Consider the following 458,493-nt stretch of genomic DNA (forward strand, 5'->3'; position numbering starts at 1 on the left):
GTCGCGTTCTGCAAGCATCTCGTCGAGATCATGCTTGCCGAGCACTGAGCGCAGCGTCGTCTGTGCGAGCTGGCTGGTGGCGGCCATGAAGTTTTCCACCTGGATGGTCGACTTTTCAGGATCGATGACCCTGAAATAGATCACCGCGTTGACGCGAACTGAAACGTTGTCTCTGGAAATAACATCTTGGCTCGGCACGTCGAGTACCCGGGTGCGCAGGTCCACTCGTATCATCTGCTGCACGTAGGGAAAGAGCAGGATCAGGCCCGGTCCCTTGACGCCGGTGAAGCGGCCGAGTGTAAAAACGACGCCGCGCTCATATTCGCGCAGGATCTTGATCGCCGATCCGATGATGAGCAGCAAAATGAGGATGACGACGCCATAAAAGGCAAAGCCCACGAACATGCTCATGATTTCCTCCTGCCTTTGAATATTTTCTGCCCTACCTTTCCTGCCGCTGGCGAGCGACTTCGAGCGTCAGGCCTTTGCGGCCGGTAACCTTGATTTCGTCGCCGCTGGACAGTGGTTCGGCGGCGATCGCTCTCCAGCGTTCGCCATGTGCGATCACGTAGCCCGTCATATCTTCCCAGCTCTGAACCTTGCCGGAAAGACCGATCATCTGCTCGGCTCCCGTAGCCACGTCGCGCCGGCGCGATGTGAAGGCGAGAAACGCGATCAGAAGGCTGAGCGCCGAGATTACAATGGCGATGGCGCCCAGCATCGGCCATGAGACGCTGAAGCCCGGTATGTCGGTGTCGAACAGAATCGCCGCACCCAGCACCAAAGCCAGTCCGCCGCCTATGCCGAGCGCGCCGAAAGACGGCGAGTGCACTTCTGCGACGGTCAGGCCCACGCCCAATACAATCAAGCCGACGCCGGCATAGCTGACTGGCAGCAGGGCGAGCGCATAGAGGCCAAGCAGCAGGCAGATGGCGCCGATCGTTCCGGGCAAGAACGTTCCCGGCGCGAGAAATTCAAAGATCAGTCCATAGATGCCGATCATCATCAGAATGAGAGCGATGTTCGGATCGGTGATCACCGAAAGCAGACGGATCCGCCAGTCCGGCTCGAACGCCTCTATGGCAAGGCCTGCCGTATCGAGCCGCACGTCAGCCTGGCCGATTCTCACCACGCGCCCTTGCGCCTGGGCCAGAAGGTCGGCGGGGCTGGCGACCATGAAATCGATGACGTGTTCGCGCAGGGCCGCGGTCGCCGAAAGGCTGGCCGCCTCGCGCACCGCGCGCTCAGCCCAGTCGGCATTGCGGCCCCGCAGTTCCGCAAGCCCGCGGATATAGGCCACGGCGTCGTTGACTGCCTTGGCCTCCTCCGGACTGCGCGGTGCCTGCCGCTTGTTGCCTTCCGGATTGGTCTGATCGTCTCCCGTGCCTTTGTCCGGCGGTCGGCCGAGTGCGATCGGCGTTGCGGCACCGAGATTGGTGCCAGGCGCCATTGCCGCGACATGACTTGCATAAAGGATATAGGTTCCGGCGCTGGCGGCACGCGCTCCGGGAGGCGCGACGAAACCCGCGACCGGTACCGGCGACGCAAGGATCGCGCGGATGATGTCACGCATCGACGTGTCGAGACCGCCCGGCGTATCCATCTGCAGAACAACAAGCACCGCCCCGCGATCGGCGGCATGCTGAAGACCGCGCTTGATATAGTCAGCCGTCGCCGGACCGACGGCACCATTCAGCTGAAGGATGATCGCGACCCGATTGGACTCCCCCTGCGCCGCGATGGCACCAAATGCCGGTATCAGGCCCAGCATCAGGGCAAGCACTTGCGATATTCTTCGCCAGAACCTCGAATGCCATGCCAATTTTCGCCGATTATCCATAGGCGGGAATATATAGCGGCACGGTCAAACGGTAAGACCGGTCGATTGGGCTAGCGCCCGTCGAGACGCAGCGCGTGTTCCAGTCGTCGATGTCGATGGAGGTCACACGGGGTAGGGTTTTGAGCTGCTGTTTAAGCAAGCTGCCGTTTTTTTAATAGGGAAGAAGCTAAGGTACGCCCATTCGACGCTTTGATGATAGCAGCACCTGAGGCCTCGCTACTCGACGTCTGGCGCAGTTGATGGGATACGTGCCGCCGTACAGCGGGCAAGATTCTACTTCGCATCAATGACTTCCTACACATAGGGATGGAGGGCGTTGGAGACCGATGTTTTGCATCTGATTGCTTTACTGTCGACCGCCGACGGGTCCGGCAGCGGTTCGCAGTCTTGAGAGGTGGTCGTGGAAGACCAGTCGAGCGCGCGTCAGGCAGCGGATAAACCACCCGCCAACACTCTCGCGGGTCGGAAAGCGCCGAAAAATGATCAGGAATGAACGGCTCCGTCGATTCGAAGCTCCTCACGAATCACAATCGCACCTCTGCCGGCCACAACGAAATGCAAAGCTGAAGCGATTGTCCTGCATGGCACAGATGCCTTACTTGCATGCCGGACGTCCGGCATATAAATTGGCCCAATGCTTGATCGTTCATCCCAATCTCCGACACATATTCCTACGGACGCACTAAGCGAAGTTCTACAGGACTTTCGCCTGAGTGGGGTCAACTACGGTCGTTGTGAGCTGCGCCATCCATGGAGCATCGCCTTTCCGCAGCAACAGCTGCTTCGCTTCCATTTTGTCAGTGAGGGGCCATGCTGGGTCCATACCGAAGCCCAGGGATGGCAGGAGTTACAAGACGGCGATCTGGTGTTGTTGCCACAAGGTGTCGAACACCGACTGGCCAGCAAGCCTGATGTTGTCGGGGACTCGCTTAAGAGCTGTCACGTCACCAAGTTGGGGGGCAATGTCTGCGAAGTGGTGCATCAAGGAACAGGAGCGACGAGCACCCTGTTCTGCGGTTCCATGGCTTTGGGTGCGAATGCCCTCAACCCTTTGATCGCTCTGATGCCACCGATCATCAAGGGCTGTGATGTTGCTGGCAATGATCCGATCGTCGGCCCTCTCCTCGCCGCCATGACGGCAGAGGCATCGCAGCCCCAGATAGGCAGCGCCACGGTCTTGTCACGCATGGCGGATGTACTCGTCGCGCGGCTTATTCGCTGCTGGGTCAATTGCAGCGGAGCCTCGACCAGCGGCTGGCTCGCCGCGATCCGTGATCCTCATATCGGTCGTGCGCTGGCAGCCATGCACCGAGATCCCGGCCATGACTGGACGCTTGAGACCCTTGCTGGCGTGGCAGGTCAATCGCGCTCGATCTTCGCGGAACGCTTCAGCGCCATATTGGGGGAAGGCGCGGCACGCTATCTCGCCCGTCTGCGCATGCAGCTTGCACGAGAGTTACTCGGTCAAAACATGTCGGTTGCCGAGGTCGCTTCTCAGCTGGGTTATGAATCTGAAGCTTCTTTCGCTCGCGCCTTCAAGCGCATCACCAGTGTTTCACCTGGCGTTGTGCGCCGCACCATTTCCGGACGAACGGACATAGAATTCGGACTTTAGGGCACATATCATCCTGAAAGACTCCGCTATGAAGACCTTCAAACCTTGGAGGTACTTCAATGACGGACACAACATCACAGCTTGACGGCCCCGCGATTGACCTCGATTCTGCCGTTCCGAGTGCATGGAGCCCCACTACCTGGCTTGCCGTTATTTCAATGGCAGCCACAAGCTTTGCGCTGGTGTCAGCTGAATTCCTGCCGGCAGGCCTGTTGACGCCAATGGCGCGTGACCTTGGCATCAGCGAGGGAACCGCCGGTCAGGTTGTCACCGCCACCGCGTCTGTTGGCGCGGTGACGGCGTTGTTGAGCAATGTTCTGATCGGCAAACTGAACCGGAAGACTGTCCTGGTTGGCCTAAGTGCCTTGGCTATCGGCTCCAATCTTCTGGCCGCGCTCGCGACCGATTTTTGGCTATTGTTGTTGGGCCGAGCCGGGCTGGGCGTGGCGCTAAGTGGTTTCTGGGCGCTTTCAGTTGCCGTTGTGGCGAGATTGGTTGGCACCAATGCGACAGGTCGGGGCATGGCTATAGTCACCCTCGGTGTCTCTCTCGCCACCATCGCTGCACCATCGATGGGTGCTTTGATCAGCGATTGGCTCGGCTGGCGTACCGCCACAGGTATGACGGCAGGGCTCGCAGCGGTTGCGATGCTGCTGCAGATACTCAGCTTGCCGACACTACCCGCAAGCACAAGCAACAGTCTTTCTGACGTCTTCCGGCTGACGAAACGGCGCACTGTTCAACTCGGAATGCTTGCCATCCTCTTGCTGATGACCGGACATTTTGCCGGCTCGGTCTACGTGCGGCCCTTCCTCGAACAAGTGACGCTCCTTGGCACGGGGCCGATTGCCTTGGCGCTCCTCGGGTTTGGCATCGCCGCTGTGATCGGCAATGTCGCCGGCGGCCGACTGGCAGACGCCAATATCCACATGGCACTCGCTGTCACCGGCGTATTGATGGCGTTTGCGGCTGTTGCTCTCGTGCTCTGGGGTGCACATAGCGGCATCGCGTTTGCCCTGGTTACACTTTGGGGTTTAGCTTTTGGGATGGCTCCGGTGGTATTGCCTACTAACTTGTCCCGGGGCGCAGGGGATGCCTTGGAGGCTGCTGGCAGCTTGATGGTCGTTTCGTTCCAGGTCGCCATCAGCATGGGTGCGGTGTTTGGCGGCTACATCGTCGATCAGCATGGCGCTTCCGGGCCGTTGATCATTACCGCCCTCTTGGCGGCATCGACCATCGTCCTGGCGTTGCTGCAGCCCCGCAGCTGACTCTTAGGGTCCCAGCGAAGGTGAGCAGAGGCCGCCGCCGAATGGTCAATGCGCGACGGTGGCTTCAGCCGATCAACGCTTCGGCATCGCGACGCCGGCATCACCGGCTTTGTGACATCGCCATCACTCCCGCCACAAGACCTTGACCGCCAGCGTGGCGGCCGAAGTACGCTTTTCCACGGCGAGCTTGTTGAAGATCTGCTCCATGTGCTTGTTCACCGTCCGGGGCGACATGTCGAGAATGTCGGCGATCTCCTTGTTCGACTTGCCGTGTGCGACCCAGAGCAACACCTCGGCCTCGCGCAGCGTCAGGCCGAAGGCCTTGACGAGCTGTTCCTCGTCGGTGCCACGGTGACGGTCGACGAGCCTGAGCAGGATTTCCCCATCCTGGCTATGCGACAACAGGCGGAACTCAACATCCTGGGAATGACGCGAGTAGCGCAATGCCTGCGGCAATGGCGGTCCGTCCTGGGATTTCGGTTCACTCAGCCAACCGGCCACCTCCCACGGCAAATAGGCACCGGCATCGGGCCGCACCCCGACCCGCAGGAGCAATTCGCTGGCTTGTGGCGTCGACCAGCCGATGCGGCCGTTGCCGTCGCAGGCGACGATCCAGCGTCCGGTGGAATCGAGCGCGTTGCGGGCTGACCGGGCGCGCCTGGCATTGCCGAGATGCACCCGCATCCGGGCGAAGAGCTGGTCGAGCAGGATCGGCTTGCTGACGAAATCGACGCCCCCCGATGCAAGCGCCTTCACCACATGTTCACTTTCGTTGTATCCGGTCATGAAGATGATCGGCAGGTCCTCGAACCCCCGCGCGGCCTTGAGGATCTGGCAGGTCTCGAACCCGTCCATGCCCGGCATGATCGCATCCATCAGGACAATATCGGGGACTGTCGTGTTAGCAAGCGTGATCGCCTGCCTGCCGCTGCTGGAGACCACCACGTCCATGCCCTCGAGGCTCAGAGCGTCGGAGAGCATGGCGAGCGCTTCGGGGGAGTCGTCGACGATCAGGACTTTGCTGCAATCGGACGTCTCAGGCATTGTTCTTGGTCTCCTCGATTACGGCGAGGAAATCGCGCAGGCGATAACTCGTGGCCAGATGACGCATGTGTCTACAAAACCGCACGGTTTCCGGCGCGGAAACTTCGAGATCGTTCAGCATGGCCTCGATCGAGCGGACAAAACCCGTCTGGCCGAGGGTGCGCAACTGGCGCAGCTTCTGCCTGTCCGGTAATTCCGCATCCAGGAAGCGCGGCGGCACCTCGACCTCCTCCGGCCGACCGTCGTCATAGGTCCAGCTCAATGGAACGAGCGCTGCCAGTCGTTCGAAGAGTTCCTCGAAGCCGAAGGGCTTGATCAGGTAGGAATCGTAAAGGTCCGTGTACTCGGGCCTGGTTCGCTCGGTGCCGGCATCGGCGGACAGGATGAGGATCGGCAGGTCGCGGCCGAGACGCTGCCGAATCCGCCGGGCCACCTCCCAGCCGGACATCGTAGGCATAGCAACATCGAGGATGACGATGTCGGGGCGATGAAGCGCCAATTGCGACAGGCAGGCAGGTCCATCAGTCACGGTGATGACCGAGAAGCCCATCGGCACCAGGACGTCCTCCATCAGCGCCCGCTGGACCGGATCATCGTCGGCGATCAGCACCGTCCGGCGCGGACCTTCATACCCGATGATGGCAAGTGCCAGTCCCGCCATGTCGTCCGGCTTGGCCGCCGAAGACAGCATGAGCCGGATGGTAAAATGTGTGCCCCTCCCGGGCGTGCTTTTCAGGGTAAGCTCGCCGCCCATAATCTCCACCAGCAATTTGGTGATGGTCAGGCCAAGGCCGGTGCCGGGCGGACTGATGTGTCCGACCGCAACCTCGGCACGCTCGAAAGGGAGAAATATTCGCTCGATATCGCTCGCCTTTATCCCGACGCCGGTATCCTGGACCTCGAAGGTCGCCACCTGCCCGCGATAGGACAGGCTGAAGCAAACTCTGCCGGCATGGGTAAACTTGATGGCGTTGGAGAGCAGGTTGATAAGCACCTGGCGCAGCCGCTTCTCGTCGGTGTAGACATAGTCGGGCATGGTCGAGGTCGAGCGAAATTCGAAGCTGATGCCCTTGGCCTGCGCCTGGAGGCTGAACATGTCCACGATCTGATCGAGGAAGGGGCCGAGCGCGATCTTGTGGCGGTAGATCTCCAGCTTTCCAGCCTCGATCTTGGAAATGTCGAGCAGCCCCTCAATCATGTCGGCCAGATGCTCGCCGCTTCGCTTGATGGTACGCGCGGCATTGTGGACATAGCCGGGCATGCTCTTCTGCCGCTCCAGCAACTGGGCATAGCCGAGAATGGCGCTTAGCGGCGTGCGCAGCTCGTGGCTGAGGCCCACCACATACTTGCTCTTTGCGACGTTGGCGGACTCGGCCGCCTCCTTGGCCTTCTGCAGCAGCCTGTCGGTCTCCTCGTGCGCCTTGATCTCGTCCATGAGCAGGCGCGTGTGACGGCGCGATTCCTCCTCGGCGAATTTCCGGCTTTCCTGGGCCAGCACGAAAAGCCAGACAATGATGCCGGAGATGATGAAGACGATGATGAACAGTTTCCACAACACCGCCGAGATCGGCCCGGCCGGCAGTGACCGGTCGATTGTACTCTGGAAATAGATCAGCCAGAATAGCACTCCGATCAGTAGCGTGACCATCGTCAGGATGGCGGCATAGCGCATCAGCCGGCCCTCCACCCAAACCGCAAAACGGGCCGGCAGCAGAGCGGCGGCGGCGCTGCGTGCCTGGTCCATGAGCCGGGCATCGGTCTTGCAGAGATCACCGCAACGGGCATCGAGCGAGCAGCAAAGCGAGCAGATCGGCCCGGAATAGACCGGGCAGCCGGCCATGTCCTCGCGGTCGAAGCTGTGCTCGCAGATACAGCACTGGATCATCGGCTGATTGGCCCAGTCAGCCTTGGTTTCCCGGGCTATATAGTAGCGACCGCGCGTGGCGGCCGCGATCAGCGGTGCCAACACGAAGGCCGAGGCAAGCGCCACGTAGATGTAGGCCTGAGCCAGGAAAGTGCCGAAGAAACCGAGATAGGCGAGAAGGCCGGCGAGATCGGCGATGCACATGGCACCGAAGCCTGCCGGATTGATGTCGTAGAGGTGGGCGCGCTTGAACTCGATGGCGGCCGGCGACAGGCCCATCGGCTTGCTGACCACGAGATCGGCGACGATCGCCGCCATCCAGGACACGGCGACGATGGCGTAGAGGCCAAGCGTCTGTTCGAGTGCCTTGTAGACGCCGAATTCCATCAGCAGCAGGCCGAGCAGCACGTTGAACACCAGCCACACGACGCGGCCCGGATGGCTGTGGGTCAGGCGCGAGAAGAAGTTGGACCAGGCGATCGAACCGGCATAGCTGTTGGTGATGTTGATCTTGACCTGGCAGACGACGACGAAGATGCCGGTCAGCCCCAGGGCCAGTTCAGGCGAGACCAGCATCTCGCGAAAGACGCTCAGATACATCTGGGTAGGGTCGGCGGCATCGGCGAAGCCGACCCCGTGCTGAAAGGCGTAGAAGGCCAGGAACGATCCCGCGAGAATTTTCAGCCCGCCGATCAGGATCCAGCCGGGGCCGGCGAACATCAGCGCCGCCCACCAACGCAGCCGGTTCTTTCGGTCCTCGCGCGGCAGGAAACGCAGGAAATCGACCTGTTCCCCGATCTGCGCGACCAGCGAGAACAGGACCGCAGAGGCCGCGCCGAAATGGGCGAGATCGACAGAGCCATCCGGCTGGCCCCACAGGCCGGTATAGCCAGTCCACTGGCGCACCGAGACGTGGCTTTGCGCGGCGATGAAGATGAAGGGTGCGAGCTGGAGCACGATCCAGAAGGGCTGGCTCCACGCCTGAAAACGGCTGATGAAGGTCACTCCGTGCGTCACCAGCGGGATGATCAGCAGTGCGCTGGCGATATAGCCGATCGACAGCGGCAGGCCGGTGCAGAGCTCCAGCGCGGTCGCCACGATCGCCGCCTCGATGGCGAAGAAGATGAAGGTGAAGGTGGCATAGATCAGCGAAGTGACCGTCGACCCGATATAGCCGAAGCCTGCGCCGCGGGTGAGAAGATCGATGTCCACGCCGAACTTGGCGGCATTGTAGGCAATCGGTATCCCCATCAGGAAGATAATCGTGCAACTGACGAGGATTGCCGCGACCGCGTTGGGGAAGCCATAGTTGAGCGTAATAGATCCGCCGATCGCCTCCAGCGCCAAGAAGGAAATTGCGCCGATCGCTGTGTTGGCGATGCGGCCGTTGGAGAAACGACGCACGCGATAGGCGGTGAAGCGCAGCGCATAGTCTTCCAGGGTCTGGTTGGCGACCCATTTATTGTAAGTCCGGCGATTTCTCGGGATCCTCTCCGCTGTGGTCACGACAGGTCACTCCGCGGGGTTGCAGGCCCGTCCGCCGTATGAGGCGCGTCCCGAATTCGCTGCAACTGCAAAGCAAGAAACGTTCCAGCCACGTCGCCGCGCAGCGAAAGTGGCCGAAACCATTTGCCGCCGACCGTCATTTCGGGATTCGGACCGTCCTCTTTTTTCAATAAATTCAATCCTCCGATGTCTTCAAACCGTCATTTGGCCCGATGCTAGGGGGAAAATGGGCAAGGACAAATACGTCAAACGCTCCATTGTTGCGTTGCAGCACCGCCGCAACACTCGCGTCAGTTGGCCGGATCGAGCCAGCACCTTCCGAACACAAGCGAAATGAGGCTCTGCCATGAAGGACGAACCATCGAAAAGACTGATGCCCGTGACCCGCAGGACGCTGCTGGCCGGCATTGCCGCAATGCCTTTCCTCACCACGGGCGTCGTGCCGGTTGTGGCCGCCGACTATCCGACCGCCGCCGTCAACACGACGGGGCTCGCCGTCACCGACGATACCGTCAAGGTCGGCATCCTGCATTCCGTCACCGGCACGATGGCGATCAGCGAGACCGGTTCGGTCCAGGCGGAGAAGCTGGCAATCGAGCAGATTAACGCCATGGGCGGCGTGCTCGGCCGCAAGATCGAATTCATTCAGGAAGATGGCGCTTCCGATTGGCCGACCTTCGCCGAAAAGGCCAAGAAACTGCTTGTTCAGGACAAGACGGCGGCCGTCTTCGGTTGCTGGACGTCCGCCTCGCGCAAGGCCGTGCTGCCGGTCTTCGAACAGTATAACGGCATGCTCTATTACCCGACCTTCTACGAAGGCCTCGAGGAGAGCCCGAACGTGATCTACACCGGCCAGGAGGCGACCCAGCAGATTCTCGCCGGTATCGACTGGGTGGTGAAGGAAAAGGGCGCCAAGTCCTTCTACCTGCTCGGTTCCGACTATATCTGGCCGCGCACCTCCAACAAGATCGCCCGCAAACATATCGAGAAGCTCGGCCTCGAGGTCGTCGGCGAGGAATATTATCCGCTCGGTCACACCCAGTTCAATTCGGTGATCAACAAGATCAAACTGAAGAAGCCGGACGTGATCTATGCGATCGTGGTCGGCGGCTCGAACGTCGCCTTCTACAAGCAGCTGAAGGCCGCGGGCATCGACCTGTCCAAGGAAAAGCCGCTTCTCCTGACGATTTCAGTGACCGAGGACGAAATCCTCGGCATCGGCGGCGAGAACATGGCCGGTGCCTACGCGATGATGAAGTATTTCCAGAGCCTGGAGAACGACAACAACAAGCAGTTCGTCGCCGAGTTCAAGAAGATGTGGGGCGACAATATCGTCATTGGCGACGTCACCCAGGCGGCCTATCTCGGCCCTTGGCTGTGGAAGGCCGCCGTCGAGAAGGCTGGTTCCTTCGATATCGACAAGGTCAAGGCCGCGTCGCCGGGCATCGAACTGACCACGGCGCCGGAAGGCTACGTCAAGATCCACGAGAACCATCACCTCTGGTCGAAAGCGCGCGTGGGCCATGCCCAGCTCGATGGCCAGTACAAGGTGGTCTACGAGACGACCGGCCTGATGGAACCGAACCCCTTCCCCGAAGGCTATCAATAAGCCTCGCCTAGCGCCGCCCCGCCTGACTGCCCGGGCGGCGTCCCTTTCCTTCCATCCTCAATTGCGAACGGCGAGGCCGCGATGATTGGCGACTATACCTTTGGCGAGTTCACTTCGATTTTGGCCATGCAGGGCTTCGCAGGCCTCAGCCTGTTTTCCGTCTTCGTGCTGATGGCGCTGGGTCTTGCGATCATCTTCGGCCAGATGGGCGTCATCAACATGGCCCATGGCGAATTCATGATCCTTGGTGCCTATGTGACTTATCTCTGCTCCCATCTGGTGACCGAATATGTGCCGGTGTTGTTTCCGGTCTATTTCTTCGCGGCCATGGCGCTCGCCTTCTGCACTTCCTTCGGGCTCGGCGTGCTTGTCGAGTGGGGCTTGATCCGGCATCTCTATCGTCGGCCGCTCGATACCTTACTTGCCACCTGGGGCCTGTCGCTGATCCTGCAGCAGGTCTACCGCTCGGTCTTCGGCGCCCGCGAAGTGGGCGTCACCCTGCCGGACTGGATGATGGGCTCGGTCGCGCTGACCGACATGATCGAGATCCCGATCAACGGCCTGTTCGTCATGGGTCTGACCATCCTGATCGCCTTCGCCGTCTATCTGATGATGGCGCGCTCCACCTTCGGCAAGCAGGTGCGTGCCGTGCTGCAGAACCGGGTGATGGCCGGCGCCGTCGGCATCGACACCAAGCGCGTCGACCGTATGACTTTCGGGCTCGGCTGCGGCATCGCCGGGATCGCCGGTTCCGCCTTCACCATGATCGGCTCGACCGGGCCGACCGCCGGCCAGCTCTATATCGTCGACACCTTCCTGGTGGTCGTCTTCGGCGGCGCCGGCAGCCTGATCGGCACGATCGCCTCCGCCTTCACCATCTCCCAGGCCCAGTCGACGATGGAATTCTTCATGAGCGGCTCCATGGCCAAGGTACTCACGCTGCTCACCGTCGTCGGCATCCTGATGCTGCGCCCGCAAGGCCTGTTCACGCTCAATATCCGCCGCTGAGGAGTACCGAACCATGACCTCCGAGACTTTTCTGTTCAAGCAACGCGAATGGGTGGCGCTCGCCGTCCTGGCCGCCCTGATCCTCCTCGTCCTGCCCGCCACCGTCGATGTCTTCCGGCTCAACCTGGTCGGCAAATACCTGACTTATGCCTTCGTCGCGCTCGGCCTCGTGCTCTGCTGGGGCCTTGGCGGTATCCTGAGCCTCGGCCAGGGCATCTTCTTCGGCCTCGGCGGCTACTGCATGGCGATGTTCCTGAAGCTGGAGGCCTCGACCCCGGAGGCGACGAAGATCCAGTCGACGCCTGGCATTCCTGATTTTATGGACTGGAACCAGGTGACCGAACTGCCCTTCTGGTGGCAGCCGTTCCATTCCTTCGGCTTCACGCTGATCGCAATCGTCGCGGTACCGACCGTGTTTGCCTATGTCATTGGTGCCGCGATGTTCAAGCGGCGGGTCGGCGGCGTCTATTTCGCCATCATCACCCAGGCGGTGGCCGCGATCCTCACCATCCTGATCATCGGTCAGCAAGGCTATACCGGCGGCGTAAACGGCATCACCGACCTGCGCACGCTGCTTGGCTGGGATATCCGCACTGACGAAGCCAAATTCGTGCTGTATTTCGTCAATGCGTTGCTGTTGATCGGCTGCCTGGTTCTCGCCCAGTTCGTCCGGGTATCGAAATTCGGTCGGTTGCTGGTTGCGATGCGCGATCGCGAGGACCGCGTGCGCTTCTCCGGCTATGACGTGTCGAACTTCAAGATCTTCGTCTTCTGCCTGGCGGCCGCCTTTTCCGCCATCGGCGGGGCGATGTTCACCCTGCAGGTGGGCTTCATGTCACCCTCCTTCGTCGGGATCGTGCCGTCGATCGAAATGGTGATCTTCTGCGCGGTCGGCGGTCGCCTGTCGTTGTTCGGCGCGGTCTACGGCGCGCTGCTCGTCAACTTCGCCAAGACCTCGTTTTCCGAGAGTTTCCCCGAACTCTGGCTGTTTGCCATGGGCGGGCTGTTCATCGCCGTGGTCATGACCTTCCCCTTCGGCCTTGCCGGGGTCATCCGCGAGCATGTCGAGCCGGCGCTGTTGAAATTCACCCGGCGCGTGGCGCTGCTGCGCCCCGGCGCCGCGGCTGCGTCATCCTCCTCGAAGTGAAAGGCCAAGGCGATGGACCCGAACGCACCTGCCGACTTCCTCCTGAGTGTCGAAAGCCTCACGGTTTCCTTCGATGGCTTCAAGGCGGTCAACGACCTTTCCTTCTATGTCGATGAGAATGAGATCCGCGTGATCATCGGTCCGAACGGCGCCGGCAAGACCACCGTGCTCGATCTAATCTGCGGCCGCACCAGACCGACCGAGGGCTCGATCCGCTTCAGGGGCCAGGAACTGACCGGCATGCGGGAGCACGAGATTGTGCATGCGGGCATCGGCCGCAAATTCCAGAACCCGTCGATCTACGAGGACCTGACGGTGTTCGAGAACCTCGAACTCTCCTTCCCGCGCGGCCGCAACGTGTTCGGCGCGCTGTTCTTCCGCCGCGACGCCGAGGTGCGCGACCGGGTTGAGGAGATCGCCAAGATGATCTTCCTTAAGGACCACCTGAGCACCGAGGCGGCGATCCTCAGTCACGGGCAGAAGCAATGGCTGGAGATCGGCATGCTTCTGATCCAGAGCCCCAAGCTCTTGATGCTGGACGAGCCGGTTGCCGGCATGAGCATCGCCGAGCGCAGGAAGACCGCGGAACTCCTGAACACTATCATCCGCAACCAGTCCGTGATCGTCATCGAGCACGACATGAAATTCGTCGAGGACATCGCCCACCGGGTCACGGTGCTGCACCAGGGACGGGTGCTCTCCGAGGGGTCGATGGAGCGCGTCAAGAACGACCCGAAGGTCGTTGAAGTCTACCTCGGCCATTAGGAGGATGCCATGCTCACAGTCGAAAACCTTCACGTCGCCTATGGCCAGAGCGAGGTCATCCATGGCCTCGACCTCACCGTCGCGGCTGGCGAAATCGTCGCCATCATGGGCCGCAACGGCATGGGCAAAACCACGCTGATGAAGTCGCTGATCGGCATCGTGCCGTCCAGCCGAGGCATGATCCGCATCGCCGACCGGTCAATCGAGACGCTCGAAAGCTACCAGCGCGTCGGCGCGGGCCTCGCCTATGTGCCGCAGGGCCGCATGATCTTCTCGGCCATGACCGTCAGGGAGAATATCGAGACCGGTCTCACCGTGACGGGTGAAACCACCGTGCCGGACCAAATCTACGAATTGTTTCCGGTGCTGCTGGAAATGAAGGGGCGGCGCGGCGGCAATCTCTCCGGCGGCCAGCAGCAGCAGCTGGCGATCGCCCGGGCGCTCGCCTCTCGGCCGAAAGTGCTGATCCTCGACGAACCGACGGAAGGCATCCAGCCGTCGATCATCAAGGAGATGGGGCGCACACTCCGCCGTATCCGCGACGAGATGGGCCTTTCGATCCTTGTTTCCGAACAGGTGCTGAGCTTCGCCCTCGACATGGCCGACCGGGTGCTCGTCATCGAAAAGGGCCAGATCGTCCACGAGTCCCCGCGCGCCGGCATCGACGAGGAGAAGGTCTCCGCCTTCCTCTCCGTCTGACCACATTCCCACCCGATACATTCACGAAGCAAGGAGAACGGCATGCCCGATACCCTCATCAAGGTGGACCTAAGCGAGTCCGCCTACAGCAACGAGAAGATACACAACCGCTGGCACCCCGACATTCCAATGGCCTGCTGGGTCGAACCCGGCGACGACTTCCGGGTCGAGACCTATGACTGGACCGGCGGCCAGATCAAGAACGACGACGATGCCTCCGACGTGCGCGACGTCGACCTCTCGCAGGTCCACTTCCTGTCCGGCCCGATCGGCGTGAAGGGTGCCGAGCCCGGCGACCTGCTGGTGGTCGACATCCTCGACATCGGCGCCTTCGACAACAGCCTGTGGGGTTTCAACGGCTTCTTCTCCAAGAAGAACGGCGGCGGCTTCCTGACCGAGCATTTCCCGGAGGCGCAGAAGTCGATCTGGGACTTCCAGGGCATGTTCACCTCCTCGCGCCACGTGCCGGGCGTCAAATATGCGGGCCTCATCCATCCCGGCCTGATCGGCTGCCTGCCGGACCGCAAAATGCTAGACCTGTGGAACAACCGCGAAAAGGCGCTGTTCGACACCGATCCCGCCCGCATACCGGCGCTTGCCACCCTGCCGGATGGCGGCCCGACCGCGCATATGGGCGCTCTCAAGGGCGAGGCCCGCGACAAGGCAGCCGCCGAGGGCGCCCGTACGGTCCCGCCGCGCGAGCATGGCGGCAATTGTGACATCAAGGACCTGTCGCGCGGCTCGAAGATCTATTTCCCGGTCTATGTCGACGGCGCCGGCCTTTCCATGGGCGACCTGCATTTCAGCCAGGGCGACGGCGAGATCACCTTCTGCGGCGCCATCGAGATGGCGGGCTGGCTGCATATCAAGGTGTCGCTGATCAAGGACGGCATGGCCAAATACGGGATCAAGAACCCGATCTTCCGACCCTCGCCGATCACGCCGAAATACGACGACTACCTGATCTTCGAGGGCATCTCGGTCGACGAGGGCGGCAAGCAGCATTATCTCGACGTGCATATCGCCTACCGCCAGGCCTGCCTCAACGCCATCGAATATATGACCAAGTTCGGCTACACCCGCGCCCAGGCCTATGCCATCCTCGGCACGGCGCCGATCCAGGGCCATATATCCGGCGTGGTCGACATTCCAAACGCCTGCGCGACGCTGTGGCTGCCGCTCGACATCTTCGAATTCGACATGAAGCCCGGCGCCGACGGTCCGAAGATATTCCTTGACGGCACGGCCGACGTGCCGCTCGCCCCCGATCTTTGATCATACAAGGCAATCAGGGCGGCCATGCCGCCGCCCTGATTGCGCATCTCGACGACCCGGAGCCAGCCATGCCCTATTACGACTATTCCTGCGACGCCTGCGGCCCCTTCACCGAACTGCGCCCCATGGCGCGCTCGGCCGAACCTTGCGACTGCCCGACCTGCGGCACGCCGGCACCGCGCGCCTTCTTCACCACGCCCTTCTTCGCCAAGATGGAAATGAGCGCACGGGTGGCACATCAGACCAACGAGAAAGCGGCGCACGAGCCCAAGACCTCGAAAAGCCTCGGTCACGCCCCCGGATGCGGCTGCTGTAGCAGCAAGGCCAAATCGAAGGCGGTCTATCGCGCCGACGGCGCCAAGACCTTCCCTTCGGGGCGGCCGTGGATGATCAGCCATTGAGCGAGCCTCTCGGTGATCGGCGTTTCGAAGACACCTTGGCAGGATAATTCCAGACAAGGTGAGGCTGAGGCCTAAATTCAATCCAGGGCTATACCGACCGAACCACGCACACCCCCTTCCGGCTCTAAATAGCCCAAAGCACCGAATTCCCCTCCGCATTTTTTTGGATTTGCAGGGCTATCAAGACGATCGGATGGGAACCGTAGTCATCGGCGCTGCTATCCTTGACCCCAACCTGGCTGCTGTGAGCTCCGCGCTATCGTCTGGTCCGACGAAATCGGCACACAGCGCGTATCAGCTATTCTTCAGATGGAACGGTAGCGGCCGAGTTCGTTCATGGCGTGCTTCACCATTTCCATCAGTTCCTCCGACGTGGCGCCGTCACGCGCCTGGACGGACATGCCCTGCACGATGGCACCGAGAAAACGCGCCAGCGACTTGGCATTCGTGTCCGGGCGAAGCTCCCCTTCCGCTATTCCTCGCTCGATTCGCGTCGTGAAGGCATCGAGCGTCTGTTGGCGAAGCGCGGAGACATAATAGGCAATGTCCTCGTTTTCCGAAGCGCAGTTCAGCACGGCCGTGGAAATCATGCAGCCTTTCGGATGATCGGGAGCCGTGAAGATCATCGCTGAATTTCTCAGGAATCGTTCGAAGGCGGCGACGGTTTCGATCTCTTCCCTCAGCGGATTGCCCGGATACGGCCGGGGCATGCGGCGATATTGGTCGAGAGCCTCCCGGTAGAGGTCCGCCTTCGACTGAAATGCTGCATAGAGGCTTTGCGGCGTGATGCCCATGGATGCCGTGAGATCGGCAATCGACGAGCCGTCGTAACCATGCTCCCAGAACACGTCGCGCGCTGCCGCAAGCACCGTCTCGCGATCGAACGCCGGCGGGCGGCCACGCTTGCGTGGCGTGGATTCCTTGTCGCCATCGTTATTTTTCACAATGATCACTCTAGAAATACGAATCGATTCGGTTTATTCAGGAACGGTCATTGTGATTATAGGAGGTTTGGTCGCATGTGTCTCCGTCTCGATACTGCTGCTGCAGATAATTCCCTGGGTGAAAGCCTCGATGCCGTCCTCGACCACACGCTCTACGACAAGCGGCTCGTCGGTATGGTCGTGCTTGTCGCCCAGCACGGGCAGCTCGTCTACCGACGCGCTGCCGGCCTGGCAGACCGCGAGGCGAACCGTGCGATGACGGAAGATACGATCTTCCGACTGGCCTCGGTAACGAAGCCGATCGTTGCGATTGCGGCCATGCGCCTCGTCGAGCAGGGCCTGATCGGGCTGGACGATCCGGTGACGAGATGGCTGCCGGATTTCCGGCCTCATCTCCCGGACGGCAACGAACCGGTTATCCGTATCCGCGATCTTCTGACGCATACGGCCGGGCTGACCTACGGATTCATGGAGGAGAATGGCCCTTACGTTCGCGTCGGCGTTTCCGACGGTCTGGCGGAACCAGGCCTGCCGCTGGACGAAAACCTCCGGCGTATCGCAAGCGCGCCCCTGCTCTTCACGCCGGGCACGAATTGGCAATATTCGCTGGCGATGGACATCATCGGCGGTGTCATCGAGGAGGAGACCGGCACGAGGCTTGGCGAGGCGGTTGAAAGGCTAGTCACAGGCCCGCTTGGACTACGCGACACCGCGTTCCGGATCACTGACCGCGAGAGACTGGCGGCGGCCTATCAGAACGGCTCGCCGGAGCCCGAGCGCATGGGCACGGAATCATCCGTCGTCGCATTCACCGGAACGGTGAGATTTGTGCCGGACCGCATCTTCGATCCCAATTCCTATCATTCCGGCGGCGCCGGTATGGCGGGGACCGCGCGTGAGGTGCTCGCCATACTGGAAACGGTCCGTAAAGGCGGAGCACCACTTCTTACCAAGGAGACGGTCGACCTCATGACCAGCGACCAGGCGCACGGCGTGCGCCAACCGCTTGACCCGGGGATCGGCTTCGGTTTCGGATGGGCCGTGGTCACCGATCCCGTCGCCGCGCAGGCTCCGTGGTCAAAGGGTACCTATCGCTGGGGTGGCGCCTATGGTCATAGCTGGTTCGTGGATCCGCAAAAGGCGCTGACGGTGGTAGCGCTGACCAATACTGCGCTGGAGGGCATGTGGGGACAGTTCACCGTCGACCTGCGCAATGCCATCTATGGTGCCCTCTGATCTCGTATCCGCCCAGGCGAACGATTAGAAGTCCTTGCGCTGGTTCCGGCTGACGGGCGCAATTCAGGGAAAGTCTTTCTTGGAGCGACCGCTTCTCAGGTGACTGAGCTCCGGAGAATAGAGACACCTGCACAACAAAGAAGCGTATCGGAGCGTTCAGCATAGCGTCGCGCGGGAAAGCGGAAATTCGCGTCACACGAGGGCGCGAGGATGGGCAGGCGCTTCGGTGTCAGCGGTGCGCACCGACCATCCGCCAGAGCGCGGACGGTCGGGGCCGGAATGCTCCGCCACATTCGGCAAGGTTCTGCGATCGAAAGCGAGTGCCAAAAGAGCGTCACGATGCCATCGCATAATGCCGGTTTTCTGAGATGGGAGCGCTGCTTGTCCGGAACCGATACAGCAATTCTGCTAGGTTCTCAGTTTCCTGCGTCAGGCTCTGGGCGGCAGCCGTGGTCTGTTCGACCATCGCAGCGTTTTGCTGAGTCACCTTGTCCATCTGATCGCCGGCAGCGGAAACCTCACGCAGGCTCGTGGCCTGCTCGCGGGCCGCCACCGCGATCTCGGCGACGGTCGTATTCATGGCCGTCACCTGCTCGACGATCTGGTCGAGCGAGACGCCGGATTCGCCGACCAGCTCGACGCCCGTCTTGACCTGCATCGAGGAGGTGGAGATCAGCTCCTTGATCTCTCTTGCCGCATTGGCCGAGCGCTGGGCGAGTTCGCGTACTTCCTGCGCGACGACGGCAAAGCCCTTGCCGGCCTCACCGGCGCGTGCGGCTTCGACGCCGGCATTCAACGCCAAGAGGTTGGTCTGGAAGGCGATCTCGTCGATGACGCTGATAATGTTGCCGATCTTCGACGAAGAGTTCTGGATTTCCGTCATCGCGGCGATGGCGCGGGAGACGATCTCGCCGCCCTTTTCGGCATTGGTGCGGGCCGTCGCCACGACAGCCTGGGCGCGGCTGGCGCCTTCTGCCGTGCCGTTGACGCCGCGGGTGACGTCGCCGAGAGCCGCTACGGTCTCTTCCAGCGAAGCGGCCTGCTGCTCGGTGCGGCGAGCAAGATCGTTGGAGGCGGTGGAGATTTCGGCAAGGCCGGAGCGGATGGTCGTGACCGCGCGAATGACGGAGTCGATTGCTTCTTCCAGGCTTGCGACCGAGTTGTTGAAGTGATCGCGGATCCTGACGTAGCGGTGGTCGACTTCGCCGACACGGACCGAGAGATCGCCCTTGGAAAGCGCATCCAGGCCAAGCGAGATCTGGCGGAAGGCATGCTCCATCACCTGCGCATCGCTGAGGCGCTCGGCTTCCTGGCGAAGCCGTTCTTCCTCCGCGGCCAGGCGCGCGCGTTCGGCATTGGATTCGGCGATCAGCTTGGCGCGACCGGTCTCCTGGAAAACCTTCAGCGAACGCGCCATGGCGCCGAGTTCGTGGCGGTGTTCGACGCCCGTGATCACGATGGCGTCGTCGCCGCGGGCAAGCCGCTCCATGGACTGCGCCATGCCCCGGACGGCGGAGGAAATCAGCCGTCCGACGAAATAGGAGAGCACGAGGCCGATGACAATCAGCAGGCCACTGATGACGAGTGTCGCGCTGGTGGCCGAGGCAACCGTTGCTTCCACCGAACCGTCAAGATTCTTCTGCGCGCCGGTCACGGTCGCCTGCAGGTTCTTGAACTCGCCCGATATCTTCGGAGCCAATACGTTGAGCTGCGTCTGGCGGATATTTCCGGATGCCTGCAGCACGTCCTTCATGTCGCCAAGACGGGCGGTATAATTCTGCATGAGCTGGCCGGCGCCCATCAGACGCTTCTTCTGCAGCTCGTTCTTGGCAGTCTTGGCGGCGGCATCATTGAGCGCCACCGCTTCGGCCAGCGCTGCCTGAGCCGTGTCATAGGCGGCGAAATCGTCCGAATGTACGAAGCGTTCGGAGAAATAGAGGCTGCGGTTCAAGGCCTCCAGCGTCTGCGCCGTCATGTGCAGCAGAGCCACGTCGTTCTGACGCCAGGCGCTGCGCATGACGTCGTTGAGCGCGATGCTGGTCCAAGGGCCGAATTCGGTGACCTTGGAAATCAGCATGTCGCGCCTGGCCTGGAGGGAGACGATCTGTTCGAATGCCTTGCCGTAGGCGGCGATGTCTTGACGGATCGTCGTAAGGCCGGACTGCAAGTCCTTGTTGTCCGCAAAACGCGGATCGTCCGCCTCGAAGGCTTTCACGCCGGCACGGAAGCTGTCGACGACGGCCTGTGTCGGCGTGGAGCGGAAAGCTTCCGCCGACATCTGGATTTCGTGCAGCTGGTCGCTGTAATCCGATATGGCGAGGCTCTGGCCTGCCGTGGCGCGGTAGGAGGCGAAGATGGCGGCAAGCCCGTTCATGCCGGAGATCGCACTGACGGTGAGAAGGCTCATCAACAGGAACAGCGGTACGAAGCCCGACGTAATCTGCGCGCGGATGCCGAATTTATTCCAGAAATGCAACATGATAGCCCTCTTATTCACTGGGTCTTCGGCAGATACTTGGCGATGTTCTCAGGCGTCACGAGTTCGAAGGGAACGTTGTTTTCCCGCGGCACCTTCTCTTTGTTGACGAGCTTGACGGCGGCATCGACCGCGGTCGCACCCTGTCCGACCGCGCTCTGAAGAATGGTGACGTCGAGATCGCCGGCCGCCATCGCGGCGAGCGCGTCGTCGGTCGCATCGACGCCAGCGACGACGACGTCCTTCATCGGCATGCCGGCCTTCTTCATGGCGCGGATTGCGCCGAGCGCCATTTCGTCATTGTTGGCGATGACAGCGTCGAACTTGACGCCGGCCGCAAGCCATTCCTGCATCTGCTGGTCGGCATAATCGCGCGACCAGTAGGCGGCCTGCCGCTCGACGATCTCGAGGCCCTTGCATTCCGGCGCGGCGATGACGTCCGATATGTCCTGAGTGCGGGCGCGGGCGGCTGCGTGGAAGGGTTCGCCCATCAGCACGACGACGCGGCCCTTGCCCTTCAGGAGCGCACAGACCTGCTTCGTTTCCAGCGTTCCCGATTCCTTCTCGTTGGAGGCGACCACCACCTGATTTTCCGGCAGGTCGAGCAGGTTGGAGGGGACATTGTTGATGTAGATTAGCGGAATACCTGCATCTACCGCCATCTTGGTCATCTGCGGCCCGAGATCGCCATCGGAAACCGCCAGGATGATCGCATCGACCTTGTCGGCAATAAGCTTCTGGACTTGCTGCTTCTGCAGCTCGTTGTCACCCTTTGCGTTCTCGGTGACGAGCTTGAGGCCGGAAATCGTCTGCCCGTGGGTGACGACGCCGTTCAGGAGCGCCGTTCTGAATTTGTCAAGATCGGACATTGAGACGCCGATCGTCTGGGCGCCGGCGGCGGAGACCGACATCGCCAAAGCGATGGATGCGAGTGTGGCAGTTTTCACAAAATTCCTCCGCGATTTGGATAGAGGCGGATCGTTACAAATCTTGGTAAATTTTACCTTTCACTCGCACGATGCTGTAGCCAAACGCTGCAGACGTCCCGACGCATCAAGGAGCACCGGATTAGGATCGCGCATGTGAATTTAGGAATCATCGATGCTGGCAATGGAAGCGGGTGGTTTGTTTTGAACCGAAGCGTGGTCACCGTAAGCGCCGTGCCCAGGCGAACCGGCGATCAGTCTCATCGCGCCGGCCAATAGCAGGATCGAAATGGGAAGGACCAGCGCGTTCCATTGCAGCATCTGGTCGGTCTCCGCGACGAGCGTGGCGAAATGGACCACCAGATAGAGGATAATCATCTGGATGAAGAGATTCTTGAGTTCGGCGACACTGTCGATGACCATCCAATCGGGCAGCGCCGCGCGTTGTTCGGGCGACAGATCGACGAGAAAGCCAAGCGCGATGGCGCAGCCGAAGATGACGAGGACGATCGCAAACAGCAGCTTATCCGTCGCCCGCATGACGGCCGCAACGACGGCAAGGTCCGGGTCGGTTCTCACATAGGCAAAGGCATGCCATAATGTCAGCAGGCCCTCCCAAAACATCAAACCGGCGGCGGCAATAACACCTATGGATGCAAGCGCCATGACGAAGCGTAACTTCAGCAGGATGTTTATCATGGTCTCTCCGATCGAACTTCAACGTCCAAATCAAAGTAAGAAAAAGACGAGAGGATGCTGGTTTCTTTCTGCACGAGGGTAGGTGCCACTCACACCCGATAAACATAGAGGCGATCGATATGGACGCCAGCCAATCAATTCTCCTCAAACTGGTGACCGCGTTGCTGCTCGGAACGCTGATCGGCGCCGAAAGACATTTGAAGCAGCGGAACTCAAATCTCGTAACGCATGCGCTCGTTTCCCTTGGTGCCGCATCCTATGCGTCGCTTCCGAGTGCGATGGGCTTCGAATTCGATCTGCGGATGGGCGCTCAAGTCGTTACGGGCATCGGCTTCCTTGGGGCGGGTCTCATTATCCGCGACGGCACCAACATCAAAGGCTTGAGCACGGCTGCGACAGTCTGGAGCACCGGCGCTGTAGGTGTCTTCGCTGGCTATGGGCAGCTTCTTCTGGCTAGCGAAGCGGCCTTTTTCATTGTCGCCTTCAACTACACGCTTCCTAAGCTTGGATCGTATATCGAAGCCTGGTCTGTGGTCGCACCAGAACAGGAACGTATCTACGACATAAAGCTCAAATGCCCAACGGATCATGAAATAGCAGTCCGGGCGACGCTGCTGCAATCGCTGAACGCCAACAAACTGCAATTCCGATCGATAAAAAGCCGCCTGTGCGATGCCGACGACAGAATGGAAATCGAAGCGATCGTTTTCACAAAAACCGACCAGGACAGCGTTGTCGAACAACTCGTGGCCCAGCTGAGTTTGAGATCGGACGTCGCACAAACAAGCTGGTCAAAAACCGACGATGAGACCAACTGAGACGTGAGATAGCGCTCCTTGGGAAGAGCATGAAAGACAGTGCAAGAATCCCGCCTCTCGCCGCTTCAGGGTTCGACTTCGGCAGCGGTGGCATCAGCATCTGATCGCGACGCAATCAACAGTGCAGCACTTATCCGGCGATGGGTCGTCATGGCGCCAAATTAGGGCAGGACGCGCCAGCAGTAGCGCTTGCTGCTTTCCACGACTGGTAGTAGCATTTGAGCATATGCTAATTTTTGCAGACTGCTTCCATCCGCCTTGAGTTGTCAGATTTTCTCGGTCCTGTTGGAGACATGTCGATGACGTTGCATCGTCGAGTTCCGCCGACATTCCTGATGTTATTGTTCGCAGCTCTGATGTCAGTGCCGCAGGACGTGGCGGCACGGGCTGGTCCGTCCGTCGGCGTCCTCACCGTGCCGGTTCAAGACGTTTCGCCGAAACACGAATTCGTCGGACGTGTGGAGGCAGTCAATGCCGTCGATATCCGTTCGCGCATCGAAGGCTTCGTCGACCAACGTCTTTTTGATGAAGGCCAGTTGATCAGGAAGGATCAGGATCTCTTCCTGATCGACACGCGATCCCTGGAAATAGCGCTGGCGGACGCCAAAGCAGCGCTTGCGAGCGCCCAGGCGACATTGGCGGATGCTCAACGCCGCGTCGCGCGCAATCAATCGCTGAGCAATCAAACCGTATCGCGCGCGACGCTGGAGGAAAGCCAGACCGCCCTTGAAACCGGCCAGGCAAACCTTCTGTCGGCACAAGCGCGCGTGAGCCAGGCCGAGCTCAATCTCAGCTACGCCAGGATAGTCTCGCCGATTGACGGCCGCATCGGAGCTGCGGAACTGTCGGTCGGAAGCTTCGTCAGCGGCAGTTCAACGGCACTGGCTCGCGTCGTCGAAATGGATCCGATCCGTGTCGTGTTCTCGGTGAGCGATCGATCGATCCTCGAACTGCGCGCGGCCGCAGGCAATATCGGCAAGGAGGCGCTTGCCAGCAGCTATAAGCCCAGCCTGCGGCTGTCGAACGGCCAACCTTACACGGAGCCGGGAAGGATCGAATTCTTCGGTAACGAAATCGACCCGGCGACGGGAACACTGGCCGTTCGGGCGCTATTTCCCAATCCAGATGCCCTGCTTATTCCAGGTCAGTTCGTAACAGTTGTCATATCGGAAAGGGAAAAGACGCTCCGTCCGGTTGTGCCGCTCGGGGCGTTGCAGCAGGATCGGGACGGCAAGTACGTCCTGCTCGTCAACGCGCAGAATGCCGTCGAGCTGCGTCGAATAAGGATTACCCGGCAGATCGGTGGCAGCTGGGCAGTAGACGATGGTCTTAAAGGCGGGGAGAAACTGATCGTCGACGGCCTGCAGAACGTCTCGGAAGGCCTCGTCGTCGAGCCTACGGAAGTCTCTCCAACCGACAGCAGCGCGATCTCACTCGCGCCCATGGAACCGCAACCGGGTTCAGCGCAATGAACCTTTCGGCGCACTTCATTGCCAGGCCGAGATTTGCAATGGTCATCGCAGTCGTGATGATGATCGCAGGTGGCCTATCCCTCTTCTTGATACCCGTCGCCCAGTTTCCGCAGATCACACCGCCCGAAGTGCAGGTGACGGCAAGCTATCCCGGCGCGAATGCCAGCGTCATGACCGACAGTGTGGCGGCGCCGATCGAGGATCAGGTGAACGGCGTTGAAGACATGCTCTACATGTCGTCGTCAAGCACCAATAACGGCACCTACAGCCTGACAGTTACGTTCGCAGCCGGCACGGATCCAGCAATCGCCCAGGTCAACGTGCAAAACCGCGTTTCAATGGCATCGCCGCGGCTTCCCGCTGCCGTTACACAGACAGGCGTCTCGGTCAGAACTCGTTCATCGAGCATGCTGCTCGGCTTTGCGGTCTACTCGCCGAAGGGCACCAGGGACGATGTCTTCATCAGCAACTATGCCATGATCAACATCCGGGACGCGATCGCCCGCCTGCCGGGCGTCGGTGAAGCGAGCGTGTTTGGCCCGGCCTACAGCATGCGGATCTGGATGAACCCCGATCGCATGCAGGCCCTTGGGGTAACCGCGGCAGACCTGACGGCAGCGATCCAGGCCCAGAACGTCCAGGCATCCGCCGGCCAGCTCGGTTCGCCCCCGTCGCCCACCGGTCAGCAGCTGCAGTTGACCGTCATGGCCAGAGGAAGGCTTGCGGATGCAACCGAGTTCGGCAACATCATCATCCGCACCAACCAGGACGGAGCGATCGTCCATCTCCGCGACGTCGCCCGGATCGAACTCGGCGCACAATCCTACGATACGGCATCGACCCTGAATGGCAGGCCCAGCGCGACCGTCGTCGTCTATCAATCGACCGATGCGAACGCGCTGGCGGTATCGAACGCTGTTCTCGGCGAGCTGCAGACATTGTCGAAACAATTTCCTGATGACCTCGCCTACACGGTCGTTTTCGACACGACCGCCTTCGTTCGGCAGACCATCCACGAGATTTTTGTCACATTGGCGATCACCTTCGTGCTCGTTGTCGTGGTCGTATTCTTATTCCTGCAGGACTGGCGCGCGACGATCATCCCGACGCTGACCATACCCGTTTCGCTGATCGGCGGTTTTGCCGTGCTTTATCTCATGGGTTATTCGGCCAATACGATCACGCTTTTCGCGATGATACTCGCGATCAGTCTTGTCGTGGACGACGCGATCATCGTGGTGGAAAATGTCCAGCGCATCATTAGCGAGATGGGCGTCGACGTGCGTGAAGCGACGCTACGCACAATGAGCCAGGTCACGGGTCCAATCGTTGCAACAACGTTGGTGCTGGCCGCCCTCTTCGTGCCGGTTGCATTCCTCGCCGGTATAACCGGTGAACTCTACCGTCAGTTCGCGGTTACCATCTTGATCACGATCACCTTCTCGACGATCAATGCCTTGACCCTCAGTCCGGCACTCTGCGTCCTCATCCTCCGGCCGGCACACGAGAGCCGGTCGAAGCTGTTCGGCAGAATAAACCGGGGCCTCGATGCGTCGCGACGGTTTTATGTTTCGTTGCTGGCGGTTTTTGCCCGCAGGATTGCCCTCAGCCTGCTGTTTCTCATGGTTACCGTCGTGGGCGTCTACGGTCTTTATCGCATCCTGCCCGTGGGTTTTGTCCCCGCGGAAGACCAGGGCTATCTCTTCATGAACGTGCAATTGCCCGATTCCGCTTCCCTCGAGCGCACGCAGGAGACAGTCGCGACGGTCACCACTGTGCTCCAGCGGACGCCTGGGATTGCAAACACGATCGCCATTGCCGGGACGAGCATGATAGGCGGTGGCGGCTCCAATTCGGCAATGATCATCTCGGCGTTGAAGCCGTGGAGCGAACGCGGGCCGGACCAGAGCGTCTTTGCGTTGATGAACGAGCTTCGAACGGAGTTCAGAAAGGTTTCGACGGCGTCGGTTGTCCCGTTCAATCCGCCAGCGATACCTGGTCTCGGGACGACAGGCGGCTTTGACTTTCGCCTTCAGGCCCGCGCCGGGCAAAGTCAGGAGGAACTTGCCGAAGTGATGCGCGGGCTGATCGTCGCAGCAAACCAGACGGAGCGGTTAACAGGCGTCTTCAGCACGTTTTCGGCCGATGCGCCGCAGATCTATCTCGACATCGACCGGCGGCGGGCCGAACTTTTCGGCGTTTCGCCAGCGACGATCTTCAGCACGCTGCAAGCACATCTGGGATCGGCCTATGTCGACGACTTCAATATATTTTCGCGCGTATACCAGGTTCGGATCCAGGACGAGCCGACGTTCCGCTCACGCATCGAGGACATCCAGCGGCTGAGGGTGCGAAGCCAGTCAGGCGATCTGGTCCCCTTACAAGGATTGCTTTCCATCTCGACCATCTACGGACCAAACTCGGTCAACCGCTACAACCTTTTTCCATCCGCCGCGATCAACGGGCAGGCTGCGGCGGGTGCGAGTACCGGGGATGCCCTGAACGCCATGGAAGCGCTTGCTGCGGAAAAGCTGCCGCCAGGCTTCGGATATGAATGGACGGGACTTGCCCTTCAGGAAAAGCAAGCGGGCGGACAGACGGTCGTCATCCTGACCATGGGGATCATTCTCACCTATCTCTTCCTCGTCGCCCAATATGAAAGCTGGAGCGTCCCGCTCGCCGTGATGATGTCCGTGATCGTCGCGGTGCTCGGGGCCTTGGCGGGACTGGTGATCGGCAGCATCGATCTCAATATCTACGCCCAGATCGGCCTGCTGCTGCTGATCGGGCTGGCGGCCAAGAACGCCATCCTCATCGTGGAGTTCGCCAAGGAGCGGCGGGAAGAAGGTCTCAGCATCATAGAAGCGGCACACGAAGGAACGTCACAGCGCTTCAGACCGGTATTGATGACGGCGATGGCGTCCATATTGGGCGTGGTACCGTTGGTGGTGGCGACGGGAGCCGGAGCAGGCAGCCGCCAGGCGATCGGTGTTACCGTTCTCGGTGGGCTGCTGCTCGGAACGATCGTCGGTCTCCTCACCATTCCTTTGCTCTATATATTCGTTCAGACGGTGAGGGAGGCCGCAAAGCGGAAACTATTCGGTGCCGCCCATGCCGAGAAGACCCGTGGTCCTACCGCGGCGACCAACACGAATGAAGGGTCGGTCGGTCGGGTCGAAGCTGGAAACGCTGAAGTTGAGTAGGTCCGGGGCGTGATGGGTAATGCAAGTGAGGATGATGCGGAATGCGTCGTTTTGGTGCATGGGCTTGCGCGCGGCAGCGGATCCCTTCGGCTTGTCGAGAAGGCGCTGGCACGGCGCGGATTCCTCGTCATCAACAACGAATATCCCTCAACGCGCGCGACAATCTCCGAACTTGCAGGCTACGTCGGTGATGCTGTGGCGATGTGCGGGCAGAGACGCGTCAATTTCGTAACCCACTCCATGGGCGGAATTCTTGTTCGCTATTGGCTGACCCATCGGCGTCCGCCAAATCTCGGGCGGGTCGTCATGCTGGCGCCACCCAACAACGGATCCGAGATCGTGGATGTCTTCGGAGAGATGCTGCCATTTCATTGGATCAACGGCCCAGCCGGACGCGAGCTTGGAACCGGTCAGACGGCGTTGCCGAAGCTTCTGCCGCTTCCGGATTATCCCGTTGGCATCATCGCGGGCGACATATCCGTCAATCCGCTTTTCAACTCCATCATCAAGAGGAGGAACGATGGAAAAGTGTCCGTGGCATCGACGAGATTGGAGGGTGCGACTGACCATCTGGTGCTACATACCACGCACACCTTCATGATGTTCAACCCGATCGTCATCGCCGAGATAGTCAATTTTGTCGAAAAAGGCGCGTTTCAACACGGCCTGACAATGCAGGAGGCGAGCACGGCGCTCCTCGCGATGTTTCGATAAAGGACCTGGTGCCTCACCGCTGGCGCAGTCTCAGATCAGACGCCGCCGGCTTCGCTACCGCGTCCCAAAAGTTCGGACACCCATCGGCTGGAAGGATGATGGCGGCAGAATGTCACCAGCGCGATCGAGATCGGTACGCCGATGAACGCGCCGAAAATCCCCCAGAGATAACCCCAGGCAAAAACGGAAAGCAGCACGACGACTGGCGAAAGGGAGAGAGCGCTGCCGGATATGCGCGGTTCGATATAGCTGCCAAGTGTGAACTGAATGAGGTTGAGCCCCAGGAAGATGGCAATCGCCGATTGCCAGTTATCAAGCTGAATGAGCGCAAAGGCGGTGGGAAGCAGCGTTGCCACGAGCGGACCGATGAAGGGTATGTAATTCAAAACGAAGGCAATCGCGCCCCATTCCTTTGCAAGTGGCAGCCCAAAGCTGCTGGTGAATAACCAGATGAAAAGCCCCGTTGTGATGCTCATGATCGTCCGGATCCTCATGAAGCGTCGAAGCTTTTGCGCCGTTTCCCGGCTGCCGTCGAGCAGGAATTTTCTTGCCACCGGATTACGCATCGCCTTGATCCGGCTCTCAAAACCCTCGACCTCCATCAAGCCGAGAAGAAGGTAAGTGAGAGCGATCAGCCAAAAGCTGAACGTGCTGTTGACGCGGCTCGTCACGGCCTGAACCACACGCATTGCCCAAGCGGCGCCGACATTGTCGGCCCAGAGCACATCAACGTCGATGCCGTGTCCCTCCAGCCACTGACGAAGCTCATCATAGTGTTGTTGAAAGCGAGCGGTATTGTCGATCATCCATCCGCCGACATGCCCGAAGGACCAGGTGGAGATCCAGCCGAACGCTAGAAGGGCCAGCATCATAACGGCCAATGTCACGAGAAGCGCGACGTATCGTGGAAGGAAGGTCTGCACGCGATGCTGGACCGGCCATAGAAGGGCGATCGCCAGGAGCGCTAATGCGAGCGGCGCAAGTACCGTTGCACCCGCCGGCAACATGGCGATCACGACAAGCACCGCAATGACGACCTGAGCCGAAGGAACTGCTCGATGTCGCCCTGCCCGCATTATTGCCCTCGCCTGGATAGGTCAGAGTGTGTTGTTGAAAATCCGGCCATCCTTCATGACGACCTTCAGACTCTACTCGAGATTTCGATGAGTTTCAGGTCGTCGAGCGGATTGCCGCCGCGTCCCAAGCGACGGCAAGCAGGGCGCTATAAGGTGGGCCGACTTTTTCTTGCCACAACTAATAGTCGATGGCGTCACGAGCGATAGGGCATGTCATGCAATGCCCGCCGCCTCGCCCACGCCCAAGCTCTGCGCCCGTGATCGTGATCACCTCGATGCCTTGCTTGCGCAATAAGGTATTGGTGTAGGTATTGCGGTCGTAGGCGTAGACGACACCCGGCGAAGCGCAGACCAGATTGGCGCCGCTGTCCCATTGGGTTCGCTCGCGCATATAATCATTTCCGCCGGTCTCGACGACACGCATCGCCTTGAGTCCGAGCGCGTCGCGCACGGTCTCGACAAAGGAGCCCTTGTCCTTGTGAAGTTCGATGCCGCCATTGCCATCAGGGCGATAGGAAAAGGCTTCGATATTGTTGACGATATCGGGGTAGATCAACACGCAATCGCGGTCCGCAAAGGTGAAGACCGTGTCGAGATGCATGGCAGCGCGCAGTTTTGGCATGGCCGCGACGATGACGCGCTCGGCGGCGCCTTTCTCAAACAGCGCTGCCGCCACCTGGCTGATCGCCTGTCGCGACGTGCGCTCGCTCATGCCGATGAGGACGTTACCCCTACCGATCGGCATGACATCGCCGCCTTCTATCGTCGCAAGGCCCCAGTCCTTCGTTGGGTCGCCCCACCATACGTTGACCTTGCCGGCGAAATCCGGATGAAACCTGTAGATGGAGGTGGTGAGGATCGTCTCCTCGTGACGCGCCGGCCAGTAGAGTGCGTTCAATGTTACGCCGCCGTAGATCCAGCAGGTGGTGTCTCGGGTATAGAGCGTATTCGGCAGCGGCGGCAGCAGATATTCGTTGACGCCGGCTGCATCGCGGATCAACGCCAGTTGCTCGCCCCCGATGGCTTCCGGAAATTCAAACGTCGACAGGCCGCCGATCAGCGTTTCGGCCAGATCCCGGTCGGAAAGCCCTTCCAGATAGGATCGAACTTCATTCAGAAGACCGAGACCAATCTGGTTGGCGACGACCTGGTTGTCCAGTATCCACTTCTTGGCCTCGGGGATCGCAACCGTCTCGGCAAGCAGATTATGCATCTCCACCACGTCGATACCGCGGTCGCGCATTTTGGTTATAAAGTCAAAGTGGTCGCGCTTGGCATTATCGACCCAAAGAACATCGTCGAAGAGAAGCGCGTCGCAATTTGTCGGCGTCAGACGCTGATGGGCACGGCCGGGCGCGCAAACCATGACTTTTCGCAATTGGCCGACTTCGGAATGCACGCCAAATGTGATTTCCTGTGTCATCGATCTACTCCCTATGTCATCAAGGCGTGATGGTGCCGCTGAGCAGGCCGTAAAATCCTACGAGTCCCGCAATCACGGTGACGGCGAAAACGATGAGTTCGATGCTGGTGAAAAGCGTCAGTTTCTGCTCGCGCCGCGCCCAGACGTAAAGGATGGTGCCCGGCACGAACAAAACGCTGACGAGCAGAACGTATTTGAGCCCGGCGGCGACGAACATGATGATCGTGTAAATGACGGCGATCCAGGCAAAGACCTGGTCGCGGCCGCGCTCCCCGGGTGTCTCCTCGTAGCCTTCGCCGCGGCGCGCGAGCAAAACGCCATAGCCTGCGACCAAAAGGTAGGGCAGAAGGGCCGTCACGCTGGTCATGTCGAGCATGAAGTTGAAAGCGTCGCGAGACCAGTAGGTCGAGATGACGAACAACGAGACGACGATATTCGTCAGCCACAACGCGTTGGCCGGTACCCTATTGCTGTTTTGCGCCGCAAAAAGCCTCGGCATGTCCGCCGATTTGGCAGCGGCAAACAGCACTTCGGCGCAGATCAGCGACCATGCGAGATAGGCGCCAAGGACCGAAACCAGCACGCCGATCGAAATGAATACCGCGCCCCAATGGCCGACGACCACTCCGAGGACGCCGGCAAGCGAAGGATTTTGGACTCCCGCGATCGTTGAGCGCGTCATCGCAGCATAGGGAAGCAAGGTGATCGCCACCATCAAACCGGTCACTCCGATGAAGCCCAGAATGGTCGCGGTACCGACATCGGCGCGGGTCTTGGCGAAGCGGGAATAGACGCTCGCTCCTTCGATCCCGATGAAGACGAAGACGGTAATGAGCATCGTGTCACGAACCTGCGCGACCAAAGATTTTTCCGGCATATCCACGCCGCCGAAGAAATTGGCGGAAAACTGCGCGTAATTGAACGCGAAGGCCATAACCAGGATGGCGACGATGATCGGGACGATCTTGGCAATTGTCACGATCACATTGATGAATGCGGCTTGCTCGACGCCGCGCAGGATCATGAAATGGAAGGCCCATATCCCCAGGAGGGAAACGACAATGGCGATGATGGTGCTTCCGTCGCCAAAGATCGAAGGGAAGAACAGACCGAGCGTGGAGCCGATCAGGACCCAGTAAAAAACGTTGCCAAGGCAGCTGCCAAGCCAGTACCCGAAGGCGGAAAGGAAGCCCATATAATTTCCAAAGCCCTCTTTGGCATAGGCAAAAACACCAGAATCGATTTCCGGTTTTTTCTCCGCCAGGGCCTGAAACACGCGTGCAAGCATGTACATGCCAGTGCCGGCTATCAACCATGCTATGATCGCACCGAACGGACCGGTCGCCGTCCCGAAACGGCCGGGAAGATTGAATATGCCAGCGCCGACCATCGAACCGACGACCATCCCGGTCAGTGCGAAGAGGGATAATTTTTGCGTGGAAGCCGAAGCCATAATGCCCTCTCAGGAAGGTTGTTCGGACTTTTCGAAGATGTCATGCAGCAGGAATGTGCGTTTTAACCCACACTATAAAGTGCTTCCGTTCCGGCCGTGATCGCACAGAATCTCAGAACTATGCTTTGCGTCTAAAAGTGACGAAATTCACGAAGTTAGCGAACAAGGCGTTAAGGTGCGCGTTGACGGCAGCGACTTGAGAAGCAGAAGACTGGTCGGCGTGAAGCCGGAAGGTTGGGGAAGCGCCGGTGGCGCGACATTTTCGCACAAATACGGCAACGGCACGGATCTGCGGTATGACTTGGCTAGACGGAGATTCGACCGGTTGCGAGTGCGTAAATGGCAATCAGCGCGCCTATCGCCACAACGATGAACACCGGCGTTTCGGTCATCTTAAACACAGGACGCTTCTGCTCACGGCGCGCCATGAAGAACAGAATGGAACCGGGTCCGTAGATGGCGGCGGAAAGCAGGAGATGGGTGCCCCCTGCTGCGGCGATAAGGAAGGAAGTGTAGATGAGTGCCATTGCCGAACACACGAATTCGCGTCGTCGGCTTGCGGAATCCCGTTCGTAGGTCTCGCCGGTCAAAACAAGCTTGAAAGAATAGGCGGAGACGAGGAAATAGGGGATCAGAATCATCGAGCTGGTCAGTTCGATAGCGAGGTGAAGCGCATATTGCGCAAACAGCGACAGGATCAGGAAGACCTGCACCACGATGTTGGTCAACCACAGCGCATTTGACGGCACGCCGGCGCTGTTTTCACGCCTCAGAAATTCAGGCATCGTCCCATATCTCGAAGCGGAAAACAGAATTTCCGCAGCAAGCAGAACCCAGGAGAGATAGGCCCCGCCGACCGAGATCATTAGCCCGGCGCTGACAAACAGGGTGCCCCAGGGGCCGACGACCGCCGACAGCACGCCTGCCATCGACGGATTGCGCAAATTCGCAAGATCGGCACGTGGCATGACGCCGTAGGAAAGGATCGTCACCAGGACGAGCAGACAAAGCACGCCCGCAAAACCCAGCAATGTCGCAATTCCGACATCAGAGCGATTGCGGGCATAGCGAGAGTAGACGCTTGCGCCTTCAATGCCGACGAAAACGAATACCGTCACCAGCATCGTCGCGCGCACCTGCCCTGCGATGGCGCTGAACGTGACTGTCTCACCTCCCCAAAAATTGAGCGCGAACATGTCGGATTGAAAACCGTAAATGACAAATACGATGAAAAGGATGATCGGGATAATTTTGGCGTAGGTGACGATCGTATTGATCGATGCCGCGCCACGTATACCACGCAAGATCAGGGCGTGAACGATCCACAGCAGCACCGAGGAGGTGGCGATGGCCAAAATGGTATTTCCATCGCCGAAGATCGGGAAGAACAGGCCAAGCGTCGACTTGATCAGCACAAAGTAGGAAACATTGCCAAGCAGCGCTGCGGACCAGTAACCGAGCGCGGACAGGAACCCCAGATAGTTGCCGAAACCCGCTTTCGCATAGGCGTAGATGCCGGCGTCCAAGTCTGGTTTGCGTTCTGACAACGTCTGGAAGACGAACGCGAGCATCAACATGCCGAGACCGGCGATCATCCAGGCGATCGTTGCGCCGAATGGGCCTGTCGCGCGTCCGAAAGCTTGTGGAAGCGAAAAGATACCAGCGCCGACCATCGACCCCACGGACATCGCCGTCAGGGTCCACATCGAAAATTTGCCTTCGGAAGAGGAGCTCATGACAGACAATCCAGGTAGGCCTATTCTCCACGGCACGAACGGCCGTCCATCAACTTACATTACCTGATCCTCGACGCCCCGGTGATGGCATGGAATCTCATGCCTATGCTCTCCGTCCACCAAGCAGGCCGACTTCAGATCTGTTGGCATGGCGGCTGCAGATGCCCCTTCCGAGCCAGATCGCGCCGTCTGAAGGCGAGAAACCGGCGCTGCGACAGCAGGCAAATTCGACGGAACCGAATACGTTATAGGGCGATAGTAAAGCTGTCCCTGCCCGGCTAGATTGTGCTTTATAGTCGGTTATGCTAATAGACGATCCGAAATCCGGCGTGCCCGAAATCCGGCGTGAGTGTCGTAAGAACGGCCGAACATCCAGTTGAATGCAAATTTTGGTTGGAGACCTTCGATGTCGAATTCCGCTTTTCAAAGCGCAGCTCGGTCTGCGCGCGTATCATGACAGTTTGCCAGATAGGGACGCAGCAGACAGCCTTTCACTCAGCGCGACTTGCGGCTGGAAGGAATGCGACGGAAAAACGCGCACTCGGACCGATTAACACGCCGCAGTCGTCAAATCTCTCTTCCTTTGAATTCGTAACGAGCGACGTACCGAGGATCCGCCAGTTCGAGGCGTGGCGCACGAATTTCGCCCCGATCGTTGATCTCGGTTCCACGCATGACATGAGGAGGGGGTTCTTCGGCCAGCAGCTCACCTGGGACCTCGGCTGCTTCGTGTTTTCGCATGTCACGACGGATCCCCTGCAGTTCAGGAGCATAACACGTCACCACCGCTGGGAGCCGCTCGACCATTTCATCCTATCGGTTTTGCGTGCCGGAGAGGCGTATACGGAAACCCCCACAGGGACATTCCGTGGCACTGTCGGAGTCACGCAGGTCCACGCAATGGGTCGCAGTTTCCATGGCAGTCTGACGGCGAGTGAGATACTCATGTTGTTCGTCCCGCGGGATTTTTGCCCCCAAGTGACCCGGACCCTGGGTGCTGCGGAATTCACAACATTGGAAGGCGGCATGGCGCGGTTATTCCATGACTATATGGTGGGGCTCGCCAACCAGCTCCCGTTTGTCCAACAGGCCGATCTTCCCGCCTTGGTCGAGGCAACGCGAGCGATGGTACTCGCGTGCGCCTCTCCATCGGCCGACAACGTCCAGACGGCAAGTCATCCGATTGCAGTAACACTACTCGACCGTGCGCAAAAGATCATACAATCGAGGCTGTTCGACCCGACCCTGGGACCTGAGACGCTCGAACGAGAATTGGGAATTTCGCGCTCGCGTCTTTATCGCATGTTTGAGGCTTTTGGCGGCGTTAAGCACTATATCCAACATAGGCGTCTGCTCGATGCACACGCAGCTTTGGCGAATCCGAGCGATCAACGCCGCATACTCGATTTGGCAGAGCAACGCTGCTTCAGTGACGGCACGGAATTCAGTCGCGCCTTCAAGCGGGAATTCGGCTATAGCCCGACGGACGTGCGGATCGGAAGAAGAAGCAATTTTCCTTGCCGACAGTCTCCGGGCCTTGAGGAAAGCGATCCCGCAAGCCGGCTTGGAACAATGCTGCGCAGGCTGCACGGCTGAACCGCTGGCGCCGCCCGAGAGATGACGCGGATGGCGATCGGGATAGGGTTCTAGCGCGAGGATCTTGGCGGCAGACTGCACCCGGCGGCCGATCTCCTCCTCGGCCCTGCCGCGCAGCTTCAGGGAAAACCCATATTCTCCGCCGCCGTCAGATGCGGATAGAGCGCATAGCTCCGGAACCCCATGGCAGTGTCCCGCACCTTCGACGCTCACGCGCTAGTAGCGCGTTTTGCACCAGCACACTTCAGGTTCCATCAAACGCAGCTTTCATGGAATCGCTCGTCTAGGCGCCGGTCAATGCTGTTTCACAGCTCGGCTTTGATGAGGCTTCACATTCGACGCTTGTTTCGAATAAAAACGGCAGGCTAGTCTCGCCGTTTCATGAGAGGCAATTACCTTGCAACTTCGCCATCAGATCCTTGCCCTTGCGGTTCTTCCACTTATGCTCGCGATCACCCTGATCACGGCCTTCACGACATGGCAGTCCTCGAATCTGGCCCAGAGCAGCATCGAGGCTTTCGAACGCAACATGCTGAAGGCCAAAGAGAGCGAGCTTCTCAACCTGACAAACCTTGCTCTGTCGGCGATCAAGGATGTCTACGACGCTGGGGGATCGGACGACGAGCAGGCAAAGGAACAGGTCAGGCAGATATTGACGTCCCTTGACTACGGGCAAGACGGGTATTTCTTCGTTTACGACTACGACGGCAATAACGTCGTTCATCCGCGCCAATCATTCAGGCCGGGCCGCAACTGGCTGGACCTCACCGATCCTGACGGTGACCAGGTGATTGCGAACCTGATCTCCAAGGCGAAAGAAGGCGGAGGCCTTCACCAATATAAATGGGAGAAGCCTTCAAGCGGATCGATGGCCGACAAGCTGTCCTTTGCGGCCGGCCTCGACAAATGGCGTTGGATGATCGGTACCGGCGTTTATCTCGATGATGTCTTTGCCCAGACCGCTGCCGCCAAGGCGGATCTAAAGCAGAGCATCAGGCACACCTTTGTCGTCGTGACATTGATCGCCATTCCGTCGGTTCTGCTTGTCTTTGTAACTTGCATGGGCATTACCCTTCATGAGCGCCGCATGGCCGATGGCAAACAGAAACTGCTGACGCAACGCATTATCGATACGCAGGAGGAGGAACGAGCGAGACTCGCGCGGGAACTGCACGATGGCGTGTCGCAAAACCTGGTCGGCGTCCGCTATGCCTTCGATCTCGCCTCTCGCAAGGTCAGAGCAAATACCGCCGACGCCGTTGCGGCGATCGATCGGGGGATCGACGCATTGAATGGAGCGATCAAGGAAGTCAGGGACCTGTCGCATGAATTGCGCCCACGTATTCTCGACGATCTCGGACTGACCGCCGCATTGACGTCGCTTGGCAATCGTTTTCAAGAGCGGACGGGCATCACCGTATCGGTGGAATCCTCAAGCCCCGACACGCTTAAACCCGAAGCCAATACGGCGCTCTACCGGATAGCGCAGGAGGCGCTCGCAAATGTTGAACGACATGCCGAAGCCTCTCAGGTCTCAATCAGGATCTGGAGTACGAAAGCCCGTGTACGCATGTTGATCGCGGATAATGGGATTGGGTTCGCCAGAAAACCAGCGAATGAAAGCCAGACCTACTCGGGTGGGCTCGGGCTTAGAAACATGCAGGAACGAATGGCGCATTTTCGGGGCATTTTGATCGTTCAGACCAATGAGCATGGTACGGCACTGACCGCCATGTTTCCCAAATCGGCCAATGCGACAACGCCAGCGAAAGCAGCATGAAGAGAAAGGGAGACATTTCCGTCATTCTTGTCGACAATCACCCGCTCGTTCTCGAGGGGCTGCGCGCAGTGCTGGAGACCTACGAGCACATAAAAGTCGTCGGCACCGCCGAAGCTGTTCAAGCCGGCCTGGACATATCAACGCGACAATCCCCGGACATCGTCCTGCTGGACATCAACATGCCGCAGATCAGCGGCATCGATGCAATAGAGCTCTTCAAGGGCGCTGCCCCGTCGACCAAGGTCCTCATGCTGTCGATGCATGACAGCCGCGAATATATATCCGCATCGGTCCTCAAAGGCGCCTCGGGCTATATCCTCAAAGACGTCCCCAATGAAGAGATTGTCCGAGCGATCGAAACAGTAGCCGCCGGCGGCACCTATTTTTCTACCGGGGTTTCGGAGGTGCTTCTCCAGCAAAGGCGGAAGCAGGACAACGATCCGTTGCCGATCACTGCACGCGAGCGCGAAATCCTGACGCATCTTGCCATGGGGCGCAGCAACCGGGACATAGCCGGACTGCTCAATCTGTCGGTCGCGACCATCGAAACGCATCGCAAGACCATCAAGCGCAAACTAGGGGTTTCAACCACAGCCGACCTGACGCGCATCGCGATCGAGCATGGTCTGACATCGGCGGGCTGAGCGTTCTACCCACTACTGGGTAGAGGCCCTCAATTGACCGCTCTCTCATATTGCGTCGGTTGAAAGCAGTCCGTACCTGTGTTCGCCGACCGCTGCCTGCGGCTTCGGGAGGACATCATGGCTGGATTTTTGGCGCTATCGCGGGCGGTAGACGCGATCAATACCTTTTTCGGGAAAGCTGTTTCCTGGCTTCTGCTGCTGGCAGTGCTGATCAGCGCCATCAACGCGACGACACGCAAGCTCTTCAATGTGAGTTCCAACGCGTGGCTGGAAGCGCAGTGGTACCTGTTCTCCGCCGCATTCCTGGTTGCGGCCGCGTGGACTTTGATGAGCAACGAGCATGTTAAGGTGGATCTGGTCTATGGGCGCCTTTCCCGCCGGGTCCAGCTCTGGATCGAAGTCCTCGGCACAATCCTCTTTCTGTTCCCGTTTTGCCTTATCACCATCTACCTCTCCTGGCCGACGGTGATCGAGAAGTTTTCGACCGGGGAAATATCCAACAACACCGGCGGGCTCATCCTCTGGCCGGTCTGGGCGATGATTCCGCTTGGTTTCGGGCTGCTCGCACTTCAGGGCGTCTCCGAACTCATCAAGCGGATTGCGATCCTTCGTGGCGACTTGCCCGACGCCATCGCGATCGCAGACACCGAAGCGCAGACCCTCTAAGGCCAGGATCCCGATCATGTTTGAATTTTTCGCGGAAAACCTCGCGCCGATCATGTTCCTGTCGCTGATCGTCGTACTCCTGCTCGGCTATCCCGTGGCCTTCGCCCTCGCCTTCGTCGGGTTCATCTTCGGCTTCGTGGGCATCGAGATGAGGCTTTTGCCCGTCAACCTCTTCGGTGCCATCCCCGATCGCATTTTCGGCCAGATGTCGAACGAGACGCTGTTGGCTATCCCGTTCTTCACCTTCATGGGACTGATCCTGGAACGAAGCGGCATGGCCGAGGATCTGCTCGACACGATCGGGCAGCTGTTTGGCCCGGTTCGCGGCGGTCTTGCCTTCGCGGTCATTTTCGTCGGTGCAATCCTGGCTGCGACGACCGGCGTCGTGGCGGCATCGGTCATCTCGATGGGCCTGATCTCGCTGCCGATCATGCTGCGCTACGGGTATGACCGGCGCGTGGCCGCCGGCACGATCGCGGCCTCAGGCACCTTGGCACAGATCATTCCGCCAAGCCTTGTGCTCATCATCCTCGCCGACCAGCTCGGCCGTTCTGTCGGCGACATGTACAAGGGTGCGCTCGTTCCGGGCCTGCTGCTCGTTGCCGCCTACGCTCTCTACATCATCACGATGTCGATCCTGCGCCCGCCGAGTGTACCGGCGCTGCCGGCCGCTGCGCGCACGCTCAAGGGCTGGAGGCTCCTGCAGCGCGTCATCATCTCGCTCGTGCCGCCGCTGGTCCTGATCTTTCTCGTTCTCGGCACCATCTTCATCGGCCTTGCGACGCCGACGGAAGGCGGCGCGATGGGTGCGGTTGGTGCTCTGGCACTCGCTGCCATCAACCGCCGTCTCGATCTGGCGATGGTCAAGTCGGCGCTCTATGCGACGGCGAAGCTCTCTTCCTTCGTGATCTTCATTCTTCTTGGCGCCCGCGTCTTCTCTTTGACCTTCTATGGCGTCAACGGCCATGTCTGGGTGGAACATCTGATGACGTCTATCCCGGGCGGCGAAGTCGGCTTCCTGATTGTCGCCAACCTGCTCGTCTTCTTCCTGGCCTTCTTTCTCGACTATTTCGAGCTCGCCTTCATCATCATTCCGCTACTGGCACCGGTCGCCGATAGCCTCGGCATCGACCTGATCTGGTTCGGTGTCATGCTGGCGATCAACATGCAGACCTCGTTCATGCACCCGCCCTTCGGCTTCTCGCTGTTCTACCTTCGGTCGGTCGCGCCAACCCGTGCTTACAAGGACCGGATGACCGGCGAAACGATCCAGCCGGTTACATCGGGCCAAATCTACATGGGCGCCCTGCCTTATCTCGGCATCCAGTTAGCCATGGTGATCATCGTCATCGCCTTCCCGCAACTTGTGACGCACTACAAGTCGGGCCGTGTAGCCGTCGATCCGTCGACGATCGAGTTGAACGTGCCGATGCCTGGCGAGGATGGAGCCAATCCCTTCGGCACACCAGCCGCTCCCTTCGGAGCCGAGCCATCAGAGAGTGAGCCCCCGCCACCGGCCTTCGACGCGCCGGCACCCGATTTCGGATCGCCGACGCCAAGCTTCGGCGCTCCGGAACAGAATGGATCTAATCCCTAACGTTCACAGGGAAAAAACTGAGATCGCTGCCGCACTCCATGCGGCAGGATTAACCTACAGAGGAGGACAATCATGACGAAAGACATGGGCCGTAGAGGCTTCTTGACGAAAGGCGCGCTGGCGGGCGCTGCCACCGTTGCAGGCGCTTCGCTTGCCGCTCCCGCATTCGCCCAGAGCACGCCGACGCTTCGCTGGCGCCTGACATCAGGCTTCCCGAACAACCTCGACACGATCTACGGCGGTGCGGTGGTCATGGCCGATGCACTGAACAAGATCACCGAGGGCAAGTTCCAGATCCAGGTCTTCCAGGCAGGTGAACTTGTGCCCGGCGCCCAGGCGATCGATGCGGTCAAGTCGAATACGGTCGAGCTTGCCCATACCTGCGGCTATTATTTCACCGGCAAGGATCCGACATTCGCGATCGGTTCCACCATCCCCTTCGGCCTGAACGGTCGCCAGCAGAACGCCTGGCTCTATCATGGCGGCGGCAACGAAGCTTACAATGAATTCTTGTCGGACTATGGCGTGGTCGGCATTCCGGGCGGCGCCACAGGTGCCCAGATGGGCGGCTGGTTCCGCGAAGAGATCAAGTCGGTCGCGGATCTCAAGGGTGTCAAGATGCGGATCGCAGGCGTTGCCGGCGAAGTCATGTCGCGCCTTGGCGTCGTCCCGCAGCAACTTCCGGGTGGCGATATCTACCCCGCGCTTGAGCGCGGCACGATCGACGCCGCCGAGTGGATTGGTCCTTACGATGACGAGAAGCTCGGCTTCTACCAGATCGCTCAGAACTATTACTACCCGGCCTACTGGGAAGGCGGCCTGACGATCCATTTCTTCATCAACAAGTCACAATACGAAGGCCTGCCAGACACCTACAAGGCAGCGCTCGACACGGCTTGCAAGGCCGCGAACGTCAATATGCAGGCGCTCTACGACGTCAAGAATACGGCTGCTATCCGTTCGCTCGTCGGCAAGGGCGTCAAGCTGCGTCCCCTGCCCCGCGACGTCATGGACGCCGCTTACAAGGCCTCCTTCGAGCTCTACGGCGAGTACGGCCAGAAGCATCCGGCCTGGGCAAAGATCTATCCGGGCTGGAAAAAGTTTCGCGACGAGAGTTTCGAATGGTTCCGTGTCGCTGAATATAGCTACGACAGCTACATGTACGCCGCTCAGGCGGCCAAGAAATGATCTGCCGTGGAGCCGGGTTCGCCCGGCTCTCCCTTCGAGCGGTTCATTGCTTATGGGAATCTGGCTGGGATTCCCATATGTGACGATCCCGTCCTCTGGCAGCAACGATCTGCGCCTCAAGGTCGGCTATGTTGGCCGCCTTCGCGGCGTGGACCCCATTGCCGAAGCATGTGCGACGAAGTCGATCTCCGGCGCTCCTCGATGTTGCAATCCTGTACATGTTGTTGAACTCTTCGCCGCCGCATCCGATCTGCGGCGGTTTATGCCGCCGTACCCTCTGTTGTCGATGAGCACGATCTGACCGGTAGACTGAAGCTTCTCCGTAACCACTCGGCTTTCCACGAACCGGCTTTCGCCATGGCCATAGTCTAACGGAACGGCCATTGTACTTTAAGTACCTTGATCCTCAGCTCCTTCATGTTCGAGTTCCAACAAACGGTTTCTGCTCGACCGCAGCAGACTTTCCGTCCGAAGGGCTTGCAAGGGAACTGACATCGATCCAATCGCCTGCTTTTTATGGTTACCTCATCATACCAGTTGACATGTCAATGAGCATCCTGCAAGAAAGGCTCCAGCTTACAAGAGGAGGACGTAATGCTGACGCTTTCTGCAAAATTGAAGTCTTCATGCATGGCCGCCATCGCGCTCGCGGCCATCGCGGTTACCCCCGCCAAAGCCGAAGACATCACGCTCTGGACGCTGAACTTCGACAACAATGCCGCCAACGTGGCGCTGAAGAAGGTTGCCAGTGACTTTGAAGCGGCAAACCCCGGAACCCATATCGAAATCGTCCAGCGCGCCGTCGACGAGCACAAGACGGCGCTGCGCGTGGCTGCCGGCTCCAACCGCGGACCGGATATCTATTTCAGCTGGGCGGGCCTTGGCCTCGGCGGCGAATATGTGAAGGCCGGCCTGTCGCTGCCGCTCGACAAGTACTACACCGAATACAAATGGAACGACGAGCTGCTTCCCTCGGCAGCCGCCTTTGCCGACCTCTATGCGGGTGGCAAGCACGGCACGCCTTTCACCTTCAAGGGTGAAGCCGTCTATTACAACAAGAAGCTCTTCCAGCAGGCCGGCATCACCGAAGAGCCAAAGACCTATGAGGAGCTTCTGGCGGCGGCTGAAAAACTGAAGGCAGCCGGCATTCCGGGCTTCACCTTCGGCGGCACCGTCAACTGGCACGTCATGCGTTTGATGGACGTGATCCTCGAAACCAAGTGCGGTGCGGAAAGGCACGACCAGCTGAAGCTGATGAAGCTCGATTGGTCGAAGGAGCCCTGCGCTACCGACAGTTTCGCCGAATTCGCCAAGTGGACGAAGGACTATACGCTGCAGCCCTTCATGGGCATCGACAACAAGCAGTCTTATAGCCTCTTCACGGCGGGCCGCGCGGCCATGATGTTGGAAGGCGACTGGCTGGTTGGCCAGCTCTCCGGCAGCGGCGCCAACCTCGACGATTACGGGATCTTCCCCTTCCCGACCAATACCAACCGCCTCTATGGTTTTGCCGAGTACAATTACATCAGCACCAAGACCAAGAACCCGGACATGGCTGCGAAATTCATTGACTATTTCCTGTCGACGAAGGTGCAGCAGGATCTCGTCGGCCAGATCAGCTCGATCTCGGTCAATAAGAACGTCCAGTACACCAACCAGAAGCCTCTGGAAGCCGAATGGCTGGATATCTTCAAGACCTACAGCAAGATCTACATGAATGGCGACCAGGCCTTCCCGCTTGACGTGACGACGGAATATTTCCGCGTCATCAACGATGTCGCCTCTGGCAGCATTGAGCCGGCCGCAGCAGCCAAGCAGATGCAGGCCTTCATCGCCGGCAGAACCTAACTCCTCCCGAGACGCCGGCTGATCGACACTCATGTCGGTCGGCTGGCGCCCGCCTTTGCAAGACCGAAAGGGGCAACGCCCTGCCCGGAGGTGAGCATGTCATTGCGCCAAACAACTCATGATCCCCGCGTGCAGGCCTTCATCCTGCTCGTCCCGGCTCTGGCCATCTACGCGATCTTCGCGCTCTACCCGATGCTGAATGTGGTCGTCATCAGCTTCCAGAAATGGAACGGGCTCGACCCGCAGCGCCCCTTCGTCGGCTTTGCGAATTATACGGCAATCTTCACGCGCGACCCGGTCTTCTGGGTCGCCTTCAAGAACACCGTGATCTGGACGTTGATGAGCCTGATCTTCCCGCCGCTGGTCGGGCTGCTCTTGGCGCTCAGCCTCAACCAGAAGATTTTTGGCCGCAACAGCCTGCGCGCCATCTTCTACCTGCCCGTCATCATCGCGCCGATCGCCGTCGCCACGATGTGGAAGTGGATGTACGATCCGTTCTTCGGCCTGTTCAGCCAGATGCTGACCTCCTGGGGCATGCAGACCTGGATCAAGGACTGGCTCGGCAACAAGGACATCGCGCTCTATTCCGTCTTCATCGCCTATCTCTGGCAGACTGTCGGCTTCTCGATGGTGCTCTTCCTGGCAGGCCTCCAGAACGTCTCGCAGACGCTGGTCGAGGCCGCCCGCATCGACGGCGCCGGCCGTTGGGCCGTGTTCAAGCATGTCACCCTGCCGGCGCTGCGCCCGACGATCACTATCGTGCTGGTGCTTTCGATCATCTCGTCGCTGAAAGCCTTCGATATCGTCTACGGTCTGACCGGCGGCGGACCCGCGCAGTCGACGCAGATGCTGGCGCTCTGGGCCTTCACCCAGGCGATGCAGATCTTCGATTTCGGCCGCGGTGCGGCGATCTCCGTCGTCCTGCTCCTGATTACCATGGCGATCGTTATTCCCTACCTGCGCTGGACGCAAAAGCATGAGGAGGTCGAATCGTGACAGCTCTCGGAGCCGCAGCCGATGATCTCGACATCGATATGAAGCCCCTTCGCCTGAAGCGCGATCCCATCCTCATCGGCTTGTGGATCGCCCTCATCCTTGTCGCGCTGATCTGGGTGGCACCCTTCGTCTTCATCGTCTTTACCTCGCTGAAGACACCGGCTGCAGTCACCAGCACTGGCGCCTTCATGCCGCCGACGGACCTCGCCTTCCAGAACTATGCAGACGCCTGGAGCCGCGGCAATTTCGCCAGCTCCTTCTTCAACAGCGTGATCATCACCGTGATCAAGGTGCCGCTCGGCCTCGCGCTGTCGGCAATGGCGGCTTACGCGCTTGCCAAGATCAAGCTGAGAATCAGCAAGGCGCTGCTGCTGCTCGTGGTCTTCGGCACGATGATCCCCTTCCAGGTGATGCTCGCACCGCTCTTCACGCTGGTGAATTCCTTCGGGCTGATCGACACCTATCCGGGCGTCATCCTGCCCTATATCGCCTTCGGCGTTCCCTATCAGGTCTTCATCCTGCATGGCTTCTTCAAGGGCATTCCGAAGGAGCTGTCGGAGGCGGCCCTCATCGATGGCGCGACGCATTTCACCATCTTCCGGCGGATCTTCCTGCCCGTCTGCCTGCCGGTTCTCGCCGCTTTGCTGATCCTCGACTTCGTCTCCACCTGGAACGAATTCGCCATGGCGCTCGTCCTTCTGCAGGACCAGCATATGTGGACCCTGCCGCTCGGCCTCATGTCGTTCCAGGGGCAGTTTTCCAGCAATTACGGCCAGCTCAACGCCGCGATCGTCATGACGGTCCTGCCGGCGACGATCGTCTATCTCATGTTCCAGCGCTACTTCGTGTCCGGACTGACCTCCGGAGCCGTCAAGGGCTGATACCGAAATCTTGTTCTTCGAGGAGAGACATATGTCCGATGCAGCAGTCGAAAAATGGGGCGTGTTCGAAGCGGGTTTCGCCGGCCCGTCCGAAGGCAATCCCTATCTCGACGTGGCATTCGATGCCGTGTTCACGCATAAGAGCCGCGAGGTCCGCGTGCCGGGCTTTTATGACGGCAACGGCACCTATCGCATCCGCTTCATGCCCGACACGGAGGGTCAATGGTCCTTCAGGACACGCTCGAAGACGGCGGCCCTCGACGGCAAGACGGGCTCGTTTGTGGCAACCGCGCCTTCCGCCGGCAATCACGGTCCGGTGCGCGTGCGCAACAAGTTCCATTTCGGCTATGCCGACGGCACGCCCTTCTTCTCCTTCGGCACGACATGTTACGCTTGGACGCATCAGCCGCTGGAGATGCAGAAGCAGACGCTGGAGACGCTGAAGAAGACGCGGTTCAACAAGATCCGCATGGGCGTCTTCCCGAAGGACTATCCCTATAATACCAATGAGCCGCTGCATGCCTGCTTCGAAACGGGCGCCGACGGCAGGCTCGATTTCGATCGTCCGAACCCTGCCCTCTTTCAGCATTTCGACCGGCAGGTGGCAGCCCTTTGCGCGCTTGGCATCGAGGCCGACATCATCATTTTCCACCCCTATGACCGCTGGGGCTATGCCGACATGTCGGCCGAGCAGGATTTCCGTTATGTCGCCTATCTTGCAGCACGGCTTTCCGCCTACCGGAACGTCTGGTGGTCGCTCGCCAACGAATATGACTTCCTGATCGATACAAAGCCGATGGAACAATGGGACCGCTACTTCCACATCCTGGAGGAAAACGATCCCTACCAGCACCTGCGCTCGATCCATAATGGCGACGTAACGGCGAATTTCGACCATCGCAAGCCCTGGGTGACGCATACCTGCATCCAGAACCCCGACGTCAAGCGCACGCAGGAATGGCGCAACGCCTACGGCAAGCCGGTCGTCAACGACGAGCCGGAATATGAAGGCGACATCGTGCAGTCCTGGGGCAATCTCTCCGCACAGGAGCTCGTGCACCGCTATTGGATCACCATGGCGCGCGGCGGGTATGCCGGCCACGGCGAGACCTATTCGCATCCTGACGATCTGATCTGGTGGGCGAAGGGCGGTGAGTTGCGCGGCGAGGCCTGGAAGCGCATCGGCTTCCTGCGCGACCTGCTCGAGGCCGACGTCAAGTACGGGCTGGAGCCGCTCGGCGTAATCGGCGAATGGCCTTGGTCGCGCGTCTCGGGCGCGCGAGACGGCGACGGCGATTTCCGGCTGATCTATCTCGGCGAACATCAGCCGGTCATCTGGTCATCAGGCCTGCCGCTCGACGGCACCGATTACGACGTCGATATCATCGACACCTGGGAGATGACGATCACGCCGGCCGAAAAGATTGCAGCCCCTGTTCCGCATCCCACCCGTCATGGCGCGATCGTGCGCGGCGGCAAGCCGGACGCGGCCTTCGGCGTCAAGCTTCCCCGCAAGCCGCATCAAGCGCTGCGCGTGCGCAGAAAGCGCTAAGGATAGAAGGAGTCCCCATGTCCGGGTTGAGCATCAATAAAGTCAAGAAATCCTTCGGTTCGGTCGACATCATCCACGGTATCGATGTCGAGATCGCCGATGGCGAGTTCGTCATCCTTGTCGGACCGTCGGGCTGCGGCAAGTCCACGCTGTTGCGTATGATTGCCGGCCTCGAGGAAATCAGCGCCGGCAAGATCAGCATCGACGGGCGCGTCGTCAACAATCTGCAGCCGAAGGATCGTGATATCGCCATGGTCTTTCAGAACTACGCGCTTTATCCGCAGATGACGGTCGCCCAGAACATGGGCTTTGCGCTGGAACTGGCCGGCGCCAGGCGGCCGGAGATCGACAGGAAAGTCTCCGAAGCTGCCGCCATCCTCGGCCTGCAGCCGCTGCTGGAGCGCAAGCCGGCGCAGCTTTCGGGCGGCCAGCGCCAGCGCGTCGCGATGGGCCGCGCCATCGTCCGCGATCCGAAGGTCTTCCTCTTCGACGAGCCGCTGTCGAACCTCGACGCCAAACTCCGCGTCAAGATGCGAGCGGAGATCAAGGCGCTGCATCAACGCCTGAAGACGACGATCGTCTATGTCACGCACGACCAGATCGAAGCCATGACCATGGCCGACAAGATCGTCGTGCTGCAGGGCGGCCGGGTCGAACAGATCGGCAGCCCGCTCGAACTCTACGACCGGCCGCGTAATATCTTCGTCGCGGGCTTCCTCGGCTCGCCGGCGATGAACTTCCTCGAAGGCACGCTCGAGACTGGCGGCAGCCCGAGCCTCGCTCTTTCTGGCGGCGCGCGTGTGAAACTCTCACAGGCACCGGCCAATTCCGCCGGCAAGCCGCTGACGCTCGGCATCCGCCCTGAGGACATTTCGCTCGGCGGATACGAGGGCGTCGAGGCGGTCGTGAAAGTTATCGAGCCGACCGGCTCGGAAACCCATGTCGCCGTTGAGGTCGAAGGCAAGGAGCTGACTTGGGTCGTGCGCGAGCGCGTGAACCTCGCCCCGGAGCAACGCGTCAAGCTGTCCTTTGCGTCTCCCAAGGTGCATTTCTTCGACCGACAGACGCAGAGCAGGCTCGACGCCTGAGCGACCACGTAAACAGCCAGGCCGGGCGGCCTGGCACCGCCCGGCTCTTTTCACGGTGGTGGTCCGCTCCAGTCAGGTCACCGTACTGAGTGTTCGCGCAATCGCATTGCGCCATCCGACAATTCTCGCCTGTCGGTCAATCTCCGTCATGTCAGGCTGAAAGCTGCGGTCGCGCGCCCAGGCGCGGGCAAACTCGCTTTGCCCCGGCCAGACACCCGCCTGCGATCCTGCAAGCCAGGCCGCACCAAGCGCCGTCGTCTCCAGCGTCGCGGCGCGGTCGACGGGGCTCGAAAGAATATTGGCGAGATGCTGCATGGTCCATTCGGAGGCCGACATGCCGCCATCGACGCGCAGGACGGTTTCGATCGGATGGTCGCCCCAATCGCTCCGCATCGCCACCAGAAGGTCGAGCGTCTGGTAGGCAATCGATTCCAGTACGGCGCGCGCCAGTTCCGCCGGGCCGCTGTTGCGCGTCAGGCCGAAGATCGCGCCCCGCGCCTCCGGATCCCAATAGGGAGCGCCGAGCCCGGTAAAGGCGGGCACGACATAGACCCGTTGCTGTGGATCGGCTTTGTCAGCCAATGCCCCGGTTTCCGACGCCTTTTCGATGATGCCGAGGCCGTCGCGCAGCCATTGCACCGCCGCCCCCGCGATGAAGATCGACCCCTCCAGCGCATAGGTCGTCTTGCCGTTCAGGCGATAGGCAATGGTGGTCAAAAGCCGGTTCTTCGACCGCACCATATCATCCCCGGTGTTCAAGAGCGCGAAACAACCGGTGCCGTAGGTCGATTTCATCATGCCCGGCTCGAAACAGGCATTGCCGATCGTTGCCGCCTGCTGATCGCCGGCAACACCAAGGATGGGAATGGCCGCGCCGAGGATGTCGGGATCGACCAAACCGAAAGTGGCGGCACTGTCCTTGACCTCAGGCAGCAGGCTACGCGGGATGCGCAGGATCTCGAGAAGCTCGTCGTCCCAGCAGTTCTCGGCGATATTATAGAGCAGGGTTCGCGAGGCGTTGGTCGCATCGGTGACATGCGCCCGCCCGCCGGTCAGCTTGTAGATGATCCAGCTGTCGATGGTGCCGAAACAGACCTCGCCGGCCTCCGCCCGGGTGCGCAGCCCTTCGACGTTGTCGAGCAGCCAGCGCAGCTTCGTGCCGGAAAAATAGGGATCGAGGAGCAGGCCGGTCTTGGCGGTAAAAAGCTTTTCGTAGCCATCGACTTTCAGCCGGTCGCACATTTCCGCCGTGCGCCGGTCCTGCCAGACGATCGCCTTGTAGAGCGGCCGGCCGGTGGCTCTTTCCCAGACGACGACAGTTTCGCGCTGGTTGGTGATACCAACAGCGGCAATTGCGCCGGGCGCCACGCCGCTCCTTGCCAGCGCATCGCGCACGGTCGAAAGCACCGTGTCCCAGATTTCGGCCGCATCATGCTCCACCCAGCCGGTCTGCGGGAAATACTGGGTGATCTCCGTCTGGGCCGACGATGCGATCCGCATCTGGGGGTCGAAGAGAATTGCCCGCGACGATGTCGTGCCCTGGTCGATGGCAAGGATATGGCCACTCATGGCATCTCTTTCCTGCGCAGCAGCCGTCGTTCCGTCGGGACGACGGCTTGTCCTCGTTTTGTATTTGGAAGTGGTGTCGACCTTCCCGGCAGCGTGCCGGGAAGGTCTGATGGCAGCCGGGCCTAGACCCGGTCAAACAGCCTATTTCTTGGCTTCAGCCCAGCTCTTGACGAGCTCGTCATAGTTGACGGTGACGGGCTTTTCCTTCTCGTTCTCGATCTTCAGCTGCGGAGCGAGGTTGCCCTTCTTCACCGCATCCGCGTTCCAGTAAGCGAGATCATGTTCCTCGGCGAGTTTCGGACCGATGTCGCCCTGGACCTTGGCGCGTTCGAGGCGCTGCAGCACCTTTTCCTGCTCGGAGCAAAGCGAGTCCATTGCTCCCTGCGCGGTCTTTGCGCCTGACGAAGCGTCACCGATCGCCTGCCACCAGAGCTGCGCGAGCTTCGGATAGTCGGGAACGTTCGTACCGGTCGGCGACCACTGCAGACGGGCAGGCGAACGGTAGAACTCGATCAGGCCGCCGAGCTTCGGCGCACGATCGGTGAAGGACTTGTGGTCCAGCGTCGACTGGCGGATGAAGGTCAGGCCCATGTGGCTCTTCTTCACGTCGACAGTCTTTGACGTGACGAACTGGGCATAGAGCCAGGCCGCCTTGGCACGATCGTCAGGCGTGGACTTCATCAGCGTCCAGGAACCGGCATCCTGATAGCCGAGCTTCATGCCGTCCTTCCAGTAGACGCCATGCGGGCTCGGTGCGAAACGCCATTTCGGCGTGCCGTCCGCATTGACGACCGGCAGGCCTTCCTTGACGAAGTCGGCGGTGAAGGCCGTGTAGGTGAACATCTGCTGGGCGATTTCGCCCTGCGAGGGGACCGGGCCGGATTCGGAGAAGGTCATGCCTTGAGCGGCGGCCGGTGCATAGGCCTTCATCCAGTCCAGATATTTCTGGATGGAATAGACCGCTGCGGGGCCGTTGGTATCGCCGCCACGCGCGACGCAGGAGCCGACGGGCCGCGAGTTTTCATCGACCTTGATGCCCCATTCGTCGACCGGCTTGCCGTTCGGGATGCCCCTGTCGCCATTGCCGGCCATGGAGAGCCAGGCGTCGGTGAAGCGCCAGCCCAGCGACGGGTCCTTCTTGCCGTAGTCCATGTGGCCATAGACCTTCTTGCCGTCGACGTCGCGACCGGTGAAGAACTCGGCAATGTCCTCATAGGCCGACCAGTTGACCGGCACGCCGAGATCGTAGCCGTACTTCGCCTTGAAGTCCGCCTTGTTCTTCTCGTCGTTGAACCAGTCGTAGCGGAACCAGTAAAGGTTTGCGAACTGCTGGTCGGGCAGCTGATAGAGCTTGCCGTCCGGCGCCGTGGTGAAGGACTTGCCGATGAAGTCGTCGATGTCGAGGCCAGGATTGGTGACATCCTTGCCTTCGTTGGCCATCCAGTCGGTCAGGCTGCGGGCCTGCTGATAGCGCCAATGGGTGCCGATCAGGTCCGAGTCGTTGATATAGGCGTCATAGATATTTTCGCCCGACTGCATCTGCGTCTGCAGCTTTTCAACGACGTCACCCTCGCCGATCAGGTCGTGAGTGATCTTGATGCCGGTAATCGCGGTGAAGGCCGGGGCCAGCACCTTCGATTCATATTCATGTGTGGTAATCGTTTCCGAAACCACCTTGATGTCCATGCCGGCGAAAGGCTTGGCAGCGTCTATGAACCACTGCATTTCCTTTTCCTGGTCGGCGCGCGCAAGCGTCGAAACGTCGCCGATCTCCTTGTCGAGGAAGGCTTTTGCCTCATCCATGCCGGCATAAGCGGAGCCCGCCATAGCCAGCAAAATGCCTGCTGTCGTCGTTAGTAGATGCCGTCGCATAATATCCTCCCAGGGTTTGCGATTGCAGTTCTCACGTCTCAGGCGGCCAGTACCCCCGGCCTCCGTATCACCTTGGAATCACACGTAACGGAACACGCCGATGGCGTAGATCACGGAAATGCCAAGAGCCCACCACAGGTTGGGTCCGATGAGACCCAGCCATGCAAGATGAATGAATGCTGCGCCAAGCAGCGAAATGAACAGCCGGTCGCCGCGCGTCGTCTCGAAACGAAGCAAGCCAACGCGCGGCGTGCCGCCCGGCGAAAAATATTCCCAGACGCTCATGCCGATCAGCAGCATAAGGATCGTCAGGAAGAAGAGCGCCGTCGGTAGCGTCCAGGCCATCCAGGAAAAGCTCATGTCCGGTCCTCCTCAGACGCGGCCCAGGGCAAAGCCCTTGGCGATGTAGTTGCGAACGAAATAGATGACGAGGGCGCCCGGAATGATGGTCAGCACGCCGGCCGCCGCCAGCACACCCCAGTCCATGCCGGCCGCCGACACCGTGCGCGTCATGATCGCCGAGATCGGCTTTGCCGCCGTCGTCGTCAGCGTGCGGGCGAGCAGCAGCTCGACCCACGAGAACATGAAGCAGAAGAAGGCAGCGACGCCGACGCCGCTTGCAATCAGCGGCATGAAGATCTTCACGAAGAAGCGCGGGAACGAATAGCCGTCGATATAGGCGGTCTCGTCGATCTCTTTCGGCACGCCCGACATGAAACCTTCGAGGATCCAGACCGCCAGCGGCACGTTGAAGAGGCAGTGCGCCAGCGCCACGGCAATATGCGTGTCGATCAGGCCGAAAGCCGAATAGAGCTGGAAGAAGGGCAGTGCGAAGACCGCCGGCGGCGCCATGCGATTGGTCAAGAGCCAGAAGAACAGGTGCTTGTCGCCGAGGAAGCGGTAACGCGAGAAGGCATAGGCGGCCGGCAGCGCTGCGGCAACCGAGATCACCGTGTTCATCACCACGTAGATAATGGAATTGATGTAGCCATTGTACCAGGACGGGTCGGTGAAGATGACCGCATAGTTGCGCAGCGTCGGGTTTGTCGGCCACAGCGAGAAGGCGCCGGTGATCTCGGCATTTTCCTTGAAGCTCATATTGACGAGCCAGTAGATCGGCAGGATCAGGAAGATGATGTAGACCGTCGGAACAAGCCAGGAAAGGCTGCCTGCGGGTTTGTATTTGCTGGTCATGTCTGCGCCCTCCTTCAGCCGTTCGCGTCGCCGCTGGTCATCACGGTGTAGAACACCCAGGAGAGCAGCAGGATGATGAGGAAGTAGATGATCGACATGGCTGCCGCCGGACCGAGATCGAACTGGCCGACCGCCATCTTCACCAGATCGATGGAGAGGAAGGTCGTCGAGTTGCCGGGGCCGCCGCCGGTGACGACGAAGGGTTCGGTATAGATCATGAAACTGTCCATGAAGCGCAACAGCACGGCGATCAAAAGCACACGCTTCATCTTCGGCAACTGGATGTAGCGGAAGACGGACCAGCGCGAAGCGCCGTCGATCTTGGCGGCCTGATAATAGGCATCCGGGATCGAAACGAGACCGGCATAGCAGAGCAGCACGACGAGGCTCGTCCAATGCCAGACGTCCATGATGATGACAGTCACCCAGGCATCGACCGGATCGCGCACATAGTTGTAGTCGAGGCCCATCGCTTCCAGCGTATGGCCGAGCAGGCCGATATCGACACGGCCGAAGACCTGCCAGATCGTGCCGACGACGTTCCACGGAATGAGCAGCGGCAACGCCATCAAGACGAGGCAGACAGGAACGCCCGGCCCGGATTTCGGCATGTTGAGCGCGATGAAGATGCCGAGCGGAATCTGCAGCGCCAGAATGATGAAGGAGAAGAGCAGGTTGCGCTGCAATGCGTCCCAGAACCGGTCGGAATGCAGGGTCTGGACGAACCAGTCGGTGCCGGCCCAGAAGAACTCGTTGTTGCCGAACGTATCCTGTACCGAATAGTTGACGACTGTCATCAGCGGGATGACGGCCGAAAACGCCACGAGCAGCAGCACCGGCAGGACCAGAAACCAGGCTTTGTTGTTCCACGTCTTCTGCATGGTCAGGCCTCCCTGCCGACGCGCCAGCTGTCGGCGTAAATGCTGATGGCCGCGGGATCAAAGCTGACCCGGGCGTCATCGGGAATTTCAGAATCCTCGGGCAAGACGATCGCAATCGGTTGGCCAGCGAAGCGGGCGCGCACGATCTTCTGCCGGCCGATATCCTCGACCTTGCTGACGGAGACCGGCATGCCTTCCCGTCCAAGACGGATGAATTCCGGGCGGATGCCAAGCTCGGTCTTCGCGGCGCGCTCGGTTTTCGGCGCGTAGTTCAGCGTCAGCGTCTGGTCTCCTACCCTGACGGTGTTGCCGTCGATCTTTGCCGGCATTACGTTCATGCCGGGCGAGCCGATGAAATAGCCGACGAAGGTGTGGCTTGGCCGCTCGAAGAGTTCGGCCGGCGTACCGATCTGGACGATCTGGCCGTCATACATGACGACAACCTTCTCGGCGAAGGTCAGTGCCTCGGTCTGGTCATGGGTGACATAGACCATGGTGAAGCCGAACTGCTTGTGCAGCCGTTTCAGCTGCGAGCGCAGCACCCATTTCATATGCGGATCGATGACGGTCAGCGGCTCGTCGAACAGGATGGCGTTGACGTCGTTGCGCACCAGACCGCGCCCAAGCGAGATCTTCTGCTTCTGGTCGGCCGTCAGCCCCTGCGCCTTGCGTCGCGCCCAGCCGGCGAGATCGATCATCTCGAGAATGTCGCGCACGCGCCGGTCGACATCCGCCTCGGCCACGCCGCGGTTGCGCAGCGGAAAGGCAAGATTGTCGTAAACCGTCATCGTGTCGTAGATGACCGGAAACTGGAAGACCTGCGCGATGTTGCGGCTCTGGGTCGAAAGGTCAGTGACATCCTTGCCGTCGAACAGGATGCGGCCGTGCGACGGCTGCAGCAGGCCCGAGATGATATTGAGCAGCGTGGTCTTGCCGCAGCCGGAGGGACCGAGAAGCGCATAGGCGCCGCCATCGTTCCACTCGTGGTCGACTTCCTTCAGCGAATAATCTTTTTCCGTCTTCGGGTTGGGACCGTAGGCGTGGCGGATATGGTCGAGCGTGATACGTGCCATTGTGCTCTCCTAAACCTTTGCGACCGTGGCGATGGCGCGCCCGTCGGTGCCGAAGGCCATCAGGTGGCGCATGTCGAGAAAGGCCTCGATGTCCATATCCGGATCGATGTCATGAATGCCATGCGCCAGCATCACCCAGCGCACGCCGTCATAGTCCAGATGAACGAAGCTCTCCGAACCGGTGATTTCGGAGACCAGCGTGCGCGCCTGCAGGCGGGCCGCATCGCCGGTCTGCGGCGTAAGGCCAAGATGGTGCGGATGAAAGGCGATGGTGACAGGCCCGTCCGGCACGGTGGAAAGATGGGCCGGAACCGGAAGCGAGCCCCCGCCTGGGCGCACAAAGACATGACCTGATTTGGTGACCTCGATGGCGTTCAGCGGCGGATCGGCAAAAATGCCGGCGGTGGCAAGATCGACAGGCCGGCGATAGACCTCGATCGTAGGCCCGAACTGCGTGACCCGGCCAGCGTTCAGCGTTGCCGTGTTGCCACCGAGCAGCAGCGCCTCGGAAGGCTCGGTCGTGGCATAAACGAAGATCGCACCCGACTGGGCAAAGATCTTCGGCAGTTCCTCACGCAATTCCTCGCGCAGCTTGTAGTCGAGATTGGCAAGCGGCTCATCCATCAGCACGAGGCTGGCATTCTTGACGAGGGCGCGTGCAAGGGCAGTGCGCTGCTGCTGGCCGCCGGAGAGATTGAGCGGCGTGCGATCGAGATAAGGCGTCAGTTTCAGGAGTTCGGCCGCCTTGCGCACGTCGCGGTCGACCGTGGCGCCATCCTTGCCGGAAATGCGCATCGGCGAGGCGATGTTCTCATAGACGGTCAATGCCGGATAGTTGATGAACTGCTGGTAGACCATGGCAACGTTGCGCTTCTGCACCGGCATGCCGGTGACATCGGCGCCGTCGAAATACACAGAGCCTTCGGTCGGCCGGTCAAGCCCCGCCATCAGCCGCATCAGCGACGTCTTGCCCGACAGGGTTGGCCCGAGCAGGACATTCAGCGTGCCCCGCTCGAGAACCAGATCGGTCGGATAGATATGATAGTCCGCGCCGACCATCTTGGCGGCGTTTCGCAGCTCCAGCATTCCGATTCCCGTGCCTCCTCGCAACGGCGACCACACGCCACCTTATCCGGCCATCTGTGCCGGCATGGCAGCCATGTACTCCTCCAGTGATCTCGCCTGCTCCTTCGAAAGACGCAGGCCATCCTTTGTTCTCCGCCAGAGCACGTCTTGCGCGTTTCTGGCCCATTCCTGTTCGATGAGGTAGCGCACCTCTGCCTCGTAGAGATCGGATCCGAACAGCCTGCCGAGATCGTCGATCTTTGCGGCATTGCCGAGAAGCGTGGCAGCCTTGGTGCCGTAGCGGCGGACCAGCCGGCGGGCATGGGGCTCGGCCAGGAACGGATAGCGCGCCTTGAGTTTCGTGACTTCGCCCTCATAGCCTTGCACCGCAAAGTCGCCGCCCGGCAGATGGCTGCCCGCCGTCCACGGCCTGCCCTTGACGCCGATCGCTTCCCCGATCTTTTCCAGCGCATGTTCCGACAGCCGCCGGTAGGTGGTGAGCTTGCCGCCGAAGACATTGAGAAGCGGGGCTTCCCCTGCCTTGCCCTCGACCTTCAAAACATAATCGCGCGTCGCTTCCTGCGCCTTGGAGGCCCCGTCGTCGAAGAGCGGCCGCACCGCCGAATAGGTCCAGACGATATCGTCGGGTCTCACCGGCTCCTTGAAATATTCCGAGGCCGCATTGCAGAGATAGAGCGTCTCCTCCTCGGAAATCTTCACGTCCTTCGGATCGGCGGTGTAGTCGCGGTCGGTGGTGCCGATCAGCGTGAAGTCGGTCTCATAGGGAATGGCGAAGATAATGCGGTTGTCGGGGTTCTGGAAGAAATAGGCGCGCGGTCCCTCGAACTTCTTCCTGACGATGATGTGGCTGCCCTGCACGAGGCGCACATGGTGGGCCTCGTTATGGCCGAAGGCGGAGCGGATGACATGATCGACCCAGGGACCGGCGGCATTGATCAGCATGCGGGCCTGATGCCGCTCGCTCGTGCCCGTCACCGTGTTGATCGTCTCGATCGTCCAGATGCCACCTTCCTGGGTACCCTTCTCTTGCCTGGCCGACACCACCTTGGTGCGCGGCATGATCAGCGCCCCCTTGTCGGCGGCATCGCGGGCATTGAGCACCACCATGCGGGCATCGTCGACCCAGCCGTCGGAATATTCGAAGGCTTTGGTGAAGAGCGCCTTCAGCGGCTTGGCGGCCGGATCGGTACGCATGTTCAAGACCGCCGTCGGCGGCAAGAGCTTGCGGCCACCGAGATGGTCATAGAGGAACAGGCCGAGGCGGATCATCCAGGCGGGTCGGATGCCCCCCCGGTGATAGGGCAGCACGAAGCGCAGCGGCCAGATGATGTGCGGGGCCATGGCCCATAGGATCTCGCGCTCCATCAGCGATTCCCGCACCAGGCGGAACTCGTAATGTTCGAGATAACGCAACCCGCCATGGATGAGCTTGGTCGCACCCGACGAGGTGCCGGAGGCGAAATCGTTCATCTCGGCAAGCGCGACCGTATAACCACGACCCACCGCATCGCGCGCAATGCCGCAGCCGTTGATCCCGCCCCCAATGACGAAAATATCGTGGATACGGCCCATGTTCCCCCTCGTTGCACCAGGACAGCGCAACGATTCCCCAAACCATTACGAAAGTAAGGATGATTAAATCGAAAATTTTTCGAATGTCAAACGAATGTTTTCCGCCGCAAGAATCAGCGATTTGCTTTCGCCGCTTCGATCAGCACGACGCCGCTCTGTTGACAGATATTGCGGATGGAAGGTGAATCGCATTGGTCGGTGATGAAGGTATGGACCTGCGAAATCTGGCCGATCCGCACTGGCGCGGTACGCTCGAACTTGGTCGAGTCAGCAACCAGGATGACATGCCTTGCATTGGCGATGATCGCTTGCGCAACCTTCACCTCGCGAAAATCGTAATCAAGAAGCGCGCCATCCGGATCGATCGCCGACGCGCCGATCACGGCATAATCGACCTTGAACTGGCGGATGAAATCGACGGCCGCTTCGCCGACGATGCCGCCATCGGACTGGCGCACGACACCGCCCGCAATCACCACCTCAATATGGTCGATTAGCCGTAATCTATTGGCAACATTGATATTATTGGTGATCACCATCAATTCGTGATGATCGGAGAGCGCTTCGCCCACGGCTTCCGTCGTCGTGCCGATATTGATGAAGAGCGAACTGTTGTTGGGAATAAGATCGGCTGCGGCAATGCCGATCGCCTGTTTTTCGCTCGCGGCGATCTGGCGCCTTGCGTCGTAACGGACGTTTTCCGTGCCGCGTGGGAAGGTTGCGCCGCCGTGAATACGCGTCAGGAGCTGCGCATCGCAAAGATCGTTCAGATCCTTGCGGATCGTTTGCGGTGTCACGGCAAACTGCGTTGCCAGATCATCGACCAGCACCCGGCCCGACGTTTTCGCAAGCGCGACGATCTTCCCCTGACGATCCGATAGAAACATGCGCGCCCTCCCTTCGTTTCGCTTTCATCTTTAGCGAAACTTCGGTTCGAGGCAAAGCAATCGCTGCTGGTGCGATCCTTGAGGGTAATCTCACCGTGCGATCAATTTGAATATGATCGAGTGCTGAAATCCCTTTGGATATTGCAAAGCCCGCCCCGCCTCTGCCTTGTTGCATGCTTAATGTGACGTGCGATTCGCGGACCGCGACGGGCGGAGCACGCACGAGGGACAAAAGGAGAGTTCGATGACAGACGCCAAGAGCGGCATTACGGGACTACGGCCGCAGATTACGGTGATTGGCGTCGGTGGCGGCGGCGGAAACGCGATCAACAACATGATCGCCGAGAAACTGGCGGGTGTCGACTTCATCGCCGCCAATACGGATGCCCAGGTGCTGGCAACCTCCAAGGCATCGCGCCGCATCCAGCTCGGTGCCCATGTGACGGAAGGCCTCGGCGCCGGTTCCCTGCCGGAGGTCGGCCAGGCCGCCGCCGAGGAATCGCTCGACGAGATCATGGATCACCTGAGCGGCTCGCATATGTGTTTCGTCACCGCCGGTATGGGCGGCGGTACGGGCACCGGTGCGGCGCCCGTCATTGCGCATGCGGCCCGTTCGGCCGGTATCCTCACGGTCGGCGTCGTCACCAAGCCCTTCACCTTTGAAGGCAATCGCCGCATGAAGATGGCCGAAGCCGGCATCGAGGCGCTGCGCCAGGCGGCCGATACCGTCATCGTCATTCCGAACCAGAATCTTTTCCGCATTGCGGACGCCAAGACCACCTTCGCCGATGCCTTCATGACGGCAGACCGCGTGCTCTATTCCGGCGTGGGCTGCATCACTGACTTGATCGTCAAGGAAGGCCTGATCAACCTCGATTTCGCCGATGTGAAATCCGTCATGCGCGGTATGGGCCGGGCGATGATGGGTACGGGCGAGGCTGAGGGCGAGGCCCGCGCGATGAAGGCTGCCGAAGCTGCGATCGCCAACCCGTTGCTCGACGATATCTCGATGAAGGGCGCCAAGGGCGTGCTGATCTCGATCTCCGGCGGCTCGGACATGACGCTGTTCGAAGTTGACGAGGCCGCCAGCCGCATTCGCGACGAAGTGCAGGACGACGCCGAAATCGTCGTCGGCGCGATCTTCGACCGCAGCCTGGACGGCCGGTTCCGCGTCTCGGTCGTTGCAACCGGCCTTGACGGCGCCGGCCAGGCGGCGGCCGTGCCGGACTATGCGCCGGGACATGTGCAGACCCGCACGCTGCAGTAAGGCGCCGGCTCGAGCGAAAATTGGAAGCTCGTCAAGATGCGTGTGAAGCAGGTCTAGATGAACACTTCCATTGCCTCGTCAGCGGCCCTTATTCCGCTCTCCCAGGCGCCATGCGCTGTCGAAAAGTCGGATTGGTGGGTCGCTTCGCCGGCAAAGAACAGCCGGTTGCCGACCGGGCGCGCGAGCACCAGTCGCGCGCTGGCATGGCCGGGAAGCGCGTGGCTGTAGGAACCGCGAATCCAATCCATGTGGCACCAGGCGGACGCTGCGAAGGGCCGCAGGTGGCGGCGGATGTTGTTTCCAAGAAGTGACGACAGCTGGTCGAGCGCAAAGGCGAAGGCGTCGAGAAGACCGGCCCGTTCGATGACGACGGCGCCCTTTCCGCCGAAGAACCCTTCGACGACCGGGCGACCGAGCGGCCTTATGTAATAGCTGCCGGTCTCGGCATTCCTGGCATCGCCGAGCAGATGGGTTTCCGGTTCGAGGCCATGATTGCCGCTGAGCTCCATGAACAGCTTGTCGGCAAGACCGAGCGGCAGCTGGCCTGCGGCATGCAGGTGATCGTCGACATCAGGATCAAAGGCGATGGTGCCGCGGGAAAGAACATTGGTCGAGACCGTGACGATCGCGGCTCCCGCAGTCACCGGGCCGCGGTCGGTTTCCAGCCTGACACCTTCGCCGGTCAGCGCGACACGGCGCACCGGTGTCGAAAGCCGCAGCGTCACGTCGGGGACGGCGGCGCCGATCAGGCTTCCATAGCCTTCATGCACTCGCCAGTTGGCATTGGTCGCGGCATTGTCGTAAGCGAGGAAATCGGCAACAGACAGCCGCTCCAGCGGCGCGCCGTTCAGATAGCCGCTCAGCGACTGGCAATAGGCGTTCCACTCGCCATTGGGCTCCAGCGCGTCAGAGGCGCGGTCGCTTGGCGGCGGATTGGCCCGCAGCCGCGCTTCGAGCGCCTCCCAGGCGGCAGCGGCAGCCGCCCGTTCATCCGGCGAAAAGCCGAGATCACGCCACTGGCTCTGCCAGGCCGTCGGTCCGCGCTCGATCGTGAAGCCCGCATCCCGGCCGATGGCAACGAGTGGATTGCGCTCTGCCGAGTGCAGCCAGCCGCAGCCCATATCGAGCGGCATGCCTGACAGTTCGATCGTCCAGGCCCGGCCGCCGACGCGGTTGCTGGCCTCGAGAATGACGACCGAGTGTCCGGCCTCAGCCAGTTTTCGTGCCGCGGCAATGCCTGCTGCACCGGCGCCGATAACGGCCACATCGTAGTCCATCGTCACCGTCTCGCTCCGCGCTTCGTCATCACCTTGATAGGCTTAAGTTTTACATGCGAGCCGTACCCGCTTCAATGCGCCCGAAAGCCTGCTACTATGCCGACATGACCTTCTTCGAAACACTCGTTGCCCTGCTCGCCGTCGCCATCCTGCTCCTGCAGATCACCCGGCGCATGCACCTGCCCTATCCCGGCATTCTGGCTGCCGCCGGTGTCGGTGTGGCGATGTTGCCGGGGGCGCCTGTCATCCCGATCGATCCGCCGACGGCGCTTGCTCTGTTCATCGCTCCGGTCTTGGTCGACTCCGCCTATGACTTCCCGATGGGCGCGGCGCGGCGCATGCTGCTGCCGCTGATCTTCTATGCCGTCATTGCCGTTCTGGTCACGACAGGCGTCGTCGTGTCGATCAGCATGCTGACCGTCGGCCTGCCGATCGCAGTAGCCGTCACGCTCGGCGCCATTGTTGCGCCGCCCGATGCTGCTGCAGCGACCGCCGTGCTTTCCAATCTGCCGGTCGATCGCCGTGTCGATGCACTTCTCAAGGGTGAAAGCCTGTTCAACGACGCGACGGCGCTGCTGCTGTTCGGAGCAGCACTCACGGTCCAGGCGCGCGGCGGGCTCGATAGCGCGACCGCACTTCAGATCGGCTTTGCTGCACCCGGCGGCATTCTGTTCGGCATTGTCTTCGGCTTCTTCGTCTCACGGCTTCGGCCAATCACCGAGAATACGGTCGGCGGCACGCTGCTTCAGTTCGTCTATGCCTTTTCGACCTGGCTGATCGCCGAGCATCTGCACCTCTCTGCCGTGCTGGCAACGGTTGCGAGCGCCATGACAATCGCCATGCTGTCGACGGTCGACGATTCCCCGCGCATGCGGGTGCATTCCTTCGCCGTGTGGACGACCGTCGTTTTCCTGCTGAACGTCGTCGCCTTCCTGCTCATGGGCCTGCAGGCCCGCAGCATCCTGGAATCCATGTCCGCTGGCGAGCTCGAGCGAGCGCTCGGTTTTGCAGCCATCGTTGTGGTCGCTGTGATCCTTACACGTCTGGCGATGGCTTTCCTGCTGCACGCATACGTCATCTCACGCCACCGGCGCGGCAAGCTGCTGTCGCCTTTCAGGCATGGGGAGACCTTTCTGGTCGGCTGGTCCGGCATGCGCGGCCTCGTGACGCTCGCTACCGCCTTTGCCCTGCCTGCCGATTTTCCTGAACGGGACCTCGTCGTGCTGACGGCTTTTGCCGTGGTACTGGCAACGCTCGTCATCCAGGGAGCGACACTCGCCCCGATGATCCATTTCCTGAAACTTGGGCGGCAGGCGCAAGTTCAAGACGAACTGGAAGCCGCAAGGCGCTCGCTTGCCGAAGCTGCATTTGAGCGGCTGGAGAAGGAAGGTGGCGCCGAGGCGGAGGCCATCCGAACGATCTGCAAGGATCACTGGACGGTGCCCTCGGAGGCCGGCGAGACCTCTCCGCTCGTACGCCGCCGCAAGCTGACGATCGCCGCCGTGATCGCTCAGCGACAACGCCTCGAGGAATTGCGCGACAAGGATAAGATCGGCGCGACGCAGTATCTCGAATTGCAGGAAGACCTCGACTGGAAGCAGCTCTCGGTCGGCTCCGATGAGGATCGGCGCATTACCGAGAGCTAAGGGTAGCCTGCAGACAAGGGGCGACCGTTGCAGCCGCCCCCAATGCTGCAGCCGATCCCCGTCAATGTCCGCAGCAACTGCCGCTGGCCTTGTCCCCCTGATCGGAAGCGACCGAGCCGTGGTTGTCACGGCTGTGCTCATTGCGGGCAGCGGGGAGGTTCATGGCGATGTTGCTGTCGAAGAAACCATTCGGCTTCAGGGTAAAGCCTGCATATTCCACCGGCATGATCGGAAAATCCTCCGGTTTGCACACATGCGTATGCCCGAAAGAATGCCAGAGCACGATATCGGCGTTTTCGATATTCCGGTTGTTCTCGACATATTTCGGCAGGCCGTCCCCACCTGCATGCACATTCGGATAGTCGCCGGACGCATATTTTTCCTTCGCGTCGAAAGCCGTCACCCAGATGTGCTTCTTGGCAAAGCCGCCGCGCTGAGCAACCGTCGATCCGTCCTGGGCGAGCATCAGGGGACTTGGCATGACCACCATTTTATAGCCGGGCGCATTGCCCACGGAATTACGCTCGTTGGGGTTCTGGACCTTCCAATACCGGCCGGTCTCGCCATTGGCGACGGCGGGACTGTCGAGCTCCCGTTTCAAGATCTTCGTCTTCGTATCGAAGACATTGCCGTAGGGATTGTCCTCTCCCCATGGGCGTGGCTGGAACTCATGCTCAGTGACGGTGTTCCCGCCGCCATCGATATCCATGTGCAGGCGCGCATTGAAGAAATGCTGGTGGGTCGGGCCACCGAGATTGTCGTCGACCATTCCACCCCAGGCATATTTCTGGCCGCCTGCCACAGCCGCGGTCTGAATAATGCCGGTCAGCTTTGCCTCGAGCTGGATGGTGCCGTCCTGATAGAGATACCAGTAGAAGCCATAGTCATAATTGCCGACCGTCGCGAAGAAGGAGATGACGAGACGGCGGGATCTCCTCACTTCGAAAATGCCGTTTCTGAACTCGTAGTGCTTCCAGAGGATCCCAAAATCCTCTTCATGCATGCAGACGGCGTTCTTCATGATCACCGGCTGGCCGAAATCATCGGCCGACGGAATATCGAAATAGTGTATCTGGCCAAGGCAATCGCAGCCGAGCTCAAGGCTGTTGGCGAGCCGTCCCAGCCCATATTCTCCGGCGTCGAAAGCGCTCTTCCAATAGTGGTTGGCGGTCGGATCGGCATAGGGCACGACCATTTCGGTCACCGAGGCACGAAAGATCACGGGACGAAGCTTGCCGCCGTTTTTAATCCCAAGCTCATGCAGGACGAGACCTTCGCGGGGCGTAAAACCGACGCGAAACAACCAATCCTGCCATTGCACCGTCCAGCCGTCGACCGAGAAGCTCGGTCCCTGCGGCTGCACGATGTTGAGCGGCTTTACATCCTGGCGGACGTCGGGAAAGGACTCCTGTCCGTAATTCCGCTTCTTCCTCGGCACCGGAATGACGGTCTCGTCGTCGACAAGATCGACCACTTTATTGCTGATCAGGTCGACAACCGCAACGACCCCTTCGATCGGATGGGCATAGCCGTTGTCGCGGATATCCTCGCGCCAATAGGAGACGGCGCGAACGATGCGGGCGCCCTTTTCAAACTCCCGTCCGAAAAAACCCGAGGAAAACGGGTCGATCTGGACGAGCGGAATATCTTCCTCGGTGATACCGCGCTTCTTGACCGCAGCAATCCAGCGCGGGTCCGATTTGACTGTGGCCTCAACGGTCTCGAACTCGCAAAGCATGACCGGCGGCTGCCCATAAGGCGCTGATTCAAGCAGCAGCCTCTTGTGCTCGACGACAGTTTTTTTTGACAGCTCGACGATCGATTCATGAACCTCGCCCGAGCTGGAATCCAGCGACAGGACAAATGCCAGCCGGGGAAGCTTCCTTCCTTCGCGATGCATGGCCATGTCGGATTTTGTCGGCTCCTCTAGGCGAATGATCGGGAAGCGGATCGATTGCGGCAGTTGCTTTTCGTCCTTCAGAATTGCGACTGCTTCCGAGATCTCGGTCAGGCTCAGCGGGTCGAGCGGATAGGCGAGCGTTTCTACAACGGCGTCCATTGTCAGTCCTTCATGTGCTTTGGGTGGTGGACAGTGCGCATCCGGCTGCGCACTGGGAGGCTCAGCGTCAGCGGCCGGCGCAGATGTCCATTTCGGGCGTGCGATCGCCATGGATGCAGAAGACAGAACAAAATGCGTGTGCTTCTGCCGCCACCAGGATTGTGACTGTCGTCAAAGCCATCAAGATGATCAGCGACATCCGGTCGACGAGGGTCAAAGGTTGAAGTCTCGTCATTCGAATGCCTTCCCGAGCGAAGCATAGAGTTCAGGCTTCACGGTCCTGATGCGCACCGCAAAGGCCGCCCCGATCAGGCCGGTCAGCACCACCACCAGCGGGAAGGATTTCACGATCGCGCTTTCCGATCCCGACAGGAGCGGCAGGTTGATGATGACGAGGATGATTGAGCCGAGGATACCGAGCAGCGCCAGGAGCGGTGCCACCGTCGTGGTCCATAGACTGTAGCGACGCGGCAATCCCCAGAAGAACAGAACGATTGCCACGCAGACGAGGGCCTGGACAGCCAGGATCCCGAGAACGGCCAAAGCGGACATCCAGGAAAAGACGACCGTATAGGGATCGGCACCGGCTGCGACGAAGCAGACAAGCGCGAGGGCGGCAGAGGCGCTCTGGACGGTACCCGCCATATAGGGCGAACCGTGGACCGGATGAACCTTGCCCAAAGCCCTGACCACCAGCCCTTCGCGCCCAAGCGCGTAGAAATACCGGTTCAGCGTGTTGTGGAAGGACAGAATGCAGGCAAAGAGGCTGGTGATCAGCAGGATATTCATCACCTGCGACGACCATTGTCCGAGGATGGTGTCTACAGCGACAAAATAGAAGCTTTCCAGGCCGCTGCCGGCCGTCGCCTGCACCTTCGAAGGGCCATAGAACTGCACGATGGCCCAGGTCGACAGCGCGTAGAAGACGGTGATCAGCAAAACGGCGGCATAGGTTGCGCGCGGGATCGTCTTTTCCGGGTTTTCCGCCTCTTCTCCGAAGATAGCGGTGGCCTCAAAGCCAATGAAGGAGCCAACCACAAAGACGAGCGCCACGCCGAGGCCCGGCGAAAACACGGTGGCCGGGCTGAAGGAGGAGAGGCTGAAACCTTCCGGCCCACCGCCGGTCAGCACAATGCCGATGTCGAGAAGCAGCAGGATTGCCACTTCAGCCAGCATGCAGATCCCGAGGATCGTGCCTGAAAAGGCAATGTTTCGCTGGCCGCAAAGATGGACGGCCACCAGCGCGGCAAAGGACCACGCCCACCATGGAAGTGCCACGATCGATGCCACGGCGCCGCTCATGAAGACACCGAACAATCCGTAGATGGCGATCTGTACCGACGAATAGGTCAGAAGCGCCATCAGCGCACCGCCGACACCGGCCGGCTTGCCGATGCCCTGCGTGATGTAGGTGTAGAAGGCGCCCGTCCCGCCGACATGCCGGCTCATCGCCGTGAAGCCGACCGAGAAGATGAGATACAGGATCCCCGCCAGGACGAAGGCACCCGGTACACCGGGTCCATTGCCGAACGCGAAAGCGGCGGGCGTGGCGCCGACAACGGCGGTGAGCGGCGCTGCTGCCGCCACGACGAAGAAGACGATATGGGCAAGGCCGACGGAGTTTTTCGCGAGGCGATCGGGAGGATTTCCCAAAATGGTGTGCGTTGTCATGAGAACCCCTGTTTTTGATTTTCATCAACACGGTAGCCACGACCGATTGGCCTCAAAATTGCAGTTCATGCCAATGAATCGATAATTTGCGCCATCACTGGCGGCGGGGAACAAAAACATGTCATCTGCCCAGCAAACCGGCACGTCCGCGCAGATATTTGCTTCAATTCGTGCGTCTGTGCTGCTGCCGCTCATCGAACAAATCGACCGGAAATCCGGCAAGGCAGATGTATTGCTCGCCCTTCACGGTCTTCTGCGCAGCCAGCTTGACGATCCCTATGCCATGGTCCCCATGAACCGATATGTGGCGATCTTTGAAGATGCGGCATCGATCGTCGGAGATCCGACGATGGGCGCATTGCTTGGAACCCTGTTCAAGCCGAGCGATATCGGCCCGATCGGCGTGCTCTTTTCGATATCGAGCACGATCCGTACCGGCTTCGAACGATTGGCGAAATATGTGAACACCGTCCAGAGCGGCACCAATTCCGGTGTTTTTCAGGAAGACGGCAATCTGGTCTGGAGCTACCGCCTCGACGATCCCAGGCTCTGGCCGAGACGACAGGACAGCGAGTTCACGCTGGCCGCGTCCTGCCAACTCGTCCGCGCCTGTTTTGCCCGCGGGTGGAGGCCGGTCGAAGTCCATTTCGAGCATCGGGCGCCTCGTGATCCGACGACCTTGCAACGGATTTTCCGGGCTCCTTTAAAATTTAGCGAGTCTGCCAATCGCATCGTGGTTTCGGGGCAAGATGCCCGCCGCGTCTACCGCCAGGAACAGCTCGACCTGGCGGCGGTCCTGGAGCGCCATATCGCAGATCTGAGCGGCAGGTTGTTGCAGTCGGATTCGACCGTCAATCATGTCCGATCATTGATCGGGATCTATCTGGGACACAAGCCCATCACGCTCGTCGGGCTTTCGCAGGAGCTCAGCCTTTCGCCGCGAACCTTGCAGCGGCGGCTCTCCGAGCAGGGGACGTCGTTGAGGGATCTCATGCGGGAATACCGCCAAAGTATCCTTGCGCTGCAAAGACAGAATGGCGCAGTCAGAATGAAAGAGCTTGCTCAAGTCCTGGGTTACGCGGACGAGACGGTGCTGTGGCGAGCCCGCAAACATTGGGAACGTATGCAGTAGGCGGCAAACAATGCTGCGGCAGGTCCATAGGGCCAACCGCAGCGATCAAGGAAATTCGGCCCGGCGCCCTCAACGGATGCTAAACGGGAAATATTTCGCGTTGATCGTGTCGTAGGTGTCGTTAGCCTCGATCTCTTCGAGCGCAGCATTGAGTTTGTCCAACAACGGCTTGTCGCTCGGGCGTACGGCGATGCCGGCTCCGTCACCAAAATATTCGGTGTTCTTGATATCCTTGCCCTTGAATTCGCAGCAGCCGCCCGCCTTGGTGTTTGCGAGCCAGTCGTAGACCGCGAGCTTGTCTTCCAGGATGATATCGACCTTGCCGTCGGCGAGGCCCTTGTAAAGATCCGGAGACGCGTGGAACACGGTCGTCGCGATGCCGCTGTAGAACTTTTTGGCGTAGGATTCCTGGGAGGTTGCTGCCGTCACGCCGAGCCGCAGTTTCTTCAGATCATCGGGTGACGTGCCGGCAATCTCGTCGTTTTTGCGCGCGATGAAGACCGTCGGGCTGTCATAATATTTCTGGGTGAAGGCAACCTTTTGGCGCCGCTCCGCGCTCATCGACATCGACGAAATGATCGCGTCATATTTGTTGTCGAGCAGATTCGGGATCATCGCCGTCCATTCCTGGATGACGAATTCGCACTTCAATTTCGCAGTCTCGCAAAGGGCCTTGGCGATATCCACGTCGAATCCCTGAAGCTGGTTATTGGAATCGACATAGTTGAATGGTGGAAATGCGCCCTCGACGGCTATGCGGATGCTGTCGTTTTCGGCGGCTCGGACAACAGCAGGTTCAAAAATACCAACCGCAACAACGGCCGTGCAGGCAAATGCGAAGAACTTCGAAGGATAGAGAGATCCTAATCGCAACATATCAATCACCTTGATGTAGAGCTCGATCGCCAACCTTGCATCGGCAAGCGTTGCGCAATGAGCAGCCAATCACAAAACAATTAAAAAGCTCATCATTTTCGGCCATTAATTTTGATGCTGCTTGAAAAGCATTTTGTAAACAATCGAGGTCAGTATCAGGGCGCTCGGGAGAAGACTGCGTGCCTGCTGATCCGCCTTTAAGATTATTCGCTCACAGAGCGACCTGGACATCGTCCGGGTCGATACTGGTGCTGCTTGCGATCAGCGGGCTGGCAATTCTCGGCCTGGTGTTCCTGGCTGCTATCTGGGCCGGGAGGGAAAGCGACGCAGCCGCCCTCGATCGGCAGCGCCAACTCGTCAACAGCCGCCTTCTGGATCAGGTCCGGCGTGTATCTCAGGATATCCAGCTGATGGGTGCAGGTTATGCTTCGCTGCTGGTGGCGGATTCAGCAACGGCCAGCGGCAAGAGCGAGCGCGCAGGCGCGACATCGGCCGCGACATTCGGCAAGATCGCGACAACGGTATTCGGTTACAACGCGGCGTTCCTCGTGACCCCGGCAGGCGAGCTTGCTCTACAGTCCGATCCCGAAACGAAACGCCGCTTCAAATGGGTGCGTCCGCTGCTTCAGCCGATGATCCAGGATCTGGAAGCAACGCACCATGATGTACCGGGAGGGCCGAGCTCCGATCCGGAACCAAGCCGCGTGGAGCTGATGCGACTTGAGGGCCGCCCTTCGGTCGCGGGCGTCGTTTCGGTCACGCGCTCGTCGAAAGTGGATCCCCGGAAAGGAAATGACGGCAACAGGCTCTACCTCGTGGCGTTCCGCTTCCTCGACGGTGTCACGCTCGATACGCTGAGCCGCGAACAGGGACTGGCCGGCGCTCGTTATGCCCGCACCGCGGATCAGGAGCAGAATGAAGTCGCGTTCGAAATCGAGGCGACGGCGTCAGGCGACCCTATCGGCTTCATCATCTGGAGGCCGGATCTGCCGGGCTCACGCGTCATCGGCCGGCTTGTTCCCGTGCTCTCCGTGGCCGGCCTTGTCATCGCAGGCCTCTTCTTCGCCTTGATGGGCCGTTTGCGCGGCAGCCTAAGAGAACTCAGCGCAAGCGAACATCATGCGCGGCATCTTTCGCTGCATGACGTTTTGACGGGCCTGCCGAACCGGGCGCTCTTTGCGGCCCGTTTCGAGCAATGCCTTGCGGCCATGAAATCGCCTGGCGAGCGCGCCGTCCTTGCCCTTGTCGATCTCGACAAATTCAAGGAAGTGAACGACATTCATGGGCATGCCGCCGGTGATGAGCTGCTGCGCGGCGCCGTCGACAGGATGAATGCCCTGATCGAATCAGGCGACACGCTTGCAAGGCTCGGCGGCGATGAATTCGCGCTGCTTCTTCCCGATGTCAGGGAGGGCGACGATAGCTGCATCCTCCTCTGCAACGCCATTATCGAGGCCCTGAGCAAGCCGTTCCAGCTTCGTGGCGGCGACGTCGTCGTCCGCATCGGATGCTCGATCGGTATTGCTGCCTTTCATGACGCGGCCCAGGCAACCAGCGAGGTTTTGCGGCGTGCGGACGTTGCCCTTTACGAGGCCAAGACCAACGGGCGAGGCCGCCTGGTCGAATATGATCCGTCCCTGGATCACCGGGTGGAGGCACGCGAAAGCCTCAAGAACGACCTTCGCCTCGTGCTGGAAGACAGCGCAGGTTTGCCCGATATGGCGGACAACTCCCGCACCAGCGCCGTCGGCCAATTGGAAGTCTTCTTTCAGGGCGTGCATCGTGCCGACGCGCATGGGAACCTTTCGGGCGCCGAGGCTCTCCTGCGCTGGCGCCATCCGATCCAGGGACTGCTGTCACCAGACAAATTCATCCCCATCGCCGAGGAGGCCGGCATGATCGACCAGCTTGGCGAATGGGTGCTGAGGAATGCCGCAAAGGCGGCCACGAACTGGCCGGCCGATATGTCGGTCGCCGTCAACGTTTCGCCCTCACAAATCCGGCATCGGGACTTCGACCGCCACGTGCTCTCCATCCTGACCGAAACCGGCCTGCCGCCATCGCGGCTGGAACTGGAACTGACGGAAGCCGCACTCTTCAACATCGATGAAAATGCTCAAGGAACGCTCGGCAAGCTTCGGTCGCAGGGGATCCGGATTGCGCTTGATGATTTCGGCACCGGCTTCTCGTCGCTGAGCCACCTCATTCAATTCAACATCGACCGGATCAAGATCGACCGCTCCTTCGTGCGGTTGCTGGGAACACAAGCCGAGGGTGCGGCCATCGTTTCGGCGATCCTAGGTTTGAGCCGCACGCTTGGAAAAGCGACGACGGCCGAAGGCGTCGAGACCGAAGGGCAGAGAGACTTTCTCGTCGCGGCCGGCTGCAACGACCTGCAGGGTTTCCTGTTCTCCCGCCCCATGCCCCCGGCTGAGTTCCTCTCTTCGTTGCGCTCGACGGAAGCGGTAAGGTCAACAGCGGTATCCTCGTCGCACGGCTGACGGCCAGCCCTCACTGCCGCCTGCCGATCATCCAGACGAGATAGGGCGCGCCGGCGAAAGCAGCGAAGAGGCCAAGCGGCAGTTCGTAGGGGAAGGTCGCAGTACGGGCGCCGAGATCGGCGATCACCATCAGCACAGCACCTATGACGGCCGAAGCGAAAAGCCTGCTGCCCGCTTTTTCGAAGCCGGCGCGGTGAGCGATATGCGGTGCCATCAGGCCGACGAAGCTCAAGGGACCGACGAGCAGCGAGGCAGCCGCCGTGGCGATGCCCGCCGTCAACACCATCATTGTGCGGGCGCCGACCAGGGGCAGGCCGAGCGCGAGCGCAGTCGGCGCACCGAGCGGCAGGATCACCAGCCAGCGCGTGAAGATCAGGCCGATTGCGAGGATGACGATGGTGAGACCGGCAAGGAAGGCCGCCGTTTCCGGCGTGGCGGCCGCAGCCGAGCCGCCGAGCCAGGCGAGGATCTGCCAGGCGCGCTGATCGCCGACGGCAAGAAGAGCGCTCAGGATCGCCGAGCTGAAAGCACTGACGGAAATGCCTGCGAGCAACAGGCGCTCGGGCGGCAGATGCCGGCGGGCGGCAAAAAGCGCGACGATGACCAGCACCACGATTGCGCCGCTGCCGGCACCGAGGAAGAGCGCGGGCGCGCCGGCATCGGCTGAGAAGCTTAAGGCAACGGCATAACCGACGCCGGCACCGCCGCTGACACCCAGCACTTCAGGGCTTGCCAACGGATTTCCGGTGAGGCGCTGCAGCATGGCGCCCGCCATGGCGAGCAGGCCGCCGGCAGCGGCCGATGCCAACAGACGTGGCCAGCGGGCCGGGAAAAGCTCCCAGAAAAGATCGCCGCTGAGCAGCGTCCATCCATCGGGCAGGCGCGCAACGCAGAGGGCCGCCCAGACGAGTGGCGGCAGCAGGCAGAGGATGAGGGCGAGCCGTGACAGGGGCGCCCGTGCGACGAGGACGCTATCGGGCGGCTGCGGCGACTCGACGGCGCGCACCTGCGGCAGCAACCAAAGCAGCAACGGTCCGCCGATCAAGGCCGTTACCGATCCCGTCGGAAAGGTCTCGCCGGCCGAGGAGGCGATCAGTTGCACGATACCATCGCAGAACCAGAGCAACAGGCCGCCGGCAATCGGTGAAAGAAGCAGGATGCTGCGTGTCGTGCGCACACCGAGCAGGCGCACGAGCGCGGGTGCGGCAAGGCCGACGAAACTGACGAGGCCGACGGCAGCAGCAACGCCCGCGCTCAACGCTACCGCAACGCTTGCGACGGCAATACGCGTACCCGCGAGCGCCACGCCGAGCGAGCGGGCACTGCTGTCGCCGAGGCCGAGCAAGGTGAACGGACGCAGGAGCAGGAGCGTGACGGCGAGGCCGAGCAGCAGCTCGAGGCCGAGGGTTGTCGTCGTCGACCAGTCCTGCTGGCTGAGCGAGCCGCCGTTCCAGGTCACCAGCGACATCAGATACTCGCCCTGCGAGAGCGTCATCGCCGCCGAGAGCGCACTGCAGGTAATGCCGACGAGCAGGCCGGAGACCGCCATGGTGATGGGTTCGAAGGCGCGCCGCCAGCCGAGCAGAAAGACGATAGCGGTGGCTGCCGCCGCGCCCGCGAGCGCCACGAAAGCGCGGTAGCCGTCGAGCATCTCTGGCAAGAACAGCGTCGCCGTGACGATCGCGAGCTGCGCGCCGGAGGAGACACCGAGCGTCGAGGGATCGGCGATGGGATTGCGCAGCAGACGCTGCAACAGCGCGCCGGCAAGCCCGAGCGCGGCGCCGGCGAGGATCGCGACTGCCCCGCGCGGCAGGACGGCATAGGCGAAAATGATCTGCTGCGTCGTCATCTGCCCGGGATCAAATGGCAGAGACGGCCAGTCGGCAAAGGGCAGATGGTTCAGTGCTGTCAGAAGAAAGAGGCCGGCGGAAACGGCAAAGGCTGAGAGCGCGACAAAGAGTGCGGCGGGTCTGATCACGGCGTCTCCCCTGACGACAGCATCGCCGCCTTGAAAAGCCGGGTGAAGCGGGCGGCGGCCAAGATGCCGCCATAGGGATTGATATTGCCGAGCATCAGCACGCGGCCGTCCCGTACCGGCTGCAGCGATTGCCAGATCATGCTGTTCTTCAGCCCATTGCAGGCCTCGACCGGGATATCGGAGATGATGACGATCCTCGCATCCGGCTCGGCAGCGAGGTTTTCGATCGGCACCGGAGCGGCGAACGTATAGCGCGAGCGATCCGCCCAGGCATTCGGCAAGCCGAGACGACCGAGGATATCGCCAAACATGCTGTCGACGCCGAAGACGCGCACATGCCTGGCGTCGCCAATATTGACCAGATAGGTCGGCCGCGACGCAAAGCCCTGCAGGCTGAGGCGTGTCTCCTCGACAAGGGCTGTCTGTTGCGCGACCACCTCGCGGCCGCGGTCCTCAACACCCAGTTCCCTGGCAAGGGCCGAAACGGCGTCGACAGCCTTCTGATAGGGCGGCTCACCCCTGTTATAAAAGGGCAGCGACAGGACAGGCGCAATCGTCCGGAAGCTCGCCTCGAACCTGACATAGAAGGGCGAAATCAGGATGAGGTCCGGGCGCAGCAGGCGCAAAAGCTCGAGGTTCGGCGATCCACGCAGGCCGAGATCGGCGACGCTCTTGTCCAGCACCGGCTCGACCGCATCCTTGCGGAACTGCACGAGCTCGGTCGCAGCGACCGGCATGACGCCGAGTGCGACAAGCGTTTCGAGCATCGCCCAATCGATCGCTGCAATGCGCTTCCGACCTGCTGCGACGGTTTTGCCTGGAATGGCCAAAGTCGCCAGCAGGGCAAGTACCTGCCGACGGCTGAAGCCTCGTCCCTGTGCCGCTCGATAGTCTCTCACCATTGAAAGGTCAGCTTGCCCATCACCGTTCTGCCATCCCCATAGGTGCAGCCGAAGGAGCTGCAGCTTGCAACATAATCCTTGTCGGCGAGATTCTTGAAGTTCAGCGAGGCTGTCATATTGTCCTTCTTGTAGTGGAGAGTTGCGTCGAAGAGGGTCACGGCGTCGAGATCGAGCGTATTCTTGGTATCGCCGTAGCGTTGGCCGACATAACGCACGCCTCCGCCGAGGCCGAAACCTTCAAGCGTCGTATCCTCGGGGAGAGTGTAGTCGAGCCACAGGCTTGCCGCATGTTCAGGCACGTTATCAGGGCGATTTCCGTCATCGACGCCGCCGACGATTTTGGCCTGCATGTACGTGTAGGCGGCGCGCAGGTCGAGCCCGTCGGCAAGGCTGGTCACGCCTTCGAGTTCGATGCCCTTGACGTCGACCTCGCCGATCTGCCCGGTAGACGTACCGCCGCCCGGCAGCGCAAAGGTCGTCAGCACGTTCTTCTGCTTCAGGTCATAGGCGGCAACAGTGAAGAAGCCGTTCCAGCCCTCCGGCTGATATTTGACCCCGATTTCCACCTGCTCGCCCGTCGTCGGCTGCAGTGGTCCGCCGGTTGCAGGCACCGGAACCGGCTCGAAAGATGTGGCATAGCTGATATAGGGGGCGATGCCATTGTCGAGGACATAGCTGAGGCCGGCCCGCCCGGTCAGCTTCTGATCGTCCTTGTCGAGAGGGCGCGACGCGCCGTTCAGCCGGTTGGTCGATGTTCCCTCTGTGCTCGCCCAGTCCTGGCGAAGGGCTGCCGTTGCGCGCCAGTTCTCATAGGCGAGCTCATCCTGCACATAGATGCCGACCTGCGTCATGGTGGAATCGACATAGGTGCTGAGCGTTGGCGCAATCAGATTGACGGTGCCGTAGACCGGATTGAGGGCGTCGAGCGGGGTGGCGCGCCAGAACTGCGTGCCGACATTGTTGCTGTAATAGCGGTAGTCCAGACCGAACAGCATCTTGTGCCTGATATCGCCGGTGTCGAATTCCGCAAGCAGGTTGTTGTCGACGTTGAACGTGTTCAGCAACTCGTCCTGGATGGTGGCATTGCGGTTGATCGTCCGACCGCCGGTAAGGCCTATCGTCGACATGCCGAGAGCCTGATAGTTCCAGTCGAAATTCTGGTAGCGAAGATTCTGGCGGAAGGTCCAGGTATCGTTGAGGCGGTGTTCCAACTCATAACCGATATTGGTCAAGGTCCGGTCCGAGGTGTCGAAGCTCTTGTCACCAACGAAGAAGTCCCGTGACAGGCGATTGGCGTCCGATGCGTTGAGCGTGAGTTGCGGCGGCAGGCTGGACGGCGTGCTCGGATTATCGTGCTGGATGCTCGTCAGGATCGTCAGCTTGGTGTCTTCATCGGGCTGCCAGGTCAGCGCCGGCGCGATGAAATAGCGGTCATTGTCGAGTTCGTCGACCTGTGCCGAGGCTGTTCTCGCGAGGCCCGTCAGGCGATAGGCGAAATCCGGATTGCCGGGCATGATGTCGCCGAAATCGAAATAGGTACCGTAGGTATCGTAGCTGCCAGCCTGAACGCCGACTTCGCCGAAACGCTCGAAGACCGGCCGCTTGCTGATGAGATTGATCATGCCGCCGGGATTGCCCTGGCCGTACATGACCGATGCCGGCCCACGCAGCACTTCGATGCGCTCAAGCTGATAGGGATCGACGGCGGGAGCGCCCGATGTCCGCATCATGCGAAGTCCGTTCAGGAACTGCGACTGGCGGCTGTCGAAACCACGGATGCGCGGGGAATCGAAGCGCGGATCGGCGCCATAGGGCTCGCCGACGACACCAGGCACATAATCCAGCGCCTGGCCGACGGTTTCGGCATCCTGCGATTTCAGCTGGTCGGCCGTCAGCACCGATATGGATTGCTGGGTTTCGAGAAGCGGTGTGCCGGTCTTGGTGGCCGTCGCGCTGTTCCTCGCGACGAAACCTTTCACCGGAGCCGTCGGATCCTCATCGGCACCGCTGATGACGATCGGGGCGAGCGTGGTCGGATTAACGTCCTGGGCAAACGCAGACAGCGGCGCCAGAAGCGCGCCCGCGAGAGCCGTAGTCGAAGCGAAATTGCGCAAGCGAAGAGAACCAGTCATCGGGAGCCCGTTATATGCCGTAAAACTGGATTTTTTTAATCATGTTATTTTTGAGAGGTCCAATAAACCGGGCTCGAATTTTTCATAAGCATGGATTATGAAACCGGCGAAACGTCATAGATTTGAATTCTTCTAGGAGAGCGTGATGGCGCTGACCGACCCCGGCTTCGAACTCAGGCATCTGAGGTATTTCGTAACACTGGTCGAGGAGCGGAATTTCGAGCGCGCCGCCGCCCGCCTCGGCATCGCCCAGCCGGGCCTCAGCCAGCAGGTCATGAGCCTGGAGAGGATCGTCGGCACGCCGCTGCTGGACAGGAGCCGCCGTGCGGTCCAACTCACGCATTCGGGCGAGATCCTGTTCCAGGAGGCGCGCAAGGTCCTGGCGCAGACCGAGGCGACGGTCGCCGCTATCCATCGCGCGGGCCGCGGGGAAAGCGGGCGCATCTCGATCGGCTATGTGGCGTCTGCCGCCTATTCCGGCGCTGTCGTCGGCTCCATTAAGAACTTCAAACGCGATTACCCCTATGTCGAGGTCGAGTTGCAGGAAATGGAGCTGCGCCAGCAGTTGCAGCGTATTGCCGACGGCCTGCTCGATTTCGGCTATATCCGCGCGCCGGCGCCGATCCCGCCGGGTGTCTCTGTGCAGGTCGTGTTGCGCGAGCCGCTGGTCGCCATGGTTCCCGCTGACCATGAATTTGCAGAACGCGCCATCGATACGCTTGCCCATTTGACGAGCGACATATTCATCACCCCACGCCAGCCGCCGGAAATCGGCTTTCACCGCAATACGTTGCAGGCTTGCCGGGAGGCCGGGTTCGAACCATCCGTCAAGGCGATCGCGCACGACTTCACCGAGATCGCCGCTCTCGTCGGCATCGGCATCGGCATCGCTCTCGTGCCGCAATCCATGAGCCGCGTGGAACTGCAGGATATCCACTACAGACCGCTCGCCGGCGTGACGGTGACGTCCGATGTGGCAATCGCCTATCGCAAGGGCGAAGGTTCGCCAGCGACCAAGGCCTTTATCGCGCGGCACCGGCAGAAGATTGACCGCCCGGCTTTGGACGAGATAATCAACGAACCGCCGTCAGGCGAACCATCTGAGACGATCCTATCTGCATTGCGTCGTTCGCCGCTTGTCGGGTCTGAACTCGATCTGTTACGACCGGAAGAGAAAGGACGTAAAATCGATCCGTGACGCAGTCCACCATTGTATCAGATCCTCGCTTGTCTTACATTGTCTTACATCCTGAAGGAGGCAAGCAATGTCGAACGCCAGCCAATCAGAATCTGTCACTCTCCGGGTGCCTTCCGACGTGATTGCAGAAATCGAAGCCATCGCAAAAGCAAGCGATCGATCCCGCAGCTACATCATCGTTCGCGCCCTGCGGACGTATCTCATGAACGAGGGGGCCGACATCCTCGCCGCGATCAAGGGCCGCGAGCAGATCGCGGCCGGAGAGTTCGAGAATATGGATGATGTGATCGCGGACATTGACAGGATCGTTGGCGGAAAAGCTGCGTGACTGCCGTACGGCTTTCCAAGGATGTCGCCAGCTATATCCGCCGCGAAGGCGAGTATCTGCGGAAACTTAACCCTGCCGCAGCCCGAAAGTTTGTGCTCGCGATCAAGAACGCGAAGCGGACACTGTCCGAATTTCCTCAATCCGGGAACCGGATGCACGGCGGCCTGCAGATTACCGGGAGCCTGACGCTGGTGGTCGGGGATTATCTGCTGGACTACCTCTATGATGGCGATAGCGTGGACGTGATCCTGATCCGCCATGGACGGATGCTTGCACCGACGCCGGATCTCGACGTCGACAGCGATCTCTGATTTCAACATACATCGATCGATCCTTCGCGGCGTCCGAGTGCGGACCTGACCACGCGTTCGATCCTTCATGACAATTGCGCGACACAATTGGAACAAGGGTGGAAACGCTTGTAACCCGCCTGACATTGGCGGGCTCTAAAGAGGCGGCATGAGCATTGCCTGCCGCCGGAAACCTGCCGCGGGCCTTATTGGAGAGCGCCGGCATGAAAATCGTCCAGATCACCGACACGCATTTCAGCCCGTCGATCCCGCATTTCAACGGCAACTGGCAGCCGCTCGCCGAGTGGATCAATAGCAGCGGCGCCGATCTCGTCATCCATACCGGCGATCTTGCCGTCGATGGCGCCGACAAGGATGAGGATCTCAGCTTCTGCATGGAGCTGATGCGGCAGGTGTCGATCCCCATGCTGATCGTTCCCGGCAATCACGATGTTGGTCATCTGCCGGGCTCGCTGCAGCCGGTCGATACGACAAGGCTCAACCGCTGGCGCAGCCTCGTCGGCCCGGATTACTGGATGGAGGATGCCGGCAACTGGCGCCTGATCGGCCTCGACAGTCTGCTGATGGGCATGGAGAACGACGAGCAGGAAACGCAGTTTGCATGGCTGGAGCAAGCGCTTTCCGGGCGCGCCGGCCGGCGGGTTGCCATGTTCGCGCATAAGCCGCTCTTCGTCGACACACCTAACGAAGGCGATACCGGCTACTGGAGCATCCGCCCGGCACAGCGCCAGAGGCTCTATCATCTGATCGCTGCCCATGACGTCGCCCTTTATGCCAGCGGCCATCTGCACTGGGCCTGGAAGGGACGCTACAACGACACTGCGCTGGTCTGGGGTCCGGCGGCTTCCTTCATCATCGGCACGATGGAGCGCGAGATGCCGGGTGAGAAGCTGATCGGTGCCGTAATCCACGATCTCGGCGATGACGTTGCCAGCGAGATCGTCGCTGTTCCCGGCATGGTGGCGCATGTGCTCGACGATGTCGTTGCCGAAGTCTATCCGCACGAGGCCCACAAGGTGCAGAAGGAGCCGGCGTAATGAGCGCGCTGTCCCTTTCCGCCATCAGCAAATCCTATGGCGACAATGCCATCCTCAAAAATATCAGCCTCGATGTTCAGCCGGGCGAATTCATCGCGCTTGTCGGTCCCTCGGGCTGTGGCAAGAGTACGCTGCTCCGCATCCTTGCAGGCCTCGACCATGCCGATAGCGGCGAGATCGTTATCGGCGGACGGGAAATGTCCGATGTGGCGGCCGCCGACCGCAACATCGCCATGGTCTTCCAGTCCTACGCGCTCTATCCGCATCTGACGGCCGGCCAGAATATCGCGGTGCCACTTGCCATGCGCCGCTTAAGCCGCGTTCAGCGCCTGCCTTTCCTCGGTCCGGTCATGCCCGGCTACCGCGCCATTCGTTCAGGCATTTCCCGCGACGTGCAGGAGACGGCGAAAGCGCTCAAGATCGACCATCTGCTGGATCGCAAGCCCGGCCAGATGTCTGGCGGCCAGCGGCAGCGCGTAGCGCTTGCCCGCGCCATGGTGCGCCATCCGAGCGTCTTCCTGATGGACGAGCCATTGTCCAATCTCGATGCCAATCTGCGCGTTCATGCGCGCGGTGAGATCGTCGAGCTGCATCGCCGCGCCGGCGTGCCGACCGTCTATGTCACCCATGACCAGGTCGAAGCGCTTTCGATGGCCGACCGCGTCGCCGTGATGATCGGCGGCCAGCTGCTGCAACTCGCCCCGCCACAGGTCATCTATGACGACCCTGCCCATATCGAGGTCGCCCGTTTCGTCGGCCAGCCGCGCATCAATCTCCTGCCGGCGCGCGTCGAGAATGGAACAGTCGCCTTCGGCGATATCAAGATGGCGCTCGCAGAACCGGTTCTTTCAGGTCCTGACGTGACGATCGGCATCCGGCCGGAATTCGTCCGGCTTGCCGCCGATGGCCAGACGTCGCTGCCCGCCCGTATCGAACGCATGGAATTCCTGGGCTCCGAGGTCATCCTGTTCTGCCGGCTGGATGCGATCGGCGAGACCGTGCTCGCCAAGCTTGCGCCTGCCGATGCTGCGGGCCTGTCGGCCGGCATGGGTGTTGCGCTCTCCTTTCAGCCCGACAAGGCCCTGGTCTTTGCGCCCGACGGTCGCCGGCTTCGCACGACCGCCCTCCCCGCCGATGCCAGCAGGGAGAAAGCCCATGGCTAGCATTGCTGCGGGCGAGATCCGTCCGGTTGCGTCGGCCGCAAAGCATGAGCGTCGCGAAGCACAGATGGCCTGGCTGCTGTCGCTGCCGGCAATCATCCTGATCGTGCTCTTCGTGCTCTTACCGATCGTCGCCGTCATCTTTCTCGGCTTTACCGATTTCGAGCTTGGCGTCGGCAAGTTCCGCTTCGTCGGCTTCGAGAATTACGCCGAGCTCTTCACCGACCGCACCTTCCGCAAGTCCTTGTGGAACACGACGGTCTATACGGCGATCGTCGCACCCGTCTCGATCCTGCTCGGGCTCGGTGTGGCCATGCTGATCGAGGGCGAGGGCTGGGGAAAGAGCTTCTTCCGTACCGCCTATTTTCTCCCCGTCGTCTCGCTGATCGTCGCCATGGCGACCGTCTGGCAATATCTCTTCCACCCGACCATCGGCCCGCTCAATGCATTGCTTGGTCTTGCCGGCCTGCCGAAGCCAAACTGGCTCGGCGCTTCGTCCACTGCCCTCTACAGCCTCTCCATCATCGGCGTCTGGCAGACCGTCGGCTTCAACATGGTGCTGTTCCTTGCCGGCCTGACGGCGATCCCGCGCGAACTCTATGCCGCCGCCGAAATCGACGGCGCCAAATCCTCGCTCGACCGCTTCTTCCTCGTCACCTGGCCGATGCTCGGACCGACAGCGCTTTTCGTCACCACGATCAGCGTCATCAATGCGGTGAAGACCTTCGAGACGGTGAAGACGCTGACGGATGGTGGCCCCAATCATGCCTCCGAAGTGCTCCTCTTCACCATCTACCAGGAGGGTTTTGTCTATATGAAGGTCGGCTATGCCTCGGCCATGACCGTGGTCTTCCTCGCCATTCTCGTGGTCATGATGTTCCTGCAATACCGCTTCCTCGATCGGCGGGTGCACTATTCATGAAGACGAGATCCCGCTTCACCCTCGGCCGGCTCATCCGCCTCGCGCTGCTCATCATCGGCGCGGTCATTTTCCTCGCGCCCTACATCTTCATGATATCGGCAGCCGGCAAGTCGCAGGACGATATCTTCACGGCCGCGCTCTCGCTGATCCCGACGCATTTCTTTTACGTGCAGAATTTTGCCAAGGCGCTCGACAAGGTGGCGATGGACACGCTGCTCCGGAACGGCGTGGCGGTCTGTGCGCTGATCTTCGTCTTCCAGGTGCTGGTCGCCATTCCCTGCGCCTATGCCATGGCGAAGCTGAAGTTCCGCGCCGCCCGGATGATGATGGTGCTGGTGCTGCTCGGCCTGCTGGTGCCGATCCATGCGACTGCCCTGCCCCTCTACGTCGCCTTCGACAGCCTGTCGCTGCTCAACGGCTATACGGCGCTGGTCGCCCCTTTCACCATCTCGGTCTTTGCGATCTTCCTGTTCCTGCAGTTCTTCCGCGCCATGCCCGATGACCTCATCCATGCAGCACGGCTCGACGGCATGTCCGAACTCGGCATCGTTTCGCGCGTCATCGTGCCGAATGCCTGGCCGGCGGTGACGGCCTTCGCGATCTTTTCGGTCGTCGCCCATTGGAACGACCTCTACTGGCCGCTGATCGTCATCTCGAAGCCGGGCTACGCCACGCCGCCGCTCGGCCTGATGAACTTCCGCGCCGCGGAAGCCGGCGACGATTACGGCGCGCTGATGGCGGCCACCATCATCATCACCATCCCCCTCGTTGCGGCCTTTCTGTTTGCGCAGAAACGCTTCGTCGAGGGCATCACCATGACCGGTCTCAAAGGCTGACCGGCTGAACCCAGGAGAACGAGCGATGAAGCATTTCACCCAGTTCCTCGCAGCAGCGGCTCTGTCCGTGGCGGCAGCCCTGCCGGCACACGCCGAAACCACGCTGACGATCCACTACCCGATGCCGGGCTTCTTCAAGGACGTGATGGACACGATCTCGAAGAAGTTCATGGAAGAAAACCCCGACATCAAGATCCAGTTCGCCGCTCCCTCGGCGACCTATGAAGACGGCATCCAGCTGATCCTGCGCCAGGCCGGTACATCGGAAATGCCTGATGTCACCTTCATCGGCCTGAACCGCCTGCGCATGCTGAACGAGCGCAATGTCGCCGTCGACATGACGCCGCTCGTCCAGAAGGAAGGCAACATGGCCGAGCAGGGCTTCTCGGACACGATCCTGAAGCTCGCCCAGGTCAAGGGCAAGCAGGTCGGCCTCGCTTTCGCGACTTCCAACCCGATCATGTATTATAATGCCGATCTCGTGAAGGCAGCCGGCGGCAATCCCGATACCCCGCCGAAGACCTGGGACGAGGTCATCGCGCTTGCCGGCAAGATCAAGGCGCTCGGCAACGGCGTCGACGGCATGGACTTCCGCTGGCAGGGCGACGACTGGATGTTCTCCGCCCTGCTCTTCGGCGCCGGCGGCAAGATGCTGAGTGACGACGAGCAGAAGGTCACCTTCAATGGTCCCGAGGGACAGAAGGCCGTCGAACTGATCAGCCGCTTCGTCAAGGAAGGCGGCATGCCTGTTTTCACAAAGGCAGCGGGCGAACAGGCCTTTGCAGCCGGCAAGGTCGGCTTCGAATTCCAGACGACCGGCGCGCTCGTCAACACGATCAAGAATGTCGGCGCCAAGTTCGACCTGCGCACCGCCCAGATCCCGCTGATCGACCCTGAAAAGGGCCATCTGCCGACCGGCGGCAATGCCGTCGTCATCCTCGCCAAGGATCCGGCCAAGCAGGACGCCGCCTGGAAATTCGCCAAGTTCGCCGCCGGCCCCTATGGCGCTTCCGTCGTCGTTCCCGGCACCGGCTACGTTCCGAACAACGAACTTGCCGCCAAGTCTGCCGAATATCTCGGCGACTTCTACAAGAAGAACCCGCTCTTCCAGGCCGGCCTTAGCCAGATGCCGCGCATGATCCCCTGGTACGCCTTCCCCGGCACCAATGGCGTCAAGGTCACCCAGACGATCGTCGACAACCTGTCGCGGATCGTCGATGGTTCGGCCGAGCCGAAGGAAGCCCTCGACGACGCAGCCGCCGACGTCGAAGGCATGCTGCCGCGCAGCTGATTTTTGGAATGATCCGCGGGTTAAGCCGCCCGCGGTTTCGATCCGGAACCGTCGCATCCCGAAAGTGCGGCGGTTTCTTCGTTTTGGAGGTTTCGCACGGTGCCGCCGGGGCGTAGCGCATGCGACAGTTCCAGATGTCGGAGAGGCGCGTCGTTTTCGACAATATCGAGCAGCAGCGAGGCTGCCGTCGCCCCCATGCTGAGATCGGGCATTTCGATCGAGGTCAGCGTCGGATTGATGAGCTTGCCGATGGCGATGCCGTCAAAGCCGGCAACGGAGATATCGTCGGGCACCCGCAGGCCTTCGCGATTGATCGCACCGATGACGCCAAGCGCGATCAGATCGTTCGAGCCGATGATGGCGGTCGGCGAAAATGTCCGCAAAGCCTGGCCGAGATCCATCTGGTCATAGCCGCTGACGAAGGGCACCTCTACGGCCTCGAGCGGGGCGACGCCCGCTGCCTCCATCGTCTGCAGATAGCCGCGGTAACGCAAGAGCGCACGATCCGAAGCTTTGAAGCTACCGGAGACATAGAGGATGCGCCGGTGGCCCATGGACAAGAGATGTTCGGTCAGCCGGCAGCCTGCCGCATAATTGTTGACGGTAACGGCAGCCGGATATCGGACGGTCGGAGAGCTGCCAAGCAGCACTGTCGGCGGCAGGTCCTGCGCCAATGCCGGGCTTGTCTCACCATTGCAGACCGTCAGGATCAGACCGGTCGGCCGCTCGCCGAGAAGCCCTGCCACGGCATTGGCCTCCTGATCGGGATCGTAATTCGACTGGGCGATGAGAACGCTGTGGCCGGCGACCAACATGCGGTTCTGGATGCCTGAGAGGGACGACGCGAAAACCGGATTGGTCACACTCGGCACCAGCACGCCAATAACAGGCCGGCGGCCGCTGCGGGCAGACGGTGCGGCCGCCCGATAGCCGACTTCGGCGGCAGCGCGGCGCACGCGAAGCGCCGCCGCCTGGCTGACGGGACCGCTGAGGTTCAGCACGCGGCTTGCCGTCGCCATGGAACATCCGGCCTTTAGCGCAACCTGTTTCAACGTCGTCATCGCCGTCCTGTCCGTTTCCGTCGAGGTTTGCAGGCTCTTACGGGCCGATTGTCATGAAATGATGACGGCAGCGGCTCGGCCGACCGCACACGGATCAGACCTTGCCGTCGATCCAACCCGTTTTTCCGGTGTCGCCCTCGGCTCGCCGCTGTTCGACAAGTGCCGATACGATATCGATGAACCGGCGTGCGCTTGGCTGAGGCTCCGGTTTCAGCCAGGCGGCGGCGATCGGCAAGGACGGTGGCGCCGGTGTCACCCGTCTGAACGCAAGCCCATCGCGGGAGAGACGGGAGATCCCGGCGGTGACGAACCCCATTCCCACGCCGGCTGCCACGAGCCCTGTCAGCGTCGTCATCGGCGTCACCTCCTGCACAATGTCCGGATTGATATCAGCGGCAGCAAACAACGCAATGACGCGGTCATGGATACTCGGGCCGATCGCGCGCGGCGCAATCAGAAAATGCTCGCCGGCAAGATCCGCAATATCAATGACCTGGCGATCGCATAGCGGATGGTTCGATGGCAAAGCCAGTACCATCTCTTCTTCCGGAAGCGGATGGATTTCGAGATCCGGACTCGAAAGCGGCGGATGCAGAACGGCGAGATCGATCGTTCCGGTGAGAAGCGCTGATTCGAGCGATGGCGAATTCATTTCGACAAGCTCGACATGAACCTGCGGATATCGGCTGCGAAACAGCTGAACGGCTTCCGGCAGAAACCCGTAGAAAGCGATGACGGTAAAGCCGAGGCGAAGCCGTCCGATCTCGCCGCGCACTGCCTGCAATGCCCGCTCCCTGGCGACCATAGCGTTGTCGATCGCCCTTTTGGCCGGCTCCAGGAAGACCCTTCCGGCGGGGGTCAAGGAAACCTTGCGGCGATCGCGTTCGAAGAGGTCTGTGCCGATCTCCTGCTCCAACACCCGGATACGCTGGCTGAGTGAAGGCTGGGTCAGGTGCAGCCGCTCTGCCGCGCGACGGAAATTCAATTCCTCCGCGACTGCGACGAAGCAGGCCATCGAGCGAATATCCATTCCCACCTCTGATAGGGAAAGCCAATCACAGAAAGGTAATTTCCGATTGGAAGACAATCACTGTGATCCCTATCCTTTTTCAGTGCAAGAGGCATGCGCCTCTGCCTGTTCGAAGGAGACAGAGCCATGCGGATACTAAAACGCCTTGCAACAGGTACACTAACCTCTGCAGTAAGCATCACCGTCACGAGCGCGGCCCTGGCCCAATCGGCGGACATCCTTTCGGCGATCACGGCAGGACGCGTCGCGGTCATCTCGGATGGTGACTATATCGCCAGGACTTATGCGGACTCGGCGCTGCCGCCGGAGGAGGCGGGACATGCCGATATGCTGACGGTGCTCTCGATCGCCGATGGGCGCGTGACAAAAAGCGCGATCTCCGTTTCGAATTCCGTCACGGCAGCGCCTGAAATCCTCGAACTCACGCCTGACGGCCGCAACGCCTTCGTCACCGAACGTCTCGGCCAACGGCCGGACGGCGCCAGGACGGCCAGGGATCTTCCGGCCGGCAACCGCGTCTTCGCCATCGATCTTTCCGATGCCGCCAATCCGAGGCTTGCCGACACGGCCGAGATCGGCATAAATCCTGAAAGCCTGGCGGTCAGCCCCGACGGGCGCACCATCGCAATCGTTTCAAATACCAGCGAAGCAAGCCTCCTGCAGATCGTGGAATTTTCCGATGGCCGGTTTGGCGATGTCGCAAAATTCGATCTGGCCGCTCTCGGCATCGAGGGATCGGCAGAGGGAGCAAGGAGCGGCGTCACGGCCACCAACGTTCAATGGCACCCTTCCGGCCGTTATCTCGCGGTCAATATCAATACGCAGGACCGCATCGCCTTTTTCGAATTCCGGAATGCGGAGGCAGGTCCCTCGGTGCAACCGTGGGGCAATACCGTCTCGGTGGGCCGGGATCCCTTCGTCGGCCGTTTCACGCAGGACGGGCGCCATTATCTCACGTCGAACTGGGGGCGGAATTTCGCGGCAACGAGCCTCGATGGCCGCATTCCGAAGGCATCCTCGACCATGACCGTCATCAGGCTCGCCGGTCCGGAGACGGCGAACGCCCGGCATGAACGGCTCGGGACGATCGAGACCGGCGTTTCGGCGGAGGGAATGGCCGTGAGCCCGGATGGACGCATGGTCGCAACGATCAACATGCAGGGGACATCTTTTCCTGAAGGTTCGCCTCGCCACCAGCGCGAGGCCTCCGTCTCGCTGCTGACGTTCGATCCACGCACCGGCACACTGACGAAAGTTGGGGATTTCGCGTTCGAAGGCGTTCTGCCCGAGGGGGCAACGTTCGACCTCTCCGGCGATCACCTGCTGACGACCGTATTCGAAGGCCATCCCGGCGCAGGGCCGGATGCCGGTGCCGGGATAGAGGTCTTCCGCGTGGTGAAGGGCGATATGCCTGCTCTGGAGAGAATAGGGCGCGTGGCATTGCCGCACGGAGTTCATCATGTCGATGTCGCGCAGTGACGCTTCCGCAGCACCTGCGGAAGCGTTTCACCGGCTGCATCAGTTGCGCTTGGGCTGAAGGCCGAGGATTTGGCGCACGCCGTCCTTGGTGAAGGGCTGCTTCAATTGGCTGAGAAAACCGGGAGCGATCTGTCCCTTGATCCCGATATCCGTCGAGGATGGCCGGTCAGGATTGAAATAGGTGCCGAAGAGCTGGTCGAACAACACGACATTCTCGCCGTAATTCGTATTGCCCTCGCGGAGATCCTTCGAATGGTGCCAGCGGTGAAGCCGGGGCGTGCTGAAGACGAGGTCGAAAAACCCGGTTCGCATGTCCACATTGCAATGGGTCAGGATGCCGATGAAGGCGGTGACGGCGCCGAGCCACCAGAAGACCTGCAGCGGTGCGCCGAGAAGGTAGAGCGGGATCTGGCTCAACGCGATCTTGAACAGCGAATCGACGACGTGGAAACGCCCGGTATTGACGACCCAGAGACGGGTGACGCTGTGATGCAGGGCATGGAAGCGCCAGAAGAACAACCGCTCATGGGCGATGCGATGCGCCCAGTAGAGGCCGAACTCGGCGATGATGACGGCGAGGGTCGCCTGGAAGAGCATAGGCCACGATGACGGCCAGAGGCTGAACTGCATGGCGGCAAGCGGCTGCAGCAGGCCGGCAGCGAGCATCGGAAAGATCGCTGCCGAGAGTGCCGCCAGCTGCACCAGCCCCTTGGTCAACACTGTGTGCGCGATATCGTTGACCGTTTCGCCATCCGCCTGGAGCCAGCGCTGCTCGTAGGGAATGGCGCGTTCGAGCAGAAAGAGGATGAGGACCTCGCCTGCATAGACGGCCGAGAAGACAACGATCGGTCGATCGCCGGCGAAGGCGAAATAGGCGCCCGTCAGGCCGGAGAAAAACACCAAGGGCCAGGACAGATAAGCAAGGGCACGTTTTACGGCTGCGGCGGCTTTCGGCATCAATGTCATTTTCCCTCAGGAGCTCACCGGGTTTCGAGTCAATCGCCCAATTCCTGCCCGGATCGCCCGCGGCCGTCGCTGCACGGATCGATCCGGTAAGGCCCTCGGCCCGGTGTTCCTGCCAGTCATGCCAAAGATCAGGATGATCGGCAATCACCTGCGTCATCGCCTCGCGGAACGATGCAGTCAACCTGTGGATGGAAGATTGCGGTGGCATTGCGTGGCGCTGGCGATTGTGACCAGTTGCGCGATAGCCCCTCGAGAGGGTGCATGATCCTCGTGCACGAAAGCCCCTGTTCATGAAGCGAAAGGGACAAGGCCCGGGAACACAGGCCGCTCCTCAAATGGGGAACGGCAGGCAGGCACTCTCCTGGTTGGTTCCGAACACAATTCTCACAGCAGAATCATAAGCCCACTCCGGACGCCGCCGCACCACGCATTCGTGTCTTGAGACTGTCGCCCGCCTTTGCCAGATTGCCGACAGCGGCCTCCGCGCTGCTTCAATAAAATCAAAGGGATTGGTCCATGAAACGCGATATTGAAATCACGACGGCTGACGGTGTTGCCCAGGCTTCACTTTTCCGCCCTGACGGCAGCGAGGGCAAGGCCTTGCCCGGCGTTCTCTATTATATGGACGCGCTCGGACCGCGCGATGGCCTTGACATCATGGGCGAGCGCCTGGCGAATGCCGGTTATGTCGTGCTGATGCCCGATCTCTTCTATCGCTTCGGCGAATACGGCCCCTTCGACGGCTCCTCCTTCGGCAACGAGACCTCGCGCGCCGAGATCATGAAGATGATCCGCGAGACGACGCAGGAGATGACCAAGAAGGACAGCGAAGCCTTCCTCGATGCGCTCGAGGCCGAAGGCGTTTCCGGTCCGGTCGGCGCCGTCGGTTATTGTATGGGCGGCGGTCGCGCTCTGACGGCAGCGGCCACTTATGCCGACAGGATCGCGGCAGCCGCAAGCTTCCATGGCGGCAATCTCGCAAGCGAGGCGCCCGACAGCCCGCATCGCCTGGCTGGCAATATCAAGGCGCGCGTCTATGTCGGCGTTGCCGGCGTCGATGGCAGCTTCCCGCCCGAACAATCCGCTCGCCTCGCCGAGGCGCTGCGCACCGGCGGCGTCGACCATATCATCGAGAACTATATCGGCATGTCGCATGGCTGGACCGTTCCCGATCGCGGCGAAATCTACAGCGAAAAGGGTTCTGAGCGGCACTGGAAGCGCCTGCTCGAACTTTTTTCCGAAACACTCGCCTGAGATCGATGATTGCGATCCCGCCCGGCCTCGGGCGGGGTCCGCGAGGGCGCTTGTCGTAAGCACCGGATTTTTACTTAGGCTGTCGGTACTTTTATGCATAGGCTTTTGAGTCGGAAATAAACTTGAAGTCATAAACTTTCTCATTGAATTTTTGAAGAACATTCGCTCTATTGTAGTGGGAAATCAGTACTCAAAATTTTCTTGATATGACTTCGGAATAAAAGTCCGGAGGCTGATACTTATTGTCTGGAGGCAGTAGTGACAGAGGATAGCCAAGTACCGGAATTCCAAATTGGCCTCGCGATGGCGGGTGCCATCTCGGCTGGCGCCTATTCGGCCGGCGTATTCGATTTCCTGGTGCAGGCGCTGGAAGCCTGGGAGGTGGCAAGAGCCGATCCGGTCTTGGCGCCGGCAATTCCCAATCACCGGGCTGCGATCAAGGTCATTACCGGCGCGTCGGCCGGGGCGATCACCGGTGCCCTGGGAGCCGTCGCTCTGGCCGGGGGGATTCAGCCGACAGCGGCGAACACCGGCGGGACCTCGACACAGACATACAAATACCTTCTGCCGAACCTCTACGATGCCTGGGTGGTCCGCCCGCAAATGCTTTCGACGACCGGGCGAGCCGATTTTCTCGATACCAGCGATCTGCAGGACGGGGGCGACGTCGTTTCGGCCCTGAACAGCGAGGTGCTGATTTCGATCAAGGATGCCGCATTGAAGATCTCGGCCATCGCTCCCCCCTATCCCTATGTTTCCTCCACGCTCGACGTCTACCTGACGATCTCCAACCTTCGCGGCGTACCCTACACGGTGAGCTTCACCGGCGGTGACTATGGCATGATGAGCCACGGCGACCGTGTCCACTATCGTCTGCTGGGACTTGGAAGCTGGACGAGCCCGAGCGCCTTTGCCGATAGTGACACGATGCGCAAGCTCGACGTCAAGTCGCTGCTCGCCGGCGGACAGCCGAGCGCGGAATGGAAGGATTATGCCCTTGGCGCGGTGGCATCGGGAGCCTTTCCGCTTGGACTTTCTTCCCGTGAATGGATCGCGCATGTCGACGATTACCAGGGAAGGAACTGGCCACTTGCCGATGCAAGCTACGTCAGGGAAAGGATGAAACCGGCATTTCCAGCCGATTGGGAAAAGCAGCGCGCATTCCCTTTCACGGCGGTCGATGGCGGCCTGATCAACAACGAGCCATTCGAATTTGCCCGTTATTGCCTCATGCAGGATCCGGGCACACCCAATCGGCGCGAGGGATCCCAGGCCGACCGAGCGGTGATCATGATCGACCCGTTCCCCGAGCCTCCGCTGTTTCCACCCGATGGGCAGCCGGCGGGCGACCTGGTGAGCGTTCTTATGGCGCTCTTGCCGGCATTGCGCACCCAGACGCAGTTCAAGCCTTCAGAAGTTGCGGTTGCGGCAACCGACGGGATCTTCAGCCGTTTTCTCATCTGCCCGCATCGTGTGCCGCCTGGGGGAACAGAGGAAGCTTACAGCATCGCGTCCGGATTGCTCGGTGGCTTCGGCGGCTTCCTCTCGCAAGCGTTTCGCGACCACGACTACCAGCTTGGGCGACGCAACTGTCAGAAGTTCCTGAAGGATTCCTTCGTCGTCCATGGAGACAACGACATTGTCAAAGCCTGGCCGGATGCAGCGCGTGCCAACGAGGATTTTCGCGGCAGAGACATCGAAAACAAGCCGACCTTCCAGATCATACCGCTTTTCGGCAACGCAGCCGACGTGGTCGACTATCCGCAATGGCCGCGCATCAGCGAAAAGGATTTCGATGACCTGCAAGCCGCAATCGAGCGGCGCATCGAAAAGTTGGGCGCGGCGTTGATTGCCCAGAAAGGGCCGAGCTGGTGGTTGCGCCGCCTTATGACATTCGGCTTTTATTGGGGAAAGAAACGCGTCTTCACCTTCGTCCGGCTGACGCTTCTTGCCGATCTCGTGCGACGTGACCAGTTGAGCGAATGGAGCTTCCCGAAATCATGGAAGCGGCCAGAAGCGACGGAGACCGAAATCAGACTGGTCCTGGCCGCATTGCTCAACCCGACATTCGATTTCAGGAACGAAGCCGGCATCGCCAAGTCCACCGGCCTGGATGTCGCCAAGGTTCGCGACATTCTTGCCGCCTGTCAAACAGACAAGAACGCCCGCTTCTTCGTCTGGCGTGCTCCTTGGACCGACAAGGCGGGAAATCCCGTCTTCGCACTCGCCTCGCGAAAGCCGGCTGCGATCTGGCGCGTGCCGGGCCTGCGTCAGCTTGGTAACTGGTTCACGGCTCCGACGATCGATCCTCCGGGCGTGTGAAGGAGACGGATATGTGGAACTCGGCAGTGCTCGACGTCGGCATCGGACTCGCACTTATGTATCTGCTTCTGGCGCTCGTCTGCAGCGTCGTCCAGGAGCTCATCGCCAACATCACCAGTTGGCGAGGCCGCCATCTGCTGACAAGCATCAAGACGATGCTCAACGATCCCAACCTGACCGGGCTTGCAAAGCGTGTCTACGCCGACCCTCGCATCAATCAGCTCACGCTTCCCGGCAAGCTGCCGAGCTATATCCCGCCGGCTGCCTTCGCCAAGGCACTCGCGGATATCGTGGCCGATGAAAAAGGGATGACATCTTCCGTCTTCGACGGCCCGCTCGCTCCATTTGTGAGAGAGGCTCAAGGCGATGCCGACAAGCTGAAGGCTGCACTGGAGCAGTGGTACGACGATGCGATGGACCGTTTCGGAGGATGGTACAAGAGAAACGTACAGCTCGTGATCCTGGCGATTGCGGCGGTGGTGACCGTCGGATTGAACGCCAATACCATCGAGGTCGCGCGGCAGATCTGGGCGCAGCCGGCGCTTCGGGCTGCTCTGTCGTCTCAGGCGACACGTCTGGCGGCCACCGATAAGCCAGACGCACTCATTCCAACGCAGGATGCTTCCGGTCCCGACGTCAACGCCGTCTTGGGCGAGATCGACCAGAACCTTCCGATAGGGTGGACGACAGCGGATATCGACCGCCTGATGTTTGGGACCACCGTGGCAACCAGTGCGGACGGAAAGGTGCAGAACGTGGCACTCTCAAAGGGAGAAAGGGCATGGGCATGGATCAAGCATGTCGCCGGCTGGCTGCTGACGGTCCTGGCGCTCTCACTTGGAGCACAGTTCTGGTTCGATACTCTGGGCAAGGCAATCGGCATTCGCGCCGCTGGTCCAAAACCATCAGAAAAACAGGATGCGGCTGGCTGAGAACGTGTCCACAAGCACGGCAGCCGGGCACCATGGTCCGGCGTCTCATTGGCCCATCCTGAACCTGGCATGGCAGGTCGTGCAGGTCTGCAGCATCAGGTGGAAGACATGCTCGGCGGGGATGGAGGACAGCGCCGCCTCGTTCCGGACATGTGTCCCGAGCGGACCGCCGCCCATCGCCTCGCCGGGCTTCATCCGCATGCGGTCGGTCATCGGTCCGGGATTGTCGGCGGCAGCGGTCTCGAGTGCGCGCGCATAATCCCTGAGATCGTCCGCCAGGCGCTCGAAGCGCTCGCGCTCCGCCCCGATCTCCGGCTTTGTCTTTGACTTCGGGTCATCCAATCCGCTGACGAAATGATCGGCCAGCGCATCGCCAGACCTCGCGGCAATGCTTCCGGCGGCGTTTCGGAATTCCCCCGACGAATAGCTCGCGGGTTCCCGGAACATCTCGGCCATCGTCTTGGCGGCCGCGGCCATGGCTTTCATATCGGTCTGCCGAAGCGCGACCACGCCGTCCGCCGCAAGCCCAAAGGAGGCGCATGCGGAAATGATGACCAGGAGCCCCGTGACAGGCAACAGCTTAGATATGATCAAGAAAGCCTCGCACGTGTGAGTTCCGCCGAAAGGAGATCGGCGGTCCATCATCTCGGCTGCGAAGCGGGCGGAAAGAGGGCGCTGCGTCTCTTCTAGGCGGCCATGCGACTGCAGCTCTCGGCGCAGCGGCGGCAGGCCTCGACGCAGCTCTGCATGTCGCCGATCCGCTTGCAATCGTCAGCGCATTGGGCGCAGATTTCGGCGCATTCGCGGCAGACATGCTTGTGATGCTCCGAGCCGATCAGCATGAAATGCGCCGAGGTCCGGCAAATCTCCGCACAGGCCATCATCAGCTTGAAATGCGCAGGCTTGGTGTGCTCCCCGCCCAGTTCCAGGCAGTGGCTCATGGCCATCGAAAGGCACTCGCTGTAGCAGGTCAGGCAATTGTCGATGCAGGCCTTCATTTCGCTCGACATATGATGCATGGCATTATCTCCTATCCGGCTTCCTGTCCGCCGCATTGAACAACAGGGGGCAGGCCATGGCGGCGCGATCCTCAAACAGTGGAAAACTCGTCGAAACGGCATCGTCGCCGCGTTCATTACGCCGTCTAACAGCGTCGCCCAGGGAATGTTCCAATTGCGCCAGCGACCGCGGGTTATTTCAAAGTCCACACGGCAGGTCAGCGATGTCTTAACCTCGGGCTGCTAGCCCTTGCGAACCATCGCAACAACGGCCGCATCATGAGACCAGGATATTTCCCCATCCAGATCTGGCTTCACTGGCTGATCGCCCTCCTCGTCCCGACGCAGTATCTGACCGGCGGCAGTATCGAGCGGACCCATCATGCGGTCCACATGGGAATGACGCCCGACCGCTGGGATCTCGTCCAGCACCACCTCCACAATTACCTGGGGATCGGCATAGGCTTACTGATGGGCGTGCGGCTGGCGGTCCGGCTCCTGTGGCCACCCCTGCCGGACGGGCGACCGGCCTCGGCCGCGAAGGCGCTTTCCCGAGCGCTTCATCATGCCTTCTATGCCGCCATCATCGGGCAGGCGGCAATGGGGTTCGTGGCGAGCTACATCTGGTTCGGGATCGCACCTTATCATGTCATCGGCTCCAGAATCATCCTGGCGATGGTCGCGCTTCACGTCGCGGCCGCGGCTTGGCACACTCTGGTTCTGCGCGACGACACCATCGACCGGATGGTCATCGCGAGGAGACCGCCGTCAACCGACAACTCCGAGAACGGCCAGCACGAGGGCGACATAGCGCCCGGTCTTGGCGACGAACACGAGAAGAAGGAACGGCAGCAGCGGTTCGCGCAGCACGCCGGCAGCAACCGTGAGCGCGTCGCCGAAGAGCGGCATCCATGAGAGGAGGAGTGACCACCTGCCGTATCTGCGGTACCATCGCGACGCCCGATCGAGCGCCGCGTCGCCGACGGGGAACCATCGCCGTGACCGGAACCGTTCGACGCCCCGGCCGAGGACCCAGTTGACGACGGCGCCGAGCGTGTTCCCGGTCGATGCGACCGCGACAAGCAGGACCGGCGGATGCTGGCCCGCCAGGACAAGGCCCGCAAGTGCTGCTTCCGACTGCATCGGAAATATCGTCGCGGCCGCGAAGGCTACCAGAAACAGGCCCGTCATGGTCGAAACTGCTGTGAGCATTTTATCTCCTGCCGCCGGTCCAGTCCGGAACATGGGCGGCCATGTCGACAAAGGCATTTGCCGCGTGGCGCCGTCAACCGGTTCGTTGCGTCATGGCCACAGAAACGACGCGAATCGTCGGCACCTGTTTCTTCCATTGAAAGCAGGCCGTTGAAACTGTACGCAGGTCGCATGGGCAGAATGTACCGAATCGCACTGAGCAGATTGTTGCTCGTCGTGCGGCTGGCGATCTTGGCATCGCTGGTCGGATACAACATATCCAGCGCCAGCGCCGCCATGCACGGCTCGGCCTTTCCGGAATTCGAGAACGCCGTCTCAGTTGCAACACCCGAGGCCGGCGACCATCACACGGTCGAGGCGTCGGATCACGACCATCAGCACGACGCTTCGACCGACGACGGCGGCACCAAGCTCGTCAAACAGGAATGCTGCAAGGATTTCTGCGGCGGACTGGGCATCATTTGTGAAGGCCCCGACGTCGGCGGACCCGTCGTTACGTCCATCCGACAGTTTATCGACGATCGTGCAGCCCTCGGCGAACTGCCGTCCCTCCACCGTCCCCCGAATATCTGAATAGAGACGCACCCGTTCGGTCGGGTCCAATCGGTCGCCGCCTGCGTCCAGGCGAGTGCCCGTAGGCTATCTCTTATTCGGAAATTTCATAATGAAACCCTCGCTTTTCGTGGTGGGGCTGCCGCTTGTTGTCGGCGGCTGCGCATCCACGCTTCCTCCCGACGTGGTGGGGTCTTCCCCCGCGGTCGAACAGCCCTCCCCGCCCCCGATCGCGTACCGATCGCCAATGTCAGGCTACGTCACCAGGCAACCCGTCGATCCCAGACCGTGGCGTAGACAGAACGATCTCCAGTCTCCAGCCAATGGAGACGACTCATGATCGGCCTTAAGAAACTGACGACGGCGCTGGCATTCCCGCTGGTATTGAGCGGCTGCGTCACAGGCACCGAGTACTCCGGCAAGGAGGCGGGCTTCACCGCCGTTTCCAGCAAGACCGCCATTGCCACGGCGAAGCAGACCGTCTGGATCCAGAACCAGAGCCAGGCCAGGTCGGCGTCGGCGCAGGTCAAAAGCCTGCTCGCTCGAAAGAAGTCCCTCGACGTCGAGACGGCGGTCCAGATCGCCCTCCTGAACAACAAGGGCCTGCAGGCCGCCTACGCCGATCTCGGCGACAGCGCGGCGGATGCCTGGCAGTCGACGATGCTCATCAACCCGACCGTCTCCATCGGCACGACGGGCATGGGCACCCCGGAACTGGAGGCGTTCAAGACCATCGAGGGGATGATCGCGACGAACATCCTGGCGCTCGCGACGAGGAACCGGGATATAGCGATCGCCGACACTCGCTTCCGCCAGGCGCAGTTGACTGCGGCGGTGAGAACGCTGCAGGTTGCCGCCGACACGCGGCGTGCCTGGATCGGCGCGGTGGCGGCCTGGGAGAACGTCGGGCAGCTCCAGCGCGCCCAGGCGACGGCGGATGCCGCTTCCGAACTGGCGGAGAAGCTGGGTGAGACCGGCGCGATGACCAAGGGCGCCCAGGCGCGCGAACATGTGTTCGTCGCTGAACTGGCCGGAGAAACCGCGAAAGCCCGCCTGGCGGCACGTCTCGCCAAGGAAGAGCTGACACGGCTCATGGGCCTCTGGGGCTCCGATCTTGATTACCAGATTTCGAACGGCCTGCCGCCGCTACCGAAATCCGTGGTCAAACGGGACACCATCGAGGCCGAGGCTCTGAGGAACCGGATCGACCTTCAGGTCGCGAAACTCGAACTCGAAGCCACCGCCAAATCCTACGGACTTACCGAAGCGACACGCTATGTCACCGATCTCGAAATCCTGACCGGCTTTGAAACGGAACGGGAAATCGAGGACGACGAGAAGAAGACGAGGACAACCGCCCAGGTCGAACTGGAGTTTGTCATCCCGATCTTCGACACCGGAAAGGCCCGAATGCGCAAGGCCGAGGTGGCGTACATGCGCGCCGCGAACCAGCTTGCCGAGAAGGCCGTCAACGTCCGCTCGGAGGCGAGGTCCGCCTACGAGGCCTATCGCTCGAACTACGACATCGCGCGACACTACCGCAACAATGTCGTGCCGCTGCGAACCAAGGTCGAAGAGGAATCCCTGCTGACCTACAACGGCATGATCACCAACACCTTCGAGCTGCTGACCGACACGCGCGACAAGATCAACTCCATCCTGCTCGCCGTCAACGCGAAGCGCGACTTCTGGCTGGCCGAAGCCAATCTTGCTCCCGCGATCTACGGCGGTGGCGCGACGACCGCGTCGGCAGAGACCGAAATCGCGGCGGCCTCCGGCAGCAGCGGCGGCGGTCATTGAGAAAGGAACTCACCATGTTCAACAGACGACAATTGTTCGGTGTAAGTGCGGCGCTGCTGGCGGCCGGCGCCTGGACGAAGACCTCGGCGATGGCTCTGCCCGACGCCGCGACAATGGAATCGGCGGACATGCAGCCGCCGCTCCACCCGACCTCCGGCCCGGACTACCAGCCGGTCGTCACCCTCAACGGCTGGACGCTTCCGCACCGGATGAACAACGGCGTCAAGGAATTCCACCTCGTCGCCGAGCCGGTCGAGCGCGAAATGGCCGACGGCATGACCGCCTATCTCTGGGGCTACAACGGTCAGTCTCCGGGTCCGACGATCGAGGCGGTCGAGGGCGACCGGGTGCGCATCTTCGTCACCAACAAGCTCCCGGAGCACACCACGATCCACTGGCACGGCATGATCCTGCCATCCGGTATGGACGGTGTCGGCGGGTTGACTCAACCGCACATCCCCGTGGGCAAGACCTATGTCTACGAGTTCGACCTCGTGAAGTCGGGCACCTTCATGTACCACCCGCATTCCGACGAGATGGTGCAGATGGCCATGGGCATGATGGGCTTCTTCGTCGTCCACCCGAAGGATCCGACGTTCATGCGCGTCGACCGTGACTTCGTCTTCCTGCTCAACGCCTACGACATCGATCCGGGCTCTTACGTGCCACGGATCATGGAAATGACCGACTTCAACATGTGGTGCTGGAACAGCCGCGTGTTTCCGGACATCAGCCCACTCGTCGTTTCCAAGAACGACAGGGTGCGGGTGCGGGTCGGCAACCTGACGATGACCAACCATCCGATCCACATGCATGGCTATGATTTCGAGGTGACGTGCACGGATGGTGGCTGGGTGCGGCCGGAAGCACGGTGGCCGGAGGTGAGCATCGACATCCCGGTCGGGGCGATGCGCGCCTATGAGTTCGACGCCAAATATCTCGGCGACTGGGCGATCCACTGCCACAAGTCGCACCACACGATGAACGCGATGGGGCACGACATTCCGACCTTCATCGGTGCGGATAAGTCGAAGCTCGCAGAGAAGATCCGCAAACTCCAGCCGGAATATATGCCCATGGGCACCAAGGGCATGGCCGACATGGGCGAAATGGAAATGCCCATTCCCGAGAACACCGTCCCGATGATGACCGGCTGGGGGCCGCACGGCCCGATCGAGATGGGCGGCATGTTCTCGGTCGTGAAGGTCCGCGAGGGCATCTCGGCGGACGATTACTCCGATCCGGGCTGGTATGAGAACCCACCCGGGACGCAGGCCTGGGAATGGACCGGTGAGTTGCCGGACGCGACCAAGGCCAAAGACGCGAAGACGCAAATCACGCCGAAGCCGACGAACGGCTGAGGCTCGATATCTCACATCAAAAAAGGATCTATGCATGAAGAATTATATATTGGCACTGGCTCTCGCAGCGCTCGCAACGCCCGCCCTTGCCTCCGGCAACCATGCCGGCGGTCACGACGAAAAGATGGCTGTCGGGGAACCCGGCGATAAGGCCAAGGTGACACAGACGGTGCGCGTCACCATGAAGGAAACCGATGACGGCAAGATGTTGTTCACGCCGGCGGTCCTCAACGTCCGCAAGGGGCAGACCGTCAAGATCGCGATCAAGAATGCCGGAACTGTCGACCACGAATTCGTGCTCGATCAGGAAGACAAAATCCTGGAGCACAAGAAGGTCATGGAGAAGTTCCCCGAAATGGAACATGCCGACGCCAACTCCATCCGCCTTCCGGCCGGCCAGTCCGGCGAGATCGTCTGGAAATTCACCACCGACGGCGCGTTCAAGTTCGCCTGCCTGATCCCCGGTCACTACGAAGCCGGCATGCACGGTGATGTCAGCGTCGCCACAAAGTAGTCCATCGAAAAGGAGCATGAAATCATGAAGACTGTCATCAGACTCGCCATCGCAGTCGTCCTTTCGACCAGCGCGGCATTCGGAGCCTTCGCGCAGGAGTTCACCAAGGGCGTCGTCAGCAAGGTCGACGCCAAGGCGAACAAGGTCACCATCAAGCACGAGGAGCTGAAGAACCTCGACATGCCCGCCATGACGATGGTGTTCCGTGTCGAAGATCCGGGTCTCCTCGCGAAGCTGAAGGAAGGGTCGAGCGTCGAGTTCGTCGCAGAGCGCGTGAATGGCAAGCTGACCGTGACCGAGGTAAAATAGCAACCGCGGCCGCCCGGCCGATCATGCCGGGCGGCGGCAATCGAGGAGTGAAGACAATGCGCAGGAGAAGCTTCATCGCAATGGCCGGTTCCGCCCTGGTATTGCTCGCCGGACGGGCTGGTGCGACCGTCCCGACGGAGATGACCGTCTACAAGGATCCGAACTGCGGCTGCTGCCACGCATGGGCGAAGGCGATGGCCGCCGCGGGCTATTCCGTCGACATCCGCGACACGGACGATCTTGCCGCGGTCAAGGCGCGGCTGGGCGTGGCCGCCGACATGGAGGGATGCCATACCGCCGTCGTCGAGGACTATTATCTGGAGGGCCACGTTCCGCTTACGGCCGTCGAACGGCTGCTGCAGGAGCGGCCTTCGCTGCGAGGGCTGGCCGTTCCCGGCATGCCGGCCGGCTCGCTGGGAATGGGCGAGGATCCTCAGGCGTCCTACGACGTCTATGCGATCCCCTCGGCCGGCGGGGCGCCATACGTATTCATGGAGGTCCGCCCCCGGAAGGGATGACGGCGCGATCGATCGAACCATGCCTGTTGCCGATCAGGAAACCGGAGCGTTGCAGAGCCGCGGATGGCAGGAGTTCACCGTGACCCGTTCGAACCATCTCGTCTCTGTCTAGCGGGCGCCGGCGCTTTCGGCGAAGTAGAGCGGTATGGCAGGACAAGTATCGCCTTGTTGTATGCGTGATGTCGCGATAACGTATACAATAACTAGGACACAGTGAAATCAGATGCCATCCAATCCCGATCGTGTGGAAATTGCCCACCGCACACTGCGACAGGCCATTATCGAGCAGGCTCTCAAAGCCGGGACAAAACTTCCCGAGGACGAGATCGGCCGGCATTTCTCCATGAGTCGAACGCTCGTGCGCACGGTACTTGCCAAGCTGCAGGCGCAGGGGCTGGTCGACACTTACCATAAGCGCACGGCCACCGTCGCCCAGCCAAGTCTTGAGGAAGCACGCGATGCCTTTGCCATTCGCCGCGCACTCGAACGGGAGGTGATGAAGGCCGTCATCAAGCGCTGGAGCCCCGCGATCGAAAAGCTGTTGCGGGAACATGTGCAGGAAGAGGAAGCCGCGCATGCCAAGGGCGATGTGCGGCTGTCAACTCGGCTGGCGGGCGAGTTCCACCTGAAGCTTGCCGAATTGTCCGGCAATACGCTGCTTGAGCGTTATCTCTCCGAACTTGTTTCACGCTGTTCGCTCATCCTTGCCATGTATAGCCGGCCGCATTCCAGCGAATGTGCAATCAGTGAGCATTCCGGTCTCATCAACGCATTAAAAAAGGGCGATCTGGCCAGCGCAGAGCACTTGATGGACGAGCATCTGTCATCTGTCGAAAGCCGCGCACTGATCGAGGATGATCTTGCAAAAGAGCCGGACATCGGTTCCATCCTGTCGCGCTTTTCGAGCCGCGCCACCGGCTGAACTGCCAGTTTTTCGATCACGTATACAAGATTCTGCAAGATATGTAGACAGAGCGCCGTCATGGCCGCGCGACGGCCAGTGACCGATCGACGTCGCCTTGGCCATTACTTAGAGTTTTCTCCAAGTGAATCCGGCCCATTGGGGCGTAACGCTCTGCCTGACGCTAAGAGCGATACAATCTGGCACCAGTATTGCATACCTGATATCCATGATATTGTAGACTAGATTTTGCTCATGTCGCATGCAATGCTGGCGGTGGCCGGCCGATAATAGAGGGGAAAGGAACCACAAGTGGGCACAGAAACAGTTTTCGCCAACGCAAAGCTCGCCGACGGTACTCTGAACGATATCGTGGTTCAGGACGGCCGGATCACGGCGATAAGACCGACAGGCTCAGACGCCAGCGCGGCAAACGTGGTCGATATCAACGGAGCCCTTCTCGTGCCGAGCTTCGTCGAGGGCCATATCCATCTCGACACCAGCTTCTACGGAGACAAGTGGATCCCGCACAAACCGTGCACCAATGGCTTCGACGTGCATGAGCGCGTCGCCTTTCAGGCGGAGAATATGGCGGTCGCAGCGCCCATGGACGAGCGCGCTCGCAACCAGCTCGATCTCTGCGTTTCCAACGGTGCCCTCCAGATGCGCAGCCACGTGATGGTCGACGGATCGGTCGGCCTGAAGTCGCTCGAAACCATCCTTAGGGTTCGCGAGGACTACACTGATATCATCGACATTCAGCTCGTCGCCTTCCCGCAGAGCGGCATCCTCAAGAGCCCCGGTACGCCGGAGCTGATGGACGAGGCGATCGCGATGGGTGCCGATCTCGTCGGCGGGCTTGATCCGCTCTCCTTCGACCGCGATATCAAGGGCCATCTCGACGTGGTCTTCGGCATTGCCGAAAGGCGCGGCGTCGATGTCGATATCCATCTCCATGATGCGGGTACGCTCGGCGCCATGACGATCGAGGAAATCTGTGCTCGTACGACTGCGCTTGGCATGCAGGGGCATGTCGCCGTCAGCCATGCCTATGGCCTTGGTGATCTCGCGCCGGAAGCCGCAGAGAAGGTTGCCATGCTGATTGCCAAAAGCGGCGTCTCGATCATGACCAACGCGCCCGGCAACCACAATTTTCCGCCTGTGGCCCTGCTGCGCGCTGCCGGCGTCAATGTCTTCAGCGGCAGCGACAATATCCGCGATTCCTGGTGGCCCTTCGGGGATGGCGACATGCTGCGTCGGGCAGAGATTATCGCCTACCGTTCCGGTTTCTTCAGTGATGCGGAACTCAGCGCCGCCTTCGACGTGGTCACATCAGGCGGCGCCAAGGCGCTGCGGCTGGAAGGCTACGGGATCGCGGTCGGCGCAAAGGCCGATTTCGTCACACTCGCGGTCGAGCATGTGCCCGAGGCCGTCGTCGCAGTTCCGAAGCCGCGCCGCGTCTTCAAGGAAGGCCGCCTTGTCGCCGAAAATGGCTCTGTGATACGCTGATGTCCTCTCCCGTCACTCAGACCACTCGATCTGACATGTCGTCCCGCGGCGCCATGATCGTGACGCCGCATTGGCTCGCCAGCGAAGCTGGTGCCAAGGTGTTGCGGCGCGGCGGCAATGCCATCGAGGCGCTGGTTGCCGCAGGTGCGGCGCTTGCGGTCACCTACCCGCATTTCTGCGGTCTCGGCGGCGATGCCGTCTGGCTGGTCGCCGACGAGACGGGCAAGGCCCAGACCTTTCTCGGCATCGGTCAGGCGGGCGGTACCATTCCGGATGGAGACATCCCCTTACGCGGAGCCGCCTCCACGCTGACGACGGCCTGCCTCGTGGATAGCTGGGAGAAAGTGCTTGCCCATTCCACCGCGGAATGGGCGGGATCGGAGAGTTTGTCGAGTCTGCTTGACAATGCGATCGCCCTTGCGGAAAACGGCTTCGAGGTCAGCCGGTCGCAGTCCTTCTGGTACGAATTCCGCCGTAGCGAGTTGGAGGGCTGGCCGGGCTTCAGAGACCTTTTCACCTCATCAGGAATTCAGCGGCAGCCGGCACTCGGCAGAACGCTTGATGCCATTGCCCGCCACGGCGCTCGCGAATTCTACGAAGGTGCACTCGCCCGGCAGATCGCCACTGGGCTGGCAGAGGCCGGTTCGCCGCTTTTGGCCACCGATCTTGCCGCAACACGAACCGATATCGCGCCTCCGCTCCGGCAGACCTATCGCGACACAACCCTGCTCGCGCCGCCTCCCCCGACTCAGGGCGTAACCACGCTCGGCATTATGGGCGTGCTCAACCATTTGCCGATGAGGGATTTCCCTCCCGATAGCGCGGGTTTCTACCACAGCCTCGTCGAGGCTGTGAAACAGGCTTTTCTCGACCGGCATACCATCGCCGATCCCCATTACGCGGCCGATGTTTCGCCAGCGCTGCTCGATCCAGTGCGTCTTAAGGCAAAAGCCGCGGCAATCGATTCCGGCCGCGCGTTGCCCTGGCCGCGGCCCTATCGGCACGGCGACACAGCCTTGCTTGCCGCCGTCGATGAGAAGGGACGCTGCGCATCGTTGCTGCAAAGCCTCTATTTCGATTGGGGAAGCGGCGTCGTGGTCGGCGATACAGGCATCCTCTGGCAGAACAGGGGCGCCGCCTTCAGCACCGACCCCGCCAGCCCCAATGTCATCCGTCCCGGCAAGCGCCCTTTCTATACGCTCAATCCAGGCCTGGCGCTCAAGAACGGGCGGCCGCATCTTATCTATGGCACACAAGGGGCCGACGGACAGCCGCAGACCTTGTCGCTGCTCCTCAGCCTGTTGGTCGACCATGGCCTCGATCCAGTCGCAGCACTTTCCCGCCCGCGCTTCCTGCTCGGCCGCACTTTTTCCGACAGCCGGGACACCCTGAAGATCGAGGAAAATGCCGGTCTGGAAACGGTCGCCGCACTTGCCGCCATGGGCCACGAGATCTCAACGATCGACAGTTTCAGCCCCCTCGGCGGGCAGGCCGGCATTATCCGCATCGGGCAAGACGGAGCGATCGACGGCGCTCATGACCCACGCAGCGACGGAGGCGCGATCCTACTGTGACGTCCGGCCCATTGTTTGATCTCGTTATCCGCAATGTTCGTATTGAGGAGAACGGCCTCCTCGTCGACATCGCCGTGCGAGACGGGCGGATTGCAGATATAGGATTCGGCATGCGGTGCGAGGCGATCGAAAGCGTCGATGGCGAGGGAGCGTTCGCCTTCTGCGGCTTTGTCGATACGCACATCCATCTGGACAAGACCTGCATTCTCGACCGCTGCACGATTTGCGAAGGTACACTTGCCGAGGCCGTGCGGGAGACGGCCAAAGCCAAGGCGAGCTTTGAGGAAGACGACGTTTATGCCCGAGCGGCCCGCGTCGTCGAGAAGGCGATTTCACATGGCACTACGCGGATGCGCGCCTTTGTCGAGATCGATCCTCGCGCCGGCTTCCGTTCCTTCGAGGCAATCAAGCGCATCCGTGAAGACTATGCCTTCGCGGTCGATATCGAGATCTGCGCCTTCGCCCAGGAGGGGCTGACAAATGAGCCGGAGACATTGGATATGCTTGACGCCGCCCTTTCCAATGGTGCGGATCTGGTCGGCGGCTGTCCCTATACGGACCCCGATCCTATCAGGCATATCGAGATGATCTTCGCGTTGGCGCTCAAGCATGACATGCCGGTCGATTTCCATCTCGATTTCAGCCTTGATCCCGATCGAACCGATCTGCCGGCGGTGATCGACGCCACGCTTCGTCACCGTTGGCGGGGTCGCGTGGCGATCGGCCACGTCACCAATCTCTCGGCCATGTCGCAGGCAGAGATCGTCTCCATTGCTGATCGGCTGGCTGAAGCCGACATTGCGCTTTCCGTCCTGCCATCCACCGATCTGTTCCTGAACGGGCGCAGTCATGACCGGCTGGTGCCGCGCGGCGTCGCACCCGCTCACCTGCTGGCAGGCCGCGGTGTCGTGACCTCGATTGCGACCAACAACGTGCTTAATCCCTTCACTCCCTACGGTGATGCCTCGTTGATCCGCATGGCCAATCTCTATGCAAACGTCGCCCAGCTCTCGCGAGACGAGGACATGGCACTGGTCTTCAGCATGGTGACAGATGCGGCGGCACGCCAGCTCGGCAGCGTCAGACGGTTAGAAATAGGCGCCGAGGCGACGATCGTGCTGCTCGACAGTCCTGGCCCGCGTGTCGCGGTACGCGAGATCGCTCGCGTCGTTACCGGCTGGAAGAACGGCCACCGGAGCTTCGATAACGGCGAGCCCAGAATTCACAGACCAAAGTGAACACCAGTGGCTCACTCGCTATACACCTGCCGCTCTCATCATACGACGGCCCACCTTCGACGGGGCGCACCCATTAAAAGGAGGTGTAACGCGCCCCAGGAGCGCAGGGCGAGCCGGTCAGCTCTCCACCAGCAGGCTACTCTATGCCTTCAGCCTTTTCCGAAGATAAAAGCAGTATCCTATCCAAAACGCGTACATGTAATGCCCTCCTTGTGACTGTCTATCGCCCTGATCCGGTTGCATCAGGCGTTGAGCGCAAAACATGTGCCAGCACCTTGGTTACGTCATGTAGACGCCACCAGTCACATTGACGCCCTGGCCGGTCATGAAGCGCGCGCTGTCGGAGCAAAGGAAGACCACAACATCGGCAACATCCTCGGCTGTCTCAATGCGCCCGAGGGGTGTTTGGCCGACATATTCGTCAAACACCTGTTGCGGTGAGATGCCGCGAAGGCGCGCCTCCCATTCGATCTCCCGGCTTTGCATGCCGGTTTTCACGAAGCCTGGGCAGACGGCGTTCACCCTGATACCTGCAGGCGCGAGCTCGCGTGCGAGGGCCTGGGTCCAACCAAGAACGGCAAACTTGCTGGCAGAATAGTGCGCCAGAAGCGGCGCTCCGACTTTTGCCGCAAGTGACGCGGTATTGACGATGCAGCCGTGGCCCTGCCCGACCAGATGACGGCCAGCGATCTGGTTCGTCAGAAAAATTCCGCGCGTGTTGACATCGAAATTGAAGTCCCATTCCTCGTCAGTCAACTCCAGGGCCTTCTGCATGGTGGAAACGCCGGCATTGGCTATGACGATATCGCACCCGCCTATCGCGCGTACCGCCCGATTGAAGGCGGCCTCGACGGAATCCCGCTTGCGCACGTCGACCTCGACGGCGACCGCACCCTTCCCGATCGACTGAACTGCTTGGGCTGCCGCGTCGAGGTTGATGTCGGCGATCGCGACCACAACATCCTGGGCGGCAAGCGCCTTGGCGATCGCAAGCCCGATGCCGGTTGCTCCTCCCGTGACGAACGCGCGGCGCCCCTGAAGCTCGGGAAAGACAGGCGGTTTCATAGCGGCTCCTTGAACGATTTTAAGAGAACGTATCCAACAAAATCGAACTCATCAAATGTTTTTTTTGTTTGATTGAGTTCGTTTCGATGCGTATGGTCAAGCTGACTTGCGCAGGATACCCCATCGGGAATCCGACGTGCTCGGCAATGGCTCAAGGCAGTTCACAGGAAAACGTGAGCTCAATCATCGCTGCTCGGTCGAGCCGAGCGTGCATAACAGAACGTCGTGGAAGGACTTGCACAATGGTTTTTGAATGCTTCGGGACGCGCAAGAAGGTGGTCATCGCCATGGCCCATATCGGCGCCCTGCCCGGATCGCCGCTTTACGACGCTCAGGGAGGCATGCAAAAGCTGATCGATGACGTGGCATCGGACGTCGAGAAGCTGCAGGCCGGCGGCGTCGATGCCATCATGTTCGGCAACGAGAACGATCGGCCCTATGTCTTCAAGGGAGCGGCCGAGAGCGTTGCGGCGATGACCGCCATTGTGCAGGCAATCAAGCCCCAACTGAAAGTTCCGTTTGGCGTGAACTATCTCTGGGATCCTGTCTCCAGCGTCGCCATCGGCGCTGTCACCGGCGCCAGTTTCGTGCGCGAAATCTTCACGGGCCTTTTTGCCTCTGACATGGGGCTGTGGCAACCGGACTGCGCAGCGGCGGCCCGCCTGCGAGCGAATCTCGGCCGGAGCGACATGAAGATGCTGTTCAACATCAACGCGGAATTTGCCCATTCGCTGGATCAGCGCCCGATAGCGTTGCGCGCCAGGAGCGCCGTCTTCTCCTCCGTCGCCGACGCCATTCTTGTATCCGGCCCGATTACCGGGCAGCCCGCGAGCCAGTCGGATCTTCGCAACGTCTGCGAGGCCGTCACCGATGTCCCGGTCTTTGCCAATACCGGCGTCAACATCGACAATATCCGCGACGTTTTCTCCATGGCGCAGGGCTGCATCATCGGCACCCATTTCAAGGTGGACGGCAATACGTGGAACGCTGTTGACGCGGCGCGCGTCAGACGCTTCATGGATGTCGTCGAAACTTTACGCTGAGGCGAAAAGCATCATGGCAGCCGTCCTCGGCCTCGATATCGGAACGACCTCCACGATAGGCATCCTGGTCGGCCTGCCGGATCGCATCCTGGCAACGGCAAGCCGGCCGGTGACCTTGTCCTCTCCACATATCGGCTGGGCAGAGGAAAACCCTTCGGAATGGTGGGAGAACGTATGCTCCATCATCGGGGAGCTGCTCGCCACCTCCGGTCTTGATGCCGGAGAGATCAGCGCGGTTGGCGTGACAGGCATGCTTCCTGCCGTCGTCTTGCTCGATGCGCGCGGCAAGGTGCTGAGACCAAGCATTCAGCAGAGCGACGGGCGCTGCGGCGCTGAAGTCGCCGAAATGAGGGCGGAATGGGACGAACGCGCATTCCTGGAGAGGGCCGGCAACGGCATCAATCAGCAGCTCGTCACAGCAAAGCTGAGATGGATAGAACGGCACGAACCGAGGGTCTTCGAGCAGATTGAAACGGTCTTCGGTTCCTACGACTACATCAACCATCGACTGACGGCCGCCCGCTCCGTCGAACAGAACTGGGCGCTGGAAGCAGGCTTCGTGAATATCGCAACGGATGCCATCGATGAAGAGCTCGTCCGTTTTGCGCACATCGATCCTCGCGTCGTGCCGATAAAGCGCGCGTCTTCAGAGATCATGGGGCTTGTCGATGAACGAGGCGCCTCGGAAACGGGCCTGAGGATCGGAACCCCCGTCGTTGGCGGTGCGGCCGACATGATCGCGTCCGCACTGGGTGCAGGCGTCATCGATGCCGGCGACGTTCTCTTAAAATTCGGTGGCGCGGTCGATATCCTGACGGCCACCGACGTTGTGGCCCCGGATCCCAGGCTTTTTCTCGACTATCATCTGGTGCCGGGCCTTTACATGCCGAACGGCTGCATGTCGACGGGCGGCTCTGCGCTGAATTGGTTCGTGAAAAACTTTGCATCTGGCGAACAGCATGCTGCCGACGCCAAAGGATGCAGCCTGCACCGGCACCTCGACCATCTGGCCGAACAAAAGCCTGCCGGCTCCGATGGACTGACGATCCTGCCCTATATGCTCGGTGAAAAGACGCCCATCCACGATCCGGCAGCCCGCGGTGTGATTGAAGGGCTGACGCTGTCGCACGATATCGGTCATCTCTGGCGCGCCCTGCTTGAAGCCTATGCCTATGCCATTCGCCATCACGTCGAGGTACTGATCGATATGGGACATCGCCCGAAGCGCTTTCTGGTGTCGGACGGCGGCGCACAAAGCACGATATGGATGCAGATCGTTGCCGACGTGCTCGGCGCCCCGGTGCAGCGCCTTTCGGGACATCCAGGCTCCTGCATCGGCGCGGCCTGGAGCGCTGCGATCGGCGTTGGCCTCGAATCCAACTGGCGGGGTGTCACGCGCTTCGTGCAGTTTTCGGATGTCCTGGAGCCACGTAGCGCCAATGCAATCCTGTACGAAGAAGGCTATCGCCGCTACCGGGAACTCTACGATCGCATCGCACCCGTCTGGAGACCACGGTAGATACGAACTCTTAGGGATTGTAATGGCTGAAAACTGTGCACTCCACATGGCTCCATCTGAGCGGGCCTATGATTAGGGTGACGATCATGTTTAATTCGAACAGATATTGATGTAAACGACGTCCGTATGCGGCCTTCCGACGGACGAAATTCTGAAAGACGAACACGAGACGACAATAAGATGACGAGCGAGCAATCCGCCGCCAGATCCGGCGAACGACCCAAATTCCTTGCCCAGGTCCGGCAGGCCGCGATCATCGAGGAGATCGGACGGGTCGGATCGGTAACGGTCAGCGATCTGGCGCAGCAACTTTCGGTCTCTGAAATGACCGTGCGGCGCGATCTCGTCGAACTTGAGAAGGACGGCCGCCTCATCAGAACGCATGGCGGTGCGGTCAAGCCGGATCGGGCGCCCGCCCTTGCGCTCGCAGAGAATGTCGATCGCGAAGAACCGGCATTCGAGGCGCGACTTGCGCGCAACGCCGCGCAAAAGCGAAGGATCGCCGCCACCGCCGCCAGCCTGTCCCAGGCCGCGCGCAGTATTGCGATCGATGTTGGTACGACCCCCTATTTCGCAGCCGAGGCCCTTGCCGGCCGCCAGCAGGTTAAGATTTTTACCAATAGCATCCGCACGGCCTCCTATCTCGGCGCCAAGGGCGTGGAGACCTACCTGGCCGGCGGCCGGATTCGCGGCGAGGAAATGTCGACGAGCGGCCCGGCAGCCGTGGAGCAATTCGAGTCTCTGTGGTTCGACATCGCCTTCATCGGTGTTTCCGGCCTGACGGCACAGGGCATCTTCGACTATTCCTTCGAGGAAACTGACATGAAGCGTGTCTATCTAAGCCACGCCTCGCAGCGCGTGGTTCTGTGCGACTCGACAAAATTCAACCGGATGTCCCTCGTTCATGTCGCCAAACTTGGCGAATTCGACACACTTGTCTGCGACGAGGCGCCAACAGGCGAACTGGCATCAGCCCTGAAGGCCGCAGGCGTCGCTATCACGGTAGCCGACTGATCGAGGCAGGCCGCTGCAGTCACCCGGAATGGACGTTGCCTTTTGTTTTATCTTGTTTGATATTGTTCGAACCTCGTCGCGTGGCTTAGCCTAAGCGCGTTGGGTGTTGAAATCAGGATAACGATCATGTCTCAGACAACCACGGCAATACAGGCAAGCCAGCTCTATCGGGACGTGGCAACGAGCGCTCGATTAAGGGAGTTAATTGCTGATGTCGGCCGACGTAGCGGCGAATTCCCTGACGATCTAGCCAATCATCTGCCGATGGTTCTCGAGGCCATGGCCCGACTCGGCGCTTCGGCCACGCGGCTCGAGGCTTATGCAGATCACTATACGCGCTCCCACGCCGTTCCGATGCAGCCCCCCCTCATATCTGCGTTGGACGACGCAACATGGCGCAGCGCTCTCGGCCGGCGCGAGCGAGAGGGCGACCTGCGGCGCTATTTCACTGCAAGGGTCTCAAAGGAAGGCGGTTCGGCCACGGCTCTGGCGGTCATGCCGGTGCTCGCTCCCGGTGTCGCGGCCTCGGCCACGCACGGGCTGATGCGGCTCGCCTACGCATTTCTGCGCCATGATGATGCCGAGGTCGCCGCGGCGCTCGGCTACTGGGCTGCAACCTATCTCGCCTACGAGGGCATTCCGGCCGAACGCATGCCGGATGCCACGGATCCGCTTGCATGTCTGATGGACATGCGGGCAGACCCCGCCTTACGCAATCTTGACGCACCGACCCACCTCCTGTGGAAATGGATCGAGGCGATGGGCAAGCTCCCTGCATTTCGCGATCGTCTCGGACGGCTGGTCGCCGGGCCGGATTTCCTTGACCGCATCCGCCCGGCATCCCTTGCTCTTTATGCGGGGACGATGAGCTTCGAAGCCTTGCATGCGGTGACCGGTTGCCACTGGCTGCGTCTCGTTTCCCCGCATATCGGGAAACCTCAGAGCCTCGCGGTGCATTTCTGGGAAGTCGTGATGGCGCTCTACACCAAGATCGGCATGCCGCTTCCGCCGACCTCCGAAGAACTGGAGGAATGGCGACATCTATCGCTGCCCTCCGATGCCGAGATAGCGGCGGCGGCCGTCGCATCCGACGACGAACATGACCATTCACTCGTGTTTTCCGCCTTCGAGGAATATCGCTATACTGGCGATCGACTGTATAAAGTCGTTGCTGCGCGACGCGTCGGGCTCATCGCCGGATGATCTCAGCGCGTCGCACTCATGGACCGATATTGGGCTGGAAATGCACCTTGTCGTAGCCGTCCAGTGATTGGAAAAAATAATCGATATTGCCCATGAACAGTCCCCGGCAAATGCCGGCGACAAGTTTTGGCACACCCGCCTTCAACCCGGTGATGCCGTTACAAACCGGACCAAGACTTGGTACCGCGGCATTGTTGAAGATATGAATATTGGCAAGCATGGATGCCGTTCCGGGAACCTTTTCGACCAGTTCGAACGCCGGACCCAGATAGGGATAGGCGAGAAGGTCGAGGTCGACTTCGCCCGTTGGCGGCACGAAGCGGTCGGCCCAGGTCGCGATCAAGCCGGAAAACCCGGCTAGTTCCGGTCGATGCGCAAGGTCAATCCGGTAACCTGTTCCAAGCAGAAGGTGATCGAAGGTAAAGTCGCCGACGCTCGTCTTGATGGCAATCTCGCCGCTCGCGATCCCAACCGCTTCTATCGCTGCCCCAGACACCAGGCGGCATTGAGGGAATGCCATGGCGCGCTCGTACATTTCCACCGTCGGCGGTGTCCTGAAGGCGAACATGCGACGGGTGAATCGATAACGGCTCTCATCATCGAGATCGGAGAAGTGATTGAGAAAGCCCGGAAAATTCGACCAGTCCAGCAGTTCGGTCTTGGGCAGGGACGGCGCACGCGCGAGGACTGTTACACTGTCGGCACCCGCCTCCAGTGCGGTCACCGCCCAGTCGAAGCTGGAGGCAGCCGCACCAATCACCCCGATCCGCTTGCCGGTAAGGCTCTGTGCTAAGATGGGTTCGCCGCTATGCGTCCAACGTTCCCTCGGCAATCCGTCGCGGATCAGGGCGGGTACATGAAGCCCACCGGCCCCCTCCAGGCCCGTCGCCAGCACCACCTTCCGACAGGACATTGTGCGTTCCCGACCGCCCTGCAGAACGCGGAGCCGGAGATGATCCCGCTCCTCCTCGATTGAAAGCAGCCGGCTGTCGTTTTCGATGTTCAACCCTAGCACACTTCGAAACCAACTCAGATAGTTCATCCAGGCAATGCGATCGATCCTGTCGAGCCTGTCGAAGCTCTTGCGACCGTGAAGCGCTTCGTGCCATGCCCGATAGGTCAGGCTCGGCACGCCAAGATCCGGACCGCTCAACGTCTTCGGGGATCGCAAGGTCCGCATGCGCGCCGTCGTCACCCACGGCCCCTCCTGCCCCGCAGGCGCTGCATCGATCAGGCTGACACGTTCCACTCCTTGTCGCTTCAGGCCGAAGGCGATCGTAAGACCCGACAGGCCTGCACCGACGATAACGACGTCGTGCAAGACATCAGCCTCATCGTGCCTCGGAACCCAGGCTCGTGGCGCCGCTTCGACCATCCCAAGATCGCGTCGAACCTGTCTTTCGAGCCGGAGCAACCGCGATCGTGCTGCCTTCGCAACATCCGGGCTGGACATATCCTGCGCCGACAATGGTTCCTGCATCGAGACTGACCCCCAGAATTTTCCGGAAGCGTAGCGAACATGATCACGTTGTAAAGTGTTTGATCATGTTTCTTTTCGATTTTTTCTATCATACCGTGTTCGTTTTCGGATCGGCATTTCGGCAAACAGCCTGCCGGAGCCCGGTGGACCTCCGCATCACTCGTCTCACCGCGCGGGCCGAAATCCATGCGATAAAACAGCTATATAATGAGAGACCGGCCGTCAGGTGAAAAAACAAGCAGATCAAAGTTCATCATTTAGGCAGGGTGCGACTGCTTTAACCACAGTAGTCGGCATCGAATTCTATTTTGTTATATATGTGATTTTTTGTTTGACTTGGAATTGGGGCGCGCTAACGTCGCTTCATAATTCACCGCACCGGAAAGGTTGATTGTCATGACGAGAGCCTCTTCATTCTCCATGCCCAAAACGGCATACCGCCTGGCGGCCGTCGGCATGGCGCTGATGGCGACCACCGCCTACACGCAAGCAAAGTCGCTCGACGGCGTAACCCTGACGATCGCGTCGATGAACGACGGTTTTTCCAAGGTCCTGACCGAGTTGGCGCCCGCCTTCAAGGAGGAGACCGGTGCCGATCTCAAGGTCGAGATCATGGACTACGGCACATTGCTGACCAAGACGACTGCGGATTTCGTCGGCGACACCAAGGGTTACGATCTGGTGACCATGGACATCGTCTGGGCAGGCGCCTATGCCGAGAACAAGTATTCCGTAGACCTGACCGATTGGGTCAAGCGCGATGCTGCCGAACTCGATCTCGACGACATCTATCCGGTGGCGCTGAAATCGCTCGGCCAATATGACGATCACTACGTGGCTTTTCCGTTTGCGGCCTACGCCAACGTGCTCGCCTATCGCAAGGACCTTTTGGAAGCTGCCGGGCTGAAGCCGCCGGCGAGCATCGAAGAACTCGTCGCGGATGCCAAGAAGCTGACCGACCCTTCAAAGAAACAATACGGCTTCGTCGCCAACGGCCAGAAGGGGCCGGCAGTCGCCCAGGACTGGATGCAATATAACAACCAGCTTGGCGGCTCTATCCTCGACAAGGATGGCAAGCCCGCCCTCAACTCTGAAACAAATATCAAGAGCCTCACGGTCTACAAGGAACTCTTCACCGAGGCCGCACCTCCCGGCGCCATCGAATATGACTGGGGTGGGCGCGAGGAAAGTTTCCGCCAAGGAATGTCTGCCTTCATGCAGACCTGGTCTGTGGGTGCTGCTGCCTATTCCGATCCGAAAGTATCGAACATCGTCGGCAAGGCCGGCATTGCCGTGGCGCCGGTTGCCGCGGGCATGACGCCGCAATATGGCGTCGGCGGCTGGGGGCTTGCGATCAATGCCGATATCGATACGTCGAAACAGGAAGCTGCATGGACCTTCATCAAGTGGGTGACGAGCAAGAAAATCCACAAGGAGTTCAATATGCTCGGTGCCGGCGGCTTCATGCGCAAGAGCCAGATGACCGATCCCGACCTTCTTGCCAAATACGACTTCCTGCCGGTGATCGCGCAAACCTACGAACACGGCAACGGCGAATTCCGTCCGCGCATTCCGGAATATCCGGAAATTCAGGATATGCTCGGCACAGCCGTCAATTCCGTACTCGCCGGCGCCGCCACCCCGAAGGAAGCGCTCGACAAGGCGCAGGAAGCAGCAGAAAAACTGTTCTGATCGCCGCGCCTGCCCGCATGCTTGGCAGGCGCATTCCGCTTCGCGACCGCGCCGATCATCAAACCGGCGCGGTCAAGGATGCAGCCTGAGGGCCGGAGCCGGGCCTGACACGAATGAACGCTGTTTTGCCGATGCCCCATCGCTTCTCCGATCGCCGCAGGCTCTTCCTGTTTTTGATGGCCGCTCCGGCAGTCGTCTACGTCGCTGCAATCGGCCTTTGGCCGCTTTCGCAAGGGATCTGGTACAGCTTCTATCGCTACAATCTTCTCCGGCCGGCCCGGACGAGGTTCGTCGGCCTGCAGAACTATGTCGACATTTTCACCGATGAGGCGACGCGCACGGCAATCCTCAACACCTTCCAGTTCACGATTTTCAGCGTCGGTCTCCAGCTCATCTTCGGCTTCTGCCTGGCGCTCCTTCTGTGGCGAGACAGCCGTTTCAATCGCGCGGTTCTGGCCTTCCTCCTGGTGCCATCGACGATCACACCACTCGTGGTCGGACTGATCTTCAAGGCGCTGCTTGGCGCCGACTACGGCATGATCGGCTATTTCCTGTCGGAGGCGGGCATCGGACCCCGCACGGGCCTTCTCACCGACGCCTCAACCGCGCTCTGGGTCCTCATAGTGATCGACTGCTGGGAGTGGACCCCTTTGATGACGCTGATCCTGCTTGCCGGGCTCAAGGCACTGCCGGCGGACCTGCTTGAGGCCGGGACAGTCGACGGCGCAACGGCATGGCAGCGCTTCCGCCTATTGATCCTGCCCTTGATGCTGCCATCGATCTTCCTGGCACTCACACTGAGGACGATGGATGCCTTCCGGGTCTTCGATTCCGTTTTCGTCACGACGGGCGGCGGGCCGAACGATGCCACCAACACGCTGATGATGCTGGGCGTCAAGGAGGGTCTGCAATTCTTCAATGTCGGCTATGCCTCGGCCGTCGGTAACGTCACGCTGCTGTTCATCGCGCTGATGGCGACCCTTCTGCTTCTGGTGGTCCGACGCGCCGATGTCAGGATCAACGGGAGATAGGCCGATGTCACGTGTTTCCAGGCGTCGCATCCTTGCCGAGCGGACCGTCGTCCTCGTCGCAACCCTCCTGTTCCTGCTTCCGGTCTGCTGGCTGATCGCGACCGCCTACAAGCCGTCGAACCAGATATTCACCGTGCCGCCGCGCCTCACCTTCGAACCGACGCTCGACCAGTTTCGCCAGGCCCTTGCGCTGTTCGACGTCGTTTCGCTCGTCCGCTCATCGCTGGTGATCAGCCTTGGCACGACGCTTCTTTCGCTTCTGCTCGGCGTTCCCTCCGGCTACGCTCTGGCGCGCTCCAAGGCACGCTTTGCCACTGGCTTTGCCTATTTCTTCCTGGCGATCCGGATGATCCCGGCGATCGCCGCACTGATCCCCTTTTATCTGCTGATGCGCGACATCGGGCTGCTCGGCAGCTGGTGGGCGGTCATCGTATTCAATACCATGCTGAACTGCGCCTTCGTGACCTGGATGATGTTTTCCTACTTCAAGTCGCTGCCGCCGGACATGGAAGAGGCGGCGCTGACCGATGGCTGCACGCTGATCGGTGCCTTCCTGCGCGTGGCCCTGCCGTCGGTGCGCTCGGGCATCATCGCCTGCGCACTCTTTTGCATGATGTTCTCCTGGAACGACTTCCTTCACCCGATGTTTCTGACGACCCTGGATTCAAAGCCGATCTCAGTCGCGCTGCTGACGGCTTATGGAACCAAGGACATCACCTGGGGCACGCTCGGAGCTCTTGCGCACTTTTCCACCATACCGATTGTCCTGATGGCGCTTTTCATGAACCGCTATTTCGTTCAGGGCGCGACCAACGGCGTACAGTAGGGCAGACAGCATGGCCGAAATCTCGTTTACCAACGTCTCAAAGACCTATGCCGGCGGCAAGGCCGCGGCGCTGAACGATTTCAATCTCAAGATCGCCGACGGTGAGTTCATGGTACTGGTCGGCCCGTCCGGCTGCGGCAAGACCACCGCTCTTCGAATGATCGCCGGCCTGGAGGATATCTCCTCCGGCAAGTTGAAGATCAACGACACGGTGGCAAACGATCTGTCGCCTCGCGACCGCGATATAGCCATGGTCTTTCAGTCCTACGCGCTTTATCCGCATCTTACCGTTGCGGACAATATCGCCTTCGGACTGAAGGTGCGCGGCGCCAAGCCTGAAGTCATCGCCGACAAGGTGCGCGAAACCGCCGCGCTGCTGGAACTGACGGAATTTCTGGATCGCAAGCCGAGCCGTCTTTCGGGCGGCCAGCGGCAGCGGGTGGCCATGGGTCGCGCTCTGGTGCGCTCACCGAACGCCTTCCTGATGGATGAACCCCTTTCCAATCTCGATGCACGCCTGCGCGGTCAGATGCGCGCCGAAATCTCGCGGCTGCAGCGCATGACGGCCGTCACCACGGTCTATGTGACCCACGACCAGGTGGAAGCCATGACGATGGGCCACCGGGTCGCGGTCATGAGCAAGGGAACACTGCAGCAACTTGATACGCCACGGGCGCTTTACGACCGTCCGGTCAACATGTTCGTCGCCGGCTTCATCGGTTCCCCGCCAATCAACTTTCTGGAAGGCAGGCTCGTCGCGCATGACAACGGCCCGGCCGTTGCAATCGGCGAATTCCTGTTGCCGCTTGCACAACAGGGAGAGCGCGCGGCCCGCCGCATCGATCAACGGGTCGCGATCGGCATCCGGCCCGAACATCTGAAACTATCTGACAATGCCGGTATGCCCGGCACGATCTCGGCGAGAGCCTCCTTCGTCGAGGACCTCGGAGCCGATCTGCTCGTCCACATGGAGGACAAGGGAACGGCTGCGAGCGGTGCGGTCGTCATGGACGATGAACGTGACATGATGAAATCGGCGCCGAGGCTGAAAGCGCTCGTCGACAGCAGCCATCGTGTGCGGCGCGACGAGCGCGTGACATTCTCCGTGGATCCGTCGCTGATCCTGCTGTTCGATCCGGAAACCGGAGCTCGCCTGTGAGCAACGAACCGACCGCGACCTTCTGGCCATTGGGCGGCAAGGTTTCCAAAACCGGTATCGCCTTGATCATCATCGACATGCAGATCGATTTCTGCGCAGCCGGCGGCTGGGTCGACCAGCTTGGCGAAGATGTATCAAACACCCGTGCAGTGATCGGACCTATAACTGAGACGCTCTCCCTCGCCCGTGCGGCCGGCCTGACCGTCATTCACACTCGCGAGGGACATCGTCCGGACCTTTCCGATCTCCACACCAACAAGCAATGGCGAACGCGTCGTCACGGACTGGGGATCGGCGACATGGGAAAAACCGGCCGGATACTCGTTCGTGGTGAGCCGGGTTGGCAGATCATTCCGGAATTGACACCGATCGACGGGGAGATCGTCATCGACAAGCCCGGCAAGTCCTCGTTTCATCGGACCAATCTTGCCGAGCAGCTCGAAAGCCGCGGCATTTCGCGGCTCGTCGTCACCGGCGTGACGTCGGATTGCTGCGTACAATCCACCATCCGCGACGGCTTCGAGCACGGCATCGAATGCGTCCTTCTGGAAGATTGTACTGCTGCAGTCGAGACCCGAAACCATGAGGCGACGCTGGAAATCCTTCGGGCCTTTGGCGGGCGCTGGGGTGGCGTTGCCGATCGGACCGCTTTTGCCGCCATGCTGGAGACGGCCGATGATTGAGAACTCGACGGACCATTTCGCGCGGATTGACGCCAATCCCTATGCGTGGCCCTTCGACGGCGAATGGTCACCCAGTGATACGGCCCTTCTGCTCCTCGGCTTCCAGAACGGCATCGTCCGCGGCCTCGCCGCCGAAGCGGAGCGCGATACCGCCATGCGCTTGATCGAGGCGGCCGGCCGTCGCGGTCTTGCCATCATCGCCTCCAGGCGCGGACAGGATCCCGAAGGCGGCGCTCTCGCACGGCGACGTGCGGTCCTTGGCGATGAGGTTCCCACAAAAGGCAGCCCAGACTGGCAGTTCGATGACAGCATGTCGCTTCCGCCCGCCGCCATCATCGTCGATCATGCCGGCGACAACGCTTTCTTCGGAACCGGCCTTGAGGACAGTCTCCGGCGGCACGGAATTCGCAACCTTCTCGTGACCGGCCTGCCGACCGACGGGCTGGTTCACGCAACACAGCGTGCGGCAAACGACATGGGTTTCGAATGCCTGACGGTCTTCGACGCCTGCAAGGGAACCTCTCCAGGGCGCCATGACGCACAGCTGCGCATAACCACTTTCGGCAACGGCCTTTTCGGCGCGATTGCCTCAGCCGCCGCCATCGAGACGGCTCTCGGAAGTCATCAGGAGTAAAGCCATGTCCGAACTAAAATGGTCCGACACGACGGGAAGCCTCGACCTTTCGACGCTCTCGTCCGCCTATGCGGCCGGTATGCTGACGCCGACGCGCGTGGTGAACGCGATCTACGATCGTATCGCGGCGCGCGGCGAGGATCACGTCTGGACCTATCTCGTGTCGCGCGAGACCGCTCTTGCGGCGGCAGACGCGCTCGAGGCAGAGGGCTATGACGGCCGGCCGCTCTGGGGCATTCCGTTTTCCGTGAAGGACTGCAACGACATTGTCGGCCTCCCCACCACGAATGCCCTGAAGGAAGGTGCCTATATCGCGACGTCCAGCGGTCAAGCACTGGATAGGATCTTCGATGCCGGCGCCATTCTCATCGGCAAGACCAACATGGATCAGTTCGGCATCGGCCTTGTCGGCATGCGCACGCCCTATGGTGCCTGCTCGTCGGTCTTCGATGATCGCTTCATCTCGGGGGGATCGAGTTCCGGGTCGGGCGTCTCGGTCGCGGCAGGGCTTTCGTCCTTTTCCATCGCAAACGATGCCGCCGGCTCTGGTCGCGTGCCGGCCGGTTTCAACAACATCGTCGGCATCAAGCCGACGCCCGGCCTCGTCAGCAATGCATGCGTGTCCGGCGGAGGCTGCGTCAAGACGATCGAAACGCTCGCAATCTTCTCGCTGACCGTCGAGGACGGCATGAGCGTCCTCAGGCTGATCGCCGGGTACGACCCCTCATACCCGTTCTCCCGGCCGGAAGCGGACGCCGTTCCGCTGATACCCGCGCCCGCGCCGCCGCGTTTCCGCTTCGGCGTGCCGGCTGGCAAAGCACTTCGCTTCTTCGGCGATACCGAGGCTGGAAGGCTCTTCGGCGAGGCGATGGCGCGATTGGCCGCGATGGGAGGAGAAAAGGTCGAAGTGGACTTTGCTCCGTTTGAGGAAACCCAGCGTATACTCTACGAGGGGCCATGGATCTCAGAAAGAGCGTTGAGCCTCGACAGCGTGCTTGAGCAGCATGGCGAGGCGATCCATCCGGTCACACGTCAGATCCTGTCGAAATCCGCAAGCTTTACGGCTGGCGACACCTTTGCGGCCATTCACAGGATCGCCGAACTGAAGCGCGATACGCGCGCCCTGTGGGACGACATCGCCGTGCTCCTGGTTCCGACGACGCCGACGATCTACACCAAGGAAGAGATCGCCGCCAATCCCATTCAACTCAACAGCAATCTCGGTATCTACACCAATTTCGTGAACCTGATGGGGTTGTGCGGCATCGCCGTTCCCAACGGCTTTCGCAAGGATGGCCTGCCGCTTGGCGTAACCTTCCTCGCCCCTGGTTTTAACGAGGCGCGAGCAGCCGGTATCGCAGCTGCGTTCCACAGGGCGACCGGGCTCAAGCTCGGCAAATTCGACAATCCCTATCCGGTACCGGCTGACGCGTCTCTGCCCGACGGCTATCGTGAAATTGCCGTCGTCGGTGCACACCTTTCCGGAATGCCGCTCAATCACGAGCTCACGCAGCGATCAGGCCTGTTTCGCAGAGCCGCCCGAACCAGCGGCGATTACCGTCTCTTCGCGTTGAGCGGCGCCATGCCTCCCAAGCCCGGCCTGGTCCGGGACGTCTCGAGCGGCGCCCCGATCGATGTCGAGGTCTGGGCTTTGCCCGTAGCAGACTTTGGAGATTTCATCGATCGGATTCCAGCGCCACTTGGTGTGGGAAAGCTCTCGCTGGAGGACGGCTCTGTGGTCACCGGTTTTCTGTGCGAGGCGGTCGCGGTCAAGGAGCAGCCCGATATTACTGCTTATGGTGGCTGGCGCCGATACGTGGAAAGTATGGCCGTCTGATCCAAAATGTAAGCGTGGTCGCAAACAGTCGCAAGCCTATGGAAAATCGACGGCGAGCACTCCTCCCCTTGTATATTCAATTTGCACTCATTGCTGGATGATCGGTGCGCTCTACGGCAAAACTTGGGACGAACTTCACTTGCCGAAGCCGAATGTTTTCCGCAGACTTTTATCGACGGCGTTTGCGGGCATGAATCTGCGCAACCGGCTGAGAAGCTTCGCTTGACCGCCCGCGGGTTGACGCATGCGGTACGGACCGTTGATCGTCGCCAGGATTTTCTCGGCTACCGTCTGCGCCGACGGCGCCGATTTGATCTGCGCCTGAACCGCTTCGACGGTCGCATTGGCCTGCGTTTCGTAGACGCCCAAGGGCGCCTCAGTATGTGCCGCGTTTACGTCGAGCTTCGTGTTGGTGAAGGTGGGTTCGAGCAACACGACCCTGACGTTAAACTCACGGATCTCGTGATCCAGGGACTCCGACAGCCCCTCAAGCGCGTGCTTGCTGCTGGCATATAGCCCCATGAACGGCGCAGGCAGGAAGCCCAAAACCGAGCTGACATTAATGATGAGCCCGCTCCGAGCGGCACGCATGGAGGGCAGAGCGGCGCGGATCATGCGCAAAGGGCCGAACACGTTGGTGTCGAATACCTTTTGAGCCTCCGCGGTCGAAGTGTTCTCGACAGGACCGACCAGCGAAACGCCAGCATTATTGATCAGCACATCAATTTTACCTGCTTCCGACAAAACCCATTCCACAAAGTTCGCAACCGATGTGTCGTCGGTGACGTCGACGGTTCCGAAGCGGACGCCGGGAATGGAAGGAGCACGGTGCAGGTTGCGTGCGCCTCCAAACACCTGGAAGCCATTTTGTGCAAGAAGGCGCGCCGCTGCCTCGCCTATTCCGGATGATGCGCCTGTGACGACGACGACTTTTTTATTGGACATGCATGCTCCTGAGGATTGCGCAAATAGTTGATTGCGAGGGGTTTCGGCCGGAGGACCAATCCCGAATGGGAAGTCTTCATTTCGCAAACAATCATTTTAGATTTCGATCAACATCTAACCTGATTTTGGATGTCAATCAACATATAAAATGAAACGGACTTCGTTTTATTGAGTTTTGATAAGGAGCGTCCGACCCACTGCCATGAATTCCTTGATCAGGGAGTCGCGTTTGCTGCCTGCGCGGGATCGATCCGCGGCTCGCAGTGCCTCTTTCAAGTCGCTTGCTGCAAGTTCCGTGCAATAGGTTGGGATTGGAGAGGACAAGATGACCGGGACGAAAATTATGCACCGTTCGACGTCGGATCGACATTGGCGGAGCGCCCGTCTGATTTGTCGAGCGCGCGCATGATAAAGCGGATTTGAGCGCGGGCGGCTGCAGCCATGTCCTCTCCTTCCTGAACACGCTGCTCAACCAAAATCGGATGGAAGAACGGCAGGAACGCGGTGATCACTCCCCGTGTGGCATCGTCGGCATCTTCCGCATGGAACTCGCCTGCTTGCAAACCCTCGCGGATCAGTGCTGTCAGGATCGTCTGGATTTGCTCGTTATGCACATTGATGGTTGCCCATCTTTCGTTCATGGCAGCGACGAGCAAATCGTGAATGGGCCTCTCCTCCACCAGCCTCCTCCTGCTGTGCCGGTGGAGCACGTTCAAAAGGTCAACAAGCCTTTTGCTTGCTGGCGCGTCCATCCGTGCGACGGCAAAAACAATTTCAGCAACCTCGTTGATGATACGCCCACAGACGGAACTGTTGATCGCCGCCCTTGTGGGAAAGAACCGGTATACGCTCGCTCGACTTGTGCCCAGGTCGGACGCAATGTCAGCAACCGTGGTCTTGCGATGGCCGATACGGCGAATGTGTTTTTCCGCAATATCCAGGATGCGATCACGTCCTTGCCCTAAAATTGCTTCGTCCGAAGCTGAGGAATAAAACCCTCGTTCATGAGATTCCGACTCCTGTCGATCGGAAGCCCAATAAACACCCCGGACCATCGATACTGAGCCGCTGGTTTTCTCCTTCGCGTCAGGGGCGGTCACGTCAGTACATATCCGAAACATGATGTTACTCCGCAGCCATAGCGCGTTGCAGTTCTGGAGCATTTTGCTCTGTATGATGTGTTTCTCTTTCAGTCGGCTTGATGCGGAACCAGGTGGCATAGAGAGCGGGGAGGAAGAGCAGGATCATTACGGTCCCGACCGCCGTGCCGCCGATCAGCGTGTAGGCCATTGATCCCCAGAATACCGAGTGGGTGAGAGGGATGAAGGCAAGGACGGCCGCGAGTGCTGTCAACATGACCGGACGTGTCCGCTGCACTGTCGCCTCGATGACGGCATGATAGTCGTCGAGACCGGCTGCCTGGTTCTCCTTGATCTGTTCAGTCAGGATCAAGGTGTTGCGCATCAGGATTCCCGCGAGCCCGATCAGTCCGAGAATGGCATTGAAGCCGAACGGTTGATGGAAGATAAGCAAGACGGGAACAACACCAGCAAGACCAAGCGGTCCCGTCAGCATCACCATGGTCATCGTTGACAGGCTGCGGACCTGCAGGACGATGACGATCAGCATTGCGGCAATCATCGCCGGGAAGATCTGAACAAGGGCAACATTGGCCTTCAAAGATTCTTCGATGTTTCCGCCCATCTCGATACGATATCCGACCGGAAGCGAGGCGATCAGCGGCTGGAGTGCCTTCAGAACCTGCTGCGAGACTTCGGGCGGCTGTGTCGCCTCGTTAATGTCCGAGCGGACCGTAATGACAGGCGTTCGGTCGCGCCTTTTCAGGATCGGCTCTTCAAACCGGATTTCAGAATGACCGATCTGATCGAGTGGAACCTGTCGGCCGTCCCGGCTCATCAGCGAGAAGTCTGCCAGTCTTGACGGATCAAGCCTGTTTTCGCCGGCACTGCGCGCGATGACGGGCACGTTCCGGATGTTCTCGCGAACCTGAGTGATCGGAATACCGCTCAACAGCAATTGCATCTGCTGGGCTGCCTCCGCCGGCGAAAGGCCGATCAGGCTCAGCCGATTCTGGTCAGGAACGAAGCGCAGCACCGGCGTGCGGTTGCCCCAGTCGCGATTGGCCTGACGGACATCCGGCACGCCTTTCATGATGTCGAGGGCCTTCTCGGAGATCGCATACAATTTCTTGGGATCCGGACCCATGACGCGGAACTCGACCGGGAATGGTGTGTAGGGACCGAATACGAGCTGCGTTACACGGACATAGGCTTCAGGTGCAAGCCCCTCCGAGACAGCCGTCCGGAGACGGTGCTTCAAGGCCTCGCGGGTCTCGGCGTCGGAAGTCAGCACGACGATCTTGGCGAAGGATGGGTCCGGCAATTCCGGCGCCATGGCGAAGAAGAAACGGGGAGCGCCCTGGCCGACATAGCTGGTGACGGTCTTTGTCTCCGGCTGCTTTTGCAGCCACCCTTCGAGCTTCTCGACCGTGGCTGTCGTCGTCTCGATACTGGTACCCTCAGGCATACGGACTTCAACCAATACTTCCGGACGATCCGACGTCGGGAAAAACTGCTGCTTGACCGCTCCCATGCCAACGACGGAGATACCCATGGCGATGCCGACCACCGCACATGTGACGAACTTGTGCCGCACCGCAAACTCGATCACCCCCCGAAGGCGGCGATAGTTCGAGGTGTCGTAGATGGCGTGATGGCCACCTTCAACCGGCTTGATCGCAGGCAGCATCTTGACGCCGAGGTAGGGCGTGAAGATCACGGCGACGATCCAGGAGACGATGAGGGCAAAGCCCACCACCCAGAAGATGTTGCCGGCATATTCGCCGGCGGTCGAGCGGGCGAAGCCGACCGGCATCAGCCCGATGATCGTTACCAGCGTACCGGATAGCATGGGGGCAGCGGTATGGCTCCACGCATAGGCGGCCGCCTTGATGCGATCCATCCCTTCTTCCATCTTCACCACCATCACCTCGATAGCGATGATGGCGTCGTCGACCAGAAGGCCGAGCGCCAGGATTAGCGCACCGAGCGTGATGCGGTCGAAGAACCTGCCAGTCTCCAGCATGATGAGGAAGACAACGGCAAGCGTGAGGGGCACGGCCAGTGCAACGACGATGCCAACACGCCACCCGAGGCTGATGAGGCTTACGAACAGCACGACGCCAAGCGCCATGGCGAATTTCAGCATGAACTCGCCGACGGCCTCCTGGATGTTGACGGCCTGGTCGCTGACCTTGGCGAGCGTCATGCCGAGCGGCAAGGTCTGTGCGATCGCACCTGATCTTTCTTCCAGCGCCTTCCCGAGCTCCAGACCATTCCATGCCTGCTGCATTACCACGCCGAGCATGATGGCAGGTTCGCCATCGTGACGGATGATATAGATGGCCGGATCTTCATAGCCGCGACGAACCTCGGCAAAATCTGAGAGCTTCATCATGCGCCCGGCTGCGACGATCGGCGTATCGGCGATCGCCTGTATGCTGTCATAAGCGCCATCGAAGCGGATGAAGACCTGCGGGCCGCGCGTATCGATCGATCCCGCCGGCGTCACGGTATTCTGCCGCTGCAAAGCGGCCGCAATGTCCTGTGCCGAAATTCCGAGAGTGGCCAGTTTGGCATAGGAGAATTCGACAAAGATCTGTTCGGGCCGTTCTCCGAGGATGTTGATCTTCTTGACACCGGGCACATGCAGAAGATCCTGACGGATCACTTCTGCCTGACGCACAAGGTCGCGCATCGGCATGCCCTTGGCCTTCAGTGCATAAAGTGCGAAGCTGACATCGGAATACTCGTCGTTGACAAAGGGACCAAGAACGCCCTGAGGCAGGTTACGCGCCTCGTCTCCAAGCTTCTTTCGGGCCTGATAGAATTCCTCTTCGACTGCCGTGGCCGGCGTACTATCCTTAAGCGTAACGGTCAGAAAGGCGTATCCCGGCCGCGTTGTCGTCTCTACGCGGTCGTACCAGGTGAGTTCCTGAAGGCGTTTCTCAAGGGGTTCGGCGACAAGATCCTGCATTTCGCGCGCTGTAGCGCCCGGCCACACGGCTGTCACGGTCAGAGTCTTGATGGTGAACGAGGGGTCCTCCGCCCGCCCGAGCTTGGCAAAGGCATAGACGCCGGCGGCAGCAAGCAGGATGATGAAGAACAGGGTAACGGCTCTCTCGCGAACAGCGAGCGCGGACAAATTGAAGCTCATTGGTTGACCGCCTCTGCTTGTTCCGTACGAACGCTCGCACCGTCCTGCAGGAGATGCGCTCCGAGAGCGACGATCGGCTCGCCTGCCTCCAGGCTGGAAACCACCGCGACCTCCTCGCCGATCTTCTCTACCTGCACTGAACGGAACTGGACGGTCGACGATTTTTCGTCAAAGACCCACACACCGGTTCGGCTGCCGTCGTCAAAAACAGCGCCGACCGGCACCGCTGCATGCGACAGGCCGTTGTCGCTGGAAATTTTGATCGTCACCGTCGCGCCGAGCGGGGCCGAGGCTGCGGCGCCATCCAGGACCCAGCGTGCTTCATAAGTGCGGGTTTGAGGATCGGCGGCATCCGAGATCTGCCGAAGCCGCGCCTTGTCTTGCCGGCTTTCGCTTCCGTAGATGCTTGCCTCGGCTATGTCTCCGATCTGAGGCCGGACGGATTCCGGAAGCCAGACCAGCGCCTCACGAGGCCCGGCTTGGGCGAGCCGGATGACCGTCTGTCCAGCCGTGACCACTTGCCCCGGCTCCCCAAGCGTTTCGACGACCGTGCCATCGGTATCGGCGATCAGCAGCGAATAAGTCGCTGCGTTTTCAGCGACCCTAGCATCTGCTTGCGCCGCCGCGAGCTGGGCGGTTGCGGTATCCAACGCTGCTTTTGCCTGTTCGTAACGCTGCGGAGAAGCGGCTGCCAGTCCGTTTTTCACCAAAGCGGCGTAGCGTCTCTCGTCCGCTTGCGCCTGGGTCAGGACGGCTTGAGCCGCAGCGACTGCATTGCGTTTTGCGGCAAGCGCCAGCCGCAGATCGGTCTCATCGATGCGCATCAAAGGCTGACCCGCCTTAACGTGCTCGCCGATGTCCACATAACGCTGCATGATTTTGCCGGGCACACGAAATCCCAGGTTGCTTTGCACCCGAGCAGCGATTGTGCCCGTGAAGGTCCGCACAGTGCTATCCGGCCTCTTTGCGTCCACCAAGCTGACGAGTGGCGGCGCAACGCGGGGGTCGGCGGCTTGCGCCTTTCCTCCCGAGGCCTCGGCGACGAGAATGAACGCCGTAGCGCCCGCGGCAGCGAGTAGGCCGAAGCTGGTAAGAAGAATTTTGTGATTCATGTCATTGACCCTTGTTCACGGGCGCAGCAGTTAAATTAGATTGCGATCTAACTCTAATTGTGATATAGATGTCAACTGAAATCTAAATGGAGATTGCTATGAGAGTCAGTCGCGCCCAAGCTGAAGCGAACCGAGAGACGGTCATCAACGTGGCCAGCAGGCTCTTTCGAGAGCACGGCTTCGATGGTATCGGCCTCAAGGATTTGATGAAGGGTGCCGGGCTCACCCAGGGCGCCTTCTACAAACAGTTCGAATCCAAGAATGACTTGGCGGCATTGGCATCGCGGCGAGCGATGGAGAGCGCGACGCGTAGATGGTCGACGGTCGCCGCGGGTAGTCCCGATCCGCTTGAGGCAGTTGTCGGCCTTTACCTTTCGACCGATCACCGGGGAGAAACAGGCGACGGATGCCCTCTTGCAGCGCTTGGCTCCGATGCTGCGCGCCAAAGCGAAGGCGTACGAACTCCATTCCAGGATGGCATTGAAGCTCATCTACAGATTCTCGACGAACTGATCCCGGCATCGGACAGCTCGAAACCTTATGACAAAGCCATGGCTGTCCTGTCCCTCATGGTGGGTGCCGTGACGATCTCTCGCATCATGACAGATGAAGACATGTCGCGGCGGGTCCTCGAAACCGCCGCAGACGCGGTCAAACGCATCACGAGCTGCACAGAAGAGGAATGAAATGCACGCGAGCGTTCTCTCCGTACCTCACCGCACGCCGCATTTCGGAGCCACATTAATCTCAGCGTCGACCGGTCGCAGCGCGCCGCCTCAAGAAGCTGGTTGCAGCGCCGAATAGACGGCTCACTGTCGTTCTTCATGGCTTTCGCGCCAGTCGCGGTCCCATATCTTTGTCGACAATTTCCCGCTTCGAGGCATCGACGCCCCCGTCCCAGCCGCCGCCGAGTGCTTTATTCAGCGCCACGTAGCTGTTGGCGAGCGCGATCCGGCTTTGAACGAGGTCATCTTCGGCGCTGTAGAGGAAGCGTTGCGCGTCCAGGACGGACAGGAAGTCCGCCGAGCCGCCTTCGTACAGGGTCCGCGCCAACCTCGCCGACTGACGGTATGCCTCGACTGATGCCGAGAGCTTGCCGTAACGCACCCTTTCCTGCGCCAGCGCGACCAGCGCATTCTCGATCTCCTCGAGGGATCTCAACACCGCGGCCTGATACGCCACGAAATTTTGGTCCCGTTGAGCTTGGATGACCTCGACCGCCGCCTGCAGTTGCCCGCCTCTGAAGAGCGGAACGTTGAGCGCCGGCCCGAACGACCAGCCGATCGAAGAGTTTTTGGCAAGATCTCCGACGCTCAGCCCGGTGGTGGCAATGTTGCCGGTCAAATTGATCGAGGGATATCTTGAGGCTTCTGCCTGGCCTATCCTCGCGGTCGCCTGGGCCAACTGGCGCTCCGCTGAGCGTATATCAGGCCGCGACAGCAGGATATCGGCGGGAATGCCGACCGGCATCGGCAGCTTCGGTCGCGGGATCGGTGCCTGGCGCTTCAACCGTTCCGTAAGCTCGCCCGGCGCACGGCCCGTGAGGACGCTGAGCCGGTGGACCGCTTCGGCATAGGAAATCTTCAGGCCTGGTATCGCGGCCTCGGTCGATCGCGCCTGACCGGTGGCGTTGGCAAGGTCCATGGCCGTTGCGGAGCCTGCGGCCATTCGAACCTTAATCAATTGCGCCGCATCGCGTTGTGCCTTCGCCGTGCGTTGTGCGAGCGCGATGCGCGCCTGATAGCCCCGAGCGGACACATAGTTGGAGGCAACGTCACCGATGAGCGTCAGCATGGCCAGCCGTAATTGTTCGTCGGCTGCCTCCACGCCATAGAAAGCCGCCTCGACGCCACGCTGGTTCCTGCCGAAGAGATCGATCTCCCAGCTTGCGTCGAATCCAGCCTGATATTGCGTTGAATCCTGCCGATCGGGGGCGGCTCCCCTCGCGGCCGCGGTCGTGGTTCTGAGACGGTTCGCGGAACTGTTGCCTCCAAGTGCCGGCAACAGGGTGCCCTCTGCCTGGCGGTAGGTCGCGCGCGCCTCCCTGACCTGGGCCTTCGCCGCCGCGACATCGAGGTTGCCCAGGATGGCTTCCTCGATGAGGGCATTCAAAGTCGGATCGCCGAGGCGGGTCCACCAGCGGGACAATTGCGGCCTGGCAATCGATTGGGTCCGATCCGCCGAGCTATATTTGATCGGGAGCGCAAGCGAAGGTTTCACATAATCAGGCCCAACCGTACAGGCGCCGAGGGACAAGACAAGCGGCAGCATGCCGATGAGCCGTGCAGATCCCGGCAGAGCCTTGTTCCAGGAACCCGTTACAGGGGTGGCCTGTGTCGCACTGGTCATCGTCTTGGATTCTTTCCTGTTTTATGATTCACATGCGCCTGGATCAGGCGACCGGAGGATTGTCCGGCTGTGGTCTAGTGCTGGCGGAGTTCCTGTCGCGGCGACCAAATAGCCGCATGACGACGACATAGAAGACCGGCACGAAAAACACCGCCAATACGGTCGCGGAAACCATGCCGCCGAACACGCCGGTGCCGATCGCATGTTGGGTTTCGGAACTCGCGCCATGCGCAATCATCAGCGGTACGACACCCAGCGCGAAGGCAAGCGATGTCATCTGCCGACGCTGGCAAACCGTGGAGATCGTGTGGAGGTATGGCGCAGATGGCAGTTGATAGCTCGACGTAGCGCTGCGACATCGAATACTATCAGGCCTTCAAACAATGGTGCCTTGCTAGATGAACGCTCTTGCCATTATAGCCGAAGACGATTCGGAGATCGTCGATATCCTTGACGCCTACATGACGCGTGAAGGGTTTCGCACGGTACGTGCAGCCGACGGGAAAACGGCGATTGACCTGCACCTCATCCTAAAGCCGGATCTGATGCTCCTCGATGTGACCATGCCACGCCTTGACGGCTGGGAAGTGCTCGCCGAGATCAGGCGCAGGGGCGATACTCCGGTCATCATGATCACTGCCCTTGATAAGGATATCGACCGTCTCCAGGGTCTCCGCATCGGCGCCGACGACTACATCGTAAAGCCCTTTAATCCTATTGAGGTGGTTGCTCGTGCCAAAGCGGTCCTTCGCCGTGCCGGGCTGGGCAACGCGGCGGGCGTGCTGCGGGTAAGCCGGCTGACGATCGATCTGGATAGTTATCAGGCGAGAGTCGAGGCAGACGGAGAAAACAAAGCCGTGCCGTTGACGCTCACGGAATTCCGACTTCTCGCCCATATGGCAAGAGCGCCGATGAAGGTCTTTGCGCGCGGAGAGCTTGTCGACGCCTGCCTCCCCGGAGGCGATGCGCTCGACCGGACGGTAGACAGCCATGTCAGCAATCTCCGCAGGAAGCTTGAATTGGCGGGTGCTCCCGGAATGTTGTCCGGTGTTCGCGGCGTCGGCTATAGACTGGCCGCGGAGCAATGATCCGGCGCTCCGCTCTCAGCCGCCAGATCCTGTTGTCGATGGCGGTTGTCACGATGATTGCCGTCTTGGTCGTGTTCTTCGGCGTCTACGTTATCTATGCCATTCTGATTTCGCTCTTTCCGTATCCGCTGGACGAGGATAGCTGGCTGCCAACGGAGACCGATCTTCTGATTCTCACCGGCCTTGCCTTGCCGGCCTTCCTCGTTGCAGGATTTGTCTCCCTCAAACTCGCTGCGCGCATCCTCGTGCCGATCAACTCGCTTGCCGAGAGCGCTCGCCGCATCGCAGATGGAGACCTCACCGCTCGCGCGACCCCAGGCGACCATTCGCTTGGCGAGACCGCCCATCTGGTCGCGGACTTCAACATCATGGCGCAAAAGCTTCAGGACATGGCCGACAACGTCGCCTTCTGGAATGCGGCGATTGCCCACGAGCTCAGGACCCCGCTTACAATACTCAAGGGCAGGCTGCAGGGCGTTGCCGATGGTTTGTTCCCCGTCGACGAGAAATTGATCGACGGCCTCATGGTTCAGACCGAAGGGCTCACAAGGCTGGTCAACGACCTGCGCGTCGTCACCCTTGCTGATGCGGGCCGTCTGGACCTGCAGATCGAGCTCATCGATCTCGCCGCAGAGATAAGGAAGGTCGCGGATGTCGTCGAGCCGTCGCTTCAGCAAGCGGGTTTTTCGCTGGAGCTTGCTCTTGTGGATATGACCGTTCCGGCGGATGCGGTTCGGCTCCGGCAGGTGCTCCTGGCGCTCCTGAACAACGCCCAACGTTATGCCAGACCTGGTCGTATTGAAGTTTTTACACTGGCCTCAGGAAACGAGGCCGTCATCCGGGTTGAAGATTCTGGCCCAGGGTTGCCGCCCAATTTCGACAAGCGCGCATTTGAACCTTTTACCCGCGCCGACGATTCCCGCTCCCGCCTTTACGGTGGTTCCGGTCTCGGTCTGTCCATAGTTCGCGCCATTGCGGAAGCACATGGTGGTCAGGCTTCATGCCGCAATTCCTCACGCGGAGGTGCGGTGTTCGAAATCTCTCTGCCACGGGCAACATGAGGCCCTGCGGACGCTCTTCGCTGATGTTCGACACCACGTCCGTGCAGTCTCCGCCCGCCTAATCGCGAGGTTCTCGACAACACGAACTGCGCGGGAAACCTGCAGATATCCGGCCGAGTAAGAATGACGGGATCGAAATATGATCGCGGCCGAATGGAGGTTGGGTGGAGGGATCGTAAATTGTCAGAGATGGCGGGAGGTATCTGAGGAGATTGGGGCTGCATTCCCTCTGGCAACCTGGGAATAGAAATCGAGAACATTGGCAATGCCGTCTGTTCGAGAAAACGAGCTCAATTCGTAAACCACACGGGACAGGCCGACGGCGGCTTTTACATAGAATGCATCGCCTAGAGCCACAGCAAGGCGGTCGATAGAGCCAGGCTCCACGAGGGTCACCGGATGGCCACGCAGATACTCCGACGGACCTTCTGCCGCTGTCGCGATTATGGGAAGCCCCTCGCGCATGGCTTCAAGTATGGCGAGGCCAAACGATTCCTCGCGGGACGGAGAAACGAACAGATCCAGATTGCGTAAAAATCCGGAGACGTTATCGCTATGCCCCAGCAGATGAATTCTGCTGTCGCCTTTGGAAAGGCTCTTCAACGCTGCATGCTGCGGTCCCCCGCCGACAATGACCAACGCCGCGTCATCAGGGGCAGCCTGTTGAAAGGCCGACACCAGGACATCGTAACCCTTGCTCAGATGCAACCGTCCTACGGCGCCGACGAGTGTCGTTTTACGCGGCAACTTCAATTTCGAACGCAGGTCGAAATTCTCGCCCTCTTCCGCAGCCGGCAGCCAGTTCGAAATAAGGCGCGCTTGGCCGGTATAGTTGCCAAGACGTGACAACTGGGCACGGTTCACGCAGATCACGCCGTCGAGGCTGGCATGTTGCTTTGCCTTGAAGCCGACATGCAGCGTTGCAATCTTTGATACGCTGGAAGGAGCAGTGGCAAGCGCCTTGCAGGCAGGACTGAGATGTGCGTGAGCAATCTCAATCGCCGCGCTTATCATCAACCGTCGCAATCTCATGCCGCGTAAGAAAGGCGTCGCGAAGCCGTGAAAGACGACATCCTTGGAAAGGAGGGCGGCCATCGGAGAGGCAAATCTTCCCGCAACATGCACCTCGTGCCCAAGGGCTGCCTGCCCGTTGGCAAGGTCGATACAATACCTTTCCGATCCCGCTATTCGAGAAGAAAAAAGCACATGCAGGATTCGTTGCTTGCTTGTTGCTTTCCGGTTGCCGGGGGATGACGCTCCTTGATCCATAGAAGGATGGGGAGAGCTTTCAAATGTTGCAACGCGACTTGTGTCGCCATTTCGTGAACTAACGGACATCGAGTTTCCAACCGCTGGATGGAAGTCTCCATAACGTCACGACGTTGGCGATGCGTGGAAGTTGTGTGGATGTTCGAAGGAGGAATGAATTCGACTTTGGACCTTTGGATAGGCGGACCGGCCTCGTGAACTCTTTCCTGCACATTGGGCTGCGTCGATAACCAGCAACGGCCTCCATCTAAACTCCACAGTGCCTGCGAACAAACTGAACGCAGGCCCCGATAGTGGAGCGAAAGAAAGGGCCGGAAACCTTATTCCCCCTCCACTGGAGAAGAGTTCACAGTGAAAATATCAGCGATTTTCCGTCTGTCGGGTCGACGGACGGCAGATAGAAAGGCGACCTTTTGATGCAGGCTGAACAGGGGAGAAACGACGGTGTTGATGATTTCGACCACGGGCAATATCCACGCGACCATGGGACTGTGCTTTCTCGAAACGATCCTTGCATTATCAGCGAAGCTGCCGAGGAGCAGCGTCGCATTGCAGATGATCGTTCTCGGAGGGGAGCAGACACCATCCTCATCTGCATCCTGACCGGCCTGTCCGGCGCTATCACAGGCTTTGTATTTGCCGGCCAATTCGCGGTCGCTGGCGTCGCCTATGCTGCGCTGATCCTCGGCGGAGTTCTCGGCTGGCTGGCGCGGGGAGCAGTGGCATGAGAGCTCCTTACGCACCCTTCATCGCCGTCGACAATCTCGGCGACATCGCGGATTCGATCGCCGCATAACCTTCATTGTCCGGCGCTCGACCGATTGGACGCTCGCTGCCAAAGCGCATTCAGTGCGTTGATGAGCAGATCTCCAGAGGCGTCTTTCAGGCTCCCAGCTAAAATATCGATACCTGTCATCGGATGGCAGGTTGAACTTTCGCATCACGGTGCGTTTGCGGAGTTTGCGAGCGTGTTGATTGGTGAAAGGGTGCGTAAATCACTCCTAGGTCTGGCCAACATACAGCAACGGCGCCTTGGCAGGGTTCGTGTCGACACGCTGTTTTCTGTCAGCAACTTCGCGATAGAAATCAAGGACATTGGCGATACCCGTCGAGCGAGAAAAAGCACTCAGATCATATTCGACGCGCACGTGGCCCACAACGCCCTGAGGCTTAAGGGCGTCAATCAGGGCCGCTGACATGTCGTCGATGGAACCAGGTTGCACCAGATTGACTGGATGGCCATGCAGATATTCCGAGGGTCCCTTCGTCGCTGTTGCGATAATGGGGAGTCCTTCACGCATGGCCTCAAGTATGGCCAGACCGAACGATTCCTCGCGAGACGGGGAGACGAACAGGTCCAAATTGCGCAGAAATCCGGGCACGTTGTCTGTATAACCCGGCAAGTGAATTCGACGGTCGCCTCCCGCAATCTTTTTCAACTCGCTGCGCTGCGGCCCTTCGCCGACTATAATCAGCGCCGCATTTTCTGGCGCAGATCGTCTGAAGGCTGCGATGAGGACGTCGTTTCCCTTGCTGGGATGCAGTCGACCTACGGCGCCCACCAACCGCGTTTCACGAGGCAGATTCAATTTGGAACGCAGGTCTACGGCCTCCCCACTCACCGCATCTGGCAGCCAGTTCGAAATCAAACCTGCTTGACCGGCGTAACCGTCGAGGCGGGACAACTGATCGCGGTTCACGCAGATGACGCCGTCCATCCGTGCGTGTCGCTTCGGCTTGAACCCGACATGCAGGGTCGCAATCGTCGTCACGCTATCGGGGACGCTGGCAAGGGTTCTGCTTCCTGGGCTGTGATGTGCATGCGCGACCTCGATTCCGGCCTTCGCAATCAACTGTCGCAGTCTCATCCCACGCAGTAGCGCAGTCGAGAACCCGTGAAAATTGACCTTGTCGGAGAGCAGCGGGACGATCGGCGAGTCGCGAAATCCGACGACGTGAATCTCATGCCCGAGAACAGCCTGTCCATTGGCGAGGTCGATACAGTGCCTCTCTGACCCTGCAATTTCGTCTGCGAAAAGTAGATGCAGGATGCGCAGCTTGCGCATCGCCGAAGACGAGACCTTCCCGTCGATGGAAGGTGACAACAAGTTCCTGCTTCTCGCACCGATGCTTTGCAAATTAACAGGCATCAGCCCCCATCCGCTATTTGATCTCCTTTCATATCGCCGGCATGTTGCAGTTTAGTGGACGACATATGAATGTTTGGTGGATTTAATCTCGGAGAGATCGACAGGCACCACCTCATGTTGCATGACCCATTCGTCGAGTTCGAAGAAAATTGCGCCAGTCCATCCATCTCATTCCATATACAGCGCGCGCGGTATGAACTCCTCTCGATGCGCGTCTATGACCGCGGTCGAGAACATGATGGCGAAGACTGCCATGATGACGCAGAAGATGATCAAGCGGCAGACGAGCATCATCGCTCCTTTCTATCGACTTGATATTGCTGGCTTATATTTGGCGTGTGCACAGATGGCGTGGAGCTTCGGCGAAGATCGCCGGTATGGATGATTTCCAGGCCGTTGATGCCTATACAGCTCGGCAACGCCCTGCAATATGCCAGGCAGTTTTCCAACCACGAGCAGCGGATAGGTCCATCGCTGGCAGGTGACGTGGTCGGCCATCCACGGATAGATTACTATGAGCAAAGCTCGATACCCGCTGGCAATTCGCGTTTTACACTGGATCATGGCGGCGATCGTGTTGGCGATGATCGCACTCGGTTGGGTGATGACCTCGGCAGGCGAGTCCGGGCCAGAGGTCTTGTACCCGCTTCACAAGTCGTTCGGACTGCTGATATTCCTTCTCGTATCTTTGAGACTCGTATTTTGCATATGGGCGGGAGTACCGGAGTTGCCGACCGGCCTCGGCAAATGGGAGGTCGCTGCCGCCAAGGCAGCCCATATTGCTCTCTATGTGTTGATGATTGTCGTCCCACTCATAGGGTACGCGATGTCGAGTTCGTTTACACAGAGTGACGGAGTCGTTTTCCTTGGAATCACGGTGCCGGAACTGAGCGCGTTGGGTCGGTCTACCCGGCAACGATATCTTCCAAGGCCATTGCCATGGCCAATAGGTAGTCGTCCCGGCCATGCGGAGCCGATAGCAGCAGTCCCGCCGGCATGCCGGCCTCTCCAGTCCCGCAAGGGAGCGACACTCCGCACCAATCGAGGAAATTGCCGATCAAGGTATTGCGCAGCGTTTTGAAGTTGACGCTGACGAACAGCTCATCATCCACTTCCAGCGGCGCAAGTGCCGGTGCGACATGGGCGACCGTGGGGTAGGCGACGAGCTCGTTCGGTCCGATCATGCCAGCGATGTCCTCAATCAATCGTTCTCGTGCCTTCAGGATCTCGAGATAGCCGACCAGTGTGATTTTTTCGCCCAGGCGGGTGCGAGCGACGACGCGCCGATCCATGCGCTCAGCCTCGGGGCCTGCCAGGCGGCGATGATGAACGGCAAAGGCTTCGGCGGTCACGAGCGGGCCGTGCTCCGCCATCACCTGAAACAGCCTGTCGAAAGCTGGAAAAGCGGCATGCCGCACCTTGACACCGGCAGCCGTCAGCCGGGCGAGCCCGGCCTGAAATGCCTCGGCCACACCGTCCTCGACATCGTCCATGACGATGTTGGTCGGCACGACGATCGACAGGCTGTCGAGGCTTGCGCGCATGACATCAGGCGCCGCACGGCCGCGCATCGCCGCATCGACCCAGACGGCGTCCTGGACACTTCGGCAAAGAGGCCCGAGCGAATCGAGGCTGGTCGCCAGGGGAAAGACCCCGGCCATGCTGTAGCGGCCACGACTTGCCTTATATCCGACGAGCCCGTTGAATGCTGAGGGGATGCGTACCGAACCGCCTGTATCCGTTCCGATCGAAACCGGCACGAGACCTGCCGCGACGGCAACAGCAGAACCGGAAGACGAACCGCCAGGAATCCGCGCGACATCGGGGGCCAACGGATTGAGCGGCGTGCCGTAATGGGGGTTGAGGCCAAGGCCGGAAAAAGCAAACTCGCTCATATTGACGCGACCGACGGCAACCATGCCGGCCGCTTTCAGGGCCTTGACCACATCGGCATCATCCTGCGCAGGTTCGGCATCCGCAAGCACGATCGACCCGGCCGTGGTGGGCAGGCCGGCAACAGCAAAAAGGTCCTTCCAGGCGACGGGAATGCCGTCCAGCAGCCCGCGCGAACGCCCTTCCCGCAGCCGCCGCGACGAAGCAGCCGCCTCTTCCTTCGCACGCGTATCGAGCAGCCGCGTAAAGATCGCTTGATCCTTATGGGTGCGGATCGCATCGAAGCTCTCCTCGACCAGCGCAACCGGATCGAGGCTGCCGGACTGGATCAGCACCGACAATTGCGCGATCGATTTGCCGAGATGTCCGTGTGTCATTGAGCCTGTTCTCCCCGACTGCCCACCAGCTGCATCCATCGGCGCACCAAATAATTGTGCTCGTCCATTGTCGTGTTCCAAACCGCAATGCAATTGGCGCGCTGCCAGTACGAGCCGCCGCTGCGCAGAGAGCCGGCTTTTATCCTGATCTGCCCGTCCGGACCCGGCAGGTCTTCGGCAGCGGCGGCGCCCTCGTACCAGTAGTCCCATTCGGCCGGCGTCATGAACTGACGCGAGCGCTGCGGCGTGGAAATATAGTATCCCTGCCGCGCGACGACGGCACCTGGCCATCCCGATATCCACCAATTCAGATAGTCGTAGGCGACCTCGAGGAGGCGACCGTTCAAATGTTTCGAAAGGCACAGGCCGCCATGCCAGGCGCGATAGCCTTCGGCGGGCACGGCCTGCTCGACCGGCACACCCTTCGAATTCAGAATGCCGATGCCGGGCGACCACATGCTCTGGACGCTGGTCTCGCCGGCGATCATCAGCCGCGCCGCATCCTCGGCGGTTTTCCAGAAATCTCTGAAGAAGCCGGCCTTCTTGCGCTCCTCCAGGAGATCGATCAGCTGATCGATCTCTTGAATGGACATATTGCCGATGTTGTCGAACGACATGAGACCGGCAGCTTGTGCGGCCAGCGCCGCATCGAAGATGCCGATGGCAGGCTCATCCACCAGCGCCACCCTGCCCGCCCATCGCTCGTCGAAGAGCGCACCCCAGGAATGCATCCCGACGCCATTCGGTGCCAGATCGGTCCGATAAGCGAAACTATCGAAATTATGCGTCGTCGGCAGCATCGAGACGAAGCGCGACGGCGTGTCGCCGAGAGTGAGATTGGGCTGAACGAACAGCTTGCGCGCCGGCACGTCGCCAAGTCCCATTCGGGGGTTGGGGCCGATGTGACCGGTCTTTGTCAGATCGTTGACCTCATCCCATAAAACGATGCGCTGGGTGTCCACCGGTTGGATCGCGCGCCAGTGCCAGACGATATCGAGATTGTGGAAGCACTGATCGTAGATATCGTAGGTGTCCGGTTCGCGGGCCGCCTTGTACTGCGTCGTCAAGAAGTCGTTGTTGTCGAACGACACATCGATACCCAGATCATCCTGCGCGCGCAGGCGCAGTTCCTCCAGCAATGAGATCGCAGTGCCGAGCACGCGCAGGCGCGGCCGCCCCTCCAGATGCAAAGCAGGAACAGACAGAGATGTTGCGACGGATCGGTGCTTGTTCATGGATGGACCGGTTGTCTCATTGCGCCGCGGCGATCGGGTAAGATGTAACCGACGACATCTGCGGCATCCGCGCCGGTGTGAAGGCTTCGAAGGAGCGTTTCAATAGAGCGCCGTCGAGCCCGTCAAGAATGAAGACCAGACGCGAGGTGTGATCCGCCGAAGGCCATCCACTCATATGCACCGGTGTATGCACCAGATGCTGGACGCCGTGAACGGCAACGGGGCGCTCCTCGCCGCTGAGATTGAGTATGCCCTTCACGCGCAGTATCCGCTCCCCATGCCGATTGAGCAGCATGGTCAGCCAGAGCCCGAAAGCCGTCCAGTCGACAGGCCTGTCGATGCTGAACGAAATCGAGGAAATGGCGGCTTGATGCGTCGCACCGTCCGATGAGACGAGCTCCACCGGCTCCTCGCAGTAAAAGCCGCTTTGCGACAGACCGTTTATGGGTGAGACGTTGCTCTGGGCGGCGACCAGCGAGGAGAGATCGAGATCCGGATCGGCCGCCACCAGAATCGGGGCGTCGGGATTGAGTGTACGAAGACGAGCTTGAAGGGCCGGTCCCTCGCAGCCTGCTGCAAGATCGGTCTTGGTAACGATCAACCGATCCGCGACGGCGGCCTGCCTGTTCGATTCGATGTAGGTGTCGAGCTGTCGCAGCCCATTCACCGCGTCGATTGTCGTGATCACGTTGCCGGCGCAAAAGTGATGCCTGAGCACCGGATCGGCCTTGATGGTCGACAGAACCGGGAAGGGATCGGCAAGGCCCGTGCTTTCGATGATGACACGCCGGAATGGTGGCAAAAGCCCACGTTCGCGGCGGGAATAAAGCTCCTTGAGTGCGGCGGCGAGTTCGTCGCGCACCGTGCAGCAGACGCATCCGGAGCGCAGCAGCACCATTTCGCCGTCGACGCTTTCGACGAGATCGTGATCAAGCCCGATTTCTCCGAACTCGTTGATGAGCACTGCCGTATCGGCAAAGGCCGGATCCGCCAGGATGCGCTTGAGCAGTGTCGTCTTGCCGGAACCGAGGAAGCCCGTCAGCAGATTGATCGGCAGAAAGTCGCTGGCCTCAATCGACATATCGCGCCTCCATCCTGGCGATGAAGGCAACATCAAGTGGATCGCAGGACCGGCCTGCGAGCGTTTCGGCCGCTGGCCAGAGATGACCGAGATCCTCGATGATCTCGCTCCTGCCCGTTCGCGTCGACAACACGAAGGACGCGCCCTGCCAGTCGGTGAGCACAAGGCCGAGACCCGAGAGCATCTCGTTGGCGGCGCGCACGCGCTCGGCACGCTCCCGCCGCCTGTCGGGGCTGCCATGATTGCGCGTGAACACACCCGGTCGTGCCGCGGCATCCGTCCAGTGCTCATTGCCGCCGAGCACGCCGCATAGTGAACACATGGCGATCCGCCTCCTTCAGAATTGATGCTCTCGGTCTTTCAAACTAGCCGGCTATTTCTTTCGCGGAAAGCGGGCGGCGAAATCGTCGGCGATCTCATTCATCGTGACAAACTTCACGCCGGGATGCTTGATCATATGCGCGTAGAGACGCTCCAGCATCATCAGCACCTGCGGCCGGCCGGCGACGTCGGGATGGATGGTGATCGGGAAGACGGCGTAGTCCATTTCGCGATAGACCCAGTCGAACTGATCGCGCCACATCTGCTCGATGTGATGCGGATTGACGAAGCCGTGGCTGTTCGGGGATTTCTTGATGAACATCATCGGCGGCAGATCGTCGAGATACCAGGATGCGGGAATCTCGATCAGATCGGTTTCCTTGCCGCGCTTCAGCGGCACCATCCATTCCGAGGGCTTGCGCGAATAGTCGATCTTCGTCCAGCTGTCACCGACGCGCACATAGTAGGGCATGAAATCATTATGCATCAGCGAGTGATCATACTTGATGCCGCGCTCCAAAAGCAGTTCGTTGGTCACATTGGAGAATTCCCACCATGGCGCGACATAGCCGGTCGGGCGCTTGCCGGAAAGCCTGGTCACCAGTTCGATGCACTTGTCGAGGATTTCGGTCTCCTGCTCGCGCGTCATGGCGATCGGATTTTCGTGGCTGTAGCCATGGATGCCGATTTCATGGCCGGCATCGGCCACAGCCTGCATCTGCTCCGGAAAGGTCTCGATCGAGTGGCCGGGAATGAACCACGTCGTCTTGATGCCGAACCGTTCAAAGAGCCTCACCAGCCGCGGGCTGCCGACCTCACCGGCAAAGAGCCCTCTCGAAATATCATCGGGCGAATCCTCCCCGCCGTAAGAGCCGAGCCAGCCGGCCACCGCATCGACGTCGACGCCAAAACTACACAGGATTTCCTTTGCCATGAGATGATCTCCTTCAATCGCGTTTTCTCTAATTAGCGAGCTGGAATGACGGTCGCGTCGGCCGGATCCCAGGTAAGCATGACCGGGGCGCCTATCGGAAAAGCGCCGGGCCGATATTTGTCGACATGGGCTTCCAGGGCCAAACCGCGGCCGTCCGGCAGGCTGATGCCGATCTGCGAGATATGGCCGACCACGTCGAAACGCTCGACGCGCGCGCCGACCACATTGCCGCCAAAAACCTCGACGAGATTTTCTCGCGCCGGGCCGCCAGCCGCATGAACCTCGATCGCCTCCGAAGGGATGACGATGTTGACCTTGCTGGAGAGGCCGCCATTGGCGCAGCCCGACAGCGTGCCGAACGACGTCGAGACGAATGTGCTGTCGGCCTCGGTGCCGGCAACCTCGCCCTCGAAGATGGCGTTGCGGCCGATGAACTGCGCCACGAACGGCGTATTCGGGCGCGTATAGAGCTGATGCGGCGGGCTGATCTGTTCCACCCTACCCTGGTTCATGACGACGATGCGGTCGGACAGCGCCAGTGCTTCCGATTGGGCATGGGTGACGAACACGAACGTTACTCCGAGCTTCTTCTGCAGCAATTTGAGTTCGTTCTGGATCGCCTTGCGCAGATTGGCGTCGAGGGCGCCCAGCGGCTCGTCAAGAAGCAGTACATCCGGCTCGACCACGAGGCCGCGGGCAAGAGCGATGCGCTGACGCTGACCGCCGGAGAGCTTGTCGGGCTTGCGCTCGGCGATATCCTCCAGGCCCAGGGTGGCGAGGATACGATCGACCCGCGCGTCACGCTCGGCCTTCGCCATGCCCTTGACCTCAAGACCATATCCGACATTCCGTCGCACAGTCATATGCGGAAACAGGGCATAGTTCTGGAAGATCATCGATGTCGGCCGCTTCTGCGGCCGCACATCGTTCATGCGCTCGCCCTTGATCATCATGTCGCCGGAGGAAATGCTTTCGAAGCCGGCGATCATGCGGAGAGTCGTGGTCTTGCCGCAGCCCGACGGCCCGAGGAAGGCGATGAATTCGCCTTTCTTGATCGAAAGATTGAAGCCTATGACGGCGGGCGTGCCATTGTCATAGACCTTGCCGACATTGATGAGTTCCAAATCATACATCATGAGAGATCTCCGAGCCTGGCCGGGGAGGCGGACATCGCCTCCCCGCAGAGCTGAGAATGGATGGCTGACGCCGCCACTTTACGCGTTGAGGAATTCATCCCACTTCTGGACGAGATGGTCGTATTCATCCGGCCATTGATGCCAGTAGGCGACGTTCTTGGCGCGCTCCGCCAATGAGCCGCCATCGCGCAGATCGCCTTCCTTGATGCCGCGCTCGGCAGCGCCGACCCACGGCTTGCCTTCGTACCAGAAGGCATATTTGTCCGGAGCCATGACCTTCTGGATGTTGGTGGACGGCGAATAATAGCCCTGTTCGGACACGGTAATGCCGGGCTCGCCGGACAGCCAGTAATCGGCGTAGGCGATCACGGCTTCCTTGTTGGGCGTGCCTGCGATCATCGACGGACCGATCGCCCAGCCGCGATAGCCTTCCTTCGGCACGGCATATTTGCATGCCTTGCCCTGCGCCTTGACCGCCATGACAGCCGGCTGCCAGGCGTCACAGACCACCATCTCGCCGGATGCCATCAGGTTGACCAGCTCGCCGAAATCACCCCACAGGGCGCGGAACTGCCCGTCCTTTTTCTTGGAGACGAGGAACTTCGCCGCTTCGTCGATTTCGGCCGTGTTCGGATTGCCGGGATTCTTGACGTTCAGAAGGCCAAGCGTATTCATCGCCATGATGGCCTGGCCGAAGGCGATCAGGGGGTCGGTGTTGAGGCCCGACTTTCCCTTCCACTTCGGATCGAAGATCGCAGACCAGGTGTTGGCTTCTTCGGCGGAGAGAACGTCCGGATTGTAGCCGATAGAATCGTAGTTATAGACCGCAGGCACCATGTTCAGCGTCGTCTTGGCGTCATCTGCCCAGATCTGACCGACGATCTGCTGCTTCGGCTCCCACTTGTCCGAGGGCGTGGTGAAGGTATCGCGGATATTGGCCCAGTTCTTCAAGGAGGCGGCCGGGACCGGCTCGACATTGTCGGTCATGACGATCGAGGGCAGACGTTCGCCGATGATCTCCCAGCAATCGTAATCCTTGGAACCGGAAAGGATCTTGGTCTGGGCGTCCGGAAAGGTCGCCGCGGTGCCGGAGGTCTGCCCGACGCCGCTCACTTTGCGGAAGTCGTCGAGGATACGCTCCTGGACCGTGACCGAAAGGCCGATGGTGCGCAGTTGCTCCTTGGCAAGGTTGGCAGCCTGCGCGTAGGCCGCCCGCGACGACAGGAAGGGCGTGCCGCCCCCGATCGCAAGCGCCATCACGCCAGCGGAGTGCTTCAACAGAGAGCGTCTGTTCATTTCCATTTTGGACATTTCATGTTCTCCAGTGCTGATTGCTGTTCCCTTGAGCCCTTTGTGGGCCTGCTTCATTGCCATATCGCCTCTGCCCGGCCCTCGCCGGGGCGATGACGATCAGTACCGGCCCACAAGGAGGCCACCATCCACGACCAGAACCTGACCGGTCATGTATCTCGCGCCGTTCGAGGCGAGGAATGCGATCACGTCGGCGATGTCGTCCGGCTCGCCGAGCCTGCCCATGGGGATGAACTCGGCCGCCTTTTCGGCTCCTGCGGGGCCAAGCGAATTCTCTTCCGAAAGAAGCTGAGCCGTGCGGATGTAGCCGGGTGCAATGCCGTTGACCCTGATGCCGTCCTTCGCCAGCTCGACGGCAAGCCCGCGCACGAGGCCGACGACCCCGGATTTCGCCGCCGAATAATGGACATGCTCGTCCCATCCATAGGCCACGCCCATGATCGACGAGAGGGCGACGATGCTACCGGATCTGCGGGCGCGCATGCCTGGTACGGCGGCACGCACCAGCCGGAAGATGCCCTTCAGGTCGATATCCATCGTCATGTCCCACTTGTCGTCGGTGAGCTTGTCGAGGGGTGTCCTGTGTGCGACGCCGGCATTGGCGACGATGATGTCGATCTTGCCGAAGCGCGCCTCGACATTGGCGACGAGCCGGTTCGCCGCCTCGGTCGAGCGCACGTCGTAAAGGTGGAACTCGGCCGAACCGCCGGCAGTGAGAATGGCGCGAACGGTCTCCTCGCCCTCCTTTTCGAGGATGTCGGTGACGACGACATGGTCGCCGAGCGCAGCAAAGGCCTTGGCTGCCGCCTGGCCGATGCCGATGCCCGCGCCCGTGACGATGACGACCCGCTTGCCTAAACTGTCCATCTGCTTTTCTCCTTCAAAGCATCACGTCGCCGGAATTCGGCCCGAGCGTCTGGCCGACAAAAAGGCTTGCTGCCGGCGACGCCAGGAACGCCACGGTCGCGGCCACCTCTTCGGGTTCGCCGAACCGGCCGAGCGGCAGTTCGCGCTTCTTGCGTTCGCGCCACTCTTCGGAAAGAGCGCTTACCAGCGGCGTATTGATCGGTCCGGGCGCCACGGCATTGACGCGAACCCCGCGGCCCGAGACCTCGCGAGCGAGCGCCTTGGTCATGCCGATGATGGCGGCCTTGGCGCCAGAGTAGTGAACCAGTTCGATGCCGCCGATCTGCCCGAGTTGGGAGGCGACGTTGACGATGACGCCCTCCCCGCGGGCCAGCATCGAGGGCATGACCGCCTTCGTCATCAGGAAGGTGCCGCGCACATGCACCGCAAACATGCGGTCGAAATCCTCGAGCTCGAGGTTCTCGAACGCCGCCTGATGCGCGATGCCGGCATTGTTGACGAGAAGGGTAACGTCGCCGTGCGAGGCCTTGGCGGCGGCATGGATAGCCGCCACGTGCCCGGGCTGCGCAACGTCGCCGGCGATCGCGGTCGCCACACCGCCCGCCTTGATGATTTCGGAGGCAACCGCCTGGGCACGGTCCCCCGAGAGGTCGTTGACCAGAACCGCATAACCGTCGGCTGCAAGACGCAGCGCAATGGCGCGGCCGATACCGGAGCCGGCACCGGTGACGATGGCAGAAACCTTCTGCGTCATCATGCGTCCTCCTGGATGCTGAGGCGCTTGGCGCGTCGCACCGACAGACTCATCAGGATCGCGTAGGTGCCGAGGAGCGCGAAGGAAAAGAGCGTGGTCAGGACGCCGAAGGCAAAGACGTTCGGATGCACCTCGACAGAGAAGGTGCCGTAGATGGCGAGCGGCAACGTCAGCTCGCGGCCGGAAGCAAACAGGGTCCGTGAAAACTCGTCATAGGACAGCGTGAAGGCAAAGAGCATGGCCGAGAGCACGCCCGGGAAGATCAGCGGGAACGTGACCTTGCGGAAGGTGCGCGCTGGCGTGACGCCGAGCGACCAGGATGCTTCCTCCATGCTCGGATCGAACCGGTTGAAGATGGCGAGCATGACCAGGAAGGCGAAGGGGAAGGTGTAGACGACATGCAGGACGAAGGCCGTGCTCCACCAATGACGGTCGATGCCGAAAGTGTTGGCGACAAGAGCCATGCCGAGGCCGACGAGCACGCCCGGCACCATCATGCCGAGAACGATCAGATAGAAGGCCGCGCCCGAGCCGCGGAACCTGCGGCGAAAGGCCTGCGCGGACATAACGCCGAGCACGGTCGAGACGATCATCGTCATCAGGGCCAGCGAAAGCGAGCGGATCAGCGCTTGGTCGATCGGCAGGGGCGCGATGCGCGAGGGCGGCGTCAGACCGAAGAGATGCCGGTACCAATAGGTCGACCATTCGATGATCGGAAATTGCGGACCGCCCTCAGGCCCGGTCTGGAACGACAGGATCGCCAGAACGACGAGCGGTCCGTAGAGGAAGATCAGGAAGAGGGTCGTATAGACGCCCAGGCCGAACTTGATGCCGCCAGCATTCATGATCAGAGCTCCTTTCTGAGGTCGACGACCTTGAGCAGGGCTGCAACGACCGCGCCCATGACGATCGTCAGGACGACACCGGCAACCGCCGCAAAGGCCCATTTCAATGAGCCGACCTGGGTGACGATGATATTGCCGAGCAGATTGACCTTGCGTCCGGACAGAGCGGCGGAGGTTGCGAATTCGCCGAGAACCATGACGGAAACGAAGATCGCGCCGACCACCACGCCCGGCATGGAAAGCGGCAGGATGATGGTGCGGAAGATGCGCCAGAAGCTCGCCCCGAGATCCTGGGCTGCCTCGATGACCGAGGCGTCGATGCGGCCCATCATGAAGGCAATCGGCCCCACCATGAAGACGCAGTAGATCTGCGTCATGCCGATGATGACGGACAGTTCCGAAAACAGCAGCACTTCTATCGGCTGCTGCACGATGCCGAGCTTCATCAAGATCATGTTGATGGCGCCTTCGGTGCCGAGCATCGGCCGCCAGGCGAGAACCCGGATCAGGAAGGACGTCCAGAAGGGGATGACACAGAGCACGAGAAGCACGGTCTGCAACGTCTTGTTCTTGATGAGGAGCCCGACGAAGAGCGCCGCCGGATAGCCGACGACGAGCGTCGATACCAGCACGAGCAGCCAGATGCGGATCGTCGTCCAGAGCGCCCCGAGATAGGTGGGGCTCGTCAGGAAGGTGACCCAGCTCTGCAGGGTAAGCGTCGGTTCGATCTTGAAGGTCGTCTGCGTCCAGAAGGAAACATAGACCATCATCAGGATCGGCAGGACGAGGAAGGCGACCATCCAGATCATGCCCGGCGCCAGGAGCCAGAGCGTCTTGTTCGATTTCCGGCGCACGGTCGGGCTTTCCTGCGCCACTTCCTCGCTTGTCGCAACCATGGTCATCTCTCGCTCTCCTTGGAGGGGCCGGGGGAAGATCTCGAAGGGCTCGTATCAACCGAAAACAAGGGCATCCTCCTTCTTCCAGACGAGCGCGTAGCGGCGCTTTTCGACAAAAGCCGGCGGACGGGCGTGGCTCAGATGGGATTCGACTTCGAAGACGTGGCCGCCATCGAGGGCAAAGAAGGAATTGACCGCCGCTCCGGAATATTCGCTGGCGATAAAATCGGCCTCGATGCGGACTTCGTCATCCGAAAGCGCCGCATCGCGAGGGCGGATCGAAACGCGATCGTAGCGGATCGCATAGGCCGGCTGCGGCGCCTTCTTGCGCGATCCATTCAAGGGAAAGCGGCCGGCCGGCCCGACGAAAACATCCTCGACGACATCGCCCGCAAAGAGGTTGTAACAATTGAGGAAGCGGGCGACCGCGGCAGTGGCTGGGCGATTATAGACGACATCGGAAGCGGCGGCCTGCGCGATGCGGCCGCGATCGAGGACAAGCACCAGATCCCCCATCGCCAGCGCCTCGGATTCGCTGCCTGTGACATGGAGGAACGTCACGCCGCAGCGCTCGCGGATGATCTTGAGTTCGCTTCGCATGCGGCCGCGCAGATTGGCATCGAGCGCGCCGAGCGGCTCGTCCAGCAACACCATCTTCGGCTCGGTCACCAGTGTACGCGCCAACGCGACGCGCTGGCGCTGGCCACCGGAGATCTGCGTGACCGCACGATCGTCAAACCCCTTGAGGCCGACCAGCGACAGCATGTCCTGAACTCTTTTTGCCAAGGCGCGGGCATCCGTCACCGGATCGACCTTGCGGTTGCGAAGGCCGAATGCGACGTTTTCGGCAACGGAAAGATGCGGGAACAGAGCGAAGTTCTGAAAGACGAAGCCGATGCCGCGATCATGCGGCTCCACGCCGTCGAGCCGTTTGCCGTGAAAGAGGATCGAACCGGCATCCGGCTCCTCGAAGCCGGAAATAACGCGCAGCAGCGTCGTCTTGCCAGAGCCGCTCGGCCCGAGCAGCGAGATATAAGCATTGTCGGGCAAAGAGAAATCCACCCTGTCCAGCGCGGCTGAGGCGCCATAGGACTTGGTGACTTGGCTGAGCTGAAGAACGGTCGACACCGATTTCCTACCAGTTTCAAGGCAAGGACCATCCTTCAGGCAAAGCACCGCCATCGCCAGGATCGCATCGATCCGGATACCAGACGTCGGCCTGCACTCGCGCATGATCACATGCGCGTCAAAGAGATGTTCCTTGGCGTTTCAAAGAGTTCCACCTATGGCGCTTCTGACGAGCGCCTTGATGTTGAGAGCATTACATAAATGATTTTTGTATTCAATAGACTTTTTTATGAAAACCAGATCTTTAAATCGACAAATAATCTCGCGAGGAGCGGGAAGAGAGCAAAAGCTGCAACCATCGTACAAAATTGGCAGAAATCCGCTTATTGCAGGCACCGGCAGCGGTGCCTACAGTCAAAAACCATTCAGCAAAAAGTACGCATCGCGACCAGGTCGCTGGCGACTACCGCAGCACCGCCAATCAAAATCGCGAATAAAAACATCTTTTGTATTCAATATTCATTTATTTTTGCGCTATGTTGACGCAACGAAACGCGTAAGAGTGAGGCATCAGAACGACGTGAGTCCATTGCATCAGATGACCGAAGACCGTGCGCGCCCCAATGCGCAAAAGCGCTACGAGATCGCCGAGGATGTTCTGCGCGGCAACATCAAAGACAATACCCTGCCGCAAGGCGTGGTGTTGCTCGAAGGTCCGATCGCCGACATCCTGCAGATCTCGCGTGCGCCCGTCCAACGGGCGCTGCAGACGCTGGAAAGCGAAGGCCTGGTGCATCGCTTCGACGGACGCGGCTATCTCGTTGGCCCCGCCGGCCGGGGCATCGAGCCGAACCGCACGGATATCAAGACGCTCGGCCTGACCATTCCGCGCCATGCCGACGAGGCGTTGCAGAGCCGCTCCTCCTGGGAGCGCATCTACAATACCGTCGAGGCAGATGTCGCCGGCTGCGTCGTCTTCGGCCAGTATCGCATTATCGAGATCGAACTCGCCGACCACTTCAATGTCAGCCGTACCGTCGTGCGTGACGTGCTGACCCGCCTGCGAGAACGCGGTCTCGTGCGCAAGAACCAGTCGTCCCATTGGATCGCCGGTCCGCTGACGGCGCAGATGATCAAGGATCACTACGGCCTGCGCGGCATGTTGGAGCCACAGGCCCTTGTTGCCGGCGCCAGCCGGGTCGACCGGGAACGGCTGAACGACCTTTTCCTGCGCCTCTGCGATCTCGAGCGGCGCGAAGCGGCCGATCATCTTGCAGCACAGGAAACCATCCACGCAGACTTCATCGATATCTGCGTTCTCGCGACGCAGAACGAGCGACTGAAGGAATCCATCCGCAACAACCTGCTGCCGGTGACGGCGACGGAACGATTGCTGCGGCGGCTTGGTCTGCCCGGCGACCCTGCCATCATCACCGAGCTGCGCCTGATCGTGGAACTGCTGGTGCGGGGCGCCGTGCAGGCGGCTGCGGCGATGATGGAGAGCCATCTCGAAGCTTCCGTCAACCGCACGATCGCGCAAATGAAGATCGTCGCCATCATCCCTGGCCCCGGCGTAACGGCCGCCTATTTGACCCGCGTTCTCGAGTGAGGCGCGGGCGATCCCGATCCTATTCCATCTGCTTGGGAAGCCGGAGTTCGGGAAGGCGACCATCCGATAATCCCCTAAGCCAGGGCCGCGCGAAGACGCGCAAGCAAAACCTGCCGATCCGCCCGGGCCGCCAGCGCCTGATCCATCGTGACCTCAACGAACTGCGTCGGCGTATGCGGCTGCAATTGCGCGATCAGGTCCATATCGGCCGAGATCACCGTTCCCAGCATGAAATAACCGCCGCCGGAGACGGCATCGCGGTGCAGAATGATCGGCTCCGTTCCGCCCGGCACCTGGATCGAACCATAGGGATAGCAGCTGTCGACGATATTGGAGGGATCCGAGCCTGCACCGAAAGGCTGCTTGCGCTCGACGAATTCCAGCTTGCGGCCACCGCGGAAACGGTAGCCCATACGATCGGCCTCCGGCGCTACCTTCCACTGGTCGGCAAAGAAATTGCGCTTTGTCTCTTCCGTCAACCGGTCCCAATAAAGCCCCGGCAAGACCCTGAGCTCAGCCGGCGCGCCGGGTTTGCGACGGAGCTCTTCGGCAACGGATCGGCCCGCGCTTGCCATCGAGCCGAAACCGACGGGAAGCTCATCTCCGGCAGCGATCGCCCTGCCGTTAAGACCACCGAGGGCGCCGATCACATAGGTCGATCGGCTGCCTAACGCTTCGGGAACGTCGATGCCCCCCGATACGGCAATACAGATCCGCGCCCCGGATTTCAGAAAGTCAAAGCTTACAGTCTGCCCTGCCTTGACCTTGAGCGCCGTCCATCCCGGCTGCGGCTCACCATCGATCCTGACAGGCATATCGGCACCGGTGACGGCAATCAGAGCATCGTCGAGAAATTCGAGCTTCGGCCCCATGAAGACGGCCTCAAGCCCGGCGGCACCCTCATCATTACCGACGAGAAGATTTGCTGCCCGCATGGCATAGCGATCCATGGCGCCGCCGACAGGGATGCCGAGATGGAAGTAGCCGGGCCGTCCGAGGTCCTGAATAGTGGTGGAAAGGCCGTGATGAAGAACCTTAATGGCCATACAGCGCGCCCTCCAGCTTGGCGTTGTAGCCGTCGATATCGGCCTGGTATTGCCGGAGGTCGAAACTGACCTCGCGGATCGGCGGCGCGAAGCGACCCTTGTCGACATCCTCGACCGCCTGGTCATAGCCGTCGCGATCGATCGGCCGGAATTTCACGATGTCGCCGGGACGGAAGAAGACCATGAAATCGCGTAGGTAGCTCGTCGATTGCGCGGGATCGAAGATCGGCATCGGCGTGATGCCGAACATCTGATAGCCGCCTGCCCCGCGTACCGAATAGATGCAGCCGAAGCAGCCGCCATGGCCGACCGTCAACCGCGGCGTATCGGTGCGCGGGCGCAGATATTTCGGCACCTCGATCTGCCGCTGCCGCTCGACCATCTGGTACATGAACGGCAGGCCGGCGACGAAACCGACCATGGAGACGAACCATGGCGATCCGGCATGGGCCGATATGAAATCCTTCACCGCTCCATAGCCGTTGACCCGGGCGGCATAATCCAGATCGGTGCCCGTGGGCTCCTGGTGCCGCTCGCGAAAACGCATCAGCGTCTCATGCGTCCACGGATCATTGTAGAAGACCGGGATTTCGACGATACGGGTCGTAATGACAGGCTCTGCCTTTTCGGCCGCTCCCTCGATTGCCCGGACCTCGCGTAAGAGGTCGTCCGGCTTGATGAGATCCGGATCGAATTTGATCTGGAAGGAAGCGTTGGCGGGGCAGATTTCAGTGACGCCCCGAATGGCGCTCTCGCGCACGCCCCTGGCCATCGACAGGCTCTTGAAGAAGGCTTCGAGGGACATCTCGTCGCTGCATTCGACGAAGAGATGTTCGTCACCTCCGAATGTGAAGCGAGCAGGCATCAGGCAACCTCCGCTGATATGCCGTCGACCGCGGAAAAATCGGTCTCCAGCCAGGATTCGAGAAAGCGCGTATGGAATGCGCCCTTGCGCACCGATGGATCGCGAGCGAGCGCAAGGTGCAGAGGGGTCGTCGTCGGCAAGCCCTCGATCGTCAGCTCGGAAAGGGCGGCAGCCAGCCTGTCGAGGCAGGCATTGCGATCCTCGGCCCAGACGATGAGCTTGCCGAGTAGGGAATCGTAGAAGGGCGGCACGGTATAACCGGCATAAAGCATCGTATCGAAACGGATGCCGTCACCTTCTGGAATGGAAAGCCGTGTCACGATGCCCGGCGCCGGCAGAAAGCCCTTGGCCGGATCCTCGGCATTGATCCGGCACTCGATGGCATGACCATGCACCCGAATATCGGACTGCGACAGCGACAGGGGAGCGCCACCTGCCACCTTGAACATTTCCTGCACAAGATCGATGCCGGTAATCATCTCCGTCACCGGGTGTTCGACCTGGATGCGGGTATTCACTTCAATGAAAAAAAACTGCCTGCTATCCTCGTCGTAGAGATATTCAACCGTGCCTGCCCCGCGATAACCGACTTCAGCGGCAAGCGCCACGGCGCTGGCGCAGAGGCTCTGGCGCACATCATCGGGCAGCAGGGAGGCTTGCGCCTCCTCCCAGACCTTCTGGCGGCGACGCTGCAGCGAGCACTCACGTTCGAAACAATGTACGAAGTTCTGCCCGTCGCCGAAAATCTGCACCTCGATATGGCGGGCGCGGGTGATGACCTTCTCCATGTAAAGGCCGCCATCGCCGAAAGCGGCGGCCGCCTCCGCCGAGGCGAGCGGAAATTGCTCCCTGAGTTCGGCCAGCGACCGAACGATGCGGATGCCGCGTCCGCCGCCGCCGGCAGCGGCCTTGATCATGACGGGAAAACCGGTACGGCCGGCGATCGCCTCGGCAGCCCCTATATCGGCCACACGGCCGTCGCTTCCCGGCACGGTCGGCACGCCGGCACGAGCCGCAATCGCTCGCGCCGCCACCTTATCACCCAGCAATCGGATGGCTTCGCCGCTCGGCCCGATGAAGATCATCCCCGCCGCCTCGACGGCATCGGCAAAATCTCCGTTTTCAGACAGAAACCCATATCCCGGATGAACGGCATCCACGCCCGCCGAACGCGCCGCCGAGACGATGGCTTCAATATTCAGATAGGATTTCTTCGGAGCCGGCGAGCCGATATTGATCGCCTCGTCGGCCAGCTTCACCGCAAGCATGTCGACATCCGCGGCGCTATGGACCTGCACGGTGCGAATGCCGAGCGCCTTGGCAGCCTTTATGATCCTGACGGCGATCTCGCCGCGATTGGCAACCAGGACCGAACGGATCGTCATGGATCCACCTCCGCGATGATCTGGCCAGCCATGACGGGCTCTTCGTTGTCGACGAGGAAGGTGATGTTCTTGCCGTCGAGCCCGGCCGGAATCTGCTGAAAGGTTTTCATGACCTCGATGAGGCCGATCGTATCGCCTGCAGCCACGGTATCGCCCTCGGACTTGAAAGGCGGTGTGTCAGGGGAGGAGGCCCTGTAGAAGGTTCCCGGAAGGGGTGATCTGATCTCAAGCCTGCTCATGGGACCTCCGCGCGGCGTCACTGTCCAAAATCTGTGAAACGGGTGCAATTCTTATGCCCTCGGCAACCAGGGCCTCGCGCATGTGGCGCACGATATCGAGCGCACCCAAAGTATCGGAATGAAAGCAGATGGAATCGAAGGCGATCGGAATATCAGCACCATTGACGGTGCGCACGACGCCTTCGGTGCAGGCCCTGATCACCTTGCGAGCGATCGCCTTGGGATCGGGACGACCCGCATCCCTGGTAAAGACGATCCAGCCTGTATCGCCGTAGTCGCGGTCGGCATAGAACTCGCGCACGATGGGCTGGCCGGCCTCTTGCGCGGCGAGGCAGGTCGCCGAACCGTCCATGCAGAAGACGAACGTGTTCGGCGCCGCCGTGCGCATATATTGGATGAATATCTGCGACAGATCCGTGTTCGCCGCCAGCTCCATATAGAGGGCGCCATGCGGCTTCACGTGTTGGACGGGCACGCCATGGCGCCTGGCGAATTCCCGAAGCGCACCGACCTGATAGATCAGATCGTTGATGATCTCGCGGCTGGTGCCGTTGATCTTGCGCCGTCCGAAACCCTGCAGATCGTTGTAGCCGGGATGAGCGCCGACGCCGACGCCGTGAGCGGCCGCCATCCGCACGGTCTCGTCCATCAGATTGGGATCGCCGGCATGAAAGCCGGTCGCGATATTGGCCGAACTGATGAGCGAGATGAGCTCCTCGTCATGCGCGTCGCCGATCCGCCACCGGCCGAAGGCCTCCCCCATGTCGCAGTTGATGTCGACGGCTTCCTTCATGCATGTCCTCAGATATTTGCGATCCGGTCAGGAGCGGTGCACAAACGCTAGAGAGAAAGGCATCTCTTGAAAAATACAATTTTCAAAGCATCATTATCTGATAAATTGATACCGTCGCTCAAAATGGCGGCAGAAACTATACATAATTATCAATATGATAGAGATGTTGCGTAAATTTGCGTCGAAATCTGCTCATTTAAAGCCTGCCGAATCTGATTCACCACAGCAGTTTTCAGATAAATAGATGGGGAGACATCATGGGCCTGAGCCTAAGGCAGCTTCGCTACTTCGTCGCAACGGCCGAATATGGGCAGATCTCGCATGCGGCCGTTAGCCTGTCGATCTCACAGTCTGCTGTCACTGCAGCGATCAAGGATCTCGAATTGACGGTCGGCGTGTCGCTGTTCAATCGCGCGCCGCAAGGGATGGAACTGACGACGGCCGGGCGGCAATTTTTATCTCACGCCTATGAAATTCTGGCCAAGGTCGACGAGGCAACCCATCTCGATCTCGTCAGCAGCGATATCGAGGGAGAGCTTGTCGTCGCCGCGACCTACACCGTCATCGGCTATTTCCTGCCGCTTCACATCGAACGTATCCGCCGTCTCTATCCGAAACTGAAAATCCAGCTCTACGAGGTCAATCGCGAATCGATCGAGGAAGGCCTTCTCAGCAATCGCTACGACATTTCCGTGCTGCTGACCTCGAACATCCTCAATCCGATGCTGACGACCGAAACCCTTCTGAGTTCGGTCAGACGCCTCTGGCTCCCGGCAGGTCACGACCTGCAGCGCCGCGACGGCATCGGCTTGCGTGAAATCGCCCAAGAACCCTACATCATGCTGACGGTCGATGAAGCAGCCCACTCCTCCTTGCGATACTGGAGCCGAAGCTCCTATCAGCCAAAGGTGCTCTTGAGGACCAGTTCGATCGAGGCTGTCAGGTCGATGGTGGCAAACGGGCTTGGCGTCGCCATCCTCTCCGATATGGTGCATCGCCCCTGGTCGCTTGAGGGGCGCCGGATCGAGACCGTGAATATCCAGGATCCGGTTCCGCCGATGGATGTTGGTCTGGCCTGGCGGGCCAACGTCGAGTTCAGCCCGCCAATGCTTGCCTTCCGCCGTTATTTCCAACAGGCCTACAACCTGCCGGGTACCAACGCATAAATGCCTATGACGCCGCCGTAACCGCCGGCACCAAGCCATCCTGAACGGAAGGATCACCTTCCCCGACACGCGATGCCAGCAAAAGATGGGGGGTGTTCCGGATATCGGGCTGCGTCGCGCACTAAGCGCCAGGTAGATTTCATGCTAAATTAGCCATGCAGAAATCCAGCACGTCGAGCGAAACAGCCATGGCAGCAGGAAACAAATCGTCCCAGGCGGCAGCACCACAGAAACGTCGCCACAAATTTAATCCCAAGCGTGACCCGAAGCCACAGGTACTCGCCCAGGCCAATCGCACTGTTTTACGAATGGCGTCCGTGGTGGTGGTTGCTTTTGTCGTCGTCGTCGCCATTCAGGCACTATGGTAGGCGCTCACGCGGTTCCCAGGCCACAACCTCGACTGGTTGCGAGCAGGCGAGTGAACTGCTTGAACGCATCAAGAGAACAAGCGGGTTCGGCGGCGCTGGGCGCTGAGCTGGGCTGAGAAGGCCTATCCGAAGCTCATCCACTATGCGCGACCGGCCAAGGGCGGCCATCTCGCCGCCTGGGAACAGCCTGAACTCTTCACCCGCGGTTCGGCAGATCCTGTGTCCATTCCGGTTCGAAGCCGATGCCAAGCCCGGCAGAGACCAGCGACACCAGCGAGACGGTGTCGCCGCGCTTATAGGCGAGATTGTCGGTCGGATCATTCTGAGAATATCAATGGGAGCGTTCATCAATATAACGAGGCGATATATTAAATTTAAAAAAAATCATCAAATCGGGTGTCCGCCGCTGCTAGCCTCTCTGTAATCGGGAGGAGAAGAATGGCGACATTGCAAGAGATGTTCGACGTTCGTGACAAGTCAGTCATCGTCACCGGCGGCGCCAGCGGCATCGGTCGCGCTTACGCCGAGGTCATGGCCGACAACGGCGCGCGGGTCTGTATTTTCGATCTCAATCCAACGCAGCTCGACAACGTCGTGGCAGAGCTCAAGGCCAATGGCGGCGATGTGTGGGGACAGGCGGTCGACGTGACCGACCGTCCGCGCATGAAGGAGGCATTCGATGCCGTGGCTGAGCGGCATGGCCGGATCGACGTGGTCTTCGCCAATGCCGGTATCGACGCCGGGCCGGGTTTCCTGTCGACGACCGGCGGGCGCATCCCGGAGGGAGCGATCGACGTGCTCGACGACCACCACTGGGACCGGGTCATCGAGGTCAACCTCTCATCTGTCTACACGACCGTGAAGCATTCCGCGCGTCACATGAAGGAGACCGGCGGCGGCAGGATCATCGTCACGTCGTCCATCGCCGCCCAGATCAACGAGGCGATCGTTGGCACGCCCTATATGCCGGCCAAGGCGGGCGTCGATCATTTCGTTCGGCAGATGGCGATGGAACTGGGGATGTTCGGCATCCTCGTCAACTGTATCTCGCCCGGTCCGTTCATGACCAATATTGCCGGCGGCCGGCTGAAGATCCCCGCCGACCGGAAGGCCTTCGAGGAGCAGTCGCTGATCGGCAGGATCGGCGACACGGAGGATATCAAGGGGCTGGCCCTCTATCTGGCCTCACCCTGCTCGTCCTACGTCACCGGCAGCCAGATCGTGATCGACGGAGGTTCGATGAACCGCATTAAGTGAGGCGATTGCCGGGTCTGGGAGGACCGGCCGTCGACGAATGTGCGTGCAGACGACAAGAACACCAGAGGGAGGAGACCAAGGTGGACCTGAAGACGAAATTTGCGCAGCCATCCCGCCGGACCGTGCTCAAGGGCATGGGTGCCGGCCTTGCCACCGCGGCGCTCGGCGCGCCGATGATCGCCAGGGCGCAATCAGCCGGCACGATCAAGCTCGGCTTCGTGACGCCGACGACCGGCCCGCTCGCGCTGTTCGGCGAGACGGATGGCTGGGCGGCCGAAAAGGTCAGGGCCACGCTGAAGGACGGCCTTCAGACTGCGGCCGGCAAATTCGATGTCGAGATTCTGATCCGCGACAGCCAGTCCGACCCGAACCGTGCCGCTGAGGTCGCCGGTGACCTGATCCTGAACGATGGCGTGCATCTGCTGCTGCCGGCCTCTACGACCGACACCGTCAGTCCTTCGGCCGACCAGGCGGAGCTCAACGAATGCCCGTGCCTGTCGACCGGCGCGCCCTGGCAGGCGGTGATCTTTCCGCGCGGCGGCCAGAACAAGCCGTTCGACTGGACGTACCATTTCTTCTGGGGTCTCGACGAGGCCCTCAACACCTTTGTCGGCCTGTGGAACACGCTCGACACAAATCGGAAGGTGGGCATGCTGTTTCCGCAGAACGCCGATGGCGAGACCTGGGGCAACAACGACTACGGCCTGCCCGCGCCGACACAGAAGGCCGGCTTTGAAATCACTGTCCCCGGCTTCTTCCAGCCGCGCACCAATGATTATTCGGCGCAGATCGCCGCGTTCAAGAATGCCGGTTGCGAAATTGTCGGCGGCATCACCTATCCCGACGATCTCAAGACCTTCATCAACCAGTGCGCCCAGCAGGGCTATAGGCCAAAGGCCGTCACCGTCGCCGCAGCGCTGCTCTTCCCCGGTGGCGTGCAGGCGCTCGGGCCGCTCGGCGACGGCATGTCGTCTGAGGTCTGGTGGACGCCCGCCTTCCCGTTCAAGTCGGCGCTGACGGGCCAGGTGAGCCGGGAGATCGCGGACCAGTGGGAGAACGAGACCAAGAAGCAGTGGACGCAGCCGCTCGGCTACAGCCACGCGATCTGGGAAGTGGCCCTCGACATCCTCAAGCGCGCCTCCAACCCGCTCGACCGCACTTCGATCCGCGACGCCATGGTCAAGACCAACATCGAGACCCTGATCGGCAAGGTCGATTTCTCCACTGGTCCGCACAAGAATGTCTCGACGACGCCGATTTTCGGTGGCCAGTGGGTCAAGGGCGGGACGTGGCCCTACGACCTGAAGATCGTCGACAATACCGTCAATAAGCTGTTCGAACCCGAGCAGAAGATGAAGGTGATCCCCTGGGCAGGTTGAGCCCGGGCGCCTTGAGGGTTACGGCCGGGCGGCAAGCCCGCCCGCAATCAGCAGATCTATCGCGAATGCTTGAAGACCAGGCGGGCGGCGCGTGGACGCGCCTGCCGCTGCCCGGAGCGGAGGATCGATTGAACGGCGTATTGCTAAAGGCGAGGGGATTGAGCAAATCCTTTGGCGCGCTCCGCGTCCTGCATGACATCAGCTTCGATGTCCGGCGCGGCGAGGTGCTGGGAATCCTCGGTCCGAACGGAGCGGGCAAGACCACGCTGTTCAACCTGATCAGTGGCGACTTGCGAAACGATGCCGGCGAACTCGTCTTTGCCGGCGAGCGACTTGTCGGCCAGCCGCCCTATTCGCGCTGCAAGATCGGTATCGGCCGCACCTACCAGATCCCCCGGCCGTATGTCGGCATGTCGACCTTCGAAAACCTGCTCGTGGCCGCTACCTTCGGCGGCGGGCGCACGGAGGCCCAGAGCTATGCGCTCTGCGCGCAGATTCTGCGCGATTGCGAACTGGCCGACAAGGCCAACCGTTCGGCCGGATCGCTCACGCTGCTCGACCGCAAGCGGCTGGAACTGGCTCGCGCGATGGCCTCGAGCCCGAGGCTGCTGCTGCTCGACGAAATTGCCGGCGGACTGACCGACGAGGAAGGCAAGGCGCTCGTGCAACTGATCCACCGCATCCGCGACCGCGGTGTCACCATCGTCTGGATCGAGCATGTGCTGCATGCCCTGCTGGCCGTGGCCGACCGGATCATGGTGCTGAACTTCGGCCAAAAGATCGCCGAGGGGCTGCCGGACGACGTCATCAAGAACCCGGAAGTCCGGCGCGTCTATATGGGGGTTGAGGCATGACGGGAAGGACGCTTCTTTCCACCCACGATCTCAAGGCCCGCTACGGCGACTTTCAGGCGCTTTACGGCATCGATCTCGAAATCGCGGAGGGCGAGGTCGTCGCCCTGATCGGCGCCAACGGTGCCGGCAAATCGACGCTGTTGAAGTCGATCATGGGCCTGATCAAGGTCGCGCCTGACATGGTGCGCCTTGACGGCCGGGCGGTCGGCGGCAGCAGGCCGCACGACATGGTGGCCGAGGGTGTGGCGATCGTACCCGAAGGCCGCCGGCTGTTTGCCGGCATGTCCGTGCTCGACAACCTGCGCGTGGCCGTCGATCATGCCGCGCCCGGCCGCGGCGATGCCTGGACGATCGAGCGCATCTATGCGCTGTTTCCGATCCTTAAAGAAAAGCAGGCGGCACCGGTCCAGTCCCTCTCCGGCGGCCAGCAGCAGATGGTGGCGATCGGCCGCGCGCTGCTCAACCGGCCGCGCCTGCTGCTCTGCGACGAGATCAGCCTCGGCCTGGCACCGAAGGTGATCAAGGAAATCTACCAATCCATCCCGTCGATTTCAGGAAACGGCACGGCCATCGTGCTGGTCGAACAGGATGTCGGCCTCGCCAAGTCCGCCTCAGACCGGCTCTATTGCATGCTGGAGGGCCGCGTCACGCTGACCGGCCGCTCGGCGGACATGTCCCGCGAGGCGATCGGCGAAGCCTACTTCGGAGCATCCCATGCAGTGGCTTGACGGACTGGTCCAGGGCATTCTTCTCGGTGGCCTCTATGCACAATATGCGCTCGGCATGGCGCTGATGTTCGGAGTCATGCGTGTCGTCAACATCACCCACGGCGATCTGATGATCCTGCTGGCGCTGGTCGGCATCAGCCTCGCCTCGACCTTCGGCCTCGGCCCTTGGTCGGTGCTGGTGGTCCTCGTCGCGCTCGGCGGCATCATCGGTGTCATCCTCCAGCGGCTGATCCTCAACCGTGTCGTAGGCGCCGACCCGTTGCCGTCTCTGATCGCCACCTTCGGCCTATCGATCGCGCTGCAGAACGCGATGCTGCAGGTCTGGTCGGCAGATACGCGTTCGCTGCAGAGCGTCGGCCTTGCCCAGGCCTCCTTCCAGCTCGGACCGCTCTTCGTCGGGGTGCTGCCCGTGATCGTGCTCGTTACGGCCACCGCGCTGACGGCGGCTCTTGCGACCACGATGCAGTATACGCGCTTCGGGCGTTCGCTGCGGGCGGCCTCCGCCGATGTCGAGGCCGCGGCGATGACCGGTATCGATCCGAAAGCCGTCTATGCCGGCGCGACGGCACTCGCCGTCGGCATCCTGGGTTTCGCCGCCGTCTTTCAGTCGATGCGTTCGACGGTGTCGCCGACCGATGGTGCCTTTCAGCTCATCTATGCCTTCGAGGCCGTCATCATCGGCGGCATGGGGTCGATCTGGGGCGCCTTCATCGGCGCCATGGTGCTCGGCATCAGCCAGTCGATCGGGTTCCGTATCGATCCCGGCTTCGGCATTCTCGCTGGCCACCTCGTCTTCCTGTTCATTCTCGCACTGCGGCCGCAGGGCATTCTCGGAAAGGACTGAGACCGTGACCCACGCGCTCGCAACCGCACAAGGCCCGGCCGGCACCACGGATCTTCCGCCGGTCCGCGTTCAGCGCCAGACCGCTTCCGGCGTCATCGCCATGGGGCTGGGCATAATCGCGCTCTTCACCATCGCCTCGATGCCGCTCTGGGCAAGCCAGGGCCTGATCCGCGATGTGGTCGAGCTCTGCTGCTACATCGCCGTTGCCCAGATGTGGAACCTGCTTGCCGGCTATGCCGGACTGGTGTCGGTCGGCCAACAGGTCTTCGTCGGCGTGGCTGCCTACATGATGTTCGTGATGGCGCAGCTCTGGGGCATCAATCCCTTTGTCGCCGTCATGCTGGCGATGATCGCCCCGGCCCTGCTCGCCATTCCCACCTACGGTCTGCTGCATCGGCTCGACGGCCCCTATTTCGCGATCGGCACCTGGGTCGTTGCCGAAGTGCTGCGGCTTGCGACTTCGGTCTTCGGCTATGTCAACGGCGGGGCAGGAATGAGCCTGCGCGTCATGACCAGCTATTCGCCCATGGAACGCGCCGTCGGCGTTTCGCTCCTCTGTGCATTGATGCTGCTCGTTACCGTCGGCGGCCCCTACTGGCTCCTACGCTCGCGCTACGGTCTGGCGTTGATCGCCATGCGTGACAATCCGGTCGCGGCGGCAAGCCAGGGTGTGAATGTCGGGCGGCTGCGCTTCGCAATCTGGGTCGCAGCAGCTGTCGGTACGGGTCTTGCGGGCGCCATCTACTTCATGGCCCAGCTGCGCATCACTCCACCTTCCGCCTATGACCCGAACTGGGCCAGCATCGCCATCTTCATCGTCATGGTCGGCGGCCTTGGATCGCTGGAAGGCGTGCTGATCGGGGCGCTGGTCTACTTCTTCGCCGAACGCTGGTTCGGCCTGTATGGCGCGACCTATCTGGTAGTGCTCGGCCTGCTCACTCTTTGCATGGCGCTTTTCGCGCGCGGCGGCATCTGGGGCCTGATCTGCAAGGTCGTCGACGCCCCGTGGTTCCCGACACGACGAAGGCTGGTGGAGGATCTGACATGAAGGCCGTACTTTTCGACGGCGTCGGAATGCCGCTGAAAGTGGGCGAACGCCCCGTTCCGGAACCGGCTTCCGATGAAGTCATGCTCAGGATCGCCGCTTGTGGCATCTGCGGTTCCGACCTGCACATGACCGAGGACCCGAAGACTTTCGGCCTCAATCGTCACGACGTGCTCGGCCACGAATTTGCTGGCGAAGTGATCCGATGCGGCACCGCCGTCTCCGAGCTCAAGCCGGGTGACCGGGTGGCAGTGGCGCCGATGCGCGGATGCGGCACATGCGATAATTGCAGAAAAGGCGAGCCCGCCTGGTGCGCCGAAATGCGGCTGATCGGCGGCGGATATGCCGAATATACCACGGTCACCGCCCGCCAATGCCGTATCCTGCCCGATGACCTTCCCATCGAGGAAGGCGCGCTGGCCGAACCGGTTGCCGTGGCGCTGCATTGCGTGATGCGATCGGGATTGAAGCCAGGCGAGCGCGTGCTGATTCTCGGCGCTGGGCCGATCGGCCTGCTGGTCGCCTTCTGGGCGCGACGTCAAGGCGCCCGCGACGTCATCGTCGCCGACATCAACCGGCATCAGGAAGACGGTGCGGCCTCGGTCGGCGCGACCGGCTTTGCCATGTCCGGCCCGGGACTGGCGCAAGAATTCCGCGCCAAGACCGGCGGAGCGCCCGACATCGTCTTCGAATGCGTCGGCAAGCGTGGGCTGCTCGATTTCGCCTGCCAGCTCGTCCGCACCCATGGAACGGTGGTCGGCGTCGGTCTCTGCGTCGGCGGCGACGACTGGGATCCCTTCGCGGCCTTGTCCAAGGAAATCCAGCTCATCTTCGCCGTGTTCTTCAACATGGCCGAGTTTGAGACGGCGCTCTCTGCGCTCGGCCCCGGCCGCTACCGCCCCCAGGCGCTGATCACGGGCCGGATCGGCTTCAATGACGTGCCCGATGCCTTCGAGGGACTGAGGCACCGAACGACGCAATGCAAGGTGCTGATCGCCGCTGATGCGGCCTGACCGATTGTCGAGGAGGATAGTCTATGGAATTCGAGACCCTGACGCAGGACATCGACGGTGTGCATACGGTCGTGAAGGCGATCGGCCGCGGCCCCGCCGTGCTTGCGCTGCATGGCGCGGCGACCATCGAGGGGTACGAGTGGGCGCGCGGTCTTGCCGAGCGCTTCCGTATCTACCTGCCCTTCCATCCCGGCTTCGGCGAGAGTGCCGAGGCGCCGCACATGTCCGGCATGCAGGACATGGTGGTCCACAATCTCCGGCTCATCAAGGCGCTCGGCCTCGAGCGTCCGCATCTGGTCGGCCATTCCATGGGCGGCTGGATGGCGGCCGAGATCGCCGTCGTCGCCGGCGAACGGTTCGGCAAGCTGGTGTTGAATGCGCCGGCCGGCCTCAATCATCCCGATCATCCCGGCGCCGATCTGAGCCAGATCCCGCCGGATCAGTTTCCCGCCTATCTCGCCCACAATGTCGAGGTCGCGGCCCGCTATTTCCCGGGCGGCTCGGAATGTCCCTCGACCGAGGATTTCGTGGCCGCCCGCGAGAAGGAAGGCCCGGCGTTGGGCAACATTCTCAATGTACACGGCATGGGCCATCCGAATCTCGGCCGCTGGCTAAGCCGGATTCCCAACGAAACCCTGATCGTCTGGGGCGACAGGGACCGCATGCTGCCCGCCTCGCAGGCGCCGCTCTGGCAGGCGGCCATCCCCAATGCCCGGACGCTGATCATCGAGAATGTCGGCCATTTCGCCATGCAGGAAGATCCGCGCACCGTCACAGCCATTGGCAACTTCCTCGCCACGTGAAACCCGAGCGCAACGCCCCAGGCGATCTGCGAAGACCAGGACTATCAAGGAGGAATTATCATGAACGCACCTATCAAGCATGCATCTGGCTACTGGGGCACGAAGACGGACTTCGCCTCCCTCATGGCTCATGTCGACAAGATCGGCCAGATCCTCGATAAAAATTCCGAGGCGAACGAGAAGCTCGGCCGCCTCAACGAGGAGACCTTCGAGGCGCTCAAGCCTATCCGCATGAGCCATATCTTCGCTGGCGAGGACATTGGCGGCGCACAGCTCTCGCCGACGCGGGGCCTGCAGCTCATCGAGGCCATCACCTATCACAGCGGCGCGGCCGGCTGGGTATCGATGGTACACGCCTGCATCGGCGCGATGTCGGCGGCCTTCCTGCCCGACACCGCGATCGGCCGCCTGTTCGGCGGCAAGTCCGACAACCGGTTCTCCGGCCAGGGTACGCCGACCGGTATGCTGAAGAAAGTCGATGGCGGCTATCGCCTGAACGGCAAATGGTCCTATGCCAGCGGTATCTACCACGCAACCTTTACCCACACCGCCGCCCTGCTGGACGACGGCAACGGCCAGCCGGCCAAAGACGAGAAGGGCGACGTGATCGTGCTCTGCGCGCATGCGCCGGTCGACGACCACGAACTGCTCGGCAACTGGAATGTCCTTGGCCTGCAGGCCACCGGCAGCATCGACTACGCCGCCAATGACGTCTTCATTCCCGATGACATGGTGTTTCCGATCCTGACTGCCGAGCCGCAGCGCATGCAGGAATTCTTCAGCCTCGGCGTAGTGGGCCTTGCCGCCATTGGCCATTCCGGCTGGGCGATCGGCGCATCGCGCCGCATGCTCGATGAGGCCGCGAAATACGCAAAGACCAAGACCGGCCGCGCCGGCCTGCTCGGCGAGAGCGACAAGTTCTGGTACGATTTCGGCCGGGCAGAGGCTCGTGTCCGGGCCGCCCGCGCCTTCCTGTTCGAGGTCTGGCGCGAAGTCGAAGCCTCGATCGAGGCCGGCAACCGCATGACAACGCGCCAGATCAGCCTGGTGCATCTCGCCAAATCCGAAGTGCATGAGGCGGGCGTCGATGCCTGCCATTTCGTCTATCGCTCGCTCGGTGGGGCTTCGTTGCGCTACGGCGTGATGCAGCGGATCTATCGCGAGATGCTGACAGCCTCGAACCATTTCACGATCAACCCGAACATCGTCGCCGCCGTCGGCCGCGACATTGCCGGCCTGTGGAGCGACCGCACTTGGCAGTTCTACGACCTGATCGAGAAGAAATGAGCGCGCCGGCAAAAGGCATGCCGGATAAAGTGGCGGCGCCCGAAACGGGCACCGCCGCCGTCAGCTCCGGCCTCACCGAGGCGTTCCTGGCGGCCTTCCGGCACCATCCGTCCGGTGTCGCCATCATCACGGCGGAGGGCGCCGAAGGCCCGGTGGCGATGACCGTGAGTTCGCTGATCTCGATCAGTGCCGCACCACCCATGGTCGCCTTTTCGCTCTCGGCATCGTCCTCGAGTGGGAAGGTGGTCGAGCGCGCTGCATCCGTCGTCGTGCATTTCGTGCGCCGTGCCGACATGCAACTCGCCCGGCTCTGCGCGACACCAGGCAAGAATCGCTTCGGGCCGGACGTGCGCTGGTCACGGCTCGACAGCGGCGAGCCTTATTATCCGCAGGTCGAACTCTGGTTTCGCGCCGAGCTGCGCGACCGGCTGGAAACGTCGGGGGCCTGCCTAGTGACGGCGGAGCTGACCTCCGTATCATCCGGGGCGCTTGTGACACGACAGGCCGAGGCGCTGGTCTATTCCAACCGAGCCTGGCACGCGCTGGGTCCGGTGGTCGACACGGTCTCGGCGCCGATGCTGCTGTGGCCGGACGATTCCGCCACCTTCTGAAGCCATGCCGGCGGCACGGCCGCCGGTTACCCTATTACATTCCCCAGACCACGGACTGTTCGTGACGCTTGATGAGATGCCTCAGATTCTCGAAACTCTTGCGAAGATGCGCCGAAAACGCCTCGATGGCCGGTGCCCCGAGATCGCCCGAGCGCCTGAGCAGGCCCAGCGCCCGCTCCGGATGGGGGATATTGACCGGCAGCGCGGTGATCGCCTTGTCATTGCGATAGGCGAAGACGACGCTGTGCGGCAGAATCGTCAATGCGTCGCTTTCCTTCATGTAGTTGATCGCGCTGGTCAGCGATCCGCCGGCATAGCGGATCTTGGTCTCGGTGGCGCCGAGCGACAGGACCAGGCTGCGCAGATCGGCGAGCAGCGGACTGCCGGGCGGCGGTGCGATCCAGGGAAAGTCGAGCAGTTCAGGACCCATCAGCTTGCGCTTGAGCAACAGCGGATGCGTGACGCGGCAGGCCACGACATTGCGGCCAGGCAGCAGTTCCTGGAAATGCATGCCCGAACCTTCTTCGAGCATGTCGATCGGGCAGATGGCGAGATCGATGCGGTCAGCGACGATAGCCGCGCGCAACTCGGAAAGATAGCCGTAGCTTTGCTCGACGCGAACGTCTGGGGAGGAATTCTGGAAGCCGGCGATCATGCCGGCAATCAGAGCATCCATGAAGAAGGGCGTGCCGCCGACGCGCACCAGCCCGGTGCGGCCATGACGGAATCCCTCGACCAGGGTCGATGCCTTGCGGGCAGAGGTCAATATGGCCTGGCCGTGATCGGCCAGCGCCCGGCCGAGCGGCGTCGGTTGCAGCGGCCGTCGCCCCTTGAGGAAAAGCGGCTCGCCCAGACGCTTTTCCAACATCGCAAGCGTTCGCGAAACGGCCGGCTGGCTGAGCCCGAGCAGAGCCGCACCCTCGGTCACGCCCCCTGCCTGAACGACCGCAGCAAGCTGCGCGAGATGCCTTTCATCGATCTTCATAACAATAACGAATATAAATCGCCGGAAAAATTATCAAGCACTCTATTCCGGCCTGTTAGGTTCTCGTCAGGGAGGAGTCATGCCAGACATATCGTTCAGTGAGCGCAACTCTACGCAACGTGTGACCGAGCGGCTCGACAAGCATGCCGAAGGCCCCTTGCAAGCCTTCATGGTTCCTTTCATAGAGCATCTGCACAAGCTCATCCGGGAGACGCGTCCGTCGCAAGCGGATTGGCGGCGAGCGATGGAATTCCTGACCGATGTCGGCCATGCCAGCGACGGCCGCCGGCAGGAATGGGTGCTGCTTTCCGATCTGCTCGGCGTCACCGCACTCGTTGAAGAAATCAATACGAATCGGCCGAAGGGCGCGACACCAAATACCGTGCGCGGCCCCTTCTACCGGGCCGATGCGCCCCGGCTCGCGCTCAATGCCAATATCTCCCTCGACGGCGTCGGCCCGGCGCTTGCCGTCAACGGCCATGTGCAGGATCTCGACGGCAAGCCGATCGCCGGCGCCACGGTCGAGACCTGGCAGGCCAATAGCGAAGGCTTCTACGAGAACCAGCAGCCGGACCAGCAGCCGGAATTCAACCTCCGCGGCATCTTCACGACCGACGAGGAGGGTTGCTTCCGCTACAAGACCGTCCGCCCGAGCGGCTATGCCGTGCCGAGCGATGGCCCGGTCGGCCAGATGCTGGGCAGGCTGGGCTTTCCCATGCGCCGGCCCGCCCACCTCCACTTCCTGATCAAGACCGATGGCTTCGAGACGATCAGCACGCATGTCTATGACGGCAGTGATCCGCATCTCGGCCGGGACGCCCTGTTCGGCGTGAAAGACGAGCTGATCGGGGAATTCAAGCCGACCGGCAAGGGGGATGCCTCGACGCTCGACTTCACCTTCACCATGGTCAGGGCGAAGAAGGGACGAGGCATGACATGACGCTATCCTTCATCTATCAGGGCAGTGCGGCGCGCATCGTCTTCGGCAATGGAACGAGTGCCGATGTCGGCAAATGGGTTGAGGCCCTGGACTGCCGCCGCGCGCTCGTGCTGTCGACGCCGCATCAGGCATCCGATGCGGAAGCCATGTCGAAACGGCTGGGAAGCCTGTCGGTCGGCACCTTTACCGAAGCGACCATGCATACCCCGGTCGACGTGACGGAGCGCGCCGTCGCACGCGCGGCCGAGTTCGGCGCGGATTGCGTCGTCTCCCTCGGCGGCGGCTCGACGACCGGGCTCGGAAAGGCCATGGCCTATCGCACCGATATCCAGCAGATCGTCGTGCCCACGACCTATGCCGGCTCGGAAGTCACGCCGATCCTCGGCCAGACGGAGAACGGCACCAAAACCACGCTGCGCAGCCCGAAGGTCACGCCCGAAGTCGTGATCTATGATCCGCAACTCACGATCGGCCTGCCGGTCGGCATGAGCGTCACAAGCGGCCTGAATGCGATTGCGCATGCTGCCGAAGGGCTCTATGCGCCCGATCGCAATCCCATCACGACGATGATGAGCATCGATGGCATACGCGCGCTCAAAGACGCGTTGCCCATCCTTATCGGCAGTCCACACGACGGTGCCGCTCGCGAAAAGGCGCTCTACGGCGCATGGCTCTGCGGCACCGTGCTCGGCCAGATCTCGATGTCGCTGCATCATAAGATCTGCCATACTCTGGGGGGCAGCTTCGACACGCCGCATGCCGAGACCCATTCCATCATGCTGCCGCATACAATCGGTTTCAACGCGTCGGCCGTGCCGGACCTGATGACGCCGATCTCCGACATTTTCGGTGGCACGACACCCGGGCAGGCCCTTTACGACTTCGCGAAATCGATCGGCGCGCCGATGGCGCTCAGGGATTTCGGCCTCACTGAGGCCGATCTCGACCGGGCAGCCGACATCGCGACCAAGAACCCCTATTCCAATCCGCGACCGATCGACCGCACATCGATCCGCGCCTTGTTGCAGGACGCCTGGAAGGGAACACGACCGCCATATTGAATTCTTTTGGGAGGAAGAAGGCATATGATTACGAGACGTGAATTGCTGAAGTCCGCAGCCGCCACGGGAGCCTTGGCGGCAACGTCCGGCCTCGCCATGCCGGCGATCGCCCAGGGCGCACCGATCAAATTCGGCTATGTCAGCCCCCAGACCGGTCCGCTGGCCGCGTTCGCCGAGGCCGACAAGTTCATCATCGACGGTTTCATGGCCGCCACCAAGGCGGCCGGCCTGAATTACGAAGTCGTGGTGAAGGACAGTCAGTCCAATCCGAACCGCGCCGCCGAAGTCGCCAAGGAACTGATCGTCAGCGACGAGGTCAATCTCGTCCTCGTGGCATCGACGCCGGAGACGACCAATCCTGTGGCCACTGTCTGCGAGGCAGAGGAGGTGCCCTGCATTTCGACGGCGGCCCCCTGGCAGCCCTGGTTCATCGGCCAGCAGGCAAATCCCGCCGATCCCGCATCCTGGAAACCGTTCAACAGCGCCTTCCACTTCTTCTGGGGACTGGAAGACGTCATCGCGGTCTATACCAATATGTGGGGCCAACTCGAGACCAACAAGAAGGTTGGCGGCCTGTTTCCCAATGACGGCGACGGCAATGCCTGGGGCGACAAGGCTCTAGGCTTCCCGCCGGTTCTGGAGAAGCTCGGTTATACGCTCAAGGATCCCGGCCGATACCAGAACCTGACCGACGATTTTTCCGCACAGATCAACGCCTTCAAGTCCGATGGCAGCGACCTCATCACCGGCGTGATGATCCCGCCGGATTTCACTACTTTCTGGAATCAAGCGCAGCAACAGGGCTTCAAGCCCAAGGTCGCGTCCATCGGCAAGGCGGTCCTGTTCCCACAGGCGGTCGAGGCGCTCGGCAAGACCGGACACAACCTTTCCTGCGAAGTCTGGTGGTCGGCGAGCCATCCGTTCAAGTCGTCGCTGACCGGCCAGAGCGCCGGTGAACTCGCTGACGGCTTCACCGCGGTTACTGGTCGGCCCTGGACCCAGCCCATAGGCTTCGTTCATGCGCTGTTTGAGGTCGGCGTCGACGTCATGAAACGTGCCGACCCGACCGACAGCAAAGCGGTCATCGCCGCCATCGCCGCCTCGAACGTCGAGACGATCGTCGGCAAGGTGGCCTGGGACGGTGCGAATGTGCCGCCCTTTGCCGCCAAGAACATCGCCAAGACGCCGCTGGTCGGCGGTCAGTGGCGTCTCAAGGACGGCGGCGGCTACGACCTCGTCATCGTCGACAACCAGACCGCGCCGAACATTCCGACCGGCGGCAGGATGGAAGCGATCGGCTGAGTCATGCCCATACTCGCCCTCGACCGTGTCTTTAAAAGCTTCGGCGCCCTGAAGGTCGCCGACCAGATTTCGTTTGCACTGGAAACGGGCGAGGCGCTCGGCGTAATCGGGCCGAACGGCGCCGGCAAGTCGACGCTATTCAACCTCATCACCGGCAATATCCGCGTCGATGCCGGGACCATCCAGTTCGACGGCAGGGACGTGACGCGACAGCCGCCGATGGCGCGCTGCCTCGCCGGTATCGGCCGGACGTTCCAGATCCCGCAGCCCTTCGAAAAGCTGACGGTGTTCGAGAACCTGCTGGTCGCCGGTGCCTTCGGGTCGCGCAAGAGCGAGCGAGAGGTCGGCGACCGCTGCGCCGATATTCTCGTCGAGACAGGGCTTTATCTCAAGGCGAACCAACTCGCGGGAAGCCTGGGGCTCCTGCAGCGCAAGCGCCTGGAGCTCGCCCGCGCGCTCGCGACCGATCCGAAGATCCTTCTGCTCGACGAAATTGCCGGTGGATTGACGGAGGGAGAATGCCGGGAACTGGTGGAAACGATCCGCGCCATCCATCGGCGCGGCGTTTCCATCATCTGGGTCGAGCACGTGCTGCATGCTCTCAATTCAGTCGTCAGCCGGCTCATCGTTCTGCATTTCGGCCGGGTAATCGGAGACGGTGATCCCGACACGATCATGGCCTCCAAGGAGGTGCGTGAAATCTATCTCGGGATCGATGTCTGATGGCGCTGCTCGAGACACATGGCCTGACGGCCTTCTATGGCGATTTCCAGGCGTTGTTCGGCGTCGATATCGCCTTGAATGAAGGTGAGACGATCGCCGTAATCGGCGCCAACGGCGCCGGCAAGTCGACCCTCCTGCGGTCGATCGCCGGCCTGATCCGCAATGTCCCCACACATATCCGGTTTAATGCACGGGACATCGGTGCCCTGGCCGCTCCGGATGTCCTGCAACTCGGCATCGCCATGGTGCCGGAAGGCCGTCGGCTCTTTCCTTCCCTTTCCGTCGAGGAGAACCTGCTGATCGGCAAATATGGCCGGGTCGGCAACGGTGCGTGGTCGCTCGACACCATCTACGATCTCTTTCCCGTGCTGAAGGAGCGGCGCCACCATCCCGGCACCACACTCTCGGGCGGACAGCAGCAGATGGTCGCGATCGGCCGCGGACTGATGTCCAATCCGCGCGTGCTGCTCTGCGACGAGGTGAGCCTCGGGCTCGCACCCGTGGTGGTCAGGGACATCTACGCGGCCTTTCCGAAAATCCGCGCGACGGGCGCTTCGATCGTCATCATCGAGCAGGATATCGGCCAGGCGCTGAAAGTGGCCGACCGGGTCTACTGCATGATGGAGGGACGGGTGACGCTGACGGGCATACCGGAGACGCTGAGCCGCGAGAATATCCATGCTGCCTATTTTGGAGCGCATGCGCGATGAACTGGCTAGATACGATCATTCAGGGCATTTTGCTCGGCGGCCTTTACGCACTTTTCGCGGCGGGGCTCAGCCTCGTCTTCGGCATTATGCGGCTGGTCAATCTCGCCCATGGCGATCTGATCGTGCTCGCCGCCTTCCTGATCCTGCTGCTGGTTTCGACCCTCGGCCTCAATCCCTTCATCGCTGCCGCGGTCGCGCTGCCCGTGATGTTCGCTCTCGGCTGGGCACTGCAATTCCTCGTGCTCAACCGGACACTCGGTAACGATATACTCCCTCCCCTGCTCGTGACCTTCGGCCTTTCGGTCGTGATCCAGAACGGTCTGCTCGAGGGCTTCTCGGCCGACAGCCGCAGGATTTCGGCGGGCGCCCTGGAAACGGCCTCGCTTAAGATCGGTCCCGTCAGCATCGGCACCATGCCGCTCCTCACCTTCTTGTCCGCGGTGGGCGTCATCATCGCGCTCAACCTCGTCTTCTATCGCACCTCGCTCGGCCGGGCCTTCCGTGCCACATCGGACGACAGTGCGACGGCGGGCCTGATGGGCATCCGCGCCGAGCGCATATTCGCCACCGCCACCGGGCTTGCCATGATGGTGGTGACGATCGCGGCACTCTATCTCGGTACACGCGCCAATTTCGATCCGACCATGGGACCTGCACGGCTGATCTATGCCTTCGAGGCCGTGATCCTCGGCGGGCTCGGCTCCTTCTGGGGGACGCTGGCCGGCGGTATCATCATCGGCGTGGCACAGACCGTGGGCGCCGCGATCAATCCGGAATGGCAGATCCTTGCGGGCCATATCGCTTTCCTGCTGGTGCTGGTCGTCAGGCCGCGTGGCCTTTTCCCACGGGCGGTGGATTGATATGAGCGATCACCTTTCCTCCTCCTGGACCGTCTCGGCCCACACGCGCGGTTCCTCCGCATCCATGCTGGTGATCCTCGCCCTTGTGGCGCTCGCCGTCGCTGCGCCGCTCTTCGTCTCGCGCTCGGTGGTCCAGGATCTGTTCTTCATCCTGACCATGCTGGTGCTGGCACAGTGCTGGAACCTGCTCGCCGGCTATGCGGGCCTGGTCTCCGTCGGCCAGCAGGCCTTTGTCGGTTTCGGCGCCTATGCGATGTTTGCAGGCGTCAGCCTGCTCGAAATGGATCCGATGGCAGCCATTATGCTCGGCGGGCTGGCGGCGCTGGCGCTGTCTGTGCCCACGGCCTTCTTCGTCTTCCGCCTGCAGGGTGCCTATTTCGCCATCGGCACCTGGGTCATCGCCGAGATCGTGCGACTGTCGCTCGCGCAGTGGAAGGCGCTGGGCGGCGGAACCGGCACCTCGCTGCCGTCAGGCGCGACCCGCGACATGTTCGGCGTGCGCTTCGTCGCGGACCTGCTCGGCATGCGCGGGCCGCAGGCCACCGATATCGTCTGCTACTGGCTGGCGCTGCTTTTGGCCGTCGTGACGATCGGTTCGATCTACAAGCTGCTGCGCTCGAAGCAGGGCCTGGGACTCGCCGCAGTGCGCGACAACCGCGAGGCTGCGCGCTCGGTCGGCGTCGATCCGCTCTGGACAAAATCCTTCGTCTATCTCGTCGCGGCGCTGGCGACAGGCCTCACCGGCGCGCTGATTTATGTGCAGAAGGCGCGCATCTCGCCGGATGCGGCCTTCTCCGTTCCGGACTGGACGGCCTATGTGATCTTCATCGCGGTCATCGGCGGTATCGGCACGATCGAGGGGCCGATTATCGGGGTGATCGTGTTCTACATCCTGCAGAGCCTGCTGGCCGACTACGGTTCCTGGTACCTGCTGATTCTCGGTCTGATCGGCATCCTGATCATGCTGTTTGCGCCGCGCGGCCTCTGGGGCCTGTTCGCCGACCGCACCGGAATCCAGCTCTTTCCCGTCCGCCGCATCCTGGCGGGCCAGCCCAAAACCAAAGACATCAAAGGGAGTGATTGATGGCCGATATCGAAACCGACGTCCTGATCGTTGGAACCGGCCCGGCGGGGTCGGCAACCGCAGCCCTGCTTGCCACATACGGGATCGAAAACATGGCGATCAACCGTTATCGTTGGCTCGCCAACACGCCGCGCGCCCACATCACCAACCAGCGCACGATGGAAGTACTGCGCGATCTGGGCCAGGAGGTCGAAGCGGAAGCCTATCTCCATTGCAGCCCGCAGGACATCATGGGCGAGAACGTGTTCTGCACCTCGCTCGCCGGCGAGGAACTCGGCCGTCTCAAGACCTGGGGCACCCACCCGAAGTCCAAGGCCGAGCATCTCATCTCCTCGCCCACCGAGATGAATGACCTGCCGCAAACCTTCATGGAGCCGCTGCTGTTCAAGACCGCCTGCGCACGCGGGACGCAGGCGCGGATGTCCACGGAATATGTCAGCCATGTGCAGGATGCCGAGGGCGTGACGACGATCTGCCGGGACCGCCTGACCGGCAGGGATTTCGCCATCCGCTCGAAATACCTGATCGGCGCCGATGGCGGCAATTCGCTGGTGGCGCAGCATCTCGGCCTGCCATTCGAGGGCAAGATGGGCGTGGCCGGTTCGATGAACATCCTGTTCAAGGCCGACCTCACCCGCTACGTCGCCCACCGCCCCTCGGTTCTCTACTGGGTGCTGCAGCCGGGCTCCAATGTCGGCGGCATCGGCATGGGCCTGGTGCGCATGATCCGGCCATGGAACGAGTGGCTGATCAATTGGGGCTATGACATCAGCCAGGGCGTGCCTGAGGTCGACAACGCTTTTGCCGAAGGCGTGGCCCGCGACCTGATCGGCGATCCCGATATCGACATCGAGGTCACCTCCGTCTCGACCTGGACGGTCAACAACTGCTACGCCACCCGCGCCCAAAAGGGCCGGGTCTTCTGCATGGGTGACGCGATCCACCGCCATCCGCCGTCGAACGGGCTCGGCTCCAACACCTCGATCCAGGACGGCTTCAACCTCGCCTGGAAGCTCGCCATGGTCATCAAGGGCCACGCCGGCGCCGGCCTGCTCGAAACCTATACAGAGGAGCGCGCGCCGATCGCCAAGCAGATCGTCACCCGCGCCAACCAGTCGATCGAGGAATTCGGCCCAATCTTCGGAGCACTTGGCCTGCTCGATTCCATCGACCCGGTAAAGATGCAGGAAAACATGGATCGCCGCTGCGACGACAGTACGGCCGCCGAGAGCCAGCGTGCGGCGCTGCGCGAGGCGATCGCCTTCAAGGTTTATGAATTCGACGCCCATGGCGTGGAGATGAACCACCGCTATAAATCCTCGGCAGTTGCTACCGATGCGCAGCCCGAGCCCACATTCACCCAGAACCCGGAACTGCATTTCGAGCAGACGACTTGGCCCGGCGCACGCCTGCCGCATGCCTGGCTGTTCGGGAAAGGCAACCGGAAGACCTCCACGCTCGACCTCTGCGGTCATGGCAAGTTCACCCTCCTGACCGGTATCGGCGGCCGGGCCTGGGTCGATGCGGTCGAGACCTTGTCGGCGGAACTCCGCCTTCCGCTCGCAACCCATGTCATCGGGCCACGGCAGACATGGCAGGATCATTACGGCGACTGGGCACGTGCCTGCGAAGTGGGCGATGCAGGGGCCATCCTGGTGCGGCCAGACCACCACGTTGCATGGCGCTCCGAGGGGCTGGCGGCTGACCCCGCAGCCGAATTGCGCCGCGTGTTGACAACAATTCTGGATCGGTGAGGCGATGATGGAAGCGCATGAGAAGGGCTATTTCACCGAGGAAAACTCGGTCGAGGTCGTGACCGGCCGCAATGCCGGCGCCAAGGACGAGCGGCTGAAGCAGGTGATGGAAGTCATCACCCGCAAGCTGCATGAGGCAGTGAAGGAACTGGAGCCGACGCAGGAGGAATGGATGCAGGCCATCCTCTTCCTCACCCGCACCGGCCAGATGTGCAACGAATGGCGTCAGGAGTTCATCCTGCTGTCCGACGTGCTCGGCGTGTCGATGCTGGTCGATGCGATCAATAACCGCAAGCCCTCGGGCGCGTCCGAAAGCACGGTGCTCGGCCCCTTCCACGTCGCCGACGCCCCGGAGCTGCCGATGGGCAGCAATATCTGCCTCGACAGCAAGGGCGAGGACATGGTCATCGAGGGCCGCATCCTCGACACCGAGGGCAGGCCGATTGTCAATGCCGTCATCGACGTCTGGCAGGCCAATGACGAAGGCTTCTACGACGTGCAGCAGAAGGGCATCCAGCCCGACTTCAATCTGCGCGGCATCTTTAGGACCGGCCCGGATGGACATTATTGGTTCCGCGCCGTGAAACCGAAATATTACCCTATCCCGGACGATGGCCCCGTCGGGCAGTTGCTCGGCCATCTCGGTCGCCACCCCTACCGCCCGGCGCATCTGCACTACATCATTAGCGCCGACGGTTTCGAGACGCTGACGACGCATATTTTCGACCCCAACGATCCCTATATCCACTCTGACGCGGTTTTCGGTGTCAAGGAAAGCCTGCTGGCGAAGTTCAACCGGATGAATGATCCGGTGCGCGCGAAAGCTTACGAATTCGACGGCGATTTCTGGGATGTGACGCACGACTTCGTGCTGGCGCGAAGCCGCGCCTGACATAGGCTCTATTGTGACCATAGAAGAGGATGCGGGCATGGCATCCTCTTCCGGGCGATTTCATCGCAGTATCAGTCGGTGGATGAGATACGCTCGCGTTCACCCATGAACGGTCCCTGCACCCACTGGATCGTCTTTTCGTGTTTCTCGACCGCGCGCCGGAGTTCCGCAAACTCCCGGCGCATATGGCCGAGAAACTTGCGGCCGGCCGGGTTCGAATAGGGCTTCTTGCGTGTCATGACGCCGAGCACGCGCTCGGGCTGGGGAATATCGAGCGGGATGATGCTGATCTTGTTCTCACCGCGGAAAGCATGAACGACGGAATGCGGCAGAATGGCCAGCGCATCGGTGCCCGCGAGGTAATTTACGACGCTCAACAGCGACCCGCCCGCATAGCGCAGCGACACTTCCGTCAGCCCCAGCGTCAGCAGAATATTGTGCAGGTCGAGCACCAGCGGAGAACCCGGTAGCGGCGCGATCCAGGGGTAATTGACGATGTCCTCGGTCACGAGATTGCGCTTGCGGACCAGCGGATGGCCGGCGCCACACGTGAGCACGTTGCGCGCCGTCAGAATCGGCTCGAAATGCAGATCGGCGCGCAGATCCACCGACCCGGTCGGGGTCACCGCGAGGTCGATCTGGCCGGAATCCAGTTCGGCGACGAGGTCGGGATAGTTGCCATAGGACTGGTGCACCATAATGCCCGGCTCGCCGCGCTGGAACGAGGCGATCATCGGCGACACCACCGCATCCATGAAGAAGGGCACCCCGCCGATCCGCACGCGTCCCGATGAACCAGACTTGAAGCTGCGGATGATCTCCATCGCCTTACGCGACGATGCCAGGATAGCCTTGCCCTGCTGGCCGAGCTGTTCGCCGAGCGGCGTGGGCTGCATCGGCCGCCGGCCGGAGACGAAGAGTGGCTCGCCGATGCGCTTTTCCAGGATCGAGATGGTGCGCGACACCGCCGACTGGGTCATGCCCAGCATGGCGGCCGCTTCGGTAACACCACCGGTCTCGATCACGGCGGCGAGTTGGACAAGGTGAGCTTCCACGATCTTCATAGCAAATTGCTATAGCTTGTATGAACAATGTCAATCAACAGGGGAATAGATGGGCTATAGTCAGGACTATCACGGGATGTCTGCGACATGCAGACCGCGCCGTGGTTTCGGATGACAACGGCTGAGGAACCGTATCCGGAATTGGCAATGTCTTTGGAGGAGGACGACATGGCTCTTGTCAGCGGCTATCACCATCTGACGCTCTGCACCGATGGCGTGCAGGAGGATTACGACTTCTATACCAAGGTGCTTGGGCTCTATTCGGTCAAGCGCACGGTCCTGTTCGACGGCACGATCCCCGTCTATCATCTCTATTACGGCTCACGGAACGGCGATGCCTCGACCATCATAACCACCTTCCCTTTCCGCAAGCCGGCCGTCTTCGGCAAGCGCGGCACCAATCAGTCGAAGATCATCCAGCAGGCCATTCCTGTCGGTTCGGCCGACTATTGGATCGACCGGCTGAACGGCAAGGGCGTCGAGGCCGCCAAGATTTCGCGTTTCGGCATCACCCGTGTCGCTTTCAAACACCCCTGCGGCATTCCGCATGAACTGGTCGAAAGCCCGGCCGACAATCGTCCGTCGATCGTCAACGAGGCGCAGGGCGTGAGTGCCGCGCACGGCATCAAGGGCATCTATGGCGCGGCCATCGCCGTCTTCGACCGTACCGCGATGGACGACTTCCTCAGCGTCGGCATGTCGATGAAAAAGGAAGCCGACAGCGACGACGGCCTGATGTTCTCCGTGCCGAATGCCGGCGGACCGAGCAGCATGGTCGAGGTACTGCACGAGCCGACCGGCCCGCAAGGCACCTGGACACTGGCCGGCGGCACGATCCATCACCTCGCCCTCAACACCGGCAACGAGGAAAACCAGCTCAAGCTCAAGGCACATATCGAGGGCCTCGGTTTCACCGACGTCTCGGATCAGAAGGACCGCAACTACTTCAAGTCCTGCTATGTCCGCTCGCCCGGCGGCGCCTTGTTCGAGATCGCCTGGTCGGTCGAAGGCGGCTGGGCGCTCGACGAACCGGCGGACCAGATCGGCACGACGCTGGTCTTCCCGCCATGGTTCGAAGATCGCCGGCAGGAGCTGATCGCAGGTCTCGAACCCGCAACATTCTGAGCTCGGTATCATGTCGACCCACGACACGCCGCTCTTCCTCGGTGCGAACCCCGAGGAGGCGCTTGCCCACTGCATCTTCATCCACGGGCGTACCCAATCGCCCGAGGATATGCAGGAGCAGGTGATCTCGAAGCTCAAGGTGCCTGGCATCGCCTTCTTGCTGCCACGGGCGCGCGGCAACAGCTGGTATGACGCGCGCGCAACCGACGCGCTGACGGATCGCACCCGGCAACAGCTTGAGCAGGCGATCGCTCATGTCAGGCAATTGATCGGCGATCTTTCCGGCGCGAACAATCACCCAAAGCCGCTCGTCATCGGCGGCTTCAGCCAGGGCGCGTGCCTTGCAGTCGAATATGCGATGCGGCACGGCCCGTGGAACGGCGCTCTGGCAAGCCTGACCGGTTGCCGCGTAGGAACGCCCGATTGCGACCGCCCCTTCGCCGACCTCGACCGGTTGCCGGTCTATCTGACCGGCTCCGACAAGGACCCTTGGATCCCTGTCGATGCCTTCGCCCAGACTGCAGCAGCGCTGGCCCGAGCGCGGGCGCGGCTCCATTGTGACATTCTGCCGGACAGGTCACACATGGTTTCCTCGACCGAAATTGCGCAGCTTGAGAAGGTCCTGTTCGGGCTTTCGAACCGGAGCTGGTGGTAGCGCAAGCAAACCGGGATCGTGGACAACGCCCCGGTCAACAGGCGAAATCTCGATCTTGACCTCCGCGCCAAGCCGGGCGCGTATGCGGGTGGCGCCGCCGCCAGCGATGCGGCGGGCATCGAGCCTCGGAATGCCAGCGTTTGCGGCGGCGGTTATTCAGTCCAGTGCCTACACGCTTGCTGCAATCAACACCGGCGGCACTACGCGGACGCTACCGTTTTGGTTTCCGATTGCTGGCGATGACATCGAAGAACTGCATGGTGGCGCTCTGAACCCGCATCTGGACTACTACTGAGCGCCGTAGCGAGCGGCTGGCGACCGTCCTGCCCGACGGCAACATGCGTTGCGTACGATCTGCCCGAGCCGAGCAGTTGAACGGAATCGAACCCACCCCTCTTTCGCTCCGGGTAATGTTACAAAGATTTAGACGCCTGTTGCGGCCTAGGAGCTATTATGGAACAGCTATGCGTTTTCTTACTGCTTGCCTTGACTCCTGGTTAGAGGACGACGCGTCCTCCTATCGCGGCCGACCGCTTGACGGCCTCAATGACTTTCAATGTCTCCAAGCCTTCCCGAGCGCTAACTAGAGGAGCTTCCTCGCCCCGAATGACGCTGCAGAACTGACGGAGCTGCGTGACAAGCGGGTCCTTGCTTTCGAATAGGGCTCTGTCGCGCTCAAATGCCTCGGTCCAGCTTCGCTTTTCGGCATTGCTCCATATTTCCAGCGACGGCACGGCCAGAGACCCGTGTGTTCCGCCGATCATGTAGCAAGTCTCTTCGGTTTTCGGGTAAGCGGGATTTTCTCCCGTGGTCATCTCCCAACTCCACGGCGCGACAACGGAATCGGACACGGAAGCAGTACCGAGAACACCACTTTTGAACTCGATGAGGATGACCGCGGTTTCCTCGACGGCGTTGCTTCGCACTGCGTTGGATTCACGGGCCTGTACGGCGTTTATATCGCCGCAAAGGAAACGGAGGTTGTCGATGTCGTGAATTAGATTGAGGAAGACCGGCCCTGCTCCAAGCTCTCGCCGCCAGGGGATGTCAAAGTACTCGTCCGGCTTGAACAGCCAGAACATCGCATTCACGATCAGGATCCGACCGAGCGTCCCGCTGTCGATGATCTCCTTCGCTTTCTGCATCATCGGATTATGCCGGCGGTGATGTCCCGTCAGCAGCGCCACGCCTTTGGCCTCAGCCATTTGCACAAGCTTCTCGCCGGCAGCGATGTCGTCCGCGATCGGTTTTTCGATCAGCGCTGGTACGCCCGCCTCCACGGCTTCCAACCCATTTTGGACATGCAACTGGTTAGGCGTCGCGATGATCACTCCATCGGGGCGCTCGGAAATCATCATGTCGGCAAAACTGGGGAACCATCTGACACCAGCCTCACTAGCGATCGCTTGGCCGACTGGCGTGGGATCCACAACTGCCGTCAGCTCTGCGGCCGGCTCTTCCATCACGTGCTTGATATGACGCTTGCCGATTAGCCCCGCCCCAAGGACCGCTAGCTTGACCCGGTTCGCCATCACTATCAGTCCTTCCTCTCAATCTTGAGCATGGTCGCAACTCTGCGGATGCCGAGTTGATAGCCTTCGGTGCCGAGACCTGCGATGACGCCGTCGGCCCGGTGGGACACGAAGGAGTGGTGGCGAAAACTCTCGCGCTTGTGGACGTTGGAGATATGGACCTCGATGACGGGGCCTTCAAAGGTATTCAGTGCGTCGAGGATAGCGAGCGACGTGTGAGTGAACGCAGCCGGGTTGATGACGATGCCAGCGCCGTCCTCGCGCGCTTCGTGGATCCAGTCGATGATCTCGTATTCGCGGTTGCTTTGATGGAAACGGATCTCGTGCCCCAGCTCCGACGCCAACTTGCGGCAGTCCGCCTCGACGTCAACCAATGTCTCGTGCCCATAGATATGTGGCTGGCGCTTGCCGAGGAGATTTAGGTTTGGTCCGTTGAGAACGTAGATGAGGCTCATTACACTTGTCCTTGTTCGGCGCTGCCGGGATCGGCGAACGCTATTTCCTGAAATGCGAAGTCTGGGTCGGATTCGTAGAGATCTGCGCGAAGCCCGAGCCGACCGGTTTCCAGTGCGGAAGCCGCGACGTCACGCGCAGCTTCGAGCACCGATTTCAGCAGCTCTCGTTTGACCTCCGGAGGACGGCCTGGGGCCATGCGTACAATTATCTGCACAAAGTGATTGTCGGGATGCTCGTCGCCGACGCAGGAGACGGTGGCTTCTCTAGCGAACGTGCGGACCACGGTTGGCTTAACCATCCCTCCGTCGCGGACTCGGCGATGAACCGCGCGGGTCAACTCGTCGATGGCGATGCGTTGCGCGGCGCCTCGGCTGTAGTCGATGATAATATGCGGCATGGAGTAGTCCCCTAATCAGGCTGCCACTCGGCACAGCTCGTCGAAATGGCGCGACATTCGTTCCGTATCAGGCGACCTGCCTGTGAAAAGCTCGAAGGCTGCGGCCGCTTGAAATACGGTCATTCCTCCGCCTGGGAGCGTTCGGCAGCCCTTCTGCTTTGCCAACGCAAGGAGCTCGGTCACCAAAGGCATATAGACGATATCCGCCACCCAATGATGATGCTGTATCCAATCGGGATCTATCGGAAGCCCCGGATGGCTTCGCATACCAGTCGGCGTGGCGTGGATCAGGCCATCTGCGGTGGCGAGCGCAGCACCGACGTCTCTGAGCGGCCTCGCGACCTCTCCTGAAAATCTCTCGTTGAGCTGATCGGCGAGAGTGGAGGCGCGGCGCTCGTCCTGATCAAAGATCGAGAGCTTTTCTATGCCGACTTTCACGGCAGCGTGCGCGACGGCCACCCCAGCGCCACCAGCGCCAAGCAGAACGGCATGAGCCTTCGCGACGCCGGGCAAGCCGCGCTCGAAATTCTTGTAGAAGCCATACCAATCGGTGTTGTGTCCGATCCGCTCGCCGTTCTGAAGCACGACCGTGTTTACGGCTCCAAGCATCTCAGCATCTTCGGACAGGCGCGTCAGGTGAGCTAACACGGTCTGTTTGCATGGGTGGGTGACGTTGGTTCCCGCAAAGCCGCGGCTTTCCAGTTCGTTCAGAAGATCTGGCAGCGCGGAAGGAGGCAATCCGCGTGCTGCCAGGTCCACAAGCTCGTACTCGTAATCAAGTCCCAGGTGGCGCCCTTCCGTTTCATGGAGCGCCGGCGACTTTGACATCTGGATGTCGGCGCCGATCAGGCCGACCAGGAATTTGTTGTTGTCCATGTCTCTGCCCGATCAGTGATGCGCAAGGATATCGCCGAGAAATGCCTTCGTCCGGTCATGCCTGGGGTTCTTGAAGAAGGTTTCGGGCTCCGCCTCCTCGACGATCTCTCCGGAAGCCATGAAGATGACCCTGTCGGCGACTTGCCGGGCGAAGCCCATCTCATGGGTCACGCAGATCATCGTCATGCCGTCTCTTGCGAGGCCGATCATGGTGTCGAGAACCTCTTTGACCATTTCGGGATCCAAGGCGGACGTGGGTTCGTCGAAAAGCATCGCTTTCGGCTCCATGCAAAGGGCGCGCGCGATGGCGACGCGCTGCTGCTGTCCGCCACTGAGTTGTGCTGGATACTTTTCCGCCTGATCGAGGATGCGAACGCGCTCGAGATACTTTCGCGCCAACTTCTCTGCGTCGGCACGGCTTGCGCCCCGCACTCTCATGGGTGCAAGCGCGCAGTTTTGCAGGACGGTCATGTGCGGGAACAGATTGAAGTTCTGGAAAACCATTCCGACTTCACGCCTGATGGCGTCGACCGCCTTGGTGGTGCCGTCCAGCAGCTGACCTTCCACCACGATCTTGCCGTCCTGAATCAATTCAAGAGCGTTGATGCAACGAATCAAGGTAGACTTGCCGGAACCGGACGGTCCGCAAAGGACGATCTTTTCTCCTTTGCGAACCGATAGATTGATGTTCTTCAGGGCGTGGAAGGAACCGTACCATTTCTCCACTTTATCAAGGGATATCAAGGTCGAATGATCGTTGGGGGAATTGAGCACGGCGCCCTCCATTTATGCTTTACTTGACCGTAAACGGGATGTTGGGGATGGATTCAGGGAACGTCGGAAGATCGATTGCCATCCACTTCTTGGTGATGGCCGCGAGTTCGCCGTTGCCCTTGATCTTGTCGAGGAACGCGTTGACGGTCTCGTTCCAGTCCTTTTCGCCCAGTCGCGTTCCCACGCCGTTGTAAGTCGTCAGGAAGTCGATCTTTCGTTCATAGGTGCCGGCGCTGGCTGCATCCAGCCTCTGCCCGTAGAACTGATTGCCACCCACTGCCTTTGCCTGTCCGGAGATCAGGGCCTGGATAGTGGCCGCGTCATCGTCGAAGCGGCGAATGGTGGCCGTCGATCCGACCGCGTCGGTTACGGCCTTGTCCTGCGAACTGGACTTCGGCACGCCGATTTCCCAACCAGCCACGTCGGCCGGCGATTTCACGGCGTCGGCTTTGGCGGCATAAAGCGAAATCGTGTTGGCCGCATAAGGTTTGCTGTACTGGATCGACTTGGCGCGCTCTTCCGTCATCGCCATCGTGGCGAAGAGGATATCGACCTTGCCGGTCGTCAGCGCGGGAATACGGTTCGCTACCGCGAGCGGTTGGAACTGGATTTTCACGCCGAGTTCCTTGGCGAATAGCGTCGCCACGTCGGCGTCAAAGCCGTCTTGTTTGCCGCTCGAGTTCACAAAGCCCCAAGGCGCGTTGTCGCCTTGGATGCCCACGACGAGCGTTCCCTTCGACTTGATCTCCTCGACAGATGCCGCGGTGGCTGCCGCAGCGCCAACGGTGGCGAAGGTTGCGGTCGCGAGCGCTAGACCGAGAAATTTCCTGCGATTGGTATTCATTGCACTTTCCTCCTCTTGTGCTGTTTGCTTCTCCCGAAGCAGGCTTAGCGGGCGGCTTTTGCCATCCGTTTCTCGAGGCCGCTCCCGACATGGGAGAGAGGCCAACAAATCATGAAGTAGATTATTCCGACGATCCCGAAGACGAGCAGCGGGCGGTAGGTCTGGTTCGATATGATCTGGCCAGCGCGGGTCAGCTCGATGAAGCCCACGATCGCCGCAAGCGACGTCCCCTTAATGAGCTGCACAAGAAAGCCGATGGTCGCAGGCATCGAGATCTTCAAAGCCTGTGGCAGAACCACGTCCCTCATTCGGGAGACGTAATGCAGGCCAAGAGCGTTCGCGGCTTCGGTCTGCCCTTTGGGAACGGCTTCAATCGAGCCTCGCCATATCTCGCCGAGGAAGGCGCTCGCATGGAGAGTGAAGGCGATCGCGACTGCGACCCAGGCGTTGACGTCTATGCCAAGCAAGGCAACGCCGTAGTAGACGACAAAGAGCTGCATCAGGAGCGGCGTGCCCTGGAAGAGCGCGATATAGCCAGATGATGCAAGCCGGGCGAACTGATGCTTCGACGTGCGCACAAGCGCGATCAAAATGCCGAACACGCCTCCGCCAATGAAACCGATGATCGCCAGCAATACGGTCCATTTCAGACCCTGCAGGAGGAAGAACAGCTCGTTTTCGCCGATGGGACCCATGAGCGCCTCCTATCGAGTCGGATAGTTGAAGTAGGAACGGGATATCAGAGCGAAGATTCCCATCATTAAGCTTGAGATGACCAGGTAGATTGCGGTCACCGTGAAGTAGACTTCGAAGCTTCGGAACGTATCTGACTCGATGCGTTGCGCCGCGGATGTCAGCTCATATGCGGCGATCGACGTGCACACCGACGTGGTCAAGGTCAGCATCACGAATTGGCTCGTCAAAGACGGGTAGATCGCTCGCAGTGCCGGCTTGAGAACGATGAGGCGGAAGACGTCAGCCTTGTGCAGCCCGAGCGCAAACCCAGCTTCGATCTGTCCCTTGCTGATGCTCTCAACGCCCCCGCGGATGATCTCGATGGCGTAGGCGCCTCCGTTGATCCCCAGCGCGATGATTGCGGTGATCGTCGGGTTCAGGCGGATGCCCATAAGCGGAAGGGCGAAATAGATAAAGAAGATCTGCACCAGGAACGGCGTGTTGCGGACGATTTCGACGAACGCGATGACCGGAGCGCGAACCCACGCGATCTTCGACGTTCTCACTGCAACGCCCAGGATTCCAATCACGAGAGCGAGCAGCATCCCGGCGAAGGCGAGACCCAACGTTCCAAGCGAACCCCAAAACAATTCCGGGGCGCGGTCGAAGACCGCACCAAAATCAAACGTGTAACCCATGTGTTGGCTTCCTCCACTCGGCGCGGCTTTCGCCTCGCCGCCGCCGGGATCATTGATCCGGCTTAAATATTCGTGACGCCCCTTCGAACAGGCGCTTCAAATGCTCCTCCGCGTCCGCCGAGCCTGAAAGAGGTACTTCGACCGAGATCGACGCGGCCCCGTCGGCGATGGCGACCAAATCGCCCAAGGGCAATTCCCCCTCGCCGGGAACAAGACGTTTGCCTCGGGCCTCCGCGATCATGGCCTCGGCCGTGCGCGGAGCGGGTCCGGCGACGTCGCACAACTGAACGTGCTTGACCCTGCCGATCTCGCCGCGTAGCGACGTCAACGTTCCGCCGTTCCTGAAGAAATGCACTCCGTCGACGAGTGCGCCGGCATTGGGCGCACCGCTCGATTTCAGGAGATTGACGCTGTCAGCGAACGTTCTGACCGTCCGCCAACCCATGTTCTCGATATCGACCGCCAATCCGTAGCCGCTTGCAAGGCCGCAGAATTCGGTGAAGTTCGACTGCAGCCTGTTCTGCTCCGGATCGTCGCCGCACACGCTTAGACGCTTGGCCCCGATGTTGGCGGCCGCAGCCATTATAGGTTCCAGAGACGAGGCGTTGAACGAGGGGTCAATGACAAAGAACTCGATATCGAAGACCTCGAGCGCTTCGCCGCTCAGTACGGCTTTCAATTCGTCCGCTGCGTGGCCGCCTACAGACAGCTCGTAGTACGGCGCTCCAGGAAAAGCCGGATTCAGCCGCAGTCCAATTCTGGAAAAGCCTGCCCGCGCTGCGGCCTTCGCAAAATCGCTCGGCGTCAGGGAGATGGCGGAGAAGTGCGCTACGCCAATCTGTTGCTCTGATTTTGATCCAGGCGCCGCCATCACACGATCCCTTTCGTCGCGAGATGATTTCGAAGGTTCGTCCCAGTGCGGTGGATGTGCTGTCGCAGTTTCTCGCTGGCGTATTCGATATCCCGCGCAACCGCTCCTTGCGCAATCTCGCTGTGCTCCTGCCCGACGTTCCGGTCGCCGGAAGTCCTGATGAGGAAAACCCGGCGGTATCGATCATTCAGGTTCAGCAAGAGGCCGCAGAAATGCAACAGAAGCGGTTTGCCGCAACCGGAAATGAGTGTGAGATGGAATTCCCGGTGAAGAGCCTCCCATTGCTCGAGCGTCTCAGGCCGTGAGGCATCTCGATCCGTGCGGTTCAGGCGATGGAGCGAGCGCATTATATTGCTCTCCCACTCGACATCACCGAGACGCATGGATTCCCGCAGCGCGAAGACTTCGAGCTCTTCGCGGAGCGTCGTGATTTCTTCCAGATTCGCCAGCGAGATCGGAGCCACGCGATAGCCGCGGTTGTCCTGAAACTCCACTAGGCCGTCGGAGATGAGGCGGGCAAGTCCCTCCCTCAGAGGGCTTAAGCTGACGTTGAACGTGCGGCGCGCCTTGTCGAGATTGATCTTACTGCCCGCCTCCAGCTCGCCAGAGATGATCGCCTCGCGCAGACGCGACGCCAACTGGCTTCCGATAGTGTTCTTGCCATCATCGGAAAAGCCCGCGGACGCTGTCTCCTCGTCTGTCATTGGCGCAGAGGCGCTGTCGTCGGTCGAGCTCATCCCTACTCCCCTGGCGATTTTGATCAACTGTCGATGATCGATATGATAAACGATTATTTGTGTCAACGAAAAATGCAGATGAACCCGTTTTCGTTAGCTGTTCCCCGTTGTTTCTAGGATTTAATCCAGTAAATTCAATATATTAATCTGATATTAGACTGATTTCCTCCGCGCTGACGGAAAAAGTCGTCGTAACATTCATTGACAGATAATCGATTATTTTTAATAGTCGACATCATTGGGAGGTAGCCCTATGGCCATAAAAACCGAAAGCGAGCTGACGCCTGCTGTCCTCGCGGCGATGAACAAAACCGAGGATCCACGTCTGCGAGAGATCCTCGTCGCGATGGTGAAGCATCTCCATGCATTCGTGCGGGAGGTGAGATTATCCGAAGTCGAGTTCCGCGAAGCTACGGCGATACTAAACGAGATCGGACAACTGCAGACGGACAGCCACAACGAGTTTGTTCTCATGGCCGGATCTCTCGGCGTATCTTCGCTGGTTTGCCTTTTGAACAACGGCGACGGCGGCCAGACAGAGACATCGCAGTCTCTTCTCGGCCCGTTCTGGCGCCTGAACTCTCCCCGTGTCGAAAACGGCGGCACGATCATCCGCTCCGACACGCCAGGCACGCCACTCTATGTCCGCGCCAAGGTGGTAGACCGGGACGGCAGGCCGATCGCGGGTGCCGAGGTCGACGTCTGGCATGCTTCTCCTGTTGGGCTCTATGAAAATCAGGATCCCGATCAGGCTGAGATGAACCTTCGGGGCAAGTTCACGACGGACGCCGACGGCGGCTTCTGGTTCAATACCGTGAAGATGGTCGGATACCCGATCCCGGTCGACGGCGTCGCCGGCCGATTGCTAAAGGCGCAGGGACGTCACCCGTACCGACCAGCGCATCTTCACGCCCTGATCTTCAAGCAGGGATACAAGACGCTGATCTCCCAGGTCTTCGATCCAAGCGATCCGAACATCGATTCCGACGTCCAATTTGGAGTGACCGCAGCCCTGACCGGCGACTTCGTCCGCCATGACGAACCGCATCCGTCCGAGCCGGGCGTCGACGGCCCCTGGTTCTCGCTCGACTACACCTACGTCATGGAGCCCGGCGAAGCCGTGCTGCCGCGTCCACCAATTAAATAACCAACGACAGAGCCGAACCCATGATCACAGAACAGGAACGCCGAGAGGCGGCCAACGCCCTTCTGAAGGCAGAAACCGACCGCAAGCCAATCGTTCAACCGAGCAAGACCTACCCCGGTCTGGAGCTTGAAGATGCCTACAACATTCAAGCGCTGTGGGCGGAAGCTCGGACTGCGAAGGGTGCTCGGGTCGTAGGCCATAAGATCGGCCTTACGTCGCGCGCGATGCAGATGGCATCCAAGATGACCGAGCCCGACTATGGTGTCATCCTCGATGACGCCCTTTACAACGACGGAGCACAGATCAAGGCGGACCTTTTTATCAAGCCCCGCCTCGAAGTCGAGCTCGCCTTTGTGATGGGCGAGGATCTCGAGGGACCCGGTACGCGGATCTACGACGTGATGAGGGCAACTGAATTCGTCGTCCCGGCTCTGGAGATCATCGACTATCGCACCGAGGTTCCGAGGGCAATCACCGATACGATCGCTGATAATGCCGCTTTTGGGGCGATCGTTGTAGGGGGCCGCATCATTCGTCCAATGGACATCGACATCCGCTGGGTGGGCGCGACCCTCTCGAAGAACGGTATTATCGAGGAATCCGGTGTTTCTGCAGCGATCATGGGCCATCCTGCAGCCGGGATCGCGTGGTTGGTAAACAAGCTCCATAGGGTGGGCGGCGGTTTGAAAAAGGGGCAGATCGTGCTGGCCGGCTCTTTCACCCGCCCTGTGGATATCGCCCAGGGCGACGTGATCCAGGCCGACTACGGCCCCGTCGGCTCGATCGGCGTCTCATTCGTGTGAGGACCTAATGGAACTCCCCATCAACAGGTTCAAGCGGAAACTCCGGGCCGGTCAAAGTCAGATTGGGTTGTGGTGCGGCCTTCCGGGCAGCTACGCAGCGGAAATCGTCGCACCGTCCGGTTTCGACTGGCTGCTTTTCGATACCGAGCATTCTCCCAGCGACGTCCTCACTGTACTTCCACAGTTGCAGGCGGTCGCGCCGTACAACGTCGCCCCCGTGGTACGCCCGGCTTCCAACGACCCTGTGTTGATCAAGCGCTTTCTGGATATCGGCGTCCAGACGCTTCTCATTCCATATGTGCAGAATGAACGGGAGGCGAAGGCGGCCGTGGCCGCCGCGCGTTACGCACCGCGCGGTATCCGCGGCGTATCCGCCCTCACCCGCGCCACCCGTTTCGGGCGCGTGCCGAACTACGCACAGACCGCCGAACAGGAAATCTGCCTCTTGCTGCAGATCGAGACACGAGAGGCGCTCGATCAGCTTGAAGTCATCGCGGGGGTCGACGGAGTCGACGGGATCTTCATCGGTCCGGCGGACCTCGCAGCCAGCCTCGGTTATCCCGGCCAACCGGGACATCCCGAGGTAGTTTCGGCAATCGAGAATGCGATCGAGCGCTTGAAGGCGGTCGATAAGCCTTCCGGTATCTTGACGGCTGACGAGAAATTTGCGGCTCGCTGCATCGCACAGGGAACACTATTCACGGCAGTTGGCGTCGACGTTGCCCTCCTTGCCAGAGGATCGGAAGCACTTGCGTCCAGATTTTCGCGCTAGGGAGACACAGCATGTTCACCTTGGATGAGGTCCGGTCGGAGATAGCGCCGGCTGGAACTATTAGGGCCGCCGTCAACATGTCGAACGCAGCGTTGATTCGCTGGGACGAAAACGCCGGCGCCTTGGTAGGCCCGAGCGCGGAAATTGCGGATAGGATCGCCCATGAACTTAATCGGGGGCTTTCCCTGATACGATACGGATCGGCCGCGGATATTCTTTCCGCTGCTGACGGCGGCGAGTGGGACATCGCCTTCATCGCGTCTGACCCATCAAGAACCGATCGCTTCAGCTTCTCGCCTCCCTACATCTCGGTCGAGGCCACCTACCTGGTTCCAGCGGCCTCACCCTACCGGACGGCGGATGAGCTGGATTCCAACGGAATTCGCATCGCTTCCGCGCGTAGCGCCGCCTATACGAAGCAGCTTGAGCGAACCCTCAAGCGAGCGACGGTGCTCCATGTCGACAGCCCTGCGGCGGCCCTCGACTTTCTCGCCGACCGAGAATGCGACGCGGCGGCTGGACTGACCGAATTCCTCTTCAACGCCTCGGAGCGGATGGAAGGCTTCCGGGTGGTGGATGGAGTGTTTTCGCGAATTCCTCAGACGATCGCGGTGCCCAAACGGGCCACGAACGCCTCGCTCTTCTTCGCGGACTTCGTGCGGCGGCTCGGTGGGGAGCAGAATCCGAAACCCGCGCATTCAGCATCTACTTGCAGTTGAAGGGATACGAACCGCCGACACCGTTATTTACTTCGTCAGCGCAAATCGATTTGTCTCGCTCCATAGCCCGACGATGGTGACCAAACCGCTCATTTGCCCAGCCTCGCAGCGGCAATAGCGTGCGGCATCAGGAACGTGGCAATCTCCGCGATGCCGTTCCGTTCGGTGATCCTGCCGGACGCTCGGCGAGGTGAAAGTTCAGGCGCCGATGGCGGCGCGCAGTTTCAGCGCCAGATCCGGGCTGTCCGAGGTCAGGCTGCCGATTCCGCGCTCCAGCCAGTGGCGGATACCGGGCTCGTCGTTGAGGGTCCAGACGCAGAGGCGCTCCAGCGGCAGCCGGGCGCGGATCAGGTCCCATTCGGCTTCCATCAGCTCGTGGTGGATGGCAACGATCTCCACCAGCTCGTCTACGTGATCGATGAAGACGGCAAGTCCGCCCTGCTTCTCTGCCCAGGCGGCATTGACGGAGACGAGACGCGACACCTCAGGCGCATGATGGCGGCAATCCTCCAACACCGACGTGTCGAAGGAGGTCAGATAGGAGCGTTCGCCGACACCGAAGCGAGCAAGCTCGGCTGCGACGCGCGCGGCGATCTCGGGATAAGGCGTGCCGGTTTCGTCGATCTTGATTTCGACATGCAGGTCGATACCCTCCATGGGGCTAAGGATTTCAAGCACCTCGCCGAGCGTCGGAATGGCCTCGTCGGTACCTTTCAGCAACGTGGCCTTGCGGGCCTCGACCGACAGGTCCTGCACCGGGCCGATGCCTTCGGCGGTGCGCTCCAGCGTGGCGTCGTGGATGACGACCAGTTCGCCCGAGCGCGTCAGGTGCACGTCGAATTCGATGGCGTCGACGCCGAGCGTGATCGCATTGTGGAAGCCGGTGAGCGAGTTTTCGGGCCAGAGGTTGCGGGCACCGCGATGACCGGTGATAAGCGTCATGAAATATCCTTCAACCTGTTGATTTCATAAGCATTAGCGGATGGTCGGGTCGAGCTTGTCGCGCAGCCAGTCGCCGACCAGCGAGATCGACAGCGTCGTCAGCATGATGACGACGGCAGGCGCCAGCATGATCCAGGGCGCGCGCGTCAGATATTCGCGTCCGAAGCCCACCATGTTGCCAAGGCTGGTTTCCGGCGGCTGCACGCCGAGGCCGAGGAAGGAGAGACCGCTTTCCATCAGGATGATCTCAGGAAACGTCAGCGTCATGGAGACGATCAGCGTCGAGGCGACGTTCGGCAGGATATGATGCAGGTAGACGCGCGCCGGCGTCGCGCCGAGCTGCACCACGGCCGCCGCATAACCCTGCGCGCCGGCGGAAATCGCAAGGCCGCGGGCGATGCGCGCATAACGTTCCCAGCCATAGAAACCCATGAGGCAGACGAGCAGCAGCATGGAGGAACCGAAGAAGGCCAGCACCGCGAGCGACATGATGAGGAAAGGAAGTGCGGCCTGAAAATCGGCGAGCATCAGCACCAGATGCTCCACGAAGCCGCGGAACCGCGCCGCCAGGAACCCGAGCAGCGTGCCGAAGACGGCCGAGAGGATCGTGGCACCAAAGGCGATGACGAGCGACACGCGGATCGACTGGATGAGGCGCGAAAGCACATCGCGGCCGAGTTCGTCCGTGCCGAGCAGATGCTTGAGCCCGCCCGGCGCCGAAAGCCGGCTACTGAGATCCATGGCCGTGATATTGAACGGGCGGATCGTGTCAGCGAAAACGGCGGTCAGGACCATGGCCGCAAGCCACAGCAGGCCGAAAGCCACCGACAGCGGCAGGTTACGGCGCAGGAACGAGACGAGCCGGTTGGGCTTTCCGGAAGCCGGCGTAGCGGCGAGATCGACAGGTGCCATCGGGTTTCTCCTCAATGTCCGGCAGCATGCGAGCGAAGGCGCGGATCGAGCCAGCCGTAGAGCAGATCGACGACGAGGTTCGATACGACCATGGCGACGGCGATGATCAGCAGGATGCATTGCACGACCGCGAGATCGCGATTGGTGACCGAGACCACCAGCAGGCGACCGATGCCGGGCCAGGAAAAGATCGATTCCACCACGACGGCGCCCGCAATCAGCGAGCCGACCATGAAGCCGACGATGGTGACGATCGGCACCGCCGCATTGGGCAATGCATGGTTCCAGACCACGTCGCGCCATGTCAGCCCCTTGGCCGAGGCCGTGCGGATATAGGGCTGGCCCATCACCTCGATCATCGCGCTGCGCGAAAAGCGGGCGAGAATGCCGATGCCGCCGATGCTCATGGTCAGCGTCGGCAATATGCCGTGCACCCAGGTATCCTGGCCGCCCGAGGGCAGCCAGCCGAGGATGACCGAGAAGACCAGCACGAGCAGCAGACCCATGACGAAGGAGGGAATGGTGAAGCCGAGGACGGCGAGCAGGATGACGCCGCGGTCGGAAAAGCTCTGCCGGTGCAGCGCCGCGTAGACGCCGGAGGGAATGCCGAAGACGAGCTTGAGGATGAGCGCCGGGATGGTCAATTGCAGCGTCGCCGGCACGCGTTCCAGCACCAGGTCGAGGGCGGACGCCTTGTCGCGCATCGAGACGCCGAAGTCGCCCGTGAAGATCGACTTGAGATAGGCGAGATATTGAATCCAGAGCGGCTGGTCGAGGCCCCATGCCCTACGGAAGGCGTCGACCGCCTCCTTCGGCACGTCAGGCCCGAGCATGACAGTCGCGGGATCGCCCGACATGCGCAACACGACGAAGGCGAAGGTGACGACCGCCATGATGGTCAGCATTGCACGGAACAGGCGCACGAGAACGAAACGGATCATGGAACCCTCCCCTATGCCGCGACCGGCGTGGTTTCGCCCGCCACGACATGGCAGGCGGCGGTACGGCCCTCGCCGATATCTTTGAGTTCCGGCACGACGGAACGGCAGATGTCCCGCGCCAGCGGACAGCGGGGGTGGAAGGCGCAGCCGGAGGGGCGGCTCGCCGGGTTCGGCGGCTCGCCCTGCAGGATGACGCGGCCTTCGAGCGGCTTGCCGGGAATGGGCACGCTGGAGACCAGCGCCTTTGTGTACGGGTGCTGCGGCGTGCGGAAAATGGCGTCGGAAGAAGCCTCCTCGACGATGCGGCCGAGATACATGACCGCGACACGGTCGGCGATGTTGCGCACCACCTTCAGGTCGTGGCTGATGAAGAGCATGGCGATGCCGCTTTTCTCCTGCAGGTCGCGCATCATGTTGACCACCTGCGCCTGGATGGAGACATCGAGCGCCGAGACCGGCTCGTCGCAGACGAGCAGTTTTGGCCGCGAAGCCAACGCCCGGGCGATCACCGCGCGCTGCCGCTGGCCGCCCGAAAGTTCGTGGGGATAGCGGTCGGCCTGGTCTTCACGTAGGCCGACGGCCCGCATCAGTTCCGTCACGCGCGGCGCCTGGTGCTCTTTCGGAATGAGCTTGTGGATCTCCAGTGGCTCGGCGATCTGGCTGGCAATCGTCACGCGGCGGTCGAGCGCGGCAAGCGGGTCCTGGAAGACGAACTGCATCTTTGCGCGGAGCGCCCGCCACTCCGCGGTATTGCGCGCCGGTATGGCCCGCCCCTGGAAGCGCACGCTGCCTTCCTGCGCGTCATCGATGCCGAGCAGCATGCGCCCGAGCGTCGATTTGCCGGAGCCGGATTCGCCGACGATCCCGAGTGTTTCGCCCGGCATGACCGAGAGCGAAACGCCGTCTACGGCGCGCACCGGCGTCGGGCGGCCGAAAAGGCCGCGGCGGATCTGATAGATGCGGACGAGATCACGGGCTTCGATAAGCGGCGTCATTGCAGCAGGCCTTCGGCGATACGTGACTTCAGGGTCTCGGCAGCAGCTGCGACCGGCACCGGCCGCGTGCAGGCGAGCTTGCGGCCGCCATCGAGGGAAAGGAGCGGCGGGCGCTCGCTGCGGCAGGCCTCGACGGCGCGCGAACAGCGCGGCGAGAAGGAACAGCCTTCCGGCAGATGTTTCGGATTGGGAACGGTGCCGGGAATGGGGATCAGCCGTTCGCGGCCGCCGTCGAGGCGCGGAATGGCGTCGAACAAGCCGCGCGTATAGGGGTGGCGCGGCTCGGAGAACAGCTGTTCGACACTGCCCTCCTCCACGATGCGCCCGGCATACATGACGCAGACGCGCTCGCAGACCTGGCTGACGGCGCCGAGATCGTGGCTGATGAAAACCGTCGCCATGCCGGTTTCGGCGCGAAGGCGGATCAGGAGATCGAGGATCTGCTCCTGGATCGTCGCATCGAGCGCGGTGGTCGGTTCGTCGGCGATCAGAAGATCGGGCTCACCGGCAAGCGCCATGGCGATCATCAGGCGCTGGCACTGGCCGCCGGAAAACTCATGCGGATAGAGATCGAAGCGGCGGCGCGCATCGGGAATGCCGACCATGTCGATCAGCCTGAGGGCCTCGGCCTTTGCTGCCTCACCGCGCAGCCCCCGATGAACCGAGAGCGCTTCCGATATCTGCCGGCCGATGCGCAGCACCGGATTGAGCGAGCTGGACGGATCCTGAAAGATCATGGCGATGCGGCTGCCGCGCACGCTTTCGAGCACCGTGCGCGATCCCCCGACGAGCTCGTTGCCCTCCAGCTGCACCGAGCCTAAAACACTGGCCTTGCCCGGCAGCAGGCCGAGCGCCGCAAGCCAGGTGACCGACTTGCCGCAGCCGGATTCGCCGACGAGGCCGAGCGCCTCGCCCCTGGCGACGTCGAGATCGATGCCGTGGAGAACCTGCACGCCGTCGAAGGCGACCGTCAGGTCACGCAGTTCCACGAGATTGGAGCCGGTCGTGCCCATCTTTCATCCCCGCTCTTTGCTTGCACCAAAAAGAGGATCTCCGGCGGCCCTTCAGCCGCCGGAGATCGGAGTGACGAGCCGATCAGATCGACCAGTTGGTGGCGCGGAAGTCCATGGCGAAGGCCGGAGCGGCCTTCCACTTCAGCGACGACTTCATGCCGGTGAAGACAGCATTCTGGTGCAGGACCTGATAGACCGGGTCTTCGCGCTCGGCGATTTCCAGCATGCGGGCGATCGCCTTCTTGCGCAGCGCGCGGTCGGTGGAGGTTTCCATGACGACGGCGAGCTTGTTCATCTCCGCGTTCGTCCAGTCCTTCTTCTGCTGCACTTCGCCGTTCGGGCCAAACTGCACGACCATCGGCGTGATCGGGTCGTTGATCGAGTTGCCGGCCGACCAGTCGCGCACGCCCTTGATGCCCTGGGGATCGTGGATCTGCGCCCAGTTTTCCTTCATCTCGATCTCGACGTTGAGGCCGACCTGTTTCCACATCTCGACCATGATCTGGCCGTTGGCCGTCTGGTTCGTGTAGTAGTTGTTGAGCAGGCGGTAGGGGATCGCATCGCCCTTGTAATTGGCCTGCTTCAAGAGGTCCCTGGCGAGCGCCGGATCGAATGCCGGGGGCGCCCAGCCATCGATGAACATGTCGCTGTTGCGGAAGGATTCGAATTGCAGGCCGGCCGGGATCACCGTCTTGCCGGCCCACAGCGCATCGACGATCGCCTGGCGGTCGATGGCATGCGTCATGGCGCGGCGCACGAGCGGGTTGGCAAGGATCGGGTTCTGCGTGTTGAAGACCGAAACGCGGTGGTTCCAGATCGTCGAGTTCTGGACCTCATAGCCGGGAGCGGCCTGCACGGCGGCGATCTGATCCGGCGGCAGGTCGCAGGCGAAGTCGTATTCGCCAGACAAAAGGCCGTTGACGCGCGAGGCGACTTCCGGGACTTCGACGAAGCGGATCTGCTCCAGCGGCGGGCGGCCTCCCCAATATTCGTCGAAGGCAACGAGGGTCAGCGACACGTCCGGCTTGTATTCGCCGACCATGTAGGGGCCGGTTGTGATCGGCTTGCGCGACCATTCGGTGAAGCTGGCAGCCTCATCCCAGGCGCGGCGGTTGGCGATCTGGCTACCGCCGGAATAGAGACGGCCTTCGAGCGTGACGTCAGGCGTCGTGTTGTGCAGGCGCACGGTGTACTTGTCGACGATCTCGATACCGGCGAGCGCCGGCCACAGACGACGACCGACGCCGGGCACGGTTGCCGGCAGTTCCTTGGCGGTGGCCGGCTTGTGGTCGGCTTCGAAAATGGTCTTGCCGCCGACCGGCTCCGTATTACCGAACACGCGCTCCTTGGAGAAGGAGAAGGCGACATCCTCGGCGGTCAGTTCGTCGCCGTTGTGGAACTTGACGCCCTGGCGCAGCTTCAGTTCCAGCGTCTTGTCGTCGATGCGCTTCCATTCGGTCGCAAGACCCGGAACCGGACCCTGATTGCCCATCCAGTCGCGCAGGATCAGACCTTCCCAGAGGTTGGGATAGAAGATGCGCTCGCCGACGTTGGACTGCTCGTGATAGACGTCGAGCGAATTGTTGTTGGTGATCTTCTGCACCGCAATGGTGATGGAAGGACGCTTGGCCTGGCTGAAGGCCATGCGCGGCAGAATGAGCGTGCCGGCGGTGGCGCCGAGAAGGCCGAGCGCGCCGCGTCGATTGATCGAAAGCATCGGAAACTCCTTGTGTCTTGACCGACGGGCTCCCCGGCTCGCGGCCCTGGTTCTTAGGATCGGCTCCATGTCGCCTGAACGACGGCTTCATGAAGTTTCGGTTACAGCCGCCCGTCGCGGATGCCGCGAAGAGCGATTCCAGCGCGCGAAAGCAGCCGCCCTCGCGAGATCAGCCAGCGGTCTCCACCGCCGGATTCCCTTCAGAAGAGGCCTGTTCTTTTTCAGAAGACGTCCGTTCCTCTTCAGAAGACGAAAGCGCCGCAAGAGCGAGCGCCAGTTCCCCCGCCCCCTCGACCGTTCGCAAGGCCCCCGCCGCCTTCAGCGCCTCGTGCCGTCCGCTGCGCGGATCGGCCGGATCGACAAAGCCGATCGCCGCCATGCCGGCCGCCACAGCACCCGTAATCCCGAGCGTGCTGTCGTCGATGACAAGGCAGCGGTGCGGTACCACGCCGAGATTTTCAGAGCAGAGAAGGAAAAGGTCAGGCGCAGGCTTGGGCTTCGCCACCATCTCAGCGCTGTAGATATGCGGCGCAAATTCCGTCCACAGATCCAGAAGACCGAGGCTGCGGCGCAGCCGCTCCATGTCGCTGTTGGACGCGACGCATTTGCGCTGCTTCACATCCCGCACCAGCTTTTCCATGCCGGCCATCGGCTGCAGCGAACGGGAAAATTCCTCGTAGAGCGCGCGACCGGCATCGGCAAAGACCTGGTCCGGATCGGCAAGGCCGAGCTCTTCCCTGCAGAGGCGGCGGCCGCCTCGCCCGAAAGACCGGTGAAGCGGCGGTGAACCTCAGCGCTGCTCAAGGGAACGCCGGCGCGCTGCAGAGCCTGCGCCAGTGTGCCGCTTGCCACCGGCTCGCTGTCGATCAATACGCCGTCGCAATCGAAGATCAGAAGTTCTATCGTCATGCTAAGGGCATTACGTTACATTTGTTACACCTATGTGATATTTGTAACGACAGCGAATTCAGGATAAAGATTTATGGATTTTAGTGAGCTGAAAATCCGGGCGGCCTGGCTCTACCACGTGGAGGGATTGACCCAGGCGCAGATCGCCGAGCGGATGAACCTCACCCGTCGCAGGGTGAACGAGTTTCTGGCCGCAGCCCTCGAGGAAGGCATCGTCAGGGTGAGCTTCGCCTCGCCGCTTGCCGCCGGAATGGAGCTCGAATCGCGCCTACAGGAACGTTTCGGCCTGGAGGCAGCGATCGTCGTGCCCACCCCGGCCGATCCGCAGCTTTTGCACCAGGCGGTCGGCCGTGGTGCCGCCGCCTATCTCGACCGGCTGATCCAGGCCCGCAAGCCCCGCTCCATCGGCGTCGGCTGGGGGGCGACACTCAGGGAAACCGTCATTCACATGACGCCGGCAAACGAGCCCGAGATCGAGGTACGCTCGATGATGGGCGGGCTGACGCGCGGTTCGGAGATCAACACGTTCGAGATCGTGCGCGCCTTCGCGCAGGGCCTGAAGGCGCAATGCCATTATTTCGCAGCACCTATCTATGCAGAGAGCCCGCATTCGCGCGAGGCGATCATTTCGCAATCCGTCTTCCAGCGGATCTTCTGGCAGACCTGCGAGGTCGATATTTCGTTTCTAAGCGTCGGAGACATGACACGGCAATCCCTGCAGGTGCGCTACGGCCTGCCGCCCGGAACCGATGTCAGCGACCTCATCGCCGTCGGCGCCGTCGGCGACTTGCTCGGCCGCTATATCGACGCCGAGGGACGCCCCGTCGCCCATCCGCTGAACGCCCAGGTACTCGCCCCCGATCTTGCCGACTACCGCAAGATCCCCTGCCGCATCGTCGCCTCCGGCGGATCCCACAAACACGCCATTCTCACCGCCACCATGCACGCCGGACTCGCAACCGCGCTGATCACGGATGAGGAGAGCGCAAGGGCGTTGCTGGCGGGCGGATGAGGTGAGGTGCGTGCCTGCGTCTATGGGAGGCGACCGAGATTGATACGGCCTGCCTTGATATGGCGGATGATCTCATCGGTGGTGCCGCTTTCAATATGCAGGCGGATATCGGGATAGTTGCGGCCAATGCGCGCAAGGAACGCCGGTTAGGAGCTTGAGCTGCTGGAGATCCACGTTGAATGCTCCAACTTTTGATGTGCGATACGTAGAGGCCCGCAGGTCGATGCTGCTTCTCTCCGCCATACGTGACAATGCCGATAGAGACGACGCCGCAGCGCCCGAATGTATGTGAAAAGCGTCAAGAGGATCGACATGTGGACTTCAGGCAGTACATCCTGAGGTCTCCTCCACAAGACCGGCGCAATCTGAAAAACCACTATCTCGTCAGTGGAGTGGCATTGACCGCGACACGTTCTGCGATAATTATTCGGCAATCCCTAAATTAGAGATGCCATTTGAATCACATCAAAATCAAGCGGGTGCAGTTGGACTAGCAGTCGTCTCTCAGAGGACTTTACAGAAGGGGAGGAAAGGATGCCGGACGGCGACGCGACACAGTTTGCTTCTGTCGAAACCTATCTCCTTGCCAATACCGACGAGCTCGTCTCTCTTTATGACGAGAGCTTTCATCTTACCGAATGCTCAGCAAGGCATCGGCAAACGCATGCCGTCGATTCCCTGGTCGATGCCACCTTGTGGCATGTTTATCCGGAGCTTTTAGCCCCTTCGACGAAATCTGCGGTCGAACTCGTACTTTCGAGTGGATTGCCGCGAAACGTCGAGATCGCAAACGCAAAGACTGGAGATCAGCGTACACTCACAGTTTTCCGCAGCCCTCGCGGCTTGGGTGTTGTCGAGGCGGACGGCGATTCGAACTTGCGCGGGACTTATAGCCAGGCTGAAAATGACCGTGCGCTTCTTTTTCATCAGGCTACCCACGATGTTTTGACCGGACTGCCAAACCGACGGCAATTCAGCGATCAATTGCGGAGCGCTTTGCCGGTATCAAAGGGGGTAAAGTTCGCCCTCATGCAGATCGACCTCGATGATTTTAAACCGGTCAATGACACATTGGGCCACGGTGCGGGCGATACCGTCCTGAAGATGGCGGCCGAACGGATAAGGAACGTGCTTGGGGAGCAGGAATTCGCTTATCGGTTGGCCGGTGACGAGTTCGCGGTCATCCAGCGGAGAGCCAATCAGCCTCGGGAGGCGGAGCGCCTGGCAGAAGCGCTCGTCGGTGCGTTCAGGGAACCGTTCACGGTCGAGGGCATTAATGTCTTTGTCGGCGCAAGCGTCGGGATTGCCGTTGCCCCGGCGGATGGAAACGAATTCGAACAGCTCATGAAAGCGGCAGACATTGCGCTCTATGCGGCCAAAAAGGACGGCAGGCACAGGGCAAGGAAGTTTAACCGCTCCATGCTCATGGTTCTGGAACAGCGGGAAACGCTGCGTCGCAGTTTGCGGACCGCCCTTAAAGAGGGCCAGTTCTTCATCGAATATCAGCCACTCGTACAACCTCCTTTTTCGATCGTCGGCTTCGAAGCACTGCTACGATGGCATCATCCTGTCGTTGGCATCATCCCGCCCAGTATCTTCATCCCCATGGCTGAGACGGACGGTTTGATGAGCGAAATCGGTCAATGGGTCCTTGAACAGGCTTGTCGGGAAGCAATGTCGTGGCCAGCCCATTTCACAGTTGCTGTCAATCTTTCACCGGCGGAGTTTCTGCACGCAGGCCTTACCGATCGCATTGCTCAAACCTTGGACCTCGTTGGCATCCGCGCCGACCGGCTTGAACTCGAGATCACCGAGTCTGTGCTGTTGGAGCGTACAATCAACAATCTCGACACCCTCAATACGTTAAAAGTGCTGGGAGTGCAGATTTCGCTCGACGATTTCGGGACCTACTATTCGTCGCTCAGCTACCTGAAAAACTTCCCCTTCGATACGATCAAAATCGACCAGTATTTCATCAATGATCTTGAGGTCGACGACAAGAGCCAGACGATCGTCCAATCCATTATCGCACTCGCCCATGGACTTGGCATGAGCGTCACTGCCGAGGGTGTGGAAACAGCAGAGCAAGCCGCTTGGCTTAACAAAGCAGAATGTGATCGGCTGCAGGGGCATTTCCTGAACAAGCCGATGTCCGCCGAAGAAATCGGCGCGTTCCTCGGCAAGCTTATGCCACCCGCCTCCCTTGGGAGCTTCTCGATCTCCGGCCGAACGCCACCTTTGGATCCTAGGAGAATGTGAATATCATTTTTTTGAACTCCCTCGGAGCGGATATGGGGAGGAGGAAACGGTATGCATGCAGCCAGCGACAAGTCAGCGGAAGTGGCGTTCAAGCCACTCCTCCAGTTCGAGATGGACATGGCGGCCTTTCTTTCCGACTGGCAGCATTGCGATCAACTGTCGACCTTCATGGCACGGATGATCAGTCACAATCGCACCGATCCCATTCGGCATTCGAATTTCTTCTCGTTTGCCCTCAATGAACTGCTGGAAGTATCGTTCCGCGGTGGTTCTCCGCAGGGTTTGATAGACTGCACAGTCTATCGACGCGATGCGACGGAACGTGTGAGGCTCAGTTTCGCCTGCCCTGCCGGACAGCGAGAATTCTATCGCGAGGCAGTGTCGAAGACTCATCAGAAAGATGCAATCGCGCGTTATCTCAGTGCCATTTCAATGGATCAGACGCCAAACAAGGAAGTCATTCTTCTCGATCTGGCAATCAATTTCGATGCCCGCCTGCATCTGGAGGAACCCGCTCCGGCATCCATAACATTGGTGGTCGACCTGCCGCTTGAAGGAAGCATACGTTGAGCACAACACCCTTCCATGCAGAATTCGACTCCAACAGCCAGGAATTCGTCCTGTCTGGCGTGATCCGACCGCATTCCGTCGATGAGATCGCCGCCAGCATTTTCATGCTCAAGGAGGCTGTCGATGATGTTCGAGGGGTTCTCTACATCAATGTAAGGCGCCTCGTTCAGATGAATAACACAGCCTTTCAGGCCTTTACTCGCGTTGTGCTGGACACCTGCCGAACAAGATCCGATCTTCGTGTCGTGGTCGTGACGTCAAGCGTCGTCGGCTGGACCGAACGCATGTTCAAGCACTTGAGCAGCATCGAGCCGCGGGTAACGGTGGAGGTCTATGATTCCGGATTTTACCCCGGCCAGAGCTTCGTTGAGGATACGAGCTTCATTCCGATATTGCGCACGCAAACCAAGATGACCTGGCGCCACGAGCGCACGATCCTCCCCCGTCACGGCATGCGGCCAGGGATTGTGATGGCCGATATCTGCTGTGGCATCGGCGATTTCGCCTCGCTGGTCAAAAAAGAGTTCCAGCCAACGCGGATCGTGGCGCTCGACCACTCCAGGGCAAGTCTTGCCTATGCACGCGAGATGGCCGCCAGCTTCGATGTTGCCGATATCGAATATACTTACGGCGACGCCTGCGAAATGCTGCTCGAAGACAACCAGTTCGACCTGGTGACCTGCCGCCATTCGCTTCAGATATTCAACCGGCCGGATGTGCTTCTGAAAGAGCTCTTCCGGATCTGCAAACCGGGCGGGCGGGTATACATAACCAACGAGAAAAATTCGCACTGCCTAGGAGAACCCCGCTCGCAAAGCATCCAATGGACGTATCATGAAGTCGCAAAGCTGTTCAGCCACTTCGAAATGGACGTGGAACTCGGCCCGAAAAGTCGCAGATATCTCGCCGACGCCGGCTTTGACGATATTCTCGTCGAGTCCTTCATGGTCACCAATCTCGATGGAGACCCGCAGGATTTTGCCGACGTCATCGCGGCCTGGGAAACTGTTTATGCCGGAGAAATGGCTGTCAAGCGGGGAGATTCTTCCGAATTCATTGAACGTTTCCGCCAGGGATTCAGGGACCACATCTTTGCAGCCCTTCATCCGAAGGGCTATGCCGGCTGGCCAATCTGGGCGGCGTCCGGACGCAAACCGTCATGAGCACAGCCGCTCGACAGATCGCGCGTTTTGGCTTGAACTCGTTTCGCGCAAAGTTCGTCCTCGTCGTCGGCAGCGCCGTGCTCTTCGACCTGCTGGTGACCGGAGGCCTGGCGCTTTGGAACGTGCAAAGGCTCTCTCGTGATGCCGCCGCGGAAGTCGGCCAAGGTTTGGAGGAAGCCAATCAGGGCTACATCCGCTCCTACGCGGAAACAACGGCCGAACACGTCAACCTGCTCCTGAGCCAAGTCCATTCCGACGTCAGCACATTGGCCGGCGTTCTTCAGGCGCAGATCGATCTCCCCTTGAGAGAAGCGCAGATCGGCCAGGCGATGGCTCTTGGTTCTCCAGGAACCACCCAGGTCGTTTACGATGCGAAAGGAGGATGGGCTCAGAACCTGCCCGGTTCGCCTTCCGTCGTCAGCGTCTGGGGATATCTCCTGGGATCTGATTACCTCCCATTGCCGGAGGTCCAGAGGGACATCGAAAACAGTGCAGTCCTCGACCTGGTTGCGCCAAGTCTCCTGTCGGACGGTCTGTCGAAGCTTCAGATGTATTATATCGGCCCGAGGGAGCGTCCAATCTTCAGGACAGCGCCCTACACGGCCCAGGCCCAGACCTTCGACAAGCTCTATCCCGGCCATAACAACGCGGAATTCTGGACCTTCTTTTTTCCCGGGCTTTACGAGTCCTGGGAGGAATGGGGCAAGGACAGAGGACAGCGGCCAGTCAATAGTGACATCACTCAGACGGCTCCTTACACAGATGCAATCACGGGAAAGCTCATTGTCAGCTTTTTTCAACCACTCTGGTCCCCTGATCGGACGAAAGTCGCAGGCGCTGCCGGAACGGATATCACGCTCGACCAGCTGGCTGGAATCGTGGAGAGCGTCAAAGTTGCCAACAGCGGCTTCGGATTTCTGGCCATGTCGGACGGCAACGTGGTTGCCATCAATCCGACGGGCGAGAAAATTATTGGCCTGCGGGCATCGAACAATCAAGGCGGTGAAGGTGTCACGGGTCTCAACCGTTCACTGAAAGGGAGTGCGCAGCCAGAAGTCGCGCAATTACCGTTGGGGGAGGACGGGCTATTGCGGCATATTCGCCTTGATGAAAATGGCGAAAAGGTTCCCTATCTCGTCGTCTTGAAGCAGTTGCGGCCGACGAACCTTTGGGTTTCCGGCCCTGTCAGACGCGAAGCCATGCTGCTCGGCATCGTCGTGCCAGAGCGCGAGATTTATGCCTCGCTGTTTGCTGCCCAGGCCGGAATTTCACAGGCGACAAACCGGATTCTGATCTACCAGGTCCTGGCACTCCTCGTATCGCTGTGCTTTGTCATCGCCGCCGTTTTCGCCATATCGAAGCGCATCACCAAAGGCATCAGCTCGCTCGCCGAAGCCGCCAAACGCATTCAGGCCAAGGATTATTCCGTTCGGGTGGACATACCGACACGTGATGAGGTTGGAGAAGCTGGAGTGGCCTTCAACCGCATGGCGGAACAGATCAGTTTTCATACCGAAAATCTCGAGCAGCTCGTCGAGGACAGAACGAAGGAGATCGAAGAAGCGAACCAGCAGATCTCAAGCTTGAATACACAATTGCGCAGCGAAAACCTGCGCCTGGGGGCGGAGCTTGCGGTTGCGCGCCGCATCCAGATGATGGTTCTCCCCAAGGCCGGAGAATTGGAAGAAATTTCGGATCTGGAGATCGCGGCCTACATGCGGCCGGCCGACGAGGTCGGGGGCGACTACTACGATGTCTTGAGGGACGGAACGCGGCTGAAAATCGGTATCGGCGACGTTACCGGACACGGCCTGGAAAGCGGCGTACTGATGCTGATGGTTCAGTCGATTGCGCGGGCATTGCAGGAGGCCGGCGACATGGATCCCTCGCAATTTCTGAACAGAGTGAATCGGGCCATTTATAAAAATCTCGTCAGGACCAGCACGAACAAGCACCTTTCCCTCGCCTTCCTGGACTACGACGAAGGACGCCTGACACTTTCGGGCCAGCACGAGGAACTGATCGTCGTTCGCAAGTTCGGAAAGGTGGAGCGGATCGATACGCTTGACCTGGGCCTACCGATCGGCCTGGAACCCGATATATCGTCCTTCGTGGCGACACGCGAGGTGTCCTTTGACCGCGACGATCTAATCGTTCTGCATACGGATGGCGTCACGGAAGCCGAGGACCGCAACGGCGAACTCTTCGGCATCGAGCGGCTTTGCGAAAGCGCCGGTCGGCGATACGGCTTGAGCGCCGAGGACGTCAAGGCCGGGATCATCGAGGATTTGATGGCCCATATCGGCACGCAGAAGATCCATGATGACATCACACTCGTGGTTATGAGACACAGGTGAACGAATGACGACCCTGTATGGACTGGAAGATGTGGCGACTGGAACAGGCGAAAATGTCACGAGGTTGCGCCTTTTTGAGGGGCCTCTCGATCTTGGCTGGAAACATTGCGCGATCACGTCGGATTTCGTCGCCGAGGTCGTGGCCTTGCGCTACCGCACATCGCGTGGCCTCTACAGGGAGGTCCGGCACAATGTCAGTTATCTGACGAACGAGCTTGTCGAGAACGCGGTAAAATTCCGTGCAGCCGGCGAAATTGTCGTAGAGGCTTCGGTTGAGAATAATGTCTTCCGAGCCAAAGTCTCCAATCTTGTCGACGAGAAAACGTCCGAGCAGTTCCAGCATTTGCTTTCGGAAATCACGATAGGCGATCCGGGCGAGCTTCTCATCAAGCGAATTGAGGCGAATGCAATTGGCGCAAATGTAACGGGCTCAGGTCTCGGACTTCTGACCCTCATGAGCGATTATGGGGCTCACTTTGCATGGGTTTTTGGAGCCGAGGAGCCGGACGGCAGAATTCCGCTGGAGACCTATGCATCCATCACAGTTCCAGATGCAGCGAATTGACGGGAGAGGTCGATATGGAAATTAAGGAAGAAGAATATCGCGTCTGGTCGGAAGGTACGGAAATCTACTTCGATGGAATTATGCGCCTGCCCAGCACGGAGGCTTATGCGCCCATTTTTTCCCTTGTCGTGAATATTCTGGACGCCAAGCCGGACCGCGTCACCATCGACCTCACAGGGCTACAATTTCTCAATTCCTCCGGGATCAACCTGCTCGCGAAGCTCACGATTGAAGTCCGCAACAAGCCGAATGTTCAATTCACGGTGCGCGGAAGCTCAGAATATCCCTGGCAGTCGAAGTCCCTTCCGAACTTGAAGAAGTTGCACCCGGGAGTGGATCTCAGGCTTAGCTGAGGCAAGGCCTCTGCCACGACATCGGATCACCCTGCAAGCATTAGAGCGCCGTGCGTCCATTCGGACGCGCAAAGGACGCTCTAACTCTTTGAATCTACGCGTCAGGCTTCCGAAAATCGATTCCGATTTTCGGGCCGATGCTGTAGCCAATCGCCGATCGTTGTCCCATGACGCCGCGTGGAACGCGTAGCCGGGACAACCGGGCGCTCAGTTGCTACGGTTTTTCGGATTTCACGTGGGCTGAGCCCGAATTCGTGGCTGAAGGCGCGCGTAAAATTGGCTGCGGCGTCGAAACCGGCGGCCTCTGCAATCTCCGAGATCTGCCTGTTGTCGGCCGGATTACTGAGATCCGCATATGCCTGCAGCAATCGGCGTTTGCGAATGTAGTTAAAGACGCCCCCGCTCGCTTCGAACAATTGGTAGAGCCGCGTACGCGAGATGCCCAGCGCACGGCACAGGACGTCGGGCGTCAAATTGTCTGAATGGAGGTTGAGGTGAATGTAGCGGTGCGCCCGCTCCATCATTCCCATGTTGGTCTGGATCTGGCCCATATCCGGCCTTGTGGACGACGCGGCGCATGCGACGAGCATATCGGAAATCGTTTGTACGATCCGCGGCACTTCCCCCGCCGTCAGATTGCTCAGGTTCGTTTCCAGACCGGTAATATAGTTCCTGAGCAGTTCAGCCAGGCTACCGGACAGGAGCGTGTTGTTGGCACCCTGGAGAAGGCCCGCATTCGCAGCCAACAATTCATAGGGCAAGAAGATAAGTACAGCGACTGAATCAATGATCCGCCCGCGACAGGGACAACCGAGAGAGCTGAAAAACACCTCGCCGGGACCGGCCTCCGTTACGTGACGGCTGACCTCGGCCCAGACCCGGCCGCTGTGAAGCAGGCCGATGTTCCAGTGGTCGATCGGGCTCGATCGCAGCATGGCTTGATCGCGAACAAAGCTGTATGCCTGCGCGCGCTGCTGGATGATGAGTATGTCGCCGAGATGCCAGCCGATCTGTTCGGCAAGAAAGCCGTCGTCCGGGGATTTTTCGTCCGGTAGATGGACATCCACGAGCGGCGCCATGTGCGTGCGCCAGGCTTGAAATTGTTCTTTCGGCGGCAGATCCCGCGTCGAGAAACGCAAGGGCACCAGCGCAGGCGGAACACCCAAGCGGTGCTCTTTCTGTGCGGCCGGTTCACGCGGCCAGCGCCGCCGCTCCATGTGGGCCGGCCATTCCTGCCTCACGGGGAGGTCATCTCCAGATCCAGACTCCGTATCCATCCAATCCCTCCAGCGCTTAAGCCGATCCGGGCTGTTGAAATTGAGAGCAAACAATCGTTCTCGCGGCTGAAACCTCCGCACAGCCCCCTGAAAAGGAAGCGGCTGAACGTCACGTGTATAAGATACTTATCATATTCTTTTCCGAGCAGAAATGTACGGAACGATAATTTTCGGGATGCGAGGATAACGACAATTGCGTCCTTTTCCCGTATCTAAATAGGCAATGATTGACATCCGAAGATAGTTCGGAAATTCCAAAATATTCACGTACAGACGCAACGCAACTTCAGAGCGCCGTCACCGCGAAACGATAGTTATTCAAAAGAAAACACGTGAATATCGGAGGATAGTCGTGACTATCTGGAGAATATTCATGCACGCTCTGCACATGCTTCAGTCTGCGACAGAAATTCACGCTAAACAACCTTCAGTCATCAAGAGGAATTCTTGTCGCTAGTGATGCAGATTCCTCGGATCACATTTGTGCAAGACGCTCCTGACGCCGGATAGAGGGACATTGGTGGTTCGAGGGTTGTGCGCAGCAGAGGCGCCATCTGTGTCAAGGCGTAATGAGCCAACGCTTTGCACGCAACCCTTACCTATTCGACCCATTGGCGAATTTTCATACGAACCTGCCCTTTCATGTGGCAGAACGGAGGAGAAGATGACCACCACCGGCGACGATAAACACATCGCCGCTCAGGAAATCCGCGCGGTGCACAATGCGGCCCAGAGATCGTGCTTCCAGTCACGCCCCGATGGCACGGACACGTCCACGGGATAATCGACGGCGCCGATCCGCACCATTGCCGGCGGTGTACAGCGCACGCTTGCTTCGTGCCGTTCCCTGTCGCGATAGAGAACGGCTCCTCCGTGGTCGGTTTCGGAGAGCGTGATGATGGCGTCGAAATCGAAAGCCGGGTCGCGGGAAGGTCTTCCTTCCGCGAGACTGAGGTTTACGTGCCTGCCGTCGCCGAACGAGGCGGTGTGAAACACGGCATGGCCGGAGGCGGAAGATACCGACGCCGGCAGCGCACACAGGACCACAGACACGAGAATTCGGCGCATTTCCGCCTCCCACGGTCAATGCAGCGGAATAATCCTAGCACATCCATGCGCGTGTCGCGATAACGCAGCTACGCCACCGTCAGGGGCGAGCCATCGCCAGGCGAGGCGCCGCCCCTTCGGCAGCGGCCGGTTGAGCCGGGCATCGAACCTTCGCCACAGGCGAACGAAACTTCGGACATGTTCGCCGAGCCAGTTGTAGACGCTCGCTTCCGGATAGGGGCTGGGTTCCTTCATCAGCGTGTTTCCAGTTGGCTATCGGCGAGAATGACGTCGGCCGCCTTCTCGGCGATCATGTAGACGGCCGTGGCGAGGAAGTAGCCAGGTATGCGGGGAAAGACGGAGGCATCGACGACGCGCAGGCCCTCGATGCCGTGCACCCTGAAACGGCTGTCGAGCACGCCCCCACCCTCGCGGGGACCGATGGCGCAGGTGCCGCAGGCATGATGCCCCCAGGCGTTTTCCGCGACATAACAGCGAAGCGCCTCGTCGCTCTCGTTCTGCCGGCCTGGCTCTTCTTCGCTTGCGATGAGATCGTCCATCGCATCGTTGACCTTCCTGACGAAGCGGATGGCATGGACGACGGCATCGAGGTCGAGGTCGTAATTGCCGGTTCCCTCGAAGAAGGAATGAAACATGACGGCCGGCAGGACAGCGGGATCGGCACTTCTCAGCCGCACCGTTCCGCCCTGGTTTTCGGTATAGGCCTTGAGGATCGCCCAGGTCATGTAGTCCGGCTTGCGGATACGCTCGGAATAACCGGGATAATAGCCGCGGAAATCGGCAAGCAACGAAAAGCAGTGCAGGTCCGGCTCGCTCAGCGTGTCGCGGGATTTCAGCGTCAGGGAAAACATGACGCCGTTGCTGGTATAATTACCGATGCGGAACCTGCGCCACCGCCGGTAATGGGCGTCGCGGGTCGTGTAGGTGACGCCCTTCAGCGCCGACCAGGGTTCGTTCACCCGGCTGACGACGCCGACTTCGTAGCGGTCCTGCAGGTTCCGCCCGACGCCTGGCAGCGCCTCGACGACGGTAATCTTGTGCTCACCGAGATGGCCGGGATCGCCGATGCCTGAGAGCATTAGAAGCTGGGGCGAGGCGAAGGCGCCGCCGGCCAGGATGATCTCGCGGCCGGCCCGAATGACCTCCTCGCGCCCCTCCCCGTTCATGCAGCGGACCGTTACCGCCCGCTTGCCGTCGAATTCGATGCGCGTGACCGTGGTGTTCAGGCGAAGCGTCAGGCGGTCGGGATGCCGTTTCATCACGTCGAGCAGCCGCTCGCGCGGCCCGTGCCTGGTGTGGCGGCGCGTTGCGAGCGGAGTGACGCGCACGCCGCAGGCGCCGACGTTCCAATTGCGGTTATCGTTCGGGTCGATCTCGGTCGTCTCCCAATCGGAACCCCGCTTGCCGAAGGCATCGGCGGCGGCACCGACGCAGCGCAAGAGCGCCCGCCACAGTGGCCAGTCGCGCAAGACCCTGAGCGGCAGCGCCCGCTCCGTCGTCATCCACCCCCACCATCCATGGCCGGTCGGATTGAGGCCCGTTGCGGCGGCAAGCCAGCGCCACAGGAAGAAGCGGTAACGGCAGCGCTCGATACGCTCGAAATAGCCCTGCATATGCGAGGCCTTCCAGCTTTCGTCGCCGGTGATCGCAAAGATGTGGTTCCAGTCGCAATGATTGGGCCGGACGATGATCATCGCATGATGGGCGGTGCAGCCGCCGAGCCCGCGCACGCGCGGATAAAGCACGCCGTCCTTTTGCCTGGAGTAGCGCCAGTCGCGCTCCTGCATTTCCTGATTTTCGTAGTGGCGCACCCAATGGTTCTCGGCCATGCCGGGATGTTCCGAGGCAAAGGCGTGAAAGGCGGGTACGCGACAGGCATCGGCAAGCGGCATGTCGGAACTGTCGTCGGTCTTCGCCAGCGGATCGCCGCCGGCTTCGATGACGAGCACCGTGCGGCCCTCTTCGGCGAGCCGGGCGGCGACGACGGCGCCGCCTGCCCCGCTGCCGATGACGATATAATCGTGGGTCGGCGCGCCGGCCATCGTCAGAACTGCTTCAAATAGGAAATCAGAGCATTCTTGTCCGATTGCGGCAGATCGGCGCCGAACGTGTGCCCGCCATTAACCACATAGTCGGGGCATTTGCTCAAGCCCACCAGACGGTCGATGAGCTTGGTGTCGCGCACCACCTTGTCGGCCTTGGCGAGCACGGCGGGATCGGCAAGCTCCTCCGGCGTGCATTGCCCGCCGAGTTCGGCGAAGGCGCCGATCAGCGCCGGGCCGTTGGCGATCAGGCGCTTGTAATTGGCAAACTTGTCCTCCTCGTCATTGTCGGGCAGCAGCTCGGTATTGGTCAGCGCATTGACCGGAAAGCCGGCCGGGAACGGGCCGATGGTGATCGAGCCGTCCTTCTTGAAGGCCCAGCCGGCGAGCTTGTTCAGCACGCCGGTAAAGGGCCTGATCTTGTCGGGCACGAAGCCCGCCGGCACGATGAGGCAAGAGGGAGCGCTGGTGCGGTAGATATAGCCCGGCACCGGCGCCTCGGTCATTTTATCCATACGGCGGGTCTGTGGCGACAGCATCTGGCGGATCGACCGGTCGAAGACCGCAAGCCTGTTTTCGACGCAGGGCAGATAAGGATCGTTGGCGTTCGCCGCCGGGCAGGCGGTGCCGCGACCGGCGCCGTAGCTGCGGGCATAGTCCTGATTGTAGTAATCGGTGCCGTAATAGCTACCCTCGTGGCCGACGGAATTGTTGAGCAGAAAGGGCGCGGTCGACCAGAGGCTGATGAGCGATGGCGGCCTCAGATACCCGCGCCCGTTGCCGGCCGCCTGCAGCGGCGCTGCCGCACCCGAAACCGGATGATTGACCGTCACCTCATGCGGCGGCGGCAGCGACTTGTAGGTAGAAGAGGTGAAGTTGTCCCAGATGTCGCCCGAAAGCCCGTTGGTGGCGATCGCGCTGCAGGCATTGGTGCGCACGACATCCATCGGCACGCGTCGTTCCGTCGAGAGGTAATTGCCGTCGAGGAAATCCTTTCCGTCCGCATCCTTTTCGGTGACGAGCTTGACCATGCCGCGCTTGAACGCATCCGACTGCGCCCAGGCCCAATAGCGGTCCCAGCATTCGCGATAATGCGGGCCGGACCCTCCGCCTGCGCAGATGCCCTGATCGACGCCGAACTCCAGCGCCGGCTCCGGCTGCCTGCTCGAATGGCAGGCGGCGCAGTTTTCGGCAAAGACGATCTTGCCTCGGTCGACCTCGGCGGGATTGCGCTCCTCAAGCACCTTTTTGCCAAAGGCCGTGTCCTTCAGGTGATCGGCGCGGGCGGCGACCAGGAAGAAGATCGCCATATCAGGCGTCATCGCTTCGGTCGCCTGCCAGTAGACCGAGTTCTTCTGGGCGTCGGCGATGCGGATCGGCGAGATCTTCTGCCCGCCGAGGAAGGGGCGGAAATGCAGCAGCCATTCTTCGCTGAACAAGCCGATATTGAGATAGACGCGATTGAGCGCGCCGAGCGTGCCGACGGAATCGGCGCCGTCCTTCAGGACACGCATCGAGGCGACCGTGCCGGTCGCCTTGTCATAAAGCGAACCGAAGGCCCTGGTCTGCGGATAATCCTGCGCCTGCTTGTTGTCCTTCTCGTCTCCCTTGATGATTTCCTTACCGGTCTTCGCCCCGATGCGCAGCCGCTCCAGGACGTCGTAGACGGCATTCATCGTGCGTGGGTTGTTCATGTAGTCCGACGAGACGAGCGATGTATCGAGGGAACCCGGCGGGTTCGTATGGAACAGCTGGAAGAGGAAATTCCTCTCGTTGTCAGCCGGCTCCCCCGGCGTCGCGCGCGGTTTGGTGTTCCAGAAGAAGATGCGGTCGACCCAGAAATACTGGGCGCCGGGGTTGGAGGAGATTTCGGGGAATGCCGGGCTCTCGACATTCTCAGGCGGATTGATCGGATTGGGACCGACATGGCAGAAGGCGCAGGACATGCCGACGCGATAGGGACGCACGAGGTCCTTGTCGTTGTAATAGGAAGGATCGGTGTAGTAACGCACCGCATCCCAACGTTCGGCGGCCTTGCTGTCGAAATCGGGATTGGGAAAGAGGCGAAGGCCCATCACGCCCGTCGGCTCGCCGTAATAGGAGCCGACCGGGATCTTCTTCTCTTCACCCTTCACCTTGACCGTGGTGCCGCGCGAGCCGATCTGCACGCCGGGATAACGCGCATCCGCCTCGGCATTGCCGCCGAAACTGTCGGCCGGGCAATCCTTCTTGCGCTGATCGAGCCACAGTCCCCAATGATCGGGGTCGGCACTCTCAGGGGTGTCGAAGCAGGGCTCGTTGACGAGCCCGAGATAACGGAAGCGGTTGTCGCGGCCATAGGCCATCGTCGGATGAGAAGAGATGGTCTTCAGGAGATCGAAGGAACCGATCGTCGAGCGGGCGGCAAAATCCCAGAAACGGTCGTTGCCGCCGGTCCAGACGATCCAGGCATTCTGTCCGCGGATCGCCGCCTCGCGGACGGCCTCCGGATCGAGCCCGGTGGCCGTGGCGACCTCCTTGATCTCGGCGGGGTAGTCGGCGCCGGGCGCCGGCGGTAAAAGCAGGCCCTTGTCCATCGCCGCGAAATAAGGTTCGCCCGCCCCGGGAAACTGCTCGACCGTGCGCTGCGCCTTCTTCGCCTCATCCTCGACATGGCCGAACTGGCTCGCATCCGGCTCGATCAGCCACCAGACGATGAGCGCAACCGCAGCAATGGCGATGACGGCGAGGGCGACGACGGCCGCTGCCGTCCAACCGAGAAACCGTAGGATGCGCTGTCTGACGTTTGCCATCGACCCCTCCTGATGGTCAAAGTGTCTTCAGATAGGAAAGCAGCTGCTCCTTCGCCTCCGCAGGCAAATCCGTGCCCCAGAGATGACCGCCATTGCCGTTGCCCTGAAGGTTCGTATCGTAGAGCGCACCGTGCCGTTCCCCGGGCGTCCCTGCTGCACTCACGAAGCCGCCATTCTCGGCATCCACGAGATCGTAGCCGCGGTAGAACTGCTTCGGCCGCTCGGCGGGCGGAAGAAGCAGGGCGCGTAATGTCGGGACGCTGCCGTTATGCAGATAAGGACCGCGCAGCCACAGGCCGCCATGACCCGTGGCGACATACCCGTCGGTCTTCTGGAAATTGGCAAAACCCCAGGCATAGCCCGGCTCGTAGGCCGCGTAACGGTCGCGGGCAGCAGGCGTCCACATGTCCAGGCGATGGCGGTCCGTGCCGACCTCGACGATCGGGATCGGGGTCCGGTAGCGGGCGCCCTTGGGATCATGGCAGACGGCGCATTGCGCGATATAGATCGCACGGCCGGCGTCGACATCAGCCGCATCGACATGATAGGGATCGCCGGCAGGCCGCAGGGCAGAAAAGGGTGACGGCGGCGGACCCTGCAGGCGGATGAAATCCGTGATGCGGCGCAGCCCCTCTTCGGTTCCCCCGTAAGACTTATAGGTCATTCCGTCGCCGATCGCGCCGGAGACCACCGTCTCGTAGAGATCGGTCTGCAATCCGTCCCAATGGAGCGAGAAGCGGCGCGTATTGGTGGCGGCGAGATCGGCAAGCGACCACAGCGGCATCATGTCGGAATTGCCGATCGTGTGGTCGTCAGCCAGATGGAGGTTCTGGAATTTGACCGGGTTGAAGGGATCGATCCGGCCCGGACCCCAGTCCGGCCTGTCCTTCATCCAGGCGAAGCTTCGCCCCTGTTCCTGAAGGGCTGACCGGGTCGCGGGGATCAGAATGAAGCGGTAGAGCGCCTGCTCCCAGACCGGCATGTCGTAGATCCTGCCGATCTCCGCCATCACCCGATCGGCCGTGAAGCGCGGATCGGCGCCGACATCGATCAGGAAGCGGATATAGGCCTGCGGGTTGACCCTGTTCCCCGGCCCCGCCTCGACCAGCCGCGCCGGCTCGTCGGCGCGGAGGCGGTAGCTGCCCTGATGGCAGAAGGCGCAGTTCGGCGCGACGCGCTCTATGACGCCGAGCGTCCTGACCGACAGGCCGACCGGAACCTCGTCGCCGGCGCGCCAGTAGAGCCCGAAGGCGCCGTAACCGTCCGCATCGGCCGGCAGGTGGTCGGGAAAGAGCTGCGGCAGGACCCGCCAGATCCAGTAGGGAATTCCCTGCGCCTCTTCATTGCCGATAGAACCGTGATTGAAGACTTCTGCGAGATCATTGGTCTTCGGCTGGGCGACGGGCCGGAAGAGCAGGAAGAACAGCGCGAAGGCGCCGACGACGAGCAGGATCAGAATGGCGAAAAGCCATTTCCAGAAGGCGCGCCTCATGCCTGTCTCCCTTCGGCGATGTTCTGTTCGAGCTTTAGGATGCGCAGGAGACAGAAGAGCGTCGCGATGCCGATCGACCCGTCGAGGAAGACGCCGGCGAGATAGCCGATCGGCTGGCCGAAGACGAAGACGGCGAGAAAGAAGAAAACCGTGCCGAGCGTGCGGGAGGGGAAGACCGCAAGCCAGGCGAAAACGCGGTAGCGGTCGATATCGAGCGTCGCCGGAATGTAGAAGATCGACAGGATGCCGAGCAGCAGGCCGGCAAATCGCGGCCAGATCAGCTGGTTGACGGTGATTCCGAAGAGACCGAGGATCCATTCCGGACAGAAGATGAGCGGCAGGACGAAGGCGAAGTTCAGAAGGATGCCGATCCAGACGAGGACCGCATGCCGTGCCTTCCATTTGCTGAGCGAGCGCGACTGGGTCATAGCGTTTTCATATATTCGACGAGGGCGTCTTTTGCCGCGTCCGGCAGCTCGGTGCCGTAGCGATATCCTTCATGGCCGGTATTGGCGTTGCCGGGCCGCGTCGTGTCGTAGCGAAAGAGATCGCCGCCCGCCGACTGATCCGAGCGGTAGCCGACTTTGGCAAGGTCGAACTCGTCGCTGCCGCGCAACCAGACGGACGGCCGCCCGGCGCTCGGTTCGAGCAGATCGCGCAGGGTCGGCACCGAGCCGTTGTGCAGATAGGGCGAGCGCGCCCAGATACCGTCGAGCGGGTGATTGGCATAGCCGTCCGTCTTGTGGAAACGGCTGAAGCGCCAGGGATAGCCGGCATAGAGCAGGTTCTGCTCGGCGGCGAAATTTTCCGTATAGGAGGTCCAGCGTCCGACATCGGTGCCGATCTCGGCGAGCGGAACCGTCTTGCCGAGGCGCGTGAAGCGCTGCCTGTCGTAGCTGTAGCCGTTGACATCCTTGAAGCCGTGGCAATCGGCGCAATAATGGAGGAAGAGCGTCTTGCCTTCCGCCGCCTTCGCCTGATCGATCCTGTCGGCGGCGGGGAATGGCGGCGAAGGCAGATCCCACATCCAGTCTTCGATGCGCGCAATCGACGCCCGGTCGACCGTCACGGGCGTGACACCGGCGCCGAGTGCGGCACTCAGGTTTCGTTCGGCGACGGAATCGTTGTTGCCGTCCCAATGGAGGTTCATGCCTTCGCGCGGGCGCTGGCGCCAGATGGCGGGATAGTCGGAGGAGCCGTTCAGCGCTGCTCCGCTGATATGGGCCTCGTCCATCGGAAAGTTGAACTGCAGGGCCTTGTAGGGGTTGAACGTATCCACGCGCCCCGGCCCCCATTGCTCCTGGCGCTTGACGAAATCGAGTTGGGTGCCGAGGTCGAGAAAGGCGCTCTTGACCCGCGGGAAGACGACGTAGCGGTAGATCAGCCGCTCGAAGATATTGAGGTCGCCGCCGACCTTGGGACTGTCGATCGTCGCAATCAGCGCATCCGCGGTAAAGCCGGGATCGCGGCCGACATCGATGAAGAAACTGATGAATTCCTGCAGGCGCAGATTATTGGAAGGCGCGCCGGGAATGAGATGGCGAACCGGATCGCCGGGCAGACGATAGGTGCCGACATGACAGACGGAACAGTTGAGCCAGACCCGCTCGACGCCTGAGACCACGCGGCGCGACACCCCGATCGGAAGGTCGTCATCCGGCTTTTCGTAGAGGAAGCCGAAACGACCCCAGCCTTCCGGCCCGAGCTTGTCGGCATACATGACCGGCAGGGCCTTGAAGACCCAATAGGGCGGTCCCGTCGCCGTCTCGCTGCCGATCGAACCATGCATGAAATGGTCCTTCGGACTGACGAAGGCGACAACATATTGGTTGACGAACACCAGATAGTAGACGAGCCCGAGCAAGATCAGCACGACGATCGCCAGCCACCAGCGCCGGTGGCGGGCAACGGCAATCTCGACGGGCGTCTTGCGGTCGTTGTCGCTGCTCATGGGTCCACTCCGAATGCGCGGGCGATGGCGCGGTTCACTGGAAGGTCGGCGGCTCGTAAACGGACATGACCTGCTTGATCATCCTGTCATAACGCTCCTCGAAACTGTCGCCGTCGAAGCGGCTGAAGTCATAACAGCCGAGCGGGTTTTCGAGGTCGTTGAGAAGACACTTGTTGCAATAGGTGCATTCCTTTTCCGGGCCGTTCTGTCTGGTCAGGATGTCCGGCAGGTCATTGTTGGCAACCAATGGACGCGCCATCGTCACACCGTCGCAAGCCTTGGAGCGGATCGCGTCGGCGATCCTGTCGGCATGCTGGAATCCGCCCGTACAGAGAACCCTGATGTCGGGATCGATCTTGACGATCTCTTCGGAGACGGCGCGCGCATAGTCGAGGTTGATGCCCTCGATGACCTTGCCCCGGCGCCACCGCCACAGCGCCTGGAAGGCGCGCCCCAGGATCGGATTGGAAAAGATCGCGTAGTTCATCGGCGCCCGCGTGCCCTGCGAGAGCATGCCGTCATACCAGCGTCGCAAGTCGTTCAACGGCAGGTCGCCGGCCGGATTGCGCGGATGGGGAAAGGTCGAACCGCTCGATATATGGAAGGAATCGACGCCCTTGCCGCCGTCGAGCAACATCGTACAGATCTTCACCGTCTCGTCGAGCGTGTTGCCCTTGCCGATCCAGGGATAGAGCCAGTCATTGTGGTCGACGCCATTGATCTTCATCTGCAGGTGAAAATCCTGGCCGACCTCGCGGCGGATCGCCCTGACGATCTCAAGCACGAAACGTGCCCTGCCCTCCCAGCCGCCGCCATATTCATCCGTCCGGTCGTTGATGCCGGAGCTCAGGAACTGAGTCAGCAGATAGCCGTTGGCGCCGTGAAGCTCGACACCGTCGAGCCCCGCCTGCCGGGCGCGCCGCGCCCCTTGTGCGAACTGTTCCACCACTTCGGCGATTTCGGGTTTCGTCATCGCCTGGGCGAGCAACCCATGGAAATAGTCGCTCTTGTTGGTCGAACTCAAGCCCTTGTTGAACAGGTTCTCGACGCCGCCCATGTCCTGCTGGCGGCCGGAATGGCTGAGCTGCATGATGAACCGACAGTCATAAGCATGAACACGATTGCCGACTTCGCGCCAGAACGGGATCTTGTCGTCATTGTCGATCATCGCGTAGCGCACGAGGATGCGGCCGCGCACCGAGACCGGCGTAAAAGAGGAGATGATGCAGCCGATGCCGCCGCGCGCGAATTTCTCCTCCCAGTTCAGTCGAGCATGGCCGCCGTGGCCGTTATAGTCGTCGAACTGGCCGGAAATATTCGATCGAAACAGACGGTTCTTGACGCGCAGGGAACGGAACGTCAGTTCGTTGAAAATAACCGCTGCGTTATCGGCATGTGTATACTGACTGTCTGGATGCATGCGGGGCTTATCCAAAGTAACGTGCCGCGGCAACGAGAGAAAAGGAAAAGAAACCGAAATGCACTGCTGACTGTATAACTTTCAGGTGTGAGCGACGGTAATTCAATCCTATGTAGTTTGCAAATGGATTTCGGACAGCGACGAAATTTGAATACTTGCGATTGCAAATTTCCCGTATTGCTGAACATTTCGGCTTGAAGGGACCCAATGCGCTGCCGCCGGCAAGTCCTTTACCCGCTGTCGACAAGGCGCCCCAAGCGCGTGGCAACCGGAGATCACCGGGATCTGTGCAAAGCGTTTCGGTTACGAGAGCGTGGCGAGATTATGCGTACTGATAAATCAAAATATTGAAATCACTTGTAATTTTTTCGTCACCCGTCTGTCGGGAGGCCGCCCTTTTGGCCGGAATGGCTGGCAGCGTGGCGTCAATGGCAGAGAGGCGCGCCGAGCCGCACGCCGGAGCACAAAAGCCTTGTCATTGCCAAATGGCGCCTTCGATGGCATCGCAACCGGCTGACTTTTGCACGTAGACCATGCGGTCCTTTGCCGGCTCTTGGCGTATCAATGCAGGACAAGGCCGCGCTGGTCTGTGATATGGCGGGGCGTCGCGTAAGCCCATGATGCTTGCCTTTTGCGGCATTTGATTAATACTAATGCACCGATTCCTGTGATTTGTACTGTTAATTCTCTTTAAAATTGCATTGTATTCGCGCGCCACTCTGTTAAGACTTCAAGGGGATTTCGACTTGGTCGCGGGTTGAGAAGGATGTGGGGTTGGAGTCATCTCAAGATGCCAATGCGACCCGGTCCAGCGGTCGACTGTCTGGTCGTGCTGTGGGAGGCGTCGGCACCGGCGGGAACGAAGCCAAAGATGGAGAAGGATGTCAGATGAGGCTGATTGCATCTTTCCTGATCGTCATGGCCGCAAGCGTCGGCCATGCTGCGGCAGAAGATCTTGAGATCGGCGGGCAGAAACTGGCCGTGACCGGGTTCGGCATCTCCAAGAGCACCAGCGGACGGCTCGTCAACGTGCTGGCCGACGACCCGCTTGCACAGGCCCAGAAGACGATCAAGGGCGTCTATATTCCGGCCGGAACCCGGCTGGCCTTTCTCGATCGTTCCTATCGCGACAAAGGCCGCATGTGGAACCTCGTTTCAACCGAGGACGGCATTCTGGCCTATGTCCGGGCCGGCGTGAATGGACGCGGCGCCCAGTACTGGACCCAAGACCAGATCGGCAACTTCTTCGCCGCAGGGGCGGACCAGATTGCCGTCGTCCAGGCGCCACAGACGATCAAGACGGACAAATACGGGGCCATTTCGCTGACCGCCTCGGAAATCTACCGTGTCGATCCGGAGGCGCCCCAGGACAATGGACAGGTGCCCCTCGTTCTCGATCGGTCGAAACTCGGGGATGCCTGGAGCACCAACGAGACGATCTTCGTTCCCGAGCAGATGGTTGCCCTGCTCTCCGCGGAGACCTTCAGGAATGCCGGCGACCTGGAGCAGCCGTTCACCGAGTACGACCCGGCTCGCGAGGTTCTTTCGGCGGTCGATACTGCGCTGCAGACGAAGACCTTGCCCGATGCAGCCGCCCTGCGCCGGCGGGTTCAGGACTTTCTGACCAGCCGTTTCATTACGAGCAAGAGCTGCGAGAGCGAGATCAGCTTCAGCCTGGATGCCGGGGCCGAGGCCGCGCTGGGCTTGAGCGGGCTGTTGTCTCCGGTAGAGGCGAAGCTCAAATTGACGGGGTCGATCGCAGGTGCAACCAAATACGCCAAGGGCGAGGAATTCGATATCGTCCGCGTGCGCCAGGCCGACAATCCCTATATCTACGAGATCAAGACGTCGTCCAACCGGCCCGACTGCGCAAGCGCCCCGAAATCCCGCATCACCGTCGCCGGCACCGATGGAGTCCGCGGCGAGATCAATGAAGCCAATCTGGAGGAGGCAGGCTTCGGAGAAAAGACACAGGGCTCGCCCGTCTATACGTGCCGTGCCGAATTCTTCGCGCTCAGGGACATTCTTGCAAACAAGGCCTTCCTGCCACAAACGATTTCGACCTTCGTCGTGGCCAACCTCGCGGAATTTCGCGGGGCAAGCGACCCCAGCACCTGCGCAGCGAACAAATAAGCTTCCGGATCCCGCATATCCGAGCATTGTGACAGAATCGTCTTCTCGCGCGGGGATACTAAGCCCCTGCGCCGTCTTCCCTTTCTCCATACAACCCGCGTGACCTCGGACCTTAGTCCGTTCCGGACAGGCATGTTTCCGTGCATGATCCAGAGTTGGGTCGCAACTTGGGGAGGAATACTGTGATCTACGAAAGGCGGAATGTTACCGATAGCTCGACAGAACGGACGCGCTTCGAGAAAGAAGCGGCAGAAGCCCTCAACAGGCATTACCGGCGCCCGATCGCTATCTGGTTTTCCTGGCAGCCGGGTCAGAAGCCCAATACCATCGATCTGCGGGCCACGCCCCAGGTTCTATCTCAAGATGAGAGCCAAGGACCGATCAACTGACATCACTGATCTTCGCTTTTTGAAGTGTGCGCCTATCTCGCCGGCTGCCCGCTCGGTCACAGGCGCCGGGACGATTCGACAATGAAGCGAGCGCCTGAAGGGGCTCAGAATATCCGAAGCGGAAAGAGTGGAAGCCGGCGCAAAAACCGGGCTTGATCACGCGGCGGTATTGGCCTCGGCAGCGCTCAGCGCCAGATCCGTCACCTCGCCGGTCGAGGCATAGCCGGAGACGAGCTCGGCAAGCATCAGGCGGGCAGCCGGTATGTCGTTGCGGTCGAGTGCCGCATCGAGAACCTTCAGCCGCTTGGAAAGCTCCGGCCAGAAGAGGAAATCCTCGCGCGCCTTCATGATGCGCGGATGCTGCGTCGTCTCGGGATTGTCGCCGATCAGCAATTCCTCGTAGAGCTTTTCGCCAGGCCTGAGACCCGTGACGGAAAGCTCGATATCGCCTTCGGGATTGTCGTCGCTGCGCAGCGTCAGGCCGGAGAGATCGATCATCCGGCGCGCCAGATCGGCAATGCGCACCGGTTCGCCCATGTCGAGCAGGAAGACATCCCCGCCATCGGCCATGGCGCCGGCCTGGATGACGAGCTGCGAGGCCTCGGAGATCGTCATGAAGTAGCGGGTGATGTCTGGATGCGTCAGCGTCACTGGGCCACCATCCCTGATCTGCTGGCGAAACAGCGGCACGACGGAACCGGAGGATCCGAGCACATTGCCGAAGCGGACCATCGAGAAATTGGTGTGCGTGCGGCCGGCTGCACGCTCGGATGCCAGCGCCTGCAGCACCATTTCGGCAAGCCGCTTGCTGGCGCCCATGATATTGGTCGGGCGCACGGCCTTGTCGGTGCTGATCAGCACGAAATTCGACACGCCGTATTTTTCGGCCGCCTGGGCTGTTATCAGCGTGCCCATGACATTGTTCTTGATGCCTTCGACGGCATTTTGCTCGACGAGCGGCACGTGCTTGTAGGCGGCGGCATGATAGAGCGCCTGCGGCCGCCAGCTCATGATGATATGCTCCATGCGGTCGCGGTCGCGAACCGAACAGAGGATCGGCACGATCTGTACCGTCTGCTGCTCGTAAAGTTCCGAAAGCTTCTGCAGCTCGCCATGGATCGCGTAAAGCGCGTATTCGTTCTGCTCGACGAGGATGAGATGTGTCGGGCCGCTGCGCAGGATCTGGCGGCAGAGCTCGCTGCCGATCGAGCCGCCGGCACCCGTCACCATCACCACCTTGCCCAGCGTCGCCTTATCGAGCAGCTCCTGGCGCGGCGCCACAGCCTCTCGACCGAGAAGGTCTTCGATTTCGAGTTCACGAATATCGGAAACGGCGATGCGGCCCTGGGCGAGCGCCGTCATATCCGGCAGCGTGCGGACATTCACCCTGGACTTGCGGATCTGCTCGAGGATCTCGTTGCGGCGCTGGCGCGATGCCGAGGGCAGAGCCAGAAGCACGTTGCGGACATCAAGCGTCTGGACGAGTTCGGTCAGGTCGGACGGGTCATAGATCGGCAGGCCGGCCATTATGCCGCCCTTGAGCTTCGGGTCGTCATCGAGATAACCGACGACGTTGAGCTCGGCGCTGTTGGTCAGCGCGGCGGCAAGCTGCCGGCCGGAGCTGCCCGCGCCATAGATCAGCACCTTTGCCATCGCGCCTTTGTGCAGGATGCGCTGATAGGTATCGCCCAGCCAATAGCGGATGCCGAGGCGCGAAAGGCCGATCGCGATCAAGAGCAGGAAGGGCTGCAGGATACCGACCGTACGCGGGATGCCGGGAACGCTGAGCGCCGTGAAGATCGTCGCAAAGGCAACGCCATAGATCGCAATCGCCTTCAGCACTGCCAGAAAAGCGGCAATGCCGGCATAACGGAAGATCGCCCGGTACATGCCCATGACGATGAAGATCGGCAGCGCCAGACACAGCGACACGAGAACCGCGAGCCACTGCACGCCCGTCAGCACCGTCCACTCATTCAGGCGGAAACAATAGGCAAGCCAGATGGTGAGAACACAGAGGCTGGAATCGACGATCAGCGCGAGAATACGCTTGGCCGGGCGCGGCATCGCCAATAGCGGTCCAACCAGTGCCTGCATCGACATCCAGGACCGGCTGGTCTTTGATCCGTCGCTCGAGGGATCATCATGCATTTTTATAGTGTCCACCCATCATCCAGCCTGACTTCTTCTTGTCCTTTTCGATCTTAAGTGCAACCGAATAATCGGTAGTCGCTTACGCAATCTGTTTATAACCTTGGGTAGTAGCCTCAATGGGTTATGCCCTTGCTGCCCAATACCTTGCCGACAGTCATCGCCAGAATGCGCATATCCATGAAGAAGGAGCGGCGTTGTAGATAATCAACGTCGAACTTCACCTTTTCGGGAATCGGCAGCTCGTCGCGGCCGTTGACCTGCGCCCAACCCGTCAGCCCCGGCAGCAGCGTATCGACGCCTTCGGCGGTGCGCTGCGCGATCAGGTCGTCCTGGTTATAGAGCGCCGGACGCGGGCCGACGAAGCTCATCTCGCCCTTCAGGATACACCAGAGCTGCGGCAGTTCATCGAGACTCGACTTGCGCAGGAACCCGCCGATCGGCGTCAGGTAACGGGAGGGCTCATCGAGCAGATGCGTGGCAACCGTCGGCGTGTCGATCCGCATGCTGCGGAATTTCGGCATCCGGAAGATCCTGTTGCCGCGCCCTACCCGGTTCGACCAATAAAGCGCGGGTCCAGGTGACGTCAGGCGCACACAAAGCGCCACGATGCCGATCGGAATGATCAGGATCAGGGCTGCCACCAGAGCCAGGAAAAGATCCATTGCCCGCTTCACGTCCGTCCTCGCGTTTCCGGCCCCCGGCGGCCTGCCCTGCCCTATCGTCTCCTGCCAGTTCACGTCAACGACCCTTTCGGGGGCAAGGGCTCTTTATGCGTTGTTCTCAGCCATTTGCAGCAATTCCGCCACTTCTTCCGAAATGATACTTCCACCAAGCCATTGAGAATACTTGTCTTTCTTACCGTTACGGAAGTTAACAAAGCCATCGTTTCCGACACCTGTTCTTCATCCGAAAAATGACACGTCTTCCAATCGTTCCAATGACAGCACCAAAAAGCAAGTCTTGCAGCCTTTTAGTGGCCACCAGCAGTCACGGTGACCAGCTCTCACCTTATTTGAAAGTGTTCAAGCCCTTCGAGCGACCGGACTGTTCTGCCGTACCAGAGCCATCAGCATCGGCCCGAGCGAGAATTCTCCTCGCGCTCCCTTGCGGGTCAGGTCACGCAGATAGCCGCCCGGTGAGTTGATATGGATTGCCCGTTCCAGCATGCAGGCGATGACGACAGCAGCATTTTCCCGGCCCAGACTTTCGCAAGCCGCCTGATAGGTCTCTGGGGTGATCCCAAGCATAGAACGCACGGTGATGGCAGCGGTCACGAGATCTCGCCATCCGCTGATCGATCCTCCCTGAGCATAATCGCTGATCTGCGGGCAGGCCTGCAGGATGAGGGCGAGAGGGAATATTTTCTGGGATGCCGCCGTCTGACTTGGCTCAGCCGTCATCGGCAGCGTTTCCACTTGCACCGTGTTATGAGATTCTAATTCAAGAGAGTTTGTATTTGAATTCTGTATATGCGGTTCATTTTGAACCACACTGGCGCTCGTTTTTTTGAAATTATCGAAGCTGGTCAACAGATTGACGATATCGGCGCGAAGGTCTTCGAGCTTCAGGCGCGCGTCATCCAGGTCGGAAGCCGCGGGATTGCGGGGCAGGCATGCGAGATGGCGGATATAGGCAGCCTCGATGTCGTCCCAGTCGCCGGGAACGCCTTCGTCGACTGCGACATCGATCAGCTTGCGGACGTCGCGACGGCAGATTGTCAGAAGCTCGCGCGAACGCCGAAGTGCCAGCCGATCAGCCTCGATCTTTTGAGCCATGGCAGCCAGCTCCTCGCTGCGGGCGAGAAGCGGCGCCAGACTGAAGCCATAGGCATCCTCCAGTTCACCGGAACTCTTTCGACGGGCAAAACGCTTGCCGTTGGCGCTGTCCTTGCGGATGATCAGGCCGACCTCTACCAGAGCCGCCAGATGCCGACGCAGCGTGGTGACTGCAATGCCGTGCGCCCGGAGCATGAGCTGCCGGTTGGACGGAAAGACGACCATGTTCGCGTCACCGGAGAGATGGCTCTCGGGATAGAAGGAGAGAAGGGCGTTCAGGACCGCAAGTGTGCGATCGGAAATGTCGAGCAGCGGGCGTGCTTCGCAGACATTGCGAAACACTTTCCACTTGTCGACGGATTGATCTGGTTTAACTGATTCGACCTGAAGCTGACCTTTCATCAAGGCGAGCGACATCGGCCGCCGCCCGAAAGGCGTCGTCACAAATCCCGTATCCATCATGGTTCACCTTATACAAAGGCAAATCATCAGCGCCCGCCAAAACGGCGTTCAAAAACCTTGACAGCGATTCCGGGAAGTGCGATTCTCTAGGTGCTAAACGAGAGAAGAGGGCTTCCGGATGTTTTGTTCGGGGGCCTTTTTCTTTGCCTATTGGCTCCTTTTCCTAACAGTCAAATCCTCGTCAGCGGCCTAACCCGCCAACAGTTATCGTTGTGACCTGACGGCGCCGAACTCCTCGAAGAGCTCATCCAGACGGGTCGTGAGATAATCGGCAAATTCAGGCACCATGCGCTCATCGAACGTGATGCGCGTCTTGGTTCCGGAGCGTTCGATCTGCGCTGCCTTCTGGCCCTGCCGCGTTTTCCAGGTCTCGCCCGTCGCCTTCTTCGCATCGCGAGCAGCCATTTTCGACAATACGCGCTGCAGGCGCTGATCGCTGTCGAGATCGGCAAAGGCATCGTCTTCGATGATCGCCTCCACCTTTTTCGGCGAGGAAGAGACCGCATCGACGAGAGCTAGCCACCGTGCGCGGCCCGCTTTCGGTGCGGGACCGATCGCCATGATCACCGTCTGTGGCACGCCACGGGCAACGGAGATGTAACGGCTGAGATCGGCCTTGTCGGTCGAGAGTGCTGCTATGATGACATCGCGGGCGTAACCCGCTTCTTCCAAGCGATGGGCAAACAACGCCTTCTCGATGAAGGAGAGATCCTGCCGGTCGAGATTTTCCTTGCCTTGGGCAATCACCAACTCGTTGTCGCTCAAGTTTTGAACGATCGCCTTGACCTTGAGCCCGAGCTTTGCCGCAGCACGCAGGCGACGTCGGCCGTAGGCGATCTGATACTGCCCTTCCTTTTCAGGGTCGGGACGGACTAGGATCGGCACCTTCTGGCCGTGCTCGGCAATGCTTGCCACCAGAGCGTCGAATTCGGCATCGCGCTCGACTGGGATACGATCGCTGATCAACGAATTGGAAATATCCGAGGGGGTGATCTCAAGAACGGAGAACCCGGATGAAATCTGGGCCTGCAGCCGGCCGGCGGCGCGCGCCGCCTCGGTCATTTCCTGCAGCGAGGCACCCATGGCGGAGACGGCTCCGGCGCGTACGCGGTCAGGGTTCTTCTCGACACCGACGGAAGGCGCCGGCATATCCGCCTTGCGCATGAAGATCGAATTGACAGTATCGCGTCTGCTCATCAATTCTCTCCTTTCCAATTGGATGCGGGCAAGCCGAAAGAGCGCAGTTGGGAGCTCCCAACATGCTCATGGGCTGCCGACCGATGGTCGGATTTCTGCCAGGTGCTCACGCGGCGACCTCCGTTGGGAGTTCCCAACAGGTCGGCCGGCCCGCTCAAACCAGATGAATCGGTGTTGATCGGCGAGAACGTCATGTGCGCCCCCATGCCTGCCGGATCAGCGTCTCGACCTCTCCGTTGACGGCATCGAGCGCTTCCATCGCCCGGTCATAGGTCGAGCGGGTCAGGTTCTCGCGGCCAATCTCGTAGAGCGTCTGCTTGGTAAGGCCGGCATCGGAGACCGCCGCCGATTTCACCATCGCGTTGATCATGACGTGATCGTCGAACAGATTGCGCAAGAGGGCCGCGACCTTCGTCTGTGGAGCATCCTGCGGCTCGTAGCGGGTGAGCAGATAACGAATGAAGTCGTAATTGAGCTCGCCGCCGGCTTCCCGCACGACGGAGAGAAGGTCATGCGTCATCAGCAGGAACTGGCTCATGGAGGCCACATCCAGCATTTGGGGATGCACGGTGACGATCATCGACGTTGCGGCGCAAAGGCCGCTCAGCGTCAGGTAGCCGAGCTGCGGCGGGCAATCGAGTACGACGACGTCGTAATGTTCGCCAACATCCTCGAGCGCCTTGGCGACGCGCATGAAGAACACGCCTTCGCCATCCCGGGAGCCGCGCATCAGCGCGCGCGGCGTCGTGTGCTCGAATTCCATGAGTTCGAGATTGCCGGGAATGAGATCCAGCCCATCGAAATAGGTTTTGCGCACAACCTCCGAGAGGGCGCGTCGCTCCTCGTCGTAACGGATCGCCGCATAAAGCGTCTCGTTCGAGCGGACATCGGTCTCCGGCATGACGCCGAGCATGGCTGACATGCTCGCCTGCGGATCGAGATCGAGGGCGAGCACGCGGTAGCCCTGCAGGGCAAGATATTGTGCAAGATGCACCGATGTCGTGGTCTTGCCCGACCCGCCCTTGAAATTGGTGACGGCGATGACCTGGAGATGTTCGTTCTCCCTGCGGTGCGGCAGGAAGTCATGCGCCTCGCGGCCACGGGCGGAGGCGGCGAGCAGGGCGCGCAATTCATTGAGCTGGCGCAGCGAATAAAGGCGTCGGCCGTTGCTGCTGACATCGGGCTGCGGGCCTTCCCCGGCAAGCGTCATCTTTCGCAAGGTCGAATCCGATACACCGATCAGCTTGGCCGCCTCGCCTGAGGTGAAGCGGCGCAAAGTCTTGCTTGCGGTCGGCGGAAACAGGGCTTCGCTGATCGCCTGCAGCTGCGAACTGATCGTCGACGCATGGGCGCCGATCGTCTCGTCGACGCTACGCTGAAGGGTCCGAGAAGTCCTTTGTGGCTTGCTCACGCTCTAATCTTTCATCACGGAAAAACGCCAGAAACGGCCTTTCATCCGTGACGATTACCGATCGGAGCGATTCTGGCAAGGTGCCCCGGTGAAACAAGACCTTAGCGAGCGGGGCGGTGATCAGCATATTACGACAGAAGGATTACAATTTCTCCTGATATCTCTGTATGTTAACAGAAATCCGCAGTGTTTGGCAAAGCTGTGTCACCCTCATATGATTTCTGGGATGAAACTGGCGACGCGACCGTTTTGATCCTACCAAAGTGGTCTGGCGCATCCCATTGGAAAGAATCAGCTATTACCGATTCCTAAACTTTGCCGGCGAAAGATCATGGCTTTGCGACGCGAAAGGACCCGGTCGCGGCGACTGCGTGGGCATTGACGACGGAGAATGACGCTTTCTCCCTGGGCAATTCAGCCGGGTGTGAGGGAGCAGAGACGAGTGAAATTCCTGCTCACATTATTTTCAGGACGCCGATCGTGCCAAAATCGAACACAGAGGTAACGGAATCAATCCGCTTTATTGATTCCGTATCGATCGAAGATGTGAGAAAAAACAGCGCATTAGCAACACGCTAAATGGGCTAGCCACGGCTCGCAAGAAGGCTCCTTATGAACCACTCGCTTACCACCCAATCATAAGAGATTTCAGGCCCTCTTGCAATGACAGGCGTTTGGCTATCCCCAGCGAGAGGGGGACAGCCAGCCTCTCAGAAGTACCCTATTCGCGGAATGTATAGCCGGCAATCGAGGCCGGTTTCATCTCGATCGAGAAGCCCGGCCGCGTCGGCGGCATATAGGCGGCGTCCTTGATGATGCAGGGATCGAGGAAGTGTTCGTGCAGGTGGTCGACATATTCGATGACGCGGCCGTCCTTGGTGCCCGATACCGCCACATAATCGATCATCGACAGGTGCTGCACATATTCGCAGAGCCCGACACCGCCGGCATGCGGCCAGACCGGCAGGCCGAATTTCGCGGCGACCAGCAAGACGGCCAGCACTTCATTCAGCCCGCCCATGCGGCAGGAGTCGATCTGCACGATATCGATCGCGCCTTCGGCGATGAACTGCTTGAACATGATGCGGTTCTGGCACATCTCGCCGGTCGCGACCTTCACCGGTGTTATACCCTGGCGGATCTTGCGGTGGCCGGCGACATCGTCAGGGCTCGTCGGTTCCTCGATGAAGAAGGGTTTGGCGAAGGAGAGCTGGTTGACCCAGTCGATCGCCTGGCCGACCTCCCAGACCTGGTTGGCGTCGATCATCAGGTAACGGTCCGGGCCGATCACCTCGCGGGCGATCCTCAGGCGGCGGATATCGTCCTCAAGATCACGGCCGACCTTCATCTTGATATGGTTGAAGCCGGCATCGATCGCCTCCTGACAGAGGCGGCGCAGCTTCTCGTCCTCGTAGCCGAGCCAGCCGGCCGAGGTCGTGTAGCAGGCATAACCTTCCTTCTCGAGCGTGGCGATGCGTGCGGCCTTGCCGGCTTCCGCCTTTTTCAGGATGGCGATTGCCTCGTCGCGCGTCAGCACGTCGGTGAGGTAGCGGTAATCGACGATATCGGCGATCTCCTCGGCCGGCATATCCGCAACGAGGCGCCAGACCGGCTTGCCGGCCTCCTTGGCGATGAGATCCCACACCGCATTGACGATGGCGCCGGTCGCAAGATGGATGGCGCCCTTTTCCGGCCCGATCCATCTAAGCTGGCTGTCGCTGGTCAGATGCCGCCAATATTTGCCGGGATGGGCTTTCACCTCGGAAAGTTCGGTGCCGACGACCAGATGGCGCATCGCTTCGATCGCCGCGCAGCAGATATCGTTGCCGCGGCCGATGGTGAAGGTCAGGCCATGGCCGGCGAGGCCTTCTCTGTCGGTTTCGAGGATCACATAGGCGGCGGAATAATCCGGGTCGGGGTTCATCGCATCGGAACCATCGAGGCTTTGCGAGGTCGGAAAGCGAAGGTCGTAGACGCTGATATCGGTGATGCGGGTCATGGTCTTCTTCCCGTTGAGTGGGCCGGCATTCTTGCCTTCGAACGAGCCGGTCGTGCGAAAAAGTCAGATCGTCCAGCCGCCGTCGATGGCGTAGGCCTGGCCGGACGTGTAGGTGGCGCCGGCGAGATAGACGGCGAGATCGGCGATCTCCTCGGGCGTGCCGAGGCGGCCCATCGGCTGGCGGGCGATGAAGGCGGCGCGCGCCGTGTCATAATCGCCCTGGGCGCGCATGCGGTCCTGCAGCGACGGGCTTTCCACCGTGCCGGGGCAGATGCAGTTGCAGCGCACGCCCTGCGTCACGTAATCGGCAGCGACCGACTTGGTAAGGCCGATCACGGCTGCCTTGGTCACACCATAGGCAAAGCGGTTCGGCACGCCTTTGATGCTGGATGCGACCGATGACATGTTGATGATCGCGCCATCCTTGCGCTCCAGCATGCCCGGCAGCACCGCGCGGATGGTGCGGATCATCGCCTTGACGTTGAGATCGAAGGCAAATTCCAGATCGGTATCCTTCATGTCGAGCACGGAGCCGTTATGGACGGTGCCGGCGCAGTTGAAGAGCACGTCGACGGCGCCGATCTCTGCCACCAGCGCCTTGACCGCCTCGTCTTCAAGCACGTTCAGCTTGTGAGTGGAAACCTTGCTCTCTTCGGCCAAGGTCGCCAGCGCGTCGGTATTGATGTCGGTGGCGTGCACCTTGGCGCCGGCAGCGGCGAAGGCGAGCGCGGTCGCACGGCCGATGCCCTGACCGGCAGCGGTGATGAGAACGGTCTTGCCGGAAAGATTGCTTATCATGTCATGGCCTCTTCGGGATTGCGCGCGCGGGCGACGGTGCTGAAAATACTGGAAAAGGATCGGTCAGGATAAAGGCCGTGCTCGACCATCTGCCTCATCGGCAAAGGCGGTTTTATGCAGGCGATCACGATATCCATGCACTGCATGGCTTTCCTCCCTCTCCCGTCATCTTATTTTGATCTCGCCTTGGCGAGCTTTCCGGGAATTTCGGTCGTCCGGCGTGCGAACCATGCCGAGCGATGTCTTCAGACTTGATTTGTCTGTTTATAGACAAACAGACGATAGCTTCACGGTCAAGCGCGAACTTTTTCTTTTCCGCCCGCCTGTCTGCGTATATGCAGAATGATATTCACAGGAGGGAAGAATGGAGACCGAAGAGTCAGATCGCTATCGCGCTCCGGCGCTCGACAAGGGTCTCGATATTCTCGAACTTCTGGCTGGCGTCGATAGCGGCCTGACGCAGGCGGAAATCGCCAAGCGGCTGGAGCGCAGCCCGAACGAATTCTACCGCATGCTCGACCGTCTCGTGAAGCGCGGTTACGTGACGCGGCTCGATGGCGACCGTTATTCGCTCACCCTGAAGCTCTTCGGCCTGGCACAGCTGCATGCGCCGGTGCGCCGGCTCGCCTCCTATGCGACGCCGCTGATGCGCGATCTCGCCCAGCGCTCCCGCCAGGCAAACCATCTGGCGGTCTTCGACCGGGGTTCTGCCGTCGTCATCGCCCAGCAGGAGGCGCCGGACTATTGGGGCCTGTCGATCCGCGTCGGTTCCCATATCAGCCTGTTCGATACCGGCTCCGGCCATGTGCTGCTCGCCTTCCGCAGCGACGAGGAGCGCGAGATGATGATCTCGGAGCATGTGCGCAGCCGCGAGGAGGTCGATCTCGGCCCGGAATTTCACGAGCGGCTGAACCAGATCCGTGAGCGTGGCTATGAGATGATGGCAAGCGTCCAGACGGCCGGTGTCTATAATCTCTCGGCGCCGGTCCTGGGGCCGGACGGACGCGGCATTGCGGCGCTGACCTGCCCCTACATCGCTCTCGTCAATGCGCCGGCGGCACCCGATATCACCCAGGCGATCGGCATGGTGCAGAAGACGGCGGCCGAGCTTTCCGCGCTTGCCGGCGCTACGATCGCCGTGCCGGGTTAAGATCAACAGAATTTCTATTTGAACAATTCATTCACCAAAGATAGGTTGCTGCCAACCACTCTTGGAGGAGAAGAGCGTGTTCATCGACACCCATCTGCACGTCATCGACCGGTCGGCGCTGAACTATCCCTGGCTTGCCAATGTGCCTGATCTCGACCGCGATTTTCTCTACGAGACCTACGCGACCGAGGCCAAACGCTGCGGCATCACCAAAGTGCTGCACATGGAGGTGGATGTCGATCCGGTCATCATGCAGGCCGAGACCGATTATATCAGCCGCCTCGGTGATCTCGTGGCCGGCGCGATCGTCTCCTGCCGGCCGGAAGAAGATGGCTTTGCCGCCTATCTGGAGCGCCAGAAAGCCGATCCCTTCGTCAAGGGCTTCCGGCGCGTGCTGCATGTGGTGCCTGATGATATCTCGGAAGGCGCGCTCTTCCGCGAGAATGTCAGAAGGCTTTCCGGCACCGGCCTGACCTTCGACCTCTGCACGCTGCCGCATCAGGTGAGCAAGGTCGTGGCGCTCGCTGACGCCGCGCCCGACGTGCAGTTCGTGCTCGATCATTGCGGCAATCCGGATATCAAGTCGAACGCCTTCGAGCCCTGGAGCCGCGGCGTTGCCGAAATCGCCCGGCGGCCGAATGTCGCCGCCAAGATTTCCGGCATCGTCACCAATGCCGATCCGGCAACCTGGACGGCGGAAAATCTGCGTCCTTATATCGAGCATGTCATATCGAGCTTCGGCTGGGATCGTGTGGTCTGGGGCAGCGACTGGCCTGTCTGCACGCTGGCGAACGGCCTTTCCACCTGGGTCGCGGCGACGCAGGCCGTGCTGTCGGGCACGGCGCAAACGGAGCGTTCGCAGCTGCTTCACGGCAATGCACAGCGGCTGTGGAAACTTTGAACTCTTCCTGTAGCTGTGCGCCTCAGAGACGAATTCTGCAGGATTTTCAACTCCGGTGATCCGTCACCACGTGCAATCCGTAGGGGCTCTCGGATGGCGCGATGTTTTGGCTCAGCCGAAACTACATCCAAACAATTGCTAGGTTGAACTAACTCGGCTAAAAGTTGTTACTGCCGGCCGTGTAAGTTGTCGGGCCGGCTTTCGCAGGAGGGAATATCAGATGAAAGAAGAACCGCATTCCGTGGACGTTCACGTCGGCAAGACGATCCGCATACAGCGACTGCTGAGAAAGGTTTCTCAGACGGAACTGGGCGATCGTGTTGGCGTGACCTTCCAGCAGATCCAAAAGTACGAAAAGGGCTCCAACCGCGTCTCCGCCAGTATGCTCGTCGAAATCGCCGGCGCGCTCAGCGTCGATGTCAGAACCTTCTTCGACGACTTGACGGCCACCGCTGCCAACGCAAACGATAATCCCGCTCCGAGCGAAGAATTCGTCATTTCGCGTGAAGGCGTCCAGCTCAACGCTGCCTTCTTCTCGATCAAGAACGAGCAGCTTCGCAAGAAAATCCTCAAGCTCGTCCAGGCAATCGCCAGCACCGAGCAGATGGACGCCGACGCTGCGGAGTAAAACGTCGGCCTGAATTTTTAGCGATCAGTCGCACCCGCATCGGGATTAATGGCGTTCGATCACGATCAGATTTTCGCCAGCGTCCTTCATTGCGATCTTGGCTTTGCTGCCGACGAGTTTTTCGAGGTTCGCATCGAGTTCCCTATCCGGATCGATGCCGTCCCAATCGATGACGACCTGCAGCAGCGCCATGTTTGTGAGGTGCATGAGATTGCGCAGCTGAAGTTTTTCAGCCTCGTCCTTGGCTGCCGACAGCAGCCGGAAGAGTCTTGCGTATTCTCTGCCTGCACCCTGGTCCCTTTTTTCGAACATTGTTTCCGCCCTCGACGATCATTAAATCCCCACCCAGGATATCTTCGGCGCGGAACCGTTATTCGAGCGTTACAGGCGGCGCCTGCCGCGTGACTTCGGCCTGCAGCAGCTCCCAATGCGAGGTTGCTGCAAAGCTCCAGTCACGCTTTGCTAACGCAAAGCCTCCCTTTTCCAGCCATTCCAGCACGAGCCGTGCGTCGGTGCGCTTGCGTTCGACGCGATTGGCGCGGATCGCTGCCAGGATCTGGTCGCGCCGCGGCTTGCGGGCGAGGTGGCACTCGTCGACCACCTTGGCGTAGGTCCGCTCGGAAAAATGCAGGAAGCGGCCGGCGAGCAGCAGCTTCTTGCGCTCGCTGACGGAAATCTCGCCCCTGGCATGGAGGCCTTCGATCGTCGGCTCGAAATCGACCCACGGGACGGAAAGCGGCAGCCAACCGAGTTCCTGCGGTGCATGGACGAGCGCCACCGCTTCGTCATCGATGAGCTCGCCGGATTCGTAATCGTCGAAGATCGAGCCGATGCCGACCATGCCGAACGCGGAACATTCGGCAGCGCGCAGCGCGCCCATGCTGGAGCCGCCGGCAACGGCAATGCCCTTTTCCAGCGCAAAGAGGATTTCTTTGTGCCAGACGGACGGCAGATCGCCGAAATAGCCGTCGATCAGGCCGATTGCGCTCGCCCCCTCATGCACGGCTTTCAGAATGTCGCCGCAGGCTGCGGGCGGGCGGAAATCGATATCGGGATGTTGCTTGCGCGCCTCGGCGATTTCGCTTGCAAGGCTCGGACCGACGAAGAGGACCTTCATGCCGCGGCCTCCCTGATGACGTTGACGGCGCGCAGGCCGAGCTGGATGTACTGGCCGCTGATATCGACCTCGAGGCCCGGCACGATCACGCGCACGACGGAAACCGGAAGGGTCGGATGCGGCAGCGGCACGGCGATGATCTGACTGACGCCCGCGGCCCTCAGCCGGCCGGCAATGTGGCGGATCGTATTCTGGATCGTCATCGGACGTTGCGGGCGCATCGGGAATGGTTTCAGCGCCGCATCATTGCTGAAGAGATCGACGACCTGACGCATGCCGGCGCTGCGATCGATGCGCTGGTAGATCTTCGGCGAGAAATCGTCACGGCTGCCGGCAATGGCGGTCAGGCGGCTCTGGGCAGCTTCGGTGATGGCGCGAAGAGCCGCGCGCACCGGATCGGGATGGCAGCCGCAACCGCCGCAGACCTGAGCCCAGCGGGCATCGACGCGATCGGAGAGATTGCCGGGAATGATGACGGCGAGAAAGGCAGGCACACCGATATCGGTGGTCATGTCGATCAGGAGCAGGCGCATGCCGGCCTGGCGGATGCGATCGACCATGACGTCGATGACGGCATCGCCGAAGGCGAGCGGATCGACTCTGCTCTGCTTGAGCTGTTCGGGGGATTTGAGCTGGGTGAGAGCCCAGGCATCGCGCTCGACGAGTTCGCAGAGTCCGTGCAGCACGGCTTCGGCCGGCGTATTGCCCGACGCAAGGCCGTCGCTCGACTGTTCGAAGCCCGGCGGGCGGGCGCCTCGATGGTCGAGGCCGACCAGCCACCAGGGCACGAAACTGGTGCTGCCCGAGAGGAGGTCGAGGCCCGAACACCAGGGGATCTGAGCGTTGTCGATCTCGTCGGGGGCGCAGCGCGCCACGCTGTCGAGGTCGATCATCGCGGCCCGTTCGGCCTTCATGGTCTCGAGGCTGGCGAGCGTCAGGTCGGCAGGTACGGTTTCGGCAATCCGGGTCTCGATCGCCTCCATGGCAGCCGAGGTCATCGCCGCTTCTTTGTCGATACCCTTGCCCTGGAAAACCGACAGCGTGTGGCTGTTCGGCCGTGTGGCGAAGGCAACCGGAATGTTCAGCACGTCGAGCCCGGTCAGCAGTCCGACGCGGGTAATCCCGAAATCGCGCAGATGCGGTTTGATCGCCGCAAAGGTCTGCGCCGGGGTCATCGACCGGTCGTGGTAGCTGTTGACGCCTGCCGATGACCGCTGAAGGTCTTCGGCAAGCAAAGCAAGCTCGGTGAATGCTGACATCAGCTGCTATTCCTTAACGGAATTTCAGGGCGTGCGTCAGGTTTTCAAGGCCGTTCGGTGAAACGCTGAGTTCCTCCTGCTTCATGGCAGCCTTGGCGGCAGCGGAGAAACGGAGCGTCGGGGTCTGGATTGCGGCGTTGGTTTCAACGGTCTTCATGATCTCTCTCCAAAAGGTTGGGCGGCTGGCCGCCGTTAACCATTGGAAGAGAGCATTGCCTGCGTCATTCAAGCGTTACAGGCATTGTTAAAATGCGAGCTATCAGGGCAATCCGGCCAGCTGAAGGGCATGAATCAGCCTGTTCGTGTGAACTTGCTCGCGGTCGGGTATGAAGTGACGGATATTCTCGCTGCGGAAATCCGGGAAATTCTCAAGCACGACCTTGGCATATTTCTGCGCCTTCTTGAGGTCACCGGCCATGGCGTGCGAGGCAGCGAGCAACCGGGCCGTAGCCTGTTTGGTCTTCACGGGCTCCAGCGCCTCGATCGCTTCCTCATATTCCTCGCGGTCGAAATGAATGCCGCCGAGGTTCCAGTAATAATAATCCGGCGGCAGCGGATTGAGCTTGAAGGCTGCCTTGCTCAATTCCAGCGCCTTGTCGAATTCGGCATTGTGCAGCAGCGCGTCGGCATAATCGGCAAGGATGTCGGCATCGTTGGGATTGAGCTCGCGCGCCTGCTCGAACATTTCGAGGCTTTCCTCGAAGCGGCGGCGATAAAGCGCCACGAAGCCGAGCTCGCGATAGGCCCGGCCGCTGTTCGGGTCGGTCTGCCGTGCCATCCTTGCGCAGGCGTAGGCTTCATCCAGCAGGTCCCGGTCGTGCATGCCGCGGATCAGCCATTCCATGCCGAGTGCGCGCGACATGCCGGCATGGGCCGGCGAGAAATGCTCGTAACGGCTGAGCGACGACTTGAACCATCTGCGCGCCTGGCGCAGGTGCTGCAGGTCGGTCTGGGCAATCAGCCGCTTGCCTTCGAGATAGAGGCGATAGGCCGAAGCCGGCACGTCGCCGAGCGGCATCGCCAGTTCGTAGCGCTCGATCGTATCGGCGAGCGTCATGACGATGCGCCGCGTGAGCTGGCTGAAGGCTTCGCTGATCTTCTGCATCGCAAAAGGAATTTCGACCGCCCAAAGCACTTCTGATGTCGAGGTGCGCGTCAGCCGGCAAGTGGTATAGACATCCTCGTCGCGCCCCTGGATCGTCACATAAACGGCATAGTCGAAGGACAGGTCGAGCGGGCCGATGGTCGGGCGCGACGGATCGAGCGCGCGGCTCAGCATTTCCAGGCTCGTATGGGCGGCGATCACCTTGAAGCCGCGCTGCTGGCTGAGCCCGATCGTGACATCTTCGAGCAATGCGCGGCCGACACGCTCCATCAGCGGATCGGTGAAGATGCTCTCTGGCGGCAGGATGACGATGCGCGGCTGGCCGGCCGGATCGATCAGCAGCTCGGAGGCGGGACGCGGACGTTCCGTCACCGGCTGTGCTGTGGCCAGGATGCCGAGTTCGCGGGCGAGCGCTGCCGTGGCCTCGTCCGGCTCGATGTCGAAATCGTCCTTGAGCTGGCTGCGATACTTCAAATAGGCCTGACGCGCCGCCGGCAGGTCGTTCATGCGGGCATGGGCGCGCATCAGCGCCCGGCAAGCGATCTCATTGGCGGGATCGAGCTCGATCAGGCGTTTGGCAAAGGCGATCTGTTCCTCGTCCGGGCGTTCGTCTTCGTTTTCCAGAAGGCGGACAAGATGCGCCGAGCGCGTTTCGTTAATCCGCTGGCGCTCGAAGGTCAGCCAGTCTTCTGCCCCCTGCGTCGGAGATTTGACGCTTTCGAGCAGTTCGCCATGCAGGATGCCGCTTTCTTGTCGCCCCAGCACATCCTTCCGCTTGAGCATATCGAGGTCGATCTCCCAGCCGGGCGCGAGGCCGAGATGGGTGCGCGTGGCGGTGAGCAAGGGCGGTAGGTTTTCAGGAATGCTCTGTTCGATGCGCGACAGAAGCTGGCGCAGGCTGCCGGCCCGCTTTTCGGGGAGTTCGGATTGCCAGAGCTGGCATCGGATGGTTTCGCGGTCGACCAGCGGTTCCGACGACAGCGCTAACATTGCCAATAGGAAATAGGACTTTTCGGGCAAGGGCAGCTCAGCCCCGGCGGCCAACAATCGCGGCCTGCCGAGCAGACATAGTCTGTTCGCTTTCACTTCCCCGGTTGACCCGTCCATCACGGTTCTCACCTTCAAAAGCCGGAATGCGCCGAGCGCACCGACCAGTTATCTAATGTTAGAGTGAATAGCGGGCAACGGGAAGCGCTTTTGCTTTGCCGGGGCAAGATTTTCATCGAATATTTACGGTCCTGGCCGGTGCTTGCTGTCAACATACTTTACGAATGTTGCATATGGACGGGAGGCGCTGCTCTATTTCGGAGCGTCATCCCGCCATGCGGACCGGCGCTGCCGCCATGTATTCGTCCAATGCCGCCGCTTGCCCGGCCGAGAGGTTAAGCCCCTTCCTGCTGCGCCGCCAGAGCTCGTCCTGCGCGTGCCTGGCCCATTCGTATTGGACGAGATATTCGATCTCGGCCTCACAGAGATCGGCACCGAAGAGCCTGCCGGGGTTCTCGATCTTCTGGGCGCTGCCCAGCATCAGCCGGCTTGAGGCTTTGTCGGCCGGCCTGACTAGAAGGCCTGAGCAAGCCGGCGCAATGGTGTTGCGCTCTCGGCAGCGGCTTCGACGAAGTCGAGGCCGATATCGAGCACCGGGGCGCTATGCGTCAGCCAGCCGACAGAAATCAGGTCGACGCCCGAAGCGGCAATCGCTGGCGCCGTTGTCGGCGTTACGCGGCCCGAAGCCTCGGTGATCGCGCGACCGGCGACGATGTCGACTGCTTCGCGCAACTGATCGGGCGTCATGTTGTCGAGGAGCACGGCATCGACCCCCTCGCCCATAGCCTCGTGCAACTGGTCGAGCGTGTCGACCTCCACTTCGATCTTGACCATATGGCCGACACCGGCCTTGGCGCGGCGGATGGCTTGCGAAATGCCGCCGGCAATGGCGACGTGATTGTCCTTGATCAGCACCGCATCATTGAGCGCAAAGCGATGATTCATGCCGCCGCCGGCGCGCACGGCATATTTTTCCAGCGCCCTCAGACCCGGTGTCGTCTTGCGGGTGCAGACGACAGAGGCCTTGGTGCCGCGGATTGCCTGGACGATGCCCGCCGTCACCGTTGCGATGCCGGAGAGATGGCCGAGGAAATTCAGCGCCGTACGTTCGCCCGTCAACAGCCCGCGCGAGGGACCTTCGATGGTGGCGATGACGCTGCCCGGTTGGACGGCGCCGCCATCAGACAGATGCCGCTTCACTGCGATAGCGGGATCGATGAGCTGGAAGGCAAGCTCGGCGGCATCGAGGCCGGCAACGACACCCGGCTGGCGAGCGGCCATGACGACCGTGGAGCGATGGTCTTCGGGGATGACGGCAGCGGAGGTGATGTCGCCGGCAAGGCCGAGATCCTCGGCAAGGGCGGCGCGCACCAGCGGCTCGACAATGACGCGCGGAAGGGAAGCGAGGTTCATCTCAGGCACTCCTTGCAAGGGGATGGGAAGCGGTGGCCCGGGCAATCTCCAGAGCCTCGGCCAGCGTCATCTTTCGCCGTGCGGCTTCGGCGCGCTTCAGCGGGAAATCGGTGCGCGCATGGGCGCCGCGCGATTCCGCCCGAAGGCTGGCGAAAACCGCAATCAACAGCGCAACGACGGCGGGATCGGAGGCCGCGCCATCGTCTTCGGCAAGCGGCAGCAGGCTTGCGATGGCGCCATGGATCGCTCCTGCATTGCGCAGCACGCCGAGATGGCGCGAGACGATCGGCCGGACCAGTGAAGGATCGGCCGCGGCCGGCAGCGCAATACCGGTCTCAGGCACCGACGGCTTTGCGGCCGGCATCGAGAGAATGTCGCGCGCGGCACGCATGCCCATGACGGCGGCTTCCAGCAGTGAATTGCTCGCGAGCCGGTTTGCGCCGTGCAGGCCGGTAGAGGCTGCCTCGCCGGCAACCCAGAGCCCGGCAACGGAGCTGCGGCCGGCAGCATCGGTCGCGACCCCGCCCATGTGATAATGGACGGCGGGACGAACGGGGATGAGCTGGCGGCTCGCGTCGATGCCAGCCTCCCGGCAGAGCGCGTCGATGACAGGGAAGCGGGCGGCGAAACGATCGCCAAGCACCTCGCGGGCGTCGAGGAAGACCCGCCCGCCGCGCGCCAGTTCAGCGCTGATGGCACGCGCCACTACATCGCGCGGGGCAAGTTCTGCGCCCGATACGCCAGCCATGAAACGTTCGCCACGCTCGTTGACGAGCACGGCGCCCTCGCCGCGCACGGCTTCGCTGACGAGCGCCAGGGGCCGGCGGCGGGAATCGAGCGCGGTCGGATGGAACTGCACGAATTCCATGTCGGCGAGTTCTGCTCCGGCGCGGGCCGCCAGCATGATGCCCTGCCCGAAATTGCCGGTCGGATTGGTGGTCGCTTCATAGAGCCCGCCGATGCCGCCGGTCGCAAGCACGATCCGCCGCGTCGCCAGGAGAATCGCATTGTTTTCGCTGGCGCAGACGAGGCCGGTGACGCCCTCCTCATCCGTCAGGATACGACGGGCTTCCAGGCCTTCCAGCACGGTGACGGAGGGTGTCGCGATAACGGCGGCGACAAGCGCACGAATGATCTCCGCACCCGATCCATCGCCTTGCGCATGCACGATGCGGCGGCGATTATGGGCTGCTTCCAGCCCCAGCGACAAGGCGCCATCCGCCGTCCGGTCGAAGCGCATGCCCGCCTGTTCCAGCGCGGCAATGGCATCCGGCGCCTCGGCGATGATCCCGGCAGCGATTGCAGGATCGCAAAGCCCGTCGCCGGCAGCGAGCGTATCGGCAAGATGCAGCGCGGCGCTGTCATCAGCCCCCAAAGCGGCCGCGATGCCGCCTTGCGCCCAGGCGCTCGATGTCTCCGCGCCAAGACCGGCGCGGGTGACGATGACAACCGGCTGCGGAGCAAGGGTCAGCGCCGTCATCAATCCAGCAAGGCCGCTGCCGACGATGACGGTGCGGCCGGTTAGTTGGTCAGCAATCTCGCTCATATCGAAAGCATCCTTTCGACAGCGCGCCGGGCAGCTGCTGCAACCGCGGGATCGACCGTCACCTCATGGCGGTTTTCCTCAAGCGCTGTGCGGATATTGGAAAGCGTGATGCGCTTCATGTGCGGGCAGAGATTGCAGGGGCGAATGAATTCGACATCGGGATGATGCACGGCGACATTGTCGCTCATCGAGCATTCGGTGAGCAGCACGACGCGGGCCGGCTTCTTCTGCCCGACATAATCGGACATGACGGCCGTCGAGCCGGCAAAATCGGCTTCGGCGACGACCTCAGGCGGGCATTCGGGATGGGCAAGCACCATCACGCCCGGATGGTTTTCGCGCAGTTGCCGCACATCATCGGCGGTAAAGAGTTCATGCACCTCGCAATGCCCGTGCCAGGCGATGATTTCGACATCGGTTTCCTTGGCGACATTCTGGGCAAGATATTCGTCCGGGATCATCAGCACCCTGGGTACGCCGAGGGATTCGACCACCTTCTTGGCATTGCCCGAGGTGCAGCAGATATCCGAGGCGGCTTTGACGGCGGCCGATGTGTTGACATAGGTGATGATGGGCACGCCCGGATGGGCTTGGCGCAGCAGCGCGACATCTTCAGGGGTGATGGAGTCCGCCAGCGAACAGCCGGCGCCCATATCGGGGATCAGCACCGTCTTTTCCGGGTTCAGCAGCTTTGCCGTTTCGGCCATGAAATGCACGCCGGCGAGCACGATCACGTCGGCATCGACCTCGATTGCTTTTCTCGCGAGTGCCAGACTGTCGCCGACGATATCGGCGACGCCATGGAAGATTTCCGGCGTCTGGTAGTTATGCGCGAGAATGACGGCGTTGCGCTTGCGCTTCAGCTCGAGGATCGCATCGACATCGTCCTGAAACGTCATCCATTCGGCTTTGGGAATGACGCGGCTGACGCGGTCATAGAGGGAAGACGCGGAAACGAGGTGGTTCATGGCCGGCTCCATCAATTATGCTCGATTTGAGCATATCATGCGCGAAGAGATATTCTCATAATGAGCATATGTCAATTGCGGGAGAGTGGTAATTTCGTTCCGGCGAGCGCGCGCTCTTCGAGGATGGTCTGCCGAAAGCGGAAGAGCTTGGCCGGCCGGCCGCCGGTCTCACTCGTCGCCTCGCCGGTTTCCTCCACCAGTTCCTGCTGCTCGATCAGGCGGCGGAAGTTCTGCTTGTGCAGGGTCAGGCCGGCCAGCGCTTCGACGGTCCGCTGCAATTGCAGCAGGGTGAAGCTCTCAGGCATGAGTTCGAAAACGACAGGGCGATATTTGATCTTGGCCCTTAGTCTGGCGATACCGGTTGCGAGAATCCTCCGGTGATCGGCAAACATCGGCCGGCCGAGATTGTCGGCCTTGCCACAACCCGCCTCAGCAACGAGGCCTGCCTCGTAGAGCAGCTCGTAGCGCTGCAGCGTTAGATCCTCGTTCCAGCCGCCGCCATCGAGCCCGAAGGTGAAATCGGCGCGGCGATGACGGTATTCGCGCCTGATAGGATCGACATCGGCCCAGAGACGCAGCCGCGCAATGAGTTCGTCCATGATGGCGGGACGCCCGTCGCGATGGTCTTCCCAGGGGAAATATTCATACCAGCCATGCCAGCCCGGCCGCCCGGCGCCCGACTGTTCGTTGACGAGGCCGAGATAGCTGATCGAGATGGTGCGACCGCCCTGGATATCGTTGTTCCGGTCGCGGTCGGCGAAAGTGTAAAGCTGCTCGAGGAAACCGACGGGATGAGCGGTCTGTTCCTGGATCCATTCGCGCAGGCCCGATTGCAGCGTGCGATGGCCCATTTCGAAGGGGCCTGACGGCAGCGCATCGCCATTGCGGATCGTCATGACGCGCGGCTCGTCGCCCGTCACAGCGACGAGAACCGCGATCAATTCTGCATGGGCAAAGCCTATCGTCACCGGCGCCTGAGAATCTGTTCCTGATGGATCTATTCTCTGACATAGGGCGGCACCGATGCCAATCACAGGCTCGCACCCTCCCCAGCAAAGAGGCTCGCGCTGAATTGAGGACTACCAAATTTTGGTATATATTGGTAGTAACAAGGAGGTTCTCATGTCCAAAAACACATCCATTGCTTTGGGTGATCATTTTGCGGGCTTTGTCGAACGGCAGGTTATTGAGGGCCGCTACGGCTCGGCGAGCGAGGTCATCCGCGCCGGCCTGCGGCTTCTGGAGGAGCACGAGGCCAAAGTGAAGGCGCTGCGCGACGCGATCGGCACCGGTATTGATAGCGGCCAAGCCGAAGATTTCCAATTCGATGCATTCCTCGACCGGAAACGCCGGACCCGGAGGAAATGAAAGGCTACATCCTTTCCAAGGCCGCCGTCGCCGATCTTGAGGATATCTGGGACTACACGTTCGACAACTGGGGCCAGGAGCAGGCGGAGCGCTATATCAACAATATTCGCAACGTCTGCGAAGCTCTGGGATCAGGCGCCCGGAGCGGACGGCCGATCGACGATATCTGGCCGGGCGTGTTCAAGCTCGCTGTCAATTCGCACTTCCTGTTCTATCGAGTGCTTGAAGACGGCCGGACTGGTATCGTCCGTATCCTGCACAAGCGCATGAATGTGGAAGCGCGGCTTGGTGAGACGCCTTTGCATTGACGGCGCTTTTCTGCGCGAACGGGAACCCGCAGGCTCTCACCTCTCCGCTTCCAGCCGATGCAGAAAATTGCGCAACTCTACCTCGTCAATGCCGACGAGATGGCGCTTTTCCGGATAGGCGCCGGAGCGGATATCCTCGGCCAGTTCGGTGAAGGCGACGATGCGCTCGCGCTGCAGCCGGTCATATTCGGCGGCGAAGTTGCGATAGACCTTGGCGTGGCGCGGCGTGTGATCGCGGTTGGCGCCGAGTACGTCGTCGGCAAAGAGATATTGCGCATCGCAGCCGCGGCCGGCACCCATCGAGATCATCAGCATCGACGTGTTGTTGGAAATCGCCGCTGCGACATCACCTGGAACGACCTCGATCTCGGCTGCGAAGGCGCCAGCCTCTTCGAGCGCCTTCGTCTGGCGCCAGACCTCGAAGGCGCTCGCCGCCGTCTTGCCGACCGCGCGGAAACCGCCGGTCCAGGTGGCTTTCGATGGGACGAGGCCGACATGGCCGCAGACGGGAATGCCTTCGTCGCGCATGCGGCGGATGGTCTGCAGGCTTGCGGCGCAATAGACGGCATCGCCGCCCGCCTTCAATGCCTTGAAGGCTTCGCGCATATGCTCTTCAGCGGAGACGAGATCGCCATATTCGAGGCCGGGAATGGCAAAGGGCGAGGGTGCTGCCTCGCGAAAAGCCGGTCCCAGCAGAGCGGGCGGCACCGAGACCATATCGATGCCGGCCTTTTCGGAAGCTTCCGCCTCTTCGAGCGAGGTGATGCGCAGCATGGTGAGCTGGCGCCTTCCCTTGAGCGCGAGCAGGTCTGCGACCGTCGCGCGATTATGCTTCTTCATCGCAATATCCTTTGAATCATCAGGCGGCGAGCAGCGTCTTCAGCTTGACATTGCTGGCGGTCAACGCGGCGGGATCGGGATGGGCGCGTGCGGCGATCAGCATTTCCGCCAGCCTGATGTCGCGCGCCACCGCATTGCCCGGCCCGATGCCGCTTGCGGCAAGGAGCCGGCCCTCAGCATCGAGGTGGAAGAGGATGAAGGCCCCTTCGCCGAGATCACGGCGCAGATGCGTAACCGCGCCATCGGCAAGCCCGGCAATCTGCAGCACCATGTCATACTGATCTGACCAGAACCACGGCACGGCTGAGATTGGTGTGTCAGCGCCGAGCATATTGGCGGCGGCGAGCGTGCCCTGTTCCTGTGCGTTGCGCCAGGATTCCAGCCGCACCCGCCGGCCGCCGTAGATATCAAGGGGAAAAGAGCAGCAATCGCCGGCGGCAAAGATATCGGGCGCGGATGTGCGCAGCCGGTCATCGACGGCGACACCGTTGTCGATCACCAGACCGGCCGCCTCGGCGAGTTCGACATTCGGCCGCGCGCCGATGCCGACAAGCGCCAGATCGGCCTCGATCGTCTCGTCGGGTGAAAGCCGGATGACGGCCTTACCCTCCTGCTCCGACAGCGCTTCGATGGAAGCGCCGCAGCGCAGATCGACGCCTTCGGCGCGATGGCGTTCGGCAACGAGTTGGGCGATATCCTCGGGAACGCCGCGCTTCAGCACCCGCTCCAGCCCCTCAATGAGAACCACATCGGCGCCAAGCTTCCGGGCGCTCGCAGCGACCTCCAGCCCGATGAAGCCGCCACCGATGACCGCAAGCCGTTTGCCGGGCTGCAGCATGGCGCGCAACGTCAGCGCATCATGATGGGTGCGCAGCGAGCGGATATGGCTGCTTTCAGCAGGTACGTTCGGAAAGCCGCGGGCGCTGGCGCCGGTCGCAAGCAGCAGCCGGTCAAAAGTAAGGTGGCTGCCATCCGACAAGGTGATACGATGAGCTTCGGCATCGAGGCCGGTTGCGGTTACGCCGGTCAGTAGGCGGATATTGCCTGCGGCATAGGTTTCGTGTGCCACGATGAATTTCGGATCGGCACTGCCCGAAAGCCCGGCCTTGGAAAGCAGCGGCCGCTCATAGGGTGCATGCTGTTCGGAGCCGACGAGCGTGATTTCGCCGTCAAATCCTTTTTCCCTGAGCGCAAAGGCAGCGCGTGCGCCGCATTCGCCTGCTCCGATAATGACGAGATGGGCCATGACGCACCTCAGATCGCGATGAAGACGGAACCGTCTTCGATCTTGACGGGATAGGTCTTCAGGTTGACGCAGACCGGTGCGCCCTTGGCCTCGCCGGTCTTGTAGTTGAAGCGGCCATTATGCTTGGGACATTCGATGATCTCGTCCATAACGAGCCCGTCGGCGAGATGGATCTGCTCATGGGTGCAGAGCCCGTCGGTGGCGAAGAATTCGTCGTCGGGGCTGCGATAGACCGCGAAGGTGCGTCCGCCATGGTCGAAACGGATGACATCTTCCTCGTCGATCTCATCCTTGCCGCAAACCTCGATCCAGTTTCCGCTCATCTCTAACCCTCCCTTGATCTTGTTATTGAGCTGCAGGCGCCAGTTCGGCGTGGAATTCCTCGCGATAGGGCCGCGCCGTCGCCGGCAGTTCGCGCTTCAGGAAATAGTCTTCGTTGCGAAGCTGGCGCAAAAAGGCCGGGATCATTTCCCGGTAGCCGGACCAGATCGACGGATTGGGTGCCGGCAGATCGTGCTTGATCATCGCATGCAGCTTTGGCAGCGCGTGATAGGGCACCATCGGGAACATGTGATGCTCGACGTGATAGTTCATGTTCCAGTAGATGAAGCGGCTGATCGGGTTCATGTAGACGGTGCGGCTGTTCAGCCGGTGGTCGATGACATCGTCGGCAAGCCCGCCATGCTGCAGCAGGCCGGTCAACACGTGATGCCAGGCGCCGTAGAGACGCGGCAGGCCGATCAGCATCAGCGGCAGGATCGAGCCGGTGTAAACGGCAAGCGCTGTTGTGGCGACATAGATCGCCAGCCAGACGCGGGCGATGCGGATCGCCTTCGGCTGCTCCATCTCGGGAATAAAGGTTTTCTCTTCGGCGCTGATGATGCCGGCCGAATTTCTGATCATGTCGACGATCGCATGCCAGACATCGACAATGCCGAAGAAATTGAGGATCAGCCGGAAGAGATCCGGCGGGCGCATGACCGCGATCTCGGGATCGCGGCCGACGATGATGGTGTCGGTATGGTGGCGCGTATGGCTCCAGCGCCAGGTCACCGGATTGCGCATGATCATGAAGCAGGCGATCTGGTAGACGGCGTCGTTCATCCAGCGTGTCTTGAAGGCCGTGCCATGGCCGCATTCATGCCAGCGGCTGTCGGAAGCAGAGCCGTAGAGAACGCCGTAAGCGAGGAAGAAGGGCGCGGCGATCCAGGAGCCCCAGAAATAGATGCCGAGCGCGGCGAAGACCACCATGCTGCCGAGCCAGAGGGCCGTGTCGCGGATGGCTGTCGCGTCGGACCGCTGCATCAGCGCCTTCATCTCCTTGCGGGCAATATCGGTGTGATACCATTGCGCCGCCGCCAGCCCGGTTTCGACCGCTGTGCGGCCGCTCTCGCCCAAAAGGCTGTAATCGCGTTTTCTTGCCTCGCCAGCCATGCCGTCCTCCTGCTCAGCTCCTGACCCAGAGAATAAGTTGACTTCGGAAGGCGCTCAATGCAGGCTTGATATATTCTATCAAAAGCCATCAGAAATGGCTTTCATTCATGATTGAAAACTATCAGGAAAGACCATGCGCCGCCCGACCATATCCGATCTCGCCCAGGCCTCCGGCGTCAGCGTTGCGACCGTCGACCGCGTGCTGAACGGCCGCCACCGCGTGCGGGAGGAAACGGCGCGGCGCGTCTATGATGCGGCTCAAGCGATCGGCTATCACGCGGTCGGGCTGATCCGTCAGCGCGTCTTCGAGGACCTGCCGCAATATCGCCTCGCCTTCCTGCTGCAGAAGCCGGCGCAGCCCTTCTACCAGGCCTTTGCCCGCGAGATCGAAACGGCGGCCCGCAACGTCACGACCGCCCGCATCCAAACGCAGGTGGAATATCCTGCCGCAGCAACGCCGGCGGCGATCATCGAAAAGATCAGGCTGCTCGGGGCCAGAAACCAGGCGGTTGCCCTTGTCGGGCCGGATTATCCGGCGGTGGCGGCAGCGGTCGAGGAATTGAAGGATCGCGGCATTCCGGTCTTCTCGCTGCTGTCGGATCTCGCGACCGGGATACGGGACGCCTATGTCGGCGTCAACAACCGCAAGGTCGGCCGCACTGCCGCCTGGATGATCGCGAAGGCATCCTGCCGGCCTGGCAAGGTCGCCTGTTTCGTCGGCAGCCACCGTTTTCACGGCCATGAGCTGCGCGAGATGGGCTTCCGCTCCTATTTCCGCGAGGAGGCGCCCGACTTTGAGGTGGTCGAGACGCTGATCAACCTGGAAACGCCCGAAATCACCCATGAGGCGACGCTGACGCTCCTGCAGAAACATCCCGATCTCGTCGGTCTCTATGTCTGCGGTGGCGGCATGGAAGGCGCTATCTCCGCATTCCGCGAAGAGGGCATCGGCGGCCGCATCGTGCTTGTCGTCAACGAACTGACGTCGGACAGCAAGGCGGGCCTTGCCGACGGCATCGTCACCATGGCGATCGGCACGCCGCTGCCGGCGCTTTGCAAGGAAGTGGTGTCGCTGATGACGGGCGCGCTGGAACATGGCGAGATCGCCGTCCCCGGCCAATCCTTCCTGCCCTTCGAAATTTTTCTGCCTGAGAATATCTGAAGCAATTCCAGAAAAAGCGCGCAGCGGTTCTTCGTCCGGGATTGCGTAAAACAAGATCAAGAAATGATGGAATTCTATCATTACCGCTGAGATTCTCTCAGCAATGATAGGCTTTGAGGCCTTGCTGCCGATGGACGGTCGGCCGAATTGAAGTAGAGATTCTCTCAAGCGTCAAATTCCCTCGCTCGAGGCAGCGGGGATCAGGAGGAGAGACTTCGCATGGCATCCATTCGTTTCGCGCTGAACCACATGGCAGCGCCCTCGCTTTCGATCGAGGATTTCTTTGCGCTTGCCGTTTCGCTCGGCATCGATGCTGTGGAGATCCGCAACGATCTCGCCGGTAACGCCATTCTGGATGGCACCCGGCCGGAGGTGATCAGGCAAGCCGCTGCCCGTCATGGCGTCGCCATCATCTCCATCAATGCGCTGCAGCGCTTCAATGAATGGAATGCGACCCGCGAGAGGGAAGCCCGTGAACTGATCGATTATGCCAAGGCCGTCGGTTCGCAGGCTGTGGTCCTGGTGCCGAAGAATGACGGTACGGGCCGTGCCGATGGCGAACGCCAGGCCAATCTGCGCCAGTCGCTCGTCGCACTGCGGCCGATGCTGGATGCAGCCGGCCTTGTCGGCCTTGTCGAGCCGCTCGGCTTCGAGATCTGCTCGTTGCGCTCCAAGGCGGAAGCAGCTGACGCGATCGAGACGCTCGGCGCACAGCCGACCTTCCGGCTGGTGCATGACACTTTCCACCATCACCTTGCCGGCGAAACACCCTTCTTCGCGCACCTGACCGGGTTGGTGCATATTTCCGGCGTCAGCGATCCCGCCGTTTCCGTCGCCGACATGCGCGATCCGCACCGCGCTCTCGTCGATGCCGATGACCGGCTCGGCAACGCCGCCCAGATCCGCGCACTGCTGCAGGCAAGCTATAAAGGCCCCTTCTCCTTCGAGCCCTTCGCATCCGAAGTCCATGCGCTGAAGGATCCAGGCGCCGCGTTGAAGGCAAGCATGGATTATCTCGCGGCGAAGGTCTGAACGACTATTCGCGGCCGCGGAAGCGGCGCTGATAGGCGGGATCGTAAAGCGAGCTTTCGCGGAAATCTTCCGATGCAAGCGAGCGGCCGACGAAGATGATTGCCATGCGCTCGATCGGTTCGGCTGCCACCTTCCCTTCGATATCGGCGAGCGTGCCGCGCAAGATACGCTCGTCCGGCCAGGTGGCTTTCACCACGATGGCAACGGGGCAATCGGCGCCGTAAAGCGGTGTCAGCTCCGCGACCACCTGTGCCAGCGCATGAATGGCGAGGTGGATCGCAAGTGTCGCGCCTGTCGCTCCGAATTTCGCGAGCGTCTCTTCATTCGGCATCGGCGAGGCGCGGCCGGATACGCGTGTCAGCACGAGGCTCTGCGCCACGGTCGGGATCGTCAGCTCGCGGCCGAGTGCGGAGGCTGCTGCCGCAAAAGCCGGGACGCCCGGCGTCATCGTGTAGGCGATGCCATGCTTTTCCAACCGGCGGACCTGCTCGGCAACCGCGCTCCAGACGGAGAGATCGCCGGAATGCAGTCGTGCCACATCTTCGCCGGCCGCAGCCGCCCGCAGATATTCAGCCTCGATCTCGTCGAGTGACATCGGCGCCGTATCGATGATGCGCGCGCCCGGTGGGCAATATTGCAGGAGCTCGGGCGAGACGATCGACCCGGCATAGAGGCAGACCGGGCATTTGCCGATCAGGTCGCGTCCGCGCACCGTGATGAGATCTGCAGCTCCCGGTCCGGCGCCGATGAAATGAACCGTCATTTTCCTATTCCTTGATCCAGCGCCACTGCATTACCGGCATGGCCGGTCGCCAGCCGCTCATGCCGCCGACAGGCGCGGCGCGGGCGATTTCGATCTTCGTCAGCGAGCCGCCACGGGCGGCATGCTCTACCAGGAGCACCGCTTCCATTTCGAGCGTTACGGCATTGGCAACGAGCCGCCCCCCCGGCTTCAGGGCGGCGATCGCCGCATCCATGACCCCGGCCTCGCTGCCGCCACCGCCGATGAAGATCGCGTCCGGTGCCGGCAGGCCGACCGTCGCCGCGGGTGCGACGCCCTCGACGAGGGCAAGCTGCGGCACACCGAAGGTTGCGGCATTGCGGGCAAGGCGGGCGGCGCGCTCCGGCGACTGCTCGATGGCGATTGCCCTCAGTGACGGATCGGCAAGCATCCACTCGATACCGATTGATCCCGAGCCGGCGCCGATATCCCAGAGGAGTTCGCCATGTCGCGGCGCCAGCGCCGACAACGTGACGGCACGAATCTCCCGCTTGGTGATCTGCCCGTCATGCTCGAAAAGATCGTCGTCGAGGCCGCAGACATAAGGCAGGATACGAGCCCCTGGCCCCGCGACCATGTCGAGCGCACAGACATTCAAAGGATCGATATCGGCAAGGTCGAAATTGCCTGCCGTGGTGCTCCTGATCCTTTCCCGCTTGCCGCCGAGCGCCTCCAGAACCGTCAGCCGTGTGCCGGCAAAACCATTGGCGGCAAGCAGTTCGGCAAGTATCTGCGGTCCCTTCTCGTCCGACGTCAGCGTCAGAATGCGCCTGTGAGCATGGAGATGCGGGCGGACGAGATCGTACGGCCGTCCGTGCAGCGAAACACACGCGGTCTCCTGCAGCGGCCAGCCGAGGCGCGAGGCGGCAAGGCTGAAGGCGGATGGTGCCGGAATGGTGTAGATCTCTTCTGCCGCGACATGACGCGAGAGCGTCGCGCCGACGCCGTAGAGGAAGGGATCGCCCGAGGCGAGCACGACAACAGGCGTGCCACGCCGCGCCAGGATCGCTTCGACCGACTTTTCGAAAGGGTTCTGCCAAGTGAACCGTTCGCCTGAAATCAGCGCATCGGCGAGATCGTGATGGCGCGCGCCAGCGAAGACGGCGGGCGCGACTGCGATCAGTCGCTTCGCCTCATCGCCAAGGCCTTCTGGACCATCCTCGCCGATGCCGATAAGAGTGAGCCAGCGCGGGCCGGTGGGAGACATATCAGACATGGACAAGACCCGCATTCTGATCTTGGGCGGCACGAGCGAGGCGCGCAGGCTTGCCACGGAGCTTGCCGGCCGAGACGATCTCGACATCCTGCTGTCGCTGGCCGGCCGCACGCAGGCTCCAGCCGAACAGCCCGTCCCCGTCCGTATCGGCGGCTTCGGCGGGGCGGAAGGCCTTGCCGGATTCCTGGTGGCGGGAGGCTACAATCTGCTGATCGATGCCACCCATCCCTTTGCCGAGCGCATTTCGGCCAATGCCGCGGCGGCAGTGGAACGCACTGGCATTGCCGCCATCGCGCTCGTCCGTCCGGAGTGGATTCCTGAAGCCGGCGATCACTGGCATGTCGTGGCGGACATTGCCGCTGCCATCGCCACGCTCGGCCCGACCCCTCGGCGCGTCTTTTTGGCGACAGGCCGACAAGGTGCCCACCATGCGGAGGTCGCCCCTCAGCATTTCTACGTCGTGCGCAGCGTCGATCCTATCGATCCGCCGCTCGCTCTCACTGACGTCGAATATGTGCTCGACCGCGGCCCCTTCACGCTCGAAGGCGAGATGGAGCTCATGCGGAAATATCGCATCGACGCTGTCATCACCAAGAACAGCGGTGGTTCGGCCGCTTATGCCAAGATCGAGGCCGCCCGCCTGCTCGGCATCAAGCTTGTCGTGATCGCCCGCGCGCCCGCTGCCGCCATGACGTCGGTCGGAACGGTCGAAGCGGCGCTCGAAGCGATCGATCATCTCTTGTCTCCGGCCATGAAGCGCGGCGTATAGATGAGGTCTGCTTGCCCCTCGCGGGCAATCACCCGCGTCTCGGGTGAACCGATGATGACACAGGTCGCCATGTCGGCGAGATCGGCGTCAGCTCTATCAAGCGGCTGAACGGTGATCCGCTCGTCAGGCCGTCCGGCCGCCCGACCGAAGATGACAGGCGTCGTTGCCGGCAAGTGCTGGCGCAGAAGTTCGAAAGCCTTGCCGAGCTGCCAGGGTCTCGCCTTGCTGATCGGATTATAGAGGGCGATGACGAAGCCCGCGCGGGCTGCGAGCTCCAGGCGATTCTCGATAATGGCCCAGGGCTTCAGATTGTCCGAGAGCGATATGGCGCAGAAATCGTGACCGAGCGGCGCCCCGACACGGGCGGCCACCGCCAGCATGGCCGTGATGCCGGGCAGGACGACGAGATCGACGCCGCGCCATTCCGCCGGTCCCCTGTCGATCGCCTCGCAGACGGCAGCGGCCATGGCAAAGACACCAGGGTCCCCACCCGAGACAACACAGACATCAGAACCAGCGGCTGCCATCGTCAGCGCCGCCCCTGCCCTGTCCAGCTCCTCGCGATTGTCGGAGACATGTCGGGTCTGGCCGGCGCGCAGCGTCAGGCGGTCGAGATAGGGGCCATAGCCGAAGAAGTCGGTCGCGGCTTCCACTGCCGCCTGGGCTTCCGGCGTCATCTGCCCGGGATTGCCGGGACCGGTGCCGATTACGAAGAGCCGGCCGCTCATCGGCTGGCCTCCCAGCCTGGCACGAGCACGAGCGAGAAGTAGGGCGCCTCACCCTCGTCGCGTTCGGCGAGCTTCACCATCGCGGCATTGGCCATCGTGCCGCGTTCGACATAGAGAGCGTCGCCGAGACGGCCGGCCGCCCGCAGCGCGCGGCGGATCTTCGGCAGGTTGCGGCCGACCTTCATGATGACGGCAGCCTCGGTATCCGTAAGCCTGCGGATCAGTTCCTGTTCGGCCATCGTTCCCGGCAGCACCGAAAGCACGTCGTCACCCTGCACGATCGGCATGCCAGCCAGCGACCAGCAGCCGGACATGGCGCTGATGCCGGGGATGACCTCGGTCGGATAACGCTGCGACAGCCGCACATGCAGGTGCATGTAAGAGCCGTAGAAGAGCGGATCGCCTTCGCTGAGCACTGCCACCGTGCGGCCGGCATCGAGATAGCGGGCGACCGCGTCGGCGGAGTCATTGTAAAAGCCGGTGGTGCGGCTCTGATAGAGGGGATCGTTTTTGTCGAGTTCGGTCGTGACCGGATAATAGAGCGGCAGCAGTTCGACGCCGGGCTTCAGCAGATGTTCGACGATCGCCCTGCCGTTGCCGCCCCTGCCCTGCTTGGCGAAATAGGCGATCACGTCGGCACTCTCGATGGCGCGCACCGCCTTGAGGGTCAGCAGTTCCGGGTCGCCGGGTCCGGTGCCGACGCCGATCAGACGGCCGCTCATAGGCCTGGCCTCGCCAGCGCATTAATGGCGGCCGCGGTCATCGCGCTGCCGCCAAGACGGCCGCGCACGATGGCAAAGGGAACGCCGCAGGAATTCTCCGCAAGCGCATCCTTGGATTCGGCGGCACCGACGAAGCCGACCGGCATACCGATGATCGCTGCCGGCCTCTGTGCGCCATCGCCCAGCAATTCCAGGAGATGGAAGAGAGCGGTCGGTGCATTGCCGATGGCAACGACGCTGCCGGCGAGCCGGTCGAGCCAGAGATGGATGGCGGCGGCCGAGCGGGTATTGCCGGTCTCCTGGGCGAGTTCGTGGGTGCGTGGATCGTGCAGCGTGCAGATCACTTCGTTCTTCGCCGGCAGACGGGTACGCGTCACGCCATGCGCTACCATTTCCGCATCGCAAAAGATCGGTGCACCGTCCTGCAGGGCGATCCGTGCAGCATGGACGAAGCCGGGTGAGAAGACGAAATTCTGTGCCGCCTCGACCAGGCCGCAGGCATGGATCATGCGGACGGCGACATCGGCCTCCTCGGGCGAAAAACGCGAGAGATCGGCTTCGCTGCGAATGATCGCGAAGGAGCGCTCATAGATCGCGTCTCCGCTGCGGATATAGTCGTAGTCTGGCATGTTTATTCCTGTTGTAGCGCCTCGGCGAGGCCGATGACCCCAAGCCTTTTCAAGCTATCGGCACTCGACTCGCCGGCACCTCTCTTGTCTTCGATCAGCCGGGCGAGCCTCTCTATAGCGAAATCGATCCGTTCGCCAGCAATCCTTGCAGCCGGCCTGTCGGCGGCAAGCCCATCGAGGACAAAACCGTAGCCTTCAGCCGAACCGACGATCGCGAGATCTGCGTGTCGGTGCGCACACCCTTTTGCGCAGCCGGAGAGATGAAGCTTCAGCGAGCCATCGAAGAGATCAGGAACCCGATCGATCAGCTGGCCAGCCAGAGCCCTCGTATCGTAGAAGGCCGAGGCGCAGGCCCCTGCCCCGGCGCAGGCTGCGATCTGCTCGGCCGGCTCGTGTGCCGTGACGCTGAATCCATGATCGACAGCCGCTTGTTGCATAGCGGGCATTTCTGTCTCGCCGATGCCGATCAGGAAGAAGCCACGATCAGGCGCCAACCGGATTTCCGGTCCATCTGCACTCTCGGTGGAAGCCAGGAAAGAGATCAGATCGGCGGCTCTGGCCTGGCCGAATTTCAGCCGCATGCCGAGTACGGCGCTGCCGTTCCTAAGCCTTGTGACGCCGACGAAGGAGGATTTCTGGGGCGCCGGACGGGTAGATCGGATGCTGTCGATCTGCGGAAAATGGCCGCGCAATGTTGCTGCGTCGATGTCGCGAGCGCGTGTCTGCCTGCCGCGCGCGATCAGGATCTGAAGCAGATCGCCGACCGCGTTGACGGCTGTATCTGCGCCGCCGACTGTCAGCGGTGTCGCGTCCTGTCCATCGCCGGCTATCGAGACCAGCCACTGACCAGCATGTTGTGCGACGATGCGGATATCGGTAACGAGAGTGGAAAGCGAAAATTGCCCGCCGCCATCGATCAGGATCGAGAGTTTCGGAGCAAGGCGCGGAGAGCTGAGAAACGCGCCGAGCCTGTTGCGCAGCGCCGCTTCCATCTCCGCCGCATCGGCGATCTCATCGGCATCGACGCCATGCAGCGGTGAAATCTCGATCGCGACGCCATCAGGCACGGTGATACCGGCGGCGTCGATATCCGCCGCCAGCAGTCCGACGGACCCGGCACGAAGGCCACGGATCTGCAGATTGCCGCGGGCGGTGATTTCCAGAATGCCGTTCCCATGGCGCACGGCTGCCAAAGCCAGCGCCTGAAACTGGGAGACGGTAAGTGCGCCGCCGGCCGGCCTCAGGCGCACGAGCAGGCCGTCGCCGGTTTGCATGGGTGCTGCAAGTGCCGGGCAGGCGCCGCGATGCATGCTCGTTATATCGAGCCTCTCTGCTTCAAAGATCTTGCCGGTAACGCTATGCATTCATCCATCCTTTGGCCATGTCTTACATGATCGCGCCGGATGCGGCAAAGCGAGATCGGTCCGGTGACCGGGACATTCAGTCGTCGAAATCCCGTCCCTTACGGAGGAGATAGATGTCCATGATCCAGCCATGACGTTTGCGCTCGTCGGCACGGAGCTGGACGATGTCGTCGGCGATATCGCCAAGCCGGCCTGAGCGAATGATTTCATCTTTCGTGCCGAGATAAGCGCCCCAGAAGATCTCGGCATCGGGATCGTCGATCTTGGAAAAAGCCTGTTCGCCGTCGAGCATGACGACGGTGCTTTCACGCGTCAGCCCTTCCTCCACCAGCCGCCGCCCGGTGGTGATTTCGACCGGCTTGCCGACGAGATTGACAGGAATGCGGTGGCTGGCCGCCAGTGCCTGGATGCTCGTGATGCCGGGAACGACGCGATAGTCGAAGGCACGGGTACCGGCATTACGCACGCGTTCGATGATGCGGATCGTGCTGTCGTAGAGGCTCGGGTCGCCCCAGACGAGGAAGGCACCAGCACCGGTTTCCGGCAGATTGCCGATCAGACCCTCATAGATACGGGCGATCGCCGCATGCCAGTCCTCGACGCTCTGGACATAAGTTCGGTCCTGGACCGCCCGCTTCGGCACCTCGAATTCGATGATACGGACACCTTCGCGGGTCAGATACCGCTCGCAGATTTCCCGGCGGACCTCGGCGAGATCCGCCTTCGCGGCCCCCTTGGTCGGGATGAACACAACGTCTGCCGCGTTCATGGCGTTAATCGCCTGCACGGTCAGATGCTCGGGATTGCCCGTACCGATACCGATGATATGGATGTGCCGCATGTTTTCCGCCCTCGCGATTTCCAGCGGTTTGTGCCGCTAAAGCAGGTCTTTCGCAAGGGTGGACCGAAGAGTTGGCCGCGGCCAACTTTCAATCTGTGTGGTTAGCGAACCGTTTATTGTCGCTACATCCGAATCATGTCATCTTCGATACGCTTTTTGACGCTATGTTGACCGAAAAGCGCTTTAAGAAGGGGCAAGTGTTTTGGACAACATTAGCGTATCAACCACGGACATTCGCATCGAAAGGCACGCCACGCAGCTCTCGCGCCAGCTGAAACTGCTGCGGGAAAGGCTTTTTCCGCCGCTTTCACAAAAGACGCTCCGGACATTCACATCAGGCGAAGCCGCGCAGATGATCGGTGTCTCCGACGGCTATCTTCGCCAGCTTTCGCTTGATGGCAAAGGTCCGCAGCCGGATGTTTCGCAGAATGGCCGCCGCTCTTACACGCTTGGCCAGATCAACGAGTTGCGCCAGCATATGGCGAGGATCAAGCCGAAGGATATGCTCTCCTACCTGCCCTGGCGGCGGGATGGCGAGAAGCTGCAGACGATCGCCATTACCAATTTCAAGGGCGGTTCGGCCAAGACGACGACCACGCTTTATCTGGCCCAGCATCTGGCGCTGGAAGGTTACCGGGTTCTGGCGATCGATCTTGATCCGCAGGCCTCGCTTTCCTCCTTGCTCGGCGTTCAGCCGGAATTCGACCTCGGAGATGGTGACACGCTTTACGGTGCCATTCGCTACGATGCGCAGCGGCGCCCGCTGAAGGATGTCGTCCGCAAGACCTATTTCGACGGTCTGGATCTGATCCCCGGCAATCTCGAGCTGATGGAGTTCGAGCATGAAACGCCGCGTGCGCTGAATGATCGCCAGAAGCCGGAAGAGCTGTTCTTCCGGCGTGTCGGCAATGCAATCGCGGAAGTCGAAGGGGACTATGATATTGTCGTCATCGATTGCCCGCCGCAACTCGGCTACCTCACGCTTGGCGCCGTCTGCGCCGCCACGTCATTGTTGATCACCGTTCATCCACAGATGGTCGATGTCGCCTCCATGTCGCAATTCCTGCTGATGACATCGGACCTTCTGTCGGTCGTGCGCAAGGCCGGCGGTGACTTGCAGCATGATTTCATCAAATATGTCGTTACCCGCCATGAGCCTTTCGACGGACCGCAATCGCAGATCGTTGCACTCTTGCGCGGTCTCTTCGGCGATGATGTTTTGACGGCGACGATCTTGAAATCGACGGCAATCGCCGATGCAGGTCTGACCAAGCAGACCCTCTATGAAATTGAAAAGGGGCAGGTTCGCCGCTCCACTTATGACCGGGCACTGGAATCGGTTAACGCCGCCAATGGCGAAATTCTAACCAGCATCCATAAAGCATGGGGTCGCATATGAGCCGACGAGATCGACTGAAGGGATTGTTCACTGATACGGCGCAGGAGTTGGCCGCGGCCAACTTCGAGGAGACATCCGTGCGCGGCGCCGCCGGTCCGGTACGTACCATGGCGCTGACGCTCGGCCGTATGGAGGAGGAGAGCAGGGCGATGGAAGAGGCCCTGCTTTCAGGCGAACATGTTGTCGAACTCGATCCTGATCTGATCGATTCCTCCTTCATTCGCGATCGCCTCGGCGACGAGCCGCTCGATATGGAGGACGAGCTCGTGCAGTCTATTGCCGAAAACGGTCAGGAAGTGCCGATCCTCGTGCGGCGCAATCCGCATCATGATGGACGCTATCAGGTCGCCTATGGCCATCGCCGCCTTCAGGCCGTGAAGCTGCTTGGCCGCAAGGTGCAAGCGGTCATCCGCAAGCTCGACGATACCGATCTCGTCATTGCCCAGGGCATTGAAAACTCGGCGCGGCGCAATCTGTCCTACATCGAGCGGGCCGTCTTCGCGCTCAATCTCGAACTGAAGAAGTTCGATCGTCCCGTCATCATGAAGGCACTCTCGACCGACAAAACGGAACTCTCGAAGCTCATCTCCGTGGCGAAAGCTATTCCTGCCGATATCATCCAGGCCGTTGGTGCTGCTCCCGGCATCGGCCGCAGGCGATGGATGGCGCTTGCCCAGGATTGGACCGATTCCGCCGTCTTGCGGCTGACCAAGCTGGTTGCGTCCTCCACTTTCAATGCTGTGGAGAGCGATCGCCGTTTCGAACTGGTCATTGCCGAGCTTTCCAAGAAGGAAGAGACGAAGCCCGAGAGCACTGAATATGACTGGAAGCCTGCGAACGGCGGCAAGATCGTCGGCCGTATCAAAAGCACCGGCACGTCTTTCACGATCGCGCTGAAGACCGGCGATGCGCCTGATTTTGGCGCCTATCTCTCAGGCCGCCTCGATGAGCTTTACGAGGCTTACAAGGCCGGGAATCCGAGCACTGTAAAGTAAGCTGCAAGGGGCGCGGCTAATTGGAGCCGAACCGGATCGCAAGGAAGCGCCTTGGCGGATGGCTCGATCAACATCCAACAGGCGGGTGATTGCTTTGTCCGCCTGTGCCGTTCATCGATACAGGCAAACGATCCCATCGGAAAACCGGGTGAAAACCTTGAGCTTGTCCGCCATGATGTTGTCCGCATGTTTCCGTCATGCGATAACTGACGGAAGGTAACGCGGGTTTCGCTTCCCTTTGTGAGAATCCATTAAGCCTAACAATGCACTATGATATCGACGCCGCAACGCTCCAGACGCTGCTTCCGGCCATCGCCGGGGCCGAGGATGCTCTGGCGCGCCTCGATGAGCGGGCGGCGCGTTCACCGGTAGGGCAGGGCTTTGCCGCGCGCAGCCATTTCTTCGATGCGGCCGGCGCACTGTGGGTAGCGGGCGAGCTCGTGCATGTCGAAGATCTCGTCCTGCACGATGCGCATATGGATAGCCGCGCGCCGAGCCATGAGTTGACGATCGCCCATTCCGTCCTGCGCACACGACGGCGGATCGAGACGGCTGATCCTGGTTGGGCGCTCAGCCCGACAGGTCTCGGCGTTCTGACCGCCAGTACTTTGGAAAGGGAGGAGAGCGTGCCGGAGGCGGGAGCCTTTGCGCCTTCCGAGAGCGAAGCTGATGATGAGGATGACGAAGCGCCGCTCGCCGCCGAAATCGCCGAGCTCGATGCCTTGCTCGCCCGCTCGCAGAGGCTTCTCGACCGGCATGCGGGCAAGACCGCCGAGGAGGAGCCGGCGGAGGCTGCACCCCCGCAGCGAGATGACGATCCGCTCGGCCTGTTCGGCGATGACGAATGGAACGAGGAGGAACGGCTGCAGGAATGGCGCGGTCTGATCCCGTTCGCCGATGAGCTGCCGCCCAGTCTGGCGGCTGCGATTCTTTTCGACGCCTGGGAGCGGATCGAACCGTTGCGCCGCCAGCATTGGCTTGGCGGCCTGCTGATCGCCAGCAGCCTGCGCGCCAGAGGCAAGGTCGCCTCGCATCTCTTTTCTTTTCACACCGGGCTGAAGCAGATCCGCCATGAGCGCCGGCGCTCGCGTGATCGGCTGACGCGTCTGCAGGCCTTTCTCGGTGCGATGCGGGAGAGTGCCGCCGCGGGCCTCAAGGAGATCGATCGCCTGTCGCTCGCACGCACGCAGATGGAGTTGCGCTTTCGCGGCCGCCGATCGAACAGCAGCCTGCCGCAGCTTGCCGATTTCGTCCTGTCGCGCCCGATGGTATCGGCCGCTATGGTTGCCCGTGAGCTTGGCGTCACGCAGCGCGGCGCGCTGAACCTGATCAACGAGATCGGCATCCGCGAATTCACCGGCCGTGGCCGCTACCGGGCTTGGGGCATAATCTGATCCAGCCGGCCGTCGCATCGATGGGATTCCAAGAAGCCTCGGATCGCCTCCGCACGCCGACAGGCCCCATCCCAGCGCCTCGTCAACCTCATCGGGAAACATATCGCTCATGACAGACACGTGCGAGAAATAAGGACGTCCGTAGACAGTACAGAACGCCTCTGTGTTGCAAGCCGCCCTTATAAGAGATCTTGAAACAGTGCCGCGAGCCTCACGCTGTAGGCATGAACAAGTAGATAATCACTATCATTATACGTCCGCATCCAGCGATAGTGTAGAGAATACGTGCCAAGGCACCGGCCATCCAAGCCAACCAACGGACTGGAGACGATAGAGCGGATTCGCGCGTCGCGGGCGAAGTCCCGGAAGGGAGCGAAGTTTTCGTCCTCGTCGATATCGTAGACGAAAACCGGCTTCTGCAACGCTAGAGCACGCTGGCTGACTGTGCCATCACCCTGTCTCACCTCCGGGAAGCGATCGATAAACTCAGTGTCAAAATTCGTCTGAGCAAACAGCGAGAGGCAATGCTTCCGTTCGTTCCAGATCCGTAGGCTTCCATGATCGGCTTGATTAGCTCGAACGGCGTGGTCGAGGGTCAATTCCGCGTCCTCACCGACCTTGAGAGGTACCTCGATCTGAGGACAGGTGAGAAGCCAGAGGTGTTCCAGCCTTGCGAGCTCGCGCCGGGCATCTTCGATCAGTTCGCGCAAGCGTTCTCTACGGACCACACCTCTTTCGTTGGCGAGCTGTTCTTCGTACTGCACCAGGTTTTGCCGAAGAATAAAGCGGCGCATGTTATTTCACCGGAGCTGATTGAGCACAGGCAAAACACACCTCAAAAAAGTCCGTTGGATGAGACGGACCTAAGCGAGGTGGAATGATGTCTTTTTATGATGACTCGGCGCTGAAACGCTGTCAATCACACACAACTCTGGCGGTAAGGGGGCCGTATAACGAGTGCTTCAGCTGGGACGTCAGGCAGTGATCGAACAGAGGATCGCCCGGTATTGCCGCACGCCTCCCGATTAAGTTGCTGGAAACGTCGATCGCCTTCGTTGCCCTAGATCAACGCACCTAGCAGTCGGGATGGACAAGCTAGGGCAAACTTCGCCCGATCGGCCTAAAATATTCTGTCGTCAGCCCATTGAGACGGGCTTTCCTGAGGAACACGTTCGCAGCAGCACGCGTCAGCACTTGGTCTTCGCCCTGCCAATCTCCATCGACAGACCTCAGTCAATAATGACCGCGTATCGAAACGACCCGCAGGTACAGGGCCTGGTGTCCAAAATGCATCGCCAGAGCGGAAAGGCGAAGACGAGATTAGGAGCAAGTAATACGCTTATTGACAGGAATCAAAGCGCCTCGAGGAGATTGGATAGACTATGAAATTCTTCGGGGCACGCCAGATTGGGCGATATCCGGAAGATGAGCATCATTACGTGGGGTCAAAAAATCGCTGCGTGACAGATGCGAGGGAGGTGTACTCGTGCTATCGGATTTGCTGAAATATATCCTCCAGATCGCACTGATTTCGTTCATGCTCGGCAGCTTGGTCGATGTTGGCCTGAAGCTAGAGGTCAAGGATGCCTTGGCTGCACTTCGCGACCGGCACTTCGTCGTGGCGAGCATTCTGTCCGCGTTCCTCGCTGGACCGCTTCTTGCCGTCCTCATCGTGTGGGCGCTTGCGTTACCACAGCCTTACGCGCTCGGCCTCCTCTTGCTGGGTTTTGCCCCCTGCGCCCCCTCATGCCCGCTCTTTCGGATTTGGCGAAGGCTGATCCTGCCTATGCAACGGCATTCATCATGATCGCTGCGCTCGAGATCAGATTATAGTCCGCCTGGTAGCTGGCGGGAAAATTTCGGTTGTCGTCCAATCGGCTGGGCCAGACCATTTGCAGGGAGAACATTACCTCCTGCAGGCAGGCACGAGAGGAGCGCCGGGGCCGATGCGGCTGACAGCCCGCCCTCGTACGAGAAGGCGATGGTGTGGTTTTGTGGTCTCGCAGCTACGATTTGAACGAGCTTTCCAGCGGTCGACGGAGCCGGAATCGGCAATCGCCAGCGACGTCGCACGAGACGTCGCGGCAACTCTTCAAGTCTCGAACTCATAGCACGCTGGACGGAAGTTGGGGCAATACCGATGCACCGAACAGCTCGCCGAGCGAGATCGCCGCACCGGAAGAGGCAAGTAGAATTGGATCTACCCCGTGGCGAAACGCAATCGGGAAAGCTGCTGATATCGCGACCACGTAGTGGGCTCGCCGTTCTTATTGCTCTTTTGATGTGCGTCAAGGAAGGATTTTGGCTGATCCCTTAGACTGTTTTGCATCCATCGGACCTCGGCTGGCGTTCAACCAAGGCCTGTCCCGGGAGCGCAAAATTCATAAGGTCGCCGCTCATGTCGTTGAAACTGGTCAGTGGAATGATGAAGTCGTCCGGCGAGGAAGCTCTGCTCTTGATGGAGACTGCCGGGGCCGAGCATATTGTCCTTGTCAGCAAAGAGGCCCTCATGGCGGTTGCAGAGCCACCGCGCTGTGATGAGAGCCGCTTGCAGGAAAACATTGATGTTTTCAGCCAAATCGCTGACGCCAAATACGCCGACGGAGGCGCGGAGCCTGACGGTCGCATTCGAATCACGGCAGACGATGTTGGCGCCTGGTTCCGTTCACGACAAGCGGCAACCTGATCGCCGGAGGTTTCGTTACCGATCGCGAGCGACTTTGCTTCATGGCCGATGTCCGATGGCTTCGACAATCGCATCTCGATGAATTGGTCGAACTGGAAGGCGCGGTCCGACATCGCCTTGTCAACCTTCCATCAAGGTGGCCTCTGTCTCGCCGAATTGATCAAGCGCCTCTTCAAGGTAATCCGACAGTAGCGGCATGCCCAGCAGATAGGAGGCAGTGCGTCCGTTGCGCGCGTCGGCGGCCTGCTGGCGAAGGTCGTCCCAGTCCGCGGCATCCCCATCGCCACGCCCAAGCCAGGAAAGAGCCACAAGGTCGATCTGTTCATCCTCGTTAAGCGCCCAGATCACGCTGCGCAATTCCTGCTCCACCGAGTCGTCGGCGTGTTCTTCAAGGATTTCGATCATGTTGTCATCCGTTGGATTGGAGCCCGGATCCGGCTCGGTCATGACATCTTTGGCGTCGAACTCTCTTGCCTTGAGAATGAGGTAACGCACTTTCTCGGGCGAAATGCCCGGTTTCCATTCTTCGCCTACGCCAGTCATCGACAGCCTCCTTTCGTGAGGATTTCAAGCATCTTGATCCGGATCGCATGTCACGCTTTGCGTTGGGTCAAACGGGACGCCTATGAGCGGAAATAAGGCGGTCATGGATGACGCAAATGGCCGCACGCCTGCAGATTCTAGACTCAGGGCGCTATGCTGGTGCTTATGGGCGTCGGTTCCTCGTCGGTGCTGCATGCTCTCATCGCTGCTGACCGCCCCGATGAGAGCAGAGCCGTGACGGGCGGCTCGACAGGATGTGTCTTTAAAGCGGCCGCCCGCTGACCGCGGCGGATATCTGCAACGCTCGAGAACGCGCCCGCAAAGCCAGGTCGTGCGGCATTTCAGTTTCCAATTGACGCCCATCAATGTCCTCACCGCAGCTCGGATCCACGCTGATCTCCTTATCAAGGAGGTATAAGATGTCGACATTCATCATGCTCACCCGCTTGAGCCATGAGGCTCTGAGAAACCCCCGCGCCATGAAGACCCTGAGCCATGAACTCGCTCAATATATACGGCGTGATTGTCCCGAGGTGCGTTGGATTTCAAGCTTTGTAGTGCTTGGTCCGGCAGACTATGTCGATATTTTTTCCGCGCCCGATATGCTGTCTGCGATGAAGGTGGCAACACTCGTACGGACGTTCGGCCATGCCACAACGGAGATCTGGCCCGCGACCGAATGGCCCGAGTTTGAGAAATTGCTTCAACAGCTTCCATCATTGATTACCGAATAGTCGGCTCAATCAGAGGCGTTGATCGTTTCAAGGCTCAGGCGAAGCAGAATGCGTCAACGACTTCAGAGCTGCAGGATATGATCCGGATTGAACAGGATCTGCTCCAAGTGCCAGAGAGGATGTTCTTCGATCGATTGACTTTTCGTGTGAGCTGAAACTCCCGCCATGCAGGCATGGCGGGAGGAAATGCAGAGCTTATCAGGCGTGATGGCCGCTGACCGCTCTCAGCAGTTCTTCAGCAAGCGGCCGACTGCCGCAATGCGTAATGTCGCCGATGGCAAGCATACCAACGATCTCGTCTTCTGCATTCATAACAGGCAGGCGTCGGATCTTATGCTTTTCCATCATGCGCACCGCTTCCTCAATGCGGTCCGACGTGTGGCAGAATGTGGCGCCCGGCGACATGACCTCCCGTGCCGTAATCCCGGAAGCATCGTGACCATCAGCAAGGACGCGTACGGTGAGATCGCGGTCCGTGATCATCCCGATCATGCGCCCGTTCTCGGTGACGGGAACGGCTCCGATATCCTGCTTTTTCATCAGTTTGGCGACCTCATTGATACGCGTGGTCGGCGAAACTGATTGAACCTGCTTGTGCATCGCTTCTGATACATGCATGATATGTCCTCCTGGTCCAAAACAGAACGTACCTGTGGAAGTTTCCAGGAACGGGTCGGCAACTGCATTGATCAGGGTCAATGCGCTTACACACGGATTTGCCCCTCGCTTCCGCAACATTAAACCAGGTAGACCACACGAGCACGGTCTCTTTCCGTCCCGCGAACTTGACGGAGATCAATGCAACAAAGTCGTCATCGTGTTGTCCTGTTCAGGTAACGATCTTCACATGTGGCCCCCGAACCTAGACCTGAGAGGACGCGGCATCGATGCCGCTGATGTCTTAGCGTTGTCGCTTGACCGAGAGCCATAGCCGGTGCGACCGGCGTGGGTGGCCAGATGTCGCCGGTGGCACTTTTTCCAACGCCGGTGTCTTCGCCCTGCAGGCGACCGCAGGGATGGTGGCGGATGCGGCCCGCGTCAGAAAGGAGCCGCCGATGTTGTTCAATGACCGAACCGACGCGGGCAGGAGGCTCGCTCAAGCTCTTGAAAGATACAAGAAGGATCATGTCGTCGTGCTCGCGCTTCCGCGTGGAGGCGTGCAGGTAGCGACCGAGATAGCAAGATATCTGGATGCCCCGCTTGACCTGATTCTGGTACGAAAAATCGGCGTCCCCACGCATCCGGAGCTCGCGATGGGAGCGATCGTCGACGGATTGGAGCCAATCGTCGTCCGTAACGAGCACGTTCTCCGCCTCGCAGGTGTGCCCGAATCCTCGTTCGAGGACGTGCAGCGCCGCGAATGGGAGGAGATTGAACGTCGTCGGCGTCGGTATCTTGGCGTCAGCCCTCATCAGGAAGTCTTCGGGCGCATCGTCGTGATCGTTGATGACGGCATTGCCACAGGTGCGACAATGATGGCGGCCATTCGTGCATTGAGGCAACGCAAACCGAGTAAGATCGTCGTGGCTGTGCCTGTCGCGCCTCTTGAAGAGCTCGCGCAATTGAGCCAGGCAGCCGATGAGACTGTCTGCCTGTACGCCCCCGCTTCTCTTGGGGCAATAGGTGCCTATTATCAGGACTTTCGGCAGCTGAGCGACGATGACGTCATCGCATTGATCCAGTCGCTTCCGGCCACGCCATGATACCCGTTATGCGTCACGCCTCAGTGGAGCAGATCGCCCGATCGCTCCCAGACGATCGGCATCAATGAACATTTGGTGCAGTTGTTGCTGATGGAAGGCGGTCCTGGGGGTGTCAGATTACTGCCTGCCGCCGCTGAAGTATTGCACTGCGTTGGTTGAGGTATCGCGAGAACGCCGCTCCATTGCGTTTTTACCAGAGGCAATAGCCATGACCATTGAGGAACTGAACGCAGAGGACTGCTTTAATGTGCTTCAACAGGCAAGAACCGGGGTGTTGGCATGCAGTCACCATGACAGGCCCTACGCGGTGCCTATTCAAATCGCCTATGACGAACGAAAGATTTATGCGTTTTCCTTGGAGGGCAAGAAGATCGAAATCATGCGTGCCAATCCGCAAGTTTGTCTGCTCGTGCAGGAAAAGAAGGGACCCAGAGACTGGTACACTGTCGTTGCTTGCGGGCGGTTTGAAGAATTTCGCGAAGAGGATGGCTTCGCCGGTGAGATGCATCACGCCTGGAGCCTGCTGCAGAGGGACAGCGAGTGGTGGGAGCCGGGGGCCATCAAGCCCGAGGGCTACGGAAATGATCGCCCCTATAAGCACGTCTTCTTCGGGATTTGGATCGAAGAAATCTCAGGTAGGCATGGCAAGGAGATCGAATGACATCGCCGGCTCAGACGGTATCGCTGCCTTACACGCCACTTTGACGCAGATCAAAGGTCTCGAAGCAGCTTTCTGATACTAATTTCTCTCATGGTTGGCGCCCACCTGAACCATGATCGGGCGTGGTGAGATTCATCATTCGCGCGCAGCCTTAAGTCGCTGCCGGAGGGTGCTCCAGCAGAGCGCGGCTGCGCGCGACACCGGCAATCCGCGCGAATGCATCTCACATGTCACCACGTGATCTTCACCTTTGCTTGGGCGTGCCGGCCCGTTGGCCGCGTTGCACCGCGACACCTACATCTTCGCGAAGTCCTCGACCTGCACTCTGATCGCGACCTCGGTTGGCAGACGTTCCATCGAGCTTGCACCGTAGAAACCGTTGCAACCCTTGCAGCCGGCGAGCACATAGGCCGCATCCGCCGGCATCGCGATCGGGCCGCCATGGCAGAGGACGATGACATCATGGCGCACCGATCTTGCGGCGTCCGCCCATTCGTTGATCTTCTCCACGCATTCGTCGAGTGTCGCCGCCGTTTCGGCGCCGATTGCGCCCCCAGTGGTCAGGCCGAGATGGCAGACGATGATGTCGGCGCCGGCCTCGGTCATGGCAACAGCGTCCTCGCTCCTGAAGACGTAAGGCGTCGTCAGCATGTCCATGGAGTGCGCACGGGCGATGATGTCTATTTCCAGATCAAAGCTCATGCCGGTCTCTTCGAGATTGGCGCGGAAAGTACCGTCGATCAACCCGACAGTCGGAAAGTTCTGGATGCCGGCAAAGCCCATCGCCTTCAACTCTTCGAGGAAGTGATCGGGCAGCATGAAGGGGTCAGTGCCGTTGACGCCGGCAAGTACGGGCGTGTGGCGCACGATAGGCAAGACCTCGCGGCCCATTTCTTTGACGATCTCGTTGGCATTGCCATAGGCAAGCAGACCGGCAAGAGAGCCGCGCCCGGCCATGCGGTAACGGCCGGAATTATAGATGACGATCAGGTCGATGCCGCCGGCCTCCTCGCTCTTGGCCGAAAGGCCGGTGCCTGCGCCGCCGCCGATGATCGGCCGTCCTTCGGCGATCTTGCGGCGAAGCTTGTTCAGAATGTCGTTTCTGTCGATGCGGGTCAAAACTCTCTCCTCAGGCATGGATGTGGTGGAAGCTGGCGACGAGTGCGGCAGCGAATTCCGGACTGTTGATATGGGCGTCTATCTCGACGAGGCGCCTGTTCGGTGCATCGCGCCAGCCCGTTCGGATAGCCGAGAACAGCGCCTCATCGGCTTCGGGATCGTGGAACGGCTGACCGGCGGCATCGATTGCCGAAACGCCCTGAAGCGGCAGCAGAAAGCGGACCGGGCCTTGCATCCGGTTGAGCCGTTCGACGATGAAGGCACCGATCCGGCCATTTTCCTCCGGCGTGGTGCGCATTAGGGTCACCTGCGCATTGTGCACGTGGAGCCGGCGGTCGCGGAAGGGTGCCGGCACCGTTTCCCGCGCGCCGAAATTCACCATGTCGACGGCGCCGACCGAGCCGACATAGGGCAGGCCGGTGCGGATGATGGCCCCGAAGCGGTCCTCGGTCGCAGGAAAGACGCCGCCGACAAGGAGATCGGGAACCTCCGTGGTCGTCACATCGATAACGCTCTGCAGCAGACCTGAATCGGCAAGCTTCTCCATCGATTGGCCACCGACGCCGGTCGCATGGAAGACGTAGATTTCATGCGTCTTGCTGAGCAACTCGCGCACTTGTGTGACGCAGCCGGTGGTGACGCCGAACATGGTCATGCCGATGCCCGGCCGATCGTCCGTGGAAGCGGTAACGGAACTGCGAGCCATGCCGGCCGCTGCATTCGCCGCATTGCCGATCACCTTGCGCGAGATCGCATTCAGGCCGGCGACGTCGACGACCGAATACATCATGGTGAGATCGTTCGGCCCGACATAGGGCGCCACGTTCCCAGAGGCGACGGTCGAGACCATCAGTTTCGGCAGGCCGATCGGAAGCGCCCGCATCGCTTCCGTGACCAGCGCGGTATTGCCGGTTCCGCCGAGGCCAAGCACGGCGCCGACATCATCACGTGATTTCAGGAACGCCGTCAGCGCCTTGGCCATTGCCGAGACCGCCGTTCCTCTGTCCGTCTGCCCGAGCACGGCTTCCGCCCCCTCGGGATGAAATTCGGCGACTTCGCGCGCCCGGATATCGGCGGCGGCCTCCTCCCCAAGTGTGCCGACATTGACCAGCACGGCATCGGCGCCGGCCGTGCGAGCCACCTCCCTAGCGTAGTTCAGTTCCGCTCCCTTGGTGTCGCATGTACCGACGACATAGACTTTTCCCATTGGTTTTCCTCCTCTTTTCGATTTTTCCCCGGTCGTTTTCCGAAAAGCACCAGTTTTTGTATTTTCCATATTGTATATTCTTTCGCATATTGCATACTTAAATCATGAAAGCCAGACGGAAATGGAGACCATGAACGCACCGCGCCACCTCACCCTTCGCGAGCGGATCTACGAGGAAATCGTTCGCCTGATCGTCTCCGGCGAGTTGCCGAGCGGTGTGTCGATCGACGAAAAGGAATTGACGGAACGCCTGCAGGTCAGCCGCACGCCGTTTCGCGAGGCGATCGGCACGCTTGCCAAGGAAGGGCTGATCGAGATCAAGCCTTATCGCGGCTTCTTTGTGCGCAGCTTCACGCCCAAGGAGATCGACGACCTCTATAATCTGCGCAAGACGCTCGAATGTTTCGCCGTCGAGCTTGCCGTTCCCGAGATGAGCGACCGGCATATCGCCAGCTTCGAACGCATCCTGGACGAAGCCGTGGCGGCGCTGCGCCGCGGCGACATGGCGACCTACGGCATCCGCGACAAGGAATTTCACGAGACCATCGCCGAGCTTTCGGGAAGTGCGCCGCTCATCGAAACGCTGGCGCGACTGGCGCTGCAGATCCAGATCTGCCGCTCGATCGCCAATGAGAGCCGCGATCTCGCCGAGAGGGCAGCCGAGGAGCGCGATCAAATCCTGCAGGCCTTCCGCTCGCGCGACGTAACTCGCGCCAAGGCGTTGATGCACGCGCATATCAGCGACGTCCAGCAGGCCGTCATGGCGCGCTTTCAGAAGGGAAATCCGGCGAGCTGACTGGATGCATGAAGGAGAGGGAGGTCTCCTTTTCGACAGGCGAAAAACGTGGCCGTGGAGCGGCCCCAAGAGGAGGAAACAATGCTGAAATTTCTTGCCCGCGGAACGGCGCTGGCGGCGATGATCGCCGCAAGTTCGTTGGCGCATGCCGAGACCCTGAAGATGTGGGGTCCGGAACAGATCACAGAACCGCTGGTCGCGCAGCTGTGGAACGGCATCAAGGCCGATTTCGAAAAGGCCAATCCCGGTGTAACCGTCGAATTCATGCCGCCGACCGGGACGATCAGCAACGGCGCGGTACAGGCAGCGATCCAGTCGGACGCCGGTCCCGACGTCATCCTCACCAATTCGGGCATCGGCCGCATCAGCGTCGTCAAGAACGCCAAGCAGGTCATGCCGCTGACCGAGCAATATGAAAAGCGCGGGTGGAAGGACAAGATCTATCCCTGGCTCTACACCGAGCTGAAAGGTCAGTTCGGCGGCGAGATCTATGAAGTTCCCGACGGCCTCGATGCGCTTGGCATCTGGTATCACAAGGATCTTTTCGCGCAGGCAGGTTGGAATATCCCCGCGACCTGGACCGAATTCGAAGCGCTGATGAAGTCGATCGACGAGACCGGCCTGCAGCCGATTGCCATCGGCCCGCGCACGACGGGCAGTGCCGGCCACCTCTTCGGCAACTTGCTGCAATCAGCAAGCGGCAAGGAGGTGATCGGCAAGGCGCTGCGCCGCGAGATCGCCTGGGACGACCCATCAGTTGCTGCCGGCGCCGTCCGGCTGCAGAAGCTAGTCGAAGCGGGCTACATCAAGAAGGAAATGGCGGGTCTCGATCTCGATGGAGCCTCACGCCTCTGGTTCAACAAGCGCGCCGTCATGTTCGTCGCAGGTCCCTGGTTCACCGCTAATGCCCGCAAGGCAGGCTACGACCTCGCCAATGCCGGTTATGCGCCCATGCCCTCCGACATCAAAGGGGCGGCGATGCCAACCGGCGGCGTCGGCTGGAGCTGGCTCGTGCCTGTTAACTCCAAGCAGCCGGAGCTTGCGATGAAGTGGATCGACTTCATGCTGTCGGACGCAGTGATAAAGAAACGAGCTCAGGATCCGGCGAGTACGATGATCTACCCGCGCGAAATCCCAGGCGTCGAGCCGCCGACTCCCGTGTTGAAGGATATCTTCGCGGCTGCCGCCGGCGGCGTCGGCTACAATCCGAGCGTCTATCTGCCCGGTCCCGTGCTCGACACCTATTTCCAGGTCATCCAGGGCCTGATCTCCGGCCAAATCGGCGGCGAGGATGGCATGAAACAGATCCAGGCGAAGATGGCAGAGGCGAAATAGTGGTCATTCCAGAAACGCCGGGAAGCAAGGTCATGGCTCCTCTCAGCACTGCACCTGCCGTGGCGGGACATACGGGCGGCAAGCCCGCCCGTATGTCCAGACCACGAACGGCGGGGTCGATCTCAGCCGATGGCGATGCCAGGACCGCATTCTGGCTGATGGCGCCGGCGCTCGCGCTCTATGCCGTCTTCACGCTGCTGCCGATCGCCGCCACCTTCTGGCTGAGCTTCAACAGCTCCGCCGGTTTCAACACCTCCGCGAGCTTCGTCGGCGCCGGCAACTACGCCAAGGCGGCGCAGGATCCGATCGTCTGGAAGAGCCTTGCCCATACCTTCATCTGGCTGGCCTACCATGTGGCGATGGCAGGTGGGCTCGGCCTACTGCTGGCGCTTGCCGTTAGCAGGCTCAGGATCACGCAAGTCTTCTTCCGCACCGCCTTCTTCCTGCCGCATCTGGTCTCGCTCGCGGTCGTCGGCGTCATCTGGGCCAATATCTACGATCCGTTCTTCGGCCTGCTGAATACCGCGCTGACGCGCATCGGGCTCGGCGCCTTCACCCAAGGCTGGCTTTCCGATCCCGCGTTGGTGCTGTTCTCCGTCAATGTCGCAAGCTCGTGGCAGGGCTTCGGTCTCTACATGCTGCTCTTCATCGCCGGCCTGCAGAATATCGACCGTTCGCTCTATGACGCAGCCGAGGTGGACGGCGCCAACGCTCTCCAGAAGCTGATCTATGTGACGCTGCCGGGGCTTCGCGAGGTCATGACCTTCGTCGTCTCGCTGGCAATGATCAACGGGCTCAAGGGCTTCGCCACGGTCTTCGTCATGACCAATGGCGGGCCGTTCTATCAGAGCGAGCTGATCACGACTTATATCTACCGGCTTGCCTTCCAGTCCCAGGATCACGGGCTTGCGGCGGTGCTCTGCATCCTGCTCAGCCTGCTCGCGATCGTCATCACCATCGTCTTCAACCGCTGGCGCGCGAGGCTTTCCCAATGAGTGTGCGCAATCGCGAATGGCCGGTGGCGCTTGCGCTGACACCGGTCTTGATCCTGATCCTCGCCCCCTTCGTCTGGCTCTTGATCTCGAGCTTCAAGACCGAGGCCGAGATCGGCCGGGCCGATCCCTTCACCTGGCCGGCCGATCTGATGTGGCGGAATTATCTCGACGCCTGGCAAATTGGTGGCTTCGGCGACCTCGTCGGCAACAGCCTCATCAATCTCGTCGGCGTCGTCCTCCTGTCGCTCATCACCTGCGCGCCGGCCGGCTATGCGCTTGCCAAGATCCGTTTCCCCGGCCGGGAGTGGCTGTTCTATGCCTTCATCCTCGGCCTGACCGTGCCGGTCCAGGCGATCGTCATTCCGCTCTACCAGGTGCTCTTCGGACTGAACCTCGTCAACACGCTTGCTGGTATCGTGCTGGTGCAGGTCAGCAACGGCATTCCCTTCGGCATATTCCTGATGCGGAGCTTCTTCATCGGCGTACCTGACGATTTGATCGAGGCGGCCAAGATCGACGGCGCTTCGCATTTCCAGATCCTCACTAAGGTCTTTCTGCCGATCTCGACGCCAGCGGTTCAGGCGCTGGTCATCATCAGCGCGCTCTCCACCTGGAACGATTTCTTCCTGCCGCTGATCGTGCTGATCAGCCCCGACGTGCAGACGCTGCCGCTCGGGCTGGTGCGTTTCGCCAGCACCTACGCTTCCGATTACCGGCTGGTCTTCTCGGGCACCGTCATTTCATTCCTGCCGATCATTCTTCTCTACATCCTGATGCAGCGCCGCTTCACCGAGGGGCTGACGCAGGGAGCAATCAAGGGCTAACCATGTCGCATCACGTCCAGCGGGAAATCCGCTACAATTTTGAATTCGATCACCGCATCAAGGCCTGCTTCATCGGCGCCGGCGGTCATGCCTACCGAAATGTCTATCCAGCGCTGCGCTACGCACCGGTGGAACTCGCCGCCATCTGCGATCTCGATCTCGGTCGCGCCGAGAAATTCGCCAAGCTCTTCGGCGCCGGCAAAGCCTATACCGATCACCGCGAAATGTTGGAACGAGAAAAGCCGGAACTGGTCTTTCTCGTCACTGCCTATCATCACGACGGCCGGGTACAGGCCACCGATCTGGCGCTCGACGCGCTTGCATCAGGCGCTCACGTCTGGATGGAAAAGCCGACGGCGGCAAGCATCGACGATATCGAAAGGCTGCAGGCGGAAAGCGTGGCGGCCGGCCGCATGGTGATGACCGGTCTCAAGAAGACCTTTTTCCCCACAATCGAGAAACTTAGAGATTTGATCGGTTCGCCCGGCTTCGGCAGGCTGACCTCGATCAATGTCCGCTATCCCCAGAGCCTGCCGAGACCGGAAAACCGCGCCGATCTCGTGAAGATGCAGAGCTTCCTCGACCACATCTACCATCCGGGCGCGATCCTCAATTTCCTCGGTGGCGAGATCGAACGCGCTGGTTATGAATGGGAAGCGCTGACGGGGGCGAGCGTCACCAGCTTGCGCTTCCGCTCCGGCGCGATCGGCACACTGCATCTGGCCGCCGGCCAATCGGGCGGCAGCATTTTCGAGCGGGTCGAGATTATCGGCGAGGGGGCCAACGCCATCGTCGAGAACGGCAGCCGACTGACTTATTTCCGCAAGGCGGACCTGCCGTCATACGGCCGTGCCGCAAGCTTCATCCAGCCGGACGAGAATGCGGCGCTGTTCTATGAGCCCGAACATTCGCTCGGCCAGCTTTATAACAACAACCTCTTCTATCTCGGCTATGTGCCCGAAATCCTGCACCTAACCGATGCGATCCTTGCTGGCACGCAGATCACGAGAGGCACGCTCGAAATCGCCCGCGAGATCATGAAACTCTTCGAATTCTACAGACGCACAGATGCCGGCGTCACTTCCAATCTCTGACCGGAGGCACAGTCTTGAGCGAGACCGACATCATTTTCAGGAAAGCCGGCGGCGAATTCATGCCGACTAGCTGGGGCGAACTTAACTGGAAGATCACCGGCGACAGCACGCCAGGTGCCGAAATGACCTTCGGCACCTGCCGCATCAATCCCGGCGAGCGCAACCAGCTGCACTCGCATCCTGACTGCGAGGAGATCCTCTACGTCGTCTCCGGCAGTTGCGAACACAAGCTCGGCGACGCCCTTTACCGGCTCGAAGCCGGCGATGCGATCCGCATTCCGCGCAACATCAGGCACTGGGCGCGCGCGCTCGGTACCGAACCGCTTTTCGCCCTGATCATGTTTTCCTCCGGCACCCGCACGGCGGTCAATCATGAAGGCGAAGGCGCAGCCTGAATGCTGTCTGAAGGGGAAACATCATGGCTTCGATTGCGCTTCACAATATCCGCAAATCCTACGGCACGCTGTCCGTCATCCACGGCGTCGACGTCGACATCGAGGACGGCGAATTCATCGTGCTCGTCGGGCCGTCCGGCTGCGGCAAATCCACATTGCTGCGTATGATCGCCGGCCTGGAGACAATCTCCGACGGTCGCCTTTCGATCGGCGGCCGCATGGTCAACGACCTGCCGTCGAAAGAGCGCGACATTGCCATGGTGTTCCAGAGTTATGCGCTCTATCCGCATCTGACGGTGGCCGAGAATATGGGTTTTTCCCTGAAGCTGCGCGGCACCTCCAAGGATGAAATCGGCCGCCGGGTGCAGTCCGCGGCGAAGATCCTGGCTCTGGAACCCTATCTCGACCGTCATCCGCGCCATCTCTCCGGGGGCCAGCGCCAGCGTGTCGCCATGGGCCGGGCCATCGTGCGCGATCCGGAAGTCTTCCTCTTCGACGAACCGCTTTCCAATCTCGACGCGAAGCTGCGCGTGGCGATGCGCGCCGAGATCAAGGAGCTTCACCAGCGGTTGAAGATCACGACCGTGTACGTCACCCATGACCAGACCGAGGCGATGACCATGGCCGACCGCATCGTCGTGATGCGCGATGGCATCGTTGAGCAGATCGGAACGCCGCTGGAGATCTATGATCACCCGGCAACCACCTTCGTCGCCGGTTTCATCGGCATGCCGGCGATGAACCTGCTCCAGGGCCGCATCCAGGCAGACGCCCCTTCGATCTTCCGCACGAACAGCGGCGTCGCCATACCGTTGTCGCGGCATCCCGGGACGGCCGGTCCCGGTGAAGAGCTCATCTACGGCATCAGGCCGGAACAGTTCCTCATCGCCGACCAGGGGACGCCGGCAAAGATCGTCGTCGTTGAACCGACGGGTGCGGAGACGCAGGTTGTCGCCCAGATCGGCGAAGAAAACGTCAATATGCTGTTTCGCGAGCGAATTGCCGTGAGGCCTGGCGACACCATCCGCTTCACCTTGAGGGCGGCCGGCGAACATCTGTTTTCGGCCGCCACGGGCAGGCGTCTTCCCGAAGTGGGCGCCCGAAGCAGACGTTTTCCTTGAGTTTTGCCGAGGCTCTGACGATTGGCGCGTCCCTCGATCGGTACCATAGATTATCGCAGACAGTCGCTGCGGGTCGGGGGGCATATCCCTTCAACTGCCGCCACACGGCGAATTGACGAGGTCTCAGGTTCTACTCACATCAACTGCAACTCGACTACAACTGCAGGCGAACCTCAGAGTCTCAAGTCCACAGGGTGATTGGACCGAACTCAAAACTCAGCCACCTTGCCCCAAGCCGAGGCCCTGAAGCGGCGGGGACGATATGGCCTCGGATCGACGATAGGTCCCGCACCCGTCACGATATCGGCAATCAGATGGCCTGCCCCGGGGCAGATGTCGAAGCCGTGGCCGGAAAAGCCGGCGACGAGGATGAAGCCCGGCAGGCTTTCGGCTTCTCCGATCCCAGACACACCATCCGATATGGAATCGATATAGCCGGCCCAGTTCGCGGTGATCTTCGTCTTCTTCAATTCGGGAAGAGCTCCAGCGCGCGCTCACGCGTCTGGGGGATCGTTACCGGATCCGGCGCTGGATCGAGTTTGCGAATGCGCTCCATCGGCCTCGGCCGGCCGAGCCGCCAGGGGCAAGCGTCTCATGGCCGCTCTTCAAGCCTTCGAACCCGCCAGGCGCGAATCTTCCAACGCCATCGGCAGGAATTGCGGCGAGGATCGCAGTTGCTGAGCCGTCAGTTCATTGGGGCCATCCGTGGGGCATATCCGCCTGCAACGAGGTATCTCTACGAAATATCCCGCATCGCAGGAAGACCCATGAAATATATTTCATGCCTTGAATTATATTGACAGTTCGACTTGTTGCAGTCTAACTATGATTACCGGGGCTCGAGGAGGAGGTCCGGGTTCACGAACAAGGCGCGGCATAGGCCGTCGGCTTTTGGGAGGGGCGAGAGCCCCGAGGAGGAACTTTTGCGCAATTTTTTGAGCACGGCAGCGATGGCTGTTTTGGCTGTCGCGACATTGAACACGGCTGCGTCAGCGGCGGAAACGGAGGATCCGTTTCGCTGTAAGCCGGGTGAAAAATACGTCATGAACGTCATGGTTTCGGGCGTCGAATATTGGTTCCCGGTCTATGAAATGTTCAAGCAGGCCGGGCGGCAGTTGGGTTGCGAAACCGCCTATACCGGCACGCCGGAATACGACGTCAACAAGCAGATCGCCACATTCGATCAGGCGCTCGCTCAAAATCCGGCAGGCATCCTCGTCCATCCAATGAATTCCGACCCGTTCATCGAGCCGATCAACCGCGCCATCGATCAGGGCACGGCGGTCGTCACTTTCGCGGCGGACTCGCCGCTCTCCAAACGCATTTCCTTCATCACTTCGGACAATACGCGCGAAGGCACCTACGCTGCCGATGCGATCGCCGAGAAGCTTGGTGGCAAGGGTGAATATGCCGTTCTGGAAAATCCAGGCCAGGACAATCACGATAAGCGCATCGCCGCTTTCATCGCTCGTATGGAAACAAAATATCCTGGTATGAAGCTCGTCGGCCGGGCTGCGTCGAACCAGGACCCCAACAAGGCCTATCAGGGTCTGATGAGCCTGGTGCAGGCGCATCCAAGCCTGAACGCCGTGTTCATGCCCGAGGCAAACTCGGCAATCGGCGCGGCCCAGGCCAATAAGGAAAGCGGCGGCAAAATCCTCGTCATGTGTGCGGACGTCAACGCCAACATCCTCGACATGATCAAGGCGGGCGAAGTGTTTGGCTCGATTAACCCGAACCAGGGCATGCAGGGCTACATGGGCTTCATGTTGCTGTGGCTTGCCAAGCATCCGGAGCTTATCGATCCGATGAATGACGCCAAGCGCGTCGGCTTCAACCCGATGAGTATCCCCTTCGTCGACAACGGTCTGTCGATCGTCACTGCCGATAATGCCGATGACTTCTACTGGGACAAGTACCTGAAGCGCCGTGGCACGAAAGGCATCGAGGAGTAAGCCTTGCAAAGCGTCGGCCGGGATGACGAGGTCCCGGCCGGCCGATGCGAGGGAACAGAGGGAGAGGATGCCATGCTGCGACCACCGGTCTTGGAGATGCGCAATGTCAGCAAACGTTTTGGCGCCATCAGGGCGCTGACGGATGTGGCATTCACTCTTGAAAAAGGCGAGGTGCACGCGCTCTGCGGTGAAAACGGCGCAGGCAAGTCGACGCTTATGAACATCATCGCCGGCGTGCTGCAGCCCAACGAAGGCGACATCCTTATCGATGGCGCACCCGCGAAGATCGCGTCTCCAGCCGCCGCACAGTCTATGGGAATAGGGCTCGTCCATCAGGAAATCGCACTTTGTCCGGATGCGACCGTTGCCGAGAACATGTTCATGGCGGCAACGAACCGGCGCCGGTCGCCCCTCATGAATTTTGGCAGGCTGGAGCGCGACGCGCAGGCTGTTATGAATCGTCTTGCTGCCATTGATGTAAGCCAGAAGATCTGCGATCTGCCGATTTCCAGCCAGCAGCTTGTCGAGATCGCCAAGGCTTTGACCCTCGACTGCCGCATCCTCATCTTTGACGAGCCGACGGCGGCGCTGACCGAAGCGGAAGCCCAAGTCCTCTTCGGCATCATCAAAGACCTGAAAGCCCACGGCATATCCATCGTCTATATCAGTCATCGCATGGCGGAGATCTTCAGCCTTTGCGACCGCGTCACCGTCTTTCGCGACGGGCGATATGTTTCGACTGACCGCGTGTCCGATATCACGGCGGAAGATGTGGTGCGCCGCATGGTCGGCCGCGAGATTACGCAGCTTTATCCGGAAAAGCAGTCCGAGGCGGAGCGTACCGGCGAAAGCATTCTTTCCGTGCGCAATCTCGGCGACGGCAAGCGTTTTCGGGATATCAGCTTTATTCTGCGCAAAGGTGAAATTCTCGGGATCGGCGGCCTGATAGGCTCCGGCCGGACCGAGATCGCGGAGGGTATTTGCGGACTGCGACGTACGACGCAGGGCGATGTTCAACTGCTTGGCAATACCCTCTCGGCTTCATCCTATGCGGATTCGGTGCGGGCGGGTGTCGTTTACCTCTCCGAGGATCGCAAGGGTTCCGGCGTGTTTCTCGACCTGTCAATCGCGCAGAACATAGCCGCTCTCGATCTGAAGTCATTGACCGGGCCTTTCGGGCTCCTGAATGCAAAGACGGAGGCTGAGCGCGCTCAGGATCTTGCGCGTCGTCTTGGCGTCCGCATGGGCGGCATCGGCATGCCGGTTTCGTCGCTCTCCGGCGGCAATCAGCAGAAGGTCGCGATCGCCAAACAGCTGGCCATCGACCCGAAGGTGATCCTCATGGACGAGCCGACGCGCGGCATCGACGTCGGCGCGAAATCCGAAATTCATCGCCTACTGCGTGATCTCGCGCGTTCCGGGATCGGCATCGTCGTCATCACATCGGAACTGCCGGAACTCCTTGGTCTCTGCGACCGGGCGATCGTCATCCGCGAGGGCACTGTCGCCGGCGAGCTCGAAGGGGCGGCGATGACGGAGGAAGCCATCATGAGGCTCGCATCGGGCATCAGCGCGCAGCCGCTCACGACATCTAAGGCATCAGAGCATGCCGTTTGAGGAAAAGGCAGAAACGGGGGATAAGACAATGACAGATCACGCTTTGGGGGTGACGAGGGGGCGCGCTTCTCCCTGGCGGCGGTTCGCAACCATGCGGGAAGCGGGGCTCATCGCCATCATTCTCGCGCTTTGCGTTCTGATGAGCTTTGCCTCCCCGCACTTTCTGACGCTCGGCAACTTCAGGGCCATGCTGATGTCGTTCTCGGTGGAGGGCATCGTCGTCGTCGGCATGACGATCCTTCTGATCGTCGGTGGCATCGATCTGTCCGTTGGGTCGGTCGTCTGCTTCTCGATGGTTCTGTCGGGATCGCTGTTCCTGATGGGGCTGGATCCATGGAGCGCGTCGCTGATCGGCATAGCTGCGAGCGCGCTGGTCGGCTGTGCCATGGGCTTCTTCGTCACCGTCATCGGCCTCAATCACTTCATCACGTCGCTGGCCGCCATGGTGATCGTGCGAGGCCTTTGCCTCATCATCACGCAGGGAACGCCGCTCTCGCTGTTCACTCTGCCGCCATCGTTCAAAGCCGTCGGGCAGGGAACGCTTTACGGGATACCTTACGTCATCCTGATCTTCGTCGCCGTGGTTACCATCTTCGACTTCCTGCTGCGCCGTGCGACAGCCTTCCGCAAGGTTTTCTATACCGGCAGTAATGAGAAGGCGGCGCTCTATTCCGGCATCAAGACCAGCCAGGTAAAATTCTGGGTCACCGTCCTCTGCGCCACGCTGTCGGGCGTTGCGGGCGTCATCTATATGTCGCGGTTTGGTGCTGCGACCCCCACCTTTGGCGTCGGAATGGAGCTCAATATCATCGCGGCAGCCGTCATCGGCGGCGCGTCCCTGAGCGGCGGTTCCGGCACGATCCTCGGCGCCATCCTCGGTATCGCCCTCTTGTCAGTGGTCACAAGCTCGCTGATCCTGCTTAATGTTTCCGTCTATTGGCAGGATATGATCAAAGGCTGCATCCTGCTGACTGCTGTTTCCATCGACCATTTCCTGCATAAGCGGAAGGCTGCGTGACATGCCGATTGCAAAACTCAAATCTCCATCTGCGCCCCGCGAGGAAATCGTCATCGCGCGCCAGATGCACCAGGCTCTCGTCCTGCACTTCCTCGAAGGTCTGACACAGGCACAGATCGCCGATCAGCTCGGCATCTCGCACGCCACGGTAAACCGGTTGATCAAGCGCGGCCGCCAGCTCGGCCTGGTCGAGATCAAGATCAAATCCCCCGTCGAGCCGCTGGTGGACATGGAAGAACAGCTTCTGGCGCTTGGCGGCATCAGCCGCGCCATCGTCGTGCCGGCCGTGTCCGACAATCCGCAAACGACGTTGCAGACGGTTGGCGAAGCGGCAGCGCGTCTGCTTCTTGAGCACGTTGCCGACGGTGACACGATCTGCATCACCGGCGGCAAGGGTGTCAGCGCCGTCGTCGCCGGCCTCCAGCCGCCGCGCCGCTTCGACGTCGAGGTCATTCCGGCGACGGGCTGCGTCCAGGGCAAGCACTACACCGACGTAAATCATGTTTCGACTATGATGGCCGACCGCCTCGGCGGTCATTCGTTCCAGATCCATGCACCTCTCTTTGCCGATAGCGCTGCAGAGCGCGACATGCTGATCAACATGCGTTCTGTTGCCGATGTCTTCAGGCGCGCGCGAGAGGCCAAGGTGGCGGTCGTCGGCATCGGCTCCATTCTCTCCGATGACTCCAGCTATTATGATCTGCACCCCTCGTCGAGCACGGACCGCGCAGCAATCGAGCGCTCCGGCGCCTCTTGTGAGCTGCTCGCGCATCTGCTCGATGACCGGGGCAGTGTCTGTGACTACAGCCTCAACCGATCACTGGTCTCGCTGACCCTTCCGGAGTTTGCCTCGATCCCGACGAAGATTGGTGTGGCAAGCGGTCGGAACAAGGCAGGTCCGATTCTCAGCGTTATGCGCGGTCATCATCTCGATACGCTGGTCACCGACGAAGCGACCGGTGCTCGTGTTCTGGCGCTGGCAAACGGTGAAGGACAACGCGCATGAGCGAGCAGCAGTTGATACGCGCGATCGGCAGGTCGGGCATCACCGCTTCGGCTGTCGGCCTCGGAACATGGGCGATTGGCGGCTGGATGTGGGGAGGCACGGATGAGGCGGAATCGATCATCGCAATCCAGGCGTCGCTGGATGCCGGCGTTACGCTGATCGATACCGCACCGGCCTACGGGCTCGGCCGATCCGAGGAGATCGTCGGCAAGGCGCTTGCAGGCCGTCGCGACAAGGCCGTCATTGCGACCAAGTGCGGCCTCGTCTGGCACACGGACAAGGGCAGATATTTCTTCGAACAGGATGCCAGACCGGTTCACCGCTATCTCGGCCGCGATGCGATCATTCATGAAGTTGAAGCGAGCCTGCGGCGCCTCGATACAGACTATATCGATCTCTACATCACCCACTGGCAGGACCCGACGACGCCGATCGAGGAGACGATGCGGGCGCTGGCAGACCTGAAAACATCCGGTAAGATCCGTGCGATCGGCGCCAGCAATGTCAGCGCCGCCGATCTTGAAGCCTATATTTCCGCTGGCGGCCTGGATGCCATCCAGGAGCGGTTCAGCATGATCGACAGGGAGATCGAGGCCGATCTATTGCCGTTGACCCGACCAAACGGCGTTTCGACCCTCAGCTATTCATCGCTCGCGCTCGGTCTTCTGTCAGGCGCCATCGGCCCCGAACGGAAGTTTTCCGGCGACGATCAAAGGCGCGACAATCCGCGCTTTTCCGTCGCAAACCGTGAAAAGGTGATGGATTTTGCCGATGCGATCCGGCCGGTTGCCGACAAACATCAGGCCAGCATCGCGCAGACGGTGATCGCCTGGACGCTCGCCCAGCCGGGTATCACCTTTGCTCTTTGCGGCGCCCGCAACAGAGCGCAGGCGCTCGACAATGCCCGAGCCGGAACCATACGGCTGGATGCAAATGACCAGTCAGCCATCGATGCAGCTATTTCAGCAAAACTGACCGCCATGGACAGGTAAACGGATCGTCATCATGAATCGTGAAGAGACCTTGGACGGGCTTCGCCAGAGCCCGAAGGTGGACGTGTGTGTCATTGGCGGCGGTATCAACGGCATCAGCGTCTTCCGGGAGCTGGCGCTGCAGGGGCTCAATGTGCTCCTGGTCGAGAAGCACGACTACTGTTCCGGCGCGAGCGCTGCACTGTCTCGCATGGTGCACGGAGGCCTTCGCTATCTTGAGAACGGCGAGTTCAAGCTGGTTCAGGAATCGCTGGCCGAGCGCGACCGGCTGTTGCGCAACGCCCCGCATTACGTCGCGCCTCTGCCCACGACGGTTCCGATCTTCGACATGTTTTCCGGTCTCGGCAACGGTCTCGTCCGCTTCCTCGGGTTGACCCGGCGACCAAGCCGCCGCGGTGCTCTGGCGATCAAGGCCGGGCTCAGCATCTACGACTTTCTCACGCGCAAACGGGCGATGATGCCGCCTCATCAGTTTCGCGGGCGGCGCACAACGCTTGCGAAATGGCCGGTGCTCAATCCCCAGATCAAGAGTTCCGCGACCTATTACGACGCCTGGGTCAGCCATCCGGAACGCCTTGGCTTCGAACTGCTGGAGGACGGTTTATCGGCGGGACCGGAGGCACGGGCACTGAACTACAGCGATATCCGGGCAGCCGGCGAAGGCCGCTATCTCGTCCGCGACACCATAACCGGCTCTTCGGCAACGATCGAGCCCACGCTCATCATCAATGCAACTGGCGGATGGATCGACATTACCAACGGCACGCTCCTTACCTCGGACATACGACCGGCATCCCTGATGGGTGGAACCAAGGGATCTCATCTCATTATCGACAATGCAGCGCTTTACGAGGCGCTCTCAGGCCACATGATCTACTACGAGAATGAAGATGGCCGGATTTGCATCCTGTTTCCTTATCTGGGCAAGGTGCTTGTCGGCTCCACCGACATTCGCGTCGCCGATCCCGATACCGTCCGCTGCGAAGCGGACGAGCGCGACTATATACTGCAGTCCCTGTCGTTCGTTGTCCCCGGCATTGATATCCGGCCGGAAGAGATCAGCTTCCAGTTTTCGGGCGTGCGGCCGCTGCCAGCCAGCACGGACAGCTTCACCGGTCGCATTCCGCGCGATCATTTCTGCACGGTCGTGGATGCTGCCCACGGCGGGCCATCGATCGTATGCATGATTGGCGGCAAGTGGACGACCTTTCGTTCATTCGGCGAGCTGGCCGCCGATCTCGCATTGGAGCGGCTGGGCAAAGAACGCCGCATCTCCACGACAGATCGCGCGATCGGCGGCGGGCGCCGGTTTCCGCTGGATCGTGCTGCCTGGATCGCTCGCATGGCTGCGAAAAAGGGAATTGCTGGCAGCCGCATGGCGACGCTTTTCGGCCGTTACGGCACACAGGCGGAGGCGATCGCCGATTTCATTGCGATGGCGCCGGATGCGCCCTTGCCGCATCCCGATTATTCGAAGCGCGAACTGCTCTTTCTTATCCGCAACGAGGCGGCGGAGCACCTGGATGATCTGCTGCTGAGACGTACCACGCTTGCCATATCAGGCAACCTCTCGCAGCAGATGGTGGATGCGGTGCTCGATCTTCTGACGGAGCACAAGGCTTGGACGCCTGCGCAGCGTGGCGTTGAGCGAGAACGCTTTCTCACGCTTTTGCGCGAGCGCCACGGCGTCACAGAAAAGATCCTTTCCGAACGGAACGAACAAAGGAGCATGGAATGCGAAGCAACAGAAAAGTCCGGATGAACCGGCTGTTTAGTGGCGGCCGCTGCCTGGACGTGGCGATCGATCATGGTGTCTGCAACGAACCATCGTTTCTCAGCGGTCTCGAAGATATGCAAGCTGTGGTCAAGGCTCTCGTCGATGCGGGGCCTGATGCGATCCAGATGAATTATGGCCAGGCAGACTTGCTGCAGGAAGTCGCAGGAAGAGACAAACCGGCTCTCGTCATGCGCGTCGATATGGGAAATCCCTACAACCGTATACGACATCGGCACATGTGGGCGGTGCTGCAGAACGAGGAGCAGCCTTTGATCGGCGCCATCGAGATGGATGCGGCCTGTATTGTGGTCAATCTGTTCATGCTGCCGGACGAGCCCGACCTCTTCCGCCAATGCGTGCAGAACATCGCTCGCGTTCGAGCCGACTGTGACAGATATGGCATGCCGCTGATGATCGAGCCGCTTGTCATGCAGCCTGTCGACAAGGCCGGTGGCTACATGGTTGATGGCGACGCCGGCAAGATCGTGACCTTGACCCGGCTTGCTCGCGAGATGGGGGCGGATATCATCAAGGCGGACCCGACCACCAACGCCGAAGATTTTCACCGCGTCGTGGAAACGGCCCGCTGCCCGGTTCTCGTGCGCGGCGGCGGTAAGGAGGATCTGCGGGGTGTCTTCGACAAATCGGCGGCCTTGATGCGCCAGGGCGCCGTGGGCATGGTCTACGGGCGTAACATCTACCAGCACGCTAATCCCAGCGCCGTCGTGCGCGGGTTAATGGCAATCGTGCACGATGATGCCGGCGGCGAAGAAGCGTTTGCGCTCTATCAGCGCGGCTGAGGGTGAAAAGCGGAATCTTGGGAGGGGTTCGGATGCCAGAATATCTATTGGGGCTCGACGCCGGTAACACCGTTATCAAAGCGGTGATCTTCGATCGCGCCGGCAATGAAATCGCCGCTGCGTTGGCGGAGGGACATAGCCGCATGCCATGCCCGGGGCACGTGGAACGCGATCTCGACGAACTCTGGGCGAATGCGTGCAATGTCATTCGCAGCTGCATCGAGCAAGCAGAAATCCAACCGAGCGAGATCGCCGCGCTCGGTTGCGCCGGCCATGGAAACGGACTTTATGCCCTGGATCTTGACGGCCAGCCGCTGCTCGGCATCCAGTCGCTGGATACGCGGGCTGCAGCTCTCGTCGAGGAATGGCAGGCGCAGGGCGTTGGGGATCGCACCTATCCGATCGCACAGCAGCGGCCATGGCCTTCTCAGACGCCGACCTTGCTTGCCTGGCTGAAGCGGCACCGGTCGGAAACCTTCGCCAAGATCGGTACGATCTTCCTGTGCAAGGACTTCATCGTCAACCGCCTGACCGGCATGCGGTTAAGCGAGGTGTCCGACATGACCGGCTGCGGACTGCTTGATGTCGCCGCCCGCCGCTACGATCGGACGTTGATGGAGGGCTATGGCCTTGGTGACTGCATGGAGCTATTGCCGTCGCTCATCGAAAGCTCCGATATTGCGGGATATATCACCGCGGAGGCTGCGGCTCAGACGGGCCTTGCCGTTGGAACGCCTGTCGTTGGCGGTCTCTTTGATGTGGTCGCCTCAGCCATCGGTTCCGGGGTTACCCGCACCGGTGCCACTTCAATCATAGCCGGAACCTGGAGCATCAATCAGCTGATCATCGACATGCCCCGGCTGGCTGCGCCGGTCTTCATGTCTTCCACCTTCGACCGGCAGCGCTATATGGCGATCGAATCGAGCGCCACCTCGGCCGCAAATCTCGAATGGCTGGTGCGGGAATTCTTTGCCGACGTTCCGACCGGCGGCCGCTCTCCCTTCGATCTTTGCGGCGACCTTGCCGCGGCGATCGAACCGGCGGCGGATGATCCGCTTTACCATCCCTTCCTCTATGGGGCGCAGCAGAACGGCAATGCTCGAGCCGGCTTTTATGGCGTTGGCGGCTGGCATACGAGGGGACATCTCGTGCGCGCTGTCCTCGAAGGCGTTGCTTTCGGTCACCGTCAGCACATCGAGACAATGCGCCGGGCGGGAGCCGTCTTCAATGAAGCGGTGCTTTCCGGCGGCGGTTCTCGGAGCCCGATCTGGCCCCAGATATTTGCCGACGCGCTGGGTCTGCCGGTATCGATCGCGCGCTCGCGTGAGACCGGGGCGCTCGGGGCAGCGATCACCGCAGGAACGGGCACCGGCATATTCGCGGATTTTGCCGCCGGCGCGGCCGCGATGGTGCGGATGGAGCGCCATTACGTTCCGGACACGCGTCTGGAAGCCCACTATGAACGGCGTTACGGCATCTACCTGGATATCGCCGCGGCGATGACTCCGATCTGGCGTCGTCTCGCCTCCCGCAACGAACCAGTCACAGGAGCCACACAGTGAGCAAGGCTTCGAGCGAGGCGATTGCGGACGCCGGATCCTATGACTTCATCATCGTTGGCGCCGGGTCGGCCGGATGCGTGTTGGCCAACCGCCTGTCCGCCAATCCTTCAAACCGGGTGCTGTTGCTCGAGGCGGGTGGCAGCGACCGGTATCACTGGGTTCATATTCCGATCGGATACCTGTTTTGCATGGGCAATCCGCGGACGGACTGGATGATGAGGACGGCGTCTGAGCCTGGCCTCAACGGCCGTTCGCTTCCTTACCCACGCGGCAAGTTGCTGGGCGGCTGTTCCTCCATCAACGGCATGATCTATATGCGTGGGCAAGCCGCCGATTATGACGGATGGCGGCAGGCCGGCAATGCCGGGTGGGGCTGGGACGATGTTCTGCCTTATTTCCTCAAATCCGAAGACAACTACCGGGGCAAGACGGCTATGCACGGGCAGGGCGGCGAATGGCGCGTCGAGCGTCAGCGCCTCTCATGGCCCGTTCTCGACGCATTTCGAGATGCGGCCGAGGAACTCGGCATCCCGAAGACGGATGATTTCAACAGCGGGGACAATGAGGGCTCAGGCTATTTCGAAGTGAATCAACGCGGTGGCCTGCGCTGGAATACAACCAAGGCGTTTCTCCGCCCCGCTATGAAGCGGCCCAATCTGCGGGTCTTGACGGGTGCCGAAACGGAAAGGCTGCAGTTCGAGGGCCGGCGCGCCACTGGCGTCCGGTTTCGATCGAACGGCAAGATGCATGAAGCGCGCGCCCGCCGCGAGGTCATTCTTTCCGCCGGCGCTATTAATTCACCGAAGATCTTGGAACTCTCCGGGATCGGCAGGCCCGATGTGCTGCAGCCGGCCGGAATTGACGTCATTCATTCGCTGAATGGTGTCGGCGAAAACCTGCAAGACCATCTTCAGATTCGCACGGTCTTCCGCATTGAAGGCGCAGAGACCTTGAACGTGCTTTATCACAACCTCTTTTCACGCGCAGGCATGGGTTTGGAATATGCCCTTCGCCGCTCTGGCCCGCTTTCCATGGCGCCAAGCCAGCTGGGCATCTTTGCAAAGAGCGATCCGAGCTTGGCCACCGCGGATCTCGAATACCATGTCCAGCCTCTCAGCACTGACAGGCTCGGTGAACCGTTGCATCGCTACCCGGCCGTTACGGTGTCGGTTTGCAACCTGCGCCCGGAAAGCAGAGGCACCGTGCATATCTCAGGGCCGGATGCATGGGCGGCACCGGAGATAAGGCCAAATTATCTCTCGACCGCTGGAGATCGTATCATTGCCGCAAGATCGATACGCCATGCGCGCAGGCTGATGCAGACAAGGGCGATATCGCAATTTGAACCCAAGGAAATGCTGCCAGGCGTCGAGTTTCAAAGCGATGACGAACTGATCCAAAGGGCAGGGGATATCGCAACGACCATTTTTCATCCCGTTGGAACGTGCAGGATGGGAAGCGATGACAATGCTGTCGTCGATCCAGAGTTACGCCTACGTGGTGTCTTGGGGCTGAGGGTCGTTGATGCGTCTGTCATGCCGACCATTGTCTCAGGCAACACCAATTCGCCAGCTATTATGATCGCTGAGAAAGCGGCAGACATGATCGCCAATTGAGAAAACGCGTCTCCCAGACGATGCGCAGGCCACTCTATCGATCTGTGAGCGCGAGAGAATTTTTCAGCCGGTTTTTCGCCGCATAAGGCGATCAACGGCACTTCCTTTGAAACCGATGCAGCAATCCTCCAACCCTTGCCCACTTCCATAAGATCGCCGTGCGTTGTGTAAGGGTTGCACTGACAACATTGCTGAGATGGTCATCGCACCAAGGTCACGAACGCCCTGGATCACTTTACAGACCGTCTTCATCTGCCGGAAAGCAGTCCTCTATCTGTAGCTGCTTGGGGAGCGCCCGTACCGTTTCTTGAAGGCGTTCGAGAAATACTGGCTCGAACTGAAGCCGCAGCTCAATGCGATCTCAGTGACGCTGGTGTTGCGCGGTTCCTGGAGGAGGCGCGAGGCGTGCTCCAGCCGCAAATGCTGGAGGTACTGGCGAGGAGCCATGTTAGTAAGCTTCTTGCAGTAGTCAGAAAAGCGGGTGCGCGAGAGCCCACATTCCTCCGCCATGCTTTCCAGCGACCACTCTTCCTCAAGTGCATAGGCCAGCCGGCGCAGAAAGATCGCGACAGTATGTTGCGAGGTCGAAAGATCGGGGTTGAGTGTCGGAACCTGTTCGTTCATCCGATCGATCAGGCTCAGCATCATCGCGTTGATTGCCACCTTCAGGCGCGTCTCGCCATCCTCCGGGCTGCGGTCGAGCAGGATGGACGGGATCGCCTCGAAGGCGCGGCAGAGTTCCGCCCCGCCGTCCCAGACCGGCTGGTTGTTCTGCGTCAGGATCTCGTCGAGCCGTTCGGCCTCGTCCCTGGAGAAGACGAGCCAGTCCGGCCAGTCGGGCGTCTCGCTCGGCCGACGAAGGCCCGCGTCGAGAATGATCCACAGGAGCCGGCTGGGGCCGACAGTCGGATTGCCGATGGCATGCAATTGCCACGGACGGATGACGATGAACTGGCCCTGCTCGAGCGCGTAGGTCCGCTCGTCCACAACCAAATCAAGGCTGCCGCGCGCGAGATAGGCAATCTTGAAGCCTTCGTTGCAGTGCCGGTCGAGCCCCCAGGACTGGTTGTGGCGCGCATCCCAGAAACCGACGGTGCGGATGCCCGGCAGGCGCTCGCCGAGCGAAATGCCGGGATAGCTGCCGCGCGTCCAGGCGTGAAGCTCGACCTCGCCCTGACGGGCGGCGGCCTGCAGTTCCTTGCAGTTGTTCGCATACATGACCGAGTCGGGCTGGCGGAAGACCGAGGGCCGGTAATCGGCCGTGGAAATTACGGCATGTTTGTTCACTTCGCGCCTCCCAACACAAAATGACTTAAGAAATTTACCACTGTTGTCGTCCGCAAGAATTGCCGAGTCAAGCCTGCCATTGTGCCTTCGTCGCGGATGGCTTGATGGAGACGGGCCAACGCGGCAAGGGGGAGGACATCAGTGAAAATCGCATTCAACCTGCTCGTCATCGGTGCGGACATCGGTCTGCAGCACGCACGCCGGCTCGAGCGGCTGAAGGCGCTTGGCTATGACGCGGTGGAAATTCCCGTGTTCTCCGGCATCGAGCAGCACTATGCGGCGCTCGGGCGGCTGCTTGCCGATATTGGTCTCACGGCAGGCGCCGCCGCCGCCGCGATGCCCGAGGCCAATCCTGTAAGTGCGGTGGCATCCGTACGCGCAAAGGCGCGCGATCATCACCGCTGGATCGTCGATTGCACGGCTGCGATGGGCGGCGAGATCATTGCCGGCCCGCTCCATTCGCCCGTGGGCGTTTTTACCGGCGTCGGACCGACGCCTGAGGAATTCGACCGCTGCGTCGAGGCGATGCGCGCGATGGCGGACTATGCGGCGCCTGCCGGCATTCGCATTTCGGCGGAAGCCGTCAACCGTTTCGAATGCTACATGATGTCGACCATCGCCCAGGCATCGGCGGTCCACCGTGCCGTCAACCACCCCAATTATGGTTATATGTTCGACACGTTCCACGCCAATATCGAGGAAAAGGATCCGCCGGCGACCTATGAGCGCTATCACGGGGAGATCAATCATTTCCATGTATCCGAAAACGACCGCGGCGTTCCCGGTTCCGGCCATGTGCCTTTCGCGGCGCATTTCGATGCGTTGCGCCGCTGCGGCTATGAGGGATGGCTGACGGTCGAATCTTTCGGCCGCGCTCTGCCGGAGCTTGCCGGCGCGACGCGGGTCTGGCGCGATCTGTTCGACGATCTCGACAGCCTGTTTGTCGAAAGCATCGCCTTTATCCGCCGGGAATGGGCGGCGGCGGGAGAGAGGCTGGTATGACAGCTATTCCCGCTCTCAGCATGACTGGTATAAGCAAGGCGTTTCCAGGTGTTCGCGCGCTCGATGGCGTCGATTTCGATTGCTTGCCGGGCGAGGTCCACGCGATCTGCGGCGAAAACGGCGCCGGAAAATCGACGCTCATGAAGATCCTCGGCGGCAGCTACCGGCCGGATGCTGGCTCCATTCATCTGGCCGGGAAGGCCGTGCATTTCACGCACCCTCGGCAGGCGGCGGAGGCCGGAATCGCGATCATCCACCAGGAACTCAGCCTGCTGCCGCATCGTAGCGTGGCGGAAAACATCTTCATGGGACGCGAGATCGCAAGGCGCGGCATCCTGGACAAGGCGGCGATGCGGGAGAGGTCGGCAGCGCTTCTTCGCCGCATCGGCGCGCAGGTCGATCCGGAGGTGCTGGTTTCCTCGCTTTCCATCGCGCTTCAGCAGATCGTCGAGATCGCCAAGGCGCTCCTCCTCGATGCACGAATCCTCGTCATGGACGAACCCACGGCCGCGCTCGACGAACGGGACAGCCGCACACTGCTCGCGCTTGTCGAAGGTCTCAGGCGCGAGGGGGTCTCGATCGTCTATATCTCCCATCGCATGCCCGAGGTCACGGCCATTGCCGATCGCATCACCATCCTTAAGGACGGCCGGAAGATTTGGACGCGGCCGCGCGATGCCGCCCCGATCAACGAGATCGTGCGCGCCATGGTCGGCCGCGACGTCAAGGACTTCTATCCTGCCTCACCGGTTTATGCGCCGGGAGGGGTGCTCCTTGCCATAGAGGGCGGGGCGAACGCCGGCTTGCGCGATATCGCCTTCGACGTCCGAGCCGGCGAGATCATCGGCGTGGCGGGGCTGGAGGATTCCGGCAAGGGCGCACTGGCGCAGGCGCTCGTCGGAGATGTTCCCTTCACGAGGGGCAGGGTCGCGCTTCGTGGCGAGCCAATCGCCCTTCGCACCCCGCGGCAGGCGACGGCCGCCGGCATCGGCTACCTCCCAGGCGACCGCAAGCGCGAGGGGCTGGCGCTACGCCAGTCCGTCCGCGACAACGCGCTCCTGACGCTGCGTTCCATGGCCAGGCTTTTCGCCCGGCCGCAGCGCGGCGCGCTCGCGCCCGATGTCATCGACGAAAGGCTTCGCATGATGGATGTGCGTGCTGCGGATTTCGGACAGGAGATCGGAACGCTTTCGGGCGGCAACCAGCAGAAGGCGATCATCGTGCGCTGGCTGGCCCGGGCGTCCGACATTCTCGTATTCGTGGAGCCAACGCGCGGCATCGACATCGCGGCCAAGGCGGCGATCTACGAGACAATGCGACGCCTTGCCGATTCCGGCCGAGGCATCGTCGTCATCTCCTCCGACATGCCTGAACTCATCGGCATCGCCGACCGCATCCTCGTCATGCACCAGGGGCGCCTGTCCGGCGAATTGCCGAGGGGAGCAAGCGAGGAGGACATCATGCATCTTGCCCTTGGCCTTGCAGATGCAGCGCGCGGGGAGGTAAACCCATGACGATCGATATCGAGAAGCCGAAACCGGCCCTTCCGGGCCTATCCATCGCCGTTCTGCTTGCGGGGCTCTCCATCGGGTTTTTTGTCGTCGTTGCGCTTGCCACCGGCGAAACCGCGCAACTCACCGGTCAAGGCGTTGCGGGTCTGCTCCAGCGCATGGTTGCGCTCGGACTTGTCGCGATCGGCCAGACCTTCGTGATCCTCGTCGGCTCGATCGACCTTTCGGTCGCTGCGCTGATCAGCGCCGTTGCCGTCCTCGCCTCGCATGTCATGCAGAGCGATCCGGCGATGATCCTGCCAGCCGTTCTCGCCTGCCTCGGCCTCTGCCTTGCAGCCGGGCTCGTCAATGGCACCCTGGTCGCCTACGGCGGTATCAATCCGCTGATCGCAACGCTCGGCACGGGCCTCGTCATCCAGGGCGTGCTTGCCGCTTCATTCGGCGCGTTGCAGGGCGCGGTCGCGCGCGAGTTCCAGATCATCGCCTATGGCGGCGTGCTGGGCGTGCCCTATTCCATCCTGCTTCTCGTCGCCCTGTCTCTCGTAGCCGCCTTCGTGCTCTACCGCACGTTGTTCGGCGCGCGGCTCTATGCCGTCGGCGGGAATCCTGACGGTGCGCGGCTCGCCGGCATCCGCACAGAACGGGTCATTCTCTCCGCCCATATGGTCGCCAGCCTCTTTGCCGGTGCGGCAGGGCTCTATCTCGCCGCGCGGCTGCAATCCGGCACGCCATGGATCGGGCGCGACGGCATCTACGATCTCGAATCCATCGCAGTCACGGTCATCGGCGGCACGATCCTTGCCGGCGGCAAGGGCGGTGTTGCTGGCACGCTCGCTGGCGTCCTGCTTTTTGCCAGCCTCGATGCGGGTTTCAACATGCTCGGCATCGACGCCTTCCTGAAACAGGTGCTGCGCGGAGCCATCGTGATCGCCGCCGTCGCCGTCCATGCCGTTCGCACAAGGGGGCATGTCGCATGACGACCGTTCCGCAGATTTCTTCGTCAGTTCGCCGTCCGACGCGCATCGCCGCCAATGCCGGTATCGTCATCTTCGTCGTGCTCTATGCGGCCATCGCCTTTCTCCAGCCGAGCTATCTGGAGCCGAGCCTCTTCATGAACTTCATGCGGCGGGCAGCGCCGCTCGTCATCCTCGCCTGCGGGCAGCTCTACGTCATCCTGACGGGTGGCTTCGACCTCTCGATGGGCGCGGTGGCCACCCTGGTGGTGCTGGCCGCTTCGATCCTCATCAATGGCGATCCCGGCGTGACCCGGGTGGTCATCGGCGCGCTCTATGCCATGGGCATCGCCGTCGGCCTCGTGAATGGTTTCGTCGTCGCCTTTCTCAAGGTGCCCTCGATTATCTCCACGCTTGGCACCATGCTGCTCGTCAACGGGCTGGCGCTGGCCTGGTCGGGCGGAGCGCCGCGCGGCGACCTGCCGGACAATTTCCGCAATCTCGGCCGGCTTGTCTGGCGTGACATTCCCGTTGTCGGCACGCTGCCGCTTGCGGTGATCGTCATCGCCGGCTTCGTGGCATTCGCCTGGTGGGGCTTGAATGGCACCGTCTATGGCAAGCGGGCGTTGGCCGTCGGCGACAATCCGCGAGCGGCGGAGCTTGCCGGCACGCCGGTTGCCGCGACGCGCATCCTCGCCTTTGTGGTCTCGGCGGTCTCCGCCGTCACGGCCGGCATCCTGCTCGGTGGCTTTTCGGGAGTGTCGGTCAATGCCGGGGAGGGGCTCGAGCTGCAGGCGATTGCCGCCTGCGTCATCGGCGGCGCGCAACTGCTCGGCGGACGCGGCTCCATCTGGAGCGCGGTCTTCGGGGCGCTCAGTCTCTTCGCGCTCTTCACTTTGCTCAACGTCCTCGGATTGCCGCAGGCGCTGCGCGACAGCATCCAGGGGCTGATCCTGATCGCCGCGGTGGGCGCCAGCGTGCGGCACAACCGCCGGCTCACCTGAGCGATATTCGTCATCAACCGCCGGGGCGACCGGCTTCGTGGAGGAGGAGAAAAAATGAAACTCAGGACAATACTGGCGACGACCGTGGCGCTCACATTCACCGGCCAGGCACTGGCGCAGGATTTCAACGATCCGGTCGAGTTCAAGAAGCAGCGCGAGCAGCTCTCGATAAAGCCGCAGGGGCCGGAAGGCCAGCCCTGGGCGCAGCATCTTGGCGACGGCATGGTCGACACGGCCAAATACAAGAAGGACGGCCAGGTCACGATCTGCTTTTCCAACGCCGGCGTCTTCAATCCCTGGCGCGTGGTCGGGCTCAACAACCTCAACGCCGAGGCGGATCTGCACAAGGATCGCCTCAAGGAACTGATCGTCGTCGATGCCGAAGGCAAGGACGACAAGCAGATTTCCGACATCGAGGCCTTGGTCAGCGGCGGCAAGTGCGATGCGTTGATCGTCTCGCCCAACACGACGGCGGCGCTCACCCCGGTCGTCGACGCGGCCTGCGGCAAGCTTCCCGTCATCGTCTTCGACCGAGGCGTCAACACGCAGTGCCCGGTGACCTACATCCATCCGGTCGGCGGCTACGGCTTCGGCATCACGTCCGGCGAGTTCATCGCCAGCAAGCTGAAGAAGGGCGCCAATGTGCTGGCACTGCGCATCATGCCGGGCGTCGACGTGCTGGAAACCCGCTATTCGGCCGCCAAGAACATCTTCGACGAAGCCGGTATCAAGGTGATCGGTTCGGAGTTCACCGGCAGTGACCGGGCCAAGACCAAGTCGATCGTCGAGGACTACATCAACCGCGGCGAGAAGATCGACGCGGTCTGGATGGACGCCGGCGACACCGCGACGGCAGCGTTGGAAGCCTTCGAGGATGCTGGCCTTCCCTATCCGGTGATCAGCGGCGAGGATCAGCAGGACTTTCTGCGCAAATGGCAGTCGGAAAAACTGACCGCGATCGGCCCTTCCTACCCGACCTACCAGTGGCGCACCGCCATCATCGCGGCCCTCGACGTGCTGGATGGCAAGCAGGTCCCAGGCCCTGAGTGGGTGCTGCCACAGCCGGCAATCACCGAGGACGTGTTAGCAAAATATGTCGACGAGCGCATGCCGCCGCTGCACTACAGCCTTTGCGGCTGCCAGGAGTTGCCAGATTATCCGGAACGCTGGGGCGGAAAGATGTAGCGGTTGCCCCAGCCGAAGGGGTGAGCGCCGCATCCGGCATCATAAACTTAACAGCTGAGAAGCCAAGGTGAGGCTCCGGCAGCAAGTATCGCCTATGCGCGGGCGATTTTCGCCCACAGGCCCATCGCGGCTGCTTGCAGTTCGCGATGATGGCCAGAGGGGATGTCGTGGCGCGGGATGTGAAACAGGTTGGCAATCGGATCATGGATGGAGACGAAGCGTTGTAGATGTCGCTGTGACTTGAAGCGCTTCATGATCCCGCTCTCGTCGCCGGGTCGGCTGGTGAGAATGATTAGTGTGGAATTCGCGCCATTGCGACCAATGCGTACGCCCGATGGAGAAATGCAAGAATCGAACCGCACCCGTTGGGCAGAATGAGCGCGGCTCGATGGGTGGGCCGGAAGATCAGTTGATTCTTCTACCTGCGGCGGAGAAGAGATGGATTTTCCCGGATTTGGGGGCGAGATGGATTTCCTCACCGGGCCTGAAATCCATCCGGCGGTGCAGGACGATGGCGGCCGTCTGGTTGCCGAGGCGAACGCAAAGATGGGTTTCCGCTCCGGTCGGCTCGACGGTCAGCACCGTGGCCGGAATACCGGCATCCGCCACTTCGAGATCTTCCGGGCGTATTCCATAGGTGCATGCCGCCTTGTCGGTTTCGGCCGGCAGCGGCAAGCTGACGCCGCCCTTGATACGGAACCAACCCCCACTGATGCTGCCCTCAAAAAGGTTCATAGCGGGCGAGCCGATGAAGGTGGCGACGAAGGTGTTATCGGGGCGATCATAGAGGTCGAGCGGCTTGCCGATCTGCTCGATGCGCCCTGCGCGCATCACCACGATCTTGTTGGCCATGGTCATCGCCTCGATTTGGTCGTGTGTGACGTAGACGATGGTGGTGCCGAGGCGCTGGTGCAATTCCTTGATCTCGCTGCGCATGGTGACGCGCAGCCTGGCGTCGAGGTTGGAAAGCGGCTCATCGAAAAGGAAGACCTTGGGGTGGCGCACGATGGCGCGCCCCATGGCGACACGCTGGCGCTGGCCGCCGGAGAGCTGCTTGGGCAGCCGTTCCAGCAGCGGCTCGAGCGCGAGGACGCCGGCGGCTTCATTGACCAGCTTGTCGATGGTCGCCCTATCGTGGCCCTGCAGCTTCAAGGCGAAGCCCATGTTCTCTCGGACCGTCATATGAGGATAGAGCGCATAGCTCTGGAACACCATGGCGATGTCCCGTTCTTTCGGCGCCACGTCGTTGACGATGCGCCCGCCGATGCGGATCTCGCCGCCACTGATGTCCTCCAACCCCGCAAGCATGCGCAGGAGCGTAGATTTGCCGCAGCCCGACGGCCCGACGAGCGTGACGAACTCCCCGTCCTCGATATCCACGGAGACTCCATGGATGACAGAGACCGCACCATATTGCTTAAGGACGCTATCGATCGTTACCGATGCCATTGTCTATTCCTCCCTCAAAGCTTGAGCTGCCAGATCCTGGCGGCAGAGATCGCACCGGCGAGCTTCGCCGAGCGAGCGGCGGCAAAACTCGGAATACGCTTAGTTGCTGTCCAGCGGCCGTTGTCGGCGAAGACTTCAATGGAGCCGGCATCGAGGAAGATGCGCAGTTCCGAGGGCCTGGCGCCCGCGGCAAGATAGCGCGGTGGTGCCTTGCCCGTGCCTGCGTCGAAGACAATGGCAAGGCCATCGGCGTCGAGTCTGACGCCGATGGCGACGTCTGGATGGTCTAAGGCAAGATCGAAGGCCGCGCCGGGGACGGCGAGGCTGAGCGCGATTTCCACCGCTCCATCGCCAAGCAGCACAGTCTCGCCGGCGGCGAGCGACGTGTCGTCGATGAGCCTGTGACGGAGGCTCTCGGCCGCGGCGATGGGCGGGGTCAGCACGCTGTTGTCTTCTACAAGGACGCGGCGCGGCAGGGTCATGGCCGTCGGGAAGTCGTCCTTCTGGGAGAAATCCGTCCAGTTGGCCAGCCAGGCGATGCCGACCGGCTCTTCACCGTCGACAAAGGCCTGAAAAGCATAGGCGTCGGAGCCAAAATCCAGCTCCTGCTCGAAATCCGATGTGAAGCTGCGTCCGTCGAAACGGCCAACCGTGACGAAGGTGAGATTGCGGCGGCCGGTCACGGGGTCGCGGCTGGTCAGCAGGCCGAAGATCAGAGCCCAGCGGGTCTGTGGATCGTCCGCCCTGCCGCCGACCGGCACCATGCAGGGGCATTCCGCCGCCGTCATTCCGAAGCGATCCTCGCGGTGAATGACGCCGAGGAAGGTCCAGCCGCCGGCGCCCTCAGAATCGATGGTTTCGTAAAGCAGCACGACGCCCCCCTCACGGTCGCGGCTGCCGAGCAGCATCTTCCACCGGCCGTCTGGCCCCTTGAAGACATATGGATCACGGAAATCGGTGGTGAGGCCGAGGCCTTCCGGGCGCAAGGGCAGAACGATTTCGCTAGCACCCGCGACAATGCCGTCTTGGCTGACGGCGGAAAGCTGAATCTGCTCCTCCGGCTTCCGGTCACGCACATGCTCGGTGTAGAAGACGCGAATTTCTTCGCCTTCGGGGCCGGAGAGGGGAATGGCCGAGCCGGAGAATGCGCCGCCGCGCCCGTCGTCCCTTTCCGAGAGATGATCGGCTGGAAGGAGGAACATCGGCAGATGCGTCCAGCGCAGGAAATCCCTCGAGACGGCATGCCCCCAGTGCATGGTGTTCCAGCGCGGCTGGTGCGGATAGTGCTGGTAAAAGAGATGCGCGCGGCCGGCGAAGCGGCCGAAGCCGTTCGGATCGTTCATCCAGCCAAAGGGCGGGCGGAAGTGATAGGCGTGCGGCAGTTGCGGCGGCGCGGTGCGGGCATCGTGATGAAGCACGCGGATGCCCTCCTCCAGCACCGTTTCCGGCCGGAAGGCGTAGGCGACCGACAGCATGGTGTCTGCTTCGTCATAGGCCAGCACCGCGCGGCCGCTCTTGCCGAGGGTCACGGCGAAGAATTCGAATTCCTGCGTGCGGCGCGTGGCTGGATCGGCCACGTCCTCGTGATCGACGGTCACGAGGAGCCTGGCTTCGCCGCCGGCGCGCCGCGCCTTCAGCCAGAGATGCAGCACCGTGCCGGAGGGAAAATCGGCCTCGATTAACTGAAGCACGGCGACTGCAGATTTTGCTGCGAGAGACATGGTTAACCTTTCACGGCGGAGCCGATGAACGAACTTACGAACCAGCGTTGGAAAGAGAGGTAGAGGATGAGCACGGGGATCATCATCAGGACCGAGGCAGCCATGGCGCGGTCCCAATAGATGCTGTCTTGCCCGAAGAAGGTGGCGATGGCGACGGCAATCGGCCGGGCATAGTCGGTCTGGGTGACAAGCGTCGGCCAGAGATACTGGTTCCAGCTCTCGATGCCCATGAGGATGGAGACCGTGGCGAGCGCCGGCAGACTGAGCGGCATGTAGATGGACCGATAGATGCGGAATGCCGAGGCGCCGTCCATTTCTGCTGCTTCGTAGAGTTCCTTCGGCAGTTGCGCGAAGAACTGGTAGAAGAGGAAGACATAGAGCGGGCTCGCCACCCAGGGCAGGATCTGCACAGCGAAGGTATCGGTAAGCCCCGCCCGCGACATCATGACGACGAGCGGCATGATAATGCTTTCCTGCGGGATGACATAGAGTGCTACGACCAGCGCTAGCAGAACGGCCTTGCCGCGTAGCGTTCCCCAGGCGAGCACGAAGCCCGCCATGGAATTGATAACGAGGCCTGAGACCACCGTGACGACAAGGATCACCAGCGAGTTGAAGAGATAGCGGCCGAAGGCGAGCTCACCGGAGAAATTGGCGATCTCGCGATAGTTCGACAAGGTCGGGTCGCTCACCCAGAAGGCGCGAAAGCTGCCCATGTCGGCGAGGATCCGGAAGCGGTCGTCCTTCAGGCTGGCGATCAGCAGCATGAAGAGCGGCGAGATTATCACGAGCGCGATGACGAGAATGCAGAGGCTCTGCACGAGACGCAGGCCCGTCTTGCCGTTGCCCCTGGGAATTGCCAGCGGGGCGGGCTGGCTCAACGCGATATCAGACATCGAAACGCCTCAGGAGTTTGCGCTGGACGAGCGCGATCAGGAGAACGATGACGAAGAGGATGACGGAAACCGCCGATGCATAGCCGAGTTTCTGTTCCTCGAAGCCGGCGCGTACCATGTAGTGGACCACGGTTTCCGTGCTTTCCTTCGGCCCGCCCTGGGTGAGGATCGCCACCTGCGTATAGAGCTTGAAGGCCTGGATGGTGGTGATGACCAGCACGAAGACATGAGTGGGGCGCAAGCCCGGCATGGTGACGTGCCAGAAGCGGCGCAGCGCGCTCGCCCCGTCGATGCGCGCGGCATCGTAAAGCTCGTCCGGAATGCCTTGCAGGCCGGCGAGGTAGATGATCATCTGAAAGCCATAGGCCTGCCAGGCCGACAGCAGTACGATGGAGAACATCGCCCAGTTAGGATCGCCGAGCCAGTCGATCGGCTGGATGGCGCCGCCCGAAAGGAAGCCGACGATCTGGTTGAGGGGACCGCTCGGATACTGGAACAGCGTGCCCCAGATGACACAGACCACTACCATGGAGGTGATCGCCGGCAGGAAGAAAAGGCCGCGCAGCAGGTTCTTCATCGGCAGCTTCTGGTGCAGCAGCAGCGCGGTGAGGAAGGCGAGACCGCACTGGACGGGCAGAACCCAGATGGTGAAGCGCGTGACGTTCCATAGCGATGTCCAGAACAGCGGATCGCTGAAGACGCGCTGGAAATTCAGGAGGCCGACGAATCGCACCGGCGTCGGGCGGGGCACGAGCGGCTGGTTGGTCATCGCCGTCCAGAACGACAGCAGAAAAGGTGTGATCAGGAAGGTGGCGAGCAAAAGCACGGCCGGCGCGATCATCGCGACTTCCTGCCAAAATCGCTGGCGGTCGCGCCGTCTGCCGGGGCGCGGCAATGCGGGCGCTGAGGTCTGTTGCAAGGTCATTGTCTCCTCCTCATCGATCATCCTCCGGGGCGGGACCAGCCTGAGAGCCGGCCCCGCAAATGCCTTAATGCTGCTCGTCGAAGGGCGGGTAGCCGGCATTGTCCTCGATATCCTCGTCAATCTTCTTGGCCGCCGCCGTCAGTGCCTCCTGTACGTCGCCGCCATTGAAGACCTTGTCGACGGCCTGCATGAAGGCCGAAGTGATCGTTGGATAGGCCGGATGCGGCGGACGGGCGATGGCCGTCTTCGAGGCCTGTTCAAAGGCGACGGCGAGGGGGCCGCCTTCTGCGTAGAGCGGGGATTCGGCGGCGAAGCTCTTGAGTCCCGGATAGCCGGACTGGCTCTTGGCATAGGCGCGGTAATCCTTGTCCTTCAGCATGAAGCTCAGGAACTTGCCGGCGATATCGGGGTTCGCGGACGTCGCGGAAATGCCCCAGATCCAGGTGCCATTCGGGCTCACGCCCTTCTCGCCGATCTTCGGCAGCGGCATAACGACGATATTGTCCTTCATCGCCGCGGCGGCCTCGGCATAGAACCAGTGGCCGCCCATGGCGAGCGCCGCCGGCTGGCCTTCGGCGTAGAACTGGTTGGTGCCCGATGAGGTAGGCACGACCCAACCCTTCTTCACCCAGTCCTGCATCATGGTCAGCGCCTTGACGCAGGCCTCGCCGTCGAGCGTGCCGCGGGCAGTCCAGGTCTTCCGGTCGATCAGGTTGCAGCCGGCGCTTTCGAGCAGCGGGCCATAGGCATAGGTGATCCACTCTGTCTTGATGCCATAGCCGCGGAACGTGTCGATCGGCCACTTCACACCGTCGAGCTTCGAGAGCTTATCGAGGTAGCCCTCGAATTCCTCGCGCGTCCAGGCATCGTCCACGGACTTTGGAATGCGCGCACCGATGGCTTCGAGATACTTCTTGTTTCCATAGAGTACGACGGACGAGTCCGTGAGGCCAACGGCATAGAGCTCTTTGTCGATCGGATAGGTGCCCTGCGCGACGTTCGAGTCCGTCATATCGTCGAGCACGTCCTGCTCGAGCAGCGGCTTGACCGGCTGCAAATAGCCTGACCAGACGTAATTGGCGAGGAACGGCGCGTCGAGCTCCATGATGTCGGGCAGTTGCTTGGACATGACGGCGGCGCTGAACTTTTCGTTATAGGCGTCATGCGGCGCGTAGATTAGCTCGATATCGACATCCGGATTGGCCTCCTCGAAGCGCTTAGCTACGTCGCCGTAGGTATTCACCCAGCCCGGATCGCCTTGATGCATGATATGGATGACGGTCTTCGCCTCGGCGATACCCGCTGCCGCGACCAGCGCGGCGGTCGTAAACATTGTGGAGAGTAAACGATTACTCATTCTTGCGATCATTTTGGTAGTCTCCTCCTGTTGAATACGATTACATGCGAATGTTCAGACGGACGCCCGTTCTACGAGATGGAACGGGAGTTTGCGCAGAGACTGCGGTTCTGGCTCTCCGGCGAGGAGAATCTCCATCGCGAGACGGCCCATGGCACGGTGTGGCAGGGCCATCGTCGTCAATGGCGGGTCAAGCCGCGAGGCGAGTTCGACCTGATTATCAAAGCTTGCCACCGCGATATCGTCCGGTATGCGAAAGCCGGCACGGGCAAGCGCGGCATAAACCTCCATCGCTACGCGGTCGTTGCCGCACAGGATGGCATCGGGCCTTTCACCGGATGCAAGAAGCGCCTCCAGATGGATGGGGACCAAGCTCGGCGCACGATCGCTGTAAATCCTGCGGCGCACGGCCGGGAAGACACCGAGGGGGGCAACGCCCGCCTCCTTCAGGGCACCGCGAAAACCCATCTCGCGGAGCATGCCGGCGAGAATGCCCGGCAGGTTGATGAAGGCTATGCGGCGTCGGCCGGCAGCGAGAAGATAGCGCACGATCTCCCGCGCGCCACCCTCCTCGTCCGGCACCAGCGAGGTGACTCGGCCGGAGGTCTCGCGGCAGTTGATCATCACGCCGACGGAGCCGGTCAGCTTTTCCGGCAGGGCGACATCCTTGTGGTACATGGCGGCGTAAGCGACGGCGCGAGGACGGAACTGCTGCACCTCGCCGAGTACCGACCCAATCGACTGGCCGCTGCTGTGGTTGATCGCGAAGACCGCCATTCCGGCACTGCGCGCCGCGCCATCAAGGCCGCGCACGATCTCCGTCGCAAACGGCGAGGTGATGAGGCCGTCGGAGATGACGCCGACCAGCGGCAGCCAGCCCTGGCGCACTCCCCGCGCTGCCAGGTTTGTGACGTAGCCGAGTTCCTCGGCGATGGCCTTCACCTTCTGGCGCGTCTCGTCCGACATACGGGCGGAGCCGCCATGCAGCGCGCCGGAAACCGTCTTCACCGAGACGCCGGCACGCTCCGCGATGTCAGAAAGCGAGACTGCCAAGTCCTTCACCACCACTATTGGGTTATCGATTACTCAATCGTATAGGCGTGTGGTGTTTGTCAAGTAGATATTGAGGCTGATCGTGCGATCGGATGTGATCGCCTAATTCGCAAGCGAGGCCCTGGCAACTAGATCCAACTGAAAGGCTCCCCGCACGCGAAGCTTTTGCAGTTGTGCCGCCGCGGGCGGATTTGACCCAGCATCGACATGTTTTGATCGACATTAATATTACTATTTACTAATTTAGATTCTGGTATACCGTCGTGGTACGATCGGCACATATGCCACACGTCGCTTCGCGACGGACCTTGGAGGGGGCGCATCGGCCGGCCGTAAGTCGCGAACGGGCCCTCGCAACCGCGGCCCTTGGGAGGAGTATTATGAAACAGCTGAAACGGAAAAATGCAGCCTTGTTTTTCGCCGCGTTGATGCTGAGTACGGCGCCGATGGCTGTATCACATGCCGCCGACAAGCCGACACTCGCATTCGTCGTCAATGGAGCATCCGACTTCTGGAAAGCCGCCGAGGCGGGGGTGAAGAAGGCCCAGGGCGAGATGCCGGACTACAACATGGAGCTGAAATATCCTGAGCAGGCGGCCGTCGCCATTCAGCAGCGTCTCATGGAAGATCTCGTCAGCGCCGGCGTCAAGGGGATCATGGTCTCCGCAGTCGATCCCAAGACCCAGACGGATGGCCTCAACAAGATCGGCTCGCAGACGGCTCTCTTCACCACCGACAGCGACGCGCCGAAGACCAACCGCGTCGCCTATATCGGTTCTTCGAACGTCGACGCCGGCAAACAGGCCGCCGAAATCGCCAAGAAGGCGATGCCGGACGGCGGAAAGTGCATGGGCTTCGTCGGTCTGCTGGGCGCCGATAACGCCCGCGAACGCATCGAAGGGATGAAGGAAGGGCTCAAGGGTACCAAGATCGAGCTGGTCGATGTCCGCGGTGACGATATCGACCAGACGCGCGCCAAGAAGAACGTGGAGGATGCGTTGGTGGCCAGCCCCGACTTGACCTGCATGGTCGGCTTCTACTCCTACAACACGCCGCGTATCTATGAGGCGCTGCGTGACGCGGGCAAACTCGGCCAGATCACCGTCGTCGGCTTTGATGACGATCCGATCACGCTCGGCGGCGTCAAGGAAGGTACGATCGCGGCAACCGTCGTGCAGCAGCCGTTCGAATGGGCCTATCAGGGCATGAAATTGATGGCCGCCTACCTCAAGGGTGACAAGTCCGGCATTCCCGCCGACGGCTTGATCATCATTCCGACGGTGATCATCGGCAAGGATGACGTTGACAAGTATGCTGCCAACCTGAAGGCCATGGCTGGAAAATAACCTCTTTCGCGGCGGCGGTACTCATCGCCGCCGCGAAAGGCATTTCGTGCCGCCAGCATCAGCAGCCATGGACAGCCGATGAACCATAGTTCCGATATTCCGCCACCGGGCGCGCCCGGAACGCCATTCCTGTCGCTTTCCGGCGTTGGCAAGACCTATCCAGGTGTCGTTGCGCTCGAGGGCCTGTCAATGGACATCATGCCAGGCGAGGTCATCGGCCTTGTCGGCGAAAACGGGGCCGGAAAATCGACACTGATGAAGATTCTCGGCGGTGTGATCGCACCGGATCGGGGCACGATCCTGCTCGACGGGACAGAACTTCGTTTCCTCACTGTGGAATCGAGCATCTCGTCCGGCATCGCCTTCGTGCATCAGGAGCTCAATCTCTTTGAGAATCTCGACGTCGCTGCCAATATCTTCCTAGGGCGCGAACCGCTGAAGGCGGGACCTCTTAAGCTCGTCGATCGCGATCGGCTAAGGGACATGGTGAAGCCGCTCTTGAGGCGCGTGGGCGCGCATTTTTCCGCCGACACACGCGTGGCGTCGCTTTCGCTGGCCGAGCAGCAGATGGTGGAAATCGCCAAGGCGCTGTCCATCAACGCGAGGCTCGTCATCTTCGACGAACCCACGTCCAGCCTGCCGCTGGCTGAAACCGAGCGGTTGCTCAGCATCATCAAATTGCTGAAGGCGGATGGCATCAGTGTTATTTTCATCTCGCATCGGCTCCACGAGGTTGAGCGCGTAGCCGACCGGGTCGTCGTACTCCGTGACGGCGCGCTTGTGGGCACGCTCGCCAAGACGGACATCGGCCACGACCAGATGGTCAAGCTGATGATTGGCCGGATGCTTGCGGCCCGTACTGCAAAGCCGCAGCGCTCACCCGGCTCGATTGCGCTGAAGGTGAGTGCCGTGCGCACCGAGGCCTATCCCGGCCGTCCCGTTGATCTGGAAATCAGGTATGGAGAAATCCTGGGACTTGCGGGCCTCGTCGGGTCCGGCCGTACCGAGCTTGCCAGAGTGCTCTTTGGCATTGATCGCAGTTACGGCGGATCCATCCTGCAGGACGGGCAGAAAATTGCAGTCCGTTCCGCGCGGGACGCCGTTGCTCGCGGCATTTTCCTGGTGCCGGAGGATCGAAAGCGCAACGGCATTCTTCTTGATTTCTCGATCGCCCAGAACATAACCCTTGCCGATCTCCCCATGCTCGCCAGCCGCTTCTTGCTTTCCGCCGAGCGGGAGACGGCGGCGGCCGAAAAACAGCGCGTTCGCCTCGGCATCAAAGCGCCCTCTATTTCGAGCCGAACCGGCACTCTGTCCGGCGGCAACCAGCAGAAGGTGGTACTTGCCAAATGGTTGTCGATGAGCCCGAAGGTGATGATCTTCGACGAGCCGACACGCGGCATCGATATCGGTGCGAAGAACGAGATCTACGGCCTGATGCGGGCGCTTGCCGATGCCGGTGTCGCAATCCTGATGATCTCCAGCGACATGGAAGAGGTGATCGGCGTTTCTGACCGCATTGCCGTCATGCATGAGGGCCAGATCGCCGGCATTCTCGATGAGGACGAATTCAGTCAGGAAAGCGTCCTTTTGCTTGCTGTCGGCAAACGCGTAAAATAGCCGCCGCGGCAACATAATTAGGTATCGGGGGGATGGATCTCGAATGATCAAAAAAGATCTTGGACTGCTGCTTTTGATCGTCGTCGTCGGCATCGTCGTCGCCATCATCAATCCGCGCTTCCTGCTGCCGATCAACCTGGCGAATACCGCCAACCTGATCGGTCTTTTCGGCATCCTGTCGATTGGCCAGGCCTACGTCATCATTACAGGCGGTATCGAACTTTCCGTGGGTTCGCTCGTAGCGCTTCTTGGTGTGCTGTTTGTCGATTTCGTCGCGGTCCAAGATATGTCATGGATGCTGGCGCTGCCACTCATTCTAGTGCTCGGCGCGGCCATAGGTGCCATTCACGGCTGGCTGATCACCCGGCTGAACCTGCAACCCTTCGTCGTCACTCTCTGCGGCCTCCTTATCTATCGCGGGGCGGCGCGCTTCTATACGGCCGACGGAACGGCGGGTTTTGCGTTCGGCCAAAATTTCCCGGATCTTGAGTTCATCACCGCCGGACGGTTCTACGGCGTTCCCAACACCTTCATAGCGCTCGTCATCATTTCCGTGGTCATGTGGGTGGTGCTGCATCGGTCTGTCTTCGGGCGTTACCTTTACGCGATCGGCAAGAACGAGGAGGCGGCCCGATATTCCGGTATCCGCACCGGCCGGATGGTGATGTCGGCCTATGTCATCTGCGGACTGCTTACGGCGCTCGCGGCAATCTATTTCGCCATGTACACACGCTCGATCTCGCCGGCCAGCCATGGCCAGTTCTATGAGCTCTACGCGATCGCCGCTGCCGTACTCGGCGGCTTTTCGCTCCGCGGCGGCGAGGGATCGATCGTTGGCGTCGTGCTCGGGACGGTCCTGCTCCAGGAGTTGCAGAACCTCGTGAATCTGCTCGGCATCCCCTCGTCGCTGAATTTCGCCGTCATGGGTGGCGTGATCCTCATCGGCGTGCTGATCGACCAACAATGGAACGCGATCCGCGCACATCGCCGACTCATCTCCGCCGCCCGGCAGACCGAAGCCCGTGTTCCAGACGAAGGCAAATTGCCGGTGGTTGCCAATCAGGACCAGGTCGGTGGATGAGACCAGTGTATCAGGCTGCCGCTAGCGAATCTTGCGGCCTCTTCCGGCACTGGCGTGCTGGATGTTGGTGCCTTGCTGCTCGCCGATCTCAGCCAGTTCCAATTCGTTTGATCTTCTCGGTATTGAATTTAAATGAGGTTTTTGCCTCGACATATGTATTCGACGGGCGGGCTTCCCGGTCTCGCCGTTGTGTGATGCGTGAGCGAGGCAAGAAATCCAAGTCGCCGTGTGATCAGGTCCGGGATTACGTGGGGCGAGGAGATCGAGGAAGCCTTCAGGTACACATTGGATCCGTCCAATGGCGCAAGCATGCTGCACGTTCCCTTCGCGCAAACGATAGCCGCCTTGTCGTTCGTAGTCGGCGAGGACTTCCGCAGTGTCTCAGGGACTTTGGCCAGCCGTCGCCCGACGATCAGGATAGCAGAGAGCAAGGAAGTCATCCCGTTCAACGTCGCCGACCAGATCGCGTTCAATGGCAAGCTTTCCTCCGGCGCGCTGGTGACGAGCCATTTTCGGGGCGGGCTGTCGCGCGGGACAAATTTCCACCTGGAGATCAACGGCAGCAGGGGCGACTTGGTACTCACGAGCCCAGTGGGCTACGTCGGTCTGGGCGGGTTCAAGCTGGTGGGCGCGCAGGGAGGCGAGACACTTCATCCGATCTCCATCCCGCAGGATTTCGACAGCAACGAGGACGTCCTGACGGGTAACGTCAGGAAGCTCTACGAACTTTTTGCTTCCGACGCGACGTCCGGCACCCGACTTAGCCCGGGATTCCAAGATGCCGTGAAACTGCATCGGCTGATCAATGCGATCGAACGAAGCGGAGGAGTGACCCGCCATGTCTAATAAGATCCGACCGCTCGCGAGGTATGTGTTGATTTGCTGAGAGTTGATGGAGTGGATTCCTCCCGACGGCATTGCAATGTGCCAAAGCGATGATCGCCAGAACGTCACTCAGAGGAGAGCATTCATGAAGTTAGCATTGTCGGTCTGGACTTAGCAAAGCGGGTGTTTCAGGTTCATGCTGCCGGAACCAACGGTGGTGTGATCTTGTACACGAAACTGTCTCGCGGCCATCTGATTTCATTCTTTACAAAACTGCTCAAATGCTCGTCTGGGAAGGCATCCGGGTCAGTGAGCGCTGAGTTCGTAGAGCTGATTATGCACCAGACCCGCGTAGATGCCGAACATCGGTCGTACTCTCCCCGCGCAACAGGCCCCATACACGACCGCGCCCATTGAAGATACTGATCAGCGATGATATACGTTGCCGATATCATATATCGGAGTTCATTACATGAGAACGTTGGTGGACATCGGGGACCCAGAAGTCAAAGCGCTGGACCGGCTGGCACAGCGAGAAAAAATGTCGAGGGCAGCGCTGATCCGAAAGGCGATCAATGACTTCCTGGCTAGGAACAATGCCGATATCGAATCAGAAGCTTTCGGGCTTTGGGGCGATCGAAAGGTGGATGGTCTGACCTATCAAGAAAACATACGCAGCGAATGGTAAAGTCTCTGTTCGATACCAATGTCCTGATTGACTATCTCAACGCAGTTCCGCAAGCGCGAGACGAACTGACAAGATATCAGGAAAAGGCGATTAGCATTATCACCTGGATGGAGGTACTAGTCGGTGCCAAGCCTGAGGTGGCAATCGGAACGCGCGCTTTCCTGGCTGGCTTTGCGGTCATCGCTGTCGATGACGCCATAGCCGAACGAGCAGCATCTCTGCGACAACTTCATCGTATCAAGCTTTCAGATGCCATCATCTGGGCAACGGCCAATATTCACTCGATGTTGCTTATCACTCGAAACACAAAGGATTTCCCTCGCGAAATGCCGGACATACGTGTGCCTTACGAAATCTAACCGCAATGATGCGCCTTGCCAGCGCGGTAGTAGGCGAGCCCCATCACGTAGCAGCGGTTCGATTCCCTTCAAGGCGGGCATCTCGACAGCGGCGCTATACTATATTCGAGAAGTTAGTATAGCTAGAATCACGGTGGCTAGGGCAGCTATCCCGGCCTTTTCAAGCACCTGATCGATCTTCTCGATCCTCATGAACTGAAATCGAAACCGGTTATCATCGCTGCGACCGGAGAGGGGGAGCGGCACGCGCTCATGGTCGAACATCAACTTCGCCCTCTCTTTGGTTTCTTCATGGTTCATACCCTTCCGACGGCGATCTATGCCTCGGATCGAGATTTCACGGATTATCAGGTCTCCTCAGGACAACTGGCCAGTCGAATCAATTCGGTTGTGAGCGAACTGGCAGCCTTTTTCCCCACGCGGCGGCGCTAGCTCTGCACGAAGACAGAGGCTTGATGCGCCTGACGAAATTGAAGGGCGCTTCTCGTCTGTGCAAACGGCGGATTAAAGGCAACCTTAAAAGCCCTCTATCGTATAGGGAGCATCCCTCAAACCGAAATGAGGCTGAACGCCGAGCAGCGGGGCTATGCGACCGATGATCTCTTTGACCATCGGTGCGGCAGTAGAAGCGGCTGTTCGACCACCGTGCTCGCCTGTCGTCGGCGCATCGATAATCGAAAGAACCATATATTTCGGCTTGTCCATCGGGAAGGCTGCGACGAAGGCGTTGAAATTCAGGTCACTGGCATAGCGTCCGTTGACGACCTTATCGGCGGTGCCGGTCTTGCCGCCGACATTGAAACCCTCGACCTGGGCGGCACGGCCGGATCCCTTCAGCCCGTTCCAGCTAAAGAGGGTGCGCATATCCGCGCTCGTACTCGGTTTGACGACTGATTTCGAGAGCATTGCTGCCTCATTCGGCGATCGCGGCAGGAAAGTCGGCGGTAGAAGGTTGCCGCCGTTGATAAGCGCTGCGGCCGCTGATGCGGTCTGCAGTGGAGTCGTCGCCACGCCGTGACCAAAGGAAATCGTGACCGAATTGATCTTCTTCCAGGTGCGCGGCTGGGTCGGCGTGGCGACGCCCGGCATTTCCGTCTCCGTTTTCGACAGAAGGCCGAGCTTGGTCAGGAACTCTTGATGACCCTCGATACCGACCATGTCCGCGACGGCTGCGGTCCCGATATTCGACGAATACTGGAAGACCTCCCGGATCGTCAAAGGCCTGTTCTTGCCCTTGAAATCCTTGATCGTGAAACCGCCCATGCGGATCGGACGAGATGCATCGACGACCGAGTTTAAGGTGATCTTCTCGGCATCCAGGCCCATGGCCAGTGTGAAGCTCTTGAAGGTGGAACCCATCTCGAAGGTGGCGTTGCTGATCCGGTTGAACCAGCCCTTCTCGTACTCCTTGTCCACGCTGCCGTCAGCCAATATGCGCGACGGTTCGTTAGGGTCGTAATCAGGGACGGAAGCCATCGCCAGGACTTCGCCGGTTTCGACGTCGAGAACGACGGCGCCGGCGGCCTCCGCCTCATAGGCGCTGATCGCCTTGGCCGCGACCTCGCGCGCAATATTCTGCACGCGGATATCGATCGAAAGCTTGACGGGCTCGAGCGAGATACCCGACGTCATGCCGATGGCCCTCAGGTCCGCGAGACCTTGCTGGTCGAGATAGCGCTCCATGCCGGCAAGGCCGAGATTATCGACATTCACGTGACCGACGATATGTGCAGCCGACCGACCACCGGGATAGAAGCGGCGTTTTTCCGGCCTGAAGCCTAGACCGGGAAGACCGAGGGCCAGGATGTCGGCCTGCTGCTTGGGTGTCAATTGCCGTCGCAACCACTGGAAGCCGCTGTCCACCCTCAGCTTCCGGTGTGTATCCCTCCAGTCGAGGTTCGGTAGGATGGCGGCGAGCTTCTCCACCACCTCGTCGGCGTCGACGATGCGGCGGGGATCGGCATAGAGGGACACCATGTTGAGATCGGTAGCCAGGAGCTGGCCGTTACGGTCGACGATGTCAGGCCGGGAGGCGACCACATTCGGGTTTCCAAGCGAGGCGGTGATCTGCTCCTCGGCAAGCCCGTATTGGACGAGGCGCCCACCGATTAGCAAGAATCCGCCGACGAAGATGCCAATCACGACTCCCAGACGTTGCCTAGCCTGGTTTCCGCGCTTCTTTTTCATGCCGATAATTCGGTCCGGAAAGCCGCTTGCTTGGCGGGTGATCAGGATATGCGACCGACTTTTGACCTTTAGAATGCGGGAAATGAGACTCATCGAGTTGATCCACAGGTGACGGCTGAAGTCGAAGAAACGCCACCGAAATCGCGAAGCGGTTTCGGGCTGTCTCTCCTGGGGCAACTGATGACTAGAAAGGCACTTAATCCGTTAGGAGATCGTTAACGCCCTGTGTTTCCAGATCGTCCCCACTAATCGAACTGTGTGAGAAACCTCACTTACGGACCACATTCGCGGGGACGATTCGACTACCTTCCGCTCCCAGGAACGCAGATGTCAATTGCTCTACTACAATGCTCAGGCGCGCGCTTAAGGATCGATCCTTCTGCCAGAATACCACAGTGGTAAGTCGCGCCGGGCTCAACCGCCGGAAATCAACATTGAAGTGACGATATTCCTTTGCGAGGATCTCGTTTGTGATCGACACGCCCACGCCTGCCGCGACAAAGCCTGCGTCATGCCCGTGCGCATCATACTCGACAGCGATGTCTGGATGGATGCCCATATATCGCGTGGCGTTCACATTCATCTGATGGGATGCGAACTGCGGGTCGATGTCAATCAGTGCCTCTCCGACAAGATCCTCGGGCGTGATGACGTCCTTCTCTGCGAAACGATGAGCCTTTGGAATATATTGACGGCGTCCCGACCGGCCGCCACTCGAAGATTCTTTCGTCCAGCCGCAGCCGCGAGATCCCTATGTCGGCCTTGCCGTGAAGGATGTAATCCCCGATTTCCTGATAACTGCCCGTCCTGAGCTTTATGGAATAGGACCGTTTGAGTTCCCGGATCCTACCGACGACCTCCGGGATCAGCTTCAACGAAAAAACCGCCGGCGCTGCGATGCTGACAACACGCGTGTCGCTGCTCTTCAGGAAAGCGATGGACTTGCCGATCTGATCAAATCCGGCGAAGGCAAGGTCAATACTTTGTAAAAGTTCCCAGGCCGCATCTGTCGGCACAAGCCGATTGGTCTCGTGCTTAAACAGTGTGAGGCCAATTGCAGCTTCCAACTGCTCACATTTTGGCTGACTGCCGGTTGGCTGATGCGCAAAGCCCGGGCCGCCTGCCGCTCGGAGCCGTTCCGCAATACCTCCCTGAGGACCTGCAACTGCCGGATGGTAGCGTCAGAAGCACTGATAATCGACCGGCATCTACACCTGGGATGCCGAACGGATTTCGATCGCTGCGCCTGCCAGCTGGGCTACGGCGGGTCGAGCAAGTTCTCGCTCCGTTCGCCCTTAGCGTACGAATTCGCACTCCTCTTGTCCGCCCCCCTGCTTCAGGATGAACGCCTTCTGCGCGTCCAAAAAATGCGATGCCTTCATCGCGCTTGCACGACCGCTGCAGGCCCTTACACATCAAAGAGAAGTATCAAGAACTGGCAAGTTTGCCCGTTTGCGGATTGCCTCTTGAGCCCGCGCCGCTTTCTCTACGACGCCGTCGATATCGACCCCCGTCAGCTTGCCGTTGCGCTTCCGGATTACACCATCAATAATCACCGTATCGACATTTACCGGATCAGCATGCTGAACAATCTGGAAAGCTGGATTGGTGTTGGCGGCCGGCAACATGTTGGCTTGATCGGTACGCACGAGAATAACGTCTGCTCTTTTGCCAGGCGTCAGCGATCCAACGTGATCGGACAGACCAAGTACGTGCGCACCGCTCAATGTGCCCACGCGGATGGCATCGCGGTAGCTGAAAACCCATTTCAAGCCCTTCTGGGCAATTCCAATCAGGTCTCCGGTGAGTTTGTTGGCCTCCACCTGCTGTATGCGGCCGGAATTAACAAGAGTTCTGAGGCTTGCGAAGGGATCGACGGGAGACTGGCAGGAAACATCGATGCTGAAACTGATATTATCCAGTGGAACACCGCCCTTTATCAGGTCATAGACCGGCGGCAACCCGTTCCCGATCATCGGATCCGTTCCGGGGCACAGAGCAATGCCCAGTTTCTTTCTGGCGATCATGGTGACGGCCTCCGGCGCGATACCGGCGCCGTGGGTAAAGATAAATTCAGGCCCGATGAGATCGGGAAAGGCCATGAAGCTTCCATGGTCGGTAATTGGTCGCAGTCCCAGCTTGCGGGCCACCTGAACCTGGGGAGCAAAATGCTCGCCTGCCCCATCCAGTGTCATGCCAAGGCCAAGCCGTCCATTGCCATTGGCGGCAATCCAGTCCAGTGCGCGCTGAAGATCGGCCGACGGTGTCGGCACATTGCGAATGACGCCGGAATAACTCAATTTGGCGCGAATTCCGACCTCGGCCAAGGCAGACAGTTCCGCCTGAACGTCATCGTAGTTCCGCAGACCGTGCGCCCAGTTATGGCAGGTAGTAATACCAGCGTTAATCCCCTCCAGCGCAGCATATTGAACGGCTGTGTGGTGGTCCTCGACGCTGTAATAGGGCAGTAGATCGTGGCGGGTGAAGTATTCCGTGGCGTCGTTAACCATTCCACGCCAGATGCTGTTCCACATATGCCAGTGAGTGTCTACAAAACCCGGCAGGACAACCATGTTGGAAGCATCGATAATTTCTGCGTTCGGTGCATGTATTTGCGCCGCAACAGCGACGATTTCGCCGTCCTTGATATGCACGTCGCCCGCAATGAGATCCGCCATCACCGGATCGACCGGCATGACGTAACCTCCACGGATCAGGATTTCGCGTGGCGATCCTTTCGGCCCGGTCTGATCTGCCGCGACTGCCGGCTTTGTCAGGCCAGTGGCAATAAAGGGACCCAGAAGGCCGGCGCCCAAAGCAACCATGGTGTGTCGGCGAGTGAGATTCAGTTCAAGTCCCTTGCAGTTTTCGCACATGGCTACTTTCTCCGGCAGATGGCTTCAGAGGAAGAAGTAGCAGCGGGCAGCAGTGGCGCTCAAATCGTTTGCGGCGCGAGATGGTATAAGCGGGATTTATACTGCCGGTTCATGGCTTCCAAATAATGCTTTATGTTGGTGCGCAGCCAGGTCAGGCCGGGATCGCGATTGGCACGCGCATGCCATTGCATCACGAGGCGGACTGGGGGGATCGCCAGCGGAGGTTCAAGCAGCTTGAGGTCTGTAAACGACGTGTACAGTTCGGCGGTCATGCCGGGAAATGTCGCCAGGCGCCTGGTGCCGGCGAGGAAAAACGGCACGAGGGAAAAATGGTCCAGCTTCACAGTTATCCGCCGGGTAATCCCATGACGTGAAAACAGATGGTCCGGCAAATAGGGTCTTTGCAACGGACCGATAAAGACCTCTACATGGTCCGCGGCGGCATATTGCGCCAGGGTCAGGGCGTCAGCGTCAAAGCACTTGCCACAGGCAATGACGCAGTGTTCTTCCTCAAGAACCAGTTCCCTTGGGTGATCTGGGGAACAATGAACTTCGGGAGCTATGATCAGATCAACATGGCCCGCCTCCAGCTTCTCAACAAGGTCGCCATGCGGAGTTGCGATCTCCATGCGCAGCTTGGGCGCCATTTCTGAGATTTTTTGTAACGGATTTGCCAGGACCCCGGCCACAACCGTATCGGCAGCCAAAAGACTAAAATCGCGGTCGTCTGAACTCGGATCGAAGGCGGGCTGCGTAATGATCGTGCGATCAATGGTTCTGAGCGTGTCGAAGACGGGCGCCGCCAGTGTCTCAGCCAGCGGGGAAAGAACGGATTTGCCATGGCGGCTAATCAGGAGGGGATCGCCGAAATATTGCCTGAGACGCGCCAGCGCGGAACTCATGGCCGGTTGGGTGATATTTACCGCATTCGCCGCCCGGGAAACATTCCGAGTCCGAAGCAGGGCGTCCAGAGCCACCAGAAGATTGAGGTCGAGTCCCCGATATCTCATCGATTAACGCCTCGCTTGGTCAATGTCTATTGTCGAATTCGTCTACATTACATCAGCAATGCGTACGGTTGATAGGGCGGCTCCAGTGTCGAACTCGTTGCCGGCCCGGCGTGCCTTAAGGTTGATCGCTCCCGATAAAGTCACTGCGCGCCGATTTGGCTGTTGGTGTGCCGCGATCCCAAAGCCGCTTTTTTACGGCATGTAACGCATCGGTTCGCATCCTTCCCGTGTAGTGGCTTTGCCTCGTTACCATAGGCGACGTCGGCACTTTGGTAACTTGATCATTGCGGCTGCGGTCAGGTAACCTCATCGAGCTGTCAACGGCCGCCGCGTCATCAATGCATGTTTGAGACAAGTAGCCCACGACATACGACCTAAGCGGGAATGTTAAAGGACAGGATTTGGGCTCGATGAAGCGCGAGAGCGTGCGGGAGAAGAACAAGGAAGACAAGCTGCTCCGCATCAAGAGTGCCGCGTTCGACCTGTTTCTTTCCAAGGGGTTCGACGACACGACGACGCGCGAGATTGCCGCCGCGGCAGGCGTGGGCATGGGCACTGTCTTCGTCTATGCCGAGACAAAGCGTGACCTTTTGTTTCTTATCGTCAATGACGGTCTTGAGCAGTGCATCGAGGATGCCCGGGTCATGATTCGCCCGGACCAATCTTTGCTCGCCAATTTGCTGGTCATTCTAAAGCGTCATTACCAATATTTCGCGGAAAATCCTACCTTGTCGCGGGCGGCCTTGCGGGAGATGTATTTCTATCAGTCCGGCACGCAGGCAGAGCGTTTCAACCGCACCCGTCATGCATTACGCCATCTGCTGATCCACCTCGTCGAGGACGCGCTCAAGTCAGGCGTTATCCAAGCCGATGAAACGCCGGAGATCATCGCCCAGACCATCTTCGCGATTTATCAGGTTGATCTCCGTCTTTGGCTCTCAGATTCGGACCTCAATCTGAAGCAGGGAACCGAGAGGCTAAGGCGACAGATCGAAATCGTCATGAAGGGCCTGTCTCCCCATTCGTCCGCCTTGGAGCTTGAAAGCCTGACTGTCAGCTGATCATGGCAGACTGGGGATAATGTCGCCCATCAGCCATACATCCCCTTCAAGTACGCTTCTTTCTTCAATGGGGCCTCAAGATAAAAAATGAGCATGATCAAATTGACAGCTAGCGAGCTTTGTGCGAATTTTGATCATGCTCAAAAATTCGGTGGAGGCCGGAGATTTGAGGAGCCGGAAGCGTGTTCCGGCTTCAGGCCACGCTAACAAGGCGTGGGCATAAGGAGGATTGCTGTCATGCAGGATTTAGCGGCCCCGGCTGATTGCCGGCGCGGCATTGCGCTTGCCATTGCGCCAAATGGTGGACGACGCACAAAAGCGGATCATCCAGCATTGCCGATTGGGCCGTCCGAACTTGCGGAATGCGCACAGGCGTGCCTGGAGGCCGGTGCCAGCATGATTCATGTTCATGTGCGGGATGACGCAGGTCAGCATTGTCTGGAAATCGATCGTTATCAGGCCACCGAACAGGCGATCCGTCAGCGGGTTGGCGAGCAGTTGATCGTGCAGGTCACGACAGAAGCTCTTGGCCGGTATACACCGCAGCAACAGAGCGATCTCGTGCGTGTGTTACGGCCGCAAGCCTGTTCAATGGCTTTACGGGAAATCGCACCTGATGTTCCGCACGAAGTCGCTTTTGCCTCTCTTCTTGAATGGATGCGCAGGGAGCGGATCTTTCCGCAAATCATTCTTTACGATGCCGTTGATGTGGCGCGCTTGCAGGACATGCGACTGCGGGGAGTCATACCGGCGGATGATATTCCGGTCCTTTTCGTACTTGGCCGTTATACGGCAAGCCAGCAGTCACACCCGGCAGACCTGGACGAGTTTCTCGGCGTAACGCGGCAAGCTCCGTTCTCGCATTGGACCGTCTGCGCCTTTGGGCGAGATGAAGCCGCCTGTGCCGTGACGGCAGCGCTTCGGGGCGGACATGCGCGCCTTGGCTTCGAAAACAACCTCTTTCTCCCCGATGGCACGGTGGCTTCAGACAATGCGGCGCTCGTTGCGCCGGTTGCGAACGCTCTTCGTGGCTTGGGACGATCCCTTGAAACCGCGGAATCTCAACGGGCCTCACTGGAAGCCATCTGGTGACGGCGCCTGACGACAAAACCTTGGAGAATGCTGATGTCGAACATAGCACAGGCTACCGGCGAACTGATCGGGCCGCGCTCACTGGAAAACGCAAAGGCTTGGATGCGTGATCGGCTTGCCAAGCGCATTCATCCGTTTGGCCTGACCGATCCGCAGGCAACGCTGGAAACGATCGAGGCGCTGACCGGGCTGGATGGTAAGCGCTGGGCACAGGCCTGGATTGCAACAGGCCACCGTTTCATAATGACAGCCGATGGCCATATGGCCGCCGGTGATGTTTCAGCCGCGCGGGACGCCTATTATCAGGCCTATGGCTTTTACTTTCTGGGCCGTTTTCCCTGTCCGAACCATCCCGCCAAGGAAGAAAGCTACCGGCTGGAGTTGGAGGCTTACGCAAAATTCGGAGCGCTGGCGGAGCCGCCCATTGTGCCGGTGAGCCTGCCTTTCGAGGCTGAAGGTGCCCTTTCCGATCATATCCGTTTTTACCTGCGCAAGCCTGCGGGCGTTGAGAAGCCGCCCGTTCTGATCATGTGGGGCGGTGTCGATGCCTGGAAGGAGGAAATGACCGGGCTTTCCAATGCTCTCATTGCCCAGGGCATCGCCACGATTGCCATGGATAATGTCGGCACGGGAGAATCTCCCCTCAAGGCACGGCAGAATGGCGAAATCCAGTTTTTGCCGGTCATCGAATGGGTGATGACGTCCGAAGAACTGGATGGCAGCCGTATCGGCCTGATTGGCCGCTCCTTCGGTGGTCACTGGGCGACGAAACTTGCCCATCTGAAGCCCGAAATTCTGCGGTGTGCCGTCAATTGGGGTGGCGGCGTGCATTACATGTTTCAGCCGGAATGGGTGGAAGCCTCGCGTTATCCCGACAGCTACCTGATGGAGCTTGTGGAGACCCGAAGCCGGATGCTGGGTGCTCGAAACGACGCCGAATACATCGAAGGCTTCAGGGTTCTTTCCCTTCTTGACCAGGGGCTTCTGTCGCGTCCCTCCACGCCTCTGCTGCTGGTGAACGGCAAGGAGGACAAGCAGTGCCCGATTGCCGACATTCATCTGCTTCTCGAACACGGAAGCCCCAAGTCCGTCCGGTTGTTTCCGGGCGGCCACATGGGCTTTGGCCCGCACACCGTTCCCACGATCGTCTCGTGGGTGCGCAACCACCTCATTTAACAAAAAGGAGTACGCCATGAGCAATTGGCGGCTGATGATGCCCACTACGGAGGCCTATCTTCTCGATAAGGTTCTCTACGAACTCCACCACAAGCCCGATGATCTCGCAGCCTACAATCAGGACAAGGCAGCCTATCTGGCACGCTTCAAGCTCAGCCCTGAGATGGCTGAGAAGATCAGCGGCAATGACGTTGCCGGTCTCTATGAGGCCGGAGTGAACCCCTATCTACTGCGCGCCCACTGCATCGGCGTGCGTATTCCCGAAGATGTATCGCTTGCCGCATTGCGCAGCCTGATGAAAGAAGGAGATGACAAATGGCTGAACTGACCGGAATCTACACGGCAAGCCACACGCCCGTGATGCTGAACTTTCCCGACCGGATTCCGGGGGATCTGCGCACCGAAATTTTCGGCGCCTATGAGGCCATGGGCCGTGATTTCGAAGCGGGCAAACCGGATGCGCTGGTGGTTCTCTCCAACGACCACCTGCACAATTTCTTTCTCGATAACTTCCCCGCATTGTGCATCGGTGTTGGAGAAAGCTATGAAAGCCCCATCGAACATTGGCTGAAGGCCAAGCGCCGGGTCTTTGCCGGCAATCAGGTCTTCGGTGCATATCTTCTCCAGGAAGCGTTGAAGGCAGATTTCGATCCGAGCTTTTCAATGGAAATGGTGCTGGATCACGGGTCCTTGACTCCGCTGGAACTGGCAGGGCTCGATCCCGATCTGCCGATCGTCCCGGTTCTCTTCAATTGCGTGCAGCCGCCCATGCCCACCATGCGACGCTGCTATCAGTTCGGCAAGTTTCTGGGGGATGCCATCCGCCGTTATGATGGCGTGGAACGGGTCGCCATTCTGGCCACGGGCGGCATAAGCCATGACATCGCCACGCCCCGTATGGGCATGGTCAACAGGGAATTCGATGAAAACCTGCTGAACCTTTTGGAGGCAGGCGATACCGATGCCGTCATCCAATATGCCACGGAGCAGGTTCATACTGCCGGCAACGGAGCCGAAGAAATCCGCATGTGGATAGCCGCCATGGGGGCCGCTCACGGACTACCCTTCCGCCGCGCCTATTATCGTGCGGTCAATGATTGGTATACAGGCATTGGTATCGGCCATTTCGGCAAGAGCGAACTGGCAGCGGCAGCCAGCCATGGATGATCCACGCCGGGTGCTCATCATCGGCGGCGGCATTGCCGGAATGTCTGCCGCCATCTCGCTTCGCGAAGCAGGGCTCACCGTGGATCTTTGCGATCAGGACCCGCACTGGCGGGTCTATGGAGCGGGCATCACTATAACCGGGCCGACCCTGCGAGCCATGGGCCGTCTCGGCATTCTGGATGCCGTTCTGGAGCGCGGTTACACCGCCGACGGTATCGATATCCGCTCAGCGGAAGGCCAGACGCTCTTCCAGATCGATACTCGAAGCGCGGCCCTGGGTGCGATACCCAGCGCGGGTGGCATTTTGCGGCCCGTTCTGCACAACATCCTGTCGGAGCGTTTGCTGGCTCTTGAGCCGAAAATCATGCTGGGCGTGACGGTTGAGGACATCAATCGGGATGGTCCACTCGCCGACGTGCGGTTCAGCAATGGCAACTCTGCCCGATATGATTTAGTGGTCGGGGCCGATGGCATTTATTCCCGCACCCGCCAGCAGATGTTTCCGCGAGCGCCAAAACCACGCTATTCGGGCCAGATGTGCTGGCGGCTGATGATGGAACGGCACCCGGACATCTCGCGCCGCACATTTTTTCTGGGCGGCCCTGCCAAGGTGGGCCTGAACCCGATCGCCCCGGATCAGATGTACATGTTCTATCTGGAGGCTCAGGCCGCGCCGGTCTGGCGCGATGAGGCCAACCAGCATGAGGTTCTGCGTGAACTGCTGCAAGGTTATGGAGGCGTTCTCAAAGAAATCGGGGAAGGGCTGAACGCTCAGTCCAACATTATCTGTCGCCCGCTTGAAACGGTTCTGGCGGGTGAGACCTGGGTCCGATCCAACACGGTGCTGATCGGCGATGCGGCCCATGCCACCACACCGCAGCTTGCGTCGGGCGCGGGCATGGGCATTGAGGACGGGCTGGTATTGGGTGAGGAAATGGCCCGTCACGCGCATGTGCCGAGGGCACTCGAGAGCTTCATGCGCCGCCGTTACGACCGCTGCAAGCTGGTCGTCGATTCCTCCCTTGAGATCAGCCGGCTCGAGCGCGAACAGGCCGCGCCAAAAGCCCAGACCGCAGTTGTTGAAAAGGCGCTGGCAGCCTTGAGCGAGGAGTTCTAGGCGATGTTCCTGAACATAGGCGATCATAATCTGCACGTGGCTCTGTACGGCTCCGACCGCAATCCTACGCTCGTTTTGCTTCACTCTCTGGGAACCTCCCATGCCGTCTGGCAACGTCAGGTGAGAGCGCTGAGGGATCAACATTTCATTATTGCTCCCGATTTCCGAGGGCATGGCCTGAGCGACTTGTCGTGCACCCCCGTGACCATTGAAGCCCTGGCTGACGATGTGGTTTCCGCGTTGACGATGCTGGGGGTGAATGCTTTCCATCTGGCGGGCATCTCCATCGGTGGTCTTGTCGCGCAATGCGTGGCGGCGACACTCACGGATCAGGTGCGCTCCCTGACGCTGCTGGATTCCAATATCGTCAGCCTTGCCCCGCAAATGTGGAAGGATCGCGCCACCAAGGTTCGTGGCGAAGGTCTGGCTGCGATTGAGGAGGCCGTTCTTTCCCGCTGGACGACGGAAGAGGGGCGCACGACACCGGAAGGCCGCGGCCTGGCCGTCATGCTGCGGCGCACACCTTCGGAAGGTTATGCGGCGGGCTGTGATGCCCTGGCAGTCGCGGATTGTCGGCATCATGCGGCAAGGTTGACAATGCCTGTGACGGTTGCGGTCGGGGAGCAGGACGAAGCCACGCCGCCTGCTGCTGCGCGCGCGCTGGCCGAAGCCATCACGGGCGCACGTTTCGAAATTATTCCGGGGGCCGCGCATATCCCGCTTTTTGAGAAAGCGGACGCGGTTAACACCATCCTGCAGCGATCTGCCGGAGGAACCTGATTTGCAGGGTTCTCGCGCAAGGGTCTCGGACAGGCACCTGCGTATTGCTTTCATCCATGATCATCAGGGAGGAGATCATATGAGCGAAAATATCCCGTCAGTGGCCGGTCAACCGCCGGCCACTGTTTCAGACAGCGCCAGCCACTCGGCAATCGGAGCAACGCTTGCGTCAACTATCGGGCTGGTCTTTGGACCAAGTACATTCTTGCTTTTCGTATTCGGGGTTTTCGTAGAACCGTTATCGAAAACTTTCGGATGGTCGAAACCCTCGATCCTGTTTGCGGCAACGATCGTTTCTCTGATGATTATGGTCGTATCCCCGATCCAGGGATATTTGATCGATCGATATGGGGCGCGGCCTATCGTGCTGTCCTCATGTCTGGCCTTTGCCGTTGGCCTGGGAGGTATGTACTTCCTGAGCAACAATATCAGCGGCTTCTACCTGATGTACGGCCTATTGCCTTTGCTGGCAGTCGGGCTTTGGCCAGTTTCCTATTTAAGGGTTGTCAGCACGTGGTTCGAGCGGCGTCTTGGGTTGGCAATCGGTATCGCAAATGGCGGTATTGGATTGGGAGCAGCCCTGCTGCCTCCGATCATAACCTACATTATCCTCAACGGTTCCGTTCAGTGGGCCTATGTCAGTCTGGGCATCATCGTGCTTTTGATTGTATTGCCGCTGAATTTCATGCTGCTGTTTGAGGCGCCGCAGGCGCGTCCGTCGCGAAGCGCAAACCCGGTTGCTGGCCAGCAGCACCGGAGCTTTGGAGATCTGGTGAAAAGCCGGAGCTTTATTCTTCTTACGGTCTCCTTTTTTCTGCTGGGCTTCGTGAACACGGGTCTGGTGACGAACCAGATCTCGTTGTTGATAGATGGCGGTGCCACGCCGCAACAGGCTGCTCTTGTACAATCCGTCTTCGGTCTGGCGGTATTGATAGGCCGGTTTTTGACAGGCGTTCTGTTGGACTATGTTTTGGCCAGAAGGTTGATGAGTATCGTCTGCGTCGGTGGCGCTGTAGCTTGTGGCTTCTATGCCTTTGGTCCGACCGGCGGAGTGGTCTATCTGGCGGCCCTTCTCATTGGGATGGTGTACGGTGCGGAGTTCGATGTACTGAGCTACATCATCAAGCGCAGTTTTGGACTTGCGTCCTTCGGGCGGGTCTACGGTACAATTTTCGCCGTTTTCCAACTCGGGGCCGCTCTTGGAGCAACATTGCTGCCGTTGAGCCGCGCGCATTTTGAGAGCTACGGCCCGGGTCTTGCCGTTTATGGCGGCGCACTCATCATAAGCGGTCTCCTCTTTTTGGTGCCTGTACGACAAAATTGATGGGCCAGTATCGCTTGGGGCGGAGGTCGTGATCCGGCTGCTCGAAGATATCGATAACAGGCCCGCCGCTGCGCACGCGGGCTTGTCGAGCACTGTTCGCTATCAGATGGCAAATACCGTTCGGGTCCAGCGCTACCGTCGCAGGGCTATCCGGGTAGTATTGGAGGAATAATTGCGTAAGATCATTACAAATGCGGCTGAATCACTGGCTGAAGTTCTAACCGACGGCATGACGATCATGTCCGGCGGATTTGGACTTTGCGGCATTCCTGCGACACTCATTGAGGCCGTCCGCCTTTCAGGTGTTCGTGATCTCACGGTTATCTCAAATAACGCTGGCGTCGATGGTGCAGGTCTCGGAACCTTGCTTAAAACCCGACAGATCCGGAAGATGATTTCGTCCTATGTTGGCGAGAACAAGCTCTTTGCCGAGCAGTTCTTGTCCGGCGAGCTGGAGCTGGAATTCAATCCACAAGGAACTCTTGCCGAGCGCATCCGTGCCGGTGGTGCCGGAATAGCGGCCTTCTATACCAAGACTGGCGCGGGCACATTGATCGCGGAGGGCAAGGAAGTCCGCCAGTTCAACGGTGAGGACTATGTGATGGAGACCGGACTTGTTGCGGATATCGCGCTCGTCCACGCTTGGAAGGGTGATACAGAAGGCAACTTAATCTATCGCAAGACCGCCCGTAACTTTAACCCGATGATGGCGACTGCCGCCAAGGTTACTTTCGCCGAGGTTGAACATCTCGTATCAACGGGTGAGATCGACCCCGATGCGATCCATACGCCAGGCATATTTGTTCAGAAAATTCTTCATGTTCCCAATCCGGAAAAGAAGATCGAACAGAGAACGGTGCGCCCGAAGACCAAGGCGGAGGTGGCTTGATATGGCTTGGACACGTGAACAGATGGCTGCTCGCGCAGCGCGTGAACTTCAGGATGGTTTCTACGTCAATCTTGGCATAGGCATTCCAACGCTCGTCGCGAACTTTATCCCTGAGGGCATAGAGGTGACACTGCAGAGCGAAAACGGCATGCTGGGCATGGGACCCTTCCCATTTGAGGGAGAGGAAGACGCGGACCTGATCAATGCGGGCAAGCAGACGATCACGGAGTTGAAGAAAAGTAGCTACTTCTCCTCAGCTGACAGCTTTGCGATGATCCGCGGGGGGCATATCGACCTGTCAATCCTGGGCGCCATGCAGGTGTCAGAAAGCGGTGACCTCGCCAACTGGATGATCCCCGGCAAGATGGTCAAAGGCATGGGTGGCGCCATGGACCTCGTGGCCGGCGTCAAACGCGTGGTTGTTGTGATGGAGCATGAGGCCAAGGGCGAGCCGAAGCTTGTCAAGGAATGCAGCCTTCCGCTGACTGGTCGTCGCGTTGCCGATCTGGTCATTACCGATCTCGGGGTCATTGAAGTGGCGCGGTTCGATGATCCCCGTATGACACTGATCGAACTGGCTGACGGTGTCACAGTCGAGGAGATTGTTGCCAAGACGCAAGCTGCCTTGGCAATAGATCTGAAGTCGCATAGCTCCTTTCTCAGGGAGTAATGCATTTCTTCCGAGGCCATGCGGGAAAAGCTGGTTGATTGGCTGGCGCCCACATAAGCGTCTTTGGCCTGCTGCCGGTTTCCTGGAAACCGAGTTAATGTGTTCCGCATGAAACCGGAGAGCATGAATGCAACGACGACAGCTCTGTCGGGAATCAAGATGAGGCCGTAAAGCTCGTCAAGGAACGCGGTGTCAGCGTGGCACAAGCGGCCCGCGATCTGAAGAGCTTTCTCCTGATGTTTGTTCCTCATTCGATCCTTTGAGGAGCAAGGTCAAACGGTTGGCCGCACCGCGCAGATGATCCTCCGCCGCAAGCCGAGCCTCCTGCGGGTTGGCCTTGGCGATGGCATTATAGATCGCGATGTGCTCGGCCTGTACCTGTTTGAGGAGGGCGTTGCGTAACGTGCTGGCACGCGCCTTGCGGATGAAGTTGCGGACATGGGATTCGAGAAAGTCCGACATTTCCCGGAAATGCGGATTGCCGCAGGCGTCGACGATCTCCCGGTGAAACGCCAGGTCCTCCTCAATGCCGGCCTCACCGTTGTCGAATGCCGTCTGGATGGCGTTGAGCCGCCGCTCGATCTCGCCAAGCTGCTCTTCGGAACGCCGCTCTGCCGCCAGCGCCGTCGCGGCGGCCTCAACCGCCATCAGCAGCTCGATGACGTTCTGGACATCCAGGGCATCGGTCAGATCGACGCCTGCCAGCCGGAAGGCAACCTCCTTCGTCTCGATGACGAAGGCGCCAAGCCCCTGACGGGTTGCGACCAGACCGTCTCGCTTCAGTAAGCCGATCGCCTCACGTATGATCGGTCGGCTCACGCCATATTTCTCAGCAAGATCGCGCTCTGTCGGAAGCTTGTCGCCCTTTGCATAGGCCCCCGACGTGATATCGGCACGGATGCGGCCGGCGACCGAATCCGCAAGCGATGGGCCGCGAGTCACCCTGTCATCTAGCACCATGCGCGCCCTCCGAGCGTTTCCGTTTACCTGACTTTATCATCCGCAGACTGTTTTATCAGGCTTTGCCGTCTCCAAATGCCCCATTGCATCTTTTTCCAAAACAATAGCATAATTAACTTGTCAGGCAACCAAGTAATATGGTTCATTGGTTACAAGGGGAGGGTGGCTGACGGTCACCACGACGGATTTCCGGTTCATAGAAGCGGCAAGGCGTTGGCCGTGGGTCGAACGCTGCCGGCGACGTGTGCCCTGCCGTCGTCCGGTGACGACAAGCGCCGGGCCTACCGGGTCGAAATCCGAAGCACAGGGAGGAAAACATGAGCTTCTTTGACGATACAGAACGGCTACGAAAACTGGCCCAGGAGGCCACCGAATATGCGCAATTCAGTCGCCGCACGCTCTTGATGGGCGCCGCCGGCGTTATCGGCGGCGCGGCGCTTGCGGGATCTGCGACGGTCGCGAGCGCGGAAGAGATCACGCCGCCCGCGCCGGGCAAGAAGGTGCGCATCGGCGTGCCGCTGACCTATGGGCCTTTCAACCAGCCGTGGCGTCGCGGCTGCTGGCAAATCGTCAAGGCGGTCCTTGATGCCGGCGGCGAAGTCGTCACCGTTCGCGGCGAGCCGACGAAGGCGAGTGAACAGGCCGCCGCCCGCGCGCTGCTTGATCGCGGCATCGACGCTCTCGTGATGGGCATCTACTCTCAGGAGTCCGAGACGGCCTATATCGCAGACGAAGCGCACAAGCGTGGCATCAAGACTGTCGGCTTCACCATCCCCGTGAAGGATTCTCCAGCCGTCATGGACGATGTGTGGGGCACCGCCACCACGCTCGGCTATTTCGTGCAGAACTATTGCAAGCGTCAGGGCACTTTCGCGCAGACCGCCGAGCAGCGCGGCTACTTCACGCCGTTCGACATGGAAGTCGACATGTTCGAGCTGATGTGCCGCTACGAACCGCGCATGAAGGTACTTCCCTTCATTGACGGTGGGCAGGGAACGACGGACGAAATCTCCGTGGGTCGCAAGAACATGCTGTCGCTCTTGCAGGCCAATCCCGAGCCCGGATCGCTGGCTGCCTTCATCTCGTGGTGGTGGCCCTTCACGCTCGGTGCGGGGCAGGCGCTGAAGCAGATGAACCGCGACGACGTCCCGCTGTTCAATCATTATCTGTCGACCCAGTTTCTCGAAGCATGGGCCGCCAAACAGGTTCCCGTGGTCTTCAGCTGCGACTCGCCGTTCCCCGAGATCGGTCGGAAGACCGGCGAACTGGCGGTCAAACTGGCCCGCGGCGAGGACGTGCCGAACCTCGTTTACCGTATCCCCGTGATCACCAAGACGCCGGATCAGGCGGCGGAAGCCCTGGCTGAGCTCAAGAGTATGGACGAGCAAGCGATCGCCTTGCTCAAGCAGTTCGGCGGCTAAGGGCCAGCCTGGCATGCGGCGGGCATCGTCTTCCCGCCCGCCGCATGCATCTCCCAACGAACAACGCACAGGCAAGCTGTTGCGGTGCAGACCGGCGCTTGCCCTCTATCAAGAACGACTGGAACAGAACAGTGACGCAAGCTGAGCAGGAAAGCCTCGCGAAGGCGAAGACGATGCAAGACGCCGTGGCGAAGACACAGACCGCCGGACGAAAGGAGTCCTCCGCCATGCGCTTTCTGCGGCGCTGGGGGACGATCATTGTGCTCGTGATGGCTGCGGTCGGCTTTTCCATCGCCTCGCCCTATTTCGCGACCGTGTCGAACCTCAACAACATCCTGTTCTCAATGATCGTCAGCGCGCTTGTGTCGCTCGGCCTCACATGGGTGGTTATTTCCGGCAGCTTCGATCTGTCGATCGGCCTGACCGTGACCACGTCATCGATCCTTGTCGCCTTCCTCATTCCGATCCTTGGGCCGTGGGCCGCGATTGCCGTCGCGCTCGTTGCCGCCTGCCTGATCGGCGCGGTCAATGGCATTCTCGTCACCTATGGGCGACTCTCCGGCATCGTGGTGACGTTGGGAGTGATGTTCGTTCTTTCGGGCATCAACATCTTCATCACCGGCGGTTATCAGGTACCCGTCGGCTATGACGAAACGGCCTTCCTCTATCTGGGCCAGGGCAAGCTCGGCATCATCGGCGTTCCGGTCCTCATCCTGCTTGCAGTCTTCCTCGTTGCCCTGATCGCTGCCACCCGCACGCGCATCGGTCATTACATCGCGGCCGTCGGCGACAATCCGATGGCAGCCTTCTATTCCGGCATCAATGTCTATCGCTGGGTCATCCTCGCCTTCATACTGTCTGCACTCATGTCGGGCATTGCCGGGGTGATCGTGACGTCGATCTCCTCCTCAGCGCAGCCCGTCGGTGGTGAAGGCTATCTGCTGGAGGCATTCGCTGCCGTGTTCCTCGGCGCGACCGTGCTTGGCAAAGGCAAGCCGCATCTGCTCGGCACGCTGGTCGGCGTTTTCTTCCTTTACATGGTGGATTCCGGCATGAACATGGTCGGCTTCCCGTTTGCCGCCCGTCACATCTTCCAGGGGCTGGTCCTCATCATCGCGGTCGGCGCCAACGCGCTTCTCAACCGCGAAGAAGTCCATCTCAAGTTCATCTGAGGCGGGGTCATGAGCGGAACAGCACTCGTCGAACTGAAGAACCTCGAGAAGGAATTTGCCGGCACCAAGGCGCTGAAAGGCGTGAGCCTCAGCTTCCTTGCCGGCGAGGTCCATGGCCTGCTCGGCGAAAACGGCGCCGGCAAGTCGACCTTGATCAAGATCCTCACCGGCGTCTATTCCCCCAGCGCCGGGGAAATCCTCCTCGAAGGCGCGCCCGTGCGGGTTCCCAGCCCGCCCGAGGCACATCGCCTCGGTCTCGGGGCCGTCTACCAGGACGCCGAACTCGTTTCGAGTTTCACCGTTGGACAGAATATCCTGCTTGGCAACGAACCGGGGCGGTTCGGGGTCAGCGACCGGGCGATCCACGACGATGCGACGGCGATCCTGGCAGAAATGGGCATCGATCTCGATGCGCGCCGTCTGGCTGGCACGTTGTCGGCAGCCGAGATGCAACTGGTCACGCTCGCGACGCTCTTCCATCGCCGCTACAAGCTGATCGTGCTGGACGAACCGACGGCTCGCCTTTCGGCCGCGGAATCGGAGTTGCTCTTCCGGATCATCGAGCGCTTCAAGAAGCAAGGTATCGCCATCGTCTACATTTCCCATCGGCTGAAGGAGGTGCAGGAGATCTGCGATCGTGCGACCATCCTGCGCGGCGGGCTGGTCTCGGGCACACTGAACCGGGGCGAAGTCACCGAGGACCGTGTCACCGAACTGATGGTCGACCGCAATCGTGCAGAGCTGTCGACCTACAATGACGGCAGCCGGGTTCGCCCGGAGGTTCTTCTGGACGTGAAGGAACTGGCGACGGCCAACCTGTCTCCGCTCTCCTTCACGGTCCGTGCGGGCGAGGTTCTGGGCATCACGGGGCCGGTCGGTGGCGGCATGGAGGACGTTGCGCGCGCACTGGGCGGTGTCGTCCGCCATACGGGCAGGGCCAGCCTGCGCGGCAAGGCAATCGATGTCGGGACACCGATTGCCGCGCGCCGTTCGGGCGTGGCCCTTATTCCCGAGGACCGCCGCAAACAGGCGCTCTTTCCGGCGCTGTCGGTTGCCGAGAACATCTGCCTTCCCGTGTTGAACAGGCTGGAGCGATTTCTCACGATCCGCCCCGGCGCGACGAAGGCATATGCGGATGGCGTGATGGGCCAACTTGCGGTGCGCCCGCGCAATTCCGCCATTCAGGTTCGCTTCTTTTCGGGCGGCAATCAACAAAAGGTGGTCATCGGCAAATGGATGAGCGCCGGGGCATCGCTCTACATCATCGTCGAGCCGACGAACGGTGTGGATGTCGGGGCGATCAAGGAGATCTACGACATCATCCTGCAACTTGCGCAAGAAGGCGCGGCGGTGTTGCTTGTGTCGTCGTCATTGCGCGAGACGCTGGCACTGGCCGATCGCGTGATGGTCATCCACGACGGCAACCGCGTCGCGGAAGCCCCGAAGACCGACTGGACCTACGATGAGCTACTAGCCGTGACACTCAGCGGCAAATCGAAAACCGCGGCATAGGCCGCAGCATATTCACGACAGGAGGAGACCCCATGAGTACCGATATCAGGCTCTACATGTTCCAGACCGGGCAGATCCGGCAGAAGGAAGTCGACATCAAGCTCGGCTACAGCCAGGATCCGTTTTTCACGCCAATACCCTGGTATCTGATCGTCCATCCCAAGGGCAACATCGTCATCGATGGCGGCACGGCCGTCGAGGCAGCCCACGATCCGGTGGGCTGGTGGGGCGATACGACCAAGAAATACTACCCGATCATGGATCCGGCGGAAGGCTGCGTGAACCAGCTCGCCAAGATCGGCATGAAGCCGGACGACATCAAGTTCGTGCTTCACTCGCACCTGCATCTCGATCACTCCGGCGCCTGCGGCAATTTCCCCAAGGCTCGCCATCTGGTGCAGCGTCGCGAGATCGATTGGGCCTTCTCGGCCGACTGGTTCATGCAGGGCGGCTACATCAAAAAGGACCTGACCAAGGACGGCATCACCTGGGATGTTATGGAAGACGAAGACCAGTACGATGTCTTCGGCGATGGAAGCGTACAGACGTTCCTGTCGCCGGGGCATACGCCGGGTCACCAGTCAATCATGGTCCGCCTGCCGAACACCGGCCCCATCCTGCTGGCGATCGACGCCGCCTATACGATGGATCACTGGAACGAGAAGTGCCTGCCCGGAGCGCTCACATCGGCACGCGAGGCCGCCGCATCCGTGCGCAGGCTGCGGCGTATCGTGGAGAAGGAAAACGCGATCGTCGTGCCCGGTCACGACATGGAAACCTGGCAGACCTTCAAGAAGGCGCCCGTAGAATACTACGATTGACCAGCACTGGAACGATGCCGTCGGCGGGTAACCGCTGACGGCAGGCGTTGACACGCCCACCTTTCATACTCGACCCAAAACATAACCCGCGACGGCCGCCGCAAAGCGTCCGTCTGAGAGCACCTGTTTTCAAATGCATGATAAAATTCTGACTGAGATAGAGCAGCGGTGGAACGATGCGGCAGAGATCTGGGATAGCAAGGCGCTCGCCCGGATATACACCAGCGACGCCGTTTTTTTTGGCTTGCTGCCAAGGCTCTATGTTGGGCGCTCGGAGGTGGAGGAGTATTTCGGCAGCTATGAGGCCGTTCTCCAGGGCGTTACGCTTTCTCTCATCGATCAGAATATCCGTTCAATGAGCGAAGGCCTGTTTATCGCGCAAGGCTTTGGCGACATCGTAAATCGTCATCTGGACGGTAAGATCGTCCATAACAGGGTCCGCTCTTCGTTTGTTGTGGTGGAGACGGAAGGCGAATGGCTCATCGCGCTACATCATTTTTCGACCGTGATGTCGTCCAGAAGCGGGACATCCTGACTCGGCAAGCGTATGGCTTGAACAATCAAGTGTTTGCAAGGATTTGCCCTCTATCAATATCGCGAATCCAGCATGATCTTGCTATTTCTTGCGGCGTATTGCTGGAGGCCAAAGCCTGGACTTCAGCTGGTCGACGGTTCACATCCCTTCATGGCGAACACGCTGATCAGGCATCTTGCTTGATGTCAATTGTGGTTCGGCTCGCCGGCGCCTTTGCGTCGTCATGTCGGACATTCGACCAACACCTGCACCGACGCATCGTAGCTGGCCGATGACCCGTATGGCCTCGTCCATGTCGGACGGAGGCCTTGGTTTCCTCCAACCGTGTCATCGCGACACGTCCAAACGTGTGGCCGCGACCTCGGCGAGTACAGACAGAACCATTGAAGTGGAGTCTCGTGTCGGGTCGAAGAGACCGATCGGTGCCTTGATTCGTGCCAGTTCATCTTCGCGGAAGCCTGCCTTCCGCAGTACTTCCTGCCGCCGTTGATGCGCCCTGCTAGGTCCTGTCCAACCGGGTAGTGTAGCTCGGCGGTAGCCGCCGTGGCTACGCGAGCATCTCTTGCTTATGCGCGCGAGGGCGCCACTACCAGGCGTGAGGTTACTCGTTCAAGTATCCGGCTATGCCCTTGATCTCGGTAAACTCGTGCAGTCCGAACTTCCCGTACTCGCGACCATTGCCGGATTGCTTGTAGCCGCCGAAAGGTGCCGCTGCGTCCCAGGCGGAGCCGTTGAGGCGAACGGTTCCGGCGCGCAGCCTGCCTGCAAGCGCGCGCGCCTCCTTCGGATCGCCCTGAATGTAGGCTGCCAGGCCGTAGGGCGTGTCGTTGGCGATCGCAATCGCTTCCTCTTCATTGTCATAGCCGATGATCGATAGCACTGGGCCGAAGATCTCCTCCCGCGCAATCGTCATCTGGTTGGTGACGCGGGCAAACACGGTCGGGCGCACGTAGTAACCTGCGTTGAGATGCGACGGGCGGCCAGGGCCACCCGCGACCAGCGCCGCTCCTTCCGCGATGCCGCGTTCGATCAACGCCTGGATCTTGTTGAACTGCGCGGCGCTTGCGACTGGTCCGAGGTTGGTGCGCGGATCCGAAGGGGGACCGACCACGAGCGCAGCCGCTTCCCTCGCGGCGATTGCGCTTGCTTCGTCCATTCGCTCCGCCGGCACCAGCATTCGCGTCGGCGCGGTACAGGTCTGGCCGGAATTGCCGAAGCACCGTCGTACGCCGGCGGCGACCGCGGCTGAAAAGTCGGCGCTGCGCAGGATGATGTTCGGCGACTTGCCGCCGAGCTCCTGATGCACCCGCTTGACGGTCGGTGCCGCGGCCTGCGCCACGGCAATGCCGGTGTGGGTCGACCCGGTGAAGGACACCATGTCCACGTCCGGGTGGCTGGTCAGCACCGCACCAACCGTAGGCCCGTCGCCCTGAACGAGGTTGAAGACCCCCTTCGGCACGCCGGCCTCATCCATGATCTCGGCGAGAATCACGGCGTTGAACGGAGCAATCTCCGAAGGCTTGAGAACCATGGTGCATCCGGTGGCGAGCGCCGGAGCGACCTTGCAAGTGATCTGGTTGATCGGCCAGTTCCACGGCGTGATCATCGCGACGACACCGACCGGCTCGTGCAGGATGCGTGTGGTCCCCTGCATGTAGTCGAAGGCAAAGGTCTCGCAGGCCTTCATCGTCTGCTCGAAATGGACAGCGCCGATGCCGGCCTGCTCAGCTCGGGCCATGGCGAGCGGCGCGCCCATTTCCCGTGAGATGATATCGCCGAGCTCGTCGTTGCGGCGCTTCAGGATCGCAACAATTCGCTTCAGCAGTTCGATGCGCTCTTCATTGGACGTCTGCGAGAAGGAGGCAAAGGCCCGCCGCGCGGCCGCGACCGCCTTTTCCGCGTCGGCGGTGCTGCCGAGTGCGATCGTACCCATCGGCTGCTCTGTCGAGGGATCGATGACCTCAAGCGTTTTCGACACGGAGGGCTCGATCCACTCACCGTCGATATAGAACTTGTCGGCATGTTTCATTGGTGGCTCCCATGGTTGGCATCTGGCGCACCATCGGAGGCGCGTTCCAAGAATCCGGCTACGGCCACGATGGCTGCATCCGTGTGCGGCAAGGCCGCAAATTCGCCCAGCGGCACGGGTTTGATGGGCGGGCGTAGCCGATAGTAACCGACCTCGCCGGCCGGAACGCCACGGCATTGAGCCAGCAGTTCAACCGCGGTCAGACCGCACAGCCGGCCCTGACATGGTCCCATTCCGCATCGTGTGAACGCCTTCATCTGGTTGAGGCCCGGCACGTCGAGCGCCGCAACTTCACGCAGTTTGCCGGCCGTTATTTCTTCGCAGCGGCAGACGATGGTGCCGTCGTCCTCGGGCACGCGAAACGTTTTGCCGGGCCGGAACCGATGCTCGATGAAAGTCCTGCCCCTGAGCGCAAGAGCGAGCTTTCGCGCGAATTGGTTCTGGCGCTGTTCGTAGGCACCATGGCCAATGCGATTTAGGTTCAGCGCCGCAGACAGGCCCGCGAGTTCTCCTTGGTGAACTGAGGCAACCGCGCCGACAATTCCCGCCGCATCACCGGCGATCGAAATCCCCGGAACCGAACTCGTACCGCGACCGTCGACGACCGGGCGGAAGGCTGCCAGGCGATCGTCCCAGGCGTAATCGCACCCGGCTGCGAGCGTGAGATTGAGATTCGGCGCGATCCCCTGGTGTAGAAGGAGCAGGTCGCCTTGAATGTGCCGGGACTTGTTGCCGCGATGGACCCGCAAGGCGCTGAATTGTCCGGAACCGGCCGCCTCGAGCGCAGTCACCCCGCGGATGACACGGGTTCGACGGTGAACCTCCAAAAGAAGTTTCAGGCCCTTGAGGGCATAGGGTGACGTGGCAAAGCCAAGCAGATGAGGCAGGGCAGAGCGCCAGTTCTCGACCGGCGTGGTATCGACGACGGCTGTCACGGACACGCCTGCCCGCAGGAGTTGGCTTGCCAGCAGGTACAAAAGCGGCCCGGTCCCGGCGAGGATAGTTCGTCCCAAGGGCACCAGGCCCGACGACTTCATCAAGATCTGCGCCGCTCCTGCCGCCATGACGCCGGGCATGGTCCACCCCGGGAACGGGAATGGACGCTCGAGCGCGCCGGTCGCGAGAATTACTCGGTGGGCGGCGATCGGTCGAGCAATCCCGCCGAGCGAAATCCCGACCTCGAGCGGATGCGCGCCGTCGAAAACTTCTTCGTCAGCAGGCCCGACGCTCCACACAGTCGCACGGGGGGCGTAGCTCAAGTTCCCTTGCCGAAACCGCTCGATGAGCGTCCGTCCGGCAGTGTAGTCTGGCCCCATGCGGGCGAGGTCGGCATCTGATGCATGCTCGACCGACCGATAAATCTGCCCGCCAGGGGATTCATTTTCATCGGCAAGCAAAACCGCGAGACCGTGGATCGAGGCTTCGATGGCTGCCGAGAGGCCGGCAGGACCCGCGCCAACGACGACGACGTCATAGGCAGGCGCGAGATCGGTGGCAGACTGAATGCTTCTAATCATTCTTCCTGCCTCGGCATGGCCGCGCCGTCCTGTGTCTCGATCCGCATCCCTTCCGCAACGTTGGTCATGCAACCCTGCCGGTTCGGCCGGCCATCGATTTTGACGAGGCACTCGAAGCAGACACCCATCATGCAGTAAGGACCACGGGCGGCGCCGGACACCGGGCTGCGACGCGTGCTGTCATATCCCGCGGCCAACAGTGCGGCGGCAACGCTATCGCCTTGTCTGGCCATCGTCGGAATGCCGTTGAATGTGAATGATATTGAACTCTCCCCTTCGGTCAGGCAGCCGCCGGAACATGGAACCTCCGGGAATGAAATGCGGAAAGATCGTCAGAAAGCGCGCCGGCTGAAATCTGCCGCGGCAGGACCAGCGCATGATTGGCCGCCAGAGTCACGCCGGAATGGCAGGCACATGCGAACGCACCAGGAAACCTCTCTGAGTGCTCGTAAATGGGGTAGCCGTCCGGCGTCACCACTCGGAATGCGGCCCAGACCCGCACTGCACTGGCGTCCTTTAGAAGTGGGAATGTGCGCACAGCGCGTTCAGCCATGACCGCAGTAATCGGCCCGCGCGGCCGCTGGTGATCGATCGTGGCTTCCTTGCTTTCGCCGATCAGCACAGAGCCCTCGTCTGTCTGCCGCAGATAGCCGGTGGCATGGCTGAGGAAAGGCTTCAGCCGCTCGGTCACAATGATCTGGCCGCGGCTGGGCGAGAGCGGAACGTTCAGCCCGACCATCGGAGCGAGCGCGGTGTTGCCGATCCCGGCAGCAAGGACGATCTTGCCGGCACCGAGTCGCCACCCGTCTCCGGCCAATTCGAACGTACCTGCGCGATGACTGACTGCAATCGTCTTCCGATGCGGCAGATAATGAACGCCACGCTGCTTAAGCGCCTTATGAAAGCCCGCGAACAGCCGCAGCGGATTAACGTGTCCATCGAGCGGGCTGAAAATTGCGCCTGCCACTGTGTCGCCGACCAGAGGCAAATGGCGGCGCGTCTCCGTTTGGTCGAGTATCTCATATTCGAGGGGTGGCGTTCCTTCCGCGTCCATTCCTGGTTGGGCGGCGAGCTTCGCCATCGATGCGATACCGCGTTCCAGCTCCGTTGCGGTGAGCCGAATTGAGAAGCCGCCCGACCGGACAAAGCCAGTGTCGATGCCGGTTTCGGCCTTAAGTTCGGCTGCCAGCCGGTGCCAGTTCGCCGTCGAGGTTCGCGACCATCGCGAATACGCGGCATTGCCGAGGCCCTTGCTTGAGCTCCATACAAGACCGAAATTCGCCCGGGCGGCTCTGTTTGCCACATCGCCTTCGTCGACGATTGCAACCCTTTCCCCGCATTTCGATAGACCCCAGGCTATCGATACGCCTACCAGCCCTCCGCCGATGACGATTACGTCGTAATCCATTCCGCTAGCTTCCCTCGGCGCGTATTCCGACGGCCTTCTCCGGATCCGACCTCGCAATCAGATTGCTCCGACTTTGACTTTCGAACCATCAAGGAGGCGCGACAGGCGGAAGGGGGTGGGGTCGACACAGGGTGTATCATTGGCAACCAGGTCGGCCGCCAAGCGGCCGATACCCGGGCCAAGGCCGAAGCCATGGCCGGAGCAGCCCGCGGCCAAATAGAGACCTCTCACACCGTCAGCCGGCGAGATGACCGGCACCGCGTCCGGCGTGAAATCCACGTAGGCTCCCCAGCTGTCGGCGACTTCGACCCCCGCCAGCGCAGGAAACTGCTCCGTGACCCGTTTCAAAATAGCCGCGATGGTGCGGCGGCTCGGCGGTGGGTCGAGAGCGCGGATCCGCTCGAAGGCCGTCGGTTTGCTCTTGTTCAAGCTTCCGAATGCCTCAGGACCCTGAAGGAAGGATTTGCCGATGCCGAACTGCACTGCTTTCAGGCGCTTCATGAACATCGGCATGAACCAGCGGGCGTATCGAATACCTTGTGGGGTGATATCGAGCATCGCCCTGCCGCTGATGGCAAGCGTGTAGCTGCCATCCAGCCGGCGGGTCAGCGCGCACTCCGGCGTATAGATCGCCTCGCCCAGATTCGCCGTGGGCCGCGTACGAAGCGCCGTTTGGCGCACGCTTGCCTGCGGAAAAAGAATTCCGTACTGACGACAAAACATCGACGTCCAGGCACCGCCGGCGCAGAGGACGGCTTGTGTCCGAATGAGCCCCTTTTCGGTAATCACTCCCGCCACCGCGCCGTTGACCAGATCAAGGCCTCGGGCAGCGCACTCCTGGTGGATCGTCGCGCCAAATTTGCGAGCGCCGTTCGCGATCGTCGGCGCGGCGATGGCAGGCTCGCCCTTGCCGTCATCGATCGAATGCACTCCGCCCAGCCATCGGCGGCCGTTCGCCGGAACCGTGGCAGCCGCTTCCTTGGCGCTCAGCATCGTCGTATTGACGTTGAACTGCCGGGCCGTAGCACGCCATGCTTCCCATTCCGCCAGTTGCTGGGGATTGTCCGTAGCGTAAAGCAGACCGCATCGACGGAAGCCGACGTCCTCTCCGATTTTGGATTCAAACTCACCCCATAGCCGCAGCGCGACGCCCGAGAGCGGCAGCTCGCGCTCATCCCGGTTCTGTTGGCGGCACCAACCCCAGTTGCGGCTCGACTGCTCGCAGCCGACATGGCCCTTTTCGACCAGAGCGACGGACAGTCCCCGCTCCGCGAGAAAGAAAGCTGCCGTTGCACCAATGATGCCGCCCCCGATCACGACGACATCCGCCTTGGCGGGGAGCTGCTGATCGTTCTGTATGCGTTTGATAATTGGAGACATTGGATTGACCTGAATTTATCTTGGCGGCTGATCTATACGGCACTGTTCCTACCCCTCCGGAAGAAACATCTGCGGCAATGACGGTTATCGCATCGGCTTGGAACGACGGTGCGAGCCGGGCGGGATACGCCTAGGCCTTGCCGTCCGACGCGCGATACGTGTCGATGACATCTTCGGCCGGAAGCAGCCTGTCGCAGATGAAATGCCCTGTGGGCAGGGGCAGACTGCCTGGATCAAAGATTGGTGTCATGGCGCGTCCTGGAAGTGAGCTCATGGGAAGCTACCGGAGGAAGGCGAGCAGCATGCGTCGAATGATCATGCAGGGACGACGGAAAATTCCGTGTTCGGCGGCACGACAGACAAATGTTCGGTCGTTGAGCATGTAAGTTACGGAGCATCGTCTGACGACAGTGGTTTCGAATCGACTTCCGGTCGTAACACGACAGATGCCGCGATCGGTTCATATCACCCGCTGCTACAGAAAATTGAAGAGCGTGCACAATCAAAAACAGAGATGAAGCCATGACTACAGACGTTCATGAGTTCCCTGCGCTTGCCATGATCCATACGGTCCCCGGAATCATCCCCGCGTTCAACGAACTCGTTGGCCACCATCTGCCCAGTTGGCGCACATTCAACATGTTAGATGAGAGCCTGCTAGGGAACACGATTCGCGAAGGCGTGCTGTCACGTCAAACGATGCGGCGGCTTGCGACTCACATTTGGTCGGCGGTGGATGCGGGGGCTTCGGCGGTCCTCGTCACCTGTTCCTCGCTCGGTCCTGCAGTGGATGCGGCAGTGCCGCTCTGCCCCGTACCCCTCTTCCGTATAGATGACGGGATGGCAATTGAGGCGATCCAGCGCGGGAGCCGAATTGGCGTCCTTGCAACTCTTGCAACGACAATGAACCCCACAACCCGCCTAATTGAACGCCATGCTCATAGGATGGGTCGGAACGTTTTCCTCACCAGTCGTCTTTGTGAAGGAGCCTTTGATAAATTGCGAAACGGGGACAGGGCGGCGCATGATGCGATGATACGTGAGGGTCTCGCTTCGCTCGTGGGCGGTGTCGACGTGGTTGTTCTTGCTCAAGCATCAATGGCAAATGCTCTAAATGAGATGAGCGAGGCATCGGTGCCAGTACTTACTAGCCCTGAACTTGGTGTGCTGCACATGTCCTCCGCACTAAACGCGCGCTTCCGCGTCCAGGAAAGTGTGCAAAGTTAGAGCAGAGGTTTGCCGGTTTTCAGCAGTTCCGAACAGGCCGTCGTGAACCTGCGCGATCTGATCGCAAGGAGGTGACCAAAGAAGGCTTCGTGCATCAGGCGGCGCGGCATCGGCTGAAGGAGACAGTTTGCTGCAAGCCGTCCCATCGGATGGTGTGCGCGGGGAGAAGGGAAAGGGAAATGCTTTTAGGAGTGATCGCCGACGATTTTACCGGCGCAAGCGATATTGCAAACACAATTGCAAAGGGCGTGGCGCCTAACGGCGGACTGCGTACCGCGCAGTTTCTCGGCGTACCGAAAACCGCTGCAGCTGCCGACGTCGAGGCGGGTGTGGTTGCCCTGAAAAGCCGAACTATTCCAGTCGAGGAGGCGGTAGCGCAATCCCTTGGCGCCTTGAACTGGCTTCTGGCCCAAGGCTGCCGGCAGATCGTCTTCAAGTACTGCTCGACATTCGATTCCACCCGTGACGGCAACATTGGACCCGTGGGCGAAGCGCTTGCGGACGCTCTCGATGTGAAAAGCGTCGTCGCATGCCCGGCTTTCCCCGGTGCTGGCCGCACTGTCTACATGGCGCACCTGTTCGTCCATGACCGGCTCCTGAGTGAATCCGGGATGCAGAACCATCCGCTTACGCCCATGACGGACCCCGACATTCGCCGATGGCTGCGATACCAGACCCGATCGTCCGTTGGGCACGTCGCGCTTGATACGGTTCGCAAGGGTGCCGAGGAAGTCGCCGCTACGCTTGCCGCGAAGGATGACACGTTGGTGATCGTCGATGCGATATCCGATCAGGATCTCATCACTATCGGGTCGGCGATTGCCGACCACAAGCTGGTAACAGGCGGGTCCGGCATAGCGATTGGTCTAGCCGAGAACTTCATTCGGTGCGGCCTCGCTACAGGAAACTCTGGCAGGTTGATCGGAAGAGATGGGCCGGAAGCGATCCTGGCGGGAAGCTGCTCAGGTGCGACCCGTGGACAGATCGATGTCCATAAGCGAAACCACCCGACTCTAGCCATCGACGTCGACAAGGTGATGAGCGGCGAAACCACCTCCGACCACGTCATAGAATTCATAACGGGCAATCATGGCGAGGCCCCGCTTGCCTACTCCTCCGGTACACCTGAAGAAGTCAAGGCCATTCAGGCGAAGTATGGTCGCGAGGAAGTCGCAGCCAAGCTCGACGCCTTTTTCGCCGACACAGCCCTCAAACTGGTTCGATCGGGCGTGACACGGTTGGTTGTTGCTGGCGGCGAAACGTCTGGCGCAGTCGTCTCGGCTCTGGATCTTGGGTCGCTGACGATTGGGCAGGAAATTGATCCGGGCGTGCCAGTCCTCCTTTCCGACGGCGAAAAGCCGATCGCTCTTGCCCTGAAGTCGGGCAACTTCGGCTCTGCCGATTTCTTCGTCAAAGCGCTGAAAAGGTTGAAAGCAAGTTGAGTAGCTCGGAAAACAGACTCCGCGAGGATATCGTACGCTTGTCGCAGTCGCTCTATGAACGTGGATTCTCGGTTGGTTCCGCAGGAAACATCAGCGCGGCCGTTGATGACGTTATCCTCATGACACCCACGAATTCCTGTCTCGGCTTTCTAGATCCCGTCAAGATCAGCAAAGTCACTCGTGATGGTCGGCACCTGTCAGGGGACCAACCATCCAAAGAAATTTTTCTGCACAAGGCATTTTATGAAACGCGGCCCCAGGCCGGAGCGGTGGTTCATCTTCATTCAACCTATGCAACCGCGCTCTCCTGTGTCACCGACATCGACCCTGACGATTGCATCCCGCCGCTCACCCCATACGTTGTGATGCGCGTGGGCCAGGTCAAACTCCTCGAATACGTGCGGCCGGGAGACGAGAAGGCGGGAGATTTGATCCGGGCGCTCGGGGGGCATTATGCTGCGGTGCTTCTCGCCAATCACGGCCCGGTCGTCACCGGAAAAGATATCTCGTCGGCCGTCTATGCGGCGGAAGAACTGGAAGAGACGGCGAAACTGCTCCTCATGCTGCGTGGCCTGCCAAAGCGGATGCTGTCGGATGAAAATGTGGTTGAGCTCAAGTCCGTTTTCAGCGCGTATTAGCCCTCCGCTGTAGCTGTAAAAACCAGAATTTTTGGAGACCATCGTTAGATCAGAATGAGGCGGTACAGGTGTAAATTGTGCTTGCCTGGGGATCTTTGGCTTTGGGCGTCAGTCAACAGACAGGGTTGAGCGGCAATAATTTCCGCTTCTGGACCCCAAGCGAGCCTTCGCTGGCTGGTCAGCATCAGCAGAGATGGTGGGTGGAGCAGCCCGTCGCCAAGCTGATCGCCGAATGACGTGTTCGCGCCGCATTCCGAACCGGCAGACTCCTGCTTGGCAATGAGAATCGCAGACGTTCAACCGCGATCGGGGTTGTGAACTGACCGAAGCTGGAACTTGTTACCCTGCTACATTGTAAATCTCGGCAAGGTCGCGTAGATCCCAGTTCCCGCCAGACAACACTGCACACACTTTTTCGTCGCGCTTGACGTCTATGCTGCCCGCCAACAGTGCTCCGACGCCAATCGAGGCGGCTGGTTCAGCGATCAGTTTCGCATCCTTGGCAAGAGCACGCATCCCGGCGATGATGTGCTCGTCTTCAACGAGAACGATCTCGTCCACATATTTTTCGATAATTGGATACGGGTTTTGACCCGGAACGCTTATCCTCAAACCATCCGCAATGGTGTTCTTCAAGGGGAGCGATGTGCGCTCCTTGTTTATCCGGCTGTGAAAATATTTCGGAGTCAGAGCAGGCTCTGCCCCGATGACGCGAACCGATGGTTTCGTTTCTTTTATCGCGGTGGCGATCCCCGAGATCAGGCCTCCGCCGCCCACGGGAACAATGACCGTATCTACGTCGTCCAGGTCCTCGAGTATTTCACACCCGATCGTTCCCTGACCGGCCATCACGATGGGGTCCTCAAAAGCGTGAACAGTTGCGTATTTGTTTTCTTCAGCGATTTCATACACCCTTTTCCATCTGGCGGCGGTGTCGCCATCGAAAAGAATGACTTCTGCCCCGAGGGCTTTTGTGTTCTCGATCTTGATTTTGGGCGTGGTCACCGGAACGACCAATATCGCTTTTACGCCCAGCATCCTGGCGGCATAAGCAAGCCCTTGGGCATGATTGCCCGACGACGTCGCAATAATGCCGTTTGCGATCTCTTCTCTCGAGAGCGAGAGAGCCTTGTTCAGGGCGCCGCGGATTTTGAAAGCGCCAGTAATCTGCAACGTTTCGGGTTTGAGATATAGCTGACAACCAGCGGCTTTCTCAATTTTGTCCGCGCGCAAGAGCGGCGTGTGTCTGACGTGCGGTTTCAGTCGTTCCTGAGCTTCACGGATGTCCTGAATCGTGGGGTAATTGCGCATGGTCATCACTCAAAAAACTGAAAGAACGTGCCGACGTTATTGGCTATGGCGTTCTGATGGACTTTGCTGGCTGTCGTATTGTCGTGTATGGCCATCCCAGTGGAATCGAAGATCGTGATTTCCTCATCACTTTCTCGTCCTGGCTTCTTTCCCAACAATACCTCGCCGATCTCGCCATAAATGTCGTCTTTGGCGATGATGTTTTTATTCAACGGGTGCCAGGTCTCGCCCTTTTCTGTGCATTGCGCGATTGAGTCCACGACTACCTTCGCGTTCCTGAAGAGCTCCGGATCCAGCTCCTGTTTGCCGCGTTGGTCGGTGCCGATTGCAACGATGTGCGTGCCGGGTTTCACCCAATCTGCTTCCACAAGCGACCCCTTCCCGCGAGTCGTCGTAATCAGGATATCGGCCTGCTCAACGGCTTCTTTTTTTGAGTTTGCCATGATTACGGGAATGCCAAATTCGCTTTCGATATCCGTCTTGTATTTGAAAAGCGTGTCCGCGCGACTGTCCCATGCGTGGATCACTTCGATCTTCATGATCTCGTTGATCGCCCGGATTTGCATTCGTGCCTGATTTCCTGTCCCGATCGATGCGATCGTCCTGGCGTTCTTCCTCGCCAGAGCTTTGACGGAGACGGCTCCGGACGCCCCCGTTCTGAGACCAAGGATCAAGCTTCCATCCATAACGCAAATCAACGCACCGCTCCTGGCATCAAACAGGAAAATGGTCGCCATGCCATTGGGCACGCCGTGTGCTGTCGGGTTATCAATGAACCCTCCGGAAGAGGCTTTCATGGAGATCACTTCATTGGCTTTGCAATAACCAAGCTTGAAGTCAATTTCCCCACGAGGCGGTGGGAGATCTATTCCGATATAGTCGGGTTGCTCCACCTGATCACTGTTAAAGGCTTTGTAAGCCTCTTCCACCGCGCCGATGACTTCCGTCATGCCGATTAGCCGTTTTACTTCATCCTTCTTAAGCAGCAGCGTTTTCATGCATGACCTCTCGATTTTTGGCTTCATGGGATGCTCCGGCACGGCACACCCTGAACCACAATCACCATAGTGGGAGATCGGCGAGACTAGTGATCGCATTCGCTGCGACCTGAAGCAGATTGTTTTGTATCGCATGTGGGCTTTGGCAGAGAGTTGCGGCAGGCGTCTGTCCGAGCTCGGGCGAAAAAATTGGAGGAGGTGCTTGCTCAGATTGGTCCGCATGCGGGGACCTCATCTAAAAGTCAGCGACTTTACCCCAGGCAGATTTTCGGAAGCGATCCGGATGGTAGGGGCGGGGATCGACGATCGGCTCGTTACCGGTCACGATGTCTGCGATCAAGTGGCCGGCGCCCGGACCGATTCCGAAGCCGTGCCCGCTGAAGCCGGCGGCGAGGATGAAACCCGGTACGGCGGCGATTTCGCCGATTCCCGGGACCCCGTCCGGCGTGCTGTCGATATAGCCCGCCCATGCGGCGGCGATGCTGGTGTTCTGCAGGGGAGGCAGGAGGTCGAGCGCGCGCAAATGGGTGAGGCGAACGGTGGCTTTATCGACCGCGGGATCAAGGATGCGCATGCGCTCCATCGGCGTGGGGGCGTCCAGTCGCCAGCGGGCCAAGGTCTCATGGCCGGAGCGGAAGCCCTCAAGCCCGCCTGGGGCTAGGCTGCGCCAGCGTTTGACGAACATCGGCAGAAATTGCGGCGAGAACCTGAGTTGTTGCGGCGTCGGGTCGACGCGGCCGCGGCCGCTGATGGCGAGTGTATAGCCGCCGTCGGCGCGGCGCGTCACCGAAACGGCGGCCGTATGCAGCGCATCCGGAAGGCCGATGGCGCCCGGCGAGACGGCAAGGATCGACGAGCGGATAGCGGCCTGCGGAAAGCGGATGCCGAGCTGGCGGCAGAAGGAGGAGGCCCAGGCACCGCCGGCAAGGATCGCCGTCGTCGTGCGGATCGTCCCATGCTCGGTGACGACACTGGAAAGGCGACCGCCTTCTGTCTCTATGCCGCGGGCGGCGCAAGACTGGTGCATGGTGCCGCCAAGCTTGAGGATCGCACGCGCGACCGCGGGTGCTGCACTCGCCGGATCTGCGGTGCCATCAGTCGGCGAAAAGACGCCTCCCTTCCATGGCTTTCCGGTTGCGCGGCCGCGCTCGGTCGCCTGGGCGCTGTCGAGCATATGGGTGGTGACGCCGACGGTCCGGGCGAAATCGCGCCAGCGTGCCCAGCCGGCCAGTTCCTCTTCGCTATTGCTGAGGTAGAGCAGCCCGCAGCGGCGGAAACCGGTGTCCTCGCCGCTCTCGGCGGCGAAACGGTCCCAAAGATCGAGGCTCTTTGTCGCAATCGGCAATTCGCGGGCGTCCCGGTTCTGCTGGCGGCACCAACCCCAATTGCGACTCGACTGTTCGGCGCCGATCCGTCCCTTCTCAACGAGGGCGACTTTCATTCCGCGGCGGGCAAGGTAATAGGCCGCAAACACGCCGACAATGCCGCCGCCGATCACCACGGCATCGGCGGCCGCGGGAAGTGCAAGGGATGACTCAACGTATTGCAGGGGTGCTGGCATGAGGCGGTCTCCGGTTACTGATAATCTAGCGGGCTTTGCGGATACGGCGCTGCTGGAGTTCGACCGGCCTGCAGCAGAACATGCCGTCATGCCGGAAATGCGCAGACAGTTGTGCTTCGCGGGCACGCTCAAAACCAAATAGACAGACAAGGGCAATGTGTTACGGTTAATCAAGGGAAGGCGGCAGCATAATCTGCCGCCTTCTGACGGCCGCAACCCGAAAAGGTGCTTCGTGAAACTCGATCGAATCGACGTCAAGATCCTCCACGAATTGCAGAAGAACGGTCGCATCACCAATGTGGAATTGGCCGATCTCGTGGCGCTCTCTCCGAGCCCGTGCCTGATGCGCGTGAAAAAGCTGCAGGCAGAGGGCTATATCGAAGGCTACTCGGCTCAGATCAATGTCGGCAAGCTTGGCCAGACCTTGACGGTCTTTACCGAGATCACCCTGAAAAACCACCGGCAGATCGATTTCGCCCGCTTCCTGGCAGCGATCGACAAGGTCGAGCAGGTCATCGAATGCCATCTCGTTTCTGGCGGCTACGATTACCTCGTCAAATTCGTGACGTCAGGGATCGGCGAATACCAGACGATCATGGAGCGGCTCACGGATATGGATGTCGGGATCGACAAATATTTCAGCTTCGTCGTGCTGAAGTCGCCGATCGTCAGGGCGCATATGCCGCTGACGAGCCTGTTTCCGCTGTAGAAACAGGCTGCAGCGCGGCCTTCAGAGGGCCTGTCTGCTAACTCCTGCTATAGGCGCGCACCAGTTCCGGATCCTGTGTCAGCCCATCGAGCCAGGCGGGATCGAGCTTCGGCACCGAGGAGAAGAGCAGCTGGGAGTAGGGGTGCTTTGCCGCCTTGATCTTCTCGGGCGTGATTTCCTCGACCTTCTTGCCGCCATACATCACGACGATTTCGTCGCAGATCGCCTCGACGACGGAGAGGTCGTGGCTGATGAAGATGTAGGAAAGGCCGAGTTCCCGCTGCAACTCCTTGAGGAGATCGATCACCGCGGCTGCGACCACGGTATCGAGCGCCGAGGTGATCTCGTCGCACAGGATGAGCTTCGGATCGGCGGCAAGTGCGCGGGCGAAATTCACGCGCTGCTTCTGCCCGCCGGAAAGCTCTCCCGGCCGGCGATGGCGCAGGCTGCGCGGCAGGCGGACCATGTCCATCAATTCGTCGATGCGGGCGCTGCGCGCCTTGGCCGGCATGCCGTGGTAGAAGACGAGCGGCCGGTCGAGGATATCCTCGACCGATTTTGCCGGATTGAGCGCCGTATCGGCATATTGGAACACGATCTGCATCTCGCGCAGCTGGTCGCGCGAGCGCTCGCGGGCGCTGTGGCCGAGCTCCTTGCCGTCGAAGACGATCTTGCCGAAGGCGGCCGGCAGGATACCGGCGATGGTGCGGGCAAGAGTCGACTTGCCGCAGCCGGATTCACCGATAATGCCGAGGTTGCGCCCCTTCTCAACCGTCAAGCTGACATTTTGGACGGCGCGCACCAGAGGGAGGCCATCGGCCTGGCGCTGGCCGTAACCGGCAACGACGTCCTGGATGGCCAGCAGCGGTGCCGGCAGGGCCTCTATATCGGCCTCCGCATTGCGCGCCTTCGGCTCGAAGGCGGCCAAGAGCTCGCGCGTATAGGGATGTTTTGCCGCGGTCAGGATTTCTTTCGTCGTCCCCGTCTCCTGGACCTCGCCGCCCTTCAGAACGACGATCCGGTCAGCGATCTGGGCGACGACCGCTAGATCATGCGAGACGTAGACGCCTGATATGCCGCCCGTCTTCATCGCCGACTTGAAGGCGCGCAGCACTTCGATCTGGGTCGTCACGTCGAGCGCCGTCGTCGGCTCGTCGAAGATCATCAGCTTCGGATTACCGATCAGCGCCATCGCCGCCGACAGCCGCTGCAGCTGGCCGCCGGAGACCTGATGGGGGTAGCGGCTGCCGATGATCTCGGGCTCGGGCAGCGAAAGCGCCCGGAAAAGCTCGACCGCACGGCTTCTTGCCTCCTCGGCGGACATCAGCCCGTGGATGCGGGTGACTTCGATCACCTGATCCATGATCGATATGGCGGGATTGAAGGCGGCGGCGGCCGATTGCGGTACATAGGCCACTTCGGTGCCACGCAGCCTGGCGCGCTGCTTTTCGCCGAGCTTGACCATGTCCTTGCCGGCAAGGGAGACGCTGCCGCCCGAAATGCGACAGCCCGGCCGCGAATGTCCCATCAGGGTGAGCGCGATCGTCGTCTTGCCCGAGCCGCTTTCGCCAATCAGCGCAACGATCTCGCCTTCTGATATGTCGAGGCTGACGCCCCGGATGATTTCGACGCGCCGGCCGGAATCGGTGGTGGCTTCGACCCTGAGGTCGCGGATTTCGACGAGATTGGTCATCACTCGCTCCGATCGCGGATTTTCTGCGGCAGGTTGTCGATCAACAGGTTCACGCTGATCGTGAGGCTGGCGATCGCAAGCGATGGGAACATGACGGCGGGAGCCCCGAAAGGCAGGCCGCCGATGTTTTCACGCACGAGCGCGCCCCAGTCCGCATAGGGTGGCTGTACGCCGAGCCCGAGGAAGGAAAGGCCAGAGAGCAGGAGAACGATGAAGACGAAGCGGAGTCCGAGATCGGCAAGCACGGGACCGGCGATATTCGGCAGGATTTCCGAGCGGATCAGATAAAGGGTGCTTTCGCCGCGGATGCGGGCGACGGTGATGAAGTCCATGGAATTGACGTTGACGGCGAGCGCCCGCGCGAAACGGTAGGAGCCGGGAATATAAATCACCGAAAGCGTCAGGATCAGCACCGGGATCGACGACCCGACGGCTGCGACCACGACCAGGCCGAAGAGCTTGCTCGGGATGGAATTCAAGGCATCGAGAAAGCGGGAGAGCAGCGTATCGAGCCAGCCTCCGGCAACGGCCGCGATCATGCCGAGCACGACGCCGCTGAAGCAGGCGATCGTCACGGCCGCAAGCGAGATGCCGACCGTATAACGCGCGCCCATCAGGATGCGCGAGAAGACATCGCGGCCGAGATAGTCCGATCCCATCCAGAACTGCTGGGATATCGGACCGAAATAATCGTAATCGACGATTTCGCCCACGGGGTAGGGGACGAGCAAATGCGCGAAGATCGCGATAAAGGCCCAGAAGAGGATGACGGCAAGGCCCACGAAGCCGACCAGGTTGAAGCGGTAGCCGAGCCGGCGCGTCACGGCGGGCCGCTGTTCGATATGGGATGTCATCGCAGCCTCGGATTGGAAAGAATGGCAACAATATCGGCGAGCGTGATGAGGATGAGGTAGCCGACGCAGAAGATCATAGCGCAGGTCTGAATGAGCGGCAGGTCGCGCGTGGCCACTGCATCCACCATCAGTTTGGCAATGCCGGGATAGTTGAAGATGGTTTCGACGATGATGACCCCGCCCAGCAGATAGGATAGCGAAAGCGCGATCGCGTTGACGATCGGACCAAGGGCGTTCGGCAATGCATGCTTCAGAACAATGCGAGTGCGGGAGGCGCCTTTCAGCAACGCCATTTCGGCATAGGGCGTGTTCAGGGTTTCAACCACGGCAGCCCGCGTCATGCGGATCATCTGTGCCGACACGCCGAAAGTCAGTGTGATCACCGGCATCGCATAGACCCGCAGCATATCGGCGAAGGTTTTCGCTTCATTCGTAAGGGAAATTGCCGGGAGCCACTGCAGATAGACCGCAAAGAACAGGACCGCCGATGTTGCTATCATGAATTCGGGCACGGAGATCACGCCAATCGTAAGCACCGTGACCGCCCGGTCATAGAGCGAGCCACGCATCATGGCGGCCGTGATGCCGAGCGTCAGCGCGATCGGAACCGCGAACAAGGCGGTTACGCCGGCGAGTTTCATAGAGTTCACGAAACGCCCTCCGATCAAGTCGGCGATCGGCATGTCGTTGGCGTAAGAGGTGCCGAGGTCGCCGGACAGCAGCCCTGTCATCCAGTAGACGAAACGCAGGAAGGCCGGCTCGTCGAGATGCATGGCCTTGCGTAGCCCCTCAACCGCCTCCGGGGTCGCGGCCTGCCCGAGCAGGATCGACGCCGTGTCACCGGGAAGCATCGTCGTTGCGAAGAACACCGCGAAGGAGACGATCAGAAGCGTGACAGCGGAGATGAACAGTCGACTGGCAATAAGGGATAGGACCGGATTCTTCATATGCAGGCCTCCCGTCGGCCGTTGGCTGACAGTATATCACGAAAACAGGCGGACGACCGGGGGCTTATCGCCCCCGGCATGTGCCGATCAGCCTTCCAACCAGATATATTCCGGGAAGGAGTAGCCCATCATGCCGCCGAGCGGGTTGGTCTCGAGTCCCTTGACCTTGGAGGACACCGCATCGACGTTGGAGAGGTAAGCCGGAATGATGGTGCCGGCTTCTTCCGACACCATGACTTGCATCTCGTTGTAGATCTCGCGGCGCTTGGCCTGGTCGAGCGAGCCGCGCGCTTCGAGCAGCATCCGGTCGAATTTTTCCGACTTGTATTGGCTCTCGTTCCATGGCGCATCGGATGCATAGAGGAGCGAGAACAGGATGTCAGGTGTCGGCCGCGGATTGATATTGCCGAAATGGATCGGCGCCTTGAGCCAGTAGTTGTCCCAATATCCGTCGGACGGTACGCGCTGCACGTCGAACTTCATGCCGATTTCCGCGCCGGCTGCCTGGACGATCATGGCCATGTCGATTGCCGAATTCGCTGCATCGGACGCGATCACCGGGATCGACTGACCGAGAAGGCCGGCTTTCTCGAAGAGGAACTTTGCCTTTTCGGGATCGAACGCTTTCGGTTTCAGGTCTGCATTGTAATAGAAGTTCGACGGTGAGATCGGCTGATCGTTTCCGATCTCGGCGAGCCCGCGCAAGGCCGATTTTTGAATCTGCTCGCGATTGATCAGATACTTCATACCTTCCACGAAGCCCTTCTTGTCGCCGGGCGCTGTGTCCAGGCGGATATTCAGGTTCGTGTAATTGCCGGCGGTCGTCTTATTAAGGAAGAATCCTTCCTTGCCATCCACGAGGCGCACAGAGCGTGGATTAATGGCGGCAGCGAGATGGATGTCGCCCGAGAGCAATGCATTGACGCGGGCGTTGTCCTCGGCGATCGCGAAGAATTCGAACGAGTCAACGTTCGGATGGTTAGGCTTCCAATAATTCTTGTTCTTCAGGCCGACCGAGCGAACGCCGGGCTCGAAGACCTCGCGGACGAAAGCGCCGGTACCGTTGCCCTTGGAGAAGTCGGTCGTGCCGTCGGCGACGATCATGAAATGGTGCATGCCGAGGATCATCGGCAGGTCGGCATTCGCGTTTTCCAGCGTGATCTCGACCGTCAATTTGTCGACGGCCTTGAAACCGGTCATCTGCTTGGCGATCTTGGCGACCTTTGAGCCGACCGCCGGGTCGAGATGACGCTTCATTGAGAAGACGACGTCGTCGGCCGTAAGCGGCTTGCCGTCATGGAAGGTGACGCCGCTGCGCAGCTTGATCGTCCAGACCTTTGCGTCCTTGCTTTCGACCGACTCGGCGAGCTCCATTCGCGGCGTGCCATCGGACTGGATATAGGTGAGGCGATTGTAGAATGCGCAGCAGCGCACATAGTCGGTCGAAAGCGAAGCTTTCGCCGGGTCGAGCGTGTCGGCCGTCGAGGACGACCAGCCGGCCGCCTTGAGGGCGCCGCCGGCAACGGGCGTGGCCGCGACCGCCTGCGAGGCGCGGCCGAGGATGAGGCCGCCCGCAGACATGGCGACGCCGCCGGCCAGCATCAGTTGAAGAAGTTCGCGACGGGTCGCGCCGCGGCGGATGGCGTTTTCGATCATTGCGTCGTCCGACGCGGTCCAGTTGTTGATTTTATCGCTCATGTCATTCCCCTTTTGTCGTCCGGTTGGGGGCTGCCCGTCTTTGCGAGCTTGGCCCGAGGTTGCATTGCTTTGAGATCAATTTCGCGCAGCGGCCACCGCTTCGGCGAGGCCGGCCATCGAGGTGAAGTGATAGTCGGGCTCGGTGAATTCGGCCGGCTCGATGGTGCCGCCATATCCCTTCTGCGCATGGCGGCGCTCGATCCAGCAATTGGTCATGCCGAGCGCGCGCGAGATGCCGATGTCATGATATTGGCTCTGCGCCACGTGCAGAATATCACTTTTGGACGCGCCTTCGCCGGCCACGAAATCGAAGACGCTCTCGAAGAAAGCCGGATCCGGCTTTTCCGTTCCGGTATCGTCGGCCGTGAAAACGGCATGGAACGGGTTGCCGAGCTCGGCGGAGAAATGGTCGAAGGCCCAGCTCCGGGCATTGGTCATGGCGATCAGCCGGTAGTCGCGGGCAAGCCGCGCCATGGCCGCCGCGCTGTCGGGAAATGCCTTCCATGTCCTGGCGGAATCGCGCAGCCGCTCGCCATAGACCTTCTCGACGGGCAGGCCGAGATCGGGCGCGATGACGAGATAAACGCGCACGAGATCGTCGGGGAAGAGGATAGCATCCTCGTTGTAGCGGGCGGCGCGATAAAGCGTCAGCGCCTGCTCGCTGTCGATAGTCACACCCGCCTCGGCGGCGATCTCCTGGAGGCAGGACTTCAGGCCGCTCTCGAAATCGATCAAGGTCCCGACGACGTCGAAACTCATATATTTGAATTCAGGCAGAGACTTCGTCATGTCGTGTCCCCAGTGTCGGGCGCAGGCCGCTTCAGCCACGGCCGCTTCGCAAAAATCTATCTCGTTCCCAAGCCCGGTTTTCCCGGGTTTCTTATGATGAGCCCCCTATTTTAAAGGGGCGCTTGGCTTCTGCTCATCTGGAGTTTGGCACCTTCTCCGCACGGATTGCGCCGAATAGGCGCCGTGATGCGGCACAAAATTCTGAATATCGGCATCCCGCAGTATTTCCTCGGCCGAGGTTCAATCCCTCAGCGCCCGCCTGACGTCGGGGTCCTCCAATGTCTGGTCGAGCGTCTTGGCGGTCCGTTCCAGGATCGCGTCGATATCGGCATCGGTGCAGCAGAGCGGCGGGGCATAGCCGATAACGCCGTTGGCGAAGGCGCGGATCACCAGGCCGTTCTCCCAGGCGCGGTCGAAAATGCGCCGCGCGGGCTGCGCTTCGGCGGGAAGCGGCGTGCGGGCCGTCTTGTCGGTCACGAGTTCGATTGCCGCCAGCATGCCGCGTCCGCGCACATCGCCGACCAGAGGATGGTCCCTCAACGCCTCGAGCCCCGCCATCAGCCGGGCGCCGGCCTTGACACCGTTCTCCAGCAGGCCGTTCTCGTAGAGCTTCAGCACCTCGAGGGCGACGGCGGCGCTGACCGGATGGGCGGAATAAGTATAGCCGTGACCGATCGCCGAAGCGCCAGCGCCCTCGGCGATCACCTGATAGACATGGTCGGCCATGAAGACGGCACCCATCGGCACATAGCCCGATGTCAGCCCCTTGGCTGTCGTCATGAAATCGGGAACGACCTCCTCCTGCGAGCAGGCAAAGAGCGGCCCGGTGCGGCCGAAGCCGGTGATCACCTCATCAGCGACAAAGAGAATATCGAGCTCGCGGCAGAGGTCGTGCATAGCCTTGAACCAGCCGTTCGGCGGAACGATGACGCCGCCGGAGCCCTGGATCGGCTCGGCATAGAATGCGGCGACGCGATCCGCGCCGATCGCCTCGACCTTGGCCCGCAAAGCGGCAAGCGATGCCGCGATGATCGCCTGCGGATCGTCGCCGGCCGGATTGCGGTAAGGATAGGGCGACGGAATTTTATGCTGCCAGTCGAAAGGAATGCCGAAGCCGGCATGGAAGACGGGCAGCGCGGTCAGGCCCGCACCGACCGTCGAGGAGCCGTGATAGCCCTGCTCGATCGAGATGAACTGGTCGCGCTGCGGCTTTCCGCGCGCGCTCCAATAGTAGCGGATGAAGCGGACCGTGCTGTCGACGGCGTCGGAGCCGCCGAGCGTGAAATAGATGTGGCTCAGATCTCCGGGCGCCCGCTCGGCAAGCTCGGCGGCAAGGCGGATGGCCGGTTCCGAACCCAAGCCGAAATAGGCCGTCGCATAAGGCAGTTCGCGCATCTGGCGCGTCGCCGCCGCGACGATCGACTCGTGACCATAGCCGGCATTGACGCACCAGAGGCCGGCAAAGCCGTCGATCAGTTGGCGGCCGTAAGCATCGGTGACCGTCGCGCCCTTGGCGGAGGCGAGAACCCGCACGCCCTGCGCTTCATGGCCGCGATAAGAGGCAACCGGATGAACGAGATGAGCGCGGTCGAGCTCGATGAGGGAATTTCTGTACATGAACGTCTCCTGCCTCAGCCGAGGGCCTGATTGACGAGTGCGAAAGTGGCGGCGACCGGATAGGCGGCGCGCGGGGTTAGCGGCTTTGCCATGGCGATGCCGCCGCCGACATGGGCTAGGCCTTGCGCGGCGAGCCAGGGGGCAAGCCCCGTATCGGAAGTCGTGTCGATACGCAAAAACCGTCCGGGGCGGCGGGCGATGAAATGCGCGGCGAGAGCCTTGGCGTCATCGAGGCCGCCGGCAACGACGGGACCGATGACTTCGCCGCGGCCGAAAGCGCGCAGCACGGCAAAGCCGCAGATGCGACCGCCGCGGCGCATTACCGCGACGTCGCCGATTTTGGCGAGATAGGCGATCAATCGCCTGCGATCGGCGCCGAAGGCGCAACGGTCGAGTTCGATGATTGCATCGATGTCGGCGCCGGTCGCGGCTTCCGTTCCCGGCAAAGCAGCGACCTCTCCCGCAACGCCCTGATGCTGCAGGATCGTGCCCGTCTGCGCAAAGCCGAGTTTCTCATAAAGCGGCAAACCCTCTTTCGTCGCGACCAAGCGGAGAGGCCGGCTGCCGGCGGTCTCCAATGCGGCATCCATCAGCCTGCGGCCGACGCCGCGTCCACGCATCGCCGCGTCGACGATCACCATGTTGATGGTGGCGCAGTCGGCCTCGTACATGGTCGTCAGCGCTGTTCCGACGACGCGGCCCGCTTCGATCGCAACCACACCTTCGCTGAGGGCAAGCGCCATCTGCCAGTCTTCCAGCCGGTGCGGCCAGCCCGCCTGCCGGGAGAGGGAGACCGCCGCTTCCAGGTGTTCGGGGCCGAAGGCCGCAAGGTCGATCTGACTTGTCTGCATTGGGATGTCCTTCATCTCTTGCCGGCAAGTGTGGTGCAGTATCGACCGGCAGATTGTCTGAAGGCCACGATCCCGGCAGTATCTTATAGCGTTGGTCGGACGCTCCGCCGCATCTTATGCTGGCAGGCGCGCACGCTTCGCAAATCCCTCGGCCGAAATGAGCAGCCGCGGCGGCGGCCATGCGCAACGTTCTGCCAAAGCCGGCTCAGGATACGAAACATTCTGCTTTGCCGGTCCGGATTTCAGTCGACCGGACGCCCGCACTGCGGCCTATGATGAGGGCAGACGAAACAACTGGAAACGCTCAGGATACCGTCATGGCTCACTTCCGTCCGAAATACATTACCTTCGATTGCTACGGCACGCTGACCAACTTTCAAATGGCGGAAGCGGCCCGCGATCTCTATGGCGAACAGCTCGACGAGGCGCGCATGGTGGAGTTCATCAAGAACTTCGCAGCCTATCGCCTCGACGAAATCCTCGGCGACTGGAAGCCCTATAAAGAAGTGGTGCACAATTCTCTCGAACGGGCCTGCAAGCGCAACGGCATAATATTCCGCGAGGAAGCCGCGCGCATGGTCTATGAGCGCGTGCCGACCTGGGGGCCGCATGCCGACGTCCCGGCCGGTCTTTCGAAGGTTGCCAAGGAAATTCCGCTGGTAATCCTGTCCAACGCAATGAACGTGCAGATCATGTCGAACGTAGAGAAACTCGGAGCGCCGTTCCATGCGGTCTATACCGCAGAGCAGGCCAATGCCTACAAGCCGCGCTTCCAGGCCTTCGAATACATGTTCGACATGCTGGGCTGCGGCCCCGAAGACATCCTCCATTGCTCCTCGTCCTTCCGCTACGACCTGATGTCGGCCCATGATCTCGGGATCAAGAACAAGGTCTGGGTCAATCGTGGCCACGAGCCTGCCAACCCCTATTACGGCTATCTCGAGATTCCCGATATTTCGGGTCTGCCCGGCGTCGTCGGGCTCTGAGGACGCGAGGCGATGAAGCTTCAATCCTACTGGCACGATACCGCTCCGGCTTTCGCCAATGCGGCGCAAGGGCCTGTCGAAGGTCACTATGATGTCGCGGTCATTGGCGCCGGCTTTACGGGGCTCGCGGCGGCGCGCCAGCTCGCCAAGGCGGGTGCGCGCGTCATCGTGCTGGAGGCTGAGAGGGTCGGCTGGGGAGCATCCGGGCGCAATGGCGGCCATCTCAACAACGGCCTTGCCCACAGCTTCATCGGCGCCAAGGCCGAACTCGGCAAGGAGCGCGCCATCGCGCTCTACCAGGCACTCGACGCCTCGATCGACACGATCGAGGCGATCGTCGCCGAGGAGGAGATCGACTGCAATTTCCGCCGCGCCGGGAAACTCAAGCTCGCCTCCAAGCCACAGCATTTCGATGCGATCGCCCGCAATTTCGAGGCTGTTCACGCCGAAGTGGATCCCGAGACGGCCCTGCTGTCGGCAAGCGACCTGAAAAACGAGGTCGGCGCGGCCTTTCATGGCGCGATGCTGTCGAAGAAAAGCGCCATGATGCATATGGGGCGCTATGTCGTCGGGCTGGCGGAAGCGGCCGGACGCCATGGCGCGATCATCGTTGAAAACGCTGCTGTCACCGACCATCGCCGGGCGGATGGCAGACATGTGCTGAAGACCGCCAAGGGCGTCGTGACGGCGGATCAGGTGCTGATCGCAACGGGCGCCTATACGACGCCCAACTTCGGCTATTTCCGCCGCCGCATCATCCCGGTCGGCAGCTTCATCATCGCAACCCGGCCGCTGACGCAAGCGGAGATCGCGGCGACCATGCCCGGCAACCGCACCTGCGTGAACTCGATGAATATCGGCAATTACTGGCGGCTGGCACCCGACAACCGGCTGATCTTCGGGGGCAGGGCACGCTTCTCCGCCGCCTCGGATCAGCGCTCCGATGCCAAAAGCGGCGCGATCCTGCGCGAGAGCCTCAGCCGCATCTTTCCGCAGCTTGCCGATGTCGAGATCGATTATTGCTGGGGCGGGCTGGTCGACATGACCAAGGACCGCTACCCCCGCGCCGGATATCAGGACGGAGCCTGGTTTGCGATGGGCTATTCCGGCCATGGGGCGCAGCTCTCAACCCATCTCGGCATGACGATCGCCGACGCGATCCTCGGCCGCCCGGACCATAACCCATTAAAGGGTCTGGAATGGCCGGCGGTGCCCGGTCATTTCGGCAAGCCGTGGTTCCTGCCGCTGGTGGGACTCTATTACAAGATGCTCGACAAGGTTCAGTAAGCCGGCTGTTTCTTTTTCCTCCCAGGCAGATAGAGGGGTTGTGTTGGCAACCCCTCTATCTGTTTTATCGGCAGGAACCGGTCAGGCGAGGCCGCCGATGTGGAAGGATTTCATTTCGAGATATTCCTCGATGCCGGCCTGCGCGCCTTCGCGGCCGAGCCCCGACTGCTTGACGCCGCCGAAGGGGGCGACCTCGGTCGAGATGGCGCCGGTGTTGAGGCCCACCATGCCGAATTCGAGCGCTTCGCCGACCCGCCAGGCGCGCTTGAGGCTTTCCGTATAGAAATAGGCGGCAAGGCCGTAGGGCGTGCCGTTGGCTATGGCGAGCGCCTCTTCCTCGGTCTCGAAGCGAAAGAGCGGCGCGACGGGACCGAAGGTCTCCTCGCTGGCAAGCTGCATCTCGGTGGTCGCGCCGGTCAGGACCATGGGGGCTGTATATTGCCGGCCGGCCGGCAGCTCCGCTCTTCTGGTGACGATCGTCGCGCCTTTGGCCAGCGCATCATCGATGTGGCGGTTGATCTTGGCGATCGCCGCCTCGTTGATCATAGGCCCGATCGCCACGCCTGTTTCCGTTCCCGGACCGACCTTCATCCTGTCGACACGGGCCGCGAGCTTCTCGGCAAAGGCGTCATAGACGCCGGCCTGGACGAGAATGCGGTTGGCGCAGACGCAGGTCTGGCCGCCATTGCGGAATTTCGAGGCGATCGTGCCCTCGACAGCGGCATCGAGATCTGCATCGTCGAAGACAATGAACGGCGCGTTGCCGCCGAGTTCCAGGGAAAGCCGCTTCACGCTGTCGGCGGCACCCCGCATCAACAGCGAGCCGACGCGGGTCGAGCCGGTGAAGGAGATCTTGCGGACCGCCTCGTTGGCCATGATCTCGTTGCCGATCCCGGTCGGCATGCCGGTGACGATGTTGATCACGCCGGCCGGAATGCCGGCTTTTTCAGCAAGCCAGCCGATGGCGAGCGCCGAAAACGGCGTGAATTCCGAGGGCTTGATGACGACGGTGCAGCCGGCGGCGAGTGCGGGCGCCACCTTGCGGGTGATCATAGCATTCGGAAAGTTCCAGGGCGTGATGATGCCGCAGACGCCGACCGGCTCCTTCAGCACCACAATACGGCGGTCCGCCGCCGGCGAGGGGATCGTGTGGCCGCCGATTCGGCGGGCTTCCTCGGCAAACCATTTGACGAAGGAGGCGCCATAGCGGATCTCGCCGCGCGCCTCGTCGAGCGGCTTGCCCTGTTCCGTAGTCAGGATCAGCGCCAGATCCTCGATATGGTCGATCATCAGCGCGTGCCAGGCCTCCAGCAGCGCGGCGCGCTCGGCATGGGTCTTTTTCTTCCATGGACCATAGGCCGCCTCGGCGGCTTCGATCGCGGCGCGCGTTTCGGCGGCTCCCATGTCGGGCACCGTGCCGATGACCGTTTGCGTGGCCGGATCGGTGACCTCGACGCTATTGCCGGATGCGGCGGCAATCCATTTTCCGCCGATGAGCGCCTGTTGCCGGAAGAGGCCGGTTTCCTTCAAGTTCTGCATCTGTCTATCCCCGATGAAGATGTTACAACTGAGCGAGAATGGAGGCCGTGATCGCCTCGGTTCTGTCCTTGCCCTGGATCGTGCGGATGCCGCAGGCGGTGGTCCATTCGATCGCCTTGATGATGGCGCCGGCGGCGGCTCTCTCGCCGAGGTGATCGAGCATCATGGCGCCGGACCAGATGGCGGCGATCGGATTGGCGATGCCGAGATGGGCGATGTCGGGCGCCGATCCATGTACGGGTTCGAACATCGACGGCGCGCTACGATCGGGATTGATATTGGCGGAGGCGGCAAAGCCGAGCCCGCCCTGGATGGCGGCGCCGAGGTCGGTCAGGATATCGCCGAAGAGATTGGAGGCGACGACCACATCGAGGCTTTCCGGCGCCATCACCATGCGCGCCGCCATGGCATCGATGTGATAGCTCGTGACCTCGACATCGGCGTATTCATCGGCGAGCTTACGGGTGATCTCGTCCCAGAAGACCATCGAAAATTTCTGGGCGTTCGACTTCGTCACCGAGGCGAGCTTGCCGCGGCGGGCGCGCGCCTGTTCGAATGCGAAGCGCAGGATGCGTTCGACGCCCGTCCGGGTGAAGATCGATGTCTCGACGGCGACCTCGTCCGCCGTGCCCTGATGGACGCGGCCGCCGGCGCCGGAATATTCGCCCTCGGTGTTTTCGCGGATGCAGAGGATATCGAAGCCTGCCGATCTCAGCGGACCCTGCACGCCGGGCAGCAGCCGATGCGGGCGGATATTGGCATATTGCACGAAGCTCTTGCGGATCGGCAGCAAAAGGCCATGCAGCGATACCGAATCCGGCACCTCCGCCGGCCAGCCGACTGCGCCGAGCAGAATGGCGTCGAAGCCGCGCAGCGTCTCGATGCCATCGGCCGGCATCATCGCGCCGGTTTCTTTGTAGAAGGCGCAGGACCAGGGGAATTCCTCACCGTCAAGCATGAAGCCCGTCTTGTCGGCTGCCTTCTGCAGCACCAACCAGGCGGCTGCAGTGACATCGCGTCCGATGCCGTCGCCGGGAATAAGAGCGATCCGATAGTTTGTCATGGCGATATCCTCCTCAAAGGCTGATCAAGACGCTCTTGCTCTTGCGGTTGGCGTGATAGGCCTCGCGGCCGAGATCCTTGCCGATGCCCGACTGCTTGTAGCCGCCGGTCGGCAGGATATGATCGCGCGAGCGGTTGTATCGGTTGACCCAGACCGTTCCGGTCTGCAGACGGCGGGTGAGCCGGATTGCCCGGGAAAGGTCCCGGGTGAAGAGCCCGGCGGCAAGGCCGTAGGTCGGATGGTCGGCAAGTGCGAGCGCCTCCTCCTCGTCCCGGAAGGTCTGGAGCGTCAGCACGGGACCGAAAATCTCTTCGGTGATGGCGGGTGAGTTCCGGTCGATCCCGGCGATCAGGGTCGGCCTGTAGAAATAGCCGGGACCCTCCATCGGCATGCCGCCGGCCAGGCATTCGCCGCCGGCTTCGACCGCCGCCGAGACGATCGAATGGATGCGATCCTGCTGCCTTTCGGAAATGATCGGCGAATATTGCGCCGCGCCATCCCAGGTCGGGGCGGCAGCCACGATCTTCATGCGGGCGACGATCGCCTCGACGAGCGGGGCGGCCGCAGTTTCCTCGACGATGAGGCGGGAGCCGGCCACGCAGGCCTGGCCGGCATTGCTCATGATGCCGGCGGCAATCGCAGCCGCCGTCTTGCCGAGATCCGCATCGGCGAAAACGAGCTGCGGGCTCTTGCCGCCAAGCTCCAGCGTCATCGGCTTGATGCCGGTGCGGGCGATGTTTTCCATGATCGCCGAACCCGCGCGCGTCGAGCCGGTGAAGCTGACCTTGCTGATGTCAGGATGTCCAGTAATCGCCGTGCCGGTGACGGGGCCGTCACCCAGTACGACATTGATCAGGCCGGCAGGCAGGCCGGCGCGAAGCGCGAGTTCGGCAAGGCGGATGGTCGAAAAGGGCGTGATCTCGGACGGCTTCAGAACCACGGCATTGCCGGCGGCGAGCGCCGGGCCGAGCTTCCAAGCCGCCATCGATACCGGAAAATTCCACGGTGTGATCGCGCCGACCACGCCATAGGGCTCGGTCATGATCATGCCGAGATTGCCGTCGTCGGTCGGCACCAGATCGCTGCCTTCCTTGTCGGCAAACTCGGCGAAGAAGCGGATCTGTTCGGCTGATACCGCGATGTCGCCTTCCACCAGATGGCCGACGGGACGGGTCGATGACAGCGCCTCCAGCCTTGCGAGCTCGGGCGCTTCCTGCTCGATCAGATCGGCCCATCGATGCAACACCTTCAGGCGCTCACGCGGGCGAATGCCGCCCCAGTTGCTGTCCTTCAGCGCGGCCTTTGCGGATTGAACGGCATGGTCGACCAGGTCCTCGCCGGCGACAGGGCAATCGGCATAGGCCTTGCCGTCGGACGGGCGGCGCATGGGAATGACGCCCTCGGCCGGTATGAGGCGATCTCCAATGAGATGGCCGATGGGAAGGGAAATTCTGTCGGGATCGAAACTTAGGGTCATGGCAATACCTCGGATCACTGAAACGAGGCTAGCCGAACGGCCGAAGTAGCTTGATCCGATGATGGCGGGGAGGGCAGCGGAAAAACCCGTTCTGCCGCCGCCCGGCAGCTTATTGTTTTGCGTCCCGATGCATGGCGACATCGGAACGCGGAAGCCCTCTCACGCCATGACGGTGACGTAGATCTTGCGGACCGTCTCGATGGTCTTCCAAACGCCGACGAAACCGGGCTTCATGACGAAGCTGTCCCCCGCCTCGTAGACCACGGGATCGCCGCCTTCGGGCGTCAGTTCGACGACGCCAGACAGGATGTGGCAGAATTCGAAGGTCTCGCCCTTGATCGAGCGCGTGACGCCGGGCGTGGCTTCCCAGACACCGGTATGGATCATCTCGCCGCGGGCAATATCCTGCGCCCAGGTCTTGAACTGAGGGTCGCCGGAGATCAGCCGCTCGGGCAGCGGCACGTTCTCCCGCGGCGCAAAGGAAGGGTTGGGATCGATGGTCTTGAGAAGTGGCATGGAGTTTTCCTTTCGAGGTTGGACATGTCAGTAGCCGCGACGGCGGTCGATGAGGCCGACCGGATCGGATCCGGCGCGCATCCGCTTGATGTTTTCGGCAACGGCGCGGGCGGCGGTCTGGGGCTGAGTGACGCTCGCCACATGGGGCGTCAGCAAGATGCGCGGATGGCCCCAGAAGGCGTGGTCCGCCGGCAGCGGTTCCGGATCGGTGACGTCGATCACCGCGCCGGAGAGATGGCCGCTGTCCAAAGCCGCAATCAGGGCTTCATGATCGAGCTGCGGCCCGCGGCCGGTATGAACGAGCGCCGCGTCCTGCGGCAGGCGGCTGAAAAGATCGGCATTGAGAAAGCCGCGGGTCTCATCGGTGAGCGGCAGAAGGCAGACCAGAATATCGCTCTCGGCAAGCATGGCCTCGAGGCCGGCATCTCCCGCGTGGCAGCTCACGCCTTCAAGTTCATGGTGTGATCGGCTCCAGCCCGACAGGGGAAAACCGAAAGGCTTCAGCCGCTCGAGCACGGCCCGACCGAGCACGCCGAGGCCGAGCACGCCGATGCGGCGCTCCGAGGCCTGTAGCTGCGGCAGAGCCTGCCAGAGCCGGTCGCGCTGCTGGCCGATATAGGCGGGTAGGTTGCGGTGAAGCACCAGCGCGGCAAGCGTCACATATTCCTGCATCATCCGTACGATACCGTCCTCGACCATGCGCACCACCTTCACGTGATCCGGCACCTCGGCGATCTGGAACTGGTCGACCCCGGCGCCGATGGAAAACAGCACTTCGAGATTGCGGTAACGAGAGAGGTCGGACGGGACCGTCCAGGTGATCAGGTAGCGCACCGCCTCGGGGTCGACGGTCGCGGGGTCCATCGAAAAATCCAGATCCGGCAGTTCGCGCGCGAAGATCTCCTGGAAAATTGCGCCGCGGCGGGCATCGGAATTGAAGAGAAAGGTCATCGGCGTTGATCCTTAAGTCTTGCCCCAGTCAGGCGCGGCAGCGGGCGGCAAGCGCCTCGACCATCGCCTGGCAGGCGGCGAGTTCGCTCGTCAGAATGAACTCATCGGGCTTGTGGGCGCGGGCGATATCGCCAGGACCGCAGATGATCGCATCCACGCCCGCGCGCTGGTAGAGGCCGGCTTCGGTACCGTAGCTGACGGCGGCGAGCGGCGCTTTGCCGGTCAATTCCCGGAGGAGACCGGCAAGCGGTGCGGTGGGCGCAAGCGAGAGAGCCGGATAGGCGCTGAGGATTTCCCATTCGACGGCAAAACCGCGTGCCTTCTGGGCTTCCGCCGCGTTGCGCACGAGAGCAAGCGGAGAGACGGGATCGATGCCGGAGATTGCGCGTGCCTCCACTTCCAGCGTGCAGACCTCCGGAATGATGTTGACGGCTTGGCCGCCGCTGATCGTTCCGGCCTGCAAGGAGGAATAGGAAGGCTCGAATGCGCCGTCGAACGGCCCTTGCATCAGATCCTCCGCCGTTGAAATTGCCGCATTCAGCACGTCCGCCATGGCATGCACCGCGTTGAGACCGAGATCGGGCCGGGAGGAATGGCCGGAGCGGCCCTTGATGATGATGCGCGCGGCGGCCTTGCCCTTGTGGGCGAGGATCGCCTGCATGCCGCTCGGTTCCCCGATGATCGCGCCGAGCGGCGGCGCGCAGAGTTCGGGCAGCCGGGCGAGCAGGTGAGGCACACCACGGCAGCCTGCCTCCTCATCATAGGAAAAGGCGAGATGGACGGGGCGGGCAAGCGGGCTCGCCATCAGCGTCGGCACGGCGGCGAGGACGGCAGCCAGAAATCCCTTCATGTCGGAAGTGCCGCGGCCGTAAAGTCGCTCTCCTTCGGTTCTCAGCACGAAGGGGTCGGCGCTCCAGCCGGCTTCGTTGGCGGGGACGACATCCATATGGCCGGAAAGGATGTAGCCCGGCCTGTCGGAAGGGCCGATAGTCGCAAAGAGATTGGCCCGATCGCCTTCGTGGCCCGGAAGAATATGAGCTTCGACCGCGAAGGAGCGGAGATAGGCATCGATCCAAGAGACGATCGCGCCATTGGGCGTGCCGACGATGGAGGGAAAGTCGATGAGCTTGCGGAGGATCTCGACTACTTGCATGAGCATCCCTATTGCAGGCCTGCGTTGATTGCGAAACCGGCCGCCAGAGTCTTGGGAGGACGTGCAGCGCTGACGGAAGGAAACATTCCCAAACCTCTTGGGTGAATGGCGATACCGCCACTGGAATCTTTTACAACCGGCGAGGTTTTACATGCCGAAAGCCTCGCACATTTGGTTGATTGTTGCGCCGGCATGGGATTTACCAGCGATTTCTGCTGGCAATTTTCCCATAGTCTGATCGGGAAGGCGCCGGGTAGTATTCGACGGCGTTTTCCTGGATCCATTTTGGAGGAGCGCGTGACCGCTAGAAAATCGAGACTGGTTGACAGCTTCGAGATGCGCATCGCCGACATCAATACTGTCGACCTCGAACAATTGCATGCCCTGTCGATCGGCGTCGGCTGGCCGCACCGCGCCGATGATTGGCAATTTGCCCGTGATCTCGGCAAGGGTGTGGTGGCGCTGGATGAGGTCGGGCGCGTTCTGGGATCGGCCATGTGGTTTCCCCATGGTGAGGATTTCGCCACGATCGGGTTGGTCATCACCTCGCCGCGCCTTCAGGCCAATGGTGCCGGCCAATGGCTGATGGAACACATTCTGGCCCAGATTCCTGAATGCAATCTCGGTCTTAATGCCACGCGGGCGGCAAAACGCCTTTACCGTTCCCTCGACTTCACCGCCGAAGCCGTCGTCTTCCAATGTCAGGGCGAGGCGTTTTCTCCGGCTGAAGTGGAAATACCGGCCAGCGTCGAACTCCGAGCGCTCGACATGTCGGACCTCTCGGCGGTCGCCGCTCTGGACAAAGAGGCTTTCGGCGCGGATCGCACCGTGCTGCTGAGCCGAGTTCTTCTCGCGTCCAGCGGCTTAGGGTTGATCCGCAACGGAAAGATTGAAGCCTACTCCTTCTGCCGGCGATTCGGCCGCGGGTACGTCATCGGCCCCATGTCGGCAGCCAGCGATGCTGATGCGATCGCCATCAGTCGCCCGCACATCGCGGAGCACACGGGCAAATTCCTACGGCTGGACACACGTGAGAAAAGCGGAGCCTTCTCCGATTTCCTCTCCGATTGCGGCCTTCTCGTTTTCGATACCGTTACCACCATGTCACGCGGGCGCCCATGGCCGGAAGCACGCGAACGCCGTCCCGCCGGCACACCGAAAATATACGCATTGGCCGGTCACGCGCTCGGCTGATCTAAATCCGGTGACTTCGAACAAGGGAGAAAATATTCATGGCGGTGGTTCGCTTTGCGATAGGCTAAGCCGCCGCTGGCCGGTATCGAGCAAGATCTGCTTGGTGAACTCACGCTGCCAGCTACGTTTTCTACGCGTGCAAACGGCAAGCGCTGTGGAAAATTTTCACATAACGGGGATCACGCTTTTCCATTTCCCGCAACTTGTGGGGTCGCCTATTGCGAACTTATCCTCATGGGAGGAGAGGAAGGCGCTGGTTTTTTGGGGCCGGTCCAAGTTTGGACCGCTCCAGTCGGTGTGGTCGCGCCCATTCGCGCCGTGCCTCCTCCGAAAGCACCAATCCATGCCCCGGGCGCTCCGGCGCGTAGGCGAAGCCATTGCTGATCTCGATTGGCGTCTCGACCAGGTGGTCAAAGTTCTGGAAGGAATATTCCAGCCATTCCACCTCCGGCAGGGCGACAGCCATGTGAACGCCGATCTCCAGGAAGGTATTGCCGAGGCTGACCGGGATGCCTAGTTCGGCGGCCAGCCAACCGATGCGCATGACATCCGTCACCTGGCCGTGAACGTTCAGAATGTCGGCGCCGTGATGGTCGAGCAGGATCCTCTTGCCGGACAGATCGAGATATTCTCCGCTGTTGATCTGCGTCCAGTTGACAGCGTGACGCAGGGTTCGCAAACCCTCGAAATCGTGGCGCAGAATGGGATCTTCCACCCAGAGGAGATTGTGTCCTGCATCGCGTATTGCCGTCAGCTTGACCAGGGCCTCCTTAGAGCCCCAGGCTTCGTTCGGATCGATCATGATCTGTGCCCCCTCTGGCACGACCTTCTTCAAGAGTTCGAGGCGGCGAAGGTCGCGGGCAAAATCAGGATGGCCGACCTTGATCTTGAAGGCCGTGTAGCCGACGCTCGCGGCATGCGCGAACAGCGCGCTGAAGGCGTCGTCGCTTAGGTGGAAATCAAGGCCGCTCGCATAGGCGCGGACGCGGTTGCGTCGGCTTCCAAGGAGGCGGTGCAAGGGCATGCCTGCCTGCTTGGCGGCAAGGTCCCAGAGGGCCACCTGCAGCGCTTCTTGGAATGGCAGGGAGTAGGCGCGCTGGTTGCCGCCGCGCGGCCGGTTCACGCGATGAACCAGTCCGATCGCCTTTTCTCCCTTGATCACCGGCCAGACTTCGTTCTCGAAAACGACCTCGATCTCGGCCTGATCCGGCAGGGGATAAAAAAGGGTCTGGATGAAGCCGAGCCCCACGTGGCCTGTGTCCGAGATCAGTTCGAGCGCGGCGACGTTGGTCTCGTCGGCGCGAACCTGACTGTCGCCGATTACGCGGTCGCGGGCAAATTGAAATCGGGTTATACGGAAGCGGGAGAGAGACATCGTAGCGCTCACTGATCGTTTAAAATATTGATCTGATCGATCAGAAAGGTGATATCTAACCTATGAAGAAACTGCAAGAGCCGCATGCCGCGAAGTCGGCGATTGGGGATGCCACGGCAACGCGCCTCAGCGACATAGCCTATGAGCGCGTCCTGGAAAGCCTGTTCGAACGGAAGGTGCCGGTGGGTGCCTTCATCTCGCAGAACGAGTTGTCGGCGATCGTTGGTGTTCCCGTGGCACCCTTGCGCGACGCGCTGCGCGTGCTGGAAACGGAAGGCATTCTGACCATCCACCCGCGCTCGGGCATCCAGTTCGTCCGGCCGGGTATGGAGCTTACGCGTTCCACCTATCAGTTCCGCTCCATTGTCGAGCGCGCGGCTATCAGGGTGTTTGCCGAGGAGGGCGACGAGAACCTGATGAATGCCCTGGAAGTCAGGCATTCCAGGCTTATTCGCCAGCTCGAGCGTAACGGCATAGGGCCTGAGCAGCTTCTGGAGACGGACGCGCTCGAGTTGGAACTGCACGGTGAGATCATCAGGGCCTTGCGCAATCCGCTGATCGACAGCGCCTACCGGCGCATGCACAACTACCTGCGTCTTCTGCGGCTGGAGCGAAAGGTCACGACGCCGATCCTGGTGCGCACGCTGAAGGAGCACCTCGATATACTCGAAGCATGCAGCACCAGGGACGCGGATGCTGCCGAAAAGGCCCTGATCGCGCACTTTCAGGCGGCCGTGCAACGCAATCTCGGTCTCGTTTGAACGTTTCCACGATCGCTGTCTTCGACTGAGCGTGTTGCGGGATCTCCAAAACGATGATATTGCCGTCTGATCGATCAGATTGATGATCTGATATCTCGGGAGGAGATAGTCGTGCAACTCAGCAAGCGTGAATTCCTGATAGCCTCGGCAGCGCTAAGTCTGGCGGCCAGCCTTCGCAGCGCCAATGCCGCCACCGCCATCAACTACTGGCACCATTTCGCCAGCCAGTCTGAGATGGCCGGGCTTGCAAAGATCATCCAGCTCTTTGCCGCGGCAAATCTGGACGTGGCGGTGACGCAGGAGGGCATCCCCAATTCCGAATATATGGCGAAGGTTTCGTCGGCGGTCGTTGCCGGAGGGCGCCCCGATACCGGCATGGTGATCGCCGAGCGTTTTGCCGATCTGACGGCGATGGGAGCGCTTGTTGATATCAGCGCGCGCGTCAACACTTGGGCCGGCAAGGCGAACCTGCCGGACAACCGTTGGACGGGAATGTCGCAGGACGGCGCCATCTATGCAGTTCCAGCCTATGCCTTCGTCGACTGGATGTACTACAGAAAAGACTATTTCGAGGAAGCCGGTCTTTCCGCTCCCCCGAAGACCTTCGAGGAATTCCTGGTCGCTTGCCGAAAGCTGACGGACCCTTCCAAGAACCGCTACGCGTTCGGGATGCGCGGCGGCGCCGGCGCTTTCAAATATGTCATCGATGTTATGGAAGCGTTCGGCTCGCCGCTGGTCAAAGATGGCCAGGCAGCCATCGACAAGCCGGCGGCCGTCGAGGCGATCACCTTCTATGCCGACCTTTTCCGCAAGGAGAAGGTGGTGCCGCCCAGCGCGCCGAATGACAGCTACCGGCAGATCATGGAGGGCTTCAGGACCGGTCAGACCGCGATGGTCTGGCACCATACCGGCTCGCTCATCGAGATCTCGGCAGCGCTAAAACAAGGCGAGCAGTTCTCCACCGCGCCGATGCCCTCGGGTCCCAAAGCCCATATCGCCCGGGTCGCCTATGCCGGCAACGGAATCTTTAGGGAAGACAATGTCGAGGCCGCGTGGAAGTGGATCAGCTTCTGGGGCGAGACGGATGCGGCTATCGCGCTCCTTGAGGCAACGGGATATTTCCCGGCCTCCACGGCAGCATTGAAGGACGAACGCATCACGGGCAACCCGATCTACAATGCGGCAACGCAGACGCTGGAGTTCGGGCGGTTGCCCAACAGTTTCGTAGGTGCCGCCGGTTGGTCGGAGAATGTCGTCAATCCGACGTTCCAGGCAGTCCTTACCGGTCAGTTGACACCGGAACAGGCCGTGGACCGCTTCATCGAAGGCCTCGAAGCCGCCCTTCGCTAACCTCGTTCAGGCGCGATGTCCTAATGGGGCACGCGCCTTAATCAGGGACGGCGCCATCGCCGATATTCAATGACATCAACCTCATACCGCCGACCGCTCCGCCGCCTTGGCGAACTCTCGGAGACACGCTCCTGGGTCTATCTTCTCCTGTTGCCGAGCCTCCTCCTTCTTCTCCTCGTCGTCGCCTACCCGACGATCTACGGCTTCGTCATCAGTACGCGGGAAATGCGCCTCACCCGGCCGGGTCTCAACGGCTGGGTGGGGATGAAGCACTATGTGGCGATGATGTCCGATCGGGTCTTCTGGATCTCGTTGAAGAACACCGCGATATGGGTAACGGCGGCGATCGCCGTCGAGATGACGCTCGGCTTCATCGCTGCCGTTGCGCTGAACCGAAATCTGCCGAGGACGAAGATCTTCGGCGTTTTGATCCTGCTGCCCTATTTCCTTCCGAATGTCGTGGCGGGACACATGTGGGCGCTGCTTCTCGACCCGCGGCTTGGCGTCATCAACGACATCTTCGTCCGGATAGGCCTGCTCAATGCCTACAAGGCATGGTTTGCCGACCCGAATACCGCGCTTGCCGCCACGATCCTCGTCGAAGCCTGGCATGGGTTTCCATTCTTTGCCCTGCTGTTTCTCGCTGGCTTGAAAGGGATTCCCGAGGACCTATACAAGGCTGCCGCCGTAGACGGCGCCGGTTCCTTTACGAAATTCCGGTTGATCACGGTGCCGATGCTCAAAACAGTAATCGCCGCTGCAGTCATCCTGCGTGTCATCAGCCTTGTCAATTCTCCCGATCTTCTGCTGGTCCTGACCGGCGGCGGCCCCGGAAACGCGACGCAAGTCTTGTCACTCTACGCCTTTCAGACGGCCCACCGGGATTTCAATTTTGGCTACGCCGGCGCTCTGTCGGTCGTGATGTTCCTGATCCTGATGATTTTTGCGACGATCTACATCCGCCTGTCACGTATAACGAAAGAATGATCCATGTTTCGAACCAAACATAGCAGGCGTCTGGCGGCTGACGTTCTCACCTACATCGTCCTGTGCGCGCTCGGGATATTCTGCCTTGGTCCGATCCTCTGGATGTTCCTGACCTCACTGAAGGCAGAAACGGACATCGTCACCTCGCAGATGCAATATATTCCCCGGCACGTGACATTTCAGAACTACGTGGCGATCTGGACGCAGTCCAACTTTCCGGTTTTGATCAGCAACAGCCTGATCGTAACCATCGTCACCGTGACCATCTGCGTCGTTGCCGGCACGCTGGCGGCTTACGCGTTTGCACGGATGACATTCCGCGGCCGCAACAGACTCATGCTGGGTTACCTGCTGATCCGCATGTTCCCTGCCGTGATGATGATCATCCCGCTTTATGTGATGATGAAAACCGTGGGCCTGGTGGACAGCCGGTTCGGCCTTGCGCTTGCCTATACCAGTTTCCTGCTGCCGCTCTTCGTGTGGATGCTCAAGGGCTTCCTGGACGCCGCGCCCAGGGAGCTCGAAAGCGCCGCGCGCATCGACGGCTCGACGCGGCTCGGCGCCATGGTCCGCATCGTCTTGCCGCTGGCGCGCAATGGTCTGCTCGCCAGTTCGGTCTTCATTGCCATCGCCGCCTGGAACGAGTTCATTTTCGCCCTCATGCTGACCACCGGCCAGGGATCGCGCACATGGCCTGTCGGGCTCCAACTGATGGTCGGTGAATTCCAGCTTCCATGGGGCGTTCTGGCCGCCGGAGGCATTCTCAGCATTCTGCCCGTCATGCTTCTTTTCGCGATCGTCCAACGGGCGATGGTCCAGGGACTCACTGCCGGCGCGATCAAGGGTTGAAGGGGACGATAATGGCTACACTCTCGCTCAAAAACATCCGAAAGTCATATGGTGCGCTTGAAGTGCTTCACGGGATAGACGTCGAGCTTGAGGACGGCGGTTTCCTCGTCCTGCTCGGGCCATCCGGCTGCGGCAAGTCGACCTTGCTCAACATCATCGCGGGCCTCGACGATTCCTCAAGCGGCGATATCGCCATCGGCGGCCGCTCGGTATCGGCTCTCCCACCGAAAGACCGCAACATCGCGATGGTCTTCCAGTCCTACGCGCTTTACCCGACGATGTCGGTCGAGCGTAACATCGGTTTTGGTCTGGAGATGCGCGGTGTACCGGCGGACCAACGCCGCGAAGCCGTGGCGCAAGCCGCCGACATGCTGCAGGTCACGCATCTCCTCGATCGCAAACCGGCGAACCTGTCCGGCGGTCAGCGCCAGCGCGTGGCAATGGGACGCGCAATCGTCCGGAATCCGGACTTGTTTCTGTTCGACGAGCCGCTTTCCAATCTTGATGCCAAGCTCAGGGTGGAGATGCGCACCGAGATCAAGAGGCTCCATGAGCGGCTTGGCACCAGCATCGTTTACGTGACGCATGACCAGATCGAAGCCATGACACTGGCTACCAAGGTGGCGGTCATGAAGGGTGGCCACCTCCAGCAACTGGCCGATCCGCGAACCATCTACGAACGCCCCGCCAACATGTTCGTCGCCGGTTTCATTGGTTCGCCGCCCATGAATTTTCTCCGGGGACGCGTGGTCAAAAGCGATCGTGGTTGGCAGTTTCGCGCGGAGGGGGTTGCGCTGGAACTCGGAGCCGGAAACGGTGAATTGACCGAGCGGGATCTGATCCTGGGTGTTCGTCCGGAGGAGTTGAAGATTGTAGAAGTGCACGGCGCCTTTCATGGTGTCATCGACGTGGTCGAGCCGACCGGACCGGATACGATCCTGACGACGGTCGTTGGCCCTCAAACCGTTATCGCTCGGGTAGAGCCTCGATTTTCCGGAAAGAGGGGAGATCCGGTTGCCTTTGCCGTGGATCCATCGAGCGTCAATCTCTTCGATGCAGAGACGCAGCTGAGGCTATAACGCTGCGACGGTCGCATCTATTCGCGTCGGTGCGCACGGTCAAGAACGTCACTGGCGCTCGTCAAACGTTTGGTGCGCTGTCTCCAATTGTGTTGGCAAAGTCCAGCGCGTGGACTCCCCCGATAAGGTGTATGGTAGCTATAGCCGAATTCCGTCAAACCTGTCGGCCGTGCATGTGATCAGTCTCTAATCGCTGGCGTGGTCATCGAGCGTCGAACGTTGCAGCGGTAGGTCCTGCTCGCCTCGGATCAATGGTTTCAGCAACAGAATGCTGAAGACCGTAGCGATCATCAAAAACAGTACGATCAGGACAAGATGATCGATGATCAACCAGCGCAGCCAGCGCCCCGTTTGCTCGGACATTGTCATTGACCTTCTCCAGGGGATGATTGAACTGGGGAATGCAGCTCCCCCGATCTCATTTCTCCGTGCCTTGTAGGGTAAAAATTATCACCTCCGCGCGCTGCAGCATTGCGCGAGGTCAAAAACGAACTGGTCTTCAAAGCGAACGCAATGTTGATGTTGGTCAACGCGGCTGCCCAAGATCTATGCCAATCATCATCGACGGGCCGAGGGCATTTGCTCTTGGTTTTACTTGGGAGATGGAAGATGGCGCATAAACAGGTTCTTTTTCATTCCGAAGCCAGAGGCAAGGTCCTTCAGGGGGCGAGCAAGCTCGCAGATGCGGTTCGCATCACCCTCGGGCCGCGCTCGAAGTCCGTTCTGATCGAAAAGAAGTGGGGTGCGCCGATCGTGTGTAATGACGGTGTGACGATTGCCAAGGAATTCGACCTGAAGGACGCGGAGGAAAATTTGGGCGCCCGCATGCTGCGAGCCGCTGCGGAAAAGACAGGCGAGGTCGTCGGCGACGGAACGAGCACGTCGACACTCTTGGCACATGCGATCTTGGCGGACGGTCATCGCAACGTCGTAGCGGGCGCAAGCGCCATCGATATCAAACGAGGTCTTGATCGCGCCGTTGTTCGGGCCGTCGAGGCGTTGCGATCGATATCGAGACCAGTGACCTCGGACAAGGAAAGGCAGCAGGTCGCCTCTATCTCCGCCCACAATGATGAGGCGATCGGCAAGCTGGTCGCCGAAGCCATGGCAAAGGTCGGCAAGGAAGGCGTCATCACCGTCGAGGAATCCAAGACGATGGAGACACGTCTCGATGTGGTCGAGGGAACGCAGTTCGATCGCGGTTATATCTCGGCCTATTTTGCAACCGATGCCGAGAAGATGGAATGCGTCCTGGAAGACGCAAGGGTGCTGATCTTCGACCGAAAGATCTCCGCATTGGGTGATCTTGTCGCGTTACTTGAGCAGATTGCCAAATCAGGCAAGCCACTGCTCGTGATCGCCGAGGACGTGGAAGGGGAGGCGCTTGCAACCCTTATCGTCAACCAGCTGCGCGGCACGTTCCGCAACTGTGCCGTCAAGGCTCCAGGCTTCGGCGACCGCCGCAAAGCCATGCTGCAGGATTTGGCGATCCTCACCGGAGCGCAGCTCATTTCCGAAGACCTCGGCTTCAAGCTGGACAAGGTGACGGTAGATCAGCTCGGCACAGCGTCGCGTATCGTCGTCGATAAGGACACGACGACAATTGTCGGCGGAGGCGGTTCGCAGCAGGCCATCAAAGGGCGGGCTGAACAGATACGCAAGGAGATCGAGACGACGACAAGCGACTACGACAAGGAAAAGCTGCAGGAGCGGCTTGCCAAATTGTCGGGCGGTGTTGCGGTCATCCGCGTCGGCGCGCTTGCGGAAGCGGAGGTGAAGGCTAAGAAGGAGGCTCTCGACGATGCGATCAATGCCACAAAGGCCGCAGTCGATGAAGGTATCGTTCCTGGGGGCGGCTTGGCGCTGCTTCGCTGTGTAAAGGCCGTGGTCGGGGAGGAAGACCTCTGCGAAGGCGACGAGCGCACGGGCGTCCAGATCCTCAAGCGGGCCTTGGAAGTACCGGCCAGACAGATCGCCGAGAACTCGGCGGTCGACGGCGGTGTCGTTGTCGCCAGGATGCTGGAATCTGACGGCGCGATTGGTTTCGATGCGGCTCGCAATCGCTACGTCGATCTTCTTGAGGAGGGGATCATCGATCCGACCAAAGTGGTGCGCGTCGCGTTGGAGAATGCGGTGTCGGTTGCCAGCATATTGCTCCTCTCGGAGGCGACGATGACCGAAATTCCGGAGCCCGTCCATCAACCGGCTGCCCCGCCCATGGAGATCTAGAACGCAACGCGCCCTGTCAGTTGATTTCAGGAAATCGCCAGGGCGGCGCCGCGCAGCGCGAGATTTGTCGCCGTGACGAGATAAACCGGGACGTTGCGGGTAAAGCCGTCGGGACCGCCGGCGGCCGAAAAGGATTCGACGAAAGCCTCGCTCCTCAGGATTTCGCGCAATTCGATCGCCAGGCTCCCGCTGAGATAGATCCCGCCTTCTGCGCCATATGCGGCGGCAAGATCACCGGCAAAGCGTGCGAGCCAATTTGCAAAATGCCGAAGCGCATCATGCGCGATTGGATCTGGCTCTGCAGACAAGGCAGCCCGAGCAATATCGAATGCGCTCCAACTCGGGGCATCAAGACCGGAGCGAAGTCGCAATGCATCGTAAAGAGCCGTCAGTCCCGTCGATGTGAGCACCCTCTTCAGCGCAATCCTGCCAATGCCATGCCGCATCTCCTGGACGAGTAAGAGTTCGTCGGCGCTGTCGGCGCCGAACGACATCTCGCCGACGCGGCCCCGTAGAATTGTCCATCCATGCTGGTTTGGAGCGGCCATGGCGGCTTCGAGATCCCGGTCGAGCAATACGATACCCTTCGGGCCGCTTTGCGGGGATGGGCCGGTAAGCTTTACGAGCTCATGCGGGGGCAGCGTGGGTACGCAGGAGCTGACCGCATCGATGTCGCGCATCAGCCTGACGATGGGTACAGCGAAGGCATTCTGCAATTCTCTTGCGGAAAACGTCCACGGGAGATGGGAAATGCGCGCCTGATTGTTGACGACATCACCGGCCACGGCAAGGCTGATCTTGCCTGGCTGCCCGGGCAGCGATTTGAAATAAGCATCGAGCGCCACCTCGATCGAATCGAAATCGCTCGTTTTGAAATTGACGTAGTGATCGATCACCAATTCATCGATATCAGCCACGGCAAAGCGCAAGTGGCCCGGTCCGATTTCGCCAACGATGGCGTGACGGTCTGACAGCGTCTGCATGGCTCCACCTCATATGTTCGCTCCCTTTTTGTAATCTGGCGCATCTGGCGAACCCCGACCTTGATCCTTATCAAAGCCGCACAAAAGGATCGCCAATAGAGTTGATGCGACTGGAGTTCGACACTCGTATTGCAGGGAGCGTCTCATGGACGGCACGATGGAGCAGATCGTCTGGTTCGAAAACGTGCGGCGCGACGACGTCGCTGAAGTCGGTGGCAAGAACGCGTCGCTCGGAGAGTTGATCCAGAACCTCACGCCGAAAGGCATTGCGGTTCCACCGGGTTTTGCCACGACGTCCGCGGCCTACTGGCGTTATCTTGCGTCCAACAATATCAAAGGCCGCATCGCCTCCTTGATTGCCGAGTGGCAGGCAGGCAAGGCAGGTCTGGCGGAGGCCGGCACTGCGATCCGTAGGCTTTTTCTGCACGGAGATTGGCCCGATGAGCTGTCAGACGCCGTCAGAAAGGCCTACACCGAGCTTTCAGCGCGGGTCGGAAGCGGCAACCTAGCCGTGGCGGTGCGCTCCAGCGCAACTGCCGAAGACCTTGTGGATGCGAGTTTTGCCGGACAGCAGGAGACGTTCCTCAACGTCAGGGACGAGAAGGCTCTTTTGGATGCCTGCCGCCAATGCTACGCCTCGCTTTTCACCGACAGAGCGATCACTTATCGGCAGGCAAAAGGCTTTGACCACCTGAAGGTCGCCTTGTCGATCGGCGTCCAGCAGATGGTCCGCTCCGATCTTGGCAGTTCCGGCGTGATGTTTTCCATTGATACGGAGACGGGCTTTGACAAAGTCGTATTGATCAATGCCGCCTGGGGGCTTGGCGAGAATGTCGTCAAGGGCACTGTGGACCCAGACGAGTATCAGGTTTTCAAGCCGCTGCTGAAGAACACGTCGTTGCGCCCCATCATCGCGCGCAAACGCGGTGCCAAGGAAAAGAAGCTGATCTACGGGTCGACAGGCGAACCGACCCGCAACGTGTCGACGTCCAAGGTCGAACGCGCAGCCTTCGTTCTTGATGACGACGCCGTCATCACTTTGGCACGTTGGGCTGTGCTGATCGAAGATCACTACGGCTGCCCGATGGACATCGAATGGGCCAGAGACGGCGAGACCGGCAAATTCTTCATCGTCCAGGCCCGTCCGGAAACGGTGCAGTCCGCTCGCAAGCTGAGCGAACTCAAGAACTATCTCGTCAAACGCAAGGGTAAGATGCTTCTTGCCGGCCTGGCAATCGGTGACGCCGTCGTGTCCGGCCGAGCCTGCCTGATCGAGACAACCAAGGACATCGACACGTTCGTCGACGGCTCGATATTGGTAACGGCAACGACGGACCCCGACTGGATGCCCGTCATGAAGCGGGCAGCGGCAATCGTTACCGACCACGGCGGGCGCACTTCGCACGCGGCAATCGTCAGTCGCGAACTCGGCCTGCCGGCGGTCGTCGGAACCGGCAACGCGACGCAAATACTCCATACAGGCGGGGAAATAACCGTTTCCTGCGCAGAAGGCGACGAGGGTTTCATCTATGATGGTCCTGCAGACTATGAGGTCGAAACGGTCGACGTCGCAGACCTACCGACGACCCGCACCGAGATCATGTTGAACCTCGCCAATCCCGCGGCCGCTTTTCGGTGGTGGCGGCTTCCTTGCGACGGCATCGGGCTTGCCCGCATGGAATTCGTCATCGGCAATGCCATCCGCATCCACCCGATGGCGTTAGCCCATCTCGACAGTCTCAAGGATGCAGACGCCAAACATCAGATCGAGGAACTGACTGCAGGCTACGAGGTCAAGGCAGACTTTTTCATTGATCATCTCGCCTGCGGCCTGGCACGCCTTGCCGCGGTGGTCTATCCGAAGCCTGCGATCGTCCGGCTCAGCGACTTCAAGACGAATGAATATGCCAAGCTCGTCGGCGGTCAGGAATTCGAGCCGAGCGAGGAAAATCCGATGCTCGGCTTCAGAGGTGCCTCCCGCTACTACTCACCGCGCTACCGTGACGGCTTTGCGCTCGAATGCCGTGCCATCGGCAAGTTAAGAGGCGAACTCGGCTTCGATAACGTCATCGTCATGGTACCGTTTTGCCGCTCGGTGGAAGAGGCTCAAAAGGTCCTGAAGGTAATGGCAGAAAATGGCCTTGCGCGCGGTCAAGACGGGCTGAAGGTCTATGTGATGTGCGAAATTCCCTCCAACGTTATTCTGGCAGAGGAGTTCGCTGACCATTTCGATGGATTTTCCATCGGCTCGAATGATCTCACGCAACTCACCCTCGGCGTCGATCGCGATGCGGGCGAGCTTTCCGACCTTTTTGACGAACAGGACCCGGCCGTGAAGTGGATGATCTCGCATGTCATCGCCGAAGCGGGCAGGTCCGGCGCCAAGATTAGCATTTGCGGTCAGGCGCCAAGCGATCATCCTGACTTCGCAAGCTTTCTGGTAGACTGCGGCATCGACAGCATCTCCGTCAGCCCCGATAGTTTCGTGACGGTCAAAAGAAAGGTTGGGGAGGCGGAACGACGGAAGGATGAAGCGGGGATGTCGCATCACTCTGCTTGATTTAGAGGGAAGCGAGGCACGCCGCCATGCCTTATATCGACAACAGCGACTTGCCTGCCTCGGTGCGCGCTTCTTTGCCGGATCACGCTCAGGACATCTATCGTCAAGCTTTCAACCATGCCTTCGACGCCGATAAAGACGATCCCCGTCAGGAAGAGGTCTCCCATAGGATCGCCTGGGCTGCGGTGAAACGATCCTATGTCAAGCTTGGCGGCCATTGGGTTGCCCGCTGACGGCAATTTCAAATGCCCGTCATCGAGCCCGCTCTTGAAGTTCGTCGACGGCATTTCTGATTTTCCGCAAAATGACACCGCGCGCTTTCTCGTCAGCGGCTTTGTCCAATCTCTCTTCGAGGTCCAGGATCAGGGACTGATAATCGTTGTGCCAGTCCTTGCGACCGGCCTGGAACGCTTCCAGACGGGGTGGCGCCCCAGGAGCGCGGGTTTCCACTGCGCCTTCGGCAGAAAGCTCGTAGGTTGCGTCCAGGGTCGGCTTGACGATGGAAAGATCAGGCCGGGTCGCCAGGAGACGGGTTTCCAGCCCCGCCACGGCCGGCAGCTCGCCATGCACGAGAAATAGCGTCCTTCTTACAGGTAGACGCGCAGCGACCCAGGCTGCCAGTTCCGTCGCGTCGGCGTGTCCGCTATAGACGTCGAGCGTGCGGATATTTGCTCGAACGATGATCTCGTCGCCCTGGATGCGGACGGTAGACGCCCCATCCTGCAGAAGGCGTCCGAGCGTACCGGTTGCCTGATAGCCAACCAGCAGCACGGTTGCCTCCTCCCGCCAAAGCCAGTTCTTTAGACGATGCCGGATACGGCCGGCTTCACACATGCCACTGGCAGCGATGACGATGTGAAATCCATGGATATGATCGATCGCCTTCGACTGTTCGGCACTCTCCGTGAAGCGGACATTCCTGGACTTCAATGCGCGCAGCAGAAGATCACCGTTCTCAAGCTCGCTGGCATGTCTGCTGAAGACTTGGGTTGCGCGCAGTGCAAGAGGAGAATCGATAATGATAGGACACTTTGGAATCTCGCCCTTATCCATGAGGTGAGACAGGTCGGCCAAAAGCTCCTGCGTGCGCTCCACCGCGAACGATGGTATGAGAAGCGCGCCGTCTCGATGGCGCGTGGCACGCTGGACCTCCTCACGCAGCATCTTGCGGCGCCCTTCATCCGAGGGATCGTGACGATCGACGTCGCCATAGGTGCTTTCGCAGACGATATAGTCGAAGGCGGACGGCGCTTCCGGATCGAACTGGAACAGCTTATGGCGTGGGCCGATGTCTCCTGAAAATAAAAGCCGCTGGCGATCGGAGTGAGAGCCGATCTCAATTTCAATCGAGGCGGAGCCGAGAAGATGTCCTGCATTCCAGAAACGGAAGCGAAATTCCGGAGACAGTTCCTTCCAAATTTTGAACGGGTGCGCCTGGAACTGCACGAGCGAGGACATGGCATCAGCAGCGGTGTAGATCGGACTGACGGGTTTTCGCCCTCGCCGCTCATTTCTTCGATTGAGCTGCTCGACTTCCATCTCCTGGATATGCCCGGAATCCGGGAGCATGACGGCGCAAAGATCCAGTGTGGCCGGCGTACAGTAGATCGGGCCGGAGAACCCGTCTTTCGCCAGTTTCGGCAGGAGCCCGCTGTGATCTATATGCGCATGGGTCAGAATGACGGCATCAAGCTCGGCCGACTGGAACGGAAAGGGGCGATAGTTAAGCTCTTTTTCCGTCTTGGATCCCTGAAACATGCCGCAATCGACGAGAACGCGGCTTTCACCGACTTCAAGGAGAAAGCATGAACCGGTCACCGAGCCGGCGGCTCCGTGGAACGTCATCCTCGGCTTGTTTTTCAGGGACATCTTCCGCTTCCCACTAACCTCGCGGTTACCTGCACTGGCCGCTTGATCCTCGGACCCGTGCCGCCAGCTCTTTACGGTTCACGATAGACGAGAACGGGAAGCTTCGAATTGGCGAGCACCTTCATCGTCACGCTTCCGATCATGAAAGCCTTGAAGCCCTCCCGACCATGGGAAGCCATTGCGATCAGGTCGCAGTCATTGCTTGCAGCAACTTCAACGATGGCCTTTGCAGGGTCGCTGCTTTTCATTCGCAGCGTCGAGCAGGTGATGCCGATCGCAGCGGCAACCTCCTCCGCGTCCCGAAGAACCTTGTCGGCCACGAGGTCGGCATGACGATCGAATTCCGCGCGGGTGTTTTCCAATTGCTCGGGATTGATCGAAAGCACTCTGAAGGGTTCGACCACAGTTAGTACCGTGACCTTGGCGCCCATGCCGCGGGCGAACTCCATCGCCTTTTTCACGGCTGCATTCGATAAAGCCGATCCATCTGTCGGAACGAGAAAATGCTTGTACACGAGAACCTCCCTGGCGATCATTTTTTAATGATACAGCGCTCGTCGTGGGGAACATTGACGCAGGTCAACCCGTACGCGCCAGCATTCCCTCTCGAGAAATCCGGCCGTATTCATCTCGATCGACTGCTTATGGCGAACCTGTCGCCGGCATCAAATCCAGTTCGGTTTGACCAAGGTCAAGGTTCGAAGTGGACAGCGGCTCCATCCTTCGCAAGTCCTAACGGAGGATCGGCAATGACGTTCGCCAACATCCTGAACATCGTCAAAGAGGATGTCACCGAGGCAGAGCTGGACGCGGCTGTGATACTTGCTCGCTTCGAAAAGGGTCATCTTTCCCTTTTGCTTGTCGAGGCCGCCGAGCCGCCGCCCGTGGGGGTGAACCTGGAGTTCGTGTCCGCACCATGGCAGGCGGAAAACCAGAAGAATCGATCCCGCCTTTTAGACCGCGTCCAAGATCTCGAGGCCACACTTGCCCGGAAGGGGATCTCCAATGACGTGGAATGTGCCTACACGGAGATCGTCCGTATCGACAATGTCGTTGGCGAGCAGGCACAGTTAAGCGATGTCGCGGTCATCGGAAACGACATTCTTGCTGATCCCGTGATCCGGGATGCCGTGCTCGACGGCTTATTGTTCCACGCTCATGTCCCTGTCATCGTCAATCCGACCGCTGCAGACAAATGGGAGGAGAATACTGTCCTGATTGCATGGACGGATGCGCCCGCAGCCTCCGCCGCGGTCAAGGCGAGCGTGCCGCTCTTGAAGCGGGCACGATCGGTGAGGGCGGTTATGGTCGATTCCTCAGACAGTGAGCGAGAAGTCACCGCCAAGCTGCAATCATACCTGTCTCATCACGGAATAGATATCATCGTGGATTGCGTGGGTCGCAATGGACTTACCGTGGCCGAAGCGCTGGATGCCCACGCAGATCTGATGCAGTCCGACCTCCTCGTCATGGGCGCCTACGGCCACTCGCGCCTGCGCGAGCGCATCTTTGGCGGCGTGACCCGCTCTATGCTGGAGCGGCGGAAACGTCCGATCTTCATCTCTGCATGATCATGCTTTCATGTCACGACCGGGCGCTGTTCGTCTTCCCGGCCTCGAACGACCCGCTGTCCCGCCAACGGGCCGTGGCTTGCTGTCGTGATCGTGCATCGTCCCTCCTGCTCACCGTCACGATGGTAATGGATGATCACCCAGTCTTTCGTTCTGCCCAATTCATGCGCCAGGCGGCTGTTGGAAAAGAGAGCCGTGAAATGATAACCATGCCTGCGGATATGCAGAACGGGAAGCCATGCCACTTTCATCGGATTGAAACGTCGCGGGGTGATTCTTGGGAGCTTTCCTGCTCCGGCCATGCTGCGATAGATGCGGTCGATCTCAAGAAGCAGCGCCACGGCGGGAGGCGGGCTTTCGGCTATCGCGACGGCCGGCCGTCGTCCCAGCCGCTCCGCCAGAACCGCAGCGATCAGATCCTTTCGGCGTTTGCCAATGCCTGCAACCGTAAGTCCGCCGATGTGCAGCGCGTGCTCCAGATCCTCGAGGGTTTCAATTCCGGCCTGGTCGACCAGGCGTCTGGCAAGCGCTGGTCCGATTCCTGGTATGGTGCGGAATATGGCTTCGGGTGCGGAGTCTCCGCGCAGCCTGTCGAGTTGGCTCCAACGCCCACTCGTCAATATTTCCGTCAATGCGCTCGCAATCCCCGGTCCAACGGCTGGAAGCTCGATCAATCCTTCACGGCCCTTGCGCGAAAAGATCTCGTCGACGGGGCGTTCGAGCGCTCCGATCACGTCGGCAGCCCGATCGTAGGCACGAGAGCGAAAACCGCTTTCGCCTTGCTGACGAAGAAGACCGGAATATTCGCGCAGCCTCCCGGCGACTTGTCGATTGACGTCCAGCGACAGGCCGGCCGAAGCCGACCCGCTGCCTGTCGACGCCTTGAGGGCAGGTGCTTCCGAAACGTCCATGTCGGTATCTCCAACGCGTATCGTGGCGGGGATCACTCGGCGCCAGCCTCATAAGCCTGGGCGGCTGCTTCGGCAAAAAAGTGGGCCACAGGGATGACCGCAATCCGCCGGTCCGAGCGATAGGGCTCGGCGAGAGCGATGGTGTCGCTGACGACGATTCCGTCTATGAACGCGGCGCTGAGGTCGGCTGCGGCGGGTTTCGAAAAGACGGCGTGTGTGGCGCAGAGGTGGATTTCCTTAGCTCCGCGCTCGGCGCAGGCTTTTGCTGCACGAAGCATCGTCGTGCCCGAGCTGATCAGGTCATCCAGAATGATGACGAACCTGTCGCCGACATCACCGGCAAAGAGGTCTCCGCTCACTATCCCTTGGCTGCGCTGCTTTTCCATGAATGCGAGGCCCACCGGGCGACGCAGCCTGGTTTCCAGTCTCTCCCGAAACATCTCGGCGCGTTTTGCTCCACCAAGATCGGGAGAAACGACGGTGACGTCCTGGTTTAAGATGCGCTTGGCAAAGTGGCTGGCGAAGGCTTCGTAGGCCACAAGGTTAATTGCTCGACAGCGAAAGGCATTCTGGAAGGCCGCCAGATTATGGGTCTCAATTGTGATCAGGCAGTCGGTGCCTGCCGTCTCAAAGAACCGGGCCACGTAGGCGGCGGTTAGGGGATCCTGCGCTTTCGTTTGCCGATCCTTGCGCATGTATGGGAGGTAAGGAGCAATGGCGGTCACGCGTGCCGCGCCGTTGGTCTTGAGCGTTGCGATGAAGAATAGCAGCTTCAGAAGCCTGTCGTGCACGCTCTCGCTTGCGTCGCGCTCCAGGCCCGACACCACGAAGACATCTCGGCCGCAAACATCCGCCAAGGGGCGGCATTTCTTCTCGCCGTCCTCAAAGGACCGCTCTTCAAGTGGAGAGATGGGAAGCTCGAGTTCTGCTGCCAGGCGCTCGCCGAAAACCCTGCTGCCCTCAAGAGCAAAGAGGAGGGGGTGAGGGCGACGCCAGTGCGGCACGAAACGTCGTCCTTGCGTTACGACCTGCCGCATGTTTGCCGCAGCCAGGAACGCGTCTATCGTCCTTCCATCGCTAGACAATGGGGCAACGTAAAGCTCCGCATCGACGAACGTGTTTGGCGCAGGTCGCGTCGTAAAACATCCGATGATAGGCTCTCCGGTCTGCTCAACGAAGCGCATTAGGCTTCGAAGACGCACAGCCCCTCGTTTGTCCGCTGCCTTCTCTAGATGTCCTTCGCCGGGACATGAGCCGAGAAGATCCTTTGCCGCTGCCAATCCCGAGACCAGCCGATAGTGATTATCCGATTCCGCGCGCAAGACGAGGCCAGCACCGGCGGCTTCGGACGACGGCGACAGGAAAGGCTCCGGATCTGGTGCTATTTTCTGACCTCGTCGGTCGAGCCAGGCCTGATGAAGCAGGTTGACGTGTTCGTCGGTGGACGTAAGAGCACTGTCAAGACGACGGAACAGACGCGTCAGACGCTTATCGACTTTCGCGAACATGGTCATGGCACCCTCCTCTAAACATGAGAGAGAATAAGCTGGCCCCGCGCCACTGCCATGATCGAAGTCAAAACGGAAAGCGGATTGACCGACATCAACCGGAGAAGACGCTCTTTCGATTAAGATTGTTCGATACTTGCTTGAGGAGTTTTCTTTGGCGACCCTGAACGAGATTGTCAGCTTTCTGAGCGAACCGTCCACCTACGGCAAGCCGGACTTTCCGGTCACCGTTCGCGAAACCCATATGTCCTTCGTCTTCTTGCATGATGACAGGGTTTACAAGCTGAAGAAGCCGGTAACGGGTCCTTTCATGAATTTTTCGACGCTCGCCGCGCGTGAGGTCAATTGTCGTGAGGAGGTGCGCCTCAACCGGCGCCTGGCGCCTGACACGTATCTCTCGGTGCTGCCCGTAACATTGCAGGCGGATGGATCGCTTTGTCTCGATGGAAGCGGCAAGGCTGTCGAGTGGCTGGTGGAAATGCGTCGCCTTCCAGACAAGCTGATGCTTGACCGGCTTCTTAAGACCGGGGCCGTCACGCCGGGGCATATGACAAGGCTCGTGGATCGGCTAGCCAACTTCTATCGAACGGGCGCTCGGCCAGCGATCGATCCTCGCGACCATCTTCGCACGCTCGAGTGCCAGAAGGACATCACCAGGGAGACGTTGAGACACGAGGGTTTCGACGTCGATCATCGAGCAATTGCGCATGTGCTGAATGACCTCGATTGCGCCTTCTATGCTGCACAGAATGCGATCGTCCAACGCATCCAGAGCGGACACTATGTGGAGGGACATGGCGACCTGCGCCCCGAGCACATATGTTTCTGCGACCCGCTCGTGATTTTTGATTGCCTGGAGTTCAATCCTCGACTTCGCTTCATCGATCCCTTCGATGAGGTTGCTTTTCTTGCGATGGAATGCGCCTTTTCAGGCGCGGGAGATACAGGCGAGACTATACGAGGTCTTCTGCAACATGCGCTCGCCGATCAAATTCCCGACAGTCTGTGGTTCTTCTACGTGGCCTTTCGAGCAACGCTGCGGGCACGCATGAGCTATTCTCATCTGATTGACGGCAGCGCAAAGGAAACGAGCGTATGGGAGCAGAAGACGGACAGGTATGTTGGCTTGGCGCAGGCCGCTTTGTATTCAGGTTTCAGCATGGGCTCGAAAATGGCACGTTGAATTTGGAGCGCTGTCGTCTACCGGCCGTCGGGGCGCGTGCCGGCCAGTATCGCTTTTGACGGATAATGCTTGCCAGACGGCTTCTAGAGGCAGGCGAAGCGGCTCTACGGAACCTACTGCTGACTGTCTGGGGCGCGGGTGTTTATTCTGGCATCGAGAACTGCCTGCAAGAACGCCTCGCGCGCGGTGTCGCTGGAAATTTGATTTCGCACGGCCGCCGAACAGATTTCCCGCGCGAATGAATGCTTTCGACGGGATCCGACCCAATCGTTTGCGAGAAACTCGAGTGCTTCGGCCGGATTGTGAATGATCTGCGGCCCTCGCGCCTCGACCTGCACATATACCGGCTCATGCCAGGGTTCGACGAGTTCGTTAGGGACTGACATCTTCTTCTCCTCTGTATGCTCAACGTCCTTGGAACTGATAATCCTCTCCAGGCCTGCGTGACGGCGGCTTGTCGTTTCTCGTGACGGGCCATTATCGCTCTATTACGGACAGCCAAAGGGGTCGCAGGACCTCGGGTAATTCGTCGATCAACTTTTCCGACAGACCCTGGTCGATCTCCTGCCACAGGAGATCGAATACAGCCCTGCTGGTCGCTTTGGGGTCGCGTGGAAAGTGTGGCGGAAGGTGGTTTGCTACCTGCTGCGTGAAGTCGTCGATACTTCGCATGCGCTTCTTTTCAGCGCCGATGTGCCAATTTTCGAAGTAGATCCCGCGCACCAGCATCGGCAGTTGTGCCGACAGATGAACCGCCTGCTCTACCGTCAGTTGGTCGCGCAACGCGTGGAGGACGGCCCTCAAAGCGTTGTATGCTTCGTGCCGGTCGCTGAAACGGTGTTGATCGACAAGCTTTTTCAGCCATAGATTTGTGAGCTGGACCGTATGGTCCAATGCTGCGACTTGCGTGTCACTCATTTCCATCTCCTTCGATAGCCAAGTTTGCGGAAACCTGCGATCCCTTCCGGAGTGGGCTCTCCAGCTCGCCACCCGAAAGACCGATTGCCGGAGCTTCTCGGTTCAAGGGTAGAAGCCAGGCGGCGGGACAGGCATGTCAGGCAGCACAACCACTTGCACATTGTCGATGACTTGGATCACACCCAGTGTATTCTCCGCCGCCACGCGCGCGGCGGTTTTCTCCCTTAAGTCGAGGACCTTCCCCTCGAGTGTGACAATGGCTTCCTTCACGTGCACCGTAATGTTGTCGCCCCACCGCTGATGATCGAGCTCGCCCTCCAGGGCGCGGCGGATATCCGCATCGATCCTCTCGACCGAACGTGCCGCCATCTCCTTGATCATCGAGCGCATGATGTCGGATCGCGTCAGGACGCCGACGACCTTGTCGTCCGCAACGACGGGCAGGCGCTTGATGTTGCGCTCGGCCATGAGAAGAGCTGCGGCGCCGACCGCCTCTTCGGCCCCGATGGTGACAGCCGGAGAGGACATGACCTCTCCGACCTTTCGCCCGAACGCCTTGGAATAGTCTTCCGCCAGGGCGCCGCGCGTGGAAAACAACCGTTGCCAGAAGCTTTTTGCCGGATCCGTATGCAGTTCTCCACGCAGCAAGAAGTCGCTTTCGCTGATGACGCCGGCCAGCTGTCCGGCCTCGTCCGTCACGGGCAGACCACTGATACCGTGGTCAAGCATCAAGTTTGCCGCCGCCCAGATCCGCGCCTCCGCGCCGATCGTCACGGGGTTTGGCGTCATGATGGTCTGCACTGTCGACATTTTTTGCCTCCTGTACAAACACAGACTAAAATGATGAGCGGCAAGTTCATTGACCTTGATCAACGAGCACCCAAACAGGGTCTGGTGCCCGCTTGCTGAGACCCGCAAGCCAAACGGCCCTGCAAGGCAAGCTCCGGTTACGGATGCCAGCCCGGAGCGATCGAAGTCAGCCTCTGTCTTGCCTTCCAACCAAAGAAGGGTCTTCACTCGTAGGTTTGCGATAAAGGTGAAAGAAGCGGGGCTGCGCCATGGCTGATCCTGCTTCAAGGACTGTCTGATCTGGCGGCGGCCAGGAGTTTAGCCAAGGCTGCTGAAGCGGTGCGCACTTTGAGCGGATCGGCTCGGCTGGTCACGATGATGGGAACACGAGCACCAAGCACCAGGCCGGCGGCATCGGCCCCGGCGAAATAGATGAGCTGCTTGGCCAGCATATTGCCGGCCTCCAGATCCGGTACGAGGAGAATGTCTGCCTGACCGGCCACCGGAGAATCGATAGATTTTGCCCGGGCGGCTTCGGCGCTGATCGCATTGTCGAAAGCGAGGGGGCCATCGACGACCGCACCATTGATCTGGCCGCGTGCCGCCATCACAGTCAGTGCAGCGGCGTCAAGCGTCGCCTGCATCTTGCTATTGACCGTTTCGACCGCCGCAAGCACGGCAACACGGGGTTTTCCGATGCCGAGCGAGCGCAGGAGATCGACGGCATTTTGACAGATGTCGCGCTTCTGGTCGAGATCCGGCTGAATGTTGATCGCCGCGTCGGTAACGACGAGGAGTCTGTCATAAAGCGGAATATCCATCACATAGACGTGGCTCATCCGCCGTTCCGTTCTCAGTCGCGCCAATGCCATGACTGCCGACAGAAGCTCATCCGTATGCAGACTGCCCTTCATCAAGGCTGCGACCTCGCCCTCGCAAGCCAGCGCTGCGCCTCGTTCGGCGGCGGCATGGCTGTGTTCGACCGGGACGATTTCAATGTCGTCGAGCAGTATGCCGGCTGCATCCGCGATTGCCCGGATCTTGCGTTCAGGGCCGACCAGAACCGGCGCCAGAAGCCCCTGCGCCTTCAACTCCGCTGCAGATCGCAACGTGTCGGCAGAACATGGGTGGACCACGGCCGTACGCATCGGCGCAATGGTGCTGGCCAGGTGGATATAGCCTTCGTAGCGGCCGTTATGTCTTAGCGTCGTTTCCACGATGACCTCCTGGATACCGATCGGGCCTTCTCTAAACCGCTGGCGGTCACTGTGCTTTGATGCAGCGCAATCTGTGCCGTTTTGTGCTTGAGGAAACGTGAGGAAACCGCGCGCGGATCGAATGCGTGCGTCGGTTCGTGCAAGCGGGCACCTGATTGTACGCCGCCCCCATGCCCTGACGTTGAGGGCATCGTACTTTCGGCGATGCTCCACTGTCTTGCAACGAAGGATAACCGAGATTGCGCTTGGTCAATGTCGCGATGTCGGATCGCCTCTTATCCTCGGCGAAGCTGCAAGGGAAGTTGCTGGGGAGGACCAGTCATGCCGGCGCCTGCAAGTCATTGTCCGAATATTAGTCGCTATGCGCCTATGGTTTATGGAAAAGCCCTTCTCAGACTCCTGCAGGTCGCCGTATTTCTCGCCTGGGCATCCAGCACTGCAGCATCCGCCCAGGGCCAGCCCTCCTTGGCGCCGATGCTCGAGCGCGTCCTTCCAAGCGTGGTATCCATCAATGTCCAAGCGTCCGCCGGTGCCGACAGCGCGTTAGAGGAGGACGGGGCGTCCGATCCAACCCAGACGACCGGCTCGGGCGTCATTATCGACGCCGGGCAAGGCTTTGTTCTGACGAGCTATCATGTCGTTGCAAATGCGACGAAGATTACCATCCGGCTTTTCAACGCCGACACCTATGATGGCGAACTTGTCGGCAGCGATCCTCAAACGGATCTCGCCGTCGTAAGGATCAGGGCCTCGGGTTTGACGGCAATGGCGCTCGGCGATTCCGGCGCGCTGCATGTCGGTGACTATGTCGTGGCGATCGGTAACCCATTCGGCCTGGGAGAGACTGCCACCCTTGGTATCGTCGGCGCTCTCGGGCGCGGGGGATTCGGTCTTGAAGGCTATGAGGATTTCATTCAAACCGACGCCTCGATGAACCCGGGAAACTCGGGCGGCGCTTTGGTCAACCTCGACGGCGAACTGGTCGGTATCAACACGGCGATCATGGGACCATCCGACACGAATGTCGGCGTCGGTTTCTCCATCCCGGTCAACATTGCCGGCGGTGTCGTCAAACAACTGGTTACCTATGGGGAAGTTCGCCGTGGACAGCTCGGCGTTGCAGTTCAAGACAATGATCGTGACTTCGAACGGGCGCTTGCCATCAGGACTTCAACCGGGGCTCTCGTCGGCGAGGTTGTACCGGGTTCGCCTGCGAGCCGGGCAGGTGTCCAGGTTGCCGACGTCATCGTCGGGATCGACGGTGCTCCCGTTCATACAGCGCGCGAGTTCCGGACGAAGGTTGCCTCCTATCCACCCGGCGCCACGGTGACCGTTTCCGTCTTTCGGCGAGAGGGGAAATTCGATCTGCGCGCCACGCTCGCCGCTGAAAGCGAACCCCCTCCAGCTCCGCTTCCCTTGACCATGGAAGGCGACGGCCTTCTTTCCCTCGTCACCCTACAGGTTCTCGATCAAGCTTCGGATGCTTATGGCAAGGTTGAAGGGGCGTTGGTGAAATCAATGAGCGATCGCAGCCGCGCCTCAATTGCCGGCCTCGAAGCCGGAGACGTTATCGTCAGCGTCGACCGCAAGCCGGCAAAATCACCGCAAGCCGTCGTGGACCTCACCCGGCGTGCAAAGGATCTTCTACTGCTTGGAATTTACAGGGACGGGCACACGCGCTTCATCGTGATCAGATAAACCGCCCAAGTCATCCCGGGATTTGTCAGGTCGAGACCACAGGTCAAAAGCCGTTGCCTTTTGTCGGCGGAATGAAAAGGTTCGGATACCCCGTCTTCGGAGGTTTCTTGTCGGTCTGGCTGTCGGCGTTGGCTTGCTTTTGGCCAACCGGTTTCGTTGCGCCGGCATAGCCAATCAGAACGGCCGCCGCGATCATAACCCCTGCTGCAAAAACCCTCAGCATTGTTCCGCTCCTTTTCATCTTCGAAAGGATAGTTCCACAAAGTATTGGCGCATTTCATTGCGGCGGATCAAAGTGGCGTGTGAATGTGCGGATATATTTGCAGGTGCAACGCCACGCTGGCTCGGCCCTCGACAGGAATCTCGGTTGACCGAGATCAATGATCTTTGGCCTTCCGCGTCAACCTTGTTTTGGAGGATTGTCGATGTCTAAAACCGCCTTTCCACTTTCTGCACAAATGGACACCCCTCTCGCGGTAAATCCTCTTGTCGTACAGGCGAGACTTTTCGTCCTGTCATGCAGGATCGGCTTGCGCTGTCAGGCCGAGCTGCTGGGATTCCTGCAGCATCGAACGAAGCTGTTCGACACCTGCCTGCGCGACTTGGTCGAGAATATCGAGTTGAACGACTCATTCGATGTGCTGACGGACTATTTCCAGAGCGCTTTTGCGGACTATCCGCGCGCGTTTGCGAAGATGGCTGCTGTTACTTCAAGCATGGAAGCGGAAGGCGCTCGCTTGGCTCGAAAGCTCGCCGATGATGTCGCCGATGACATTGGAGCAAAAACGGTATCCTGACGCTCTTCCATGAGCGGCACTGGGTACCTGTTCAGCGCTCGCTTCAGTTATCGGGTATCGTCTCATGCGCACCGTTTTCTGGCTCGGGCGGAGTATCTTTTCACCGGTCATGTCGGCGAGCAACCCTCCTGACTGTATTGCGCTATTGGTCCTGCCGATCTTGATAAGGGTCAACGACGCCGGCTCTGCCTATGGCACTATAGGGCGTCGACCATTCCAAGGAGGGCGTTATGAACGATCTTTCACTCCGTCAGCATATTCTGGATGAACTGGAGTTTGATCCCAGGGTCAACGCCGCCGAAATCGGCGTGATCGTCGAGAAGGGCATCGTTACGCTGACAGGCCATGTTGGCAACTATGCCGAGCGGGAAGCGGCCGAGCGGGTCGTTAGCCGGGTCAAGGGCGTCAGGGGGATCGCGCAGGAAATCGAGGTGCGGATATTCGGCGCGGCCGCGACTGACGACGATGACATCGCCGCCAGAGCCGTCAAGATGCTCGATTGGGACGTGTGTGTGCCGAAGGAAACCGTCCAGGTGAGGGTTTTCAAAGGCTGGATCACGCTCACCGGCAAAGTTGAGTGGCAGTATCAAAAGGACGCGGCCTACGCCTCCGTGAAGAGCCTTGCCGGTGTTGTCGGCGTCTCCAATCTCATCGAAATCAAGCCGCAACTGAGCGCTATGGACATCAAGAAACGCATCGAGGATGCCTTCGAACGGGACGCGGAAATCGAATCCAACCATATCAGCGTCGATGTCCAGGGCCGAAAGGTCATCTTGTCGGGCAAGGTCGCCACCTGGTCCCAACGTCGCGCGGCCGAGCGTGCCGCTTGGTCGGCACCCGGTATCAGCACGCTGGAAGACCGCCTGACGATCGCATGATCGGCCTCGGGCTCCCGTCGGGATGCCACGCCAAGCGCCGCCACTCCGACGTTGGTGCCCGCTCAGCCGTTCATCAGCGTTCCCCAGTTCCGATAGAAGATGTACGCGGCGACTGCGAAGATCAGCACGGCGAACAGGCGGTTGAGGATGTTCTTGTAGCCGCTTAGTCGTGTGGCGACCAGCATGCCGAGCAAACCGCCGGTGATGCCGCCCCCGATGAACTCCGCGGCAAGCCACCAGTCCACCAGTCCTGAACTAGCATAATTCAACGCCGTCGCTAGTCCGAACGCACCGACGGAGAGCAGAGATGTCCCGATCGCGTTGATCATCGGCATGCCTGTCGCCAGCATCAGGCCGGGAACGATCAGGAAGCCGCCGCCGATTCCGAAGAAACCGGATGCAGCGCCGGCGGCGAGTGCCACGGCCGCAGTGGCGAGGCACATCTTGAGGTCGACCGGCCGGCATTCTGCCGTCACCGCCTTGCGGGGCTTGAGCATCAAGGCGCCGACGACGACCATCAGGACTCCGAACAGGAAGATCAGACGGCCTCCGTCCATCGCCTTGCCGAGGCTGGATCCGGCGAGCGCTCCGAGAACGCCAAGTGCCGAGAAGACGCCTGCGCAGCGCCACCAGACATGCCCCTTGATCGCGTGGCTTGCAAAGTTCGCGAACGCGTTCACCGAGACCGCAAGCGCGCCCGTTCCGATTGCGATATGAGGCTGGCTCACACCAACGACGTAGAGGAGCAGCGGAGTGGCCAGAATGGAGCCTCCGCCGCCGAGCAGGCCGAGCATGAACCCGACGATCCCGCCGGAGCCGACTGCCGCGAGGATGGAGGTGCTCATGCCCGTCTGCTCCATACTCTGTCGTACAAGGTCATCCCGACCAGCATGGCGATGACGAACAGGACGGTTTGCGGAATACCGACCGACAGGGAGGCGACGGCAGGGCCGGGACAGAAGCCGCCGATCCCCCAGCCCAGGCCAAATAAGGCCGAGCCAACGACCAGCGGCGCGTCGATCCGCCGGCTCGTCGGAACATGGAAGCTGTCGTCGAAGGCAGGATGCCGTATCCGGTTCATCACCTGCACGCCAACGAAGGCGATGGCGACGGCGCCGCCGAGAACGAAGGCGAGGCTCGGATCCCATGCGCCGAAGACGTCGAGGAAGCCTTGGATGCGAGCCGGGTTCAGCATGCCGGAGAGCGACAGGCCTAATCCGAAGACGACGCCGGAGACGAGAGCGGCCGCGAACCGGTAGATGTTCCTGTTCATATTCCAAGGCTCCGCAAAACTGCGACGGCGACCATGCCGGCCGTCAGAAAAGTAGCGACGGCCACCATGGAGCGCGGCGACAAGCGGGCGAGACCAAGCACGCCGTGCCCGCTCGTACAGCCGGAGCCCATCCGCGAGCCGAAGCCGACGAGCAGCCCCGCGACGATGATGAGCGGCCAGCCTGCGGTGATTTCGACCACTGGCCAATCGCCGAAGACGAGCAGGTAGGCAATCGGCCCGAGCAGCAGCCCAAGCACGAAGGCAAGATTGGTGGTCATTCCGACGCCCTGAGCGAGATGCCCGACAATCCCGCTGATCCCAGCGATCCGACCGTTGAGAAGCAGAAGCATGGCAGCGGATAAACCGATCAGCATGCCGCCGACCAGAGATGGGAGATAGGTGTTCATTCTTCTTCCTTCACGCAGAAGATGTCATAGAGGGCGGCGACCAGTCGGGCAGCCTTTGCCTCGGTCAGGCGGTAGAAGATCTGCTTTCCTTCCCGCCGCGTTTCGACGATGCCGGAGCCACGCAGCACGGTCAGGTGCTGCGACAGATGCGGCTGGTGCACGTCGAGTTTCTCTTCAAGTTCGCTGACCGAGTACTCGCCCTCAATGAGCGTGCAGACGATCATCAGGCGGGCTGGATGGGACAGCGTCTTCAATAGATCCGCAACTTCGCCGGCCCGGCTGGCCATTTCGGCGCGGCCAAGCCCCGCCTTCATCACCGCCTTCAGATCGGACGTCATTCCCATGCTGCTCCCTCCAATGCATCGAGTGGAAACTTGAGGTAGCGCTTGCCATTGGCCTCCGGCTCCGGCAGGCGCCCGCCCCGGATGTTCACCTGCAGGGCGTGCAGGATGAGCTTCGGCATCGGCAGCGTCTTGTCCCGCTTCGTCCTGAGCGCCACGAATTCTTCCTCCGTCACGCCGGCAAGATGCGGGTTGGACTTCTTCTGGTCGGCCACCGTGCTTTCCCAACGGGGTGCACGGCCCTTTGGCTGGTAGTCGTGGCCCGTGAAGATCCGTGTCTCGTCGGGGAGGGCGAGGATCTCCTGGATCGAGTTCCACAAGACGCGAGCATCGCCCCCGGGGAAGTCGGCGCGGGCCGTGCCGCTGTCGGGCATGAAGAGTGTGTCGTGCACGAAGCCTGCGTCGCCGATCACATAGGTGATGGAGGCGAGCGTATGTCCGGGCGAGAACAGCACCTTGGCATCGATCGAGCCGACCTTGAAGGTTTCACCGTGGGCGAACAAACGGTCCCATTGCGAGCCGTCGATCGCAAGTTCAGGCCAGTTGTAGATGCCCTTCCACAGCTTCTGTACGTCGACGACGCGCTCGCCGATGGCTGTCGGAGCCCCGGTCTTTTCCTTAAGATATTGGGCGGCCGAGAAGTGGTCGGCATGCGGATGGGTATCAAGGATCCACTCGACGGTCAGCCCCCGGCTGCGGACGTACTCGAGGATTGCGTCGGCATTGGTGGTCGCTGTCGCGCCCGCCTTCTCATCGAAGTCCAGGACCGGATCTACGATGGCGCACTTGCCGGTCGCCGGATCGGACACCACGTACTGGACGCTCCAGGTGCGCTTGTCGAAAAAACCCTTCACCTGCGGTCGGCGCGCGGCATGTGTCCTAAGCCAGGCTGCGGCGCCGCTTGTGTCGAAACCCAGGACGCGTCCGAACTCGACAACCGCGTCTGCAGACATCCGGCCGTCAAGAACCTCACCGATCAGGTAGAGGCTGAGCGATCGGGTGCCGGTCTTGCAATGGGCGAACACCGGCCCTTCGGATTCGTCGACTGCGCGCTGAAACGCACGGACGTCCGCCTCGGTGATCGTGCCAAGTGTGACCGGAATGAACGCATAGGACAGGTTGCAGTGCTTTGCTTCCTGGCTTTCGCCCTGCGTTCCCGGCTGGGTAGGATCGTCATCGTCCGGCCGGTTGTTGATCAGCGTCCTAAAGCCTCTGCCATAAAGCGACTGGATGGTCTCGATGCTCGGTTGCGGCGAGACCGACAGTTTCTCGGATATTGCGGTGACAGGCATTGCCAACTCCGTGCTAGATTTACTATACATTATAGTATAATATATAATGATGTATCTTCAAGATCGGGCGTGGAACTTTTTTTCGCCTCATGATTCCCATGCCCCGAGGGGAGAAGCGGGTTTCCTCTTCCAACACGCCATACAGGGGTGCCGCCCGACGCTGCCGATCTGCGCAGGCTAGGCTTTCGAACGGCGGCGGAGGTCGATCAGGAGGACCGGCCGAACTTGTCGTCGAGTGCTCAAGGTCGCTAGGCGATGCCGTCCTTTGTCAGTAAGAGCGACAGTGCAACCACGCCATGTCAGCGTGTTGGGAGCGATTTCGTTTAAGACGACGATGTCGATCCGCTGGCGCACACGACAAAGCAGCCCCCGTAGAATTCGGTGGTTTTAGTCTTGTCCATCGCGACGATGCCGTGATCGAACTTTCTTTCCGGCCCGCCTCAGTGCGCCATGAGAATTGGGATGCGGGTCTCCTCGATCATGCTACGGGTCACCCCGCCAAACAGCGTTTGCTGCCAGCGTGGATGGCTGAAGGCGCCCATGACGATAAGATTGGCGGCAACATCGACCGCGTGTTGCCTTAGGACTTCGTCCGCGCTCCGCCCGCCGCTGGCCAGGCGATCCACCTGCACTTTGACACCGTGGCGGGCAAGGTAGGCTGCAATGTCGGCTCCCGGCTCCTCGCCATTCGCCCTCATGCTGGCGACCGGGTCGATCAGCGTGATGTAAACCACGTCCGCCTGTTTCAGAAGCTCGAGCGATTGGCGCGCCGCACGAGAGGCTTCATTGCTGGAGTCCCACGCGACGAGGATTGATTTTGCAGCTGAGGAGATGGCGCGCGGGCCGCGATTGATGAGGATGGGAGTTGGCGTTTGGAAGAGAGCGCCGTCGAAGACCCGCTTGCGAAGGTCTTCGTCATCGGCGGCCTGCCGACCGACGAGCACGACATCCGCGTAAAGCGCCCGTTCCGCTATGTCCTGGTCGGCCCATGCAAATTCCGTATAGACGTGGTCGACATCGCAGGACAGGTCCGCGCGGCCAAGTATGTCTTTCACCCTGTCTGCGGCTTCTACAAGTTCCTCGATCTCGCGCTGCCGTTCGTCGAGCCAGACGGTCGACATGGCATTGTATTCGCTTATCGCCCCCGCTGAACCCATTGAAATGACGAGCGCGCTGAGATGCGCTCCGTAGATCTCACAGAATGCGGCCGCCGCCTTCAGATCTTCATCGAAATGTTCGACGTTGAGAATGCTCAATACCGTCTTGATTGTCATCGCGATCACCTCTTGGCTGAATGCGATGAGAATATTCTCTTCTGCTGGACGGTCTTTGACCTTCATCAACGTTTGCGCGCCGCACTACGGATATCGTTGTGGGACTACTGGAAGCGATGTCGTATCGCCATCTGAAGGCTGGACGAACCCAGGTTTCGTCAAAAGTGCCTCTCGCTCGCGCATCTGAAGATCGAGGTGCGCGGTGCCAGGTGGAGATTACAGGATCATTGTGCCGTGTCGAAAGCGATTGCCGGCAGCCGAGCCAGCAAGGGGCTTGCAGATGCAGGATTCGATCATCGCCGGACAAAGGGAGATGCGCTATGCTGACTGTTGAACGAGACAACAAGCGCGGAGGCGAGTGCTTCGCGGTGCCGACAATCGGAGAAATCGAGGGCAAGCTGCTGGTCTACGAAACGATTACCATCGCCTGCCTGCAGGAAATCCTCAAGCACCCGGACACGCACGACCTTTCCGCCTTCCGCGAAACGATCGCCCGGAAGGTTTCCTCCGGATGCAAGAACTTGAAGCTTTGCGGTGACGACATGAGCGCCACTTGCGAATATGCGCTCCAGGTGTTTGATGAAGCTGCAAGGCGGGCGGCTGGCAAATGATATGAAGAGCGCGGGGTGAAGCACGTCGGCCTGACAATTGCTGCGACGGCTTCGGCTAAACGCGCCGGCATCTAAGCGGCGCGCCGCCGGGGTCTGTCGTCTTTCGACGATTCACGCCCGGCGGAGGCACTGGCGCAAGATCGGCGGCCGGATCAGTTGAGATTGACTGCAATCCTCAGCTTGCGTTTTCGGCCTCGAGTTACGCGGCGGCCTCGAACATCATTTCATTCGTCACCGCACGAAGCTCCTCTTCGTCAACGGCTTGACGTGGGAACGCTGGATGGAGCGGTGTCATCACCGCTGCAGTATTGGTCGGTTCCGGGACGGGAAGCCCAAAAGATCAAGCCGAACAAGCGGCAGTAACCAGAAAGAGCCTCGTCACATAGCCATAGCCAAACGCTGCGAACTTCGTCCCCTTTTTGACGCTGGTCAAACTGCGTTTTTCCTGCACGTCTACAATAAAAAAATACTCAAAGGCAGGAGGGCTCAATGAAGAGCGAGATCATTCCCCACGACGCATGTGTTTTGGTTGCCGACGGAAAGAAGGCTCTTTTGTTGCGTAACATCGGGACAGCTTATCAGCTGATGCTCGAAGTCGAGCAGGTCATTGAAGCGAGCGCCAACCCGCCCAGCCATGAACAGGGAACGGACCGGCCGGGCCGGACCTGGGCGGGGAGCCATCGCAGCAGCGTCGATGAGACCGACTTTCACGACTTGGAGGAGCAGCGTTTTTCGACAATCGTGGCAGAGCGGCTTGAGACCATCTGCGCGGAAGGGGCTATTGGCAAACTCGTCATCGCCGCGGCTCCCAAGTCGCTGGCCAACCTGAGACAGGCCATGTCTGAAAGCCTCAGCAAGCGCGTCATTGCCGAATACGACAAAGACCTCGTCAATCTGCCAATCGACGAAATTCAGAGGCACCTTGTCTCAGAGCGCTGACGAACGGAATAACGGCTCGTCGGCGAGTTGTCGGGGGCGCCAATAAGGATGCTGTCCGCTTGGCGAGGTTGCCGGTCGGCGGCAGATGGTCGTGTGATTGTTGACGGATCTTCCAAACGAGCTGCATCTGGCTCCGCTGCCGGTTTCAATCTGACAAGAGCAGATGCTAACTCGTTGGAAATGCGTGCTGGCGCGGACCCGCTCCGTTTCAAACGGCGGCGGGAATTTCCAGCCATGTTTCAGCGGACTATATTCTGAGGAATCCGGCTTGGGTCTCGACATCGACGCCGGATATTGTGGGATGAAGCCAAACGGCAGGCCGCAAGCAGCTTCTGACGGTGAATACTTTCGTCGCCCGCGCCTTGTCCGGCGCGTGATTTTGCCGGTGTCGCAGCCTTGCCGGATGAGTTATCTTAAACGATCGACAGCAACGCTGGCGCGTTTGCGTTACTCGGTTGATAGCATATCGATTCCGGAACGCCGCCGAGTGCCCTGCTTTGGTGCCACACCATGCTCGATTGCGTGTTGATGAGCCTCCTCGGCTAAGGCGGCGCGCGATATCTGTGCGCCGCCTTCGAAGGCACTATTGGATCACGAGGCCTTGATCTCGATCTTCCGCTCATTCTTTTTCGCTTCGGCACTCTTCGGCAGTTTGACCTTCAGGATGCCCTTGGCAAAGCTTGCTTCCACTTTTTGGGCATCGACGCCGTCAGGAAGTTGGAAATTGCGCTGGAATGAGCCGAAGCGGCGTTCGGAGATGTGATATTCTTTATCCTTTGTCTCCTTTTCTTCCTGCTTTTCGCCGCGGATCGTCAGCATGCCGTTGGACAGCTTGACCTCGATGTTCTTCTCATCGAGCCCGGGCACCTCGGCGGTGAGCTCGAACGCATCGTCCCTCTCGATGACATCGACCGCGGGAACCGTCGGCCAGGCGCCAAGCGCCGGCAGAACGCGCCCGAACAATGGGCGGTCGGACGAACGGCGCGAAAAAGGCGTGAAATCGTCAAACAAGCGGTCGATCTCCGAGCGAAATGCTTCAAACGGGGACCAGAGGTTGCCGGTCGGCAATGCCGACTTTTCCTCGTTCTTGACCGGAAGCTTCGTTGCTGTGTCAGCCATGATTTTCTCCTACGTTTGGCAAAGGAGACTGCATCAAAGCGTCCCAAGGACCTGGTGCAGTCCATGTTCACTCATTAGCGAGCCATTGCATTAGAGCGATGGAATGGGACAACGACATTGACGCGCATCAAACTGTTTGAATAAGACCACACGGCAAACGGGCTCCGAGCGGTCAACCTCCAGCGGAAAGCGATTTTGCATCTTTGGCGGGCATCCCGGTTCCGGCATCGTTCCCGGCGCTCGCCTTCTGCTGGAGCGGGAGACGATCACACCCGCCGATTTTCCCGCAATTCGGCGCGAGGCGGCGGCGATCCTGCCCGTCCAGGGCCAATCTGTGGCATCAAACCGACCGTGACCGAGGAGATGCCATCGGATCGGGTAAGCCAGCCCGCTGTCGGCTCAACGGCTTTCATCAGCATCGGCGTCGACAGGCCGTCACCGAAAGCGCGGTGGTAGCTCCACATTGGATAAGAATTCCTGCCTCGTGAGGAATTCGCCGAAAAGCGTCTTCAACTCTTGTTCCTGTTCATCTCGGATATGCAGCGCGCGGGCGAGCTCGGTAACCTTATAGACCTTCTGAGCGGGCATGCGGGCGATATGGTCCATTTGCATGTCAATCTCCCTCGAAAGAACACCTAAAGTCACGACGCGTATCGCTGACCAGCATGAATCGCGTCATGCAATCTCATTGGGAAATTGAGCTAAATCGTTTGCGGGGGGGGCGTCGTTGATCGATCTCAAAGAGCCGGCGCTATCTGACGTATTGTCGATTTGACCGGCATCAATGCTGTCGGCGTCATCGAGCGCAACAGCCGAAAAGACCCGCACAGGCTCATCTAAACCGGTAAAGCCAAGGACTCGCGGCCTCAGTGATCAGGAAAAACTGGAGAAGAGATGATGGTCGAGTAGGTTTGCCTATAGCAGCTTCCGGCGCTAGTCCGTCGGCTCAAGCAAGTCGTCCAGTTTTTCAACCACGGCCCGAACCACATCGGCACGGCTGACGATGCCAACCAACATGCCGTCACGCAGGATAAGAACGCGCTTGATCCCATGTTTCAGCATCAGATCAGCCAACTCTGCAAGAGAGGTTTCCTGATCAGCGGAGATGATGGTCGTGTGCATAATCTCGCGGACGTGCTGCTGGTTGAGGCGGATTTCGGCAAGAAACTCCGGCGCGAGTGTCTCGCCTTCCGCCAGCAGGCGTAGCCACTGCGCTCGCTTACTTTGAAACTGCGCACCGAAGTGGCGCATCACGTCGCCTTCGCTGACCAATCCAAGCGGCCGGTTGTCGGGATCCACCACCGGTACAGCGGTGATGTGATGGATCAGCATGCGCCGAGCGGCTTCGGCCACGGTGGTTTCAGGCGACACCGTAACTAAATCCGTTGTCATTACCGACTTGGCGGGGATCGTCATGTGTACGGCTCCAGCTAAAAGAGAATGAAGGATATCGGATCGGATCGGCGGCCGCCTTGACATACCTCAATGTGCGATGACACGGCGCGGTTGGCGCCCTTCGCGACCGTCGCGCTCCTGCCAGTCCTCGCAATCCGTGGATTGGCGTGCCGACTTTGATGCGGGTCAACGCAGTAGGCTCACCGTCGGTCTAACGTCCTTGTACTGCTGTTGGCAAAGTCTAACAGGTGCAATGAAAGGAGCCTCCGGAGCATATCGATCTTAGCGAGATTGGCCGCCTCGAACGGGCTGGGATGAGGCTGATCGAAGGGACGAACCAGGCAGACGCTTCGGCATGTGGTTCAATCACGCCGATAAAACCTTATGAGAAAAGGGAGGGTTATCACCTTCAAGACATTAGAGGTGCTGCAGTTGGTGCTGGCGATGTTCTTCGGCAGGTGGCGGCATTTTTCAGACCATCGAAAACGGAGCGTCACGTCCATCACCGGCAAAGCGCCAGGGTGTAGTCCAATGTAACGGAGACCTCAGATGACGCCTAACAATAGCGGTTTTGTCATCGGCCCTCTGCGGAAAGACCAGATTGACCGTACTTACGTCATAGCGCAGGCGGCAATGCCTGATCTGACACTTGATTCCTGGCGCCGTGTAAGCGGCGGCTCGGAGCGGCGCAACTTTATCGTGGCGACCGACACCAGGGGGTACTCTCGCGGCCTTTGCCATATTCGCCTCGAAAAGCACCCTGTTGCCGGGCCGCTGTTCGACGTAGCGATCTTCATTGTCATAAGCCCGCTCCACGAACATGAAATCGCGGCAGCCTTGTTTGCATGTATCGAGAGACAGGCGATCGATGAGAAGAGCAAATATCTGCGGTTTTGGACCCTTCGACCCGAGACTTGGAGCCTGCTCGACGATCAGGAGTTCCGTCATCGATGGGACCACGGCGTCATCTATCGCCTTTGATTGCCTTTCCGGGCGGTTCTGATCGTCTGGCAGATGGGAAGGTCGTTACGGCAATACATCGTTGCGCCGACACTTGTTACAAACTGTTACAAATTCGCATTGTCTTTTACACACGCGGCATCCGCATGTCACCCTGAGCCCTTTTATTGGCCTCATCCACAGCGCGGAGGGACGAAGATGCTGCAGAGCGCCACTTTTCATCACGACAAGCAGATCAACAATGCGGTGCTCCTTGGCTCCGAGCCGAATTGCATTCAGGAGCTCTTCAGGAGACAACCTGTCGAGCGTCTGGTCGCCGGCCAGTCCCTTTTTTTCGAAGGCGACGCTGCCAAGCACCTTTTCGAGGTCGTCGAAGGAACCCTCCGCATCTTCAAGATCATCTCGGATGGCCGCCGCGTCATCACAGGATTTCTGCACGCCGGCGACATCGTCGGCGTTTCACTGAAGGACCACTATCTCTACAGTGCCGAAGCCATTACCAACACGAAGGTACGACGTTTCTCGCGCAAGGCATTCGATAGCGAAGTCGCCAGTTCGTCGGAGTTGCGGCCGGAGGTCTTCGCCCGTCTTTGCGACGAAATGGCCGCTGCCCAGGACCAGATGGTCCTGCTGTCCTGCAAGAGCGCCGAAGAGCGGATTTGCACTTTTCTTCTAAGAGAGCTTCTTCGCGCGGTCTCGGAAGGGCAGGCCGATTTCGTGATCGAGCTGCCAATGACCCGACTGGACATCGCCGACTATCTCGGCCTCACCATCGAGACGGTTTCCCGTTCCATCACGAAGCTGACGAATAAAGGCGTGCTTGCGCCTGTGGGACGTCATTCACTTCGTGTCGTGAAGCGGTCTGCGCTTGTGCAACTGTCAGGAAGTGACGACGAATCAGCGGGGGACGGGTGGAAGCTGGCTGCATGTGAAAGGCGGCCGCGCCACTGAGAGCGTCAGCGATGAAGGGAGAACGGCGAGGAGATGACGACTGAGACGGAGCTTGACCAGATTGCCCTGATGTTCGACGGGGCAAACGTGGTCGTTCACGGTTTCGACGGGATAATCGACCGCTGGACCAGTGGCTGCGAGGCTCTCTACGGCTGGCCACGAAAGGAGGCCGTCGGAAAGGTCGTCCACGAACTTCTCGCAACGCAGTTTCCGACACCCTTGGAAGAAATCCGCGAAACCGTTCGAAGGCAAGGGGCGTGGGAAGGGGAGGTGACGCACCGACACAATAACGGGCAAACGCTTTTCATTGCCACGCGCTGGTCTCTCTTCAACCCATCGCTCGGCACAAGAGCGATGATTATCCAAATCAACAACGATGTAACCGGCATGAAGAGAATGCAGGATGATCTGGCGGGGAGGGAAGCACATCTGCGCTCCATCCTGGCTACGGTTCCCGACGCGATGATTGTCATTGACGATGCCGGCAGGATCTCCTCCTTCAGCGCTGCGGCAGAGCGGCTTTTCGGTTATCCCTCCGCGGAAGTCTGCGGGCGCAACGTCAAGATCCTGATGCCGCAGCCGGATCGCGACGCCCATGACGGTCACCTCTCCCGATACTTCATGACCGGCGAGCCCCGGATTATCGGTTATGGCAGACTGGTGACCGGGCAGCGTAAGGATGGTTCGGTCTTTCCGATGGAGCTTTCCGTCGGCGAGGCGGTCACCAATGGCAAACGCATCTTCACCGGCTTCATCCGCGACCTCACGAGCCGCCACAAGACCGAGGAGGAGTTGCGCCAGTCGCAGAAGATGGAAGCGATCGGCCAACTGACCGGCGGGCTTGCGCATGACTTCAACAATCTGCTTACCGTCATCAGCGGCAATCTCGAGATGATCGAGGACAAACTGACCGACGAAAGGCTGCGGCCGCTGCTGCGTGAGGCGCAGGAGGCGGCGGAGGACGGGGCGAAACTTACGGGCCAGTTGCTCGCCTTCGGCCGGCGCCAGCCGCTCAATCCGAAACTCGTCGAGGTCGGGCAGCTTATTTCCGGTTTTTCCGACCTGCTGCGTCGTACGCTCGGCGAGGCGATCGAATTCCGCACCACCGTGATTGGCTCGTCCAATAGTGCGCTGGTTGATGGATCGCAGTTACAGAACGCTCTTTTGAATCTTGTGCTCAACGCTCGAGATGCCATGCCGCGCGGCGGCAAGCTCTCGATCGAGATCTCGCGCGTCAAGCTCGACGCCGATTATGCGCAGATGTATCCACAGGTGCGCACTGGCGACTACGTGCTGATCTCGGTGACGGACACCGGCAGCGGCATGACGGCGGAGGTCAAGCAGCGGGCCTTCGAACCCTTCTTCACGACCAAGGGCCTTGGTTCCGGCACGGGGCTCGGCCTTTCGATGGTCTACGGATTCGCCAAGCAATCCGGCGGCCATATTCAGCTTTACAGCGAGGTGGGCCAGGGAACGACTGTGCGCATCTTTGTTCCGGCAGTTCCCAAGGTGGCAGAGGATGGCGCGGATGAGGAATCGCAGGCTGAACGGTCCCACCCCAACATTCCACGCGGTGTTGAGAGGATCCTTGTCGTGGAGGACGATGCGCGCGTGCGCCGCGTTGCCGTTTCACGCCTCATCAGTGCCGGTTACGAAGTCGTAGAAGCGGCAAACGGTCACGAGGCACTGGACCGGCTTGAGAATTATCCTGATGTCGCGCTGCTGTTCACCGATATCGTCATGCCCGGCGGCATGACCGGCGACGAGTTGGCGGATATCGTGCGGACGCTGAAGCCGGGTATCAAGATCCTTTTCACATCTGGTTATGCCGAGCCGACGATCGCCGGCCGCGAGCTTTCCCTCGCTACAAGCTTGCTGAAGAAGCCCTACACGGCCCGCGAACTTGCGATCCGTCTGCGCGAATTGCTTGATTAATCTCATGGTGAGCATCGGCGAAGGCTCGGTGAAGATCGGCTAAGACTTCCGGTGCAACGGCAATTTTCCGCCTGAGCCGCAAAGGGTCGGATAGGGAAACCTATCCTCCCGTTCGTCAATGGGACATGAGAACTGGCAAGGCCGGTTCGTCCAAGACCCCACCGGTTGCTCCGCCCAAGACAAAGTCTCGCAATCGAGAATGCCCGAATGCTCCCATGACCAAAAAATCGCCGCTCAGATCCAGCGCGGCCTGCTGGATGCTCTGGCCGATGGATGACCCGCTACCTTGGGCAAGCGTTGCCTTGGCATTGATGCCACTCGACCTCAAGATTTCAGCAAGGTGCGTTCCGCTGTCGGCTGTAAGCGATTTTTCGCCAGTGACCGACAGGACCGATACGGTCCGGGCCATCCGGATGAGCTGGTTCGCATCGCTGACGGCGCGAGCGGCTGCGCGGCTCCCGTCCCATGCAATCACCAGATGATCGATCTTGCCGGCGACAGTCCTATTGGGAAAAATGACGGCCGGTCGGCCTGAGCCGAATATGACGGCTTCAGCGACGATGCGGGTGTCCGGAATACTGGCGATACATTCGAGGGTTGCGAGATCGAAGAAACGTGCTTGCGTGGCCGCTGTTTCGTGCAGCGAAGGCAAAGCAGTCTTCAACATTCGAGTAAACACCTTAAGTTCCGTGCCTGCGCTCAGATTTTCCGCCGCGGCGATCAGCGTTGCAGCACGGTCACGGCTCAAACTTTCGGCTTGCTCGATCATCTTCGGCGTATCGAGCAGCAGCGACGACCAGGCGTCGGGGATGTGCGGAATCTCAATTCTTTGGGCGCAGACGTGAAGATTTGCGCCGCAGAACTCGGCGAACGCGATGGCATTCGAAATGATCAATCCCGAACTCGGATCGGGATACGTCGCCAGCGGAAGAAAATACTGTGGTGTCATGTCTTCTCCACCTCTCCATCTTTCGCAGTATAATATCTATTTCTCTTCGTTGTCCGCATTGATCTAACGCATGCGCGGACGCCGGTTATGTGTGACCATGGGAGCAATACGGAGCGCTGGAAGCGCGCGCAGTTGCCCATTGACAGGGCCAAGCTCACAATGCCGTTCAGCATGAGCTCGACCCGGAAATACGGCCTGCCAGCTCAGGAGCGATTGGGTCTCGTTCCGGATCGTGCGAGCATGACGATCTGTGTCGCGATCAGCGGCGCGGTGCTGGAAAACAGGACGACAAGCCACATCTGAGCAGTTGGCGGGACGAGTTGCAGTAGGTGAGCTGCCGGACCCACATAAGGGGGGAGAGCCAATAATAGGGTGCAAAGGCCAATGGCAGACCAGAGCCAACGGTTCCCGGTCATCTCATTGACAAAAATGCTCGTTCCACGACTGCGCAAGTTGAAGACATGCCATAGTTGAGCAAAGGCAAGGGTTAGGAATGTCACGGTCACGCTTGCGCGTTGATCGAAGCCTAGCCATTTTCCTATGCCGAGAGCTGCAAAGGTGGCGGCGCTCAGCGCCATCGCGTGGAGGATGACTGCGCGCCATTGGGTGCGGCCAAGAATAGCCTCCTTCGGATCGCGGGGCGGTCTGTTGAGCACTCGGTGCTCTCCTTCGCCCATCGCGAGCGCGAAGGCCGGAAACACGTCGGTCACGAGGTTCAGATAGAGAATCTGCAGCGGCAGCAAAGGCAGTGGCAGAGATCCGGCAACTGCCAGACCGATCACCATCAGTTCACTGAGATTGCACGATAGTAGATAGGCGACAAGCCGGCGAATATTGGCAAAGATAATGCGGCCTTCACGGATTGCCTTGACGATCGTCGAAAATTTGTCGTCAAGGAGGATCATTGCCGCCGCTTCGCGGGCGACGTCTGTGCCGCGCAGTCCCATCGAAACGCCGATATCGGCCTGCCGCAAGGCTGGAGCGTCATTGACGCCATCCCCCGTCATCGCCACGATATCGCCGGCATTCTGATAGGCTCGCACGAGAGTGAGCTTTTCAGAGGGATCGACCCGAGCAAAGATGCCGACATCGCGTAGAGCAGGTGTCCCTGTTCTCAGCATCTCGTGGAGTTCTCGCCCCTCAACCACATTGCCTTCAGATGTGTCGAGGCCTACGGCGCGACCAATGCTTCTGGCCGTTGCAACATGATCGCCGGTCACCATGACCACCCGTATTCCGGCATTCTGGCAGTCTCGGATCGCTTCCGGTACGTCTGCACGAGCAGGATCCTGAAGGCCGATCAGGCCGACCAGGACCAGTTCATGAAACGGATCATCGGGCTCTTGAGGCGGGTGTCTGACAGCGCAGGCGAGCACGCGCAGGCCGTGGTCGGCGAGACGTCCGACGTAATTGTTCCATTTCGAACGCGTTTCTTCGTCAAACCGGATTTCGCTTCCCTCGTGCAGCACCCCGGTTGCAGAATTGATAATCGGCTCCGGCGCTCCTTTGACTGCGATGAGAATGCCATCTCGACTGGAATGGATCGTTCCCATCATCTTCGTAGAGGGATTGAAGGCGTGTTTGCGCAGAAGCGGGTATTTGAACAGGAGGTCGGACCGGCTCATATTCGCTGACAGACCGGCGCGCAAAAGTGCGATTTCCATTGGATCGCCTGTCCCCTCGGCGTCGGCATTCTCAAGATCTGCGTCATTGCACAGCACAGCCACCGTCAACAACAACGAGAGTTCCTGATCGGCGCCGGCTCGCGAAAGAAGTGCGTTGTCCGGCGGATTCGCGCTGACCACGACTTCTCCAGAAGAGGTCAAAAGCTGCTGGACGGTCATGCGGTTTTCCGTCAGCGTTCCGGTCTTGTCCGTCAGGATGACGGTCGTGGCGCCGAGCGTCTCCACAGCCGAAAGGCGCTCGATTAGGGCGTTCTGCTCCGCCATGCGCCACATTCCTCTCGCCAAAGCGAGCGTTGCGACAATCGGAAGTCCTTCTGGAATAGCGGCGACCGCAAGAGCAATTGCGGCCTCAATGACCAGGAGTTCATCCTGGCCAGAGATGAGGCCAAGAGCTGCGATTACGGAGGCGACAACCAGTGTGGCTCCGACAAGCTGTGTCGAAAGACGAGATAGCTTTCGCTCCATTGGTGAGTTGCCGGCGTCAACCTCCATGATCAGTCGCGATACCTTGCCGAGTTCGGTGGCGAGCCCCGTCGCCGTCACGACGCCTCGGCCGCTTCCTCGCGTGATAGTTGTTCCTTTGAACAGCATCGACCGACGCTCCGAAAGCCGTGCGCCTTGCGAGACGGACTGGACATCCTTTTCCACAGGCACAGATTCGCCTGTCAAGGTCGACTCATCCACGGCCAGCCTGGAAGCTTCAATCAGCCGGAGGTCGGCGCAGACCGCTTCGCCCGCTTCAATGACCACAACATCACCTGGGACCAGATCCTCCGCCGGCACACGGCTGACAACTCGGTTACGAAGTACCCGGACGGTATGGGCTCCCAGGGCACGTAACGCTTCGATTGAACGTACCGCTTTGAGCTCGGTATAAAACCCGATGACAGCATTGACGGCAAGGACGGCAACGATGGCGCCGCCTTCTTCCAGCTCGTTGAAATAAAAGGCTAATCCAGCTGCACCCGCCAGCAAATAAACCACAGGGGTCTTGAACTGGTGCAAAAGAAGTGCGAACCACGTTGCGGCAGGTCGCGCTTCAATGGCGTTCGAGCCAACGGCTCGCCGTCTTTTCTCAGCGTCTTCACGAGACAGCCCCACCTCTTCCGACACGCCAAGCATGGCGGTCAGCGCCTCTGGCGGCAATGCGTGAGGGGTTTCGGGCAACCTTAGTGGTCCATTGGCGAAATGAACGTTCACCATGCGGGCCTCCTGATGCACCCGACGCTATCGCGGCATCAAGATGCCCCGGATTGAGATCGAATGCTGGTCTCTTCTTTCGATCGACCTGGATCCGTCGCAGATTGTGTGGAGCCGACGCGATCACCATCAGCGAACCGTGACGCAGGTCACAGGGCAAAGCTGCGCGATCTTGTTGGATACGCTGCCGAGGAGCAGCGCCGAGAACCTGGAAAGGCCGCGAGCGCCACAGATAACGACATCGGGCTGCACGTCGGTGATCGAGTTGAGGATTTGCTCCGCAGGATTTCCTTCCAACAGCAGCGTTGAAACCTGATCAACGCCTTCCGCTTTGACGACCTTAATGGCCTGCTCAATGATTTGATCGCCCAAGATGCGAAAAATCCGGTAGGAGGTCGCCCGATGAAGAGAAATATCAAAACGCGGCGCTGCCAGCCTCGTGCTCATGATGTCATCGGCCGAGCCCAGGGCTGGTTCTGCTCCCGGAAATTCAGCGTCGATCATCCGCTGTACATCGGTATCGATCTCTCCGACGAGGAGAACATGCACGAGAACGACCTGCCCGCCACTCCCCGCCGCAAGAGACGCCCCTAACTCAACGGCTTTTTTCGAATGTTCAGAGCCGTCAGTTGCTATGAGAATGTTCTTGAACATGTCAGGTCCCCTCAACGCCGCCGCGATGGATTGCGATAGTCCCGCCGAGCATCTTCTATCTTTTGGCGCGGTCGTCTTTGAGCTTCATCAAAGCAGCGTCCCGCGAGCGCCATTATGACGAGCTTCCAGAGCTATGTGATCGTCCGTTGCTTCGCCCCGGCATCATTCTGATCCTTTGACGCCTCCTGATCGGCGTTTGCATCACGGATCATCGCGTATTTGACCTGAGTAACCGTGAGGTCGCGGTACCAGTCGATCAGAGCCCCCCAAGGGTCGGTTATCTTCGACAGGCCTGACACGAACGCAACGATCGTGCCGATCTCGGTCTTTCCGGTGACGACGTAATAGCCACCGAGCGCGAAAATGCCGGCGTAACCCAGCTGCGTCATCAGGTTCATCAGGAAATTCATCGAAAACTTGAATTTGTAGATCGTCATGTTGGTGACGAAAAGCGATTGCACGCGATCGGCCTGGACATCACTCAGATCGCTGCCAGTGACATGCTCGATCATTCCCTCGCTGACATGCCGCATAATAGCGATCTTGCTTGCAACGAGCCGGTTAATGGCGTGCTGCATGAGCGGCACGAAGCCGACCTGCGGCAAGAAGACAACGGCGACGGCAAGTGCCATGAGCGGCTGCAGGAAGATCATGTAACCTCCGACCGCACAGAGAATGCCGACCTGTAAAAGCGGCTCGGAAATACTCGTGCCGACGAAGCCGCCGACCGGCTCGGCTTCGGCCAGAACGATTGATAGCTGCACGCCCTCTGCCAATGCGTCCGGAGGACGCCTGCGCGACTGATCGGAGGCTGACAGTACCGTCATCCGCAGCCAGCGGATCGCCACCTCACCGATCCAGCCGCGATAGAGGTTCAAGCCGAACTTAGTCAGTCCTTCCAGCAAGACGAGGCCGAGATAAGCAAGGACAAGAGCGAAGATGGTCGCGTAGGCGCCGCCCTGCGTTGCCGCATTGATCACTCGCCTCTGAATTTCCAGGGGCGCTGTTCCGGCAAGAAAGAGAAGCACCGAAATTGCAGCCAAAGCCAGTTGATGGGATCGGCCCATCAGAAGCACGAAACCGAGCAGGTTCCGCGGCATCGACTCCTTGGGAGGGATTTCGACATAATTGTCAGGATTGGCGTCCATGAAGCATGTCCGCGGACGAAACCTGCAGCCTGTCGGTGTAGCGGGTGACGCCGCGCATCCCGTCCGTCGTGCGAAAGCCTACATAATGCGAAGGCGTCAGTTTGGTCACATCTCGAGTCGTCGCTCCGGTCCTGTTTGCGGAATGATTGTACGCCATTATTGACTGGGCCGGCATGACGTTTCCTTTCCTCCAGTGTGATCCTTCACTCTTCATGGCCATTTTCGCACATGCCAAGGATGATGCTTTGACCAGCATCAATCTTCGACGCGATCAGATAAAACCGGCTGCGCTCATTTATGCCCTCGGCCGGTTGATTTGCAGCCGAAAAGCCCCTTTTTCATAGCTGACAAATCGAGATGCAATAACGCAGCCCGCGCAGGGCTGCTGAGCCTTATCGGAGGGCTGTCGTCATCGATCCGACCGCTGGGCTTACGCTGAGGCGAGGGCGGCACGTTCGAGCATGTCGTAGAGATTTTCGGCAAAGCTGCGCAGCACCGCGAACTCGAAGCGTGTGGCATGCGTGCGCGTCAGTTGCACCGAGATATGTCCGAAGAGTGTGACTGCCGAGTGTCCGACGGGGAAGGCTGTGGGGTCGAGATCGACTGCGGTCCCCTGGGAAAGCAGTTCTTGGGCGCGGAAACCGGACAGAGCGATGCGGACGCGGCCGTGGCTCTGGTCGCAGACGAAACCCTTGCCTCTCAAGTGATCGGCAAGCAGCGCGATTTGCGCGGGTGGGAGGCTTTCATCACCTGTTACGCACCATTGTTGATAGCCCGCCCGTTGGATCGCGCTCTTTGCTAGTCCAGCCGCAGAGAGCGATTCTGCAAGCGTGTCGCCGTCGAATGCGCCCATGACATGCAGAAGGTGGCCCTCCGGCAATGGCTCCAGCCGGATGCCGGACCCTTCAGTTGTGGCTTTGCCGGCAAGGGCCGGCTTGTGTTCGGGGTGTTCAGACATGGAGTTTCTCATTGCCGGGATCGACGAAGACGGGATCGCAGAGCACCGCTTCGGTGAATTCATTTCTGAGGCCGTTCCAAACCACGACCTTTTCCCCCAACCGCTCCGGCCCGCGCCTGACGAGCGCAAGGCCGATCGTGTGGCCAAGGCTTGGCGAGAATGCGCTCGAGGTCACGTAACCCTGGTCGTTTTCAAGGGTCGCAGTGGCATGTTCGGCAAGGATATGCGAACCGGTGCGGAAGCTCGTCGCCGGATCGAGTGGCTTGACGCCGACGAGGCGGGGGCGGTCCTCGGCCTGCAAACCTTCGCGGGCGAGCATCGCCTTGCCGATAAAGTCAGGCTTGGTGGTGGAAACCATGCGGGCGAATCCGAGGTCGCCAGGCGTCACCGTGCCGTTGATCTCGGCATGGGTGACATGGCCCTTCTCTATGCGCATGACACCGAGGGCCTCGGCGCCATAAGGGCAGATACCGTGTTTTTCACCAGCCTGCATGATCCGATCGGCGACCCATTCGCCGTAGCCGGCCGGCACGGCAAGTTCATAAGCGAGTTCGCCAGAGAAAGAGATCCGAAAGAGCCGGCCTTCGAGCGCGCCGCCGAAGAGCGAGACCGTGCGAGCACTCATGAAGGGAAAGGCGGCATCGGAAATATCCTCGTCGACGATCTCGGAGAGGATCGCGCGCGATTTCGGGCCGGCAACCGCCATTTGCGCCCATTGGTCGGTCGAGGAGGCAAGGCGGACGTCGAGCTCCGGCCAGAGCGTCTGGGCGCAGAATTCGAGATGGGTCAACACGCCGGCGGCGAGCGCCGTCGTCGTCGTCATGAAGAAATGGTCGTTGGCGAAACGGCTCGTCGTGCCGTCGTCATAGATCATGCCGTCCTCGCGCAGCATGATGCCGTAGCGCGCCCGGCCGACCGGCAGTTTGGCAAAGCCGTTGCAGTAGACGCGGTCGAGGAAGGCAGCGGCATCCCTGCCGAAGATCTCGATCTTGCCGAGGGTCGAGACGTCGCAGATGCCGGCATTCTGTCGGATGTTCAACACCTCGCGGTCGACGCTCTCGCGCCAGTTCGTCTCCCCGGCGCGTGGAAACCAGGAGGAGCGGTACCAGAGCCCCGTCTCGACGAAGACGGCGCCATTCTTCTTGGCCCAGCCGTGTAATGGCGACCTGCGCACTGGCTGGAAATCGCGGCCGCGCGAGGCGCCCGTCAGGGCGCCGAAGGAGACAGGCGTATAGAAGGGACGGAATGTGGTGGTGCCGACTTCGGCAGGCGACACGCCGCGGGCCTCGGCCAGGATGCCGATCGCGTTGATATTGGAAAGCTTGCCCTGATCGGTCGCCATGCCGTTGGTCGTGTAGCGTTTGGCAAGCTCGACATGCCCATATCCCTCGCGAACGGCAAGGCCGAGATCCTTGAGGTGTACGTCGTTTTGATAGTCGACAAAGGCCTTGCCCTTTCCGCCCTTGACGAACCAGAGCGGCTTCGATGCCGCCGCTGTTTCCTCGACGGGCGCGAAGGCGGCCGCGACCTTGACAAAGCCGATCGCCTGTAGCGCCTCGACTGCCTTGGCCGCGCCGTCGCCGAGGCAGACTTCCGTCGAGCCGCGCCCCGCCGCAGAGCCGGCGATCGACAGGCCCTGCTGGCGTTCCGGCGCCAGGAAGGCTGCCCTTTCGTCCGACCAGACCGGCCTGGCGCCGCGATGGCAGGCAAGGTGGATGATCGGGCTCCAGCCGCCGGACATGGCAAGCGCATCCGCCTCGATGCGCTGTGTTGCCGAAGCGGTCTCGATCGTGACATGGCGCAGGCGTTTGCCGCCATGTGCGTCGCGCACCCGGCTGCCGTTCAGCACGCGGGCGCGTCCCGACCAGGTTATGTCGGCCGCATCGCGGCTATCGACGATGGCGGCGACATCGACACCGGCGGCTTCGAGTGTTGCCGCCGTGCGATAGCCGGACGCATTGCTGGTGAAGACCACGGTGCGGGCGCCGGGCGTCACCGCTTGCCGGCTGAGATAGCTGTGCATCGCACCGGCCACCATCACGCCGGGAATATCGTTGCCGCCGAAGACGAGCGGCCTCTCTTCTGCACCCGAGGCGAGGATTGCCTGTTTGGCGATGATGCGCCAGAGCCGCTCGACGGGCCGATGCGGATCCGGCAGTGCCACATGTTTTTGCACGCGCTCGACAGCGCCGAAGACATTGTCGTCGTACCAGCCGACGACGGTGGTGCGCGCCAGGAGACGGACGTTCGGCAGGCCTTCGAGCTCATTGAGCATGTCCTGCAGCGCGGTGCCGCTCTCGAGAAGCAGGCTGCCGCCGAGCGCGAAACCTTCGTCGGCGAGGATGACGCGGGCACCGGCGCGTCCAGCCGTCAGCGCCGCGGCAAGGCCGGCAGGCCCGGCGCCGACGACGAGCAGGTCGCAGTGAGCCCAGCGTTTTTCGTAGGAATCCGGATCCGGTTCGTAGGAAGCCTTGCCGAGGCCGGCGGCCTTGCGGATCAGCGGCTCGTAGAGCTTTTCCCAGAGGGCGGCCGGCCACATGAAGGTCTTGTAGTAGAAACCGGCGCTCAGGAACGGCGACAGCAAGCCGTTGATGGCGCCAATGTCGAAGCCGAGCGAGGGCCAGCGGTTCTGGCTGCGGGCGATGAGCCCCTCGTGGAGTTCGATCATCGTCGCGCGCGTATTGGCTTCCATGCGGCCGCCCGTACCCGTCGTGACCAGCGCGTTGGGCTCGGCCGCGCCCGCCGTCAGGATGCCGCGCGGCCGGTGATACTTGAAACTGCGGCCGACGAGCTGGATGCCGTTGGCAAGAAGGGCGGAGGCGAGCGTATCACCGGGATGACCGGTCAGTTGTCTGCCATCGAAGGTAAAGTTCAGTGTGCGCGACCGGTCGATCCGGCCACCGCTGGGAAGCCGCGAACTCGTCATGCCGCACCTCCAAGCTTGGCAAGCGCGGCATCGCAGACGGTGTGAACGGCGTGGGTGACGGTGTCGCGCTCGACAATCAGCCAGCGCCGACAGCCGGAGGAGTGGTGCCAGTACTCCTTGTGCCGCCCCCTCGGATTGTCGCGCAGATAGACATAGTCGTACCAGGCGTCAGCGCCGGCATCGGCTGCCGGCCGGGTCAGGCTCGCATCACCCCGGATGGTGAATTCTTCCTTTGGGCGGATGCCGCAATGAGGGCAGGAAATCAGGCTTGCCATGGCGTCAGGTCCTTAATGCAGGTTGGGCTGGGCGCCGACGCCCTTTTCGTCGATCGGATAGCCGCGCCGGAAGCGGTCGAGGCGCAGCTCGCGCGCCGTCTCGTGCGGCTCGTTGCGGGCGATCAGATGGGCGTAGCAATAGCCGGAGGCGGGTGTCGCCTTGAAGCCGCCATAGCACCAGCCGGCATTCAGATAGAGATTGTCGATATGGGTTCGGTCGATGATCGGCGAGCCGTCCATGCTCATGTCCATCACGCCGCCCCAGCTGCGCAGATATCTGACCCGCGTCAGCGAGGGAATCATAGCGACGCCTGCTTCGGCGACGTGCTCGACAGTGGCGAGATTGCCGCGCTGGGCATAGGAATTGTAGCCGTCGATATCGCCGCCGAAGACGAGGCCGCCCTTGTCCGATTGCGAAACGTAGAAATGGCCGGCGCCGAAGGTGACGACGGTATCGATGAAGGGCTTCAGCCCCTCGGTGACGAAGGCCTGCAGCACATGGCTCTCGATCGGCAGGCGCAGGCCCGCCATGTCGGCAACCACGGTGGAATTGCCGGCGGCAGCAAGCGCCAGCTTGCCGCAACCGATGAAGCCCCTGGTGGTCTCGACGCCTGTCACCCTGCCATTTTCGCTGCGAATGCCGGTGACCTCGCACTGGGTGATGATGTCGACGCCGCGGCTGTCGGCGCCGCGCGCATAACCCCAGGCGACCGCATCGTGGCGCACCGTGCCGCCGCGCGGCTGACGGAGGCCGCCCATGACGGGGAAGCGGGCATTGTCGAAATCGAGGAACGGCAGCATCTTGCGGACCGCAGCCCGGTCGAGGAGTTCTGCATCGACGCCGTGCAGGCGCATGGCATTGCCGCGCCTTGTGTAGGCATCGCGCTGCGCATCGGAATGGAAGAGGTTCAGCACGCCGCGCTGCGAGACCATGGCGTTGAAGTTGAAATCCTGTTCCAGCCCTTCCCAGAGCTTCATTGAAAGCTCGTAGAAAGGGTTATTGCCGGGCAGCAGGTAATTGGAGCGGATGATCGTCGTGTTGCGGCCGATATTGCCGGAGCCGAGATAACCCTTCTCCAGCACGGCGACATTGGTGATGCCGAATGCCTTGGCGAGATAATAGGCCGTCGAAAGGCCATGGCCGCCGCCACCCACGATAATCACGTCATAATGTGGCTTCGGCGAAGGCTGGCGCCAGGCGGGCGCCCAGTCCTTGTTGCCGCGAAGTCCGTTTAAGAAGATGGAAAGAGCGGAATAGCGCATGGGTGGATCCGGTGGGAGCTGGTGCCATGATGCCAGAAAGGCGAGACGCGACTTGCCTGTTTGGGACATTTATCGATAAGAATGGGACATGGCATTGATCGAAGCAAAAAACCTGCATTCCATCGGTTTCATCCTTCTGCCGGGATTTGCCCTGATGTCCTATGCCTCGGCGAGCGAGCCGCTGCGGGCCGCCAATCTGCTTGCCGGGCGGGAAATCTACCGCATCTCGTGCTTTTCGCCTGAAGGCGGGTCGGTGTTGTCTTCCGGTGGCGTCCCCGTTCCGGCCGCACCGCTTCCCGGTCGCGGTTTTGGGCTCGGCACTGTCTTCGTCTGCGCCGGCGGTTCGCCGCGCGACTGGCACTATCCGACTGTGCTTTCCTGCATACGGCAGCTTGCACGCGAAGGCGTGCGCATCGGCGGCATTTCGGGCGGCCCCTATCTGCTGGCCGAGGCCGGGCTGCTGACAGGCCGTGACTTTACAATCCATTGGGAGCATGCGTCGGCGCTCCTCGAAGCCTTTCCCGACCTGTCGCCGCGTCAGGCGCGTTTCGTCGTTGACGGCAACCGCATCACCTGCGGCGGCGGCATTGCGCCGCTCGACATGATGCATGCGCTGATCGCAGAGCGCATGGGGCCGGATTTCGCCCGCCGCGTCAGCGACTGGTTCCTGCATACCGAGGTCGGACAGTCGACGGCACCGCAGCGCGCTTCCCTTGCCGAGCGTTACGGTGTGCATCATCCGGGGCTGCTCAGCGTCCTGGAAAAGATGGAGGAAACCATCGAGATGCCGCTCAACCGCGCAGCCATGGCCCGCATTGCCGGGGTGACGCCGCGCCATCTCGACCGCCTGTTCACCGCCCATCTCGATACAACCTTTATCGAGCAATACAGACGCATCAGGCTGCAGCATGCCCGAAGGCTCATCGAGCAGAGCCCGCTGTCGATTTCCGAGATCGCCATTGCGACAGGTTTTTCCGGCGCCGCGCATTTTTCACGCCTCTTTCGCGGCTTCTACGGCACCAGCCCGAGTTCAGTCCGCAAGCTCTGACTTTCTTCAGGGTTGAGAAGATTTCACTCTGGCGATAGGGTATTTGCAAAGAAGCCACCGAAGGACCGTGAATGAAGACCAAGCTGGATGAAACGTCGAGCCAGGAGCATGCCCATGCGGTGCGTCAGGCCCTGTCCCAGAATCCGCATGCGGTGCGCGAGCCGAAGGAAAACAATCTCGAAATGGCGATCGGCCATGAGGTGCGCGCCTATCGCAAGAAGCTTGGCATCACCGTCACCGACCTTGCGGCAGCGACCGGCATTTCGCTCGGCATGCTGTCGAAGATCGAAAACGGCAATATCTCACCGTCGCTGACGACCTTGCAGTCGCTCTCGCGTGCCCTCGGCGTGCCGTTGACGGCCTTCTTCCGCCGCTACGAGGAACCGCACAACGCCGTCTTCGTCAAGGCGGGCCAAGGCATCGAGCTTGAGCGGCGCGGCACGCGCGCCGGCCATCAGTATAATCTGCTCGGCCATATTGACAACAACAGCAGCGGCGTGGTCGTCGAGCCCTATCTCATTACGCTGACGACGGATTCGGATGTTTTTCCGACCTTCCAGCACGAGGGCATGGAGCTGATCTACATGCTGGAAGGTGAGGTCGTCTATCGCCATGGCGACCAGCTTTTCCCGATGCAGCCGGGCGACAGCCTGTTCTTCGATGCCGATGCGCCGCACGGGCCGGAAGAACTCGTGAAACTCCCGAGCCGCTACCTTTCCATCATCAGCTATCCGCAGCGCGGCAAGAATGACTGACTTGCCTTAAAAGAAAAAAATATTCCTGCAGGTTGAAAACACAAAACAGACCTGATAGTCATTTTGCAGACGCGAAATGGAGGGTCTGTCATGTGCGGAATTGTGGGTCTCTTCCTGAAGGATAAAAGCCTGGAGCCGGAGCTCGGCGCGATGCTGTCGTCCATGCTGGTGACGATGACGGACCGCGGGCCTGATAGCGCCGGCATTGCGATCTATGGCGCAAGCAGCGGCAATAGCGCCAAGATCACCATCCAGTCGGCCAGACCGAAGAAGGATTTCTCCGGTCTTGAAGCCGAGCTCATGAAGGAACTCGGTGCAGGGGTCTCAATCGATATCAAGAGCACCCATGCCGTCGTCACCCTGCCGAAGGACATGCTCGAAGAAGGCCGCACTGCCATCGCCGATCTGCGTCCCGACATCCGTATCATGAGCAGCGGCGACGCGATCGAGATCTACAAGGAAACCGGCTTGCCGAAGGACGTCGTTTCCCGTTTCGCCGTCAATACCATGGCCGGAACACATGGTATCGGCCACACCCGCATGGCGACGGAATCGGCAGTCACCACGCTCGGTGCTCATCCTTTTTCCACCGGCTCCGACCAGTGCCTTGTCCACAACGGCTCGCTCTCCAACCACAATAACCTGCGCCGCGAATTGAAGCGCGAAGGCATGACTTTCGAGACCGAGAACGACACGGAAGTCGCCGCCGCCTACCTGACCGCCGAAATGGCCAAGGGCAAGAATCTCGGCGAGGCGCTCGAGGGTGCCGTCGACGATCTCGACGGCTTCTTCACCTTCGTCGTCGGCACGAAGTCCGGCTTCGGCGTCGTGCGCGATGCCATCGCCTGCAAGCCGGCCGTCATGGCCGAGACCGACCGTTACGTCGCCTTCGGCTCGGAATACCGCGCGCTCGTCAATCTGCCCGGCATCGAGGCCGCACGCATCTGGGAGCCGGAGCCTGCGACTGTCTACTTCTGGGAACGCTGAGGGCTGCTTTTTCTGCCTTCATCCCATCGGCTCGATTTCATTTCAGGACGATTTCATGCCCACATTCGATCTTGCGGTGACCCCGCTTCGTGACCTCAACCAAGCCCTGCATGACGTGGCGTCAGGCGACAACGACCTGCAGTTCGATGTCGTCAATCCGCGTGGCCACCATGCCGTCGCCGCCGGCGTGCATGCGCCCGTCAGCATCGATATCCACGGCAGCGTCGGCTACTATTGTGGTGGCATGAACGAGGAGGCGGTCATCACCGTGCATGGCTCGGCCGGGCCGGGCGTTGCCGAAAACATGATGTCCGGCCGCATCACCATCAAGGGTGACGCCAGCCAGTATGCGGGCGCCACCGGCTGCGGCGGCCTGCTCGTCATCGAGGGTAATGCCTCTTCGCGCTGTGGCATCTCGATGAAGGGCATCGATATCGTCGTGCGTGGCAATATCGGCCACATGTCCGCTTTCATGGCGCAGGCCGGCAACCTCGTCGTGCTCGGCGACGCCGGCGATGCGCTCGGAGATTCCCTTTACGAAGCCCGTATCTTCGTACGTGGCAAGGTCGAGAGCCTTGGTGCTGACTGTATCGAGAAGGAAATGCGGGCAGAACATATCGAGCTTCTCGCCGCTCTGCTCAAAAAGGCCGGCATCACCGATGTGCGGCCGGAGGAGTTCAGCCGCTACGGTTCCTCCCGCAAGCTCTACAATTTCAACGTCGACAATGCCGACGCCTACTGAGTTTTATCGAGGTTTTCCATGAGCTATCACAACCCGCCCACAAAGCCTCGCCTTTCGGCAACCTTCGACGAATACACGATGTCGGAAATCCGCCGCGCCGCGGCAACCGGCATCTATGATATCCGCGGCGGCGGCGCCAAGCGCAAGCTGCCGCATTTCGACGACCTCCTGTTCCTCGGCGCCTCAATCTCGCGTTATCCGCTCGAAGGCTACCGCGAGAAATGCGGCACCAATGTCGTGCTCGGCTCGCGTTACGCCAAAAAGCCGATCGAACTCAAGATCCCGATCACGATTGCCGGCATGAGCTTCGGCTCGCTCTCCGGCCCGGCCAAGGAAGCGCTCGGCCGTGGTGCCACGATTGCCGGTACCTCGACGACCACAGGCGATGGCGGCATGACGGAGGAAGAGCGCGGGCATTCTGAGACGCTCGTCTATCAATACCTGCCGTCGCGCTACGGCATGAACCCGCGAGATCTGCGCCGCTGCGACGCGATCGAGATCGTTGTTGGCCAGGGTGCCAAGCCCGGTGGCGGTGGCATGCTGCTCGGCCAGAAGATTTCCGACCGCGTCGCCGAGATGCGCACGCTGCCGAAGGGTATCGATCAGCGTTCGGCAAGCCGTCATCCCGACTGGACCGGTCCCGACGACCTCGAGATCAAGATTCTCGAACTGCGCGAGATCACCAACTGGGAAAAACCGATCTATGTGAAGGTCGGCGGTGCGCGCCCCTATTACGACACGGCCCTCGCCGTGAAGGCCGGTGCCGATGTCGTCGTGCTCGATGGCATGCAGGGCGGTACTGCGGCGACGCAGGAAGTCTTCATCGAGCATGTCGGCATGCCGACGCTCGCCTGCATCCGCCCGGCTGTGCAGGCGCTGCAGGACCTCGGCATGCACCGCAAGGTGCAACTCATCGTTTCGGGCGGCATCAGGAACGGCGCTGACGTTGCGAAGGCGCTCGCGCTCGGTGCCGATGCCGTCTCCATTGGCACGGCCGCCCTCATCGCCATCGGTGAGAATGATCCGCGCTGGGCGGCCGAATATGAGGCGCTGCATACGACGGCGGCCGCCTATGACGACTGGCACGAAGGCAAGGATCCGGCCGGCATCACAACGCAGAATCCGGAACTGATGAAGCGCGTCGATCCGATCGCCGCCGGTCGCCGCCTCGCCAATTACCTCAAGGTCATGGCGCTGGAGGCGCAGACGATCGCGCGCGCCTGTGGCAAGAATCATGTCCACAATCTGGAACCGGAAGACCTCTGCGCATTGACGATCGAGGCTTCTGCGATGGCGCAGGTACCGCTCGCGGGAACGAGCTGGATACCGGGCAAGGGAGGCTACTGATTTCTACCGGCCGGGCAAAAAAGTCCGGCCGCTTCGCATCCATAACCAAAGTGTCTCTGAGAAATCCAAAGGGGAACGAGAATGACACTGGACCTTGCTGCTTTTGCGAAAGACAAAGGCATCAAATATTTCATGATCAGCTATACCGACCTCTTCTCCGGCCAGCGCGCCAAGCTGGTGCCGGCCCAGGCGATTGCCGGCATGCAGGAAGAGGGTGCGGGTTTTGCCGGTTTCGCCACCTGGCTCGACATGACACCCGCCCATCCCGATCTCTTTGCCGTTCCCGATGCCAGCTCCGTCATCCAGCTTCCTTGGAAGAAGGACGTCGCCTGGGTCGCCGCCGATTGCATGATGGATGGCACGCTCGTGGCGCAGGCGCCGCGCAATGTGCTGAAGAAGCTCGTCAACAAAGCCGAAGCGGCAGGCAAGCGGGTCAAGACCGGCGTCGAGGCTGAATTCTTCCTGATCACCGCCGACGGCGAGCAGATATCGGATGGCCGCGACACGGCCGAAAAGCCCTGCTACGACCAGCAGGCCGTCATGCGCCGCTACGACGTCATCGCCGAGATCTGCGACTATATGCTGGAGCTCGGCTGGGGCGCTTACCAGAACGACCACGAGGATGCCAACGGCCAGTTCGAGATGAACTGGGAATTCGACGACGCGCTGAAGACGGCCGACAAGCATTCCTTCTTCAAGTTCATGGTCAAGTCGATCGCCGAAAAGCACGGACTTCGCGCCACCTTCATGCCGAAGCCCTTCAAGGGCCTGACCGGCAATGGTTGCCATTGCCATATCTCGGTCTGGGACAATGATGGCAAGGTCAACGTCTTCGCCGACAGGACAGCCGAATTCGGCCTGTCGGCGGAAGGCAGGCACTTCCTCGGCGGCATCATGAAACACGCTTCTGCGCTTGCCGCGATCACCAACCCGACCGTCAATTCCTACAAGCGCATCAATGCGCCGCGCACGACCTCGGGCGCCACATGGTCGCCGAACACGGTAACCTGGACCGGCAACAACCGCACCCATATGGTGCGCGTGCCAGGCCCCGGCCGTTTCGAGCTGCGCCTGCCAGATGGTGCGGTCAACCCCTACCTGCTGCAGGCGATCATCATCGCCGCCGGCCTCGATGGGATCGAGGATCTGGCCGATCCTGGCCCGCACCACGACATCGATATGTATGCGGAGGGACATCTCGTGAAGAATGCGCCGCGCCTGCCGCTGAACCTGCTCGATGCCCTGCGCGCCTACGATGCCGACGAGGGTCTGAAGGCTGCGATCGGAACCGAGTTCTCCGCCGCCTATCTCAAGCTCAAGCACCAGGAATGGAATGCCTTCTGCTCGCATTTCACCCAGTGGGAACGCGACAGCACGCTCGATATCTGAGCCGACGGTTAAGGTTTTGACATCATGCGCCCACGGGCCGGGGCATCGACGCACCGGCCCGGCTGGTGGCCTATGCGTCAAGTGACGAAGGAAGAGATGGCATGAAGAGCTATGTACTGACGGTATCCTGCAAATCGACGCGCGGCATCGTTGCGGCGATCTCGGGTTATCTCGCCGAACAGGGCTGCAACATCGTCGACAGCTCGCAATTCGACGATCTGGACACCGGCCAGTTCTTCATGCGCGTCTCCTTCATTTCCGAAGAAGGCATCTCCGAGGCCGATATCCGCGCCGGCTTCTCCAGCATCGCCACGCGTTTCGGCATGACTTACGATTTCCATGACAGCGAGAAGCGCATGAAAGTGCTTCTCATGGTGTCGCGCTTCGGCCATTGTCTCAACGACCTGCTTTATCGCTGGAAGATCGGTGCCCTGCCGATCGATATCGTCGGCGTCGTCTCCAACCATTTCGATTACCAGAAAGTCGTCGTCAACCACGACATTCCCTTCCACCATATTCCCGTCACCAAGGCCAACAAGGTGCAGGCGGAAGTCCATATCATGGAAGTGGCCGAGCAGACCGGCACGGAACTGATCGTGCTCGCCCGCTACATGCAGATTCTGTCAGACGAGATGTGCCAGAAAATGTCTGGCCGGATCATCAACATCCATCACTCCTTCCTGCCGAGCTTCAAGGGTGCCAATCCCTATAAGCAGGCCTATCAGCGTGGCGTGAAGCTGATCGGCGCCACGGCGCATTATGTGACGGCCGACCTTGATGAAGGCCCGATCATCGAGCAGGACACCGCCCGCATCACCCATGCACAGAGCCCGGACGACTACGTTTCGATCGGCCGCGATGTCGAAAGCCAGGTGCTGGCGAGAGCGATCCACGCCCATATCCACCACCGTACCTTCATCAACGGCAACCGCACTGTCGTCTTCCCGGCAAGCCCGGGCAGCTACGCCTCCGAGCGCATGGGCTGAGCCATGGTCAAGGTCATCGACGGCAAGCAGGTTGCCGCTTCCGTAATCGAAACCGTGAAATCGGCAAATGCTGCGCTTGAAGCCGCCAAAGGCGTCCAGACGGGTCTTGCCGTCATCATCGTCGGCGACGATCCGGCGAGCCACACCTATGTCAGCTCCAAGAGCCGCATGGCCAAGGAATGCGGCTTCAAGTCCGTCCAGCACACGCTGCCGGCCGAGACGAGCCAGGAGGAGCTTGCAGCCCTCGTCGCGTCGCTCAACGCCGATCCCTCGATCCACGGCATTCTCGTGCAGCTGCCGCTGCCCAAACATCTCGACAGCGAGCCGATCATCCAGTCGATCCTGCCGCAGAAGGATGTCGACGGCCTGAGCGTCGTCAATGCCGGCAAGCTTGCGACCGGCGACCTGAAGACCGGCCTCGTCTCCTGCACGCCGGCCGGCGCCATGGTGTTCGTCCGCCGCACCCACGGCGAGGACCTGTCGGGCCTCAACGCTGTCGTCATCGGTCGCTCCAACCTGTTCGGCAAGCCGATGGCGCAGCTTCTGCTCAATGCCAATGCGACGGTCACCATCGCCCATTCGCGCACGAAGAACCTGGCCGGCATCTGCCGCAACGCCGATATCTTGGTGGCGGCCGTCGGCCGTCCGGAAATGGTCAAGGCCGACTGGGTCAAGTCCGGTGCCACCGTCATCGACGTCGGCATCAACCGCATCGCCGCCCCCGAACGCGGCGAGGGCAAGACCCGCCTTGTCGGCGATGTCGCCTTTGCCGAGGTCGCCCCGGTTGCTGCCGTCATCACCCCGGTGCCGGGTGGCGTCGGCCCGATGACGATCGCCATGCTGATGGCCAATACGGTGATTGCCGCCCATCGCTCGGCAGGACTGACGCCACCGGCATTCTAGTGAAAATGCCGTTGGGACAGCCGACAAAAATCACCGGGATCGGCTTGCCACAGCGTGAAAGACGAATATAGTCAGGAAATAAATATTCCGTAGAGGAAATAAGAGGGAACGGAAATGGCATTATCTTGGCGTTTCTCCGCCTTGGCGGATCGGCATCGCGCTCTGGGATCGAAGCTCGAGGACTGGAGCGGCATGGGAACCGCCTGGACTTACGACAAGGACATGTCTGACGAGCACGTCGCGGTCCGCACCAAGGCCGGCATCATGGATGTCTCGGGCCTGAAGAAGGTGCATCTGGTCGGCCCGCACGCGATCGCCGTGCTCGACTATATCACCACCCGCGACATGACGAAGATCTATCCCGGCCGCTCGGTTTACGCGACCATGCTGAACGACCGAGGTCACTTCACCGATGATTGCATCGTCTACCGCACCGGCCCGAATTCCTGGATGCTGGTGCACGGCTCCGGCTCCGGCCACGAGGAGATCGTCAAACAGGCTGCAGGCCGCAATTGCGCCGTGCTCTTCGACGACGACCTGCATGATCTGTCGCTGCAGGGACCGCTCGCGGTCGACTATCTCGCCAAATATGTGCCCGGCATCCGCGATCTCAAATATTTCCATCACATGCAGACGACCCTGTTCGGCGCCCCGGTCATGATCTCGCGCACCGGCTATACCGGCGAGCGCGGCTACGAGATCTTCGTGCGTGGCCAGGATGCCGTCATGGTCTGGGACCGGATCGTCGCCGAAGGCGCCGACATGGGCATCATTCCCTGCTGCTTCTCGGTGCTCGACATGCTGCGTGTCGAGAGTTACCTGCTCTTCTATCCCTACGACAACTCGCAGATGTATCCCTTTGCCGACCAGCCGCCTGGTGACAGCCTGTGGGAGCTCGGCCTCGATTTCACAGTCAGCCCCGGCAAGACCGGCTTCCGCGGCGCCGAGGAACATGCGCGGCTGAAGGGCAAGGAACGCTTCAAGATCTTCGGCATGCTGATCGATGCCGACGGTCCGGCCGATCTCGGCGACGAAGTCTATGCCGACGGAAAGAAGGTCGGCGTCATCACCTGCCCGAGCTATTCTGCGCTGACGAAGAAGTCGATGGCGATCGCTCGTCTCGACGTCGACAAGGCCATCCAGGGTACGAAGCTCGAGGTGCGCGGCAAGACCCTGAAGACCAGCGCGATCGCCCATGCGCTGCCCTTCGACGATCCGGAAAAGAAGAAGAGGACGGCGGTCGGTTAAGGAGGTGCAGGCATGCTTGTCGAAGGCATCAAGAGCCGGCCGGTCTACAAGGGTCTGACGATCCAGCCGCAGGCCCGGCATCATATCTTCGCGCTGGAGGGAGAGGGTGCGAATGCCCTTCTCGACCAGGCGGCGGGGCTCGATACAGGCATCCTTTCCCGCAGCGAGATCCTCTATGTCGCCCGCGGTTCACAGGGAAAGGGCCATGACGAGGCACTTCGCCGCCTCGACGCCGACATGTTCTTTGTCGCCCCGACGATCCCCACGCTGCTCTTCCGGCTGAAGGGATCGCTGACGACTGCCCGCATGGGTACGCGGCTCTATCTTGCAGGCACCGAAGGCTTCATCGGCCAGGCGATGATGGTCGCTTTAGACTATGGCATGGATTACGCATCGATCATCACGGAACATCGCGGCTCGTTGGCGCGGCGGGTGCAATGCGTCCACTGCAAGGGCATCACCGAGAACGTTACGCATAGCCCGTTCACCTGCAGCCATTGTGGCCTGCCGCTCCTCGTGCGCGACCATTATTCCCGCCGGCTCGGCGCCTTCCAGGGCGTCAATATCGATGCTGAAGAGCCGGGCAGCGCCCCTGATCCGGAGGAATTGTTCCTGTGAGCGGTGGTACAGAAATTCCCGTCTGCGTGACGAAGGTGACGCCTGTCGCCGACCGCATCAAGCGCTTCCGTTTCGAACGCCTCGATGGTCGGCCGATGCCCTATTTTTCCGGGGGCGCGCATGTCATCGTCTCGATGAATGACGAAGGCCATATGCGGCGCAACGCCTATTCGCTCATGTCGCCGCCGCAGGATTGCTCGGCCTATGAGATCAGCGTGCTACATGTCGAGAATTCGCGCGGCGGCTCGACCTTCATGCACGAGAAGGTGCGCGAAGGAGACGAGATGAAAGTCTCCTATCCGGTCAACCTCTTTCAGCCGGACTGGCGTGCCCGCAAGCATCTTCTGATCGCCGGCGGGATCGGTATCACACCCTTCATCGCCATGATGGAGCAGTTTTCCCGCGAGGGTGCCAATTTCGAGCTGCATTATGCCGTGCGCTCGCATGACCGCGGCGCTTATTGCCGGGAACTGATCGACCGCTACGGTCCGCATCGGGTGAAGATCTATTGCGACGCCGAGCGCAATTTCATTCCGATCGCCCGCCTGCTCAATAGCCAGCCGCTCGGCACGCACCTTTATGTCTGCGGACCCTCGGGCATGATCGACGGCGTGCTGAAGGCCGGGCTGGAGGCCGGCTGGCCGGAGCAGAACCTGCATTCGGAACGGTTTCTGTCCTCCCAGCCCGGCAAGCCTTTCGACATCGAGCTGCTTCGCTCCGCCAAGACGGTCCATGTGGGGCATCACGAGAGCATGCTGGAGGCGATCGAGGCGGCGGGGGTCGACGCGCCCTTCCTTTGTCGGGGCGGCGCCTGCGGACAATGCGAGACCACGGTTGCGGCCTGCGAGGGCAGGCTCCTGCATCACGACGTCTATCTGAGCGATGAAGAAAAGGCCTCCGGCCGCAAGGTGATGATCTGTGTCTCCCGCTTCGAGGGGAACAGGCTCAGCCTCGACCTCTAGAGCTGAAAGCGGAACAAGGAGAACGGACATGGCCATCGTCTTCAAACAAGAAACCTTCCGCGACGACTTCACCTATCGCAACAGCCCGGAAAACATCCGGCGCTTTCCGTTTCCCTTCGATCGCGACGAATACATGTATTCGGTCAACATGGAGCCGCATGTGAAGGGCCGCGAGGGCACCGTGTTCGAAAGCCTCATCGATGTCGACGAGCATTACGTCGCCGAGATGCAGGACAGGGCGCTGGTGCTGAAAGAGGACCCGCTGCGCTACCAGGCGCTGCCGCATATGATGACAGCGCAATGGGATACGCTGGAGCTCCTGATGGAGGAACAGGCTGCCGGCTATCCCGAGCATTTCACGCTGATCAGGAACGGCGACCAGTGGCGCTGGATCAACCGGCCGCTCGGCATCGACGACACATTCACCTTCGGCGACCGTTCGACACTGCCCTGTGAGCCGCTCGAATACATCACCCGCCAGGCTCAAGGAGATTTCTGCATCGTCGACCAGCGTGACGGCAATCTCTGGATGGATGCCGGCATGGTGACGACCCAGGCCGACTGGTCGCTCGATTTCGATATCGGCATGAATTTCATGGAATGGCACGGTCCGGTGCCGCTCGCCCACCAGATCGGCGTCTTCGACCGGGCTTTGAAGTTCCTCCTGAACCTGCCGCAGGGCAAGCCGACGCGCCGCTTCAACTGGACGATGACCATCAACCCCAGGCTCGATACCAGTCCGGAGAACTATCACAAATGGGGTCCGGACCGCACGACGGTGACATCGGAGAATGTCGGCGAGAAGGTGCATCTGCGCGTCGAGCTGCAGAGCCTCTGGCGCCTGCCGCGCTCGAACGCCATCCTCTTCGTCATCCGTTGCTACCTGATGAATATGGAGGAGCTGGTGACGGTGCCGAAATGGGCGCGCCGCTTTCCGCGCGTGCTGAAAACCCTGCCAGCAGAGCTCGTTGACTACAAGGGACTGACCCGCTACCGCCAGACGACGATCGACTGGCTTTCCAAATATGACGATGGGGCGCCGACCAGCCCAGGCATCTATCCGGACTGAGGCGCAGCAATACGCACTAGCGTCGTGCGTCTTCTCAGACGCGCAAACTAAGCAATGCCATATAATCAAGAGGGGAATGCTTCATGACAAGAGTTGCCGTCATCGGCGCCGGTCCTTCCGGGCTTGCCCAGTTGCGGGCCTTCCAGTCGGCCGCGCAGAAGGGCGCGGAGATCCCGGAGATCGTCTGCTTCGAAAAGCAGTCCGACTGGGGCGGGCTCTGGAACTATACCTGGCGAACCGGGCTCGACGAATATGGCGAGCCCGTTCACGGCAGCATGTATCGTTACCTCTGGTCGAACGGACCGAAGGAATGCCTGGAATTTGCCGACTATTCCTTCGAGGAACATTTCGGCAAGCCGATCGCCTCCTATCCGCCGCGCGCCGTGCTCTGGGATTATATCAAGGGCCGCGTCGAGAAGGCGAATGTCCGCCATTGGGTGCGCTTCAATACGCCCGTTCGCATGGTGCGTTTCGATGAGGACACGAAGAAATTCACGGTCACCGCGCATAACCGCCTCGAAGATCACATGTATGACGAGGAATTCGACTATGTCGTGGTGGCGAGCGGCCACTTCTCGACACCGAACGTGCCTTATTTCGAGGGCGTGAAGACCTTCAACGGCCGCGTCCTGCACGCCCACGACTTCCGCGATGCGCTGGAATTCAAGGGCAAGGATATCCTCATCGTCGGCCGCAGCTACTCGGCCGAGGATATCGGCTCACAATGCTGGAAATACGGCGCCAAGTCGGTCACCACGAGCTATCGGTCAAAGCCGATGGGTTTCAACTGGCCGGATAATTTCGAAGAGCGTCCGCTGCTCACCAGGCTCGAAAACCGCACCGCCCATTTCCTCGACGGTTCGACGAAGGAAGTGGATGCGCTGATCCTGTGCACGGGATACCAGCATCACTTCCCCTTCCTGCCCGATGAGTTGAGGCTCAAGACTGCCAATCGTCTCTGGGCCGACCATCTCTACAAAGGCGTGGTCTTCGACAGGAACCCTCAGCTTTTCTATATCGGCATGCAGGATCAATTCTACACCTTCAACATGTTCGACGTGCAGGCCTGGTGGGCACGCGATGTCATGATGGGCCGCATCAAATTGCCGCCGGAAGAGGAACTGAAGGCGAATTTCGACATGTGGCGGACCCGCGAGGAGATGCTCGAGGATGCCGAGCAGATGATCTGGTATCAGGGTGACTATGTGAAGGAACTGCTCGCCGAAACCGACTATCCGAGCTTCGACATCGAAGGAACCAACAGGACCTTCATGGAATGGGAGCACCACAAGGCGGAAAACATCATGGGCTTCCGCGATCACGCCTATCGTTCGCTGATGACCGGCAACATGTCGCCGACGCACCACACGCCTTGGGTCAAGGCGCTCGACGATTCCATGGAGGAATATCTGCGCAACTGATCTTTCCCAAGCTCCCGTGTAACCGAGAAGGGTCGTCCGTCGCGGCCCTTTCCGGCGTGTTTGAAATGAGACGAAGCAACCCCGATCTGCAACTCATTTTCTCAAGGCGTGGTCCTCATGGATTTTCAGAGCAGTGTTCTCGGCCGTATGAGCGGTTTCCTCTATCGCTGCCGTGCGGACGAAAACTACACGATGCTGGAGATGACCGATGGCATCGAACGCATTTTCGGCTATCCGGCCGAGGAGATCATCGGCAACAGCACGCGCACCTTCACCTCGATCATGTGCGAGGAGGACGTGCCGCTGATGGACAAGGTCGTCGGCATCGCGCTGGAAAGCCGCACCGACTGGACGATGGAATATCGTATCCGCCACCGTGACGGGCATTATGTCTGGGTGACGGAGACGGGCGGCGGCGTCTGGAACGAAAATGGCGAGCTGCTCTATCTCGAGGGCAGCATCATCAACATCGAGTCGCTCTACCAGCGCATCGACGAGCAGACTGCCGGTATGCGCATCACTGCCTCGAAGACCAACGAGATCCTGCACTCGCTGCGCTACCTGAAGCTGCTCGCCGTCAATGCCGGCATCGAGGCGGCAAGGGCAGGGACAGCGGGATCCGGCTTCGCCGTGCTCGCCGCCGAGATGCGTCAGCTCGCCAATTCCTCCGAAGAGGCCGCAAGGGCGATCACCAGCGTCCAGCGCAGGGCGGAATAAGGTTTCTACGAACGCGGCCGGGTCTTCTGCGGGTCATAGTGTGACAGAGGCACCACCACCGCCGGCAGGCGCTTCTGCTGGCCATCGAGCTTGCCGATCTCGACCTCGGTGCCAACGGTGGCATGGGTGACATCGATGCGGGCGAGTGCGATCGTCTTGCCGAGGATCGGAGAGCGCGTCGCGCTGGTGACGACGCCGATCTGGGCGCGGCCGAGATGGATGCAGTCGCCGTGGCCGACAGCTTCGTTTGCCTGCACGTCCAGGCCGACCATCAGGTGGCGCGGATGTTCCTTGCGCCGCTGAAGCGCCTCGCGGCCGATGAAATCGTCCTGCTTGGATTTCAGCGGCACGGTAAAGCCGATGCCGGCCTCGAACGGATCGGTCTGATCGTCGAATTCGTGATGGGCGAAGACGAGGCCCGCCTCGATGCGGACCATGTCGAGCGCTTCAAGCCCCATCGGCTTCAGCCCGTAGGGCTCACCGGCCTTCCAGACAGCATCGAAGACGGTCAACGCATCCTTCGGATGACAAAAGATCTCGTAGCCGAGTTCGCCGGTATAGCCGGTACGCGAGACGACGACGGGAGCTCCTTCGAAGCCACCGACGCGCCCGACAGTGAAGCGGAACCATTCGAGCTCGCCGATATCGGGCTGGCGCGGGGCCGTCCAGATGATCTCCTTGAGGATGTCGCGGCTCTTTGGTCCCTGCAGGGCGATATTGTGCATCTGGTCCGTCGAGGAGCGAACCCAGGCCTTGAAGCCTTTCTTCTCGGCCTGTTCGCGCAGCCATATGCCGCTGTAGTCGTCGCCGCTGATCCAGCGGAAATTCTTGTCGCCGAGGCGAAAGAGCGTGCCGTCGTCGATCATGCCGCCGTGCTCGTAGCACATGGCGGAATAGACGACCTGTCCGGTCGACAGCTTGCGCACGTCGCGCGTCAGGCAGTATTGCAGCAATTCCTCCGCGTCCGGACCCGTGACCTCGAATTTGCGCAACGGCGACAGGTCGATGACGGCCGCTCTTTCACGGCAGGCCCAATATTCTTCGACTGGACCTTCAGAGGAAAACCGGTTCGGCAGCCAGTAGCCGCGATATTCGGTGTAATCCCGCGTCAGCGCCGCAAGGCGAGGGTGGAAGGCGGTTTCCCGCGTCAGTTCTGCGTCGGCGTCAGGGGTCATACGATAGGCTACCGCTCTTGAGAATTTTTCTTTTCCGGAGAAGGTGCGGACATGAATGTCGGTCGGGTCCCAGCCATTGGCCGCATCGATGTCGTCGGGGCAGGAGGAGGAAACGCAGACGAGATCGGTCAGTGCCCGCATCAGGACATAATCGCCCGGCCGAGACCATGGCTCGTCGAGGTAGAGCTGATTGTTGTGGTCGATATTCGTATTGTAGAAATAGTTGAGCGCCTCCCAGCCCTTGCGGCCGGGTATGCCGTAGGGCGCGAGCGCCGCATTGAAATTGTCGGTGCAATTGACATGGCCGGGATAACCCATGTCGTCATAGTAGCGCGAATTGCAGGCGGTCGCGAATGCGTCATGGCGGCCGACCGTGTCCTGGACGATCTCCACCAGCGGCTCGAAGTCGCGGTCGAAAGCCTTGGACGGCAGACCGGGGGCAGGATAGCTGCGGCCAAGCAGGGTGCGAGTGACGGTGGAATCCAGCGCAAGATCGAGGCCCTTGTCGACCTTGCGGGCGGCAAAGGCCTGGAAATCAGTGCATTGCCTCCCGTAGACGTCGATGATCTGGATGAACTCTCCGGCACGGACGAAATAGGCCGAGGCGGTCGCCGCCCTGATGCGGATGTCTTCGATCGGATCGGCCATCGGCTCGGGGAGGGCCGCGGCGTAGTCGCGGATCAGCCTGCTGCGCCTGATGCGGATCTCGATCGGTGTTGCCGTGTCCTGCGCGTCAGGCGACATCGCTGCTGCAGGGGCGGCGGCAATCAGCAGCCCCTTCATCGCGATCGCAAACTCAGCCTTGCTGCCGGGAATGGAAGCTTCGCTGAAAATGCGGATCGCACTTGCCGTGGCGAGGTCGGCACCGCGTCGCTCAAGCGCCGTCCGCGTCCGGGCAGCACTCTCATCGCCCGAAGAGAAAATAGCCTTCAGTCCGTCGGCCGAGCCGGTGAAAGCTGCGCCGAGGCCGGCCGATTGAAACCGGCCGGTTTCGTCGAGGAAGGAAAGCTCGCAAGCCTGTCCTCCCTCGCTGTCGATGATGGTGACGTGGTCGCCGGCCTCGACGCGAACAACAAGGGATCCGCCGCCCCTGCAGCGGTAACGCTCGACACCCTCGGGCAGCGTGGGGATACCGGGATAGCGGATGATGCTTGCTGACACCGGTCGCACCCCTGACATCCCGGGATGGAGATCTCGCATGTGGTCCTCATGGGATTGATGTGCCCCTCCGACACGCAAATCATGCTGACAAAATGCCACCCGAAAGTAAAGGGATGTTGACTAAAAAGAAAATATCTTCACTATGCATAAAGGGTCGAGACTCGGAAATCCGCTCGGGAACGCGGATCGAGAAAATGCCGGGCAGCCCAGCAATGCCACGGGAGGCGCGTTCAGGGAGACGTACGCAAAGCTACGTCCCGAACAAATAGAATGGGGAATTTCACCGATGACGGATATCGTGGACGCCGGCGTTGCCGCCGGCACCGAAGGTAAACTTATACGCGCGCTTGACTGGAAGGGTGCGTTTTGGGTGGCAGCCGGCGTGCCACCGCTTGTTCTCTTCTCCATCGGCGGTATTGCAGGCACGACCGGCAAGCTCGCCTTTGTGGTCTGGATCATCTCGATGATCATGGGCTTCCTGCAATCTTTTACCTATGCCGAAATCGCCGGCATGTTCGGCAACAAGTCGGGCGGCGCATCTGTCTATGGTGCCACGGCCTGGCTGCGCTATTCGAAATTCATCGCGCCGCTGTCCGTCTGGTGCAACTGGTTTGCCTGGTCTCCGGTGCTTTCGCTCGGCTGCGCCATTGCGGCCGGATATATTCTCAATTCCTTCTTCCCGATCCCGGCAGCGGATTCGCAGGCGGTCCTTGCCTGGATCAGCGCGCATGCCGCTTCGATTGCGGCCGATAGCCCCCGCGTCGCCGAATATATTGCTGCCCATGCCGGCACTTCGCCCGAGGATGCGGTCAAGGCGCTGCTGAGTGCTGACGGTGTCGCCGCGCTGACGCCGGTAATCCGCAGCTGGTCGCTCGTCAGCTTCAGTATTCCCTTCCTCGCCACCGCCAATATCAACGCCACCTTCTTCATCGGCGGCATCCTGATGCTGATCATTTTTGCGATCCAGCATCGCGGCATCTCCGAGACGGCGAGCGTCCAGAAATGGCTGGCGATCATCGTGCTCGTACCGCTGCTCATCATAGGTCTCTATCCGATCATCAGCGGCCAGATCGTCAGCGCCAACGTCACCGGGCTGGTTCCGCCAACGGCGGCCTATGCTGGCACTGACGGTACCTGGAGCAATGGCGGCTGGACGCTCTTCCTCGGCGGTCTCTATATCGCCGCCTGGTCGACATACGGTTTCGAGACTGCGGTCTGCTATACGCGCGAACTGAAGAACCCCAAGACGGATACCTTCAAGGCGATCTTCTATTCCGGCCTCGCCTGCTGCCTGTTCTTCTTCCTCGTACCTTTCGCCTTCCAGGGCGTACTCGGTCATGCGGGCATGCTGGCGCCCGGTATCGTCGACGGCACGGGCGTCGCCGAAGCACTCGGCGGACTGATCGGCGCCGGCCGTGTCGTTACCCAGCTTCTCGTCGTGCTGATGATCATGGCGCTTTTCCTCGCCATCATGACGGCGATGGCAGGCTCCTCGCGCACGCTCTACCAGGGCTCGAAGGATGGCTGGCTGCCGAAATATCTCGACCATGTCAATGAAAACGGCGCGCCCACCCGGGCGATGTGGACAGACTTTGCCTTCAATCTTTTCCTGCTGGCGATCGCGTCCGATGCCGGCGGCTATTTCTTCGTGCTCGCCGTCTCCAATGTCGGCTACATCATCTTCAACTTCTTGAACCTGAATTCCGGCTGGATCCATCGCATGGATTCCGGTCATGTCGAGCGCCCCTGGAAGGCTCCGACTTGGCTGATCGGCGTCAATACCGTGCTTGCCTTCGTCAACGCTCTCTTCCTCGGCGCCGGCGCCAAGGTCTGGGGCTATGCCAATGCGCTCTGGGTCGGCTTCATCTTCGCCGCGCTCATCCTGCCGGTTTTCGCCTATCGCCACTATGTGCGCGACGGCGGCAGGTTCCCGCCCGGCGCCATGGAAGACCTTGGCCTCGTCGGCCAGGACCTCGGCGTCAAGAAGGCTGGCATGCTGCCGTACCTCGCACTGGCCGCGGGCCTCGCCATCGTACTGATCGCCAACTGGATCTTCCAATTGCCGGCTTAAAGACTGCCAGCCCGGGCATTTCGATGGATGTGTCGGGTACTCGAGCAAACCAGATGCGCGCAGATGGGCGTCAGTTTAAGGACTGACGCCTTGTGCTTGCGGCGCCGCCATGACTTTGCTGCCGGCAGATGATGCAGAGCATCTATCTGCTATCTGCCTCCGCGGGCAGGAAAGTCGTTCCTGGAAAGGCAACTCCCGCGTTTTTGCGAGCGTTGCCTGATCATAAGCCGTAGCAGGAGTGAGAGCTCAGGCAGCCTTGGCGATATCATCGCTGTGACGGATTTCCGTGCCCAGCACCTTCAGGCATTCGCGGATGAATGCTGCAAGTGCGGTCCATCCCTTCGCAGAGACCATGGTGCCATCGACATAGGCTTCCGTCGGCGACAGATCGATATACGTACCCCCTGCAAGCGTAACTTCCGGCTCGCAAGCCCCCAGAGCACCCACCTTCTTGCCGCGAACCACACCGTCGACGGCAATCAGAATCTGGACGCCGTGGCAAATCGTAAAGATCGGCTTTTGCTTCTCGTGAAAATGCCGCACGATTGCCTGGACGCGTTTATCGGTGCGGATGTATTCGGGGCCGCGACCGCCTGCGCAATAGACTGCGTGATATTGATCGAGCTGAGCCTCGGCCTCCGAGAAGGTCTTGTTGATCGTGAAGAAGTGCCCGAGCTTCTCCGTATACGTTTGATCGCCTTCGAAATCGTGGAGCGAGGTCTTGATCAGATCGCCAGCCTTCTTGTCGGGGCAGATCACGTGGACCGTATGGCCGACTGCCTCCATCGCCTGCTGATAGACATAGATTTCGTATTCCTCGGTAAACTCACCGGTCAGCATCAGTATCTTCTTACCAGGCATGATTTACTCCTCTTCTTCATGCAATGGGGCGGCGGCTGGCCGCCCCGGTTTCAGGTTTGTCAGAACGGAGAGTCGGGGAAATAGTATTCCTTGGCATTCTCCTGCGTGATCAACGGCGCATCCAGCTTGACGGTGCCTCGCACCGGCGCCTGGCCGACGATATTGGCAACGGTCATGTAGATGGCGGTCTTGATCATGGCGGGCGGATAAGGTGTCTCGACCGGCGTCATCTGATCGCCGTCGATGACCTTCTTGACGATGTCCTTCATGCCATTGCCGCCGAGGGCGAGCTTGATGTCCTTGCGACCCGATTCCTTGACGGCCTCGAGCACGCCAAGAAGCATGTCATCGTCATTTGCCCAGACAGCGTCGATCTGCGGGTATTTGGCAAGATAGTCCTGCATCAGCTTGAAGGCGTCATCACTGTTCCAGTTCGCATACTGGATGTCCAGAACCTTGAGATCGGTTCCCTTGATGGCATCCTGAAAGCCCTGGATGCGCTCATCGTCGATGACGGTCGGAATGCCGCGCAAGATGACGAGGTTGCCTTTGCCGCCCAGCCTGTCGATCATGAACTTCGCCGTATTGCGGCCAACCGCGATGTTGTCGCCGGCAAGGTAGAGGTCCTGGATGGACTGGTCGTTCAGGCCACGATCCACGACGGTGATGAAGGTGCCGGCATCCTTGACCGCCTTGACCGGCGTCGTCAGTTCCTCCGACGTATAGGGCAGGATGACCAGCGCATCGAGCTTGCGTCCTGCGGAAAGATCTTCAAGCGCGCTCACCTGCGCCGTTGCCGAGGGCGAAGTCTTGACGACGACCTCGACATTCGGAAAGGCGGCATTGACTTCCTTGGCGGCAGCCTGTGCGTGATAGACGATGCCCGCCGTCCAGCCATGATCGGCTGCCGGGATCGACACTGCGACAACCTTTTTATCTGCCGAAAGGGCTTGGCCGGCGAGCAGCACCGTACTGACGGCCAGGGCCGCAATCCATTTTCTAGACATTCATTCCTCCCAGAATCGGACCACAAACATCAATCCGCGCGGTCCGGACGCGGTTACTTCGAGAACCTCTGAATGAGCATGGCGATGATGATGATGACGCCCTGGACACCGGCGACGAGATATTCGGATACGAAATCCGAGAGCACCATCAGGTTGGCGATGAGTTCGAGGATGACCGCTCCGGCGACCGTGCCCCAGACATGGCCCTTCCCACCCCGCAGGGCAGTTCCGCCGATGACGACCGCAGTGATGACCTGCAATTCCCACAGCACGCCGGTGGTCGGAGTCGCCGCTCCGAGGCGCGGCACATAGCAGATCGCAGCGATCGCAACGCATACGCCCTGGATCGCGTAGGCGATCGTGCGCGTCTTGATGATGGAAATGCCTGAGTAGCGGGCCACGTCCTCATTCGCCCCAACGGCAGCGCATTTGCGGCCATATTTCATCTTGTAGAGGATGAAGGATGCGATGGCGGCAACGGCAATCGAAATGAGGATCGGAAAGGGAATACCGCCAAGGGTCCCGAAATAAACAGGCCGATAGGCGTCGCGGAGGCTGCGATCGATCGGGATCGTTCCACCATCCGACATATAGGTGATGAGGGCACGGAAGATCCCCATGGTACCGAGTGTCGCGATGAAGGGCTCGATCTTTCCGACGGTAACGATGAGCCCGTTCATCAGCCCGCAGAGGAGCCCGACGACGAGCGCGATGGCCATGCCGGCGGGAATTGCCAGGACACCCCAGTCGGGAGCCATCCTGTTCATGAACATGATGGTTATGCCGGTGATGAAGGCGGCCATCGAACCGACTGAAAGATCCAGTCCGCCGGACGAGATGACGAAGGTCGCACCCACAGCGATGATTGCGATGAAGGCGCTTCGTGTGATCACATTGCCGAGATTGGTTGCCGAGAGAAAATCCGGGTTGATCGAAAAACCGATCAGCAGCAGCGCCAGAAGCGCAAGGAACGGACCGACATCCGACCAGCCGATGTTCCATTCCCGCTCCGGCCGAACCGGCGTCGAACCCGTAATCACAGTCATTGTCTTCCTCCCTGCTTCGCCGCAACCTTCGTTTCGCTGGTGGCAAGAAGCGCAATCTCATGTTCCGTCATTTTCTCGCCCGTCACCTCTCCCGTGATGCGCCCCTCCCGCATCACAAGAATCCGGTCGCAGATCCCGATCAGTTCCTGCATTTCGGACGAGATGACGATGCAGGTCCTGCCCTCTGCGACGAGGCGCTCGATGAAGGCATAGATCTGGGCCTTGTTGGCGATGTCGATCCCGCGCGTCGGCTCGTCGATGACCACGACCGAAGGGTCGGTGAGAAGCACCTTGGCGAGCAGAAGCTTCTGCTGGTTACCGCCGGAAAGCTGGCCCGCCTTGACTGCGTAACTTTTCAGGCGGATGTCGTAGGTGTTGACCGCTTCGACGAGCGCGCTCTGCTCACGACGGCGGCGCATCATAAGGCCGGGGTGAAATCTGCCGAGGGCGGACAGCGTGAGGTTCGGGGCAAGTCGCTCCTGCAGCAGCAGCCCCTTGCCCTTGCGATCTTCGGTCAGGTAACCAATGCCGGCATCCATCGCCGCCCGAGGGCGCCTGATGTCAATCGCTCTGCCCTGCAATTTTACGGTTCCGGCAGCAGGGCGCAGACCCATGATGCCCTCGAACACTTCGGTGCGTCCGGCACCGATCATGCCGGCGAATCCGAGGACCTCGCCTTTGTGGGCGTTAAACGAGATATCGCTTGCGAAGCCGGGAACGCTGAGATCCTGGACTTCAAGCATCGCCTGCAGGGCTGGCTTTACGGTCTTCTCGGGATAAAGTGCGGCGAGATCGCGCCCGACCATCAGCCGCGCCATGTCCATCTGCGTGAGGCTGTGACCGGGATATGTGCCGACCATCTTGCCGTCTCTGAGCACCGTCACCTTGTCGGCAAGCCGTTGGACTTCATCGAGGCGATGGCTGATGTAGAGCACGGCAGCACCCTGCTCCCTCAGCTGCAGGATGATGGCAAGCAGTCGCTCGACCTCCTCACCCGTCAGCACTGCCGTCGGCTCATCGAAAATGACAAGCTTGTAATCGTCGAGGAGTGCACGCGCGATCTGTACGAGCTGGCGATCGGCAAGCGAGATGTCACGTACCAGGGCGTTTGGCGATGCGTGGCATCCAAGGTCGTGAAGTTTTTCGACGGCCAGACGCCGCATCGTCCGATCATCGACCAAGCCATGACGCATCAGTTCGCGGCCGAGGAAAAGATTTTCGGCGACGGTCAGGGCGTCCGCAAGCAGGATCTCTTGGTGCACCAGGACAATACCCGCCTCCTGCGCCTGCTCGGGCGTTGAGAAGCCGACCTTGCGGCCGCCCATCGACAGCGTTCCTGCAGTGGGTTCGGCATAACCGGAAAGGAGCCGCATGAATGTCGACTTGCCGGCGCCGTTCTCGCCGATGATGGCATGGATCTCGCCGGCCAAGATATCGAGCGTGACTTCCGAGAGTACGGTGACCGGTCCGTACTGCTTCGACATGCCCTCTGCACGAAGGACCGGATGAGAGACAAGGCCGTCGGTCTCGGACACCACGCTCCTCCCCTTCCTCTCGATGGTCATGACGCTCGACATTGCCCGCCTCTCAATCGAAAGCCGGCACGAGCCGGTCCCGTGAATGTTCGAGATGGGTTCTCATTGCCTTCTCGGCAGCCGATGGGTCACCTGCGGCAAAGGCGGAGAGAAGCGCCTCGTGCTCATCCAGCGCTTCTTCGGTGACGCGGGAATGGAACATCAGTCGAAAGATGTGAAAATGCGTGTGCTGGTGGCTGAGGGTTTGGCGAATGAGCTCGTTGCCGGCAAATTCCATGATCCTGTCATGGAAAACGGCGTCCTGCCGCGCGAAGGTAGAATAGCGTAGCCGTTCATCGGCTCCTTCCCGGCGCCCCATGACACCGGCCGCCTCCCTGAGGATGGCGAGCTTTTCATCGTCCATGGCCTTTGCCGCCCTCGCAGCACCGTCGGGCTCGAGCAGCAACCGCAAGTGATAAAGCTCATCGAAGCGCCGGTGGGTGATCTGCGGGGCGGCGCTGTAACCGATGAGGTGCGTCTTGACGACAAGCCCTTCTCCTTCGAGGCGGCCGAGCGCTTCGCGGATAGGGGTCTGGGAAACATTGAATTCCTTGACCAGATTATCGACGGTGATGCGCGCACCTGGAGCGATCTTCAGGGACATCAGCTGCGCAAAGATCACCTCGTAGACGCTGTCCGCGAGACTGTTGCTGCGCTGTATGAAACCACTCGGATCAGGCGTGGCATTGAGCATCATCGTATTCCGGCCCTGTATTTCTTTTGCCTCTTGACAGGAACAATCGCTAACACGATGCTCGGCGATATGCAATCCCATATCCTATAGGATTTTATATCGGAGGTTTCATGAGAGTCATTTGGATGAGCGCAAAAGAAATCGCGCGCCAATTTTGCGACGCTTCCTCAAGGTCTTTCTTCATCCCACAACTGGTGAGAAGGTCAGCACAATGACCCTCTTTGCAGCTATCCGGCTCCCGAAAGAAATCCTGTTCGGCAAGGGCCAACGTTTTGCGCTGCCGTCGGTCGCCAAACGGCTTGGCCAAAAAGCGCTGATCTGCACGGATGAACGCTTCGCAGGAACTTCCATTTTCGCTGAGCTCGTCACCGCGTTGAATGCGGCATCGATCGAAACACTGGTCCATGACCGGGTCCTGCCGGATGTCCCGCGCGACACCGTTGCGCTATGCGTTGAGGAGGCGCGGAGCTTCGCGCCCGACATGGTGATAGGGATAGGCGGGGGGAGTTGCCTCGACATGGCAAAATGCGCCGCCCTGCTTTTGAGCCATGGCGGAAGCCTTGCGGACTACTATGGCGAGTTCAAGGTTCCCGGTCCGACAATCCCGATCATCGCTGTCCCGACCACGGCGGGAACCGGGTCGGAGGTGACGCCGGTTGCCGTTATCTCCGATCCGGACCGAACGCTGAAGGTCGGCATATCGAGCCCTCATCTCATCGCCGCAGCGGCTATCTGCGATCCGGAGCTGACGATGTCCTGCCCGCCGGGTCTGACCGCTGTCGCTGGCGCGGACGCATTGACCCATGCAATCGAGGCATTCACGGCCGCCCGGCGCGGCACCGACCCGTTGCTGCCTCAAAACCATGTCTTCATAGGTAAGAGTGCGCTTACCGACCATTTCGCGCTTCTCGCCGTCAAGCTCCTGGGACGCAGCCTGGAGACGGCGTGCAAGGAGGGAGCGAACGAGGATGCGCGCGCCGACGTCATGATGGGGGCGCTGGCTGCCGGCTGCGCATTCGGCACGGCCGGCACGGCAGCAGCGCATGCCATCCAGTATCCGGCAGGCGCATTGACCCATACGGCCCACGGGCTCGGCGTTGCGACGATGATGCCCTACGTCATGAACTATAACCGCGCCGCCTCGACGGCCGAGCTGGCCGAGATCGGCCAGGCGCTGGGCCTCGATTCAACGGGCAGGACGAAGCAGGAGATGGCGGGGGCGGCGATTGAGGAGATCCGCAGGCTCTTTCAGGCCATCGGCATCACGCCGACACTCGCCGATCTCGGGCTTTCCGCCGACAAGCTCGACTGGACTGCCGAACAGGCGCTCAGCATCGACAGATTGATCAAGAACAACCCGAGACCCTTCGACATCGACGCCATGAAGCGTCTCGTTCGTGCAGCCTATGACGGCGATCTTGCCGCCTCCGCCCTTTAAACACTCGAGGAATAAAATGACCATTGCCCAGCAAATGCAGCAGATCGACCCCCACCTGCCAGACATTGAGGCCGCAGCCCGCGGCCTCTATATCGATGGGAGCTGGCGGCAATCGAAAAGCGGGCGCAAGATCGATGTGACCGACCCCTCGACCGGGATGCTTCTTGCTGTTGTAGCGGACGCCACCATCGAGGATGCGCAGGCGAGCGTCGAGGCCGCATCCCGGGCTGCGCCTGGCTGGCGGTCGACACCGCCGCGCAAGCGCTCGGAGATTTTGCGACGCTGTTTCGAACTGATGATCGAGCGTTCCGAAATGCTTGCCACCTTGATCTCCCTGGAGAACGGCAAGGCGCTGCGCGACGCCCGCAGCGAGGTCGCCTATGCCGCCGAGTTCTTCCGCTGGAATGCGGAAGAGGCCGTGCGTATAACGGGAGAATTCGGTATCGCTCCGTCAGGAGCCAACCGGATCATTGTCGATTACCAGCCGATCGGCATCTGCCTGCTGATCACGCCCTGGAATTTCCCGGCTGCAATGGCCACGCGAAAGATCGCCCCGGCGCTTGCTGCTGGCTGCACCGTCATCCTGAAGCCGGCAAGCGAGACGCCACTGACGGCCTACGCACTGGCCTCGATCTATGAGGAGGCCGGCGTGCCGTCAGGCGTCGTCAACGTCTTGACGACAAGCACTCCCGCCCCATTCAGCGCCGCCATTCTCGCGGATCCGCGCGTCAGAAAACTCTCGTTTACAGGCTCCACAGGCGTTGGCCGCCTGCTTCTCGCTGAAGCGGCCAAGCATGTCATCTCGTGTTCTATGGAACTCGGTGGCAACGCTCCGTTCATCGTGTTTGACGACGCCGATCTGGAGGCAGCACTCGACGGCGCAATGGTTGCGAAGATGCGCAATGCCGGCGAAGCCTGTACCGCCGCAAACCGTCTCTACGTCCAGTCGGGAATCTACGAGTCTTTCGCAGAGGGGCTGACCAAAAGAATGGCAGCTCTCAACGTCGGTCCCGGTGTCGATGCCCTCACCGAATGCGGGCCGATGATCACGCCAAAGGCGGTGGAGAAGATTGATCGCCTGGTGGATGATGCGAAAGCAAAGGGTGCGCGCGTCACCTGCGGCGGCGAGACCCCTGCCGGGCCGGGTTACTTCTACCCACCGACAGTGCTCGTCGACATGCCCGATGGTGTCGAGATGTCGCATGAGGAAATCTTCGGACCGGTTGCACCTCTTTACAGGTTCAAGACCGAAGACGAAGTGATAAGGCGTGCCAACGACACCGAATACGGTCTTGCCGCCTATGTCTTCACGCGCGACATAGCACGGGGATTGCGTGTTTCCTCCGCTTTGGAGGCAGGCATGATCGCGCTCAACCGGGGTCTGGTTTCCGATCCGGCAGCGCCCTTTGGCGGCGTCAAGCAGAGTGGTCTCGGCCGTGAGGGCGGGCAGCATCATGGCATCGCCGAATTCATGGAAGCCAAATATATCGCAACGAGCTTCTGACGCGGAGGAGACATTTTTGGAGACCGATCCGTTTCGCATACGGGGACATGTGCGCGAATTCGACGCCATCGTGTCGGAGATCAGGGCAAGGAGTGCTTCGACGCGGGCGAGGCTCCGCATGAAGGAAATCTCCTACGGAGACGATGCAAGCGAAACCCTGGACATCTTCTACCCGGAAGGCACGCGTGACGGGCTGCCGGTGCACATGTTCATCCACGGCGGCTACTGGCGGATGTTTTCCAAGCGCGACTACTCCTATGTCGCCGACACCATTACCGGCACAGGCGCGATCGCCGTCATTGTCGATTACGCCCTGATGCCGCATGTCCGGATGGAGGTGCTCGTCGATCAGGTTCGGCGGGCCAAGCAATGGGTGCTCGAACACATCGCGAGCCACGGCGGTGACGCCTCGCGCTTTACGGTCAGCGGTCATTCCGCCGGCGCGCATCTTGCGAGCTTCCTGTTTCATCGACAGGAGGCTTTCTCGGGCGTGTCGGCAGCCCTCCTGCTTGGGGGACTTTACGACCTGAAGCCCCTGCAATCATCGTTTCTGCGCTCCGAGATCGCCATTACCGATAGAGAGGTTACTGACTTTTCCCCGATGCTGCATTCCTTTGACGAGGGCTGTCACACCGTCATCGCGGTGGGTGCCGAAGAAACGCCGCCGTTTCATCAGCAGGCGGACGCCTTCTCATTGCGCTTGCGACAACAAGGACTGTCGGTCGCCAGCGAAAGGCTCGAAGGCTCCAATCATATGAGCAGCGTTCGCGATCTTGGCCTTCCCGAAACGGCTATCGGTCGAATCCTCGGCAAAACGATTGCATATACCCGTTGACGTCCAAAAACCGATCTTGATCGGGATCACGAGATTTCCGCACCGGAAAACCGGCTGATCGCGGGACGCCTAAAGCGTGTCGCGATCCCCAGGATTCGCTTGCCACGCTTTAAGCTTTTGTTTTCGCATGTCGTTATCGCGAAACCGCTGCACAGTTTTGCGCGACATGCATTAGCACCTCCAGCGCAATGCCGCTGTAGCAATGGGCGAATCCCATAGAGAAAGCTCCTCGTCCGTGAGGAATGCGAGCGTGATGGAAAGGCCCTGCATGTCGAGCGAAGTGGCATAGGTGCCAACAAGGGAACGCTCGATGTGAAGGCCGTATTCCGACATGATGCGAAGGGCTGAATTATAGGCAAGATAGAGTTCAGCAGGCGGTGTGCCGCCAAGTCCGTTCACGAAGAGAAATGCTCTGTCTGTGCTGCGGCTGGTATCGTTGAGAATTGCCTCGCTGAGATACCTGACGATCGTGTCAGCATTGGAGAAACGCTCTCTCGAATGGCCAGGCTCCCCATGAATGCCGACGCCCATTTCCACCTCGTTCGGCCCGAGTGCGAAGGTCGTGCGCTGGGTGTCCGGCACCGCGACACCGGTCAGGGCAACGCCCATCGACCGGATGCGTGAGGAGAGGCTGTTGCCGAAGGCTTTTAGTTCCGAAAGGGACCGGCCCTCCTCGGCGGCCGCTCCAAGCAGCCTTTCTACAATCAGAGTACCGGCAACCCCGCGTCGCCCACGACTGTCGCCGCCCCTCGTCGTTTCGATGTCGTCGCAGGCAAGGACCATTTCAATTCTATGCCGGTGCGACGCCATCTCTGACGCCATTTCGAAGTTCATGACGTCGCCATCGTAGTTCTTGACGACAAGCAGGCAACCGGCGCCGGTGTCTGCTTCCTCTATCGCGCTAACGATCTGGCTGGGCGTGGGCGACGTGAAGATATGCCCTACGCAGGCGGCATCGAGCATGCCGCGACCGATGAAGCCGATATGCATCGGCTCATGGCCTGCCCCGCCACCCGAAATGATGGCGACCTTGCCAGGAACCAGCTCACGGCGGCGGATACATTTGCGGTCGGTGCCGAACACAACGAACTCCTGATGGGCGCGCACAAAGCCTTCGATGCTTTCGGCGACCATAGTCTCCGCTGTGTTCATGAATTTCTTCATCAAGCCCCTCCCAAGGCGATGATCATGCCAATCCTTTTGCGTCCGCCACAAGGGCTTGCTTAATCCGACAGCCCGGAAATTGCGGCAATCTTCTGCACCAGATCGCCAATCGCTTCCTCCAGCAGCCGGTTGCGTCTCTCGTCGCCGAAATCGGGCACCATCAGCGAAAGATGCCGCAGTTTTTCCGAGGCGCCAAGTTCAGGCAGCTTGCCCGGATGTGCAGCTTGATAAGCATCCAGAAAGCGCTCCTGTTCAGCAGCACTGAAATGGCACACCCGGAAGATCGTGGCGAGATGGCGCGCAGGAAGAGGTGTCGCGTAGGTCGGGCTTGTTATCTGCGTGACGAAACTGCGATGTTTGCCAAGTTCCGTGGCGAGCCGCTGGCGTGTTCCAGAAGGCCTGTTGTCGATGATTTGCGCCAGAATGGACTTGTAGGCGATAATGGCGTCCTCGGTATCTTCGCGCGCCATCCTATTCTCCGGCTGCCTTTGTGCCATCTGCCTTCAGGCCGACGATTGCCGATCTTATCGCGGGAAGTCGAGCGGGCGCCACGGAAAAATGCCGTATGCCTGCGGCAAGCAGATCCGCGGTCAGGGATGGATCCCCGGCCATGTCGCCGCAGATGCTGATCGGTTTGCTTCCGGCGAGTCTTATGGCCTGGGTCAAAAGGCGCAGGACGGCCGGCACCGCCTTGGCCTGGTAAAGCGTAAAGTCGGCATCCTCGCGTGGCGATGCGACGAGATATTGCGCAAGGTCGTTCGTCCCAAACGAAAAGAAGTCTGCGCTTTCGAACTCGTCCAGCATGAGCGCGGCGGCCGGGACTTCCACCATCATCCCGACGGGAGGCATGCGATGCGGCACGCCCCGTCGGGAGAGCGCGTCGGATTCTTCGCGATAGATCTGCCTAATATCATCGACGTCGGATGGAAACATCACCATCGGCAGCATGATCTGAAGACTGCCGAAGACCGCCGCACGCAAAAGCGCGCGGGCTTGAACCCGCGCGATCTCCGGCCGGGCAAGCAGAAGACGGATACCGCGTAGCGAGGGTACGTCGGTCAATCCGGCGAGCGGCTTGTCGCCGCCTATATCCAGCATGCGTATTGTCGTTGACCGGCCATCTGCCCAATCCAGCAGACGGCGGTAGATTGCAAACTGCTTTTCTTCATTCGCGGCATCCCCAAGCGACGTCAGGGCGAATTCCGAACGCATCAATCCGATGCCGGCGGTTGTCGCAACGTCGATCGCATCGATTTCCTCGGGAGCATTGACATTGATGGCCAGCAGGACCTGGCAACCGTCTGTCGTGTGCAAAATGCCGTTGTCGGCTGCCGATGCCGTGCTTGTCAGGCGATGGTCAAGCGGACCCGTCGTCGCGCTCTGTTTGGCTATCTGAAGCATGATGATACCAGAATCGCCATCAACACCGATGTGTTGTCCCTTCTCTGTCGTGAAGCGACCGGCGCCAATGACCATCGGGACCGAGCGAGACCTGGCAAGCAGCGCCACATGGCCGACTGCGCTGCCCGCATAAAGAGCGATACCCCCACCTGCCGACCAGTCATGTGCGAGGAACCGACTGGGCTCCATGTCTTTCCCAACATAGATGGAGCCGGCCGGAAAGTCATCGATCGGCGTCCCGGTCAGGATCGACAGGACACGATTCTTGACGTCGAGAATGTCGACGGCACGTGCCTGCAATTGGTCTTCCTCTACGCATTCCAGGTCGCGAATATAGGCATCGAGTGTCCCGACCCAGGCAAACACTATATTTTCGCCCGCATCGATCCGCGCGCCGGCCATCTCCATCAACGTCGGGTCCTGGAGCACTTCGATCTGAAACTCGATGATTTCGCCACTCTCTGGGTCTGTCCCGGCTGCAAGGTCGCGTAGGTCGCGGATGGCCTTCTCGATGGCATCGCCGAGTTCGGTATGGCCGGAAAGGCTTGAGGGCGGCGACGCAGCAGCGGCCATCGGCGTCGCGACATAGGCCGGGCCGGTCGCAACGCCTGGCGATGCACTCGTGGCTTTCAGTCTAGGCGGTGCGGCCATGCTTCTTTTCCTCATCGAAGTTACGTTCGACGAGGCCCTTCAATGCGCGGGTCGCTTCCTCGGCGAGGATCCCCTCGGCGCGAATCTTGAGCAACGATCCCTTGCGGATCCTGGCACCCATGATCTTGATGATGCTCTTGCCATTCAGCCAGACATCGCTGCCGTTGATCGCGACTTCGATCGAGCAGGGAAACGACTTTGCAAGCCGCGTGAAGGTAACCGAGGGCCGAGCATGCAGCCCAACAGCATGCTTGACCTCGACCTCCGTCTGGCAGCTGGCATGTATCTGTTCGCCCTCACGGCTTCCTATGCGCAATCCGCCGCTCATCAGGGTGACAGCTCCTCTGCCGTCGCAATGACCTTGGTCAGCGATGCGCCGCCGGAGGCCTCGGCCGCCGCAATAACAGCTCCCTCCACGACGGGCGCATTGCAGATCGATACCTGTTTCGACCGCGGCAGGCCGAGCATCTCAACCGCCATTTCACTGTTGGTTTCAGCTCCCCCAAGATCGACGAAGACGGCAACGCCTGCGTCCGACCAAGCCTCCTCGATGGCTTTGAGAATGCCGCGGGCATCCGTCCCAAGTTCGCCGTGACTGTTGCCGCCCGACCAGGCAAGCGGCACACTGTCGCCGACCATCTGCCGCACCATATCGGCGGTACCACGTGCAACCAGAGGCGAGTGGGAAACAATCACAATCCCAACGTTAGGCCTGTTCCCATTCATACCGGTCGGTACTCCTCGAGGTAGCGGCAGATCGCCGTTGTCAGCAGCGCACAACTTGAGGCGCCCGGATCGATATGGCCGATCGACCTGTCTCCGAGATAGGAGGCACGCCCGCGCATGGCCCTCATCGCAGCAGTAAGCTCGGCAGAAAGTTCGGCCTGGCGTGCGATGTCCGTCAGAGGCAATCGATGTGCGAGCGCGTCCTGAACGGGATAGAGAACATCAAGAAGCGTCTTGTCCCCGGCATGTGAGCGGCCACGACGCGCGACGGCGTTGATCGCCTGTTTCAACGCCGACGGAAAATCCTTCTCCTCGTCCGGGGTACGGAGCTCGCGGCCCATCTCCATGAGTAGCGTCCCGTAAAGCGGGCCTGCCGCTCCGCCGATGTTCATCACGAGCGTCAAGCCAATTTTCTCAAGCGCGTCAGGCAAGGGAAGGGCTGAAACGGAGGCGTCCTCGGCGCTCACCGCCTCGCAGCCACGCCGCATGTTCGTTCCATGATCGCCGTCACCAATGGCGCGATCAAGCGCGCACAGGTGCTCGCTGTTTGCCGCGATCGTCGCGCGGCAAGCTTCGATCAATCCCATGAGAAGAACCGGTTCTGCCTGCACCCGAAACCCTCCTGCGTTCAGAACTCATACGAGCGCTGCCGCCACTTCAAAAACGCCTGCCACGGCGACAGCACCGGGATCGGGCACGCCTTCGAGATCCTTTTCGCCAACGTAGGAGGCACGACCGGCCCTTGCCTGTCGCATCGCCCTTGTCGACTGAGCACCTGCCGTCGCCGCTCTTGCCGCGGCTGCGACGTCCCCTGATGAAAGGGCGGCAAGCGCGGGAGCCAGTGCGTCGACCATTGTGCGGTCGCCCACAACAGCGCCTCCATAGAACGTCATCCGATCAAGGCCGGCAAGCAGGGCAGCGGCGAAATCGTCCTTTTCTGCCATGGACTTGGATGCGGCCGTGAAGAAGATCGAGAGAAGGACACCGCTGGAGCCGCCCATGCTCGTGCTCAGGATTTCGCCGATGGAGGCCATTGTCGCGGCAGGATCTTTCAGTGGAAGTGTGTCGATGCGGGCAAGAATGCTGCGGGCTCCGGTCGCAACGGTGGAGCCGGTATCGCCATCACCAACCCGGCCATCCAGGCGGTTAAGCTCGCTCTCGAGCGAAATCAGATGCTCGCAAAGCGCAGTCAGGAGGCGACGATTGTTGCTGTTGTCGCTGGCGGGTACTGTATCGCTCTGTCGCGACGCCCGTTGAGGCGCAGGAAGGATAGCGATCTCATGCCGTTCGGTTGCGGGCGGCCAGGCATGGGGTTCGACGGTGGCCCTAAGGGCGGCTTCACGGTCGGCGTCCAGTCGAATGAGCGACAGGGAAAAGCCGTTCATGTTGAGAGCGGTCATCATCGGTGCCGGCCCAATGATAAGCCGAACACGGTTGGCGATCTGCGACGACAGGACAGCATTGGCGATGACCCCCATTTCAAGCGGGGGCACGGCGCCAAGATTGTTGATCAGCAGCGCATGATCTGCCGCACCCTCGAGCTTCGCCGCCAGTCGCTCGGTCATCGTCGCGACCAAATCGGCAATCGGCTGCAGGGAAATACGCTCGACCCCGGGCTCGCCGTGAATACCGAGACCGAGTTCGCCTTCATTGGCGCCCAGTCGATCCTCATGCGTTTGGCCCGGCACGCTGCAGGTCGAAAGCGACATGCCGAGCGAGACGATGCTGTCCGCTGCGGCGCTCGCCAGGCCCGCCACCGTCTTGAGCCCGGCGCCGGCCTCGGCATGATAGCCGGCGATCTTGTGCACGAACAGCGTACCGGCAACGCCGCGGGGCTGGATGATGCCGGGGATCGCGATATCGTCGGCAACGATGACCATCTCGACGTCGAAACCTTCGGCACGCGCCTTTTCGGCGGCGAGACCAAAATTAAGGCGATCGCCCGTATAGTTCTTGACGATCAGCAGGACACCTTTGGGGCCGGTTACGGCGCGGATCGCCGTCAGCACCGCATCGACGCTCGGCGAGGCAAAGATTTCGCCGGATACAGCTGCGGTGAGCATGCCCCTGCCGACGAAGCCCGCATGTGAGGGCTCGTGCCCCGCCCCTCCGCCTGAGATAATTGCTACCTTCGACTTGTCCCAATCGGCCCGGAGGATCACCTTGATCTCTGGAAACGCGTCGAGACGGGCTAGACGACCGGCGCTGCTCGTCTGGATCAGGCCGTCCAAGGCTTCGGTGACGATGGTTTCCCGGCGGTTGAAGAAGTGTTTCATGGAGACAGATCCGTCTTTTATGCCAATGAGTTCGTTTCTTTCGGTGGCTTATCCAAGGCGCTGGCCGCTTGCGTCGAAATAGAGTGGATCGCGCAGTGTCAAGCTTATTCGATCACCCGGCCGGATTGCGAGATATGGATCGGCAAGCGTGACCAGCTTATGGTCGCGCACCTTGATGTGAAGGTGGTTCTGGTCCCCCAGATGCTCGATCCAGTCGATCTTCGCACTGGCGTTCTGATCGACGACGATATCAAGGTGCTCGGTTCGCGCGCCGACCGTCTTCGTTCCCGGCGGCGGATTGGCACCAGGAAGAAGATCGGCCGGCAACAGGTTGATGTGTGGCTGGCCAAGGCGCGCGGCGACATGAAGGCTGGCCGGATTGCCATAGATTTCGCGCGGCGTTCCGACTTGCAACAGCCGTCCTTCCGAGACAATGCCGATCCGATCCGCCATGGTCATCGCCTCGACCTGGTCGTGAGTTACATAGAGCAGGGTCGAGCCGAGTTCCGTCTGGATGCGCTTCAGTTCCAGGCGCAGTTCTGCGCGCAGTTTCGCGTCGAGCGACGAGAGCGGTTCGTCCATCAGATAAATGGCAGGCCTGCGCACCAGCGCCCTGCCGATCGCAACGCGCTGCATTTCGCCGCCCGACAGACGTGTCGAACGGTTCTCCAGCTTGTGATCGATCCTGACCATGCGCGCAATTTCCCGGACGCGGCGGTCGATATCTTCGCTCGCAAGCCGGCGCGCCGGGGCTCGCAGCGGAAAGGCAAGGTTGTCGTAAACCGTCATATGCGGATACAGCGAATATTGTTGAAAGACGAAGGCGACATCCCGTTCAGCGGGAGCTTCGCTTGCGACATTGCGGCCGCCGATTTCGATGCGTCCACCGTCGGGCTGTTCCAGCCCCGCAATAAGGCGCAACGTGGTCGTCTTGCCAGCACCCGTCGGCCCGAGCAGAACGACGAATTCACCGTCACGGATGGAAAGGTTGAGATCAGCCAGAGCCTGAGTGTCGCCGAAACGCTTGTCGAGCCCCTTGAGAACGACGTCAGCCATGTTGAGCCTCCGAATAGAGTGCCGAGGCAATAGCGCGGCCCGACTTGCAGTCGAACAGCGCAAGCTTGCCCGGATTGAATTCAAGGCCAACAGTCTCGCCAATACGGAAATCCCGGTTTGCCGGAACGCGTGCCTTGATCACGCCGCTCGATGTCTCGATTGCCACGACCTGATTGGTTCCGAGATATTCGCTGCCATAGACGGCTCCGCGCAACGGTGACGCGTCGCTGAGGCGGATATGTTCGGGCCTGACGCCGAGCGCAAGCTCCGACTCGGCCAAGTCCTGGTGCACCTCGGGAACGCTGACGTCGACGCCGTTGAGCGATATCGACTGCGCTCCCGACTTGAGACCCGACGTGAAGCGCATGAAATTCATTGGCGGCGATCCGATGAAGTCAGCGACATACATGGTGGCCGGCTTGCTGTAGATTTCCTGCGGCGTGCCGAATTGTTCGATGACGCCATGGTTCATGACCGCGATCTTGTCGGCCATCGCCATCGCCTCATGCTGATCATGGGTCACGTAAACCGTCGTCGCGTGGATGCGATTATGCAGTTCGCGCAGCTCATGGACCATCACCTCGCGGAATTCGGCGTCCAGCGTACCAAGCGGTTCATCCATCAGAAAACACTTCGGACGGCGCACGATCGCGCGGCCGAGAGCCACGCGCTGGCGGTCGCCGCCAGCAAGTCCGGAGACGGACCGGTTCAAGATATGATCGATCTGCAGCAGCCGCGCAGTCTCCTCGACGCGCTGACGGATCTCGGCCTTCGGCATGCCTTGCGACAGGAGCGGGAAGCCGATGTTCCTGCGCACATTCATATGGGGATAGAGCGCAAAAAGCTGGAAGACGAAGGCAATGTCGCGGGCGCTGGCGCGATTGAAGGTGACGTCCTCCCCATCAAGGTAGATCTTGCCGCTGGTCGGCAATTCCAGGCCGGCGATCATGCGAAGCGTCGTCGTCTTACCGCAGCCAGAGGGGCCGAGCAGTGCCAGGAACTCGCCGTCATGGATGACGAAGCTCGAATCCTGCACCGCTACGAAGCTGCCGAACTGCTTGCGGAGATTTTCTATCCTGATGTCCGCCATGGTTCACTCCGGAAACTTCGAGACGATGATGAACATGGCGGTGCCTGCGAGCAGCGTTACCAACGAATAGGTATAGAGGACGAGAAGGAACGGCTGGAAGAGCATGAGGAAACCGACGGCAATCAAGGCGGTCGCGATATTCTCCATAGGTCCCCGGCGCAAAAAGAAGGGGCGCTTCCGGCGGGATGGGCGTGGGGTCTCGATGAGATGGGTCATTTGCGAACCGCTCCGAAGGTGATGCCGCGCAAGAGCTGCTTGCGCAGCAGAATGGTAAAGACGAGGATCGGGATCAGGAAGATCGTTGTTCCCGCAGCAACGGCAGGCCAGTCCTGGCCGCCTTCGCCGATGATGGTCGGGATGAATGGCGGTGCCGTCTGGGCTTCACCCGAGGTCAGCAATGCGACAAAGGCATATTCGTTCCAGGCAAAGATCAGGCAGAAGATCGCAGTGGCGGCGATGCCCGTGGTTGCCTGCGGCAGAACGACTTTCCAGAAGGCCTGCAGCCGGGTGTAGCCGTCGATCATCGCAGCCTCTTCATATTCGCGCGGGATCTCGTCGATGAAGCCTTTAAGCAACCAGACGGCGAGCGAGACGTTGACTGCCGTGTAGAGCAGGATCATGCCCAGCGCCGTGTCTGAGAGGCCAAGCTCGCGATACATCAGATAGATCGGTATGGCGACCGCGATGGGCGGCATCATGCGCGTCGACAGGATGAAGAACAGAAGGTCGTCGGCGAACGGCACCCTGAAACGGGAGAAACCGTAGGCGGCCAGGGTTCCCAACGATACGGCCAGAAACGTCGAGCCGAAGGCAATCACCAGAGAATTGGCAAAGCGTGGCAGGAAATTCGAGGGACCCGCAATGACCATGTTTCGCTTGCGGGTCACCTCATCACAGGTGCCGGTCGGTGCAGGCAGGGAAGCGATGTATTCCGGCGTCTGGCGCGTTCTCGTCGTCAGCAGATTGCAGTAGCCTTCCAACGTCGGCGCAAAGACGATCTTCGGAGGATAGCTGATGGAATCCGGCGGAGATTTGATGCTGGTCAGGAAAATCCAGACGAGCGGGATCATCGTGATCAGAGCGTAGAGGATCACGATGGCGCCGGCGATCCGCTTGCTGGTCGGGCTCGGCTCGACGACCGAATGGGCTGAGGTAACCGAGCTCATCGCTGCTTCACCTTGTTGAGTGCCTTGACGTAGATGTTCGCGAGGCCGAACACGGCAACGAAGAGGACGATGGCAAAGGCCGACGCCCGTCCGGTTGCCCAGCTTTCGAAGGCGGCCCGCTTCAGGGTGATGGAGGCAACCTCGGTGGTCGAACCCGGGCCACCGCCTGTCAGCAGTGTCACCATGTCGAACATCTTGAAATTCTCGATGCCGCGAAACAGCACCGCGAGCATGATGAAGGGCAGGGCCATCGGCACGGTGATCGACCAGAATTGCCGCCAGGCGGAGGCGCGGTCCACCTCGGCCGCCTCATAAATATAGTCGGGGATGGAACGCAGGCCTGCCAGACAGATCAGCATGACGTAGGGCGTCCACATCCAGGTGTCGACGATAATGATCGCCCAGGGGGCCAGCGAAACGCTGCCGAGCATCTGGATGTCGGCTGTCGGAATGCCGGTGACCAGGGAAACGGCATAGGCGAAGAGACCGATCTGCGGCTCATAGAGGAAGCGCCAGAAGTTGCCGACGACCGCTGGAGACAGCATCATCGGGATCAGGATCAGCGTCGTCCAGAAGGCGTGGCCGCGAAACTTGCGGTCGATCAGATAGGCGAGCGTAAAACCGATGACCGTCTGCAGCAGGATCGTCCAGAAGACGAAGTGCGCCGTCGTCTGCATCGCCTGCCAGATGTCGGGGTCATTGAGTACCCGCTCGTAATTGCCCAATCCAACGTTCAGGACCGGCGCATTCGGACGGTTGGCGCGATAATTCGTGAATGACAGATAGATCGCCCAGATCAGCGGAAAGATGTTGATGGCGAGAAGCAGGATAATGGTGGGCGCGATAAATACCCAGGCGATTGCTCGATCGGATAGTCCGCGGACGCGGCGGGCAAGCGATGTCGGCGTCGCCCTTGCAGTTGCGTCTGCAGCCTTCTCGACCATAGAGGAAGAGGAAATGTTCAAGGTGTCACCTGGTCTTTGCGTATATGAGACATGTGGCGGCCCGGCAGTCTTGGCGAGCTGGGCCGCCATTCTGGCAAGAAGGTTGCGCGTCCAGCCGGACACTAGATCTTGCCATCGTCCTCGAAGACTTCGGTCCAGTCTTTCACCAGGCCATCAAGCGCCTCCTGCGCGGTGCCGTTGCCGGCCACGACATAGTTATGAACGCGTTTCTGCATGTCCTGCAGGAGGGTCGCGTAGCTGGGCTCGGCCCAGAAATCCTTCACGATCGCCATCGAGTCCAGGAAAGCCTGGGCATAAGGCTGGCTGGACGCAAAGTCAGGGGCATTCACCACCGATTTCAGGCAGGAATAGCCGCCGAGCTGCCACCATTTTGCCTGCACCTCCGGCTGGGCGAACCACTTGATATACTGGAGAGCAGCGTCCTTCTTGTCGGAATAGGAAACAACCGAAATGCCCTGTCCGCCGAGCTGAGCGAAATGTTTCTTTTCAGCCGGATTGGGGAAGAAACCGATCTTGTCGCCACCCACCTTCTCGTCTTTGTAGAGGCCAGGCCAGGTGAAGGCGAAATTCATCTGCATCGCGACCTGGCCGGATTTGAAGGCATCGGCCGACTCGACCATATAGACATTGGAGCTGCCGGGCGGAGTGCAGCAATCATAGAGCGACTTGTAGAATTCCAGCCCCTTCACCGCATCGGCAGAATTGACGAAGCCTTGCATTTCGTAGGGCTTTTCAGGGTTGTCGTACTGGAAACCCCAGTCATACAGCACGTTGGTTACGCCCATCGTGATGCCTTCGGAACCGCGCTCGGTATAGATCGAAGCACCGTAGACGGTCTTTCCGTCGATTTCGCGCTTCTGGAAGAACTCGGCGATCTGCTTCAGTTCGTCGTAGGTCTTGGGTGCGGCGAGCTCCCGGCCGTACTTCTCCTTGAATTCCTTCTGCAATTCCGGCCGCTCGAACCAGTCTTTGCGATAGGTCCAGCCGACCACGTCGCCCATGGCAGGCAGCGCCCAGTAGTTCGGCGTATTCTTCGGCCATTCCGAATAGCCAACCACCGTCGCCGGCACGAAGTCATCCATCTTGATGCCTTCCTTGTCGAAGAAGTCGTTGAGCTTGACGTAGTGGCCGTTTTCCGCCGAGCCGCCGATCCACTGGCTGTCGCCGATGATCAGGTCGCAGAGCTTTCCGTGAGAGTTCAGCTCGTTGAGAAAGCGGTCGGCATAGCTGGTCCACGGCACAAACTCGAACTTCATTTCGGTGCCGGTTTTGGCGGTGAAATCTTTCGAGAGTTCGACCAGCGCGTTGGCCGGGTCCCAGGCCGCCCAGCAGAGTGTCAGTTGGTCAGCTTTTGCGAGATTGGGCAGCGCCGACGACATGACGAATGCCGAGGCCAGCCCGAGAAGGGCTTTCGATTTCTTTTGCATACGTTCCTCCCAGAACCAAAGCCGGCTCCCCGCCGACATGAAAGTCCACCAATTTCAGAAAATGCCTACATGAACTCCTCAACCCTCATGTTTAGCAATATGTTTAGTAATAGACGTTTTTATAAACATTGCAAGTAACAATCGTCGCGGTCCGGTCATCCACCTCGTGATGATGCAGATTGCCGGCCTGCCGAACAGTTCAGGACCCTGACGTGCCGCGCCGGCGGGCTGCCGACATGATGCCTCGAGGTCGGAACGACGCTATGGGCAGGAGGGAACGCGCCGCATATGATCAATCAATTGAAGGGAGATCGACTGGTGTGCGCGCAGATGGATCGCGGCCGGGATTGCGGGTTGAGAGAGAAACGGGCCGCAAGGTCTGTGTCCGCGCTCATACCAAAAGAAAGCCAGCCATTCCGGCAAGAGCGGCGACGATCGTTGCGATCGCCAGTCGGACTGCAAAGGCGAAACTGCCGATGCTTGCTGCAAGCACTGCTTTCGCAAGAAGATTGGCGAAGGCGGCGACCGCGATGGCGTAAGCAGCCGCATCCGCGGACAGTTGGCCCGATGACAGTTTTGCGACCGAGAGGGTTATTGCGTCGAGATCCCCGAGACCGGTGATGAAGGCAAGGGCAAGCAGCGATTGCGTTCCAAAGACGATAAGCGTCGCCCGCGTCAAGATTATTACAATGGCCAGAACAAGGGCAAAACGCAGCGCGACCATGATCTCCAGCGGGTTTTTCGGTGAAAAATCGGGAGTATCGTCGCTACGCCGCAACGATCCGATAAGGCCACCGGCGATGGCGAAGACGACGGCCGCTGGAGCGACCAACGGTGCAAGCTCCTTCAGAACGGCTGGCCCAACGACGCCGCAGATCAGAAGCGTGCGGGTGAGGGAGACCGCCCCCGCCAGCATTGCGCCGGCCGAAAGCAGATGGGATAGTCCAGGCGTCTTCGACGACTGGCGGGCGAAGGAAAGCGTCAAGGCTGTCGAGGAGACGATGCCGCCGCTTGCGCCCGTCATCAAGATGCCGGCACGTGCGCCGGTGAGCCTGATCAGCACATAACCGGCGAAGGATACGGCTCCGACGAGGATCGTCATCATCCAGAGCTCGAAAGGATTGATCGTCTGCCAGCGATCGATCGGGGCGTCGGGCAGGATTGGTAAGACGACGACCGTCATCGTCAGCAGGATCAAGGCCGCCCTGAGCTCAAGCCAGGTCAATCGTCGAAGGAACCCATGCAGCGGTTCGCGCGCCGCAAGAAGGGCCGTTATCGCAACGGCACCTGCCGCGGTCACCGTCATGTCGGCAACGACGGCGGAAAAACCCAGTACGAAGACCATGATTGCCGCAATGGCAGCCGTTGCGCTGTAATCCTCGTCGCGGGAGGACTGCAGGGTGCTGAACACGAGGATCGTGATGCAGAAGAACGCAAAGATGGCAACGGGCAGGATCGGTCCTGTCATAGGCTGGAGGAATCCGCACAGGCCGCCGAGGAAACTTGAGAGGCCATAGGTTCTGATGCCTGCGACCCTTTTGCCCGGCGCAGCCTCGCGCTCCTGCCAGCCGCGCTCGATGCCGACGAGGATTCCGATCGCAAGCGCCAGACTGAGGCGCTGAAAAGCTTCCATCATTACCAGTGCCGACATGTCTGAGGGTCCGATCGCCGCCGTACGTTTCTTCAGAGGGCTTCTCGCGCCTTCGCGTTGCGAAGAACGGATATGCCGAGAACCATAAGAAAGAGGCCGCAGATCACTGCATTCCAGACGAAGAGCGGCCTTTCGGCGTTTTGCAGCATCCATGGCGAAACAACAAGCCAGATACCGATCAGGAGATTACCCCACTCCTCCCATAGACGGTAGGAGGCGAATGCTGCAGCGCTGAGGATGGCGACGGCGATGCCGCAGACGAGGACATTCCAGGCGTCAACGCCAAGCGGCACGGAGTCCGGACTGAAGCTTCCAAGTGCCCAAGGGGAGGCGATAAGCCATACCCCGATGATGAAGGCGCTGTGGTCTTGCCAGCGACGACGGTCCATTTCTCGATCTCCCTGTTTTTCACGAAAGCCAATCACACCTGGCGGCCTGCCTCATTGCGCCGGATCAAAATCTTCGCGGTGAAGAATTTCTATGGGCGCAAATGGCCTGTTTTTGACAACCGTCAATGACCGTTTGCCGTGGTTTCAGGATCATGACATCCTCAAGATAAGGAGCAGCTTATGAAGGCAATGATCCTGGAAGCGATCGGTGTGCCCCTGCGTGCGGTGGACCGGCCTGATCCGGTGCCGGCAGCGGGGCAACTGATGCTGAAGGTCGAGGCCTGCGCCGTGTGCAGGACGGATCTTCATGTCTGCGATGGCGATCTCGTCAACCCGAAGCTTCCGCTCATTCCCGGCCATGAGATCGTCGGCATCGTCGAGGCGGTGGGGGAGGGGATCGCGCCGTCGCGCATCGGTCAAAGGGTCGGCGTGCCCTGGCTCGGCCACACATGCGGTTGCTGTTCCTTCTGCCGGAGCGGAGAGGAAAACCTCTGCGATGAGCCGCAGTTTACCGGCTACACGCGTGACGGGGGCTTTGCCACCCATGTCGTTGCGGATGCCGATTATGCCTTTGTGCTCGATAGTGCAGCCGATCCCGTTGCCCTTGCTCCGCTCCTCTGCGCCGGCCTCATCGGCTGGCGTTCGCTGAAGAAGGCCGGTGACGGCAGGAGGATCGGGCTCTACGGGTTCGGCGCGGCCGCGCACATCATCGCGCAGATCTGCCGCTGGCAGGGCCGCGAGGTCTACGCGTTCGCACGTCCGGGCGACGAGGCAGCGCAACGCTTCGCGCTCGAACTCGGCGCCGTCTGGGCAGGAAGCTCTGATGAGCCGCCGCCGGTCACGCTCGATGCGGCGATCATCTTTGCGCCCGTCGGCGAACTCGTGCCGGCCGCATTGAAGGTGGTGCGGAAGGGAGGCCGGGTCGTCTGCGGAGGCATCCACATGAGCGACCTGCCGGCAATGCCTTATGCCCTGATATGGGGCGAGCGAGCCGTGGTTTCGGTCGCCAATCTGACGAGAAGGGACGCTGAGGAATTTTTCCCCGTCGCTTATCAGGCAGGTGTCCGGACCCACACGAAAACCTATCCGCTTGCCGACGCCAATGCGGCGCTCGACGATTTGCGCGCCGGTCGTTTGAGCGGGGCGGCCGTCCTGAAGCCTTGAGTGGCGGCGCTATCGGGATGTGGCGACGCCGGTTCCGGTTTCGAGCGCCTTCATGGCGGCAACCACGCGCGCCGCAAGCTGTGGCGTGCGTGCACCAATGAAACCGTCCACTTTTGGTGCGCGATTGGAGCGGTAGGCGAGCGACGATCCGTCAGCCTGCAGGACCGTGCCGCCCGCCGCCTCGATGATCGCCTGGCCAGCAGCGCAATCCCAGATCATCGTCGGACCGAGTCGCAGATAGAAATCGGCCTCGGCGGCAGCCACCAGCGCGAATTTCAGCGACGATCCCATTGCTTGCACGTCGCAGGGCTGCAGTGCCGCGAGAAGGGCTTCGGTCCGTGGATCGCAATGGGAACGGCTGACGAGGGCAATCGGCTGAAGCCTTGGCGCGAGGGGGTACGGGAGCTTGCGTCGAAGGCCTGCGGCTGTCTGTTCGAAGGCAAGCCCGGCACCCCAGGAGAAGAAGAGCCGGTCGCGAGCAGGCGCGTAGATCAGACCGGCGCTGACGCGCCCGTCTTCAACCAGAGCAATGTTGACGGCAAATTCGTCGCTGCCTTTTATGAACTCCTTGGTGCCGTCGAGCGGATCGATCAGGAGGATTGCGGCATTCGTATCCTGACCGGCCCCGGCGGTAGGAGTATCCTCCTCGCTGATAACGGGGATTGCCGGGAATGATGCCAGGCATGCTGCGCGAAGGATCGCGTGGCTGGTAAGATCGGCGGTGGTAACGGGCGTGCCGTCTTCCTTGGTTCTGGTGGCAAGGTCATCCTTCTGCAGCTCGAGCGCTGCCTTGCCCGCCTTCCGAATGATCGGGATCAGTGTTTCGACAAGCTGCCTTCTTGAAGACAGGTCCATCATATCTCCCCGCCAGCTGCACGATGTCGATTCTTTCCTATTCTGCGACGACGATCCGATCATTGATGCGGGTCAATGCGTTGTCCCGGGAGGATCGCAATGCTGGCAAGGCTATATGGCGATTGAAAGGTCTGCAGATGATCACCGAAGACCAGTCGGCAACCATTTCCTTTCTGAAGGACGCGTTGTCCCGGAATGCAGCGCCCGTCGAAACGATCGAGACGCATATATCGCGGATCTTCCTGGCAGGAGAGCGGGCCTACAAGATGAAGCGCGCCGTGAAGCTGCCCTATGCCGATTTCTCCTCCCCGGAGATACGGCTGGCGGCATGCCGCAAGGAAGTCGAATTGAATACGCCGACCGCGCCCGGCATCTATCTCGGCGTCAGGACGATCACGCTGGAGGGTAGTGACAATCTTGCGCTCGACGGCCAGGGCCAATTGGTCGACGCGCTGGTGGAGATGCGGCGTTTCGATCAGTCGCTGTTGCTCGACCGCATCGCCACGTCAGGCGGACTGACACCATCGATGGTGACCTCGCTGGCGAAGGCGATCGTCCGGTTCCACCGTCTCGCCCCGGTCATCCATGATGGTTCGGGCGCGGCCAATATGGCTGCCGTCCTGAAGGTCAACGAGGCCGGTTTTGCGACCAGCCATGTTTTTTCACCCGACGAGGTTGGCGAACTGACAGCGGCCTTCGACCGCCGTCTGACCCAGCTTGCCGGCCTGCTGGACCAGCGTGAACAGGCGGGCAAGGTTCGGCGTTGTCATGGCGACCTGCATCTTCGCAATATCTTCCTGCTCGATGGCGAACCGTGCCTGTTCGATTGCATCGAGTTCAACGATCAGATCGCAACGACCGATATCCTCTATGACCTCGCCTTCCTGTTGATGGACCTCTGGCATCGCGGGCATCCCGAATTCGCAAACCTGGTGATGAACCGTTATCTCGACGAGATGGATGAGGAAGACGGCTTTGCCGCGCTGCCGTTCTTCATCGCCGTGCGCGCTGCCGTGCGGGCGCATGTCACCGCCACCCAGACGGAAGACGCGGGCGAGCGGGCGGCGATGCTGGCCGGCGAGGCGCGCTCCTATTTCCAGCTTGCCCGCTCCTTGCTGCAGCCGGTGGCAGGACGGCTCGTGGCCATCGGCGGCCTCAGCGGGTCGGGAAAGACGACGCTTGCAGAAGCGCTGGCGCCGCGCATTGGTCAGGCGCCGGGCGCGCGCATTATCGAAAGCGACCGCATTCGCAAGGCGATGCATGATGTTCCAGCCGAGACCAGGCTGCCGCAGGCCGCATATCGGCCTGAAATTTCCGCAAAGGTCTATGAGGAGATGGCCTGGCGAGCCCGCCTCATCCTTGCGGAAGGCGGTTCTGCGGTGGCCGATGCGGTCTTCGACAAGCCGGCCAACCGGCGTATGATCGAGGACGCGGCAGAAGAATGTCACCATCCCTTCTCAGCCTTCTGGCTCGAAGCTGATCCGGCATTGCTGCTGCGGCGCGTTGCGGCACGGAGCGGCGGCCCCTCCGACGCGACGGTTGATATCCTGGCGCATCAGCTTGCGCATGATACAGGTGCCGTTGCATGGCCGCGTCTCGATGCCACTCGGCCTGCGGAAAGGATCGTCGATGAGATCATCCATCTCATCGGGACGAATGGCTCAGAACCTGCCCCCGCAAATGCCGAAGCCCGCGCGGTTTCTCCAAGCCATCCGAATACTGTTCTTTGACCGGCTGCAATGAGGATCCGCAGGGGTCGGCTTCACGTCGTTGGTGAACTATGCAGCGGCCCCCGCCGTGAGATATGTTTGCCGTCGCTCCGGTGAAAAAAGAGGCGCTTGGCAATTTCGAGGGTGACGGCAAAGGCCAACGAAATGCCGAGCAGGCTGCCAAGCAGGGGCAGCGGAAGGGGTACGAACCCGAAAGTGCCGGCAAATGGCATATAGGGCAGGGCAATGGCGACAATGCCGATGAGCATCGTCGTTCCGAAGAGCAGCCGGCTCGGCCGGCTCTTCCAGCTTGCGGCAGCGGTGCGCACGATCAGCATGGTTGCAAGTTGCGTGACTAGCGATTCCACGAACCAGCCGGTGCGAAACTGATCGACGGTCGCCCCGATGTAGAACATCAGGAAACCGAAGGTCAGGAAATCGAAGAGCGAGCTGATCGGGCCGAAGCAGAGCATGAAGCGCTCGATAGCGGCGATATTCCATCGCTTCGGGCGCAGCACGTCGGCATGTTCGACGCGGTCCGTGGCAATTGCCATGGAGGGCACGTCGGCCAGAAGATTGTTGAGCAGGATCTGCTTGGCGAGCAGCGGCAGGAAGGGCAGGAAAAGCGAGGCGACCGCCATGCTGATCATGTTGCCGAAATTGGCGCTGGTGGCGATCGAGATATATTTCAGCGTATTGGCGAAGGTCCGCCGGCCGTCGTCGATACCGCGCGCCAGCACGTCGAGATCACGGCGCAGGAGCACGATATCGGCCGCCTCACGGGCGACATCGACGGCGCTGTCGACGGAGATGCCGATATCGGCCTCGTGCAGCGCCGGCGCATCATTGATGCCGTCGCCGAGATAACCGACCACATGGCGGGCGCGGCGCAGGGCCTTGATGATCCGCTCCTTCTGATTGGGATCGATCTCCACGAAGAGATTTGTCTTCTGCGCCCGGGCAAAAAGCGCGTCAGTGCTCATAGCGGCGATCTCGCTGCCGGTCAGGAGATGGGTCGATTTCAGGCCGATGGTTTCGGCCAGGTGCCGGACAACGTAACGATTGTCGCCGGAAATGATCTTGATGTGGATGCCGCGGTGCTTCAGACCGGCAAGAGCCTCCTTCACGCCGGCTTTCGGCGGATCGAGGAACAGCAGGAAACCCTCCAGGCAAAGCTCGGCCTCGTCGTCCTTGCCGAACCCCGTTTTTTCCGACGGGAACCGGCGTGTGGCGATGGCGATCACCCGGATGCCGTCCTCGCTCCAGTTCCGGTAGCGTTTCTCGATGGCGTCGCGCAACGGCGCGTCAAGCGGCCGTGTCATCGCGCCCGCCTTGGCCGATGTGCAGGCGGCGAGGACATTGGCGACGGCACCCTTGCAGATGAGGTCGGTCCCGTCTTCTCCTCCGGTGACGACGGAAAGTCGCTTGCGGGCAAAGTCGTAGGGAATTTCGTCCACCTTGCGGTAGTGCGCCATCTCGTCCGGAGCATTGCCCGATGCAAGGATCGCATCGTCGAGCGGGTTTTTCAGGCCGGTCTGCAGGCTTGCATTGAGGGATGCGAGCAGGCGCACCCGGGCGGACGCCTCCCCGGCAATGTCGACGCAGCTGTTGAGCTGGATGACGCCTTCCGTCAGCGTCCCTGTCTTGTCGGTGCAAAGCAGGTCCATGCTGCCAAGATTTTCCATCGCCTCCAGGCGGCGGATGATGACGCCTTGCCTGGCCATCACCCGGGCCCCCCGCGCCAGCGTGACGCTGATGATCGCCGGCAGCAGCTCCGGCGTCAGACCGACGGCGAGCGCCAACGAAAACAGCAGCGAGTCGATCAGTGGTCGATGCAGCAGGAGATTGGCGACGAAGACGACGAGGACGATCGCCAGCATGATCTGTGTCATCAGATAGCCGAAGCGGCGGATCCCGCGGGAGAATTCCGTCTCCGGCAGCTGACGCGTCACCGCGTGGGCGATCGTCGCGAATTCGGTTCGGCCCGCGGTGGCGACGACGAGGGCGGTCGCCGTACCGCTCCGCACGGAGGTGCCGGTAAAGATGCAGTTGAGGCGGTTGCCGATCTGGGCTTCCGGCGGCGAGATGCCGGGAGCCTTGCCGACCGGAAAGGTCTCGCCGGTCAGTGCTGCCTCGCTGACATTCAGATCCCGAGACGACAGGATCACCGCATCCGCCGGCACGAGACTACCAGCCGAAAGACTGATGACATCGCCCGGCACGACCGCTGCGGCCGGAACTGCCCGTTCAGTGCCGTCACGCAGCACGGCCGCCGACAGCGATATGCTTTTCCGCAGGGATTCGACGGCACGGCTTGCCCCGTATTCCTGGGTGAATCCGAGCAGGCAGCTTGCGAGGACGATGCAGCCGATGATCAGTGCATCATGCAGTTCCCCGACGCTTGCCGCGACGATAGCGGCAAAGATCAGGATGAGGACGAGCGGACTGACGAATTGCTTGAGCAGTGTGCGGAACGCGCCCGCGTCGCCGGCGGCATCGACGGTATTCGCTCCATATACCTGCAGCCGCGCTTTCGCTTCCGCCGATGTGAGGCCGGAGGGCTTCGATTTGAGCTCTCGAAGAAGCTCCGGCAGCGGCAGCGCCCAGTAGGGCCGCTGATTGCCTGTGCTCCTGTCGAGATAAGTGGTGCCGGAATCAGCCGAATTGTCCATGTCGCCGCTCCCTGGATCGCCGGGAGAGCTTGCCCTCAGCACAGGTTGCGACATTGACCCGCGTCAATTCTACGATCACGGATCGTGCGGCATTTTACCCTTGCCGCACCGCTTGCGGGCGCTCCGGCATTTGTCGGCTTCCAGGAACACGAAAAGCGGACAGGCGAGTGCCAGAAGCGTCATCCACGAATCGTTAGCGGAAAATCGACCTTGATCGCGGGAGCCGTGATGGCGGCAAGACCGCGTCCGAAAAATTCTCGATCCCCGCACCAAAGTCGGGAGACAAACGAAAACGGCCGGACATCCAGCCCGGCCGTTTTCGTTTAGGGTAAGCACCCGATCTGCCATCCTGTCACAGATTTCAGACCGGGCGCTCTTGCGCTTCCATTGCCCCCAGAAGCGCAGTCTTTATTCCCGCTCGCCCGTGAAATTGAGCAGAAGCTGGAAGAGGTTGACAAAGTTCAGGTAGAGCGAGAGCGCGCCGAAGACGGCCAGCTTCTGGTTCGATTCCTGATCGTAGTTTTCCGAATACTGTTCCTTGATGTTCTGCGTGTCATAGGCGGTGAGACCGACGAAGACGACGATACCGATCACCGAGATCGCGAACTGCAGGGCAGACGAACCCAGGAAGATGTTGACGATGCCGGCAATGATGATGCCGAACAGGCCCATCATAAGGAATGAGCCCATCTTCGAGAGGTCACGCTTCGTGGTGTAGCCGTAGAGGCTGATCGCGCCGAACATGGCAGCAGTGATGAAGAAGGTCTGCGCGATGCTCGTCTTGGTGAAGACCAGGAAGATCGAGGCGAGCGAGAGGCCCATGACGGCGCAGAAGGCCCAGAAGGTCATCTGTGCGGTGCTTGACGACATGGTCTGGATGCGGAACGAGAAGAAGAACACGAAGGCGAGCGGCGCCAGCATCACCACCCACTTGAGCGGTGTGCTGAAGATCGGCACGTAGAGCGCCGGCGTCGAGCCGACGATGAAGGCGACGATGCCGGTGATGACGAGGCCGAGCGCCATGTAATTGTAGACGCGCAGCATGTGCTGGCGCAGGCCCTCATCGAAAAGGGCCTGTGTTTGGGCGCCGGAGCCGTAGCCATAGCGGGGATTGATCGGGTTCATGACTGATCTCCTCGGTTGAACTAGTAGAGCGATCGGGCAAGCCGTTCGGCTGCCTGATCGAGGTTGGCGTCGCTGTTGTCGGCGATCAGCGCGTAAGCAACGTCGCCGATTTGCCAGTAGGCGGCTTCTGTCTTTTCAAGCGCGATATGGCTGACCGGCTTCACCTCGAAGGCACCCGGCCGGACGGCGAAGAGCGACAGGCGCTTGCCGTCGGTCTCCTCGATTGCCATTTCGACGCTCGGGCCAAAATCCGACGGGAAGATCTGCAGATCGGCAACCTTCCAGCCTTTTGGCAATTCGGGCATCACGATTGCGGTCGCAGCGCGGATTTCCTCGGCGCTGTAGGCCGGCGCCGTCTGCGACGGGATGGTTTCGCGAAGGGCTGCCGTGCGATAGGCGCGCACCGCATCCTCGACATACGCTGG

The 458,493-nt window shown here is 60.6% G+C and carries 419 protein-coding genes and 11 pseudogenes (2 of these 430 only partly in view); 211 read left to right on the top strand and 219 right to left on the bottom strand.

Annotation, left to right across the window (positions count from 1 at the left end):
• Positions 1–411, bottom strand: partial view of a slipin family protein gene (locus FHT87_RS05815; RefSeq protein WP_183726244.1) — the 5' portion only. Its footprint begins 363 nt before the window's first position; the window shows 411 of its 774 coding nt (coding positions 1–411); its start codon is at positions 409–411; the stop codon falls past the left edge of the window.
• A 31-nt stretch (positions 412–442) separates the two neighbouring features.
• The gene (locus FHT87_RS05820) at positions 443–1,771 is read right to left on the bottom strand and encodes a nodulation protein NfeD (protein WP_246699565.1); all 1,329 of its coding nucleotides are present in this window, start codon (positions 1,769–1,771) and stop codon (positions 443–445) included.
• 703 nt (positions 1,772–2,474) lie between these two features.
• On the opposite strand from FHT87_RS05820, the gene FHT87_RS05825 reads away from it, so the two are divergent.
• Both FHT87_RS05825 and FHT87_RS05830 read left to right on the top strand, forming a co-directional pair.
• Complete coding sequence (locus FHT87_RS05825) at positions 2,475–3,455, top strand: AraC family transcriptional regulator (protein WP_183800205.1); 981 nt, start codon at positions 2,475–2,477, stop codon at positions 3,453–3,455.
• Positions 3,456–3,514: 59 nt separating this feature from the next.
• Positions 3,515–4,723 carry an MFS transporter gene (locus tag FHT87_RS05830; RefSeq protein WP_183726250.1) on the top strand — a complete coding sequence of 403 codons (1,209 nt, stop codon included), beginning with the start codon at positions 3,515–3,517 and terminating at the stop codon, positions 4,721–4,723.
• Positions 4,724–4,846: 123 nt separating this feature from the next.
• Here FHT87_RS05830 and FHT87_RS05835 read toward each other — a convergent pair whose 3' ends face one another.
• Both FHT87_RS05835 and FHT87_RS31485 read right to left on the bottom strand, forming a co-directional pair.
• Complete coding sequence (locus FHT87_RS05835) at positions 4,847–5,767, bottom strand: DNA-binding response regulator (protein ID WP_183726253.1); 921 nt, start codon at positions 5,765–5,767, stop codon at positions 4,847–4,849.
• Positions 5,760–9,137: an ATP-binding protein gene (locus tag FHT87_RS31485; protein ID WP_183726255.1), complete on the bottom strand. Its 3,378-nt coding sequence runs from the start codon at positions 9,135–9,137 to the stop codon at positions 5,760–5,762. The genes FHT87_RS05835 and FHT87_RS31485 overlap by 8 nt, the downstream gene beginning before the upstream one ends.
• A 346-nt stretch (positions 9,138–9,483) precedes the next feature.
• Here FHT87_RS31485 and urtA point away from each other — a divergent pair, with 346 nt between their 5' ends.
• The 7 genes from urtA (at position 9,484) to FHT87_RS05875 (ending at position 16,041) form a co-directional block, all read left to right on the top strand.
• On the top strand, positions 9,484–10,746 hold the full coding sequence (gene urtA / locus FHT87_RS05845; RefSeq protein ID WP_183800207.1) for an urea ABC transporter substrate-binding protein: 1,263 nt from the start codon (positions 9,484–9,486) through the stop codon (positions 10,744–10,746).
• A gap of 81 nt (positions 10,747–10,827) precedes the next feature.
• Positions 10,828–11,754 (top strand): urea ABC transporter permease subunit UrtB, encoded by a 927-nt coding sequence (gene urtB / locus FHT87_RS05850; RefSeq protein WP_183726259.1) that lies wholly within the window; start codon positions 10,828–10,830, stop codon positions 11,752–11,754.
• 13 nt (positions 11,755–11,767) lie between these two features.
• A complete protein-coding gene (gene urtC, locus FHT87_RS05855; protein WP_183726261.1) occupies positions 11,768–12,901 on the top strand; it encodes an urea ABC transporter permease subunit UrtC in 1,134 nt (377 codons plus the stop codon).
• A 12-nt stretch (positions 12,902–12,913) separates the two neighbouring features.
• Positions 12,914–13,666 (top strand): urea ABC transporter ATP-binding protein UrtD, encoded by a 753-nt coding sequence (urtD, locus tag FHT87_RS05860; protein WP_183726263.1) that lies wholly within the window; start codon positions 12,914–12,916, stop codon positions 13,664–13,666.
• 9 nt (positions 13,667–13,675) lie between these two features.
• Positions 13,676–14,365, top strand: coding sequence for an urea ABC transporter ATP-binding subunit UrtE (urtE, locus tag FHT87_RS05865; RefSeq protein WP_183726265.1), 690 nt, complete (start codon positions 13,676–13,678; stop codon positions 14,363–14,365).
• A 42-nt stretch (positions 14,366–14,407) separates the two neighbouring features.
• Positions 14,408–15,640: a formamidase gene (gene fmdA, locus FHT87_RS05870; RefSeq protein ID WP_183726267.1), complete on the top strand. Its 1,233-nt coding sequence runs from the start codon at positions 14,408–14,410 to the stop codon at positions 15,638–15,640.
• Between the two features lie 68 nt (positions 15,641–15,708).
• The gene (locus tag FHT87_RS05875; protein ID WP_183726269.1) at positions 15,709–16,041 is read left to right on the top strand and encodes a zinc ribbon domain-containing protein; all 333 of its coding nucleotides are present in this window, start codon (positions 15,709–15,711) and stop codon (positions 16,039–16,041) included.
• A 305-nt stretch (positions 16,042–16,346) separates the two neighbouring features.
• Here the strand turns inward: FHT87_RS05875 and FHT87_RS05880 are convergent, their stop codons facing one another.
• A complete protein-coding gene (locus tag FHT87_RS05880; protein ID WP_183726271.1) occupies positions 16,347–16,994 on the bottom strand; it encodes a TetR/AcrR family transcriptional regulator in 648 nt (215 codons plus the stop codon).
• Between the two features lie 66 nt (positions 16,995–17,060).
• On the opposite strand from FHT87_RS05880, the gene FHT87_RS05885 reads away from it, so the two are divergent.
• Entirely contained in the window at positions 17,061–18,221 is a 1,161-nt protein-coding gene (locus tag FHT87_RS05885; protein WP_183726273.1) for a serine hydrolase domain-containing protein, read from the top strand.
• 334 nt (positions 18,222–18,555) lie between these two features.
• On the opposite strand, the gene FHT87_RS05890 is transcribed toward FHT87_RS05885, so the two are convergent.
• The 3 genes from FHT87_RS05890 to FHT87_RS05900 form a co-directional block, all read right to left on the bottom strand.
• Positions 18,556–20,700 (bottom strand): methyl-accepting chemotaxis protein, encoded by a 2,145-nt coding sequence (locus FHT87_RS05890; protein WP_183726276.1) that lies wholly within the window; start codon positions 20,698–20,700, stop codon positions 18,556–18,558.
• Between the two features lie 14 nt (positions 20,701–20,714).
• On the bottom strand, positions 20,715–21,644 hold the full coding sequence (locus FHT87_RS05895) for a substrate-binding domain-containing protein (protein WP_183726278.1): 930 nt from the start codon (positions 21,642–21,644) through the stop codon (positions 20,715–20,717).
• Positions 21,645–21,785: 141 nt separating this feature from the next.
• Positions 21,786–22,322 (bottom strand): YqhA family protein, encoded by a 537-nt coding sequence (locus FHT87_RS05900; protein ID WP_183726280.1) that lies wholly within the window; start codon positions 22,320–22,322, stop codon positions 21,786–21,788.
• Positions 22,323–22,441: 119 nt separating this feature from the next.
• Here FHT87_RS05900 and FHT87_RS05905 point away from each other — a divergent pair, with 119 nt between their 5' ends.
• The 4 genes from FHT87_RS05905 (at position 22,442) to FHT87_RS31490 (ending at position 28,529) form a co-directional block, all read left to right on the top strand.
• Entirely contained in the window at positions 22,442–23,140 is a 699-nt protein-coding gene (locus FHT87_RS05905) for an MgtC/SapB family protein (RefSeq protein WP_183726282.1), read from the top strand.
• Positions 23,141–23,439: 299 nt separating this feature from the next.
• Positions 23,440–24,612, top strand: a complete 1,173-nt coding sequence (locus FHT87_RS05910; protein WP_183726284.1) for an efflux RND transporter periplasmic adaptor subunit — start codon at positions 23,440–23,442, stop codon at positions 24,610–24,612.
• The gene (locus FHT87_RS05915) at positions 24,609–27,815 is read left to right on the top strand and encodes a multidrug efflux RND transporter permease subunit (RefSeq protein WP_183726286.1); all 3,207 of its coding nucleotides are present in this window, start codon (positions 24,609–24,611) and stop codon (positions 27,813–27,815) included. Before FHT87_RS05910 ends, FHT87_RS05915 begins: the two co-directional genes overlap by 4 nt.
• Positions 27,816–27,827: 12 nt before the next feature.
• Positions 27,828–28,529 carry an alpha/beta fold hydrolase gene (locus FHT87_RS31490; protein ID WP_183726288.1) on the top strand — a complete coding sequence of 234 codons (702 nt, stop codon included), beginning with the start codon at positions 27,828–27,830 and terminating at the stop codon, positions 28,527–28,529.
• A gap of 35 nt (positions 28,530–28,564) precedes the next feature.
• Here the strand turns inward: FHT87_RS31490 and FHT87_RS05925 are convergent, their stop codons facing one another.
• The 4 genes from FHT87_RS05925 to FHT87_RS05940 form a co-directional block, all read right to left on the bottom strand.
• Positions 28,565–29,605 carry an AI-2E family transporter gene (locus tag FHT87_RS05925; protein ID WP_183726290.1) on the bottom strand — a complete coding sequence of 347 codons (1,041 nt, stop codon included), beginning with the start codon at positions 29,603–29,605 and terminating at the stop codon, positions 28,565–28,567.
• 178 nt (positions 29,606–29,783) lie between these two features.
• Positions 29,784–31,028, bottom strand: a complete 1,245-nt coding sequence (arcA, locus tag FHT87_RS05930; protein WP_210276650.1) for an arginine deiminase — start codon at positions 31,026–31,028, stop codon at positions 29,784–29,786.
• A gap of 19 nt (positions 31,029–31,047) precedes the next feature.
• The gene (locus FHT87_RS05935) at positions 31,048–32,481 is read right to left on the bottom strand and encodes a basic amino acid/polyamine antiporter (protein ID WP_183726292.1); all 1,434 of its coding nucleotides are present in this window, start codon (positions 32,479–32,481) and stop codon (positions 31,048–31,050) included.
• 305 nt (positions 32,482–32,786) lie between these two features.
• Positions 32,787–34,217, bottom strand: coding sequence for a basic amino acid/polyamine antiporter (locus FHT87_RS05940; protein WP_183726294.1), 1,431 nt, complete (start codon positions 34,215–34,217; stop codon positions 32,787–32,789).
• 393 nt (positions 34,218–34,610) lie between these two features.
• Here FHT87_RS05940 and FHT87_RS05945 point away from each other — a divergent pair, with 393 nt between their 5' ends.
• Complete coding sequence (locus FHT87_RS05945; RefSeq protein ID WP_246698038.1) at positions 34,611–35,813, top strand: helix-turn-helix domain-containing protein; 1,203 nt, start codon at positions 34,611–34,613, stop codon at positions 35,811–35,813.
• Positions 35,814–35,822: 9 nt separating this feature from the next.
• Here the strand turns inward: FHT87_RS05945 and FHT87_RS31140 are convergent.
• A pseudogene (locus FHT87_RS31140) lies at positions 35,823–36,016 on the bottom strand (sugar ABC transporter ATP-binding protein); the annotation flags it as partial.
• A gap of 194 nt (positions 36,017–36,210) precedes the next feature.
• Here FHT87_RS31140 and FHT87_RS05950 point away from each other — a divergent pair.
• From FHT87_RS05950 to ugpC (FHT87_RS06000), 11 genes are all read left to right on the top strand, one after another.
• Positions 36,211–37,593 (top strand): cache domain-containing protein, encoded by a 1,383-nt coding sequence (locus tag FHT87_RS05950; RefSeq protein ID WP_183800210.1) that lies wholly within the window; start codon positions 36,211–36,213, stop codon positions 37,591–37,593.
• Entirely contained in the window at positions 37,590–38,237 is a 648-nt protein-coding gene (locus tag FHT87_RS05955) for a response regulator transcription factor (RefSeq protein ID WP_183726298.1), read from the top strand. Before FHT87_RS05950 ends, FHT87_RS05955 begins: the two co-directional genes overlap by 4 nt.
• A gap of 117 nt (positions 38,238–38,354) precedes the next feature.
• Positions 38,355–38,903 carry a TRAP transporter small permease subunit gene (locus tag FHT87_RS05960; protein WP_183727257.1) on the top strand — a complete coding sequence of 183 codons (549 nt, stop codon included), beginning with the start codon at positions 38,355–38,357 and terminating at the stop codon, positions 38,901–38,903.
• A 16-nt stretch (positions 38,904–38,919) separates the two neighbouring features.
• The gene (locus FHT87_RS05965; RefSeq protein ID WP_183726300.1) at positions 38,920–40,500 is read left to right on the top strand and encodes a TRAP transporter large permease subunit; all 1,581 of its coding nucleotides are present in this window, start codon (positions 38,920–38,922) and stop codon (positions 40,498–40,500) included.
• Between the two features lie 72 nt (positions 40,501–40,572).
• Complete coding sequence (locus FHT87_RS05970; RefSeq protein WP_183726301.1) at positions 40,573–41,688, top strand: TRAP transporter substrate-binding protein; 1,116 nt, start codon at positions 40,573–40,575, stop codon at positions 41,686–41,688.
• 79 nt (positions 41,689–41,767) lie between these two features.
• Entirely contained in the window at positions 41,768–41,989 is a 222-nt protein-coding gene (locus tag FHT87_RS31495; protein ID WP_183726303.1) for a hypothetical protein, read from the top strand.
• A gap of 293 nt (positions 41,990–42,282) precedes the next feature.
• Positions 42,283–43,536, top strand: a complete 1,254-nt coding sequence (locus FHT87_RS05980; protein WP_183726305.1) for an extracellular solute-binding protein — start codon at positions 42,283–42,285, stop codon at positions 43,534–43,536.
• A gap of 96 nt (positions 43,537–43,632) precedes the next feature.
• Positions 43,633–44,532, top strand: a complete 900-nt coding sequence (locus FHT87_RS05985; RefSeq protein WP_183726307.1) for a sugar ABC transporter permease — start codon at positions 43,633–43,635, stop codon at positions 44,530–44,532.
• A gap of 38 nt (positions 44,533–44,570) precedes the next feature.
• Positions 44,571–45,413 carry a carbohydrate ABC transporter permease gene (locus FHT87_RS05990; protein ID WP_183727259.1) on the top strand — a complete coding sequence of 281 codons (843 nt, stop codon included), beginning with the start codon at positions 44,571–44,573 and terminating at the stop codon, positions 45,411–45,413.
• Between the two features lie 31 nt (positions 45,414–45,444).
• The gene (locus FHT87_RS05995; protein ID WP_183726309.1) at positions 45,445–46,965 is read left to right on the top strand and encodes a DUF5060 domain-containing protein; all 1,521 of its coding nucleotides are present in this window, start codon (positions 45,445–45,447) and stop codon (positions 46,963–46,965) included.
• Positions 46,966–46,982: 17 nt separating this feature from the next.
• Positions 46,983–48,053, top strand: coding sequence for a sn-glycerol-3-phosphate ABC transporter ATP-binding protein UgpC (gene ugpC / locus FHT87_RS06000; RefSeq protein WP_183800213.1), 1,071 nt, complete (start codon positions 46,983–46,985; stop codon positions 48,051–48,053).
• A gap of 72 nt (positions 48,054–48,125) precedes the next feature.
• On the opposite strand, the gene glpK is transcribed toward ugpC (FHT87_RS06000), so the two are convergent.
• From glpK to FHT87_RS06045, 9 genes are all read right to left on the bottom strand, one after another.
• Entirely contained in the window at positions 48,126–49,622 is a 1,497-nt protein-coding gene (glpK, locus tag FHT87_RS06005) for a glycerol kinase GlpK (RefSeq protein ID WP_183800216.1), read from the bottom strand.
• 141 nt (positions 49,623–49,763) lie between these two features.
• Positions 49,764–51,494, bottom strand: a complete 1,731-nt coding sequence (locus FHT87_RS06010) for an ABC transporter substrate-binding protein (protein WP_183800219.1) — start codon at positions 51,492–51,494, stop codon at positions 49,764–49,766.
• A gap of 78 nt (positions 51,495–51,572) precedes the next feature.
• Positions 51,573–51,854, bottom strand: a complete 282-nt coding sequence (locus FHT87_RS06015; protein ID WP_183726316.1) for a DUF2160 domain-containing protein — start codon at positions 51,852–51,854, stop codon at positions 51,573–51,575.
• 12 nt (positions 51,855–51,866) lie between these two features.
• Positions 51,867–52,688, bottom strand: coding sequence for a carbohydrate ABC transporter permease (locus FHT87_RS06020; RefSeq protein ID WP_183800222.1), 822 nt, complete (start codon positions 52,686–52,688; stop codon positions 51,867–51,869).
• Between the two features lie 14 nt (positions 52,689–52,702).
• Entirely contained in the window at positions 52,703–53,569 is an 867-nt protein-coding gene (locus tag FHT87_RS06025; protein ID WP_183800226.1) for a sugar ABC transporter permease, read from the bottom strand.
• A gap of 2 nt (positions 53,570–53,571) precedes the next feature.
• Positions 53,572–54,642 carry an ABC transporter ATP-binding protein gene (locus FHT87_RS06030; protein ID WP_183726322.1) on the bottom strand — a complete coding sequence of 357 codons (1,071 nt, stop codon included), beginning with the start codon at positions 54,640–54,642 and terminating at the stop codon, positions 53,572–53,574.
• Between the two features lie 9 nt (positions 54,643–54,651).
• The gene (locus FHT87_RS06035) at positions 54,652–55,728 is read right to left on the bottom strand and encodes an ABC transporter ATP-binding protein (RefSeq protein ID WP_183726323.1); all 1,077 of its coding nucleotides are present in this window, start codon (positions 55,726–55,728) and stop codon (positions 54,652–54,654) included.
• Between the two features lie 42 nt (positions 55,729–55,770).
• On the bottom strand, positions 55,771–57,300 hold the full coding sequence (gene glpD / locus FHT87_RS06040; protein ID WP_183800229.1) for a glycerol-3-phosphate dehydrogenase: 1,530 nt from the start codon (positions 57,298–57,300) through the stop codon (positions 55,771–55,773).
• Between the two features lie 113 nt (positions 57,301–57,413).
• A complete protein-coding gene (locus FHT87_RS06045) occupies positions 57,414–58,187 on the bottom strand; it encodes a DeoR/GlpR family DNA-binding transcription regulator (protein WP_183726326.1) in 774 nt (257 codons plus the stop codon).
• Between the two features lie 244 nt (positions 58,188–58,431).
• On the opposite strand from FHT87_RS06045, the gene ftsZ reads away from it, so the two are divergent.
• Positions 58,432–59,454, top strand: coding sequence for a cell division protein FtsZ (gene ftsZ / locus FHT87_RS06050; protein WP_183726328.1), 1,023 nt, complete (start codon positions 58,432–58,434; stop codon positions 59,452–59,454).
• A gap of 53 nt (positions 59,455–59,507) precedes the next feature.
• On the opposite strand, the gene FHT87_RS06055 is transcribed toward ftsZ, so the two are convergent.
• The gene (locus FHT87_RS06055; protein WP_183801046.1) at positions 59,508–60,731 is read right to left on the bottom strand and encodes an NAD(P)/FAD-dependent oxidoreductase; all 1,224 of its coding nucleotides are present in this window, start codon (positions 60,729–60,731) and stop codon (positions 59,508–59,510) included.
• A 104-nt stretch (positions 60,732–60,835) separates the two neighbouring features.
• Between FHT87_RS06055 and FHT87_RS06060 the strand changes: the two genes are divergently transcribed.
• Positions 60,836–62,377, top strand: a complete 1,542-nt coding sequence (locus FHT87_RS06060) for a cation:proton antiporter (RefSeq protein WP_183727263.1) — start codon at positions 60,836–60,838, stop codon at positions 62,375–62,377.
• Positions 62,378–62,438: 61 nt separating this feature from the next.
• Here FHT87_RS06060 and FHT87_RS06065 read toward each other — a convergent pair whose 3' ends face one another.
• From FHT87_RS06065 to FHT87_RS06075, 3 genes are all read right to left on the bottom strand, one after another.
• Entirely contained in the window at positions 62,439–64,436 is a 1,998-nt protein-coding gene (locus FHT87_RS06065) for a primary-amine oxidase (RefSeq protein WP_183800232.1), read from the bottom strand.
• A gap of 67 nt (positions 64,437–64,503) precedes the next feature.
• On the bottom strand, positions 64,504–64,671 hold the full coding sequence (locus tag FHT87_RS06070; protein WP_183800235.1) for a hypothetical protein: 168 nt from the start codon (positions 64,669–64,671) through the stop codon (positions 64,504–64,506).
• Positions 64,668–66,107 carry an APC family permease gene (locus FHT87_RS06075; RefSeq protein ID WP_183800238.1) on the bottom strand — a complete coding sequence of 480 codons (1,440 nt, stop codon included), beginning with the start codon at positions 66,105–66,107 and terminating at the stop codon, positions 64,668–64,670. Before FHT87_RS06075 ends, FHT87_RS06070 begins: the two co-directional genes overlap by 4 nt.
• Positions 66,108–66,225: 118 nt before the next feature.
• Between FHT87_RS06075 and FHT87_RS06080 the strand changes: the two genes are divergently transcribed.
• The gene (locus FHT87_RS06080) at positions 66,226–67,239 is read left to right on the top strand and encodes an AraC family transcriptional regulator (protein ID WP_183800240.1); all 1,014 of its coding nucleotides are present in this window, start codon (positions 66,226–66,228) and stop codon (positions 67,237–67,239) included.
• A 69-nt stretch (positions 67,240–67,308) separates the two neighbouring features.
• Here FHT87_RS06080 and FHT87_RS06085 read toward each other — a convergent pair whose 3' ends face one another.
• Entirely contained in the window at positions 67,309–68,115 is an 807-nt protein-coding gene (locus tag FHT87_RS06085) for a transporter substrate-binding domain-containing protein (protein ID WP_183800243.1), read from the bottom strand.
• 248 nt (positions 68,116–68,363) lie between these two features.
• On the opposite strand from FHT87_RS06085, the gene FHT87_RS06090 reads away from it, so the two are divergent.
• The gene (locus FHT87_RS06090) at positions 68,364–70,616 is read left to right on the top strand and encodes an EAL domain-containing protein (protein WP_348649352.1); all 2,253 of its coding nucleotides are present in this window, start codon (positions 68,364–68,366) and stop codon (positions 70,614–70,616) included.
• A 10-nt stretch (positions 70,617–70,626) separates the two neighbouring features.
• Here FHT87_RS06090 and fhuB read toward each other — a convergent pair whose 3' ends face one another.
• From fhuB to FHT87_RS06105, 3 genes are read right to left on the bottom strand one after another with little or no spacing between them, the layout of a single operon-like run.
• Positions 70,627–72,591 carry a Fe(3+)-hydroxamate ABC transporter permease FhuB gene (fhuB, locus tag FHT87_RS06095; protein WP_183727265.1) on the bottom strand — a complete coding sequence of 655 codons (1,965 nt, stop codon included), beginning with the start codon at positions 72,589–72,591 and terminating at the stop codon, positions 70,627–70,629.
• Positions 72,591–73,496, bottom strand: coding sequence for an iron-siderophore ABC transporter substrate-binding protein (locus FHT87_RS06100; protein ID WP_183800249.1), 906 nt, complete (start codon positions 73,494–73,496; stop codon positions 72,591–72,593). The genes fhuB and FHT87_RS06100 overlap by 1 nt, the downstream gene beginning before the upstream one ends.
• A complete protein-coding gene (locus FHT87_RS06105; protein ID WP_183800252.1) occupies positions 73,490–75,628 on the bottom strand; it encodes a TonB-dependent siderophore receptor in 2,139 nt (712 codons plus the stop codon). The genes FHT87_RS06100 and FHT87_RS06105 overlap by 7 nt, the downstream gene beginning before the upstream one ends.
• 145 nt (positions 75,629–75,773) lie before the next feature.
• Between FHT87_RS06105 and FHT87_RS06110 the strand changes: the two are divergent.
• The 8 genes and pseudogenes from FHT87_RS06110 to FHT87_RS06145 form a co-directional block, all read left to right on the top strand.
• Positions 75,774–76,658 (top strand): annotated as a pseudogene (locus tag FHT87_RS06110) (LysR substrate-binding domain-containing protein); the annotation flags it as partial.
• A gap of 235 nt (positions 76,659–76,893) precedes the next feature.
• Entirely contained in the window at positions 76,894–77,154 is a 261-nt protein-coding gene (locus tag FHT87_RS06115) for a ribbon-helix-helix protein, CopG family (RefSeq protein ID WP_183726342.1), read from the top strand.
• Positions 77,151–77,465: a type II toxin-antitoxin system RelE/ParE family toxin gene (locus tag FHT87_RS06120; protein WP_183726343.1), complete on the top strand. Its 315-nt coding sequence runs from the start codon at positions 77,151–77,153 to the stop codon at positions 77,463–77,465. Before FHT87_RS06115 ends, FHT87_RS06120 begins: the two co-directional genes overlap by 4 nt.
• Positions 77,466–77,668: 203 nt before the next feature.
• On the top strand, positions 77,669–78,502 hold the full coding sequence (locus tag FHT87_RS06125; protein ID WP_183800255.1) for a metallophosphoesterase: 834 nt from the start codon (positions 77,669–77,671) through the stop codon (positions 78,500–78,502).
• A complete protein-coding gene (locus FHT87_RS06130; protein WP_183800258.1) occupies positions 78,502–79,665 on the top strand; it encodes an ABC transporter ATP-binding protein in 1,164 nt (387 codons plus the stop codon). The genes FHT87_RS06125 and FHT87_RS06130 overlap by 1 nt, the downstream gene beginning before the upstream one ends.
• Complete coding sequence (locus tag FHT87_RS06135) at positions 79,658–80,584, top strand: sugar ABC transporter permease (RefSeq protein WP_183800261.1); 927 nt, start codon at positions 79,658–79,660, stop codon at positions 80,582–80,584. The genes FHT87_RS06130 and FHT87_RS06135 overlap by 8 nt, the downstream gene beginning before the upstream one ends.
• Entirely contained in the window at positions 80,581–81,420 is an 840-nt protein-coding gene (locus tag FHT87_RS06140) for a carbohydrate ABC transporter permease (protein WP_183800264.1), read from the top strand. The genes FHT87_RS06135 and FHT87_RS06140 overlap by 4 nt, the downstream gene beginning before the upstream one ends.
• Before the next feature lie 25 nt (positions 81,421–81,445).
• Entirely contained in the window at positions 81,446–82,711 is a 1,266-nt protein-coding gene (locus FHT87_RS06145) for an ABC transporter substrate-binding protein (protein ID WP_183800267.1), read from the top strand.
• Between the two features lie 20 nt (positions 82,712–82,731).
• Here FHT87_RS06145 and FHT87_RS06150 read toward each other — a convergent pair whose 3' ends face one another.
• Together FHT87_RS06150 and FHT87_RS06155 are read right to left on the bottom strand one after the other, a co-directional pair.
• On the bottom strand, positions 82,732–83,772 hold the full coding sequence (locus FHT87_RS06150) for a substrate-binding domain-containing protein (RefSeq protein WP_183726353.1): 1,041 nt from the start codon (positions 83,770–83,772) through the stop codon (positions 82,732–82,734).
• A 94-nt stretch (positions 83,773–83,866) separates the two neighbouring features.
• Positions 83,867–84,802: a LysR family transcriptional regulator gene (locus tag FHT87_RS06155; protein ID WP_183726355.1), complete on the bottom strand. Its 936-nt coding sequence runs from the start codon at positions 84,800–84,802 to the stop codon at positions 83,867–83,869.
• Between the two features lie 126 nt (positions 84,803–84,928).
• Here FHT87_RS06155 and FHT87_RS06160 point away from each other — a divergent pair, with 126 nt between their 5' ends.
• On the top strand, positions 84,929–86,281 hold the full coding sequence (locus tag FHT87_RS06160; protein ID WP_183800270.1) for a beta-propeller fold lactonase family protein: 1,353 nt from the start codon (positions 84,929–84,931) through the stop codon (positions 86,279–86,281).
• A gap of 39 nt (positions 86,282–86,320) precedes the next feature.
• On the opposite strand, the gene FHT87_RS06165 is transcribed toward FHT87_RS06160, so the two are convergent.
• On the bottom strand, positions 86,321–87,238 hold the full coding sequence (locus FHT87_RS06165; protein WP_183800273.1) for a sterol desaturase family protein: 918 nt from the start codon (positions 87,236–87,238) through the stop codon (positions 86,321–86,323).
• Positions 87,239–87,763: 525 nt separating this feature from the next.
• Between FHT87_RS06165 and FHT87_RS06170 the strand changes: the two genes are divergently transcribed.
• The 3 genes from FHT87_RS06170 (at position 87,764) to FHT87_RS06180 (ending at position 91,755) form a co-directional block, all read left to right on the top strand.
• Entirely contained in the window at positions 87,764–88,501 is a 738-nt protein-coding gene (locus FHT87_RS06170; RefSeq protein ID WP_183800276.1) for a dienelactone hydrolase family protein, read from the top strand.
• Positions 88,502–88,759: 258 nt separating this feature from the next.
• On the top strand, positions 88,760–90,823 hold the full coding sequence (locus tag FHT87_RS06175) for a hypothetical protein (RefSeq protein WP_183800279.1): 2,064 nt from the start codon (positions 88,760–88,762) through the stop codon (positions 90,821–90,823).
• An 11-nt stretch (positions 90,824–90,834) separates the two neighbouring features.
• Complete coding sequence (locus FHT87_RS06180; protein ID WP_183726364.1) at positions 90,835–91,755, top strand: hypothetical protein; 921 nt, start codon at positions 90,835–90,837, stop codon at positions 91,753–91,755.
• A gap of 45 nt (positions 91,756–91,800) precedes the next feature.
• Here the strand turns inward: FHT87_RS06180 and FHT87_RS06185 are convergent, their stop codons facing one another.
• Positions 91,801–92,349 carry a cytochrome c gene (locus FHT87_RS06185; RefSeq protein WP_281411201.1) on the bottom strand — a complete coding sequence of 183 codons (549 nt, stop codon included), beginning with the start codon at positions 92,347–92,349 and terminating at the stop codon, positions 91,801–91,803.
• A 92-nt stretch (positions 92,350–92,441) separates the two neighbouring features.
• Positions 92,442–92,774 carry a four-helix bundle copper-binding protein gene (locus FHT87_RS06190; protein ID WP_183726366.1) on the bottom strand — a complete coding sequence of 111 codons (333 nt, stop codon included), beginning with the start codon at positions 92,772–92,774 and terminating at the stop codon, positions 92,442–92,444.
• Between the two features lie 258 nt (positions 92,775–93,032).
• Between FHT87_RS06190 and FHT87_RS06195 the strand changes: the two are divergent.
• Positions 93,033–93,503, top strand: a pseudogene (locus FHT87_RS06195) (cytochrome b/b6 domain-containing protein); the annotation flags it as partial.
• Between the two features lie 18 nt (positions 93,504–93,521).
• On the opposite strand, the gene FHT87_RS06200 reads toward FHT87_RS06195, so the two are convergent.
• Positions 93,522–93,965, bottom strand: a complete 444-nt coding sequence (locus FHT87_RS06200) for a YqaA family protein (RefSeq protein ID WP_246699566.1) — start codon at positions 93,963–93,965, stop codon at positions 93,522–93,524.
• 171 nt (positions 93,966–94,136) lie between these two features.
• Here FHT87_RS06200 and FHT87_RS06205 point away from each other — a divergent pair, with 171 nt between their 5' ends.
• The 11 genes from FHT87_RS06205 to FHT87_RS06250 all read left to right on the top strand — a co-directional run bounded on the left by FHT87_RS06205 (position 94,137) and on the right by FHT87_RS06250 (position 104,241).
• The gene (locus tag FHT87_RS06205) at positions 94,137–94,538 is read left to right on the top strand and encodes a hypothetical protein (protein ID WP_183726370.1); all 402 of its coding nucleotides are present in this window, start codon (positions 94,137–94,139) and stop codon (positions 94,536–94,538) included.
• A gap of 91 nt (positions 94,539–94,629) precedes the next feature.
• Positions 94,630–94,857, top strand: a complete 228-nt coding sequence (locus FHT87_RS31150) for a hypothetical protein (RefSeq protein WP_246698040.1) — start codon at positions 94,630–94,632, stop codon at positions 94,855–94,857.
• Positions 94,854–96,317, top strand: coding sequence for a TolC family protein (locus FHT87_RS06210; protein ID WP_183726372.1), 1,464 nt, complete (start codon positions 94,854–94,856; stop codon positions 96,315–96,317). The genes FHT87_RS31150 and FHT87_RS06210 overlap by 4 nt, the downstream gene beginning before the upstream one ends.
• 14 nt (positions 96,318–96,331) lie before the next feature.
• Positions 96,332–97,678, top strand: a complete 1,347-nt coding sequence (locus FHT87_RS06215; protein ID WP_183800281.1) for a copper oxidase — start codon at positions 96,332–96,334, stop codon at positions 97,676–97,678.
• Between the two features lie 34 nt (positions 97,679–97,712).
• Positions 97,713–98,192 carry a plastocyanin/azurin family copper-binding protein gene (locus tag FHT87_RS06220; protein WP_183726376.1) on the top strand — a complete coding sequence of 160 codons (480 nt, stop codon included), beginning with the start codon at positions 97,713–97,715 and terminating at the stop codon, positions 98,190–98,192.
• A 24-nt stretch (positions 98,193–98,216) separates the two neighbouring features.
• Positions 98,217–98,501, top strand: coding sequence for a copper-binding protein (locus tag FHT87_RS06225; protein WP_183726378.1), 285 nt, complete (start codon positions 98,217–98,219; stop codon positions 98,499–98,501).
• Positions 98,502–98,557: 56 nt separating this feature from the next.
• On the top strand, positions 98,558–99,019 hold the full coding sequence (locus FHT87_RS06230) for a DUF411 domain-containing protein (RefSeq protein WP_183726380.1): 462 nt from the start codon (positions 98,558–98,560) through the stop codon (positions 99,017–99,019).
• A 223-nt stretch (positions 99,020–99,242) separates the two neighbouring features.
• The gene (locus FHT87_RS06235; RefSeq protein ID WP_183726382.1) at positions 99,243–99,941 is read left to right on the top strand and encodes a GntR family transcriptional regulator; all 699 of its coding nucleotides are present in this window, start codon (positions 99,243–99,245) and stop codon (positions 99,939–99,941) included.
• A 291-nt stretch (positions 99,942–100,232) separates the two neighbouring features.
• Positions 100,233–101,429: an amidohydrolase family protein gene (locus tag FHT87_RS06240; protein ID WP_183800284.1), complete on the top strand. Its 1,197-nt coding sequence runs from the start codon at positions 100,233–100,235 to the stop codon at positions 101,427–101,429.
• Positions 101,429–103,003 (top strand): gamma-glutamyltransferase, encoded by a 1,575-nt coding sequence (locus FHT87_RS06245; protein ID WP_183800287.1) that lies wholly within the window; start codon positions 101,429–101,431, stop codon positions 103,001–103,003. Before FHT87_RS06240 ends, FHT87_RS06245 begins: the two co-directional genes overlap by 1 nt.
• An 11-nt stretch (positions 103,004–103,014) precedes the next feature.
• Positions 103,015–104,241 (top strand): amidohydrolase family protein, encoded by a 1,227-nt coding sequence (locus tag FHT87_RS06250; protein ID WP_183800290.1) that lies wholly within the window; start codon positions 103,015–103,017, stop codon positions 104,239–104,241.
• A 279-nt stretch (positions 104,242–104,520) separates the two neighbouring features.
• On the opposite strand, the gene FHT87_RS06255 is transcribed toward FHT87_RS06250, so the two are convergent.
• A complete protein-coding gene (locus FHT87_RS06255) occupies positions 104,521–105,306 on the bottom strand; it encodes an SDR family NAD(P)-dependent oxidoreductase (protein ID WP_183726390.1) in 786 nt (261 codons plus the stop codon).
• A 242-nt stretch (positions 105,307–105,548) separates the two neighbouring features.
• Between FHT87_RS06255 and FHT87_RS06260 the strand changes: the two genes are divergently transcribed.
• From FHT87_RS06260 to FHT87_RS06275, 4 genes are all read left to right on the top strand, one after another.
• Positions 105,549–106,349: a BtpA/SgcQ family protein gene (locus FHT87_RS06260; RefSeq protein ID WP_183800293.1), complete on the top strand. Its 801-nt coding sequence runs from the start codon at positions 105,549–105,551 to the stop codon at positions 106,347–106,349.
• A gap of 13 nt (positions 106,350–106,362) precedes the next feature.
• Positions 106,363–107,868 (top strand): FGGY-family carbohydrate kinase, encoded by a 1,506-nt coding sequence (locus tag FHT87_RS06265; RefSeq protein WP_183800297.1) that lies wholly within the window; start codon positions 106,363–106,365, stop codon positions 107,866–107,868.
• Between the two features lie 180 nt (positions 107,869–108,048).
• Positions 108,049–108,882: a DeoR/GlpR family DNA-binding transcription regulator gene (locus FHT87_RS06270; protein ID WP_183726396.1), complete on the top strand. Its 834-nt coding sequence runs from the start codon at positions 108,049–108,051 to the stop codon at positions 108,880–108,882.
• Between the two features lie 126 nt (positions 108,883–109,008).
• Positions 109,009–110,085: a questin oxidase family protein gene (locus tag FHT87_RS06275; RefSeq protein ID WP_183800300.1), complete on the top strand. Its 1,077-nt coding sequence runs from the start codon at positions 109,009–109,011 to the stop codon at positions 110,083–110,085.
• Between the two features lie 16 nt (positions 110,086–110,101).
• Here the strand turns inward: FHT87_RS06275 and FHT87_RS06280 are convergent, their stop codons facing one another.
• Entirely contained in the window at positions 110,102–111,406 is a 1,305-nt protein-coding gene (locus FHT87_RS06280; protein ID WP_246699567.1) for an NAD(P)/FAD-dependent oxidoreductase, read from the bottom strand.
• Positions 111,407–112,021: 615 nt separating this feature from the next.
• Here FHT87_RS06280 and FHT87_RS06285 point away from each other — a divergent pair.
• From FHT87_RS06285 to atzF, 7 genes are all read left to right on the top strand, one after another.
• Positions 112,022–113,257, top strand: coding sequence for a sugar ABC transporter substrate-binding protein (locus FHT87_RS06285; protein WP_246699591.1), 1,236 nt, complete (start codon positions 112,022–112,024; stop codon positions 113,255–113,257).
• A 131-nt stretch (positions 113,258–113,388) separates the two neighbouring features.
• Positions 113,389–114,288, top strand: coding sequence for a sugar ABC transporter permease (locus tag FHT87_RS06290; protein WP_183801055.1), 900 nt, complete (start codon positions 113,389–113,391; stop codon positions 114,286–114,288).
• Positions 114,289–114,292: 4 nt separating this feature from the next.
• Positions 114,293–115,114, top strand: coding sequence for a carbohydrate ABC transporter permease (locus FHT87_RS06295; RefSeq protein WP_183800303.1), 822 nt, complete (start codon positions 114,293–114,295; stop codon positions 115,112–115,114).
• A 10-nt stretch (positions 115,115–115,124) separates the two neighbouring features.
• Entirely contained in the window at positions 115,125–116,273 is a 1,149-nt protein-coding gene (locus tag FHT87_RS06300; RefSeq protein ID WP_183800306.1) for an ABC transporter ATP-binding protein, read from the top strand.
• Complete coding sequence (locus FHT87_RS06305) at positions 116,270–116,956, top strand: isochorismatase family cysteine hydrolase (RefSeq protein ID WP_183800309.1); 687 nt, start codon at positions 116,270–116,272, stop codon at positions 116,954–116,956. The genes FHT87_RS06300 and FHT87_RS06305 overlap by 4 nt, the downstream gene beginning before the upstream one ends.
• Positions 116,949–117,590: a cysteine hydrolase gene (locus FHT87_RS06310; protein ID WP_183800312.1), complete on the top strand. Its 642-nt coding sequence runs from the start codon at positions 116,949–116,951 to the stop codon at positions 117,588–117,590. The genes FHT87_RS06305 and FHT87_RS06310 overlap by 8 nt, the downstream gene beginning before the upstream one ends.
• Before the next feature lie 4 nt (positions 117,591–117,594).
• Positions 117,595–119,427, top strand: a complete 1,833-nt coding sequence (atzF, locus tag FHT87_RS06315; RefSeq protein ID WP_183800315.1) for an allophanate hydrolase — start codon at positions 117,595–117,597, stop codon at positions 119,425–119,427.
• A 135-nt stretch (positions 119,428–119,562) separates the two neighbouring features.
• Here the strand turns inward: atzF and FHT87_RS06320 are convergent, their stop codons facing one another.
• The 4 genes from FHT87_RS06320 to FHT87_RS06335 all read right to left on the bottom strand — a co-directional run bounded on the left by FHT87_RS06320 (position 119,563) and on the right by FHT87_RS06335 (position 125,720).
• Positions 119,563–120,372: an oxidoreductase gene (locus tag FHT87_RS06320; protein ID WP_183800317.1), complete on the bottom strand. Its 810-nt coding sequence runs from the start codon at positions 120,370–120,372 to the stop codon at positions 119,563–119,565.
• Between the two features lie 341 nt (positions 120,373–120,713).
• Positions 120,714–121,472, bottom strand: coding sequence for a TetR/AcrR family transcriptional regulator (locus FHT87_RS06325; protein WP_348649353.1), 759 nt, complete (start codon positions 121,470–121,472; stop codon positions 120,714–120,716).
• Between the two features lie 25 nt (positions 121,473–121,497).
• Positions 121,498–124,608 (bottom strand): efflux RND transporter permease subunit, encoded by a 3,111-nt coding sequence (locus FHT87_RS06330; protein ID WP_183800323.1) that lies wholly within the window; start codon positions 124,606–124,608, stop codon positions 121,498–121,500.
• Positions 124,605–125,720: an efflux RND transporter periplasmic adaptor subunit gene (locus tag FHT87_RS06335; protein ID WP_183800326.1), complete on the bottom strand. Its 1,116-nt coding sequence runs from the start codon at positions 125,718–125,720 to the stop codon at positions 124,605–124,607. Before FHT87_RS06335 ends, FHT87_RS06330 begins: the two co-directional genes overlap by 4 nt.
• Before the next feature lie 98 nt (positions 125,721–125,818).
• Between FHT87_RS06335 and FHT87_RS06340 the strand changes: the two genes are divergently transcribed.
• Positions 125,819–126,406: a TetR/AcrR family transcriptional regulator gene (locus FHT87_RS06340; RefSeq protein WP_183801059.1), complete on the top strand. Its 588-nt coding sequence runs from the start codon at positions 125,819–125,821 to the stop codon at positions 126,404–126,406.
• 136 nt (positions 126,407–126,542) lie between these two features.
• Here the strand turns inward: FHT87_RS06340 and FHT87_RS06345 are convergent, their stop codons facing one another.
• Together FHT87_RS06345 and FHT87_RS06350 are read right to left on the bottom strand one after the other, a co-directional pair.
• Positions 126,543–127,991 carry an efflux transporter outer membrane subunit gene (locus tag FHT87_RS06345; RefSeq protein ID WP_246699592.1) on the bottom strand — a complete coding sequence of 483 codons (1,449 nt, stop codon included), beginning with the start codon at positions 127,989–127,991 and terminating at the stop codon, positions 126,543–126,545.
• Positions 127,992–128,112: 121 nt separating this feature from the next.
• Positions 128,113–128,346, bottom strand: a pseudogene (locus tag FHT87_RS06350) (efflux RND transporter permease subunit); the annotation flags it as partial.
• 121 nt (positions 128,347–128,467) lie between these two features.
• On the opposite strand from FHT87_RS06350, the gene FHT87_RS06355 reads away from it, so the two are divergent.
• A complete protein-coding gene (locus FHT87_RS06355; protein WP_183726421.1) occupies positions 128,468–129,157 on the top strand; it encodes a response regulator in 690 nt (229 codons plus the stop codon).
• Entirely contained in the window at positions 129,154–130,218 is a 1,065-nt protein-coding gene (locus FHT87_RS06360) for an ATP-binding protein (RefSeq protein WP_183726423.1), read from the top strand. Before FHT87_RS06355 ends, FHT87_RS06360 begins: the two co-directional genes overlap by 4 nt.
• A 183-nt stretch (positions 130,219–130,401) precedes the next feature.
• Here FHT87_RS06360 and FHT87_RS06365 read toward each other — a convergent pair whose 3' ends face one another.
• On the bottom strand, positions 130,402–131,556 hold the full coding sequence (locus tag FHT87_RS06365; RefSeq protein ID WP_246699568.1) for a glycosyltransferase: 1,155 nt from the start codon (positions 131,554–131,556) through the stop codon (positions 130,402–130,404).
• Positions 131,557–131,903: 347 nt separating this feature from the next.
• On the opposite strand from FHT87_RS06365, the gene FHT87_RS06370 reads away from it, so the two are divergent.
• Complete coding sequence (locus tag FHT87_RS06370) at positions 131,904–132,215, top strand: hypothetical protein (protein ID WP_183800331.1); 312 nt, start codon at positions 131,904–131,906, stop codon at positions 132,213–132,215.
• Positions 132,216–132,488: 273 nt separating this feature from the next.
• Here FHT87_RS06370 and FHT87_RS06375 read toward each other — a convergent pair whose 3' ends face one another.
• On the bottom strand, positions 132,489–133,637 hold the full coding sequence (locus tag FHT87_RS06375; protein WP_246699569.1) for a glycosyltransferase: 1,149 nt from the start codon (positions 133,635–133,637) through the stop codon (positions 132,489–132,491).
• 253 nt (positions 133,638–133,890) lie between these two features.
• Here FHT87_RS06375 and FHT87_RS31370 point away from each other — a divergent pair, with 253 nt between their 5' ends.
• Positions 133,891–134,022, top strand: coding sequence for a hypothetical protein (locus FHT87_RS31370; protein WP_281411202.1), 132 nt, complete (start codon positions 133,891–133,893; stop codon positions 134,020–134,022).
• A gap of 520 nt (positions 134,023–134,542) precedes the next feature.
• Here the strand turns inward: FHT87_RS31370 and FHT87_RS06380 are convergent.
• From FHT87_RS06380 to FHT87_RS06435, 12 genes are all read right to left on the bottom strand, one after another.
• Positions 134,543–135,907: an amidase gene (locus FHT87_RS06380; protein ID WP_183726427.1), complete on the bottom strand. Its 1,365-nt coding sequence runs from the start codon at positions 135,905–135,907 to the stop codon at positions 134,543–134,545.
• On the bottom strand, positions 135,904–137,142 hold the full coding sequence (locus tag FHT87_RS06385; protein WP_183726429.1) for an extracellular solute-binding protein: 1,239 nt from the start codon (positions 137,140–137,142) through the stop codon (positions 135,904–135,906). Before FHT87_RS06385 ends, FHT87_RS06380 begins: the two co-directional genes overlap by 4 nt.
• A 16-nt stretch (positions 137,143–137,158) precedes the next feature.
• Positions 137,159–138,223 (bottom strand): GTP-binding protein, encoded by a 1,065-nt coding sequence (locus tag FHT87_RS06390; protein ID WP_183800334.1) that lies wholly within the window; start codon positions 138,221–138,223, stop codon positions 137,159–137,161.
• Positions 138,213–138,545: a hypothetical protein gene (locus tag FHT87_RS06395; RefSeq protein ID WP_183800337.1), complete on the bottom strand. Its 333-nt coding sequence runs from the start codon at positions 138,543–138,545 to the stop codon at positions 138,213–138,215. The genes FHT87_RS06390 and FHT87_RS06395 overlap by 11 nt, the downstream gene beginning before the upstream one ends.
• A gap of 51 nt (positions 138,546–138,596) precedes the next feature.
• The gene (locus FHT87_RS06400; protein ID WP_183800340.1) at positions 138,597–139,478 is read right to left on the bottom strand and encodes a polysaccharide deacetylase; all 882 of its coding nucleotides are present in this window, start codon (positions 139,476–139,478) and stop codon (positions 138,597–138,599) included.
• A 32-nt stretch (positions 139,479–139,510) separates the two neighbouring features.
• Positions 139,511–140,614, bottom strand: coding sequence for an ABC transporter ATP-binding protein (locus FHT87_RS06405; RefSeq protein WP_183800343.1), 1,104 nt, complete (start codon positions 140,612–140,614; stop codon positions 139,511–139,513).
• Positions 140,615–140,692: 78 nt separating this feature from the next.
• A complete protein-coding gene (locus FHT87_RS06410) occupies positions 140,693–141,925 on the bottom strand; it encodes an extracellular solute-binding protein (protein ID WP_183726439.1) in 1,233 nt (410 codons plus the stop codon).
• A gap of 99 nt (positions 141,926–142,024) precedes the next feature.
• A complete protein-coding gene (locus FHT87_RS06415; protein ID WP_183726440.1) occupies positions 142,025–142,792 on the bottom strand; it encodes an SDR family NAD(P)-dependent oxidoreductase in 768 nt (255 codons plus the stop codon).
• A 13-nt stretch (positions 142,793–142,805) separates the two neighbouring features.
• Positions 142,806–143,546 (bottom strand): glucose 1-dehydrogenase, encoded by a 741-nt coding sequence (locus FHT87_RS06420; protein WP_183801066.1) that lies wholly within the window; start codon positions 143,544–143,546, stop codon positions 142,806–142,808.
• A complete protein-coding gene (locus FHT87_RS06425) occupies positions 143,546–144,391 on the bottom strand; it encodes an ABC transporter permease (protein ID WP_183800346.1) in 846 nt (281 codons plus the stop codon). Before FHT87_RS06425 ends, FHT87_RS06420 begins: the two co-directional genes overlap by 1 nt.
• A gap of 2 nt (positions 144,392–144,393) precedes the next feature.
• Positions 144,394–145,293, bottom strand: a complete 900-nt coding sequence (locus FHT87_RS06430; RefSeq protein ID WP_183726444.1) for an ABC transporter permease — start codon at positions 145,291–145,293, stop codon at positions 144,394–144,396.
• A gap of 48 nt (positions 145,294–145,341) precedes the next feature.
• Positions 145,342–146,415, bottom strand: a complete 1,074-nt coding sequence (locus tag FHT87_RS06435; RefSeq protein ID WP_183800349.1) for an ABC transporter ATP-binding protein — start codon at positions 146,413–146,415, stop codon at positions 145,342–145,344.
• Between the two features lie 538 nt (positions 146,416–146,953).
• Here FHT87_RS06435 and FHT87_RS06440 point away from each other — a divergent pair.
• A complete protein-coding gene (locus FHT87_RS06440; protein ID WP_183726448.1) occupies positions 146,954–147,964 on the top strand; it encodes a GntR family transcriptional regulator in 1,011 nt (336 codons plus the stop codon).
• 74 nt (positions 147,965–148,038) lie between these two features.
• Here FHT87_RS06440 and FHT87_RS06445 read toward each other — a convergent pair whose 3' ends face one another.
• Genes FHT87_RS06445 through FHT87_RS06465 form a run of 5 tightly spaced genes read right to left on the bottom strand, consistent with a single transcriptional unit; the run spans position 148,039 to position 152,292 of the window.
• A complete protein-coding gene (locus FHT87_RS06445; protein WP_183800352.1) occupies positions 148,039–149,010 on the bottom strand; it encodes a biotin-dependent carboxyltransferase family protein in 972 nt (323 codons plus the stop codon).
• Positions 149,000–149,875 carry a carboxyltransferase domain-containing protein gene (locus FHT87_RS06450; RefSeq protein WP_183800356.1) on the bottom strand — a complete coding sequence of 292 codons (876 nt, stop codon included), beginning with the start codon at positions 149,873–149,875 and terminating at the stop codon, positions 149,000–149,002. Before FHT87_RS06450 ends, FHT87_RS06445 begins: the two co-directional genes overlap by 11 nt.
• The gene (locus tag FHT87_RS06455; RefSeq protein WP_183800360.1) at positions 149,875–151,260 is read right to left on the bottom strand and encodes an acetyl-CoA carboxylase biotin carboxylase subunit; all 1,386 of its coding nucleotides are present in this window, start codon (positions 151,258–151,260) and stop codon (positions 149,875–149,877) included. Before FHT87_RS06455 ends, FHT87_RS06450 begins: the two co-directional genes overlap by 1 nt.
• The gene (locus FHT87_RS06460) at positions 151,257–151,499 is read right to left on the bottom strand and encodes an acetyl-CoA carboxylase (RefSeq protein ID WP_183800363.1); all 243 of its coding nucleotides are present in this window, start codon (positions 151,497–151,499) and stop codon (positions 151,257–151,259) included. The genes FHT87_RS06455 and FHT87_RS06460 overlap by 4 nt, the downstream gene beginning before the upstream one ends.
• Positions 151,486–152,292, bottom strand: a complete 807-nt coding sequence (locus FHT87_RS06465) for a 5-oxoprolinase subunit PxpA (RefSeq protein ID WP_183800366.1) — start codon at positions 152,290–152,292, stop codon at positions 151,486–151,488. Before FHT87_RS06465 ends, FHT87_RS06460 begins: the two co-directional genes overlap by 14 nt.
• 257 nt (positions 152,293–152,549) lie before the next feature.
• Between FHT87_RS06465 and FHT87_RS06470 the strand changes: the two genes are divergently transcribed.
• On the top strand, positions 152,550–153,458 hold the full coding sequence (locus FHT87_RS06470; RefSeq protein WP_183800369.1) for a LysR family transcriptional regulator: 909 nt from the start codon (positions 152,550–152,552) through the stop codon (positions 153,456–153,458).
• 139 nt (positions 153,459–153,597) lie between these two features.
• Here FHT87_RS06470 and FHT87_RS06475 read toward each other — a convergent pair whose 3' ends face one another.
• The gene (locus tag FHT87_RS06475; protein WP_183800371.1) at positions 153,598–153,810 is read right to left on the bottom strand and encodes a hypothetical protein; all 213 of its coding nucleotides are present in this window, start codon (positions 153,808–153,810) and stop codon (positions 153,598–153,600) included.
• A gap of 454 nt (positions 153,811–154,264) precedes the next feature.
• Here FHT87_RS06475 and FHT87_RS06480 point away from each other — a divergent pair, with 454 nt between their 5' ends.
• From FHT87_RS06480 to FHT87_RS06525, 10 genes are all read left to right on the top strand, one after another.
• Complete coding sequence (locus tag FHT87_RS06480) at positions 154,265–155,083, top strand: SDR family NAD(P)-dependent oxidoreductase (protein WP_183800374.1); 819 nt, start codon at positions 154,265–154,267, stop codon at positions 155,081–155,083.
• Between the two features lie 80 nt (positions 155,084–155,163).
• A complete protein-coding gene (locus FHT87_RS06485) occupies positions 155,164–156,462 on the top strand; it encodes an ABC transporter substrate-binding protein (protein WP_183800377.1) in 1,299 nt (432 codons plus the stop codon).
• 158 nt (positions 156,463–156,620) lie between these two features.
• Positions 156,621–157,316: an ABC transporter ATP-binding protein gene (locus FHT87_RS06490; RefSeq protein WP_183727283.1), complete on the top strand. Its 696-nt coding sequence runs from the start codon at positions 156,621–156,623 to the stop codon at positions 157,314–157,316.
• Complete coding sequence (locus FHT87_RS06495; RefSeq protein WP_183800380.1) at positions 157,313–158,044, top strand: ABC transporter ATP-binding protein; 732 nt, start codon at positions 157,313–157,315, stop codon at positions 158,042–158,044. Before FHT87_RS06490 ends, FHT87_RS06495 begins: the two co-directional genes overlap by 4 nt.
• A complete protein-coding gene (locus FHT87_RS06500; protein ID WP_183800383.1) occupies positions 158,031–158,888 on the top strand; it encodes a branched-chain amino acid ABC transporter permease in 858 nt (285 codons plus the stop codon). Before FHT87_RS06495 ends, FHT87_RS06500 begins: the two co-directional genes overlap by 14 nt.
• A gap of 4 nt (positions 158,889–158,892) precedes the next feature.
• A complete protein-coding gene (locus FHT87_RS06505) occupies positions 158,893–159,936 on the top strand; it encodes a branched-chain amino acid ABC transporter permease (protein ID WP_183726469.1) in 1,044 nt (347 codons plus the stop codon).
• Positions 159,933–160,946: an alcohol dehydrogenase catalytic domain-containing protein gene (locus FHT87_RS06510; RefSeq protein WP_183726471.1), complete on the top strand. Its 1,014-nt coding sequence runs from the start codon at positions 159,933–159,935 to the stop codon at positions 160,944–160,946. Before FHT87_RS06505 ends, FHT87_RS06510 begins: the two co-directional genes overlap by 4 nt.
• A gap of 23 nt (positions 160,947–160,969) precedes the next feature.
• Positions 160,970–161,749: an alpha/beta hydrolase gene (locus tag FHT87_RS06515; RefSeq protein WP_183800385.1), complete on the top strand. Its 780-nt coding sequence runs from the start codon at positions 160,970–160,972 to the stop codon at positions 161,747–161,749.
• A 60-nt stretch (positions 161,750–161,809) separates the two neighbouring features.
• Positions 161,810–163,036: an acyl-CoA dehydrogenase family protein gene (locus FHT87_RS06520; protein WP_183800388.1), complete on the top strand. Its 1,227-nt coding sequence runs from the start codon at positions 161,810–161,812 to the stop codon at positions 163,034–163,036.
• Between the two features lie 17 nt (positions 163,037–163,053).
• Positions 163,054–163,647 (top strand): flavin reductase family protein, encoded by a 594-nt coding sequence (locus FHT87_RS06525; protein WP_246699570.1) that lies wholly within the window; start codon positions 163,054–163,056, stop codon positions 163,645–163,647.
• A gap of 34 nt (positions 163,648–163,681) precedes the next feature.
• Here FHT87_RS06525 and FHT87_RS06530 read toward each other — a convergent pair whose 3' ends face one another.
• Positions 163,682–164,632: a LysR family transcriptional regulator gene (locus FHT87_RS06530; protein WP_183726477.1), complete on the bottom strand. Its 951-nt coding sequence runs from the start codon at positions 164,630–164,632 to the stop codon at positions 163,682–163,684.
• 79 nt (positions 164,633–164,711) lie between these two features.
• Between FHT87_RS06530 and FHT87_RS06535 the strand changes: the two genes are divergently transcribed.
• The 9 genes from FHT87_RS06535 (at position 164,712) to FHT87_RS06575 (ending at position 173,958) form a co-directional block, all read left to right on the top strand.
• Complete coding sequence (locus FHT87_RS06535) at positions 164,712–165,572, top strand: dioxygenase (RefSeq protein ID WP_183800391.1); 861 nt, start codon at positions 164,712–164,714, stop codon at positions 165,570–165,572.
• Positions 165,569–166,633 (top strand): maleylacetate reductase, encoded by a 1,065-nt coding sequence (locus FHT87_RS06540; protein ID WP_183800393.1) that lies wholly within the window; start codon positions 165,569–165,571, stop codon positions 166,631–166,633. The genes FHT87_RS06535 and FHT87_RS06540 overlap by 4 nt, the downstream gene beginning before the upstream one ends.
• A 24-nt stretch (positions 166,634–166,657) precedes the next feature.
• Positions 166,658–167,935 carry an ABC transporter substrate-binding protein gene (locus tag FHT87_RS06545; protein WP_183800396.1) on the top strand — a complete coding sequence of 426 codons (1,278 nt, stop codon included), beginning with the start codon at positions 166,658–166,660 and terminating at the stop codon, positions 167,933–167,935.
• A gap of 3 nt (positions 167,936–167,938) precedes the next feature.
• Entirely contained in the window at positions 167,939–168,658 is a 720-nt protein-coding gene (locus tag FHT87_RS06550; RefSeq protein WP_183726484.1) for an ABC transporter ATP-binding protein, read from the top strand.
• On the top strand, positions 168,658–169,368 hold the full coding sequence (locus tag FHT87_RS06555; RefSeq protein WP_183800399.1) for an ABC transporter ATP-binding protein: 711 nt from the start codon (positions 168,658–168,660) through the stop codon (positions 169,366–169,368). Before FHT87_RS06550 ends, FHT87_RS06555 begins: the two co-directional genes overlap by 1 nt.
• Positions 169,365–170,228 (top strand): branched-chain amino acid ABC transporter permease, encoded by an 864-nt coding sequence (locus tag FHT87_RS06560; protein ID WP_183800402.1) that lies wholly within the window; start codon positions 169,365–169,367, stop codon positions 170,226–170,228. Before FHT87_RS06555 ends, FHT87_RS06560 begins: the two co-directional genes overlap by 4 nt.
• Before the next feature lie 64 nt (positions 170,229–170,292).
• A complete protein-coding gene (locus tag FHT87_RS06565; RefSeq protein ID WP_183801072.1) occupies positions 170,293–171,312 on the top strand; it encodes a branched-chain amino acid ABC transporter permease in 1,020 nt (339 codons plus the stop codon).
• The gene (locus FHT87_RS06570) at positions 171,312–173,066 is read left to right on the top strand and encodes an FAD-dependent monooxygenase (RefSeq protein ID WP_183800405.1); all 1,755 of its coding nucleotides are present in this window, start codon (positions 171,312–171,314) and stop codon (positions 173,064–173,066) included. The genes FHT87_RS06565 and FHT87_RS06570 overlap by 1 nt, the downstream gene beginning before the upstream one ends.
• Before the next feature lie 7 nt (positions 173,067–173,073).
• The gene (locus FHT87_RS06575; protein WP_183801075.1) at positions 173,074–173,958 is read left to right on the top strand and encodes an intradiol ring-cleavage dioxygenase; all 885 of its coding nucleotides are present in this window, start codon (positions 173,074–173,076) and stop codon (positions 173,956–173,958) included.
• 71 nt (positions 173,959–174,029) lie between these two features.
• Here the strand turns inward: FHT87_RS06575 and FHT87_RS06580 are convergent, their stop codons facing one another.
• The gene (locus FHT87_RS06580; RefSeq protein WP_183800408.1) at positions 174,030–175,022 is read right to left on the bottom strand and encodes a LysR family transcriptional regulator; all 993 of its coding nucleotides are present in this window, start codon (positions 175,020–175,022) and stop codon (positions 174,030–174,032) included.
• 168 nt (positions 175,023–175,190) lie between these two features.
• Between FHT87_RS06580 and FHT87_RS06585 the strand changes: the two genes are divergently transcribed.
• From FHT87_RS06585 to FHT87_RS06595, 3 genes are all read left to right on the top strand, one after another.
• Positions 175,191–176,147 carry a VOC family protein gene (locus FHT87_RS06585; RefSeq protein ID WP_183726493.1) on the top strand — a complete coding sequence of 319 codons (957 nt, stop codon included), beginning with the start codon at positions 175,191–175,193 and terminating at the stop codon, positions 176,145–176,147.
• A 10-nt stretch (positions 176,148–176,157) separates the two neighbouring features.
• Complete coding sequence (locus FHT87_RS06590; protein WP_183726495.1) at positions 176,158–176,802, top strand: dienelactone hydrolase family protein; 645 nt, start codon at positions 176,158–176,160, stop codon at positions 176,800–176,802.
• Positions 176,803–176,932: 130 nt separating this feature from the next.
• Positions 176,933–177,097 carry a hypothetical protein gene (locus tag FHT87_RS06595; RefSeq protein ID WP_183800411.1) on the top strand — a complete coding sequence of 55 codons (165 nt, stop codon included), beginning with the start codon at positions 176,933–176,935 and terminating at the stop codon, positions 177,095–177,097.
• Between the two features lie 202 nt (positions 177,098–177,299).
• Here the strand turns inward: FHT87_RS06595 and FHT87_RS06600 are convergent, their stop codons facing one another.
• Genes FHT87_RS06600 through FHT87_RS06645 form a run of 10 tightly spaced genes read right to left on the bottom strand, consistent with a single transcriptional unit; the run spans position 177,300 to position 184,662 of the window.
• On the bottom strand, positions 177,300–178,334 hold the full coding sequence (locus FHT87_RS06600; protein ID WP_183800414.1) for a Gfo/Idh/MocA family oxidoreductase: 1,035 nt from the start codon (positions 178,332–178,334) through the stop codon (positions 177,300–177,302).
• Positions 178,335–178,339: 5 nt separating this feature from the next.
• Entirely contained in the window at positions 178,340–178,789 is a 450-nt protein-coding gene (gene aroQ / locus FHT87_RS06605; protein ID WP_183800417.1) for a type II 3-dehydroquinate dehydratase, read from the bottom strand.
• Positions 178,789–179,187 (bottom strand): 5-carboxymethyl-2-hydroxymuconate Delta-isomerase, encoded by a 399-nt coding sequence (locus FHT87_RS06610; protein WP_183800420.1) that lies wholly within the window; start codon positions 179,185–179,187, stop codon positions 178,789–178,791. The genes aroQ and FHT87_RS06610 overlap by 1 nt, the downstream gene beginning before the upstream one ends.
• 15 nt (positions 179,188–179,202) lie before the next feature.
• On the bottom strand, positions 179,203–180,063 hold the full coding sequence (locus FHT87_RS06615; protein WP_183800423.1) for a shikimate dehydrogenase: 861 nt from the start codon (positions 180,061–180,063) through the stop codon (positions 179,203–179,205).
• Positions 180,064–180,075: 12 nt separating this feature from the next.
• A complete protein-coding gene (locus tag FHT87_RS06620; RefSeq protein ID WP_183800424.1) occupies positions 180,076–180,849 on the bottom strand; it encodes an amino acid ABC transporter ATP-binding protein in 774 nt (257 codons plus the stop codon).
• 7 nt (positions 180,850–180,856) lie between these two features.
• A complete protein-coding gene (locus FHT87_RS06625; protein ID WP_183726506.1) occupies positions 180,857–181,681 on the bottom strand; it encodes a transporter substrate-binding domain-containing protein in 825 nt (274 codons plus the stop codon).
• Between the two features lie 44 nt (positions 181,682–181,725).
• Positions 181,726–182,376 (bottom strand): amino acid ABC transporter permease, encoded by a 651-nt coding sequence (locus tag FHT87_RS06630; RefSeq protein ID WP_183726508.1) that lies wholly within the window; start codon positions 182,374–182,376, stop codon positions 181,726–181,728.
• Between the two features lie 9 nt (positions 182,377–182,385).
• Positions 182,386–183,054, bottom strand: coding sequence for an amino acid ABC transporter permease (locus FHT87_RS06635; RefSeq protein WP_183800427.1), 669 nt, complete (start codon positions 183,052–183,054; stop codon positions 182,386–182,388).
• Positions 183,055–183,103: 49 nt separating this feature from the next.
• Positions 183,104–183,925 (bottom strand): sugar phosphate isomerase/epimerase, encoded by an 822-nt coding sequence (locus tag FHT87_RS06640; RefSeq protein WP_183800430.1) that lies wholly within the window; start codon positions 183,923–183,925, stop codon positions 183,104–183,106.
• Positions 183,925–184,662: a GntR family transcriptional regulator gene (locus tag FHT87_RS06645; protein WP_183727291.1), complete on the bottom strand. Its 738-nt coding sequence runs from the start codon at positions 184,660–184,662 to the stop codon at positions 183,925–183,927. Before FHT87_RS06645 ends, FHT87_RS06640 begins: the two co-directional genes overlap by 1 nt.
• A gap of 253 nt (positions 184,663–184,915) precedes the next feature.
• Between FHT87_RS06645 and FHT87_RS06650 the strand changes: the two genes are divergently transcribed.
• From FHT87_RS06650 to FHT87_RS06665, 4 genes are read left to right on the top strand one after another with little or no spacing between them, the layout of a single operon-like run.
• A complete protein-coding gene (locus FHT87_RS06650) occupies positions 184,916–185,809 on the top strand; it encodes a dioxygenase (RefSeq protein WP_183800433.1) in 894 nt (297 codons plus the stop codon).
• Between the two features lie 20 nt (positions 185,810–185,829).
• Positions 185,830–186,612 carry a 2-oxo-hept-4-ene-1,7-dioate hydratase gene (hpaH, locus tag FHT87_RS06655; RefSeq protein ID WP_183800436.1) on the top strand — a complete coding sequence of 261 codons (783 nt, stop codon included), beginning with the start codon at positions 185,830–185,832 and terminating at the stop codon, positions 186,610–186,612.
• A gap of 7 nt (positions 186,613–186,619) precedes the next feature.
• Positions 186,620–187,384, top strand: a complete 765-nt coding sequence (hpaI, locus tag FHT87_RS06660; protein ID WP_183800439.1) for a 4-hydroxy-2-oxoheptanedioate aldolase — start codon at positions 186,620–186,622, stop codon at positions 187,382–187,384.
• A gap of 11 nt (positions 187,385–187,395) precedes the next feature.
• A complete protein-coding gene (locus tag FHT87_RS06665; RefSeq protein ID WP_183726520.1) occupies positions 187,396–188,103 on the top strand; it encodes a transporter substrate-binding domain-containing protein in 708 nt (235 codons plus the stop codon).
• A 198-nt stretch (positions 188,104–188,301) separates the two neighbouring features.
• Here FHT87_RS06665 and FHT87_RS06670 read toward each other — a convergent pair whose 3' ends face one another.
• From FHT87_RS06670 to FHT87_RS31500, 8 genes and pseudogenes are all read right to left on the bottom strand, one after another.
• Positions 188,302–189,045, bottom strand: a complete 744-nt coding sequence (locus FHT87_RS06670) for a glycerophosphodiester phosphodiesterase family protein (RefSeq protein ID WP_183726522.1) — start codon at positions 189,043–189,045, stop codon at positions 188,302–188,304.
• Positions 189,046–189,078: 33 nt separating this feature from the next.
• Positions 189,079–189,957 carry an ABC transporter permease gene (locus FHT87_RS06675; protein WP_183726524.1) on the bottom strand — a complete coding sequence of 293 codons (879 nt, stop codon included), beginning with the start codon at positions 189,955–189,957 and terminating at the stop codon, positions 189,079–189,081.
• Between the two features lie 11 nt (positions 189,958–189,968).
• Complete coding sequence (locus FHT87_RS06680) at positions 189,969–190,898, bottom strand: ABC transporter permease (RefSeq protein WP_183800442.1); 930 nt, start codon at positions 190,896–190,898, stop codon at positions 189,969–189,971.
• An 11-nt stretch (positions 190,899–190,909) separates the two neighbouring features.
• Positions 190,910–191,893: an ABC transporter ATP-binding protein gene (locus FHT87_RS06685; RefSeq protein WP_183726528.1), complete on the bottom strand. Its 984-nt coding sequence runs from the start codon at positions 191,891–191,893 to the stop codon at positions 190,910–190,912.
• On the bottom strand, positions 191,890–192,906 hold the full coding sequence (locus tag FHT87_RS06690; RefSeq protein ID WP_183726530.1) for an ABC transporter ATP-binding protein: 1,017 nt from the start codon (positions 192,904–192,906) through the stop codon (positions 191,890–191,892). Before FHT87_RS06690 ends, FHT87_RS06685 begins: the two co-directional genes overlap by 4 nt.
• A gap of 82 nt (positions 192,907–192,988) precedes the next feature.
• Positions 192,989–194,623, bottom strand: a complete 1,635-nt coding sequence (locus FHT87_RS06695; RefSeq protein ID WP_183726532.1) for an ABC transporter substrate-binding protein — start codon at positions 194,621–194,623, stop codon at positions 192,989–192,991.
• Between the two features lie 169 nt (positions 194,624–194,792).
• Positions 194,793–195,320: pseudogene (locus tag FHT87_RS06700) on the bottom strand (HAD-IA family hydrolase); the annotation flags it as partial.
• Positions 195,239–195,532 carry an HAD hydrolase-like protein gene (locus FHT87_RS31500; protein ID WP_348649354.1) on the bottom strand — a complete coding sequence of 98 codons (294 nt, stop codon included), beginning with the start codon at positions 195,530–195,532 and terminating at the stop codon, positions 195,239–195,241. The pseudogene FHT87_RS06700 and the gene FHT87_RS31500, both read right to left, overlap by 82 nt.
• 73 nt (positions 195,533–195,605) lie before the next feature.
• On the opposite strand from FHT87_RS31500, the gene FHT87_RS06705 reads away from it, so the two are divergent.
• The 7 genes from FHT87_RS06705 to FHT87_RS06735 all read left to right on the top strand — a co-directional run bounded on the left by FHT87_RS06705 (position 195,606) and on the right by FHT87_RS06735 (position 203,811).
• Entirely contained in the window at positions 195,606–196,544 is a 939-nt protein-coding gene (locus tag FHT87_RS06705; protein WP_183726536.1) for a sugar-binding transcriptional regulator, read from the top strand.
• Between the two features lie 534 nt (positions 196,545–197,078).
• Positions 197,079–198,803 carry an EAL domain-containing protein gene (locus tag FHT87_RS06710; protein WP_183726539.1) on the top strand — a complete coding sequence of 575 codons (1,725 nt, stop codon included), beginning with the start codon at positions 197,079–197,081 and terminating at the stop codon, positions 198,801–198,803.
• 51 nt (positions 198,804–198,854) lie between these two features.
• Positions 198,855–199,373 carry a ubiquinone biosynthesis methyltransferase UbiE gene (locus tag FHT87_RS06715; RefSeq protein WP_183726541.1) on the top strand — a complete coding sequence of 173 codons (519 nt, stop codon included), beginning with the start codon at positions 198,855–198,857 and terminating at the stop codon, positions 199,371–199,373.
• Positions 199,370–200,536 carry a class I SAM-dependent methyltransferase gene (locus FHT87_RS06720; protein ID WP_183726543.1) on the top strand — a complete coding sequence of 389 codons (1,167 nt, stop codon included), beginning with the start codon at positions 199,370–199,372 and terminating at the stop codon, positions 200,534–200,536. The genes FHT87_RS06715 and FHT87_RS06720 overlap by 4 nt, the downstream gene beginning before the upstream one ends.
• A complete protein-coding gene (locus FHT87_RS06725; protein WP_183726545.1) occupies positions 200,533–202,893 on the top strand; it encodes a SpoIIE family protein phosphatase in 2,361 nt (786 codons plus the stop codon). Before FHT87_RS06720 ends, FHT87_RS06725 begins: the two co-directional genes overlap by 4 nt.
• 4 nt (positions 202,894–202,897) lie before the next feature.
• A complete protein-coding gene (locus FHT87_RS06730; RefSeq protein WP_183726547.1) occupies positions 202,898–203,458 on the top strand; it encodes an ATP-binding protein in 561 nt (186 codons plus the stop codon).
• Between the two features lie 14 nt (positions 203,459–203,472).
• Positions 203,473–203,811 (top strand): hypothetical protein, encoded by a 339-nt coding sequence (locus FHT87_RS06735; RefSeq protein ID WP_132657391.1) that lies wholly within the window; start codon positions 203,473–203,475, stop codon positions 203,809–203,811.
• Positions 203,812–203,912: 101 nt separating this feature from the next.
• Here the strand turns inward: FHT87_RS06735 and FHT87_RS06740 are convergent, their stop codons facing one another.
• The 9 genes from FHT87_RS06740 to FHT87_RS06780 all read right to left on the bottom strand — a co-directional run bounded on the left by FHT87_RS06740 (position 203,913) and on the right by FHT87_RS06780 (position 215,853).
• Positions 203,913–205,088: a helix-turn-helix domain-containing protein gene (locus FHT87_RS06740; RefSeq protein ID WP_183726549.1), complete on the bottom strand. Its 1,176-nt coding sequence runs from the start codon at positions 205,086–205,088 to the stop codon at positions 203,913–203,915.
• 699 nt (positions 205,089–205,787) lie between these two features.
• Positions 205,788–206,156: a hypothetical protein gene (locus FHT87_RS06745; RefSeq protein WP_183726551.1), complete on the bottom strand. Its 369-nt coding sequence runs from the start codon at positions 206,154–206,156 to the stop codon at positions 205,788–205,790.
• A 15-nt stretch (positions 206,157–206,171) separates the two neighbouring features.
• The gene (locus FHT87_RS06750) at positions 206,172–206,390 is read right to left on the bottom strand and encodes a hypothetical protein (RefSeq protein ID WP_183727345.1); all 219 of its coding nucleotides are present in this window, start codon (positions 206,388–206,390) and stop codon (positions 206,172–206,174) included.
• Positions 206,390–208,198 (bottom strand): GMC family oxidoreductase, encoded by a 1,809-nt coding sequence (locus tag FHT87_RS06755; protein WP_183800445.1) that lies wholly within the window; start codon positions 208,196–208,198, stop codon positions 206,390–206,392. Before FHT87_RS06755 ends, FHT87_RS06750 begins: the two co-directional genes overlap by 1 nt.
• A gap of 2 nt (positions 208,199–208,200) precedes the next feature.
• Positions 208,201–210,990, bottom strand: a complete 2,790-nt coding sequence (locus FHT87_RS06760) for a hypothetical protein (protein ID WP_183800448.1) — start codon at positions 210,988–210,990, stop codon at positions 208,201–208,203.
• A gap of 16 nt (positions 210,991–211,006) precedes the next feature.
• Positions 211,007–212,482 (bottom strand): cytochrome c, encoded by a 1,476-nt coding sequence (locus FHT87_RS06765; RefSeq protein WP_183800451.1) that lies wholly within the window; start codon positions 212,480–212,482, stop codon positions 211,007–211,009.
• Entirely contained in the window at positions 212,479–212,910 is a 432-nt protein-coding gene (locus FHT87_RS06770) for a hypothetical protein (RefSeq protein ID WP_183726559.1), read from the bottom strand. The genes FHT87_RS06765 and FHT87_RS06770 overlap by 4 nt, the downstream gene beginning before the upstream one ends.
• Entirely contained in the window at positions 212,907–214,433 is a 1,527-nt protein-coding gene (locus FHT87_RS06775; RefSeq protein WP_183800454.1) for a cytochrome c, read from the bottom strand. The genes FHT87_RS06770 and FHT87_RS06775 overlap by 4 nt, the downstream gene beginning before the upstream one ends.
• 34 nt (positions 214,434–214,467) lie before the next feature.
• The gene (locus FHT87_RS06780; RefSeq protein WP_183726563.1) at positions 214,468–215,853 is read right to left on the bottom strand and encodes an NADH:flavin oxidoreductase; all 1,386 of its coding nucleotides are present in this window, start codon (positions 215,851–215,853) and stop codon (positions 214,468–214,470) included.
• An 888-nt stretch (positions 215,854–216,741) separates the two neighbouring features.
• Here FHT87_RS06780 and FHT87_RS06785 point away from each other — a divergent pair.
• Both FHT87_RS06785 and FHT87_RS06790 read left to right on the top strand, forming a co-directional pair.
• On the top strand, positions 216,742–217,986 hold the full coding sequence (locus FHT87_RS06785) for a hypothetical protein (protein WP_183800457.1): 1,245 nt from the start codon (positions 216,742–216,744) through the stop codon (positions 217,984–217,986).
• Positions 217,987–218,168: 182 nt separating this feature from the next.
• Complete coding sequence (locus FHT87_RS06790; RefSeq protein ID WP_183726566.1) at positions 218,169–218,375, top strand: hypothetical protein; 207 nt, start codon at positions 218,169–218,171, stop codon at positions 218,373–218,375.
• A gap of 156 nt (positions 218,376–218,531) precedes the next feature.
• Here FHT87_RS06790 and FHT87_RS06795 read toward each other — a convergent pair whose 3' ends face one another.
• From FHT87_RS06795 to FHT87_RS06830, 8 genes are all read right to left on the bottom strand, one after another.
• On the bottom strand, positions 218,532–220,526 hold the full coding sequence (locus tag FHT87_RS06795) for a nucleoside-diphosphate sugar epimerase/dehydratase (protein ID WP_246698047.1): 1,995 nt from the start codon (positions 220,524–220,526) through the stop codon (positions 218,532–218,534).
• A 116-nt stretch (positions 220,527–220,642) separates the two neighbouring features.
• On the bottom strand, positions 220,643–221,191 hold the full coding sequence (locus FHT87_RS06800; protein WP_183726568.1) for a sugar transferase: 549 nt from the start codon (positions 221,189–221,191) through the stop codon (positions 220,643–220,645).
• Between the two features lie 360 nt (positions 221,192–221,551).
• Positions 221,552–222,763, bottom strand: coding sequence for a plasmid replication protein RepC (gene repC, locus FHT87_RS06805; protein ID WP_183727294.1), 1,212 nt, complete (start codon positions 222,761–222,763; stop codon positions 221,552–221,554).
• A gap of 207 nt (positions 222,764–222,970) precedes the next feature.
• Positions 222,971–223,963 carry a plasmid partitioning protein RepB gene (gene repB, locus FHT87_RS06810; RefSeq protein ID WP_183726570.1) on the bottom strand — a complete coding sequence of 331 codons (993 nt, stop codon included), beginning with the start codon at positions 223,961–223,963 and terminating at the stop codon, positions 222,971–222,973.
• A gap of 190 nt (positions 223,964–224,153) precedes the next feature.
• Positions 224,154–225,374 carry a plasmid partitioning protein RepA gene (gene repA / locus FHT87_RS06815; protein ID WP_183726572.1) on the bottom strand — a complete coding sequence of 407 codons (1,221 nt, stop codon included), beginning with the start codon at positions 225,372–225,374 and terminating at the stop codon, positions 224,154–224,156.
• Between the two features lie 721 nt (positions 225,375–226,095).
• Positions 226,096–227,373 (bottom strand): L-fuconate dehydratase, encoded by a 1,278-nt coding sequence (locus tag FHT87_RS06820; RefSeq protein ID WP_183726574.1) that lies wholly within the window; start codon positions 227,371–227,373, stop codon positions 226,096–226,098.
• 63 nt (positions 227,374–227,436) lie between these two features.
• Positions 227,437–228,171, bottom strand: a complete 735-nt coding sequence (locus FHT87_RS06825; protein WP_183726576.1) for an SDR family oxidoreductase — start codon at positions 228,169–228,171, stop codon at positions 227,437–227,439.
• A complete protein-coding gene (locus FHT87_RS06830) occupies positions 228,168–228,308 on the bottom strand; it encodes a hypothetical protein (RefSeq protein WP_183726578.1) in 141 nt (46 codons plus the stop codon). The genes FHT87_RS06825 and FHT87_RS06830 overlap by 4 nt, the downstream gene beginning before the upstream one ends.
• 227 nt (positions 228,309–228,535) lie before the next feature.
• Between FHT87_RS06830 and FHT87_RS06835 the strand changes: the two genes are divergently transcribed.
• From FHT87_RS06835 to FHT87_RS06845, 3 genes are all read left to right on the top strand, one after another.
• The gene (locus FHT87_RS06835) at positions 228,536–229,321 is read left to right on the top strand and encodes an IclR family transcriptional regulator (protein WP_183726580.1); all 786 of its coding nucleotides are present in this window, start codon (positions 228,536–228,538) and stop codon (positions 229,319–229,321) included.
• 76 nt (positions 229,322–229,397) lie between these two features.
• Positions 229,398–230,222, top strand: coding sequence for an amidohydrolase (locus FHT87_RS06840; RefSeq protein WP_183800460.1), 825 nt, complete (start codon positions 229,398–229,400; stop codon positions 230,220–230,222).
• 220 nt (positions 230,223–230,442) lie between these two features.
• Positions 230,443–230,850, top strand: a complete 408-nt coding sequence (locus FHT87_RS06845) for a helix-turn-helix transcriptional regulator (protein WP_183726584.1) — start codon at positions 230,443–230,445, stop codon at positions 230,848–230,850.
• A 45-nt stretch (positions 230,851–230,895) separates the two neighbouring features.
• On the opposite strand, the gene FHT87_RS06850 is transcribed toward FHT87_RS06845, so the two are convergent.
• The 10 genes and pseudogenes from FHT87_RS06850 to FHT87_RS06895 all read right to left on the bottom strand — a co-directional run bounded on the left by FHT87_RS06850 (position 230,896) and on the right by FHT87_RS06895 (position 240,273).
• The gene (locus tag FHT87_RS06850) at positions 230,896–231,162 is read right to left on the bottom strand and encodes a hypothetical protein (RefSeq protein ID WP_183726586.1); all 267 of its coding nucleotides are present in this window, start codon (positions 231,160–231,162) and stop codon (positions 230,896–230,898) included.
• Positions 231,163–231,220: 58 nt separating this feature from the next.
• Complete coding sequence (locus tag FHT87_RS06855) at positions 231,221–231,967, bottom strand: TfuA-like protein (RefSeq protein ID WP_183726588.1); 747 nt, start codon at positions 231,965–231,967, stop codon at positions 231,221–231,223.
• Positions 231,964–233,226 carry a YcaO-like family protein gene (locus FHT87_RS06860; protein ID WP_183800463.1) on the bottom strand — a complete coding sequence of 421 codons (1,263 nt, stop codon included), beginning with the start codon at positions 233,224–233,226 and terminating at the stop codon, positions 231,964–231,966. Before FHT87_RS06860 ends, FHT87_RS06855 begins: the two co-directional genes overlap by 4 nt.
• Positions 233,227–233,239: 13 nt before the next feature.
• Entirely contained in the window at positions 233,240–233,383 is a 144-nt protein-coding gene (locus FHT87_RS06865; protein WP_183800466.1) for a hypothetical protein, read from the bottom strand.
• A gap of 102 nt (positions 233,384–233,485) precedes the next feature.
• Positions 233,486–235,438, bottom strand: a complete 1,953-nt coding sequence (locus tag FHT87_RS06870) for a BTAD domain-containing putative transcriptional regulator (RefSeq protein WP_183800469.1) — start codon at positions 235,436–235,438, stop codon at positions 233,486–233,488.
• Positions 235,439–235,643: 205 nt separating this feature from the next.
• Positions 235,644–235,862, bottom strand: a pseudogene (locus FHT87_RS06875) (glycerol-3-phosphate dehydrogenase); the annotation flags it as partial.
• Between the two features lie 29 nt (positions 235,863–235,891).
• Positions 235,892–236,791, bottom strand: coding sequence for a carboxylating nicotinate-nucleotide diphosphorylase (gene nadC, locus FHT87_RS06880; RefSeq protein ID WP_183800475.1), 900 nt, complete (start codon positions 236,789–236,791; stop codon positions 235,892–235,894).
• Position 236,792: 1 nt separating this feature from the next.
• Positions 236,793–238,337: an L-aspartate oxidase gene (locus tag FHT87_RS06885; RefSeq protein WP_183800478.1), complete on the bottom strand. Its 1,545-nt coding sequence runs from the start codon at positions 238,335–238,337 to the stop codon at positions 236,793–236,795.
• Positions 238,334–239,305 carry a quinolinate synthase NadA gene (nadA, locus tag FHT87_RS06890; protein ID WP_183800481.1) on the bottom strand — a complete coding sequence of 324 codons (972 nt, stop codon included), beginning with the start codon at positions 239,303–239,305 and terminating at the stop codon, positions 238,334–238,336. Before nadA ends, FHT87_RS06885 begins: the two co-directional genes overlap by 4 nt.
• 71 nt (positions 239,306–239,376) lie before the next feature.
• Positions 239,377–240,273, bottom strand: coding sequence for a hypothetical protein (locus tag FHT87_RS06895; protein ID WP_183726602.1), 897 nt, complete (start codon positions 240,271–240,273; stop codon positions 239,377–239,379).
• 154 nt (positions 240,274–240,427) lie between these two features.
• On the opposite strand from FHT87_RS06895, the gene FHT87_RS06900 reads away from it, so the two are divergent.
• Together FHT87_RS06900 and FHT87_RS06905 are read left to right on the top strand one after the other, a co-directional pair.
• Positions 240,428–240,673: a type II toxin-antitoxin system ParD family antitoxin gene (locus tag FHT87_RS06900; protein WP_183726604.1), complete on the top strand. Its 246-nt coding sequence runs from the start codon at positions 240,428–240,430 to the stop codon at positions 240,671–240,673.
• Positions 240,670–240,981: a type II toxin-antitoxin system RelE/ParE family toxin gene (locus FHT87_RS06905; protein ID WP_183800484.1), complete on the top strand. Its 312-nt coding sequence runs from the start codon at positions 240,670–240,672 to the stop codon at positions 240,979–240,981. Before FHT87_RS06900 ends, FHT87_RS06905 begins: the two co-directional genes overlap by 4 nt.
• A gap of 36 nt (positions 240,982–241,017) precedes the next feature.
• Here the strand turns inward: FHT87_RS06905 and FHT87_RS06910 are convergent, their stop codons facing one another.
• The 4 genes from FHT87_RS06910 to FHT87_RS06925 are packed head-to-tail and all read right to left on the bottom strand — an operon-like array spanning position 241,018 to position 244,501.
• Positions 241,018–241,821 (bottom strand): 3-methyl-2-oxobutanoate hydroxymethyltransferase, encoded by an 804-nt coding sequence (locus FHT87_RS06910; protein WP_183800487.1) that lies wholly within the window; start codon positions 241,819–241,821, stop codon positions 241,018–241,020.
• 19 nt (positions 241,822–241,840) lie between these two features.
• Complete coding sequence (locus FHT87_RS06915) at positions 241,841–243,067, bottom strand: FAD-dependent oxidoreductase (RefSeq protein ID WP_183800490.1); 1,227 nt, start codon at positions 243,065–243,067, stop codon at positions 241,841–241,843.
• An 8-nt stretch (positions 243,068–243,075) separates the two neighbouring features.
• Positions 243,076–243,390 carry a MocE family 2Fe-2S type ferredoxin gene (locus FHT87_RS06920; RefSeq protein WP_183800493.1) on the bottom strand — a complete coding sequence of 105 codons (315 nt, stop codon included), beginning with the start codon at positions 243,388–243,390 and terminating at the stop codon, positions 243,076–243,078.
• Positions 243,391–243,412: 22 nt separating this feature from the next.
• A complete protein-coding gene (locus tag FHT87_RS06925) occupies positions 243,413–244,501 on the bottom strand; it encodes a fatty acid desaturase family protein (protein WP_183800496.1) in 1,089 nt (362 codons plus the stop codon).
• 133 nt (positions 244,502–244,634) lie between these two features.
• Here FHT87_RS06925 and FHT87_RS06930 point away from each other — a divergent pair, with 133 nt between their 5' ends.
• Both FHT87_RS06930 and FHT87_RS06935 read left to right on the top strand, forming a co-directional pair.
• Positions 244,635–245,663 carry a LacI family DNA-binding transcriptional regulator gene (locus FHT87_RS06930; protein ID WP_183800499.1) on the top strand — a complete coding sequence of 343 codons (1,029 nt, stop codon included), beginning with the start codon at positions 244,635–244,637 and terminating at the stop codon, positions 245,661–245,663.
• A 219-nt stretch (positions 245,664–245,882) separates the two neighbouring features.
• The gene (locus FHT87_RS06935) at positions 245,883–246,695 is read left to right on the top strand and encodes a TIM barrel protein (protein WP_183800502.1); all 813 of its coding nucleotides are present in this window, start codon (positions 245,883–245,885) and stop codon (positions 246,693–246,695) included.
• A 4-nt stretch (positions 246,696–246,699) separates the two neighbouring features.
• Here the strand turns inward: FHT87_RS06935 and cobM are convergent, their stop codons facing one another.
• Together cobM and cbiE are read right to left on the bottom strand one after the other, a co-directional pair.
• Positions 246,700–247,458: a precorrin-4 C(11)-methyltransferase gene (gene cobM, locus FHT87_RS06940; RefSeq protein WP_183800505.1), complete on the bottom strand. Its 759-nt coding sequence runs from the start codon at positions 247,456–247,458 to the stop codon at positions 246,700–246,702.
• Between the two features lie 4 nt (positions 247,459–247,462).
• Positions 247,463–248,692, bottom strand: a complete 1,230-nt coding sequence (cbiE, locus tag FHT87_RS06945; protein WP_183800508.1) for a precorrin-6y C5,15-methyltransferase (decarboxylating) subunit CbiE — start codon at positions 248,690–248,692, stop codon at positions 247,463–247,465.
• Between cbiE and FHT87_RS06950 the strand changes: the two genes are divergently transcribed.
• Positions 248,691–249,461 (top strand): cobalt-precorrin-6A reductase, encoded by a 771-nt coding sequence (locus tag FHT87_RS06950; RefSeq protein ID WP_183800511.1) that lies wholly within the window; start codon positions 248,691–248,693, stop codon positions 249,459–249,461. The genes cbiE and FHT87_RS06950 overlap by 2 nt on opposite strands.
• Here the strand turns inward: FHT87_RS06950 and FHT87_RS06955 are convergent.
• The 5 genes from FHT87_RS06955 to cobF form a co-directional block, all read right to left on the bottom strand.
• Positions 249,425–250,189, bottom strand: a complete 765-nt coding sequence (locus tag FHT87_RS06955; protein WP_183800513.1) for a precorrin-3B C(17)-methyltransferase — start codon at positions 250,187–250,189, stop codon at positions 249,425–249,427. The genes FHT87_RS06950 and FHT87_RS06955 overlap by 37 nt on opposite strands.
• Positions 250,186–250,911 (bottom strand): precorrin-2 C(20)-methyltransferase, encoded by a 726-nt coding sequence (locus FHT87_RS06960; protein ID WP_183800516.1) that lies wholly within the window; start codon positions 250,909–250,911, stop codon positions 250,186–250,188. Before FHT87_RS06960 ends, FHT87_RS06955 begins: the two co-directional genes overlap by 4 nt.
• The gene (locus FHT87_RS06965) at positions 250,908–251,540 is read right to left on the bottom strand and encodes a precorrin-8X methylmutase (RefSeq protein ID WP_183800519.1); all 633 of its coding nucleotides are present in this window, start codon (positions 251,538–251,540) and stop codon (positions 250,908–250,910) included. Before FHT87_RS06965 ends, FHT87_RS06960 begins: the two co-directional genes overlap by 4 nt.
• A 2-nt stretch (positions 251,541–251,542) precedes the next feature.
• Positions 251,543–252,904, bottom strand: coding sequence for a precorrin-3B synthase (gene cobG / locus FHT87_RS06970; RefSeq protein ID WP_183800522.1), 1,362 nt, complete (start codon positions 252,902–252,904; stop codon positions 251,543–251,545).
• Positions 252,905–252,980: 76 nt separating this feature from the next.
• Positions 252,981–253,745, bottom strand: coding sequence for a precorrin-6A synthase (deacetylating) (cobF, locus tag FHT87_RS06975; protein ID WP_183800525.1), 765 nt, complete (start codon positions 253,743–253,745; stop codon positions 252,981–252,983).
• 202 nt (positions 253,746–253,947) lie between these two features.
• On the opposite strand from cobF, the gene repA (FHT87_RS06980) reads away from it, so the two are divergent.
• From repA (FHT87_RS06980) to FHT87_RS06990, 3 genes are all read left to right on the top strand, one after another.
• Positions 253,948–255,144, top strand: coding sequence for a plasmid partitioning protein RepA (repA, locus tag FHT87_RS06980; protein ID WP_183800528.1), 1,197 nt, complete (start codon positions 253,948–253,950; stop codon positions 255,142–255,144).
• Positions 255,141–256,139 (top strand): plasmid partitioning protein RepB, encoded by a 999-nt coding sequence (repB, locus tag FHT87_RS06985; protein WP_183800531.1) that lies wholly within the window; start codon positions 255,141–255,143, stop codon positions 256,137–256,139. The genes repA (FHT87_RS06980) and repB (FHT87_RS06985) overlap by 4 nt, the downstream gene beginning before the upstream one ends.
• Before the next feature lie 263 nt (positions 256,140–256,402).
• Positions 256,403–257,533 carry an RHE_PE00001 family protein gene (locus FHT87_RS06990; RefSeq protein WP_183800534.1) on the top strand — a complete coding sequence of 377 codons (1,131 nt, stop codon included), beginning with the start codon at positions 256,403–256,405 and terminating at the stop codon, positions 257,531–257,533.
• Between the two features lie 179 nt (positions 257,534–257,712).
• On the opposite strand, the gene FHT87_RS06995 is transcribed toward FHT87_RS06990, so the two are convergent.
• Positions 257,713–258,327, bottom strand: a complete 615-nt coding sequence (locus FHT87_RS06995) for a GAF domain-containing protein (RefSeq protein ID WP_183726640.1) — start codon at positions 258,325–258,327, stop codon at positions 257,713–257,715.
• 692 nt (positions 258,328–259,019) lie between these two features.
• Between FHT87_RS06995 and FHT87_RS07000 the strand changes: the two genes are divergently transcribed.
• Together FHT87_RS07000 and FHT87_RS07005 are read left to right on the top strand one after the other, a co-directional pair.
• A complete protein-coding gene (locus tag FHT87_RS07000; RefSeq protein WP_183726642.1) occupies positions 259,020–259,340 on the top strand; it encodes a hypothetical protein in 321 nt (106 codons plus the stop codon).
• Between the two features lie 591 nt (positions 259,341–259,931).
• A complete protein-coding gene (locus tag FHT87_RS07005) occupies positions 259,932–260,219 on the top strand; it encodes a hypothetical protein (RefSeq protein WP_183726644.1) in 288 nt (95 codons plus the stop codon).
• Between the two features lie 120 nt (positions 260,220–260,339).
• Here the strand turns inward: FHT87_RS07005 and FHT87_RS07010 are convergent, their stop codons facing one another.
• Positions 260,340–260,762, bottom strand: coding sequence for a DUF3775 domain-containing protein (locus FHT87_RS07010; RefSeq protein WP_183726646.1), 423 nt, complete (start codon positions 260,760–260,762; stop codon positions 260,340–260,342).
• 419 nt (positions 260,763–261,181) lie between these two features.
• On the opposite strand from FHT87_RS07010, the gene FHT87_RS07015 reads away from it, so the two are divergent.
• Entirely contained in the window at positions 261,182–261,496 is a 315-nt protein-coding gene (locus FHT87_RS07015; protein WP_183726648.1) for a GYD domain-containing protein, read from the top strand.
• A gap of 198 nt (positions 261,497–261,694) precedes the next feature.
• On the opposite strand, the gene FHT87_RS07020 is transcribed toward FHT87_RS07015, so the two are convergent.
• Complete coding sequence (locus FHT87_RS07020; RefSeq protein WP_246698048.1) at positions 261,695–262,195, bottom strand: CBS domain-containing protein; 501 nt, start codon at positions 262,193–262,195, stop codon at positions 261,695–261,697.
• Between the two features lie 356 nt (positions 262,196–262,551).
• On the opposite strand from FHT87_RS07020, the gene FHT87_RS07025 reads away from it, so the two are divergent.
• Both FHT87_RS07025 and FHT87_RS07030 read left to right on the top strand, forming a co-directional pair.
• Complete coding sequence (locus tag FHT87_RS07025) at positions 262,552–263,199, top strand: phosphoribosyltransferase family protein (RefSeq protein WP_183726650.1); 648 nt, start codon at positions 262,552–262,554, stop codon at positions 263,197–263,199.
• Positions 263,200–263,407: 208 nt separating this feature from the next.
• On the top strand, positions 263,408–263,860 hold the full coding sequence (locus tag FHT87_RS07030) for a pyridoxamine 5'-phosphate oxidase family protein (protein ID WP_183726652.1): 453 nt from the start codon (positions 263,408–263,410) through the stop codon (positions 263,858–263,860).
• Between the two features lie 294 nt (positions 263,861–264,154).
• On the opposite strand, the gene FHT87_RS07035 is transcribed toward FHT87_RS07030, so the two are convergent.
• Together FHT87_RS07035 and FHT87_RS07040 are read right to left on the bottom strand one after the other, a co-directional pair.
• Positions 264,155–264,979, bottom strand: coding sequence for a phosphoenolpyruvate hydrolase family protein (locus FHT87_RS07035; RefSeq protein ID WP_210276652.1), 825 nt, complete (start codon positions 264,977–264,979; stop codon positions 264,155–264,157).
• 10 nt (positions 264,980–264,989) lie between these two features.
• Positions 264,990–266,186 (bottom strand): Tm-1-like ATP-binding domain-containing protein, encoded by a 1,197-nt coding sequence (locus tag FHT87_RS07040; RefSeq protein WP_183726655.1) that lies wholly within the window; start codon positions 266,184–266,186, stop codon positions 264,990–264,992.
• Positions 266,187–266,316: 130 nt separating this feature from the next.
• On the opposite strand from FHT87_RS07040, the gene FHT87_RS07045 reads away from it, so the two are divergent.
• From FHT87_RS07045 to ugpC (FHT87_RS07075), 7 genes are all read left to right on the top strand, one after another.
• A complete protein-coding gene (locus FHT87_RS07045) occupies positions 266,317–266,982 on the top strand; it encodes a GntR family transcriptional regulator (protein ID WP_183726657.1) in 666 nt (221 codons plus the stop codon).
• An 81-nt stretch (positions 266,983–267,063) separates the two neighbouring features.
• On the top strand, positions 267,064–268,317 hold the full coding sequence (locus FHT87_RS07050) for an extracellular solute-binding protein (protein ID WP_183726659.1): 1,254 nt from the start codon (positions 267,064–267,066) through the stop codon (positions 268,315–268,317).
• A gap of 32 nt (positions 268,318–268,349) precedes the next feature.
• Positions 268,350–269,312: a sugar ABC transporter permease gene (locus tag FHT87_RS07055; protein WP_210276653.1), complete on the top strand. Its 963-nt coding sequence runs from the start codon at positions 268,350–268,352 to the stop codon at positions 269,310–269,312.
• On the top strand, positions 269,309–270,136 hold the full coding sequence (locus tag FHT87_RS07060; protein ID WP_183726663.1) for a carbohydrate ABC transporter permease: 828 nt from the start codon (positions 269,309–269,311) through the stop codon (positions 270,134–270,136). The genes FHT87_RS07055 and FHT87_RS07060 overlap by 4 nt, the downstream gene beginning before the upstream one ends.
• 2 nt (positions 270,137–270,138) lie before the next feature.
• Entirely contained in the window at positions 270,139–271,230 is a 1,092-nt protein-coding gene (locus FHT87_RS07065; protein ID WP_183726665.1) for a Gfo/Idh/MocA family oxidoreductase, read from the top strand.
• Between the two features lie 14 nt (positions 271,231–271,244).
• Positions 271,245–271,625, top strand: coding sequence for a cupin domain-containing protein (locus FHT87_RS07070; protein WP_183726667.1), 381 nt, complete (start codon positions 271,245–271,247; stop codon positions 271,623–271,625).
• 23 nt (positions 271,626–271,648) lie between these two features.
• Entirely contained in the window at positions 271,649–272,746 is a 1,098-nt protein-coding gene (gene ugpC / locus FHT87_RS07075) for a sn-glycerol-3-phosphate ABC transporter ATP-binding protein UgpC (protein WP_183800537.1), read from the top strand.
• 209 nt (positions 272,747–272,955) lie between these two features.
• On the opposite strand, the pseudogene FHT87_RS07080 reads toward ugpC (FHT87_RS07075), so the two are convergent.
• Positions 272,956–273,432, bottom strand: a pseudogene (locus FHT87_RS07080) (FAD-binding oxidoreductase); the annotation flags it as partial.
• 237 nt (positions 273,433–273,669) lie between these two features.
• Here FHT87_RS07080 and FHT87_RS07085 point away from each other — a divergent pair.
• The 9 genes from FHT87_RS07085 to FHT87_RS07125 all read left to right on the top strand — a co-directional run bounded on the left by FHT87_RS07085 (position 273,670) and on the right by FHT87_RS07125 (position 285,089).
• Positions 273,670–274,701, top strand: coding sequence for a substrate-binding domain-containing protein (locus tag FHT87_RS07085; RefSeq protein ID WP_183726671.1), 1,032 nt, complete (start codon positions 273,670–273,672; stop codon positions 274,699–274,701).
• Between the two features lie 72 nt (positions 274,702–274,773).
• Positions 274,774–276,318 (top strand): sugar ABC transporter ATP-binding protein, encoded by a 1,545-nt coding sequence (locus FHT87_RS07090; protein WP_183800540.1) that lies wholly within the window; start codon positions 274,774–274,776, stop codon positions 276,316–276,318.
• Positions 276,319–276,346: 28 nt separating this feature from the next.
• On the top strand, positions 276,347–277,336 hold the full coding sequence (locus FHT87_RS07095; RefSeq protein WP_183800543.1) for an ABC transporter permease: 990 nt from the start codon (positions 276,347–276,349) through the stop codon (positions 277,334–277,336).
• Between the two features lies 1 nt (position 277,337).
• Complete coding sequence (locus FHT87_RS07100; RefSeq protein ID WP_183726677.1) at positions 277,338–278,342, top strand: sugar-binding transcriptional regulator; 1,005 nt, start codon at positions 277,338–277,340, stop codon at positions 278,340–278,342.
• Positions 278,339–279,334 carry an aldo/keto reductase gene (locus FHT87_RS07105; RefSeq protein ID WP_183726679.1) on the top strand — a complete coding sequence of 332 codons (996 nt, stop codon included), beginning with the start codon at positions 278,339–278,341 and terminating at the stop codon, positions 279,332–279,334. The genes FHT87_RS07100 and FHT87_RS07105 overlap by 4 nt, the downstream gene beginning before the upstream one ends.
• Positions 279,335–279,347: 13 nt before the next feature.
• On the top strand, positions 279,348–281,096 hold the full coding sequence (locus FHT87_RS07110; RefSeq protein ID WP_183800547.1) for a glycerol-3-phosphate dehydrogenase/oxidase: 1,749 nt from the start codon (positions 279,348–279,350) through the stop codon (positions 281,094–281,096).
• Positions 281,069–281,911, top strand: coding sequence for a class I fructose-bisphosphate aldolase (locus FHT87_RS07115; RefSeq protein WP_246699571.1), 843 nt, complete (start codon positions 281,069–281,071; stop codon positions 281,909–281,911). Before FHT87_RS07110 ends, FHT87_RS07115 begins: the two co-directional genes overlap by 28 nt.
• Positions 281,912–281,943: 32 nt before the next feature.
• On the top strand, positions 281,944–283,473 hold the full coding sequence (locus FHT87_RS07120; RefSeq protein WP_183800550.1) for an FGGY-family carbohydrate kinase: 1,530 nt from the start codon (positions 281,944–281,946) through the stop codon (positions 283,471–283,473).
• Positions 283,470–285,089, top strand: coding sequence for a GMC family oxidoreductase (locus FHT87_RS07125; protein ID WP_183726685.1), 1,620 nt, complete (start codon positions 283,470–283,472; stop codon positions 285,087–285,089). Before FHT87_RS07120 ends, FHT87_RS07125 begins: the two co-directional genes overlap by 4 nt.
• A gap of 270 nt (positions 285,090–285,359) precedes the next feature.
• Here the strand turns inward: FHT87_RS07125 and FHT87_RS07130 are convergent, their stop codons facing one another.
• Positions 285,360–286,376: a helix-turn-helix domain-containing protein gene (locus tag FHT87_RS07130; RefSeq protein ID WP_183726687.1), complete on the bottom strand. Its 1,017-nt coding sequence runs from the start codon at positions 286,374–286,376 to the stop codon at positions 285,360–285,362.
• A gap of 141 nt (positions 286,377–286,517) precedes the next feature.
• On the opposite strand from FHT87_RS07130, the gene FHT87_RS07135 reads away from it, so the two are divergent.
• The 5 genes from FHT87_RS07135 to FHT87_RS07155 are packed head-to-tail and all read left to right on the top strand — an operon-like array spanning position 286,518 to position 292,031.
• Positions 286,518–287,378, top strand: coding sequence for a sugar phosphate isomerase/epimerase (locus FHT87_RS07135; RefSeq protein WP_183800553.1), 861 nt, complete (start codon positions 286,518–286,520; stop codon positions 287,376–287,378).
• Positions 287,375–288,892: a sugar ABC transporter ATP-binding protein gene (locus FHT87_RS07140; RefSeq protein ID WP_183726690.1), complete on the top strand. Its 1,518-nt coding sequence runs from the start codon at positions 287,375–287,377 to the stop codon at positions 288,890–288,892. Before FHT87_RS07135 ends, FHT87_RS07140 begins: the two co-directional genes overlap by 4 nt.
• On the top strand, positions 288,889–289,866 hold the full coding sequence (locus tag FHT87_RS07145) for an ABC transporter permease (RefSeq protein ID WP_183800555.1): 978 nt from the start codon (positions 288,889–288,891) through the stop codon (positions 289,864–289,866). Before FHT87_RS07140 ends, FHT87_RS07145 begins: the two co-directional genes overlap by 4 nt.
• Entirely contained in the window at positions 289,863–290,846 is a 984-nt protein-coding gene (locus tag FHT87_RS07150; protein WP_183800558.1) for an ABC transporter permease, read from the top strand. The genes FHT87_RS07145 and FHT87_RS07150 overlap by 4 nt, the downstream gene beginning before the upstream one ends.
• A gap of 54 nt (positions 290,847–290,900) precedes the next feature.
• Entirely contained in the window at positions 290,901–292,031 is a 1,131-nt protein-coding gene (locus tag FHT87_RS07155) for a substrate-binding domain-containing protein (RefSeq protein WP_183726695.1), read from the top strand.
• A gap of 92 nt (positions 292,032–292,123) precedes the next feature.
• Here the strand turns inward: FHT87_RS07155 and FHT87_RS07160 are convergent.
• The 7 genes and pseudogenes from FHT87_RS07160 to FHT87_RS07190 all read right to left on the bottom strand — a co-directional run.
• Positions 292,124–292,322, bottom strand: a pseudogene (locus FHT87_RS07160) (IS6 family transposase); the annotation flags it as partial.
• Between the two features lie 114 nt (positions 292,323–292,436).
• On the bottom strand, positions 292,437–293,480 hold the full coding sequence (gene ugpC / locus FHT87_RS07165) for a sn-glycerol-3-phosphate ABC transporter ATP-binding protein UgpC (RefSeq protein ID WP_183800560.1): 1,044 nt from the start codon (positions 293,478–293,480) through the stop codon (positions 292,437–292,439).
• A gap of 14 nt (positions 293,481–293,494) precedes the next feature.
• Entirely contained in the window at positions 293,495–295,201 is a 1,707-nt protein-coding gene (locus FHT87_RS07170; RefSeq protein ID WP_183800564.1) for a GH32 C-terminal domain-containing protein, read from the bottom strand.
• A gap of 2 nt (positions 295,202–295,203) precedes the next feature.
• Positions 295,204–296,097 carry a carbohydrate ABC transporter permease gene (locus tag FHT87_RS07175; protein WP_183800568.1) on the bottom strand — a complete coding sequence of 298 codons (894 nt, stop codon included), beginning with the start codon at positions 296,095–296,097 and terminating at the stop codon, positions 295,204–295,206.
• Entirely contained in the window at positions 296,090–297,022 is a 933-nt protein-coding gene (locus FHT87_RS07180) for a sugar ABC transporter permease (protein ID WP_183726703.1), read from the bottom strand. The genes FHT87_RS07175 and FHT87_RS07180 overlap by 8 nt, the downstream gene beginning before the upstream one ends.
• 64 nt (positions 297,023–297,086) lie before the next feature.
• Positions 297,087–298,379 (bottom strand): sugar ABC transporter substrate-binding protein, encoded by a 1,293-nt coding sequence (locus FHT87_RS07185; protein WP_183800571.1) that lies wholly within the window; start codon positions 298,377–298,379, stop codon positions 297,087–297,089.
• 54 nt (positions 298,380–298,433) lie between these two features.
• On the bottom strand, positions 298,434–299,444 hold the full coding sequence (locus FHT87_RS07190) for a LacI family DNA-binding transcriptional regulator (protein WP_183801078.1): 1,011 nt from the start codon (positions 299,442–299,444) through the stop codon (positions 298,434–298,436).
• 368 nt (positions 299,445–299,812) lie between these two features.
• Here FHT87_RS07190 and FHT87_RS07195 point away from each other — a divergent pair, with 368 nt between their 5' ends.
• The 7 genes and pseudogenes from FHT87_RS07195 to FHT87_RS07225 form a co-directional block, all read left to right on the top strand.
• Entirely contained in the window at positions 299,813–300,778 is a 966-nt protein-coding gene (locus FHT87_RS07195) for a sugar-binding protein (protein ID WP_183726706.1), read from the top strand.
• Between the two features lie 78 nt (positions 300,779–300,856).
• Positions 300,857–302,398 carry a sugar ABC transporter ATP-binding protein gene (locus tag FHT87_RS07200; RefSeq protein ID WP_183726708.1) on the top strand — a complete coding sequence of 514 codons (1,542 nt, stop codon included), beginning with the start codon at positions 300,857–300,859 and terminating at the stop codon, positions 302,396–302,398.
• 43 nt (positions 302,399–302,441) lie between these two features.
• A complete protein-coding gene (locus tag FHT87_RS07205) occupies positions 302,442–303,479 on the top strand; it encodes an ABC transporter permease (RefSeq protein ID WP_183726710.1) in 1,038 nt (345 codons plus the stop codon).
• A gap of 309 nt (positions 303,480–303,788) precedes the next feature.
• Entirely contained in the window at positions 303,789–304,325 is a 537-nt protein-coding gene (locus FHT87_RS07210) for a hypothetical protein (protein ID WP_246699572.1), read from the top strand.
• Between the two features lie 451 nt (positions 304,326–304,776).
• Positions 304,777–304,992, top strand: a complete 216-nt coding sequence (locus FHT87_RS07215; protein WP_183800574.1) for a CopG family transcriptional regulator — start codon at positions 304,777–304,779, stop codon at positions 304,990–304,992.
• Positions 304,986–305,351 (top strand): type II toxin-antitoxin system VapC family toxin, encoded by a 366-nt coding sequence (locus tag FHT87_RS07220; protein WP_183726713.1) that lies wholly within the window; start codon positions 304,986–304,988, stop codon positions 305,349–305,351. Before FHT87_RS07215 ends, FHT87_RS07220 begins: the two co-directional genes overlap by 7 nt.
• Before the next feature lie 141 nt (positions 305,352–305,492).
• Positions 305,493–305,783: pseudogene (locus FHT87_RS07225) on the top strand (NAD(P)H-dependent oxidoreductase); the annotation flags it as partial.
• An 84-nt stretch (positions 305,784–305,867) separates the two neighbouring features.
• On the opposite strand, the gene FHT87_RS07230 reads toward FHT87_RS07225, so the two are convergent.
• From FHT87_RS07230 to FHT87_RS07245, 6 genes and pseudogenes are all read right to left on the bottom strand, one after another.
• On the bottom strand, positions 305,868–307,631 hold the full coding sequence (locus tag FHT87_RS07230) for a penicillin-binding protein 2 (protein WP_183800577.1): 1,764 nt from the start codon (positions 307,629–307,631) through the stop codon (positions 305,868–305,870).
• 175 nt (positions 307,632–307,806) lie between these two features.
• Complete coding sequence (locus FHT87_RS31375; protein ID WP_348647581.1) at positions 307,807–308,223, bottom strand: LysR substrate-binding domain-containing protein; 417 nt, start codon at positions 308,221–308,223, stop codon at positions 307,807–307,809.
• A complete protein-coding gene (locus tag FHT87_RS31505) occupies positions 308,150–308,605 on the bottom strand; it encodes a LysR substrate-binding domain-containing protein (protein WP_348647575.1) in 456 nt (151 codons plus the stop codon). Before FHT87_RS31505 ends, FHT87_RS31375 begins: the two co-directional genes overlap by 74 nt.
• 48 nt (positions 308,606–308,653) lie before the next feature.
• Positions 308,654–308,703: pseudogene (locus tag FHT87_RS31510) on the bottom strand (hypothetical protein); the annotation flags it as partial.
• A gap of 250 nt (positions 308,704–308,953) precedes the next feature.
• Positions 308,954–310,414 carry an amidohydrolase family protein gene (locus FHT87_RS07240; RefSeq protein WP_183800580.1) on the bottom strand — a complete coding sequence of 487 codons (1,461 nt, stop codon included), beginning with the start codon at positions 310,412–310,414 and terminating at the stop codon, positions 308,954–308,956.
• Between the two features lie 59 nt (positions 310,415–310,473).
• Positions 310,474–311,424, bottom strand: coding sequence for a LysR family transcriptional regulator (locus FHT87_RS07245; protein WP_183800583.1), 951 nt, complete (start codon positions 311,422–311,424; stop codon positions 310,474–310,476).
• A gap of 410 nt (positions 311,425–311,834) precedes the next feature.
• Here FHT87_RS07245 and FHT87_RS07250 point away from each other — a divergent pair, with 410 nt between their 5' ends.
• The 10 genes from FHT87_RS07250 to FHT87_RS07295 all read left to right on the top strand — a co-directional run bounded on the left by FHT87_RS07250 (position 311,835) and on the right by FHT87_RS07295 (position 320,700).
• Positions 311,835–312,485 (top strand): TetR/AcrR family transcriptional regulator, encoded by a 651-nt coding sequence (locus FHT87_RS07250; RefSeq protein ID WP_183726727.1) that lies wholly within the window; start codon positions 311,835–311,837, stop codon positions 312,483–312,485.
• Positions 312,486–312,722: 237 nt separating this feature from the next.
• Entirely contained in the window at positions 312,723–313,577 is an 855-nt protein-coding gene (locus FHT87_RS07255; RefSeq protein WP_183800586.1) for a 3-keto-5-aminohexanoate cleavage protein, read from the top strand.
• A 33-nt stretch (positions 313,578–313,610) separates the two neighbouring features.
• Positions 313,611–314,753: an alpha/beta hydrolase gene (locus FHT87_RS07260; protein WP_210277789.1), complete on the top strand. Its 1,143-nt coding sequence runs from the start codon at positions 313,611–313,613 to the stop codon at positions 314,751–314,753.
• A gap of 16 nt (positions 314,754–314,769) precedes the next feature.
• Positions 314,770–315,081 carry a subunit of meta cleavage enzyme gene (locus FHT87_RS07265; protein ID WP_146936022.1) on the top strand — a complete coding sequence of 104 codons (312 nt, stop codon included), beginning with the start codon at positions 314,770–314,772 and terminating at the stop codon, positions 315,079–315,081.
• Positions 315,069–315,920 (top strand): 2,3-dihydroxyphenylpropionate 1,2-dioxygenase, encoded by an 852-nt coding sequence (locus FHT87_RS07270; protein ID WP_183800592.1) that lies wholly within the window; start codon positions 315,069–315,071, stop codon positions 315,918–315,920. Before FHT87_RS07265 ends, FHT87_RS07270 begins: the two co-directional genes overlap by 13 nt.
• Positions 315,913–317,037 carry an FAD-dependent monooxygenase gene (locus FHT87_RS07275; RefSeq protein WP_183800595.1) on the top strand — a complete coding sequence of 375 codons (1,125 nt, stop codon included), beginning with the start codon at positions 315,913–315,915 and terminating at the stop codon, positions 317,035–317,037. The genes FHT87_RS07270 and FHT87_RS07275 overlap by 8 nt, the downstream gene beginning before the upstream one ends.
• 3 nt (positions 317,038–317,040) lie before the next feature.
• Entirely contained in the window at positions 317,041–317,817 is a 777-nt protein-coding gene (locus FHT87_RS07280; RefSeq protein ID WP_183800598.1) for an alpha/beta fold hydrolase, read from the top strand.
• A gap of 79 nt (positions 317,818–317,896) precedes the next feature.
• Complete coding sequence (locus FHT87_RS07285; protein WP_183800601.1) at positions 317,897–319,141, top strand: MFS transporter; 1,245 nt, start codon at positions 317,897–317,899, stop codon at positions 319,139–319,141.
• 172 nt (positions 319,142–319,313) lie between these two features.
• Positions 319,314–320,030 (top strand): CoA transferase subunit A, encoded by a 717-nt coding sequence (locus FHT87_RS07290; protein ID WP_183800604.1) that lies wholly within the window; start codon positions 319,314–319,316, stop codon positions 320,028–320,030.
• A 1-nt stretch (position 320,031) separates the two neighbouring features.
• Positions 320,032–320,700: a 3-oxoacid CoA-transferase subunit B gene (locus FHT87_RS07295; RefSeq protein WP_183800607.1), complete on the top strand. Its 669-nt coding sequence runs from the start codon at positions 320,032–320,034 to the stop codon at positions 320,698–320,700.
• Positions 320,701–320,892: 192 nt separating this feature from the next.
• Here the strand turns inward: FHT87_RS07295 and FHT87_RS07300 are convergent, their stop codons facing one another.
• Complete coding sequence (locus FHT87_RS07300) at positions 320,893–321,660, bottom strand: FadR/GntR family transcriptional regulator (RefSeq protein ID WP_183800610.1); 768 nt, start codon at positions 321,658–321,660, stop codon at positions 320,893–320,895.
• A 317-nt stretch (positions 321,661–321,977) separates the two neighbouring features.
• Between FHT87_RS07300 and FHT87_RS07305 the strand changes: the two genes are divergently transcribed.
• From FHT87_RS07305 to FHT87_RS07325, 5 genes are all read left to right on the top strand, one after another.
• Positions 321,978–323,081: a substrate-binding domain-containing protein gene (locus FHT87_RS07305; protein ID WP_183800613.1), complete on the top strand. Its 1,104-nt coding sequence runs from the start codon at positions 321,978–321,980 to the stop codon at positions 323,079–323,081.
• 227 nt (positions 323,082–323,308) lie between these two features.
• A complete protein-coding gene (locus FHT87_RS07310; protein ID WP_246699573.1) occupies positions 323,309–324,253 on the top strand; it encodes an ABC transporter permease in 945 nt (314 codons plus the stop codon).
• A gap of 9 nt (positions 324,254–324,262) precedes the next feature.
• Complete coding sequence (locus tag FHT87_RS07315) at positions 324,263–325,765, top strand: sugar ABC transporter ATP-binding protein (protein ID WP_183800616.1); 1,503 nt, start codon at positions 324,263–324,265, stop codon at positions 325,763–325,765.
• A gap of 32 nt (positions 325,766–325,797) precedes the next feature.
• Complete coding sequence (gene attM / locus FHT87_RS07320; RefSeq protein ID WP_183800619.1) at positions 325,798–326,586, top strand: N-acyl homoserine lactonase AttM; 789 nt, start codon at positions 325,798–325,800, stop codon at positions 326,584–326,586.
• Between the two features lie 133 nt (positions 326,587–326,719).
• Positions 326,720–327,121, top strand: a complete 402-nt coding sequence (locus FHT87_RS07325) for an SgcJ/EcaC family oxidoreductase (RefSeq protein WP_183800622.1) — start codon at positions 326,720–326,722, stop codon at positions 327,119–327,121.
• Positions 327,122–327,448: 327 nt separating this feature from the next.
• Here FHT87_RS07325 and FHT87_RS31025 read toward each other — a convergent pair whose 3' ends face one another.
• From FHT87_RS31025 to FHT87_RS07355, 6 genes and pseudogenes are all read right to left on the bottom strand, one after another.
• Positions 327,449–327,691, bottom strand: a complete 243-nt coding sequence (locus FHT87_RS31025; RefSeq protein WP_183801085.1) for an XdhC family protein — start codon at positions 327,689–327,691, stop codon at positions 327,449–327,451.
• A gap of 31 nt (positions 327,692–327,722) precedes the next feature.
• Positions 327,723–329,150 carry an aldehyde dehydrogenase family protein gene (locus FHT87_RS07335; protein ID WP_183800625.1) on the bottom strand — a complete coding sequence of 476 codons (1,428 nt, stop codon included), beginning with the start codon at positions 329,148–329,150 and terminating at the stop codon, positions 327,723–327,725.
• On the bottom strand, positions 329,147–330,667 hold the full coding sequence (locus tag FHT87_RS07340; protein ID WP_183800627.1) for an NAD(P)/FAD-dependent oxidoreductase: 1,521 nt from the start codon (positions 330,665–330,667) through the stop codon (positions 329,147–329,149). The genes FHT87_RS07335 and FHT87_RS07340 overlap by 4 nt, the downstream gene beginning before the upstream one ends.
• Positions 330,664–330,967, bottom strand: a pseudogene (locus FHT87_RS07345) ((2Fe-2S)-binding protein). The gene FHT87_RS07340 and the pseudogene FHT87_RS07345 overlap by 4 nt, the downstream one beginning before the upstream one ends.
• Positions 330,948–332,075 (bottom strand): FAD-dependent oxidoreductase, encoded by a 1,128-nt coding sequence (locus FHT87_RS07350; RefSeq protein WP_183800630.1) that lies wholly within the window; start codon positions 332,073–332,075, stop codon positions 330,948–330,950. Before FHT87_RS07350 ends, FHT87_RS07345 begins: the two are co-directional and overlap by 20 nt.
• 57 nt (positions 332,076–332,132) lie before the next feature.
• Positions 332,133–333,455, bottom strand: coding sequence for an FAD-binding oxidoreductase (locus FHT87_RS07355; RefSeq protein ID WP_183726771.1), 1,323 nt, complete (start codon positions 333,453–333,455; stop codon positions 332,133–332,135).
• Positions 333,456–333,977: 522 nt separating this feature from the next.
• Between FHT87_RS07355 and FHT87_RS07360 the strand changes: the two genes are divergently transcribed.
• From FHT87_RS07360 to otnC, 3 genes are all read left to right on the top strand, one after another.
• The gene (locus FHT87_RS07360) at positions 333,978–334,682 is read left to right on the top strand and encodes an aspartate/glutamate racemase family protein (RefSeq protein WP_183726772.1); all 705 of its coding nucleotides are present in this window, start codon (positions 333,978–333,980) and stop codon (positions 334,680–334,682) included.
• Between the two features lie 179 nt (positions 334,683–334,861).
• Positions 334,862–336,124: a 3-oxo-tetronate kinase gene (gene otnK / locus FHT87_RS07365; protein WP_183727306.1), complete on the top strand. Its 1,263-nt coding sequence runs from the start codon at positions 334,862–334,864 to the stop codon at positions 336,122–336,124.
• Complete coding sequence (otnC, locus tag FHT87_RS07370) at positions 336,121–336,762, top strand: 3-oxo-tetronate 4-phosphate decarboxylase (protein WP_183726774.1); 642 nt, start codon at positions 336,121–336,123, stop codon at positions 336,760–336,762. The genes otnK and otnC overlap by 4 nt, the downstream gene beginning before the upstream one ends.
• A 339-nt stretch (positions 336,763–337,101) precedes the next feature.
• Here the strand turns inward: otnC and FHT87_RS07375 are convergent, their stop codons facing one another.
• From FHT87_RS07375 to FHT87_RS07385, 3 genes are all read right to left on the bottom strand, one after another.
• Positions 337,102–338,079, bottom strand: coding sequence for a threonine/serine dehydratase (locus tag FHT87_RS07375; RefSeq protein WP_183726776.1), 978 nt, complete (start codon positions 338,077–338,079; stop codon positions 337,102–337,104).
• On the bottom strand, positions 338,079–339,071 hold the full coding sequence (locus tag FHT87_RS07380; RefSeq protein WP_183800633.1) for an ornithine cyclodeaminase family protein: 993 nt from the start codon (positions 339,069–339,071) through the stop codon (positions 338,079–338,081). Before FHT87_RS07380 ends, FHT87_RS07375 begins: the two co-directional genes overlap by 1 nt.
• Positions 339,072–339,306: 235 nt before the next feature.
• The gene (locus FHT87_RS07385; RefSeq protein WP_183800636.1) at positions 339,307–340,632 is read right to left on the bottom strand and encodes an FAD-binding oxidoreductase; all 1,326 of its coding nucleotides are present in this window, start codon (positions 340,630–340,632) and stop codon (positions 339,307–339,309) included.
• 232 nt (positions 340,633–340,864) lie between these two features.
• Between FHT87_RS07385 and FHT87_RS07390 the strand changes: the two genes are divergently transcribed.
• Positions 340,865–341,341: an Lrp/AsnC family transcriptional regulator gene (locus tag FHT87_RS07390; protein WP_183726782.1), complete on the top strand. Its 477-nt coding sequence runs from the start codon at positions 340,865–340,867 to the stop codon at positions 341,339–341,341.
• A 37-nt stretch (positions 341,342–341,378) separates the two neighbouring features.
• Here FHT87_RS07390 and FHT87_RS07395 read toward each other — a convergent pair whose 3' ends face one another.
• From FHT87_RS07395 to FHT87_RS07425, 7 genes are all read right to left on the bottom strand, one after another.
• Positions 341,379–343,034 carry an ABC transporter ATP-binding protein gene (locus FHT87_RS07395; protein ID WP_183800639.1) on the bottom strand — a complete coding sequence of 552 codons (1,656 nt, stop codon included), beginning with the start codon at positions 343,032–343,034 and terminating at the stop codon, positions 341,379–341,381.
• Positions 343,034–343,888: an ABC transporter permease gene (locus FHT87_RS07400; RefSeq protein ID WP_183800642.1), complete on the bottom strand. Its 855-nt coding sequence runs from the start codon at positions 343,886–343,888 to the stop codon at positions 343,034–343,036. Before FHT87_RS07400 ends, FHT87_RS07395 begins: the two co-directional genes overlap by 1 nt.
• Positions 343,885–344,835: an ABC transporter permease gene (locus FHT87_RS07405; RefSeq protein WP_183726788.1), complete on the bottom strand. Its 951-nt coding sequence runs from the start codon at positions 344,833–344,835 to the stop codon at positions 343,885–343,887. Before FHT87_RS07405 ends, FHT87_RS07400 begins: the two co-directional genes overlap by 4 nt.
• A gap of 87 nt (positions 344,836–344,922) precedes the next feature.
• Positions 344,923–346,533, bottom strand: coding sequence for an ABC transporter substrate-binding protein (locus FHT87_RS07410; protein WP_183726790.1), 1,611 nt, complete (start codon positions 346,531–346,533; stop codon positions 344,923–344,925).
• A gap of 75 nt (positions 346,534–346,608) precedes the next feature.
• A complete protein-coding gene (locus FHT87_RS07415) occupies positions 346,609–347,322 on the bottom strand; it encodes an HAD-IA family hydrolase (RefSeq protein ID WP_183726792.1) in 714 nt (237 codons plus the stop codon).
• 240 nt (positions 347,323–347,562) lie between these two features.
• Positions 347,563–348,939, bottom strand: a complete 1,377-nt coding sequence (locus FHT87_RS07420) for an aspartate aminotransferase family protein (protein WP_183726794.1) — start codon at positions 348,937–348,939, stop codon at positions 347,563–347,565.
• A gap of 14 nt (positions 348,940–348,953) precedes the next feature.
• Complete coding sequence (locus tag FHT87_RS07425; RefSeq protein ID WP_183726796.1) at positions 348,954–349,790, bottom strand: GNAT family N-acetyltransferase; 837 nt, start codon at positions 349,788–349,790, stop codon at positions 348,954–348,956.
• A gap of 317 nt (positions 349,791–350,107) precedes the next feature.
• Between FHT87_RS07425 and FHT87_RS07430 the strand changes: the two genes are divergently transcribed.
• Positions 350,108–350,776 (top strand): haloacid dehalogenase type II, encoded by a 669-nt coding sequence (locus tag FHT87_RS07430; protein WP_183726798.1) that lies wholly within the window; start codon positions 350,108–350,110, stop codon positions 350,774–350,776.
• 12 nt (positions 350,777–350,788) lie between these two features.
• On the top strand, positions 350,789–352,063 hold the full coding sequence (locus FHT87_RS07435; RefSeq protein ID WP_183726800.1) for an FAD-binding oxidoreductase: 1,275 nt from the start codon (positions 350,789–350,791) through the stop codon (positions 352,061–352,063).
• A gap of 81 nt (positions 352,064–352,144) precedes the next feature.
• On the opposite strand, the gene FHT87_RS07440 is transcribed toward FHT87_RS07435, so the two are convergent.
• The 6 genes from FHT87_RS07440 to argE form a co-directional block, all read right to left on the bottom strand.
• Entirely contained in the window at positions 352,145–353,602 is a 1,458-nt protein-coding gene (locus tag FHT87_RS07440; RefSeq protein ID WP_183800645.1) for an NAD-dependent succinate-semialdehyde dehydrogenase, read from the bottom strand.
• A 22-nt stretch (positions 353,603–353,624) separates the two neighbouring features.
• Entirely contained in the window at positions 353,625–354,665 is a 1,041-nt protein-coding gene (locus FHT87_RS07445) for a tartrate dehydrogenase (RefSeq protein ID WP_183800648.1), read from the bottom strand.
• Between the two features lie 13 nt (positions 354,666–354,678).
• The gene (locus FHT87_RS07450) at positions 354,679–356,142 is read right to left on the bottom strand and encodes an aldehyde dehydrogenase family protein (protein ID WP_183800651.1); all 1,464 of its coding nucleotides are present in this window, start codon (positions 356,140–356,142) and stop codon (positions 354,679–354,681) included.
• A gap of 159 nt (positions 356,143–356,301) precedes the next feature.
• On the bottom strand, positions 356,302–356,658 hold the full coding sequence (locus FHT87_RS07455) for a cupin domain-containing protein (protein WP_183800654.1): 357 nt from the start codon (positions 356,656–356,658) through the stop codon (positions 356,302–356,304).
• Positions 356,659–356,685: 27 nt separating this feature from the next.
• Entirely contained in the window at positions 356,686–357,609 is a 924-nt protein-coding gene (locus FHT87_RS07460) for a glyoxylate/hydroxypyruvate reductase A (protein WP_183800657.1), read from the bottom strand.
• Between the two features lie 28 nt (positions 357,610–357,637).
• Complete coding sequence (argE, locus tag FHT87_RS07465; RefSeq protein ID WP_183726812.1) at positions 357,638–358,762, bottom strand: acetylornithine deacetylase; 1,125 nt, start codon at positions 358,760–358,762, stop codon at positions 357,638–357,640.
• A 336-nt stretch (positions 358,763–359,098) separates the two neighbouring features.
• On the opposite strand from argE, the gene FHT87_RS07470 reads away from it, so the two are divergent.
• Positions 359,099–359,956, top strand: coding sequence for a GNAT family N-acetyltransferase (locus FHT87_RS07470; protein WP_246699596.1), 858 nt, complete (start codon positions 359,099–359,101; stop codon positions 359,954–359,956).
• Between the two features lie 232 nt (positions 359,957–360,188).
• Here FHT87_RS07470 and FHT87_RS07475 read toward each other — a convergent pair whose 3' ends face one another.
• On the bottom strand, positions 360,189–361,331 hold the full coding sequence (locus FHT87_RS07475; protein WP_183800660.1) for a mandelate racemase/muconate lactonizing enzyme family protein: 1,143 nt from the start codon (positions 361,329–361,331) through the stop codon (positions 360,189–360,191).
• Positions 361,332–361,393: 62 nt separating this feature from the next.
• Between FHT87_RS07475 and FHT87_RS07480 the strand changes: the two genes are divergently transcribed.
• The 5 genes from FHT87_RS07480 (at position 361,394) to ugpC (FHT87_RS07500) (ending at position 366,357) form a co-directional block, all read left to right on the top strand.
• On the top strand, positions 361,394–362,092 hold the full coding sequence (locus FHT87_RS07480; protein WP_183726816.1) for a GntR family transcriptional regulator: 699 nt from the start codon (positions 361,394–361,396) through the stop codon (positions 362,090–362,092).
• A gap of 111 nt (positions 362,093–362,203) precedes the next feature.
• On the top strand, positions 362,204–363,442 hold the full coding sequence (locus tag FHT87_RS07485; RefSeq protein ID WP_183800663.1) for a sugar ABC transporter substrate-binding protein: 1,239 nt from the start codon (positions 362,204–362,206) through the stop codon (positions 363,440–363,442).
• A gap of 69 nt (positions 363,443–363,511) precedes the next feature.
• A complete protein-coding gene (locus FHT87_RS07490; RefSeq protein ID WP_183800666.1) occupies positions 363,512–364,429 on the top strand; it encodes a sugar ABC transporter permease in 918 nt (305 codons plus the stop codon).
• Positions 364,430–364,432: 3 nt separating this feature from the next.
• Positions 364,433–365,278 carry a carbohydrate ABC transporter permease gene (locus FHT87_RS07495; protein WP_183800669.1) on the top strand — a complete coding sequence of 282 codons (846 nt, stop codon included), beginning with the start codon at positions 364,433–364,435 and terminating at the stop codon, positions 365,276–365,278.
• An 11-nt stretch (positions 365,279–365,289) separates the two neighbouring features.
• Positions 365,290–366,357 (top strand): sn-glycerol-3-phosphate ABC transporter ATP-binding protein UgpC, encoded by a 1,068-nt coding sequence (ugpC, locus tag FHT87_RS07500; protein WP_183800672.1) that lies wholly within the window; start codon positions 365,290–365,292, stop codon positions 366,355–366,357.
• 186 nt (positions 366,358–366,543) lie between these two features.
• Here the strand turns inward: ugpC (FHT87_RS07500) and FHT87_RS07505 are convergent, their stop codons facing one another.
• Positions 366,544–366,726 (bottom strand): hypothetical protein, encoded by a 183-nt coding sequence (locus tag FHT87_RS07505; RefSeq protein WP_183800675.1) that lies wholly within the window; start codon positions 366,724–366,726, stop codon positions 366,544–366,546.
• A 240-nt stretch (positions 366,727–366,966) separates the two neighbouring features.
• Between FHT87_RS07505 and groL the strand changes: the two genes are divergently transcribed.
• Entirely contained in the window at positions 366,967–368,586 is a 1,620-nt protein-coding gene (gene groL, locus FHT87_RS07510; protein WP_183800677.1) for a chaperonin GroEL, read from the top strand.
• 26 nt (positions 368,587–368,612) lie between these two features.
• Here groL and FHT87_RS07515 read toward each other — a convergent pair whose 3' ends face one another.
• The gene (locus FHT87_RS07515) at positions 368,613–369,569 is read right to left on the bottom strand and encodes a glucokinase (RefSeq protein ID WP_183800680.1); all 957 of its coding nucleotides are present in this window, start codon (positions 369,567–369,569) and stop codon (positions 368,613–368,615) included.
• Between the two features lie 145 nt (positions 369,570–369,714).
• Here FHT87_RS07515 and ppsA point away from each other — a divergent pair, with 145 nt between their 5' ends.
• Positions 369,715–372,129, top strand: coding sequence for a phosphoenolpyruvate synthase (gene ppsA / locus FHT87_RS07520; protein ID WP_183800683.1), 2,415 nt, complete (start codon positions 369,715–369,717; stop codon positions 372,127–372,129).
• 26 nt (positions 372,130–372,155) lie between these two features.
• Positions 372,156–372,362 carry a ChaB family protein gene (locus FHT87_RS07525; RefSeq protein ID WP_183800686.1) on the top strand — a complete coding sequence of 69 codons (207 nt, stop codon included), beginning with the start codon at positions 372,156–372,158 and terminating at the stop codon, positions 372,360–372,362.
• A gap of 19 nt (positions 372,363–372,381) precedes the next feature.
• On the opposite strand, the gene FHT87_RS07530 is transcribed toward FHT87_RS07525, so the two are convergent.
• Together FHT87_RS07530 and FHT87_RS07535 are read right to left on the bottom strand one after the other, a co-directional pair.
• On the bottom strand, positions 372,382–373,992 hold the full coding sequence (locus FHT87_RS07530) for an MBL fold metallo-hydrolase (RefSeq protein ID WP_183801094.1): 1,611 nt from the start codon (positions 373,990–373,992) through the stop codon (positions 372,382–372,384).
• Positions 373,993–374,069: 77 nt separating this feature from the next.
• Positions 374,070–374,513, bottom strand: a complete 444-nt coding sequence (locus FHT87_RS07535; RefSeq protein WP_183800689.1) for a universal stress protein — start codon at positions 374,511–374,513, stop codon at positions 374,070–374,072.
• A gap of 234 nt (positions 374,514–374,747) precedes the next feature.
• Here FHT87_RS07535 and FHT87_RS07540 point away from each other — a divergent pair, with 234 nt between their 5' ends.
• Positions 374,748–375,569, top strand: a complete 822-nt coding sequence (locus tag FHT87_RS07540; protein ID WP_246699574.1) for a universal stress protein — start codon at positions 374,748–374,750, stop codon at positions 375,567–375,569.
• An 8-nt stretch (positions 375,570–375,577) separates the two neighbouring features.
• Here the strand turns inward: FHT87_RS07540 and FHT87_RS07545 are convergent, their stop codons facing one another.
• Positions 375,578–376,480 carry a helix-hairpin-helix domain-containing protein gene (locus FHT87_RS07545; protein ID WP_183800691.1) on the bottom strand — a complete coding sequence of 301 codons (903 nt, stop codon included), beginning with the start codon at positions 376,478–376,480 and terminating at the stop codon, positions 375,578–375,580.
• Between the two features lie 32 nt (positions 376,481–376,512).
• Positions 376,513–377,994, bottom strand: a complete 1,482-nt coding sequence (gene prs, locus FHT87_RS07550) for a ribose-phosphate diphosphokinase (protein ID WP_246699575.1) — start codon at positions 377,992–377,994, stop codon at positions 376,513–376,515.
• 304 nt (positions 377,995–378,298) lie between these two features.
• Here prs and FHT87_RS07555 point away from each other — a divergent pair, with 304 nt between their 5' ends.
• The gene (locus FHT87_RS07555) at positions 378,299–379,171 is read left to right on the top strand and encodes a hypothetical protein (RefSeq protein WP_183800694.1); all 873 of its coding nucleotides are present in this window, start codon (positions 378,299–378,301) and stop codon (positions 379,169–379,171) included.
• A 113-nt stretch (positions 379,172–379,284) separates the two neighbouring features.
• On the opposite strand, the gene FHT87_RS07560 is transcribed toward FHT87_RS07555, so the two are convergent.
• The 4 genes from FHT87_RS07560 to FHT87_RS07575 all read right to left on the bottom strand — a co-directional run bounded on the left by FHT87_RS07560 (position 379,285) and on the right by FHT87_RS07575 (position 382,095).
• Complete coding sequence (locus FHT87_RS07560) at positions 379,285–379,557, bottom strand: DUF982 domain-containing protein (RefSeq protein WP_183726841.1); 273 nt, start codon at positions 379,555–379,557, stop codon at positions 379,285–379,287.
• A 91-nt stretch (positions 379,558–379,648) separates the two neighbouring features.
• Positions 379,649–380,089, bottom strand: coding sequence for a DUF2267 domain-containing protein (locus tag FHT87_RS07565; RefSeq protein WP_183800697.1), 441 nt, complete (start codon positions 380,087–380,089; stop codon positions 379,649–379,651).
• A gap of 102 nt (positions 380,090–380,191) precedes the next feature.
• On the bottom strand, positions 380,192–380,899 hold the full coding sequence (locus tag FHT87_RS07570; RefSeq protein ID WP_183800700.1) for a CBS domain-containing protein: 708 nt from the start codon (positions 380,897–380,899) through the stop codon (positions 380,192–380,194).
• Positions 380,900–381,162: 263 nt separating this feature from the next.
• Positions 381,163–382,095 (bottom strand): bifunctional enoyl-CoA hydratase/phosphate acetyltransferase, encoded by a 933-nt coding sequence (locus tag FHT87_RS07575; RefSeq protein WP_183726846.1) that lies wholly within the window; start codon positions 382,093–382,095, stop codon positions 381,163–381,165.
• Between the two features lie 369 nt (positions 382,096–382,464).
• On the opposite strand from FHT87_RS07575, the gene FHT87_RS07580 reads away from it, so the two are divergent.
• Positions 382,465–383,793 (top strand): trypsin-like peptidase domain-containing protein, encoded by a 1,329-nt coding sequence (locus tag FHT87_RS07580; RefSeq protein ID WP_246698053.1) that lies wholly within the window; start codon positions 382,465–382,467, stop codon positions 383,791–383,793.
• 43 nt (positions 383,794–383,836) lie between these two features.
• On the opposite strand, the gene FHT87_RS07585 is transcribed toward FHT87_RS07580, so the two are convergent.
• On the bottom strand, positions 383,837–383,989 hold the full coding sequence (locus FHT87_RS07585) for a hypothetical protein (RefSeq protein ID WP_183800707.1): 153 nt from the start codon (positions 383,987–383,989) through the stop codon (positions 383,837–383,839).
• A gap of 229 nt (positions 383,990–384,218) precedes the next feature.
• Here FHT87_RS07585 and FHT87_RS07590 point away from each other — a divergent pair, with 229 nt between their 5' ends.
• Both FHT87_RS07590 and FHT87_RS07595 read left to right on the top strand, forming a co-directional pair.
• Positions 384,219–384,590, top strand: a complete 372-nt coding sequence (locus tag FHT87_RS07590; RefSeq protein ID WP_183800710.1) for a hypothetical protein — start codon at positions 384,219–384,221, stop codon at positions 384,588–384,590.
• A gap of 230 nt (positions 384,591–384,820) precedes the next feature.
• A complete protein-coding gene (locus tag FHT87_RS07595; RefSeq protein WP_183800713.1) occupies positions 384,821–385,468 on the top strand; it encodes a BON domain-containing protein in 648 nt (215 codons plus the stop codon).
• A gap of 62 nt (positions 385,469–385,530) precedes the next feature.
• Here the strand turns inward: FHT87_RS07595 and FHT87_RS07600 are convergent, their stop codons facing one another.
• The 6 genes from FHT87_RS07600 to FHT87_RS07625 all read right to left on the bottom strand — a co-directional run bounded on the left by FHT87_RS07600 (position 385,531) and on the right by FHT87_RS07625 (position 390,055).
• Positions 385,531–386,313 (bottom strand): sulfite exporter TauE/SafE family protein, encoded by a 783-nt coding sequence (locus tag FHT87_RS07600; protein WP_246699576.1) that lies wholly within the window; start codon positions 386,311–386,313, stop codon positions 385,531–385,533.
• Positions 386,310–386,741, bottom strand: coding sequence for a YeeE/YedE family protein (locus FHT87_RS07605; protein ID WP_183726857.1), 432 nt, complete (start codon positions 386,739–386,741; stop codon positions 386,310–386,312). Before FHT87_RS07605 ends, FHT87_RS07600 begins: the two co-directional genes overlap by 4 nt.
• Positions 386,738–387,148 (bottom strand): YeeE/YedE family protein, encoded by a 411-nt coding sequence (locus FHT87_RS07610; protein ID WP_183800718.1) that lies wholly within the window; start codon positions 387,146–387,148, stop codon positions 386,738–386,740. The genes FHT87_RS07605 and FHT87_RS07610 overlap by 4 nt, the downstream gene beginning before the upstream one ends.
• The gene (gene bigR, locus FHT87_RS07615; protein ID WP_183726861.1) at positions 387,145–387,492 is read right to left on the bottom strand and encodes a sulfite-sensing transcriptional repressor BigR; all 348 of its coding nucleotides are present in this window, start codon (positions 387,490–387,492) and stop codon (positions 387,145–387,147) included. The genes FHT87_RS07610 and bigR overlap by 4 nt, the downstream gene beginning before the upstream one ends.
• On the bottom strand, positions 387,483–388,781 hold the full coding sequence (gene blh / locus FHT87_RS07620; RefSeq protein WP_183800720.1) for a bifunctional sulfur transferase/dioxygenase Blh: 1,299 nt from the start codon (positions 388,779–388,781) through the stop codon (positions 387,483–387,485). Before blh ends, bigR begins: the two co-directional genes overlap by 10 nt.
• A gap of 440 nt (positions 388,782–389,221) precedes the next feature.
• Complete coding sequence (locus tag FHT87_RS07625) at positions 389,222–390,055, bottom strand: universal stress protein (protein WP_183727316.1); 834 nt, start codon at positions 390,053–390,055, stop codon at positions 389,222–389,224.
• A 320-nt stretch (positions 390,056–390,375) separates the two neighbouring features.
• Between FHT87_RS07625 and FHT87_RS07630 the strand changes: the two genes are divergently transcribed.
• Entirely contained in the window at positions 390,376–390,666 is a 291-nt protein-coding gene (locus FHT87_RS07630; protein WP_183800723.1) for a hypothetical protein, read from the top strand.
• A 489-nt stretch (positions 390,667–391,155) separates the two neighbouring features.
• The gene (locus FHT87_RS07635; RefSeq protein WP_183800726.1) at positions 391,156–391,605 is read left to right on the top strand and encodes a host attachment family protein; all 450 of its coding nucleotides are present in this window, start codon (positions 391,156–391,158) and stop codon (positions 391,603–391,605) included.
• Positions 391,606–392,196: 591 nt separating this feature from the next.
• On the opposite strand, the gene FHT87_RS07640 is transcribed toward FHT87_RS07635, so the two are convergent.
• The 3 genes from FHT87_RS07640 to FHT87_RS07650 form a co-directional block, all read right to left on the bottom strand.
• Entirely contained in the window at positions 392,197–392,724 is a 528-nt protein-coding gene (locus FHT87_RS07640) for an Hsp20/alpha crystallin family protein (RefSeq protein WP_183800729.1), read from the bottom strand.
• A gap of 435 nt (positions 392,725–393,159) precedes the next feature.
• On the bottom strand, positions 393,160–393,336 hold the full coding sequence (locus FHT87_RS07645; protein WP_183726870.1) for a hypothetical protein: 177 nt from the start codon (positions 393,334–393,336) through the stop codon (positions 393,160–393,162).
• Between the two features lie 321 nt (positions 393,337–393,657).
• Positions 393,658–394,140 (bottom strand): CBS domain-containing protein, encoded by a 483-nt coding sequence (locus FHT87_RS07650; RefSeq protein WP_183800732.1) that lies wholly within the window; start codon positions 394,138–394,140, stop codon positions 393,658–393,660.
• 528 nt (positions 394,141–394,668) lie between these two features.
• Here FHT87_RS07650 and FHT87_RS07655 point away from each other — a divergent pair.
• The 3 genes from FHT87_RS07655 to FHT87_RS07665 all read left to right on the top strand — a co-directional run bounded on the left by FHT87_RS07655 (position 394,669) and on the right by FHT87_RS07665 (position 397,965).
• Positions 394,669–395,100, top strand: coding sequence for a hypothetical protein (locus tag FHT87_RS07655; RefSeq protein ID WP_183726874.1), 432 nt, complete (start codon positions 394,669–394,671; stop codon positions 395,098–395,100).
• 177 nt (positions 395,101–395,277) lie between these two features.
• Positions 395,278–396,030, top strand: coding sequence for a cyclic nucleotide-binding domain-containing protein (locus tag FHT87_RS07660; protein ID WP_183726876.1), 753 nt, complete (start codon positions 395,278–395,280; stop codon positions 396,028–396,030).
• Positions 396,031–396,063: 33 nt separating this feature from the next.
• Complete coding sequence (locus FHT87_RS07665; RefSeq protein WP_183800735.1) at positions 396,064–397,965, top strand: PAS domain-containing sensor histidine kinase; 1,902 nt, start codon at positions 396,064–396,066, stop codon at positions 397,963–397,965.
• 115 nt (positions 397,966–398,080) lie between these two features.
• Here the strand turns inward: FHT87_RS07665 and FHT87_RS07670 are convergent, their stop codons facing one another.
• The 8 genes from FHT87_RS07670 to FHT87_RS07705 all read right to left on the bottom strand — a co-directional run bounded on the left by FHT87_RS07670 (position 398,081) and on the right by FHT87_RS07705 (position 409,023).
• Positions 398,081–398,914, bottom strand: coding sequence for a universal stress protein (locus FHT87_RS07670; protein WP_183800738.1), 834 nt, complete (start codon positions 398,912–398,914; stop codon positions 398,081–398,083).
• A gap of 203 nt (positions 398,915–399,117) precedes the next feature.
• Positions 399,118–401,802, bottom strand: coding sequence for a cation-transporting P-type ATPase (locus FHT87_RS07675; RefSeq protein ID WP_183726882.1), 2,685 nt, complete (start codon positions 401,800–401,802; stop codon positions 399,118–399,120).
• 126 nt (positions 401,803–401,928) lie between these two features.
• A complete protein-coding gene (locus tag FHT87_RS07680) occupies positions 401,929–402,453 on the bottom strand; it encodes a universal stress protein (protein ID WP_183800741.1) in 525 nt (174 codons plus the stop codon).
• Positions 402,454–402,584: 131 nt separating this feature from the next.
• Complete coding sequence (locus FHT87_RS07685; protein ID WP_183727318.1) at positions 402,585–403,553, bottom strand: ABC transporter ATP-binding protein; 969 nt, start codon at positions 403,551–403,553, stop codon at positions 402,585–402,587.
• Positions 403,554–404,031: 478 nt separating this feature from the next.
• The gene (locus FHT87_RS07690) at positions 404,032–404,559 is read right to left on the bottom strand and encodes a sarcosine oxidase subunit gamma family protein (RefSeq protein WP_183726886.1); all 528 of its coding nucleotides are present in this window, start codon (positions 404,557–404,559) and stop codon (positions 404,032–404,034) included.
• On the bottom strand, positions 404,552–407,485 hold the full coding sequence (locus tag FHT87_RS07695; RefSeq protein ID WP_183726888.1) for a sarcosine oxidase subunit alpha family protein: 2,934 nt from the start codon (positions 407,483–407,485) through the stop codon (positions 404,552–404,554). Before FHT87_RS07695 ends, FHT87_RS07690 begins: the two co-directional genes overlap by 8 nt.
• Complete coding sequence (locus tag FHT87_RS07700; protein WP_183726890.1) at positions 407,482–407,760, bottom strand: sarcosine oxidase subunit delta family protein; 279 nt, start codon at positions 407,758–407,760, stop codon at positions 407,482–407,484. The genes FHT87_RS07695 and FHT87_RS07700 overlap by 4 nt, the downstream gene beginning before the upstream one ends.
• A gap of 12 nt (positions 407,761–407,772) precedes the next feature.
• Entirely contained in the window at positions 407,773–409,023 is a 1,251-nt protein-coding gene (locus FHT87_RS07705) for a sarcosine oxidase subunit beta family protein (RefSeq protein ID WP_183726892.1), read from the bottom strand.
• Between the two features lie 88 nt (positions 409,024–409,111).
• Between FHT87_RS07705 and FHT87_RS07710 the strand changes: the two genes are divergently transcribed.
• The 14 genes from FHT87_RS07710 (at position 409,112) to FHT87_RS07775 (ending at position 423,215) form a co-directional block, all read left to right on the top strand.
• A complete protein-coding gene (locus FHT87_RS07710; RefSeq protein WP_183726894.1) occupies positions 409,112–410,071 on the top strand; it encodes a GlxA family transcriptional regulator in 960 nt (319 codons plus the stop codon).
• A 71-nt stretch (positions 410,072–410,142) separates the two neighbouring features.
• Entirely contained in the window at positions 410,143–410,826 is a 684-nt protein-coding gene (locus tag FHT87_RS07715; RefSeq protein WP_183726895.1) for a helix-turn-helix domain-containing protein, read from the top strand.
• A 90-nt stretch (positions 410,827–410,916) separates the two neighbouring features.
• A complete protein-coding gene (locus FHT87_RS07720) occupies positions 410,917–411,813 on the top strand; it encodes a glutamine amidotransferase family protein (RefSeq protein ID WP_183726897.1) in 897 nt (298 codons plus the stop codon).
• Between the two features lie 55 nt (positions 411,814–411,868).
• The gene (locus FHT87_RS07725; protein ID WP_183800744.1) at positions 411,869–412,555 is read left to right on the top strand and encodes a GXGXG domain-containing protein; all 687 of its coding nucleotides are present in this window, start codon (positions 411,869–411,871) and stop codon (positions 412,553–412,555) included.
• A gap of 18 nt (positions 412,556–412,573) precedes the next feature.
• Positions 412,574–413,902 carry an FMN-binding glutamate synthase family protein gene (locus FHT87_RS07730; RefSeq protein WP_183800746.1) on the top strand — a complete coding sequence of 443 codons (1,329 nt, stop codon included), beginning with the start codon at positions 412,574–412,576 and terminating at the stop codon, positions 413,900–413,902.
• An 81-nt stretch (positions 413,903–413,983) separates the two neighbouring features.
• Positions 413,984–415,291, top strand: a complete 1,308-nt coding sequence (gene glnT / locus FHT87_RS07735; protein ID WP_183800749.1) for a type III glutamate--ammonia ligase — start codon at positions 413,984–413,986, stop codon at positions 415,289–415,291.
• 101 nt (positions 415,292–415,392) lie between these two features.
• Entirely contained in the window at positions 415,393–416,277 is an 885-nt protein-coding gene (gene purU / locus FHT87_RS07740; protein ID WP_183800752.1) for a formyltetrahydrofolate deformylase, read from the top strand.
• Positions 416,278–416,280: 3 nt separating this feature from the next.
• Entirely contained in the window at positions 416,281–417,180 is a 900-nt protein-coding gene (gene folD, locus FHT87_RS07745) for a bifunctional methylenetetrahydrofolate dehydrogenase/methenyltetrahydrofolate cyclohydrolase FolD (RefSeq protein ID WP_183800755.1), read from the top strand.
• Positions 417,181–417,294: 114 nt separating this feature from the next.
• Positions 417,295–418,428, top strand: a complete 1,134-nt coding sequence (locus FHT87_RS07750; protein WP_183800758.1) for an aminomethyltransferase family protein — start codon at positions 417,295–417,297, stop codon at positions 418,426–418,428.
• 12 nt (positions 418,429–418,440) lie between these two features.
• Positions 418,441–419,046, top strand: coding sequence for a dimethylamine monooxygenase subunit DmmA family protein (locus tag FHT87_RS07755; RefSeq protein WP_183726909.1), 606 nt, complete (start codon positions 418,441–418,443; stop codon positions 419,044–419,046).
• On the top strand, positions 419,043–420,008 hold the full coding sequence (locus FHT87_RS07760) for a PDR/VanB family oxidoreductase (RefSeq protein WP_183800761.1): 966 nt from the start codon (positions 419,043–419,045) through the stop codon (positions 420,006–420,008). The genes FHT87_RS07755 and FHT87_RS07760 overlap by 4 nt, the downstream gene beginning before the upstream one ends.
• 28 nt (positions 420,009–420,036) lie before the next feature.
• Positions 420,037–421,077, top strand: coding sequence for a DUF3445 domain-containing protein (locus FHT87_RS07765; RefSeq protein ID WP_183800765.1), 1,041 nt, complete (start codon positions 420,037–420,039; stop codon positions 421,075–421,077).
• 83 nt (positions 421,078–421,160) lie between these two features.
• The gene (locus tag FHT87_RS07770) at positions 421,161–422,498 is read left to right on the top strand and encodes an NAD(P)/FAD-dependent oxidoreductase (protein ID WP_183726915.1); all 1,338 of its coding nucleotides are present in this window, start codon (positions 421,161–421,163) and stop codon (positions 422,496–422,498) included.
• A 117-nt stretch (positions 422,499–422,615) separates the two neighbouring features.
• A complete protein-coding gene (locus FHT87_RS07775) occupies positions 422,616–423,215 on the top strand; it encodes a PAS domain-containing protein (protein ID WP_183800768.1) in 600 nt (199 codons plus the stop codon).
• Positions 423,216–423,220: 5 nt separating this feature from the next.
• On the opposite strand, the gene FHT87_RS07780 is transcribed toward FHT87_RS07775, so the two are convergent.
• The gene (locus FHT87_RS07780) at positions 423,221–425,590 is read right to left on the bottom strand and encodes a DUF1989 domain-containing protein (protein ID WP_183800771.1); all 2,370 of its coding nucleotides are present in this window, start codon (positions 425,588–425,590) and stop codon (positions 423,221–423,223) included.
• Between the two features lie 247 nt (positions 425,591–425,837).
• Between FHT87_RS07780 and FHT87_RS07785 the strand changes: the two genes are divergently transcribed.
• Positions 425,838–427,622: an APC family permease gene (locus FHT87_RS07785; protein ID WP_183800775.1), complete on the top strand. Its 1,785-nt coding sequence runs from the start codon at positions 425,838–425,840 to the stop codon at positions 427,620–427,622.
• Positions 427,623–427,868: 246 nt separating this feature from the next.
• Here FHT87_RS07785 and FHT87_RS07790 read toward each other — a convergent pair whose 3' ends face one another.
• Genes FHT87_RS07790 through FHT87_RS07810 form a run of 5 tightly spaced genes read right to left on the bottom strand, consistent with a single transcriptional unit; the run spans position 427,869 to position 432,804 of the window.
• On the bottom strand, positions 427,869–428,483 hold the full coding sequence (locus tag FHT87_RS07790) for a DJ-1/PfpI family protein (RefSeq protein ID WP_112972442.1): 615 nt from the start codon (positions 428,481–428,483) through the stop codon (positions 427,869–427,871).
• A gap of 59 nt (positions 428,484–428,542) precedes the next feature.
• On the bottom strand, positions 428,543–429,490 hold the full coding sequence (locus FHT87_RS07795) for a substrate-binding domain-containing protein (RefSeq protein WP_183800778.1): 948 nt from the start codon (positions 429,488–429,490) through the stop codon (positions 428,543–428,545).
• Between the two features lie 53 nt (positions 429,491–429,543).
• A complete protein-coding gene (locus tag FHT87_RS07800) occupies positions 429,544–430,536 on the bottom strand; it encodes an ABC transporter permease (RefSeq protein ID WP_183726925.1) in 993 nt (330 codons plus the stop codon).
• On the bottom strand, positions 430,533–432,101 hold the full coding sequence (locus FHT87_RS07805; RefSeq protein ID WP_183727320.1) for a sugar ABC transporter ATP-binding protein: 1,569 nt from the start codon (positions 432,099–432,101) through the stop codon (positions 430,533–430,535). Before FHT87_RS07805 ends, FHT87_RS07800 begins: the two co-directional genes overlap by 4 nt.
• A gap of 22 nt (positions 432,102–432,123) precedes the next feature.
• Positions 432,124–432,804 carry a GntR family transcriptional regulator gene (locus FHT87_RS07810; protein ID WP_112972443.1) on the bottom strand — a complete coding sequence of 227 codons (681 nt, stop codon included), beginning with the start codon at positions 432,802–432,804 and terminating at the stop codon, positions 432,124–432,126.
• A 211-nt stretch (positions 432,805–433,015) separates the two neighbouring features.
• Here FHT87_RS07810 and FHT87_RS07815 point away from each other — a divergent pair, with 211 nt between their 5' ends.
• From FHT87_RS07815 to FHT87_RS07825, 3 genes are read left to right on the top strand one after another with little or no spacing between them, the layout of a single operon-like run.
• Positions 433,016–434,242 (top strand): iron-containing alcohol dehydrogenase, encoded by a 1,227-nt coding sequence (locus tag FHT87_RS07815; protein WP_183800781.1) that lies wholly within the window; start codon positions 433,016–433,018, stop codon positions 434,240–434,242.
• Positions 434,243–434,258: 16 nt separating this feature from the next.
• Positions 434,259–435,746 carry an NAD-dependent succinate-semialdehyde dehydrogenase gene (locus tag FHT87_RS07820; protein WP_183726929.1) on the top strand — a complete coding sequence of 496 codons (1,488 nt, stop codon included), beginning with the start codon at positions 434,259–434,261 and terminating at the stop codon, positions 435,744–435,746.
• A gap of 16 nt (positions 435,747–435,762) precedes the next feature.
• The gene (locus FHT87_RS07825; protein ID WP_183726931.1) at positions 435,763–436,581 is read left to right on the top strand and encodes an alpha/beta hydrolase; all 819 of its coding nucleotides are present in this window, start codon (positions 435,763–435,765) and stop codon (positions 436,579–436,581) included.
• Positions 436,582–436,752: 171 nt separating this feature from the next.
• Here FHT87_RS07825 and FHT87_RS07830 read toward each other — a convergent pair whose 3' ends face one another.
• The 15 genes from FHT87_RS07830 to FHT87_RS07900 all read right to left on the bottom strand — a co-directional run bounded on the left by FHT87_RS07830 (position 436,753) and on the right by FHT87_RS07900 (position 450,543).
• Entirely contained in the window at positions 436,753–437,745 is a 993-nt protein-coding gene (locus FHT87_RS07830; RefSeq protein ID WP_183726933.1) for a dihydroxyacetone kinase subunit DhaK, read from the bottom strand.
• A 59-nt stretch (positions 437,746–437,804) separates the two neighbouring features.
• On the bottom strand, positions 437,805–438,215 hold the full coding sequence (locus FHT87_RS07835; RefSeq protein ID WP_183726935.1) for a hypothetical protein: 411 nt from the start codon (positions 438,213–438,215) through the stop codon (positions 437,805–437,807).
• A gap of 1 nt (position 438,216) precedes the next feature.
• A complete protein-coding gene (locus FHT87_RS07840; RefSeq protein ID WP_183800784.1) occupies positions 438,217–439,797 on the bottom strand; it encodes a putative PEP-binding protein in 1,581 nt (526 codons plus the stop codon).
• Positions 439,781–440,125 (bottom strand): HPr family phosphocarrier protein, encoded by a 345-nt coding sequence (locus FHT87_RS07845; protein ID WP_183800787.1) that lies wholly within the window; start codon positions 440,123–440,125, stop codon positions 439,781–439,783. The genes FHT87_RS07840 and FHT87_RS07845 overlap by 17 nt, the downstream gene beginning before the upstream one ends.
• Positions 440,125–440,523 (bottom strand): dihydroxyacetone kinase phosphoryl donor subunit DhaM, encoded by a 399-nt coding sequence (gene dhaM, locus FHT87_RS07850; RefSeq protein ID WP_183726945.1) that lies wholly within the window; start codon positions 440,521–440,523, stop codon positions 440,125–440,127. Before dhaM ends, FHT87_RS07845 begins: the two co-directional genes overlap by 1 nt.
• The gene (dhaL, locus tag FHT87_RS07855; RefSeq protein ID WP_183801100.1) at positions 440,520–441,110 is read right to left on the bottom strand and encodes a dihydroxyacetone kinase subunit DhaL; all 591 of its coding nucleotides are present in this window, start codon (positions 441,108–441,110) and stop codon (positions 440,520–440,522) included. The genes dhaM and dhaL overlap by 4 nt, the downstream gene beginning before the upstream one ends.
• Positions 441,111–441,158: 48 nt before the next feature.
• Positions 441,159–442,799 carry a dihydroxyacetone kinase subunit DhaK gene (locus FHT87_RS07860; RefSeq protein WP_183800790.1) on the bottom strand — a complete coding sequence of 547 codons (1,641 nt, stop codon included), beginning with the start codon at positions 442,797–442,799 and terminating at the stop codon, positions 441,159–441,161.
• A 48-nt stretch (positions 442,800–442,847) separates the two neighbouring features.
• Complete coding sequence (locus FHT87_RS07865; RefSeq protein ID WP_183800793.1) at positions 442,848–443,855, bottom strand: ABC transporter ATP-binding protein; 1,008 nt, start codon at positions 443,853–443,855, stop codon at positions 442,848–442,850.
• On the bottom strand, positions 443,848–444,945 hold the full coding sequence (locus FHT87_RS07870; RefSeq protein WP_183800795.1) for an ABC transporter ATP-binding protein: 1,098 nt from the start codon (positions 444,943–444,945) through the stop codon (positions 443,848–443,850). Before FHT87_RS07870 ends, FHT87_RS07865 begins: the two co-directional genes overlap by 8 nt.
• A 3-nt stretch (positions 444,946–444,948) precedes the next feature.
• Complete coding sequence (locus FHT87_RS07875; protein WP_183800798.1) at positions 444,949–445,161, bottom strand: hypothetical protein; 213 nt, start codon at positions 445,159–445,161, stop codon at positions 444,949–444,951.
• Positions 445,158–446,111, bottom strand: a complete 954-nt coding sequence (locus FHT87_RS07880) for a carbohydrate ABC transporter permease (RefSeq protein ID WP_183800800.1) — start codon at positions 446,109–446,111, stop codon at positions 445,158–445,160. Before FHT87_RS07880 ends, FHT87_RS07875 begins: the two co-directional genes overlap by 4 nt.
• Positions 446,108–447,076: a sugar ABC transporter permease gene (locus FHT87_RS07885; RefSeq protein ID WP_183800803.1), complete on the bottom strand. Its 969-nt coding sequence runs from the start codon at positions 447,074–447,076 to the stop codon at positions 446,108–446,110. Before FHT87_RS07885 ends, FHT87_RS07880 begins: the two co-directional genes overlap by 4 nt.
• A gap of 101 nt (positions 447,077–447,177) precedes the next feature.
• Positions 447,178–448,503, bottom strand: a complete 1,326-nt coding sequence (locus tag FHT87_RS07890) for an ABC transporter substrate-binding protein (protein WP_183800806.1) — start codon at positions 448,501–448,503, stop codon at positions 447,178–447,180.
• A 391-nt stretch (positions 448,504–448,894) separates the two neighbouring features.
• Positions 448,895–450,154: an MgtC/SapB family protein gene (locus FHT87_RS07895; protein ID WP_183726961.1), complete on the bottom strand. Its 1,260-nt coding sequence runs from the start codon at positions 450,152–450,154 to the stop codon at positions 448,895–448,897.
• Between the two features lie 32 nt (positions 450,155–450,186).
• Complete coding sequence (locus tag FHT87_RS07900) at positions 450,187–450,543, bottom strand: SPW repeat protein (protein WP_183800809.1); 357 nt, start codon at positions 450,541–450,543, stop codon at positions 450,187–450,189.
• A gap of 180 nt (positions 450,544–450,723) precedes the next feature.
• Here FHT87_RS07900 and FHT87_RS07905 point away from each other — a divergent pair, with 180 nt between their 5' ends.
• Positions 450,724–451,707, top strand: coding sequence for a zinc-dependent alcohol dehydrogenase family protein (locus tag FHT87_RS07905; protein WP_183726964.1), 984 nt, complete (start codon positions 450,724–450,726; stop codon positions 451,705–451,707).
• A 9-nt stretch (positions 451,708–451,716) separates the two neighbouring features.
• On the opposite strand, the gene FHT87_RS07910 is transcribed toward FHT87_RS07905, so the two are convergent.
• A complete protein-coding gene (locus FHT87_RS07910) occupies positions 451,717–452,562 on the bottom strand; it encodes a 3'(2'),5'-bisphosphate nucleotidase CysQ (RefSeq protein WP_183727324.1) in 846 nt (281 codons plus the stop codon).
• A gap of 137 nt (positions 452,563–452,699) precedes the next feature.
• Here FHT87_RS07910 and FHT87_RS07915 point away from each other — a divergent pair, with 137 nt between their 5' ends.
• Complete coding sequence (locus tag FHT87_RS07915) at positions 452,700–454,292, top strand: bifunctional aminoglycoside phosphotransferase/ATP-binding protein (RefSeq protein WP_183726966.1); 1,593 nt, start codon at positions 452,700–452,702, stop codon at positions 454,290–454,292.
• A 32-nt stretch (positions 454,293–454,324) separates the two neighbouring features.
• Here the strand turns inward: FHT87_RS07915 and mgtA are convergent, their stop codons facing one another.
• The 3 genes from mgtA to FHT87_RS07930 all read right to left on the bottom strand — a co-directional run.
• Positions 454,325–456,943, bottom strand: coding sequence for a magnesium-translocating P-type ATPase (gene mgtA / locus FHT87_RS07920; protein ID WP_183726968.1), 2,619 nt, complete (start codon positions 456,941–456,943; stop codon positions 454,325–454,327).
• Between the two features lie 408 nt (positions 456,944–457,351).
• Positions 457,352–458,068: a Bax inhibitor-1/YccA family protein gene (locus tag FHT87_RS07925; protein WP_183726970.1), complete on the bottom strand. Its 717-nt coding sequence runs from the start codon at positions 458,066–458,068 to the stop codon at positions 457,352–457,354.
• 20 nt (positions 458,069–458,088) lie between these two features.
• Positions 458,089–458,493, bottom strand: the 3' portion of a protein-coding gene (locus FHT87_RS07930; RefSeq protein ID WP_183726972.1) for an anti-sigma factor. It continues 363 nt past the right edge of the window; only the last 405 of its 768 coding nucleotides appear in the window; its start codon lies off the right edge, out of view; its stop codon occupies positions 458,089–458,091.

Source organism: Rhizobium sp. BK316 (assembly GCF_014193695.1).
GTDB lineage: Bacteria > Pseudomonadota > Alphaproteobacteria > Rhizobiales > Rhizobiaceae > Rhizobium.

Excerpts from the sequence above, each read along its gene's own strand:
- FHT87_RS06205 (WP_183726370.1), top strand. The coding sequence starts at position 94,137 with ATGGGCAGAATGTACCGAATCGCACTGAGCAGATTGTTGCTCGTCGTG.
- FHT87_RS07120 (WP_183800550.1), top strand. The coding sequence starts at position 281,944 with ATGCCAGAATATCTATTGGGGCTCGACGCCGGTAACACCGTTATCAAA.
- folD (WP_183800755.1), top strand. The coding sequence starts at position 416,281 with ATGGTCAAGGTCATCGACGGCAAGCAGGTTGCCGCTTCCGTAATCGAA.
- FHT87_RS06025 (WP_183800226.1), bottom strand. The coding sequence starts at position 53,569 with ATGCAGAAGACGTGGAACAACAAAGCCTGGTTTCTGGTCCTGCCGGTG.
- FHT87_RS05875 (WP_183726269.1), top strand. The coding sequence starts at position 15,709 with ATGCCCTATTACGACTATTCCTGCGACGCCTGCGGCCCCTTCACCGAA.
- FHT87_RS06715 (WP_183726541.1), top strand. The coding sequence starts at position 198,855 with ATGCATGCAGCCAGCGACAAGTCAGCGGAAGTGGCGTTCAAGCCACTC.
- FHT87_RS05830 (WP_183726250.1), top strand. The coding sequence starts at position 3,515 with ATGACGGACACAACATCACAGCTTGACGGCCCCGCGATTGACCTCGAT.
- FHT87_RS06430 (WP_183726444.1), bottom strand. The coding sequence starts at position 145,293 with ATGACCATGGTTGCGACAAGCGAGGAAGTGGCGCAGGAAAGCCCGACC.
- FHT87_RS07515 (WP_183800680.1), bottom strand. The coding sequence starts at position 369,569 with ATGCAGACGCTGTCAGACCGTCACGCCATCGTTGGCGAAATCGGACCG.
- FHT87_RS06560 (WP_183800402.1), top strand. The coding sequence starts at position 169,365 with ATGAACTGGCTAGATACGATCATTCAGGGCATTTTGCTCGGCGGCCTT.
- FHT87_RS06455 (WP_183800360.1), bottom strand. The coding sequence starts at position 151,260 with ATGACGATCCGTTCGGTCCTGGTTGCCAATCGCGGCGAGATCGCCGTC.
- FHT87_RS06085 (WP_183800243.1), bottom strand. The coding sequence starts at position 68,115 with ATGTTGCGATTAGGATCTCTCTATCCTTCGAAGTTCTTCGCATTTGCC.
- FHT87_RS07770 (WP_183726915.1), top strand. The coding sequence starts at position 421,161 with ATGACAAGAGTTGCCGTCATCGGCGCCGGTCCTTCCGGGCTTGCCCAG.
- FHT87_RS06635 (WP_183800427.1), bottom strand. The coding sequence starts at position 183,054 with ATGGGTTACACGTTTGATTTTGGTGCGGTCTTCGACCGCGCCCCGGAA.
- FHT87_RS06150 (WP_183726353.1), bottom strand. The coding sequence starts at position 83,772 with ATGACGACGTTGAAACAGGTTGCGCTAAAGGCCGGATGTTCCATGGCG.
- FHT87_RS06795 (WP_246698047.1), bottom strand. The coding sequence starts at position 220,526 with ATGCATGATGATCCCTCGAGCGACGGATCAAAGACCAGCCGGTCCTGG.
- FHT87_RS07245 (WP_183800583.1), bottom strand. The coding sequence starts at position 311,424 with ATGAGATATCGGGGACTCGACCTCAATCTTCTGGTGGCTCTGGACGCC.
- FHT87_RS06390 (WP_183800334.1), bottom strand. The coding sequence starts at position 138,223 with ATGTCGATTGAGGCCAGCGACTTTCTGCCGATCAATCTGCTGACGGGC.
- FHT87_RS07150 (WP_183800558.1), top strand. The coding sequence starts at position 289,863 with ATGACGACCGTTCCGCAGATTTCTTCGTCAGTTCGCCGTCCGACGCGC.
- urtA (WP_183800207.1), top strand. The coding sequence starts at position 9,484 with ATGAAGGACGAACCATCGAAAAGACTGATGCCCGTGACCCGCAGGACG.
- FHT87_RS06270 (WP_183726396.1), top strand. The coding sequence starts at position 108,049 with ATGACGAGCGAGCAATCCGCCGCCAGATCCGGCGAACGACCCAAATTC.
- FHT87_RS07455 (WP_183800654.1), bottom strand. The coding sequence starts at position 356,658 with ATGCCACTTCTCAAGACCATCGATCCCAACCCTTCCTTTGCGCCGCGG.
- FHT87_RS07255 (WP_183800586.1), top strand. The coding sequence starts at position 312,723 with ATGCAGGATTTAGCGGCCCCGGCTGATTGCCGGCGCGGCATTGCGCTT.
- arcA (WP_210276650.1), bottom strand. The coding sequence starts at position 31,028 with ATGACACAGGAAATCACATTTGGCGTGCATTCCGAAGTCGGCCAATTG.
- urtE (WP_183726265.1), top strand. The coding sequence starts at position 13,676 with ATGCTCACAGTCGAAAACCTTCACGTCGCCTATGGCCAGAGCGAGGTC.
- FHT87_RS06220 (WP_183726376.1), top strand. The coding sequence starts at position 97,713 with ATGAAGAATTATATATTGGCACTGGCTCTCGCAGCGCTCGCAACGCCC.
- atzF (WP_183800315.1), top strand. The coding sequence starts at position 117,595 with ATGTCCGAACTAAAATGGTCCGACACGACGGGAAGCCTCGACCTTTCG.
- FHT87_RS07565 (WP_183800697.1), bottom strand. The coding sequence starts at position 380,089 with ATGAGTGACACGCAAGTCGCAGCATTGGACCATACGGTCCAGCTCACA.
- FHT87_RS07140 (WP_183726690.1), top strand. The coding sequence starts at position 287,375 with ATGACAGCTATTCCCGCTCTCAGCATGACTGGTATAAGCAAGGCGTTT.
- FHT87_RS07415 (WP_183726792.1), bottom strand. The coding sequence starts at position 347,322 with ATGACGAAGTCTCTGCCTGAATTCAAATATATGAGTTTCGACGTCGTC.
- repB (WP_183800531.1), top strand. The coding sequence starts at position 255,141 with ATGAGCCGACGAGATCGACTGAAGGGATTGTTCACTGATACGGCGCAG.
- FHT87_RS07895 (WP_183726961.1), bottom strand. The coding sequence starts at position 450,154 with ATGTCGGCACTGGTAATGATGGAAGCTTTTCAGCGCCTCAGTCTGGCG.
- cobM (WP_183800505.1), bottom strand. The coding sequence starts at position 247,458 with ATGACGGTTCATTTCATCGGCGCCGGACCGGGAGCTGCAGATCTCATC.
- FHT87_RS07100 (WP_183726677.1), top strand. The coding sequence starts at position 277,338 with ATGCCGATTGCAAAACTCAAATCTCCATCTGCGCCCCGCGAGGAAATC.
- FHT87_RS07065 (WP_183726665.1), top strand. The coding sequence starts at position 270,139 with ATGTCGCATCACGTCCAGCGGGAAATCCGCTACAATTTTGAATTCGAT.
- FHT87_RS07340 (WP_183800627.1), bottom strand. The coding sequence starts at position 330,667 with ATGATTAGAAGCATTCAGTCTGCCACCGATCTCGCGCCTGCCTATGAC.
- FHT87_RS07865 (WP_183800793.1), bottom strand. The coding sequence starts at position 443,855 with ATGGCTGACGTCGTTCTCAAGGGGCTCGACAAGCGTTTCGGCGACACT.
- FHT87_RS06345 (WP_246699592.1), bottom strand. The coding sequence starts at position 127,991 with ATGCTGCCGCTTGTCTTGTCCCTCGGCGCCTGTACGGTTGGGCCTGAT.
- FHT87_RS06230 (WP_183726380.1), top strand. The coding sequence starts at position 98,558 with ATGCGCAGGAGAAGCTTCATCGCAATGGCCGGTTCCGCCCTGGTATTG.
- FHT87_RS06045 (WP_183726326.1), bottom strand. The coding sequence starts at position 58,187 with ATGTTTCTATCGGATCGTCAGGGGAAGATCGTCGCGCTTGCGAAAACG.
- FHT87_RS06535 (WP_183800391.1), top strand. The coding sequence starts at position 164,712 with ATGCCAGACATATCGTTCAGTGAGCGCAACTCTACGCAACGTGTGACC.
- FHT87_RS06245 (WP_183800287.1), top strand. The coding sequence starts at position 101,429 with ATGTCCTCTCCCGTCACTCAGACCACTCGATCTGACATGTCGTCCCGC.
- FHT87_RS07030 (WP_183726652.1), top strand. The coding sequence starts at position 263,408 with ATGACCATTGAGGAACTGAACGCAGAGGACTGCTTTAATGTGCTTCAA.
- FHT87_RS07305 (WP_183800613.1), top strand. The coding sequence starts at position 321,978 with ATGAGCTTCTTTGACGATACAGAACGGCTACGAAAACTGGCCCAGGAG.
- FHT87_RS06335 (WP_183800326.1), bottom strand. The coding sequence starts at position 125,720 with ATGAATCACAAAATTCTTCTTACCAGCTTCGGCCTACTCGCTGCCGCG.
- FHT87_RS05985 (WP_183726307.1), top strand. The coding sequence starts at position 43,633 with ATGTCATTGCGCCAAACAACTCATGATCCCCGCGTGCAGGCCTTCATC.
- bigR (WP_183726861.1), bottom strand. The coding sequence starts at position 387,492 with ATGGGAATGACGTCCGATCTGAAGGCGGTGATGAAGGCGGGGCTTGGC.
- FHT87_RS07680 (WP_183800741.1), bottom strand. The coding sequence starts at position 402,453 with ATGTTCAAGAACATTCTCATAGCAACTGACGGCTCTGAACATTCGAAA.
- FHT87_RS07800 (WP_183726925.1), bottom strand. The coding sequence starts at position 430,536 with ATGACTGTGATTACGGGTTCGACGCCGGTTCGGCCGGAGCGGGAATGG.
- FHT87_RS07580 (WP_246698053.1), top strand. The coding sequence starts at position 382,465 with ATGGTTTATGGAAAAGCCCTTCTCAGACTCCTGCAGGTCGCCGTATTT.
- nadC (WP_183800475.1), bottom strand. The coding sequence starts at position 236,791 with ATGAACCTCGCTTCCCTTCCGCGCGTCATTGTCGAGCCGCTGGTGCGC.
- FHT87_RS06375 (WP_246699569.1), bottom strand. The coding sequence starts at position 133,637 with ATGCCTGTTAATTTGCAAAGCATCGGTGCGAGAAGCAGGAACTTGTTG.
- FHT87_RS06330 (WP_183800323.1), bottom strand. The coding sequence starts at position 124,608 with ATGAGCTTCAATTTGTCCGCGCTCGCTGTTCGCGAGAGAGCCGTTACC.
- FHT87_RS06685 (WP_183726528.1), bottom strand. The coding sequence starts at position 191,893 with ATGACGCCGCTTATCGAAGCCCGTGATCTCGTCCGCATCTATCAGATC.
- FHT87_RS06165 (WP_183800273.1), bottom strand. The coding sequence starts at position 87,238 with ATGCCGAAAGCCGCCGCAGCCGTAAAACGTGCCCTTGCTTATCTGTCC.
- FHT87_RS07605 (WP_183726857.1), bottom strand. The coding sequence starts at position 386,741 with ATGAACAGGAACATCTACCGGTTCGCGGCCGCTCTCGTCTCCGGCGTC.
- FHT87_RS06235 (WP_183726382.1), top strand. The coding sequence starts at position 99,243 with ATGCCATCCAATCCCGATCGTGTGGAAATTGCCCACCGCACACTGCGA.
- FHT87_RS06380 (WP_183726427.1), bottom strand. The coding sequence starts at position 135,907 with ATGACACACGGACATCTCGGCAAATCGATCGCGCAATTGTCGGTGCTG.
- FHT87_RS06590 (WP_183726495.1), top strand. The coding sequence starts at position 176,158 with ATGTCGACCCACGACACGCCGCTCTTCCTCGGTGCGAACCCCGAGGAG.
- ugpC (WP_183800560.1), bottom strand. The coding sequence starts at position 293,480 with ATGGCATCGGTAACGATCGATAGCGTCCTTAAGCAATATGGTGCGGTC.
- FHT87_RS05825 (WP_183800205.1), top strand. The coding sequence starts at position 2,475 with ATGCTTGATCGTTCATCCCAATCTCCGACACATATTCCTACGGACGCA.
- urtC (WP_183726261.1), top strand. The coding sequence starts at position 11,768 with ATGACCTCCGAGACTTTTCTGTTCAAGCAACGCGAATGGGTGGCGCTC.
- otnK (WP_183727306.1), top strand. The coding sequence starts at position 334,862 with ATGCTTTTAGGAGTGATCGCCGACGATTTTACCGGCGCAAGCGATATT.
- FHT87_RS07470 (WP_246699596.1), top strand. The coding sequence starts at position 359,099 with ATGCGCATCGCCGACATCAATACTGTCGACCTCGAACAATTGCATGCC.
- FHT87_RS07275 (WP_183800595.1), top strand. The coding sequence starts at position 315,913 with ATGGATGATCCACGCCGGGTGCTCATCATCGGCGGCGGCATTGCCGGA.
- FHT87_RS07180 (WP_183726703.1), bottom strand. The coding sequence starts at position 297,022 with ATGACCTTGCAACAGACCTCAGCGCCCGCATTGCCGCGCCCCGGCAGA.
- FHT87_RS06210 (WP_183726372.1), top strand. The coding sequence starts at position 94,854 with ATGATCGGCCTTAAGAAACTGACGACGGCGCTGGCATTCCCGCTGGTA.
- FHT87_RS07545 (WP_183800691.1), bottom strand. The coding sequence starts at position 376,480 with ATGGACGTTTCGGAAGCACCTGCCCTCAAGGCGTCGACAGGCAGCGGG.
- FHT87_RS05990 (WP_183727259.1), top strand. The coding sequence starts at position 44,571 with ATGAAGCCCCTTCGCCTGAAGCGCGATCCCATCCTCATCGGCTTGTGG.
- FHT87_RS07910 (WP_183727324.1), bottom strand. The coding sequence starts at position 452,562 with ATGGACCTGTCTTCAAGAAGGCAGCTTGTCGAAACACTGATCCCGATC.
- FHT87_RS06060 (WP_183727263.1), top strand. The coding sequence starts at position 60,836 with ATGACCTTCTTCGAAACACTCGTTGCCCTGCTCGCCGTCGCCATCCTG.
- FHT87_RS07505 (WP_183800675.1), bottom strand. The coding sequence starts at position 366,726 with ATGACAATGTCCGAGCAAACGGGGCGCTGGCTGCGCTGGTTGATCATC.
- FHT87_RS07335 (WP_183800625.1), bottom strand. The coding sequence starts at position 329,150 with ATGAAACATGCCGACAAGTTCTATATCGACGGTGAGTGGATCGAGCCC.
- FHT87_RS07395 (WP_183800639.1), bottom strand. The coding sequence starts at position 343,034 with ATGACCAATCTCGTCGAAATCCGCGACCTCAGGGTCGAAGCCACCACC.
- FHT87_RS07775 (WP_183800768.1), top strand. The coding sequence starts at position 422,616 with ATGGATTTTCAGAGCAGTGTTCTCGGCCGTATGAGCGGTTTCCTCTAT.
- FHT87_RS06075 (WP_183800238.1), bottom strand. The coding sequence starts at position 66,107 with ATGACAACGCACACCATTTTGGGAAATCCTCCCGATCGCCTCGCGAAA.
- FHT87_RS06395 (WP_183800337.1), bottom strand. The coding sequence starts at position 138,545 with ATGTGTTCACTATGCGGCGTGCTCGGCGGCAATGAGCACTGGACGGAT.
- FHT87_RS07110 (WP_183800547.1), top strand. The coding sequence starts at position 279,348 with ATGAATCGTGAAGAGACCTTGGACGGGCTTCGCCAGAGCCCGAAGGTG.
- FHT87_RS07440 (WP_183800645.1), bottom strand. The coding sequence starts at position 353,602 with ATGCAGAACTTGAAGGAAACCGGCCTCTTCCGGCAACAGGCGCTCATC.
- FHT87_RS06500 (WP_183800383.1), top strand. The coding sequence starts at position 158,031 with ATGCAGTGGCTTGACGGACTGGTCCAGGGCATTCTTCTCGGTGGCCTC.
- FHT87_RS06450 (WP_183800356.1), bottom strand. The coding sequence starts at position 149,875 with ATGCCTGCTCGCTTCACATTCGGAGGTGACGAACATCTCTTCGTCGAA.
- FHT87_RS06600 (WP_183800414.1), bottom strand. The coding sequence starts at position 178,334 with ATGGCGAACCGGGTCAAGCTAGCGGTCCTTGGGGCGGGGCTAATCGGC.
- FHT87_RS07785 (WP_183800775.1), top strand. The coding sequence starts at position 425,838 with ATGACGGATATCGTGGACGCCGGCGTTGCCGCCGGCACCGAAGGTAAA.
- FHT87_RS06385 (WP_183726429.1), bottom strand. The coding sequence starts at position 137,142 with ATGAACAAGCACCGATCCGTCGCAACATCTCTGTCTGTTCCTGCTTTG.
- fmdA (WP_183726267.1), top strand. The coding sequence starts at position 14,408 with ATGCCCGATACCCTCATCAAGGTGGACCTAAGCGAGTCCGCCTACAGC.
- FHT87_RS07525 (WP_183800686.1), top strand. The coding sequence starts at position 372,156 with ATGCCTTATATCGACAACAGCGACTTGCCTGCCTCGGTGCGCGCTTCT.
- FHT87_RS06865 (WP_183800466.1), bottom strand. The coding sequence starts at position 233,383 with ATGAAGACCGTTGAAACCAACGCCGCAATCCAGACCCCGACGCTCCGT.
- FHT87_RS07755 (WP_183726909.1), top strand. The coding sequence starts at position 418,441 with ATGCTTGTCGAAGGCATCAAGAGCCGGCCGGTCTACAAGGGTCTGACG.
- FHT87_RS07145 (WP_183800555.1), top strand. The coding sequence starts at position 288,889 with ATGACGATCGATATCGAGAAGCCGAAACCGGCCCTTCCGGGCCTATCC.
- FHT87_RS07840 (WP_183800784.1), bottom strand. The coding sequence starts at position 439,797 with ATGGCCGCACCGCCTAGACTGAAAGCCACGAGTGCATCGCCAGGCGTT.
- FHT87_RS06955 (WP_183800513.1), bottom strand. The coding sequence starts at position 250,189 with ATGAGCGGCCGGCTCTTCGTAATCGGCACCGGTCCCGGCAATCCCGGG.
- FHT87_RS07040 (WP_183726655.1), bottom strand. The coding sequence starts at position 266,186 with ATGGGAAAAGTCTATGTCGTCGGTACATGCGACACCAAGGGAGCGGAA.
- prs (WP_246699575.1), bottom strand. The coding sequence starts at position 377,994 with ATGACCATGTTCGCGAAAGTCGATAAGCGTCTGACGCGTCTGTTCCGT.
- FHT87_RS06495 (WP_183800380.1), top strand. The coding sequence starts at position 157,313 with ATGACGGGAAGGACGCTTCTTTCCACCCACGATCTCAAGGCCCGCTAC.
- FHT87_RS07355 (WP_183726771.1), bottom strand. The coding sequence starts at position 333,455 with ATGTCTCCAATTATCAAACGCATACAGAACGATCAGCAGCTCCCCGCC.
- FHT87_RS07750 (WP_183800758.1), top strand. The coding sequence starts at position 417,295 with ATGGCATTATCTTGGCGTTTCTCCGCCTTGGCGGATCGGCATCGCGCT.
- FHT87_RS06900 (WP_183726604.1), top strand. The coding sequence starts at position 240,428 with ATGTCCAAAAACACATCCATTGCTTTGGGTGATCATTTTGCGGGCTTT.
- FHT87_RS06140 (WP_183800264.1), top strand. The coding sequence starts at position 80,581 with ATGAAGACGAGATCCCGCTTCACCCTCGGCCGGCTCATCCGCCTCGCG.
- FHT87_RS05955 (WP_183726298.1), top strand. The coding sequence starts at position 37,590 with ATGAAGAGAAAGGGAGACATTTCCGTCATTCTTGTCGACAATCACCCG.
- FHT87_RS06580 (WP_183800408.1), bottom strand. The coding sequence starts at position 175,022 with ATGAAGATCGTGGAAGCTCACCTTGTCCAACTCGCCGCCGTGATCGAG.
- FHT87_RS06730 (WP_183726547.1), top strand. The coding sequence starts at position 202,898 with ATGACGACCCTGTATGGACTGGAAGATGTGGCGACTGGAACAGGCGAA.
- FHT87_RS06925 (WP_183800496.1), bottom strand. The coding sequence starts at position 244,501 with ATGGCTGGCGAGGCAAGAAAACGCGATTACAGCCTTTTGGGCGAGAGC.
- cbiE (WP_183800508.1), bottom strand. The coding sequence starts at position 248,692 with ATGTCTGATATGTCTCCCACCGGCCCGCGCTGGCTCACTCTTATCGGC.
- FHT87_RS07025 (WP_183726650.1), top strand. The coding sequence starts at position 262,552 with ATGTTGTTCAATGACCGAACCGACGCGGGCAGGAGGCTCGCTCAAGCT.
- FHT87_RS07015 (WP_183726648.1), top strand. The coding sequence starts at position 261,182 with ATGTCGACATTCATCATGCTCACCCGCTTGAGCCATGAGGCTCTGAGA.
- FHT87_RS06415 (WP_183726440.1), bottom strand. The coding sequence starts at position 142,792 with ATGGACAGTTTAGGCAAGCGGGTCGTCATCGTCACGGGCGCGGGCATC.
- FHT87_RS06835 (WP_183726580.1), top strand. The coding sequence starts at position 228,536 with ATGGAGACCGAAGAGTCAGATCGCTATCGCGCTCCGGCGCTCGACAAG.
- FHT87_RS06995 (WP_183726640.1), bottom strand. The coding sequence starts at position 258,327 with ATGCGCCGCTTTATTCTTCGGCAAAACCTGGTGCAGTACGAAGAACAG.
- FHT87_RS07805 (WP_183727320.1), bottom strand. The coding sequence starts at position 432,101 with ATGACCATCGAGAGGAAGGGGAGGAGCGTGGTGTCCGAGACCGACGGC.
- FHT87_RS06510 (WP_183726471.1), top strand. The coding sequence starts at position 159,933 with ATGAAGGCCGTACTTTTCGACGGCGTCGGAATGCCGCTGAAAGTGGGC.
- purU (WP_183800752.1), top strand. The coding sequence starts at position 415,393 with ATGAAGAGCTATGTACTGACGGTATCCTGCAAATCGACGCGCGGCATC.
- FHT87_RS05910 (WP_183726284.1), top strand. The coding sequence starts at position 23,440 with ATGACGTTGCATCGTCGAGTTCCGCCGACATTCCTGATGTTATTGTTC.
- FHT87_RS07780 (WP_183800771.1), bottom strand. The coding sequence starts at position 425,590 with ATGCGAGATCTCCATCCCGGGATGTCAGGGGTGCGACCGGTGTCAGCA.
- FHT87_RS05940 (WP_183726294.1), bottom strand. The coding sequence starts at position 34,217 with ATGAGCTCCTCTTCCGAAGGCAAATTTTCGATGTGGACCCTGACGGCG.
- FHT87_RS06290 (WP_183801055.1), top strand. The coding sequence starts at position 113,389 with ATGCCCCATCGCTTCTCCGATCGCCGCAGGCTCTTCCTGTTTTTGATG.
- repB (WP_183726570.1), bottom strand. The coding sequence starts at position 223,963 with ATGAGCAGACGCGATACTGTCAATTCGATCTTCATGCGCAAGGCGGAT.
- FHT87_RS07490 (WP_183800666.1), top strand. The coding sequence starts at position 363,512 with ATGACATCAACCTCATACCGCCGACCGCTCCGCCGCCTTGGCGAACTC.
- FHT87_RS06020 (WP_183800222.1), bottom strand. The coding sequence starts at position 52,688 with ATGACCAGCAAATACAAACCCGCAGGCAGCCTTTCCTGGCTTGTTCCG.
- FHT87_RS05820 (WP_246699565.1), bottom strand. The coding sequence starts at position 1,771 with ATGCTGGGCCTGATACCGGCATTTGGTGCCATCGCGGCGCAGGGGGAG.
- FHT87_RS06160 (WP_183800270.1), top strand. The coding sequence starts at position 84,929 with ATGCGGATACTAAAACGCCTTGCAACAGGTACACTAACCTCTGCAGTA.
- ugpC (WP_183800672.1), top strand. The coding sequence starts at position 365,290 with ATGGCTACACTCTCGCTCAAAAACATCCGAAAGTCATATGGTGCGCTT.
- FHT87_RS06855 (WP_183726588.1), bottom strand. The coding sequence starts at position 231,967 with ATGAAGGTCCTCTTCGTCGGTCCGAGCCTTGCAAGCGAAATCGCCGAG.
- FHT87_RS07230 (WP_183800577.1), bottom strand. The coding sequence starts at position 307,631 with ATGAGTCTCATTTCCCGCATTCTAAAGGTCAAAAGTCGGTCGCATATC.
- FHT87_RS06670 (WP_183726522.1), bottom strand. The coding sequence starts at position 189,045 with ATGACGCTTATCACCGGTCATCGCGGTGCCCGCAACCTCTGGCCCGAA.
- FHT87_RS06130 (WP_183800258.1), top strand. The coding sequence starts at position 78,502 with ATGAGCGCGCTGTCCCTTTCCGCCATCAGCAAATCCTATGGCGACAAT.
- FHT87_RS05965 (WP_183726300.1), top strand. The coding sequence starts at position 38,920 with ATGTTTGAATTTTTCGCGGAAAACCTCGCGCCGATCATGTTCCTGTCG.
- FHT87_RS06645 (WP_183727291.1), bottom strand. The coding sequence starts at position 184,662 with ATGAGCTCGACCGACGACAGCGCCTCTGCGCCAATGACAGACGAGGAG.
- FHT87_RS06595 (WP_183800411.1), top strand. The coding sequence starts at position 176,933 with ATGCCAGCGTTTGCGGCGGCGGTTATTCAGTCCAGTGCCTACACGCTT.
- FHT87_RS07380 (WP_183800633.1), bottom strand. The coding sequence starts at position 339,071 with ATGAAAACGCTGCTGCTTAAGAAGGATGAAGTAAAACGGCTAATCGGC.
- FHT87_RS07360 (WP_183726772.1), top strand. The coding sequence starts at position 333,978 with ATGACTACAGACGTTCATGAGTTCCCTGCGCTTGCCATGATCCATACG.
- FHT87_RS06640 (WP_183800430.1), bottom strand. The coding sequence starts at position 183,925 with ATGGCGGCGCCTGGATCAAAATCAGAGCAACAGATTGGCGTAGCGCAC.
- FHT87_RS06960 (WP_183800516.1), bottom strand. The coding sequence starts at position 250,911 with ATGAGCGGCCGTCTGATCGGCGTCGGCACCGGACCCGGCGACCCGGAA.
- FHT87_RS06275 (WP_183800300.1), top strand. The coding sequence starts at position 109,009 with ATGTCTCAGACAACCACGGCAATACAGGCAAGCCAGCTCTATCGGGAC.
- FHT87_RS06480 (WP_183800374.1), top strand. The coding sequence starts at position 154,265 with ATGGCGACATTGCAAGAGATGTTCGACGTTCGTGACAAGTCAGTCATC.
- glnT (WP_183800749.1), top strand. The coding sequence starts at position 413,984 with ATGACACTGGACCTTGCTGCTTTTGCGAAAGACAAAGGCATCAAATAT.
- FHT87_RS05995 (WP_183726309.1), top strand. The coding sequence starts at position 45,445 with ATGTCCGATGCAGCAGTCGAAAAATGGGGCGTGTTCGAAGCGGGTTTC.
- FHT87_RS07285 (WP_183800601.1), top strand. The coding sequence starts at position 317,897 with ATGAGCGAAAATATCCCGTCAGTGGCCGGTCAACCGCCGGCCACTGTT.
- FHT87_RS07210 (WP_246699572.1), top strand. The coding sequence starts at position 303,789 with ATGCTGCACGTTCCCTTCGCGCAAACGATAGCCGCCTTGTCGTTCGTA.
- attM (WP_183800619.1), top strand. The coding sequence starts at position 325,798 with ATGAGTACCGATATCAGGCTCTACATGTTCCAGACCGGGCAGATCCGG.
- FHT87_RS07625 (WP_183727316.1), bottom strand. The coding sequence starts at position 390,055 with ATGACAATCAAGACGGTATTGAGCATTCTCAACGTCGAACATTTCGAT.
- mgtA (WP_183726968.1), bottom strand. The coding sequence starts at position 456,943 with ATGGACAATTCGGCTGATTCCGGCACCACTTATCTCGACAGGAGCACA.
- cobG (WP_183800522.1), bottom strand. The coding sequence starts at position 252,904 with ATGCATAGCGTTACCGGCAAGATCTTTGAAGCAGAGAGGCTCGATATA.
- FHT87_RS06785 (WP_183800457.1), top strand. The coding sequence starts at position 216,742 with ATGAGGCTGATTGCATCTTTCCTGATCGTCATGGCCGCAAGCGTCGGC.
- FHT87_RS06265 (WP_183800297.1), top strand. The coding sequence starts at position 106,363 with ATGGCAGCCGTCCTCGGCCTCGATATCGGAACGACCTCCACGATAGGC.
- FHT87_RS06915 (WP_183800490.1), bottom strand. The coding sequence starts at position 243,067 with ATGGCCCATCTCGTCATTATCGGAGCAGGCGAATGCGGCGCACGCGCT.
- FHT87_RS06035 (WP_183726323.1), bottom strand. The coding sequence starts at position 55,728 with ATGCTGGAGCTGCGAAACGCCGCCAAGATGGTCGGCGCGGACTATCAT.
- FHT87_RS06405 (WP_183800343.1), bottom strand. The coding sequence starts at position 140,614 with ATGATGTATGATTTGGAACTCATCAATGTCGGCAAGGTCTATGACAAT.
- FHT87_RS06155 (WP_183726355.1), bottom strand. The coding sequence starts at position 84,802 with ATGGATATTCGCTCGATGGCCTGCTTCGTCGCAGTCGCGGAGGAATTG.
- FHT87_RS06225 (WP_183726378.1), top strand. The coding sequence starts at position 98,217 with ATGAAGACTGTCATCAGACTCGCCATCGCAGTCGTCCTTTCGACCAGC.
- FHT87_RS06530 (WP_183726477.1), bottom strand. The coding sequence starts at position 164,632 with ATGAAGATCGATGAAAGGCATCTCGCGCAGCTTGCTGCGGTCGTTCAG.
- FHT87_RS06680 (WP_183800442.1), bottom strand. The coding sequence starts at position 190,898 with ATGATCCGTTTCGTTCTCGTGCGCCTGTTCCGTGCAATGCTGACCATC.
- cobF (WP_183800525.1), bottom strand. The coding sequence starts at position 253,745 with ATGCGGCACATCCATATCATCGGTATCGGTACGGGCAATCCCGAGCAT.
- FHT87_RS06850 (WP_183726586.1), bottom strand. The coding sequence starts at position 231,162 with ATGTTCGAAAAAAGGGACCAGGGTGCAGGCAGAGAATACGCAAGACTC.
- FHT87_RS05900 (WP_183726280.1), bottom strand. The coding sequence starts at position 22,322 with ATGATAAACATCCTGCTGAAGTTACGCTTCGTCATGGCGCTTGCATCC.
- FHT87_RS06515 (WP_183800385.1), top strand. The coding sequence starts at position 160,970 with ATGGAATTCGAGACCCTGACGCAGGACATCGACGGTGTGCATACGGTC.
- FHT87_RS07655 (WP_183726874.1), top strand. The coding sequence starts at position 394,669 with ATGACGCCTAACAATAGCGGTTTTGTCATCGGCCCTCTGCGGAAAGAC.
- FHT87_RS06870 (WP_183800469.1), bottom strand. The coding sequence starts at position 235,438 with ATGGACGGGTCAACCGGGGAAGTGAAAGCGAACAGACTATGTCTGCTC.
- FHT87_RS06190 (WP_183726366.1), bottom strand. The coding sequence starts at position 92,774 with ATGCATCATATGTCGAGCGAAATGAAGGCCTGCATCGACAATTGCCTG.
- FHT87_RS07400 (WP_183800642.1), bottom strand. The coding sequence starts at position 343,888 with ATGACATCCCATATCGAACAGCGGCCCGCCGTGACGCGCCGGCTCGGC.
- FHT87_RS07705 (WP_183726892.1), bottom strand. The coding sequence starts at position 409,023 with ATGCGCTATTCCGCTCTTTCCATCTTCTTAAACGGACTTCGCGGCAAC.
- FHT87_RS07725 (WP_183800744.1), top strand. The coding sequence starts at position 411,869 with ATGCCCACATTCGATCTTGCGGTGACCCCGCTTCGTGACCTCAACCAA.
- FHT87_RS07915 (WP_183726966.1), top strand. The coding sequence starts at position 452,700 with ATGATCACCGAAGACCAGTCGGCAACCATTTCCTTTCTGAAGGACGCG.
- FHT87_RS07660 (WP_183726876.1), top strand. The coding sequence starts at position 395,278 with ATGCTGCAGAGCGCCACTTTTCATCACGACAAGCAGATCAACAATGCG.
- FHT87_RS06200 (WP_246699566.1), bottom strand. The coding sequence starts at position 93,965 with ATGCTCACAGCAGTTTCGACCATGACGGGCCTGTTTCTGGTAGCCTTC.
- FHT87_RS07460 (WP_183800657.1), bottom strand. The coding sequence starts at position 357,609 with ATGACCTTTCTCTTCAATTCCGATGCCCGCCGCGGCGCAATTTTCCAG.
- FHT87_RS05980 (WP_183726305.1), top strand. The coding sequence starts at position 42,283 with ATGCTGACGCTTTCTGCAAAATTGAAGTCTTCATGCATGGCCGCCATC.
- FHT87_RS07685 (WP_183727318.1), bottom strand. The coding sequence starts at position 403,553 with ATGCCGCGGAACCTGCTCGGTTTCGTGCTTCTGATGGGCCGATCCCAT.
- FHT87_RS07640 (WP_183800729.1), bottom strand. The coding sequence starts at position 392,724 with ATGGCTGACACAGCAACGAAGCTTCCGGTCAAGAACGAGGAAAAGTCG.
- FHT87_RS05970 (WP_183726301.1), top strand. The coding sequence starts at position 40,573 with ATGACGAAAGACATGGGCCGTAGAGGCTTCTTGACGAAAGGCGCGCTG.
- FHT87_RS06570 (WP_183800405.1), top strand. The coding sequence starts at position 171,312 with ATGGCCGATATCGAAACCGACGTCCTGATCGTTGGAACCGGCCCGGCG.
- FHT87_RS06620 (WP_183800424.1), bottom strand. The coding sequence starts at position 180,849 with ATGGAGGGCGCCGTGCTCAATTCCCCCAACGATCATTCGACCTTGATA.
- FHT87_RS07175 (WP_183800568.1), bottom strand. The coding sequence starts at position 296,097 with ATGTCTGATATCGCGTTGAGCCAGCCCGCCCCGCTGGCAATTCCCAGG.
- FHT87_RS06920 (WP_183800493.1), bottom strand. The coding sequence starts at position 243,390 with ATGAGCGGAAACTGGATCGAGGTTTGCGGCAAGGATGAGATCGACGAG.
- FHT87_RS07060 (WP_183726663.1), top strand. The coding sequence starts at position 269,309 with ATGAGTGTGCGCAATCGCGAATGGCCGGTGGCGCTTGCGCTGACACCG.
- FHT87_RS06690 (WP_183726530.1), bottom strand. The coding sequence starts at position 192,906 with ATGGGCACGACCGGCTCCAATCTCGTGGAACTGCGTGACCTGACGGTC.
- FHT87_RS07280 (WP_183800598.1), top strand. The coding sequence starts at position 317,041 with ATGTTCCTGAACATAGGCGATCATAATCTGCACGTGGCTCTGTACGGC.
- FHT87_RS07420 (WP_183726794.1), bottom strand. The coding sequence starts at position 348,939 with ATGTACAGAAATTCCCTCATCGAGCTCGACCGCGCTCATCTCGTTCAT.
- FHT87_RS07875 (WP_183800798.1), bottom strand. The coding sequence starts at position 445,161 with ATGACCCATCTCATCGAGACCCCACGCCCATCCCGCCGGAAGCGCCCC.
- FHT87_RS07240 (WP_183800580.1), bottom strand. The coding sequence starts at position 310,414 with ATGTGCGAAAACTGCAAGGGACTTGAACTGAATCTCACTCGCCGACAC.
- FHT87_RS06735 (WP_132657391.1), top strand. The coding sequence starts at position 203,473 with ATGGAAATTAAGGAAGAAGAATATCGCGTCTGGTCGGAAGGTACGGAA.
- FHT87_RS07055 (WP_210276653.1), top strand. The coding sequence starts at position 268,350 with ATGGCTCCTCTCAGCACTGCACCTGCCGTGGCGGGACATACGGGCGGC.
- FHT87_RS07095 (WP_183800543.1), top strand. The coding sequence starts at position 276,347 with ATGACAGATCACGCTTTGGGGGTGACGAGGGGGCGCGCTTCTCCCTGG.
- FHT87_RS06615 (WP_183800423.1), bottom strand. The coding sequence starts at position 180,063 with ATGGACAACAACAAATTCCTGGTCGGCCTGATCGGCGCCGACATCCAG.
- FHT87_RS06520 (WP_183800388.1), top strand. The coding sequence starts at position 161,810 with ATGAACGCACCTATCAAGCATGCATCTGGCTACTGGGGCACGAAGACG.
- FHT87_RS06630 (WP_183726508.1), bottom strand. The coding sequence starts at position 182,376 with ATGGGTCCCATCGGCGAAAACGAGCTGTTCTTCCTCCTGCAGGGTCTG.
- FHT87_RS06115 (WP_183726342.1), top strand. The coding sequence starts at position 76,894 with ATGTCGAACGCCAGCCAATCAGAATCTGTCACTCTCCGGGTGCCTTCC.
- FHT87_RS31370 (WP_281411202.1), top strand. The coding sequence starts at position 133,891 with ATGATGACGCAGAAGATGATCAAGCGGCAGACGAGCATCATCGCTCCT.
- FHT87_RS07115 (WP_246699571.1), top strand. The coding sequence starts at position 281,069 with ATGCGAAGCAACAGAAAAGTCCGGATGAACCGGCTGTTTAGTGGCGGC.
- FHT87_RS07310 (WP_246699573.1), top strand. The coding sequence starts at position 323,309 with ATGCGCTTTCTGCGGCGCTGGGGGACGATCATTGTGCTCGTGATGGCT.
- FHT87_RS31500 (WP_348649354.1), bottom strand. The coding sequence starts at position 195,532 with ATGACGATAGAACTTCTGATCTTCGATTGCGACGGCGTATTGATCGAC.
- FHT87_RS06705 (WP_183726536.1), top strand. The coding sequence starts at position 195,606 with ATGGATTTTAGTGAGCTGAAAATCCGGGCGGCCTGGCTCTACCACGTG.
- FHT87_RS06070 (WP_183800235.1), bottom strand. The coding sequence starts at position 64,671 with ATGACGAGACTTCAACCTTTGACCCTCGTCGACCGGATGTCGCTGATC.
- FHT87_RS06125 (WP_183800255.1), top strand. The coding sequence starts at position 77,669 with ATGAAAATCGTCCAGATCACCGACACGCATTTCAGCCCGTCGATCCCG.
- FHT87_RS07350 (WP_183800630.1), bottom strand. The coding sequence starts at position 332,075 with ATGGATTACGACGTAATCGTCATCGGCGGAGGGCTGGTAGGCGTATCG.
- FHT87_RS06820 (WP_183726574.1), bottom strand. The coding sequence starts at position 227,373 with ATGACCCGCATCACCGATATCAGCGTCTACGACCTTCGCTTTCCGACC.
- FHT87_RS06285 (WP_246699591.1), top strand. The coding sequence starts at position 112,022 with ATGGCGCTGATGGCGACCACCGCCTACACGCAAGCAAAGTCGCTCGAC.
- FHT87_RS06475 (WP_183800371.1), bottom strand. The coding sequence starts at position 153,810 with ATGGCGACGACGACGACAAAAGCAACCACCACCACGGACGCCATTCGT.
- FHT87_RS06465 (WP_183800366.1), bottom strand. The coding sequence starts at position 152,292 with ATGAAGGAAGCCGTCGACATCAACTGCGACATGGGGGAGGCCTTCGGC.
- FHT87_RS07220 (WP_183726713.1), top strand. The coding sequence starts at position 304,986 with ATGGTAAAGTCTCTGTTCGATACCAATGTCCTGATTGACTATCTCAAC.
- FHT87_RS06585 (WP_183726493.1), top strand. The coding sequence starts at position 175,191 with ATGGCTCTTGTCAGCGGCTATCACCATCTGACGCTCTGCACCGATGGC.
- FHT87_RS31490 (WP_183726288.1), top strand. The coding sequence starts at position 27,828 with ATGGGTAATGCAAGTGAGGATGATGCGGAATGCGTCGTTTTGGTGCAT.
- FHT87_RS06255 (WP_183726390.1), bottom strand. The coding sequence starts at position 105,306 with ATGAAACCGCCTGTCTTTCCCGAGCTTCAGGGGCGCCGCGCGTTCGTC.
- FHT87_RS06760 (WP_183800448.1), bottom strand. The coding sequence starts at position 210,990 with ATGGCAAACGTCAGACAGCGCATCCTACGGTTTCTCGGTTGGACGGCA.
- ugpC (WP_183800537.1), top strand. The coding sequence starts at position 271,649 with ATGGCTTCGATTGCGCTTCACAATATCCGCAAATCCTACGGCACGCTG.
- FHT87_RS06745 (WP_183726551.1), bottom strand. The coding sequence starts at position 206,156 with ATGCGCCGAATTCTCGTGTCTGTGGTCCTGTGTGCGCTGCCGGCGTCG.
- FHT87_RS07710 (WP_183726894.1), top strand. The coding sequence starts at position 409,112 with ATGGCATTGATCGAAGCAAAAAACCTGCATTCCATCGGTTTCATCCTT.
- urtB (WP_183726259.1), top strand. The coding sequence starts at position 10,828 with ATGATTGGCGACTATACCTTTGGCGAGTTCACTTCGATTTTGGCCATG.
- FHT87_RS07845 (WP_183800787.1), bottom strand. The coding sequence starts at position 440,125 with ATGAGCGGCGGATTGCGCATAGGAAGCCGTGAGGGCGAACAGATACAT.
- FHT87_RS06340 (WP_183801059.1), top strand. The coding sequence starts at position 125,819 with ATGAGAGTCAGTCGCGCCCAAGCTGAAGCGAACCGAGAGACGGTCATC.
- FHT87_RS07045 (WP_183726657.1), top strand. The coding sequence starts at position 266,317 with ATGAACGCACCGCGCCACCTCACCCTTCGCGAGCGGATCTACGAGGAA.
- FHT87_RS06440 (WP_183726448.1), top strand. The coding sequence starts at position 146,954 with ATGACCGAAGACCGTGCGCGCCCCAATGCGCAAAAGCGCTACGAGATC.
- FHT87_RS05915 (WP_183726286.1), top strand. The coding sequence starts at position 24,609 with ATGAACCTTTCGGCGCACTTCATTGCCAGGCCGAGATTTGCAATGGTC.
- FHT87_RS06355 (WP_183726421.1), top strand. The coding sequence starts at position 128,468 with ATGAACGCTCTTGCCATTATAGCCGAAGACGATTCGGAGATCGTCGAT.
- FHT87_RS07425 (WP_183726796.1), bottom strand. The coding sequence starts at position 349,790 with ATGCAGACAAGTCAGATCGACCTTGCGGCCTTCGGCCCCGAACACCTG.
- FHT87_RS06320 (WP_183800317.1), bottom strand. The coding sequence starts at position 120,372 with ATGTCCAATAAAAAAGTCGTCGTCGTCACAGGCGCATCATCCGGAATA.
- glpK (WP_183800216.1), bottom strand. The coding sequence starts at position 49,622 with ATGAGTGGCCATATCCTTGCCATCGACCAGGGCACGACATCGTCGCGG.
- FHT87_RS06800 (WP_183726568.1), bottom strand. The coding sequence starts at position 221,191 with ATGGATCTTTTCCTGGCTCTGGTGGCAGCCCTGATCCTGATCATTCCG.
- FHT87_RS07540 (WP_246699574.1), top strand. The coding sequence starts at position 374,748 with ATGACGTTCGCCAACATCCTGAACATCGTCAAAGAGGATGTCACCGAG.
- FHT87_RS06665 (WP_183726520.1), top strand. The coding sequence starts at position 187,396 with ATGTTCACCTTGGATGAGGTCCGGTCGGAGATAGCGCCGGCTGGAACT.
- FHT87_RS06135 (WP_183800261.1), top strand. The coding sequence starts at position 79,658 with ATGGCTAGCATTGCTGCGGGCGAGATCCGTCCGGTTGCGTCGGCCGCA.
- FHT87_RS06775 (WP_183800454.1), bottom strand. The coding sequence starts at position 214,433 with ATGAGCAGCGACAACGACCGCAAGACGCCCGTCGAGATTGCCGTTGCC.
- FHT87_RS06080 (WP_183800240.1), top strand. The coding sequence starts at position 66,226 with ATGTCATCTGCCCAGCAAACCGGCACGTCCGCGCAGATATTTGCTTCA.
- FHT87_RS05890 (WP_183726276.1), bottom strand. The coding sequence starts at position 20,700 with ATGTTGCATTTCTGGAATAAATTCGGCATCCGCGCGCAGATTACGTCG.
- dhaM (WP_183726945.1), bottom strand. The coding sequence starts at position 440,523 with ATGAATGGGAACAGGCCTAACGTTGGGATTGTGATTGTTTCCCACTCG.
- FHT87_RS05935 (WP_183726292.1), bottom strand. The coding sequence starts at position 32,481 with ATGGCTTCGGCTTCCACGCAAAAATTATCCCTCTTCGCACTGACCGGG.
- FHT87_RS06030 (WP_183726322.1), bottom strand. The coding sequence starts at position 54,642 with ATGGCACGTATCACGCTCGACCATATCCGCCACGCCTACGGTCCCAAC.
- FHT87_RS06750 (WP_183727345.1), bottom strand. The coding sequence starts at position 206,390 with ATGAAGGAACCCAGCCCCTATCCGGAAGCGAGCGTCTACAACTGGCTC.
- FHT87_RS07765 (WP_183800765.1), top strand. The coding sequence starts at position 420,037 with ATGGCCATCGTCTTCAAACAAGAAACCTTCCGCGACGACTTCACCTAT.
- FHT87_RS07050 (WP_183726659.1), top strand. The coding sequence starts at position 267,064 with ATGCTGAAATTTCTTGCCCGCGGAACGGCGCTGGCGGCGATGATCGCC.
- FHT87_RS07195 (WP_183726706.1), top strand. The coding sequence starts at position 299,813 with ATGAAACAGCTGAAACGGAAAAATGCAGCCTTGTTTTTCGCCGCGTTG.
- FHT87_RS06425 (WP_183800346.1), bottom strand. The coding sequence starts at position 144,391 with ATGAATGCTGGCGGCATCAAGTTCGGCCTGGGCGTCTATACGACCCTC.
- FHT87_RS06445 (WP_183800352.1), bottom strand. The coding sequence starts at position 149,010 with ATGGCCATTAAGGTTCTTCATCACGGCCTTTCCACCACTATTCAGGAC.
- FHT87_RS06420 (WP_183801066.1), bottom strand. The coding sequence starts at position 143,546 with ATGACGCAGAAGGTTTCTGCCATCGTCACCGGTGCCGGCTCCGGTATC.
- FHT87_RS06610 (WP_183800420.1), bottom strand. The coding sequence starts at position 179,187 with ATGCCGCATATTATCATCGACTACAGCCGAGGCGCCGCGCAACGCATC.
- FHT87_RS07645 (WP_183726870.1), bottom strand. The coding sequence starts at position 393,336 with ATGCAAATGGACCATATCGCCCGCATGCCCGCTCAGAAGGTCTATAAG.
- FHT87_RS06460 (WP_183800363.1), bottom strand. The coding sequence starts at position 151,499 with ATGAGCAGGCTTGAGATCAGATCACCCCTTCCGGGAACCTTCTACAGG.
- FHT87_RS07430 (WP_183726798.1), top strand. The coding sequence starts at position 350,108 with ATGGCTCACTTCCGTCCGAAATACATTACCTTCGATTGCTACGGCACG.
- FHT87_RS07270 (WP_183800592.1), top strand. The coding sequence starts at position 315,069 with ATGGCTGAACTGACCGGAATCTACACGGCAAGCCACACGCCCGTGATG.
- FHT87_RS07405 (WP_183726788.1), bottom strand. The coding sequence starts at position 344,835 with ATGAAGAATCCGGTCCTATCCCTTATTGCCAGTCGACTGTTCATCTCC.
- repC (WP_183727294.1), bottom strand. The coding sequence starts at position 222,763 with ATGGATACGGGATTTGTGACGACGCCTTTCGGGCGGCGGCCGATGTCG.
- FHT87_RS07475 (WP_183800660.1), bottom strand. The coding sequence starts at position 361,331 with ATGTCTCTCTCCCGCTTCCGTATAACCCGATTTCAATTTGCCCGCGAC.
- FHT87_RS06365 (WP_246699568.1), bottom strand. The coding sequence starts at position 131,556 with ATGTCCGTTAGTTCACGAAATGGCGACACAAGTCGCGTTGCAACATTT.
- FHT87_RS07870 (WP_183800795.1), bottom strand. The coding sequence starts at position 444,945 with ATGGCGGACATCAGGATAGAAAATCTCCGCAAGCAGTTCGGCAGCTTC.
- FHT87_RS07570 (WP_183800700.1), bottom strand. The coding sequence starts at position 380,899 with ATGTCGACAGTGCAGACCATCATGACGCCAAACCCCGTGACGATCGGC.
- FHT87_RS06545 (WP_183800396.1), top strand. The coding sequence starts at position 166,658 with ATGATTACGAGACGTGAATTGCTGAAGTCCGCAGCCGCCACGGGAGCC.
- FHT87_RS07090 (WP_183800540.1), top strand. The coding sequence starts at position 274,774 with ATGCTGCGACCACCGGTCTTGGAGATGCGCAATGTCAGCAAACGTTTT.
- FHT87_RS07715 (WP_183726895.1), top strand. The coding sequence starts at position 410,143 with ATGAAGACCAAGCTGGATGAAACGTCGAGCCAGGAGCATGCCCATGCG.
- FHT87_RS07560 (WP_183726841.1), bottom strand. The coding sequence starts at position 379,557 with ATGTCAGTCCCTAACGAACTCGTCGAACCCTGGCATGAGCCGGTATAT.
- FHT87_RS06565 (WP_183801072.1), top strand. The coding sequence starts at position 170,293 with ATGCTGGTGATCCTCGCCCTTGTGGCGCTCGCCGTCGCTGCGCCGCTC.
- FHT87_RS06300 (WP_183800306.1), top strand. The coding sequence starts at position 115,125 with ATGGCCGAAATCTCGTTTACCAACGTCTCAAAGACCTATGCCGGCGGC.
- FHT87_RS05835 (WP_183726253.1), bottom strand. The coding sequence starts at position 5,767 with ATGCCTGAGACGTCCGATTGCAGCAAAGTCCTGATCGTCGACGACTCC.
- FHT87_RS05925 (WP_183726290.1), bottom strand. The coding sequence starts at position 29,605 with ATGCGGGCAGGGCGACATCGAGCAGTTCCTTCGGCTCAGGTCGTCATT.
- urtD (WP_183726263.1), top strand. The coding sequence starts at position 12,914 with ATGGACCCGAACGCACCTGCCGACTTCCTCCTGAGTGTCGAAAGCCTC.
- FHT87_RS06145 (WP_183800267.1), top strand. The coding sequence starts at position 81,446 with ATGAAGCATTTCACCCAGTTCCTCGCAGCAGCGGCTCTGTCCGTGGCG.
- groL (WP_183800677.1), top strand. The coding sequence starts at position 366,967 with ATGGCGCATAAACAGGTTCTTTTTCATTCCGAAGCCAGAGGCAAGGTC.
- FHT87_RS07585 (WP_183800707.1), bottom strand. The coding sequence starts at position 383,989 with ATGATCGCGGCGGCCGTTCTGATTGGCTATGCCGGCGCAACGAAACCG.
- FHT87_RS06370 (WP_183800331.1), top strand. The coding sequence starts at position 131,904 with ATGCAGGCTGAACAGGGGAGAAACGACGGTGTTGATGATTTCGACCAC.
- FHT87_RS06770 (WP_183726559.1), bottom strand. The coding sequence starts at position 212,910 with ATGACCCAGTCGCGCTCGCTCAGCAAATGGAAGGCACGGCATGCGGTC.
- FHT87_RS07835 (WP_183726935.1), bottom strand. The coding sequence starts at position 438,215 with ATGGCGCGCGAAGATACCGAGGACGCCATTATCGCCTACAAGTCCATT.
- aroQ (WP_183800417.1), bottom strand. The coding sequence starts at position 178,789 with ATGAGCCTCATCTACGTTCTCAACGGACCAAACCTAAATCTCCTCGGC.
- FHT87_RS07445 (WP_183800648.1), bottom strand. The coding sequence starts at position 354,665 with ATGACAAACTATCGGATCGCTCTTATTCCCGGCGACGGCATCGGACGC.
- FHT87_RS06725 (WP_183726545.1), top strand. The coding sequence starts at position 200,533 with ATGAGCACAGCCGCTCGACAGATCGCGCGTTTTGGCTTGAACTCGTTT.
- FHT87_RS07670 (WP_183800738.1), bottom strand. The coding sequence starts at position 398,914 with ATGACACCACAGTATTTTCTTCCGCTGGCGACGTATCCCGATCCGAGT.
- FHT87_RS06625 (WP_183726506.1), bottom strand. The coding sequence starts at position 181,681 with ATGAATACCAATCGCAGGAAATTTCTCGGTCTAGCGCTCGCGACCGCA.
- FHT87_RS06215 (WP_183800281.1), top strand. The coding sequence starts at position 96,332 with ATGTTCAACAGACGACAATTGTTCGGTGTAAGTGCGGCGCTGCTGGCG.
- hpaI (WP_183800439.1), top strand. The coding sequence starts at position 186,620 with ATGGAACTCCCCATCAACAGGTTCAAGCGGAAACTCCGGGCCGGTCAA.
- FHT87_RS06550 (WP_183726484.1), top strand. The coding sequence starts at position 167,939 with ATGCCCATACTCGCCCTCGACCGTGTCTTTAAAAGCTTCGGCGCCCTG.
- FHT87_RS06170 (WP_183800276.1), top strand. The coding sequence starts at position 87,764 with ATGAAACGCGATATTGAAATCACGACGGCTGACGGTGTTGCCCAGGCT.
- FHT87_RS07410 (WP_183726790.1), bottom strand. The coding sequence starts at position 346,533 with ATGAGCGATAAAATCAACAACTGGACCGCGTCGGACGACGCAATGATC.
- FHT87_RS07665 (WP_183800735.1), top strand. The coding sequence starts at position 396,064 with ATGACGACTGAGACGGAGCTTGACCAGATTGCCCTGATGTTCGACGGG.
- FHT87_RS07595 (WP_183800713.1), top strand. The coding sequence starts at position 384,821 with ATGAACGATCTTTCACTCCGTCAGCATATTCTGGATGAACTGGAGTTT.
- ppsA (WP_183800683.1), top strand. The coding sequence starts at position 369,715 with ATGGACGGCACGATGGAGCAGATCGTCTGGTTCGAAAACGTGCGGCGC.
- FHT87_RS06540 (WP_183800393.1), top strand. The coding sequence starts at position 165,569 with ATGACGCTATCCTTCATCTATCAGGGCAGTGCGGCGCGCATCGTCTTC.
- FHT87_RS06310 (WP_183800312.1), top strand. The coding sequence starts at position 116,949 with ATGATTGAGAACTCGACGGACCATTTCGCGCGGATTGACGCCAATCCC.
- FHT87_RS07295 (WP_183800607.1), top strand. The coding sequence starts at position 320,032 with ATGGCTTGGACACGTGAACAGATGGCTGCTCGCGCAGCGCGTGAACTT.
- FHT87_RS06105 (WP_183800252.1), bottom strand. The coding sequence starts at position 75,628 with ATGACTGGTTCTCTTCGCTTGCGCAATTTCGCTTCGACTACGGCTCTC.
- FHT87_RS07555 (WP_183800694.1), top strand. The coding sequence starts at position 378,299 with ATGAATTTTTCGACGCTCGCCGCGCGTGAGGTCAATTGTCGTGAGGAG.
- FHT87_RS07205 (WP_183726710.1), top strand. The coding sequence starts at position 302,442 with ATGATCAAAAAAGATCTTGGACTGCTGCTTTTGATCGTCGTCGTCGGC.
- FHT87_RS06780 (WP_183726563.1), bottom strand. The coding sequence starts at position 215,853 with ATGCATCCAGACAGTCAGTATACACATGCCGATAACGCAGCGGTTATT.
- FHT87_RS07830 (WP_183726933.1), bottom strand. The coding sequence starts at position 437,745 with ATGAAGAAATTCATGAACACAGCGGAGACTATGGTCGCCGAAAGCATC.
- blh (WP_183800720.1), bottom strand. The coding sequence starts at position 388,781 with ATGCCTGTCACCGCAATATCCGAGAAACTGTCGGTCTCGCCGCAACCG.
- FHT87_RS07375 (WP_183726776.1), bottom strand. The coding sequence starts at position 338,079 with ATGACCATGCGCAATTACCCCACGATTCAGGACATCCGTGAAGCTCAG.
- FHT87_RS06575 (WP_183801075.1), top strand. The coding sequence starts at position 173,074 with ATGGAAGCGCATGAGAAGGGCTATTTCACCGAGGAAAACTCGGTCGAG.
- argE (WP_183726812.1), bottom strand. The coding sequence starts at position 358,762 with ATGCAAGTAGTCGAGATCCTCCGCAAGCTCATCGACTTTCCCTCCATC.
- FHT87_RS07880 (WP_183800800.1), bottom strand. The coding sequence starts at position 446,111 with ATGAGCTCGGTTACCTCAGCCCATTCGGTCGTCGAGCCGAGCCCGACC.
- FHT87_RS07700 (WP_183726890.1), bottom strand. The coding sequence starts at position 407,760 with ATGGCAAGCCTGATTTCCTGCCCTCATTGCGGCATCCGCCCAAAGGAA.
- FHT87_RS06710 (WP_183726539.1), top strand. The coding sequence starts at position 197,079 with ATGCCGGACGGCGACGCGACACAGTTTGCTTCTGTCGAAACCTATCTC.
- FHT87_RS07905 (WP_183726964.1), top strand. The coding sequence starts at position 450,724 with ATGAAGGCAATGATCCTGGAAGCGATCGGTGTGCCCCTGCGTGCGGTG.
- FHT87_RS07790 (WP_112972442.1), bottom strand. The coding sequence starts at position 428,483 with ATGCCTGGTAAGAAGATACTGATGCTGACCGGTGAGTTTACCGAGGAA.
- FHT87_RS07105 (WP_183726679.1), top strand. The coding sequence starts at position 278,339 with ATGAGCGAGCAGCAGTTGATACGCGCGATCGGCAGGTCGGGCATCACC.
- FHT87_RS07900 (WP_183800809.1), bottom strand. The coding sequence starts at position 450,543 with ATGGACCGTCGTCGCTGGCAAGACCACAGCGCCTTCATCATCGGGGTA.
- FHT87_RS06845 (WP_183726584.1), top strand. The coding sequence starts at position 230,443 with ATGAAAGAAGAACCGCATTCCGTGGACGTTCACGTCGGCAAGACGATC.
- FHT87_RS06010 (WP_183800219.1), bottom strand. The coding sequence starts at position 51,494 with ATGCGACGGCATCTACTAACGACGACAGCAGGCATTTTGCTGGCTATG.
- FHT87_RS06825 (WP_183726576.1), bottom strand. The coding sequence starts at position 228,171 with ATGATAAGCAATCTTTCCGGCAAGACCGTTCTCATCACCGCTGCCGGT.
- FHT87_RS07590 (WP_183800710.1), top strand. The coding sequence starts at position 384,219 with ATGTCTAAAACCGCCTTTCCACTTTCTGCACAAATGGACACCCCTCTC.
- FHT87_RS07860 (WP_183800790.1), bottom strand. The coding sequence starts at position 442,799 with ATGAAACACTTCTTCAACCGCCGGGAAACCATCGTCACCGAAGCCTTG.
- FHT87_RS06965 (WP_183800519.1), bottom strand. The coding sequence starts at position 251,540 with ATGCCAGACTACGACTATATCCGCAGCGGAGACGCGATCTATGAGCGC.
- FHT87_RS07815 (WP_183800781.1), top strand. The coding sequence starts at position 433,016 with ATGACCCTCTTTGCAGCTATCCGGCTCCCGAAAGAAATCCTGTTCGGC.
- hpaH (WP_183800436.1), top strand. The coding sequence starts at position 185,830 with ATGATCACAGAACAGGAACGCCGAGAGGCGGCCAACGCCCTTCTGAAG.
- FHT87_RS06740 (WP_183726549.1), bottom strand. The coding sequence starts at position 205,088 with ATGGATACGGAGTCTGGATCTGGAGATGACCTCCCCGTGAGGCAGGAA.
- FHT87_RS07810 (WP_112972443.1), bottom strand. The coding sequence starts at position 432,804 with ATGCTCAATGCCACGCCTGATCCGAGTGGTTTCATACAGCGCAGCAAC.
- FHT87_RS06910 (WP_183800487.1), bottom strand. The coding sequence starts at position 241,821 with ATGAAGAAGCATAATCGCGCGACGGTCGCAGACCTGCTCGCGCTCAAG.
- FHT87_RS06400 (WP_183800340.1), bottom strand. The coding sequence starts at position 139,478 with ATGGCAAAGGAAATCCTGTGTAGTTTTGGCGTCGACGTCGATGCGGTG.
- FHT87_RS07215 (WP_183800574.1), top strand. The coding sequence starts at position 304,777 with ATGAGAACGTTGGTGGACATCGGGGACCCAGAAGTCAAAGCGCTGGAC.
- FHT87_RS06100 (WP_183800249.1), bottom strand. The coding sequence starts at position 73,496 with ATGGTGAGAGACTATCGAGCGGCACAGGGACGAGGCTTCAGCCGTCGG.
- FHT87_RS07010 (WP_183726646.1), bottom strand. The coding sequence starts at position 260,762 with ATGACTGGCGTAGGCGAAGAATGGAAACCGGGCATTTCGCCCGAGAAA.
- FHT87_RS07300 (WP_183800610.1), bottom strand. The coding sequence starts at position 321,660 with ATGGTGCTAGATGACAGGGTGACTCGCGGCCCATCGCTTGCGGATTCG.
- FHT87_RS05960 (WP_183727257.1), top strand. The coding sequence starts at position 38,355 with ATGGCTGGATTTTTGGCGCTATCGCGGGCGGTAGACGCGATCAATACC.
- FHT87_RS07250 (WP_183726727.1), top strand. The coding sequence starts at position 311,835 with ATGAAGCGCGAGAGCGTGCGGGAGAAGAACAAGGAAGACAAGCTGCTC.
- FHT87_RS06990 (WP_183800534.1), top strand. The coding sequence starts at position 256,403 with ATGCACTATGATATCGACGCCGCAACGCTCCAGACGCTGCTTCCGGCC.
- FHT87_RS07155 (WP_183726695.1), top strand. The coding sequence starts at position 290,901 with ATGAAACTCAGGACAATACTGGCGACGACCGTGGCGCTCACATTCACC.
- FHT87_RS06695 (WP_183726532.1), bottom strand. The coding sequence starts at position 194,623 with ATGCTTTCGATCAATCGACGCGGCGCGCTCGGCCTTCTCGGCGCCACC.
- FHT87_RS06015 (WP_183726316.1), bottom strand. The coding sequence starts at position 51,854 with ATGAGCTTTTCCTGGATGGCCTGGACGCTACCGACGGCGCTCTTCTTC.
- FHT87_RS07720 (WP_183726897.1), top strand. The coding sequence starts at position 410,917 with ATGTGCGGAATTGTGGGTCTCTTCCTGAAGGATAAAAGCCTGGAGCCG.
- FHT87_RS06260 (WP_183800293.1), top strand. The coding sequence starts at position 105,549 with ATGGTTTTTGAATGCTTCGGGACGCGCAAGAAGGTGGTCATCGCCATG.
- FHT87_RS07650 (WP_183800732.1), bottom strand. The coding sequence starts at position 394,140 with ATGACGATCCCCGCCAAGTCGGTAATGACAACGGATTTAGTTACGGTG.
- FHT87_RS07925 (WP_183726970.1), bottom strand. The coding sequence starts at position 458,068 with ATGAACCCGATCAATCCCCGCTATGGCTACGGCTCCGGCGCCCAAACA.
- ugpC (WP_183800213.1), top strand. The coding sequence starts at position 46,983 with ATGTCCGGGTTGAGCATCAATAAAGTCAAGAAATCCTTCGGTTCGGTC.
- FHT87_RS06055 (WP_183801046.1), bottom strand. The coding sequence starts at position 60,731 with ATGGACTACGATGTGGCCGTTATCGGCGCCGGTGCAGCAGGCATTGCC.
- FHT87_RS06065 (WP_183800232.1), bottom strand. The coding sequence starts at position 64,436 with ATGGACGCCGTTGTAGAAACGCTCGCCTATCCGCTCGACCCGCTGAGC.
- FHT87_RS06650 (WP_183800433.1), top strand. The coding sequence starts at position 184,916 with ATGGCCATAAAAACCGAAAGCGAGCTGACGCCTGCTGTCCTCGCGGCG.
- FHT87_RS07480 (WP_183726816.1), top strand. The coding sequence starts at position 361,394 with ATGAAGAAACTGCAAGAGCCGCATGCCGCGAAGTCGGCGATTGGGGAT.
- FHT87_RS06905 (WP_183800484.1), top strand. The coding sequence starts at position 240,670 with ATGAAAGGCTACATCCTTTCCAAGGCCGCCGTCGCCGATCTTGAGGAT.
- FHT87_RS07695 (WP_183726888.1), bottom strand. The coding sequence starts at position 407,485 with ATGACGAGTTCGCGGCTTCCCAGCGGTGGCCGGATCGACCGGTCGCGC.
- FHT87_RS07170 (WP_183800564.1), bottom strand. The coding sequence starts at position 295,201 with ATGTCTCTCGCAGCAAAATCTGCAGTCGCCGTGCTTCAGTTAATCGAG.
- FHT87_RS07630 (WP_183800723.1), top strand. The coding sequence starts at position 390,376 with ATGCTGACTGTTGAACGAGACAACAAGCGCGGAGGCGAGTGCTTCGCG.
- FHT87_RS07820 (WP_183726929.1), top strand. The coding sequence starts at position 434,259 with ATGACCATTGCCCAGCAAATGCAGCAGATCGACCCCCACCTGCCAGAC.
- FHT87_RS07385 (WP_183800636.1), bottom strand. The coding sequence starts at position 340,632 with ATGCCAGCACCCCTGCAATACGTTGAGTCATCCCTTGCACTTCCCGCG.
- FHT87_RS06935 (WP_183800502.1), top strand. The coding sequence starts at position 245,883 with ATGGCATCCATTCGTTTCGCGCTGAACCACATGGCAGCGCCCTCGCTT.
- FHT87_RS07450 (WP_183800651.1), bottom strand. The coding sequence starts at position 356,142 with ATGACCCTAAGTTTCGATCCCGACAGAATTTCCCTTCCCATCGGCCAT.
- FHT87_RS06675 (WP_183726524.1), bottom strand. The coding sequence starts at position 189,957 with ATGGCACCTGTCGATCTCGCCGCTACGCCGGCTTCCGGAAAGCCCAAC.
- FHT87_RS05885 (WP_183726273.1), top strand. The coding sequence starts at position 17,061 with ATGTGTCTCCGTCTCGATACTGCTGCTGCAGATAATTCCCTGGGTGAA.
- FHT87_RS31150 (WP_246698040.1), top strand. The coding sequence starts at position 94,630 with ATGAAACCCTCGCTTTTCGTGGTGGGGCTGCCGCTTGTTGTCGGCGGC.
- FHT87_RS06525 (WP_246699570.1), top strand. The coding sequence starts at position 163,054 with ATGCCGGATAAAGTGGCGGCGCCCGAAACGGGCACCGCCGCCGTCAGC.
- FHT87_RS07200 (WP_183726708.1), top strand. The coding sequence starts at position 300,857 with ATGAACCATAGTTCCGATATTCCGCCACCGGGCGCGCCCGGAACGCCA.
- glpD (WP_183800229.1), bottom strand. The coding sequence starts at position 57,300 with ATGGGCCGTATCCACGATATTTTCGTCATTGGGGGCGGGATCAACGGC.
- FHT87_RS07495 (WP_183800669.1), top strand. The coding sequence starts at position 364,433 with ATGTTTCGAACCAAACATAGCAGGCGTCTGGCGGCTGACGTTCTCACC.
- FHT87_RS06755 (WP_183800445.1), bottom strand. The coding sequence starts at position 208,198 with ATGGCCGGCGCGCCGACCCACGATTATATCGTCATCGGCAGCGGGGCA.
- ftsZ (WP_183726328.1), top strand. The coding sequence starts at position 58,432 with ATGACAGACGCCAAGAGCGGCATTACGGGACTACGGCCGCAGATTACG.
- FHT87_RS07730 (WP_183800746.1), top strand. The coding sequence starts at position 412,574 with ATGAGCTATCACAACCCGCCCACAAAGCCTCGCCTTTCGGCAACCTTC.
- FHT87_RS07435 (WP_183726800.1), top strand. The coding sequence starts at position 350,789 with ATGAAGCTTCAATCCTACTGGCACGATACCGCTCCGGCTTTCGCCAAT.
- FHT87_RS06360 (WP_183726423.1), top strand. The coding sequence starts at position 129,154 with ATGATCCGGCGCTCCGCTCTCAGCCGCCAGATCCTGTTGTCGATGGCG.
- FHT87_RS07675 (WP_183726882.1), bottom strand. The coding sequence starts at position 401,802 with ATGGTGAACGTTCATTTCGCCAATGGACCACTAAGGTTGCCCGAAACC.
- FHT87_RS07795 (WP_183800778.1), bottom strand. The coding sequence starts at position 429,490 with ATGTCTAGAAAATGGATTGCGGCCCTGGCCGTCAGTACGGTGCTGCTC.
- FHT87_RS06470 (WP_183800369.1), top strand. The coding sequence starts at position 152,550 with ATGGGCCTGAGCCTAAGGCAGCTTCGCTACTTCGTCGCAACGGCCGAA.
- FHT87_RS06555 (WP_183800399.1), top strand. The coding sequence starts at position 168,658 with ATGGCGCTGCTCGAGACACATGGCCTGACGGCCTTCTATGGCGATTTC.
- FHT87_RS07185 (WP_183800571.1), bottom strand. The coding sequence starts at position 298,379 with ATGAGTAATCGTTTACTCTCCACAATGTTTACGACCGCCGCGCTGGTC.
- FHT87_RS07315 (WP_183800616.1), top strand. The coding sequence starts at position 324,263 with ATGAGCGGAACAGCACTCGTCGAACTGAAGAACCTCGAGAAGGAATTT.
- nadA (WP_183800481.1), bottom strand. The coding sequence starts at position 239,305 with ATGAACCACCTCGTTTCCGCGTCTTCCCTCTATGACCGCGTCAGCCGC.
- FHT87_RS06410 (WP_183726439.1), bottom strand. The coding sequence starts at position 141,925 with ATGTCCAAAATGGAAATGAACAGACGCTCTCTGTTGAAGCACTCCGCT.
- FHT87_RS06295 (WP_183800303.1), top strand. The coding sequence starts at position 114,293 with ATGTCACGTGTTTCCAGGCGTCGCATCCTTGCCGAGCGGACCGTCGTC.
- FHT87_RS06950 (WP_183800511.1), top strand. The coding sequence starts at position 248,691 with ATGGACAAGACCCGCATTCTGATCTTGGGCGGCACGAGCGAGGCGCGC.
- FHT87_RS07610 (WP_183800718.1), bottom strand. The coding sequence starts at position 387,148 with ATGAACACCTATCTCCCATCTCTGGTCGGCGGCATGCTGATCGGTTTA.
- FHT87_RS06765 (WP_183800451.1), bottom strand. The coding sequence starts at position 212,482 with ATGAGGCGCGCCTTCTGGAAATGGCTTTTCGCCATTCTGATCCTGCTC.
- FHT87_RS07005 (WP_183726644.1), top strand. The coding sequence starts at position 259,932 with ATGTCGTTGAAACTGGTCAGTGGAATGATGAAGTCGTCCGGCGAGGAA.
- FHT87_RS07325 (WP_183800622.1), top strand. The coding sequence starts at position 326,720 with ATGCATGATAAAATTCTGACTGAGATAGAGCAGCGGTGGAACGATGCG.
- FHT87_RS06830 (WP_183726578.1), bottom strand. The coding sequence starts at position 228,308 with ATGGATATCGTGATCGCCTGCATAAAACCGCCTTTGCCGATGAGGCAG.
- FHT87_RS06885 (WP_183800478.1), bottom strand. The coding sequence starts at position 238,337 with ATGAGCGAGATTGCTGACCAACTAACCGGCCGCACCGTCATCGTCGGC.
- FHT87_RS06180 (WP_183726364.1), top strand. The coding sequence starts at position 90,835 with ATGTGGAACTCGGCAGTGCTCGACGTCGGCATCGGACTCGCACTTATG.
- FHT87_RS05905 (WP_183726282.1), top strand. The coding sequence starts at position 22,442 with ATGGACGCCAGCCAATCAATTCTCCTCAAACTGGTGACCGCGTTGCTG.
- FHT87_RS07890 (WP_183800806.1), bottom strand. The coding sequence starts at position 448,503 with ATGCAAAAGAAATCGAAAGCCCTTCTCGGGCTGGCCTCGGCATTCGTC.
- FHT87_RS06860 (WP_183800463.1), bottom strand. The coding sequence starts at position 233,226 with ATGTCAGCATTCACCGAGCTTGCTTTGCTTGCCGAAGACCTTCAGCGG.
- FHT87_RS07260 (WP_210277789.1), top strand. The coding sequence starts at position 313,611 with ATGTCGAACATAGCACAGGCTACCGGCGAACTGATCGGGCCGCGCTCA.
- FHT87_RS07265 (WP_146936022.1), top strand. The coding sequence starts at position 314,770 with ATGAGCAATTGGCGGCTGATGATGCCCACTACGGAGGCCTATCTTCTC.
- FHT87_RS07690 (WP_183726886.1), bottom strand. The coding sequence starts at position 404,559 with ATGTCTGAACACCCCGAACACAAGCCGGCCCTTGCCGGCAAAGCCACA.
- FHT87_RS07600 (WP_246699576.1), bottom strand. The coding sequence starts at position 386,313 with ATGAGCACCTCCATCCTCGCGGCAGTCGGCTCCGGCGGGATCGTCGGG.
- FHT87_RS07635 (WP_183800726.1), top strand. The coding sequence starts at position 391,156 with ATGAAGAGCGAGATCATTCCCCACGACGCATGTGTTTTGGTTGCCGAC.
- FHT87_RS06930 (WP_183800499.1), top strand. The coding sequence starts at position 244,635 with ATGCGCCGCCCGACCATATCCGATCTCGCCCAGGCCTCCGGCGTCAGC.
- dhaL (WP_183801100.1), bottom strand. The coding sequence starts at position 441,110 with ATGGGATTGATCGAAGCTTGCCGCGCGACGATCGCGGCAAACAGCGAG.